We start from the raw sequence: 461,373 nt of genomic DNA on the forward strand, positions 1-461,373 counted from the left end.
GCCGCCGTACACGAGCACCGTCGGGCGCGAATCGTTCGAAGCGGGCTGCATCATTCGTCCCCCCTTTGCAGATAGCCGCGAGGCGTCACCATGGCACCGCCGATGCGCTTCGTCTGGCTGTTGCCGACGAACACCGTGGTGAACATGTCGACGGCGGTTTCCCGCAGTTCAGACAGGGTGCACGTGCAGGCCTCCTCCCCGTCGCGGCCGATGTTGCGCACATACCCGCAGACGGTTTCGGGCGAAGCGCCCGCCGCAAGCAGGACGTCGCAGGCCCGCTGCAGGTAGTCGGGCCGCTTGTGGGACGAGGGGTTGTACAGGCACACCACCATGTCCGACGACGCGGCCGCCCGCAGGCGGGCTTCGATGGTTTCCCACGACGTCATCAGGTCGGATAGCGAGATGACCGCAAAATCGTGCATGAGCGGAGCACCCAGCACCGCCGCGCCGCCCGTGGCCGCCGTGATGCCGGGGACAACGTCGATGTCCACCACCTCACCGGCTTTTTCGGCCAGCTCGAAGCACAGGCCGGCCATGCCGTAGACGCCCGCGTCCCCCGAGCAGACCATGGCCACGTTCTTGCCCTGTCTGGCCAGCTCAAGCGCTCGTTCGCAGCGCTCGACCTCTTTGCGCATGGGAGTGGTGAACATCGGCTTGTCCGGAAACTCCTCGGCCAGCAGGCCGGCGTACACCGTGTAGCCCACGATGATGTCGCTGGCCGAGATGGCCGCACGGGCCCGCCCCGTCATGTCCTGGCCCGCCCCCGGCCCGATGCCTACCACGGCAAGCTTGCCGGCGCCCTTTCGGGCGAACGACGGGACGACCGGACGGACGGCCAGCGCGACGGTCACGCCATCTTGCGCCTGCTTGGACGTCAGCAACGCGCCGCCCGCAGCCACCGCGGCGCGCTCGCACACGTTGCCCACACCGGTGGTTTCCTTCACAAATTCGGAATCGGAGAACGCGCCCGGCACCTTCTCCAGCTCCTGAGCCGAGAACGTCTGCAAAGGCCAGTCATGGGCGCGGACGACTTCCAACAAGCCCTGCTCATCGGCCTTCAGATCGATGGTTGCCAGCCCGGCCACGCGACGCATGTCGATGCCGGCGCAGTCCAACGCCTGGCAGACGGCCTGCTCGACAGCAGCAGCCGAGGTGCCGCGCCTGCAGCCTATGCCCACAATCACATCGCGGGGCATCAGGTGCAGCGTGGTTTCGAAGGGGTTCGCGTCCACGTCATGGGTAATCACGAAGCCGACGGAAGGTTTCGCATCCCCGGCGCCTGCAGCCGTCACACCCGTCGGAAGATCGCCTTCGCAAGGCACGTCGCTCGAGAACCCGACAGGCTCCCCTTCAAGAAGCGCCGCCGACACGGCCTTGGCCGCATCCCGCTCGACAATGCAAAGGCCCTGCTGGAAGGCCCATTCGTCAACGGCGAACAACCCGTTCACATCGGTGGCCGTCGACACGGCGGCCCTGCCTCCCACAATGGAGGCAATGCGGCGGGCCAGCTGGTTCGCGCCGCCCGCATGCCCCGAAAGCAGCGGCACGGCGAAGGTTCCCCGCTCGTCGACGCTCACCACCGCAGGGTCGCTGAACTTGTCCTGCACATACGGCGCTACAGAGCGCACGGCGATGCCCGACGCGCCCACGAACACGATGGCCGTATCCTGCCAATGGTGGCCCGTCCACGCCGACAGATTGCCGTACGAGGCGCATTCCGCCTGTTTCGCCAAGCGTTCAGGCGCGAACACCCGCACATTCCATCCGTCGTCAGACAATGCGCTTGCGATGCGTTTACCCAGTTCGCATCCTTGTTTTGTGAACGCTGCCAACGCAAGGGCCCGACTTGCGGAAGCGCCGCCGTCCATGTCGTCGGCAGGCGTCTCCTGCGTCTTTTCCGGCTGGCTGGCCTCGCGGAACATATGGGAGAAGGTGGGGTCGTAAAGCCTCGAGCGGTCGAAGCTTGTGCCCAGCACGTCGCCCACCACGATGAGCGCCGTGTTCTTGATGCCGTTTTCGGCCGCCGTTTCGGCCAAAGTGCCCACCGTGCAGCGGAACACCCGCTCGTCGGGCCAGGTGGCCTTGTACACGATGGCCGCCGGGGTGTCGTCCGTATAGGCGCCTGCCACCAGCTCGTCGTGCACCGATTCCAAAAGGCTCGTGGACAAAAACAGCACCAGCGTGCAGCCGTGGCGGGCCATAAGCCTCAGCTTCTCGCCGTCAGGCACGGGCGTGCGCCCCTCCATACGGGTGATGATGGCCGACTGCGATATGCTGGGCAGCGTGTATTCGGTCTGAAGGGCCGCCGCCGCGCCGCCGAACGCGGACACGCCGGGCACTACGTCATAGGAGATTCCCGCATCGTCCAACAGCCGCATCTGCTCGCGGATGGAACTGTACAGGCTGGTGTCGCCTGTATGAAGGCGAACCGTCATGCCGCCTCGGGCCTCGCAGGCCTGCATGCATGCGACGACCTCCTCCAGCGTCATATGGGCCGAATCGTGGATTTCGCACTGAGGGCCGCACAGGTCCAGCAACGCCGGATTGACCAACGAGCCCGCATAAATCACCTGATCGGCCGCGCGCAGCAGGTCGGCCGCGCGCAACGTGATCAAATCCGGGGCGCCGGGCCCCGCTCCTACGAAATGAATCATGAACCTGCGATCCCTTCGATACGTAACAAACCGTCAGCGCCCGGGGTCTTGCCCAAAAGCCCGTGCGCCAGAGAGAAAACAATGCATTCCACCTGCAGATTATCGCCGGCACGCTGCTGCAGGCGCTCGCCCAGCCGCTGCGTCAGCGACGCCATGGCAGGCCCTAAAACGCCCTCATCCTGCAAGATCGCCAGCGCTTCGTCGGTGGTGATGCTCTGCATGATGGCCTCCACGGCATCGCAGGATGCGCCGGCCAGCGCCCCGTGGGCGGCCAGCACTTCCGCACGGGCGTCCGATGTGCGGGAATGGGTGTTCATATTGCCTGCCGACACCTTCGCCAACTTGCCGATGTGACCCACCAGCAGCAGCGTTTCGAATCCGAGGCTCGAGGCGATGTCCAGCGCCTCTCCTATATAGTTAGAGCATTGCACGGCCTCGTCCACGTTGAGGCCCAGCTCGCCTTCCGCATAATCGCGCCCGTAGTTTCCAGGCATGACCAGCAGGTGCGTGGCGCCCTCCGCGCGGCGTACGTTCATTTCGGTGCGAATAGTGTCCACGATGGCCTGCTCGCTCATGGGCCGCACGATGCCCGACGTGCCCAGAATGGAGATGCCGCCTTCGATGCCGAGCCGCGGATTGAAGGTGCGCCGCGCCACCTCCGCCCCTCCCGGGACGAAGATTTCCACGCGCAGGCCGCCGACGTATCCGTTCGACGACGCCGCCTCCGAAACCTGTTCGGCAATCATCTCGCGCGGCACATGGTTGATGGCCGCCGCACCCACGGGCTGGTCCAGCCCCTCGCGGGTGACGCGGCCCACGCCTCCGCCTCCGTCGATGTCCACGCCCGGCCCGTCGGTCCGGCAGACCCGCGCGAACACCAGCAAACCGTCGGTCACATCCGGGTCGTCGCCCGCGTCCTTGCGGACCGCGCACTGCGCCCAGCCGTCTCCCGATGAGTATTCTTCCAGCTCAACCGGCACTTCGATACCCGCGGGCGTCAAGATGCGCACACCTGGCAGCGCCGTCCCGGCAAGCAAGAGCTCCGCCGCGCCGCGGGCGGCCGCAGCCGCGCACGTCCCTGTGGTGTAGCCGCAGCGCATGTTCTTCTTCCCCACCTGCAGATAATGCTCGAAGGCGGGTTTCTCGACAGGTTCGGGCGCAGAATCGTGCATCGGCATGGCAGCCAGAGCCGCAAGGTCCCGAAAACGCTCTTTGACCATGCGAATGCCCGCGTCGCCTTCGTGGGGCTTCGTACAGCCGGTGCAGTCCTTCAGCCCCTTGTCGTTGTAGCGGAAATCGCCACCGCAGGCGGGACCCAACGCGTATAGAGGGCAGTAGCAGAACGCGCAGTTGAAGGTGTCCAGATCCGCGCCCTCGTGGCACGGGAAATACGGACAGTCCCGATGCGTGAAAAACGGGAAGCTCGGTGCGCCTTGTTCCATGGCCCTCCTTTCGGTCGAAGCTTATTCTGCGTCTGGCTGTCGGCCGCGCCAACTTCGCGGCGATGCGGCCTGTGCAGTAAAGCATTTTCTCACTTCGAGACCAACCGCAAAAGGGCTATGGCCCATGCTGCCCCAGAAGCGGCTCAACCATACACCGAAACCGCAATGGTTATGGTAGGTTTGTGAAACGCGCTGTTTCAGAAAAAGTTTTCTACCGTTAACTTTCAAGATGGTGTATAAAGTTACCAGCGGTTAACAATCCGCACAACCCCTCACCTTTCCGTAGGCGGGCGGCACGGAGCCACGTTTCCTTCCCCTTAGCGTTCTCCGGTCGGCCCGCCAATCTTTTTCATTCGGCAAATCTCTGAGTTTTTGCACGTTTTTCCGACTTGGAGGTTTGTATAGAGTTTGCAAGTTCCGCCCTCGATGCAACGGCATTTTGGCAAAAAGCTCTGACCAGGTGCGATGCAAACAAGCCCTTTCCGAATCGGGACCTAAACCCGCAGCTCGCCCTTCATCGGAGGCAAAACGGGTCGAAAACCCCTTCGATAAAACCTCCAAGTCGGTCTTATCGACAAAAAGTGCCGAAAACACCGGACGAAACGGCAAACGAAGTCCTTCAGGCCGACGCATCGGAACCTTGAAACGCCTGCAGTGCCCTTGCGCCTGGCCCCTGTGCGTTCCCGTCCGCCTGGCTCGGCATCCGCGCCCCGCCCGGCAGAACACCGCGGCCTTCTGCACCTACCTTGCACGATGCAGCGACGCACCGCCCACCCCGCAAGAAAGCAGGCCGCCATGCGCGGCCTGCGAAAACTCTTATTGGTAATGCAACGATTCGACCGGGTCGAGCTTCGCGGCGCGCCGCGCTGGCCCGTAGCCGAAAACCACGCCGATGCCCGTGCAGATTCCAGCCACAATCAGCATGTCCCGCAGCGAGAAATAAGGCGTGACGGTCATGCCTTCCGCCAAAGACGAAGCAACGCCCGAAAGCGCAAGGGCGCTTCCATAACCCACAAGGATGCCGATAATGCCACCGATCAGGCACAACGCAATCGACTCGATCAAAAATTGCTTTGTGATGTCGGCATTTCGCGCGCCCAGGGCCTTGCGCAGACCAATCTCGCGGATGCGCTCGGTCACGTTCGTCAGCATCATGTTCATGATGCCGATGCCGCCGACCAGAAGCGAGATGCTTGCAACCGCCGTCATCATGAGCTGGAACGACATCATCGTGGCGTTCACCTCGTCCAGAAGCGACTGCATGGTCTGTACGTACACGTATCCAAGACCGCTCTCGTCGTCTTCCTCGCTTATCCCGTAACGTTCCCGCAGATACGATTCGGTCCTTTCGCCGAGAGTCGCCATGTCGGCGTCTTCGGTGGCAAACCCCACGATCGTGTCGACGCTCGCATACCCAGAGATACGGGCCACGCAGGTCGGGAACGGGATATAGGCCGAGCCTTGGTTTACAAGCAGACTGGCGGATTCCACCACGCCCACTACCACGTACTCATCGTTGCCGATGGTGACTCGTTTGCCGGCGGCTTGTTCATCCGCTCCGAACAGTTCGCGAGAAAGATAGCTGTCGATAACTACCGACATGCTGCCCGAAGCCAGCTCGTCGTCAGTCAAAAGACGCCCCTCTTTCAAAGTCATGCCCATTGCGTCGAAGAAATGTTCCCCGACGCCCATCACAGTGGATTGCTGCTGCTTGGTGCCTGTGGAAACCGTGCTGGACGACCATTGCGCACCAGCCACATAGTCGTACCCATCCACATTCTCTTCGATTCCAGCAAGGTCTTCGAAGGTGTTCTCCTGTCCCGTGTACAGATCGATCATCACCATGCGGGATTGGTCAAGGCCAAGCTCACCCACCAAGGACTGCTTCACGCCTCCGATAAGCGACACCATGGCGATGACAGCGGCAATGCCGATGACGATGCCCAAAATGGTCAGGAAGCTGCGGCCCTTGTTCGCCGCCAGCGCCGACCAGGTTTCATATAGAAGGTCCCTGATTCTCACGTGCGCCCCCTTCCGAGGTTCGAACTTGCCGCCACCATGGCACGCTCCTCCTCGTCGGTGAGCAGCTTGCCGTCTCTAATATGCACCGTGCGATCGGCCCAGTCGGCGACTTCGGGGTCGTGGGTGATGAGGACTACGGTTTTGCCGGCGTCACTCAGTCGCCGGAACGTGGTCAAGACCATATGGCCCGTGGCAGAGTCCAGGTTGCCGGTCGGTTCGTCGGCGAGAATGAGTGCCGGGTCGTTGACCAAGGCGCGGGCGATGGCCACGCGCTGCATCTGGCCGCCGGACAGCTCGTTTGACTTGTGGTCGAAATACTCGGCTGGCAGGCCCACCGACTCCAGCGCGTCACAGGCGCGCGTCAGACGCTCGGACACGGGGCAATCGGAGTAGATCAGCGGCAGCATGACATTGCGGATAACCGTTGCACGGGGCAGAAGGTTGAACGACTGGAACACGAATCCCAGGCGGGTCGAACGCACCTCTGCAAGTTCATCGTCATCGAGCGTGGACACGTCAATCCCCTCGAGGAAATACTGTCCCGACGTAGGCCTGTCCAAGCACCCCAAGATATTCATGAACGTGGATTTTCCCGAACCGGACGGACCCATGATGCATAGGAACTCGCCCCGCTCCACCGTTAGCGACACGCCGCGCAAGACGTGGGTGAGCCCGGCCTTGCTCTCATATATGCGATGTATGTTGCGAACATCCAAGACGGGAGGCATGCTAGTATCCCATCATCGCGCCGTCGTCTTCGAGCATTTCGCCTTCGAAGCTCGGTATGAGCAGCGTGTCGTCCGCCTGGACATCGCCGGTCACCACGGCTGTGGCGGCATCCTGAGCCTGCACCTCCACAGTGCGGAGCTCGACCAAATCGCCGCCGGCGTCATCGGTGCCCGTGACCACTTGCACGTCGAACGTCCCGTCGCCATTGTCGATAAGCGCCGATGTCGGCACCATGAGCACATCCTCCAGGCTTTGCGAGACAATCTTCACGCTGGCGGTCATGCCGGGTTTCACCCGTTCGTCGGGTTCGGGAATAACCAGTTCGACCGCATAGGTGACGATGCCGCCCGGCTGGTAGGACTCGCCTTCGCCGGGGTTTCCGGAAGCCAACGTGGCAATGTGGCGCACCTCTGCATCCAGCTCCACGTCCGGCAACGCCGCAAAGGTGACCTTTGCCTGCTGGCCCTCTTGCACGTTGTTGACATCGACTTCGTTCACTTGAACGGTCACCTGCAACGACTCAAGGTCGGCGATGGTCACAAGCGAGCCCGTCGCCTGTGACGTTCCGCCTTCGGCCTGACCGATGGCGGCGCCTTCTTCGGCGGACATGGCGATGATCGTTCCCGACTTGGGCGCCTTCACCGTGCGCTTCTCAGCGGTGGCGACGGCCTGGTCGTATGCGTCCTTTGCGGATTGGAGGGCGATGTTGGCGTTGTCGAGCTCGATCTGGGCATTGTCCACAGCCAGCTGCAGCTCTTCTGTCGATACGCTCGGTTGCTGAACGGCGTAGGCGTCGGAATCCCCCGATCCGCCATAGTCGCCGTAATCGGCATACTCGCCGTAGTCGCCGGCATCGGCATATGCGGCGCCATCGGGCGATGTGTCGTCTTCGGGACCGTTGATGTAGTCGGTCCTCACCGTAGCCGCCTCATGGGGCCTGTACGTAGCCCAGCTGAATTCGGCGGCACCGTACGGCCGCTGAACCTTCGCCGAAGCCAATCCGTTGATGCCGCTGTTGGCGTCGGACAAGGCCTTCTTCGCGTTCTTCAAGGCCAGCTCAGCAGAGGTCACGCCGTTTTGCGCGGTCTTGACCTGCTGGTTGGCCTCCGTTACCGCTTTGTCCAGGGAATCGTTCTTGATGTAGAAGAGGACGTCGCCTTCTTCCACCTGGTCGCCTTCGGCAACCTGCACGTCGGTAATGATGCCGTCAACCTCCGGCGTGACCACGACTGAGGAAGCGGGCTGCGTCGACCCAGATGCAGACACATTGGCTTCGAAAGTCCCCTGCTCGACGTATCCGTATTCCGCCTCAGGAAGAGCATCCACGTTGTTCGCGTTGTTCCAGAGGGCGTACCCGCCTACGCCCACGGCAAGAACCGCAGCAACTGCAGCGCCACGAATGATGCGCTTGCGGCGCTTCTTCTTGCGGCGGCGTTCAAGCGTCTGATAGGCGCTCAGTCCTTCGATTTCATCTGAAGTAGGAGAAGACTGTTCGTCAGGCGATGCAGGTACGGTATTGGGAATGCCCTGCAAAGGCGCGGGAGGAACCACATTGGGGTTCTCACCTGCCGTGGGAATGTTGATGGCAGACTGCTTCCGTTGGAATAACATGGTGCCCCTCTCAAGCGTGCTGTGTTTATAGTACGATTCCTGCATAAGGAGAGCGTTTATTCACCTTACACGGATGGACGATGCCCTTGGTGAAGAGAGGGCAACAAGTCAGAAACAAAGCATAGTGCAGAGGGAAGGCACCTGGCCGCATCGGACACGCGCAACCAACGCCCCACAGGCGCGAAATCCGACAGGCGCCGCGTTCGATCGATTCGAGCTAGCGGGCCACCACGTCTAAGTCCTCGTCGGCCTCGGAATCAGAACCGGCTACGGCCTCCACGTCCATGGAGCCGCCGCTTTCGCCGGATCGGACCACTTCGATCCACAGTTTATGGGGAAGACAGATGATCTGGCGGCCTGGCGCAGAAACGCTTCCCTGGCGCATGCAGTCGTGGCCGTCGCAGTCGGCGTCATCCATGTACACTTCGCCGTCCTGCACCACGACGACGTTCGTGCCCAGGTCAGTGGTCACTTCCAGGGTGTCGTCGGTGTCCAGCGGCATCTCGTACACGTTGCCGTCGGAGTCGTGCACCATGGCGACCAGCTCGCCGTCCGAGCCGCCGCCCAGCATCATGCCGACGACCACGAAAGAACCCACCAGAACGGCGGCTATGACGGCGATCGCGATGGCCGTCGTTGTGTTCACCTTGCCCGCCATGCGGTCCTCCTATAGAAGTTCCATCTGGGAATTCTCAGTTTGCAGAATGGTGCCGTCGTCCAAAACGAGCAGACCCTGCAACGATTGGCGCCCCTCGATGAACGCCAAGGCATCCTCATGATTCATCATGAACAGCGGCTTGGTGAAGCCGTCGCCGTCGATGGACGCCTCGGATACGATGGTGGCTCCCATCACGTCGGTTTCCACCGGATATCCGGTCTTCGGGTCCAGAATGTGCCAATAGCGCCTGCCGTCCTCTTCGAACACACGCTCGTACAGGCCGCTTGTCACCACAGAGGTGTTTTCGGAAGCTATCTTGGCCAGCACATTGGATGAGTCCGCCGGATCCTGGATGCCCACGTTCCACGGGTTGCCGTCGGGCTTGCATCCCAGGGTTTTCACGTTGCCGCCCAGGTTGACGAAAGCGCTTTCGCACCCCTCGTCCAACAGCAGGTTCACCAGGTCGTCGGCGATGTAGCCCTTCGCGATGCCGCCCAGGTCGATCTTGCCCTTGGGGTCGGCCAGCGTGACGGTGGTGCCGTCCACCATGACCTGCGTGTAATCGATGTGGGTGACGGCCTCGGCAAGCTCGTCGGGGTCGGGCACGATGCCCTCTTTGAAGTCCCACAGCGACGTGGCCGCGCCGATGGTTATGTCGAAGCGCCCCTCGGATTCGTCGCAGTACACGAGCGCCTTCGAGATGAGGTCCGCCGTGGTCGGTTCCACCGTAACCGGCTCGCCGCCTGCGGCGTTGATGCGTCCCACATCGCTTCCTTCGATGGTGCGCGACAGCGTGTTCTCGAAGAAGGTGCACCTATCCTGCAGCTTGACCATCACCTCCATGGTGGTGGCCGCCTTGATGATGATGACCGTGTCGAACGCGAAGAATTCCACCGACTGGAGCCCGTCGTCTTCCGATTCCAAGCTCATGAGGACCTTATCCGCATCGGCGGAAACATCCGGTTTCTGACGCGAGCAGCCAGGCGCCAGAAAACAACCGAGCGCACCGGCCGAAGCCAGTGCGCCCAGATGCGTGAATGTACGTCTTGTCAGCAAGTCTGATGCTTATGCAGCAGCCTGAGCCAGAGCGTCTTCGACAGCGGCCTTGACGCCGTTAGAGGTCAGGGTTGCGCCGGCAACGCCCTCGATTTCAGCGGACTGAGCCTCTTCGATCTGAGACTTGAAGGTGCCGTCAGCAATGGCCTCGGCGCCACCGATGCCCGCGGTCTCGCCCGGGTCGGTGATCTCGTCAACGGTGATCTGGTCATCGGCGATGGTCAGGGTGACGGTGATGTCGCCGCTCTTGCCGGTGCCGGTGCCGGTGTAGGTGCCATCGTTGTACATGGAGCTGCCGCCGCCGCAGCTAGCGAGCAGGAGCATGGCGCTCATGGCGAAAGCGCAGGCCGTAACCGTAAGGATCTTCTTCATTTCTTGTCCTTTCGACATGGCGTACGGACCCCTCCTCCGCATGCCTATTTAATAAAACGAAGGTATTCTATCAGAAAAAGAAGAGGACGCGCGTCAATTTGGACGTTGCAAGGAAATTGTTTCATTCGCGCAACACTTATTCCCCATTGTGTTCACGTTGCGTACATATTGCCGCAAGCGCCTTCGCGAAGGGCGCCCGTCAGGAGTCTTGACTTATGCGCCCCATAACGGCCTCGGCATAGGAGTCTGCACGTGACGCTTCCCATACAGCCAGGTCGCGAAGGATGTTCGCATATACCCCTGCTTTGGCGCGCAACGAAACATCCGGGTCTTCCGGCTTAAGCCGCTGTGCGCGCAGCGTTCTGAAATGCTCGACCATGTCGGGGGCCGAACGCATGGCCACGTCGACCGCGAGCATCAAGCCTTCCAAGGGGATGCCGATGCGCGACAAGGGCCCCGACAGCCTTGCGAGCGACGCAGCCGCCTCGTCCAGTCGGACCACGCGCATGAACGCCACGTTTGCCGCCACGATGCACGCGAGCCGCACCAGCATGCGCGCGGTCTCGTGCAGGGCGTCGTAGGTCACCATCAGGCCTCCGATGGCGAAAGCCGCGTCGCCTTCTTGAAAGCTTATGACCTGAAACACCATGGTGAACAGGGCGATGGCTGCAAGGGGCTTGAGGGCCTTCAACATGTCTTTGGGCCTGACCTGCGCATACACAAGCATGGCCAGAGCAAGCGCTGCCGAGGCACCCAGCGTGCGGACCCCTGAGAAGTTGAGCACCGCCACCACGTACACCACCAGAACCGCGCACGCGATCCTAAACGGCACCTGGCGTGCGGATTGCGAACGGCTCGCCGGCAGCGCCGCCTTTCCGGCCTGCGGCGAATCGGCCAGGGGCATGCCGGCCGGCGGCTCGGCAGCCGCGCTTTCGTCGGCACCTTCCAGCGCCTGCACTGCCTGGTTGGCCAGAAGCCCGCTCACCGTGCCCGTCAGGCAGCCGGCGACCAGCAATATGGGCAGGCTGTACCACACGAGCGGTGTACCTAGCAGGACCGATGCCACGGCAAGCTGCCCCACGTTGTGAAGCATGCCGCCGGCCGCAGACACCACGGCAAGATGCAGGCCGGGCACGCGAATCAGCAGGGCCATGGCCGCAAACGCCAGCAGCGTGCCGGCGACCGAATAGGCCATCATGATGGGCGAGCCGAACAGGAACCCGGCGGCCAGCACCTTCACCATCGCGACGAAAAAAGCGCTCTTCGTGTCGTAGCGGACCAGGGCCACCAGCACCACGATGTTGGCCAAGCCCAGCTTGACGCCGGGTATGGGGATGGGCACGAAGGTCTCGACATAGCTCAGCAGCAGGGCGAACGCCGCCAATACGCCGACATGGGCCCACCGCCGGGCCTCTTCGATCTGCATGCGTCCACCTCCTCGTGCCGCGCTGGTTTTCCGTTCGTCCTGCACATTGTGCCAAAAAGAAAACGGGAGGCCCCGTTGCGAGCCTCCCGTGCATCGAATCGTCAGATATGCCTACTCGTGGCGCTCGATGAAGTTCTCCACGGCCTCGAAGTATTCTTTGGCGTGGGTGGCGTTGCCGATGTGCGCCGCGCCCTGGACCAGCACCCACTCGGTGCCTGCGGGCATGGCGTCGTAAGCCTCCTTGATCAGGAACGGCGTGGCCTCGTCGTTGGTGCCGGACAACAGCATGGTGGGCACCTTCAGGTTCTTGACCTGGTCAAGCACGTTGAAGTCCTTCATCTTGCCGGTCATGACGAATTCGCTTGCGCCCTGCATGACGTTGAAGCACTCGCCCACGTTCTCGGGCTTGAAGGCCTCCTGCACGAAATCCGGCCAGGGGTCGCAGCCCACCACATGGCGGCGGTAGTACTCCATGTAGGCGGCTTCGCGCTCGGGGGTGCTGTAGTCTCCGCCGGCGGCCTCGGCCTCGGCGATGGCCTTCTGCATCTCTTCGGGCAGATACAAAATCAGGCGGTTGGCCTCGGACAACCACGTCTGGCAGTTGTACGGGGAGCCGTTGACGACCATGGATGCCACGCCCGTGTCGTCCCTCAGCATGCACATGGTTGCCAGCATGCCGCCCCAGCTGTTGCCGAACAGGTGGAAGTCGTCCAGGCCCAGCGCATCGCGCACGGTGAAGAACTCATTGATCCACAGGTCGTAATCGTAGAAGTCGTCCTCCTGGTGAGGAATGTTGGATTTGCCGCAGCCGATCTGGTCGTAGAAGATGATCTGGCGGTCGTACAAATCGGCCATGTCGCGGTAGTTGAGCAGGTACAGATGGGTGTCGCCTGGGCCACCGTGCAGGATGAGCAGGGGTTTCTTCCCGTTGTCCTTCCGCTCGCCGTAAATTTCGTAGTACGTTTTGAAGCCCTTGTAATCGATGTAGCCGGATTTCATTTCAGCCATATGCGATCTCCTTCGCCTGAAACTGTAGGACATTGGCACTGCATGCCACACGTGCCCTCCCATTGTATAACCTTTGAAATGAATTCACGACCTGAACTTGACTTTGTGGCTCCGTTTAGCACCGCGCAGCCCGACCGGCCTGCTCCTTTCGCCCAAAACCTCGATTCCCGCCAAGAAAAACAAGTAATGTACGGCCTGGAGTCCGCTCTAAGCATGATATCGAGATATCGCCGAAAAGCGGTTTGCAAAACCCCAGTTAAAACCGCGTGTGCGTTTCGGGGCCGACATATTCGTTTCCCAAGTCGTACACTAGTTGTTTTTCTTGGCGGAAAAGGCCCTATTTCGCAAAAGTTGTGGGCGAAGGCGCACGAAATGGCACGCATGTAGCAGATCCGCAACGTGGTTCCGTGTGGTTGAGTCGCGCAAGCGCCCCGGCATCAGACGAAGCGCCTGGCGACGTCACGAGTTCAGAATGTTCTCCAAGTCGCTTGCGACCTGCGGAAACCACCGCACTGGAGGCTGGTCGGCGCAATGCTCGCCGATGAGCTTCTCCATCCACACCATGTCGTACCACCGGTTGAACTTGAATCCGCACTTCTCGAACCTGCCCACCATGCGATAGCCCATGTGGTCGTGGAACCCGACACTGTTGTTGGTCAGATACTCGTCTTCCACAGGGGCGTAGGCGATGCACGCCTCCAGGTTCAGGATACCTTGGGCGGCCAGCACCTTCTCGAGCGCATCGTACAGCGCGCGCCCCGTGCCCCGCGTGCGGCCGTCGCGGCGTACGTACACGCTGGTCTCCACCGCCCAATCGTAGGCAGGCCGCGCGTGGAACTGCCCTACATACGCGTACCCCTGGATGCCGTCGGAGCTTTCCGCCACCAGATAGGGATACTTCTCCAGCGTGCCGGCGATGCGGCGGGCGAACTCCTCGACGCTTGGCACGTCGTATTCGAAGGTGATGGCGGTGTTCTCGACGTAGAACGCGTAGATCGCCAGCAGCTCTGCCGCATCCGCAGGCGTCGCCGCCCTGATGGTAAGCGCGTTGGTGGCCATGTGCATCCTTTCACAGTTCGGAGCCATGCGCATATGGTACTCCCCTTTTGGCTGACGGAACAGCTATTTGACGCCGCGAACCGGGTACGGCGACTTCAGCAGGACGACCCACAGAGCCACCGCCGCCGTGAAGAACACCAGAATGGTGCCTGCGTCCGCCGTCACGAAGTCGGGCCAGCTCAGAGCAGCCACCACCGAGCCCAGCGATCCGAAAGCCGTGAACGTGAAGTTGATGAGCGAACTGGCCGAGCCGGTATCCGTCTCGTGCTGCATGAGCAGGACGTTGGTGGTGCCGGGGCGGATGGCTGACGACATCATCAAAAACGGTGCGATGGTCAGGACGAACATCCATGGCGAACGCTTCGCGAACAGCAACATGAGCCCCGCGAACACGAACGCCCCGACCATGGTGGCCTCGATGAGCGTCTTCGTTTTGAAGTACCGCGAAACGATCAGGTAGACGAAAGGCGCTGCGACCATGATGAGGGCCGTGCCTGCGAAAAACAGGCTGTACGCGCCCGAGCTCAGCCCGAAGAAATCCATGTAGACGTAGGAAGACGTGGTCACGTAGCCCATGAACGGGGCCGAAACGAGCGCCAGTGTGACCAGCAGCAACGTAAACCCTTTGTTTCGGGCCACGACGGCAAGGCGTCCGAAATTGCCGGCCAGCGACCCGGTGTAGCGCATCTCCGGCGGGTTCGACTCGCGGTAGACAATCGCAAGGGCGAATGCGGCCAGGCCCGTGCCGGCAAGCACCCAGAACACCACGCGCCAGGTGGCGAAGGTGGAGATCCAGCCGCCGATGACGGGAGCCACGACCGGCCCCAAGGCGCCCGCCGCCTGCGTCACGATGAGCACGCGGGCCCTTCGCTCCTCGGGAAAGCAGTCCTTCGTGATGGCCATGGCGATGGCGCCGCCCGCGCCTCCGCCCAGGCCCTGCAGCGCGCGCAGGGCCAGCAGCACGGCGATATTCGGGGCCAGGGCGCATCCGATGCTGGATGCGACGAACACGCCGAGACCCGCCAGAAGGATGGGTTTGCGGCCGAACTTGTCCGAGATGGTGCCGAACAGCAGCTGGCCCACGCCGAACATGAAAAAGAACGCGATAATGGATGCGCTGGCCACGGCCGACGAAGTGCCGAGATCCTCCCGCAGCTCGGGCAGCGACGGCATGTACATGTCGGTGGCCAGCGGCGGAAACACGCTGAGCAGCGTTATGAACACGATGAGCATGACCTTGCCCATAGGCTGGTCGATAAGAAGATCGGTTTTCTTGTCTGTTGCGCCCATATGCTCCCTTCCGATGTGACTTTGGGAGCTTACCAGAGCTTTCGGCGCATCAAGCCCGGCATGCCGAACCACCTGCGAAAAAAGCTGACTTTCGCACCTTTCGCAACACATGCCACGTCTTGCGCGAGACGGTTAGATTCGGCTTTTTGACCGTCGTGCAGGTTCAGCGACAACATTACAATTTTCTTTGTGTTCGATTTGTGAACTCCGTTGAGGACATGCGGTGTCTTGTACGGAGGTCACAGGGCGGGGATGCATATCCCCGTGCTTGTTTCTTGAGGTAAAGAGGTTGTCTATGGCTTTCATGAAAAGGTCGTACGGCGGCGTACAGCCATACATTCCGTGTGGCCTGCTCCGTATCCGCATCCCATTCGTCCATTTCAAAATCTCGCCTCCGGAAATCGCCACGGGTTTGATGAACGCCTGTACGTCCTACGGTGCGCTGGCGGTCCTCATCACCACCTTGGGGCTCGATCCGGAAGTCGCGTGGGCGCTGGTCGTCTTCGAGACCATGCTCTACACCTGCAACTGGCTGCTCGGCGAACCTTCAATTTGCGGCTGGATCACCCCGGCCATGGCCATCGTCGTCGTATACCTCGAAGGTTTCGATCCAGGCGTCACACGAATACAGGCGCTTACCGCCGTCGAGCTGGAATTGGCCGCCATGTTCATCATATTGGGTTTGACAGGCCTCTCGAAAAAGCTGAACACGCTGGTCCCGCCAGCAATCAAGGCGGGCATCGTGCTTGGTGCCGGCGTCAACGCCGTATACGCCCGTCTGAAGGAGGGCGGCGCCCTGGACACCGTCACCTACGGTTGCCTGGCCGGCCTCATCGTCGTGTTCTTCCTCATGTTCAGCCAGCGCATCCGCAAGCACATGGCCGAGCATAGGTTCCTGCAGATCCTGGGCAACTACAGCTTCCTGTGGGCGGTCATGGTCCTGTTCATCGTCGGCGGCATCACCGGCGAGTTCGACTACGACTTCTCCGGCGAAATCATCAAGGTCCCCGACTTCGGAGCCCTGTTCGCCACCGTGTCCCCGTTCTTCATCGGCTGGCCTTCCGCCGAGCTTTGGATTTCCGCACTGCCCATCGCGGTCATCGCCTGGGTCATCGCCTACGGCGACTTCATCACCGTCCAGCAACTGGGTCTGCAGGCGCAGCGCGAGGACGAATACATCGAGTTCGACCCCAACCGCACCAATGTCATCTGCGGCATCCGCAACTGCCTTCTGGGCCTGTTCGCGCCCTACCCGGCGCTTGCCGGCCCTCTGAGCGCACCCTACTGCGTGGCCACCTACCAGCGCTACAAGCAGAGCGGACGCCAGGGTATGGATTCCATCTACGACGGATCCGGCACCAACATCATCTTCACGGTCATCGGCCTGTTCATCTACCCGTTGTACGAAGCGTCCTTGGCCGCCTCGGCCGCGCTGCTGGTCGTGGTGCTGTGCATCCAGGGCTTCGTCTGCGCGCAGATCTGCTTCGATTTGGCCCGAGACAAGCTCGACCAAGGCATCGCCGGCATGATTGCGGGCTTCATCATCGCCCGTGGCGGCGGCTTCGGACTGATCGCCGGCGTGGTGCTGTACCTGCTGCTGTGCGATACGGCCAAGATCAAGTCCGACTACGCAGGCAACAAGGAACGCCAGCGCATCGAGGATGAGAAGACCCAGAAGATGCTCGACGAGCTTGCAGCCCGCCGCGAAGCCTTCAAGAAGGGCGAACTTCAGGAGGAAGAGGCCTAAGCCTTCAGCCAACCCCATACGCACGCAGGCCCGCCGATCGGCGGGCCTTTTTTATATATAGAGAAACCAACGTGGCCGAAGCGTTGCTTCCCATGCGAAGCGGCCGATGCTTCCACCCGTCCCCATCCGCAGGACCCGGCAAATGCCGACGCGTCGCACCTTCCGCATCCGCAGGACCGGTGCGACCCCACCCGCACGGACACCCTTTCCAGCCGCTCGGGGATGCCTCCAATGCGCCAAGCACAACCCCATCTGCATGGGCATCCTTTCCAACCGCCAGGGGCTGCCTCCAATCCCCCAAGCGCGACCCCGCCTGCATGGACACCCCTCCCCTAGCCGAAGGCCTCCGGGCCACGCATCCTGCTTCCCAAATACAAGAAAGGCCGCCGGAAAACCGACGGCCCTGACAATTGCCGATGTGCGAAAACCTAGAAACTGACGAACCCGAACTGCGCGGCCACGTACGAAACCAGGATGATGACGATCAGAACCGGCGCGATGAATTTGATCATGGCGACCCATGCCTTTTCAGCCTTCAGGGCGCTGCCTTCCTTCATCTCGTCGATAAGCACCTTGGGCTTGATGACCCAACCCACGAAGATGCAGGTCCCCAGCGCCACGATGGGCATCAGCACGACGTTGGACACGAAGTCGAACAGATCCAAAAGCGTCGAGCCATCGCCCAGCGGCTCGATGAAGCTCAGGCGGTTGTAACCCAGGTTCACGAAGATTCCGACGATGACCATGACCGCCACCGTGATGATGAAGCATTTCCTGCGGCTCCAACCGGTGCCGTCGGACACGATGGACACGCAGGCCTCGGTAAGCGAGATTGCGCTGGTCAATGCGGCAAACAACACCAGAAGGAAGAACACGCAGCCCACGACAGGCGCCATAGCGCCCAAGCTTTCGAACAGCGTAGGCAGGGTGCCGAACATGAGGCTGGGGCCCGCCTTGGCGGCTACGGCCTCGCCGCTTCCCAACGCCACGAAGGACGTCGGTACGATCATGAGGCCCGCCAGGAAGGAAACGCCCACATCGAACACGCCGATACGGGTGGCCGACGATACGATGTCCTCGTGCGGTAGCAGGTAGCTTCCGTACGTGACCATGATGCCCATGGCCAGCGACAGGCTGTAGAACATCTGCCCCAGAGCGCCCACCAGAAGCTCAGGGGAGAACTTCGAGAAGTCGGGCTTCACGTAGTACAGCAGGCCGTCCACGGCGCCCGGCAACGTCAGCGTGTAGGCCGACAGCAGAATGGCCATCAGGATAAGGGCCGGCATCAGCACCAGGTTCACCTTCTCGATGCCGCGCTTGACGCCCAAGGCAACCACGACGAAGGTAATCGCCATGAACAGCAGCATCCAGAAGAAACTGGAGAACTCGCTGGTGATGAAGGAGCCGAAGAACGATTCCGACGCGATGTCCGCAGGGCTGTCAAGCACGTACGAAGCGGCGTATTTGGCCACCCAGCCACCGATGATGCAGTAGTACGGCGTGATGATGAACGGCACCGCCGCCGCTAGAAAGCCCAGAGGCTTCCAGCGTTTGTCGAACGCCGCGTAGGCGCCGATGACGCTCTGGCGCGACGCGCGGCCCAAGGTGATTTCCAAAAGGAGCATGGACACGCCGAAGGTGAACACCAGCACCAGATATGTAAGCAGGAACATGCCGCCGCCGTATTTGGCCGCCAAATACGGAAAACGCCACATGTTGCCCAGACCGACGGCGCTTGCAGCACCCGCGAGGATAAACGCCCATTTGCCCGACCATGAAGATCGGGTCATGCTTTCGAGATTCGATTCTGCCATTGATTCCCTTTGTCTTCGAAGATAAGTACAAGGTACCATATCCCCGAAGCGGCCTTGCGTCAATCCAGCTGGCTAAAGCGCCGGGGGTCAACGGCGCACAAATGGCCGTCCGCATCTTCATACAGCGCCATTTTCCCGTCGCGGCTTTCGCAGATGTGCTTGAACCGGGCCAGCGAGCTGTTATCGAGCGGAACGCGACCTTTGGTGCCAAGCTTTTTCGGAAGTGTGGTCCAATCTTGCCGGACGCGGTTGCGACGCTTCATCATTCGTACTCCACATGCCAGAACACGAGACCCTGGGCCGGAGCGTTCTGTCCTGCGGCACCGCGATTGCGGGCCTCAAGCACGTCGCACACCCATTCAGGGTTGCGTCTGCCGCGGCCGACCTCCACCAGGGTTCCCACTATGGTGCGCACCATGGAATGCAGAAACGCATTGCCCACAACGCGGACGGTTGCCACCTGTTGGCCAAGAATCTCCTCTTCGAACACCTCAAGCTCCATGACGTTGCGGCACGTGGGCTTGCCCACAGCCGAAGCCGCCACGCAGAAGCTCTTGAAATCATGCTCACCGATCAGGTGCACGGCAGCACGGTTCATGGCGTCGATGTCCAAATCGACCCCGCCCAGGTGCCAGACCAAAGGCATGATGAGCACAGGCCGTGCGGCAGCCGTGGAGATACGGTAGCGGTATTCGCGCCATTTCGCATCGAAGCGGGCCGAAAACCCGAAGGGCTTTTCCTCCACCACAGACACGGACATGTGGTCGTCCACCAAGGCGTTGAGCGAACGCAGAAGCGAACGCGGCGTGCGCGAGGCGAACTCGTCCTCGGTCACGTCGAAACTCACCACCTGGCCGATGGCGTGCACGCCGGCGTCGGTGCGTCCTGCACAGGTCGTGCGCACGTCGCGGCGGTACAGCACCCGCAGGGCATGCTCCAGTTCGCCCTGCACGGTCATGACACGGTCGCATTCGGCCTGGCGTGCGAACCCCGCGAAGGGTGCGCCGTCGTAGGCCACCTTGCACGCCAAGGTGCGAGACAGGTTTTCAGGCTGAGGTATGTTCTGTTCGAAATCCATGGCGCACAGTATACCCAAAAGCGGCGAAGGCCCGAAAGACCTTCGCCGTCATTTTAAGCGGTCTGCCACACGGGTCTGCCGAATACCGACATGATCTCCGAATACATCAGGTTGTTGGCGGCGTCCACCGTCACCGGCAGCTCGGCCCGGAACTTGCGGCCGTCGGACTGCTGCACCAGCAGCACCACGGGGTCGCGGCCCGGATAGTTCGCCAGCACGTTGTTGAGCTGGGCCGACGTCATGGAGTTCAAGTCGGAGGATTGCAGCATGATCTGCAGGCTGGACGGACCTTGCTTCATGGAGTCCACATCCAGGCGCTCAACCTCGAAGGCCATCAGCTGGTCGCCTCGCTCGGAGTGCTCGAACTTGCCCTTCACCTTGACGATGGCGTCCTCTTCGATGGCGTCCTTGAACTCGTCGTATTTGAAGCACACGCAGTCCACGAACCCCGTCGTGTCCTCCATGACGAAGGTGGCCATCTTCTTGCCCTTCTTCGTCATCTTGATCTGGACGGTGCTGATAAGGCCGCAGAACACGCCGTTCTTGATGTCGCCCTTGTGGTCGGCCAAATCGCCCAGTTGGAACTTGGAGATGGACCGCAGCGACCGTTCGTACTGGCTCAAGGGGTGGTCGGAAACGTAGATCTTCAAAATGGACTTCTCGAAGGCAAGCAGGGTGCGCTTGTCCCACTCAACACCGTCGGGAGCGGGGATGTCCTCCTCAAAGCCGCTGTCCTCCATGTCGCCGAACAGGTCGAACATGCTGACCTGACCGTTCTCGCGGTCGCGCTGGCGCTTCGCCACATCTTCCAAAAGCGACGTCTCGTCGATGAAGTACATGAGCTGCTTGCGGGTGTAGCCCGTGGAGTCGAAAGCGCCTGCCTTGACGAGAGCCTCCAACGTTTTGCGGTTGTAGCATTTGCCGTCGACGCGGTTCACGAAGTCGTGCAGACTGGTGAAGGGACCTCCCTCGTCGCGCTCGGCGATGATGGACTCGGCCACAGCGGCGCCGACGCCTCGCACGCCTGCCAGACCGAAGCGGATGCCTTCCTCCAGCGGCGTGAACTCCAGGTTGGAGGAGTTGATGTCAGGCGGCAGAACGGGGATGCCGTTGCGGGTGCAGCTGGAAATGTACTTGATCAGCTTGTCCGCAGAGCCCATGTAGCTGGACAGCACGGCGGCCATGTATTCATATGGATAATGGGCCTTCATGTATGCGGTGCGGCACACCAGCACGGCGTATGCCGCCGAGTGCGACTTGTTGAAGGCGTACTTTGCGAATTCCTCCGCGTCATGCCAGATGCGCTCGGCGATTTCCAGCGAGAAGCCGTTCTCGACGGCGCCGTTGCACCAGTCGTCCTTCAGCTGCATCATGACTTCGATGCGCTTCTTGCCCATCGCCTTGCGCAGCTTGTCTGCCTTGCCGGCGGAAAAACCGCTCATAGCCATGGAGATCTGCATGATCTGCTCTTGGTAGACGATGGTGCCGTAGGTTTCCTCCAGCAGAGGCTTCAGGCGGTCGTCGTAATAGCTGACGGGTTTGCGGCCCATGCGGCGGTCGACGTACAGGTCGACGAAGCCGTTCTCCAACGGGCCCGGGCGGTTGAGCGCGATGGATGCCACGATGTCCGAGAACGTACGGGGCTTCATGCGGGCGAACAGGCTCACATACAGGGCGGATTCCACCTGGAACAAGCCGTCCATGGAGTACGGGGTCTCCAAACGCATGAGTTTGTAGGCACCTTCGTCGTCGATGGGAATCTCGTCGGGAACGATGGTGATGCCGAAGCGGTCCTTCACGTTGCGGCAGGCTCGGGACAGCACGCCCAACGTGCGCAGACCCAGGAAGTCCATTTTCAGAAGACCCAGTTCAGGCGTGTAATGGCCGTCGTACTGGGTAATCATGCCGCCGCCCTTGGTGTCGCGTTTGACGGGCACGTGGTCGACCAGAGGGTCGCGGCAGATGATGGTAGCGCAGGCATGAACGCCTTCGCCGCGGATATTTCCTTCGATGGACATGGCCGAATCGAGGATCTCCCTTGATTCAGGCTCCTCCTTGTAGATCTTGGCCAGATCGGGGTTGTTCTCGATGGCGTCCTTCAGCTTGATGCCGAGCTCGTCGCCGATGACCTTGCACAGCCGGTCGCCCGTGTTGTACGGGTGGCCCAACACGCGTGCGGCGTCGCGGACGGCGTTTTTCGCCTGCAGCTTGCCGAAAGTGATGACGCCTGCGATGTGGTCGGCTCCGTAGAACTCACGCACGTGGTCGATGACCTCCTGGCGACGTTCATCCTCGAAGTCGACGTCGATATCGGGCATCTCCACGCGCTCGGGGCTCAAGAATCGTTCGAACAGCAGACCGTTGGACAAAGGCTCCAGGTCGGTGATGCCCATGGCGTAGGTGCAGATGGCGCCTGCTGCCGAGCCGCGGCCCGGGCCTACGCCGATGCCGTGCTCCTTGGCCCAGCGGATGTATTCCTGCACGATAAGGAAGTACGCCGGGAAGCCCTGCTGCACGATGACGCTTGCCTCGTATTCGTAGCGTTCCAGGACCGACACGTCATGCATACCGTCGGAGATCTTGATCTCGCGCCAATCGGGGCCGTAGCGACGCTCCAGGCCCTTCTCGCACTCCTCGCGGAACAGCTGCTCTTCGGTGTATCCGGGAGGCAAGGGGAAGCGCGGCAAAACGGAGTCGCGCTCCAGCTCCACGAAGCACTTCTCAGCCACTTCGATGGTGTTGTCGCAGGCTTCGGGGAAGTCCTTGAGGGCTTCGCGCATCTCCTCTTCTGTCTTCATATAGAACTCGTCGTTGCTGAAACGCATGCGGTTCTCATCGTCGCGCAGCGAACCGGTGCCGATGCACAGCATGATGTCCTGCGCCGCCGCATCTTCGCGGGTCAGGTAATGGAAGTCGTTGGTGGCGATGGTCTTGAGCCCCAGCTCCTGGGCTATTTGCGTCAGCTGGGTGTTGATTTCCTTCTGGGTCAGGCCGCCGCGGGACGTCAGGCCCTGGTCCTGCAGCTCAACGTAGAAGTCGCCCGGGGCGAATATATCCGCGAAGCGCTTGGTCCACGCCAGGGCGTCCGCGTAGTTGCGGTCGTCCAGACGGCGCTGCACGATGCCCGACATGCAGGCCGTGGTGCCGATGATGCCCTCGGAATACTTCTCCAGCACGTCGATGGTGGTGCGGGGCTTGTAGAAGAAGTTGTCCATGTGCGATTCGGAAACGATGTGCAGCAGGTTGTGGTAGCCCACGTTGTTTTTAGCCAGCAGGATGAGGTGGTACAGGGGCGACTTCTTCCTAGTGCCGATTTCACGGTCCTCGGTGAAGTACACTTCGCAGCCGTAGATGGGCTTGACGTAGACGCCCGTCTCCTTCTTGACGGCTTCGACGGCGTCGCAGAGCTCGGGGACGCCGCACATGACGCCATGGTCGGTGATGGCGACGGCAGGCATGCCCAAATCGGCGGCGCGACGCACCATTGCTTTGATCTTGGTGGCGCCGTCCAACATGGAGTACTCGGTATGGTTATGCAAATGTACGAATGCCATGAACCAGCTCTTCCCTCGTATGCATTTGTTTGAAGCTCGCTCGCAATCGGCCTTAAGCGCCGATGCCGTTTCGTCAATGGGTGTGTTTGAATCGTGTTTGACCCTTCCGATAATAGCAGGATTGCAGGGCGGAACACACGAACAGACTGTGGAGTTTCGCAAACATTTGTGCGGAGATTGCAACGCTGCCCTTGAATCGCCTGTTGACGACGAATGAAAAAGATTTTGGAAAAAAGAAGCGGCCGGAGACACGTCATAACAACGGTTCCGACCGCCCTGTCATGCTGTGTTTCGAGTGCGTTTGACTCCATCTATAATAGCAGCACCGAGCAGTTCTGCACCTATGCATCCTGTGGAGATTTACCACCACATATTCGCCATGAGACGGACATGACACCTAGGGGTTGTGGTTGCCGCTGCTGAAAAACTGCCCTTCGAACTGCGCTTACGCGTCTTGGCCAGACGCCCGCGACCGCCTGGCTAGGCGGCGATTTCCCTCTGCAGAACGTTTGAAACCGGCCGCTTTCTGCCGTGCGGCGAACACCGCCCGAGAAATATCGTATTATAGTCTACCCAACGAATTGACCTCGGATGGAGCCCGCATGTTTTTCAACGAGCACTTGAGCAACAAGTTCTTCGACATCTTCGACACGCTGATGGATTACGCCAACGTGGCCATGAACATGTACCCGGATCTGAACGACCCCACCGGGCAGTACATCGACACGCAGCGCCAGTCGGAAGTGGCAGACCAGCTCTGGGACAACATCGGGGTCATGGACCAGTTCATAAACACGAACCCCGCCGGCTTCAACCGCGAGGAGCTCGACATCGTCCGCTCTTGGAAATCGGTGCTGAGCGGCAACCTGTTCGTGGTCACCCAGCCGGGCCGACCGGCCGTGTTCCTTTACGAGGACCGGGTATTCGAGGTGTACGGCATCACCGAGGAGGTGAGCTCCATCACCAGCGGCGCCACCCACATTGCGGCACGCGGCGCCCTGCTGCCCTTCGAAGGCAAGGTGACCTACGGAGCCGCCCTGCTGGAAATGCCCCTGGAGCTTCCTGTCGAAATCAAGGCGCACCTGAACAGGACCATCGAACAGGCCTACCGCGAGAACACGGTGATCCGCACGGCACAGCAGTTCCTGGCGGCCGCCCCCGGCATCGTGGAGGCCCGCATCTCCCGCGAGGCCGAGGCCATGCTTGCCGACCTCGAGTTCGAGATGAACCCCGAATCCCAGGTGCCCGGCACCCACAGAGGCGCGCTGGCCGGGCTTGAAGGCGACGCACGTCGCACCGCCCTGCTGAAGAACTACGGCACGAGCAACGACAAACGCATTGCCGAAGCCGTCAGGACCAACACGTTTCCTGGCCCCGTGCAGACCGACCTGTTCAAAATCGTCATGATGGCGACCAAATACGACCTGGAAGATTACTGCCGCGCATTCGGCATAATGGGCTATTCGAAGAAGCGCAAGTCCGAAATCGCCGACATGGTCATCGAGGAGTTTCTACATCCGGAGCACGGCATCCTGTACAGCATTGTGGAGGAACTCTCCTACGACACAGCCTCCGTCGTGCGCGACATCTGCGCGGCTGGCGGAAGTTTCCGCACGTCCATCACCGACTCGTTTATGAACTCCGGCAAATTCATAATGCCCATCCCCTTCCTGTCCGTGCTGTTCCACGACCGCGACGACATCGTGTGCGTCATACCGGACGAGGTCCGCGAGCGGCTCAACCAGCTGGACTGGGATGCCATCCTGGCCGACAAGCTCATCAGGAAACGCCTCTTCGAGGTCTGCGAGCTGTGCGTCGAGCTGCGCGGCATCGCCACCATCGAATCGGTCTGGGAGGAATACCGCCGTTTGTATCCCACCGGCTACGACGAGGCGGCCTTCCGCGAGACGGTCATGAACCATGCGGGCATGGAAGCTTACCTCTTCGACGTCTGGAATACCGGCGACACCATCTACCTGGTGCATTTCGACCTGGACGAGAGCCGCTCCAGCAGCTCGCGGTACATGTCGAACCCGTTTACGGGAATGGCGCCCACCCTTGCGATCCGCGCCCTGAACGAAACGCCCAGGCCCTTGAGCCAGTACCTCACCGAGCTTCTCGAGGTGCAGAAGGACCTTGCCCCTCGCCCGATTCCCGAGGCCATGCTCTCCGACGACCCCGACTTCTCCTATACGAATTGGGCCTGCGCGCAGCCGGGTGCGGCCACCTTCCTGCGTTTTCTGGACGAGCACGTTCCCCAGGACGCTGACGACTACACCTTCGCCGACAGCGTCATGTCCGAGATGATCTACATGTCCCACGGTGGCTACGGCATGGACCAGGTGCTGCAGTTCCTGGCGGGTCGCGGCTTCGTCATGCCCCCGCAGCACACCAACCGCCTGCTGGAAATGTTGGGCAACATGTTCAACGGCCTTCCGAGTTGGGAAAACAACGGCTGGTCCCCCAACGACCTGCTCGAGCAGCAGATGGGTCACAAGGTGTTCTTCAACGAGGACGGCTCCATCATGCGGGTCGGCGTCAACGACCCCTGCCCCTGCGGTTCAGGCAAGCGGTTCGGCGACTGCCACGGACGCCGCTAGCCCGACGCGCACACCAACAAGCCAAGGCCCGGAACGCACACATCGTTTTGGGCCTTTAATTTTCCCGCCTCAAATATGAAAAAGGGCGGCCCCGTAAGGGAACCGCCCTTTTCAAAGCAAGGATGCGAGAAGGTTACTTCGCTTCTGCCTTGTCGGCAAGGATGATGACCTTCGTGCCCGTTACCTGAACATATCCGCCTTCGATGGCAAACTCGGTATCGGGGCCGCCTTCATCCTTCTTGACACGCACCACGCCGTTCGTCAGCGCGGAGACCAGCGGCACATGGCCGTACAGGAAGCCCATTTCGCCTTCCGTACCGGGGACCACAACAGAGTACACTTCCTCAGAGAAGAACTGTGCTTGAGGGGTCGTGATATCGCAGGCAAGCTTCGGCATGTTTAGGCCTCGTCCTTCTTCATCGATTCGTACTCAGCGTAGACGTCTTCGATGGAACCCTTCAGGCGGAAGCACTGCTCGGGGATCTCGTCGCACTCGCCGTCGAGAATGGCGGCGAAGGAGCGGACGGTGTCTTCCATCTTGACGTACTTGCCAGGCAGGCCGGTGAACTGCTCTGCAACGTGGAAGCACTGGCCGAAGAACTGCTGCGCCTTACGGGCACGGGCAACGGTCAGCTTCTGCTCTTCAGAGAGTTCGTCCATGCCCAGAATGGCGATGATGTCCTGCAGGTCCTTGTAGTTCTGCAGCAGCTCCTGGATGCCGGTGGCCACGCGGTAGTGCTCTTCGCCGACGATTGCGGGCTCAAGAGCGCGGGAGGTGGACTCCAGCGGGTCGACTGCAGGGTAAATACCGAGCTCGGCGATGGAACGGGAAAGAACCGTCTTAGCGTCGAGGTGGGTAAAGGTCGTTGCAGGAGCAGGGTCGGTCAAGTCGTCAGCGGGGACGTAGACCGCCTGCACCGAGGTAATGGAACCGGCGCTGGTGGACGTAATGCGCTCCTGCAGGTCGCCCATCTCGGTAGCGAGCGTGGGCTGGTAACCTACTGCGGAAGGCATACGGCCGAGCAGTGCGGACACCTCGGAACCGGCCTGGGTGAAACGGAAGATGTTGTCGACGAACAACAGAACGTCCTGACCCTGGTCACGGAAGTACTCGGCCTCCGTCAGGCCAGCCAGACCGACGCGCAGACGCGCTCCGGGAGGCTCGTTCATCTGACCATAGACTAGGCAGGTCTTGTTGATAACGCCGGACTCGCTCATCTCCAGGTACAGGTCGGTACCCTCACGGGTACGCTCACCTACGCCGGTGAACACGGACGTGCCGCCGTGCTCCTGGGCCAGGTTGTTGATGAGTTCCTGGATGATAACGGTCTTGCCAACGCCTGCGCCGCCGAACAGGCCGGTCTTACCGCCGCGGATGAACGGCTCGATAAGGTCGATGGCCTTGATGCCGGTCTCGAAGATCTCGGTCTTCGTGGACAGGGTATCGTACTCGGGAGCGGGACGATGGATGGGCATGTAGCCAGCGACCTCGGGCATCGGCTTCTCATCGACGGGCTCGCCGATGACGTTCCAGATGCGGCCCAGGGTCTGCGGGCCTACGGGCATCATGATGGGATGACCCGTGTCTTGGACCTCGACGCCACGCACGAGGCCGTCAGTAGAGCTCATGGCGACGGAACGCACCAGGTTGCCCGGAAGCATGGTTTCGACTTCCAGAACAATGTGCATTTCGCCGGCAGGAGTCACAGTGTCAACTGTCAGCGCGTTGTAGATCGCCGGCAGCTGATCGGAGGGAAACTCGACGTCAACGACAGGGCCGACGATACGCACAACGCGTCCTTTGCCACCCTTGCTGGCTTCGAGCTCCTCTTTAGTGAGCATTTTCACGTCAGCCATTTATTCCTCCAAAGCTGCTGCGCCACCAACGATTTCAGAAATCTCAGTGGTGATGGCACCTTGACGTATACGGTTATACAACCTGGACAGCGTTTCCACCATTTCGGTCGCGTTCTCGGTCGCCGAATGCATTGCAGTACGGCGAGCGGCCTGTTCCCCTGCTGCAGAGTCGATCAACGCATGGTAGATCGAAGCACGCAGGTAGGCGGGCAGTAGGCTCGCCAACACGTCAGCGGGTTCAGGTTCGAACTCGATGCCCGCAGGAACGTCGGACTCGGTAGCGGCGACATCGGCCTTGGCGGCCTTGGCGCGCGCCTCTTTGGCGGCAGTAGTATCGACGGGCAGGATGGTCTCCGTCACAAGGGTCTGCTCAGCAGCGTTCTTGCAATGGTTGTAGACCAGCACCACTTCGTCGATGCTGCCCTCAGTGTACGCCTTGATGGCGTACTCGGCGATTTCGTTCGCCTCTTCAAGCGTAGGGTCGGCAGAAAGGTCCTTGTACTCAAGAACTGGGGTTATCTTGCGGAAGCGGAAGAAACCGCCAGCCTTTTTGCCGCAAGCGACGACATCCGTCTCAATACCCTGCGCGCTGTTCGCGCGAATCGCCTTCTCGACGCAGTGCAGAATGTTCGAGTTGAAGCCGCCTGCCAGACCGCGGTCGGAAACCACGGCCACCATCAGGACGCGCTTGGTGCTCTCATGCTTCGACAGCAGCGGGTTCTCACCCGGCTGGACGCGCTCCGCGACGCCCGAAAGCATCTCGGACATGGAGTTGGAGTAGGGCTCGGATGCAGCGATGCGATCATTCGCATGCTTCACCTTCGCGCCTGCGACCATTTCCATGGTGCGCGTAATCTGCTTCGTCGAGGAAACCGACTTTATGCGCTTGTCAATATCGTGCAGGTTAGGCATGTCTTCTGCCTTCCTACGATGCTGCGAACTGCTTCTTGAAAGCCTCGAGGGCCTCCTTCAAAGCTTCTTCGCTCTCAGGCGTGAACTTCTTGTCGGTGTGGATCTTCTCCAACAGGTCAGCCTTGCTGGCACGCAGGTAGTCCAGGAACTCGCCGCGGAAGCGGACGACGTCCTTGACGGCCACGTCATCGAGATAGCCCTTGGTGCCGGCGTAGATGGCGCAAGCCTCTTCTTCGAACTGCAGCGGCATGTAACGGCCCTGTTTCAGAAGCTCGGTCATGCGGGCGCCGCGGTTCAGCTGGTCCTGCGTGGACTTGTCAAGGTCGGAGCCGAACTGCGTGAATGCCTGGAGTTCGCGGTAAGAGGCGAGGTCCAGACGCAGGGTGCCGGAAACCGACTTGACAGCCTTGGTCTGAGCGGAGCCGCCGACGCGGGACACGGAAAGGCCGACGTTGATGGCGGGACGCTGACCCTGGAAGTACAGGTCCGTGGACAGGAAGATCTGACCGTCCGTAATGGAAATGACGTTGGTCGGAATGTAGGCGGAGACGTCGCCGGCCTGGGTCTCGATGATCGGCAGAGCCGTCATGGAACCGCGACCGTACTCGTCGGACATCTTGACCGCGCGCTCCAGAAGGCGGCTGTGCAGGTAGAAGATGTCGCCAGGATAAGCCTCGCGTCCCGGCGGGCGACGCAGGGTCAGAGACATCTGACGGTAAGCGACAGCCTGCTTGGACAGGTCATCATAGATGATCAGCACGTGACGGCCTTCGTTCTCGGGGCCGGCGGGCTCGCCGTTCTCGCCCGTGTAGACGAAGTACTCGCCCATTGCAGCGCCGGCCATAGGGGCGATGTACTGCAGAGGTGCGGAGTCGGAAGCGGTAGCGGACACGATGATGGTGTATTCCATCGCGCCGTACTTCTCCAGGGTCTCCATCACGCCGGCGACCGTGGAGGCCTTCTGGCCCACGGCGACGTAGATGCAGATCATGTCCTTGCCACGCTGGTTAATGATGGCGTCGATCGCAATAGCGGTCTTGCCGGTCTGGCGGTCGCCGATGATGAGCTCACGCTGGCCGCGGCCAATCGGAACCATCGAGTCGACAGCGAGCACGCCGGTGTCCATGGGCTCATGCACAGGCTTACGGCTAATGACGCCGGGAGCCTTGAACTCGACGGGGCGGTAGCCTTCGGGCGTGATGGGGCCCTTGCCGTCGATCGGCATGCCAAGGGGGTTCACGACGCGGCCGAGCATTCCCTTGCCGGAGGGAACCTCCATGATCTTGCCGGTGGTGCGAACCTGGTCGTTTTCTCGAATTGCGGTGACATCGCCCATGAGCACGGCGCCGACTTCGTCTTCCTCCAGGTTCTGGGCGAGGCCGTAGACGACCTTGCCATCAGCACCGAGGAATTCCAAAAGCTCGCCAGCCATGGCGCCCTTCAATCCATCGACGCGGGCAATACCGTCGCCTACCTGGACGACCGTACCGACCTCACGCGCATCGACGCTCGTTTCGAGCGATTCAAGCTGCTTGCGCAATGCCTCATCGATAGACTTAGCGGTGATTTCAGTCACTAGCATTCACCTCCATCGTTTGATTCCGTAAGCACGGTGCGGGCGTTCGCCAGTTTGGAAGCGACGCTCGCGTCGATGCGTTTTCCTTGGGTAGTGATGATGATGCCGCCCAGGATGGACGGATCGATATGCTCGCGCAGCACAATGTTCCTGCCAAGATCGTTCTTCAGCTTGTCGGAGATGAAGGCGCGCAGCTCGTCGTCCAAGTCAACCACGGTGGTGACGCCGACGACGGCGACGTTGAGCTTCTCTTCGACAAGGTCGGAGAACATATGCCAGACACGAGGAAGCAGTTTGACCTCTTCGCGCTCGGCCATGACCTTGAGCACACTGATGAGCAGAGGATCGACCCCGGCGAAAACGGCTTCCGCCATGCTGCCGCGCTGCTCCGCCGTGTAGTTGGGAGCATCCAGCGCATCGCGAAGGTCCGCATTGCCGTGAAACAGCGAAACGATCTGTTCCAGCTGATCACGAACCTCCAGGACGCGGTCCTGGCCATCCTCGTTTGCGGCTTCAAAAAGGGTGTTCGCGTAGGTCGCGACCCTTCCTTGTACGAGCAGTCGATTAGTTGGCATTGAAGCTACCTACCTCTTCGACATAGCGCTTGATGATAGCGCGGTGCTCGTCATCCGAAAGGTCGGTGCCGATGACCTTGGACGCGACCTCGACGGAGATGTCCGCCACGGAACCCTGGAGATCCGCAATGGCAGCCTTCTTCTCCGCCTCGATGGCGGCGCGGGCCTTTTCAATCATGCCGTCGGCTTCAACCTGTGCCTTAGCCGTAATGTCGGCCTTGACGTCTTCGCCGGCCTTCTTCGCATTCGCGACGATCTGAGAAGCCTCGGCCTTTGCTTCGGCAAGCTGCTGCTTGTACTCAGCAAGGATGCGCTCGCTTTCCATGCGAGCTTCCTCGGCGTTCTTGAGGTCGTTGCGGATGGTGGACTCACGCTTCTCAAGCATGCCGTCGAAGATGGGCCAACCGAATTTCGCAAGGATGATCCACAGGATGATGAAGGCGACGAGCATCGGGATGAATTCATTCATCTTGGGAAGAATGGCGCCGATGCCACCCTCCTCAGCAGCGAATGCATACACCGGGCAGGTGGCGACAACCGTAGCCGCGGAAACAGCAGCGGTGCCGATGAGCCCCTGAACCTTGTTCGTGTACGTGTTCAACTCGCTAGCCTCCTGTTCTTTCTCGTGGTTAACGTTCAGTGTTCGGATACTGTCTGTTAGCCGATGAAGAACAGAACCAGGCCCAGCAGTGCCAGAGCCTCGGACATAGCAGCACCGATGAAGAAGTAGCCCATGAGCTGACCCTTCATTTCAGGCTGGCGGGCGGCGGCGGTGCACAGGCCGTGGGTGGCGATGCCGATGCCGATGCCAGGGCCGATCGCGGCAAGACCGTAGCCGACGACCTTCAGTGCGGCAAGGGTGATGATAGTTTCCACTGTATCCTCCTTTGACGGGCCCCTCTGCCTTCTAAGGGGCCATTTTCCTATTTATGTGAGCCGATAGCGGCACAACACCAAATTCGAATGCCCGTTGTTTAAGGCCTTACGAGCACGGCCTGTCCGTTTCCTAGTGAGGATGAACCGCACCGGAGATGTAGGACGACGACAGGATGGCGAACACGAACGCTTGCAGGAACGCGACCAGGCATTCCAGGGCGTACATGATGACCAGCAGCAGGAACCACACGACGGAGGTTGCGCCCGTCGCCACAGCTGCCACGGCGCTGGTGGCGGACATCACGGCATACAGCACGAAGGTGCTGGTGGCGATGCCGAACACGCCGAGGATCATATGGCCGGCGAGCATGTTGCCGTAAAGTCGGACGGCCAGCGTGAGCACGCGAATCATGGTGGAGAACAGCTCCAGGAACCAGATGATGGGAGCCATGGGTTTCGGCACTCCGTGGGGGCACAGGGTGACCCAGTACTTCAGCAGACCGTTCTCTTTCATGCCCCAGTACAGGAAGTACACGAACGAGATGACCGAAAGGGCCCACGTGCACGAGATGGTGCCCGTGGAGGTCTTGAAGCCGGGAACCAGACCCAGCACGTTGCAGACCAGGATGAAGAAGAACAGCGTTGCGAGGAACGGCACGTGCTGCTTGAAGCCGCTGCCGATGACGTCCTCACCGATGTTCTTACTCACGAAGTCATAACCGAACTCGACGATGTTCACGAACTTGTTGTCGGGCACCAGTTTGGAATTCTTGGCCGCAACCAACACCACAGCAAGCGTGACAAAGAAGCCGATAAACAGCCACACGACGTATTGCGTGACGTTCCACGGCCCGATACTGAACACCGTGGTCGGCTCGAAATGTTCGAAGATGTGTTGCGCTTCTTCGACAAACGCAGCAAGAGCCTCGCCCATTCTCACTCTCCTTCTTACCCGTTACCTACACACTACTCACGGGGCGCGCGACGCTTCGCAAGCAGATTCTTATACACGACGAACACGATGGTTGCTGAAAGGAATACGACGGTTTCCGAGACGGCAAACGGCAAAACGCTCGCCTTCGCGGTTATTCCGCACGCTACCAAAGCCACCACAAGAATGATGAACGAGACGCAGACGCCCGCCAAACCGTACATTCCTATGGTAAGAGCTTCGGTTGAGGTGGATCGACGCGCCAAGCGAAGCGAAAGCAGCAAAGGCAGAAAACCGAGGGCTCCCGTCAACGCACCAAGCACGATGGCCATATAACGCCGTTCACTCTCCTCCAAAAGATACCCACAGCACGACCGCACAAGTCGCATTGGTATATGCTAGCAAATATTCAACCTGTCAAGCATCACACAGACACAAATGGCGAAAAACTTGTATATGCGGCAAGTTTTATGAAGACATCTCGACCCTGCGCACCATGATGCCTGTTTCGCTCAGCATCTCCATGGCAAGCTCGTCGGGGTACCCTTCCGCATACACCACTTCCGTGATGCCCGCATTGATGAGCATCTTGGTGCATACCACGCACGGCTGAGTCGTTATATATATAGATGAACCTGCGATGTCGATGCCGTACCTGGCCGCCTGGATGATGGCGTTTTGCTCGGCGTGCAAACCGCGGCAGATTTCATGGCGCTGGCCCGACGGTACGTTGAGCTGCTGGCGAAGGCACCCGGTCTCGTCGCAATGGCGCAGCCCGGACGGAACACCGTTGTAGCCCGTGGCCAAGATGCGGCGGTCCTTGACGATGACGGCGCCAACGGCGCGGCGCAGGCAGGTCGACCGCTTGGAGACCTCGAATGCCAGATGCATGAAGTACTCGTCCCAGCTGGGCCGTTCGATATGCCTGGTTTCTGCCATGGTCAATCCTTTCCGCTGCATTGCACGGCGTCCATCATACCCCATTTCGCAGCATCGGATGGATTCACCGCGATTCTTGCACATGGGCGAAAACGACGAAAGGCCCCGCACCCTGAAATGAACCGCCTCTTTTCCCAGGGCCGTGAGAAAAGGAGCAGCAGTTCATTTCGAGGTACGGGGCCAAAACCCGAAATGCGACGCGCCTTACGGAAGCACGGCGATAACCGAAATCTCGATTTCGGCGCCCTTCGGAAGCGCGCTTACCTGCACGCACTCACGTGCAGGATTGCTTACGAAATGACGCGCGTATTCGGTGTTGAACTCGCCGAAATGGGCCATATCGGTCAGATAACACGTGGTTTTCACCACGTGTTCGAAGCCGGTTCCGGCTTCGTTGAGGATGGCTTTAATGCTAGCGGCTATGCGGGCCGTCTGTTCGGCGATGGTTCCGGCAAGCAAATCCCCCGTTTCCGGATCGATGGGAATCTGGCCGGACACATAAACAACGCCGTTTGCCGAAACGGCCTGGGAATACGGCCCGATTGCCGCAGGTGCCAAGCTTGTGCGTATAGGTTTCATGACGACGCTCCTCTTCATACGGCGTAGCAAAGCGAGGTCCCGCAGGCATCGCCACCTCGGCGCGCCTGCGGGAAATGGCCTGCGGAGCGCGACCTGGCATACCGCGCTCCTCTAAACGGCCTCTTATTCGAAGTGGGTCGGGCCGTCGACTTGGGTTGCCAAGCCGTCAACCGCACGCTCGACCATAGAGACGCGCAACGACTTCTCTTCCTCAGGCGGCAGCTCCGGATTGCCAGCAGGATACGGAATCGCCACGGTAGGCAGGATTCGGTTCGCGCCGACCGATTCCGAAATCGTGGTGATCGTAGCCATGTGGATGATGGGAATGCCGTAACGTTCGATTTCTTTAACCATCGTTGCACCGCAACGAGTGCAGGTGCCTCAAGTGGAGGTCAGAATAACGCCGTCTACACCGGCATCTTTCAACTCCGCACCGATTTCCTTACCGAATGCGCGCGCGTTCGCGACGGCCGTACCGGTGCCGGTGGTGGTGTACATGTAGTCGTACACCTTGCCGATCTTTCCTTCGCGTTCCAGCTCGCGCAAGGCGTCGAGTGGAGCGACGCGATCGGCGTCTTCGTTGCAGTACACGGGGTCGAAGCCGCCGTGCACCGTGAAGAAGTCGCTCTTCAGGTCGTCCTCGCTGGAGATATCGTACTTGTTCCACTGCTGCGCGGACGCGGACTGAAGGTGATCGGGGTTGCCCAGAGGCACAATGCCGCCGGACGTTGCCAATGCGATGGTAGCCTTGGACAGATCGAGAATGGCCGGCGCCGGCTCGACCACGTCGAACGAAGGCATCGGAAGCTCGGTGGTGAACGGCTCGTCGTTCAGTCGCGCAAGCAGCATGTTGACGGCGCGTTTGGAACCGATCTCATCAACAAGGATGCACTCGCGTCGACCCTGCGGGAAGTAATGGTCGTCTTCAGGCGTAACCTCTTCACCAAGGGACAGCTTCTTCACAAGGTTCGCCATAGCAGGAATCGCCTTGCGCATCTGCGCTGCGGCGTTCGCCGTTTCCGCCACCCAAGCGAAGGACTGGCAGTGTTCAAGGCCGGGGTTTTCGGCGTACATGCCGCTCACGCACGTGATGCCGAGTTCGTCGGCAGCCTTGCAGGCGCCTGCGCAGGCGAATCCGTAACGCCCGGCGTTGAAAGCGGGACCGGCTATGAAGATGTCGGGCTTCTGCTGGGTCAGGACGTTCTTGATGAATTCGACAGCCTCGTCCTCGCGCTGCCCGAAGAAGTTGTCGCCGCAGATGATGGTGCCAACAGCCTCGATGTCGTCGCCGGCCGCCGAGGCGATGCCCTGGGCGGGACCAACGAGTTCGGTCCGGAACTCGGGCGCATGGTCGGCCATGTCCTCGCCGCCGATGCCGCCGAAGAACTGGTTCAGATAGAAAATCGCTCGTTTAGCCATCGTGTCCTCCTTTCGTTAGTACAACTTGACAGATGCGTTGTGGTAGCCGATTTCCGAAGTGGCGCCGATCACCGCGTTCAGTTCGACCTTTATCGAGCCGTCATCCGCGACGCAGCCGTCCCAGCCGCCGGCCAGGGTCTGCGCCGATTTCAGGTTGCCGATGACGCGTTCGGCGGGCCCGAGGTCGATGACCTTGCTCACGTTGCCGGACGAAACGACGGCGACGGCTTCGGGCGCGGTGTCGGTCAAAGGCTGGCTCGTACCGTCCCAACCCGAGCACTCGTCGGTGACAAGAGCGGTCTTGATTCCGCGCTTCTCGAGACGGGAGCAGATCATGACCAGGTCGGAGTCGGGGTTGCCGTAGCCTTCCTCGGAAACGATGACGCCTTCAACGCCCATCTGCTCGCAGAGCTTCGCGGTGTAGTCGCATGTGCGGAACTTGCCGTCCAGCGTAGTGAGCTCCGGCGCGAAGAAGGCGCCGACGAAGTTGATGGTCTTGCCGTGCTGCTCGTACAGGTCAAGAATGAGCGCATTGTTCTGGTGCTGGTAGGTGGTGATCTTGTCGCATGCCGCCACGCAGTTTCCGCTGATGACCGCATTGTCCAACTCCTCGTTGGGATGGAACCAGGTGGGGATGATCTGCTTCAGGTCGACGCCGTACAGGAACGTGTCGTGCAGCAGGCCCTGGGAGATGGTCATCTCCACATAGGCGACCTTAGGAAGGTTCGGGTATTTCTCGGTCTCCTTGTCCATGGGGCCCATCTCGTAGACCACCGTTTCGTCGATGGCGGCGTCTTTGGCGGCCAGGCCGACAAACGTCGAGGCACGAAGGCCAGCCAGGCGGACGACCACCTCGTGCTGATGCGGGTCGAGACCGTCCACGGGAGTGATGTCCACGACGATGTTCAACGTCTTGGAGAACGGGGTCCAAAGCGCACCTTCGCCCCACATGTCGATGACGCCCTCTTGGAAGCCGACCATGTCTCCGATGGTGACCACGGCGGCACCTTTCAGAACGTTCACGGTGCCGTTGCCGGCTTCTTCGTACTTCGTGGTTACGCCTGGAAATCCGTTTGCGCGGTCGACGCGGTAACGGGGCTCGATGACGTCCTTGACAGGAACGATGCGTGCGCACTCGCCAGGCTTGGCCAGATCGATTTTGACGTCTTTGACCTTATCGTCTTCCAATACGACGTTGCGAAGCCCCTCCGCATCAACGGTGAGAACGCCGTCTTCCACTTTGTTCTCATCACCCAAAACCACGTCTTTGATGTAAATCAGGTTCTGTTCAAGTCTCAATGTAAGCACCTCCTAAATTGCATGTGCATCTACCAGAATCGAAATCTCCTGCAGCGCCGATTCATGGAGCCGTAAGTCCATGGCCGCATAGCCCATGTCATGTTCGGGCTGTCCATTACGGTGCTCGGTCGCCTTTTCGAACAGGATGATCGCGTTCTCGGCAACCTGGCACTGTTCCAGGTCGGACGAATGATGCCGTTTTCCCAGGATCACCGTCCGGAACGGAGAGAACATCATACGGCTGCTTGCGAACAGCGGGTGCGACACCAGGTCATACCCTAAGAACACTTTGTCACGCACGTTCACAAGCACATCCCGAAACGATCCTTCCACGAACTCGACGTTCTCTCCCCCTTTCATCAGGGGATTGTTGGACACGACAAGCATGGCATCACCTCCTTTCAGGCATATGCCGTCGCGGCTCTATTCGTTCCCACCGTCTTCAAGTTCAGGCGCGGGCGCCTCGGCAGGCAGGTCGGATTCGCGGTTCTTCCTCTTGGCGATCAAGTCGCGAATGTTTTTGGCCACCATGAAGATGAGCAGCGCGGCGCCTACGTAGCCGTTAAGCACGTAGATGACGTTGACCAGAACGCGGAAGGGCAAGAACAGGCCGATAAGCAGACCGACGATACCCAGGACAGCCGTCAGAACCTTGAAGCGCACGGTGCCTTCTTCGGCGAAACGGGACACAGGGTTGTACAGCAGCGGCACGGCCGTGCTGTAGATGCCCGCGAAAACGACGATTGCGAACACGGAGCTCAGAGCAGGCAGGATGTGCTCGGTCAGAACGAGGTTGGGGATGTCCGCATTCCACACGTACACGCCGGGGTTCGAAAGGGACTCGACGTTGATGCAGCAGATCTGGGCCAAAGCAACAAGCACGATGGCGACGCAGATGGCAACCGTTCCGCCGACGATGCCGGCATTAAGATCCTTCAAGCGGTTGTTCATGCCAAGCGCCGACGTGAATGCGGCGAACCACAGCAGGACGAAACCCGCATACGAAAGGCCAGACATGAGCCACCCAGGAATAAATCCGTTGGGGTCTGCCGCATACTTGATGTTGTCGGTCGCCGTAGCTCCGATGAGCCCCTCGGGGGCGCTTGCCAATGCCGCCAAGCCGGCCGAAAGGTTCTCCCAGTTGCTAATCAACGACAGAACGGCAATGGCGATGCACATGACCACGATGATGGGACCGACGATTCCGATTGCGTCAACCAGCTTGCGCAGGCCCGCTGCAACGGTGATTATGGCCAAGACCGCCAAGACGATGCCGCCGACGACATGCGGAAGGCCGTATTGCTGCTCCAATGTGGAGGATGCCCCACCGATCATCACCCAGAAGGACATGTACACGAAGGCGGTGGAGTAATAATCCAGGACCGTTCCCAGGTGCTTGCCGCAGTAGTATTTGTAGACGTCGTTCGCCTTTTCGAATCGTTCGGTGGCGCCTGCATGGGCAAAATTGAAGTTGTAGTACAGGAAAAGCACAGCGAAAACGACGACCGTGGCGAAGAGCTCCAAGCCATACGACGTGTAGTACTGGATGATCTCCTGTCCCGTCGCAAAGCCTGAACCGATGGTAAACGCTATGACCGCACCTGCCAGGATAAGCACCCGTCTTGGGTTCAACCCAGTTCGGTTGTCCATGCCAGTCTCCTAACTTTCTATCGCATCCAATAGATGAAAAAAGCGGTCGACTGCTTCTATTAGGAAATACTATACGGATTGCCATTTGTGATAAATGGTCGATGATCCCAGTTCAGTCGCTTATTCCAGTGTTTGCGGCAAAGCAGGAGCATATGATTCCGATTGACAGGAATCGCTGATTAAGAAATCAAATACTTATTTGTTTCCCTTATGGGACGCTTTTTAAAAATGTGGGACATTTCCCTACTTGAGCAGGCCGCCTTTAACCAGGATGGTGCAGGCGATTTCCACCAACCGCTCAAGAGGAACGACTTTGCCGTCCTTAACCCATTTGCGGTATGTCTGCCATTGGACTGCGGTTACGCCCACCATGTACAGGTGCCATTCTTCTGCAGTCCACCCCTCCGGCGGCACGGAGTTCGCATAGCGTTCCGACTCCATGCCTTTTGCGATCTTCGCGAATATGCGCCCGTGCTTCTCGTTGCAGAGGATGGCGTCGTACATGGGGCCCTGCGCTGCGGAGAACCTGAGGAAATCCCCGGTCACCTGCTCGAGGTCTTCGGGATACCTCATGCCGGATGTAAGCTCGATGTACTCCCGGGCGTAGCGATCCTCGTATTCGTCGAGAAGATCGTTCAGGGTGGGATAGTACCGGTAGAACGTCTTTTTATTGATGCGGGCCCTTGCGCATAACGCGGTGACGGTAATCGACTCGAAAGGCATTTCCACCATCAGCTCTTCGAACGTCGAGTGGATATTGTCAAGCGTCTTCTGCACGCGTAAATCGCCGGCGTTCCTGTCAAACATGCGGAGTGACCTCCTATCGAAGCCGATGCTGGCAGCTAGAGAATTCTGGCGCGTGTATCATGGGAGATAATATACCTGGAACCAGCCCGCCGTTGCAGCCGCCTGGTTCTGGAAAATAGATATACACTATTACCCCAGTTGAAACGGCATATACAAGTTAACAGGTCGGAAACAGACGACGCATACGTCCGAAGGACGGCGTGTTGCGCGCGCGGCATTGGGGCGTTGGTCGGAAGTTTCTTCAATTGAAAGAGGCCGGCATGCAGCCGGCCTCCAGACAGGTGCGATTCGAACCTAGATGAGCTCGTAGCCGGGATAGAGCGGGTGCTTCTCGAGCAAGGCCTTGGTCTGCTCGGCAACCGAAGCCAGCACGGCGGCGTCACCCTTGGCGAACAGGGTTTTCGCGATAAGGTTGCCTACCAGGTGGAAATCCTCGGCCGTGAAGCCGCGGGTGGTGGCCGCTGCGGTGCCGACGCGGATGCCGCTGGTCACGAACGGCGAGCGGGGCTCGTTGGGAATCGAGTTCTTGTTCACGGTCATGCCCACGGATTCGAGCAGATGCTCGGCATCCTTGCCCGTGACGTCGGCGGGCGTCAGGTCCACCAGGCACAGATGGTTGTCGGTACCGCCGGAAACAAGGCGCAACCCGCCTTCGGTCAGGCCGTCCGCCAATGCGGCGCAGTTCTTCACCACGTTGTCGATGTACACGGCGAACTCGGGCTGCAAAGCCTCCTTGAAGGCGACGGCCTTGCCGGCGATCACATGCATGAGCGGGCCGCCCTGGCTGCCGGGGAACACGGCCTTATCGACTTTGGCGGCAATCTCTTCGTCGTTGCACAGGATGAGGCCGCCGCGGGGGCCGCGCAGGGTTTTATGGGTGGTGGAGGTGACGATGTCGGCATAGGGCACGGGGTTCGGATGGGCGCCCGTGGCTACAAGACCTGCGATATGGGCCATATCCACCATGAAGTAGGCGCCGTGGGAATGCGCGATGTCGGCCATGCGCTCGAAATCGATCACGCGCGGGTAGGCGGAGGCGCCGCCGATGATCATCTTGGGATGCAGCTCGTCGGCCATACGCTCCAGCGCGTCGTAATCGATGCGCTCGTCTTCGTCCAGTCCGTAGCCATGGACGTCGTACAGCTTGCCGGAGAAGTTCGCCGGTGAACCGTGGGTCAGGTGCCCGCCGTTGTCGAGGCTCATGCCCAGCACGGTGTCGCCAGGGTTGACCAGTGCGAAGTAGGCCGCCAGATTGGCGTTGGCTCCGCAGTGGGGCTGCACGTTGGCGAAATTGGCTCCGAACAGCTGCTTGGCGCGTTCGCGGGCCAAATCCTCAGCAATGTCGACCTTTTCACAACCGCCGTAGTAGCGCTTGCCTGGATATCCTTCAGCATACTTGTTGGTCATGACGCTGCCCATGGCCTCCAAAACCGACGTGCTGGTGAAGTTCTCAGACGCAATCAGCTCGATGGTGTTGCGCTGACGGTCCAGTTCCGCCTGAAGTGCACCGGCTATTTCGGGGTCTGATTGACTGAGATACTGAAGAGTCATGCGCGGTTCCTTTCCCTATATACGTCGTGCACGAAGCTTATCGTGCGTCAAGTGCCATGATTTTCTCAACACGCCCGGCGTGGCGACCACCGCCGAATTCCGTCGTGAGGAACACATCAAGAATTTCCTTGTTGGTGTCCACGTCGACGAAACGACCCGAAAGGGTGATGACGTTGGCATCGTTGTGCTCGCGGCACAGGGCTGCGAACTGCGGCGTGATGATATTTGCGGCGCGGACGCCTGCAACCTTGTCAGCTGCGAGCGCCATGCCGATACCGGTGCCGCACACAAGCACCCCGCGCTCAACCGTACCATCTGCCACGTCGTTGGCCACGGGAACGGCGTAATCGGGGTAATCGACACGGTCATCGGAATTCGGACCCCGGTCTATGACCTCGTGTCCTGCGGATTCAAGATATGCACGGAGCAGTTCCTTCTGCTCGAAACCTGCATGGTCGCTTGCAATGGACAGTTTCATGCGCTTTACCTCCTGCGCTTGCGGCGTTCACCCGATAACGGCGGCTGCCATTTTACGACACAACAATACGAAACGCAGTCAATTCCATCGGCTTCTATCAAAGCGTCTTATTTAACTTCGTTGAAACACGGGCGACCGCATCGTGCCATCCGTCAAGATGGGCTTTGCGACTCTCCTCATCCATATGGGAAACGAACCGGTCGTCCGTCTCGCGCAGCGAACGGACCGCGCCGAGGTCTTTCCAGAACCCCGTGTTCAGGCCCGCCAGCAATGCCGCACCGAACGCCGTGCTCTCGATGACCTGCGGACGGTTGATCTGCGCGTCCAGGATGTCGGCCTGGAACTGCATGAGGAAGTTGTTGCGGCACGCGCCGCCGTCCACGTTGAGATGCTTGATGGGGATGCCCGAGTCGGCCTCCATGGTGCGGACCACGTCCGCCGCCTGATAGGCCAAAGCCTCCAACGCCGCGCGGGCGATGTGGGCGCGACCGGCGCCACGGGTCAACCCCAGGATTGCACCGCGGGCCTGCGCATCCCAATAGGGGGCGCCCAACCCGGTGAATGCCGGCACCACATAGACGCCGGCGCAGTTCTCCACGCTGTTGGCCAGGCCTTCCGTTTCGGCCGCATCGGAGATGATGCCCAGCTCGTCGCGGAGCCACTGGATGAGGGCGCCCGCCACGAACACGCTTCCCTCAAGGGCGTATTCGATGCCCTCGGCCCCTGGAGCGCTTGCCGCAATGGTGGTGACCAGGCCGTTTTTAGAAGCAACGGCCTCGGTTCCCGTGTTCATCAGGAGGAAGCACCCGGTGCCGTAGGTGTTCTTGGTCTGGCCCGGCTCGAAGCAGCACTGGCCGAACAGGGCCGCCTGTTGGTCACCGGCCACGCCGCGGATGGGGATGCCTTCGGGCAGGCCCGCGCGGGATGTGACCCCGAAATCCGCCGACGACGGCAGCACCTCGGGCAGCATGGCACGGGGCACGCCGAACAGTTTCAGCAGATCGTCGTCCCAATCGCCCTTATGGATGTCGAACAGCATGGTGCGGCTGGCGTTGGTGCGGTCGGTCGCATGCACCTTGCCGTCGGTCAGCTGCCAGATGAGCCACGTGTCCACGGTCCCGAACGCCAGCTCGCCCGCTTCGGCACGCTGACGGGCACCAGGCACGCTGTCCAGGATCCATTTGATCTTGCTTGCCGAGAAGTACGCATCGGGCACGAGGCCGGTTTTCGCCGTGATGTCGGCTGCGACCTGCGGATCGGAGCACAGCTCGTCGATGATGCCGGCCGTGCGGCGGCACTGCCATACGATGGCGTTGGCGACGGGCTCCCCCGTGGTGCGGTCCCACACGACGGTGGTCTCGCGCTGGTTGGTGATGCCGATGGAGTCTATCTCGTCGGGCGTGGCGCCGGCGGCGATCAGGGCTTCGGCCATGACACCCAGTTGCGTGGATGCGATTTCCATCGGGTCGTGCTCGACCCAGCCCGGCTGCGGGTAGATCTGCGTGAAGGGATGCTGAGCGACGCCGCAGATGACACCCTGTTTGTCGAAGAGGATCGCGCGGGACGACGTGGTGCCCTGGTCGAGGGACATGACGTACTTTTTAGGCATGGGATTCCTCGTTTCTCTCAACACCGTCGTTACAAGCCGCGCCTGGTCAGCCAGGTGAGGACATCGTCGAAAACGCGCTGGTGGTCGTCTTCGTTCAGAATCTCGTGGCGCATGCTGCGATACAGCGACACGTCAACCACGTGGATGCCGGATTTCTGATACAGCTCGACGGCCTTCATGACGCCTTCGCCGTTGTCACCCACCGGGTCCTCCGCGCCCGCGATAAAGAGAACGGGCAAGGTCTTCGGTATGTTGGCCGCAGCCTTCGGGTCGGCGGCGATGCTCGTCAACCCAAGCAGAGCTTTGTATCCGCCCAGCGTGAACATGACGCCGCACAGCGGATCCTCAATATATTTGTCCACGTTCGCTTCGCTATAGGAAAGCCAGTCCAACGGCGTGCGCGCGTTCTTGACGGCCTTGGAGTATGCGCCCGTGACCATGCCGTCGACCAGCTCGCTTTTAGCCGTCTCGCCATGCAGCTTGATAAGGAGGTTGACCAGTGCGGTGCCGCCCTTCGACACGACAGGCGGCGTGAAACCGACGCCGCAGATGATGGCGGCTGCCAACCCGTCGGCATGACGCGTCAGGTACGCCTGGGTCATGAAGGCCCCCATCGAGTGGCCGAACAGGACGTACGGCACGCCTGCAAAGCGCTCCTGCATAAGGCCGCGCAGGCCATGGACGTCTTCGATCAGCGTGTCGGTTCCGTTCGGGTTACAGGAGATGTGACTCAGCGATTCCGGCGTCGCCACGCTTTTGCCATGACCCACATGGTCGTTTCCGCAGACGGCGAAACCGTGTTCGACAAGAAAACCTGCGAACTCGGTGTACCTTTCGATGTATTCCTCCATGCCGTGGGCGATCTGGATGACGCCGCGCAAGGGCTTCTCGTCGGTGTCGGGCTCCCAGACAACGGCATGCACGGTGGTTTTGCCGTCGTGGCTCGGATACGTAAGGTCGGATGTCTTCATACATTCCCCTTTCGTCTGCATCGGGATGATTATAGCCCCATTGGGGGCCGAACGCGCGAAGCGGACGCCTTACGTTCGGCGGCTTTTTGGAGACAGGTCACCACAGCCCGGTCAGTACGACCGCGGCGAAAGCCATGCCGATATAGGGAGCGAAGGGAAAATCCCGCGCCGGAGGCGGCGCCCTTTTGATGCGCGCCACGGCGCAGCGGACGACCTGCGCGGCCAAAGCCAGGATGCAGGCCCCCGCAAGGCAAGCGAAAACCCCGTAGAACCCCAGGTACAGCCCGAGCACGGCGAGCAGCTTCACGTCTCCCCCTCCGATGGCGGGCGACCCGGTCGCAGCCGTCATGGACCCGCCGCTTGCCAGCAGCACCGCGGCGACCGATGCGGCTGCGACAAACGACTGCGCCACGCCCGCGCGCATAGACCCCGAAGCCATGGCGGAAAACGGAAGCGGTCCGGAAGGTTCCCAAGATGCGCCGCCCCCGACCAGGCAGAGCAGCATTGCTGTTGCCGCCCACAGAACCGCAAGCGACAGGGTGAGCTTGTTGGGGATGTTGCGCGTGCGCATGTCGACGATGGCGATTCGCACAAGAAGCGCGACCGCACACGCCCAGGCCGTTGCGGAAACCACGGCCGAAAGAGGAAGCGGATATGCCAAGACAACAATCATCATGGCGACTACGCTACGGCACGAACCTTGCCGAACTGTATGTAAAGTTTGCATCGAAACGCGGCCAAAACCTGAACCGGATTCGACCCGACCCTGATTTTCTCCTGATTTGCCTGGTCAGAAGCGCGCTTATTCCTTATCTGCCCGTATGCGGGGCAGCAAGACTTGTGGCCAGATTGAAGACGCTACAGCAGAGCCGCGAAATCGGCGGCCGTTATGGCTCCGACGCGGATGATTTCCGGATGGTCGCCGGTGCAATCCGCAACCGTGGAGGAAACGCCGCTCCGAGGCACGTTGTCGCCCAATGCTGCAGATACACGGCTCAGGACGGCGGGGTCGATTTCGGAAAAACGGCGAGGCGGCTTGTGGCCCTGAAGGTTCGCACTGGACGTGGCCAAAGGGAATCCGCAACGGCGGATAAGCTCCAACGCGGTGTCGTCGTCGGGCATGCGCAGGGCGATGGTGCCGTCCGGACCGCAGAATGCTTTGGGGACGGTGCTTGCCGCGCGCACGATGAGCGTCAGAGGACCGGGCCAAAACACCCGCGCCATGGTCTGGGCGAATTCGGGAACGTCCTGCCCGTACAGCAGAAGCGACGAATGCTGTCCCACCAGCCACGGAATGGCCTTGCCGGCGTCGCGTTCTTTAATGTCGTAAATCGCCTGCGGCGTTTGGGCCAACCCCACAGCCAAGCCGATGCCATACACCGTATCGGTCGGAAAAATGATCGGCCGCCCCACGTTGAGCGCCGCGAGGGCATCGTCAAAAGAGCTCGTCTCAAGTGCCTCGGCCATTCGATCCTCGATTCAACTGGGTTTGAAGCTTGGACCCACGAGTCTAGCACAGGGGTGTGGAAAACAAAGGCGCGGCAGGTCACAGACCGGTAACGGTTAGGGAAGCATGGCCTTGATGCCGATAATCACCAACACGATGCCGCCGACGACCTCGGCACGTTCGCCCAGCACCGTTCCGAACCGGCGCCCTACGACGAGGGCCACGATGCACAGCGCAAACGTGGTCAAGGCGATGATTGAAGCCGCCGAAACGATGGACACCGCCTCGGCACGCAAGGTGACGCCGACAGCGAAGGCATCGATGCTGGTGGCTATGGCCTGCATGACCACGGCAGGCAGCGTGATGACGCCGCTTTCGACGCCCATTCCACCATCGCCTCCGTCTCGCAGCGTCTGCACGCCTTCTTTAATCATGTTGCCGCCGATGAAGCCCAGAATGATGAGGGCGACGATGCCCGAATAGCGCTCGATGACGGCTCCGAACGCGCTGCCGAGTATGTAGCCCAACACCGGCATGAGCCCCTGGAACAGGCCGAACGCCACAGGCAGCATAAGCTGGCGGGCGCGGGTCATTGCCGGATACGCGAACATGTCCGAAATGGTGACGGCGAAGGCATCCATCGAAAGCGCCACGCCGATGAGTACGACCTCGACGATTCCCATCCGCTAGCCCTCCGCACCTTCGGCCAGGCTGCGCAGCATTTCGATTTCGGCGGCGTAACCGGGCAATTCGTTCGGCGTTTCCAGAATGAACGGCAGGTCGCGCAGAGCCGGGTGCCGGACGATGCGCGCAAACGCCTCGAGTCCGATGTGCCCGTTGCCGATGGTTTCGTGGCGGTCCTTGTGCGATCCGCAGGGGTTCTTGCTGTCGTTGATGTGCACCGCCCGCAGCCGGTCGAGCCCCACGACGCGGTCGAATTCGTCCAACACGCCGTCAAGGTCGTTCACGATGTCGTACCCGCCGTCGAACACATGGCAGGTGTCGAAGCATACCCCCAGGTGGGATTCGAGCTCCACCCGCTCGATGATGGCCGCCAGCTCCTCGAAGGTGCGGCCCACTTCGCTCCCTTTGCCGGACATGGTCTCGAGCAGCACCGTGGTGGTCTGCTCCGGCCGCAGCACCTGGTTGAGCAGGTCTGCGATCATCTCGATGGCCGCTTCGGACCCCTGCCCCACATGGCTGCCCGGATGGAAGTTGTAGTAGCTGTTCGGCACGGATTCCATGCGGACCAGGTCGTCAGCCATGGCCTGAAGCGCAAATTCGCGGGTTCGTTCCTTATCCGAGCAGGGATTCAGCGTGTACGGAGCATGGGCTACAAGCGGCGCGAACCCATGTTGGGCCATGTGGTCGCAAAGGGCTTGCGCGTCGGCGGGATTGATAGCCTTCGCGCTTCCGCCCCGCGGGTTGCGGGTGAAGAACGCAAACGTATCCGCGCCGATTTCGGTGGCCGTCTTCCCCATGGCCAAAAAGCCCGAAGACGACGACAAATGACAACCGATATGGAGCATGCCCACCCTTTCGAACTGCAAATCAACGAACCTAACGGCTTGTCAACGCCCTTTCGACGCACGGATTACATCGGGCGGACCAGCTCTCGCGTTCGGCATAGTGTATGGCATACTTGCATCGTCGAGAAAGGCATACCATGAAAACATCGAACGAGAATTTTTACGAAGCATACGTGATCAACAACGACGGCACCAAGACGTCTGCTCCGATGACGTTCGTCGAACGCCCTAACAACCCGTTCGGAAACGGCGCATCGGCACAGGCCGTCGCCTACACCCCCGGCCTGCATCTTGGACGTCGCATCCTAGGCCTCGGACTTGTGGCCATCGGCATCCCGATGCTCATCCTGCCTGGCCCCGGCCTTCTGGCCGTAACGCTTGGCCTGTCGATGGCTTTGCTTCCGTAATTTCATCCACCCTTCATGCTTCCCACAGAGCACGACACATCTCCTTCCTACAGGGGCCCCGTATCGCACAGCGGGGCCCCGCCCCTTTTTATGGGCGTGTTGCCCTGGCCGGCCGAACATTCGACCGGGAGCTTCATGGACTTCGGCCCCGCCGAATCGCAGTCCCGTCCGATGAATCGGCAAACAAGGGCTCGCCGGTATCCTAGACGGCAGGCCAACAGCAGCAAAACGCCCCGCCGCTGCAAACGCAGAGACGGGGCGACGTTATTCGGAGTAGCAAAGCGCCTAGTCGACGACTTCGACCAGCTCGATATCGAAGTTGAGGTCTTTGCCGGCAAGCTCGTGGTTCGTATCGAACACGACGTTTTCGGAGTCGACGGACACGACCAACGCCGGGAAGGTGCGGCCCAGCGAATCGTTGAGACACACAGCCTGGCCCACGATCAGGTCTTCTGCACCGGGAATCACCGATGCAGGAACGGTGTAGACGGCGGCGGGATCGGTCTCGCCGTAGGCGTCCTTGGCGGGAATGTGGACCGTCTTCTTCTCCCCCACCTGCATGTCAAGCACGGCGGCGTCGAACCCGGGAATCATCTGGCCGATGCCGGCGACGAACTCCAGCGGCTCGCCACGGTCGTAGCTGCTGTCGAACTGGCTTCCGTCATCCAACGTACCACGGTAGTGCACTTTGATGGTCTTGCCCTGGTTGCTCATGGCGATTCCTTTCAGCGTCGAAGTGATGCGTATATGGTACCCGACCAGCTCCGCCCGCCCAAGCGCAGCTGCGCAATCCCGCAGGTAATCCACGAGGCCGCAGGGGCGCGGCGGAGCTTCCGCTTGGGCCGAAGTCCCGATTTGCGACCATCCGGCGGCATCGGGGTCCGCAATGCAGAACGCCCCGTTCGCCGATGGATGCCGGCGGACGGGGCGCATGGAGCGCAAGGCTTTGCAGCTGGAACGTTTAGCCTTCGACCTCGACCAGTTCGATTTCGAAGGTGAGGTCCTTGCCGGCCAGCTCGTGGTTCATGTCAAGCACCACGTTCTGTTCGTCCAGAGAAACGACCTTCGCCGGGAAAGGGCCCATGGGCCCGTTGAAGTACACGGTCTGACCGACGGGCAGGTTCTCGGCACCCGGGATCATTGCCACGGGAACGGTCTGGACGGCTTCGGGGTTGTGCTCGCCGTAGGCGTCCTTGGCGGGAATGTGGACGGTCTTCTTCTCGCCGACGGCCATCTCAAGCACGGCGGCGTCGAAACCGGGGATCATCTGGCCGGCGCCCGCGGTGAACTCCAGCGGCTCGCCGCGGTCGTAGCTGGAATCGAACTGGGTGCCGTCGTCCAGCGTGCCGCGATAATGCGCCTTGACCTTCTTGCCCTGATTGCTCATGTGATTTCCTTTCGAAAGTAAATGCAATGGGGCAATGGTACCCGACCCGCTGCGGCTCGCGCGCCCCGCTCACGCATCCCTACAGGCAATCCACGAGTCGAACGGGCGGCGTACCGCAGGCTACGGCTGCACGACTCCCGTCAGTGCAGCAATGGCGATGACGACGACAAACAGAACAAGGGCAACCAGTCCCGTCAGCAAAAGGTTCAGGAAGAACCCCAGCTTGCGAAGCTTTGGGAAGCGCTTCTTCAAGAAATGCTTGTCGACAAGCGCCCAGAAGGCGCACAGCATCCAGCCGCCAGCCAAAAAACCGTAGACGACCACCCTGAACCAAAAGGGCCACCCGCTGGGATCGTCATCACCTATGATGCAGAGCCACAGAATCCAGGACATGGCAAGCACGCACAGCGCGAGCAGCGCATTCCATATCATGGCGAGCGACGACACGAACAGCGATCGGGGCTTCATCTCTGGTTCGGCGGCCGAAGCCGACTCAGCCTTCAACGGCACGGCAGGCTCGGAGCCGCCCAATGCGCGGGACACGGCCTGCTTAAGCTCCGCTGCCGAAGAGAACCGCTTCGCAGGATCGAACGCGGTGGCCTTCGCCAAAACGCTGCGCATGGCAGGGGTCGTTTGGGCCTGCGCGAACCCATCGGCCAGGTCCGACTGGGTCGGCATGCGCCCCAACAGGCAAAACGCGTATACCATACCCAAAGCATAGATGTCGCTGGCCACGCTCGATTGGGCATAGCCGAACTGCTCGGGGGCTGCATAGCCTCGCATGCCGAAGGGGTTCGTATCCCGTTCGGCCCCCGACGCGTATTCCCGCGCCACGTCGAAATCGACCAGAACGGGCATGTCTTTAGCGGTTATGACGATGTTTCCAGGCTGCAGGTCCCGATGGATGATGGGAGGATCGAACCCTTCGTGCAATTCCGACAAGGCGTCCGCCAGCCGCAAAAACACCGTCTGCAACCGCTCGCGGTCATATGTGCCCGAAAGGACGCACTGCTCAAGGGTCCGACCTTCGACAAACTCCATGACGACGACCGTTGTACCCGGTTCATGCTCTACCTCGTAGATGAGGGGGACGTACTTGTAGCGAAGGCCCCGCTGCTGCGCCTCGTACAGAACATCGTACGCACGGCCGAACCCTTGGACATCCGCCATGATTTTCCGAATGCGCAGCGGGCCGGTCGACCCGTCCCTACGCACAGGCAAAACCGCCTGGACAGTTTCGGCGGCATTGGCTGACAGCACCTGCTCGACACGATATCGTCCGTCGTCATGTTCTTGCGCCGCATATATCTTCTGATTGTCCATCGTCCACTACTCCAACCCTAAAGACAGCGGCACGAAGATCACAAGGATCAAAAACGCGATGTAGGCGATGGCCGTCAAAATGAGGTTCGGCACGAAACGAATATTCCGAAGGACCTTGAACCGCCGCTTGAGCGGGTATTTGTCCAGCAAGATCCAGCCGATGGCAATAGCGAACATCGGCAGGACAAACACGTACACAAGGAAATCGAACAGATAGGAATTCCCTTGCGTTCCCGCTATGGTCAGACCCATAAGAGATCTTACCGTGAAGTACGCCGCCAGCCCGATAATAAGGACGTTCCAGACAAAACCCAAGCGCGAGAGCCAAACGGGCCTCGGCTTCAGGGCGGTGGAATCCGAGTCCGCAACGGCCGATCGGCCGGCGAGCCGAAATATACCTGGCTTAGACGAATGCGCAGGCGACGCGGCTGAGCCGTCGTTCGCAACGACCCAATAGCTGACGCGCCTGTCCCCATCCGGCCGCGACGGGAGAACCTTCGCGCTCTCGTTTCCGCCGTTTCGGCATGCCGCATCAAGCGCCGTTTTGAGCTCCGACACGCTGGCGAAGCGGTCGTCGGGACTGAAGGCCGTGGCTTTGGCAATGACATTCCGCACCAAGTCGGACGCAGGCAGGTTTGAGAACCCGGCTTCCCTATCGGCTTGAGTCGGCGTGCGGCCCAACAGGCAATACGCAATCACCATACCCAGCGCGTATACGTCGCTGCGCACGGTGGTCTGGGCATAGCCGAACTGCTCCGGCGGCGCATAGGCGCGCGTGCCGAAGTGGTTCGTGTCCTCATCGGAACCGGGCTTGTATTCCCGCGAGATTCCGAAGTCGATAAGCACCGGCACGCCCATCTTGCTGATCATGATGTTGGAAGGCTTCAGGTCCCGATGGATGATGGGCTGCGCGAACCCTTCGTGAAGCTCGATCAAGGCGTCGCACAGTTGCATGAACAGCGCAGTCGTTTGCTCCCACGACAGATGGTTCGCCTCGAGATGCTTGTCCAGCGAAAGGCCCTGGACCCGCTCCATCACGACAACGGTCTCGTCGTCGTAGCGTTCAACTTCGTATACTGCGGGAATGTGCTTGAAGCGGTAGCCGCTGCGCTGCGCCTGGCGGATGAGCTCGTAGGCGCTGCCCACGCCGTGCCCGCTGGCGATGATTTTGCGGATGCACTGCTGACCGAGGGATCCGTCGTAGCCGATGGCAGACACCAGCTGCGTCGTCTCGATCGGGCTCGACTTGATGACGGCGTCCACGTGGTAACGCTCGCCATGGGCAAGTTCGTTCAAATATGCATCCAATTCGTTCATGGTGGTATGGTACCAAAGCTTTCGGCGTGCACTGTCCACAAACGCGTACATGAGGGCCGTATCGGTTGCTGCGGCCCTATAGGCCGACGCGGAAGGCGCATACGCCATGCTCAAACAGTCCTGCTTTGGCGAAATGTCCGCCGGACATTTCGCGTCGTGCGGAACTGCGCGTGGCATACGCGCCTTCTGCCCCTGACCGAACAGTGGCGGATCGGTTGTGCCTAATCGGGGTCGTAAAGCGCCTTATGGCCTCGTTTGACCAGTTCGTCGTTGCATTCCATCATGCTCATGCCCTTGTTGACGCAGAAGATGATGATGGCGTCCCGTTCGTTTTTGGGAGACAACGGGCTCAGCCCTGCCGCCTGCAGCGTACGGGCGGATTCTTTCAGGTCCATTTGCATTGCGAACACAAGCTGCAGCACCCTGTCGCGGGCCGGGTGCTCCTTGCGCCCGGAAATGATCTCGTATCCGTACGTATACCCTATTTCCGTTTCAGCCAGGACCTTCGACTGGACCAAGCCCTTCTTGTCCAGCAAGTGCTGTAGGTAATCCGACAGGGTCCGCCGGCCAGGCTGGCGTTCTCCCAAGTAGGAATCGAGGTTCGGCGCCGCAAGCAGCTCGTCGAGCAGCTCGTCAGTCAACGGTTCTGTCTGGGTTTCGTCCATGCGGCCCTCGTTCCTATAGGGTAATCGGCTTTTCTGAAGTATAAGCCAACGCACGCACGGCAACGTCAGCAGATTGTCTCTTCGGCGCGGCGATACAGTTCGGCGTTCGTCTGCTGCAGCGAGTAGCCCTTGTTCATGCAGAACAGGATGATGGCGTCGCGACGGTCTTTCGGATACAGCGTGTTGACCCCGGCCGCCTGGAGCAGGCGGTTGGATTCGCGGATGCTGAGTTTCATGCCGAACGCCAGCTGCAGCACCTTATCGCGGCTGGGGTTGCGCTGCCCGGTGAAAATCTGGTACCCGTAGGTTTCGTTGAGGTCGGACTCGCGCACGACCCGCGACCTGACCAGCTCCTTCTCTTCTAACAGCTGTTTAAGGTATTCGGGAAGCGTCCGCTTGATGCTCGGGTGCCCGTCGAGATAGCCTTGCACATCCTCCGTTTCCAGCAGCTCCCCCATCAGATCCTCGGTCAGCGGCTCAGCAGGACGGATGGTCTGCATGCGTCGCGCATTGTCTTCTTGTCGCATTCGATGTTCCGCCTTCATGAAAGAGGTGCACCGAAATGCACCTCTTGATGTTTGCATGTCTCAGGATCGGCGTCACAGCGCCGCTGCTATTACAGATATGCGTTTAGGGCCGCATCCTCGTAGGCGCTGGTGATTTCCATCGACTGGGCCTCGTAGACGTCGTAGAGCTTCATGCTCCAATCCTCGTACACCTCGTAATCGTCGCCGTCGCGATACATGACCAGCGCCATGCGCTCGGTGCCTTGCGTCTCGATAAGCGCCAGCTCCTGAATCTTGTCGGTGCAGATGTTAGCCAGTTCAACCATGTCGGTAACGCCCTCCGCTTCGGCGTTGAACTCCTCGATCAGCGTCGGCGTGGCCTCTTCCAACTGAGCCGTGTAGTCAGCCAGAATGCTCTCGTAGGTGGCGTCACCAATCGAGTCGACATCTTCCTGCGATGCCTCTTCGGCCGCTTTTTCGGCATCGGGCTCAGCAGCAGGTTCGGGCTCAACGGCTGCCTCGGGCTCAGCGGCCTGTTCAGCCTCCGCGGTCGTCTCGGTCGCCGCAGGCTCAGGGTCGGACGCCTCGTCTTTCTGGGCGCCCTCGCCTCCTCCGCAGGAAGCAAGCAGAACCGCCAGCACAAGGCCCGCTAGCACAAGGGCGTATTTCATGACGAAGCTATCGCGTGCGTATCCTTCGCTGTGCATAGTTACTCCCGTCGCCTTTGGCTATTCCACGCTGAACGTGGCCGTCGCGATGATGGTCTCTTCCCACTGCCAGCTGTCTTCGACTTCGACCTCGACTTCGGACGTGTCATCCAACAGGTATGCAACCTGGTAGGACGTGGTTGCACCGGGCTTTACGTCGTTCCATTCGCTGTCGTTGTCGATGTCGGAAACTATCCCGCGCTCAAGCTCGACTCCGTTCTGGTAGGCCTTCGAATAAAGCGCAGCCGCAGCACTGGTCTTTTCCTCGGAATTGTTCGTCCAGGTGTAGTCGACGATGATGCACGGGTTGCCCTCGTAGTCCTCGCCCAAAGACGACCCATCGATGGTCACGGCGTAATTGGATTCGACCGTTTCCTCTTCAGGCTCGGCCGCTGGTTCGGGCTCGGCGGCCTCTTCAGGCTCGGCGGCTTCCTGAGTCTCGGTGCTTGCGGAATCGGCCGCATCCGCCCCTTCGTCGCTCGACGAGCACGCAGCCAGTACCAGCATGCCGCAAAGGGCCATCGCAACCATCGCGATTCCCAGAATCTTCTTCGTTTGTTTCTTCATTACGACTCCCTTTCGTTCGTTATGCCAGCCGAATCGCTACTGCGCCTTCGGCGTACGGCTCCGGACAATGTCAATAACGGCAACCACGGCGCAGATGAGGCACCATCCAGCCCAAATACGCAGGTCGGAATAGCTTCCGGCAAGTGCGAAGCCGAGCAGCGCCGCGAGTCCGAACACGACGGCGAGCGCGATGTTGCCGCCGCGGCCCTGGCTGTTGCGAACGGCGATCGCCACGATGCCGCCGGCCAGCAGCAGGATGGCCACAAGGACCCCCGCCGACCCGCCTACCTCGCCGCTGTTCTCCAGGCTGTTGCTCAGCCCGGCGGCGCAAGATTGGAATAGAACGAATACGCTCAGGACAATCGAGAGAATGCCCGACACCAGCTTCCAAATTTTCATTGGCGTTTCCTCCTGCCATCAATCGGTGTTGACAGTGAAAACGGTACCCGTCTTGGTCGTTCGTTTCATTAGCTGTCAGCTAAGACTTCGGCGGCGGTCGCCGACACCCCATCGCCCTTTAGAACCGTATTCGAGGTCCGTGTCCAAGTTTTCAGCAGAAACGAAAAGGAGGCCTCCGACGGTTGATCAGGCCAAAAAACCGCCTCCCGAGACTTTGTGCACGTCTTCGGGAGGCGGTTTCAGTCGATGTTGCACGGCCGGAGCCGCGGACTAGGCGCCTATCGGTCCAAGGGCAGCATGAACCACCTGGCCACATCCTCCGGCCTCGTCTTGCATCCCCGTTCAAACCACCAGGCCACGGCTTCGCAGAACGCGCTTACGAGCAAACGCTGTGCAAAGTCACCGTCCGCTTCGGGAAAAGCAGAGGCTCCGTCCGAAAGCAACCCTTTCAAACGTCCTTGGAAGTGCGAAGTGAAGTGCGGCTCGCCTTCCATAAGAAGCTTGCCGCTCACGCCCCCATGCGTGTCCCTCAAATGATAGAGCAGGTGCGCGAGCTGGCCTTCCAGACCGGGAGTTTCGAGCGTGGCATGCGTCACGCAATCGGAGTTGACCCCTTCGAAGATATGGTTGAACATCTCGGTGCAGATGGTGTCGATCAAATCGTCCTTCGTCTCGAAGTGGGCGTAAAACGTCGACCGGCCGATGTCTGCGCGCTCAATAATCTGCGCCACCGTCACCTGGCTGTAATGCTCTTCGGCCATAAGCGCTTCGAATGCGTCGAAAATGGCGCGCTGCGTCTTTCTCTGGCGTCTGTCCATGGCATGTTTCCTTCCGCACAATTCGGGCATCGGTGTTCCGTATCTTCCGATAGACGGCGATTGACTCTTCAAATCGTACCGATTGGATTATAGCGTACTAAGTGTTCAATATCGTAACAGTATTCCAGGAGAGTGAATCATGAAAGGCAGAATCGACGCAGCGTTACACAGGTTGGAAGACTTGTTCGACATCGGCGGCATCAAAAAGGACATTGTGCTTCTCGTCATTTCGGCGGTGGCGCTTGTTGCGAGTTTCGTGGCGGGAAGGTCGCTTCCCGTAGATCCGGCATGGATCGCCATCGTGCTCTGCGGTATCCCCATTCTCGTCGGTGCCCTGGTCGGCCTTGTTACCGAATTCGACATCAAGGCCGATGTGTTGGTGGCCATAGCCCTTTGTGCTTCGGTTGCGGTCGGAGAATACTTCGCTGCAGGCGAGGTTGCGCTCATCATGCAGCTGGGCGGCTTGCTGGAGGAGGTCACGGCCGCCCGCGCTCGGGCAGGAATCAAGCGGCTCGTGTCGCTTACGCCCAGGTCCGCACATGTGATTGGAGCCGATGGCACCGTTTCCGATGTGCCCGCCGAGAAGGTCGCCGCAGGCGCCACGGTGCGCGTACTGCCCGGAGAAACGGTTCCGGTAGACGGCCTGATCGTCACGGGCCTTACAAGCGTGGACGAAGCCATCGTGACAGGAGAGCCCCTGCCGAAGGACAAGGGCCCGGGTGACGAAGTGTCTGCCGGCACGGTCAACTGCAACGGGTCGGTCGACGTGCGCGCCACCCGCGCAGGAGACGACGGCACCATCGCCCGCATGGCACGCCTTGTGGAAAGCGCCGACGCAGGCAAAGCGAAGATCGTGCACCTTGCTGACCAGTGGGCTACCTGGGTTGTGGTCATCGCGCTGCTGGCCGCCGCCGGAACCTTCCTCGTTACGCACGAGGTACTGCGCGCAGTCACGGTGCTCGTCGTGTTCTGCCCTTGCGCGTTCGTGCTGGCCACACCCGCAGCCATCGCAGCCGGCATCGGCAACGCCACGCGCCATGGCTTCCTGGTGCGCGAGGGTGATGCGCTCGAGCGCCTGGCCAAAACCAACCGCGTCGCCTTCGACAAGACGGGCACGCTCACCGAAGGCACGCCTGAATTGTTCGCAATCGAACCCCTTCCCGAATCGGGCTTCGACGAGCGGAGCCTCCTCGGGCTCGTCGCTTCCGCCGAAGCCAAGAGCGAACACCCGCTCGGCAAAGCCGTCGTGGATGCCGCCCGCAAAGCCGGTATCGAACCCGTCGCGTCGGATGCGTTCGAGGCCCTGCCAGGACTCGGCATCCGCGCACGCGTTGGAAACTCATCCGTCGCAGTGGGCAACAAAACCCTTATGATCAAGGACGGCATCTCTTTGAACAGGCAGGATTACCTGGTTGATATGGCGGGACAAGGAGGCGGATCAATCAGCTACGTAGCCGTTGACGGCGCCCTTGCAGGGGCTGTGGTCCTCTCCGACACGGTGCGCACAGACGCCGGCGAGGTTGTTGAGAACCTGCGCTCCCAGGGCATCGAGCCCGTCATGCTCACAGGCGACGCCCCCGAACCCGCCCGTGCTGTGGCTGCGCGACTTGGAATCGAAGAGATCTTCCCCCACTACCTGCCCGAGGACAAGCTCGCCGCAATCGAGCGCATGGAATCACAAGGCCGCAAGGTCGCCATGATCGGCGACGGGGTGAACGACGCCCCTGCGCTCAGGCGCGCCTATGTGGGCCTCGCTATTGGCGGCGTGGGATCCGACATCGCTATGGAGGCTGCCGACATCACCGTTGTTGGCGGCATTGCCGACCTTCCCCACCTGTTTGCGCTCTCCCGCAAGATGATGCGCAAAATAAAAGCGAACCTCACGTTTTCGATGACCTTGAACTTCGTGGCCATCGCGCTGGCCATCGCAGCCGTGCTCGACCCCGTCACCGGCGCACTTGTTCACAATTGCGGCAGCGTATTCGTGGTTGTGAATTCGGCCCTCCTATTGAGATGGGAATCGCAGAAGGGCTAGATGACGACGCGTCGTCCCGTCTAAAGGCAGCCGAAGCCATGCATCCCGAGTCGCTTTCGTCGAGCCTGACGCATTTCAAAATACCTGACGCTCGGCACACCAAAGAGGCGCCCCCGAAGGAGCGCCTCGACAGATTTGCAATTGTCCCGACACGGGAGATTCGCACTAGGCGGCTTGAGCCTCTTGCTCGCCCTGGTCGGCCAGGTTCTCTTCGCAGAACAAACCGATGACATCCTCGATCATCTGATCGTCGGCGTCCGTCAGGATGCCGGCCGCCAGCCAGTAGGCGTACGGACCCTCGGCGTAATGTGTCAACGCATCGATGTCGCTGCCGTAGCGGAATTCGATATGATAGGTGCTGCCCGGCGTATCAGGCATCATGAAGAAGTATTTGAATTCGCCCGCATCGGCATCTTCGGTGGCATACAGGTAGCCGTCCATCATGCCGTCCAGCGACAGGTCCTGCACATAGGCGTATTCGTGGCTGAACACCTCGTTGCCGTTTGCGTCGACGCCGGAAATGGTGTTGCCGTCGAACGTGATCTGCGCCGGACCGTTGATGAAGTAGCAGTCGAACTGCGCGGCTTCCGGATCATCGGCATACGCAGCCGCCGCCTCGTCACCGTAGATGGTGCCCGTGCAAGCGCTCTTCAACATGTCGGCGGCGTCAGCAGCCATGTCAGGACCCACAAGGGCCTCACAGTCTTCCAGCCACAACTGGTCGTATTGCGGGTCGCAGATTACCGTGAACAGTTCGTCATATGTGCCGCTCACGTCAACCAGCAACTGATCGGCAGGCGACAGGGGCTCTTCCTGAACGGCCTCCTCACCGGCGCCCGACGAGCATGCGCCCAGCGTCAACGCCATTGCCAACGTGCATAGCAACGTCACGATTCTTTTCATATACCCTCCTCTGATATATGAGGCTTCTTCCTATTTGTTAGCCTCTTCTAACTTTATGATAGCGCGATGCGGAACGGATGCAAGCAATTGTTACTTTTCTTATTTCCGTCGCGGCAAGCCGGTTCGCAACATCACACCGCAGCAAAGCAGCTACCGCCTTCGCCAGATGCAATGCGACGTCCTTCAGAAAACGCAGCTCAACGCGTACATGCGGAAACAAGCCTGAGGCCAGGCACGTTCGATTCCCCCGTTATTAAAGGGTAGATTTCCCCAGTCCTCAGGTGAGTTTCTCGCGCATGCGAGCGCCTTTGCCCTTCGACGAGCTTCGCGTGCAGACAGACTCCCTACCCTCAGGCGAGCTTCTCGCGCAGCATTTGGGTGATGACCTGGGGATTGCCTTGGCCGCGCATCTGCCTCATGCATTGCCCGACGAAGAATCCCAAAAGCTTGGTTTCGCCGTCACGATAGCGCCGAGCCTCTTCGGGGTTGACAGCGATTACGGCCTCTACCGCCGCCTCAATTGCGCCCGCATCGGACACCTGCCGCATACCGCGGGCCGCCACGATGGCGGCGGGATCCGCGTCCTCGTCGATCACGGCAGCGAACACGTCTTTGGCCTGACTTGACGATATATCGCCCCCAGCAACCAGCTTCACCAGGTCCACGGCGCGCTTCGGGGTGAGCGGACCTTCCGCAAGGTCGAAAAACGCATCCGCGTTCATGCGGGCTGCCACGTCGTTGAGCATCAGGTTGGCCAGCGGCTTTGCAAGCGATGCGTCGGCGCCCGCCATGGCGCGTTCGAAAAAGTTAGCCACATCCGCCCGTTCAGCCAGATGGCGGGCGTCAGCAGAGCTCAGTCCGTAGGTTTTCCGGAAGCGTTTCGCCACCTGATCAGGCAGTTCGGGAAGCTTCGCGCGCACGCGTTCAATAAAGTCGTCGGATAGGTCGAACGGCACAAGGTCGGGCTCGGGGAAGAACCGGTAGTCGTCGTTGGTCTCCTTCACGCGCATGACGATGGTGCGTTTCTCCGACGGGTTCCAATGGCGGGTTTCCTGCGCGATGGTGCCGCCGGATTCCAGCACCTCGGCTTGGCGGCGAATCTCGTAGGCCAGGCCATCGTGCAGGCTCTTGAAGCTGTTCAGGTTCTTGAGCTCGGTTTTCGTGCCGAAGCCCTCTTTCCCACGCCGGCGCAGGCTCACGTTGCCGTCGCAGCGCAGCGACCCCTCCTCCATGGAGCAGTCCGAAATGCCGATGGCCTTGTAAATCAGGCGCAGCTTCTGCATGAACAGGCGCGCCTCTTCGGGCGTGCGCAGGTCGGGCTCGGTCACCAGCTCGATCAGCGGCGTGCCGGCCCGGTTGAAGTCCACCAGTGAGTGGGTGGCGCCGGCGATGCGGCCTTCGCCCCCGCCGACATGCACCATCTTGCCCGCGTCCTCTTCCATATGGATGCGCATGATGCCGATACGGGCCGTGTAGCCCTCGTCGGTACGAACAACGTTTCCGCAGGTCTCGCCAGGTGCAAGGCCGACCGCTTCGACACGCTCGCCCGCGGCGGCCCCTTCCACATCCACATCCAGACGGCCTCGCATGCAGAACGCGATGGGGCCCTGGGTGATCTGGAAGCTCTTGGGCATATCGGGGTACATGTAGTTCTTGCGGTAGAACATGGACCGCTTCTCGATGTCGCAGCCGGTGGCAAGCCCCGCCAGCACGATGCTTTCGATGGCGGCCCTGTTGGGCACGGGCAGCGCGCCCGGCAGCCCCAGACACACGGGACAGGTGTGGGTGTTGGGCGGCGCGCCGAATTCCAATTTGCAGCCGCAGAACATCTTCGTGTTCAGCGTGGTCAGCTCCGCATGGATCTCCAGACCGATGACGGCCTCCCAGTCGCGCAGGGCTTCTTCCAACTGACGCACGGCTACTCACCCGCTTTCGGCGCGAATGCGGGTGCCACCTGGGCCTGTCCGTAGATGCGTTCCAGCTCGGATGCCACCGCAAACATGTTTCCGTCCTGGAACTGCGGAGCCATGAGCTGCACGCCCACGGGCATACCGCTGTCCCGCCCCAGGCCGCAAGGCACGGTCATGCCCCCGTTGCCGGCGATGTTGAGCGCGATGGTGAACACGTCGGACAAATACATCTGCGCGGGTTCGGCAAGTTCGCCGAACTTGGGCGCCACGGTAGGCGCCACCGGCGACAGGATGACGTCGCATTGCCTGTACGCGCGGCGGAAGTCCTGTGTGATGAGCGTGCGGACCTTCTGCGCACGGACGTAGTATTCGTCGTAGACGCCGCTTGACAGCAGGTAGCTTCCCAGCAGGATGCGGCGCTTGGCCTCGGCGCCGAACCCCTTCGCGCGGCTGGCCTCGTATTGGCCGCCCAGATCGGTATGACCCGCATCGCAGCAGCCGTAGCGCACCGAGTCGAATCGGGCCAGGTTGGAGAAGGCCTCGCAGGGCGCGAGCACGTAATAGGCGCTGATGGCGGCATCCGCATGGGGCAGATCCACCTCGACCAGCGTGGCGCCCGCCGCTTCGAGTTTCGCCGCGGCCTCGGCCACACGGGCTTTGACCTCGGACGATAGGCCTTCAGCCTCCATGAACGACGGCACGATGCCGACGCGCGCGCCTTCGACGGGCCGCTCGGTTGCCGCCACGAAGTCGATTTCTACGTCCTGCGACGTGCAGTCCATGGGGTCGCGTCCGCACAGCGCATCCAAGGCAAAGGCCGCGTCCTTCACGCTACGGGCGAAGGGTCCCACCTGGTCAAGGGAGCTTCCGAAGGCAACGACACCGTATCGCGACACCATGCCGTATGTGGGCTTGACGCCCACCACGCCGCAGAATCCCGCGGGCTGGCGGATGGACCCGCCGGTGTCGGAGCCCAATGCCAGGGCGGTCATGCCCGAAGCCACCGCCGCGGCGCTTCCGCCCGACGAGCCGCCGGGCACGCGGTCCGGGTCCCACGGGTTACGGGTGGGCCCGAACGCGGAGTTTTCGGTGGTGGATCCGAAGGCGAATTCGTCCATGTTGAGCTTACCCAAAGGCAAACATCCTGCATCCAGCATGCGCTGCACGCAGGTGGCTGTATAGGGCGACACATAGGTTTCCAACATGTGCGAGGCGCATGTGGTGCGGGTGCCTTTCAGGTTCATGTTGTCTTTAAAGGCGATAGGCACGCCTGCCAGCGGACCCAGCCGGCCAAAGGTGCCGTTTGCGATGGCTCCGTCCACCCGCACGGCAGCTGCCCGGGCGGCGTCTTCGGTCAGCTCCAGAAACGCATGGAGCTGCGGGTCGGCCTGCTTGATGTGGGCGAGCGCGGCATCCACCACGTCGCAGGCGGAGAACTCCCCCGCCGCCAAACCCTCGTGGATGCGCGAGACGCCCATGTCGGTCGCATAGGCCATCAGCGGTCGCTCCCCTCGCCCAGAATCGATGGGACCAGAAAGCTGCCATCCTGCTGTTTTGGAGCATTGACCAGGGATTCTTCCTGCGTGAAGGAGGAGGTCTCGACGTCGTCGCGCATGACGTTCGAAAGGCCCGCGATAGGATGAAACGTCGGCTCCACAGCATCCAGGTCGTATTCCTTGATGCGGTCCAGCGTGGCCAGGATGTTGTTGAGGTCGACCGTCATCTGGGCCAGCTCGTCTGCATCCAAGCCGATGCGCGCATACGCGGCCATGCCGCGCACGTCGTCTTCGGTGAGCTTCTGCGTCATGACCGACCCTTCCTGGTGAATCCGTGGTTTACAAGCACCCATGATAGCAAAACCGCCGGCAGGACGGCTGCTCCAAGAGCCTGCCCGCCGAGTCGAGGGCCGATGCGTCAGTCGACGTACTTCCACACGAACCGTCTTTTATAAGCCGACGCCATCCGCGCCCAGTGGCAGAAAGCGCGAGTGGCTTCACCGGCCCTCTTTTTTTGCTTGTGCCAGGTAGCTTCACCATCGGAGCATCGCAGAAACCAACAGGTTCCGACACGATGCTGTCGCGTGCGGACAAATACGCCTATCATGTTCACCCAAAAGACACCTATCAAGGAGTAGATATATGAAAAAGGCCGCAATCCTTCTTGGCGCCGCAGCTCTTGCGCTTACCGTCGGCTGCGCAAACGCGCCTGACAAAGCGATGGAAACCCTGAACAACAGCACGTCTGAAACCCCGGCGGCATCCGCCGACGCACCGCAGGATGCCGATGCATCGCAGGACACAGATGCCGAGCAGGACGCGAATGCCAAGCAGGACGCAAAATCCTCTGGCTCGGGCATGCCCGAATACGATTTCGGGATGGACGAAGCCGCGTACCTTGTCGAGACCTATTCCCTTCCCGACGACCGGTATCTCGACCTGGTAAGCTACGACCAGCTCGTTTGGATCGTCCAGAATAAGGGCACGGCGGCTGTGGTGGTGGCCCAGCCTGGCGAAGACGCCTCCGTGCGCATGGTGTCCGAGGCCAAGTCGGCCATCAACGGACTTGGGTCCACACTCTACGTCTACGAGCCGTACCGTGATGCGCCGGATGGAGACTGGTCTGGCGTGGCCCAGGGGCTTGTCGACGGAGGTCTTGCCAACCTGGAAGGGTTCGAGCCAGGATTGCTCATGGCCATCGAACGGTCTGCGAAAGACTCGGATGGGAACCCTGCCCCCATCGTCGGGCAGACCGATAACCCCAACGAGGCAACCACCATCATCAGCATGGTCTGCGGCATATCCTGCTGCACGTTCTAACGAACGGGATTTCTGAAGCCGCTGCCAACAACTTTTCCCGAAAAGCCCCCTGTCCGCCAAGAAAAGCAAGTAGTGCACGACTTGAAACGGCAGCTTTGTGGTTTTGAACTTATTCCGCAATGGTGCCGCATCACAATGCCTGTTCAGGCTCTTGTATGTTTTCTGGATAGGACCCAGGTGCGACCAAGGTCGTACACTAGTTGATCTTCTTGGCGAAAACGGCCTGTTTTCGCAAGAGTTGTGGGAGCTGGCAAGACCCGAGGCAAGATACCGACCCGAGAGTCACGCTCTAGCCACCCGAATAGACATGGCAGCACCCCTGAATTCACAGGGCAGAAGCTGAAGCTGCCAGACGACGCACTCGCCGCAACCGTCAGCGGCGCCGCTGCGCACGGTTCCGCGACCGAGCCATCAAGGGCAACTTTTGCGCCCTGACCAAATGTAAAAGGCCGGTGTCGAGATTCAAAACACCCATGAAACCACATGCCTTTCTACACGCAGGAATGCGACCTGCGCGATCAAGCAACGGTTACAGCTGTCCCTTTCCCACACAACGGGCTGCAGGTTCGTTGCCATGTATTGAGTTGTCATTTGATTGCTTGATGTACTCTTGCGAGGAAGATATCAGAGTCCTTGATTAATTTCAATATTCTATTTAATATTATATCTAAAAGAATCTACGATTATCGGCAAACGGAAAAGAAGGAGCCGTACATGAGCCTAGCAAGGGAGTCGCTCGCGGAAGCGGACATCGCCCTCGCCCCTCGAGCAAGCCAGTCCAATGAGTTGCGGGTGGTCTCCGCCCCGGCAAAGCGCCGCCGCGGCAGGCCGCGCAAGGACGGGTCCGGCACAACCGACCAGGCAGCCGCCATTCTGGATGCGGCCATCACGCTGTTCATGAAACAAGGCTATCAGGCCACGACCATGAGTCAGATCGCCGAGGCGTCAGGATACAGCCAGTCATCCCTTTATTATTGGTACAAGAAAAAGGAAGACCTGCTCGAAAGCATCGTCGAGAAGACAGGGTTCTCGCTGCGCACGGCGTCGCGCATCGCGAATCTGCCCGACGACAAGCTCACCCAGCTTTACGCCGTGCTCTACGCCGACACGCTCATGATGTGCAAACTCCCCTGCGACTTCTACGATCTGGAAGATGTCGCGCACACGCAGGAAGACACGCTGAGCGGGTTCTTCACCACCTACCAACAGCTCACGGGCGCCGTGCGTCAGATCATCGAGGAAGGCATCGAAAGCGGCGAGTTCATCAAGATCGACGCAGCCACCGCGGCGCTTGACGCCTTGGCCGTCAACGAGGGCCTGCAGCACCGCTACCATTCGACCGTACGCTTCCCCAGCAGCACCTGCAGCATGGTGGAGGAAGAGGCCCGCACGATCTTCCGGTCGGCGGAGGACGTGGCGCACCATGCCGCAACCATCACCATCGAATACCTGGCCCCGGGCTGCGTTCCCGCCAAAGTGCGCCAGCAAGCCATCGACAACAACTGGATCTAGCCCAGGCTCGAACCGAGCTTGTGCGCACAACAGAAGGCTCCGGGCACATGCGTCCGGAGCCTTCTTACTGACTTGTTGCCGAGATGCGGCTAATTATCGTTCTTGAAGCGCGGGTCCAAAGCCACCTGGTCCAGACGGGCCATGACCACGTCTTCAACCTCCATGACCAAAGGAGCATGGGGGTCCAGATCGTCTTGGAACACCACCCTCTCGTACTGCCCGCAGGCCTCGCAGCTCTGCAGACGGTGGGCGGAATCACCCTCGATGTGATGGTAGTGCAGCTGGCTCTGGTTCACATTGCCGCACACGCCGCAGCGGATGCGCTCGAAGCCCCACTGCGTGCCGCACAGGCTGCAGTATTGCACACGATTGCCGCTTTCGGTCACGCCCGAGGTGCTGACCACGTGCGAAGCCGCCGCGGGAGACCCGCACACGGGGCAGCGCAGGGGCTGGTCGTGGACCGCGGTGTCCTCCTTCTTCAGCCTCAACGCGTCCATGCACGTCTTCGCCGCGCCCTGCAGGTGCGCACGCAGCGCCATAACCGGCGCCATCATGAACACCGTAGCCGGCAGATCGGGGCTCACGCCGAACCCGTCGATACCCGTCAGGCACGACTCCACGAACTCCTGCGGACGGCTGCCCGCAAGCGCCAGGTCGGCGGTTTCGCAGAACGCGTTCCAGTCGTAGCCGGCCAACGCATCCGCGGCCTTGTCCTCAAGACCTGCGCTTGCAGCCAGGTGCAATGCCAGCTGGCGGCAGGTTTCCGCAAAGGCCTCGGGGTCCAGATCCACAGGCGCGTGGGTGAGGAACGGCTCGTATGCCCAGTACCACGCCCGCGCGTCTTCCTGGGGAGGGGCCTCGTAGCCGCCGGCAGCAGCCACGAGGTCCGCACGTTCTTGCTGAATCTGCATGACGCCCTTGAAGAATTCCAGGCGCGCGACGTCCGCTTCGGAGGCTTCCGCCTCGTAATGCTCAACGGCAGAAGCCACCGTACGCAAATCCATTACTTCGTCTCCTCAACCACGACGTTGTCGCCTTTTTCAAGCTCTTCGCGAGCCCAGAAGCCCCAGTGGTACAGGGCGTTGGACTCGGACACCTTGCCGTCGCCCCACATGAGGCGGATGGTTCCGCGGTAGGGCTGGAAGATGCCGGCGCCCAGGTAGATGTGGGCGACCACGAAGATGACCAGCAGGATGAAGAACAGGTCGTGCACGAAGCGCATGACCAGCAGCGCCCCTGCGGATGCGTGGAACACGCTGGTGCCCAGCAGCAGCACCAGGCCGGATAAGGCCATGGCTATGCCGCCCAGGATAAGCATGCCGTCAGCGATGCGCTGGCCGGACTTGACTTCGTCCTGGTCGGGCATGTGCACGCGCTTGGGTCCGAGCATGTAGGGCACGAACTTCTTCATGAACTCGACATCCTGCGGCGTCCACTTGGTGAAGTACTTGTGCAGGAAGGCCTTGAACCCGCCGGGCGCCATGCATGCGCTCACGATGGGAGCAAGGATGAAGATGCAGCCCACGATGCGGTGGCTTACGCGCATCGCACGGGTCACGCCGTCGCCCACGGCCGCGGCCAGGGGCGGAACGAACACGAACAGGCCGGAGATCATCAGCCAGATGCAGGCTATGACGACGATGCCGTGGGTGATACGCGTCTGCTTGGAGTGACGCTTGATGTAACGCTCTGCCATTATCGTTCACCTGCCTCAACGTCGATGTGCCTGATGACTTCGCCGGTCTCCTCATCGATGATGTCGTGGTTGACCTCGTCGTAACGCATCTTATGACGCTGGTAGCCGACGCCGGTGAGGAACGACAGCCCAAGGCCGCCGAGCAGGGCGACGGTGCCCAAGCCAGCCAGCGGCTTCATGAACTCGAGGACCTCGACCAACGGGCTGAGCTCCGGCTTCTCGGGCAGCTGGTACTGGTCGATGGGGTACTTCAGCACGTGGATCACATGGCATCCGCCCATCTCGTCCACGCCGTAGGTGCGGGCCGAATCGAAGCCCTTGGATTTCAGCAGCTCGACACGCTCCTCGGCGATGGCGATCATCTCGTCGCGGTCGCCGAACTGCAGCGCCCCGGGCTGGCAGGTGGTCACGCACGCAGGAGCGCGGTCCTGACGCACGCGGTCCAAACAGCCGGTGCACTTGTTGATCAGCGTCTCGCCGCCCAAAAGGCTCGACCCGGTGTGACGGGGAACGTCGAATGGGCAGGCCGCGGCGCAGTACTTGCAGCCGATGCACTTGTCCTTGTTGTAGGAGACCAGACCCGTCTCCTCGTCCTTGAACAGGGCGCCCGAGGGGCACACCTGCACGCAGCCGGCGTCGGTGCAATGCATGCACGCACGGCGGCCGAACGCCCAGTTCACACCATACATCTTGCCGTTGTCGGCCTCGTCGAAGGTGATGATCAGGCGCGTGTTGTCGTTCAGATCGGGCGGGTTCTGCAGCGTGCCGCTCCACTCCTGGGAGTTGGTCTCCATGGGGGAAGGAAGCCCGTTCCAGCACTTGCAGGCAACCTGGCAGCCCTTGCACGCCGAGCAGCGCGAAGAGTCGAACAGGATCGCTTTCTCAGTCATGGTCTTCCTCCTTCCTATGCCTTCTCAACGTCCACGAGGAACGCCTTGTACTCGGGAATGAAACTGTTGGGGTCGCCCACGTTGGGCGTCAGGTCGTTGACCACGTCGCCCGTGGAGTACATGTTGGTCCAGTCCCAATGGTGGATCATGCCCACCTGATGCACCGTCTCACCGTTGATGGTGAAGGGGCGGATGCGCTTGGTGACCAGGGCCTTCAGCACCACCGAACCGCGATTGTTGAACACGCGGACGTCGTCGTTGTTGGCGATGCCCTTCTCGGCGGCCAGCTCCTCGGACATCTCGATGAACTGCTTCGGGGCGATTTCGTCCAGGACCGGGCACATGCGGGTCTGGGCGCCCGTCTGCCAGTGCTCGGTGATGGAGTAGGTGGTGGCCACGATCGGGTACTCGGCGTAGTCGCCCTTCTGCACCGACGCGTTGTCGGCGAACTTGATCATGGGCGAGTTCTGCAGGCCGTTGAGCACGTTGGAAGTCGGCGACTCCAGCGGCTCGTAATGCTCGGGCAGCGCCGCGTCCTTCATGCCCGTGGACAGGAAGTTCGCGTTCTGCTCCCACTTCATCATGAACGCCTTGTTGTTGGGCGGGATCATCTCCACGGTGCCGTCGGCGTTGGTCTTCTTGAAGCCGAAGTCCGGGACGTCGTTGGTGATCCACTCGGTGCCGGTCCATTCCACCAGCACGCGGTCGGGGTTCCACGGCTTGCCGTTCATGTCGGCGGACGCGCGGTTGTAGATGATGCGGCGGTTGGCCGGCCATGCGAAGGCCCAGCTGGGGTACAGGCCCAGGTTGCCCGGGTCGTCATGCTCGCGGCGGCCGATGGGCTGCTGCGCCGGGTCGAGCGGGGCGTCGCTGTTGTTGTAGAAGCCGCCGTAAATCCACATGGCGTTGGCGGTGGAGCCGTCGGCAGCCAGGTTCGCGAAGGCGGGCAGCAGATCCACCTTGCCGCTCTCGAAGTCGGTGCCGTCCACATAGTAACCGTTCAAGGCCCAAGCCACAGGGCGCGGGTCGATGACGCCGTCCACGTAGTAATCCCACTTGGTGTTCAGGATGGGCTCGGGGCATGCGCCGCCTTCAGCCTTGTACAGCTCGACGATCTTCTTCCACAGAAGGTCGCACATCTCGTAGTCGGGCTTGGCGCCCCCTACCGGGTCGACGGCCTTGTAGCGCCACTGCAGCCAACGGCCGGAGTTCAGGATGGTGCCGCTCTTCTCGTAGATGAGGGCAGCAGGCAGGATGTAGCATTCCGTCTGGATGGATGCGGGATCCATGTCGGGCGCGCGCCAGAAGGACGCGGTGGCCGTCTCGGTCCAGTCGGCCGCCACCAGCCAGTCCAGGTTGCACATGGCGTTGCGGATGAACTTGGTGTTCGGATCCGACGCGGCTGGGTTCTGGCCCCAGGCGAAGTAGCCCTTCATGATGCCCTGGTCCATCAGCTCGAAGGTGCCGATGGTGGTGAAGTCGGCGCCGTTCTTCGGGATCTTCGGCAGCCAGTCGTAGCCGTAGTCGTTCTCCAGCGTTGCGTGCTCGCCGAACCACTCCTTCAATCCGGAGATGAAGAACTTGGGCTTGTTGGTGTAGAAGCCGTCCGAATAGGTCTGGCCCTCAAGCCAGGTGCGCAGGTCGGGCGAATCCACCGCATGGGGCCACTTCAGGTAGCCCGGGAAGTCGAAGACCAGCATGGCCATGTCCGTGGCGCCCTGGACGTTGGGCTCGCCGCGCAGAGCGTTCAAGCCGCCGCCGGCCACGCCCACGTTGCCCAGGATCAGCTGGACCAGCGTCATGATGCGCGTGTTCTCTGAGCCGTAGTGATGCTGCGTCTGACCGAGCGCGTACAGGATGGTGCCGGACTTCTCAGGGGCGCCCGTGGAGGCGTAGGTCTTATAGACGAGCTCCAGGGTTTCGGGGTCCATGCCGCAGATATCGCACACGGTTTCGATGGTGTAGCGGGAGTAATGCTTCTTCATGAGCTGCCACACGCAGTTCGGATCCTGCAGCGTGGGATCCTTCTTGGGGGTTTTCAGCACGGGCGGCGTGAACTCGGGCACGCCCTCGCCCTCGACCCAATGGTACGCACCGGATTCCGAGGTATCCCACTCGGTTTCGGTGTCGGTCTGATATCCCCAGGTGGTTCTGTCATAGCTGTGGGTCTCCTCGTCCCAGCCGGAGAAGAGGCCCGTTGCGGGGTCGAAGTCGTAATCAGGGTTGATCAGATACGAAGCGTTCGTGTAGTTGATGACGTACTCGTGCTGCCACAAATCGTTCTCGATGATGTAGTTCAGCATGCCGCCGTAGAAGGCGATGTCCGTGCCGGAACGGATGGGGCAGTAGATGTCGGCCATGGATGCGGTGCGCGTGAAGCGCGGGTCCACCACGATCCAGGTGGCGCCGGCATCAAGGGCGCGCTGCGTCCACTTCGAGCTGACAGGATGGTTTTCCAGATTGTTGGAGCCGCACGTCAGCAGGACGTCGGCGTTTTTGAAGTCGCAGTAATGACCGGTCATCGAACCGCGACCGAACGAAGGTGCCAGACCGGCAACCGTGGAGCTGTGTCAAACACGTGCCTGGTTGTCGATTCCGACGACGCCGAGCGAGCGCATCATCTTCAGGATGAGGTACTCTTCCTCGGAGTTCTGCTGGGAACCGCCCAGGCTGCCGATGGCCGGCGTGTAGTTGACGGTGACGCCGTCTTCCGTCTCGATGAAGTTCTGGTCACGCGTGTCCTTGACGTGGCGCGCGATCTCCTCGATGGCCTGATCCCACGAGATCTCTTCCCACTCGGTGCCGCCGGGACGGCGCACCAGGGGCGTGGTGATGCGGTTCGGATTGTGGATGATCTCACCCGATTTTTCGTCGACCACGTTACGCAGCTGGAACATGGCTGCACCCTTCGGGCACAGGCACCCCTCGTTGATGACGTGGTCGGGGTCGCCCTCGACATTGATGAGCTCGCCGTCGCGCACCGAACAGATGACACCGCAGCCGCCAGAGCAATAGCAGCAGATGTTGGTGTACTCCTCGGTGTTGACGAGCTTCCAATCATCGGCGTCGTCCAAGGCGAACGCCTTCGATTGGCTCGAGAGCTCGTAGGCCATCGACCCGGCGAACGCCAGGGCGGTTGCCTTGAAGAACCCTCTTCGTGTCAACTCCATAGAATTGCTCTCCTTCCCTTTTCGTAAACTCCCCGCCTACGCAGAACGCCGGTTTCGCAACGCGCGCATCCGCACATACTCCCCCGTACGGGTCCGCGCGACTGTTCAAAGGTGCATATCTCTGCGTACAGCTTGTTTCATATTTTAAGTTTGCGGTTCGAAAACCTCCTAGGGACAATTCGCCGCGTCTGTCAGTTTGTGTGTCAGTTGTCGGCCATCGGCAGGTTTTATGCCACCTTTTTCCGTTCACCGTCCCATTACTACCGTTGATATGGGACAGATTTGATATTGTATGGGTTACACATGCCGCTGCCAGCGGTTGGTTTGTCGGGGTGTACGGTCGCCGCATGGCGTGCGACCCTTGCAAGGCGGTTCAATACACGTCGGCACCCCAGCCGTTCGCCGTCGGCAGGCTGGATTTGCAAGCACGACGTCGCTGCGTTAAGCGTTTCAGATAGATAGGTCGCAGCCCTGTGTTCTGTATGCACTCATGCCGTATCAGCTATATAATGATGCCTGCATTACAGCGTAAGCCAGGCAACTGGCGCGACCTTGAGGAGGAGATTCCCATGGACAAGGAACTGTTCGATTTCGTAGCCGAGCGCGCCGACATCCTATCGAAGTCACCCGCCAGCAAGCAGGACACGCAGGAGGCGGCGAAGGCTTGGTTGCAAGCCGTACCCGCCGATGCAAGCGAAGATACGTTCAACGAAGCCACCGAGAAGCTGCTCGACTTCCTGAGCGGCCGCATGCTGGGCATCGACGACCTGATCGCTTTCGTGCAGGGCCCCGGCGTCGCCATCTTCGGCGAGGAAGGCGCAGCCCAGATGCTCGCGGCCCAGCAGGAGCGCAAGGCCCAGGGTGCGAAGTACTGCAACTGCGAAGCCCACACTGCCGCAGGCGAGCTGCTGGCCAAGTTCGGCCGCATCGAGCTGTAAGCTGCGATTCCATTAACGAAAAGACCGGACGGCGGGACATCCCGTCGTCCGGTCTTTCTTCCAGCCGTGTTTCGAACCATTGGATATGGCGCGAACCGGCATTGCAAATCTGCTGAAAACGCTGCTATCGATTCCAGGGTGCAGCGTGTCTACCTGGCGTTATCCGCAATTTACACGTTGAACTTGAAATGCATGATGTCGCCGTCCTGAACGACGTACTCCTTGCCCTCCTGGCGCAGACGGCCGGCATCGCGGCAGCCCTTTTCGCCCCCGAGCCGCACATAGTCCTCGTAGCTGGCAGTTTCGGCCTTGATGAAGCCGCGCTCGAAGTCGGTGTGGATGACGCTTGCGGCTTGCGGCGCCTTCGCACCCACGGGAATGGTCCAGGCGCGGGTCTCGTCAGGGCCGCTGGTGAAGTAGCTCTGCAGGCCCAGCAGACGGTACGCCTCGTGGATCAGACGGGACAAGCCGCTCTCTTTGATGCCCAGCTCCTCCATGAACATGGCGGCCTCGTCGGGCTCCAGCTCGGAGAGGTCGGCTTCGATCTTCGCGCTGATAGGCACAGGAATCTGGCCGTCGATTTCAGGCAGCTCCATATCCATTTTGTCTTCGTCCACGTTGGCGATGTAGAGCATGGGTTTCATGGTAAGCAGGCACAAATCCTTGATGGCGGCCTTTTCGTCATCGGACAGACCGAGCGTCAGCGCGCGGTGCTCCTCTTCCAGCCCCGCGTACACCTTTTTGGCTGTTTCAAGCTTGAACACGCCGTCCTTGTCGCGTTTGGCTTCCTTCTCCAGACGAGGGATGGCCTTTTCCAACGTGGCCATATCAGCCAGGATGAGCTCGGTCTTGATGGTGTCCACGTCGGACTGCGGGTCCACCTTTTTGGAGACATGCTCAACGTTGGGGTCGGAGAAGAACCTGACGACCTCGCAGATGGCATCGGTCTCGCGGATGTTGGCGAGGAACTTGTTGCCCAGGCCTTCGCCTTGGCTGGCGCCGGCCACCAGACCTGCGATATCGACGAATTCGACCGTTGCGGGAATGATCTTGGCAGGATGGTCGATCTTTGCCAGCTCCTCAAGACGCGTATCGGGGACGGGCACCATGCCCACGTTGGGGTCGATGGTGGCGAACGGGTAGTTGGCGGCAAGGCCCGTCTTCTTAGTCAGGGCCGTGAACAGCGAGGACTTGCCCACGTTGGGCAGGCCGACTATACCGATGGAAAGCGACATTGCGCACACTCCTTGTGACGTAGTAAAAAGCCCATGTATGATACCACGCTCCACCCGCGAACACCGCCAGGTCACCAAAGCCCCAGACGAAACCATGCCGCAGGCATCCCGCCGCATACGAAACGGGCCCCTCTGAGAGGGGCCCGCGGTCATGCGTTGTCGGGAATGGCTAGGCGTTCTTCAGAAGGACGTCGGTCATGCGGTCGGCAGCCTGCTCGCAGGCGTCGGCAGCGTTCTCGAGGCGCTGGAAGAGCTCGTCCCACTTGTACACATGCAGCGCATATTCGTTTTCTTCCGTATGCAACTTGCGAACCACGGCGAAGAACAGTGCGTCGACCTCTTCCTCCACGTCGCAGACGTCGATGATGAGCTTGCGGATCTTCTTCGACTTCTTGAAGTTGCGGAAGTCATCCAGGGCAGTCATGAGCTTCTTGGTGCTCTTACACAGAAGGTCGGTGAACTCGGCGGCGCCTTCATGCATGTTGTTGACGTTCAACATGTAGAAGTGCTGGATGGCGCTTTCCATGTGGTCGGAAACGTCGTCCAACCTCTGGGTGAGCTCGATGATATCCTCGCGGTCGATAGGCGCGATGAACTCGACGGCCAGAGCCTCGAACACGCTATGGCAAATCTCGTCGCCCTTGTGCTCAAGCTCGCGGGCCTTCTCGATCTGCCCCATCAGGTACTCTTCGTCGTTTTCGTAATTAGCTACAGTATCCTTCAGAAGCTGAGCCATCTCATGAGCGACGACTGCCTGCTCCTCGAATGCGTCGAAGTAATCGAACTTGCGTTTTTTGCCAGCCATTAGATTCCTCCCAAACTACATTGCAAAGTACACTAAAAACGCGCTTGCACAAATTGTATCCCTAGTCCGACCAAACGACCAGCAGAAAGCTGTCACTAATTCGCGAATTGCGATTCGGCGACGTGCGATGCGAATCTAAAACGCCATGATGGTCCGGCGGCGCTCCGCACCGATGGTCGTCGTGCTTTCGTGCCCAGGGTACACCACGGTGATGTCCGGCAGCGGCGCAAGCTTCGTGCGCATGCTCTGGCGCATCTGCTTGTCGCTTCCGCCCTCCAGGTCGGTGCGGCCCGTGGCTCCGCAGAACAGCGTGTCGCCGGAGAAAAGCAGCCCCCGGCCGTCTTTCGACAGCTCCAAATACAGGCAGATGCCGCCCCGCGTATGCCCCGGCGTATGGATCACCTTGAAATCCATCGAGCCGACGGAGATAACGTCTCCGTCCTGCACGCGGCGGGCCACCTTGACGGGGTCGATGTGGTTTCTGGGATTGAACAGCTGCTCCTGCCCCCGCTCGATGATGTCGGCCTCCGACCCGTGGATGATCACCGGCGCGCCCGTCTCCTCGGCCACCTCGGGAAGCGCCAGCACATGGTCGGCATGGCCGTGGGTCAGCACGATGGCCTGGCATGAGTACCAACCGATGGCGTCGATGATGGCATCGGGATCGCCCGCCGGATCGATGAGAACGCAAGGGGCGCTCTCATGATGGCCGTCGGAGACGATGTATGTCAGGTTGTTCATGGGACCGATGGTCAGCATGGTCACGGAGACGCGGCCGTAGTCGTTGGTCACGTTCCGCTTGCAGATGATACCGGGGTCGTGCATATGGCTGGTTTCCTTTCGCTAGCGGCGATGGCTTGCATCGCCCGGAAGCATGCGGCGCGCCTCGAACACGCCGTCGATGGAACGCAAGTCGGCGAGGATCCGCTCGATGTTGGACACTTGGGACACCTGGAACAGGTAGCGCATCTCCACGATGCCGTCGGAATGGCTGGACGTGCTTGACGAGATGACGTTGACGCCGGTGTCAGACAAAGCGTTGATGATGTCGCGCAGCAGGTTGAGACGGTCCATGGCCTCGATGTACACCTCAACCTGATAGGAGGTTTCACTGGGGACGGAATCGGCCCAGTTCACCTCGATGATGCGACCACGGTCCTTCAACAGGTCCGAAGCGTTGGGACAGTCGGCCCTGTGCACGGACACGCCGCGTCCACGGGTGATGAAGCCGATAATCTCGTCGCCGGGCACCGGGTTGCAGCACCTGGACAGGCGCACGGGCGCGTCGTCCAGACCCGTCACCACAACGCCGTTGGACGCGTGGGCGGTGCGGCGCGGCGCCCTCTTCACCGTGGTGAGCATAGGCAGAAGCGTGCCCGCCGGCAATCCTGCCAGCATCTCGGGGGTCGCGGTGTCTTCAGGCTCCGGAGCCAGAATCTTCAGTATGCGGTTGACCACATGGTTCACGGTTTCTTTGCCTGCACCCACGGCAACCATCATGTCGTCCACATCGCGGTAACCCAGCTGGTCAGCCACCTGGCGTTGCGCGCGAATCGAAGCAGTGGACCCCAAGCCGAAGCCCTGCTTCTTCAAATCACGGGACACTTTGTCGCGGCCGTTCACCAAGTCGTCGCTGCGGCTGACCTTGGACAGGTAGTTGCGAATCTTGCTGCGCGCCGAGGCCGTGGCCACGATTTTGAGCCAGTCGCGGGACGGGCTGGCGCTTTTCTGCGTCAGGATTTCCACTCGGTCGCCCATCTTGAGCTGGTACGACAGCGGAACGATGTCGCCGTTGACCTTGGCGCCGACGCAGTGGTTGCCCACTTCGGTATGGACCGCGTAGGCGAAGTCGATCGGCGTGGAGCCCGCGCGCAGGCTCATGACCTCGCCCGCAGGCGTGAACACGAACACTTCGGAGGGTGCCAGGTCAACCTTGAGCTCGCTTAGGAACTCGCGGGAGTCCTGGGTCTCGTCCTGCCAGTCCACCATCTGACGGAGCCAGGCGATCTGCTTGTCGAAGGCAGCGTCGGCTTTGGAGTTTCCCTTCTCCTTATAGCGCCAGTGGGCAGCGACGCCGTATTCGCTCAGGCGGTGCATCTCCTCGGTGCGGATCTGCACCTCAAGCGGACGGCCCGCCGGGCCGATGACCGTGGTGTGCAGGCTTTGGTAGCCGTTCGCCTTGGGCATGGCGATGTAGTCCTTGAAACGGCCGGGCATGGGATGCCAGAGCGAATGGACCGAGCCCAGCACCGAATAGCAGTCCTTGACGGATTCCACGATGATGCGCACGGCGATCAGGTCGTAGATTTCGGAGAACCCCTTCTCGCGGTTGATCATCTTCTGATTGATGGAGTACAGATGCTTCGGGCGCCCGGCGATGTGCGCTTTGATGTTCAGGTCGTTCACATCGTCGCGCAGCGTCTCGATGACGCGGGACAGATAGGCCTCGCGCTGGGCACGGCTTTCGGCCACCATCTGGGCGATCTGCTTGAAGCGTGCCGGATCCAGGTAATAGAAGGACAGGTCTTCAAGCTCCCATTTGATGGAGCCGATGCCCAGGCGGTGCGCGATGGGAGCATAGATTTCCAACGTCTCGTGGGCCTTGAAGATGCGGCGGTCCTCGCGCAGGGCCGACAAGGTGCGCATGTTGTGCAGGCGGTCCGCCAGCTTGATGACGATGACGCGGATGTCGTGGCTCATGGCGACGAACATCTTACGGATGGTGGCGGCCTGCTCGTCGGTGAGGCTTTCGACCTCGACCTGGGTGATCTTGGTCACGCCTTCCACCAGGTTGGCGACGCTCTCGTTGAACGTATCCAGCAGGTCCTTGTGGGTGACGTCGGTGTCTTCAACCGTGTCGTGCAGCAAGGCGGCGCACAGCGTGTCCACGTCCATCCTGAGGTCGGCCAGGATGAGGGCGACCTCCACCGGGTGGGCGATGAACGGCTCGCCGCTCTTGCGTTTCTGGCCCTTGTGGGCGGACTCTGCGAATCGGTACGCCTTCTCCAGAAGAAGCATGTCCTCTTCCGGCAGATAGGCGCCGGCCAGCCGGACCAGCTCCTTGAAACGCATTTCGGGCGAAACGTTGTCGGAGGGCCTTGCCGAAGGAGCGATGGCATCGGTCAGCTCGCCGTTCGCGAACAGACCCGAATCTTGTATGAGTTCCGAAGCCTCAGAGAAAGAGGCGTCTTGTACGTTGCGGTTCTCTGCCATAGATCCCCCGTTATTCACCATGCGGCAGGATGGGCGTGATCATATGCGAACGCAACATATCGGCTGTACTACGAAGGGCCCAGTCCTTGAACCGCGTAAAAGCGTCTAGTTCTTCAATCCCTTCACGATAATATACACTATCGGTCAATTCCACCCTGCTTTTGGCGTTCGGAACGCGAATCTGGCGAGGAGCATCCTCCGACGCCTCGCGGACCTCGACCAGGCCGAGCTCTGAGAAAACGGCGATGCCGGCGGCGCAGGATTCGGGAGTGATGGTGGAGCGTCCGCAGGCCGAGGCGAGCTCCACGTCGTCCATGGGGAAGAACGCATCATCGGGCCGTTCCGACTGCATGTGCCGAAGCGTTCGGTAGATCTGGGCCATGTCGTCGTGGGACGGTGCGGCGGTCCGCAGGATGCGTTCGCACACCTCCGCATCGCGGCGACCGAACAGCAGATGGATGGTGGCTTCGGTGCCGTCGCGGCCGGCGCGGCCGCTCATCTGGTTGAACTCGATTTCCGAGAAGGGCATTCCGTACAGCACCACGTGGCGCACGTCGGGGATGTTGACGCCTTCGCCGAAGGCCGACGTGCACACGAGCACTTTGAGCACGTCGTCGCGGAAGAGCTGTCCGATGCGTTCGCGCTCGTCGCGGGACATGCCGGCGTTGTAGAAGCCGATCTGCATGGCGACCTGGGGAACCATGGTCCGCAGCGTACGGGCCAGATCCACCGTCCCCATGCGGGAGTTGACGTAGATGATGGTTTTCTCGCCGGTCGCGACGATACCCGCCAGATAGCTGTCCTTGTCGCGCAGGTTGCGGCGGTCGTCCATCTGCAGGTTGGGCCGGATGGTGTCGTCCAGCACGTGCTGCTCGATGCCAAGGATGCTGTCGGTTATGTTGGCAACCTTCGTGGGGCCCGTGGCGGTAAGCGCCAGCACCGTCGGGTTGCCGAGCTTTTCGGCCAGCGTGCCCATGGCGCCGTATGCCGCGCGCTTACGGGTTCCCATTTCGGCCATGTGGTGGGCCTCGTCCACCACCATCAGCTTGATGCGGCCGCTGGCGGCGATGTCATCGATGTGGTAGACGGCGTATTCGGGTGTGGTCAGAACCACGTCGATGGTGCCGTCGGCCAGACCTCGGTACACGCGCTGGCGCTCGTCGGCGGAGGTTTCGCCCGTAAGCGAGGCCACCTCCAGCCCGAAGGGTTCGAACAGCTCCTTCATCAGGTACCACTGGTCGTCGATCAGGGCGCGCAGCGGGTACACGAACAGGCTGGCCGCATGCTCGTTCAAAGCGAGGTGCGCCGCCTTCGTCTGGAAGATGAGGGACTTGCCCCGGCCCGTACCCATGACGACCAAGGTGTTCTTTTTGGCGTCCAGCGACTGCAGCGCCGCACGCTGAGCGGCATGCAGCTTGCTCGCGTCGCCGATGAGCGACGCGATGATGGCATCCTCCAACGTGCTGCCATCGCCGGTGGCTTCGGTGATCCAGAGCTGTTTGGCCTCGGGCGACAGCGGATCGAACCCGTCGTCGTCATCGTCTTGGCCGCCGTCCCATTCATCATACATCTCGCCGATGAACTCAAGGTCGTCGGAGGGCAGGCAGGCGGACAGGGCCGGGCACGTCGCCGTTGGCTCGACGGCCTTGAGCATGCACTTCACCTTGCGGCGGCCACGCCATTCGTCTATTTCCACCTCGAACACGGCGTCGACCACGCCGCCGCAGGCCATGAGCCCCTCGATGCCTTCGCAGTGGAACATGATGCCGTCCACGCGGGAAACGCCGTCCGTCAACGAGCAGGACAGATGGTTTTTCGCCGCGCCCACGGCCCGGGCGTTGACGATGCGCACGTTGCGGGCCAAAAGCCTGGGCGTCGGGTTCTCCTGCCCGAAGGGGGCAAGCCGCTCGAGCTGTTCCACGTTCTCGATGGTGAGCTCGTCCAAATCGACCGGCGTGTCGATGGTGATCAGGGGATGGAAGCTGCTTTCCGGCAGCGAATCCATGTAGGCGCACAGGCGCTCGTTGAATTCTGGGAGCCTGTCGGTGGGAACGGTCACGCCCACCGCAGCAGCATGCCCTCCGAAGCGGACGAGCATGTCAGACAGCGACTCGACGGCCTTGAACAGGTTCACCTGGCCGACGCTGCGGCCGCTGCCGCGCGCCTCGTCGCCGGTGATGGTGAAGAGAATAGACGGAACGCCATAGGTATTGACCAGGCGCGATGCGACGATACCCTTCACGCCCTCATGCCAACCTTCGCCTGCGACCACCAGCGCGCGCTGCCCGTCGTAGATCTTCTCGGCCTGCTCCTTTGCCACGGCGGCCAGGTCCGCCTCGATGGAGCGACGCTGGTCGTTGACGGCGTCCAGTTCGGCCGCGAGCTTCTGGGCTTCGCCGAAATCGTCTTCCATCAGGAGTTTCGCCGCCAAACCGGCATCCCCCATGCGTCCGGCCGCGTTCAACCGTGGAATGAGGGAGAAGGACAGGTTGGTGGACGTGAGCTCCTTGTCCGCCACGTTGCATACGCCGATGAGCGCCGCGATGCAGGGGCGCGGGTTGGTATTGATCTGCCTCAGGCCGTCGGCCACCAGGGCGCGGTTCTCATCCCTCAGCGGCATGAGGTCGGCCACGGTACCCAGTGTTGCCAGATCGGTGTATTGGCGCCACAGGTACGGCTCACCGAAGCGGGCGCCCAGGACCTGGACCAGCTTGAGCGCCACGCCGACGCCGGCCAGGATGCTGCTGGGATTATCCTCGCAGCACTTCGGGTCGACGACGATGATGCCTTCGGGAACGTTCTCGCTGGGTTCGTGATGGTCGGTCACCACCAGCTCCATACCCAGGGACTTCACCGTTTCGGCCTCGTCCTTGCAGGAGATGCCGCAGTCCACTGTGATGATGAGGTCGGGATCGCATTCCGTCTGCGCACGGGCGATGGCGGCGTCGGACAGGCCGTAGCCCTCCTCGAAGCGGCGGGGTATAAGCCAATGGGCGTCGGCCCCCAGCGAACGCAGGCCGCGGGTCAGCACCGTGGTCGCCGAGATGCCGTCGAGGTCGAAATCGCCGAACACGAGGATGGTCTCGTTGTTGCGGATGGCTGCCTCCACGCGGTCTGCCGCTTCTTTCATCTGGGGGATGTCGTAGGGGTTCCGCCAGTCCTCATCCAAATCAGGGTTGAGGAAGTGCCGGGCCTCCTCCAGCGTTTTGACGCCATGCGCGACCATGGTGGCCGCCACGAAACGCGGCAGCCCGAACTCTTGTTGAATAGCAGCAACTGCGGAGGGCTCGGCTCCGCGAATCTCGAATTGCGCAGTCATAGTATTCACATGCCTTAAGTCGTAGTTTTCAAGGCGTATTGTCGCATATTTTCGGCATGGGCTCGTTACAGAATGGAGCCGCTATCAAAAATACGGGAGATAAAGCCTGCGCGGATGCGGCACGAACGCCGCGCCGGGCTATTTGGCCGACGAGTTGTACTTCTGCTGAGCCTTGTCCAGGCCGTTGTCCATGTAGTAGAGCACTGCCTCGCAGCCGAGCTGGGTGCCCTGCACGAAGTCGTCCCATGCTTCTTTCTTCGGCTTGCTCAAGACCCAATCGGTGACGGGCATGCGTCCCGGAGGGCGGCCGATGCCGATGCGGATTCGCAGCCAGTCGCGGGTCTGGAGCTTGGCGTCGATGGACTTCAGGCCGTTGTGGCCCGCCAGCCCCCCGCCGAACTTCACGCGGATGGTGCCCGGGTCGATGTCCAGCTCGTCATGGATGACGATGAGGTCGGTTTTCGGGTCGACCTCGTATTTCGCGCACAGCTGCTTGACCGGCCCGCCCGAGACGTTCATGAAGCTCTGGGGTTTCGCCAACAGGACGTCCTCGCCGCGATACGTGGTTTTCGCCGTAAGGGCGCCGCACTCGGTCTTCCAATAATTGACGCGCAGCTCCTCGGCCAGCAGCGACACCGTGTCGAAGCCGGCGTTGTGCCGCGTATGGTCGTATTCCTCACCCGGATTGCCCAGGCCCACTATGAGGCGCATGCATTCGCCCTTCCAATCGTCGTCGTTCAGCTGTGGCATTATACCCCGAAGCATCCGCCTGTGCCCCCGATGCTGCAAAAGACGCATTTCCCGCATCAAGTCCGCGGTGCGGCTCGCAGGGGTTTGTCGCTTTAGGGACGGGCCACGCCGGGGTCACACAATCTCCAAGGATCCGCCCGTTACCACATCTGAACCATGAATGAGGTAGGATATGCGCGTTTTTTGCACCAGTCACTCCTGACAGGCATCGAAACGCGTGGTTTCAACCACATCGAGAAGGCTGAACAGCATTCGAATCGCCGAAAACCAGATGATGCGCCTTCCATCTGGCCCGAATGATGCAAAAAACGCGCGTTTCCTGCCTCAATGGGGTTTCGAACTTGGTAGAGCCGTGCCCAATCCTGGGTCCAAACATCAAAAAGGGCCGCCTCTCGACGGCCCTTCAACAGAGCAATTCCTAGTTGAACAGGGCGGAAATCGACCCGTTCTCGTAAGCGGCCTTCATGGTCTTGGCAAGCAGCGGCGCCACGGACAGCACCTTTATCTTGCCAGTCTGACGCTCCAGCGGAACAGGAATCGTGTTGGAGACGACGACCTCTTCGATGATCGAGTTCTCGATACGATCGTAAGCGGGACCGCTGAAGATGCCGTGCGTCGCGCAAGCGAAGATGCGCTCGGCACCCTTTGCCTTCAGCGTTGCGGCGGCGGCCACCAGGGATCCGGCCGTGTCGATCATGTCGTCGTTGATGATGCAGATCTTGCCCTCGACGTCGCCGATGAGCGCGGTAATCTCGGCCTGGTTGTGGCGCGGGCGGTCCTTATGCATGATGGCGATGTCGGAATCGAGCCGCATCTGCATCTTCTTGGCTTCCTTGGCGCGACCCACATCAGGCGACACCACGCACAGGCTCGCGGGGTCGAAGCCCTTCTGCTTGAAGTAGTCAACAAAAATCGGCAGTGCAGTCATGTGGTTCACCGGGACGTTGAAGAAGCCCTGGGTTGCAGCCGCATGCAGGTCGATGGTGATGATGTTCGAAATACCGGCGACCTGAAGCATGTCGGCAACAAGCTTCGCCGTAATGGGCTCGCGGGGAGAAGCCTTGCGCTCCTGACGAGCGTAGCCGTAATGCGTGATGACGGCCGAAATGGAGCGGGCGGATGCGCGCTTGGCAGCATCGATCATGATGAGCAGCTCCATGAGCGCGTCGTTGATGTGCTCGCCGGCGACGGACTGGATCAAGAACACGTCATCGCCGCGGATGTTCTCGAGGTAGCGGCAGTAGATTTCGCCGTTCGCGAACTTCTCGTGTTTGATGTTGCCCAACGGCATGCCCAACTGATCGGCGATCTCCTCAGCAAGCTTCGGATTCACCGAACCGCTGAAAATTGCCATCTCCTTCGTCATCTCGGTCAGCATACGTTCTCCTTCGTTCCGTTCCCCCGTTTGCCGATGTTCCTATTCTAGTACCGCACAGGTGTGAATAGCGCCTGAAAGCTTGAAAGCCCCCACTTATTGCTGCGTCTTCGAAGCTTCCTTCTGGGCCTTGAGCTTCTCGAGGTGCTTGGGGGCCCAATTGGGAATCTCCCTCTGCTCGGACCGCTCAAGGGCCAGCGCGTCCGGCGCCACGTCGTGCGTGATGCAGGACGAAGCCCCGATAACGGCGCCCTCACCGATGGTCACCGGGGCGACCATCATGGTGTCGGAACCGACGAACACATTGTCTCCGATGACCGTCTTGTGCTTGTTCACGCCGTCGTAATTGCACGTGATGGAGCCTGCGCCGATGTTGACGCCGGCGCCCATCTCGGTGTCGCCGATGTAAGACAGATGAGGCACCTTGCTGCCTTCGCCGATGGTGGATTTCTTGATCTCCACGTGAGTGCCGGCCTTTGCGTTCTTGCACAGGTGAGCCTGCGGGCGCAGGTAGGCTCGGGGGCCCGTGGAAGCCCCGTCGTCAATCTGGGCCTCGATAGCCACGGTCTCGTCCACCTTGCAGCCGCAGCCGACCACGGTGTCGGTCAGACGGGTGTTGGGGCCGATAACGCTGTCGCGGCCGATGGTGGTGGCGCCCATAAGCATGACCTGGGGCAGCAGCTCCACATCGTTTTCGATACGCACGTCCGGTCCGATCCAGACGGTGGTGGGGTCCATCATGGTGACGCCCGCCATCATGTGACGGGTGTTGATGCGGTGCTGCATGGCGCGGGTTGCCTGCGACAGCTGGACGCGGGAGTTCACGCCCATGGCCTCTTCGGCGTCGGCGGTCTTGTAGGCCAAAACCTTACGACCTGCGTTGCGGCAGATTTCCAGCACGTCGGTCAGGTAGTACTCGCCCTGGGCATTGTTGTTAGACACATGGGACAGCGCCTCGAACAGCGCCGGCGTGTCGAAGCAGTAGAACCCGGCGTTGCACTCGGTGACGGCCGCCTCTTCGGGCGTGCAGTCCTTCTGCTCCACGATGCGGGCAACGGCGTCGTCGGCATCGCGGATGATGCGGCCGTACCCGGTGGGGTCGTCCATGTCCATGGTAAGCACCACCACGGCGGCATCGGTGGATTCGCGCGTCTCAACCAGCGCGGCGATGGTTTCAGGGGTGATGAGGGGGCAGTCGCCGGAAAGGACCACCAGCGAACCAGGTACCACGGCTCCGTCGTTGGCGAACGCGTCACGGGCGGCATTCACGGCGTGACCCGTGCCCAGGCGCTGCTCTTGGAATACGACGGTCGTGTCCGTAACCAGCGGTTCAACCTGGTCGGCCTTGTGGCCGAGCACGGTAACGACTTCAGTAATACCAGCGTCGCGAGCTGCGTCGATGACCCAACGTACGAGCGGCTTGCCCAACACTTCGTGTGCGACCTTCGGTTTTTCCGATTTCATGCGCGTTCCAGCGCCGGCCGCGAGAATCAAAGCCTTGGCTTGCATGTACACCTACATTTCAAAACTAACGGTTGAATAAGTCCGCTTAGTATATCAGTGAACACCCGCGTATTGGGGAAACGCACGAATGATGCAAAGACGAGGCAACCGCGCCCCTGATGAAGCGCGGTTGCATGTTCGATATGGCAGCTGCGGCGAAGGTGCCGCGACGCTTCGGTTAGCCGATTTCGGCCCGTACCACGGAGGCGATGGCCTCGGCCTTCTCCTCGGCGGTCTTCTTGTCGACGGCTTCAACCATGACGCGGACCAGGGGCTCGGTTCCGCTGGTGCGGACCAGCACGCGGCCGGCATCTCCCATGGCCTGTTCGGCCTCGCGGACGGAAGCCCAGATGGGCTCGTTGTCGTCCAGCAGATGCTTGTCGCGGACGCGCACGTTGACGAGCGTCTGGGGCAGACGCTCCATGACCTTGATGGCCTCGTCCACGGTTTTGCCGCTGCGCTTGACGGCCGCCAGGAACTGGCAGGCCGTGACCAGCCCGTCGCCCGTGGAGTTGTAATCCAGCATGATCATGTGGCCGGACTGCTCGCCGCCGATGGCGTAGCCGCCTTCGCGCATGGCTTCCAGCACGTAGCGGTCGCCCACCTTGGTCTGGATGACCTTGATGCCGTTGGCATGCATGGCGCGCACGAAGCCGAGGTTGGTCATGACGGTGGAAACCACCGTGTCCTGCGGCAGGGCGCCGCGCATCTTCATGTCGACGGCCATGACGGCTTCGACACGGTCGCCGTCGATGTCGGTGCCGTCCTTCGCCATCAGCATGACGCGGTCCGCGTCCCCGTCGTGGGCGATGCCCACATCGGCGCCGCATTCGGCCATCAGCTGCTTCAAGGGGCCCAGGTTGGTGGACCCACACCCCACGTTGATGTCGTTGCCGTCGAAGTCGTCGTTGATGACCGTGACCTGGGCACCCAGGCGGCGCAGTGCTTCGGCGCTGGTCAGCGACGAGGCTCCGTGCCCGGTGTCGAGGGCGATGTGCATGCCTTCGAACGTGATGCCCTGGGACGTCACGCTGTCGACGGCGTGCTGGATGTAGATCTCGCAGGCCTCGTCCACGTCGACGGCGGCGCCGACGGAATCGCCCACAGGCATGGATTCGCCCTCGGCGAGGTTGGCCTCGAGTCCGCCGCTTTCGACGAAGGCCTGGATGGAATCCTCCACGTCGTCGGGGAGCTTGAAACCCTGGTCGTCGAAAAACTTGATGCCGTTATATTCAGGAGGGTTGTGGGAGGCGGAAATGACGATGCCGCCCGCAGCCCTCAGCTCGCGCACCAGCAGAGCCACGCCGGGCGTCGGGATGACGCCCGCGAGCAGCGCATCGCCGCCCGCGCTCGTGATGCCTGCGACGACCGCGGCCTGCAGCATATCGCCGCTCTTGCGCGTATCGCGCCCCACTACGATGGATGAACCCAGGAAAGTGGCGGCAGCCTGACCAAGACGATATGCAATGGCGCAGGTCAGCTCGGTGTTTGCAACACCGCGCACGCCGTCTGTTCCGAAGAGTCGAGCCATGAGGGACCCCTTGTTCTCGAATGGTACCGATGAAAAGCCGTGTAGGCACAGCCTTGTATTTTAGCAGAGCTGCGAAAATGCGCCATCCATACCTATATATGAATACAGTTGGACGATTTGCCCTGACGCCAAAGACACGTGCGGATGGCGTGATGGCGGGCCCGGTGCGGTCGGGCGGCGGCGCCGATGTGGCATAATGTCGCAAGACATTCCCCATGGAACGGAGCGACATGGACTTCGATTTTCGCAACTACCCCCTCACCTGCTCGTTGATCGTCATCAACGTCGTGGTTTTCGCCGTGCTCGAAGTGCTCGGCATGACCCAGGGCTACACGCTGTACAACGCGGGCGTGCTGACCACGTCCAGCCTGTTGGACGGCCAGTACTACACCCTCATCACGTCGATGTTCCTGCATGGCGGGCTGATGCATCTGCTTTGCAACATGATCACGATGTATTACATCGGCACCGTCATCGAGGACGTGTTCGGGCCGGTGCGGTTCCTCATCATCTACTTTTTGTCAGGCATCGCCGGAGGCCTGACGTCCATGGCGGTCATGATAGCCGCCGGCGAGAACGGAGGCGTCGTGGGCGCGTCCGGCGCCCTGTTCGGCCTGTTCGGAGCCTACGGCTACCTGCTCGTCCGCGAGCATCGCAAGCCCGTGGTGTTCATGCGCCCGACCTCGTCTTCGGACCTCAAGGGCTTCTTCGGGTTCTTGGTGTTGAACATCATCATCGGTCTGACGCCAGGCATCGCCATGGAGGCGCACATCGGCGGCATGATTTGCGGCCTTTTGGCGTCCATCCCCATGTACGAGCTGATGCGCGTCGCCGTCCAGCGCGAAATCGACGCGGGGCACATCCCGGCGCCCTACATCCCCAAGCCGAATCCCGGCTACGACTACGACGCCGCCACGGCCGCCCACGATGCCGCCATGGCAGCCCAGAACGACTTCAACCGGCGCTACGATTCCGCCCGCCCCCATCAGAAGGAAGAGATGCGCGAAGAGGCCCTCGACCTGGACAAACGATAGAAGCGCACGTGGCGGCCGCCGGCCGCGCAGCCCCAAACATGCGAAGCGCCCTCCCCGTCATGAGGAGGGCGCTTTTGTGTTCCCTACGGCACGGCCCGACGGCTACCACTCGGTCGCGATGTCGGTTATCAGCCCGCTCTCGCCGATGGTCAGGTACACCGTGATGGTGTTGTCGGGTCCGTCGGCCTGCATTTGGGCCCATTGGTCGGCACTCACCATCGACTGCGTTGCCCAGAACCGCACCGTCGCCTTGACCACGTTGTCGGGTTGGCCCTCGGTGGTAAGCTCCACGCTGTCGGCGTTCGGCGCGGCGCCCAGGTACAGCGGACCTTCGAAGTCGAACGCCCACGATGCGTTGGAGCCGGGCTCGATGTAGGCCATCCAGGGGTCGCCCTCCACGATTGTCATGGTGCCGGACTCGTCCAGACTCCACTGGCTGAAGAACGACCAGCAGAAGTCGGATGCCACCTTGATCATGGCTTCGTCGTCCAACCCGCTTTCGGCAGGCTCGGGTTCAACCGTTTTTTCGGGCTCGGTTTTCTCTTCGGCTTCGGGCTCGGGTGCCTCCTCGGCTGCAGGCTTCGAATCTGCAGCGCGATGCGTCCAATACATCGCCGCCATCTTCAGGTCTTCCAGCTGCCCTTCGGAAAGCAGCCCCTCGTCAACGGCTTTCTGGGCCCATTCCAACGCCGCATCGAGCTCGTCATCCCGCACGCCGTCGGGATCAGCCTCTATCAATCGGACGTTCATTTCGTTTTCCACGCCGGAAATGGCCGATTCGCCGTCGGCATCTTCGGTATCGTAGGAAATCCCACCCTTCTTATCGACAGACACCACGGCCACGTCATCGGGCACGTCGTACATTTCGCCACCTGCGGCGATCGGAGATGCCGGAACGCTCACCTTGTATTCACCTGGCTCCAAATTGACAGAAGCGGGTTCGTCGGTCGTAGCGAACAGCTCTTGGTCCACCTTGTCGCCCTCGGCGGTTCGGCCCTTGACGCACACGGGCACCGGCGACCCTTCGCCATCAAGGCCGTCGGCTTCAACAGCGATGTTGATGGCCGCCTCCTCTACCTCCGCGCCGGATCCGCGAGTCAGAGCGAAAACACCGATGCCCGCGATGAGCGCCACGGCTGCGACGGCCGCTATGACGATCGGCACCTTGGACTTCTTCGGTGCGGCTGGAGCCATCTGCTGTGCCTGGGAAATTCCGGGGGTCTGAGCTGCGCCTGTCGGCGCACCGCAATTGTTGCAGAATCTCACGTTGTCGGGAATCTGGTTTCCGCACTGCTGGCAATACATATCCGTCCCTTCTCCAATACGGTTCCCATAACGATTATACGGGCTTGATTCGCAATGGGTTGCACAACTTCGGCGGCATGGGGCGCGACAGCAGGCAACGTGCCGCAGCAACAAAAAAGCCGCCCCGAAGGACGGCTTTCTTGTAGTCTTTGGAACTCGAAGCTTAGCGCTTGGAGAACTGCGGACGCTTGCGGGCCTTCTTCAGACCGTACTTCTTGCGCTCGACCATACGAGGGTCGCGGGTCAGGAAGCCAGCCTTCTTGAGCTCGGGACGATACTCGCCGGCCTCGAGCAGCGCACGGCTGATGCCGTGACGCAGAGCGCCAGCCTGTCCGGAAATTCCGCCGCCATTGCAACGAGCGATGACGTCGAAATGACCCATGGTGTCGGTTACCTTGAACGGTGCCATGGCGTAATCAACCAGGGCTTCGCGGCCGAAGTACTGGGCAGCTTCACGGCCGTTGACCGTGACCTTGCCGGTGCCGGGGACCAAGCGGACGCGAGCAACGGCGTTCTTGCGACGGCCAGTGCCGTAGTAAATTGCTTCACCTGCCATTGTTACAACTCCTCAATCTTGATCTCACGGGGCTTCTGAGCCTGATGCGGATGATCAGGACCAACGTACACCTTCAGCTTCAAACCCTGCTTGCGGCCCAGAGTGTTCTTGGGCAGCATGCCCTTGACGGCATGCTCGATAACGCGCTCAGGATGCTTCTCCATGGCCTCGGTGAAGGTTTCCTTCTTCAGTCCGCCCGGATGGCCGGAATGACGATAGTATTCCTTGTTAGCGGCCTTGGTACCGGTCACCTTGATCTTGTCAGCATTCACGATGATGACAAAGTCGCCGGTGTCGATATGCGGGGTATACGTCGGCTTGTGCTTGCCCTTGAGAATCATGGCAGCCTTAGCAGCAACGCGACCCAGAACCTGGTCGGTGGCGTCGATGACGAACCACTCGCGCTCAACCTCACTCGGCTTTGCGTAATACGTTTTCACGATATCCTCCGTTTACATGTTCATAATCAATAGTGCCGCTCTCGAACTGTTCAGGTCCCACCCCGAACCGGTTTTCCGGGCCTGGACTCCCTTCCGACCGTGTCCGATTCACAGCAATTTCCGGGGCTATTGAAAGCGAACTTTTGCAGTATATGAAGGAAATCGCCCAACGTCAACAAGGGTTTTCGTCCCTTGGCGAAGCGACCACACAATTCCCACGTATTCGCGCAGGCATCTCGCCTGAACAAACCCCGGCAATGCCGTGCAGGGCATCGGCGCGAAGCGGCTAAGCGGTACGCAATCTGTTTCTCATATGGTGGCAATGTGTATATTTATGCATGGTTTTCAATCTTTTTATCATTTTTATAACATTGAGATTAGAATTTATGCACTAAACATAAGACCGCGCACGATCGATCGGGACGCGGTCTTATATAGTTAAGGGCGCAGAAACCGCCGCTTAGAGGCAAAGTCCGTGTTTCCGCAGTTCGCATTCGGGAAAACGGGTACCATGCCGTAAGCGGATAAACCTATGAAAGAGAGGATGCACATGGTAAAAGCAGCGGTCATCGGTGGCGCAGGATACGCAGGCGCCGAACTGGTTAGGCTGATTGCCCGACATCCCGAATTCGAACTGATCGCCGTCACGTCCGACGCCGACGCAGGCAACCCCATCGCCGACACGTATCCGGCGCTTCTGGGCGTCGAGCCCGCCTGCTTCACGCCGCACGACGACCCGGCCGTGCTTGATTGCGACGTGGCGTTTCTGGCCGTGCCCCATACCGCGGGCATGCATCACGCGGCGCGCCTTGTTGCCGCAGGCGTCACGGTGGTCGACCTGTCGGCCGACTTCCGTCTTCCCCAGGATGTGTACGAAGCGGCCTACAACGTGGAACATACCGCCGCTGACCTGCTTGAAGGCGCGGCGTACGGACAGCCCGAACTTAACCATGCGGCGCTGGACGCGCTGGCTGCCAAGCATGCGGAAGGAGAGCCCGTGGTGGTAGGCTGCGCAGGCTGCTACCCCACCGCCGTCTCGCTGGCCGCGGTGCCTGCCGTTCGTGCGGGCCTGGTTTCCGGCACGGTGATCGCCGACTGCATTTCCGGCATCTCGGGCGCCGGCAAGAAGCCCACCTACAAGACGCACTACTGTTCGGCCAACGAGGACGCCCAGGCCTACGGCCTGCCTCTGCACCGCCACGCCCCCGAAATGGACATGGAGCTTGAAATGGCCTGGTCCCAGGGCGAAAACGAAGGTGCTGCGCCGAAGATCCTGTTCACGCCCCATCTGGCGCCGCTGGCACGCGGCATGGTGGCCACGCTGCACCTGCCCGTCACCACCGAGGATGTGGACTGGCAGAAACTCTATGAGGATGCCTACGCGGGCAACCCCTTCGTCCACGTGCTGCCCGCAGGCAAAAGCCCGCGCACCTCGAGCGTCGCAGGCACGAACAACGCGCACATCGGCGTGTTCCCGAACCGCGGCAACGGGTACGTCACGGTAATAAGCACCATCGACAACCTGGGCAAAGGCGCTGCGGCGCAGGCCATCCAGTGCGCCAACATCATCTTCGGCTTCGACGAGACCGCCGGTCTGGAAGGCATGGCGAGGGCCCTGTGAGTTACTCCACCGACTTTTTCGACATTTCCGGGCTGGCGCTGGAGCCGCCGGCCCTCGACGATTTCGCCGTCATCGAACGCGGCGGCGTGACCAGTGCCCAGGGATTCAAGGCATGCGGTGTGGCTGGATGCTTCCGCCCCGCCACGCCCGATCGCCTCGACCTGGCCATTGTGGCAAGCGATGCGCCCGCCCGCTGCGCCGGAACCTTCACGAAGAACGAGTTTTACGCCGCACCCGTAGCCGTAAGCCGCGAACATTCCGCGCAGGGCTGCGCCAAAGGTGTGGTCATCAACTCCGGCACCGCCAACGCGGCCACCGGCACCGTGGGTATGGACAACGCACGGCGCATGGCCGCCATCGGAGCCGAGGCCCTGGGGTGCGCGACCGAGGAAGTGCTCATCGCGTCCACCGGCGTCATCGGCCGCCACATGGACATGGGCAAGCTCGAAGCCGCCATCCGCGCGGCTGCGCCCAAGCTTTCCGCAGATGCCGGGCACGATGCGGCCGTCGCTATCCTGACCACGGACACCCATGCCAAGGAATTTGCCGTCAGCTGGACCACCGCCGACCCTGCCTATGACAAAGCCACGTTCACCGTGGGCGGCATGGCCAAAGGCGCCGGTATGATCATGCCGAACATGGCAACCATGATCTCGGTCATCACCACCGATGCGCCGCTAGGCCAGACCTGCTGCCAGCAGGCACTTTCCGCAGCAGTCGACGGGAGCTTCAACAAGGTGACTGTGGACGGCGACACGTCCACCAACGACACCTGCCTGTTGATGGCAAACGGAGCCGCCGCCGCAGGCGCGCCGTGGATCGAACCCGGCAGCATCGCCGCCGACGAGTGCGCCGCAGCCGTCGCCTACGTCTGCACTACCATCGCCCGCGCGATGGCCGCCGACGGCGAGGGCGCCACGAAGCTTCTGACCGTGCATATCGCGGGCGCCGCAAACGATGCCGAAGCCGAAACCGCCGCGCGCACCGTGGCGAACTCCATGCTGGTCAAGACCGCAATTTTCGGACACGACGCCAACTGGGGACGCATCGCCGCCGCCATCGGGCGCTCCGGCGTGCGCATGCGACAGGAAAACATGGACATCGACCTTATGGGTGTCAACGTCCTGAAGGCCGGTCTGCCCGTTCCCTTCGACGAGGACGACATGCTGGTCCGCTTCGAAGCCCCGGAGATCGTCATCGACGCCGATCTGGGAGAAGGCGAAGGCGAATCCACCATCTGGTCGTGCGATTTGACCTTCGATTACGTGCACATCAACGGCGACTACCGCAGCTAGCCGCGCAACCGTCGACTCAACCGTTAGGAACACTTCATGAAATACACTTCCGACTTCCGCCAGATCCTGGAAACCCAGGGCGCCGAAACGCTCATCGAGGCGCTGCCCTGGTTCAAGGACGTCACCGGCAAAACCGTCGTCATCAAATACGGCGGCGCGGCCATGGAGGACCCCGAGCTCATGGATTCGGTCATGACCGACATCCTGCTGCTGAAGATCATCGGCGTGCGCCCCGTCATCATTCACGGCGGCGGCAAAGCCATCAACCGCATGCTGGACAAGCTCAACGTCCCCGTGAAGTTCGAAAACGGCCTGCGCGTGACCGACGACGCCACCATGGACGTGGTGAAGATGGTGCTCACCGGCGACGTGAACGACCAGCTGGTACGCGCCGTCAACAAGCACGGCAACCTGGCCGTGGGCCTTTCGGGCTCCGACGCCGGCACGCTGAAGGCCGTGCAGAAGGATCCGGCTTTAGGCCGCGTGGGCAAGGTCTCCGAGATCGACCCCAGCTACCTGAACGACCTCATCAACGCGGACTACATTCCGATCATCGCAAGCATCGCAGCCAGCGCCGACGATGACGGCGTCTACAACATCAACGCCGACGAGGCCGCGGGCGACATCGCTTCCGCCATCGGCGCCCACAAGATCATGTTCCTGACGGACGTGAACGGCCTGTACGAGAACTACCCCGACCCCGACACGCTCATCGCGTGGATGACCCAAGAGGAAGCCGAAGAGCTCATCGCTTCCGGCAAGATCGCCAGCGGCATGATTCCCAAGATCAACGCCGCGCTGCACGCCCTTAAAGGCGGTGTGCCCCGCGCCCACATCCTGAACGGCAAAATTCCCCACGCTATCCTGCTCGAAATGCTCACCGACTCGGGCATCGGCACCATGATCCGACGCGCAGACAGCGCCGATCAGCTGGAACGCCACCCGCTGGACCGCTTCACCAAGCGCCTGTCCGAAAACCTGTCCATCGACCCCGAGGGCGACGAATACGAATTCGAAATCGTCCACTAACCCACGCTGAGGAGACCACCTATGACTCTTGAACATGAGCAGCAGCTCGAAAACGAATACGTAATGCCCACCTTCGTCCGCAAGCCCGTCGAGTTCGTCAGCGGCTCGGGCATGGAGCTTGTAGACGACAAGGGCAAAACCTATCTGGACTTCATCGGCGGCATCGGCGTGATCGCCATCGGGCACTGCAACCCGGTGCTGGCGGATGCCCTCGCCGAGCAGGCCCACAAACTCATGCACGTCAGCAACTACTACTATGTCGAAGGCCGCGGCGACCTGTCGAAGAAGCTTTGCGACATGCTGAACCACGGCGCTGCCGAACCCGAGGTTTGGAAGACGTTCTACACGAACTCCGGCGCCGAATCCAACGAATGCGCCGTGAAGATCGCACGCCTGCACGCCAAGAAGAACGGGCGCGGCGGCACCATCGTCACGCTGGAGGGCAGCTTCCACGGACGCACGCTGGCGACGTTGGCCGCCACGGCCCAGCCTGCCAAGCAGGAGGCGTTCCAACCGCTGCCTGCGGGGTTCGTCGCCACGCCGCCTAACGACGTCGCAGCGTTGGAAGCCCTGTTCGAGGCCCAAGGCACCGACATCGCGGCCGTTCTCGTGGAGCCCATCCAGGGCGAAGGCGGCGTCAAGCCCCTCACCCAGGAGTTCATGCAGGCCGTGCGCGAACAGTGCACGAAGCACGGCGCGCTCATGATGTGCGACGAGGTCCAGACGGGCATCTACCGTTGCGGCACCCCCTACGCGTTCCAGAAGTTCGGCGTTGTGCCCGACGTGGTCAGCATGGCCAAGGGCATCGGCGGCGGCATGCCCATGGGAGCCTGCGCTGCCCGTGGCGAAATCGCCGACACTTTCTCGCCCGGCGACCATGGCACCACGTTCGGCGGCAGCTGCCTGGCAATCACGGCAGCAAACACGACGCTCGATTACATCCAGGAGCACGACATCGCCGCCAACATTGAGGAAACGGGTGCTTACCTGCGCGAACAGCTGGCAACCCTGCCCCATATGAAAGAAGTCCGCGGCATGGGCCTTATGGATGCCATCGAATTCGACGACACGGTGGATGCGCCGGCGTTGGTTCTGGCAGCCCTTGAAGCCGACCAGGGCCTGGTGCTCAATTACACCGGTCCCCACACCATGCGCTTCCTGCCGCCGCTGGTCTGCACCAAGGCGGATGTGGACGTCATGATCGCCCAGATGAAGGAGCTGCTCGGCTAACCGCACTCCCCCATCGCCGAGCCGGCCTTCGCAAGGTTCGATTCAGGGTTCATCTCAGCCCCCGGATGCAAACAACCAAGCATCCGGGGGCTGTTTCTTGTCGCTAATACCACGTTGCTTTCAGCCGCCGCCAAGGCCGCAATCAAAACCGCCGGAACCCATCTGTCGGGCAACTCGCAAAGAATCAGCCAGCATCATGGTGGTGGTCTGCGGAACCAACCAAAGACCGAGCGCCATGCTCATGGCCACTGAGGCGAACGTGCGCCATACGCTCGTACCGCTGAAACCGACGAACAAACATGGAACGAAAACCTCATACCCGAAGTTCCGCAAAGCACTGCGTGACGACGGGTTCGTCATGGTGGCGCCTGAGCTGTACATGCGCGTGGTGGCGAACCGGAAAGCGATTCGCAAGCACCTCAAACGAATGGCCGAAAAGCTGCCTGAAACGGACACCGTCGTGACGCTTTCCCTTACAGAAAAGCAGTGGGAGAAAATGGTGTATCTGGTGGGTGAAAAAAGCGATCAAGAACTGCTAGTGGGAGGAAAATCCCATGTCATTCTATAGGTTTGACGGGTTCCTGATTTCAGGAACCCGTCAAACCTATTCGATTACGGTTAACGAAATGTTCTTTCCGCGTGATGGAGAACGTTCTATCATTGCAATAAGATTCGACGAGTTGTACGAAAAGGCCAAAGAACGTACCTCGGACGCAAAGCAGGCGAAAAACGCCGCGCTGGCTTTGTTGGAAGCTGAAAACGAGGTGAAACGATGGTACAAGATAACCAAGTTGTAAGGGAGCCAGAAAAGGCCTCTGATTATACTATTGATGACCGCGATTATACATACGACCCCTACAAGCCAGATATGGGTCTTGATAAACAGACCCTGGCGTTGATTGAAGAGATCAAATCGGAAATCGATAAGTAGTTAGCCGCCCTCCGAGGCGGCTTCTGTTTGACGGCTTCCTGATTTCAGGAAGCCGTCAAACTCGCGCCCCCCTGCTCATGCCGGGCGCGAGCGTGATGGTCTGCCGCCTGGGCGAGATCTCGCCGTCCGCGCCCTCCAGCTCGGCGCGCACGACCGTGTAGTCCAGCCTCAGTATGCGGACGGTCTCGGGTATCTCCATTCCGCCTCCCTTCCTCTGAGGCGGCAGTATGCGCGCGAGGTCACCCCGGCATAAGAAAAGCCCCGCCGGGGCGGGGCTTTTATCTGAAGTCGATGCCGAGAATCGGATGTGAGTGCTGCGGAGGTCTGTACTCTCCCTTGAGCAGTGGTTCGTAATCTCCACCGTGATCGTTCTTGGCCAACGCGTCATAGAGAATCATGGTCGGCATAATAAAATCCTCCGGCCACTTGCGCCTCAGCATCTCGTCTATGAATTCCTGTCTATCCATACGCTTCATTGTACAGTTTTTGAACAAGCTCGCCAACCTCTTGCGCGCATTCGCGCGGAGATTCGCTCGTCTTCCATTCGGCATACGCTTCCGCAAGAAACCCCCTCTTGACTGTGTCGAGGCTTGTTCCCTCTTCGCTTGCGCGCTTCTGCACATAACCAGAAACATTTCCCTTTAAATCGCCTTCGTACTTATCGAGAATCTTCTCAAATTCGGACGACGAAGAAATCTTGAGCAAGTCATCCAATTGGTGGGCTACTTCATGATTTACGTTAGACGGGTTCCTGATTTCAGGAACCCGTAAAACGGAAGGGCCGATGGCGACCGCGCGCAGGACGGCGGGCTGGCGCTTCCTCCTGGCCGACCCCGAGTACATGGAGCACCTCGTTGCGGTCTTTCTCGACGGCTCGCTCGTGATTTGGCGCGAATCGGGGCAGCTCGTGTTCGGCGCCCTGTTCAGCCTGAAGGAATCGCTCTACTACTCGGACGACAAGGCGGCCTCGATAAGCCGGCGCACAGTGTTCCTGCATGACTACATGGCCAGGAAGCGCCCCGAGATCGCCGACGACCCGGCTGCCGCCTGCGCGGAGACCGGCTACCCGCCCGACGCCTACAGCGCGATGGCGGGGATAGAGGCCCGCGATATAAGGAAGACCAGGGATTCAGAGGAAGGAGCGTTGAGATGAGGTACGTGCTCAGGTTCTTCAAGTGGCTTTTCAGGGCCGTCGCGAGGTTCATGTGATCCCGGGCGCACCGAGCCGGGAAGGGGGCTTCTGGCTGCCGTCCCTTGCGCGGGGCCGTCACGCCCGTGCTGTGCCAAGCGGGGCTAGGCCCCGGTTGGGCCGCCCCTTCCCCTCGCGCAGAAACCCGGTCAGAGCCTCCTCCCAAGGTACGCCTGCAGGACGCGCGCGAACTCTTGCGGGCGCTCCTTCTGGGGCCAGTGCTTGCATCCCTCCATCAGGTACACTTCGCAGTCTGGGATCTTCTCGCCGGCAAGGATGGCGCCTTCCACGGGAACCGCCCGGTCGAGCGCGCCGTGCACGAGGAGCGTGGGCACAGCGATTTCCTGGAGCCTCCCGAACAGGTCGGTGGCGAGGCCCGTGGGCGTGATCTCGCTTCGCTGGAAGGACACGAAAGGCCTGCCCGCGCCGGGCTCCCGGATTGCCTCCAGTATCTCGTCGACCAGGCCGTCGCCCACCCTGGACTTGTCGCCGAACAGGCTGTATTCCAGGGAGAACCTGATGACGGACGGATGCTTGCCCGCCCATGCGTACAGGTTGTCGTTTATCCTGGAGTGGACGAACCAATGGGTCAGCCGGTGCCAGGGCAGCCTGTCGAACAGACCCCACGCGTCGACCGGCACGAGGGCCCTGACGAGCTCCGGGTAGGCCAGCGCCATGTTCAGGCATATGCCGCCGCCTAAGGACAGCCCGACCAGGACGACCGGCTCGCCGCCGAACGCCTCGACCACGCCCTTCACCGCCTCGGCGTAGAACGCCAGCGTATACTCGCCGTCTATTCGGTCGCTCGTCCCGTATCCCGGCAGGTCGGGCGCGATGACCCGGTACCGCCCGGACAGCAGCGGGATCACCTCCCCCCAGGAGAGCATCGCCGAGTCCACGCCGGCGCCGTGCAGCAGCACGATGGCGTCGTCGCCGCCCCCGGCGCAGTGGCACGTCACGCCCACCCCGTTCGCGCGGATGCGCATTTTCTCGATCCGGCCGCCCATCCAGGCTACCCTCCTTCTCCTCCGGCAATCACGGCTTCACATGGCGCGATAAACGATCTCGATTCTTTGACAGTACCAACCCCAGCCCACGAACGCAAGCCGGCGCCCGGCGCCTCGCCCGAGCCGGTCCGCGCGTGCGGGCGGGTTAACGCATGCGCTCCCCCAAGCCAGGTCAGCAACCCTTAGATGGCGCGTCCTCCGCCACGAATTCGGGAATGAGCGCAGCACCAGCGAAAACGCCGTCACGAACCCCAGAGAGGGGCTGCGCGCACGTAGTTTTACGGGTTCCTGATTTCAGGAACCCGTAAAACACAAAGCAATCGGAATATGTTTAAGCAGGAACCGGTAATACGAAACATTGCGTTGGGGCATTAGCGCATTTACCGGCTTCTGCGCGCCCGTTTTTCCTTTTCCATTCCGCCTACCGCAGCTCTACCCCATCCGCGTTGTACCAGATAAAGCCGTTTTTCGCACAGTAAGCGTCGATCTGTTTTGACAGCGTGCTGTCTGCCCTGTATTCCAGCAAGTAAACGGACAGACCGTATTCTTTCGCTTTAGAAAGATACTCCTGAAAATACTCCGTGTCCGCTTCCGACTGCTGACCGTAGGTTTGATTTGTGAAATCTATACTGGTAAATACCGTTTCCTGATTGATTCCGTCGAACAGCGACAGGGCTGTGTCTTCTTCCATACATCTTGAGACAAAAGGATCGCCCCCATTAATAATTAACGGCAACCCATAGCTCTTCAGACCCTTCATGATCGTACAAAGCCCTTGAAAAACATCATCTTCTGGAAAATGATAATAGACATCGGTATTGTCAAGAAAGAACCCGTCCAGTCCCATGGCCGCATAGTCTTTTCCAAGCCCGTCAATGACAAAGTTCTGCCATAGAGGGGACGATACATCAATCCATCGCTCATCCGGCCAGTCTTCGTAGATGCCAAGAAACAAATCCTGAAAGCGATCGTAATAGGGGCGGAATTCCTCGATAGCTCCGACGTTGATGTAGCCGTAAACCGTCTTCCCTTCTGCATGCAGCTTGTCGATCTGTTCGGCGGAAAACGCGGAAGGCTCAATGACGACAATGTCGTACTTGTCCAACCTATGCATTTCTTCACTGTCGATGCCAAGGAAGACGCCGTATTCTTTAGGCTGTGTACTGCATCCGACAAGCAATATGGCCAGACAGAACATGACCAATAGAATCCTTTTCATGCTGCTCATGCGTTATATCCAAAAGTACGAAAGAATCCCCAAGCCGAATATGTCTCCTATCGCATGGGCGATAAAGAAAGGCAGTAGGTTCTTGTCCTTTGACCGGCGGTACAGCAGGTACATAAACGCACCGAACAGCAGCCCGATTCCAAGAGCCGAAAGCATCCCCTGATAGGTATGGAAACTAACCCTGATCAGCAGAGAGAACGGAACGGCCCACTTCAGGTGTTCTTTCCTCACCGCAAGGCAGATGCCGAGGAAATAGAGTTCTTCATATACGCCGTTGAGCAGAGCGTATATGACACCGGACACCGTTTCGCCTCCGAAGAAAGCACCGATCGGCCCTGGAAACGGGAGGACGCCTGCCAGTGGGTCGGTCAGCAGGAAGTAGACGTCAAGCAGAAGTGCTGCGGCTAGGAAGATCAGAATACCGCAACCGGCAGCCTTCAAGTCGAAATGTATCGTCCATGCTTTGAAATCGAATCGGCGTAGCCACAGATACAGCAGGGCAAGGAGCAGAAGCCCCGCCTGCAGCGCCAGTGCGCCATAATTGTCCGCAGCGGAAAATGAAAGGTTGTCACCAACGGTCGTCGCACCCCGCATCAACGCGATATACGACACGGTTGAGGTGTAGATGCCCTCGCCCCACATAATCAAAGTAATGACGAGAATATCGAACCATCTCAGATGGCTGATTTTTTCTTTGTTCCGACGATGAGAAAGCAACTGTAAATCCTCCTATGTACGTTCAGCTGCGACGTTTTGCCCCCATTTTCCGGCTAGCAGCAACAACATGATGATGACCTCCGCAACCTGCAAAAGACCCATCAGGATCGCATAGACGGGAATCTGCTGCGTTGCTCCGCTGAACAGGATGTAGTCCCATAAAAAGTGCATTACGATCAGGAGATGGATGTTCCTGGTGTAGTCGAACATAAGCACATAGAACAGCCCAGCTACAAAGGTTGCAGCAATCTGCATAAGAACCTGCGGCGCCGGTAAACCTCCAAAAATATTCACCGCGTGAAGGAGGCTGAAGCATGCAGCGGAAATCAGAAGCGGTTTTGTGAAGCTTTGGCCCTGGAACAGCCCGAGCAGTCGGATGAAAAGAATTCTGCGGAACATGGTTTCTTCCGCCACGCCAACAAGCAGCATTGCCGCGAGCGGAGCCATGAACGCATTAGTAAAGCTACCGTTTGTCAGCAGGAAGTATAGCGCCATTGCCGCAAGAGGCAGGAACACAATCAGGAACAACGACAGCCTGCCGCGTTCTTTCCACGGAAGGGCAAGCCGTTCTCTTTGGGCAAACAGGCAGATTAGAGCACCGGCTGCCAGAACCGCAAGGAACGGAAGCATCGCATTTGCATACCCGTCACCACCGTACTCTATATGATAGCCGTGATATACGATGTAGTTGGACAAACCCATCCCTGAAATATACAGGAGAGGCCAGAGCAAAACCGCAAGTACTCCTTTTTGCTGCTCGTAATCCATTTTCCTCATGTCGGTTTCTTTTCGCTCGCTTCGCTTCGGCGGCACAATACCCTGTGCATGGAGTTGCAATTATCAGAATCATGGATAATGCAATCTCGTTGGGGTGTGCTGCTATTCCAATGTCGTGGGTCGGGGTTAGGAACGGAATTAAAACGGGATCAATGCAGAATACGTTTCTAGTAAACGCGACCAATGCCGTCAATGCAATGGGCGCCGCTTGAACAAGAATGGGAGAAAGCCCGAATAATGATTTTCGCTTTCTTTATCCCTTCCTGCGCTCAAACTCAACCTCGATTCCATTGCCCGCTTTCAGCTCAAGCCGGTCATCGTCGCATAGCTCCTTTATCAGCGGAAAACGGGCGGGGTCGGTGCCGTAAACGATCTTGTCGATTCCTGCAATGCCATTCGGATGCACAAAGTCCACAGGCTTTGGGTCGGTAGAAAAATAAGTCATCAGAAACGGCACATCAAGAGCTGCAGGAGAAACAATCCGAAACCGCAAGTCCCTGCCGTGCGTATCAATTCGGCGGCTTGGCATCCCACAGCTTTTGATTCCGTGTTTCTGTAAAATGGCGACCTCTCTTTTTAGATCAGTCTCGTAGTTCTCAAAGGCAAGCTCGCAATATCCAAGACCGCAGGTATCGAGACGTTGCAGCCTGTCAACAAGCGCCCCTTTCCCCAGCAGACGCATAAGGACCTTTGCCGCACCTGGCATTCTCGATCCATCCAAAAGCTCTATGTAAGGGCCTTTGGAGAAATAAATCAAAGCGTTGATCGGGTTCTTCTCTTTGCCGTACTCAACGGCAAAGCCCTTATCTCTGTATTCCTGAACGGCTTTGTCAAGCTGCTCCACCTTCAAAATCACATGGCTTAATTTCATAGACGAATCCTCCGGCTTATTCTTCAAAACAAATACCTGCGTTGCGATCTCTTCTGGCGGAAATAAGCCAGCAGATTGTCAAACACAACCCCTGAACCTTAGCTCCGGATAAGCTCAGGGCATGTCTCCTGGAGGATTTGCAGGAAGTCGTGGCCTTCCGGGTCATCCTCCCAGGCAATCCACGAAGCCACGTTTTCCATGAGCCAATCCTGCTGGGCGAGATGCATCATAGTCGGAATCTGGGCGGCGAACTGCGTCTTACGGTTCTCGGCCTGCCAGGTGCCACGCCCGATCCTCACGTTCCCACGCGGTTCCACGATGCGCCCGGCACAGTCGTGCAGCTCGTCGGGGTCATATCCGTTGCGAATCGACCTCTCCTCATCGAACTCGAGGCTGAACCGCCAAGGCGTCGCACTTTCCATGCCTTCTTCCTCTCTCTTCAACCATCGAGATCCGGAGCCATAACCGGTGTTGTCGGTGTTGTCGCAACCAATGCGCGTGACGGGGTTTTGATACTACCATCACGGTAATCGGAAAAAACAAAACAGTTCGGTGCCATCTCGCCATACCATGCGCCCCGTGCGGCTGGCTTTGCCCTCCATGCACAGAGCAATACCGTTTGTTATCGCGTAGGAAGCTGGCAATCAGCCCCGTCATACGCTGTTTTCCCAAGACGCGACTAACGCATCAATAACCCCACTTGCCAGGCACGGGATGTCGAGCAGAGACGACGGCGTCCCCAAGACACCGCACCAACGAGCTGATAAACATGAGGCTTGAATCGGCAGACCCGCTGCTCGGTCTTCAATTGCATATGGTTGTTCCAACCGCAAACGGAGGCGGACAACGAATCGGTCGCAACCTCGGCAAGACGTGTTGGCTCAGGTTTGAAGGGACTCCAGCCAGCCTTACTTTTTCGATTCTGGAAGCATATCGATATCTTCGAATCTGACCAGCGCAGACAACGGGCAGCCGCTCCCACCGTCGACAGCGAGAGAAACACCTACGAGGCCATCCTCGGGCGCAAGCGAGACAATGTCCCCTTCTAGTCCTGCGAACGTCCCTCGCCCAACACGTGCACGCCTGCCCACGATTAGAACCGATTCGGTTTCGCTGCCCTTACGGCAAAAGACAACCGCACGAGCCTCATTGGGGCCCATGCCGTCATCCCGCACGACGCCGAGGGAATCCGACCCTTTCAGGCCGTGCTCACGCATGCGCTGTCGCGAGATCCGCCACTGCGCCACATGCGCTTGACCCTCGCTAGACGCAAGGTCATAGTCGCAGGCGGCAAGCTGCTTGCGAACCAAATCGACGGGCTGCCAGAAGCAATTCGCCACATCCAGCACCGTCACCATGTCTTGGCGCAGCTCGTCCAAAACATACGCATCCGGCTGATCAGACGGTGGCGCACACCGGTTCACCAGGACCACATGCCTGTCTTCGGCGCCTTGCTGGGTTCCCGCTACGTACATCGCTGTTTCGACGTCGCATTCAACGTCGAACTCCACGCCGACGGCTTTGCTTTTCAGCCCCGTGCACACGAACGCCTCGTACAACTGCGCTTCTAGGGCGTTGCACGCCTCGGCCAGGCGTTTGAAGTTGCTCTTGTCGTAGCGCTTCCAATCGCGCACGTCCATTCGTTTGCGGGGCTTGAAGTCGTCGGAAGCGGTGTCCTCCGTTTTCGGGCGCACGTTCTCAAGGGGCATCAAATACTGAAGCTTCACAAGGCGCGGCAAGCCCGCCGGCCACGCTTCTTCGTTTTGGGCCGACGCGATCCTTGCAAGGCCGTACTCGAGGTCGAACGCCTCAATGACGCCCCGAACTGGGCACTCGAGCACAGGCCACCCTTCTACACGAACAGTCTGACCGAGTGCGAGCCATGCATATTCACCATCAGGCATGGCTTGCGTGTGCGCCTTAACGGCCCGCACCTCGTCCGAGTCTGAGCCACTGCCCCAAACGACGTCGATCACATCCGCCATTGCCAGACGCCGTCCGAGACGCTCCCAAGCGGCTATCCGTTTGTCCAGCCAAGACGAACGCCCCCGAGAATCTAGCGGAGCATGCCGCAGGAAATCGGACACCTCGCTCACCGGCACTTTGAACGTATTGGCCAGCTCGGTCACTGTGACCAGGTCTTTTTTGACTTGTTTAACTAAATAGCTGTTTTCGAGGATGCTGGGCGGTAGTTTTCTGTTCAGTATAAGCGCATGTTCGGGCGGCACATGCGTGCCCAGCACGTACAACGCCGTAAGCTCGTCGCATTCGAGCATGTCCACGATTCGACGGAACTCGTCGGGATCCACCGTGGGCGCCAAGGGGTTAATGTCAAGCAGACACGAATTGAAGAGCTCTGTATATTCGCAATCTGCCACAAAACCACCCATCCGTTGGATTGAAAAGGCGAAATGTTTGAGCCGCTGGCACATGTTCCAACGGCTCAAGCGTCGTAAACGAGTTTACGTCTATGCGAAGATTTCGCGCTCCACCACCAGGTTGTTCTTGATGTGGCCCACCAGCTTCTGCAGCGCGTCGATGCAGCGTGGGCGGATGTCGGCACCGATGAGCACATACATAAGCGAATCGCCTACGTTGCACACGCCCTCGTTCAGCCACACGCGCACGTAATACACGCCGTCCCAGGTCAGAGCCTCTTCAATGGCCTTCTGCAGGCCTTCCTCATCATACGAGAAATCCACCTGGACCACTTCGCCCAAGCCCTCGACGCCTTCGCGCACCTGTTTTTTCGGAGTGGCGCGCACCACGCCGTTATGCGTGAGATACATGCCGCACTGTGCAGCTTTCGGATCCTGCTTGGCCTCTTTCAGCCACTGATCGATGGACGGTTCTTGTTTAGCCATAACTCGCTCCTGTTCAGCTTGTTGTTTCAGCCACGCTATGTCGCACAATGCAGGACGGCGTGCTGAATTGCTTTTCTAACGGTTGGACCGCCTACGCCAGATAGCCCAGCACGGTTTCGGTGTCGACCACACGGCTGTCGTAGCAGCGGGAGAAGTACTCAAGGCCCGCCTCCTGGGTGCCGATGAGGAACGTTCCCGTGGCATCCGCCGCAACAATGGTCTTATACCCCAGGAAATACGCCCCTGCCAGCGTCTGCAGAACGCAGATGTTGGTGTCGCACCCTACAGCGATAATGGTGTCGACACCCAGCTCGCGCAAGGAAATGTCCAAATCGGTCTGGAAGAACCCGTTGTAGCGCCGCTTCGGGATAATGCGGTCGGTAGGCTGCACGTCAAACTCATCCAGAGGAAGGCTGCCCTGGGTGTTTACCATGCCGTGTTCGCCCCATAGCGTGAGCTCAAGATCGACTTCCGGCAGGTGGTTGTCATCAGAGAAGATGACAGGCACGCCCTTGGCACGAGCCGCCTTTACGATGCGGACGGCATTTTCGGCCATGGTTTCCAAACCGGGAACGGTGCCTTCGTTACCGCCAAGTATGTCGATAACGAGCACGGCAGTTTTGCTCAGGTCGATTTCGTTGGACTGCTGCCAAGCAGTCTTTTGAGGAACAGGCAGATACGGCATGACTCAACCTCCTTACATTTTTTAAGCCATTCTACGCCCATCTGGAACAATGCGGACAACGAAACGGCAACCTGCGAAACTCTACATTTTGTTCGATTGACAAGAGCCTTTCTTGCTGCAACAATGATACCACAAAAACACGAACAAACGTTCTTTATTTTAGGAGGTTTTTCATGACGGAACGCGTTGTTCTGCACGTTGATATGAACGCGTTCTATGCGTCGGTCGAGCAGCATAAAAATCCATCCCTCAGAGGCCGGCCCATAGCGGTCGCAGGCAATCCAGAGCGCCGCAACGGCATCATCCTTGCGAAAAGCCGCGAGGCGAAAGCGTGCGGGGTCAAAACGGCCGAGGCCTTATGGCAGGCGAAGGAGAAATGCCCGGATATCATCTTCGTACCGCCTGATTACCGATCCTACCTGCGGTATTCTCGCTTCGCCAGGCAGATTTACTACCAATATTCCGACCAGGTCGAACCTTTCGGATTGGATGAAAGCTGGATCGAGCTCACCCATACGCTGCACCTCCATGGCGGAGATGCCATGCTCGTTGCGGAAGAAATCAGCGAACGCATCAAAGCGGAGCTGGGGCTTACCGTATCGGTAGGTGTGTCGTTCAACAAAGTGTTCGCCAAGTTCGGAAGCGACACCGATCCGGGCGACGGCATCATGCGTATAACTCCGCGCAACTTTCGAAGCATCGTATGGCCGCACCCGGTCGATGAGCTCATCTACGTAGGGCGCGCCACCAAATCGAAGCTGAACTCCTCTGCGGTATTCACCATCGGGGATCTGGCCTGCGCCTCCGACACGCTGCTGCAGCGGCGGCTTGGCAAGATGGGCGGCATCATCAAGATGTTCGCAAATGGCCAGGACATAAGCCCCGTCAAGGTTATGGATCCCGCGAAAGCCGATGCGGACTATGCCATCAAATCCATTGGCAACGGACTCACGGCACCGCACGACCTCGTGACCGAACGAGAGGCGAAAGCCCTCATATACTTGCTATCCGAATCGGTTGCGCAGCGGCTGAGGGAATGCCGGATGCGGGCGCGCACCATCGCCATCAGCGTCAGAGGGCATGACCTGCTGGGCTACACGCGGCAGGCGCCGCTGCCTGCTCCCAGCAACATCACCGAAGAGCTTTCCCGCGCGGCGTTCGCCCTGCTTCGAGCGAACGAACCCCTCGACCGTATCCATCCCGTGAGGGCCTTGGGCGTGCGGGCGTGCAACCTGGTTTCGGCCGACCTTCCTGTACAGGAAGACCTGTTCGGCGATGTGGCGGCCCGGGAATCGCTTGAGCGGTTAGACGCCACCATCGACGACCTGCGACGGCGTTTCGGAAACGGATGCGTGAAACGCATGGTGGAGCTTTCGGACGAAGCCATGGCTGGCCTCGATATCAAACGGGACAACATCATCCACCCCGTCGGGTTCTTCGCGCCCGACGCCCATAGCAGGAGCGCCTCATGAGTGCGCGGGGCGTCATGCGACGCGAGAAGCACTACGTGGCAGTCAACGCCCATTTCGATGCGAACGGGCGGCTTATGCCGGAATCCATCGAGTGGGACGACGGCCGCGTGTTCGGCATCGACCAGGTGAAAGACGTAAGGCGGGCGGCATCCCTTAAAACAGGCGGCGACGGCATCCGCTACACCATTCGTATCGGCGAGCGGGTCACCTACCTGTTCTTCGAGGACCCTCGGTGGTTTGTGGAGGAGAAGGTGGTCGAATTGCCTTGATTCCCGAAACTGCGGCAAACGACCGCAGCATCAGACAAATATGCGCGACGGAAAGCTCCGCCGCGCATCATATCGACATGCGCCTTACGAGGCATGTCCTCGCAGCTCTTCGCAAAGCGCCAGGTCGCCAAGGGTTTTGGATTCGATCTGGCGGATGCGTTCCCGGGTCACGCCCAGTTGATCGCCAATCTGAGCCAAGGTTCGGGGCTCGCCGTCCACGATACCGAAGCGCAGCTCGATGATCTTGCGTTCCCGTTCGGGAAGCCGGCTCAGCGCCGACGCCACATCGTCGCGCAGCATGGCTTCGGCCGCCGCATCGAAAGCATCCTCGGAGTTTCGGTCCTCGATGAAGTCGCCTATTTCACTCGTCTTATCGTCGCCCACAGGCGTTTCGAGGGACAGCGGCTCGGATCCCAGCTTTAAAAGCTCGACCACGCACTGCTCGCTTATGCCTAGCCTGTCGGCAATTTCAGCAGGGCTGGGATCGCGCTCGAGTTCGTCTGCAAGCTCATGTTGGACACGAACCACCTTGTTCATAAGTCCAACCACGTGCACGGGCAGCCGGATGGTTCGGGCCTTATCGGCAATTGCCCGCGTTACCGCCTGACGAATCCACCAGGTTGCGTACGTGGACAGCTTGAAGCCCTTCGTGTAGTCGAACTTCTCCACTGCGCGAATCAGACCGAGATTGCCTTCTTGCACCAGGTCAAGCAGGGGCAGGCCGCGTCCCCTGTACTTTTTGGCGATCGATACCACCAAACGCAGGTTTGCGGCCACCAGCTTGTCTTTCGCCTCTTGGCCGGCACGTTGCACGCGCAGGAGCTTCCGACATTCGCGTCGATCGACTTCGACGGACCCCTCGTTCATCTGGGCAAGGGCCGCTTCAGCCGCAAGCCCTGTTTGGTACTTTTTGGCCAGCTCGACCTCTTCAGCCGGCGTGAGCAGGTCGACCTTGCCGATGTCGCGCAGATACATGCGGATGGAATCCCCCACCACATTGACCTGGCGAGCATGTTCGTTTCGCGCCATGACGCCCTCCTTCCGTCGGTGTTGAATCGGTTTCGGCCGATTCACCTGACGGCAAGTATAGAAACGTCTTCCGACAAGGATTGCGCAATCGACCTGCGCATTGCCGCATGAACAAGAACGGGCCGAAAGCTCTTCGGCTTCCGACCCGTTTCCTAGGACTATTCCTCTTCGTCTTCCCCGTCGTCATCGTCGTCCATGTCTGTAGCCTTGTGCATGGCCGCAGCAACGCTGTCGGGCGGCGCATCGACGCTCACGCCGGAGCGTTTCAGGACGATGACCTCGGAGTCGGCCTGCGACGCGTCTTTGAGCGCTGCCGCGCGGTTCGGGAACACCTTCGCCCGACGCAGCACGCGCTTGAGCTCGGATCGGGTATACCGATCCAGCGTCGGCATGAGCGCCCGGACGATGCGCACCTCCACGCCGCGGGAGTCGATCAGGTCGAGCAGCTGGACCAACCGGTCGGTCGCCGTGGTGTCCAGGCCAGTGACCTCGGAGATGTTCAGGATCAAAACGTCGGTCCCGTCGTCCATCTTGTCCAGGATGGACGCCTCCACCTCGTGGATGTTCATGAACGAAATCATGCCGCTGAGGTTCGCCACCGCATAATCCGAGGGGATTTTCATGCCGGCCGAAGCCCTGCGATCGCGGGTCACAAGCACGCCGCCACGCTCGTCGGTCTCGACCGTAACGACACCCAGGTACTTCTCGCTGTCGGTGTGCCTTTGACGCAGGAACAGCACCAGGAAGGACATGGCGACGCCCACAATGACACCCTGGGCTGCGCCGAGGAACACCACGGCTGCACCCGTGACAAGAAACACCAGGAACTCGACGGCCATCTTGCGGCAGTAGCGGATGATCTTTCCGAATTCGACCGCGGTAATGAGCGCGTCGATGACGATGGCTGCCAGCACAGGCTCGGGCAGGAAGTAGAGAACCGGGGCGGCGAACAGCACGACGATGAGCACCGCCGCCGCGGCAGCGATGGACACGATTTGCGAACGGGCGCCCGCATTGTCGCCTGCCAGCGTGCGGGAGAGGCTGGCGGAGCAGGTCACGCTGCCGATGAACGCGGAGAACAGGTTGGCGAAACCGAATGCGATCAGCTCGTGGTTTTCGTTACCTTCCTCGTCGTGCTTCATGGCGAAGATGTCCACCGTCAGCAGCGATTCGCATGCGGAAACCAACGCGATAAGCAAGCCGCATAGCGCCGCCAGCCCGATGTTGATGCTCTTGAAATCGGGCAGACCCACATCCGGAAGGCCGGCGGGAATCGACCCCAGAACGTCCACGCCCATCGCTTCGAAATCGAAGAACCAAGACCCGAACGTCGCAACCACCAGGACGATCAGCGAAACCGGGATGCGCGGTGCGAAGTGCTGGGTTATGAGAATGATGACCAATGCGGACACACCCAGCACAACCGACATGCTGTTGGCCTGGGTGATTGTCGCCGCGATGGCCGAAATATTCTGCACTATGCCGCTTCCCATGTCGGAGTGAAGGCCAATCATCTTGGGGAACTGGCCGACGATGACCACCACGGCGATGCCTGCGATGAAGCCGTGCATGACAGGCATCGGCACGAAGCGCATGACGCGCCCCGCCCCCACGACGCCCAGGATGATCAGGAAGATTGCCGAGAAGAACGCTATCAGAGGAATGACGGCCAGAGCCTGCTCCGAGCCGGCCACCACGCCCATGCCCGCAATGAGACCGCCCGTTGCCGCAACCGTGGCCGAATCCATGCCGAACACGATGTTGCGCGAACGGGTAAGCAGCGCGTAGACCGCCGTCGGGATAATCGAACCGTACAAACCGTAAACCGGAGGCAGGCCCGCAACCTGGGCATAACCCATTGCAACGGGAATGGTCAGTGCAGCGACCACCAGGCCCGCCATAATGTCTGTCAGCGGGTGCACATGACGCAGAAGCTCGACCCTGCGCGATGCTGCAAGCCACATCTCTCTCCAGACGCGTTGATAATCCATGCTCTCCCCAAGTCATGCGAATGAAAAAACCCAGGGTCATCAGACCCTTGGGGCCTCTATTTAAAAAACGAATGGGGTGCATTCTAATACAGAAGCGATTAAGAAACGCCCTTTCAGCCGTCACAATCGTGCGGAAGCCACGTCTGATTCACATAAACTGCTCAGTCTCTTGACCTGCAGCGCAAAAAAGCCGGACGGCGACTGCCATCCGGCTTGCAATCAGCATAAAGGCTGAATTATCGCTTCAACACACCGAGCAGGCCGCGGGCCAAGCCGTTGCCCAGCGTGCGGCTGAGGGATGTAAGCGCCGCATTGGCGATGCGCTCGCGGTCCCTGCGGCGGGCCGCCTCTTCCTTCTCGATGGCCTTCAGCTCGCGTTCGCGCTGGCGCTCGGCCTCGGCCACCATGCGGGCGAATTCCTTCTCCTCGGCGGCTTTGCGCTTGGCTTCTTCCTTCTCTATTTCCTTCTGGATACGGGCGGCTTCCTTCTCCGCGGCGATGCGCTCCTTTTCGGCCTGCTTCTCCAATTCCAGACGCAGCTTTTCTGCCTCGGCCTCGGCAGCCAGACGGTCCGCCTCCTCGGCTGCGGCGATGGCCTTCTTCTCCAAAATCTCGTAGGCGCTCACACGGTCGATCGGCGTTTTGTATTTCGGCATGAACGCGCCATTGTCAATGATGTAACGCTTGTCGTCGTCGGGCGCGGCATCCATGGAGCACGCCGGCGCGATGACCTTCGCGCGCTGCACCACCGACGGCTTTCCGTCGGCATCCAGGAAGCTGATCAGCGCCTCGCCCGTCGCCAGGTCGGTAATGGCCTCGCGTTCGTCGAAGTCGGGGTTGTCGCGGAAGCTGTCCGCGGCGGCCTTGATGGACTTCTGCTCCGCCGGCGTATACGCGCGCAGGGCGTGCTGCACGCGGTTGCCCAGCTGCGCCAGTACCTCATCGGGGATGTCGGCGGGGTTCTGGGTGATGAAATACACGCCCACGCCTTTGGAGCGAATGAGCTTGACGATCTGCTCCACCTTGTCGAGCAGGGCCTTCGGCGCGTCATCGAACAGCAGGTGCGCCTCGTCGAAGAAGAAGCACATCTTGGGCTTGTCCAAATCGCCCGCCTCAGGCAGCATCTCATAGAGCTCGGAGAGCATCCAGAGCAAAAACGTGGAGTACAGAAGCGGCGACTGGGCCAACTTCACGCAGTCGAGGATATTGACATAGCCCTTGCCGTCCTCGTCACATTTGAGCCAATCCTCCAGTTCAAGGGCGGGTTCGCCGAAGAATATCTCGCCGCCGGCATCTTCCAGCTCCAGAAGCGAACGTTGGATTGCGCCCACGGACGTCTTGGCAATCTGGCCGTAACGGGTGGTGTACTCCTGCGCGTTCTCGCCCAGGTAGGCAATCATGGACCGCAGGTCCTTCAGGTCGAGCAGCAGCATGCCTTCGTCGTCCGCCACGTGGAAGGCGATGTTGAGCACGCCCTGCTGCACGTCGGTCAAATCCAGCAGACGGGCCAGCAGCACCGGCCCCATCTCCGTAATGGTGGTGCGCACCGGCGTGCCTTGCTCGCCGAACACGTCCCAGAAGCGTACGGGGCACGCATGGAAATCGTAGTCGTACACGCCCAGCGCGGCCAGGCGGGCGACCAGCTTTTCCGTAGCCTGACCAGGCACGGCCATGCCGGACACGTCGCCTTTGATATCCGCGAGAAACGTTGGGATACCCGCGTCGCTCATGCTTTGGGCGATGGTTTTCAGCGTGACGGTCTTGCCGGTACCTGTGGCGCCGGCGATAAGCCCGTGGCGGTTGGCCATGTGGGGGTACAGATAGACGGGCTCGGTGCCCTGGGCAATCAGGAGTTTGTCGTCGACATACATGAGGGAATCCCTTCCGATGAAACGGCCGATGCATAGTCTCATTATACCGTGGCAGACACCGCGCGACTGGCATGAAACAATACAGGCGCCACACCGCCGTCGGCCTGCACCGATGCCCGACTGCTCCGCCTCAAGAGAGGACGCTACTGCGAATCGGTGGCCTTGCCGCAGTTCAGGATGGGTTCCAAATCGGGCGGCATGCAGGCGAGAACGTAGTCCACGAGGCATTCGCCAGACCGTCCGCTACTCGATATGGTCCAATCCATGTAAGCCTTCAGCGTCAGATAGTTGTAGTAATACAGCTCGAACAGCACTTTGTCAGTCAGGACCTCAGGGTCAAGCCGCTCCTCGATGATCTCGCGGTACACGCGGACGGAGCAATCCGCCATTCTGTCAAGCGGATGGATGACTCCGGGCACAGATTCCGTCGAATGCTCGACGTATGTGCCGAGGGATTCGACGATGCCGACGCTGCCCAAGAGCAGCGAGCGATAATCGCCCCAGGATTGAGCCGCCTGCCTCAACTGCATTTCATACACGTACTCGACAAGTTCGAACTTATCCGCAAAATGGTAATAAAAGGTACGGGAGGAAACGCCGCAGTTCCTGGCAATGTCCCCCACCGTGATGTCTTTGATCTTCGCAGAACCCAACAATTCGACGAAGGATTCGGCGATAAGCTGCTTCGTTCCTTTTCGCTCAATCATACAGTCCCTCCCCGTCAGCCGGAGACCTTCGTTTTTCATAAAACCACGATTTTGTGCAACTTTGTCATAACCGGCCGGCATTCAACATTGTAGCGCAGGTCACAGCCCCATTATTGTTTGCACAGCGAGAAAAACCGAAGAAGGGGGGAGCGTCATGATTGACAATTTCAAGACGAACAAGAATGGCATCTCGCGTCGTGGATTCCTGAAGACCACCGCTGCCGGCGGTGCAGCGCTTGCGGGTCTTGCCGCAGGATGCGCGCCCGAAGCGCAGGAAGCGACCGAAGAAGCAGCCGAAACCAATCCTGAAGGATACAGCCTTCCGCAGGTTGAGAAGGTGGAAGAGCAAATCTTCAACCAGTGCTGCCGCCCGAACTGCTTCAACACCTGCATGATGAACGTGCACGTGCGCGACGGCAAGGTGGTCAAGACCAGCCCGGCAGATTTCCCGAACACCGAGTTCAACCGCATCTGCCTGCGCGGCCTCTGCCATGTGGAGAACATCTACCACCCCGACCGCGTGCTGTACCCCATGAAGCGCGTGGGCGGCGAGCGCGGCAACGGCGAGTGGGAGCGTGTGAGCTGGGACGACGCCTTGAACGACATCGCCGAGAAATTCACGCAATACCGTAAGGAATTCGGCGATTCCAGCATCTTCCACATCGGCGGCTCGAGCTCGTACCATGCCACCACCGCCACTATCGGCAAGTTTTTCGGCGCCATCAACGCCTCCAGCATCAGCCCTTCGCTGGACATGGGCAACAACCGCGGCATCACCAGGGCGTTCGGCTTCGCCGGCCTCTGGCCCGGAAACGATCCGCGCGACTACCTCAACACCAAGACCCTGTTCCTTTGGGGCAACAACCTGACCGATGCGCAGATCCAGGACTGGCACTTCGTGGCTGACGCCATCGAGAACGGCACCTACGTGGTGTGCGTCGACCCCATCTTCACGCAGATGGCCGCCAAGTCGAACAAGTGGGTTCCCGTGCGCCCCGGCTGCGATTTGCCCCTCATCATGGGCATGATGAACGTCGTGCTGTCCGAGGACCTGGTCGATTGGGATTTCATGACCAATCACACCGTCGCGCCCTTCCTGGTGAAGGAATCCGACGGCCTGTTCCTGCGCATGAGCGACCTGGGCGTGGAGCCCACGGTGGTGGTCGACGAGGCCACCGGCACCGAGAACACCATCGACCCGTATGCCGTTTGGGACAGCGCCGCCAACGCCGCCGCTGAGCTGTCGACCGTGGCTGAACCCGCCCTGGAAGGCACCTTCGACGTGAACGGCGTCAAAGTAACCACTGCATTCACCCTGCTCAAGACAGAAATCGAAAAATACGACCCCGAAACCGCCAGCGAGATGTGCGGTATCGCGGCCGACGAGATCAGCGAGTTGGCCCACCTCGCCGTGGACGGCCCCGTGTACCACCGCGTCGGATGGGGCCCGCAGGCCTACGACAACGGCATCGCGCCGCACCATGCAGGTGCCACGCTGGCCGCCCTTACCGGCCAGATCGGCGAGCCCGGCGCCGGCTATGCGGCCGCCCAGTGGATGATGTTCCTGGGTGCCAACCCTGCCGTCAACGCCATTCCCGAAGGCATCGCCACCGACGCAACGCCTTCGCCTGCGATTTCCTACCCCGCTGCAGCCGATGCATTCACCCAAGGCAAGGCACCCGACGGAACGCCGTTCACCCCGAAGGCCGCATGGTTCTACTGCGGCAACCCCGTGTGCACCTGGTGCGATACGAACAGCCTGAAGCACGACATCCTGGACAAGTTCGAACTCATCGTCACCGTCGACAACATGATGACCGACACCGCGCGTTACTCCGACTACGTGCTGCCTTGCTCACACTGGTTTGAGTACGAAGACGCCGTCGTATACGGCAACTCGTTCCACCTGATCCACACCGAAAAGGCCGTGGAGCCCGCCGGCGAAAGCCGTTGCGACATGGATATCATGCGCGACCTGGCCAGCCGCATGGGCCTGCCTGAGAACTTCTATCAGGAAAGCAACGAGGCGTACCTGCGCGATTACTTCAGCGGCGATGCCTGCGACGCCATGGGCATCTCCTATGACGCGCTGTGCGAGCAGAAGGCCATTCGCGCGTACCCCGACCCGTATCAGATGTGGATGGACAAGACCTTCCTGACCCCCAGCACCCGCGTAGAGTTCTATATCGAGAACCCCTTCCCGTACAACGCAGGCTTCAACGCGCCCGACCTGTCCCGCGAGCACATGCCCGTCTGGTTCGAGCCGCGCGAGGCGCTGGACACCAACGCGCTTGCCGAGGACTTCCCCTTCCACCTGATGAGCGAGCGTCCGCGCTACCGCGTGCACGGCGGCTGGTCCTACACGCAGATCCTGCGCGAGCTTGACCCCGAACCGACCGTGAAGATGAACCCGTCCGACGCCGCCGCAAACGGCCTCGAGGACGGCCAGCATGTGGAGTGCTACAACGACAACGGCCATGCCGTGGCCAAGCTGGTGCTGAACGAAGCGATCCGCCCCGGCTGCCTGGTGTACCCCAAGAGCTGGCAAAGCGACCAGCATCTTGCCGGCGGTTGGTCCGAGCCGCTGTCGCACGTAAGCGACCCCGTGCTCATGAACCAGAGCTTCATGGACTGCCGTGTGGCCGTCCGCGCCTGGGAAGAATAGCTTGGTGGAGTAAGGAGAGATTGAAATGACCCAATACGGAATGCTTATCGACACCAAGCGCTGCGTTGCCTGCGGCACCTGCGTTGTGGGATGCAAGGTCGAGAACAACCTGCCCAAGGACATGTGGTACAACCGCGTGGTGAACGTGGGCGGCGAGAACCCCGATTCGCCCAGCGGCACCTACGCCGCACGCGACCTGGCCATGGGCGCCTACACCATGGCCTGCCAGCACTGCTCCAACCCGGCATGCGTCGAGGTGTGCCCCACGGGCGCATCCTGGAAGGACACCGAGACCGGCCTGGTGCTCATCAACTCCGACGACTGCATCGGCTGCGGCGCATGCCTGAACGCATGCCCCTACGACGTGCGCCGTCTGCAGGAAGGCGAACCGGTCAGCTACACCGGCTTCGACATGGGCGGCCAAGGCGCCCCCGTGCACAAGGCCAACGTCATGGAGAAGTGCACCTTCTGCGCGCATCGCGTGGTTGACGGCGAGCTGCCGTTCTGCGTGACGGTGTGCCCCGCCCGCGCCCGCATCTTCGGCGACCTGGAGGATCCCGAATCCGAGATCTCCAAGAAGCTGGCCGAGCGCGAGTACGAGCAGCTGTTGACCGAGGCCGGCACCGAGCCCAACGTCTATCTGCTGAAGTAATATCCGCGGCGCCGTTCCTTCCCCCTCCTGCAGCGGCGCAACGCAAACCCCCGCATCGTTTTCCGGTGCGGGGGTTTCTGCATTCTGCGAGGATACCTGAAAAGCGGACCGGCAGGCATTGCCTTGCCGGTCCGCTTCGGATCATTCGCTCGATTTTCGGGCGCGGACGCTTAGTCCTCTTCGTGGGGCTTGCGCTCGCCGAACTGTGCGTCGATGGACTCAGACAGCTTTGCCAGGATGCCGGCGAGCTGGTCCTTCTCCTCATCCGTCAGCACCGAGAAGATGTCCGCCGCACTCTTCTTGCGGTCTTCGGCCACCTTGGCTGCGCGGATACGACCCGCCTCGGTGAGGTACACGTTGATGACGCGCGCGTCCTCTTCGTTGTGCTTGCGGGTGATCATGCCGTCTTCCTCCAGCTTGGCCAGGGCCTGGGACAAAGACTGCGGACGGATGCCCAGTAGATACGCAAGGTCTTTCTGGCTCAAACCCTCCTGCATGGTGAGCGCCGCCAGGATACGGTTCTGGCCATGGCGACCGGAACCGCCCTTGCACTTGTGGTTGCCGTAGCCGTGGGTCGCCTCGGGGTTGTCGAAGGCCATGGCGTCACGGGACGAGCGATGGCCGTGGTGACAGTGGTGCCCGTGATGGCCATGGTGACCGCGGTGGCCGTGCTCGAACTCGATGGGGTTGCCGTCCTCGTCGTAGGATTTCTTCATGGCCCTGCGGCTGCGGCGGGAAAGCACGCTGACGCGCTGGAGCTGGTACATGAGCTCTTCGTTGTCGATGGTCATTTGGCTTCTCCTTAATCGTCGGTTGCGGCGCGGCTTGCTTTGCCGTCGCCAGACAATATGAACCGGGTTGTGTGACGGGATACACCCTACCATCGTCTGCGGCAGAATTGGTAAAGAACCTTACCGTTTCATGATACCTACAGATTAGTAAGGTTCTTTATTAATTACGGGATGGAGAGCCTGCAGCCTTCGTGGGTATTTTGGGACAGCGGGGACTGTCCCCTTTGTCCCATAAGGCGCTATTTCAGGACAGGCAGAAGGGCCTGGACCAGCATGCCGGCGCTGCGATAGTACGGCAAGCGGCTGTCAGCCTGCAGCTTTTCGGCGAAACGGTCGGCCCAGGTGTTCATATGCTCGTCGATGAACTGGGCATATGCAGCCTGCGCGCTGCCGCCGGGAAGCGCATCCAGGGTGACCGTGCCCTCTTCGGGCTCGGCGATGCCCGCGGCCCAAGCCGCCAGCACCTGCAGCAGCTCGAACTCGGTGGCGATATGGTCCAGCGGCTCGTTCGTGCCCTCGGGGCGACCAAGACCGCACTTCTTCATGAAGCGCTCAACGTCCATGCTGTGGGGATTCACGAACAGCAGGGCCTGCACACCGTCGTCGGCCGCACGCCACACGCCCTCATAGGGGCTGCACGCCGCCTCAGGGGCGCCGATGAACAGGCGGGTCGCCTCGGCACGCAGCGTATGGAACAGCGTGTCGCCGGACTGCGCCTCGCCTGCAGCGTTTTCGGTCAACGCCTCGCCGAAGGCTTCGGGCAGCGCAGCATCCAACACGCCCGCAATCTCGCGGGCCGCGTCGGCCCATTCGCCGTTCTCCAGCGCTTCCGCCAGCTCAGGTGCCGGATAACGAAGGGAAAACGCCAGCATTTCGCACGTCGTGGCGCGCACCTGCCACAGCTGCTGCTCTTCAGTCATATCCATTGGGGTTCCTTTCTCGATGAACGGTAGAGATGATACCACTCGATCATGGGTTTCACCTGCTCATACGGGAAATGCAGCGTATATCCCGAAACTCGCCATCAGGCAGATGCGGACGCGCCACTGGCATGAGAATGCGCCGGCAGAAGCGTTCCTGCCGGCGCACCGGGTCTAAAAGGACGCGTTAGGCGCAGCAGCTCTGAACCCAGGAGATGAAGTTCGAAGTGCTGTCTCCCGTGCGCTCGGCTGTGGTGTGGCCTTGGCCCCATACGGTCTCGAAATCGACTGACTCCACGCCTGCCGCCTGCTGCAGCGCCAGCGCCAGATTGATCTCGGTGGCAGACGCCGTATCGCCCTGCTCGATGCCCGTACGAATGCGCCAGTGGGGCGCCGGCACCGAGGTGCCTTCCCCGTCATAGCTCGGGCACAGGTAGTACATGGGGTTGTACAGATTCTGGCGGCCTTCGCTCAGATTGCCAAGCTCGTCGGCTTTCTCCAGGTCGGCTGCGTATTCATCAGGATAGGACGAGTCCCAGCCCTCCAGTTCGGCATAGGTGTCGGCGCCGGCCAGCAGCAGATCGGCCGTGCAGAAGTCGAAGTGCAGCGCATCCTCGTCGCCCGTGCCGAAAACCTTGTTCTCGGCCTGGCTGCGGTCCAGCGCGTCGAAGGCACAGACGTCCTTGCTCGGGCTCTTGCATGCGTTCACGAATCCGACAAGGCCGCTGATGGAAGCCGTGTTGGTGCCGGAATCATAGGTGATCCACTCGGAGTCGCCGTTCAGCTCCGCAATGTAATCCTCCACCGTCTCGTAGGTCGTGGATCCGGAGCCTTCGGAATCCGAGGACCCGCCCATGGCGCCAGGCGCACCACCCGAAGGTGCCTCACCCGAAGGAGCCTCACCCGAAGGGGCCTCACCGGAAGGGGCTTCGCCTGGCATCTCACCTGACGGGGCGCCGGATCCGCCGCCTGCCGCGCCCATGTCGGCGTTGAACGCATTGGACGGCGTATAGGGAAATTCCGTGTCCGCCAGGAAGTTGTTGAGGGAACGTTCCACCTCGGCCACCACATAATCGTAGTAGCTGCCCTGGGTCTTGATGCCTTCGCCGCCGTCTTCCAAGGTCAACTCGTTGCCGTCTGCATCCCGCAGGCCCAGCACGTTGATGTAGTCTGCGTAGGCCTCCGCCATGTCCTGGCTGAGCTGCGCCGTGAAGGTCCCTTCGGCGCGGGTGCCGCTGCTCGCGAACTGGCCCATGTTCCACTCGTAGGCCTCGTTGGCGTAGTCGAGGTTGGTGATGGGGCACCAGCACATGGCGCCCATGATGGCGTCGGAGATGTCATTGCCTTCGTCATCCTGCAGAGCGGCGCCGATGGTCTCCAGATAGGGAGTATAGCCTTCGGCGTTACCCGTGGCGCCCAAGATGGCGCTCTGGGCACCGCCGCCCGAATGGCCGAAGCTGAAGATGCGGTCCTTGTCGCCGGGGATGTTGCCGCCGTTATACCGCAACGTGCGGACGGCGCTCTTCAGGTCCGTGACGCCCCAAGGCGCGCCGCCTGCGAAGGTGTCGCCGTTGTCGCGGCCTCGGCATCCAGCGTACACGTAGATCAGGCCGGCCTCGAGGTAATCGCCCAACCCGCTGTAGCTGTACTCGGTAGGCGCCGCCTGCGCGCTGTAGCCTGCGGTGTTGATGGGCATCACGATGGGAGCCGTGGTTCCCGTGAAGCCGTTGACCTCGTTTCCGTCGTTGACGGTGCAGGTGAAGGTTCCGTCGCCGTTGTCGGTGGCATCCATGTACGCCCCGGGGACGAAAATGCCCATGGACTCGTAGTCGGCGGCCTGGGGTGCGGCGCAGTAGGCCACGCCGATTTGGTAATAGACGTCGTTGTCGGCGTCGTAGTTCCAAGCCGCCGTGTCGATGGCCAATGCCGTGTTGGCCAACTCGACCGGTTCCACATCGACGGCGGCCGTCGCGCTTCCCGAGGCAGTACCCGATGCAGTGGTGTCCTGGTCCTGGGCACAGGCGGCCAGGGCGGCCGAGCCCGCGACTCCGGCGGCTCCGATGGCGAGCATTGACAAGAAATTGCGGCGGGTGCAGGTTGTTTTGGTCATGACGTCCTCCCATTCGTCTTCAGCAGTGCTGCTGGGGTCTTCCTTTCGATGGCATCATAGTAGGGGGCGAACCTGAATCGTACCTGAAACGCAGGCCCCCGCCTGCAAACGCCGCGGCAACGAAACGGCAACGGCGGAAGCCCTCGCCTTCGGCTCGGATGCGGACAGGCGCGTCGGAGGCGATGCCTTGCCCGGCAACAAAAAAGCCGACCCGGACGGATCGGCCTTTGGACGTTTCGACTAGTCCCGCGTCAGCTTACGGTGCAGGCGGTGCGGCTTGGCAGCCTCTTTGCCCAGGCGCTCCTCGCGGTTCTTCTGGTAGGCTTCGAAGTTGCCCTCGAACCAGTACCAGCGACCCGGGTTGTCGTCGTCGCCCTCCCACGCCAGGATGTGCGTGGCGATGCGGTCCAAAAACATACGGTCGTGGCTGACCACCACCGAACAGCCCGGGAACTCGAGCAGGGCCGACTCCAGGCTGGACAGGGTTTCCACGTCCAGGTCGTTGGTGGGCTCGTCCAGAAGCAGTAGGTTTCCTCCTTCTTTCAGCGTGAGCGCCAGGTTCAGACGGTTGCGCTCGCCGCCGGAAAGCACGCCCGCCGGCTTCTGCTGGTCGGATCCCTTGAAGCCGAAGGCAGCCACGTAGGCGCGGCTCGGCACCTCGGTCTCGCCGACGATCATATAGTCCTGCCCGCCGGAGACGACCTCCCACAGCTTCTTGTTCGGGTCGATGCCGGCGCGGTTCTGGTCGACATAGGAAATCTTGACGGTCTCGCCCACTTCAAGCGTGCCGCTGGTCAGCGGCTCCAAGCCCACGATGGTCTTGAACAGCGTGGTCTTGCCCACGCCGTTGGGGCCGATGACGCCCACGATGCCGTTGCGAGGCAGCTCGAAGGACAGATCGTCGATCAGCACGCGGCCGTCGAATTCCTTATGGATGTGGTCGGCCACCAGGACCTTCGAACCCAAGCGCGGGCCCACGGGGATGTGGATGTCGGTGTAGTCGACCTTCTTGGCGGCAGCCGCCTCGGCCACCATCTGCTCGTAACGTTCCAGACGGGCCTTGTTCTTGGCCTGGCGGGCCTTGGGGCTGGAACGCACCCATTCCAGCTCTTTCTGCATGCGCTTTGCGAGCTTGGCCTGTTGCTGGCCCTGCGCTGCGATGCGGGCGGCCTTGGTCTCCAGATAGGTGGAGTAGTTGCCCTTGTAGGGGAACAGCTGGCCGCGGTCCACCTCGCAGATCCATTCGGCCACATTGTCCAGAAAGTAGCGGTCGTGGGTGACGGCCAGCACGGCACCGGGGTAGTTCTTCAGGAACTGCTCCAGCCACAGCACCGACTCGGCGTCCAGATGGTTGGTAGGCTCGTCTAAAAGCAGCAGGTCAGGAGCCTCAAGCAGCAGACGGCACAAGGCCACACGCCTGCGCTCGCCGCCGGAAAGCACGTTCACCGGCGCCTCGGGGTCGGGGCACTGCAGCGCATCCATGGCCTGGGACAGCTGGCTGTCCAGATCCCAGCCGTTTGCGGCGTCGATTTCGTCCTGCAGCTTGCCCATCTCGCTCATGAGCGCGTCGAAGTCGGCGTCGGGATCGGCCATCTCCTCGCCGATCTGGTTGAAGCGTTCCACCTTCGCCAGAATGGGGCCGAAGGCCTGCTGGATGTTCTCGAGCACGGTCTTGTCCTCGTCCAGCGGCGGCTCCTGCTGCAGGATGCCCACCGTGTAGCCAGGGGTCAGACGAGCCTCGCCGTTGGAGACCTCCTCCAGACCGGCCATGATCTTGAGCAGCGTGGACTTGCCCATGCCGTTGGGCCCGACGACGCCGATTTTCGCACCGGGGTAGAAGCTCAGCGTGACGTCGTCCAGGATGACCTTGTCGCCGTGGGACTTGCGCGCGCGGAACATCTGGTAGATGAATTCGGCCATGTGCGCCTCCTTATATATGCATTGCGGATGTAAGTCCCGTCATTCTCGCATACCGAAGCGCGGTTTCCCCGTTTTCGACGGAATGAACGCAACGCCGGGCCGCGCGTCCGGACGCCCGGTGAAATGCCGTGAAGGTTATGCCGAATGCGCCACAAAGGGTATGATGGGAAGCGACCGAACGGAGGCGCCCCCATGCTGGATATCCAACGAGTGCTTAAAGCGAAACCCAAACCCCACGAACGAGCCGAGGCCGTGCGCCTGGACACGCCGTGGACCGCAGAGCTTGCCGAAGGCACGCCGCTGTGCGAGCACCCTCGCCCGCAGTTCGCCCGCAGCGGCATCGACATCCTCAACGGATGGTGGGACGTGGCCTTCGGGCCCAAGCCGGAAGGTTCGCCCAGCATCGACGACCATCCCACCTTCGATGGGAAAATCCTGGTCCCCTTCTCCCCCGAGGCCCCCGCGTCAGGCGTCGGGCGGCGGCTCGAACCCAACGAGACCCTGTGGTATCGCCGCACCTTCGACATCCCCGAGTTGGCCGGCAAGCGCCTGCTGCTGCATTTCGAAGCCGTGGACCACGCCTGCACCTGCTGGTGCAACGGCAAGCAGGTGGGCACGCATGAGGGCGGCTACCTCCCCTTCGCCTTCGACATAACCGATGCGCTGGTGGGCGTGTCGGCTGAAATCGTCCTGTGCGTGACCGACCCCAGCGACACGGGCACCCAGCCCCGCGGCAAGCAGAAACTGCAGGCGGGCGACATCTGGTACACGGCACAAAGCGGCATCTGGCAGACGGTCTGGCTGGAAGTGGTGCCTGCGGCCCATATCGAAAACGTGCGGATGGATGCGAACCCCGACGACGGCGCGCTGCATGTGCGGGCGCGCACCGCAGGCCCGGACGGGGATTTCTACGTGTGGCTGCTGGACGGTGGCCGCCTGGTGGCTGAAGCCTGCGTCCAGACGGAAAACGGCGTCGCCGCCATCGACCTGCCGGTGGAACGACCCTGCCTGTGGTCGCCCGACGACCCGTATCTCTACAGCGTCCAGCTCGCTTTCGGCGACGACTCGGTCCGCAGCTACTGCGCCTTCCGCACGGTAGGCGTCGAGCGGGACGCGGCCGGCACGCCCCGGTTCTGCCTCAACCACAATCCGGTGTTCCTGCGCGGCGTGCTTGACCAGGGCTACTGGTCGGACGGCCTGCTTACGGCCCCGTCCGATGCTGCCCTGATCCACGACATCGAGTCCGCCAGGCGCCTGGGGTTCAACATGATTCGCAAGCACATCAAGGTGGAAAGCGACCGCTGGTATTGGCACTGCGACCGGCTGGGCATGCTGGTCTGGCAGGACATGGTAAACGGCGGAACGGACTACAGCTCCTGGCACACAAGCTACAAGCCCACGTTGTTCAGCTGGTCGTGGACGCGTTTTCCCGACGACACGCCGAAGCACCGCAGCGCCCTGTCCGCAGGCGACGCCGCCATGCGAAAAGCTTGGACTGACGCCTGCATGGGCACGGTTCGGCATCTGGCCAATCACCCGAGCATCGTCACCTGGGTGCTCTTCAACGAGGGTTGGGGGCAGTTCGATGCGGCGGCCGCCACAAAGGCCGTGCGCGCCGAAGACCCCACACGCCCCATCGACGCCACCAGCGGCTGGTACGACCAGCGGTGCGGCGACTATTTCAGCATCCACAACTACTTCCGCCCGCTGGAGGTGCTGCGCGACCCAGCCGCCACGCCGCGGGCCTTCGTCCTGTCCGAATTCGGCGGGCTGGCCTACCATGTAGACGGCCACAGCGCGCTTGAGCTGGACTACGGCTACGAGACCTATGCAAACCTGGACGAGCTGAAGACGGCCGTCCGCGCACAGCTTGCCGCCGCCGAGGCGCTTGAATCAAAAGGGTGCTGCGGATACGTGTACACCCAGCTCAGCGATGTGGAAGAGGAAACGAACGGTCTGCTGACCTTCGACCGGAAGATAAACAAGCTCGTAAAGGAATGAGATGATCCGACCCGTTGTGAAAAACGAGCTGGCGCTCAGGGCGCCCAGCAGCCCCGCAACCGTCGCCGACCGCAGCGTCGGCCAAGACCTGATGGACACGCTGCGGTTCCACTCCCACGAGTGCGTGGGCATGGCGGCCAACATGATCGGCGTGGCGAAGCGCATCATCGTGTTCGACGACGCCGGCACGCACCGCCTGATGTACAACCCGGAAATCACGGCGAAAAGCGAGCCGTACCAGACCGAAGAAGGATGCCTTTCCCTTACGGGCCGCCGCCCCGCCACGCGATACCGGCGCATAGAGGTCACGTTTCGCGACGAGAGGTTCGCTTCCCGCACCGAGGCATTCGAAGGCTGGACCGCCCAGATCATCCAGCACGAGATCGACCACTGCAACGGCATAGTCATCTAGCCGCACGGCACAGACTGCGGCATATCGGTATTCGGGTTCCGGATAGGACGGCTGCTAAGGCATCGCGCCTAATAGCAGGAAGCGGTGAACCCGTCCACCCGGCTCATCCTGCGGTATTCCAGGGGCGTCATCTTCTTCAGGCTCTTGAAGGCCGATGCGAATTTGCTCTGGTTCTCATACCCCACGCCGATGGCGATCTCGCCGACGGTCATGTTGGTGGTCGCCAGAAGCACGGCGGCCTCGTCCATGCGGCGGCGCTTCATATACATGGGAATGGATTCGCCGTACATGCTGTAGAAATAGGATCGCAGCGACGACTCGCTGATGCCGTACCCTGCGGCGACCTCTGCGACTGGCGTCCGCTTGCGTAGATCCGAGACCATGCTTTCGATGGCGCCCTGGGCCATCATCATCTGCGAAGGCGTCAGCCAGATCCTGCGCGCGATGTTGTCGTCGGGCTCCATGGCCGCGACGGCGTTCAGGCATTGCGCGAACAGCAGCCGGCGATCGGCCCTCGGGGCGTTGCGATGTAGCACGGCATGGTTCATGGCCGCCTGTAAATCGGCGGGCGCCAGCGCCAGGAACGCTTCCCCGTTCGGGCACAGACGGTCCTCCAGCTCGAATGGGTCTATGTCCAAATCCTGCAGGAAGCGCGGCAGCCGATTGCTGATGGTGTCGAAGTCGATAAAGAATTTGATGCCGAGGAACCTGCCCGTCGGCATGCTCAGCGGCGTGCGCGTGTCGTCCAGGTGCACGGCGATGCGACCCGGCTCCAGAAAAGCCGAATGACCCTCGTTTACGTCAATCCTGCAGCGACCCTCGCTGCAGGCCATGATCGTCAAACCGTATTTCTTCGGTTGCGTCATCAGCGGAACGGTGCCCATGAAGAAGTCGCCCGCAGAAAAGCGAACGCCGGTGAACAGCTCGTGGACGAATATGTCACCGTATTCATCACCCATCGAAAACGATAGGCGATACCCCCCGTTTTGCATTTTCGACCGTGTGACCACACAAGGGGCACGCGCCTCATCAACACCCGTTTCCAGTTGCTCCATACTTCTCCCCAAAAGACCCATCCAAAAGCACTGCAACGTTCAAGGCTCTTCCCATCGGCTGGAGCCGACTAAAGCATTTCTTGTTACGAGGCATTATTTCCCGAATACGTTTCTCGTATCTACTCCGTTTTTTCTTTTTGGCTCCAATTCGTATTTATTTACCGTCTTTAACTGTAATTTTGCATTCCATACAATCAATAGCAGGGTTTTTGCGGGTCTCAACACGAAAACATTCATGTTAGCTGCGAGCTAACCATCGGGCGTGAACCCGGCGAAATGCCGCCTTTCGCACTTTAACGGCTTGCTTATCGACTCCGTTTTCGTCAAGAGCATCCAGAAGTGCGCATGTCAATATGCAAATGGACGACCGAGCCCCGCATTCCGCCGAAACGCAACGTCTGCGCTTTTCGCGAAGCCCGCCCCTTTTGAAATATCTACTTGAATACGAACGGATGTTCTCTTATAATGGCGCTTCTAAGGAGGTGACCTATGATTCTCAACACTGGGGCCAGAACCGATACCGTGCAGTATTACAGCGAATGGCTGCTCAACCGTTTTGCGGAGGGGTACGTGCTGTCCAGAAACCCTCTGTTTCCGGAAAAGGTCACCCGCTACGAGCTCACACCGGAAGCCATCGACCTGGTCATGTTCTGCTCGAAAAACTATGAACCCATCTTGCCGCGCCTACACGAGATAACGGATCGGTTCAACACGTATTTCCACTACACCATCACGGCCTATGGCCGCGACATCGAGCCGGGCGTCCCCTCCGTCGATGACAGCATCCGCACCCTCCTCAAGTTGGAACGCCAGGTGGGAAGACAACGCATCGTTTGGCGCTACGATCCAGTGCTTCTGCTGGGGCCCTACACCGTCGAGCGCCACCTGCAAACTTTCGAGCACCTCTGCTCCCATTTGGCCGGGCACATCGATCGCTGCGTTTTTTCGTTCGTAGGCATGTACAAGAAGCTGCAGCGCAACATGCCGGAGCTCAAGCCGGTAAGCGCCGGCGACAAGCTTCTGCTGGCAGAGCAGATGGGGCTCATCGCGCACAAGCACGGCGTAGTGCTGCAAACCTGCGGCCAAGCCGACGATTACACGCGGTTCGGCATAGGGCCGTCGGCCTGCACCAGGCTGGATATCATGGGGCCCGCCAATAACGTTGAATTCCGCAACCTGAAGCACAAAGGCATGCGGGCGGGCTGCGGCTGTTTCGAAAGCCGCGACATTGGTGCCTATAACACCTGCCCCAACGGGTGTCGGTACTGCTACGCCAACTACGACCACGCCCAGGCGGCACGCAACTACCAAAACCACAATCCGGCTTCGCCCCTGCTCATCGGCAACCTGTCGGATCAGGACGAAATCGTTCCAGGGTCTCAGAAAAGCCTCTTGAAGAAAGAGTTCCGACCAACCGCGCATGAACCAGGCACTCCTGTGCAGGAGTCCCTGTTCTAGCGCTGCCTATACAAAAAGGCCGACAGGATTACCCTGCCGGCCCGCATAAAACACAAGCATCAATCGAATTGTCGAAGTGATTTGGACAGGCGCTTCAAGCCTTCCCGCAGCACATCCTCCGATGCGCAGTAGCCGAGACGTGCGCCGCACGGCAGCTCGAAGCGGCTGCCTGGAACCAGCAGGACGCCCTCTTCCTTCAACAGGCGAAGGCAGAACACCTCGTCGTTCTCGGGAATGTCCAGGCGCATGTAGCTCACGCTGACACCCTTCGGAGGAATCCAGCTTGCGCGGGGCTCGGTGGCCATCCACTCGTTCACGATCTCGCGGTTCCTGCGGATGATGCCCAGGTTGCGCTCGATAATCTTGTCGCGGTTACGCAGCACGTAGGTGGCCAGCGCGTCGTTGAACACGCCGCTGCAGATCATGGTGTAGTCGCGCAGCACGCGCATGCGGTCTGCCAGTTCCTTGTTGCTGACCGTCCAGCCGCATCGGGCCGCAGGTACGCTGTAATCCTTGCTCACGCTGTTGGTGGCTACGCCCTTCTCGTACAAATCCACGATACTCGAGCACTTCTCAGGATCCTCCAAGGGGAAGAACACCTCGTCGCAGAGCACCCATGCGTCCACGTGGCGGGCTATCTCGACGATCTCCTCCATCATCTCGGTGGTGATGACCGCACCCAACGGGTTGCTGGCGTTGTTGATGCAGATGAGTTTGGTGTCGGGGCGCACAAGCTCCTTCAGCTCGTCGATGCGAGGCTGCCAGCCGTCCTCCTCGTGGATGTGCCAGTAGTCCACCTCGGCGCCCAGGGCGCGGGGCAGGTCGTACAGGGGCTGATAGGTGGGATATTCCGCCACCACATGGTCGCCCGGTTCCACCAGCGCCATGATGGCGTTAAGGTTTGCTCCCGTGCCGCCGTTCATCTGCAGCACGTTGTCGGGGTCAACGTTCTTATACAGCTTGGCGACCTCGGCCTTGAACTCCGCGGACCCTTCGATCCAGCCGTAGTTCATCTTCTCGCGGTCCAACCGCTCGTAGAAGGTGGCACCGTCCTGCCCGTCCAGCGCGAGGATCTCGCCCATGGTAAGGCTGCTGATGGTCGATTGGCCGATGTCCCATGTCGCGTCGTGCTCCCAGATGTTCAGGAACTCTTCGACGCCGATGGTTCTGATTTTCATTGGTAACCTCCCTGAAACCGCGGGACAAAGGGCTACGTCCCCATTGTCCCACGAGAAAGAGAGGCGGGGCAACGAAAACCTGTGGTCGTTGCCCCGCCGCGTACTGCTTGAAGAAGCGGTCTCTTCTATGTTCCGATTGGAATTAGAAGACCGGGATAACGCCGATGACCGTGAGCGGGATGGAGATGATGCCCAGGACGGCGATGGCCGCGGCACCGATCATCTCGTTGCGGGTCAGAGCCTTCTCGGCACCGGCCTCCTTGCGGGCCTGGCCGTAGAAGATGAAGCCGGGAATGTAGCCGAGGCAGGCCAGCAGCATCCACACCCAGCCGGAGAGCACGACGCTGGCAACCTGGAACAGCAGGGCAATACCGCCGAACGCGATGCTCTTGACGTCGTTCTGCTCGATGCCGAGCCTGATCTGGTAGGCAGCGGCGAAGGACCAGCTGATGATGATGGTCACGGTGCACATGCTGATGGCGAAGGTGTAGGCGTCGGCGGCGAAGTAGGCGATGACGAGGAAGACCTGGGTGCAGGCGCCGACGATGATGAGGGCCATCTGCGGAGCGTTCTTTGCGTTCATCTTGTTCCAGCTTGCGGGCAACAGGTGATCGTTGCTCATGCCGCTGGAGGTCTCGGCGGGCAGCATGGTGAAGGACAGCCAGCAGCCAAGGACGCTGATGATGATGGCTGCGTTCATGAAGGTTCCGCCCCAACCGGGAGCCATGTAGTCGAACACGGTGACGGTTGCCGGGCTGGGAGCTGCGATGAGCTCTTCGTAGGGCATGACGCCGTAGGGAAGGATGGTTGCGCCGATGTAGAGGACCAGCAGGGTGATCAAGCCGATGACCGTGGCCTTGCCCACGTCGGACTTGCGCTCGGCACGGGCGTTCATGACCGTTGCGCCCTCGATGCCGATGAACATCCACATCATGATCAGGATGCAGTTGATGACCTGGGTGGTGACGCTGCCGAGCTCAACGTCGTTTTGCGCCATGATGGCGGCGTTGGCGGAAGCCTGGCCCCAGAAGTCGGCGGTGAAGACGCCGCCCTGGAAGCAGATGATGCAGAAGATGATGAACGCGGCGATGGAGGCGATCTTGACGACCATGACGACGGCGTTCAGGAACGCGGCGCTCTCGACGCCATTGATGACCAGGAAGGTGATGAGCCACAGGAACGCAGACACGCCCACGATGGCGATGAAGTTGGGGGAACCTGCGGTGCCCGTGCTGAAAATGGCGGGGAATGCACCGGCAAGCACGTTGGCGATCATCGTGCCGAAGCCGACGTTGCCCAACCATGCGCTCAGCCAGTAACCCCAGCCGCTGATGAAGCCGCAGAACGGACCGAAGCCTTCCTTGGCGTAGCCGTAGATGCCTTCGATCTCGGGTTTCTGGGAGCCGAGGCTGGACAGGGACAGTGCCAGGAACAAAAAGCCGACGCCGGCGATGCACCAAGCGATCAGCGCGGGACCAGGAGCTGCTACGTTAGCCAGCTGGCCGGTGGTGGCATACACGCCAGAGCCGATGCAGGAGCTGACGACGAAGCCGATCAAAGCAAAAAGGCCGAGGCCTTTCTTGTTTTCCGACATTATTCCTCCTTATGGGAATGACGCGCCTGAGGCCAGTATTCTTCCTGCATGTCGACGCCAGCAGGTGTACGACATGCAGAAGGCCTGCGTTTGCGATGCGGCCCTGTTTTGGCATAAAGGAACTGCACCTGGGTTTTCTCAGGCGTTCGAAAGGCGATGAGAAGCCGGGTCCATGAATCGGGGCAGACATGGACCCGGCCACCCTATAGGGTTGTAAAAGAATGCAGAACGGTTCGAAATACCGGGTATTGCGAACTAGAACTCACGCCATGCAGGCATGCTCATGCAGCGCGGGCCGCCACGGCCACGGGACAGCTCGGCGGACGGGATTTGGATGATACGGATGCCCTTGTCCGTGAGGACGGCGTTCGTCACGTCGTTGCGCTCGTAGACGACAACGGTGCCGGGACGGACGCACAGCGTGTTGGAGCCGTCGTTCCACTGCTCACGCTCGGCAGCGATGCGGTCGCCGCCGCCGCAGGGGATGAGCTCGACAGGCTGGCCGACGTACTTGGTCAGGATGTTCTCCAGCGTGTCGTGGATCTCGGTGGCATGGATCTTGCCGTTGCCCGTCGGGGTGATTTCGAAGACGGTCAGCGGGCCCATGATGCCGGGATGGATGGTGAACTTGTCGTAGTCGATCTGCGTGAAGACGGTGTCCAGATGCATGAACGCACGGCTGTTCGGGATGTCGAACGCCAGGATGGTGTCGATGCTGGAGGTCTCGTCGTAGAAGATGACCTTGGCGAGCTCGTCGATGGCGTCGGGCTCGGTACGCTGGGAGATGCCGATAGCCAGGGTGTGCTCGTTGATGTTCAGAACGTCGCCGCCTTCGATGTGGAAGGCGTTGTAGCGGCTGTAGTACTGAGGCGTGCCGACGAAGTCCGGATGATACTTGTAGATGTACTCACCGTAGATGGTCTCGCGGTTGCGCGTGACGGAGTACATGCGGTTGATCATAACGCCGTTGCCCACGTTTGCGAACGGGTCACGGGTGAAGTACAGGTTGGGCATGGGGTTGACGACCATTTCGGTGGCGCTAGAAACCAAGTCGACCAAAGCATTGGAACGATCGACGTTGAGCTCGTTGAGCGTAACGCCTTCCATGGTCTTCTCGACCATGGCTTTGGGATCCGCGTAGTTCTCCAACAGGTAGTCACGAAGAATGTTGGTGTACATCTCGGTGTGGATGTTGGCCTCACGGGTCCACTGCGCGATAAACTGATCGCGCACGGCCTCGTCGGCGCCGATGACATCAGCCATCAGATCCTCGAGATAGACAACCTCGACCCCTTCGCCGCGCAGAGCAGCCGCAAACGCATCATGCTCTTGCTGGGCGACTTTCAGGAACGGGATGTCATCAAACAGCAGTTCTTCGAGCTTCGCGGGGGTGAGGTTCAAAAGCTCACGCCCCGGGCGATGCAGGATAACCTTCTTGAGCGGTGCGATTTCGCTCTTGACGTTGATACCCTTCATACGCCCTCCTCTCTCTTTGTATGAAGCTTTCCGCGCAAGGTTCCATGCCATGCATGTCTGCTTGCTTCTGACGGGATATACAATCTCATACCGATGAATGCTTTTCAATTACCTCTTGTTTTCTTATTAGTGATAATCGGTAAGCGGTATTTTTACAGACTTTAACGGTCGTTTTCTCTACCATATCTTCAAATTTGCAAACTCATAATGCACTCTGCATACATCCTAATACATGTGTTGAACTGGGATTATGCATTTCTATTTGAATTCTTGCAATTTGTCAAGACCAATTTTTATACTGCAAACCTGCATAATAGCGGTTTACCATGCATATCAGTGGGGTTTTATGCAGCGGCGAACGGGTCAGCTGGCTAAACCGCCAACCCCCTTTGCGGCCGCTCTCAGAGCGGCATATGCATAAAACCGCCAAGACCATGCATACCCTATGCACAGCCGTTTCGGGGCGTCTATAATGGAGCCGTCAAAGTGGTCCGAATCGGAAAGGTCTGCCCCATGGCCCGCTACAAAGTTAAGTTCTCCTCCGCCGAAAAGAAGCTGCTCGCACGCCTCGGGCTTGAAGGCAACTACGGGCAGCTCACAAACGACGAGCTGTTCGCCATCGACGAGGTCGTGACCGAGTTCTTGATGGACGAGGGCATCGACGACGAAGGCAACGTGACCGAGCAGGGGCGAATCTGCGAGCAGATCATCGAGAAGCTCGCCGAGGTGGACGGCTAAAGGCCGCCGCCCATACAGTCGAACGGAGCCGGACGGGGCGAACCGCCCGGCTCTTTTGCTGCCATCGGAGCTGCGAATGCGCCTTTAAGCGGCCTTGCTCCAACGCAGGGTATGCACGTGCAACGGGTCGTGGGACGACAGCGACATCTTCATGTTGTACAGTTTGACCTGGTGGAAGGCGTCATAGGCAATGTCGAAGATCCACTCGGACTCATCGCCGCTGCAGGCGTGAGGGGCCAGCTTGAACTGCAGGTACGAGCCGTTCTTCGCCGCGTCCTTCACCATCTGCAACAGCTCCTGACGGCTTTCGGCGTAGCGCCCTTGGTTCTTGAAGAACGTGTTCGGATGGCTGCAGGGCGCGTAGCGCGACCGGCTCCACTCGTGGTCGAAGGCCATTTCCGCATCCGACAGCAGGAAGTAGTCGTAGCGCACAGGCCCCTTCTTGCTCAAGGTCAAATCGAAGGTGACGTCCATCTGGTAAGGTGCGCCGTCCACCCAGATGATGTTCCAGGCGTGCCCGCCCATGTTGTCGTAATCGCCGGGCGTATCGGACGCATCGCCGTAAACCACCTGGCAGCGCAGGCCGCAATGGTCCGCCAGGTACTTGTAGGCCATAGCTATGGCCGCACATCCGCCGCGGGCACCCACCAACGGGCCGCAGGCGCGGTACGCCGACCAGCCGATGTCCAGATCATAGGTAACGTTGTTCACCATAAAGTCGTGAATGACCTGGGCTTTCTGCACATCACGCATGCCGAAAACCGCGCGTTGCACACGACACGCCACCTCGTCCATCCGGCGCAGCACCCGCAGAAGCTCCGCCTGGGTCATGTTATAGGCGGGCACCACGGTCACGCGCTTGGGCTTCGAGGCATAGTAGCGCATCGAGAACTCCTTTACCCAGAACATTTCGGGGATGTCGCGCCGCATCATGACCAGGATGTCGTTTAAGCGGCTATGGTCGGCGCCTTCTACCGTGAACTCGGGCCTAAAGGCCAGAAACCCTTCGAGAAGGCTGCGGTATGCGCCTTTTTCCTCCGGGTTGAGCCGTTCGTATTCGTAGCGGAACTGGCGCGCCGGCATGAGCGAGCGGATTGCATCCTGGGTCGACCGCGCGGTGTGCGCGACCCCTCGGCGCGGCTGGTTCTCCACACCTGGCGTCGAGCGCATCAGCCCTGCTCGGGCATCGAATTTCGCGCGGGAGAACGCCTGGACGGTGGTGAGCCTCCCCTGCGTCGGGCTGCATGGGGCGTATCCGCCCATCGTGGATTCGGCCATGGTCGCACCTGCTTTCGGGTGGATTCGAAAACTTCCTTTCGGTACGTCTCCATTGTCCGGAACGCAGACGCGCACGATTGCGCAACCGCACGCAGAAAACCCCTCCGAAAAGCCTCGAAGGGGTCGCATCCGAATATGCTGCGCGAAGGATTACCTGGGCAGGCCCCGTTCGTGGGCGGCCAAAAACGTCTTCACGATAAGCTTGCGGTACACGCGCTCGCGAATCCACGGCTCGGTGGATGCAGCCAGCACACGCTTGAGAGGCATCCAGGTCACACCGCTGTTCTCGTCGGGCTTCGGGCGAATCTCCTCGTCCATCGACGCCACGGCGAAATACGTCACGTTCAGGTGCAGGTGCGAGCTGACGTAGGCGCCCCGCTTCTCATGCCCGTCCACCGTCAGCACGTCCAGCGAGAAGATGGGGCTGTCCCGAAACGTCAGCAGCTGCGCGTTCTTCACCCCGGTCTCTTCCTCCAACTCGCGCAGTGCCACGGCCTGCAGGTCCTGTTCGCCGTCGGCATGCCCGCCGATCCACGACCAGGAGTCATATATGTTGTGGTACACCATCAGGGTCTTCTTGAACTCGGGGTCCACCACCCAAATGGAGCATGCCATATGGGCCATGGCCGCGCGGTCGAAAACCCGAGGGTCGTTGAGCAACTGGCGAAGGATGATTTTCTTGTCTGCGGCCTCCTGTTCGTTAACAGGAGCGAACGCGATGATGTCGTCAACCAATGCCATGGCGATCCCCTTTCTAGTACTTGTTATGCACGGCCTCCGCGAACCCTATAAGCTGCCGTACATCGAAGACGGAGCCGTCATCCAGCACGACGGTCCCGTCGAATCGCCCGAACACCTGGTGCTGATCGGTGACCACGGCCTTGAAATCCATCAGGTCGCACCGGTCAAGAATTGGCGTGAACACCAGGTCAAGCCGCCCTTCGTCATCCGTGAAACGCCACGGTTTCATAAGGTCGTATGCATCGCCCACCATGCGCGCCGTATCCCAACAGGGCTTTTTCGGAATCCCAAAATCGACGCGCCCCAACTTGTGGGCTATGCCGTCGACGAACACCATGTTCTCGGAGGCGGCCGAGGTGTCGCCGAAACCGTATCCCAGGTTCATACCGAACACGTGCCCGTCCAACTTGCCCTGGGCAGCCGACCAGTACCACATGTTGTCGTACGTCCACACGCCGCGGCCCCAGTCCAGAAGCCCGTGGGCCGTGGTCGGCTCGAAGGTGTGGTCGATGGGCCCCAGGTTGAAGCCGCCCATGACGCGCATGGCCGGAATCTTGCGGTTGTAATAGAACGCCTTAGGACGCCCTTCCCAAGGCGTGGCGATGTTCATGGAGTCGGCTGGTTCCTTGTCCAGCACCATTTCCGCCGTCAAGGTCTCGTCCCCGTTGAACCGCTCGAACTCCACGGACAGGTGCCGCAGCCCGTCCGCCACCGTGAAGCCCATGGTGACGCGGTTGTTGGAGAAGGCGGTCACGCCCCTATCGGAGCTGTGCGGCAGGCGCATCCGACCCAACGGCAGAACGGCCAGCTCGCTGGTGGTGACGAATGTGGCGTTGCGCAGGTCGACCACCGACGCCGACACCATGCCCACATAGCCCAGATCGGCGATGGTCAACGCCAATGCGAAGTCTGCGTCGTAAACGAGGTAGTAGTCCCATTCCTTCAGGCGCAGCGGATTCGCCGCAACCTTCGACCGGTCGTATCGCAAAAGCGGCTGGGTGGCATATCCCGCAACCGCAAGCTTCCCCTCATCGTCCAAAAGCGGACCGGGCTCGACGATCCTCGTTTCGCCACGGGCGTTTTTCTCGACTCTCATGGGGACGCTCCCTTCGACGATTGGCTCACGGTCACATCATACTCCGCAAACAGGAGGCATGCCTGTCAGAACGTCAGACGATGGCGTGCGGCCGGCATGCCTTCGGCGTCAGCGTTTGAGCTTCAGGACGAACACGATGACGACGATGAGCGCGTAAAGGGGAAAGGCCATGATGAGAATGGCCGTGATGTTGATCATGAGGTCGTACAGCAGGGGCGAACCCCCTACGATGTCCACGACCACGCCGATGTTGATGGCCAGCACGATGGCCGCGAAGTACAGGCATAAGGACAGCACAAGGAACTTGCCTGCCCCCATTTTCGCAGTCGGGTTGGCAGGCGGAACCGGATACGGCGCCGGCTGCTGGACGGAGCTGTAATAGCCCTGGGACGAGCCGTAGTCTTCGGGCATGACGGGCTGTGCGGGCTGCACCGGAGCCGCGACAGGCGTTGCGGGTTGGGCGGGAACGCTCGCCGAAACCGGGGGCGATGCCGGGCGAACGGATGCGGACGCCGGCGGCGTCACCGGGCGGACGGCGGCCTCGGGCACGTCATCTGTCGACGGAGCCTGGGCCTTCGGCTTGTCGGCAAGCTCTGCCGCAGGCGCTTTCGGCTTCGTGACGGGAATGGATGCGGCCGCAGGTTCGGAAGGTCCTCCGTAGGGAGACGGAGGCGGAGGCGGCACCGGCATCTCGAATGCGTGCGGCACCTCGGAAGATGTGGCGGTTCCGTCGGATTCCGCCTGGTTTGGCGCGCTTTCCTGCGTGTCGGATGCGTCGTGGTTGCTGGCAGTTTCGTCGTATTCGTCCATCGCTTACCCTCCGCGGCATACCTGCGGGGCAAAACCCCGTCACGTCGATGTCGTTTCCATAGTACCCCATTCCAGGGGATCAGCTCCCGACCCGCTCGAAATGCAATCGCGGCTTGCCGCAGAATCGGCCTGCACGGCAACGGGGCCCGCCGATGGGTCGAAGCGCCGGCGCCTTACGCGGGCAGCACGCCCGTGAACGCGTAGGTGCCGTCGGGAAGGATCACGGGCTTCTCCATGAACCGGTACGGCACGTGCTCGGTGCCCAGCAGCTCGTCCATGTTAGCGGCCCGGGCCGCAAAGCCCAGGTTGTACACGGTGGGAGCCATCAGGTCCAGCAGGCCGGCGTCGGCACGGTCGAAGGCCCACTGGGGCTCGAGCCAATCCGCCAGAAACGCCTCGCGGGTCTTGTCGTCGGCGTCTTGGCCGGCGGGGCATTCCGCCACGAAGAAGAAGGTGTCGTGACGGCGCTGCGCATATTCGGGCGTACACCAATTGGCCAGGTAGCGCAGGCAGTCCGTATCGATGGCCAACCCGTGGCGGCGCAGCACCTCGGCGAAGGCGACCTCGTGTTCCACCAAAAGACGGCGCTCCTCAAGCCATGCCTCCCCCGACGTGTCCAGCGGCGCATCCGATCCGTCGGCCGCGCGGGCCAGCAGCACGCCGGACTCCTCGAAGGTCTCGCGGATGGCGCACACCACCACCCGGCGGGCGGTTTCCTCGTCACGCCCGATGCGGTGCGCCCACTCGGCAGGGCCGGCGCCCAGCCAGGGAATGTCCGTATCGCTGTCCCTCAGGTCCACCCGGCCTCCCGGGAACACGGCCGCATTGGGGGCAACCGCCATCGTGCGTTGGCGGCGGATCATGAACACCTCGATGCCGTTGGGCGGAGCCATACGGTCGGCAGGAGCCGCAGTAGAACGCCATTCGGAAACATGGTCGGCATCCACGCGACGCACCAGCATGACCGTCGCAGCCAGGCGCGGCTCGGTAGGCACGAAGGTGCCGGCCGCAAGCGCGGCATGCCAGGCGTCCACCTGTTCTTTCTGGTAATCGGCCATTGCAGCATAGATGGTTTCGCCAGGCAGATAGGCCTGTTGGCTCGGTTTCAGAAGCATGGGCTACCTTCTCTTTTGGGGAAGGCGCTGTTTGGCGGCCTCCCACAGCTCGTTGACCCGTTGCGCGCTCAGGCCGGGCACAGCCGGACGTATGCCCTGCACTCGGCGCAGCGCCGAACGCGCAGAGGCAGGCAGGTCGGCGAACCGTTCGCTGAGCAGCTGCATCGAGTATAGCCTGCGCTCCTCTTGGAAGGCGGCTAGAAACTCGGCGCCTTTCGACTGCACGAATTCGATCAGCTGATCAGGACCGAGGGTCTTCAGACGCTCACGCTCGGCAGCCGCCGCATCCCCCAGCTCCATCGCTTTGAACTGGATGTCTTGCACGAACCCCGTCATGTGCTCGTTGATCCGCTCTTCCGTTGCAGCCGTGACCTGGGCGAACCGTGTCAGGGCCGATACGGTCAGCGTGGCGTCCGCCGTCATGACCACCGTCACGAGGAACGCCAGCAGCTGCAGCACCTCTGAAGGCGTGGCCATGATGAGCTCGAGCATGGCAGGGTACACGCCGTAGACCACCGCAACGCCGGCAAAGCCGAACAGCGTGGATGCCGGCAGGCAGATGCGGCCGTTGATATTCAGCGGCATGTTGGAGTAATCCCACCACAGGGCGTGGAACAGCTTCTCCAGCGTCCAGGACGTGCCGTATTCCAGCACGGCACTGCCGAAGAACGTAACCAAAAACACCTGCCACCAGGTCATACTGATGCCGAAATGCATGGCTACCTGGTAGGTGAACACCACCGCCAGCGCGCCCACGCCGTAGATGGGGCACGCAGGTCCGTAGAGGAAGCCGCGATTCTCCCATTGGCGCTCGACGATGGTGCCGTAGACGGTTTCGAACAACCATCCGAACATGCTGCAGACAAAAAACCAGATGATGTAGTTGCTGACCCACATGCTAGTGTGCTCTGCTTTCGGCCCGCTTCGCGAAGGGGCTGCCGCCCGCCCGCTGGAGCACGGTCTCATGCGCCGAGACCATCTTGTCGGCCATGCAGACGATCCACGCCTCACGGGAGACGGGCACGTGCGTTATGCCGATGGGCCACATGTGGGTGCGGATGACGGCCTGCACGCGCACGTCGGCGTTCAGGTGCGTCACGGCATTGCGCCGGGCGTATTCCGCATGCTTGTAGCTGTGGGTCCAATGGGAATCGTGCCAGTCGTAAAGGAACAGGTCATGCAGCATGCCCCCGTGAACCACGATGCACTCGTCGCCGCCCAAATGCAGGCGGCTGTTCAGGACAAACGCCGTCTGGGCCACCGTCAGGCAGTGGTCGAACGTGCTTACCGAGCCGTGCTGCACGAAGGTCTTCATGCTCTGGACGGCGTCGTTTTCGACGATGGGTTCCAGCAGCGCGTCGAAGCGCGACTGCTCTTCGGGTGTGAGGTGCATACCGGCTGCTCCTTTCTGTGCCTGCACAGCGTACCAAATGATTCGCATCCGTCATGAAACGGTGACGCAATACCCACAGCCCCGCTACGTTTGCCCCGAATCCCAAGCCGATGGCTGAGCAAACGAATCTTAGACAACTCATCTGATGCCGGTTCGAACCTTCGCGGCCCTGCGAGAGGCGCCCAAGATCGGGCGACTCCGCTTTCCGCAAGGGGTAGCGCGTCGATTGCCAGCATCGCGGGCGTCTCGTGCAACGAGATTTCAGTTTTCGGCGCACTTAGGGGGATAATCTGTAAGCCAGCGGCGTCCGACGGGTCTTCGCGTCAAGTTTCTACTAACATTACACCACAGTTTAACCATATATGTGGTTTATCTTGAGGTGTCGAAGGTACGCAACCTTAGAAATAGGCCTCTGTTTCGCAGATTATCCCCCTAAGTGCGCAGCGAATTCGATTTTCGTTGTACAATGGCGCTTGGGGCGGTCCGCTGCGATTGATTCTGCTATGCTGAACGGCACATCGAACGAAGGAGCGCACGCATGGCGAACACCGACAACCGCACAAAGGAAGGCCTGACCCTGCTGGGCAACCAGGGCACGCGTTACTCGCAGGACTACGACCCCACGCTGTTGGAGACCTTCGAGAACAAGCATCAGGACCACGACTACATGGTCACGTTCCGCTGCCCCGAGTTCACCACACTGTGCCCCATCACAGGCCAGCCCGACTTCGCCACGCTCTACATCAATTACATACCCAACGTGCGCATGGTGGAGAGCAAGTCCCTCAAACTGTACCTGTTCAGCTTCCGCAACCACGGCGACTTCCACGAAGATGTGTGCAATATCATCATGAACGACCTGGTCAAGCTCATGGAACCGAAGTACATCGAGGTGCGCGGCATGTTCTATCCCCGCGGCGGCATCTCCATCTACCCCTTCGCCAATTGGGCCAATCCGGACTTCGGATATGGAGACATTGCGGCGAGCCGCATGTTCTCGCAGCTGTCCGACCTAGACAAAGGCGACGGGGCACGATAGAATCTCCTGCGCTCGAAGCGTCCGCGCCAAGGGCAAAATCCTGCCTTCGGGCAGGGGTTGTCGCGACATCCAACCTAAAAAAACTAAGGACCTTAGCATGACTTCAACCGACCAGCCGACCCGCGCCATGGTTCTGTCCAGCGGCGGGGTTGACTCCACCACCTGCCTTGCCCTGGCATGCGAACAGTTCGGGGCAGACAACGTCACATCCGTGAGCGTTTTTTACGGGCAACGCCACAACAAGGAACTGGCCTGCGCCGACGCCGTTGCGAAGCATTACGGCGTGGCACACCACGTGCTGGATTTGGCGAACATCCTGGCTAATTCGAACAACGCGCTCATGGCCGACTCCACCCAGGAAATCGACCACCGCGACTATGCCACGCAGATCGCCGAAAACGAAGACGGCATGGTGAACACCTATGTCCCCTTCCGCAACGGGCTTATGTTGTCGGCCGTGACGGCGCTGGCCATCTCGCTCAATCCCACCGAGAAAACCGCGATCTATTTGGGCGCCCATGCCGACGACGCGGCGGGCGGCGCGTATCCCGACTGCACGCCCGAGTTCTTCGAGGCTATTGCGCGCGCCATTGAGCTGGGATCTTACGGCAAAGCCGTCCTTCGGGAGCCGTTCGTCAACGTGAACAAGGCCGATGTTGTGGCCTGCGGCCTGAAGCTGGGCGTGCCGTACGAGCTCACCTGGTCGTGCTACGAGGGCGGCGACGCTCCCTGCGGAACCTGCGCCACCTGCATCGACCGCGCGAAGGCCTTCGCGGCAAACGGCGTTGCCGACCCGGCGCTGTAGCGCCTGCAAGCAGCAGCAACGCTCGAGCCGTCGCCGACCGTCACCTCCCGCGCACATCCATCGCCAACCAAACGTGCATATGCACGCCGAACATTTTAGGAGCAGCCTTATGAAACGCACCACCAACAACTATCTTGCCTGCGGCATGGTCTTCGCCGTGGCACTCGTCATCTCCAACGTCGTCACCGGAAAGGTCATCCAGACCGGCATTCCGTTGTTCGGCACCACCATCGCGTTGCCGGGCGCGGCGCTGTGCTACGCCATCACGTTCCTGATGACCGATGTCATCGGCGAGATCTGGGGTCGCAAGGAAGCCCAGACCGTGGTGCTGTGGGGCTTCGCGTGCCAGCTTCTGGCCACGGCGCTTATCGTGTTCACCCAGGTGCTTCCGGCGGTGGATCCGGACATGCAGAACGCCTACAACATGCTGCTGGGACAGAACGTCATCTTCGTCATCGGCAGCATGACCGCGTACCTTATCAGCCAGTCGTGGGATGTGTTCATCTTTCATGCGATCCGCAACCGCGTGCTGAGCTCGCATAAGGGCGGCTACGCCTGGCGTTGGCTGTGGAACAACATCTCCACCATGACGTCGCAGATCATCGACACGGTAGTGTTCATCGGCATCGCCTTCGGCATCGGCTTCGGCTGGCTGTTCGATCCGGCCATGCTGCCGCAGCTGGGCGCCATGATGGTGGGCCAGTATCTGCTGAAGTTCTGCCTCGCGGCCATCGATACGCCCTTCTTCTACCTGCTCACCCGCGGCACCCACGCGGCTCCCCAGGTCGCATCTGACGCCGCCGAGAGCGCGGCCTAGCGCTCAGAACGCACCAAGCGCCCGAACAACAGACGGGGCAGGCGAATCGCCTGCCCCGTTTTCGTATCCGCATATGTTCGAAAGGGCTCTACTCCTCTTTCTCCATGACGAATGCGAGCTTGTCGGACTTATAGAACTCGCTCACGTCGTTTGGAACGTCGTACCAGGCCATGGCACCTTCGGGCGTGATCAGGATGGCGCTGTAATCCTCGATGCCCTGGTCGTCGTTGGGCTCGCCCGCCGCCCAGTCGTTGTAGCTGAAAGCTTCGCCGCTCACCCACTCGAAGGCATCGCCGGAGCCGCGTTTCGCCCCGATCCAGAAGACCTTGCGGTCGGTGGCAGCAACGGCGGCCTTGACCTTGTCGTTTTCTTCCGCCGACGTGATGGTGGCAAGATAGCCGCCCTGGGATTCGCAGTACGCCTTGGCGTCTTCCCAGGTCATAGCCTCGCTAATAACCTCATAGGTATGGACGACAGGCCCGCTGGACACCACCAGGTCCACCGCCGCTCCCGCATCCACGCGCTCGCCAGGACTCGTTCCCTGAGAAACGACCGCGCCCTTCTCGACCGCTTCGTCATGCTGCTCGGTCACTGTGCCCAGCACCAAACCGTTGTCGGCAAGGACCTTCTCAGCGTCTTCCTGATACATGCCCGCAAGGTCGGGAACCTCAACCGACGTATCGGCCTCGTCTTCGGCACCCTTCTCGTCGGAATCATCCTTCTCGGTCTTGGCCGACGATTCCTCTGTCTTGCCCTCGGCCTCCTTATCGTCCTTGTCAGCCTTCTGGGACGTCTTGGTGTCGTCGCCAGAACCATCGTCAAAGGGACCGATGCCACCGATGAACAGGACCGCAGTCAACGCCGCCGCCAGCACCACGACGGCGCAGGCCGCAACCACGGCGATGGTCTTGCCGTGGCCGCCCGTCGACGGATCCTGGATGGGCTCCACGTATCCGGTTCCCACGGGCTGCCCTGCTGTCATCACCTGCGTGACGTCGGGCGACTGCGCCGCAGACGCGCCCTTGACAGGCGCGCCACACTGCACGCAGAAGGCCATTCCTTCCGGAACCTGCGAACCGCATTTCGTGCAAAACATCTCTCGCTCCTATTCCATCGTCATCTTGACACGCAGGATGCGGGTCAAAGACTCGTCAATCCTCTCTTCACTCAACGTGCCGTCGGACACCGCCGCCAACACCGCATTGTACGCCGCCGCGAAGTCCAGCGGCATGAGCACCATATCGCATCCGGCCTGCAACGCCATGACCGCACCCGCATCCCCATAGGCCGTAACGGCGCCCATCTCCAAGGAATCCGTCACCACAATGCCGTCGTATTGCAGCTGGTCGCGCAGGACGTCGGTCACCATCACCTTCGAAATGGAGGCCGGCGTGTCGTCGCCCGTCACGTTCGGCACCGACAGATGCCCCACCATGACGAAAGGCACGCCCACCTGAACGGCGCGCTGGAAGGGAACGAGCTCGGTTGCCTGCAGCTCCTCAAGGGTGCTGCCGATGGAGATGCTGCCGTCATGGCTGTCGCCGATGGCGGCCCCGATACCTGGGAAATGCTTGGCGCTGCACAGCATACCCGACTCGACGAAGCCTTCTATCTGGGCCTCCACCATGTCGGAGACAAGCTCGGGGTCCGATCCGAAGGATCGCTGCGCCATGACGCCGCCTTCCACGTTGGCGATGTCGCAGCACGGCGCGAAGTCCATGTTGAAGCCGAGCGGCTTGAGGTAGCCGGCTATGGCCTGCGCCGCCGATTTCGCCTGCGATACATCCCCGGTATCTCCGATGGCGGCCATGTCCCCCACGTCCGTCACGCCGAAGGCGGGGTTCGAGGCGATGCGGGTCACGGTGCCGCCCTCTTCGTCAACCGCCAGAAACGGCGCATGCCCTATCGTATCCACACCGATCTGGGCCATGTTCGTGAGCATTTCGGTGGTCTGCGCAGGGTCGACCAGGTTCTCCGCAAAGTAGCAGATGCCGCCTACCGGATAGGTGCCATAGGCGGTGCGGCTGGTATCCCCTGCCGCTGTGACCTGGCCCATTCCGGTGAACGACTCGGGCCGCACGAAGAACAGCTGGGCCACCTTCTGCTCGATGTTCCAGCCTGCAATCTCCTCGGTAATCTCGTCGTCCAAGGTTTTGGCAGGTTTTTCCATGGGCTCGCCGCCCGAACCCTTCGCCTCCGACGAGCTGTCGTCAACGTCGAAGGAGTCCTTGTCGCGATGCTTCGGCTCATCGTCGGAGGCGAACAGCGAGCATCCAGTCAGCGTTCCCAACGCCGCGCAGGACGCCATGCCAGCAAGCCCCGCCGCGAACGTGCGGCGCGACACCGATTTGGGCCTACACGGTCTACCAGGTACTATGTCCATAAATAAGTCCATAACCAATCATTCCGTCAGCCGTCATGAAGCCCGCCCGACGCGCAGGGCGGATGCCTCATTATAGCGCTGTCTTCAGTGGGAGACAGCCGTGCCGCAATGCATGCAGAACGCGTCCCCTTGGTTCATCGGCGAGCCGCAATGCGGGCACGGCACCTGGCCGGGCATGGGAGAAGGCATCGCATTTGCGGCTCTCACCTGGGCAATGGGCGTTCCGCAGGTCGCGCAGAACATATCGGTTTCCGCCACGCGGCCGCCGCATCCCGGGCACGTGTACACGCGCGCGTTGATCTGCTGCTGACGCTCCTGAGCTTCAAGCTGCATGATTTGCGCGTTCACGGCTTCGCGCTGGGCATCCAGCGAGGCGATGCCTTCATAGAGCCCCTCGCGACCGCTGCGGAAATCGACGTTTTCCCTGGTCGCTTCGTACAGACTCGCACCCAGCTGGGCGGCTAGGGCCTGGCGCTGCTTGTTGATGTCGTTCAGCTGGTTCTTCAGCTTCAGCGTTTCGGTAGTGCGCCCGGCAGATGCCACGCCGCGGTTGACGCTTGCAGTCACGTTATCCAAGAATCCCATGATGACCTCGACTTTCGGTTGGCTTGTCGCCGATGTATCTGATGAGTGCATCATACGTCTCGGTTCGCGGGATTCGTTGCACAACCTTTTGCAACCGAGAATCCCGCCGTAAACCGCGCCCAAACGAAAAACGGCCGCCCATCGGACGGCCGTTTCGCAGATGCTTGGCTTACACGCAGAAGCAAGGTGCCACGCCAACGTAATTGCCGGCGTATTGGGCGTAATCGGGAATGCCTTCGGAGGTCACATAGTAGAACTCCGAGCCGCTGCCAGGTCGCGACGAACGCAGCCACCAGCTGGCAGGATAGCCGTCGAAGTTCTTCACGATCGAAGCGCACTGCTCATCGGTATAGAAGGCGTTGATGCCCGTGAACTCGTAGAGCGGGTACTGCGAGCCCTCCACGTTGAAGATGTCGCAGGCCCAGTAAGCTTCCTCGCCGCTGATGCCGATGATTTCCACCAGGGAGAGCAGCCACAGCTTGTCGGACGTGATCGACACGCAGGAACGGTCGGATGCAGACCCTTCGTTGTTGGTGGCCTTCTCCACCTCGACAACGACATTGCGCAGGTCAGAAGGCAGCCGTAGGTACATTTCCGAATTCAGCCACGAGCGCATGTCGCTGTCGGCCCAACCGCCGTAGTTCGTGCCGTAATCGTTCATGGCGAACTGCGACACGGAATCGACGAACTGGAAGGTGATGCCGGCGGTTCCCGCCGCGCCGTGCTTCTGGTCGTGGCGGAATCCCACGATGCACACGGAGGCCTCGGTCCCGTCCTCGAGCGTGACATGTTTCACCTGACTTCCGTCAAGCGTGCCGTCTTTGGCGCACAGGTGGTATTCGGCGGCCAACGCGATGGCATCGGCGTCCGAGGATGCTTCGGAAATCATCGTCGACAGCTCGGAGAGCTCGTCCCAGGAATAGTCGTCGACAGAGTCGCGGACCTCGACGGCCGGCGCCTCTGCCTCTGCGGCAGCCTGCTCCTCGGCGGCAGCGGCTTCGGCTTCTGCTGCGGCTGCTGCCTCCTGCTCCTGCTCTATGGCGCTCAGGGTTGCCTGGGCTTCGTTCAGGTCGTCTTGGAGCTGGGCGTTCTGGCTGCGGGCCGAGCCAAGCATGATGGCCAAGGCCACAGCCGCCACCAGCGCGACGCCCAGCGCTCCGATCAGCCAATGGTTCGCACGAGAGAACCGCTTCGCGGCCTTCGCATCGGGGCTTTCCGAGAAACGGAAGGGGTTGCCACCGCCTCCCAGCAGGTCAGAGCCCGTGGCGTCCAGGCGCACGTTGTGGGCCTGGGACGGAAGCATGGCGACGGCGGATGCGGAATCGATGACCTCGAGTCCGTCGTAGAACTCGCCGTCGGAGGACTCTTCCTCAGGTTCTGGCGCGGGTTCAGGTTCCGTTTCGGGTGCGGGCTTCGGCTCAGGTGCAGGCTCGGGCGCGGGCTTCGGCTCAGGTTCAACTTCAGCTTCGGGCTCAGGCTCGGCTTCGGACTCAGGTTCAGGTCTAGAAGCCGTCACAAGTTCGGGCGTGGAATCAACCGCAGACTCGGGCTCCGCCTCGAGATCGGCTCCAAGCTCGGTATCGGCCCCAGACATAGCCTCCAACTCCGACTCCGGCTCCGGCTCGGCACTGTCCACAGGTTCCGATTCCGGTTCGGGTTCGGGTTCGTCTACGGGCACCGGTTCGGATTCGGACTCTCGTTCATATTCAGGCTCCCGCACCGATTCAACCGCGTGCGCAGGCTCGACCACAGGTTCGGGCTCAGCCGCTGGCTCAGGCTTGACCGTCGCTTCAGGCTCGGCCTCAGGTTCCGACGCAGCCGGCGGCTCCGGATCCAGCTCGACAACGGGACTATTCGCACGAAGCACGTCAACAGGGGCAAAACTGGCATGTTTGCCCATCACGACAACATCGTCATCTTCGTCTTCGACACTCAGCGGGCAATTCGAGCAATCGGCTTCTTCGCACAGTTCTTCTTGACACTCAAAGCGTTTCATAGCGCTCCTAACATATATATGTTTTCGCGTCATATGATAGGGCTTTTGCGGCGTTTGTGGGATGGACGTCTGTCTCCATTCGGCAAACACCCCACATGAGCAACAGACCGAGCGAAGCGCGAGGAGCGTTCGACACCTCCGTCTTTCCGCTCCTCGAACCCAAAACCTCGATTTCTGCCAGGAAAATCAAGTAGTGTACGACTTGGAGTTCGCTCAAGGCCCACCACCGAAAAGCTGTCGGGAAGCGTCCTGCTAAAACACCAGGTCAGAGGCGCATGCACATTTCGAGACCGATACGTTCGCTTCTCAGGTCGTACACTACTTGTTTTTCTTGGCAGAAAAGGGCCGTTTTAAGAAAAGGAGCAAAGGCCTCTATTGCCTTTGCTCCTTTCGCGTTCTGCTCTGTGTGTCCTGCGAGGGTGTGGTTGCGTAAGCCCGCTCGGCACGCGTGCAAATAAAACATGCATCGCGCGAACCTTGCCGGTGCCTAGCGTCGCACCTGCTCACTAGTGCGCTACCGCATATCGTGCTGCGCGAATCCTACAGGTAGCTGGAACCGCGAGCCTGCTCAACCGACTTGATGGTTTCGGCGTTGGCCTTCTCGCAGTCGTTCAGCGGGCTGGCCATGCTGTCGAACTCGGACGGCGAATACACCTCCGTGTACCAGCTCTGGCTGTTGAAGTACGACCGCAGGTCCTCGTTTTGGAATCCGCGTCCATGGCGGGCGTAGATCTCGTTGCGGGCGACGTAGAGTTCCCAGTCGCTTAAGCCCGACAGCTCGGACTGGGTGTAATAGTGGGTACTGCTGTCCGGCAGAACATAGCCAGACGAAGAGCTGGAACTGCTGGATGAGCTGCTGGAACCGTCGGAAGAGCTCGAGGAGCCTCCGTCAGAGGTCACCGTGGCGGTCACTTCATCATCCTTGGAATCAGCGCTGTTCGCATCGGTGCTTGCGTCGGTGCTCTTGGCGGTGTCGGACGAAGAGTCGTCGCTTTTGGCGGTCGATGCGGCCGCCGAACCGACCATGGCCGCTGCGGCCTCCATATCCTCGTCAGTGGCGGTCTTAAACCAGATTTCTTCCCCGTCGGAAGACAGGATCAGCTTCTTGCCGTCCAGCTCAAGATCAACCGCTTTGCCGTCCACTTCTACCGAGCCCTTGCCGTCTTCGTCAACCTCCCAGGTGCCTTTCTGCTCGGTGCCGGCGAACATCGCCTTGCATGTGCCGTCGTCTTCAAGCGTGATGACGTACGTACCGGCCTCCGGAATCTCGTCCGATCCGTCGGAGTTGACCAGCTTGGTGGCGTTCCAGTTCCCCACCAGCGCCTCGGCGGGCTTAACCTCATCGGCCTTCTGGGTCACCTTGGTCTCCTGCTTGTCGGCGTCCTTATCCGCATCGTCGGCGCCGAGCACTCCGCCGAACACCAGGGCCGCCAGGATTCCCACCAGCGCAAGTGCCACCACGACGACCGCCGCGATCAATCCCTTCGACGTCTTTTTGGGAGGCACGGGCTGCGGGGCCTCGACGTAATGGGCACTTCCCGAACCCGCCGCGCCCGCGCCGTCGACAGGCTGCATGACCTCGGTCGTGTCAGGCCGCCATGCCGCATTGTCCATAATCTGGGTTTGGGCCGCATTCGCAGCCGGACCCACCGGCTGCACGGGTTTGCCGCAAGACGTGCAGAAGCCTGCGCCGTCCTTCAATTCAGCTCCGCAGTTCAAACAATACATATCCGCTCCTCTGTCCTTAATGCCCGGCACGGCGCCCCTTGGCGTTCACGCCGGCATGCATTCCTTAATTATGCGTCCTATGGTCCTGATAATTGCTGAGATACCCCGCAAATTCAGGAGACGTATCGGAATTGCCCGTCCGCCACGCCTTGTGGTCTATGATGGCGCTTTCAAATCCGTAGTACGCGTCGATGTAGGCGATCAGTCCGTCCAGGGCCTCGAGCTGGGCCTCGGGATAATCGCCGCTACCGCCCACATGCACCATCTCGATGCCGATGGAATAGGAGTTCATGCCGTAATCCGCGGCCCAGTCGCCGATAGGCACCGTGCCCATCTTGTCGTCGCGGGATTCGTCCTGAACGCCGTACAGCTCATTGTGCCCCGTGTCGCCGAAGCCGGCGTGGTGCGTGATCTTGTCCAGAGGCACGCACTGCACGATGGTTCCGTCTTTGTTGATGATGAAATGGGCCGCCACGCCCGCGCCGTTTCCATCCCAATAGGCGACGACGCCCGCGGCAGAGCCCTCGCCTTCCGTATCGTGCAGCACGATGTACTTCTGGTATTCCGCACCCTTTTCGCCATGGACGAAACTGTCGCGGTAATCCTCGGTAATGTCCAGCTGCGCCCGCAGGTCGTCGGCAGAAGACACCGCAACCGGCTCGTATGCGGAAAGGACCGATGCAAAGGCCAGCCCCCGCGCCGCCAGCTGACGGTCGGCGGCCTCCAGGACCTGCTGCAGGTAACGGCGGTTTTCCCCGCTACGGTTCGCCAGCATGTTCTCGGCCAGCGACGGCCCCTTTTGCGTTTCGGGGTGGCGAACCTCCTCGTCGGAAACCTCGAGCCGGTCGCCTTCGTCGGCTGCGTCCGAAGCGTCGACGGATGCGCCGCAGGCCGCAAGCGACATCGTCAACGTGAAAGCCGCCGCCAGCATGGCCAGTGTGGTGAGCATCTCCATCAACGTATCCTTCCTTTCGAATACGTAGATGGTAGACCCTGCAGCGGGCAGAACGTTGCGCAACTTCCCCAACATTGTTCGAACACGACCTCCGAAACGCAGCAATTCTCGTGCCTCACGCCAGCATTGGGGCCATGGGCGGCGATGCCGACCGACGCGACGCCTGAAACCCCTCCGACGTACGGACACACGATACTACATTCCGTCAGGCAATCCGACGTGTGAACGCGGCGTTAAGCAGCGGGCTCCTCGGCTGCGGCAGAAGCGTCCGTCGAGGTTGCGGGGGCTGCAGGGGTTGCGCCGGTTTCGGAAGTTGCAGCGGTTGCGGAGGTTTCGGAGTCAGTTGCCTGGCCAGACGAAGGCTCCTCCGTGGCGGCGGCTGTCGCCTGCCCGGCCTCGGCATTCGAATCGGCAACGGTGCCATCTGTCGAATCAACCGCGGAAGATCCATGTTCCGCCTGATCGGTTGCGCCCACCTGCGCGTCGGACGAATCGTCAGCGGCCGCAGCGGATGCCTGCGTCGCCGCTTCGGCCGTGCCGCCGGAAACCGTCGTCCCATTCGCAACGCCTGCGCCCGTTGCAGCCGAAGCCGAAGCATCGGCCTGGGCGTCTTGCGCCTCTAACACCGTTTCGTCGGCATGTCCGATGTTTTCGCTTGCCGCCAAGGTACCCATGAACACGGCGGACGTTCCCGCGGAAATAAGCGCTGCAGCAACAGCCGCCGCAGCGACACCCGCCATCGCTCGCTTCGGCATGCCGAACTTTCGGGCCGAATCCGCCTTGGGGGCGCGTCGGGACGCTTCGTGGTGCGCCGTCCGGGAAGGCATCTGACCAGCAAGTTTAGACGTTGCGGCAGAAACCGCCGGCATGGCGACCGTGCTGGCCGAGGATGCGTTCGGCGCGCTTGCGCCCGTCGAAACCCGAGAAGCCGGCATGGCAATCGTCGCAGCTGATACAGGAACCATCACGGCCGTCGTGGCGCCGCCCCATGCCGCGCGCCGCTCCGTCCGCGGCGCCTCGTCGACAGAACCATCGGCAAAGGGCAGCGTGTGGGCGATCTTCTCTTTCGAAGACTCGAGAATCTTACTGTAGATGTGCGTCGACAGCGCCGAAATCACCGAACCCAGGCCCACGCCGACGGCCGTTCCCGCAACGCCCATCTCGGTGCCGGCCAGCATGGAAGTGACGGCGCCCAGCGCGCCGCCGATTATTCCGAACACAGACAGGCCGTCGAACAGACCGCCCTTCTTCTTCGTTTCAGACATACGAGTCTCCTGTCTATATACAAATGCGCGGCCCCAAAAGACCGCGCAATTCGATATGTCGTGCCTTTGAGACTACTCGGAGCCTGTGGAGGCTTCTTGAAATACGGAGCAATACCACCGAGCCGTCAAAAACGCGTCACAGGCGCTTCACATTCGATATATCGGCTTTGCCACAGGCGAACATCAGCGGGACGCGCCGTAGGAAGCAACCGTGAGCAATGGTTCAACATAGCCTCTGGCCTGGGGCAACGTGCGAAGATGGTTCTGCAGGCGGCGGGCGCAGGGTTTGAACGTGGCATACGTCAGACCGCCCGAAACCACGCCGCTGAGCAGCGGGACCACCTTGGCGGCGGAATCCCCCAAACCTCGGCGGCTCAGTTCCATTCCGATTTGACGAAGGATGCCCTCCACAACGGATTCAAGGGCGTTGCGAGTGGCGACGTTGGCCTGAAGCGCCTGTTGAAGCCCCTTTTCGACCACGACCGCCGCACTTTCGGCGACGACCTTGTTCGCATTGGCGACCCCGGTGGCCACACCCAGGAGCAGCACCAGCCTGCCCAGCGTCTCGTCGTCGACGGGGCCGTCCGAAGGCCCGTTGAAGAACGACCTCCATCCGTAGAGGTACGCCAGCTTCTGCTCGATTCGCAGGACGTGCGCGTAGTACTGGGTGATGTCTGCGGGAACGGTGCCCAGCATAGCCAGTCCGCCGGGGACGCCCGCGACGAACGACATTGCCGAAGCCCTGTTCACTTCGCGGTTGATGGCCTTGCGGGCTATGGCGTCGATTATGCGCGGGTCGGCGCCGGCAACCGACGGTGTGGAAGCCACCATGCGCCGCACGACGTCGGGCGCGTAGTACTTTCCCAACTCGGTCTTGAGGAACTCGTCGCGGTCGATGGCGACCCCAGGAGCTTTCATCAACGTACGAAGAAACGTTTCCGCCAAATGAATAGGATCCTTCGCCACAAGGGAGCGAGCCAAACCCATGGGACCTCCGTCCATCAAGTGCTGACATGCCGGTTGTTCATGCAGGAAAACTGTACAGCAACCAACCGATGCAGCGTTGCGACTGAAACCCTCCGTCATGCAATCGGTGCCGTTTCGTAATCAAAGTATCCGTCACGTTGGCTGCACCTCAACCCAGATTCCACGACGGAAGACGCGCGGTCGATCGTCCCATATCCCGATATGGAGCCACAATCGAGCCGTTCACCGCCACCGACCGAGACGAAACGAGGCATGCCCCAGGTATTCCAAAGTGCGGTATGGCGCCGAACATCGTTACTGAACTGCATGTTTCAAAAGGATTTTGCCGGGTGCCATAATCCAAACAATATTTGATACTGTTGCAAAGCTTCACTATCTGTACAATTTCATGGACACTTCAACAAATTCCGCTTGTTACTATGTGCCTGATTCGGTTTTTGGATGCGGGAAGGAGGATGCGCGAATGATCATCGACCACGAGGAAAGCGCTGGCCCCCAGCAGTGCCCCATAGAAGTTCTAAATGATTCGAGCAACTCGCTCATTCCCCACGTTCTTGTCAGTCACCCCAAATCCGATGAGCCGGATTCGACGGCGAACCGGACGAATCCTACGCTTTACCCGCCTCCCAACAATCGGGACGATGAAGGGTACCTCGCCCTGAAAGAAGGGGCCCTCTATTACGTGGAAGGCATGCGCCTGCTGTCCTCCGAAAAGACGTCGGAAAGCATCGCGTGCTTCCAGGCCGCCGAGATCATGTACCTGCATGCGGCATCCCGGTCGAACATTCAGTCGTTCGCGAATCTCGGCTACCTCTATCATTACGACCGCTGCGCCGGAGCATACTTCAACTCGGTCGATCCGTCCAAAGCGGAATCCCCTTCGGAAGCGCTCATTTCCGCCGTTTTGGAACTGGGTGCCGACGAACGGGCATACTACTGTTTCCTTCATGCGGCACGTCGTGGCCATGCGGAGTCCTGCTATATGCTCGGAGACCTTGCGAGCAGCGGCAAAGGATGCCAGAAAGACGAGAAGACGGCATTCGAATACTATATGCGCGCACATGATCTGAGTCTGAAATACGACTCTGTCATCTGGGGAAACGCAGCCGTGCGAATCGCCATGTGCTACGAACGCGGCATAGGCTGCCAGAAAGACCTGAACGAGGCGCACGCATGGTACGCGCGCGCTATCAAGGGATTGGATTCATCCACTCACACGAACGGCAGGGGCAAATCCAAGATGCTCGACGCTGCCAAGAACGGCATGAAGCGTGTGGAGCAGCGCCTTTCGTAAGCACCGACACGTCCGTCAACGGCGATTGATGGACGAATTGTGTTGGATGTTAGCCTAAGTAAATTTTTCCAAATCAATCCTTGACGCAGTTCCGCCACTCCTGTATAAAGTTACCAGCGGTTAACAACCGCGCCGAACATACCCACCCGTGAGACGGGCATTGACCGGAGCGTTCCATCCCCCTTGACGCATAAGGCAATGGCCCGTCCTTTTTATGCCCTTATGCAGGGCTTTCCCCAATGACGAAAGAAAGAGAAGGAAACGGAAGGCTCTAGGCCGAAACGTGTTGATGGTTTTGAGGGCCAGCGCAGTCCAAACCAAAACGGAGCCCTTGGCCTCGCTCCAAAAAGGCCATCGCCCGCAGCAGTGGACGATGGCCTTATTCGTTTGATGCAGTTGCCGTTTGGATGCGCCCTATTCGTAGGAGCCGATGATTCCCTTGAGGTAGTCGACATAGCCGTCCACCAGGCGCTTCGGCTGAACGATGCGGATCGAGTCGCCATACTGGGCCACCCAACCGTAGAACACGGGGCTTTCCATCACGACGGCGTGGACCTTGGCATGCTCGTCGTCGTAGGGCGTGACCTGCACATCCTTCCCGAAGCGATCGATGACGCCGCTCATGGCGTCTTCCTTCACCAGAAGATCGACCGAGATCGCTTCGCCCCGGTACATGCCGAACGCACGCGATTCGTATTCTGTCACGTCGAAGGTGGCGATGTCGGCGTTGCGGGTGGCGCGCTCCTCGGAAATCCTCACCTCGACCATGCGGTCTACCCGGTAGTTGGTGAAGTTCGTGTGCTTGTCGTTGTAAACGACCAGATAATAATATCCGTCCGAATAGATGAGCTGCACCGGCGTCTCCATATAGACCATGCCGTCGTGCTGCAGCTTCTTGTTCTTCTCAAGGTCGTACTTGTAGTACTGGAACTCCACCTTGCGCTTCAGGCGAAGCGCCTCCTGGATGATGTCGACGTTGTGGTACACGCTCTCGTTCTGCATCTTGATACGGCCCTCGACGTGCATGCGCTTGCTCAGGCTTTTCGCCTCGCGCTTCGACGCCAAGGTCTTGATGGAACGGACCAGATCCTCCGACTTGCCCTTGGTCAAGAAACGGGAGCTCTGGACGGCATCCGTCATAAGCAGGAGCTCGGGCAGGCTGAACCGGCGATTCACCAAGGCATATTCCACAGGAGCCCGTTGGAAGACGCGGATATCCATGCCGAACTGGCGCAAAGCCTCGATATCGCGATAGACGGCCTTGCGTTCCGCCGAAATACCCATTTCGGAGAGACGCCCGATGATCTGAGGCATGGTCAACCCGACGGCCTCGTCTGTCTCCTCGTTGAATATGCGCATGAGGTACAGAATTTTCATGCGTTTGCCGATTTCGGTCATCTCAACCTCCTGCAGAATGGAGCTAAGCTGAAACAGACATATCTTAACACGTATTCTGCCCCTGGTGAGGGATTACCAAGTCGTTAGTTTTGTTATTCGAATACTTTTACGAAATCCGCGAGATAGGGACCGGTGATGCCTAAGCCCTCCACGTCCTCGATAGAGTCCACCCCGAAGCTGCGAATGAAATGCCGCACCTCGGTACGCTGGTCGTCGGAACTGCCCAGCATTCCCATGTCGAACAGCTCCCCTACTGCGACCAAAGCACCCATCTTGAAGAAATCATTGCCGTTGGCGCTTGTCATACTCATGGAACCTCCTTGATCGAATTGCCGTTGACGGGGCCTATTATGACGTGCGCCGCTGCATCGCATGTACACGAATACGGACATCTGTTTGTTTTTTTTGCTTCCGCTTACGTCCTTCTTGTCCCACCGCCCAGCTTGGGCCCATGCGCCCCGTGCTCAAACAGTCCTGCTTTGGAGAAATGCCCGCTGGACATTTCTCGTCGTGCGGAACTGCGCGCGGGGAGCATGGGCCCAAGCTGGGCTGCTAAGGTCTGGAAAGCAGCCACATCCCAAGAAGGAACGTCCTCCGCGTACGCGGACACCTCTCTACATATAAAATAAGCGCCGCCCGGAGAGGACGGCGCTTCGGATGCGAATGCGGATTAGTTGGTGCTCTCCTGACGGACGAGCTTGGAGGAGCCTCCGTAGATCTTGCGAAGCAGCGGCTTCTCGATCTTGCCTGTAGCGTTGCGCGGCACCTCGGCGAAGATGTAGCGGCGCGGGCGCTTGTAACGCGGAAGACCCATGCAGAACTCCCGCATCTCCTCTTCTGTCTTCTCCTGGCCGGGCTTGAACTCGATGATGGCCGCAGCGATTTCGCCCAGGCGCTGGTCGGGAACGCCGATGACCGCCACGTCCTTGATGGCGTCGTTGGAGCGCAGGTAGTCTTCGATCTGGACCGGGTAGATGTTCTCGCCGCCCATGATGATGACGTCCTTCTTGCGGTCGACCAGGTAAATGAACCCGTCGGCGTCCACTTCCGCCATGTCGCCGGTGTACAGCCAGCCGTCGCGCAGCGTCTCTGCCGTGGCTTCGGGGTTGTTGTAGTAGCACTCCATCACGCCGCCGTCGCCCTTCAGGCACAGCTCGCCAACCTCGTGGCTGCCAGGCTCGACCACTGTGCCGTCTTCCTTGCGGACCTCGGCCTCCCAGCCGTAGCCGGCGATGCCGATGGCGCCCACCTTGTGGATGTTCTCGACCCCCAGATGCACGCTGCCGGGCCCGATGCCTTCAGACAGGCCGTAGTTGGTGTCGTACTCGTGATGCGGGAAGACGCTCTTCCAGCGTTTGATCAGGCTAGGCGGCACCGGCTGGGCGCCGATGTGCATGAGGCGCCACTGACTCAGGCGGTAATCGTCCAAGTTCACCTTGCCGGCGTCAATGGCGTCCAGGATGTCCTGGGCCCACGGCACCAGCAGCCATACGATGGTGCAATGCTCCTCGGACACCGTGCGCAGGATCCACTCGGGGTTCACGCCGCGCAGGATAACCGCACGGGAGCCCACCGTCAGGCCGCCCATCCAGTGCATTTTGGCGCCCACGTGGTACAGCGGCGGGATGCACAGAAAGCAGTCGTCGTGGGTCTGGCCGTGGTGTTTCTGCTCGGTGATGGCGGCGCGCATCAGGCTCTTGTGCTTGTGCAGGATGGCCTTGGGGAAGCCGGTCGTGCCGCTGGAGAAATAGATGGCGCCTAGATCGTCGTCGTCGATGGCCACGCCAGGTTCGTCGCTGGAGAAGTGAACGGCGCGGGCCAGCAGGTCTTCGCAGAACTCGGGGCAGCCGTCGCCCACGAAGTAGGTCTTCGTAACCGTGGCCAGAGAGTCGTGCACCTTCTCCATGCGGCTGATGAACTCAGGCCCGAAAATGAGCGCATCGGATTCGGACAGGTCCAGGCAGTATTTGATTTCTTCGGCGTCGTAGCGGTAGTTCAGGGGCACCGCGATGGCGCCGGTCTTCAGCACGCCGATGTAGATGGGCAGCCACTCCAGGCAATTCATCATGAGGATGGCAACCTTGGTGCCTTTGCCGAAGCCTTCGTCCAACAGCAGATGCGCCGTGCGGTTGGCCATGGAGTTGAACGTGCGCCACGTGAGCTCGCGGCGGTAGAGGTTGGACGGATTGGCTTCGACCAACTCGGCTTCGCGCCAAGAGCTGCCGCGGCTTGCACGAACCTCCGGATTGACTTCGACCAATGCGATATCGTCACCGTATTTGGCGGCGTTCATGATCGAGAAATCGGTAATGGGCATTGGATGCACCCCTTTACAGTCATGTTCAGCATATCTGCGCCGCTATACGCAACGGCATAAAGTTCGCAAATTCGAAGTATACCGCTCTAAAGCCATGAAGTACGGCACATCGAGAACTCCGACCGAAATAACGTGTTGCCGTAAGGCATTCCGAAGGTTGGCAGGGGCGTGCCCGCCGCCAGCTCCCTGCAGCCTTCATGCAACGAGAAACGCATTTCGTGTGCACTTAAGGCGATAATCTGCAAATAATGAAACAGGAAACCTTCCGGAAGGCAAGTTCTTACGATAGTTAATCCACAGATAGGCTCTATATGTGGTGTAAAACATGGTTCAATCAGGCGAAAATCGCATTCAGACGTCGTCGGTTTACAGATTATCCGCCTAAGTGCACAGAAAAACGATTTCTCGTTGCATGAGCGGAAACTCGTTGACCGCCCTACCCTGTCAGAACACGCGCCGTGCCACTCGCGGCGTAAGGGGCTATACGTAAAAACACGCCAATGACCAGCATCTATGTTCTTCACATTGCCGTTTGGTGGGATTTCGCAATGGGCCTTTGTACGTCAATACACTGTCTTATAATACAGTCATGGTATCCATAGCGGCGAACCGAAAGCCGCCAACCGATTGGAGACACTTCCATGTACACGATCAAGAATTTCCTCCAGAACGACGACGTGACCGTCCTTTCCCAAATGGGAGCGTTCAGCGTCATCGAGTGGAAGCGCGACCTTTCCCTCACTCCCGAAACCGTCCAGAACGCCTGGTTCTGTTCCGAGATGAACGTTCGCCGTCGTCAGGTGGTCGTTGACCTGAAGCAGGCCCCTGTCACCATCCAGGCCGGAGCCATGCAGTGGATGGTCGGAGACGTGTACAACGACACGGGAGTCAAGGGCGCAGGCGATTTCCTCGGCAAGGCCCTGCGCGGCGCTGTGACCAACGAGTCGGCCATCAAGCCTGAGTACAAGGGCACGGGCACCCTGGTCCTGGAGCCCACCTACAAGTACATCATCCTTCTGGACGTCGCCCAGTGGGGTAACAACATCGTGCTGGACGACGGCCTGTTCTTGGCATGCTATTCCAGCCTGAAGCATACCGCGGTCATGCGCTCCAACATCTCTTCGGCAGCCGCCGGCGGCGAAGGCCTGTTCAACCTGGCCATCCAGGGCTTCGGCGCGCTGTGCCTCGAGTCGCCCTGCCCGCAGGAAGAGCTCATCGAAATCGAACTGAACGACGACGTTCTGAAGATCGACGGCAATATGGCGCTGGCCTGGAGCGGATCGTTGCAGTTCACCGTCGAGCGCTCCAGCAAGAGCCTTATCGGCTCCGCAGCATCCGGCGAAGGCCTGGTCAACGTCTATCGCGGTACCGGCAAGGTCCTGATGGCGCCCACCTCTCGCTAATCGCCGGGTCGTTCGCAACCGCAACATTCAAAGCCGGGTCCGCCGACATGGCGGCCCGGCTTTTTGCTGCGTAGATTTCGCCACCCGATCGCATGACATGGTATAGAATAGAGCACGCTCCACACTACGACGAACCGAGGAGGCACCATGGCAAAGCCCGGAAGACCTCGCAAAGATGCGAACGCCGGCGACGCCCGCCAACGCATCATAGACGCAACTGTCGCAATTATCTCCCAGAAGGGCGCGGACGCCGTCACGGTGCGCAGCGTCTGCGAGAAATCAGGACTGTCGAACGGCACCTTCTACCACCACTTCGCCAACAAAGACGAGCTCATGATGGAGTTCGTGCACGATTCGCTGTTCGGCGAAGCCCAGCTCAACCACCCCTTGGACCAGATTGCCGAGCGCATCTGCGACCTGTACCTGCACCTTCTGCACGGCTACATGGGCATGGGCAAGGACTTCATGAAGAGCTTCTACTCCACGAACAACACCGCCCTGTCGGCGTATATGGGAACCCATGACGGAGCCTTCGCGCCTGGAACCATCATGGAGAAAAGCGAGGTGGAAATGCGGGCCGCGCAGGACGCGGGGCTGGTCGACCCCGCAGCGGACGCGCACACCATCTGCTGCGACATCTGCACCATTGTCAAAGGCTGCGTGTTCGAATGGTGCCTGGAAGACGGTCGGATGGATGTGGAAGCCGCCCTCCATCGTCTGGTCGGCAATTACCTCAGACCTTACCTGCGCGGTTGATGCCACGTTCACAACCATAGAACAAGCCGTACGGGGTGCCTTCGGGTGCCCCTTTTTCATACGCGGCAACCGATCTTCGCGTAATTCCGAAAAACTTAAAAATAAAACGCGCTCTAATATTGTCTTTCGTCGCGGCGCATGCTATAGTGTCCCCACCAAATAGAGCACGCTCTATATTTTTCAACAAGAAGGAGGGCGCAACCATGAAGAAGGCAGAAACCGGCATGTCCCGCAGGAACTTCCTGCTGGGTCTGGGTGCGGCAGGCGGAGCTCTGGCGATGGGCGCAGCAGGCTGTGTGCCGAAGGCATCGGGCGGTACGGAGGCATCCCAAGGCCAAGGCGGCGAAACCACCGTGGCCACGGGCACGGGCGTCGGCCGCGGCGGTGAAATCGCCGTCAAGGTGGCGCTCGACGGAACCGTCATCACCTCGGTTTCGGTGGTGAAGCACAACGAGAACCTGCTCATCTCCGATGAGGCGCTTTCGCGCATCCCCGCAGAAATCGTCCGCACGCAGACCACTGACGTGGATGCCGTCTCGGGCGCCACGCTCACGAGCTTCGGCCTGAAAAGCGCCGTGGAAAACGCCCTGGCCAACGCCGGGCTTTCCCGAAACGACCTGACGCAGGTGGCCGAACCCGCCATCCCCCGCGAAGAGCCCATCGCGGCCGACGTTGCCATCGTGGGCGGCGGCCTTGCAGGCATCACGGCGGCCGTGCGCTTGGTTGAGCAGGGCAAGACCGTGGCGTTGTTCGAAGAGAGCGGGCATCTGGGCGGATGCGCCATTGCGGCATACGGCTGGCTCCTGAACGTGGATACCATCATGGAGGCCGAAGAGGGCACCCAAGACTCCCCCGACCAATATGTGGCGCACCTGGAGGACGTGGCCGCGCTGTATGGCGAAAAGCTCGAATACCCCGAGATCGCACGCGCCTATGCCGAGAACAACGGCCCCATGGTGGACTGGCTCGACACCGAGCTGAACGTCGACTTCGGAGCCCGCACCGGCGGCCCGGGCATCTACGACCCCGAGGAAGTGAACCGCATCTACCACTTCAACAACTACGCCCGCAGCGCCGTGCGCACCCTGATCGACAAGCTTCACGAGGGCGTCGCCCAAGGTCAGGCCTCGGTTTCGCTCGAAGCCCGCGTCACGAAGCTCCTGTCTGACGAAAGCGGCGTGCACGGCGTTGAGGTCACCTACGCCGACGGCACCGTCTCCGAATACGAGTTCGCTTCCGTCATCCTATGCACCGGCGGGTTCTGCCACAGCCAGCAGCTCCAGCAGGACTTCGGCATTTACGAGAACGTGGGCACCTGCAACCCCTCCACCGCGGAAGGCCACGGCATCGACATCGCGCTCGAAGCCGGCTGCCAAATGGTGCTTGCCGACCGCAGCGCCAGCTACGGCGGCGGCGTGAACCCGCTGGGCGGCGAGCTTCGCTACCTGGCCAACCTTTCCGCCGGCGGCCAGATTTGGGTGGATGCCCGCGGAAAGCGCCTGATCAAGGAGGATGGCACCCGCTTCTCGCAGAAGGCTTGGGACGACGCCGAGCACAACGAGATGTTCGTCGTGTTCAGCGAGGGCACGCTTCCCGCGCGCCCCATCGTGAACTACTTCAGCTACCTGGAAGGCGAGCTTTCGCCGTGGCAGAGCAAGGCCATGCTCGACGAGCTGGTCGAAGGAGGACAGTGGGCCTTCACCGGCGAGACCCCTGAAGAGCTGGCCGGCGCCGCAGGCATCGACCCTGCCGCATTCGCCCAGACCATCGCGGATTTCAACGGGTACTGCAACGCAGGCTCGGACCCCGAGTTCGGCGTCGAGGACCTGCGCAAGCTGGAAGGCAAGCTGTACGCCATCAAGACCATCCCCTATCTGCTCATGGCCCGCGGCGGTCTTCGGGTGAGCCCCAAGGCCGAAGCCCTGGACGAGTCGGGCAACCCCATCGTCGGGCTGTTTGTGGCCGGCGAGCAGATCGGCTTGCACCAATACGGCGGCATGATTTCCAACGGCGCCGGCCTGGGCGGAGCCACCACCTGGGGATACATCGCAGCTAACACGGTAGCGTCCCTGTAACGAGCGTCCGTCCCGCAACGGGGCGGACCTCTTCCCCTCAGGCGTCCGACGCGTCCGAACAACACGCCATGCGGACGCTTCAGGGGAAGAGAACCCGACACGAAAGGATACGCGATCACCATGAACATCACCTATTGGTCCGATTTCGCTTGCCCGTACTGCTACATCGGCGAGACGCGCCTGAAGAAGGCCATCGATTCGATCGGCATGACAGGGCAGATCGACGTGGAAATGAAGGCGTTCGAACTCAATCCGGACGCGTCCTACGAAGTGACCGGCCCCACACTCGACAGGTTCGCCGCGAAATACGGTCTGACGAAGGACCAGGCCGCCGAACGCATCGAAGGCATCAGCCAGATGGGGCGCGAAGAGGGCCTCGATTTCAACTACGCCACCACGCTGAACACGAACATGTTGGACGCGCACCGGCTGACGAAGCTGGCCCATTCCCTGGGAAACACCCGCTTCGAGGAGCTGTGCTACCGCGCGTACTTTACGGATAACCTGGTCATGGCCGACCACGACGTGCTTCGCGGCCTGGCTGCCGAAGCGGGTCTTCCCGCCCAGGACGTGGAGCGGGTCCTTTCTTCCGACGAATTCGCCGACGCCGTACGCGCCGACGAGCACACCGCATACGCCATGGGCGTGCACGCGGTTCCCTTCTTCGTTATCGACGGGACCTACGCGGTTTCGGGATGCTATCCCACCGACGATTTGGCGGACGTCATCAAGCAGGCGCTCGCGAAATCGCAGGAACAAGAGACGGCCCAGGGCGCTGCCTGCGGACCGGACGGGTGCGCTCTCTAATGACCGTTGAAGTGCATCCCCTGATCGCGCGGGACGTGTTCGCCACGTACGGGTACTTCGTCATAGATTCGGACACCGGCTGCGGCGTGCTGGTCGACCCTGGCGCCCAGCCGCAGCGCTTTCTGAAAACGGTGCAGACCCACGGGTGGAACATCCGAGCCATCCTCCTTACCCACGGGCACTTCGACCACACCGGTGCTGTCAACGCGCTGCGGACATCCTGGGAAATCCCCGTGTACGCGCACGCCTCGTCGGATGCCTATCTGCTCGATGCCGTCCTCAACCTTTCGGCGGGGTACGGCCGCGATGTGGTTGTCGAAGGCGCGCTCCGTTTCGACGACAGAGACGTCATAGAGGTCGCCCCCGGTTCGCAAGCCATGCTCCACGTACTGCATACGCCTGGGCATACGGACGATTCCTGCGTGCTGTATTGCCCGCAGGCGGGCATTGCCCTGGTCGGCGACACCGTCTACGAAGGAGGACCCGGGCTGACGGTGTTTCCCACCGGTAACGCGCAGATTTTGGAGAAGTCCCTGCGCTCCAAGGTGCTGACACTGCCGGACGACACGCAGCTGCTTTCCGGTCATTCGCAACCTATGACAGTCGCGGACCTTCGCGCATGCCTGGATCGAAGCCCCAGGTAAAACAGCAACGCAGGGCAAGTCCGGCTAGGACCGTGCCCTGCGTTGCATTTCAGCTTTATGCCTTTTCGAGCAGATGCTTTACTTCTCTCCAGGAACCTTCACTTCCAGGTTGGCGCATCCAGGTTCGCGCACCTCGACGCCTGAAGACGTGACGCGCGAGTTCGGCGGAACCGACTGGGTGACGAAGGTGCTGCCCGCAATGACGCTGCCGGCGCCCACCACGGTGTTGCCGCCCAGCACGCTGGCGTTGGAGTAGATGGTCACGTTGTCCTCGATGGTGGGATGGCGCTTCTTGCCCGCCAGCTTCTGACCCGCCCGCAGCGAGATGGCGCCCAGCGTGACGCCTTGGTAGATTTTCACATGCTCGCCGATCTTCGTGGTCTCGCCGATGACGACGCCGGTCGCATGGTCGATAAAGAAGAACCTGCCGATATCCGCACCGGCGTTGATGTCCACACCCGTGTGGCTGTGGGCGTATTCCGACATGATGCGCGGGATCAGCGGCACGTTCAGCTCGTAGAACACGTGGGCGATGCGGTACACGGAAATGGCGAAGAACCCCGGGTAGGAGTAGATGATTTCCTCCCTGCTCTGGGCTGCGGGATCGCCGTCGTAGGCGGCCTGCACGTCGTCGAACAGCATGCGCTGGATTTCAGGAAGCCGATAGAAGAAATCAGAGCAGATCTGGCTGGCCTGGGCGTCCGCCTCGTGGTACGAAAGGTTGTCGCCCCCGCGGAACAGCAGCGCCTCGCGGACTTCGCGATGCAGCTCGTATTCGATGTGGGTCAGCGTCTCGCCGATGAAGTACTGGGGGCCCGATGCGCAAGGCCGTTCGTCCCCGAAGTAGCGGGGGAACAGCACGCGGCGTAGATCCTTGATGATGCCGACGATTGCCGACCGGCTAGGAAAATGGCGATTGGGGCTGTCGAATTGGATCAGGTCGGAATCATAGTTTTTGACAAGCTCTGTGACGATGTCGTCTAGTTTCTCATTAAACATGTTTCACCCATTTCAACGAGCCGCGACCATCCCATCGTCACGGCGCCTGCAGTTGTGCAGTGTACAGCATCAGGCTTCAATTTGGATGGATAATGCCTACTTTTTTGGTGGGTTTTTATACAAGAAGGGCGGGCGGTCGGGCCGCGGACCGGTGACGGCGCGGTCGGGCCCGCAAACCGACGGCGTGCGGAGCTTAGACTTTGGCTTGGTCCGCAGCGTCCAGGTGGGCCCGCCGGAGGTTTACAAGATACAGGGCTGCCATCGCTGCGAACGACACGCCCATGATGACGGCGTTGGCCAGCACGAAGTTCGACCATCCCGCCGTGGCGACAACCGTCCCCAACGACGTGAGAACCGAGTACAGGAAATTCGCCAACGACGAGGCCGAACCCACCAGCTCGGGCGGCTGGCGGAGCAGGATGACGAACGCCAGCGGGCGGGCAATGCCTTCCGACAGAGCGAAGGGCACCAACGCCGCGAAGAACACCCACGGCCCGTTCTGCCCCCAAAGGGCCATGATCACGAAGGCCATGCCCATGAGCACCACGCACACCACCAGGATGCTTCTGGATTTCAGATACCTGGATAGGACCAGGTACGCGTACGGGGCCACGATGCTTACAGCGGACACCGCCGCGTACACCAGGCTGTATTCGAGATACGACACCGTGAAGAAGTCCAGTAGCACATAGGATGCCGTGGCGATGAACGCGTAGTACGGCACGCCTGCGACGGACATGAACAGCGCCAGGTTCCGGAACGTCTTCTGGCCCATCAGCGTCTTGAAGCCGCCGAGCATCTCGTGGAGCACCGCCGAGCCCGAAACAGATGACCTGGATTGCTCGGGCAGTGTCTCGTCGATGAGCATCGCGAGGCCCACGCTGATAACGCTCAGCACCGCCAAGAGCACGAAGATACTGCGCCATCCCCAATGCGCCATCAAGAACGTTCCGAGGAAAGGTGCCACGGTCGGCCCGATGATGATGGTGGACTGCAGCAGCGTCATGGCAACCTTCGTGCCTTCGATATCGTACGCGTCGCCCACCATGGCCGTCACCAACGTGACCACGCCGCCGTAGCCGATGGCCTGCCCCACCCGAAACGCCGTGAGCACCGCCACGCTGGGCGAAGCGGCGCAGCCGGCCGAGCAGATGGCGAACAGCACGCAGCACCCGATAAGGACCTTCCGGCGCCCCAGCCGGTCGCTGATCGGCCCGAAGACGATAATGCCGAACGCCATCGTGAAGAAGAACGCGAACATGGTCATGTTCAAAAGCGCCGCCGACACCGAGAACTCCCTCATCATGCTGGAAAGCGCAGGGGCGTACATGTCTTCAGCCAAGATAAGGAATATATGGATGAGCAGCAGACATGCCAAGAATGTCCGCGGTCCGAGACGTTTCTGTTCGACAATAAGATGCATGGGGGCATGATACCCCACCTGCCATCCCGCCAGCGACCTGCGCACCCGTTCTCCTTAAACCCAGGCCATACTCCAAAAGATATTGACAGGTGCAGAAATAATCGCGTTCAGGCTTTTCTCTCCCATAATCCCTACCGTAGTGGTAGACTTATGCATGCATTACCACACTCGTCCTTTTGGGGTCATCATGATTTACAAGAACGCACTGGAAGCCATCGGGCACACACCCCTTATCGAGCTCCAACGCATATCCGAACCGAACGCCGCGCGAATCCTGGTCAAATACGAAGGTGTCAACATCGGCGGATCGGTCAAGACCCGCACCGCCTACCAGATGATCCTGGAGGCCCAGAAACGCGGCGAAATCACGTCCGACAGCATCGTCGTCGAACCCACCAGCGGCAATCAGGGCATCGGATTGGCCCTGGTGTGCGCCGTGCTCGGACTTCAGGCCCGCATCATCATGCCGGACTCAGTGTCCGAAGAGCGCCGCAAGCTGGTGCGCCACTACGGCGCCGAGGTGATTGTCGTGCACGACGAGGGCGACATCGGGAAAGCCATCCAGGAATGCATCGACATCGCGCTTCGCATGAAGGCCGAAGATCCTCGGGTCTACGTCCCGCAGCAGTTCGAGAACGAGGACAACCTGCTCACCCACCGCTGCCACACCGCCCTCGAAATCGCCGAGGACGCCGAAGAGGCCATCGACGGATTCTGCTCGGGCATCGGAACGGGCGGCACCATCTCCGGCATCGGCCAGACCTTGAAGCGCCTCTACCCCGACATCGAGATCTGGGCCGTCGAACCCGAGAACGCGGCCATCCTTTCCGGAGGCGGCATCGGAACCCACTTGCAGATGGGCATCGGCGACGGGCTGATTCCCGCCATTCTCGACCAAGAGGTGTACGACGACATCTGCGTCATCACGGACGACGAGGCCATCGAGATGTCCCGCCGACTGGCCCGCGAGGAAGGCCTGCTGTGCGGCGTGTCTTCGGGCACCAACGTCGCCGCCGCCCTGAAGCTTGCACGCAAGCTCGGACCTGGCAAAACCGTGGTCACCCTGCTGCCCGACACGGGTGAGCGTTACTTCTCCACGCCGCTGTTCGACGGCGAATAATCCGCACATATACAGACGAAATAAAACGAGGGGTTCGGTACGGGCCGAACCCCTCCCGTATGCCGTAGCCGAGTATGGACGGGCAGCTACGGGCATCCGTATTGGGAGCATGCGCGAACGCCTTCGTGAACGGGTACCATGTGTGTTGACAACTGCATACCGAAAAGCATGCTCACTACGTACCGCTCTCTTCGACGGGAAAACCCGTTTCCGACCCCCTTTAATCACGGACGTCGACGCAGCAAACGCGGAGGCGCGTTCCCAAGTGCGTTCAGTTTGATGCATTTTATAGACCAATTCAATAGGCTGGTATATGCGTTAGACTCAGGTAACTTGTTTTATGCGTTCTACCTGGGCAAACAATGTGTCCACCAAGGCGTGCCGATGAACTTTGTTGCACGTTGCACACAATAATAACACCTGTTATCTGGCAGCCGAAATACAGAAAAAAGCCCCGCCGCCGGCTGAAACGCTGCCAAGCGACGGGACCTTCTATTCCGAATATGCAAGCAGCACCCGTTAGGCTATGCCCATCCAAGCCTGCACGATGGGGACGTATTGGATGACGACCACCAGCAGGATGAGGACCGGCAGCACGTAGCGGGCGTATCCAAGCGCCCAGCGCGGGAACTTCGGACCGTCGCCGGAGTCGACCTCGGCCAGGAACTTGTCGACGCCCCACCCGTTCTTGCCGACGCAGAACAGCAGGAATACAAGTGAGCCCAGCGGCAGGATGTTGTCGGAGATCAGGAAGTCCTCCACGGACTGGATGTCGCCGATGCCCGGGATCACCAGATCGGAAAGAACGTTGAAGCCGAACAGGCACGGCAGGGACAGCACCGTGATGAGCAGGCCGTTCACAAGCACGGCCTTGGTGCGGGTGGTGCCCCATTGGTCCATGGTGAAGCTCATGATGTTCTCGAACACCGCCACGACCGTGGACAGCGCGGCGAAGCTCATGAACACGAAGAAGAGCGAACCCCACAAGCGCCCGCCCAGCATCTGCTCGAAGACGTTCGGCAGCGTGATGAACACCAGGCCGGGGCCGCTATCGGGCTGGATGCCGAAGGCGAAGCACGCCGGGAAGATGATGAGGCCGGCCAGCAGAGCGACGATGGTGTCCAAGACGCCGACACGCAGCGCCTCGCCCGTAAGGCCGTGGCTCTTGTCGATGTAGCTTCCGAACACCGCCATGGCGCCGATGCCCAAAGACAGGGTGAAGAACGCCTGGCCCATAGCCGCCGTGGCCGCTTCGACGAATCCCATCGGCCCGTTCGCGAACAGTTTCCCGAAGTCGGGCTTCAGGTAGAACGACAGACCGTCGCCTGCGCCCTCGAGGGTGACCGAACGGACGCACAGCGCGATGAGCACGACGAACAGCGCGCTCATCATGATTTTCGTCAGACGCTCGACGCCGTTCTGCAATCCCAGGTAGGTGCTGAGCATGCCGATTACGACGACGACCAGCATCCAGAACAGCATCTCGCCCGGGTTTGCCAGCATGCCGCCGAAAACGCCGCCCACGGCTTCGGCGTCCAGGTTGGTGAAGGTGCCCGACGCGAATTTGTACACGTAGTTGAGCATCCAGCCGGCGACCGTGGTGTAGAACATCATAAGCAGGTAGTTGCCTGCCAGGCCGATCCATTTGAACACGTGCCATTTCGAACCCTCGGGCTCCAGAACGTCGAAGCTCTTGGCGATGGACTTCTGGCTGCCGCGGCCGACCGCGTACTCCATGATGAGAATCGGAAGCGCAAACGCGACCAGGAAGAACAGATACATGAGGACAAACGCCGCTCCGCCGTACTTGCCGGTGATGAACGGAAAACGCCAGACGTTACCCAAACCGACGGCACAGCCTGTGCTGACCAGGATGAAGCCCAATCGAGAACCGAAGGACTCGCGTGAGGAATTGTTGTTGTTGACTGCCATAACCATCCCTTTCAAAACAATGCGTTGAACAGTTTACCAGCCATCCAACCTTATGAAAGCATGTACTTAAGGTTTTTTACGCATTGGCCCGACCGCCTGCCACAGCTGCAAGGCATGCATTGTTGTTTGATTTATCCCCAACCGAGCTCTATACTCTCAACGGGGGCTGGGCCATCGAGCAAATCCGGAAAGAGGAACTGCAATGGCTCGCATACAAGACGTCTACGGACTCTTCGAAAAAATTCAGAGCGCCGACATCTCGGTGTACCAGCAGCGTTGCGTCGCCGTGCGCAACCGCAATGCCTCGTGCATGCGCTGTGCCGATGCCTGCACCTCGGGCGCCATATCCATCCAGAACAACGAGCTGGTCATCTCGCCTGAAAGGTGCATCGGATGCGGCACCTGCGCCACCGTCTGTCCGACCTGCGCCTTGGAGGCCCACAGGCCTAACGACGCCGAGCTGCAGAAAGCCGCCGTTGCAGCTATGCAGGCAAACGACGGCGTGGCCGTGCTGGCCTGCCGCAGAATCGTCGACTCCGCCCGTGACCTGGTGGATGCCAAGAAGATAGTCGCGGTTGAGTGCCTCGGCCGCATAGAGGAATCGCTGGTCACATCCCTGGTCGTTGCCGGAGCACGCAAGATTGTCATGGTCAAGTCCGACTGCGAGGCATGCGAGCACACGAAAGGCCTGTCCACCGCCTGCGCCGTACGCGACACCTCAAACGAGCTGCTGCGCGTCTGGCAGAACCCGGTCCGCGTGGAGATTTCCGACAAGTTCCCCGGCTCAGTGCGAGCCACAGAGAAGGCCCCCTACGACGAACGACGCCGCAACTTCTTCTTCCGCGCGAAGGACGAGGCGACCCGCGTCGCGGGCATCGCCGCAGACGAAGCCGCGAAAAAGACCTTAGGGATCGAAGACGCCCCTGAACCGCCCCGCTACGTCAAGGTCATGGACGATGGAACGTTGCCCCATTTCATCCCCGACCGCCGTGAACGACTGTTGGATAACCTGGCTGAACTGGGCGAACCTCTCGACGAGCTCATCGAGACGCGGCTGTGGGGGCATGTGGTCATCGATCCGGACACTTGCATTTCCTGCCGCATGTGCGCGACGTTCTGCCCCACCGGCGCCATACAGAAATTCGACGACGAAGACGGCACCATCGGCATCGACCACTATCCCGGCGACTGCGTGCGCTGCCGTTGCTGCGAGGACATATGCCCCAGCAACGCCCTCACCCTGTATGACGAGGTTCTTGCCGAAGACCTGCTTTCGGGCGGGGTGGAACACAACGTCATGCATCCACCGAAATACGATATGTCCAGCTCGAAGCGAACCCGCACGATGTTCCGCGACATCCTCGGCTGCGAAGACATCTTCGATCGATAGGAGCCCGCCATGCAACGACTCGACATGGAGCAGGCCCTTGCAGCCGCGACGGCCACGATGCGCGTGACCGCACCCGTCGGAGCCGGCAAGACGGAGTTTCTGATCCGCCACGCCTGTGCGCTTGTGCAGAACGGCCTGCGCCCCAGCAGCATCTGCCTTGTGGTCAACTCCGAAATGGCCAAGCTTGCCGCCAAACGCCGCCTGTCGCAGACCTCGGCGGCAGGCGTGCGCATCACCACAGCCCGGGAGCTTGCCCTGCAGGTCCTGTCGCTGCCCGAGGCCCGCACCGTCATCGGCCGCAGCCCTCGCGCGGCTACCAAACAAGAGGTCTCCTTCATCCTGACCGACCTGCGCCTTACGGGCATCGATTCGAATACGCTCCGGAAAGTCGTGGCCGATCCGACGGCGAAGCCGGACTCCCCCGATGGGCAACGCGCCCGCGATGTCCTGTTCGACCTGTTGAAACGCTACGACATCCTACTCGATTGCGAAGTTGCGCCCTCAGCCGTTCAGGCGCTCGGGTCTTTGGCCGAGGTGCCGGAGCGCCTGCGGTTCCAGGCGGTACTCGTCGACGATTATCAGAATCTGTCTGCCGCATCGCAGGCCCTGTGCGAAATGATGGCCCGCGAACGTTTCGTCGTCGCTGGCAACGCGGACCAGTTCATCGATGGGTTCGACACGAACCCCAACCCCCGCGGTCTCACGGATTTCGAAACGGGCAGGCCCGATGCCGCAAGCATAGAGCTTGAAGCGCCAGACACCGCCTATCCGCGCATTCGGGCCTTTGCGCAGGCCGCCCTCACTCAGGACTCGTCCGCGTTCGACAGGCTTGTCGAATCGGGGGCGGTCGAGCCCGACGACGACCATGCGGTCCTGGTCAAATGGCGGACGCCCGCAGATGAGATGGCGAACCTGCCCGATGTGGTGCGCCGCCTGCTGGCCGCCGAGGAGGGCCTTGTGCCTCGCGACCTATGCATCGTCACGCCGAACCACACCTGGACGCGAAGCGCCCTCAAAATGTTCAAGCGCGCGAAAATCGCCGCCACCGCCGCCCAAGGCAACGACCCTTTGCGCGGCGACCCCCGCAGGCAGGACGCAAGCGGCATGCTGGAGGCGTTCGTGCGCGCCCATCTGCTGGCAGACAGAAACGACCTGATGGCATGGCGGATGTGGTTGGGCCTTGGCAGGCGCGACCTGGCCAGCAAGGACTTCGCCGCCCTGGCGGATGCCGCGCAAGACCACGCCGCCGAACTTGCGGCCATGCTGAACGGGAATGCCGAGCTGTCCGCCGACACGCCGCCTGAACTGCGCGCACGCATTGCCGAAGGACGCGCTCTTATTGCGCGATCCGCCGAAAAGCAGGGCTACTCGCTCATCATGGCCTGCATGCCCGAACTGGACGAGGACTTCGAAAGCCTGGTGGGTGAGCTGAAGGGTTCCGAAACCGCCGCCGAGCTGGCGGCGACGCTGCGAAAGCACGTCTTCTCCCCGGTCGTGTCCGCCGACCCGGCTTGCGTCGTCATCACTCCCTACCGGCAGCTGCAAGGCCTGAGCCCCAAGGCGATCGTGGTCCTGGGGGCGGTCGAAGGCCTCATGCCCGCCGCCGCGCAGCTCGACGGCGAGCGCCAGGCGCAAGCCGCACGCCGCCTGTTCTGCAACGCTGTCGGCAAGGCGCAAAACCGCCTGGTCGTATCCACTTTCCAGAAGGCACCGGCCGCATTCGCCGAACAGTTCCGCCTGGTGGAGAAACGCCGCAAGGCAGAACGCGGCCAGACCATGGCCATGCTCGCCCGCACCCGGTTCGTCGACGACGCGGGAAACGCGGCCCCGCCCAGCCAAAGCGGCGAGCAGTTCGTCTAACCGAAAAAGCCCGGCTGTGCGCCGGGCTTTCCCATACTTGTATGCATGCGGGGTTACTTTCGCTCGATCTTGTCGAGAAACTCCTGCTTGGTGTGGACGTCCATCTTCTGGTAGATATGCTGCAGATGCGTGGTCACGGTTCCGCGGGACAGCACCAGCTCCTCCTGGATGCGGGCGCTCGTGCGACCCTTCGCGAACAACATCATGACCTCGGTTTCGCGGGGCGTCAGGCCGTACTCTTCCGCAACCTCCTTGCAGCGGTCCTTGAACGGCGTCGGATGGTTCGCCTGCGGTCCTTCGCCCGAGGATGGGCTTTCCGGCCCGTCTTCTTCGTCGGCCCCGTCCTCCTCATCCATCTTCGTGATGTCGATCATGTCGTCCTCGCGCAGGATAAACAGGTACGACCACAGCACCATAAGAGTGCAGACCAGGGCGGCAAGGCTCACCGCCTGCGGCGTGAACTCGATGGCACCCACGACCCAGGTGGAGACGATCTGACCGCATGCCACACCCAGCGTGACCATGCCCCAGCCCACGCCGAACACCACCATAGACGACAAGCGGTACGTGTAGGAAGTCTCGGCCAGCACCATCCAGATGATGACGTTGAAGCAGTTGTAGCTGATCAGAGCGAAGGTTCCGTCCTTGACGGACGTGCCTGCCAGAACCGGCAGCAGCAGGATGAAGAACGCCATGATGAACATGACGAACTTGTACATGGCACGGGTGGTGCCGTCTTTCGCCAGAAGGTGGTACCCCACCAGAAGCGTCATCATAACCAGGCAGCTCAGAATCATGCCGGGCTGGTAGAAGTCCATAGGCGCGATATGGTTGATGTGCATGTAAATCTGCCTGATGAGGCTGTCGGCGGTTCCCACCAGAAATGCGCAGGCACCGATGCGCCACGTGAACTCCGACACTTGCATGGGCACGGCCTTGACGGAGGGCTCGCGGCCAGGCTCCCAGACATGGTTCACGGTCAGGTACACATAAGCCGACGCCAGCGGCAGAACCATCGCCACCATAAACGTCGCTGCCGGCGGCATCAGCATCATCGTGGCGTAGATGCATGCCGCGTAAAACGTCGCCACGGGAATCTCGATGTGGGTGTCATCTGGCGGCACGTTGCGGTAGATTTCGCCGTAGCCAAGATCGATGATGCCCGACCCAAGGCCCGTCAGAATGCCGCACAAAAGACCCGTAAGCTCCATGGGTATGTGGGTGGTGAACATGAGGAACGCGCACAGCGTGCCCAGAACGGTGAGGACCGGGCCCATCCAACGGCGGATCGGATGCGTGTTGAACCTCAGAAACCATTCCTCACGCATGGCGGCGGCGAACAGCACGCAGCACAACGTGATGGACGAAATCATGTACACCTGCGGCGGAATGGCCTCGCCTGTAAGCGTGAACGTGCTTGACGCGGCACCTAGGAACAGCAGGAACACCCACGCGCGTTGGAATGCGAAACCGAGGATGCGGGCGTTGAGAAACGAGCTGACCGACAATTCGGCGATGCGTTTGTCCAGTGTCTCCTTGTCGACAATACGACGGAATGCCATGCCCGTTTGACCCCCCTTCCCCCTCTGAATGCAGTGCTAAGCGCGGTAAGTGTATTCTACCATCCGAATAGAATGCCTTCAGCGGTCCGAGATGAGTCGCCTTTTCCCTACTATGCGGTTCATCTGGGATGATTCAAAAATCATGCATAATGCATGATGCCTCATGCAGCCTCTAAGAAGCATTGCATGATGCTTTTACAACCCACAAATCGTACAATACGGGGGATGTTGGGCGAAGTCTGCCTTCAGCCCGCAATCAAGAGGGGGACAGTTCGAAACACGCCGACCCATGACATGCCGAGGGGGCTAACGGCTGGCATGCTCACGCGTATCCTCGTTCTTTCCCAGGGGATTTCAGTAAGAGAAGGAGGAGGAATCAATGGGTAAATTGACCATGACGCGCCGCTCGTTCGCGAAGCTGTCTGCAATGACCATCGCCGCAGCTGCCGTTGCGGAATCGGTCGTCCCCGCCGCCGTCCTTGCCGACGACGCCGCTGCAGACGAATCCGCCGGCGAAATCAAGCGTATCCGTTCTTGCTGCCGTGGTTGCGGCAAGATGGAATGCGGCGTTTGGGTCACCGTCCAGAACGGACGCGTCATCAAGACCGAAGGCGACCAGTCTTCGTTCCAGTCGTCCGGCAACCATTGCTCCAAGGGCCAGGCATCCATTCAGGCATGCTACCACCCCGCTCGCATGTACCATCCCATGAAGCGCACGAACCCCAAGGGCGAAGATCCCGGCTGGGTCCGCATCTCGTGGGAAGAGGCGATGGATACCATCGGCGAGAAGTTCAACGAGGCCATCAACCAGTACGGCGGGCAGACCTGCTTCGGCATGTGCGGCACGTCCCGTCAGTGGGTGTACGGCCCCTACGCATTCTACAAGTGGCTGTTCGATAGCCCCAACGCCCACGTAGCATCCTCGATCTGCAAGGGCCCCCGTCGTCTGATGGGCTGGCTCACCTCCATCGACGGCGCGCCTTGGTTCGCCCTGCGCGACGGCCCGCGCGTCTACGTCCAGTGGGGCACCGCTCCCGAGAACTCCAACTACGACGACTCCTGCCGTAACATCGTCGACAAGATGACCGAGGCCGACGTGCACATCTGCATCGACCCGCGCCTGTCCGGTTCTGGCAAGGAAGCCGACTACTGGCTGAACCTGGAGCCCGCCACCGACGGCGCCCTGGCGCTGTGCTGGCAGCACATCATCCTCGAGCATGACCTGGTCGACTGGGAATTCGTGAAGCGCTGGACCAACGCCCCCATCCTGGTAGTCGAAGACATGGAGCCCACGGGCGGCCGTTACTTCACGCTGTCCACGGCGCTCACCGTGGCCCCTGCGGACCTGCTCGGCGAGAAGCTGAAGACCCGCCTGCTCAAGGAGAGCGACCTGGTCGAAGGCGGCAGCTGCCGTAAGTTCATGGCTTGGAACAAGAAGGCCAACGACGGCAAGGGCGGCCTGACCTATTGGGACACCGACGCCACGCAGTGGGAAGGCTGCCATCACACGGCGCCCACCCGCGACCAGATGGAAGTCATCTACGAAGGAACCTCCCAGGAAGGCTACCTGCCTCCGCTGTCCTACCACGAGCTGGAAGAAGCCGGCATCGACTTCGACCTGTACGAGGCCCACGAGGTCACGCTGGCCGACGGCACCAAGCACATGGCCCGTCCGGTTTGGGCGTACTTCGCCGACTCCGTCAAGGATTGCACCGTCGAATGGTGCTCCGAGATCACCAAGCTCGATCCGAAGCTGATCGAAGAGTCCTGCCTCGCCTGGGCGACCCGCCCCGAAGGCCAGTCCTACGGCAACGGCGGCATCCATCTGAACCTGTCGCCTGACCAGGAAGGCAACTGCACGCAGACCGTGCGCGCCATCCTGAACCTGTCCTACACCACGGGCAACTTCGACGGCCCCGCCGGCAACCGCGGCCTGTCCCGCACCCCTGTCGACGAGCAATCCACCGCCGCTCCCGGCTCCAACATGCCGCAGAACGTCAAGAAGCAGCTCAAGGGTCTGGGCGTACCGATTCCGTACTACCCCGACGAGCAGATTGACATGATGAACATCCCCGACACCTACGAGACCTATTCCAACATGGTCGGTGCCGACAAGTTCCCGCTGCTCGCGCTGTACAACGAATGGGCCGACCCCGCCAGCATCTTCGAGGCCATCCTCACCGGCGATCCCTATCCGATCCGCGTCGGCATCAACGAGGCCGGTTCGTTCATGAACCAGTGCAACGCCAACATGGCCTGGGACGCCCTGTCCAAGCTGGACTTCTGGGTTGACCTGAACATGTTCCACCATCCCTCCACCGAGATGGCCGACATCGTTCTGCCCGTCGCCCACTGGCTCGAGATCAACAACATCCGCGTGTCGCAGGGCGCTTCCGGCGGCATCGGCATGACCTGCCGTGCGGTCGACCCGCCGGCCGACGCCAAGTTCGACTACGACGTCAACCGCCTGCTGTACGAATCCTTCGAGAAGCAGGGCAACATCAACGGTATCTGGACCAACATCGCTGCCGACGGCCCCGGCGCCTACGAAAGCGACGAGCGTCTGGAAGAGTGGTTCCGCGCCCACAACGAGGTGGACGGCTTCGACGCCCGTTACCCCGGCTGCAAGTGGCAGCACATGCAGGACTACGTGGACGACTTCCAGGAGCATGGCTGGTTCAACGCCAAGGTCCTGGAGCCCAACCGTTGGGGCACCTACCGTCGTTTCGAGACCGGCTGGATGCGCATGGGCAAGGACGCCTGCACCGCCGCTCCCTGGAGCGCCGACGAGAACGGCCAGCCCACCGACGCCAACTTCGGCTGCCCGACCCCTTCGGGCCTGGTCGAAATCTGGCCGATGATGTTCGAATACTACTGCCTCGACAAGGCCAACGAGTTCGAGCCCGGCAAGTTCGACGTCATGAAGGAAATCATGCCGAACTACGAACCCTGCGTCTCCGCCCCCGGCGGCGAATGGGAGACCGAGACCTCCGCTGAGGAGTACCCGATCATCCTCACCACCGGCCGCCGCATCCCGGTGTACTTCCACTCCGAGCATCGCCAGCTCCCCTGGTGCCGCGAACTGTGGCCGGCCCCGCGTCTGGAGCTCAACCCCGTGGACGCCGAGAAGCTGGGTCTGCAGCAGGGCGACTGGGCCTGGATCGAAGTGGAGCCCCACACCGAGATGGGCAAGAAGTACTGCTCCGCCATCCGCGAGGTCGTAGACATCTACGAAGGTATCGCCCCTGGCTGGGCCAACGCCGAGCACGGCTGGTGGTATCCCGAGCTGCCGGCTCCGACCCATGGTTTCGACCTGGTCAACGCCGAATGCCTGTGGGATCCCGAGGCCCGCGACAAGTTCATCGCAAGCTCGCACATGCGCGGCGTCCGCTGCAAGATCTACAAGGCCACGGCCGAGAACAGCCCCAACGGCAACCCGATTCCGTGCGCCAACGAAGACGGCACCCAGATCATCTACGACAGCAGCGATCCTCGCCTGAAGGAATGGCTGCCTGATTACGACATCCGGAAGGAGGCGTAAATCATGGCCCAATACTCCATCCTGACCGACCTCAACCGCTGCGTCGGCTGCATGTCCTGCATGGTTGCTTGCAAGGCGATCAACGACGTGCCCATCGGAAACTATTGGAACAAGATTCTGCGCATCGGCCCTTACAAGCGTGAGGACTATCAGACGCCGAACGATGTCGACATGTACTACCTGTGCGTGCAGTGCCAGCATTGCGCCGACCCCAAGTGCGTCGCCGTCTGCCCCACCAAGGCTTCCCAGAAGATGGAAGACGGCACCGTCCAGATCGACAAGTCGAAGTGCATCGGCTGCCAGTTCTGCGTTATGGCCTGCCCCTACGGCGTCCGTTACCTCAACGAGGAGGAGCGCGTCGTCGAGAAGTGCACGATGTGCGAGCAGCTCATCGCCCAGGGCGGTCTGCCCCAGTGCGTCGTGCAGTGCGGCGGCCGTGCCCGCTTCTTCGGCGATCTGGACAACGGCATCGAATCCTTCGAGGCCCCGGACATCGCCTACATCGCCGATCGCGACAATAACGACTTCAGTTATGACCAGCTGTATACCGGCAACCGCATCACCTTCGGCGAGCTCGCCGAAGAATACAACCAGGACACGGACGTTCACCGTCTGCCCGATGCGGGCAACGAGCCGAGCTTCGTGTATGTGCTGCGCGGACGTGAATGGAAGGGAGCTGAATAATGGAACTTCAATGGCCTCTCATTCTCTTCACCACGCTGTTAGCCTGGTGCGCCGGCACCTTCGCCACCCAGGCTTACCTGGCCCTCAAGGGCAAAGGTGAGAGCATCCAAATGCCCGCATGGATCGCTTCTGTGGTCCTGCTGGCGGTTGGCGGCATCGCCGTGTTCTTCCACCTGCAGCATTGGGAGCGCATCTTCAACGGCTTCGGACACCTGTCCTCCGGCATTACCCAAGAGCTCATCGCCATTGTGGTCCTGGCGGTCATCGCCGTCATCTACCTGGCTATGATCAGGCGTAACGAGGGCAAGGTCCCGTCCTGGCTGGCCATCGCGTCCATCGTCGTGAGCGTCGTCTTGGTCGTCGTGATGGGCCACTCCTACATGATGGAAGCCCGTCCCGCATGGAACAACATCCTGTGGATTGTCTCGCTGCTCGGCGCCTCCTGCGTGCTGGGTCCCGCGACCGTGGCAACCATCGCCGCCATCAAGGGCGAAGATGCTTCCGACCTAGCGATGCCCGCGCTCATCGGCGCCGTCATCAACGCCGTGGCGTCCGTCGCCGCCGGCCTGAGTGTCGGGGCTGCCAACAGCGCCCTGACCGACGTGGGCTACTACTTCGACCTGACCCATCCCACCATGGAGCTGCTGAGCCCCGAGCTCAGCGCCTTCAGCGGGGCCAGTGCCCTGCCCATGATTCTGGGCGTCATCATCATCGGAGCCATCTGCCCGATCGTCGCCGCCTTCATGGGTAAGAAGTCCGGCAATTGGAAGATGTGGGGACCCATCGCAGTGGTGTGCGCCGTGATCGGTGCTATCTGCCTGCGTGTGGTGTTCTACTACGCCGGCGTGTCCATGTTCATGTTCTACTAAGAACAACCTGATGGGGACCGGGTTTTCCCGGTCCCCATACGAAAGCCCCGCCTGAGTGCGGCTCGTGTTCCCCAGCCCCATGCAAATGACGAGCCGCATTCCGACGGGGCTTTCTTTATGCCCTGCGAATGCCTTGCCGGCGGCTGCCCGCCGGCCGATATGCGGTTGTTAGAAGTACACCTCGGGAATATCCTCCCCTTTGATGCAGTTCAGCACCAGGCTCTTGGAAAGACGGGCATGCCTCTCGCCGTCTTGGGCGTAGAAGCGCTCAACGCGCAAGCCTTGCCGCTCGGCGTCGGTCCCGCGCGCCGTGGTGAAGTACGTCATGGCCGCACGCTGCATGCCCTTGGAAAGGGCGGCCATGTATATGCGCGCGTCGCCGGCAAGCATCTTTCGGGCCTGCTCAGGACTGGTTTTCGTGCGGTCGAAATACGCATGTTTGGGGGACAGCCCGTTCACCATTCCCATAAACACCACGGCCTTCGGGTTCATGCCGATGACGCGTTCGCGGGTCACCACCTTGACGTAGGGTATGGGGTGTGTAGCCGGATAGAACATGTTGGCGTGTGCGTTTTTCAGCATGGCGGCCGCAGATTCGTCGAACATATCCTCGCTGAACAGGTCGTCGATAGTCGAGCCCACGCTCGCAGCGGGACCGCAAACCAGCTTTGTCGCCGCCGACTTCAGCATATAACCCTCAAGCGGCCGCAGATGCTCAAGATGCTCCTGAAGCAACTCGTACCTATCAGCAGCCTTGCGCATCTCGTTTCCGTACACCACAGGTGCAACGCCCTCGGGAAGGTCGCCGCCCTGCAGGCTGCGGGAAAGAACCGCCAGCGCCTCGTCCATGGAAAGGCCGACGGATTCCATGCAAGTATACACCTCCGTGAACGCCGAGCGGCAGGTCAGCTCGTCCCCGAATCCGCACCACGCACGAAGCGACGGTTCGTCGCCCGGGTCCGCGGCCAGCGTCAGCAGGCAGGCCGTCTGCGCCGGCAGACAGGATTTTTCGAAGCGCACGTCACCGCCGATGTTGCCCCTGGTACCTACGCTGCTCGCGGCGACGCCCCGGTCGAGCAGCCTCACCAGAACGTTGAGCTCCCAGGTCTTGTTAGGAACCACCACAGCGACATCCTCGGGACTGAGCCCTTCGCTGAGCCTCGCCTGCACCCACTCGATCACGCGCTCGCACTCTTCGGCGGGTGTTGCGGTTTCGATGATCTCGAAACCGCCATCGACCTGCGTACCGTTCGCCATCGTGACGGGAATCTCCATCCCCTCGAAATCGGGATGCTCGGCGGCAAGCTCCGAAAGGCTGCCGACCGCCGCTGCCGTGTCGGTCGGCAGGTGGCTTTCTGACAGCATGACCACGTCTGCCTGAGGCACCTGGGCCTTCAGCTCGTCGATGCCTTTGGCATAGGGGAAGCTGTCGAACACCTGAACGCAGGCCAGCGGATTGCCGGCCGCGAAAAGCTTCTCGCCGGCAAGCGCGCAGACCAGATACTGCGACGCACGGCTCAGCATCTGGTAGTCATCCGCGAACACGTACTTGAACTGCGCTTTCGCCAACTCGGCAGGACATTCGGACAGGAATCGGAACGCCATGTTGGAAATCTCCGGCTCGATGTAGGCGCCATACAGGCCCAGCAGGCGTTTGAGCTGCGCGTGGTTCTCTTCCTCCTCTTTGTATATAAGCCAGCCCTCTTCGAAATCGGCCAGCTCGGTCCAGCTGCGGTAGAAGAAACCCGTCAGCTCGGCGATGCGCTTGGGACGCAGTCCGCTCACCTTCATATCCTCCATGAGGAAGCTTTCCTCATACCGCGCAAGCTGCCGAGGTTTTCGGCCGGTGGCAGCGCAGGCCCCAGGCGTCGCAAGCACGGACATGGCCAGTTCGCGGGCGGTGCGCACGCCGACGAACTGCGAAGCGCCTTGGCTGGAGAAGGCCAGCAGACGCCGGGTGGGCTCCACGGCTTCAGGCTGCGCCACGACGACCAGGATGTCTTCTGCGGAAACGCCCTGATCCAGCAGGGCCGCCACCTCTAAGGCGAGCTTCTGCGTCTTACCCGTCTTGCATCCGCCTTCGAAAAGCTTGACGGCGGGTACGCGGGGAAATTCCAAAACCATATCGGTCCTTTCGATAATCGGCCCTGCTTCTCATGCCTGCCGGCATCGAATGGGCACAGGATAACCCAGAAAGAAAGCGACTCACCCCGAAACGAGGCCCCATGCATGAGTCGCTTTCTTTCTGAGACCTCGGACGCGGAAGGATACGCCCGAGGTCGGGGAGAAAGACTTATTCTTCAGCCTTGGCGACCACGACAGGTTCGCTGCTGGACTTCGGCAGGAACGGCATCGCGATGGCGCTGCCCGGGCAGGCCTCGACGCACTTGCGGCATTTGGTGCACTCGCTGAAGTTGGCGCCGCGCTCAGGGTGCCGCGGGTCGATGCCCTGGTCGCACACCTTGCGGCACACTCCGCAAGAGGTTCCCTTGACGTTTTCGACGCAGGATGATGCGTCGACGGTAGGAACGAAAGTCCGGTTCGCCTTGCCGATAAGGCTCATCAAGGCGGACACGGGGCAGATATGGCTGCACCACTTACGGAAGAACACGACTTCGACCAGCAGCAATGCAGGAACCAGCACCACAGACCAGGTGACGTCGCCATGGCCGAACAGGCCCATGAGCAGAAACACCGTGGCGAAGGTCAGGCCGATGGGACATACCAGGCAGAATACCGGGAATCCGAAGACGGCCGTGGACAGCAGCGCACCGCCCAGCACCAGATGCCGGGAATCGACCTGGCCTTTGCCGGCCAGCGAACCGCATCCGCGGCTGCAGGCCTTCAGGCCGGCGATTTCCGCATCGGTCAGCGGAGCCACGTCCCTGTCAAGCTCTCGCTTGGAACGCTCGGCGCGCTCGGCGCTTTCCAGGTCCTGCTTGCGCGAAAACGCGTTGCGCAGCTCCGACACCACAGGAACCGGGCAGATCCAGCCGCAGAACGCACGGCCGAGCAGGACGATGAGCACGACGGCGATGACGAACGCGATAACCACACGGGGAATCAGGGTTTTGGTGGCGAGCAGCGTCGCCAGCGAGCCGAGCGGGCACAGCAGCGCGATGTCGGACCAGCCGAATGCGGAGAGCGTGCCCACCGGGGCGTACGCCGCGTAGGCGACGGCAATGACGACGAAGATGACGATGGGCGCAGCCATGCGGATCTTATTGGATTTCATCGCGACCCTCCTTTACCGTTCGATCGGCTTGACGACGATGGCGCGGTCGGTCATGCCTGCGACCACGGAAGCGTCCTGCATGGACACGCACACCGTGTAGCACAGGCCGCAGCCGTTGCATTTGTCTTCGATTACATGCGGGATGTTGTTCTCATCCATCTCCATCGCCTCGTAGGGGCAGGCGTCGTAGCAGAACCGGCACCCCTTGAAGCGGTAGGCCAAACACCAGTCCTTGTTGATTTCGGCGATGCCTAGAATGGTGTTTTCGGGGGTTGCGTCCGCAGGCAGTTTCAACGCCTGGGTCGGACAGGCGGCCACGCACAGCGGCACACCGTCGTTTTCCTCGGTGCACCAGTCGCAGTAGTCGAGCGCGTAATCCATTGTAGGCGTGCGGAGATTGATGAATCCGTCCTCCACGTGGGTCGGCGCAATAACGCGGCGCGGACATGCTTCGATGCACTTCTCGCAACGGATGCACGCCCCCAGCATGAGGTCTTCGTCCTGTCCTCCCGGAGGGCGCACCACGGCGTTGGCAGCAAGGGGCTTCAACGTGCCCAAGCCCAAGGCCACCGCCGCGCCGCCCGCGCCGATGAGCAGCGTGCGCCTCGACATGCCGGCATAAGTCCGTTCCTTTTCTTCCTGCTGCGTGTTCTTGTTGGGCTCGTCAGACATTGGCTATCGCCCCTATTCGTCTTCTTCAACTTCGGTCAGCATGTCCAGCAAGTACTCTTTGTCGGTTTCCAAAAAACCATCGGTAAGGTAGGAAAGCGCCAGGTAGAAATCGGTTTTCGCGAAGCGTCGCATATCCACGGTAAGCAAGGGCGCCCAAGAGAGCAGATGGTCCTGGAGGAAATTCAGCTGGGCAACCATCAAATCGTATGCCGTATCCTCGTTGCCCGATTCCAACGCTGCGGCGATGCGTTCGCTCAGCACCTTCATGAACTCCAGCTCCAGCGCGATGTGGTCCTCCCCTTCGCGCCAGCTCTCGTCCTTTGACAGGCCGTAGGCGCGGTAAATCGCCAGCACCTCGTCGCGGGCATCCTGCATCATCAGGCGCTTTTCCGACGTGTAGACACTCTCGAAGGGGAACGCCGCCCCGTCAAGCTGGTTGGTGCTGCCGATGAACACGCGCACGTAATCGACGGCAAGCTCGGTGATGGTGTTGTCCCATGCACGGCTCAGGTAGCGGGCCAGCATCAAGAACCCTTTGTCGGAGTCCTCGTTGCCCGTGGCCGCCGGGAAGCGCATCCCACGCATTGCCTCGAGCTGCTCCCTGTCGATTTCCACGCGGTACATACGCGCCAGCAGCCCGTAGGTCGCGGCACGTTGGTGGTTCAGCTTCGCCAGGTCGGCAAGGTATGCGGCCTCTTCCTCCGCCGCCGTGGTCTCAAGTTCGTCTGCCATGGTTCCCCCTTCAGATGGTCGTTCGGTCATAGGCCGCATAAAGCCTAGTCATCGGCCTGTTCGGCCGCATCGAGCTCGGCGATGATATCCAACCCCTCGCTGCCGATGTCTGTGATTCTCCATGCGTTGTCGCGCCATTCCAGCGCGTCGTTTTGGGCAAGGCGCTCCGCGAAGCGCATGGCGTACATACGCGGGTGCATGAGCGCTGGGTCATTGTCCAAAGCCGCGGACAAGGCCTTCTGGGTGGTGCCGCCGTCGGGCGCGCACATTTCGAGCACGGTACGGAACACGTGACGGTACTGGGGTTCGTTCTCCAGGAGCTCGCGCAGGCGGGCGCGCGGCTGGTCGGCGGCGACCACTTGCGAACCTTCCGGCGTGGTCAACCAGCAGATCTGCGGCGCTTGGACCGGCTCCAGATACTCGACGCCGTCGATGACGACGCGCTTGGGCTCCAACGTGTCCTCGATGTCTTCATAGTCGGTGCCGTCCTGCGTGACGCGGCGCAACGCCCCGGCACGCACCAGCATCATGCACATGTTGTCCGGCGTATAGACGCTTTTGTTGTTGGCTTTAAGCTTTTCGATACGGCTGATGACCAGCTCGTTTGGCTGCACCTGGCCGTCGCACATCTCCAGGATGCCCAACAGGATCTTGCGGGAGCGCTCCATGTGGTCGAACAGCGTCGCGATGCGCTGCGCGGCAGGAGCCTGTTGGAGGGCCTCAGCCTGGCTGGCCAGCTCGTCAACAGTGGGAAACTCGCCGGGTTCGACAAGGAACATGCCGCTTTCCGCAGGCGCTTCGAGGTCGAATTCCTCGTCTTCGGTGTCGGCCAAGGGGTCGTAGCTGTCGAAATCCTCAACGGGAGTGAGATCGAAAAAATCATCTTGGGTCATACAGGCCTCGCTTCAGCAATCAGTTGCCAACGGTTTCCGACATGCGAAAACCGTGAACCAGCCCCATGTGGTCCGCTTGTGTTTTGCAAATGATTGCCTGACGCATCAGGCGTTTCCCCAAGAAAGAATAATAGCCCTGACGCAGCCGTCGCGCAAGCATCGGATGCCCATTTCAGCAGGAAAAACCGTTTTGCCCCCAGCCGCAAGCCGCATCCGGCAAGCGCGCTAAGCCTCGGGATCAAGGAAGTTGCCACGCTCGCCGAGCAGGTCGCCACTGATCGAGCGGGGCACGATTTGGAACGCCAGCGTCTGCTCGTTGACCAGAGGCGCGCGGCACGCGAAGAAGACCACGCCGCCGTGGGGTGCCTTGACCTCTTCAAGCACGTCGCCGCGCAGCGGGTCAATGACTTGGGCCAGAACGTGTCCGGAACGAACGATGTCACCAAGCTCGGCAACCCGCTTGAACACGCCGCCGCAGTTGACCTGCACGGGCACCAGGCCGCGCTCGGCGAAAGTCGTGGAGCGCATCCCGCCATGGCAGGGACGGTCGATGATGCCGCGGGCATCCAAAAACCGCAGGCAGGCGCGGACAATAGTGGCCGCGGAGTTCTCGTCCACCAGGTCGGTTTCTTTGGTATAGAGGGTGTAGGCCTCCGTGTCCCACAGGCGCCAGTTGTAATGCAGCGTCGTGGTGTCGAAGGAACCAGGCACGTGGTTCAGCACATAGGCCAGCCCGAAATCCGCACCGTTGTCGGTCTGGATGCCGGGGCCGTTCATAACGCGAACGTGTTCCATGAAGTCGCCCTCGAGATAGTAACTGGAGAAATGGACGCCGTAGCGGAAGCCCTGAACGCGTTCAAACAGAGCCGCGGCGATGCGCTGGGTGGTTTCGCCCAGGTTGTAGCCGGGCATCATGCGGTTCACGTCGGTGTTGTCGCCCACCCAGAAGCGTTTGCGGTTGTTCATGGATGCCGGGTTCACGCAGGGCACCACCATGATGCGCTGGCCAGGCACGATGGAACCCTCCGCCTCCAGGCGGCGCAGCTTGTGCACGAGACGCGCACATATATAGGTCTGCTGGACCTCGTTGCCGCGAATTCCGGCCACAAAGCAGATGGCGTTCTCGAACTCTTCGGGCCGGGCGGCGGCGTCACCTTCGCCTCCCAGCACGCGGCCGTCAGGCGTCACCCCGAAGGAAAACGACCTGACCTCCATGTCCTGGCGGTATGGCATTGCAAGGCTGAACAGGGATTCTTCCAACATGTTAGGCTTCCTTCCCATCCGCGACCCCGCCGAGGATGCGCGCGATGAGCGATCCTGGATAGACGATGGGGTATTCCCGCAGCGTGAAGAGCAGGCCGTCTGAGGGGCTGGTCAGTTCTTGAAGAATCGTGCCTTGCGCCGCGTCCAGGATATGGCCGACCACCTGGCCGCGTTTCACGTTCCAGTTGTGCTGCACGGCGGGCATGAACACGCCCGCAACGTCGGCGTTGACGAACCCGACCTCGCCGTCGGTGCTCACGATGGGCCGGTGCACCTGCTCTACAGGGCCCGACCAGATGCCGGCCTTGCGCATCAGGTTGAAGATGCCGTCGGCCAGCTGTTCGCCGTATTCCCTGGTCAAACGCATGCCGACGCCCATTTCAACCACGAGACACGGCGTACCGATGGCGTTCAGGCTGTAGGCCAGCGTGCCCTTGAGCACCGTTGCGTTGCCGTGAACCCACACGTAGTCCACGTTGCTTTCCAACGCCCAAGGCATGAGGTCGTCGCCGGAGATCTCGTTGATGCGAATCTGCGGCAGCTCCCGCAGGTATATGTTGCTGGCGTGGATGTCCAGGCTGATGGTAGCGCCGGCGATGTCGGCCACGATGTCGGCTGCCATCGACTCGAAGGGTGACGCGCTGTTCTTGCCCGGGAACACGCGGTTCATGTCCAGATCGAACTGGGGGATGCCGCGGGAAATGGCCCCGACCCCCAGCGGATTCAGGGCAGGATAGATGTCCACGACCCCCGTCAGGAACTCCGGATGCTCGTTCACACGGCGGGCCACCTCGAAGCAGGTGAACTGGCCTTCCAGCTCGTCGCCGTGAATGCCCGTCACCACCGCGATGCGCGGCAGATTCGAGACGTCATCAGCGGATACGTCCTGGGGAATCAAGCGGTTCTTAATTACCTGCAGGTCTTCGCCAACCGCCATCTGGCGGCTGGAAACGATATGGATCATTGCTCTGCGTGCTCCTTCACGGTCATGAACACGGTTTGGGACTGGTCGGCCAGGCCGATGAACGACCCGCGCTCGATGGGGCAATCGGCCCATTCGCGGCCGCGGGCCAGCGGGATGTACGTGTCGTCCACCTGCTGGTTGCGGGTGGGGTCGAAGCCGCGCCAAAAGCCGTCGATGTTCGCCTCCACCCAGGCATGCGTCTGCCCCTCCCCCAGCGCCAGGCCACTGACGTATCGGGCGAGAACGCCTCTATAGCGCAGCATGGCGATAAGGATGTGGCTGAAATCCTGGCAGACACCCTGTTTCGCGGCGAAGGCCTCGGCGGCCGTGGTGGACACGGTGGTCGTGCCGGGCTCGTATGCCATGGCCTCATGCACGGCGGTCATGGCCCGCAGGCACAGGTCCACCTGGACGGTCGCGTCGCCCAGGCTTTCGGCGAACGCCACAATGGCATTATCGGGCCTGGTCAGCTCCGTAGGGTATTTGAACATGGGATGCGGCTGCTCAAGTCGGACGCGGTCCAGATCGACCTGCACGACACCGGAGCTGTAGTATCCGATGTGCGTGTGTTCTTCCAGCTCGCAGCCCACTGCCAGACGGTTGCCGAAGCTGTCGGTCTGGCGCGCGTAGCGCATGTCCGGCTCGATGGCCAAATCGGATTTCAGGACGCGCAGGGTGTGCGACGGAGAAGGCATGCAGCGCAGCACGAAGTAGTGGTCATGCACGGGGATGCTGAAATCAATCGTCGTCGAAAACGTGTATTCGAGTTCTTTCAAAACACTCTTTCTCTCAAAACAGGCATGGGAGGTAGGACCTCCCATGCCCGGCAGATTCGTTTACACGTCGATGAACAGGCCTTCGACGCAGTCCAGCAGAATCTTGCGGTTGTTTTTCGGATCGGGATTCGGAGCCAGACCCAGCAGCAGCATAAGCTTGTTGCCGTCGCGGCGCAGCGGCGTGCGCTGCAGGCGGTGGTTCAGGCGCGAGAACTCCCGGTCGAGGTTCTCGAGATGATAGTTGAGGCGCACGTACATGTCGATACGCTCCACGCTGCTTCCGCATTTCAGGGTATAGCGGCTGCTGGTCTCCAGGATGGAGTCGTCGCTGCAACCGCGGAACGCATACAGCATGTCGGTCACCGACTGCAGCTCGAGCATGGGGGCCACGCCGTTGGCGGCGGCGTCCATCAGGTTCACGGCCATCTGGATGTAAGACAGCGACGCGGACGAGATGCTTTCGCGCAGCACGATGGCATTGTCGTATGCGCAGTTCAGATTCGTAATGACCGAGTATGGGTCATTACGGTCGAACAGGAAACGCTTGATGAAGTCGTCCGAGTCCGCGTACACGTTGGGAATCTCCAGATTCTCGCAGAACCCAGCGTAATCGAACGCGGGCCCGTCGATGCACTGGTCGTACACTTGCTGCATGATCTCGATTTCGATAAGGGTCCGTTCGATGTAACGGCCCAGCCAGAACAACCGGTCCAGCTTGTTTAGTGCGACAGAATCCATGTGTCCTTGAACCCTCCTCCCTGGCTCGAGTTGACGATGGCATTGCCGGCCTCGCGCGAGTACCGCGTAAGACCGCTCGGCCATACCTTGGTTTCGTGGCCGGTCAGCACGAACGCGCGCAGGTCGGCTTTGCGGGGCACGTCGCCTTCCGGCAGGTGCACCGGCAGCTCCGTGAAGTCCACAACCTCCTGGGCGATCCAGCGACGGGGGTTGGTCAGCACCTTCTGGCGCAGCGCCTCGCGGGCCTCGGGCTCCATATTGGCCGCGAACACCACGCCGTAGCCACCGGCCTCGGCAGTGTCCTTGATGACCAGCTTCTCGAAGTTGTCCATGACATAGGCCAGGTCGTCCTCGTAAAACGGCAGGTATGTGGGGGCGTTATGCAGCAGGGGTTTCTCGCCCAGGTAGTATTCGACCATCTTGGGGACGAAGTAATAGATGCCCTTGTCGTCGGCCACACCGTTGCCCGGCGCATTGATGACGGCCACGTTGCCCGCGCGGTAGGCGCTCATCAGGTTCGGGATGCCGATGACGCTTTCCGGCAGGAAGGTGGTCGGGTCCAGATACTCGTCGGAGATGCGGCGGTAGATGGCGCCGACGCGCTGGTCGCCTTCGAAGCCGCGGTAGTAGACGCGTTCGTCGTCCACGTACAGATCGCCGGCCTCGGCCAGCACGGCCCCGGTCTGTTCGGCCAGATAGGAATGCTCGAAATAGGCTGCGTTGTAGCGCCCCGGGGTGAAGATGACGTTGATGCCGCCGCAGTTCACGTTGTCCATGACCTCGCGGAGCATGGCGCCGTATCCCCGATTGTCGACGATGTCGTTGGTGCGGAAGGTCTCAGGGCTGCACATGCGGCAGATGCCTCGGCTGATCAGCGGATACGACGCGCCGGAGGGCACGCGCAGGTTGTCTTCCAGAACGAACCAGTCGCCCTCGCGGGATTGCACCAGGTCGATGCCGGAAATGTGGCTGTAGATGCCCTTCGGCGGTACAAGGCCGACGCAAGGCGCCAGATACCCCGGCGAAGAAACGACGAAGTCCTCGGGAACCACGCCGTCATGGATGATTTCCTGAGGACCGTACACGTCCTTAAGGAATGCGTTCAGCGCATCCACGCGCTGAGCCAGGCCACGCTCAAGATTTCGCCAATCATCCGCTGGGATGACGCGCGCGATAGCATCGAACGGGAACAGCCTCTCGTTGAAGGTCCCGTTCTTGTAAATGCCGAATTTGACGCCATAGCGCGCAAGCTGATCATTGATACGGGCGGTATGGGATACGAGTTTCTCCATATGAACCCCCATCGATGTCCGACTGCCGACAACGCGCCCAGCAGTGCGACGCGCACGGGTGCATTATCCTCCACATAAAGACGTTTCACCACGTCGTATGCGAAATTTTTCCGAGAATTGACGCGCATAGATCCGCAGGCGCCCCGACGCGCTCCGCATGCGCCAGGGCAGTACGAATCCTGCGTCCGCGCGCCTTCGCAGTTGCCGTTGCCCGTACCGGGGATGCGGATTGCGAGAAAATGTGCGATGCTATGCAGACAGGTCAATTTCCCCAATCGAGGATCGGAGCGTACGATGCAGTTTCTCACCCGTTGGCTGGTGACCACCGTGGCCGTCGCCGCCGCCGTTTGGATCGTGCCGGGCATATCCATCGCGCAAGGCGCCGCCACCTGGGTTTCCGTAGCGCTGTTAGGCCTGGTCCTAACGCTGCTCGACCAGTCGGTCAAGCCCGTGCTGCGCTTTTTGAGCCTGCCTCTGACCATCGTCACCCTGGGCCTGTTCTCCATCGTGGTGAACGCCCTGGTCCTGCAGCTGGCTGACTGGCTGGCAAACGGCCTGTTCGACACAGGCATCTACATCCTGTCGTTCGGATCGGCCCTTGGCGCCGCAATCATCATCAGTCTGGTCTCCATGCTGATGGAGAGCATCCTGGAGAAGAACGCGAAAAGCTAGCCGCGCGAGGTTTCGGCGGAGTGCGGCCCCTTCCCTACGCAACAGCTTACGTTGAGCCGTTAGAGCAGCGTCGCTTCTGCCCCATTCGTCCCGTATTCCAAAATGGACATGTTTCGAAAGCTTCGCAGTCCCATTTTGCAACGGAAGGACTACAATGGAGAACGGTCTGCGGGAAACCGCGCAGACCCGTCGATTTCGCATGAACAAGAAAAGAGTGAAAGGGTTTTCTCCATGACGAAATTCAACCATGTCATCGTTCGCCGTCCCGGCAAATCGCTGTGCGACGGTATCACCAGTGCACCTGAACTGGGCAAACCCATCTACGAGAAGGCCATCGTCCAGCACGACGCCTACATCGAGTGCCTCAAGCAGTGCGGCGTGGAAGTCACCGTGCTTCCGGCCCTGGAGGAATACCCCGACTCCTGCTTCGTCGAGGACACCTGCGTCATCACCCGTAAGGGCGCCATTATGGACAACCCGGGCGCCGGCAGCCGCAACGGCGAGGCCAAGGAGATGGAGCCCACCATCCGCAAGTTCTTCGACGATGAGCACATCAAGCATATCGTGGCCCCCGGCACCCTCGAGGGCGGCGACGTCATGATGGTCGGCGACACCTTCTACGTGGGCAAATCCGCCCGTACCAACGAAGAGGGCATCCGCCAGTTCGCCGAGATTCTGGAAGGCTGGGGCCTCAAGTGCGTCGAGGTGCCGCTGGAGCTGGTGCTGCATCTGAAGACCGGCGTGAACTACCTGGAGAACAACAACATGCTGGTCTCCGGCGAGTTCATCACCAAGCCTGAGTTCGAGCAGTACAACAAGGTCATCGTGCCCGAGGAAGAGGCCTACGGCGCAAACTGCATCTGGGTGAACGGCAAGGTCATCGTGCCTGAGGGCTACCCCACCGTCGAGCAGGCCGTTCGTGACCTGGGCTACGAGGTCATCGTCACCGACACCTCCGAATACCGTAAGATCGACGGCGGCCTGAGCTGCTTGTCCCTGCGTTTCTGGGTGGACGAGGACTAACCCCGCCTGACATTCGTTTTCGCAACGCCGGCGCACCCGCGTCGGCGTTTTTTCATGCTCCTGGCAAAACCCCGTGTGCGGATTTACCACCACAACTTCGTGGATTAACCGTGTTCCAACACTATTTTCCCAGTTAGCACGTCATAATGAGGCACTCGAATCGATAACCTCGACTGTTTTACCAATCCGCTTGAAGGAGAATACCATAGCTACGTTCGACGAATCTGGCCTTTCGGCCACTGCGCTTGCTGCCGTCTACGACCTCGGCTACGAAGAGCCGACGCCCATCCAACAGCAGGCCATCCCCGTTGTGCTGGAGGGTCGCGACCTCATCGCGGCCGCCAAGACCGGCACCGGTAAAACCGCAGCATTTGCGCTGCCCACCATGGACAAGCTGCCTTACGCCGGCAAGGGCGAAGGCCCGGTCATGGTCATCGTCACGCCCACCCGTGAGCTGGCCATGCAGATTTCCGAGGTGTGCGAAACCATCGCCAAGCGCACCAACCACCGCGTCGTCACGCTGCTGGGCGGCGTGTCCTACACCCCGCAGATCAAGAAGCTGCGCTCCGGCTGCGACATCATTATCGCCACGCCCGGACGCCTGCTGGACCTCATGCGCCAGCACGAAGCCGACCTTGACCTGGTGCAGGTGCTGGTGCTTGACGAAGCCGACCGCATGCTCGACATGGGCTTTTGGCCCCAGGTCAGCGAGATTGTCGACGCAACGCCGTCGGAGCGCCAGACGCTGCTCTTTTCGGCGACCATCGACCGCAGCCAAGACAAGGTCATGTTCTCGCTGCTCAACCACCCCGAAATCATCGAAATCAGCCACCGCGGCGACACCGCCGACCTGGTCGACCAATACATCATCTGGACCGGCCGTCGCGAGAAGCCGGCGCTGCTGAACGCGTTCATACGCGAGAAGGGCGGCTTCCGCGTCATCGTCTTCACCAAGACCAAGGGCGGAGCAGACAACTGCACCCGTCGCCTGTGCAAAATCGGCATCGGCGCCGAAGCCATTCACGCCGACCGCAGCCAGGCCCAGCGCCAGCGCGCTCTGGAACGGTTCCGCGAAGGCAAGACCCACGTGATCGTGGCCACCGACGTGCTTGCCCGCGGCATCGACGTGCCCGAAGTCGACTACGTCGTTAACTACGACCTGCCCATGATGCCCGAGGATTACGTCCATCGCATCGGCCGCACCGGCCGCGCAGGCGTGGCCGGATACGCGGTGTCCTTCGTCACCCCGGACACCAAGAACCTGCTCCGCAGCATCCAGAAGTTCATCGGCGAAGACATCCAGGTCATGGAGTTCAAGGCCGGCGAAGACGCTTACGAGCCTGTAGGCAAGGACCATGCGCTGGCGGCTTCTGAAGAGGAGCACGCACCCAAGCGTAAGGACCGCGACAAGAAGAACGGCAAGAAGGGCGGTCGCAAGCACGACGACCGCGGCGGCAAGAAGGGCGGACGCAAGCACGACGACCGCGAAGGCGCCCGCGACGACGCACCCAAGGGTGGCAAGAAGAAGCGCAAGGGCAACGAGACCAACGCCGAAGCCAAGCGCGCTCGCAAACAGGAGGGTCGCGACGCCGAAGAGCAGTTCATGCAGGGCGGCCGCATGCCTATGAAGCGCAACACCGGCGAACACACCTACAATTACGCTGCCTTCGTCGGTGGCAAGGACGGCGACTCCTTCAAGTCCAAGGACAAGAAGAGCGCCAAGCCGGGCCGCGGATCGAAGGACTCCTTCCAGAAGCGCGACGACCGCAACGACCGCGGTCATGGCAAGAAGAAAGACCGAGGCTACGCCAAAGGCGGTAATGGTGCCAAGGGCGGCCACGGCAAGCGCGACGAGCGCGGCGGACGTTCCGAGGAATTCCGCGGCGAAGAGCGCTACCGGTACGATCGCAGCGGCGACGATCGGTTCAACCGCCATTCCAACGAACGCTTCGACCGCGGCGGACGCGGCGGCAAGCGCAGCGGGAGCTCTCGCCCCCAGAGCACGCGCCCCACGCACCGCACCGACGGCGCGTCCCGCAACGAGGGTCGCAAGCCGTTCAAGAGCAAGGTAGGCCGCGGCTCGGGCGGCGGACACGCCTCCGATGCCAACCGCGGCGGGCGCCGTGGCAGCGAGCGTTCCGGCAACTTCCGCGGACGCCGGTAACACCCCGTAATCGAAAAGCGAAGGATTCGCTCCTTCGCTTTTTTGTTTTTGTATGGCCCTGGTGTGTCAGTAGGGACGTTTGTGTGTCAGTAGGGACGTTTGCAACTGACACAAAATTGGGACAAAAGGGACAGTCCCCATTGTCCCATTTTTGTGTCAAAAGGAAACGTCCCTACTGACACACTCGTGAGTGACGGAGGCCCACCGTACCGCAAGCTCAAGCCGCTGAGTCGGTCCGAACCCACACAGCAAGAAGGAAGGCCGTCCATCAACCGATAGGCAGCTTTCCTTCTAGAGGGCATCAGATCCGATGCACCCTAGCCGTTGTCTCTCCGATACTCATTGAGCTTTTCGTTAAGGGCGCGTTCCTCACGCCTGTGTTTTGCCGCGTAGGCGGCAGTCACAACCGCGAGCGCGACAAGGTAGCTGACGGTGAACGAAGCCCAGGCTCCGGCCATGTCTGTCGGGAACCACCCCATCGTCACGGCGAGCACAGCCAGCACGGCGTAGAGGCAGATTCCAAACAGGAACAGGCGCAGCGGATACACCATGCGCTTGATGACGACAGGCGTAAAGAAGACGAACTGCAGCGCTGCCGTGCAGACGCAGGCGCCGAGCAGCGACCAGCAGTACATGATGCCCCGTTTCGACTCCTCATCTGCGAATACCGTCCCAAGGGCCATGCACACGACCATGAGGATCGTGAAGGAGGCGCAGAGCGTAACCAGGAAGCCCCTGGCGTTCTCCGCGGGCGTGCGGACCTCGGTGTCGATGACGTCTTTGCGTGTCATTTTGGGCTCCCTTCTCATCCTGTTTACAGCATTCCGAGCTTACGGCGCACGTCCGGCGCGTACTGCCGCGATATGACGACCTGTTCGCCGTTGTCCATGGTCGCCACGAGCCGCCCGTTCATCTCCGGGCACAGCGAGGCGATCCTGCGGAAATTCACCACGCAGCCCTTGGCCACCCGCAGGAAGTCGCATCCCTCCAGGCGTTCCTCCATCTCATAGAGGCGCAGCGCAGTCTCGTACACATCTTCGGCGGTGTAGAAGAACGTGCGCTTGTCTACCGACTCCACGTAGAGGATGTCTTCGGCGTTCACCACGTGGGTGCTTCCGTCCGCGCTCCCCGTGACCTTGCGGTCGAACATGCGCAGCCTGGCGACGATGTCGAGGACCTGCCGGTCCGTCCTTCTGCAGACGATTGCGACCTCGATGTCGTTCGCTTCCGGCCGCTCGTCAATCGTTATCTTCATGGCATTCCTTTCGACGAGTAGCATTCTACATGCCATCCGTGCCGCCTCGGGCGGCGTTAAACCAAGGTGCGTCTGAGGATGACCAAGCTGCATGTAGCGTGCTTGAGCTGTACCGATGTCGGTTGACTTTACGATAGACATCGATGCGAAGGCCGTTTGTCAGCTTCGACAAGCGGCCTTTCGCGTTACTTGGCCTCGTAAACATGGAGTCCAAGCGTGAGGCCGTGGACGCCATGCAGGCTATGTGCATGCTGGCGGGGTAATAAAATGGGACAAAAGGGACAGCCCCTCCCCCCATTGTCATGCGGGACAATGGGCTACGTCCCCGTTGTCCAAGGACGGGGGTGCGGAAAGTTGGACCGACACGGTCCGGTTAGAAAATGGGACAAGGGGGATAGTCCCCATTCTTGCTTTTCTTGGCGCAGAATCGAGTTTTGGGCCAGAGGAGCAGGTTGGAATAGCACGGGAGTGCCCCTGCTGACGCATCGAAAGACAAGGGAGAAGGCTCCCTTTGACCAAATACATAAAAAACGATACCGATGAGTCAAAAGGAAACGTCCCTACTGACACACTTGCCTTTGTCCCACTATTTGGCGGCACGTTTGCGGAAGCGGTGCATCTGGACGGTGAGCCAGGTAAGCACGGGAACCGATGCTGCAAGAAGAAGGGCTATCCAGGGATTGTCGCTCATGAGCGCGTACGGGTCGCGCACGTGGTCGATAACACCCTGGTCAGAGGCGTAATCCACACTTTCTGCGTACACGGGCATCCAGCCCGATGTACAGGTGACTTCGCGAGCGATGTAGACAAGCCCGGTGCCGTCCGCATCGTAGGCCGGAAGGCAATCCCAGGCCGCTTGCCACGACTTCGACTCGCCTGCATCGTCGGGCACGCCGTCGAGCACGATGGCGTCTGCTTCGTCCACAAGCTGCGCTTGAGCGGGCCCCTGCCCTGCCGCGTACGCGTACAGGTGCACTGTCGCTGTGGTGCCGTGCGGTGCGTTGTCCCAGGTCACATCAAGGGTGAAAGACGTGGATTCAGCCCGGTCAACCACCAGGGCGGAACCTTCAGAAACAGCTGCGAATTCCGCTGCAGCATCGTTGCCGTAGCGGACCTCGTAACCATGGACGGCATCCCGCTGCACAACTGCATAGCGAACGGTTCCGTTGGCATCGTAGCGGTCGACGCCCTTGAAAACCGCTGCGCCCGACCTCGCCTCGCCCGCCGCGTCGGTCTGCCCGTCCAGCGTCACGCTGGCCAACGGCTCGGCATCGTCAGCTATCGCATACACGTTTCCCACGGGCTCCAACACATACAGATCAAGGGTGACCTCTTCCCCATCGGGCCAAACCATCGCTGCGCCTGCCGCATCTTGCCAGCGCACCGTGGCCGTCACCTCCGTTGTCTGCCGGTCGTAGCGGTTCACCACGGTCGCGCGGGGCGCCACACCTTCCTCAACGTCGGCATCCGAGATATCGAAATCGGCAGCCGACGATCCGTCGTCCCAGGTCCAAGTCTGTTCGAATTCCCACCCGTGGAGCTTCGCGAGCCCCTCGGCACCGCCTTCGGCCAGCCGGTAGCTGCCCGCCTCAACATCAGAAAAGGTATAGGAACCGTCTTCGAAATCGCTGTACGGCACCTTCTCCACCGAGGTGAAGGCGCCCTCGTCGTCCTTTTTGAGAAGTTCGAAGGTGACGGTGGCCAGCTCGTCATCGGTTATCAGATCGGCCGCCGTGCCCGTGAACTCCTTCGTGACCGTAAGGTCGATGCCCGCCTTGTCGTCGTCGGCCTCGTCGGCCAACGCGACTTGGGGGAAGGAAACGAACGCAAACACGGCCGAAATCAGGGCCAGAATCAGGGCGATGCGCCCGTATGCCACGCTGCTTTTGCGTTCCATCGCCCACCTCCTTTTCAACACGCGTCCGTTGATTGTACCACCCGCGCGTAGGAAGGGGCCGAAAAGGGCTTCTCGGTTGCGCCGCCCGCATGCAGGCGTGGCGAAGGTGCTGCATCCCCGGGTAGTTATCGTGTGCGGATCACGCCCCCGAGCCCGCAGGGCGAAAGCGCCGCATCCCAAGGTTTATTTCGCGCACGCATCGCGCCGCCCGAGCGAACGCTGGGCGAAGGCGCCCGGCTACATATCCAGCAGTCGCAGGCTCGATTCGGCTGCGCGAGCCAGCGCATCTTCGCCGAGGATGTCACGCACGAGACCTGCGGATTCCTCAGCTTTGGCCAGGTAGTCTTCTATATCCATGTCCGCAACGGGGTCGCCTGGCCAATCGGTTTCCAGCAGCAGGCGATCGTTCGGAATCGCCTTGGCGTAGGCACGGCCGCGTTTGGTTGAGAGCATGGGCGCGCCCAGCGAGAACCAGCAGCCTGCCCGCACAGCGCGGGTCAGCTCCTGCGATGTTCCCGAAAACCAGTGCAGAATGCAATCATTGGCCTCCAAGCAGCCCGTCTGCTCCAGAATGTCCAGCACCGCATCCGCCGACTTGACCGCATGGATGGACAGCAGCTTGCCGCCGCTTTCCGCACAGGCACGGGCGACCGCCGTAAACGCCGCCTCCTGCGCGTCGATGCGCCGACCATGGCGTTTTCCGAAGTCAAGGCCCACTTCGCCCACATAGCGCACGTCGGAAATCCGCGACACCATACCCGCGACGTCCGCATCGTCGGCACGGCCGTCCGCAACCCACCAGGGATGCAGCCCCAGCCCCACCCGCACGTTTTCGCACTCGGCAAGGCGCTCGACCTGCTCGTCGTAGCCCGCAGGATGAACCATGCAGGAATACATGGCCACGCCCGCAGCTTCCGCCGCGCGGGCGGCCTTTACGGCGTTTCCCGCGAAATCCAGGTGGCAATGCATGTCAACTAAACGAATCATGAGTCCGACCTGCTAAAACGACACGATGATGGAATGCAGGTCGTCAGACGAGGAATACGAGTACTGGGTCAGCCCCAGGTTCCAAAGGATATCCCCGGCAACGATGTAGTCGTTCAGGATGGTGTTGTAGACGGATTCGTCGGCACAGCGGAACTGAACGTAACCCTGGCCGCTGTCCAGCGCATTCGCCAACACCTGCGAAACATGGTCGTAGTCGGCAGATTCGAACCACAGCCCTTCGCGCACATAGTAGTTGTCGTCGTAGCTCTTGCAGGGCGGCATGACCACCAAAGGCCCGACGGCATGGGTGGTCTGCAAATCCGAAAGGTTCACGCACAGGTAGTCGTAGTTGATGAAACCGTCCATCGCCACCGAGCCGTCCTCGGACAGGAACTGAGGATCGCCCCAGGTGGGGTCGATGTAATAGTAGTTTCCGTCCAGCAGCGCCACGCACCAGGCGTGCGCTCCGCCGTTGGCCGTGCCCGTCACGTAGGCGCATTGGATGCCCATCTGCTGCAACATATATTGGTAGGCCCGCGCATACCCGCCGCACACGGCCGTGTGGTCCAGCATCACGTTGGCTATGGTCTGGCCGTTGGACCCGTCGGATGCGGTTTCTGAATCTACCCCGTCCAGGCGCTCCGCGGCGGCCTGGTCGTAGGTGGTGTTGAGCGCAATCCATTCGAACACGTACTTGGCCTTCTCGTAGTCGTCCGTGTCGGCCGACAGGCCCGCCAAGCATTCGGCGACTGCGGCATCGACTTGCTCCATGGTGGCCTCGTACTCTTCGGCACTCATGGAGTAATGGCAGGTCACCGTGGTCTTGACCACTTCGCCGGTCGCCGAATTGGTCTGGGTGGAAAGCTCCATGGCGTCAAGGTACATGATTTCCGGATGGTCAGCCATGATGTGCTCGCGGATCCGGGTGAGATCGAACATCGTGATTTCGGGAAGGTCCCGTGGCTCGCGGGACTGCATCGCGTCCAGCACGATTCTGTAGAGTTCCTGGTCGGATTCGCTTAACTGGGAATAGGCGTACAACTCCGCAGACGAGGCGTCCAGCTGCATATCGACGGAGTCGTCGATCGCGTTCTCCTCCTCTTGCGCAACCGGACCTTCCACAAAGCGGTCCACCATGCCGGAAACATCGGAGGTGTCGATTTCGGGAAGGTCGAAGGGAAGCAGGCCCAGCTCGGCGGCAGCGAACAGTCCGAATCCCGCCAAAGCCGCCAGGAGCAGTGCCAGAAGGCACCCTCCGCAGCCGCATCCTTGTTTTTCGCGCGCCATACCGCTCCTGTCGTCAGTAGCCATCCGCATCGGCGGGCATGCCGCCGAAAACCGTTCGTCCACTTCTTATACCATAGGATGCAAGGCCCGTTTCCTCGAAGGAGCCGGCATCTCCTGAAGAACCAGCGCGAAAGCACGGTTTCCGAAACCCCGGAAGCGGCCCAGACGTGCCTCGGGCGACGAGTGAGGATTCAGGACTGAGGGTTCCCGAAACCTCGAAAGAGGCCTGGGCGCCCGAACCTTTCCACACCGGCGCCCGGCATATGTAGACATATCTTGCTCATATATCTACGTTTGACATATCTAGGCCCATCGTATTGACCGACCATGCACCATGCTCTATTATATTGTGCACAATTGAATTGCTTACAATTAATATAAGGGGATACGCAATGATAAACTCGAAAAAGCTGCTGATCATCGCAGGTGCCGTTTGGGCGATCGCCGGCATAAACGTGCTCATCGTGGGCGCCAGGGCGTTTACCCAGATTACGGGCGCCTGGTGGGTCTGGCTGCTGCTGGCCATCGGCGCGGTTGCGGTGTTTTCCGTATTCCATCTGCGTATATTCACCCCCTATGCAGGCAAGCACACGAACCGCATCGCCGCCATCGAAGCCGACAAAAGCCCCTTGTGGCATTTTCTCGACAAGAAGGGCTACATCATCATGGCGTTCATGATCGCGCTGGGCGCATCGCTGCGCCTGAGCGGCCTTGTGCCCGATTGGTTCATCGCGTTCTTCTACGTGGGGCTGGGCGCGGCGCTTACCGCCTGCGGCATCAACATGGTGCGCGGATATCGCCGCATAGCCGCATAGCCGACGTCCTCCCGAAAGCTTCGAACTTTTCCTCGAATCGGCAACGAAACGGCATCGCACGACAACGGATTCCAGGCTGCGCGGCAACAAACCGCACACGTCGCACCGTTTCGGAAAAATGCTGATATGTTGTGGCTGAACAGCGGGAACACTGCCCGCTGCACCTGTGCGAGGGAGGAATCCATGCCGCAGCAGATGAACATACCGTCCGCCTTCAGCCGCAACAACGTCATGGGCGAAAACGGGCGTTACCGGGCGCGCACGCCGGAAATCGAACGTCCCGTGCCCGACAAACGCAGCCCGATGACTGCCCTGAAAGCTGCGGTTCGCGAGGCGTTGGCTCCCCGCTACACCACCTGGAAAATGAAGAACTTCAAGTAGTCCGTCTCCGGCACGCCCCACAGAATGGGATGGTCGGGCGCCTGCTGGCGCTCCTCCACCTGCTTGAGCTGCACACCCGCATCGTGGGCCGCCTCGACAAGCATGCGGCGGAACCGTTCGGTATCCATAAAGTGCGAGCACGACGCCGTGGCCAGATAACCGCCGCGTGGCAGCAGTTTCATGGCGCGGTAATTGATCTCCTTGTAACCGCGAGAAGCCGAGCCGATGGTCTTGCGGCTTTTGGTGAACGCCGGCGGGTCCAAAATGATGAAGTCGTAGCTGTGGTCGCGGTCCTCTTCCATCTGCGGCAGCAGGTCGAACACGTTCGTGCAGGTAAACGCCATGCGGTCCTCGCAGCCGTTGAGCCGGGCGTTCGCCCGGGCCTGGTCGATGGCTAGCTGCGACACGTCGACCGCATTCACGAACTCGGCCCCGCCCACAGCGGCGTTGAGCGCGAAGGATCCCGTGTGGGTGAAGCAGTCCAGCACCCGCTTGCCCGAAGCCAGGGCCGCCACGGCGCGGCGGTTGTACTTCTGGTCCAGAAAGAAGCCCGTCTTCTGGCCGTTCTCGAAATCCACCTGGTAGCGCACGCCGTTCTCGCAGATCTCGGTCGTCGTATCGCCGCCAGCGGACACGCCGCCCAAATCGAACCATCCGCAGGACTGGTCAAGCGTTTCCAGCTTGCGGGTGGCTACGTCGTTGCGCTCGTAGATGCCGCGCAGCGCCACCCCGTCTTCGCTCAGCACCTTCGCCAGCACCGGGAAGACGACCGGCTTGAGCTGCTCCATGCCGAAGGTGAGCGTCTGCGTGACAAGCACGTCGTTGAACCGGTCCACAACCAGCCCCGGAAAACCGTCCGCTTCGCCGAACACCACGCGGCAGCAGGAGACGTCCGCTCCCATGACGGACTTGCGGTACTCCCAGCTCCAGCGTACTTTTCGTTCCCAAAACGCCTGATCGAAGCGGTCGTTTGCATTGCGGGTTATCAGACGCAGGCGAATCTTGCTGCTTTCGGACAGAAGACCCGTGCCGAGGTAGGCGCCTTTGCGGCTGAGCACATCCACCAAGCAGCCGTTCGTCAGCGGCAGCGCGTCGGGCGCGTCGCTTTCCTCAAGCGAGACGACCTCCGCCTCGTACACCCAAGGGTGCCCGGCGACGATGGCGCGCTCGCCTTTCGGGGTGATGGTCGCCCGTGGATACGGCCTGCTTGATTTCATGATGGCTCCTATAGTCAATGTCTTGCATGTGCCAGCGTCGAAGTGTCCCCACTGACTCAAAAATGTGTCAAAAGGAAACGTCCCTACTGACACAAAATGGGACAAAGGGGACAGTCCCCTTTGTCCCATCGAGTGCGGGATGACGGCGGGTTATTTCTTGAACTGGGATTCGTGACGGGCGAAGAAGTCCGTGCGCGGCGGCAGCTCCACAACGGCATGCCCGCCTGCGGCGACCTCTTCGGCCGTGCACAGCTCGTCGTTGGCGTCGAAGGCCGCATTCCAGGAGAACAGCTTCGCCTCGTCCACGTTCATGTACGTGGCGATCTTGCGGCAGCCGGACGGCACCATGGGGTGCATCAGCAGCGTGCAGATGCGCAGCAGGAAGAAGCTGTCCACCAGCACCTGACGGCGCTCGGCCGCATCGCCCGACGCCTCGGCCGCGCTGATGCCGCTGGTCCAATGCTTGTTGGAGAAGCGGATGAACTCGTCCATCAGGTTCATGACGTTGTGCAGCGACGCGCGGTGCATGAGCTGCTCGTACTCGGCCATGACCCGATGGGCCTCGGCCACCACCGATTCGCTCGGGGCGCCCAGCGGCATCATGCCGTCGAAGTTCTTCTGGGCCTCGTAGAAGCAGCTGCGGGCCAGACGGTTGAACACGTTCGTGAGCAGGGTGCCTTCTTTAAGCACCGGGTCGGCCACGCGCGGGTCGGTGCGCTTCTTCTCGTCGGGATCGAAGGGCTTGGGCTTGAAACCCACGGACTTCTGATCCAGACCCAGCGCGAGCCAATGGGCGCGCAACTGGTCGACGGTGTAGTAGTCCAGAAGCTCGTCGGCCGAGGGCGGCTTGACGGCACCAGAAGACGAAGCCTTCTTGTCGCCCAGCAGGATGTGGTGGTTGGCGATCAGGCGGCTCTGTTGCAGCTGCCCCGCAGGCGCATGGACCAGACGGGCGTCGCCGTCTTCCAGCGCGATCCACAGGGCGGGCTGGGCCACGCCGTAGAAATACAGGTTGTCCTGGCCGATGAACTGGTAGATCTCCGCATCGGGACAGCACCACCAGTCGCGCCAGGCCTCGGGGCCTTGGCCGCGGTAATCCAGCACGGTCTGGGTGAAGCTGATCGGCGCCCACAGGCTTTCAGGCCAGCACCACACGGTCAGGTTCTCCACGTCCTCCATAACGGGGACCTTCACGCCCCACTCCACGTTGCCGGAGATGCGGAACGGCACCAGCGCCTTGCCGGTGCGGATCTTGATGCCGGCACCCAGCAGCACGTCGCGGGCGGCGTCGCGGTCCTCGATGGTCTCGAACTCGATAGTGAAGGACTGCTTGCCCTTTTCGGCCTCGTGGAACGTGTGCGCCGGCATCTGCCCGGCCAGTTCGCGGTAGCTGTCCTCGAGCTCGTTCTTGATGTAGATGACCGGCGCGCCCAAGAACTCGCCGATGGTTTTGCTGACCACCTGGCGGATTTCGGGGTCGGCCGAGGTCTCGTCGTTGAGCTGACGCAGCTCCATGCGGAAGTTCGGCAGGTCGAAATACCAGTTGGCCACCGGGCGCATCTCAGGCGTGGTGCCCGTGAGTGCGCTCTTCGGACCGATGAGGTCCTCGGGGTTGAACTGGTGCCCCAGATCGCATTCGTCGGCGTAGGCCTTTTCGGACTTGCAGCCCTGCACCGGGCAGTGGCCCAGCACCTGGCGGCCGTTGAGGAACTTCCCCGCCTCGGTGTCGTAGAACTGCAGCGTGGACTGCAGGCTCAAATGGCCGTTCTCGTGCAGGCGGTGCAGGATGCGGTTGGTCATCTCCTGATGGACCTCGCCGGCATGGCCCAAACCCGACCCCTCGTAGATGGACAGCTCCACGTCGTAGGAATCCAGCGTGGCCTTCTGGGCGTCATGGTTGCCCTGCACGTAATCGGTGATGGATCCTTCGAACCCTTCGTTTTCCACCAGCTTTCGGTAACCCTCTTCGATGGGCGAGCCGAAGCAGTCGGTGCCGGATACGAAGATCACGTTGTCGGCGCCGAGGCGGTCGCGCAAGAAGCGGGCGTAGCTGTCGGCGGGCACGAAGACGCCGGCCACGTGGCCAAAGTGCAGTTTCTTGTTGCCGTAGGGCATGCCGGCCGTCACGACGGCACGGGCAGGCCACTTCACGTTGGAGACGTAGGTCATGACTCGCTGCTTTCTATTTAATGGTTCCCTGGGACTGCAGCAGCTCGAGTGCTGCGATCAGGTCTTCAGCGGAAATCTTGGTGTTGGAGGAATAGCCCATGAGACCCAGCAGGTCGGACATGTCGCCGTATCCGCTCACGTACAGGTTCACAACATCGTAGTCGTCGCCTTCGATACCGCCCAGTTCGGCTGCCTTGGCTAGGGCGTCGTCATAGGTGCCCACTTCGTCTGCCAGACCGTTGTCCACGGCGTCGTCACCGGTGAACTCCATGCCGGTGGCAAGAGCCTGGACCTCGGAGACATCCATGCCGCGGCCTTCGCTGACAAGCCCGATGAACTGGGCGTTGATCTTGTCGACCAGGTCCTGATAGTAGGCGATTTCCTCATCGGTCAAAGGACGCGTGCCGTAGCTGGAATCCTTGGACTCCGCCGACGCGATGTTGATGACGTCCACGCCCAGCTTCTCCATGAGTTCGGACACGTCATAGGTCTGCATGACCGTGCCGATGGAGCCGATGGCCGTGGTGTGGTTCACGAAGATGTAGTCGGACTGGCTGGAGATCATGTACGCGGCGCTGGCGTTGATGGAAGCGCTGGACACGACCACGGGCTTGGTGCAGTCGGCCACGAGCAGGGACATCTCTTCGCCCGCCGTCGCCGTGCCGCCGCCGGAGTTCACATGCAGCACGATGGCCTTGATGTTGTCATCCTCTTCGGCCTGGGTCAGCACATCGCGCAACCCTTCGGGGCTGTTGGTGGTGCCGTCGTATTGGATGGTGCCGTCGATGTCGATAACCGCGACGGTATCGCCGTAGGTGGTCGTTTCGCCGTATCCGTAGCTGCCCAGGGACGAGAACTCGTTGACCATCTGGGAGCAGGACACCATGGCGCCGATGAGCAGCGCGACCACGGCCGCCATGACGATGCCGAAGACGATCAGGCCCGTGTGGGACTTCTTCTGGGGCGCGGCCGCCGCACCCGAAGCCGTCGGCGCGAAAGGAGCCTGGGGCTGGGGCGCATAGGTTGCCTGCGCGTACTGGTTGTATGCCGTTTGCTGGGGCTGAGGCGCTGCCTGGGCCGGCTGAGGCTGCGGCGTTGCCTGGGGTTGCTGCGGAGCCTGAGGCTGAGAATTGTCCTGAGGCGTTCCGTAATAGTTGTCCATAATGGCCTCCTAAAATCATTGATTGAACCATGGTACCCGAAAGAAGGCCGCTTGACGCCAAACTGCGACGATTTTGCTACAATCACAGACTATGCATCGGCCCGACGACATACCCAAACGCACTGCACCCGCCACCTGGGTGGTGGTGCTGTCGTGGATCGCCGTCGCGGCAGTGGCGATTGCCATATTCGCCGCCAGCGCCCAGACGGGCGACGACCTCGACGACGGCACGGGCATTCTGTCCGTCGTGAAGGATTGGCTCGCCTCCGTGGCGGCGCAGCTTGCGGGGCACGAGGTGGACGTCTCCCCCATCGGGCATTTCACGGAGTACCTGCTGTTCGGCACGGCGCTGTGCAACGCCTTGCGCTGGCACATGCCGTTGCAGCGGGCTTGGGTGTATGCCCTGATCATCGCGTCGTGCTACGGTGTGACCGACGAGTTCCACCAGCTGTTCGTCCCCGACCGCGCCTGCGACCCCGCCGATTGGCTTGTCGACACCGTGGCCGCGGGTATCGGTGCCTTCGCCACCAGAAGCTGGCTGCTTAAGCGCCGATGACCTGGGCGTGCGGTGCATACAGGCACGCCCGGCCCACCCGTGGCCTTTGACTCCCGCCAATCCGTCCGAAAACCGTCGCTGCGACGGGCGCGACACGTGCAACATGACGCAGCCGACACCTTATGAAAGATATTACACTGTAGTGGCGCACTCGAAGAACTCTGTCTCGATTGGAGTAAACTGTCATATGTCATTCCCTATATGTGACGCGTGAGAGCGAGGATCCAATGAAGACCATGGAGGCCATCGAAGAACGCTTTTCCTGCCGTGCTTACTCCGACAAGTCCATCCCGGATGCCGTCATACAAGCGTTGCAGAACGAAATCCAGGTCATCAACGACGACAACGATCTGAACTTCCAGCTCTACGGCGCGCTCGAAGACGGCTCGCCTGCATTCAGCCTGTCGCAGCAGATGTTCGCGGGAACGGCCCCATGGTTCGCAGCCCTCGTAGGCCCCGACACCGACCTGGGCAAAGAGCAGGTCGGATACTTCGGCGAATGCCTGGTGCTCCTGGCCACGCAGCTGGGGCTGGGAACGTGCTGGGTGGCCGGCACCTTCGACCGCTCCGCTGCGAAATTCGAAGCGCGTGAAGGCGATGTGCTGCACGACATCATCCCCTTGGGATACGCCGCTGAGAAAACGCCTCTGAAGCAACGCACCGTCCGCGCCGCCCTGCGCAAGCGTGATAAGAAGCCCGGGGCTATGCTTAAGGGTGTGAACTGGGACGATGCACCCGCCTGGATAAAAGACGCCATCGAAAGCGTTATCCTGGGACCTTCCGCCGTCAACGAGCAGCCCGTCGTGTTCGAGATCGATGCAGACGGGGTGGTGCGGGCCACTGTCCCCACCATCAAGTCCGGGTTGGAGCTGACGGACCTGGGCATCGCCAAGCTTCATTTCCAGCTCGCCGCAGGAAACTCAGGCATAGCCGGTGCCTGGGAATGGGGCGACGGCGGCCGGTTCCTCCTGGCATAGCGTTTGCAGTCACTGTTTTCGGGTGCAAGTGTATTCGATTTGACTCGGGGCAGCCGTGTGCGCCCCTCGCCCGCTACCCCTCGACGGGGCACTGGAGCACGAATGCCTTGGTGAAACGACCGTAGGGTTGCGATACCCCTAGGTCGAAGCCATGCATGTCCATTATGCGCTTGCAGATCGAAAGCCCCAGGCCGCTGCCGCCCGATTTCGAGCGTGAGGAGTCGCCCTGGGTGAAGGGCTCGAACAGCGTTTCCGGATCCTCCATGATCGGCTCGCCGGTGTCCGCCACCATGACGAAGGCGATGCCGCCCTGCTGCACCAGAATAAGGGAGACCTCGGTGCCGGGCCCGTTATGACGCACCGCATTGGTTATCAGGTTCGCGACCACGCGCGCAAGCTGCACGGGATCGGCTTGGACCACGCATCGGTCCTCCGGCACGTGGATGGAGAACTCCATGCCGGCCTCCTCCACATCGGTATAGGCCGCTGCCGCCTCGTTCAGCAGAAGTTGCGGCAAATCGACGGGCTCTTGGTGCAGCTCGAACGTGCCTCCGCCCAGCTTGGCGTAGTCGAAAACCGAGCTCACAAGGTTGCCCAGCTTGTCGGACTTGTCGCAGATCGCCTGCAGGTACTCGTCCTGCATGGCCGTATCGTGCACCAGCCCGTCACGCATCGCGTGCACCATCCCCGAGATGGCCATCACGGGCGTGCGCAGGTCATGGGCCACATCGGTCATGAACCGGCTGCGGCGCTGCTCGAGGAGGGCCAGCTCCTCCTCACGTCGTGCCTGAAGCTCCCCAACCTTGCGCACGACCAGACGCGAGAACACCAGGGCGCCTGCGAACAGCGGAACGGCCAGCAGCGCCAAAAGCAGGATGGCGAACACCACCGCCAACGATTGCGAAGCCATCGAAGCCACTTGGGCGTACCGCGCCTGGGCGATGGATGAGAACAGGTTGAACAGCCAGCCCAGCAACGCAATGGCCGATGTGGTGTCCTGCGGAGCCGTGTCGGCCGATCCTTCCAACAGCCCCGTCAACACGGGGGCCAGCACCGCATTTTCCGCCCACGCCACAAACGATTCGGCCGCCACGACGCACAGCAGCACAACGATGAAACGGCTCACCAGGTAGAACACCAGGTCGTTTCTGCCCTTCGCCGTGGAAAGCTCGGCATCGGTCGCCGAGCGGTCGGGTGTTTTCGCACGCTTGCCGAACATCGTCTATTTCTCCAAACGGTATCCGAGGCCGCGGATGGTCTTGATGGCTTCCTGGCCGTCGTCGCCGAGCTTCGATCGCAGGCGGCTCATGCACACCATGACGCTGTTCTCCGCGGCAACGTAATCCTCGTCCCAGCCGCATTCGTAAATCTGCTGCTTGGTGAACACGCGGCCGGGATGCTGCATGAACATGGCCATGATGCGGTACTCGACCGACGTGAGCTCCACCGGCTCGCCGTTGCACGTGAGCGCGCAGGCCTCCTGGTCAAGCTCCAGATTCCGGCAGCGCAGCACCTTCGCGGGGCGCTTCGGCTGCGCGGCGGCCATGCCCTTCAAGCGGCGGATGTTGGTGTTCACCCGGGCCACCGCCTCCAGCGGGTTGAAGGGTTTAACCATGTAGTCGTCCGCACCCAGGTTGAGGCCCAGGATCTTCTCCGGGTCCTGGCCCTTGGCGCTCACGACGATAACGGGCACGTCGCTGGTCTCGCGCAGGCGCTTGAGCACCTGGTAGCCGTCCATTTCGGGCATCATGATGTCGAGCAGGCACACGTCGACGGGTTGCGTGAGCAGCACATCCAGCGCCTGCTTGCCGTCGGCGGCCTCGACCACGTTGTAACCCGCATCCTCCAGATACAGGCGCAGCACGCTGCGGATGTCCCGCTCGTCATCGGCGACAAGAATCGTATACGGCATATCCCCTGCTCTCCATGGCAAAGCGTCTGCGACGCCGAAGCATCGCAGACGCATCACGTTCGTATGGTTCGATGTTACGCTTGCGGACCGTCGGGCGCAACGGGGCTTTCGCCGTTTTCGGCCTGGGTTGCCACCGGTGCGTCGGTAGCTGCGAAGGAAGGCACCGGAGGCTGAGCTGCGGGAACGAACACCGGCGCGGCAGCGGCAGCGGTCGGATCGGCGGCTGCCGGCTGGGGCGCGGCGGCAACGCTCTCAGGTGCGGGCATGCCGTAGCGGAGCTTCTCGTACAGGGCCGCGTTCGTGTGCGCCTGGTAGGGAGCCACGTAGAAGATGCTCAGGATGCCCAGCGTGAAGATGGACAGGATGCACCAGCCGATGAAGGACAGGTCGAGCACGAAGGCGTTCCACTTCTGGCCGGTCATCATGCGCTTGCTCTCGGCGAACGCGACGTCCTTGGTCATGGTGGGATCGTCGGCAAGCAGGTACGGAATCATACGGTACTCATACGACTTGACGATGCCGGGGATGATGAGCAGCAGGCTCCACAGGAAGATGAACAGGTCACGGAAGAACATGGTCTTCACATTCTCGCGGTAATTGTTGTCAAAACCGTAGGCAACCTCTTTGACCAGGGCCCGCTGGTTCAAATCGCGCAGGAAGAACCTCTGGACACCCACCATGAGCGGGTTGAAGATAAAGAAGCTCATCACCAGGAGGACTGCGAACACCAGCAAGAGCACGAGGCCGAAGCTAGCGGCGAGAACGGCGACTTCGGGGCCCGCCATGGGCGAATCGGTGTAGATCTCGTAGGCAAGGTCGTTTTCGGTATCGACGACGGATACGCTGTCGGCTTCGGTCTCGATGGTGTAATTGTCATCATCGATCGGCGAGCCTCCAGGTGCGGGGCCGCCGAACAAGCTGCCGGAAATCGCCATCAGCAGCAACCCGACCAGCACGGCTTTCCAATAGTTCTGCTTCAGGGCCCATTTGCCCTTTTCCTTCAATTCTTTCCTGGTCCACATAACGATCCTCCTTTAAGGTCGGTTGTCATTTGCTCTTTCGATGGTTGAAAGATTACGCCCCGAACCTTTCTGGACCCGTGCCCGAACCTTTCAGTTTCCTTAAAGCCGAAACCAGTCCGCACCGACACGCTGCTCTCGCCGGCCGCCGAGCATGCTACACTGCAACCTATGAAATCCATACCGAACATGCCACCGCATCGCATCAACGAGCCCATCGAGCTGGTGGGCTATGCCGACGATTTCGAAAACGCCATCGCCGCAGTGCAACTGTCTCTGGACGGAGGCGTCACCTGGACCGAGTATCCCACGGACGGCGCTGTGCGCGACGTGGGCGTGAGCTGGCGGTTCGTCTACACGCCGCAGCAGGCGGGGGTGTATCTGATGCATGCCCGCACGGTCAACGGCGCTGGCGAGCTTTCGCACGTGACCACATCCTTCGCTTTCGAGGTGGTCGAAGCAAATGCATCCGCAGGTCAAGAAGTACCTCGGACGAGCCTGTCCCCACAGGTTGCCCAAGAAGCCGAAACCTTCGGGTCGTTCCATGCGCGCCCCATCGCCGGCGGCACGCTCGAAAACGCGAAGCTGTTCCGTTCGGGCGATCTGCACGCAGCGGCCCCCGAAGAGCTCTATGCGCTCGTGCATGAACTGGGCATACGCTCCATTTACGACATCCGGAACCAATTCGAGACGGCAAGCCGGCCCCAGCCCTACCCCATCGCCACCAAGACCGTGGCCTTGGAGCCTTCCACCGAGCGCCGACGCAAGAACGCCTCGGGCCGTTTGGTGGCGGGCGTCATCGGCAAGTACGGCGCTCCCGAAGAGCGCATGATTCGCAACTACCGCCGGTTCGCTTTGGAATACCCCCTGATCGGAGCAGCACTGCGAGGCATCGCCGACGAAGGGGTGCCGGCGCTCATGCACTGCGTGAACGGAAAGGACCGAACCGGAGTCATGTGCGCGACCATCCTACGCGCCGCCGGCTTCGACACGGATACGGTTATGGAGGAATACCTGGCCACCAACGTGATTCACGCACAGGACATCGCCGCCGAGGCCGAAGCGCTCTCGGCAGGCATGACTAAGAACGAACTGGCCATCCTCATGTCGTTTCTCGAAGCGCGGCCCGCCTACCTGGAAGCGTTCTTCGACGAGGCCACTTCGGCCTACGGCACCTTCGACGCCTACATCACGCAAGGACTTCGCCTCACACCGCGCCACCGAGAGAATCTCGCGCGCCTCTTGGGCCGATGATTTCCCAGATGGCTACCGCAATTCACATGCGGAAGCGTACAATGGCGGCATACAGCACAAGTCCGCAAGAGGAAGGTCGACCATGCACTTCATGATTCTCGCGTACGACGGCACCGACGAAGGCGCCCTGGACCGCCGCATGAGCGTGCGTCCGCAGCACCTGGAGAACATCCGCAAGCTGAACGAGGCCGGCCATGTCATTTCCGCAGGCGGCCTCACGAACGCCGAAGGGAAACTGATCGGGTCGGTGCTGCTCATGGATTTCGAATCGCGCGAACAGCTGGACGAATACCTGGCCAGCGAGCCCTACGTGACCGGCGGCGCCTGGGAAGACATCAAAGTCGAAACCTGCAACGTGCTGTTCGCCAACGCCATCGACGCATAATCCCGCGGCGCCTTACTTATATATAGGTTCTTGGTTCCGGCGTTCGGCCGTCAGTTCTTCGCGCCTTCGTTGGCGGAAATTCCCCCGATTAGGGCCTCCAGCTCCTCGCGGGAATGCACGCCCATCTTCGCGTAGATGCCCTTCACGTGCAGACGCACGGTGTTGATGCTGATGACAAGCTCGTCGCTGATGGCTTTGGGGCGTTTGCCCTCCATAAGCAGCGCCAGAACCTCGGACTCGCGCGGCGTGAGCTGATAGCTCACGACGGCGTGCTCGCACTTGCGGCGCATCTCCTCCTGGGCGAACTTCTTCGGCGTCATCTCCACCCGCATGCCCCAGATCTTCTTGGCGGTACGGTCGTCGCCGACCCAGAACGTGGCCGCGATGAGCAGCAGGAATATGGCCACGCTCACGTACGGCGTCTGCAGCGCATCATAGGGCAGCACCATGAGCTGGGCCTGAGCGATGATGCTGCCGACCAGAAAACCGATCGACTTCAGCAGCATCGCAGGCGCGACCAGCGCTGCGACGGATACGTACGATTCCCGTGAAATCCGCAGGATGGCCAAGGCGATAATGAAATCGTAGAAGACCATGGCGCAGTTGATGGCGGCCACAGCCACGTACGGATTGATGGTGTTGAGTTGCGGCAGCAACAGGTAACCCACCATGGTGAGGGGAAACACGACGTTTCGGACCTTCACCCAGATGGAACTCTCGGAATCCCTGTGCATGAACACAACCCAGAAGAACACCAGCGCAGCCAACGTTCCCGTTGCGTAAGCGGGGCTGCGGTCGTAGTACTCGCCCAGCAGGCTGCTTGCCTCCACGTGCATCATGCCGAAAATCAGGCAATACGCCACAACATGCCCTGCAAGCCTCCAAGGAATGAAGCAGCTCTCCCTTACAAACGATTGCCCATCGGACACGGCGTCAGCATCCGCCCTGGCACGCAGCTTCACCGGCGATCCCCCGTCGGCACCGCCTTCCGCCTTTGCCCCCAGCTGCAACGCCCATGCGAAACGTTCGCCGTCGGCCAGCTCGATACCGATCGCCCTGACTGTCTTTTTCGACTCGTCGCAACGGATCAGATACGCTATGCAACCTGCACAACAAGCAATCAGCGCAGCCTGTGCCAACGAAGTCAGGAACACGCCGTTCTGCACGTGCATAAGCATCGGCAGCACAGCATTATCGAAAACGAGAAACCCGATTCCGCATGCACCCAGCACCTGCATCACCTGATGCTTCGGCAGCGCGGTAAGCGACGACATGAGATATGCGAAGATGATGACCGCCACAGTGTTCGCAGCGGCTTGAAGGGCTGCAGCAATCGCATAGGATTCCAACACAAGGGCCGCGCAGAAGAGCGCGCTCAGCACGGTGCCGATAAGCGGCAGCCCCACAAGGGCCCTCTTCGAAGCGTGGAGAAATCCCGCCCGGTTCAAATTGCGAAGCACCACCGCGCCGGCGATGCACCCGACCGGGTAGGCGTAGCAGCTTGCATATACATAAGGCGTCGGTAATGTGTGGCGCACGGTCATGCAGCCGCATGCGACCTCATGGAACGACGTCCACCATGCCATGAACAATCCGGCGGCGATCGCCAAAACAAGAAAAGGCACTCGCGATTCCTGGGCGCCGGCAGAGACGCCCCGTGCCTGTTTCGATTCAGTTCCTTGGGACACGATGATCGATCCGCTTCCTTACACATAACCAAAATCTGTCGATACGGACCCCTCCGTTTATTCGAATTATGCCGAAATCACACTGAAAAGTCCCTAACCAATTATTGGTAGGTTGGTAAAAACCCCGATTCACCAAACGATGGGTGTTCCCCCACCATTTCTTACAGGTCATGCTGCAATCAGCCCTTGCCAACGTAGTTGGGTAGGCGATGTACCAAGGAGGTAGGGCGCTCCCAACGACGTCGCAAGCCGACCACCGGCGCAAGGAAGCGAGAAGGCTGCCCGCCTAGACGGGCAGTAGGAAGGTATTGCAACTCTGCAAGAAAGGGGGTTGGAACATGCTGAAGAAGGAAGGCAATGCTCCGCGGCGCAGGAAGATCGGCGTCTTGTTCGCCATTGTCGCGGCTGCCGTTTGCCTGCTTGCTGTTGCGGCATGCGGAACACCTCAAACAGCCGAACCGAGCGAAACGAACGCTGCTGCCGGCATCGACTACAAGGAGGCGGGATTCTCCGTCTTCACCGAAAGCGATACGGGAATGTACCCCGATACCGCTTGGAACAAGAACTTCTTGAACGCGGGCAACAGGGGATGCAACTCCTGCCACGAGAGCCTGACGTCCGTAATCGAAGGCGCAGGTCTGCCGGCGGACCACCCGGTGCCGAAGGTCGGCTATGCCAACGACCGCAACGTCACCATTTTGGACGGCTGCCTCAGCTGCCATGACGTTCATTCGGCAGACTACGGCAACTATTTCGCCGACGCCATCCATAACGCCCACTACAGCAACGTTGGATTCACCGAGGAGCTCGGCGGCAACTGCTGGAGCTGCCACGCTATCAACGACGCGCCCGGCATCACCGAAATCGGCAACACCGACTGGGTGCTGTGGGAGCAGGTCATGTACGAAGGCGCCCTGGGCGGCTTCCCCGATGCCAGCGATTATCCGCTGACCCGCGAGTTCCTGCGCCTTAACGGCCATGACTCCGGCTATGTGACCGACGTCGCAGCCACCGAGCAGCCCGAAATCAACGTGGAGATGAGCCAGGACCTCTCCGACCTGGAGGACGCGTTCGTGGCCCTCAACCACCCGACCTACGGCCCGGACTTCCTGTACGACCCGACCCACACCTTCACGGTGTCGGGCGTGAACGAACCGCGCGAGTTCAGTCTTGAAGACCTGCAGGCCATGCCGCAGACCACCCAGCGTGCCACGCTGCAGTGCGCCGTTGCCGGCAGCGCAGGCCACAACATCTACAACGCCGAATACGAAGGCGTCATGCTGAGCGACATCATCGAGGCCTGCGGCGGTCTTGAGGAGGGCGTCACCGGCGTCCGCGTGACCGGCTGGGATGACTGGGAGTGCGCCAACATCGCATGGCCCATCAGCAACTACGACAACGCTATGGTCGCCCTGAAGATCAACGGCGAAGACATGCCCTACGAGTACGGCGGCCCCATGGTCGTGATCGTCCCCGGCGCGCCCGGCGGCCCGAACTGCAAGTTCATCAAGACCATCGACTTCACCAACGAAGAAGCCATGGACCTGGTCGGCGCCCTGTACCAGAACGTCCCCGGCGACGTGCTGCCCGCAGTGTCTGCCGCATGGTTCCAGAACGACGGTCTTGAGTACAAGCTCGGCGATACGGTCGAACTGACTGGCTACGCCTATGCGCTCGCAACGTCGGTCGCCCCGCTCGACAAGATCGAGTTCTCCACCGACCTTGGCGCCACCTGGACCACCTTCGATGTTCCCGAAGACTACGACCCGTACCAGTGGGTCACCTTCAACTTCAGCTGGACGCCCGACACGGCCGGCACCCACATCATCAAGGTGCGCGGCGTGAATGACGACGGATACCTGAGCAACATCGACGGCAGCATCATCGTTACCGTGACGGAGTAGAGGTGGAATTCATGAACAACACTATGAAACGAGCCGGCAGCTTGGGCATCAGCGCTGCCATGGTGCTGGCCTCCTGCGGAACCGTCTACGGCGTGGTGGCCGCATCCGACAACGCCGACACGGCATGGGCCGTCGAGACCCCCGACGCCAACCAGGCACAGGGTAAGCTTGTCAAGGTCGAATCCGTGCAAGGCACCTTCAGCTACAACCAGGACACCCTGTCCTCCAACGCCGACATCTCCGGCATCTTCAACCGTCAGGTAGCAAGCCTGTGCGGCGCCCGCCCGGCCGACGAGTGCGAGCCGGCGTCCATCGGCGACTGGCAGCTGTCCATCACCGGCGACGTGCAGAACTCGTTCACGGCGACGCTCGAGGAGCTCTCCGAGACCGACTCCAAGCAGACCATCATGACCTGCACCTGCACGAACAACATGCCGGGCGGCGACGCCATCGTCAACGCCAGCGTCCAGGGCATCCCCGTGACCTCGCTCATCAAGCAGGCCGGCATCGCCCCCGAAGTGAACACCGTGGTGTTCAAGGCCTCCGACGGCATGGAGTCCGCCCTGCCGCTTGACTATGTCATCGGCCATGGCGCACTGGTGGTTTACGACATCAACGACGAAGACCTGTCCGCTTCCGTGGGCGGCACGAACCAGCTGTGGATCGAATCCTCCGCCGGCAAGTACTTCACCCGCGACGTCGTGGAGGTCTCCTTCGAGGCCCGCGACCAGGCACCGGAGGCGCCTACCTTCGAGCCCGGCGAGATGGACTACGTCAACAGGCCCAACGTCAGCGTCGAACTTGCGGGGTAACCATGGTGCAGCGCGTAGGACAACCTCTCCGCTTGCAGGGATATGCGAGCGATTACGACCGCACGATTGTGGCCGTGGAGTTCTCCATGGACGACGGCGAGCACTGGACGCGCTACCCTGTGGAAGGCGCCACCAGCGAGCGTTGGGTCCGATGGGAGCTCGAGTTCACACCCGAGGAAGCCGGATCGTACTTCGTCCAGGTCAGAAGCGTAAACGACCGAGGTGAAGCAAGCCCTACGCCCGCTGTGCTCCAGTTCGAAGCCGTGTAAGGCCTCAATTTCCGACCCTTTCCTCAGGCGTCCCCTCCAACCAAGACGCTTGGGAAAGCCCCTACAAGGAAGCCGGTCCCACCTGCATGGGACCGGCTTCCTGCGTGCTGTGCGGACGGCGATACCGCAATCCCCCTTCGCCGCCACGTCGCAAGCGACCCTTGACATAAAAGTTAGGTATGGCTAATATCCTTGTTTGTTACCACTGATAACAAACAAGGAGAACCATGCCGCGCGACGGAAGCATCAGCCGAGAGAAGATACTCGCCGCAGCTCAGGAGGAATTCCTGGAGCGCGGCTTCGACCGCGCCTCCATCCGCAGCATCGGCCAGAGGGCTGGGCTCACCAGCGCCGCGCTGTACCGCCACTTCGAAAACAAAGAGGAGATCTTCGCATCCCTGGTGGAACCGGGCCTTCAAGCGATCAACGAATGGATGGACGACCACATGTCCCGCGCGTATGCCGATATCGAGGTCGACAAAGCGGAAGAGGCCGCCTCCCGTTCGGAGGTCGACATGATGCGGGACGTGGTGTTTCCGAACCGCACGGCATTCAAGCTCCTGCTCTGCCGCTCGCAAGGCACGGCCCATGAGGATTTCATCCACGACCTGGTCGAACAGCAGCAGAAGGACCTTTCGCGGGGCTTGGTCTGGCTGAAGAAGAAAGGCTACCCCGTAAAAGAGCCCAGCGACGAAACGCTGCACATGCTCATGAGCGCATACATCACGGCGCTGTTCGAGCCCATCGCGCACGACTACCCCGAGGAGGATGCGATGCGGTACTACGAAGCGATAGAACGGTTCTTCCTGCCAGGATGGCGGGAAATACTTGGAATCTAAGCCCCCTGCGAAGGGGCTTTTCTTTTGGTGTGAGTTATCAAACGAGACCGTCTGATAACTTATGAAGGGAGGCAGAGAGTTTTGAAAGGACAGGAGAAGAAGCGGTCCACCTGGTCATGGGTGTTCGAATTCGCCGGCATCCGGCGCAAGGACTACATCGCCAGCGTGGTCCTGGCCGTCTGCAAGGTGCTGTGCATAGTGGCGCCCTACCTGGTAATGGCCCAGGTGGTAAGCGAACTGTTCGCCGGCGTGAAGGACCTCTCGTTGTATGGGCGCCAATTCGCCCTGATCGCCGCGCTGTGGATGGCAGCCGCCGTGTTCCACGCGCTTTCGACCAGCGCGTCCCACAAGGCGACGTTCTACGTATTGGGCGCCATGCGCAAACGGGCCTGCGACAAGCTCGCACGCATGCCCTTGGGCGATGTGACCGGACGCTCATCGGGCGGGTTGAAGAACGTGCTCGTCGAACGCATCGACAGCATCGAAACCACCTTGGCCCACGTCATTCCCGAGTTCACCAGCAACCTGCTGGCGCCGATCCTCATTTTCGCGTGCATGCTTGCGCTGGACTGGCGCCTTGCCCTGGTATCGCTTGCAACCTTGCCGCTGGGCCTCGTCTGCATGGCGGGCATGTTCAAGGATTACGACGTGAACAACCAGCGGGCGGTCGACGCGACGAAGGCCCTGAACGACACCGCCGTGGAATACATCCACGGCATCGAGGTCATCAAGGTGTTCGGCAAGACCCAAAGCTCCTACGCCAAGTTCGTCGACGCCGCCAAAGCCGCCGCCGAGACCTACGTAAGCTGGATGTCGCGCTGCAACGTGTACTTCTCGCTGGCCATGTCGGTCATGCCGGCAACGCTGCTTGCGGTGCTGCCCGTGGGCGCCTTCTTCGTCAGCAACGGCAGCCTGGCCCCCGAAACCTTCATCATGTGCATCGTGCTGTCGTTGGGGCTCATCACCCCCGTCATCACCATACTCTCCTACTCCGACGACCTGGCCGCCCTCGACGTGGTCATGGGCGAGGTCACCTCCATCATCGACGCGCCCGAACAGGTGCGGCCCGCCCAAACCCAGGCGACCGTCGCCGACAACACCGTCACCCTTGAGGACGTCCGTTTCGGATACAAGGACGAAGAGGTGCTCCACGGCATCAGCTTCACAGCCCGCGAAGGCGAAACCACCGCGCTCGTCGGCCCCTCCGGCAGCGGCAAGTCAACCGTGGCACGCCTGATCGACGGGCTGTGGGACGTGCAGGGCGGCACCGTGCGCCTGGGCGGCGCGGACATCCGCGACATCAGCTCCGAGGACTACAACCGCCGCGTATCCTTCGTATCCCAGAACAGCTACCTGTTCAACGACACCGTGCGCGAGAACATCCGCATGGGCAGGCCCGGCGCCACCGACCAGGACGTGGAGAACATCGCCCGCGCGGCGGGTTGCCACGAGTTCATCTGCAGTCTTGAAAACGGCTACGACACCGTGGTGGGCAGCGGCGGCGAGCGGCTGTCCGGCGGCGAGCGCCAGCGCATCTCCATCGCGCGCGCCATGCTGAAGGACGCGCCCGTCGTGATTCTGGACGAAGCCACCGCCTACACCGACCCCGAAAACGAGGCCGTCATCGAGCAGTCCGTGGCCCGCCTGGTCCAGGGCAAGACCCTCATCGTCATCGCGCACCGCCTGTCCACCATCCAAGGCGCCCAGCACATCGTGGTCATCGATGGCGGACACGTGGCCGAAGAGGGCACCCACGACCAGCTTCTTGCCGAAAACGGCCTGTACGCCCGCATGTGGGAGGCCCACACCTCGGTCAAAGGCCACCTGACGGAAGGAGGCGATGCGGCATGATCGGCGTCATCCGGAAGTTCTTCGCGTTCTGCCCCCAACATTACCGCAGCAAATTCTACAAGGCCCTGGTCATCGGCGTGCTCATGTCGTTCTGCCGCGCCATGTCCATTCCCGCCATCGCACTCGTGCTGTCGGGGATGCTTGACGACGGGCTGACCCGCGTCCACATCCTGGGAAGCTTCGCCATCATGGTGTTCGGCGTCGCCGGCGAAGGAATCCTGCGCGGCCTCGCCACGAACCTGCAGGTGCAGGGCGGATACGGCACCTCCACCGAAAAGCGCATCGAAATCGCCGAGCACATGCGATACCTGCCCATGGGTTACTTCAACTCCAGCAGCCTGGGCGCCATCGCATCGGTCACCACCAACACCATGGAGAACCTGCAGGGCGTGGCCACCCGCGTGATCATGCTGGTCAGCGAAGGCATCCTGACCACAGCCATCATCGCTGTCATGCTGCTTGTCTTCGACTGGCGCATCGGTTTGGTGCTTGTGGCCGGCTGCATCGTGTTCTTCCTGGTCAACCATGCGTTGCAGAAGAGGTCCGAGCGTTTGAGCCCTATCAAGGTGGCAACCGACACGGAGCTTGTGGACACGGTGCTCGAATACGTGCAGGGCATGCAGGAGGTGAAGTCCTTCGGCTTCACGAAGGACCGGACCGAGCGTCTGAACCAGGCCATCGAGAAGAACGCCGGCGCGAACACGCAGATGGAGCTTGAGCTGGTGCCGCTCATGGCGGCCCAGAACAGCATCACCAAGCTGACCGGCGTGGCCATGAGCCTGCTTTCCGTCTGGTTCTACCTGAACGGCAGCATGAGCCTGCTGGTGTGCATCCTCATGATCGTCTCGGCGTTCATGGTGTACGGCAGCCTGGAATCGGCCGGGCAGTACTCCGGCCTGCTGCGCATCGTGGACGTGAGTGTGGACCGTGCCAACGAGGTGCTGGCCATCGAGCCCATGGACATCGACGGCGAGGACATCCATCCGCAAAGCCACGACATCGAAGTGCGCGACGTCAGCTTCTCCTACGGGCAGCGCACCATCTTGGACCACGTCAGTGCCACGATTCCCGAAGGCACCACCACGGCCTTCGTCGGGCCTTCGGGCGGCGGCAAGACCACGCTGGCAAGCCTCATCTCGCGCTTCTGGGACGTGGGAAGCGGACAGGTGATGCTGGGCGGCCGCGATGTTCGGGACTACAGCATGGATTCGCTCATGCGCAACTTCAGCTTCGTGTTTCAGAACGTGTACCTGTTCGAAGACACCGTGGCGAACAACATCCGTTTCGGCCAGCCTGAAGCCCCGCTTGCAGAAGTGGTTGAAGCCGCCAAAAAGGCCCGGTGCCACGACTTCATCATGGCGCTGCCCCAAGGCTACGACACCGTAATCGGCGAAGGCGGCGCGTCGCTTTCGGGCGGCGAGCGCCAGCGCATCTCCATCGCGCGGGCCACCATGAAGGATTCCCCCATCATCGTGCTGGATGAAGCCACGGCCAACGTGGACCCTGAAAACGAGCGCGACCTGATGGACGCAATCCAGGAGCTTACCTGCAACAAGACCGTCATCATGATCGCCCATCGCCTGAAAACCGTGCGGGACGCCGACCAGATCCTGGTGGTGGATCAGGGACGCATCGTGCAGCGCGGCACCCACGACGAGCTCATGGCCGAAGACGGCATCTACCGCCGCTTTGTGGAGACCCGCACGCAGGTCTCCCAATGGCAGCTGTAACCGAAGGCGCCACCCCCTTGGCGCCGTATCCGACACGAAAGGAAACAAGTATGGACACAACTCGGAAACTGAACGGAAAGGACCTCATCAACGTAGGCATCTACACGGCGCTGTACTTCGTGTGCGTGTTCGTCGTGGCGATGCTCGGACTCATCCCCGTCGGGCTGCTGCTGCTCGTGGTGCTGGTGCCGCTCATCGCGGCCATCCCCTTCGTCATGTACCTGGCGAAGGTGCGCAAACCCGGCATGCTGCTCATCACGTCGGTCATCATGGGCGTCCTTATGCTGCTGACGGGCATGGGCTACTACTCGCTTATCCTGTCGGTCATCACCGGCCTTGCCGCCGAATTCATTTGGAAGAACGGAGGATACACCTCCATCGGCAAGATTGCGCCGACGTATGCCGTGTTCAACCTGTGGATGTGGGGCAACTACCTGCCGCTATTCCTGAACTACGATTCCTATGTTGCCGCACGCCCCGAATACGGCGACACCTACTGGCAGACCCTCAACACGCTGCTGCCGCCGTGGATGCTTATCGTGCTGGCCGCCTGCATCGTGGTGTTCTCGATTCTGGGCGCGCTGTACGCCAAGAAGGTTCTGGCGAAAAAGCTTGCCGCTGCAGGAATGGAATAATGGCCTCATCAGGTGATACCTATACGTTCAGCATGCGCCGAGCACTGCTGGACCCGCGCACGAAGCTTGCGTTGCTCGTGCTAATGGCCCTGTTCTGCCTGGCAGGCGTAGGCGGCGCGCGGCTTGCGGAGTTCCGGGCTGTGCTGTCGGCTTTGCCGTTCGTGCTGATGCTCGTGGACAAGCGCACCGCCTACGGCTTCGTGATGCTGGGGCTTCTGGTACTGTCTAACGCATACATCCTGTTCGCGTTCACCGGTACAGGCGGGGTTTTCGAGAGCGTCATGATCGTGTTCACGTTCGTCCTCATCCGGCTGATTCCGTGTTTGATGATGGGCTCGTACACCATGTCCACCACGTCGGTGAGCGAGTTTTCGGCAGCCATGAACCGCATGCATGTGCCGCAGCAAATCACCATCCCGTTCTCGGTCATGTTCCGCTTCTTCCCCACCATTAAGGAAAACGCCGCCGATTTGGGAGAATCCATGCGCATGCGGGGCATCAAAGGGTCGAACATAAGCAAATTCATCGAGTACCGGCTGGTGCCGCTGGTGGAGGTGACGTCCCGCAGCGGGGACGAGCTTTCCGCATCGGCGCTGGTCAGAGGGCTTGGTTCGCCAATCGCCCGCACCGACATCGCACGCATAGGCTTCGGTGCGGGCGACGCGGCCGTAGCCGTTCTGCTGGTTGTCGCGTTCGCCGTGTCTTGGGGGTTTTCGCTATGATCAATTTCGACCACGTGACCTTTACCTACGAAGGGCAAAGCTCCCCAAGCCTGACCGACGTGTCGCTGCAGGTGCCGCGCGGTGCCTGCGTTTTGGTAAGCGGCCCCTCGGGCTGTGGGAAATCCACGCTGCTGCGCCTGGTCAACGGGCTAATCCCGCACTTTTACGAGGGGATGCTGGAAGGCCACGTGTTGGTGGAAGGCACCGCGCCGTCAGACGCGCCCCTCTACGATCAGGCGTCGCGCACCGGATCGGTGTTTCAGAACCCGCGAACGCAGTTCTACACCACCGACACCACGAGCGAAATTGCCTTCGCCCTGGAAAATCAGGGCATTCCCGCCCCGCAGATCATCGGCCGCGTCGAACAGGTGGCCTGCGACATGGGGCTTGCGCCCCTGATGGACCGCAGCCTGTTTGCCCTGTCCGGAGGCGAGAAGCAGAAGATCGCCTGCGCGTGCGTGAACGCCGCCCAGCCTGACGTGATTGTGCTGGATGAGCCTACGGCGAACCTCGACTACGACGCATCGCTGGCGTTGGCGCAGCTCATAGCCGAGTGGAAGCGCTGCGGGAAAACCGTTCTGATTGCCGAGCACCGCATCGCATGGGTGCTTGACCAGGTGACGCAGCTGGTCATCATGAACGACGGCCGCATAACGGACGTCCTGGATGCAGCTTCGCTCGCGGGCGTCGATGCTGGCCGCTGCCGTGCCCATGGTTTGCGGACCCCCGTTCTGGCCAGCCCCGATGCTGTCGATATCCCACGGTTTGACCTGGAGGCAAGCCGTCATGAGGCGTGGTCTGTGGACGACTTGCATTTCGGGTACGACAAAGGGAAGACCGTTCTCGACTTCAATCGCATCGACCTGGCGAAAGGCGCGATCACAGCCGTTGTCGGACGAAACGGACGCGGCAAGACCACGTTTCTGCGCTGCCTGACCGGGCTTGAGCGCAAGGATCGAAGCATCGTGCATTTCGACGGGCAGATCTGGGACCGCAAAGCCCGACTCGACAACGTTTTTCTCGTGCGTCAGGACGTGAACTGCCAGCTGTTCACGCAAAGCGTGGCCGAAGAGGTTGAGATAAGCCTGCCGCCTGCGGAAACAGCGTCGATGTCCGACGAGGAACGCACGGACCGCATCAATTCCATCCTATCGTCGCTGGACTTGGCCGACCTGGCACAGCGCGACCCGTTCACGCTGTCGGGCGGACAGAAGCAGCGCGTTGCCGTGGCATGCGCCGTAGCGTCGGGACGACCCATAATCGCATTCGACGAACCCACCAGCGGACTTGGCCTCGACCATATGCTGCGCTTTGCGGATCTGCTGCGGCGCCTGGTCGAACAAGGCCGGACCGTCATCGTGGTCACCCACGACGCCGAGCTCATCCAAACCGCCGCCGATTACCTGTTGGTGCTTTAGGCTTGCCGGCCCGATCCCGTTCGATGGCGGCACCAGGCCGACCCCCCGAAGGAACCGATTACCAGATTTCTGAGCCCCCGGAGGTAGGATAAGCGAGTTTTCTATATGCCCACCCTCCATCCGACGCCGAAAACACCTCGTTCCGCCCCGTTTCGAGGTCAAAAGACCCCGAAAACCGCCTCGCGGACCCTGTTTTCGGACGGCGGGATATAGAAAACTCGCGTATCCTACCTCAAAGGGGTCTAGGATTTTGCAGAACCGACCTCAGGCGCCCTGCCACCCGTCTCCGTCCACACCGACCAAGGTGAGCAGCTCCTGCTTCTTGTGGATGTCGAGCTTCTGGTAAATCTGGCGGCAATACCACTTCACCGTGTTTTCGGACAGGAACAGGCTTTCCGCGATGGCCGCACGGCTTCGCCCGTAGCACAGCAGCTTGATGATCTCCACTTCACGGTCCGTCAAGGCGTGGGCCCGCCCTACTTCTTCGCATCGCCTATCGATGAAGCTGGTTTCCAGAACCAGGGTCAGCTCCTTCGACTTCGAGTCTTCGAAATAGAATCCAGCCATTTCCACCAGGCCATAGACGGATAACAGAATCTCGCACCCCACGAACAGGTACACGCCTTCGCGCGGAAACTCCCCGAGGAACTCAACGGCAGCCGGCGTGCGGGACACGGTCAAGCCCAGGGCGACAAGCACGCCGAGCGCCATCAGCACGGCAGCGATCGCCCGCTGCGCATCGTAGGTTCCGCGCAAGGCGAACGCCAGCACCAGTAGCCAGACCACCGCGAACGCAACGACTCGGGCGCTCTGCATGACCGCAAGCAGCACGACTTTGGAATCCCTGTCGACGAACAGGGCGAACAGGAGCACGGCCGCCAGGAGCAGCACCACGACGTCGGCGGTGTGGCCGACGTCCGAGGCGCCCATCTTCGTCGTAATCCACACGTAGACCAATGCAATGGCGACGATGCCGCACACTGCAGAAAGCAAGACGCTGGACGAAGCGTTCTGCCCGAGAATCGCCACCGAGAACGAATAGGTGAATCCGAATGCGAACAGGAGAACCGCGAAGGGAACGCACAGGCAAGCCAAGTAAGAGGCGGTCGGCCGAGGCGGATTCTGCGCGGCAGGACGGCTGCCTGATGTATCGGCCTCGGGCCCGGCCTCGTCCGGCAACGGCTTTCCGACCGCGCACGCCCCCTGCCATAGGGCGGCGCCGACGGCCAAAACCAGCCCTTCGAAATCCGACGCCAACCCGGCCGCTCCGCAGGCGGCCGTCAGGATCAGCCGCATAAGCTCGACGGCTGCAAGGGTCATGCAGGTGGTTGCAACGGCAGCCGCAGGCCCGACGTCCGATACTCTCTCGAACGAGCGGACGGTTGCGAAAGAGGCGCCGATGCCGCCGAGCGCCCACCATACAACAGCTCCCGAAGGCACCGCCAAGGCGGCTGCGGGCATGGCCATGAGCACGGCGCTGACGATGCCGGAGCGCCCAAGCCAATCGGAGCGGAAACGGGCGGCGACCACGACGAGGCAGCCTACGGCAAGTCCGATGTTGCCGCCGAAAAACGCGTCGACGGAAACCATGGTTGCGGCAGCCATCCAGGCGAAAGGCGCGAACAGCAGCAGCACATCACCCGTCCGCATGCCCTGCGGCCAAGATTTCCCGTTCGGATCAATCGTCATGCTACCCTCCCAAAACCAGCATCAGATTGCCCCATTGTAGCGCAAAACACCGATTCCACTCCCAAAGGCTGGTACCACCACCCTGAAAGGGTGGTGGCTTAGACCTGGGATTTCAGTATGGTAGCCCCATCGAAAACCAAAAAGCCGCCACACGGGGCGGAGGTTTCGAAACCACCCGCGCATCTGGTGCGCGGACACATCCGCAAGGTGCCGCACCACGAAAAACGACAGGACGGCACCGCATCATGAGGAGGGAACCCATGAAAACCACGATGACACGCCGCTCGTTCGCAGGCCTGATGGTCGTTGCCGCAGGCACCGCCCTGGCAGGTTGCGCTTCCAGCGGCTCCGAATCCAGCGCAGAGACCGAAATGGCCTCCGAGGCCCAATCCGCCGACTTGATCGTCATCGGCGGCGGCTGCGGAGGCCTCGCCGGTGCCGCCAAGGCGGCCCAGGGCGGCGCAAGCGTCATCGTCCTGGAGGGCTCGGGCGCCCTTGGCGGCACCACGGCCATTTGCGGCGGCCACTACAAGTTTATGGACGACGACTTGCTGGCGCTGCTCCCCGAGCGCACCGCAGAAAGCGACGAGCTTCTCAAGCCCTATCTGGAGATGACCGACGCGGACGTTCCCGAGGACTACGTCGAATGCCTCGAGATGCTCCAGCAGCAGATTTCGGAATACCTCGAATCCGACGAGACCCGCGAATTCGACTCGCTGGAATACTGGATCATCCTGCACTACCTGGGCACCACCGGCGACCAGCTCGATCCCAACCATGAGGTAGTGGCCCCGGCCTACGATCTGATCTACCCCGCCTACGCCAATCAGGCAGCCATCAAGGACTGGCTGGTCGAGGGCGGCTTCGAATACGAAGCCTTCGGCAACAACCAGGATGCCGGCGGCCCCTTCTCCGTCAACCCCACCGGCCCGGTCGCACAGGGCGGCGCCTTCATTTCGGTGCTGAGCACCTACGCCGAAGACGCCGGCGCCCAGATCGTCAAGAAGGCCAAGGTGAACGCCCTGGTTGAGGACGGCGGCCGTATCGTCGGCGTCATGACCGAAGACGGCACCACGTATATGGCGAACCAAGCGGTGCTGCTGGCCAGCGGCGGCTTCGGGTCCAACGCCCCGAAGGTATCCGAAGAGGACGTCCGCTGGGAGTTCGGTCCTGAAGGACTGGGCAGCTGCGAGCCGGAATGCAACGATGGCACGGCTCTTGAGGCCGCCGTATCCATCGGCGCTGCCACGTCGAACATGGGCTTCAACCAGTATCAGACGTTCAGCGCGAACGGTCTGGCCACTATCGAGACCACCATCCCCATGTGCATGATGGCATCCAAGATGGCCGTCAACAAAGAGGGCGTGCGCTTCCGCGACGACTCCATGCGCTTCGGCACGCAGAGCTCGTCGATCTCGCTGGGACAGACCGACAACATGTACTACATGATCGGCGATGCCAGCGGTCTTGAGGCCATGGGCGACCTGAAGGACCGTTACGAGAAGAGCGGTGACCTGTTTGTGGCTGACACGATCGAAGAGGCCGCCAACGCCGCAGGACTTGACGGCACCGTTGTGGCCGCCGAGGTCGAGAAGTTCAACAGCTACGTTGAGGCTGGCGAGGATCCTGACTTCGGACGCCATTTCTCCGAGCGTGACAGCAAGATCGAAGGCGCCCCTTACACCATCATGGCCATGCGCGAATACGTGCAGCACACGATGGGCGGCGTCATGATCGACGCAACGGGCCACGTGCTCGACGAGGGCGGCAATCCCATCGAGGGCCTGTTCGCAGCTGGCGAAGCCGTCGGCAACCTGGACGGCGCCCAGCGTCGCCACGGCGACAACTTCGCCCACATCCTGTACTACGGATGCCTGGCCGGCGAAACCGTCGCCGCTGCCGTGAACGCATAACCGCTTGCGACATCCGATGCCCGACCCCTCCCCGGGCATATGAAAGAAGGACGGCCGATCGGCCGTCCTTCTCTTTTTCATTTCGCGTCGGTGCGGCGGCCTTCTGCAGAACCCAGTCACATCGGCTCGGAGTCATTCCTGCTTGCCGGGCAACTCGCTCACGAGCGCGGCGCCAAGGATGAGAACGGCTCCTATCAGGCCCAACGCTGTCAGCGGTTCGGCCAGCAGCAGCGCCGATAACACGATGGCCGTAGCGGGATCCAGATAGCTCAACACGGCGATGGTCTGGGCTGGAAGCACACGGATGGCCGCGAAGTACAGCAGATAGGCCACGCCAGTATGCACGATGCCCACAATCAATAGGAAAACGGTGGACCGCAGAGTGAAGCTCACGTCCCCGAAACCGCCTGTGAACAGCAGGTACGGCACCATGACCAGTGCGGCCGTCGACAGCTGCACGATGGTTTTCGAAAGCGCGTCGGTGTTCGGCGACAGCTTGTTCAATATCATGTTGCACCCGTAGAAAAGCGCCGCGCCCAGGCCGAAGGCCACGCCCAGCGGCCCGTTTCCGCCTGCGGGACCTGTCGTAGGCGCTCCGCCCACCACACCCGACACCAGCGTCACGCCCAAAAGGGCCACGAGCACGCAGACCACCTTGCGCGGGGTCAGTCTCTCTTTCAACACGAAGGGCGACGCCAGAATGACGATGATGGGCGCGAAGTAGTAGCACAGCGTGGCAACCGCCACCGTCGTATGCCGATACGCCTCGAAAAGCAGCGCCCAGTTGATGCCGATGGCGATGCCTGTCGCAATCATGATCGGCAGCTCAGGCTTCATCTCGGCATACGACATGCGCTTGCCGCGGACCGCCATGAACGCCAGCAGGAACGCCACGCCTATCACCCCGCGGGCGAAGGCGATAAAACTCGACGGCATTGGAATATAGCGCACGAAAATGCCGATGGACCCCCAGATGACCACAGCAATCACGAACATGAGCCTCGCTTGTGCGTTTCGGTTCACGGCGGGCCTTCCCTCGAGGTGGCAATTTATACAGTTGCCTATTGTAGCCTTGCCCTGCCCGTGCACGCTGCAGATTCGCAATTGTAGATATTTTCGATACGTTATTGAAAATATCTACGAACCGTGTATTATCGTTTGTGGAAGGGGTACGCGATGCCCTTCCGACCAATCTAGACACAAGAAGGCGGCGCAGGCTCAGGGGCCTTGGATCTGCGCTGCCACCCGCATCGGGCTTGTTTGGCACAGCCCTGGATGTCGTGCGTCGTAACGCATCCAGGTTCTGCCGCCTGCAGCGCCCGCATGCATCGTGGCAGACGAACGAAAGGAAACCTGACATGGAATCGGGAATCAAGGCGGAGCCCCTCGTCAACACGGGGGAATCCAACGCGGCACCTGAGTCGCAGGAAACCGAAATGGCCAGAACGCTCTTCTGGAAGCAAGTCGTGTTCCTGGCTTTGGGCGCTCCGGCGCTGGTGCTGTTCAACATGGGCGGCGTATCTTCGGTCATGGGCGCGGCAGCGCCTCTGGCCTGGGCTCTTTCGGTCATCATCGGCGTGGTCCAATGCGTGGCCTACGTCGAGATCGCAGGCATGCACCCCAGCAAGACCGGCGGCATCTCGGTATACGGCGCCACGGCCTGGATGTGGCGCTACCCTTCCATCGGCGTCATCCCGCCCTGGTCGCATTGGGTAGCTTGGATCCCCATCCTGCCCATCGGCGTCGCCCTTGCCGCAAGTTACCTCATGAACCTGTTCATCCCTGCGGACAGCATCCTGGCAACCTGGCAGATCACCCTGCTTGACCTGGGGTTCATCCAGGACGGCCTAACGCTTCGCATCAGCCTGCGCTTCATTATCGCGGCGCTGCTCATGGTCATCATCGTGATCATCCAGATCGGCGGCGTGGCATCCTCGGCGAAGACCCAGATCATCATGTCGCTCTGCGGCATCGTTCCCCTGCTGGTCATCGTCATCGTGCCTCTGCTCACCGGCGGCTTCCATCTGCAGAACTTCAACCCCTTCGTGCCCGTCAGCGGCGCATGGGACGGCATCGGCCTGAGGGCCTTCTTCGGCGCCGTGCTGCTGGCCGCATGGGCCAGCTACGGCAGCGAGACCGCCGCGTGCTACATGTGCGAGATGAAGCGCCCCTCCGACGCGCCTAAGGCCATGTTCGTTTCCGGCGGCATCGCCATCGTGCTGTTCATCCTGGTCCCCGTGGTGTTCCAGGGCTGTCTGGGCACCGAGTACATGCTGCGTCCGGACATCAACTCCGGCGAAGGCGTGGGCGCGGCACTTGCCAGCATGGTCAGCTCCAACCCCGTATTCTGCGGCGTCGTGGTGGTAATGCTGGTGTTCACCTTAATGCTGGGCTCCATGACTGCCATGGCCGACACCGCACGCACGCTCTACCAGGGCGGAAAGGACGGCACCCTGCCCAAGTTCCTGGCCCACGCGAACAAGAACGGCTCGCCCAGCGCAGCCATCTGGTTCAACTTCGTCGTCGACCTGATCCTGCTGCTGTTCAGCGACTACCTGTTCCTGCTGGCCATCACCGCCATGAACTACATCCTGTGCCACTTCTTCGTGCTCACGGGCGCGTGGATCCACCGCATGGACAACCCCGACATCGAGCGCCCCTACAAGATTTCGGACAACATGCTCACCGTCTGCGTGCTGCTGGCCTTCTTCAACATGTTCTTGGTGGGCGCAGGCTCCAACGTCTGGGGCTCCTACGTGCTGCCGTTGGGCATCGTGCTGGCGCTCGTGGGCATGCCGCTGTACTGGTTCAGGCATTACGTGGTGGACAAGGGTCAATTCCCCGAGGGCACATGGCAGGACCTCATTCCGAAGGGCCTGACCGAGCCGCCCGAGGTACCTGGCAGCATCATCCCCAAGGTGTGCATCTGCCTCGGCATCGTGTTCATGCTCATCGGCTACATCGCATTCTACGTCATGTTGTAAACGCGGCGAATCTGAATCGACCTTCCGAGCGGCGTCGGCCTACGGCGCCGCCTTTGCGTCTACCGCAACTCGACGGGGAGCGCGAACCCGCCTTCGACCACCTTGGCCGTATAGATGGCGCAGTTGCCGATGAACTTCGACCAATAGCCGCCTTTCGACTGCGGATTCAGGTACTCGAGCAGCCCTTTCATGGCGATGGCGTGCGTGGAGACAAGGACGTCTGTCGCGCGCGCCTCCTCAAGCACGTCCTCCAGAAACGCGCCGCACCGCTCAACCACGCTTGCCAACTGCTCCATGCCGTCGGGAGCGGGATTATGCACAAAATCGCTGAAGAACTCGGCCATTTCAGGCGAAGGATTCTTCAGGTCCATTCCTTCATACGGACCGTAGTCCATTTCGATCAGGCGCCTATCGACGACAACCGGCACTCCAGGAGCGGCGATCCTCGCCGTCTGCAAAGCCCTGGTCAGCGGGCTTGAATACACCTTCGCGAAAGACACGTTCCCGATGAGCAAGGCGGCCTCCTGGGCCTGGCGTTCGCCGACCTCGTTCAGCGGATGGTCGCTCTGCCCTTGCAGCACGTGTTTGGAGTTCAGATCCGTCTGCCCGTGCCGAATGATGTAAATCATGTCCACCACCTGTTTGCGCTTCGATGTTCGGCTCAAGAGTATAGGGCAAAACCGTGCCTGAAGGGCGGTTGCGGCAGTTTCGACAACGTTGAAGCATTCGATGACCCCTGCCGACACACGGCCTGACCTAGAAACGCCGTGCCATAACGTATTTTCGTTGCACAACGCCCCCACCAGAAGGCGCGGCTTTTGCACCAGCCGCCGCCGGCGTTTCGGCCCCGCCGGGCCACCGAGCTTCGCTGCCGAAGCCCATGCCCTACACCGCCGAACACGAACGGAGCCGCCCCGAAGGACGGCTCCGCATGGTTTCGTTGTCGGTTGGGCGCGCGTTACGCCAGAAGCTCACGGGCCACGTCGCACATGGCGTCGAGCTGCTCGTTGGCCTCATTCTCGGTTGCAGCTTTGGCGAACACGTACACCTTGATCTTGGGCTCGGTACCGCTGGGGCGCACGATGAACTTGCGGCCGCCTTCCAGCTGGTACTCCACCACATTGGCGCTCGGCAGCGTCTGGTCGGGTTCGTCAGCCGGCGCATTCAGGCGCGGCATGGTCGCTCCCCCGTCGTAATCCAGCACACCGGTCACTTTGAACCCCGCGATGTCGGCGGGAGCATCGGCGCGCACGCGGGCCATGATGTCAGCCATGCGCTGGGCACCTTCGGCGCCGGGGTATTCCAGCGACACCGTGCGGTTGAACCAGTAGCCGTACTTCTCATACAGAGCGCGGCGGGCGTCCACCAGACTCATGCCTCGGGCGCGGTAGTAACGGGCCATCTCGCAGATGAGCATCGAGGCCACCACGGCGTCTTTGTCGCGTACGTAGGTGCCCGCCAGGTATCCGTAGCTCTCCTCGAAGCCGAAGATGTAGCGTTCGGGTTCGCCCGCGGCCTCCAGCAGGGCAATCTGCTCGCCGATGTATTTGAAACCGGTAAGCACGCGACGCACCTGGAAGCCGTAGTCGGCGGCCACGTCGTCGACCATGGCCGACGACACGATGGTAGTGATGGCCACGGCGCGGGACAGGTCCTCGCCGCGGTCGCGACGCATGCGGGCGATGTAGTCGAGCAGCAGCACGCCCATCTCGTTGCCGGTGATGAGCGCGTAATCGTCGCCGTCGGGCACGGCCACACCCACGCGGTCGGCATCGGGATCGGTGGCCAGCAGCAGGTCGGGGTGGACCTCACGGCTCAGCTGGATGCCCTTCTCGAGCGCGGGACGGGCTTCGGGGTTCGGATACTCGCATGTCGGGAAGTCCCCGTTGGGTTCGGCCTGCTCAGGCACCACGGTGATGTCTTCGACGCCGATGCGGTTAAGGATGCGCTTCACCGTTTCCAGACCCGTGCCGCACAGCGGCGTGTACACGATCTTCAGCGGGTCGTCGGCCGACGCGGACAGCGACTGGGCCGCCACGTTGTCGATGAACCGGTCCAGGGTGTCTTCGCCGATCCAGGACACCTGACCGTTCGCGAGGGCCTCGTCGAAAGGAACGGTGCGCACGTCGGCAAAGCAGTCCACGGCCTCCACCTGGGCAGAAATGTCCTTGGCGGCTTGAGTGGTAATCTGGCATCCGTCGGCGCCGTACACCTTGTAGCCGTTGTACGGCGCGGGGTTGTGACTGGCCGTCACGTTGATGCCGGCCGAGCAGCCCAGGTCGCGCACGGCGAAGGAAAGCGCCGGGGTGGGCTCGACGCGCGGGTACACGTACACGCGCACGCCGTTGGCGGCAAGCACGCTGGCTGCGGTCTGGACGAACAGCTCGCCCTTGTTGCGGGAGTCGCGGGCGATGGCCACGCTGGGGTTTTCGAAATTGGCCACCAGGTAGTTGGCCAGACCCTGGGTGGCACGCCCTACGGTAAGCACGTTCATACGGTTGGTGCCGGCGCCGATGACGCCGCGCAGGCCCGCCGTACCGAAGGACAGATCCTGGAAGAACGCGTCCTCGATGGCCTTGGTGTCGTCTTTCATATCAGCCAGCAGTCCAGCCAGTTCGGCATCCTGGACGCGGTCAACCCATTCCGAATACAAGCCCTGAACATCACGCATGCGCAGCCTCCTCATCAGTTGGTCAATGGGACAACAATACCGCAACATACGTCCCCCGAAGAAGAACGGGACGCATGTTTTAAGCATTCTCCAGCGAGCGGCGACCTACCAGCGCAGGAGCCGCATGCCGCGGCCGGGCTCCTTGTCGCGCTCCTGAAGCTTCTTGCCCATAGGAGATTCCCGAAACGCGAAGTCGGATTCCAGGTCGTGGAAACGGTCCTTGTCGACGAACACCTTGCGCGACACGAAATTCCAGAACGACACAATGACGCCGACGATCACCTTCGCGATGCGGTAATCGATGTCGATATGCCCTGCGAACAGGTACAACAGCGCGTCGTTGAGGGCCAGCCCGATGAAGGACACCACGAAGAACGCGATGACCTCCTCGGTGCGGGAGATGTCGCCGCGGCGGGTGTACACGAAGCGCATCGACAGGAAATAGCTGTATACGATGCTGATGGTGAAGCTGAGGGTAGCGGCAAGCAGGTACTGCATGCCAAGCCGTTCGACCAGCACAAGAAGCAATACGTAGTCAAGCGCGAAAGCGGAAACGCCGACCGCGCTGAAACGCAGGAATTGCCGAATCAGCCTTTTCATCCAACCCTCCATGGACTCAATAGGTAGATAGTACCCTATTCGAAGGTCCTTGCGAAGGGTTTGGCCTCCTGCGCGGCCCCAAATGAATACGAACCGATACATTCGAGTCGGGATGAACGCATAAAAAACGCGGCCCCGAAGGGCCGCGCTTGCGGGCGATTTCGCGAATTAGAGGTTCAGGCCCTTCTTCACATCGGCGTAGACGTCGTCGACCGGACGATCGCCGTCGACGGAGATCAGCAGGTCCTTGCCGCGGTAGTAGTCGACCAGCGGAGCAGTGCTCTTGGCGTAAACGTCGAGGCGGTTGCGAACCGTTGCCTCGTTGTCGTCGTCGCGCTGGTACATTTCGCCACCGCACTTGGGGCAGGAAGCATCGGCTGCGGTGCCGATGTTTCCGCAATCCTTGCAGCAACGGCGAGCGGACAGGCGCTTCACGATGACTTCAGGGTCGACGTCGACCAGCAGGGCCGCATCCAGAGGACGCTTGATTTCGGAAAGCAGGGCATCCAGCGCCACGGCCTGGGCCGTCGTACGGGGGAAGCCGTCCAGGATGAATCCGGTTTCGCAATCGGGCTGCTGCAGACGCTCGTTCATGAGGTCGATGATCAGCGAGTCGGGAACCAGGTCACCGGCGTCCATGAATGCCTTGGCCTGCTTGCCAAGCTCCGTCTGGTCACGGACAGCGGCGCGAAGGATGTCGCCCGTGGAGATATGCGCAGTGCCGTATTCAGCAACCAGCTTGGCGGCCTGAGTGCCCTTGCCGGCGCCCGGGGCGCCCAACAACACGATGTTCATACCATGAACTCCTTTGGTCATTTTCGCCACTTCGTACGCAGTGGCCGCGTTGGTATCCATACCTTGCCCATTGTATCAGTCGAAGGCGACAAAAGGCACTCCCATGCGTGATTCGCACAGGATTGGCTGCCAGCGTCGCTCGATGCTTCGTCTAGGCGTGGTTCATGTGGTAGACGTCCCACAGACCCTTCAGCAACAGCGACGGCTCGTAGACCACCTCGCGACGGCAGGCGTCCTTGATCAGGATGGACACGCCTCCGGTCAGAATCGTCGTGACCGGACCTCCCAGCTCGTCGACGATGCGGTCGACCAGTCCGTCGATCATGGCCGCGTTGGCGTAGATCACGCCCGAACGCATGCTATCCACCGTATAGCGCCCGATGAGGTGCTCCGGCTGCTCGAACTTGATGAACGGCAGCTGCGAAGCCTTGGCGGTCAGGGCGTCCTGCGAAATCACGATGCCAGGGATGATGATGGAACCCAGGTAGACGCGGTCGGCGTTCACCACCGAGCACGTGGTGGCCGTGCCCATATCGAAAATGGCCAGGTTGCCTTCGAACTCGTTGATGGCACCCACCGCATCGGCGATCATGTCGACGCCCAGCTTGTCCGGGGTGTCGATGTCGATGGTCATGCCCAGTTCCAGCTTGTTCGAAAGCACAACGGGATCTTCGCCCACTTTGATGCGAAGCGATTGGACCACAGAATCGGTCAGCTCGGGCACGACGGAGCTGACCACGGCGCCTTCCACGTTGCTGAAGTCGAAGTGATGCATGTTGACCAGAGCCTCGAACCCGATCATGAAGTCCTTGACCGTACGGCGTTTGTCCGTGGGGAACCGGAGGCGCGACTCGAGCTTGCCTCGCTCGGACATAAGGCCCATTACGACGTTGGTATTGCCGATGTCGGCGGTAAGAATCATCTGCGTGCCCTTTCTGGCGAGGTTAAGCGTTTTTCGGAGTGAGCTTGAACAGTTCATCGAGCAGGCGGTCGGCCGCTTCGCCCTTGGAGAGCAGCGGCAGGTCGATTTCGCCTTCGGCTGTGATGAACGTGAGGTGGTTGGTGGGCGTTCCGAAGCCGGCGCCTGGCTCGCGCAGACTGTTGGCCGCAATCATGTCCACGTTCTTGCGCTGAAGCTTGCCGCGGGAGTTCTCGATCACGTCCCGGGTCTCCATAGAGAAGCCGCACAGCAGCGTGCGCCCGTTGCGGTGCGCTCCGAGCCATGCCAGCGTATCCGGCGTGCGTTCGAAATCGATGTCGAATGCCCCGTCGGCCTTCTTGATCTTGTCGCCCTTGACGTCCGCCGGGCGGTAGTCGGCGATTGCCGCCGCCATGATGACGGCGTCCTGGTCATCGGCGCGGGAGCTGACGGCTTCGAACATGTCCTGGGCGCTGGTGATGTCGACCACGTTCACGAAAGGCGGCGGCGTCAGACTGACAGGACCCGACACCAGCGTGACGTCCGCGCCGCGCAGCATGGCGCGCCGCGCGATGGCATAGCCCATGGTGCCCGTTGAATGGTTGGTGATGAAGCGCACCGGGTCGATGGCCTCGCGGGTAGGCCCCGCAGAAACCAGGATGCTCTTGCCGGCGAGGTCCTTCTCGCAGGCTATTTCGCGGCAGATCCAATCGATGAGCTCCGGAATGGAAGGAAGCTTCCCTTCTCCGTCATCGCCGCAGGCCAAGTGCCCGCTGACGGGTGGAATGACGATGTAGCCGCGGCTGCGTAGCATCTCCAGGTTCTCCTGGGTGGCGACGTTTCGGTACATGTTCACGTTCATGGCGGGGGCCACCATCACCGGACACGTGGCGTTAAGTACCGCATACGCCGCGGCGCTGGGGGCTTCGCCCATGGCCACGTACGCGATGGTGTTCGCCGAGGCGGGGGCCACCACAACGGCATCGGCTTCAGCCAGCCAGACATCCACGGTTTCGCAATCCTCGGGCGAGATGCCCGTAACGACATGCGCCCCCGAAAGGACTTCAAGCGGCAGCTCGGGGATGATCTTGCAGGCGGCCTCGGTCATGGCGACCCGAACCGTGCAGTTGAGCTTTCCGAGCTGTGACACCAGGTCGCAGGCCTTGTACGCCGAGATGCTGCCGCACACGGCAACGACGACGGTCTTGTTGGCGAGCATGCTTCTCCTTCTGGCTGTATGGCTTTCGAACGGTCGTAAACGCCGTTACGGCAGAATTATACGATGAAGCGCGTCGGAAGAACCAATTCACGCTCCATATGGGAAAGCGCGGGGTTCTCAAGGGAGCACGATGGAACGTCCGGACTCAAGACCATGGCTTCGGTAACGAGCCGAGTGTCTGAGCCGTTCCGCCCGAATAAGAAAAGGCCCCCGAAGGGGCCTTTTCGTGCTGATTCGACTTACTTGAAGAAGCCTTCGTAGTTGTAGCTCTTCAGCTGAGCCTCGACCTTGTTCATGGTGTCGAGGGCAACGCCGATCATAATCAGGATGGACGTGCCGCCGAATGCCTGGATCAGCTGGTTGTTCGTAAAGTAGAACAGGATGGACGGAACCACCGCGATCAGGGCGATGAAGATGCCGCCAGGCAGCGTGACGTGCCTGATGACATTGCGGATGTACGCCGTGGTCGCCGGGCCCGGACGGATGCCGGGGATGTTGCCGCCCTGCTTATGGATGTTCTCCGATGTCTCTTCGGGATTGAACACCATAGAGGTGTAGAAGTACGCGAAGAAGACGATCAGGATGAACGTCAGAATCCAGTTGGCGGGGCCTGCGCTGATCGCATTCGCGAAGCTCGTAAGCCAACCCACGTTGAACAGGGCGGCGATCTGAGCCGGGAAATAAATCAGAGCAGAGGCGAAAATGATGGGGATTACGCCTGCAGCGTTGATCTTCAGCGGGATGTAGGTGGACTGGCCGCCCATCTGACGACGACCCTGAAGACGCTTTGCATAGGTGACCGGGATGCGGCGCTGGGCGCGCTCGACATAGATGATTGCCGGGATGCAGAGCAGGACCACGACAATGATCAGAACCGTGACGGCGATGCCCATGCCGGTGTCATCGCTCAGCGTGACGCTGCTGAAAATGGCAGCGGGCACGCGGGAGACGATGGACGTGAAGATGATGAGGGACATACCGTTGCCGATGCCGCGTTGCGTAATGAGTTCGCCCATCCACATGATCAGGGCCGTGCCGACGACCAGCGTGACCACGACCACGATGTCGGTGACGATCTCGGGGATCTCGGTGGAGAACACGACGCCATACTGAGAGCTCTTGAAGAGGAACAGGTAGCCGATGGCGTTGATCAAGCCGAGGCCCAGCGTAAGGTAGCGCGTGGTCTGGGTGATCTTGCGACGGCCGGTCTCGCCCTCTTTGGCCCAGCGGCCCACAGCAGGGATGACGCCCTGCATGAGCTGCATGATAATGGCAGCCGTGATGTACGGCATGATGCCCAAGGAGAACACCGAGAAGTGCGACAGAGCACCGCCGGTGAACAGGTCGAGCATGGTCATGCCTACTCCGCCAGTGGCGAATGCGTTCGCGAACTCGTTAAACGGAATGCCAGGCACCGGGATGAAGGCACCGAGACGGTACAGCGCCAAGATTGCCAAGGTGAAGAGAATCTTGTTGCGAAGCTCCGGAACCTTGAATGCCTGTACGAGCGACTCTAGCACAGCGGCTCAACCTTTCCTCCGGCCGCTTCGATCTTGGCAGCGGCACTAGCAGAAACCTTGTCAACCTTGACGGTGACGGCCTTGGTGATTTCGCCATCGCCCAGAACCTTGACCAGCTGGGTGGTCTTCTTGATGATGCCCTTGGCAACCAGAGAGTCGTGATCCACAACCTCGCCGGCCTCGAACTTGTCGTCGATGCGGCTCACGTTGACGGGAGCATACTCAACACGGTTGATGTTGCGGAAGCCGCCCAACTTGGGGAGGCGCATAGCCAGAGGAGTCTGGCCGCCCTCGAAGCCGGCGCCCTTGCCGCCGCCAGCGCGGGACTTCTGGCCGTTCATACCACGGCCGGCGGTTTTACCATGACCGGATGCGGGGCCGCGGCCGACGCGCTTGCGCTTGTGGGTAGAACCCGGATTCGGGCGGAGATCAGAAAGTTCCATGATGTATCCTTTCGCTTCTTTCGACGGGTTGTCTCTCCCGCCTCAGCCAGCAGCTCGCTCGCTGGCCAACTTCTTGTACACTTGTCTTTTGACAAGCCGCTCTATGATAACCGATGAAGGAGCGGCTTGCACGGACGCATCTTCGTTTTACTCGTGGCACCACGGTAAATTCAAATCGTCCACATACAGAAAAAGGCCCGCCGAAGCGGACCTTTTTGCAAGCATTGGTATCGAGTTAGTCCTCGACGACCTCAACGAGGTGCTTGACCTTGAAGATCATGCCGCGGATGCAAGGATTGTCAACCTTGTGGACCGTGCGGCCGATCTTGCCGAGGCCGAGAGCCTTCAGGGTCTCACCCTGGTCGTGCTTGTAACCGATGCTGGACTTGACCTGCGTGATGTGCAGGGTCTTCTTCTGCTCGTCTGCCATTGGTTACGCCTCCTTCTTCTCTTCCCAACCGTAGATCTTAGCCACGGTGGTGTTGCGGCGCTCGGCGACCTCGGTGGGGCTGGACATGCTCTTCAGGCCTTCGGCGGCAGCCTTGACGATGTTCATCGGGTTGTCGGTGCCGAGAGACTTGGTCAGGCAGTCCTGAACGCCTGCGAGCTCCATGATGGCGCGGACCGGACCGCCGGCGATAACGCCGGTACCAGGGGTAGCGGGCTTCAGCAGCACGCGACCTGCGCCGAATTCGCCGATGATCTCATGGGGAAGCGTCTTGGCTTCGGTCAGAGGCACGGTGAACATGTTCTTCTTGGCGTCTTCAACGCCCTTGCGGATGGCGATAGGCACTTCCTTGGACTTGCCCAGGCCAACGCCCACATGGCCGTTGCCGTCGCCCACGACGACCAGAGCGGTCAGACCGAAGCGGGTACCGCCCTTGACGACCTTGGCGACGCGGTTGATGTAAACCACGCGCTCCTGAAGCTCAGGAACTGCGGGCTGATTCTTTTCTTCTTTACGAGGAGTCATCTATCTACCCTTTCCTAGAACTTCAAGCCGGCTTCACGGGCGCCTTCAGCGAGAGCCTTGACGCGGCCGTGGTACAGGTTGCCACCGCGGTCGAAAACGATCTCGGTGATGCCCTTTTCGATTGCCTTCTTGCCGACGATCTGGCCCAGAGCCTCGGCGCCTTCAACGGTGGCACCGGACTTGCCGGTGGCCTTGAAGTCCGCACCCAGGGTGCTTTCGCCGTAGAGAGTCTTGCCCTCGACGTCGTCGACGAACTGAACGTAGATGTTAGAGTTGGAACGGGTCACGCAAAGGCGCGGACGAGCGGCGGTACCGGAGACCTTGCCGCGAACGCGACGGTGACGACGAGCCAACGCAGCTTGTTTCTTCTGAAGTTTCTGCATCTTAGTATCCCTTCACGTGCGCTACTTGTCGCCCTTGGCGGCCTTGCCCAGCTTACGACGGACATACTCGCCCTCGTAGCGGATGCCCTTGCCCTTGTAAGGCTCAGGCTTGCGCCATTTGCGGATGACGGCAGCGGTCTCGCCGACCAGCTGCTTGTCGCAACCCTTGACCACGATGTGGGTCTGATCGGGCACCTCAAGCGTGATGCCTTCGGGAGCCTCGACGATCACGGGGTGGGAGTAACCGAGCTGCATCTCCAGCTTGCCACCCTTGAGAGCAGCACGGTAGCCGACGCCGACGAGCTCGAGCCTCTTGGAGAAGCCCTTGCTGACGCCCTCAACCATGTTGTTGATGAGGGAGCGAACCAGGCCGTGGTACGCACGGTTCTGACGCTCGTCGTTGGGACGGGTGACGATGATCTCGTCGCCCTCCTGAGCCACGGTGATGACTACAGGATAGGTGTAGGTCAGCTCGCCCAGGGGGCCCTTGACCGTAATGGTGTTGCCTTCAATGGCAACGTCGACTCCGGCGGGAACCGGAATGGGCTTCTTGCCGATACGAGACATATCTAGCTCCTTTCCTTTCCTACCAGATGTATGCGATAACTTCGCCGCCGACACCGGCCTTGCGAGCGTCGCGGTCGGTCATAACGCCCTTGGACGTGGACACGATTGCAGTGCCCAAGCCGCCCAGAACGCGGGGCAGCTCGTCCTTGCCAGCATAGATGCGCAGACCCGGCTTGGAAATGCGCTTGATGCCGCGGATAACCTTGGACTTCTTCTCGCCGTACTTCAGCGTGATCTCGAGGATGTCACGAGGCTGAGACTCGATGGTCTCGTAACCCTGCACATAGCCCTCTTCGGTCATGATGCGGGCGATCTCGACAAGCTTCTTGGAAGACGGCATGGACACCGTCGGCTTGCCTGCAGAGTTAGCGTTACGCACGCGCGTAAGCATATCTGCGATGGGGTCGTTCATGGTCATGAATGTTCTCCTTTGGTTCATGATGAGCAGTTCGGAGGTACGCAATTGAGCCCGTGACTCGTACGCCTTACCGACCAGCACACCGATCGTGACGATTGATTCCTACCAGGAAGCCTTGGTCACGCCGGGCAGTTCGCCTTTGCTGGCGAGCTCACGCAGGCAGACGCGGCACAGACCGAACTTGCGGTAGACCGAGTGAGGACGGCCGCAACGGGTGCAACGCGTGTACTTGCGCGTCGAGTACTTCGGCTCGCGCTTAGCTTTGGCGATCATCGATTTCTTTGCCATGCTTTTCCTTCTTTCTTATTCTTCATCCGGCACGGCGCCGGAAAGGAAGACTACTTCTTGAACGGGAATCCCAGAGCGTCGAGGAGAGCCTTGGCAGCCTCATTGTTCTCGGCGGTGGTCACGAACGTGATGTCCATACCGCGGGTGCGGTCGATCTTGTCATACTCGATCTCGGGGAAGATCAGCTGCTCGGTGACGCCGAGAGTGTAGTTGCCACGGCCGTCGAAGCTCGTGGTGGGAATGCCGCGGAAGTCGCGGACGCGGGGCAGAGCCATGGACAGCAGGCGGTCCAGGAACTCCCACATGCGGTCGCCGCGCAGGGTGACCTTGCAGCCGATGGCCATACCCTGGCGGATATGGAAGGCAGCGATGGACTTCTTAGCGCGGGTCACGCAAGGCTGCTGGCCGGTGATGATGCGCATGTCGTTCATGGCGGCGTCGAGCTGCTTCGAGTCGGAAGCGGCCTCGCCGACACCCATGTTGACAACGATCTTCTCCAGGCGCGGAACCTTGTTGATGTTATCGATGTTCAGCTCTTTTTCGAGCTTCGCAATGATCTCGTTTTGATACTTTTCTTTCAGACGAGGAGTAGCCATCTGTCTGTTTCTTCCTTTCGATGAATTAAACGCAGGATTTCCGACCCTGCGTCCCTACCCGCTTACACGGTTGGGGTCATGCTTCGGGCGGGGTCTTCTTTGCCCCGCCCGTTTCGTTCTCGACTTAGTCGATGTCAGCGCCGCACTTCTTGCAGACGCGGACGCGCTTGCCTTCGTCGTTGCGCTTGTTGGTCACGCGAGTGGCCTTGCCGCACTTGGGGCAAACGATCTGCACGTTGGACACGTGGATGGGGGCTTCCTTATGGATGATGCCGCCCTGCGGGTTCTGCTGAGTCGGGCGCAGGGCCTTCTTCACAACACCGCAGCCTTCCACGACGACGCGCTCCTTCTGGGGCAGAGCCTTGAGGACAACGCCCTCCTTGCCCTTGTCCTTGCCAGCGATGACGAGGACCTTGTCGCCCTTACGGACATGCAATTTAGTCATCTATCGCACCTCCCCTACAGCGTTTCCGGTGCCAGAGACACGATCTTCATGTACTTCTTCTCACGCAGCTCGCGAGCGACGGGCCCGAAGATACGGGTGCCGCGCGGAGAACCGTCGTTGTTGATCAGGACGGCTGCGTTCTGGTCGAAGCGGATGTACGAACCGTCGGTACGACGAATCTGCTTCTTCACGCGAACGACGACGCAGCGGACGACGTCACCCTTCTTGACGTTGCCGTTCGGAGCGGCTTCCTTAACGCTGCAGATGATGACGTCACCGAGGCCAGCGTAGCGGCGCTTGGAGCCGCCGATGACCTTGATGCACTGCACCTTGCGCGCGCCGGAGTTATCCGCAACGTTCAGCATACTTTGCATCTGAATCATTGTGCAATCCTTCCGATACTAGATCACGCTGCAGCGCGAACTACTTAGCCTTCTCGATGATCTTGACGAGGCGCCAACGCTTCATCTTGGACAGAGGGCGGGTTTCCATAATCTGGACGGTATCGCCCACACCACACTCGTTGTTCTCATCATGTGCATGGAACTTCTTGGTGGTGGTCATCATCTTGCCGTACACCGGGTGCGGCTTGCGTTCCTTGGTCTCAACCACAATGGTCTTGTCGTTGACGGCGCTTACGACGACGCCCTGACGGACCTTGCGGGAGTTACGGGTGTTTTCGCTCATTTATTCCCACTCATCCCTACTTCAGAGCGCCGTTAGCGGCGATCTCACGGGCACGCATCTCGGTCTGGATGCGGGCGATGTCCTTCTTGACTTGCTTCACGCGAGCCGTGTTGTCCAACTGGCTGGTAGCCATCTGGAAACGCAGGTTGAACAGCTCGGCGCGAGCATCCTTGAGCTTGGCGGCCAAATCCTCGGCGGAAAGCTCACGAATTTCAGCTGGCTTCATTATTCAGCAGCCTCCGTTTCCTGTTGTTCCCTGGTCACGATCTTGCACTTGATGGGCAGCTTGTTGATAGCGAGACGCAGAGCTTCACGAGCAACGGCATCTTCGACGCCGGCGATCTCGAACATGATGCGGCCCGGTTTGACAACGGCTACCCAGCCCTCGGGGTTGCCCTTGCCGGAACCCATGCGGGTTTCAGCGGGCTTCTGGGTAATCGGCTTGTCCGGGAAGATGGTGATCCAAACCTTGCCGCCACGCTTCATTTCACGAGTCATAGCGACACGAGCAGCCTCGATCTGGCGGTTGGTGATCCAGTGAGCCTCGAGGGCCTGGATGCCGTAATCGCCGTGGTTCAACTTGGTGTAGCCCTTGGCCTTACCCTTCATCGAACCGCGCTGCACCTTGCGGTGCCTCACACGCTTAGGAGCTAGCATTATTTAGCACCCCTTTCGTTGCGGTCGTTGCGGCGTCCGCCACGGTCGTTGCGACGGCCGCGAGTCGGACGGGAGTTGCCTTCCAGAGCCGGCTGCGGAACCTTGCCACCAGGCAGAACTTCGCCGTGGTAGATCCAGACCTTGACGCCGATGGCGCCCATGGTGGTCCTTGCGGTTGCGAAGCCGTAGTCGATCTTGGCACGCAGGGTGTGCAGAGGCACACGGCCTTCGCGGTACCACTCACGACGGCTCATCTCAGCGCCGCCCAGACGGCCGGAGCACTGAATACGGATGCCCTGAGCACCGCTCTTGCGGGCGGACTGGACAGCCTTGCGCATGGCGCGACGGAAAGCCACGCGGCCTTCCAGCTGCTCTGCGACGGACTTAGCGACCAGAACAGCGTCGAGCTCGGGGCGCTTGACCTCGATGACCTCGATGTTGACCGCGCCATTGGCGACCTTGGCAACATCCTTGCGGAGGTTCTCGATTTCGGCGCCCTTCTTGCCGATAACAACACCCGGGCGAGCCGTGGTGATGATGATCTTGATCTTGTCGCCAGCGCGCTCGATTTCGATCTTCGAAACGGCGGCCTTCTCCAGCTGCTTCTCAAGGAACTTGCGGATAGCCAAGTCGTTTTCCAGGTTCTTGGCGTAATCCTTGTCAGCGTACCAACGGCTACGCCAATCCTCGGTGATGCCGAGACGGAAGCCGGTGGGCATTACTTTCTGACCCATGCGGTTATGCCTCCTCTCGCGGCGCGACGATGACGGTGATGTGGCTGGTGCGCTTACGGATGCGGGACGCAGAGCCCTTGGCGCGCGGGGTGAAGCGCTTCATGGTGGGGCCTTCGTCGGCATACGTGGTCTTGACGACCAGGTTGTTCGCACTCATGTCGTGGTTGTTCGTAGCGTTGGCCACAGCGGAATCCAGGACCTTCAGGATGGTCTCGGAGATGGCGCGCTCAGAGAACATGAGGATCTCGCGGGCGCGGGCAACATCCTTGCCGCGGATCTGGTCAAGCACGATGCGTGCCTTGCGGGGGCTCACACGCACGTACTTTGCGGTTGCTTTTGCTTCCATGTGTGCTTACCTCCTTACTTCTTCTTCTTGTCGGCATGGCCCTTGAACGTACGCGTAGGCGCGAACTCGCCCAGCTTGTGTCCGACCATGGACTCGGTGACGTACACGGGCACATGCTTGCGGCCATCATGCACAGCGATGGTGTGACCCACCATTTCCGGGAAGATGGTCGAAGCACGGGACCACGTTTTGACAACGTTCTTTTCGCCAGCAGCGTTCATCGCCTGAATGCGACCCAGGAGACGCGGCTCGACGAAAGGACCTTTCTTCAAACTTCTGCTCACAGTTTCTCCTTAACGTAACGTCGCTTACTTCTTGCGGCGACGGATGATCAGGCGGCTCGACGCCTTCTTCGGATTGCGGGTGCGGTGACCCTTGGTGGGAACGCCCCACGGGCTGACCGGATGACGGCCTGCGGTCTTGTTCTTGCCCTCGCCGCCACCATGGGGATGGTCGACAGGGTTCATGACGGTACCGCGGACGGTCGGACGGATGCCCTTCCAGCGGTTGCGGCCTGCCTTGCCGATCTTCACGTTGGCATGGTCGGCGTTGCCAACCTCACCAATCGTGGCGCGGCAGGTAAGGAGAACGCGGCGCATCTCAGAAGAGGGCATGCGGAGGATGGCGTAGTTGCCTTCCTTGCCCATCAGCTGGATGGAGGTGCCGGCGGAACGGGCCAGGGCGGCGCCGCGGCCGGGCTGCAGCTCGACAGCATGAATCAGAGTACCGACGGGGATGTCGGCCAGAGGCATGGCGTTGCCGGGCTTGATGTCTGCATTGGGGCCGGAGACGACCATGTCGCCGACCTGCAGGCCCTTCGGATGAAGGATGTAGCGCTTCTCGCCGTCCACATAGTGGAGCAGAGCGATGCGGGCGGAGCGGTTCGGGTCGTACTCGATGGTAGCGACCTTGGCGGGCACGCCGTCCTTGTTGCGCTTGAAATCGATGATGCGGTAACGACGCTTGTTGCCGCCACCCTGATGACGGGTGGTGATGCGACCGTTGTTGTTGCGTCCTGCCTTCTTGGGCAGAGGCGCAAGCAGCGACTTCTCCGGCTTGTCCGTCGTGATCTCGGCGAAGTCCGAGACCGTCTGGAAGCGGCGACCGGGGCTAGTCGGCTTGTACTGCTTGACTCCCATTTCTTTCCTAACGTTTGTGGGCAACTGCTCGCGTGCACACTCCATTGCACGTACCAGAAACCCTGCTTACACGGTGTGGAAGCGATGGCCGAACAGGCATTGTTTCGGAGTGAATGCCTTCGACGCCGTTTCCACGCGTCCGGGTGTATCCATACTTCTCCCGACGCAAAGGAAGATTATATAGAGGCAAAAGGACTGCTTCAAGTGCAAAAACCGTCTCCACACAACCTGCGCGAATGCGGTTTCCTGCGTTCGGCCCGGCTCGTACAGATGCGGGAAACGCCCCGAGTTGCCGATGCGGACGTCGAGTCGACATGGATACACCCGGATACGTGGTGTTAGTGTACGGACATAAAAGTTTTTGCGGTGCAACATGCAGGTTCGTAATGTCCTTACATATATAGAAGGGCCCGACGCATCTGGGCATCGGGCCGAATAAAGCTTGCTATTTGGAAGTCTTGCGGGTGGTTTTCTTCGTCGCGGTCTTTCGGGTGGTCCTCTTCGCAGGGGCCTTCTTGTCCTCCGCGCCCTCCTCCTTCTCCTTGCCGGGGCAGTCGAAGTTGGGACACAGCTTCCACGGTCCGCGACCGGTAGTCACAATCACCATGGGTGCGCCGCAGTCGGGGCAAACCTCCTCGGTGGCCTTGAGCTCGCCATGTTGCGGCAACGGGTAGCTTACGCCGCATTCCTCATAGTTCTCGCATCGGATGAACCGCTTCAATGTGCGCGGATTGCGCTGCGCGATGAGTTTCTTGTCCAAGCCCTTTTCGGCGCAGGCCTTGCAGGCGCCTACAATCACATCGGGTTCCTGGTTGCTGTCGCAGTTGGGGTCGATGCACTGGACGCGCGGCTTAGAGCGGAATGCCGTCACCTTGATCTGAGGCATGCCGCACACCGGGCATTTCTCCTCAACCACTTCCACTTTGCCTTTCGGCAGCGGGTAGGTGACATCGCACTCAGGCCAGCCCGAGCACCCGATGAACATGGATTTCGTCTTATTGGAGGCGCGCATCTGCAGGTCCTTGCCGCATTTGGGGCAGGTACCCACATAGGCATCGGCCGCCACGGCGTCGCCCAGGGCGCTGGCGACCTCTTCGGAATGAGGCATGAGCTCCTTAAGCACGTCGTTGAGAATGTCACGGGACAGATCGACGACCTCTTTCTGAGTCTTATCTCCGTCGGCGATCTGGTTCATGTCCTTTTCCAGCTCGGCCGTCATGCCCGGGCTGGTGATCTGCGGCGCGAAACGACCCAAAGCGTCGCACACGGCAATGCCCAGCTGGCTCGGCTCGATGGGGTCGTTCTGGATGTACTTCACATTGTAGAGCCGGTCGATGATCGAATGGCGCGTGGCCTTGGTGCCCAAGCCCAACTTCTCCATCTCCTGGATGAGCTTGCCCTGGGAATAGCGCGCGGGGGGCTCGGTCTGCTTTTGCTCGCAGGTTGCGCCCAGGAAATCGACCTGCTGCCCTTCGTTGAGCTGCGGCAGGATGGTGTCTTTTTTCGCGCCGTAAGGATAGATGGCCCTGAAGCCCGGCTTGACGACCACGTCGCCGCGGGTGATGAACGTCTCGTCATTGACGTCGACAGACACCTTCGTGCCCTCGATGACGGCGGCGTCGGAAAGCGTGGCCAGGAACCGACGTGCGATGAGGTTGTAAAGCTTCCACTCCGCAGGCTGCAGCTTATCGGGGCTGGCGGCCTGCATGGGGACGATGGGCGGATGGTCGGTGGATTCCTGCTTGCCGCGTGTGGGCGTAAGCGTGCCTTTGGCCAGCAGCTGGCGGCAATAGGGCTCGTACGCGGGCACTTCGGACAGGGTCTTCACCATGGCAGGAAGGTCGAAGGAGGACGGGTACACCGTGTTGTCCACACGGGGGTACGACGTGTAACCGGCCATGTACAGGCTTTCAGCCAGGCGCATGGTACGGGCAGGCGACAGCCCCTCGGCGGCGGCCGCAGCCATAAGGCCCGTGGTGTTGAAGGGCGTGGGCGCCGAAACGGTGCGCTTGCGCTTCTCGATGCCGGACACGGTGCCGAACTGGGCGCCGTTGACGGCGTTCATGACGGCGTCGGCCGCTTCCTGCGTCTTGAAGCGACCTTCCTTGTGGGTGGCTTCGAAAGGCTCGATTCCATCGGAGAACTTGGCCTTGATGACCCAGTAGTCTTCCGGCACGAACGCCATGCGTTCGCGTTCGCGCTCCACGATGAGCGCCAACGTGGGGGTCTGCACGCGGCCCGAGGAACGCACGTTGCCGTAGCCCGCGAATTTCACAATGGTGAGATACCGCGTAAGCACGGCACCCCAGATGAGGTCGATCTCCTGACGGCTTTCGCCCGCATGCGCGAGGTTCATGTCCAGCTCGACCAGATTCTCGAACGCATGGGTGATCTCGGGCTTGATCAAAGCGGAATAGCGCGCGCGGGACACCGGGGCCGTGGTGTTGACCTCACGGATGCAGCTGAGCGCATCGGAGCCGATGAGCTCGCCTTCGCGGTCGAAGTCGGTCGCGATGATGATGTCATCGGCCTTTTTCGCAAGGTTCTTCAGGCTGCGGATGATGTCCTTCTCTTTGGGATTCTTCTGAATGGGCGCGTACACCAGGTACGGCAGCGCATCCATCTTCCAGGAACCGCCGATGGCCACACCGTCGGCCAAAAACGGCTTGCGTTTGGTCTTGAACGGCGGCTTAGGCAGAAACGACGGGATGTCCACCTTGTAGCTTGCGCCGTCATCGGGCGTGGCCAGCCAACCCTTGTTGCGCTTGTAGGTGATGGTCGGCACGAAATCAGGTTCGAGAATATGGCCGCGCAGACCGATGGAAACCCACTCTTCCCCATCGCGCTCGAACCGGTATACGGGCGTGTTGTATACCTTGTCGCTTTTCGGTTTCTTCACGCCGAGCAGTTCGGCGATTCTTTGGGCAGCGTTGTTTTTCTCGGTTACGACTAGCTTCATGGACGTCCCCTCCGACACGTACGGAAAGTCTGATTCCCCATTGATATCTCATGCACGCCTTTTGGCGATTGGGTTTTGGGTTGATAGGATACACGATTTTTTGGCAAAGGGAACGAGATCCTGAGCCTAATTTAAATCTGATATTGTCCTGAATCTTTTTGGAACTCAACCTGATTCGAACCTGAACCAAACCTTGCATCAACCTGATTTCCGCCTGAATCCGACCTGATGAACCCTCTATTTGAACCTGATCGCAGGCTGATTTTCCATTCGTACTGCGCACACCTGCTCGCTCACGGCGGCAATTTCGCGCATTGCCGAAGACGCATGAAGCGGAAACGTGAAGCGAAAGGAACGGGCTCCCCATCGTCCGAATATGCGCCCCTTTTGACGCGAAAAAGCACTGACGGCAACCGCCCTCCTGGCACACGGGATACGGAACGGCATCTGGGAATGCGTCGACCGCGACCATCCCAAGACGAGGGAAACAACGCCTTCCAACAAAAAAAGAACGGGCATGAGAGCCCGTTCCTATCCCCTATATATATTTGTAAGGAAAGCTATTCTTGGATGCTCTTGTAGAACGTGCAATCCTCGAAAACTTCTTCGATGTTCTTGCCATCGATCCACTTGATGCGAACAAGCTCGCTCAGTGTAGGAACGAGTTCCGAACAATCCGTAAAGTGACCCTTGTCATTCTTTACGGCACAATCCTGTGCACGCCAATACCCATCGGTGTGGGTAAGGTAATAGGTCTTATCGCCGATCTCCATGAAGATGCGAGTGTGTGCGCGCAGGTAGTTGCAGAACTCGTCAAAAGTAAGTTCGAGCGACTCCTCAGCTTGCTGTCCCATGGCTGACTCCTTCCGTCACAGCTGCGGATCCCATTGAACCGCGGCCTTGCCTCTTATACCGACTATCTTACTATACAAACCCCCCGAAACGAGTTGCGAAACGCAGGCGGTTGCTCGATTTTGGAAATTCTTTCCAATCCGCCATCGTCAGGCGCCCGTCGCCGCTTCGTGATTCGCAATGATTTGCAGCCGCACAAGGATACAAGAAGGGCACCGCGATTACCACGGCGCCCATCCATGTGATCTCGGAATGTTGTTAAAAACTAGAACTCAAGGTTCTTGAAGGCCTCGGGGACCTCCTTGTAGCCCTTGGACTTCACAGCACCGACGATAATGCCGATGGCCAGCCAGATGAAGCCGACGGTCATCGTGAACGTCTCGAAGCCGGTGAAGATGAAGAACAGAATGGCAATGCCGCAGAACGGGCAGATGATGTAGCGCAGGACGGCGTACGCGCCACGCTTGCCCTCGCGGACCCAGAAGTACCAGAACACGGCGAAGTTGAGGACCATGAAGGACGTCAGAGCGCCGAAGTTGACCAGCGTGGTGAGCTTCTCAACACCCAGGAAGGTGAGGACCAGAGCAATGCCGCCGATGAAGAAGGAGGCCAGCCACGGGGTCTGATACTTGGGATGAACCTTGCCGAAGAAGCTCGGGATGACCTTGTCGCGGCCCATGCCGTAAAGCAGGCGGGAAGCGGCCAGCTGAGCGTTCATGATGTTGGCAACGCCGATGGCGAGAATGTTGACAACCAACAGGATGATGTAGAAGGCCTGGCCGCCGACGGCAGCGCCGGTCTGGAAGAATGCGGTGTCAACGTTGAAGCCCGGGGTGTCCAGAGGCATAGCCAGAGCTGCGAAGTAGGTCTGCAGCATGAAGCAGATAACGATGATGAACAGGGCGATCAGGATGCCGCGGCCGATGTTCTTCTCGGGATGCTCGGTCTCTTCAGCCAGCGTGGAGATGCCGTCGAAGCCTAGGAAGTTCAGGCAGGCGATGGAGCACGCAGCTGCGATGAAGCTAGGCGTGACCTTGCCGGGCTGCCAGATCGGGTCGAGGTTGAACTCGCCCGTGCCGCCGCCACCGGAGATGTAGCCGATGGCCAGGACGACGAAGGCGATGACAATCAGGATTTCGACTGCGAAGAAGACGTAGTCGATGCCCTTGGTCATGCCGATGCCGCGGATGTTGACGAAGGTGTTGAACGCGATGAAGGCGACGATCCACACCCAAGGCACCCAAGCGGCCTGGAAGCCGAACAGCGCGTCAACCAGAGCAACGCCCCAGTTGCCGACCATGGTGTACAGCAGTGCAGGAGCGATGCAGTAGTCCAGAAGAATCAGCCAGCCAGAAAGGAAACCGATGTGGGGATTGATGCCGCGCTGCACGTAGGAGTACACGGAACCCGCGATGGGGAACTTGTTGGACATGGCCATGTAGGACAGAGCCGTGAAAAAGATGGCGCAGAAGCCAACCAGATACACGAGCGTCGGCATGCCGCCGCCGTCCGCCATGACGTAGCCGTAGATCGAATGGGGCGCAATGATGACCATGAACAGAACGCCGTAGAGAACGACGTCGGGCAAGGTCAGGCCACGCCTCAATTCCTGCTTGTATCCGAAGGATTCGAGTTGACGAACCTCGGAGCTTTTTTCTGCCATTTCTCCTCCTTAGTAGATGATACTAACGGCAGCATCTTTCGGCGGATGAGATCAGCTTCCATCGAAAGATGCTGAGCTAGGGGCTATGGCGCCACCCCCTAGCAGTTATGTATGGTCAGCCGTAACCGGCCGGAACCCAAAGCAACGAAGACTACCAGGTGAACCCGTAAGCTTCAACAACGCGACGCGGAACCACAAAACGAGCAGTTTTCTGCGGGTCGACGATCTGGCTTACCTGAACGTCGGCGCACAGCGACAGCAGCATGACCAGGTCCTCGGTGGAGATGCCTTCGCAGCGCTCGCTGAGGATGCGGACCATATCGTGAACGGCCGTGTCGCAAGCGGCGTCCAGAGAAGGTTCGGAAGCGATGGTGCAGAACTGGGTGTCGTTCAGCAACGCCGGGTTGGTAAGGGAGCGGTCCTTGAGCACCTCGAAGGAAGCCGTGACCCACGAAGCGATTTCGGCGCCGGAGACGCTGATTTCACCATCGCCCATGACGGCATGCACGTCGCCGCAGCCGAAAAGGGCGCCTTCGACGGAGACCGGGAAGTACAGCGTGGCGCCGGCCTCGATGATCGTGGTGTCCATGTTGCCGCCATGGTGGTCGGGCGTTCCGCAGTTGATGGACTTGCCCGGCTCAGGAGCCACGCCGATGACGCCGATCATGGGACGACAATCGAGCTCGACGCCCTCGTCCCAGATGAGCTTGCCGTCGACGACGGGCTTGACCACGTTGACCAGGCCGTCAGCGAACAGGTCGCCACAGGTGCCTTCGGCTTCGCCGGTGCACATGCACGCCTTAGAATCCACATCGATGGCATGCAGGTGGACCTTGAGAACGTCGCCCGGCTCGGCACCTTCGATATAGATGGGGCCGGTGGCGGGATTCACGCGATCCCAGTCCAGACCGTCGATGGTGTTGTCGGCCTTAAGCTGGTTGGCGAAGCAGTCCTGGGTGCGGATGCGAACCGTATCGCCAGACTTGATGGTCATCACCGGTTCCAAGTCGGCCGAAAACGCGTAGAATACGGCATCATCGTTCAGTTCGAGCATGTTGTCTCCTCCTGCCCTACCAATACGTAACAAATTATACTGAGCTATTATCATACATTTTCGATGCTATGTGGAGCCATTTTTTTACAATCGGAGCCGCCCAGTCCAATATTTTATCTTATGTTTGCCGAGGTTAATTAAAGAAAACGGCTGCGCCGGTCATTTGACGCTGGCGCAGCCGTCGTAAATATGGTAGCGGTTTCCGAGACGCTACGAGCCCAGCACCTCGCCAGCGATGCGGGCGCTTTCGGCGGCATCCTTCGCGTAGAAATCCGCCCCGACCATGCGGGCGTACTCGGGATTGAGCACCGCGCCACCCACCATGACCTTCACGTCGGGCGCCTTCTCACGTAGAAGCTTGATGGCCTCCTCCATGTTGTGCACCGTGGTGGTCATGAGCGCCGACAGGCCCACCAGCTTGATGTCGTGTTCCTGCACCGTTTGCACGATGAGCTCGGGGTCGACGTCCCGCCCCAGGTCATAGACGCGATAGCCGTAGTTTTCCAGCAACATGCGCACGATGTTCTTGCCGATGTCGTGGATGTCGCCCTTGACCGTGGCCACAGCCACGCTTCCCTTCTCGTCCACGTCGCCTTCCGAAGCGTTGCTGCGGATGACGTCGAACCCAGCCTTGGCGGCTTCCGCCGACGCCATGAGCTGCGGCAAGAAGAAGGTTCCCTTCTCGAACAGGGCGCCCACCTCGTCAAGTGCGGGAATCAGGTGCTCGTTGATGACCTCCATGGCGTCGTGGTCGGCCAGCAGCGCCTGGGTGGCTTGCACCATGTCGCCCTTGCGGCCCGTGATGATGAGGTGACGGATGCTTCCGTCATCTTCGGCGGAAGACCCAGGAGCCCCTTCGGCAGCCGGCGCCTGCGCGACAGCCCCCGCATCAAGGGTTTTGCCCGCGTATTCGGCAATATAGCCCGCCGCGCCCTCATCCTGCGCGCACAGCACACGCCAGGTGTCCACCACCTCTTTGTAACGGGTGGCCATGGGATTGAGGATGGGCATGTCCAGGCCGGCGGCAAACGCCGCGGACAGAAACGTCGCGTTCACGATTTCGCGCAATGGCAAACCGAAACTCACGTTGGAAACGCCCAGAACCGTGCGGACGCCCAACCGCTCCTTCACGAGCGTGACGCCCTTGAGTATCTCGACGACCTCCTGCTGGTTGGTGGATGCGGCCATCACCAGGCAGTCGATGGCGACGTGGCTGCGGGGTATGCCGTAGGCTTCGGCGGCTTCCACGATGCGCGCGGCAATGGCGAACCGTTCTTCCCCCGTCGGCGGAATGCCGTTCTCGTCCAGCGTGAGCCCTACCACTGCGCATCCGTAATGTTTGGCCACAGGAAGCACCGCATCCAAACTCTCCTGCTTGCCATTGACAGAGTTGATCAGGGGTTTTCCTGAATACACCCGAACAGCGGCCTCCACGGCGGCAGGGTCCGCCGAATCGATCTGCAGCGGCAGGCCCGACACGCCTTGGATCTGCCCCACAAGGGTCACCAGCGTTGCCGCCTCGTCGATCTCCGGCAGGCCCGCGTTCACATCCAGAACATCCGCGCCCGCCTCGGTTTGGGAAATGGCCTCGTTAAGAACATAGTTGTAATCCTTGGTGCGCAGAGCCTCCTTCAGGCGCTTTTTGCCTGTCGGATTGATGCGTTCGCCGATGACGGCCACTTCCCGACCGCGCAGCACCACGGCGTTTTGGGCGCTGGTCAGGCTGAACGGCGTTTCCACCTCGCGGTGCGGCGGACGCTTCCCTTCCACCATGGCCGCCAGCTGGCGGATGTAGTCGGGATTCGTGCCGCAGCAGCCGCCGATGACCGACACCCCTTCGTCCACCATGGCTTGCACGGCGTTGGCGTATTCATCAGGCATGATGCTGTACACGGTATGGCCGTCCACCACCGAAGGAAGGCCCGCGTTGGCCTGCGCCATCACAGGGCAGGTGGCTGTCTCCAGCATGGCAGACACGATAGGCTGCAGATCGGACGGCCCCAGCGAGCAGTTCACGCCCAGCACGTTCACGCCCAAGGCGTCCAACGTGAGCGCAGCGATCTGCGGGCTGGTGCCCAAGAACGTACGGCCGTCTTCGCCGAAGGTCATGGTTGCGAATATCGGCAGGTCAGAGTTCTCTTTTGCGGCCAGTACGGCGGCCTTCATCTCCAGAAGGTCGGCCATGGTCTCGATGACCAGCAGGTCGGCGCCGGCCGCATCGGCCGCCCGCACCTCTTGGGCGAACAGGTCGTATGCCTCGTCGAAGCTCATGGTCCCCAAAGGCTCCAGCAGCCCGCCCGTCGGCCCGATGTCGCCCGCCACGTAGCGCGCCCCGGATTCGCGGGCACAGGCGACGGCGGCGGCGAAGACGTCCTCGACCGTGGCGGCATCGCCCAGTTTGCGGGCATTCGCGCCGAAAGTGTTCGTGGTGATGGCCTGGCTGCCCGCTTCCACATACTGCCTATGGATGGCGGTCACGCCCGCAGGGTCGGTCAGGCACAAGAGCTCGGGCAGCTCGCCGGCCTCCATGCCGGATGCCTGCAGCATGGTGCCCATAGCACCGTCGAACACCAGGTAAGCTTCGCCGCGCAGCACGGCCGCCAGGTATTCGTCCTTCGTGCGGACCTGGTCGCGGTTTCGAACCTTCGCGATTCCATCGGTTATTGCCAACATGGCGTTCCTGCCTTCCTTAACGAACAGTACGGAGCGCAAACGCAGGTGTCGCAGTTGCGCTTCCAGTTGGCCGGCACCTCGTCGAACAGGCCGATTACGGCCGTCACGCTCTTCGATGGGATGAGCAGATCGGTGTCGGTCACGGTGATGCCGAGCATCTTGTCGGCGCCCAGCGCGCGCACGAACGCAGACTGGATTTCAAGAGGGAAATCCCCGTATCCCGGGCTGTAACGCCAGTTGGCATGCAGCCCCGCATCGGCGGCCTGCGCGACGATTTCCGCCTCGCAGGCGTCGGCCACGCGTTCGACCAGAGACGACCCGGCGCAGCTGTACACCAGGGCGTCCACCGGCCCCACGGCCTTCATCCGGGCGAGCTCCCGTTCGTTGGCAAGCCCCAACGTGCAGGCCAGAAGCGCGCACGCCCGCGCGCCTTCCAGATGCCGGCGGATGTCCTCCCCCTTCAGGACCAGCGCGGCGCCCACGGGCTTGACGCCTTCCGACGAGAATTCCAGGGGGAACGTCCGATGCACGAAACGCGGCTGCGATGTGGCCTCGCAATGGGCGATGACCTGGTCGATGCGGGCGTCGAGCGCAGCATCCACCGACTGCCCGGCATACCCAAGGTAGCGCAACGTTTCGGATTTATCTACGTGATAGCGCGGCATGCCTACACGATGCCGGCCCCTCGCAGGGCCTCCATGACCGCGCTTGCGATGTCCGCGCGGTTCATCGTATAGACGTGCAGGCCGTCCACGCCTTCGCGGCCCAGTTCCACGAACTGATTGCAGGCGTATTCGATACCCGCCTGGCGCAGCGACTCCTCGTCGTCCTCGTAGTGGTTGAGCAGCTTGATGATCGGCGACGGCAAGCTGGCACCGCACATAAAAATCATGCGCGTGAGCTGGGCTTTCGACATAAACGGCATGATGCCGAAGGTAATGGGCACCGTAATGCCGGCGCTGCGGGCCGCATCCAGGAAACGCAGGGCCACGTCGTTTTCGAAAAACAGCTGCGTGACGAAGAACTCCGCGCCGGCGTCCTGCTTCTCCTTCAGATGGCGGATGCTTGCGTCGAAGTCCAGGCAATCCACGTGGCCTTCGGGATATGCGGCCGCACCGACGCAGAACCCGGCTTCACGGGCCAGCGGGATGAGGTCCTTGGCGTAATGGAACACATCGGCGTCGCGGCCCGGCACCTTGTCGCCGCGCAGGGCCAATACGTTCTCGATACCGGCTTCACGCATGCGCTCGAATTCACGGGCGACGGATTCCTTGGTTGCACCCATGCAGGTCAGATGCGCCATGCAGGTGAGTCCGAATTCGTCCTGGCCCATTTTGGCCACGTCCACCGTGCGTTCAGAATTGCCGGCTCCGCCTGCGGAATAGGTGACGGACACGAACGCGGGATTCAGGGGAGCTAGGCCCGCCATCAAGCCACGAGCCTCTTCTACAGGCATTTCGCCCTTGGGCGGGAACGTTTCGAACGAGACGGGAATCTTGCCCGGCTCGTAGACCTTCGCGATGTGCATGGTGAACTCCTTTCGTCAAATCCCATATGGTGCAGTACTCAAGCGGTTGCCCGCTTCGGAAACGGATCCGCCATCTCGGACCCGTTACGCAAACGGAGATGGTCCATTTTCGCAAATAATCGCCGACGTATCACGCGAGATGCGCACAATGTCACGTTCTTGCAATCCAAACGGTACATCGAAAGAGTATTCCTCCATGGTCCGGTTGGCTATACCCACGCGCAACAGACGCCCGTGCACCACTTCCGGGTCGGGGCCGACGACGGTACCCAGGTTGTCCCGCAGGATGTCCGTCAGGTCGGTTTCCGGCGCGGCATGCCATATCAGGTTGCGCACCGTGCATTCCCGAACCGGCGTCCGAGGACTCAGGACCTCCACCGTGTCGCCATCGTCGAACCGGTTGCGGCACACGACGCGCACTTGGAACCCTCCGTCGGCCGGCACGCAGGACTTAACCGTGGCAACCATCTGGTATTTGCGGCTGTATTGTGCAGAAATCGGATTCTGACCTGGGAATCCGTAATAGAACCCCGTGGAATAGGGGCGATGGCTGGTGGTTTCCAGCTCACGCTGCCACACCTCGGGGTCGCCGCCGTCCAGCACATTGCGGTAGGCGTTCACCACCGAAGCCACGTAGTAGGTGCCTTTCGCGCGGCCCTCGATCTTGATGCTGTCGATGCCCGCCGCCGCCAGGTCGTCCAAATGCCCCAGCATGCTCATATCGCGGGAGCTCATAATGAAGCTCCCCTGCTCGGCATCCTCTTCCACCGGGAAGTACTCGCCCGGGCGCGTCGGCTCGGTCAGGGCGTATTCCCAACGGCAGGGTTGTGCGCAACTGCCTTTGTTGGCGCCGCGGCCGGTAAGGTAATCGCTGATCAGGCAGCGACCCGAATAGGCCATGCACATGGCACCGTGGGCGAAGGCCTCGATTTCAAGCCCCTCGGGCAGACGGCTCTTCATGCGTGCGATTTCGTCCAGGTTCATTTCGCGAGCCAGCACGACGCGCTTGACGCCCAAGCTCTGGTACACCTGGGCCGAGGCGGCGTTCATGCAGGACGCCTGCGTGGACAGATGGATGTCAACATGCGGCGCCACCTCGCGGCAGATGGCCAAAGCTCCCATATCCGCGATGATGGCCGCATCGGCGCCGGCGTCTCCCAGCAGCTTGAAGTATCGAGGCAGATCGTCGATGTTCTCGTCGGTCATGAGCGTGTTCACGGTCACATGGACCGCAACGCCGTGGTCGTGTGCGAAAGCGATGGCCCGAGGCAGGTCCTCTTCTTTAAAGTTGTCCGCCCGACGGCGCATGCCGTAGCGCTGCGACGCCAGATACACGGCGTCGGCCCCGAAATGAACCGCGTATTCCAACTGTTCCCAACCGCCCGCGGGCGCCAGGAGCTCCATCTTCGCCATGCAACATCCTTGCTCGTATGAATAAGTGTGACCAGTATAGCCGTTCCCGCCTGCGAGGTTGAAGCCGGCAGGCGTCATGCGGCAAAGCAGCAGATTCCCGCCGAAAGCCGGCTATCGGCGGGCGCCCTTCAGGGCCGAGACCAGGTCGATGGACCGGAAGCGGCGGGCGGTCCGCCAGGCGACGAGCACCGTGAGGGCCATGCCGACCAGCACCATCAGCACCGATCCGGGAAGCGACCACCGCATGAGGTTCGAAATGGAAATGACCGTGGCAAAGAGGCCGTTCATTGGCGCAACGAGCAGGTTTGCCACCAGAACGCCGACCACGGCGCTCACCAATCCGATGGCGGCCGACTCGATGACCAGCAATCCTTCCACATGGCGCGGCGAGGCACCCAAGGACCGCAGAACCGCCAGTTCGTGGGTGCGCTCGATGGCGGCATCGCGGGTGGATGACGACACCATGGACGAGATGACGAGCACGGCAACCGCGCCCACGCAGGCGAACAGCGCCGCCAGCCTGAGCAGCCGGCGACGGATGAGCGTGAGCGCCGTGTCGGCGTAGGACATGGGCACCCAGGTGTCTTCGCAGAACTGGCTGTTGTACCGGTCGATAATCTCGATGGACTGCTCCATGGGGCGAAGGCCGTCGGGATAATACGCCACCGAGTCGGGGCTCGACCGGTCCACGGCTCCGATTGCCGCCATGTTCGCGCGATAGCCCGACGACGCCGCGGCGTCCAGGGCCTCGGCGATGCCCTGCTCGAAGTCGCTGTCGGACACGTCCGCCAGGCGATCCCATTGGGCATCCGTCAAATCCAGAGCTCCCTGGTCGTCGAACTGGTCGGGGTACTCCTCCCGCAAGGCGCTGACCTGCGCATCTGTCAGGCTTTCCACACAGGCGAGCTGGGCCTCGCTCAACCGGTCGATCCGCACGCCTTCCATCATGGCCGCCGCGGCGCCTTCGACGGTCTGCCCGCCGAAGGCTTCGCCTGTGAACACGTCCGTGTCGTAGCGGGCCTGCTGATCGTGCGCGATGTCCGAATCCCATGCCCGGTCGATGAGCTGGACCTCCAGCTCTTGAAGGTACCCGAAGCCGCCGGCGACGTATACGCTGTCCGATTCGGAGGCGGGACGCACCACGCCCACCACCGTAAGGACCGTCGCGTCATTCTGCTTCGACTCCATGTATGCCGCGTCGGCGGAACGGTCCTGCCATACGTTCCCGTCGAAGTCGTACGCGTCGCTTCCCGCAAACGCGCAGAAGGTTACGCCCAGCACATCGTCGTAAGCCATCCGGTCGATACCCGTAAAAACCTCGCCGTCGGTCAGAAGAGCGGCGTCCTCCAAGCCCGCCGCATAAAGAACATAGTCGCTTACTGTGCCGTTCGCGCTGGTCACAAGGACGATTTCGTCATATGCGGCAGGCATGCGCCCGGCCAGCACCTCATACGGCTCGGCTCTGTCCCCTCCGTTCCAAATGAGGGGGCTCCACATGTCCGCCGTGCCGAACAGGTCGGCGGCCGCTTCGTCGGATCCGTCGGCCGCACCCAGGCGCGTTGCCAGAGACGAAGGATTGACTTGGATGAACGCGCCCGTGACGTCCCTTCGGTAAATCAGGGGCGTCACGCCGTAGTCCCGCACGACACCCATCAGGTCCACGTCGGCGTTGGCAGATGAGACCTGGAAGTACGAGAGGAACCGCGACATGCCCGGCACACCGGATACGCCGTTGGCCGCATCCACCGCGGATTCGAGCATCCCGTCGACCCCGATGCTTTCGGCGTCGGCCGCATCGGCATCGGACACGCTGTCCAGCGCGGCGTTTTCGGCTGCGGCGAACGCGGAGTCCGAAACCGTCAGCGGGTACGCCATGATGATGCCTTGTTCCAAGTCGCGAAGGTAATCGACACTTCCCAACAGCAGATTGCCGAACAACCCGAGGCCCAAAAAGCCGATCATGCAGGCCAAGGCGGTGCGCACGATCCGCCGCTTGCAGGCAACCATCCTGCGTTTTGCAAGCCAGATTGAAGACGGAAACGACAGGCCGCCCGCGACGTTCGACGGTTCGGCGGTTCGCGTCTGCACGTCCTTCCGATGTTCGCAGGCAACGACCCGGCCTTCGTCCAACCGCACCACCGTGTCGGCGTAGGTTTCGGCAATGTGTTCGTCATGGGTGACCACCACCACGACGCTGCCGCGGTCGGCGGCTTCGCGCAGCAAGCCCATGATGGCGTCGGCGCTGTCCGCATCCAACGACCCCGTGGGCTCATCCGCCAAAATAACCTGCGGGTTTCGTGCAAGGGTCCGCGCGACGGCCACCCGCTGCTGCTGTCCGCCCGAAAGCTCATAGGGAAGGCGGTCCGCCACGTCGGCCACGCCCGCCCGATCAAGCGCCGACAACGCCTGCCGATGCAGCGCCTCGTCGGTCTGCCCGAATCCAGCAAGCCGCAGCGCCGCCTCGACGTTTTCGACGGCTGTCAAATGGTCTATCAGATTGAAGTCTTGGAACACCATACCCGAGACACGACGTCGGTAGGCATCCCAGTCGAAAGCGTCGTCGCAGGTCACTTCCGTACCGTTAACGACCACGGCGCCTTCGAAACTCCTATCGAGGCCGACCAGCACCGAAAGCAACGTGGTCTTGCCGCACCCGGACGGACCTGTGACGGCCGTCAGCGTCCCCAGCGCGAAGGCCAAGGTGACGTCATCAAGGGCCACAACAGGGCAAGAGCCCGAACGAAACCGTTTCGTCAGGCCCTTGCATCCGAAATATCCGACAGGAGCGGTCATGTGCGCCTTTTATTCAGACGCGGGGCTGTAGGAGAACTCGAAGGGGTAGTCTTCGGCTTCGCTCGCATCCACAACATCAGCGTCGTCAATGTAGAAGGTGTATTCGAAGTCGTCGGTCTCTTCCCAGGTCAAGTCGACCGTCTCGCTCGGATCCCAATCATCGATGCCGCAATTGCCGAAACCGAACACAGCCGTGCCGTCCTCGTCGATCTCGATGCCGTAGGTTTCGACCTCGCCATCTCCGAAATCGAAGGAGATGCGCCAATCGCCCGTGTAATCGCCTTCGGGAATGCCGTTGCCCAGCAGCACGGATGCGGACAGGTCGGTGATATCCTCACCTTCGCCATCTGTCAGGTTCGTAAGCTCGTACAGCGTGCTGCCGCCGATTTCCTCGACTTCTTCCATCGTGCCCGTAATGCTTCCGTCACCCGTATCGAGCACAGCCACGCCTTCTTCGTCAATGGTGACCCTCACGCTGGTTCCGATCAGCTCGCGTCCGCCTTCGCCGCCCAGCTTGTAGGTGCCGGCGATGCCGTCGTTCGATTTGCCTATCAGGCCACCTGACCCCGAAAACGGACCTACGCCCGCGAATGCCGAGATGCCGAGCGCCGCCACCAGCACCACAGCCGCAGCTGCCGCCGCGATGATAGCAATCGGCTTCTTCGACTTCGGAGCCGGCGCCGGAGCGGCGTATGCTCCATACGTGTTGGCCTGCGTCGGAGCGGCTGCGTTGAGCCGGGATCCGCACTTGCCGCAGAACTGGGATCCGTCAGGCAACTGGGTACCGCAATGAGGGCAGAACATCGTCAATCCTTTCCGCAGATTGGGAAACCAACCCAATACTCATGTTTTTGTTCTGGGAGAAGATTACCACAGCATGTCCTGTGTCAAGTTGTGCAACTCTTTCCTTTGCGCTATCAATTGTTCATTACATAAAGCAGCACGATCGACAACGAAAAATGCAATAGGCAAGGTGCTGCCGTCACAGGCGAACACCTGCGCCTGACAAGCACCCTCCGAGCAGCTAGGCCAAGCGCCGGCAGCCCACCTTTTGCAACGAAAAACCGATTTGATGTGCACTTAAGGGGATAATCTGCGGCATCAACCCCGAAAGCGCCCTCAACCTGCGTTCAGATGCGCGCGTTAAGCCACACATTGAGTTTATATGTGGTATATCATTGACCATAAACTGATGCAAACGCCTCTCAGACAGCGCCAAGTTGCAGATTATCCCCCTAAGTGCACCGAAAACTGAAATCTCGTTGCACTTGGCTCTTCACTGCAGAGACACACCCTCCCCCGATTGGAACAAATCACGTTCCTTATCTCGCTGCACGGTCAAGAAGACCGAGGTATTGCCGCACAGGTCAGATTGAGGCAGTACGGCCAGCAAGGTTGCATCGGACGCCTGACGTAACGTTTCAATCCCTCAAATGAAATGGCTCCGATGCGCGAGCATCGGAGCCATTTGAAAACCGTAGGTTGGAGCACGGCGCATAGCCCCGAAGGGGCGGTGGCCGGGCGGGCGTTGCGTCAGGAATCCGACGCAACCGAAGCCGACACGTTAAAGCAGCGACTCCACGAACGACACGACATCATCAACCGCAACGTCGGTCTTCTCGCCCGTCTTGCGGTTCTTCACTTCGACGGTGCCGGCAGCAAGGCCGCGCTTGCCGATGACGACCTGGGCAGGCCAGCCAATGAGGTCGTTGTCGGCGAACTTCACACCGGCACGTTCGTCGCGGTCGTCGATGCAAACCTCCAGACCGGCGGCAGCCAGCTTGGCGGCGACGTCCTCGGCGGCTTCCGTAACCTCGTCAGGCTTCGTGGACAGCGGAATGACCGCCACGTGAGCCGGGGCGATGCCGACAGGCCAGATGATGCCCATGTCGTCGTGGCTCTGCTCGACGGCAGCGGCCATGCAGCGGGACACGCCGACGCCGTAGCAGCCCATGATGAAGGGCTTCTCGGTGCCGTCCTCATCCATGAACAGGGCGCCCATGGCCTCGGAGTACTTGGTGCCCAGCTTGAAGATCTGACCGACCTCGATGCCGCGGGCGGCCTGCAGGGGCTTGCCGCAGCAGGGGCAGGCATCGCCGGCGACGACGGTGCACAAATCGCCCCAGGCGTCGACCGTGAAGTCTTCGCCCTGCTTGGCGCCGAGCAGGTGGTAGCCCTCCTCGTTGGCGCCGACAATCCAGCGCTCGACGTCGCGCAGGCTGTCGTCAGCACAGATGCGCACGCCTTCGGGTAGACCGACCGGTCCCATAGAGCCCTTGACCAGGCCCGCATCCTTCATTTCCTCATCGGTAAGAGGCTCGAAGCCGCGCACCACATGCGCCGCCTTGTCCTCGTTCACTTCGTAGTTTCCAGGGACGAACAGCACCCAGATGGCGCCTTCCTTGTCCTTGCCGGAGAACGCCTTGACGGTGCCGTCGGCCTCGATGCCCAGGAAATCGGCCAGCTCTTCGATGGTGTGCAGGCCAGGCGTGGCGATCTTCTCCATGGTGTCGCCGACGTATCCGACGGGGTTGGGATGGCACTCGCCCACCTCGACGTCGGCGGCGTAGCCGCAGTCGCAGTAGACCAGCTCGGCCTCGCCGGTTTCGGCCAAGGTCATGAACTCCTCGGTGCCGTTGCCGCCGATTTCGCCCGGGTCGGCCTGGACGATGCGGTACTCCATGCCCATGCGCTCGCACATCCTGCTGTAGGCGTCGCGCATCAGCTGATAGTTGACCTCCAGACCTTCCTGGTCCTTATCGAAAGAATAGGCGTCCTTCATGATGAACTCGCGGCTGCGCAGCAGGCCGAAGCGGGGACGGCGCTCGTCGCGGAACTTGAGCTGAATGTGGTAGAGGTTCTTCGGCAGGTCCTTGTAGCTGCGAAGCTCGTTCTTCACCAGGTCGGTGATGACCTCTTCGGCGGTGGGGCCGAGGCAGAACTCGTTGTCGTGGCGGTCACGCATGGTCATCATCTCTTCGCCGTACGCGCCCCAACGGCCGCTCTGGCGCCACAGGTCGGCGGACTGCACGAAGGGCATCAGCAGCTCCTCGCCGCCGTGGGAGTCCATCTCCTCACGGACGATGTTCTCGATCTTGCGCAGCACACGCAGGCCCAGCGGCAGGAAGGAGTACAGGCCGGCGGCCTCCTTGCGGATCATGCCCGCACGGGTCAGCAGCTTAGCCGAAGGGATGTCGGCATCCGAAGGGTCCTCCTTCAGCGTGGGCACATACATAGTGCTCATGCGCAGGATGTTGCGGTTGAGATGTTTGTTCATTGCCATTGGAATACCCTTCTCTATTTACAGGTTTTCGATTTCTTCCATAAGGGTGTTTACAATATCGCCCTCTTTGACTTTACGCAAGACCTTGCCTTGTTTGAATACGACGCCGACGCCGTCGCCCGACGCCACGCCGATGTCCGCGTCGCGCGCCTCGCCCGGCCCGTTGACGACGCATCCCATGACCGCCACCTTGATTGGCTTCTTGACGGTCCGCAGATGCTCCTCCACATCCTTGGCGATGCCGATCAAGTCCACCTGGCAGCGTCCGCAGGTGGGGCAGCTGATGATTTCCGGTCCGCGACGACGCAGATCAAGGGCAGAAAGAAGCATCCAGCACGCACGGATTTCGGCGGTAGGTTCATCAGTCAGCGAGATGCGCATGGTGTCGCCGATGCCTTCTTCCAGCAGAATGCCCAGGCCGCAGGCAGATTTGACCACACCTTGCATGAGCGTGCCCGCCTCGGTGATGCCGATGTGCAGCGGCACCTGAGGGATGGTCTTCGACAGAATGCGGTAGGTTTCCACCGTGGTCATGACGTCATGGGCCTTAGCCGATACCACGATGTCGGGAAAATCCCTGCTCAGGAAGTATTCCACGTACTGCTGGGCGGATGCGGCCAGCTTTTCGGGCAGCGTCAGGTCGTCGCGGGCGGCAAGCTCGTCGTCCAGCGACCCGGCGTTCACGCCGATGCGGATGGGAATGCCCGCTTCGCGTGCGGCTTCGATTACGGCGTCGGTCTTCTCCAGCCCGCCGATGTTGCCGGGATTGATGCGCAGCTTGGCGGCGCCGCGGCGGGCGGCCTCGATGGCGATGTTCGCGTTGAAATGGATGTCGGCCACCACAGGCAACGGGCTTTTCCGGCAGACCTCTTCGAAAGCGTCCAGGCATTCCGTTTTCGGGATGGCCATGCGAACGACCTCGCACCCGGCCTCAGCCAGCGCGTTGATCTGCGCGAGGTTCGCTTCGACGTCCATGGCAGGGGCGTTCAGCATGGACTGCACCACGCACGGGGCGCCGCCGCCCAGTGGCACGCCGCCCACGTATACCCTGCGGGTTGATTCATTCGGTTTCACGTGGCCCCCTTAAGGCACCTCGAAACAATAGACCGTACAAGTCTATCGCATGATGCGCCTTGTCACGCCCGTTGAGCACCATATTTCACGCGCATTGCGCCAACCGCCTCCGTAGCGGAGACGAATCAGCGCGCACGGCACCCCGAAACGGAGGCACCGTTACCAGTTCCCGAAAACGAACCGTTGTATGTCTTGGTTGAGCATGACCACGAACAGCAGCATGAACAGCGTCACGCCGACGATGCTCATGGCGTTCATGGCGCGCGTACCCACGAATCGGCTTGTGATTTTCTGATATATCTCGATGACGAACCGGCCGCCGTCCAGCGGAGGGATGGGCAGCAGATTCATAAGGCCCAGCGACACGGAGATCATCGCCATGAACACCAGGAACATGGCCAAGCCGGCATCCGCGTACTGTTTGGAGACGACCGCCATGCCCACCACGCTTACGGAATTCGAGATGGTCTCGCCTGCCGTCGCGGGATTGAACAGCCCCACGATGGCCACGGCCACCACACCCATGTAGTTGAACGCGCCGACGATCGCCTGCCACACCGGCAGCACCACGTGTTGGACCTCGCCGGATTCCAACGTGTAGTCCATGCCCAAGATGGAGAACACGACGACGAACACCACAACGACGAAGAGCAGGTTCATGAAGATGCCTGCCAGCAGGATGACCGAACGCTTCCAGAACGGCAGCGAGCGGTAGGTGTGGGAGCGTTCCTCCAGGTAGAGCTCGTGGGCGTCGTCAAAGGGCCGGGGCTCGCCTTCCTTAAGATCGATGCCCTTGCGCTTGATGCGCCGCGCGCGGGTGTAGAAAACGTTGTGCTCGTCGGTCTTCTTGGGGCCAACCAGGCAGCCCCACTCCTCCAGGATGTAGAACACCTCTACGGCGTCGTCGATGGAGATGCCCTCCTGGAATGCGAAGTCGTCGGCGTAGAACGTGCCACGCTCATAGGCGAAGGCCAGGGCCTTCTCTATATAAGGGTTCTCGGCGCCGGGCTCCATACCGCAGATTTTGGCATAGCCGCCCAGCGGCACCGCAGTCACGCCGAACATCGTGTCGCCTTTGGTGAAGCCGATTTTCGGGCCGGGCAGGCCCAGCATGAACTCGGTCACCCTGACACCGAACATGCGGGCAGCCAGAAAGTGGCCGCCCTCGTGAATGAACACGAGGATGCTCAGCACCAGGATCAGATACAGTATTTCAAGGGCAACGGTCATCAAGCGACCCCCAAGTACTCACGCGAGACCGCGCGGGCCCAGGCGTCGATTTCCGCAAGCTGGTCAAGGCTTTCGACCGCCTGCACCTCATGGGCGTCCATGGCGTGCTCCACGCAGGCGTCGATATCCAGATACCCGCACCGGTCGGCCAGAAACGCAGCCACGGCAACCTCGTTGGCCGCATTCATCACGCAGGGCAGCGTGCCGCCCGTAGCGCCCGCGCGTTTCGCCAACGCGAAGCAGCGGAAGGTCTCCTCGTCCACGGGATAGAACTCCAGCTTACCGAGCTTGGTGAAGTCCATGGGCTCGACCGGGGCGTCCCAGCGGTCAGGATACGACAGTGCGAACTGGATGGGAATGCGCATGTCGGTGGTTCCCAGATGCGCCTTCACCGAGCCGTCGGAGTATTCGACCATGGAGTGGATCGCGCTTTGCGGCTGCACCACCACCTTGATGCGGTCGTACGGCATGTCGAACAGGTGGTGCGCCTCGATGACCTCCAGACCCTTGTTCATGAGGGTGGACGAATCGATGGTGATCTTCGGACCCATCTTCCACGTGGGATGCGCCAACGCCTCTTTGGCGGTCATGCCTGAAAGCTGATCGCGCGTGCGACCGCGGAACGGTCCGCCGGACGCGGTCACCCACAGCGCCGCCACTTCCTCGTGTCGCTCGCCCAGCAGGCATTGGTAGATGGCGCCGTGCTCCGAATCGATGGGCATGAGGGCCCACGGGTGCCCCGCAGCCTCGTCCAGCTGCTTGGCCAACGGCATGATGAGGTCGCCCGCCACCACCAGGCTCTCCTTGTTGGCAAGGGCAAGCTGCTTGCCCGCCGCCAGCGTCTCGTAGGACGCGCGCATGCCGGCGGCGCCGACCAGCGCGTTTACGACGCAGTCCACGTCGTCCGAATGCACCAGGTCCAAAATCCCCTGCTGCCCGAACCCCACCGAAACGCCTTCGTGGACGTTCGCCAGCATGGCATGGTCGCGCATGGTCTCGTCGCCGAAGGCGACGTTGCGCACGCGGAATTCGTGGGCCTGCTCCACCACCGTCTCGACGCTGTGGTTGGCGGCCAGCGCCACGATCTGAATCTTGTCAGGATGACGCCATGCTACATCAAGCGTCTGGGTGCCGATGGAGCCCGTGGAGCCCAAGACGGCGACACGTTTTGCAGTCATATCAATACCCTTTCGCGCGCATCGGCGCAGTGTAGTCGGTTGCCTTTATCCGAGGCAGCCCGTACCCAGCAGCAGGACGGCTGAGACGACAGCCACTGCGAACATGGAATCGTTGCGGTCGAGCAATCCGCCGTGACCAGGCATGATGTTGCCCGAATCCTTCACGCCGGTATTCCTCTTGATGCGGCTCTCGGCCAAATCGCCGAGCACGCCGGCCAAACCGCACAGGATGCCGAACAGGATGGCTTTGGGAATGCCCATGGTGACGCCTGGGACCAGCGTCATGAAGCACCACACGACGACCGAAGCGAAAAGCCCCGCGGCGAAGCCTTCCCAGCTCTTCTTCGGAGATATTTTCGGGGCCATCTTATGCCTGCCGAAGCGGCTGCCCACCAGGTAGGCCATTGCGTCGTTCAACCACACGCCGGCGAAAATGAGCACCACCAGCAGGCCGCCCCAGAAACCGCCCAGCGCATAGCGCACGGGGATGAACGAGGACAGCATCATGCCGCAGTACAGCGCCCCGAAAAGCGAGATGCCCACGTCGCTGACGCGAACCTCCAACGAGAACACGTACCAGCACAGAAGCGCGAACAGGAACACCAGCGTAAGCGCCATGGCGCCTTCCATACCCCACAGCCACACGACCACGGGATACAGCACCGCAGCCACGATGCCGAACACGGCGTTAGGCATCTTCGCGTCGGAGCGGAGCATGTAGAACAGCTCGCCGGAAGAGATGCCGGCAAGAACACACAGCAGGATGACCATCGACGGGCCGCTGGCAAGCGTCAGAATAATGGCCAGCGCAACGTAAATGAACCCCGTCTGCGTGCGGACTGCCAGGTCAGATGACTGAACCTCCCTCTCCGCAGAAGTGCGAGGCATGTGCACCTCTTCGACACCGCGGGCAGCGACACGTCGGGTGCGCGACGCTTCCTGCGATTCCGAACGACGATTTCTTACCCTGCGTTGGTCTTCCATTACGAAACGGCTCCGAATCTTCTATTTCGCGACTGGTAATCAAGTAACGCACGGAGGAACTCGTAGCGGTCGAAATCCGGCCACAACGTATCCGTGCAATAGAATTCAGAATAGGCGATCTGCCACAACAGGAAATTGGACAGACGCATCTCCCCGGACGTGCGGATGAGCAGGTCGGGGTCGGGAATGCCCGATACATACAGGTGCTTGCTCAGCAGCTCCTCGGTGACCAGCGGAACGGTGTAGGTCTCTTCGTGCTGCTCGATGGCCTCCATGACGATCTCGTTGACGGCATCGCAAATCTCCTTGCGGGAGCCGTAGTTGACCGCCACGAACAGCTTCATACCGTCGTTGTCCTTGGTCTTCTCCCAAGCCTTCATGAACGCGTCCTGCGTATCCTGCGGCAGCGCGCTCAAATCACCCATGGGGCATACCACCACATGCTCTTCGTGCAGCCCGTCCACTTCGGCCAACATGGTCTTAGCGAACAGGTCCATAAGGCCCGTGACCTCTTCTTCGGGGCGTTTCCAGTTCTCCGTGGAGAACGAATAGATGGTCAAGCACTCCACGCCCACGTCATTGGCGGCGCGAATGAGTTCGCGAACCGCCTCGACGCCGGCCTTATGGCCGTTCAGCCTATTGAGAAGACGTTTCTTGGCCCACCTTCCGTTGCCGTCCATGATAACGGCGACGTGCTTGGGGACACGCTCCTCGATAAGCGCATGCGGATCCAAATCCTCAGGCGGATTCGGAAAAATCTCATCAATCGGCTTCTTCACCGCATTCCTTTCATAAACGCGAAACGCGACCTGGGCCGCACACCGCAGATAAAGCATACCCGGCTTGACAAGCAAGCCTTCATCACCGCAGGCACGCAGCCTGCATGGCGAAAGAGCCCGTTCCAACCGCAGCCAGAACGGAAGGCGACAATATCGATGTCGGACGCCTTCGGGCTTCTGACCTGCACCCGGCTACGAGCGCAGCGCCAAAGGCAATCCGCAGCATCGGTTTAGATGGACATGACCTCGGCCTCTTTGGCCTTCAGGAGCTCGTCGACCTTCTTCACGTAGGAGTCGGTCAGCTTCTGGACCTGCTCCTCTCCGCGGCGAGCGTCGTCCTCGGGAATCTCAGATGCCTTTTTGCCCTTGTCAATCTTGGCGTTGGCCTCGCGGCGGACGTTGCGGATGGCGATGCGGCACTCCTCGGCATAGGTATGGCACGTCTTGGCCAGTTCTTTACGGCGCTCCTCGGTCAGGACGGGGAACGGCAAGCGGATGACGTGACCGTCGTTGGACGGCGTAATGCCCAGGTCGGAAGCCATGATGGCGGCTTCGACGGCACGCAGCATGGATTTATCCCACGGCTCGACGGTCAGCATGTGGGCCTCAGGCACCTTCACAGCAGCCATCTGGTTGATGGGCGTGGGGACACCGTAGTAATCCACCCTGATCTTGTCGAGCACCATAGCGTTGGCACGGCCGGTGCGGACGCTTGCGAAAGCGGTCTTCAAATTGTCGATTGCCTCATCCATGCCGATTTCGGCATCTGCCAAGATCTCCTCCATCGTGTCCTCCTTGTTGTCGTTAGTACACCAAAGTGCCGACGTTCTCGCCCTTCAAGGCGCGTCGGATGTTGCCATGGACCGTCAAGTCAAAGACGAGCAGCGGCATCTTGTTATCTTTGCACAGCGAGATGGCGGCGGCGTCCATGACGTTGAGTTCCTTGGTCAGAACCTCAAGGTAGCTGACCTTATCATACTTCACGGCATTGGGGTCCTTCACGGGATCGGCGGTGTAGATGCCGTCGACCTTCGTGGCCTTCATCATGCAATCAGCACCGATCTCGCAGGCACGCAGCGCTGCGGTGGTGTCGGTGGTGAAGTAGGGGTTGCCGGTGCCGGCTGCGAAAATGACCACGCGGCCCTTCTCCATATGGCGGATGGCGCGCAGACGAATGTAGGTTTCGGCCACCTGGTGCATCTCGATGGCGGACTGCACGCGGGATTCCACGCCGTGGCGCTGCAGACCGTCTTGCAAAGCCAACGCGTTCATCACCGTGGCCAACATGCCGATATAGTCTGCCTGGGCGCGATCCATGCCGTTCGCGCTACCGGCAACGCCGCGGAAGATGTTTCCGCCGCCGACCGTAATGGCGATTTGGACGCCGTCGTTGACGACTTCCTTGATTTCCTCGGCCAACGCATCGATCACGCTGGGGTCGATGCCGTAGCCGTTTTGACCCATGAGGGCCTCGCCGGACAGTTTCAGCAATACGCGGTTGTACTTATAACCTTCGGGCATACATGCTCCTTTCGTCCCATCCTTAATATATTACGATAAAGAAAAGGGCAACGCCTGCCGCGTCGCCCTTTTCTTTGGATTTTCTTCGGTCCTAACGAAGTTCGTTACCTATTGAAGTACTCGAACAGGTCGTAAAGGTCTTGTTCGTTGTACCCATAGCCGTATTCGTTACCGCCGTCGTTGTTGCCGTACCCGTTTCCATTGTTCTGCGGGGCGCCTTCCTGGCTGAGCGCGGTCTCGTCTGATCCAAGCGTGACGGAAATGGTGATCTCTTCACCGCCACGGTTCACGACCACATCCACCGTATCGCCAACAGCGCAGCCGCGAACAGCCAGCTGAAGCTCTTCAGGAGCCGTTATCGACTGGCCGTCGAACTTGACGATGATGTCGCCCGTTTCAAGACCGGCCTCGTCAGCTGCGGTTCCGCTGTAGACGGCCGCGACGTACACGCCTTTATCGGTGGGCAGGTTGTTGTACTGGGCCACCTCGGCGTTAATGGCGGACATGGACACGCCGAGCTGTGCGTGGGTCGGCGTCTGTCCTGCGATGATCTGTTCGGCCAGACCCATGGCGTAGTCGATGGGGATGGCGAAGCCCACGCCCGAGCTGGAGCCCGAATAGGACGTGATCATGGAGTTGATGCCGATCAGCTCGCCGTTGGCGTTGACCAGCGCGCCGCCTGAGTTGCCCGGGTTGATGGTGGCGTCGGTCTGAATCATGTTGGGATAGATCATGACCTCGCCGGTGGTTTCGTCAGCCAAAGTCGTGGAGCGCTGCAATGCCGAGACGATGCCCGTGGAAACGGAGTTGTCCAAGCCGAACGCATTGCCCAAGGACATGACCCATTCGCCCACCTGCACGTCGGAAGACGAGCCTATCTCGATGGCCGTCAGGTCGGTGGCGTTCACCTTGATGACAGCGATGTCGCTGGTCGGGTCTGCGCCGACGTATTCCGCATCGTATTCAACGCCGTTGATGGTGGCCGTCAGCGCGTCGGCGCCTTCAACCACGTGGTAGTTGGTGATGATGTATCCGTCCTCGGTAATGACCACGCCGGAACCCAGCGAGTACAGCGACAGGGCCGAGTTGGAATCGGAGCTGTCGGCCTCCATGCCCCAGCCCCACGAAGAGCCGCCGGACTTGGTATACACGTCGATGCTGGCGATGGAGGGCAAGGCCTTTGCCGCTACAGCCTGGGCCAAGGTGGTGTCTTCGCCGTTCACGTTAATCGTGGTGGAAGAGGATTCCTTGGTCTGCGGCTGTGTCAGGGCGGGGGTTTCGGCAACGTCGCCCTGCGATCCGTTGTTGCTGGTCAACGCACCGTACCCTACGAATCCGCCGAGGCCCAACGCGCAGGCCAGTGCAGCGCCGGCGAATCCGGCAGCGAAGGTTTTGCCGGCGCCGGACTTCTGGCCGGACGCGTTCTTTTTGGCCTGCTTCGCCTGGGCGGCCTGTTGGGCCTGCTGGGCCTGTTGCTGGGCGTATGCCTGCTGCTGGGCGAAGGCTTGCTGCTGCGCATACGTCTGCTGGTAGGTCTGATACCCTGCCGCAGACTGCTGGGACGCAGCCTGGAATTGGGCCGTCGACGCATAGCGCTGCGTGGTGCCAGGTGAAGCCGGCGCGGCCACCTGGTACGTGGCAGGCATCGAATCGGTAGCCGCCACCGTCGGGTATTGGGTAGGCATCTCTTCGGTGCTACGACCCATTGCCGCATTTGCGGGCATGTCGAACGCGGCTGCGGCAGATTGCTCGTCAAGCCCGCCGTACACGACGCCCTGCGTGATGTCGACGCCCGAAGCGTCCTTCTGGGTGCTCTTGTCGTTCAACTCGTCTGACATGGAATCTCACTCTCTTTCGTCCTATGAAAGATCGCACAATCGACCTCGTCTTTTCACACGGTTGAGAATACTCCGTTTGCGCGCGGTTAGGGGCTAAGACCCGCCATTTGTCATGGTTGCGTAACGACTCGGCACCATTTCGTTACATGACCGACGGCTTTTCGGCACACTGTTACCAAGCATGCGGACGCCTTCTCCCTTACTATATTGGAGATACAAAGCATGCGCTCGCGCGCCTCGCCGAACACCGCGCGTGATGCGATACAATGGCTCCATTCGACAAGAGAAAGAAGGACTCATGGCAACCATCGACACCATCAAGGCCATCCTGAACGACAATCTGGACATCGACCCCGACGCCGTCACCGACGACTCCACCTTCGACTCCCTGGACATCGACTCCCTGGATATGGTCGAGCTCGTCTGCGAGCTGGAAGACCGCATGGGCATCGAATTCGGCGAGCCCGAAGGCCTGACCACCGTCGCCGACCTGGTCGCTTATATCGACTCGCTGTAAACATCCCGCCAGAAACGCAACGCCTTGCATCCGGCAGATTCCGGATGCTCCGACGCGGCCCCTTCGTCACCACCGACGATAGGCCGCGTTTCGTTTTACCAGGCGATGCGGAAGAACCGCTTCTCATGTGACCGATCCTGAAAATGACGCGACGGCAACGCGACAACCGCGAGTCGCTGACAAGCCTGAGTTGCACAACCAGAAGCCAGCACGGTTGCTATATGATGAGTGCATCATTTAATCGTCCAATCGTCAGGAAGGATCGACACCATGGACGCCAACGAGACCATCCCCCAGCCCGAAGAGAATCCCGTAGAGCAGGCCGCCCAGGAAACCATCGAGGCCGTCGAGCCCGCCGCCGAAACCGCAGCGGAACCCGAAGTCAGCCTCTTCGAGGCCGTTGAAGCCGTCGAGGAGGAGGCGGCCGCTGAAGAGTCCGCCGCCGCATGGACCGATCCCATGGCCGAAGACGCCGCAACCGATGCCGAGCCTTCCGCCGTCGAAGCCGACGAGCATGCGGCCAAGATAGACGCTGCGTTCGAGGCCCTGAAGGCCGACATCGAAGCCGAAGAGGCTGCGGTCGAACCTGCTGCCGAACCCGTCGCGGCTCCTGACGCCGCTCCGGTTGTGGACCCCTTCGCCAACGTGCCCGAACCTCCTGCAGCGCCAGAGGTTCCTCTGAGCGAAGCCTTCGCCCCTGCAGCCGAGCCCGTCGCGGCTCCGACCGCTGCAGCTGCCGCTGCTGCCGCTGCACCCGCCGCAGCTGCAGCGTTCCAGCCCCAGGCGCAGCCTGCCTACCAGCCGCAGCCGGCCTATCAGCCCCAGCCTGCCGCCCAGCCTTACACGCAGCCGACGCAGCCCCAGAACCCCCAGCAGCCCTACACCCAACCGAACGCCCAGGCGTATGCGCAGCCGAACCAGCAGCCCTACAACCCCTACGCCCAAACCCAGGCGCAGCCGAATCCCCAGTACAACCCGTACGCGCAGCAGCAACAGCAGCAATACGGATATGCGCCCCAGGCCGTATCCAGCAAGGACAAGGTCGCTGCCGGCCTGCTCGGCATCTTCCTGGGATCGCTGGGCATCCACAAGTTCTATCTGGGCTACACCAAGGAAGGCCTGATCATGCTGCTGGTCAGCCTGATTGCCGGCATCTTGACGCTGGGTCTTGCCGCCCTGGTCATGGAGGTCATCGGCCTGATCGAGGGCATCATGTACCTGACCAAGAGCGATTGGGAGTTCCAGCAGACCTATGTGCAAGGCCATAAGGGCTGGTTCTAGCCCCGAACCGTTCGCAATTGATGACGGCCCGCTTCGGCGGGTCGTTTTTTATGCTTTGGCAGAAACCGTGCGGCGCTGGGATACATTGAATCCGCAACCGCAGAGCACGGTGCGCGAAGGCGCCTTCGCCACACGGCCGCAGCTCGGTCCGGGCACCTTGGACCTTTCGGGCGGAGTTTATCGGACCCGGCGCAGGATGACGAGCAGGCACCCGATGGCGCAGACCGCACTCACACCGAACGCCGCGTGGAAGGACATCTCGCCGGCAAGCCCGGCCCCTTCGAGGCAGAACACCATGAGCGCCGTACCCACCGAGGCGCTGGTCTGGCGCGCGGCCAAGCCGAATCCGCTGCCGTCGGAGATGCATTTACCCTTGAGCTGCGACAGGCTGAACGACGTCAGCGGGCCGATAAGGCTGGAAACACCGATCTGCCGGATGGCCTGGATGCAGGCGACGACGCCGAGCGAAGTGGACGCGTCGCAGAAAGCCATCATGGCAGAGCCCGTCGCCAAGAACAATCCGGCCACCACGGTCACAGGACGCACTCCGATCTTGTCTGTCAGATAGCCTGCCAGCGGATTCATGACAAGCGCCGTCACCGTGCCGGGTAGAAGCACGATGCCCGCCTCGAAGGCGGTGCCGCCGCACAGCCCCTGAATATAGAGCGGTACCAGCAGCGTGATGCCCATGAACGATGCCGTAAGCAGGCACAACGCCGCGAATCCTGCGTTGAACGAGCGGCTCTTGAAGATGCTCGGATCCACCATAGGCCGCTCGATGCGGGTTTGACGAAGGAAGAACGCCACCAGGGTCGCAACACCGACGACCGCCGGCCCCCAGACGTGCGGATCGAGCACCGCGTATGAGGAGGCGTAGGAGCATGCCATGAGTATGCCGCCGAACCCTGTGGTGCACAGCACGAAGGAAATCGGGTCGATGCCCGCCGGATACGAGGCGTCGTCGTGGCGTTGTACCAAGAAAGCGCAGGCCAAAGCGATAGCCAGTGCGATGCCCGCCAACATCCAGAAGAAGCTTCGCCAACCGAAAGCGTCGACCATGGAACCGCCGATGGTGGGCCCGATGTTCGGCGCGAAACCCATGGCGATGCCGGAGATGCCCATAGCCGTGGCCTTGCGCCCCTCTGGAAACCGGGTCATGGAGAAGGTCTGGGTGAGCGGCATGAGCAGACCTGTGGCGCAGGCCTGCATGATGCGGGCGAACAGCAGCATCCAGAAGTTGGGCGCGCACGCAGCCAGCAACGCGCCGCCGATGAACAGCCCCGCCGAAAGCAGCACCAGGTCTTTGGTGCGGAAACGCCCCATGAAAAACGACGAGAGCGGCACGATGGCGCCGATGACGAACATATAGATGGTGGCGAGCCACTGCCCCACTCCGGTCGATATCCCGAACTCGGAACAGACCTGGGACAGCATAGCGTTCAGGCCCGTTTGGGACAGTCCGCCCAACGATGCGGACAACACGATGGCGGCAAACATCGCATACACCCATGCGCGGCCTTCGCGAAACACTGCCGTCACGATGTCGCCCCTTTCCATCTTCACTCAACTGCGGCCTGTCAATGATACCGCCCGCCTGCACTCTGCATGCCGAAGCCATATAAAAACCGCCGACCTGGTGGCCGGCGGTTGGAATTCTTTCGAACGGAAACCGGAAGCTAAAGCTCCATGTTGTCCATGTTGCGCGTGGTCTGCGCTTTCTTGGCGGTGCGGATGAGGAACTCCTGGTTGTCCTTGGTCTGGCGCAGCGACTTGATGAGCATGTCCGTGGCACGCTCGGTGTTGTTCATGTTGGCCAGAATGCGGCGAACGGCCCAGATGAGCGGGGCCTCCTGCGGATTGAGCAGCAGGTCCTCCTTGCGGGTGCCGGACTGCACCGGGTCGATGGCCGGGAATATGCGACGGTCGGCCAGGTTGCGGTCGAGCTTGAGCTCCATGTTGCCCGTGCCCTTGAACTCCTCGAAGATGACCTCGTCCATCTTCGAGCCGGTTTCGATCAGGGCCGATGCCAGGATGGTCAAGCTGCCGCCGCCTTCGATGTTGCGGGCGGCGCCCAAGAACTTCTTGGGCGGATACAGGGCTGCGGAGTCGACGCCACCGGACAGAATGCGCCCAGACGCAGGCTGCGCCAGGTTGTAGGCGCGGGCCAGACGGGTCAGGCTGTCCAGAAGGATGACAACGTCCTGCCCGTCCTCCACCAGGCGTTTCGCACGCTCGATGACCAGTTCGGACACCACGATGTGGTTCTCGGTGGGCATGTCGAAGGTGGATGCGATGACCTCGCCCTTGATGGAGCGCTGCATGTCGGTGACTTCCTCGGGACGCTCGTCGACGAGCAGGCACATGAGGTGCACCTCGGGGTTGTTCACGCTGATAGCAGCGGCGATATCCTTCAGGATGGTGGTCTTGCCGGCCTTCGGAGGCGACACGATCAGACCGCGCTGGCCCTTGCCGATGGGCGACACCAAATCGATGACGCGGGCCGTGGTGGTATTGCGGCCGTGCTCCATCTTGAGAATCTCGTCCGGGAACACCGGGGTCAGATCGCCGAAGCGCGGACGTCCCGCAAGGTCGTCCAGGGACTTGCCGTTGACGGAGTGGATGGTCTGCAACGCGGCATACTTGTCGTTGTCGCGCGCCGGACGCGTCTGCCCCTTGACGTAGTCGCCTTTGCGCAGGCCGTTGCGGCGGATGAGTGCCGTGCCAACGTAGATGTCGTTCTCACCGGGCAGATAGCCGCCGGTGCGCAGGAATCCGTACCCGTCCTGGAGGATATCCAGAATGCCCTCGACCTCGAAGATGCCTTCAGCCTTCTTCGTGGCTTCGAACACGGCCTCCACCAAAGACGCCTTCTTCAACCCAGCGAAATCGACGCCGAGCAGCTCGGCCTTCTCACGCAGCTCGGCCACCTTGAGCTCGTTGAGCTCTTCCAGAGAGACGGAGGGGCCGGTGGGCTGGGCGTTGTTGCGGCGCTGGCGGCGCTGCTGCTTGCCGTTTTGCTGCTGTTTGTTGTTCTGCTTGCCCTGCTGCTTGTTCTGCTTGTTTTGTTTCTGGAACTGCTGGCGCTTGCCGTCGGAGGAATCCGCAGCGGGCTGCGATTCGCCCTGGGCCTGCGCATCTGCAGCGGCTTCGGAGCTCTTGGTTTCGACGGTGTGGGCGCGCGCACGGGGGCGGCGCTTGGGCAGCGGCCGCTCTTCGGCCTCGGCCTCGGCAGCGGTGGGAGCAGGGGCGACGTCGGCGGAGTCGGCTGCAGTTTCGGGCTGGGCTGCAGGCTCGGCCATGGCAGGCGCAGCCTCGGGAGCAACCTCGGGCGCGGCTTCAGGCGCAGCCTCGGCTGTCGGGTTCTCCTTGACGGCCGTCTTGCGGGGACGTCCGCGACGCTTGGGCGCCTCTTCGGCAGGGGTTTCGGTCGCAGGAGCCTCGGCGGCAGGTGCCGTTGCGGGCTCCGCGACGGCTTTGCGGGGACGTCCGCGACGCTTGGGCGCCTCTTCGGCAGGGGCTTCCGTTGCGGGCGTTTCCGCCGCGGAGGCCTCGTCGGCCTTCTTCACCGTACGGCGGCGAGGCTTTTTCACAGGTTCGGCGTCGGCAGACACCTCCTGCGTGGTTGCCTCGGGAACGGCTTCCGCAGTTTTCTTGGCGGTGCGGCGGGCAGTGCGCTTCTTAGGAGCCTCGACGGCCTCGGGGGCAGTCTCTTCCGGTGTCAGATTGTCAGACATTATGCGTTCTTAACTTTCTCCCAGTCCTTCAGGAAGGACTCGAGACCACGGTCGGTCAGCGGATGCTGGATCATCTTCTTCAGCACGTTGAAGGGAACGGTGGCGATGTCGGCGCCCATGAGAGCGGCCTGCGTCACGTGGTTCGCGCTGCGGATGGAAGCGGCGATGATTTCGATCTGCTCGCCGTTGACGGTGTTCTCAGTGTAATCGTAGTTGTTGATGGCGGTGACGACGTCCTCGAGCTGGGCAAGACCGTTCTCGGAGATGTCATCGAAGCGGCCCACGAAGGGCGAGATGTAACGCGCGCCGGCACGAGCGGCCAGGATGGCCTGCGGCACGGTGAAGCACAGGGTCATGTTGACGCGGATGCCCTCGTCGGCCAGGGTGCGGCATGCCGCCAGACCTTCGACCATGGTGGGGACCTTCACGACAACGTTGGGGGCGATCCTGGCCAACTCACGGCCGTCGCGGACGATTTCGTCGCGGGTCATGGCAACGCTCTCGGCGCTGACGGGGCCATCGACGATGTCGCAGATGCGCTCGATGTGGTTGTAGAAGTCGTCGAGCTTGCCGCCGATGCGGGAATACAAGGTCGGGTTGGTGGTCACGCCGGCGAGCGCACCCCAGCTCGCTGCCTCTTTGATCTCATCAAGGTCGGCTGTGTCCAAAAAGAACTTCACGGTTTTCCTCCTCTAGGAACCTTCCCCACCTGTTGCGGTGGAGCTAGCAATATTCAGCGGGCTCAAGATATGCTCGTTACAAAGGCAACGTTCAACGCCTGTTCTAATGTGAGCAATGGGATTATTCAGAAACCCGCTGTGTGCGGACGCGCAGATAATACCACAGTCCAAAGAAACGCAACCCCCTAAATGTGAAAAATCGCAGGTAGCCACACATAGACGCGACCGATTGCCTCGGTCGCAACGTTTCGGAACGTTTTGATATGCCGAAATCGCACCTTTCCGACCTTTTTGAGGCAACACAGCTCTGACCTGGGGTTGCAACCACCGGTATCTTGAAAGTTGCCAAAAAAGCAACCGCAAGTTGGTGGATTGCGGAGCGCCGCAACCCCATCATGAGACTCGTCAAGCATATAATGAAAACCGTAGGAAGGAACGACCATGAGTTTTCGCGACAATCTTCAATACCTGCGTTCGACCCGCAGCATGACCCAGGAGCAGCTCGCCATGATGGTGGGCGTTTCGCGCCAGTCCGTCACCAAGTGGGAGTCCGAACGGGCCTACCCTGAAATGGACAAGCTCCTCAAAATCAGCCAGATCTTCGACTGCACCATCGACGAACTGGTTCAGGGCGACCTGACCCATCGGGACATCCAGCCCGAAAAGGCCATGCCGGTGGACATGTCTTCCGACAGCATCGGCTATGTCGACCGTTTCAAGGTGCACGCCCGTCTGATCTCCATCGGTGTAGGATGCTTCATCATCGGATGCGGACTTGGACTTTTGCTCACGGGCCTGTTGCAGACCATCGGCTTCTCCACCCAGGTCGAGATTCTCCTGCCCGTCCTGGTGCTCGCCTTCGTCATCGCCGGATTGGCCTTCGTCATCCCCGAATCCACACGGCACACCCTGTTCATGAAGGAGCATCCCTACATCATCGACTTCTTCTCCTCCGAAGAGCGGATGGAAAACGGCGTGCGCACATCCCGCGGCATCGTTTTGGGCACGGGCATCATCCTGGCGAGCCTCATCCTGGTGTTCGTGTTCGGCGAACGCATCGACGGCATCGAGCCGCTGGAGGAGATCGTGTCCGGAATCATGCTCATCGGCATCGCCGTGGGCGTGGGGTTCATCGTCTACTTCGGCATCCTGTCCGACATGACGAACATCGCCGAGTACAACGTGAGCGCCCTGTGCGAACTGACCGATGAAGAGGCCGTCGAGCTGCTGGACGACCGCGACGCCTCCGAGCGCGAGCGCCTGCTGGCAAAACGCCGTATCAACAAGATCGTGGGCGCAAGCTGCGGCATCACCATGGTCATCGCCACCATCGCCGGCTTGGTCCTGCTCTTCTCGGAATTCGAGTTTTTCTGGATGGCCTGGTGCGTCGGCGGCCTCATCTGCGCCGTGATCGCCATCGTCGGCAGCATTCTGGCCCCCAAGCCGAACGCCGCATAGCGCCCTTCGCATACCTCTTGCAGACGCCCTCGGTTTTCGCCAGGGGCGTCTTTGCGTTGCTTCTGGAAACGTCCACAGGCTCACCATTCAGGTCTGGTATCCTATGCCACCGCACTGACACCCGGCAAGAAACGGACTCCCATGAAGATCAACCACGCCATCCTGCATGTTTTCGACTTCATCTCCTGCGTCAACGTATTCGCCACCGAAGAGGTGAACTTGGAAGACAAAAGCGCGAAAAGCTACATTTCGAAACATGCGAACAAGGCTCTGAACAGCCTGGACAACAAGCATGGCGTGTTTTACGAGGACAGCATGTTCGCCGAGGAGCTGCAGGCGTACGCCCAAGGGCAGCGCAGTTTCATGGACATGTCCCGCAAGATTGCAGACTATCTGGCCGACGAGCTGGGCCGTCAGCAGAAAGCCGACTCCACCGACCTGCTCATCGTCGATTTCGAGGTGCCTGTCAACGGCAACCAAGGCGGCGAAGCCACCGACGAAGAGGTGGACGCATCCTTCGAAGGCCAGGCCATGCGCTATTTCGCCATCCTGCTGCTGGACAGCAAGCAGGCCTACATGCATGAGGTGGGCCGCGGAGACGGCGGCCGCAACGACATCGCCCGCCACTTCGCCATCCTGCCGAGCCCCTCGCAGAAGGTGCAGTCCTACGCCGTGATCGACCTGATGACCGGCGGCGTAACTTTGTCCGACAAGAAACGCCTGATTGCCGGCGAAGAGCGCTTCCTCCTGGCGGACGGCCTGCTGCAGTGCTCCATGGAGGCGTCCAGCAAGGAGGCCTTCTCCGCAGTGGCCGACGTGGTGGAAACCGTGGCCAACGAATACGGCGCCAACAGTGCTTTGGCGCTTTCCAGGGCGAAGGCGTACGCTGCCGAAGTGGCCTTCGACGACGGGGACTTCGATTTGGACGAACTGGGCCGCGAAGTGTTCGACGGCCGCAGCGACATGATGGGGCGCTTCGACGAATACGCCGCCGAGGAGCACCTTTCCGGAAAGATGAAACTGGACAAGGCCGCCGTGCAGCGCTTCACCAAGAACCACAAGATTCGCACCGACACGGGCATCGAGATCACCTTCCCCGCAGAATACGGGCGCAACCCCGACTTCATCGAGTTCATCAGCGAGCCTGACGGGCGCATTTCCATCTCGTTGAAGAACATCGGCTACATCGAGAACCGCTAGACGCACGAAGGACGCCCGACATGGCACTCAACCGCTTTTCCCGCACCGAGCTCATCATGGGCGCCCCCGCCCTGGAACGCCTGTCCGCAAGCCGCGTCGCCGTGTTCGGCGTGGGCGGCGTGGGCGGTTACGTGGTAGAGGCCCTGGTTCGTGGCGGCGTGGGCGCGTTGGACCTGATCGACAACGACACCGTGTGCCTGACTAACATCAACCGCCAGATCATAGCCACCGACGAAACGCTGGGGCGCCTTAAGGTGGACGTGGCCGCCGAGCGCATCCGCACCATCAACCCCGATTGCCGCGTGACCACCCACACCTGCTTCTATCTTCCCGAAACCGCGGACCGCTTCGATTTCACGCAGTACGACTACGTGGTGGACGCCGTGGACACGATTACCGCGAAGCTCCAGCTCATCACCGAGGCCTTCAACACGCAGACACCTATCATCTCCAGCATGGGCACCGCCAACAAAATGGACCCTACTGCGTTTCAGGTGGCCGATATCTCCAAAACCAGCGTGTGCCCCCTGGCGAAGATCATCCGCAAGGAGCTGCGCAAACGCGGCATCAAACACACCAAGGTGGTCTATTCCACCGAGCAGGCCCTCACGCCGCTGCCCCTTCCCGAAGATACCGACCTGCCGCTGGACCCCTCCGACATCGACAGCCGTACGGGCCGCCGCAAAATCACCCCGGGTTCGAACTCCTTCGTGCCTCCCGTCGCCGGGTTCATCATCGCCTCCGAGGTCATCAAAGACCTGACGGACGGTTTGCGCCTCGACCAGGCCGGCGTGTAAACCAACAAAACGGTTTCAAGCGGAAAACCCGTGTTTGTACGGCGTTTTTGGAGTACCATGGCAAGCGTTTCATATCTGGATGAAGAACAGGACACCCATGGCTTTCGTGATTACATCGCTTCCGCAGTTCCGCGACGCCGAGGCTGACGGCCGCATCGCCACCCGCGGCTACATGAACTGGTTCCAAGACGCCGCAACCGGGCACTTCCATCAATTCGGAAAGGGCAACGACGTCATTATCGACGCTTACGGCTTGGGCTGGCTGGCAACTCGTTACAACCTGGTGATTGAAAGCCGAGCCGATTTCTCGGGACCGGTGGAAAGCAAGGTGTGGATCGAATCGCAGAAATCCCCTGTACGCCTGGTGCAGTATCTCATCATCACCCAGGGCGGCGAACTGCGCGCGAAGGGCGCCATGGAGATGTGCATCGCGAATGTGGCCGAGGGCAAGGTCGCGCGGCTGTCCGAAATCGACTTCCCCACCAATCTGGCCGAACATCTGGGCATCGAAACGCCCCGCCTGCAGCGCATCAGGTTCACGGCGGAAGGCGCCGACCACGCCTACACCTACCACGTGCGGTATTCCGACATCGACAACAACCTGCACATGAACAACCTGCATTACGTTGACCTGGCCCTGAACGCCTTCAATACGGAATTTCACATGGCGCACCCCACCCGAAGCTTCGAGATCGAATACATCGCGCAGTGCCACGAGGGCGACGCCGTGGAGGTGTTCAAACGCGAAGCCGAACCCGGAGTGTGGGAAGTTACCGGTATGAACGGCGACGAGCTGTGCACGCGTGTCCGCCTGACGGTGGATTAGCGGTACGGGCACTCCAGAATGTGGTCGTTGATCACGCCGATGGCCTGCAGATACGAATAGACGATGGTGGGGCCGACGAAAGTGAAGCCCCGCTTCTTCATGTCGCGGCTCACGCGCTTCGACAGGTCGTCGAAAGCGGGCATGTCGTCTTGCCGGGCCAGCCTGTGGTCGATGGTGCATCCGTCGGCAAAGCCCCATATATAGACGTCGAAGCTGCCGAACTCCTGCTGAACCCGTAGAAACGCCTGGGCATTCGTCCGCACCGACAGCATCTTGCGGCGGTTGTGGATGAGTCCGTCGCAGGCGAGCAGCTCTTCGATGCGCGCATCGTCATATGCCGCGATGACCTGCGGGTCGAAACCGTCGAAGGCCGCGCGGTAGGCCGCTTCGCGCTTCAGGATAAGCGACCAGGAAAGACCCGCCTGCTGGCCTTCGAGCGCAAGCATGGCAAACAGCTCGCGGTCGTCGTGGACGGGCTTGCCCCATCGGTTGTCGTGGTAATCCCGCATCAGGTCGTCCGAATCGCCCCAGGGGCACCGCATACCCATGCTATCGCCCTTCCGGTCGTGCCGCGCTCAGGTCCAGGTCCAGATCGACATTGCCGACGATGCCTGCCACCTGGCCCGAATCGGTGTACTGCCACATTACGAAATCATAGTAGGCGTAGGCCGGCGATGGCGTGTATTCCGCATGCCAGCGTGGGTAGGCCGACAAGTCGCCCAGATTGAAGCAGAGCATGTCGGATGCGTTACCGTACACCATAGCCTGATAGCCGGCCTCCTCCACCGTCGTGCAGAAAGCCTGTGCGATGGCGGTCAGCTCGTCGCGGGTCAGGCCCTCAACCCGTCCGCCGTAGCTCATTTCCAGGTCGAAAACCACGGGATACTGCAGATGGGCGTCCTGGGCCTGCAGGTTCTCAATGCAGAACTGGGCCTCTTCGACGGCTTCTTCCACCGTTACGGCCGCCGAGAAGAAATACACGCCTACGTCCAATCCGCTGGCCTGGGCCTGTTCGAGGTTGTACGCATAGTAGTCGTCCAGAGCCACGTTGCCTTCGTCCACCGAGCGGTAGCCTAAGCGAATCATGGCGAAATCGATACCGTCGTCCACCACCGCGCTCCAGTCGATATGCTCCTGATGTGCGGAAACGTCGATGCCCTGGCGGGAAACCACTTCGCCGTTCATCTCGTAGACGCGACGGCCGTCTTCCGTCATGCGCAGATTGCCCCAATCGTAAATGGGTTCGATCTGCGCATCGACGCCTTCACCCAGGCTTTCCGTAAACCGATGCTCGCCCGACGCACCCTGGTCGCTGGCCAGAAAACCGGCAATGCCGCCGCCCACTGCGAACACGACCAACAGCAGGACAACTGCTGCAATGCGCAATGCCCAGGCAGATGCCCTGCCCGACCGCCTGGTCGGGCCCTTGCGCTTACGGGCTCCAGCACGCGCACGGTCGGCCCGCCTCTGGCTTTCGGCATACCGGCTGTGGGACCGTTGCGGCGAGCGCTGGGGTTCGCGCGCATACCGCGATGTCGAATCAGACCCCATCCTCGACGAACCCGAACGCGGCTGTTGTGACCCGCCGACCTGCGTCGAGCGGACGGAGCGTTGGGATTGCGAGAGCCTCTGAGGCTGGGGGCGCGACGAGCCGGCAGACGTCGTGCGTCCGCTGGAGCCGCGAGTGGATTCGACCCTCGCATGCCTGCCCTGATGTTCTGCCATGAGCCTCCTTGTCGGCGATATCCGCCTGAGTGTAGTCGGACTCGGTACGCGAACGCACCGCGATGGCGAAAGCCGACGAAAAACTCCGTCACTTATCTGCAAGGGTTCCACAGCCAGGCGGCATTTCAAGCTCTGCCCCGCACTGCGGGTCGCCTTCGATCCGGATTCGAAACCACGCCCTGACAACGACGAATCGTCGTGCGTTGCGGCGAGCTGGCATTTTTCGGCACGCAAGCCCCCATCGTCCGAATCACCATCGTGAAACGAGGCCTCTGCACCCTGTCGTGCAACGAAATCTCAATTTGCGGAGCACTTGAGGGGATAATCCGCGCAAACAGCCTCCTGCCGATAGGTTGTGAGCTCGGAAGGCTTTGTGTTTCGCCACAACCTAACGTATTCTGTTGCGTATCTTAAGGTCATCTGGTCATGAAGCATCCTCGTAACGCGTCGAAGGAGCCTCTTCGCGCAGATTATCCCCCTCAAGTGCTCCCAAAGTCGGATTTTCGTTGCACGAAGCCCGCCAGGAACCCTGGCAAGCCCGCCAACCGCCGCCGTTCGAACTGCGGCATTCCCGGTAGAAGCCGCCGGATGCCCGCAGGCGCGCACGACCGATTACGAAAGGATGCCCAGATGTGCGGGCTTGCCGTCCTGAACTGCAGTATCATAGGAACATTCACTTTGAGATGCAGATGGAGGAGCCATGCCCACAAAAGAAGAGCGCGCGAAGCAGGCTGCCAAGCACCTTGCCTTCGTCAACACCGTATTCGCCAGCGACACTGCCGCAAGCATCGAAGCGACCGTCGTCTACGAGGACGGTGACGGACGCGAACTGGCCGTTCCCGAACCCCGCTTCGAGGCCACCGCGACAGACGCCACCACCGACTTCACGGTAACGGCCCTGTTCAAGGCCCAGGGCAAGGTAGCCGTGGTCGACCCCTGCGCCTTCACCAAGCCCGGCGGCAATTACGTCGAAGGCGCCTTCGGTCCTGAACAGGTGCTTTGTGCCGACAGCAACCTTTACCCCATCCTGTGCGGCCTGAAAGAAACCTACCACGACGCCAACCGCGACTATTGGTCGGGGCAGCTGTTCACCGACCGGGCCCTGTGGATTCCCGACGTCAAGTTCACCCGCTCGGGCGACCTGCGCACCGCCGGCATCGTGGCTGTTCCTGCACCCAACCGCACCCGTGCCCTTGAAAATCACCGCTCCGCTGCCGAATGCGACCAGGCCATCAAGACCCGCATCGAAACCATCATGCGCGTCGCCGCTGCAAACGGCGTCGACACCCTTATCTGCAACGCTTTCGGCTGCGGCTTCAACGGCAACGACGACACGGTCGTCGCCCAGCTGTTCCGCGACTGGATCGACGCCCACCAGGGCGTTTTCGAAAATGTGATCTTCGCCGTACCCCGCGCGAACTTCGCCGCATTCGACGCGCTGTTCGCAGCCCCCGAAATCGAAGAACCCGTTTACGTTCCCACCGACGAGGAGGACGAGGACGACTTCGACATCTACAGCATCGAGCTGCCCGAAGGCATCACGCTGCGCTAGACACCCCGTGCATATAAGAACCGCAGGCCCTTGTTGACCTGCGGTTCTTCTTTTATGAAGCGAACGTACTAAGCGCACGGGTTGTGAGCGCGAATGTCCAGCCGAACGCGGTACGGGCCCTCGCGGTCGTCGTCGACGGAGATGCGGACGTTGCTCGCCGTTGCCTCCCATCCGCTGTCCATCAAGTCGGCCAGCGTAGACGCCACATCGGCCGGTACATATCCGCCATGCAGCCCGTCGGCGTATACGGCTATGGCGTTCGGGTCGTATTCGTTATTCGGCTCCCTGACCAGGTCGATTTCGAGTCCGTAGGTGAATTCGGCATGCGACCAGGCCACGTCGTGGTTGTCGAACTTCGTGCCGGCCACATACGTATGGAAATACAGATCCTCGTCTTCGTCATTGTCCGCGGCCCAAGGGTCTTCGCTATCGCCGTCTTCGTCATCGATGGTGTCACACCAGCTGCTTGCTGCCGACGGCTCGCTGGTCCAGGGATACTCGCTTTCAAGTACATCGTTCCAAGAATCCGTGGCCCGGTTGAAACCATCGTCGTCAGATGAATTCAGCCACGCATCCAACGCGGACTTGCGCTGCGACGACGCCTTCGGCTTCGTCCGTGAGGAAGTCGTCCAAGCATCGTCGTCCGAACCGCCCTCTGTTCCGAACACGTCGAATATCACGTGGTGGCCGACGGACGCTTCGAAGGGGTCCATGCGCCCATTGTCGTTGAAATCGAACGGTCCGCCGTACATGGTGCCTCCTTATCCGTGGATGTCATCATGATACGCCGGCAACGCCTTCCTTATGAACAGGAAACGGGACAGCAACGATTTTCCCAGCTGGTCTGAAGGACCAGCTGACCGAATCGGGTCACACAAGGCACATGCGACTTCCTGCAACCTCGCATGACCTGCGAATTCCGCGACGCACGAAGACGGTGCATGCGCAACGTGCGCCATACCGCACGACTGGCAGACCGGGGGACGAACACGTCGGCTCCTTTGCAGGCGGTCCGTCAGCTTGCTATCATTTCTGCAGTCGAAAGGAGCATCGCATGAACAACGTGGCCAATTGCCTGTACGGAGCCATGATCGGAGACATCGCCGGATCTCGTTTCGAATGGAACGCGACTAAACACAAAACGGGGTACGCCCTGTTCGACAGCGAATGCTGCTACACCGACGACACCGCCATGACCATCGCCATCGCGCGGGCGCTTATGGCCTCGGGCCGCGATGCGGAGCGTTTCGAATCCCTTGCCGTGCAGGAGCTTCGGGATGTGGGCCGAAGGTTCCCCCATGCCGGCTACGGCGGATCGTTCAGGCGTTGGCTCAAAAACCCGAATCCCGAACCCTACAACAGCTGGGGCAACGGTTCGGCCATGCGCGTTTCGAGCTGCGGATATGCCGCGCGCACGCTGGACGAGGCCCTTCAGCTGGCCGAAGCATCCGCCCGCGTCACCCACAACCACCCCGAAGGCATCAAGGGCGCGCAGGCTACGGCCGCGGCCATCTATTTGGCCCGCACCGGCGCCGACAAGGACTCCATCAGGGACTACGTTGAAACCACGTTCGAATACGACCTGCACCGCACACTGAACGACATCCGTCCCGGCTACGCCTTCGACGTGTCCTGCCAAGGCTCGGTGCCCGAATCCATCATCTGCTTTTTGGAGTCTGACAGCTACGAGGACACTCTGCGCAACGCCATCTCCCTTGGAGGCGACAGCGACACCATGGCGGCTATCGGAGGCAGCATCGCCTGGGCGTTCTACCTGGGCGGAAAGGACCTGGCGGAAGAGCCGGAAGCCGACCTTGCCAGCCAGGCCGACCTGTTCCTTCCCCAAGAGTTCATCCAAACCGCCCGGCAATTCGACGAGTTCTGCCTGGCATAGCCCATGAAGTGCGGAAACACGGTTTCGGCTATGCTCTTGGATTTCGAATAGGAGCACCATGCAGACGATTCTCGACTATCTTGATTGGCGCGGCGACCTGTCGTTCACGACCAGCCCCTTCAACGAGGTGGACAACCTGATCCTGTCCGAGCTCGTCTACCTCGAGCTTGACGGCATCGTCGGCGGGCTGGAATCGGACGACTTCCCCACCTTGGCCCAAACCCAGAAGGAACTCGAGCGCCGCGGCGTCAAGCCGTCGTCGCCGATCAACAACCCGCACATCCTGGCGAGCAAGGCCGCCGAAACCGACCGGTACCGCGACGTGCGGCTGGCCTGGTACCAGTCGAACGTCGATGCCGCGCGCCAGGTCCAATACGGCGCCGTCACCTTCTTCCTTCCGGACGGCACCGTCTACGTGGCGTTCCGTGGAACGGACAGCACCATTGTCGGCTGGCGTGAGGACTTCAACCTGTGGTATTCCGACTCCACCCCAGGTCAGGACCACGCTCTCGCCTACCTGGATGCCGTTGCCGGCAAAACCCAGGGCGACTTGACGGTGGGCGGCCACTCCAAAGGCGGCAACCTGGCCATATACGCCGCAGCCTTCGGCCCCTACCGGGTGCGCGAACGCGTCCGCGTCGTCTACTCCAACGACGGGCCCGGGTTCAACAAGAAGATCATCGCCACACCCCAGTACCACGCGGTGCTGCCGAAGGTGCGCCACATCATTCCCGAATCGTCGCTCATCGGCATCCTCATGGCGAACACCCCGATAAAGACCATCGTCAAAAGCACGGCGTCCGGCGTCCAGCAGCACGACCCGTACACCTGGGCTGTGCTGGGAACCTCTTTCGAACTGGCCGACGAACTGTCTAGCATAAGCCTGTTCGCCAACGACACCTTCAACCGTTGGTTCACCACCATGGATGAGGACAGCCGACGCACCGTGGTGAACGCGGTGTTCGATTCGTGGGAGGCATCCGGCGCGACCACCGTGTCGGAGTTCAGAAGCATGAACCCTTCTGCATATGCGGCCATCCTGAAAAACGTTGCGGACCTGGACGCGGACACCAAACGCGAGGTGATGGACTCCGTAGGCAAGCTTTTCGAAGCCGGCGCCAGGACGTTTGCCGAGGGAGCGAAAAACCGCACCAAGGCAGCGCTGGAGCAGCATGTGGCCTCGCGCATCCAGACGAGCCGCGTGCAAATGCCCGCGCTTGAGCACCAGCGCCCGCAATCCTGAGACGGACGCCGTCTGTTCATGACAAACATATAACAGGCGTGTGTATACGCATACGGCCTATCTCTCCTGTGATATAATTAGCCTTATCTTATTGTATACAATTTAATTGCTCGCAATTGTTTTATGAGGGGGATACTCGCATGGACCGTATTCTGGCTTTGATTGTCCGCTTTTGCGCGTTCCTCGGTCGGTTCACAAACCGCGTCTCATATCGGCCCCTCGACTCGCACGGCGCAGACGACCCGCTGAAAATCCTGCTCGTAGGGTACAACGGGGCCCGCAACACCGGATCCGACGTCCGTGTCGCGTCGCTCATTACCCAGCTCAACGACGAATTCGGCAGCGACCGCATACGCATGTCCCTCATGTCGCTGGACCCGTCCAGCACCGAACCCTACCTCGCGCCCAACGTGGACGCCATCCCCTTTGACACCATGTTCTTCCTCCCGCTGCTGAAAGCCTGCAGCACCCACGAAGTCATCATCTTGTGCGAAGGATCCATGCTCAAAAGCAAGTTTGCCAACGGCCTAACCCTGTTCATGTGCGAGGCGGCCGGCATCGCAAAAGCCCAGCACAAGCCCTGCATCGCCTATGGAGGCGAAGCAGGCGACATGGATGCCTTCGTCAGCAACACCGCCCGCAAGCTCTGCACCGACGCCAAGTTCATCGCCCGCACCGAAGGTTCCCGCGAAGCCATGCGGCAGCTGGGGTTCGAAGCCGAGCTGGGCACGGACACCGCATGGACCTTCGACGGTGCCCACGCCTCCGAAAAGGCCCGTGACCTGCTTGTATCCCAGGGTTGGAACGGCACCCAGCCCCTGCTGGGGATCGCGGTCATCAACCCCTTCTGCTGGCCGGCCAAGCCTTCGCTGGGCAGACTCGCTAAATCGGCCCTGACAGGCACCTGGGAGCAGCACTACCAGAAATGGTATTTCTTCAGCTGGTCGGAAGAGCGCGCCCGCGCCTTCGAAACGTATTTGCAGAAAATGGCCCAGGCCGTCGAAGACGCCTGTGCGAAATACGGGTTCTTCCCCGTCATCATCGGCATGGAAAAGCTCGACCTGGAGGCCTGCACCAGGCTCGGCGCCATGACCGAACGCCCCCATGCCAGCATCTTGTCCAATAACCAGGACGGCTACGTCATCTCCGAGGTCATCGGAATGCTGAGCCGGCTGGCCACCTCGCGTTACCACGCGGCTGTGCTGGCCATCAAGCAGGGCATATGCCCGATCGGCGTGTCCATGGATGAGCGTCTGCAGAACCTGTTCGAGGATGCAGGAATCAGCAAAACCCTGCTCCTGAGCGTAAACGACCCAGCCCTGGAGACGTCCATGGCGAAAGCCCTGGACGAGGTTTCGAACCTGAGCCAGGAGAAGCATGCGGAACTGAGCCGCTATGTCGACGACCGCCGTGCGTTGTGCCGTCGCATGGCCGTTGACACCAAACGCTATCTTGCGGAGTTCAGCCCGCTTGCCCACGACCTGCACCTGAAGGAGGCCTAGCCCCATGCCCGAAACCAGCTGTCACCACGTTCTGCTCACCGGCGCCACCGGGTTTTTGGGCACGCGTCTGGCCGAAGAGCTCGTCAAACGCGGTCATGCGGTGTATGCCGTGGTGCGGCCTTCAGGCCAGCTGAATGCAGAACAGCGCCTGGCCCGCCTGTGGTACGAAAACGCCACACTGAAACCGGCACTGGGCACCCAGGTCGTGCCTTTGGACGGATGCATCACGAAGCACATGCTCGGTTTGGACGAAACCACCGTCGACATGCTGTGCGGCCAGGTCGACACGGTGATCCACGCCGCTGCCGACGTCAACATCAACCAGACCATCGAGGTGCTTCGCCAGGCCAACGTGGAAGCCACCGGCCATATTCTCAATCTTGCCGAACGGATCAACGAACGTCGTCCGCTTCATCGGTTCATGCATGTGTCCACGGCCTACGTCGCCGGCAAACGCAGCGGACTCATCGATGAGGAGTCCTTCGAAAACCGTGGGTTCAACAGCCTGTACGAGCAGACGAAATTCGAAGCTGAAGAACTGGTGCGCAGCCGGGCGGAATCCATGCCTGTCACCGTGCTGCGTCCTGCCCAAATGGTGGGAGACTCCTGCACGGGCTGGATCACCTCGTTCAACACCGTGTACTACCCGCTGAAGATGTACCTGAAGGGCATGCTGCCGATCATCCCCGTCGCAGCCGATCAGAGGCTCAATATCGTGCCCGTCGATTACGTCGCTAGCATCGCCATGGCCGCATTGGACTCCCCCAAGGCCGTCGGAACCACCTACCACTGCACCATGCCCGCCCGCCTGCAGCCCACCGTTGGCGACATCGTCGAAACGACCCGCGGATGGGCTCGGCTGGAACTTGGCGTGAAGCTGCAAAAGCCCGTGTACGTAAGTTCGACCGAGCTGGGATCGTTGGGATCCAACCGCAACCTGAAGCGGGCTTCGCAAGAAAAGAAGAAGGGCTTTCTGTCGAACATGCTGGCCCTTTCTCCGTATTTCAACGACGAGCACGTCTTCTCGACCGACAACACCGAGAAGCTCATGGGCACCTGCACGCTGAGCTGGCGCTCCATTCTTCCCGTAATGCTCAGGTACGCCGTCGACCGCAGCTTCCTGAAACACACGGGCCGCACTGCTTTCGAGCAGATGCTGGTCAGGTTGTCGTCGAAACGCAGCTCCATCTCGTATTTCGACGTGACGGACGAAGGCGTGCGCGAAACCACCGCCGACCAGATGAAGGAGCAGGTCCTCACGCTGGCCGCCGCGCTGCGTTCGGTGGGCATCCGGCCTGGCGACCGCGTAGCGCTGGTGGGCGTGAACTCTTCGGCCTACACGTCGGTGGATGCCGCCATCGGCTTGGTCGGAGGCGTAAGCGTGCCGCTGTACTACACGTCGCCCTATGCGGACATCCGCCAATTCGTGAACCGAAGCCACGCGAAACTCCTGTTCATCGGTATGGAGAAACTGGCGCGCGCCGCCGCCGAGGATGATCCGGGTATCCCCTGCGTGCTCATGCCGCCCATCGCCACCCTTGAGAACCTGCCCGAAACTATCACGCCTTGGGAAGTGTTTCTGGGCATCGGACGCACCGCCGATGACAAGGCGAAGGCCCTTCCTGCCGTCGGTTACGACGACATCGCCACCATTCGCTACACATCGGGCACCACCGGGCTGCCCAAGGGCACCATGTTCAACCACTACCAGTTGGCGTGGATGGGCCAGACCATGCCCGAAATACTGGACTGGAAGACCCGCAACGCCCCCAATCGGTACCTGTCGTTTTTGCCCATGAGCCACGTGGTCGAGGGCATCCTTGTGGCCTACGCACCGTTTTACCTGCTCAGCGATGTGGAAGTGTACTGCCTGAATGACTTCTCCAAACTGACCGAAACGCTGCCGAAGGTACGTCCCACCATCTTCTTCTCGGTCCCCCGCTTCTACGAGAAAGTCTGGAACCAGTTCGCAGCCACCGCCGCCGGCAAGCGCTACCTGGCCATGAAGCCGGGCCCGGCCAAGAAGGCCTTCGCCCGCATCTGCAAGCGCGCCATCCTCAAGAAGGCGGGGCTGGACGCATGCCGCCAGCTCATCGTGGGGTCGGCCCCTATCCGCAACGACCTGCTGGAAGCCTACCGCGAGCTGGGCATCGAAATCCATAACGCGTTCGGCCTGACCGAGGCCCCGCTCATCACCCTCAACCGCATGGGTCGAAACGACCTGGGCAGTTTGGGACAGGCCCTGCCCCAAACCGATCTGAAGATTGACGGCACCGGGGAAATTTGGATGCGCGGCCCGCAGCTGACCGTGGGATACGACGGCATGGGCCCCCTTCCCGTGGACGACGAAGGTTATTTCGCCACGGGTGATCTGGGATCGTTGTCGCCGCAAGGCAATGTGGTCATCCAAGGGCGCCGCAAGGAACTGGTCGTGACCTCTTACGGCAAGAATGTCCAATCCGAAAAGATAGAAGCCCTGGTCAAGTCAATCCCTGGTGTAAGCGAAGCCATGCTTGTAGGCGACGGGCGCCCGTACTGCACCGGCCTGATCTGGCTGGAAGACGACGCCGAGCTTGACGCGCAGGCTTTCGACGCGGCCATCCTGAAGATGAACGAAGGCCTTTCTCACCCCGAGATGCTCAAGCGTTGGGCCGTTATGGAACGCCCTCTGGCGCTGTCCAGCGGCGAGCTCACGCCCAACCTGAAGATGCGCCGCAAGGTCATTCTCGAGCATTATCCCCAGGTCATCGAGGCGCTTTACGATGAATCCGGCCTGCATGGGGCCGTTGGCGCCATGCACATAGGAGCCATGTCGTGAGTCGCACGATTGGCATACGCCTGATTGAGAGCGAATGGTTTCGGCGCATGCAGCTGCGTTGCATGACCAGGCTTTTCGCCAAGGCCGTAGGCGCACAGGCACCGGGGCTTTCCAACATGGACGCCGACGGGATGCTGCACGCGTTCACCTCGTTCACCGTTCAGGAAACGGCACGGCTGGCAGGAACCGAAGCCGGCGATGCCGCCCGAGCCGACCTGCGGCGACGGGCCTACAACCTGGGGCGTAGGCTTGCGGCCATGCCGCCGTTTTCAGGAATCGACAGGTTCGAGCTCGTCCAGGCGCTCTATCGGAACATCGACATCACCCTGGAAGGCGCCCTGCCGGGCCAGATAACCATGTGCCCGTGCTCGTTCAGCACATACTATGCCCCTTCGGCGTGCCTGTTCATGTCCGCCTTCGACGAGGGCATCATGGCGGGCATCGTGGGCGAAGGCGCTTTGACGTTCTCATGCCGCATCACCGAAGGAGCGCCCTGCTGCACAGCCGCATTCGAACAGGAAGGAATTCTATTATGAAGAATGCCATCGTCATAGGTGCAGGTGCCGGCGGTTGCGCGGCCGCACGCGAACTTGTCGGGCTCGGGTGGCATGTGGCCCTTGTCGAGCGGGGATCCGAGTTCAAACCCTTCGCATACCAGCTCAAGACCTTCGAACCTTTGCGCCAAGCAGGCCTGTTTGTGGACACCCGCATGATCCAGGCGGTCTTCGGCGACATGCGCATCGACAAAATGGACAGCATGCCCCTGGTCAGAGGACGAGGTATAGGCGGCACCACCCACCTCGCCACCGCGAACGCACTTCGCTACGACGATGACCTGAAGGCTCTTGGCATAGATTTAGATGACGAATTCGACGAACTTGCCGACCTGGTCCCTCAATGCACAAACCACCAACGTCGCTGGTCGGACCTGACCCGGCAAACGTTCGAAGCATTCGAGGCCGAAGGCTTCGACCCCCGGGTTATGCCGAAGATGGTCGACGAAGACCGGTGCGTCGCCTGCGGCAAGTGCGTTCTGGGCTGTAAGCTTGGAGCCAAATGGACCGCCGACAAGCTGCTGGAAGGCCTTGACCAAAGCCTGGTCGACGTTATGGAGAGCTGTACGGTCACCAAGTTGACCTGCGAAAACAACCATGTGACAGGAGTGGTATGCCGTCAAGGGCTCCGCACGGTAACCCTCGACGCCGATCTTGTGCTGCTCGCGGCCGGAGGTGTTGGCACACCCAAGATCCTGGACCGCTCAGGCATTCCCTCCAAACCCACGTTCTTCGTCGACCCCGTGCTCTGCGTGGCTGCGCCCTGGGAGAACGCCCGGTTCGACAGCGAAATCCCCATGCCCTTCGCTTCGCAGCGCGACGGATACATTCTCTCGCCGTATTTCGACTTTCTGAGTTTCTTCTTCGACAAGAAATGGCGGGCGCCATCGAAGGACATCTTCAGCCTGATGATCAAATTCGCCGATGACGAGGTCGGATCCGTAACGGCTCGCACGGTATCCAAACCGCTGACCGACCACGACTACGAGACCATGGCCCGAGCCGTCGACGACTGCCGACGCATCATGGGGCGGCTCGGCATTCGGGAATCCGACACCTTCTACGGCATGCTGAACGCCGGGCATCCCGGCGGCGCCTACCCGTTGACCCAGGCAGAGGCGGAAACCCTCCATCATCAGGAGTTGCCCGACAACCTCTATCTGGCCGACTCGACGCTGTTCAACGCCTCGATGGGCAACCCGCCTATCCTGACCATCATGGCACTGGCCAAAAAGGTCGCCAAAACCGCCGCTGCTCGGTAGCGACGCGCGTCGTAGCGGCGAAGCCCCGTAAACCGTTCGAAAGCGTCTGGCCTTCAGCGTGCAGGTTATTTCATCTCGCCGATGACCTGCAGAAACGTGTATGCGTTCTGCAGTGTGGCAGGATGGCCTTCTTCGGCGAGGAGTTTCTGAATGCGTCCCAGATGTCCCAGGAACCGAGAATAGCTCGGCCACGTGCATGCGCCGGACAGAGACAAGTCCATGCCCAGTTTCCTGAACCCGGCCTCGGCCGCTTCGGAGTCAACAGGCACATAGGCCTGCGCGTCCTTCAGGAACAGCAGGTGCGAAACCATACCGTAATAGCGGACGAACAGGGATTTCATGGCTTTAAGGAATGCTTCTGCGGACATCTCGTCCTTGTAGAAGGACATGAGCGGACCTTCGAACAGGAGATTGCCCCGCTGGCGGTCTTTGCGACGCAGCACCGCCGCTATGTTCGGCACCCTGCCCTCGAAGCGGCTCCAGGGAGCTTCATCATCGTCGATAGTTGCCTGAATCTTGGCAACCAGCGCACCCGTCCCCACCATATCCTCAGTCCAGCTGGGGATATCCAAATCACCAAGCCACACATCGCGCGCCGTCAACCGGCTTTCCTCTAAGGCGGACACCACAACGTTGTCGAACAGCGGCGCGCCTGGATCGGCGTCTTCTACATACTGGCAGAACTGTGCGAAACACTCCTTGAACGCAGCAGCATCGATCGACTGCACCGTCACGACCGCCGAACCCTGCTTCACAACGCCAGCAGCCTCTCGCTTCGACGTTACCGCAGAGGTCTTTTCCCTACGCGCCGCCGTACGCGGGGCAGACGTTTTCCTCTCAGCAGGTTTGCGAACCGCACGAGGCGCTGACTCCGGCTCTTTGGCGGGAATGAGGTTCCTGAACTGCGCAACGGCGCCTGCACTCAAGTTGCCGATGGTCTGAATCTCCTGCTCCCACAATGACATCGCATCGGTTATAGATTTGCTTCCGTACAGGGCCTTCAGCAATCCAGAATCAGGTTTACGGTACCCCTTGTCAATCACGACCAGGGCGGGAAGCAGCGGCTGGTTGTTCTTCCTGCACCATGCGACGGCATCTTTCAGGGCTTCCTTGTCGCCGAACGGCACGCGAGGCCGGCCGCCTAGCATGCCGTTGAGTTCGACGGCATCAACCGTCAGGTTCTCGCGGCGGCCGCTTTGATAGTCCGTGACCACTCCGACAAGCCGCACCAACACATCGATAGCTACAGGAGAAAGGTTCGCCATAGTGCACCGCCTTCGGAACTCTGAAACTCAACGGCACCATAGTAGCACGTGCGCGCCACCAACCGCTAACTGTCATGCATCGTCATGCATACAGAACAAAAAACCGGACCGGAGAATTCTCCGGTCCGGCTGCAGATATCGGGATTCGCCGCTTTAGCTCAGAGCCTCGTCGACATATTCCTTAATGGTGTTGCCACCCAGCTGTTCAAGATGCTGAGCGTCAACATGCCAGCATTCGGCATGAGGCATGCCCATAGCTTCGAACTTCTCGGACAGGTAGATGGGGTCCTTGCCCGCCTTCTTCTGCTCCTCGTAATCCTCCAGAGCTTTGAATGCCCACTTGCCGAGGACGACGATAGCAATAAGGTTTTCGATGGCCATAAGGCCCATGGTGATGTCCGCCAGGTTCCAAGCCAGGTCGAAGGAGGACATGCAGCCCATCAGGATGACCAGCATGCAGCAGATACGGAAGACGGTCAGGACGATACGGTCGTTCTTGATGAACTTGATGTTGCTCTCGGCATAGTAGTAGTTGCCGACCATGGACGAGAACGCGAAGCACACGATTGCGAAGGTGATGAAGTGGATGCCCACGGGGCCGACTTCGTTGGAGATGGCGTACTGGACCAGCGTCATACCAGACAGGCCGGCGTCGCCACCGATGCCTGCGCCAGCAACCTTCACGTAGTAGACCATGACCATGAATGCGGTGCAGGAGCAGATCAGAATCGTGTCGATGTACACGGACAGCGACTGGACCAGACCCTGCTTGACCGGGTGGGAAACGGAAGCGGCAGCGGCGGCGTTAGGAGCGGAACCCATACCGGCTTCGTTCGAGAACAGGCCGCGCTTGATGCCCAGCAGGATCATGGATCCGGCAAGACCGCCGGCCAACGACTGGAAGTCGAACGCATAGGTGAAGATGAAGCTCATGACCTGGGGCAGAAGACCGATGTTGGTGATGGTGACGAACAGGGCCAGACCGATGTAGGTGAAGGCCATGATCGGAACCAGCACGGAGGTAATGGTGGAGATGAGCTTGGAGCCGCCGAACACGACGAAGCCGAAGAAGGCTGCCGTGGCAAGGCCCATGACCAGAGCGATGGCCTTATAGTCCTGCTCAACGAAGTAGTACTGGATGGCGCTGGTCATGTTGTATGCCTGCAGGCCGTTGAAGCCAAGTGCGAAGCAGAGGATCAGGAAGATGGCAAACAGAATGCCGAAGGCACGGCTATGCAACGCCTGCTGGATGTAGTATGCAGGACCGCCGCGGAACTCGCCTTCGTCGCCCCTGACCTTCCAAATCTGGGCCAAGGTGGATTCGACGAACGCGGTTGCAGAGCCCAAAAGGGCCATAAGCCACATCCAGAAAACGGCACCAGGACCGCCTGCGGCGATTGCCACGGCGACACCTGCAATGTTGCCGGTACCGACGCGCGATGCGGTGGAAATCATCATCGCTTGGAACGAGGATACGGATTTCTCACCTTCAACGTGCTTCTTCTCGCCAATCTGCTTGAACATGTCGCCAAGAAGACGGAATTGGACGCCCTTCGTCCTAGCCGTGAAATAGATGGCACATGCAACCAGCAGGAATACCAGCAGATAGCTGTACATGAGGTCGCTGATATTACCGGTGATTTGAACCAGTGTGTCATTGAGGCTCATGAGCCTTCTCCTTTCCTTATAAGTGGCAGATATCGCATCGAGCTTCGAATAAACTCAATTGCATCACTTTACCCGAAAACAGTGGTTTCGTAATCCAGATTATTGATTTAAATGGGTCAACAATCCAAAAAGTTGGTGAAAACACGGTGCTTTATTCGCAGCAATACATAAAATGCAGGGCGAATCAGTCGTTCCTGCATAAACGAAAAGGACGCCCGAGGGCATCCTTTCAAGCTGTCAATATGGAATTACGTTCTATGCGGAAAGCTCGCCAGGCATCCGCCCGCCCATGTCGCCGCCAGGCATCTGCCCGCCCATGTCGCCAGGCGCGCCGCCCATGTCGCCGCCCGGCATCTGCCCGCCCATGTCGCCACCCATCATGGCGCTGGTCAGTTCCGTAACCTGCTCGCCGTTCACAATCACGGTGCCACCTTCCAAAACGCCCTGATAGTCATAGTCGAAAGGCGAATTCGCCGTGATGTCGACCGTGCCACCTGTGATGACGAGATTTCCGTTGGAATCCAGCGCATCGGTGTCGCCCTGCGCCATGACGATGGCGGTCTCGCCGCCGTTGATCTCGAGCACGATGTCGTAAGCCGTCGACTTGCCGGTGGCGTTGATGCCGTCGTCGCTGGCCTCGATGTCGATAGTGCCACCGTTGATCTGGACATACGTCCCCTCGATACCTTCGACAGCGCTGATAGTGAACGTGCCGCCATCAATCTGGCCGATCGTGGTTGCCTGGATGCCGTCATCGGCGGCCGTAATGTCGAAGGTGCCGCCGCTGATATAGACGTAGCCCACCGTGTCGTCGTCGGAATCCTCACTGTGGAAACCGTCCTTGCCAGAGTGGATGGTGAAGATGCCGTCGCAAATGCGGATGGAGTCGTGGCCTTCCACAGCATCGGCTTCACTCGTTATATTGTATGTGCCGCCGGTAATCTTCAGGTCGTCATGCCCGGAAATGCCGTTGTCAGTCGAGGTGACGTTCAGCGTGCCGACGCCGTTCAGCACCAGATCGGATTTGGAGAAGACCGCCGCATCGCCTGCGGTTTCGTTTTCGGTGGAGAAGGTGCCTGTCACCTCCAAGGTGTTCTCGGTGTCCGTGGTTGTTACGAACACCTTGTCGCAAGACGCCACGTAGATGGCTGCCGCGTCGTCGTTGACGATGGTCACGCCGTCAAGCACGAGCTGAACCTTTGCGGCATCGTCCGCCGCGACGACGATAGTGCAGTTCTCGGCCGACCCCGTGATGACGTAGACGCCTTCTTCGGTAATGGCGACGTCCTCGTTGCTGGTCAGCGTGATTTCCGTGGCGTTCGAGGTGTCCGCCTCCTGTTCCAGGTCGCGATCCGAGAACATGTCGGATGTGTCCAGCGCGCCTTCACCGTTCGATTCCGTCGCAGAAGAGGCGGCAGCTTGGGCCTCACCCTCTGTCGCAGGCCCGCTAGGCGTGGCGTTGTCGGCGGAAGTGTCCTGCAGCCGCGCCTCGGTGGCCTCGGACGCTTCGACCTGCACGTTTTCCGCAGTCGCATCCGTCGACCCGCACGCCGTCAGGGAGAATACAAGCACGCCAGTCACGCAGGTCGTTGCGATAAGTTTCGTGAGTCGCTCACGTTGGGTTTCGAATTTGATCATAGCTGGTCTCCTCTTCATGGGGTTTCCTGTAAGAACCATGGTAGAGGGGGAAGCTGAATCGAACCTGAAACGCAGATTACAGAACGGTGCCCCGTGCGCAACGAAAAGCGCACGGGGCACCGGTTGAGGCTATGCCGTAGTTCTTAGTGATGGAACAGACGCATGCCCGTGAAGGCCATGGCGATGCCGTACTTGTTGGCGGTTTCGACCACATGGTCATCGCGGATGGAGCCGCCCGGCTCGGCGATGTAGCACACGCCGGACTTGCGAGCACGTTCGACGTTGTCGCCGAAGGGGAAGAACGCGTCGGATCCGACGGAAACGCCGGTCTGGGTGGCGATCCACTCCTTCTTCTCCTCGGCAGTCAGCGGTTCGGGCTTCACCTTGAAGATCTGCTGCCACTCGCCCTCGCGCAGGACGTCTTCCCACTCGTCGCTGGTGTAGACGTCGATGGCGTTGTCGCGGTTCGGACGGCGGATGTCGTCGACGAACTGCAGCCCCAGAACCTTCGGATGCTGGCGCATGTACCAATTGTCAGCCTTGCTGCCAGCCAGACGCGTGCAGTGGATGCGGCTCTGCTGACCCGCACCGACGCCGATGGCCATGCCATCTTTGACGTAGCAGACCGAGTTGGACTGCGTGTACTTGAGGGTGATGAGAGAAATGATCAGGTCGATGACCGCCTGCTCGGGCAGGTCCTTGTTCTCGGTCACCATGTTGGAGAGCAGCTCGCGGTCGATCTTGAAGTTGTTGTGGCCCTGCTGGAACGTGATACCGAAAACGTCCTTGAACTCCAGTTCGGCGGGAGTGTATTCGGGGTCGATCTGCACCACGTTGAACTTGCCGCCCTTCTTGGTGGTGAGGATTTCCAGCGCCTCATCGGTGTAGCCGGGTGCGATGATGCCGTCGCTCACCTCAAGCTTCAGGTAACGGGCCACGTCGGCGTCGCACACATCGGACAGGGCCGCCCAGTCGCCGTAGGAGCACAGGCGGTCGGCGCCGCGAGCGCGAATGTATGCGCAGGCGATGGGGCTGAGTTCGCCTTCCTGGTCGACGAAATAGATCTTGCGGTCCAGGTCGGTCAGAGGCAGGCCCACGGCAGCGCCGGCAGGGCTGACGTGCTTGAAGGATGCCGCCGCGGGCAGGCCGGTGGCTTCCTTCAGCTCTTTAACCAGCTGCCAGGAGTTGAAGGCGTCGAGGAAGTTGATGAAGCCGGGCTTGCCGTTGAGCACCTCGATCGGCAGATCGCCGCCTTCACGCATGAAGATGCGGGCAGGCTTCTGGTTAGGGTTCATGCCATATTTGAGTTCGAGCTCGTTCACGGGGGTTCTCCTTACTCGTGCTTGTTGAAAATCTTGACTTCACCTGCGACGTTGGTGTACAGCGATACCTTGTTGTCGTCGTTGAGCGCAGCCCATACCGCATCGGGCTCGGGCATGGTCACCGGAATAGGCTCGCCCGCGAAGGTGGGCAGCGGGTTGCCGTCACCCTGGTAGGTGCTGATAAAGTAGCCGCAGCCCTCGTCAACGCCTTCGTAGGCGAAGAACTCGCGGACGCAGCGGCCGTCGACATGTTTGAGGATGGAGAGTTCGAAGGTGCCGTCGCCATTGATGATGGCGGAAATGCGGGGCGTGAAGTTCGGAGCATCAGGCTCGTATTCGCGGGCCATGCAGCCGTCGCGGAAGCTGCCCTTCTCCACGATGGTGTCGGTCTGGTCGCCGTTGGTAACAACCAGGGCATCACCCATGGTGCGCACGGGATGGTAGATGATCAGGCTGGGGTCTGCCAACAGGGCGGGATCGTAGGCTTCGGTGCGAATGCCGTCCTCGGTCTCCACGAAGATGCGGTTGCGGCTGTTGACGCTGCGCCCCATGATCCAGTAGTAGACGCGGTCCTTGCCCACGACGATGCCACGTCCCGGGTAAGGATTGTTCTCAAGAATGTCTACGAGATTCTGCATGCTGCTCCCTTCAAACGGTTATCTACGCCTTATCGCCGAAGCGAGGTTGCCCATATAACGAAGGCAAGCCACTTCGTTCGATTCGGCTTGCCCAGACGGTCGGCATACTATGGAATGCGCTGTTCCCCCGTGGTTGTTCCACTTTGTTCCGTCAGTCACAGCACATATGATTACGCGGAAAGTGTATCACACGGCCCTCCCCGAACGGCACACCATCGGCAAGCAATATTAAATCGCCTTTTTCTCACAATTTACGAACACATGTTCCTATTTTTGTGATAGAATCCCATCAACATATTGAAGACACGGCCTTATACGTGCCGTCGCAGCGCCCGCCTGAAGGCATGCGGTCGGCGCATCGGGCACAGCTTCGAAACCCTGTTGAAAATCCTGTACATATACCCACCCGGCTTCCCGGGTTTGGTGCTGTACGCGCTCATTCACGAAACGGAGGTATGACATGAGCATCGAAACCACCCATACACGCATACGTTGCCGCAAAAGCGAATCTGGCATCGCACAATCTGGTTGCGGCAGTTCAGCCAAGTTGCCTAGCGCCGTTTCAGAACGCGCACCCATGCGCACGCGGGCAACAATGCGACTACGTTTGACTTCGAAGACCGCTTCAAGAAAGAGCAGAGGCAATCTTCAGGAGTGCAATGCTGCAAAACAACCCCGTACAGAAGGATTCAGATATGGGCAGCAAAAAGCGTTCGGCCCGCGCCAAGCAGGTCGCCGAGTTCAAAGCGTCATTGGGCGGTATGGATGACGTGTTCGGACGCGAGGAGCGCCGACGCATCGCTGCGTCCGAAGAGAAGGAAGCGGCACTGCGTCGCAAAGCCTGTGAATCGAAGAACCGGTATTCCTGTAAAAGCGATGCCGATCAGGCCATCCTCTCCTGCGCGGCATACGGAACCACAGGGCTCCATGCGTACCGATGCCCCTATTGCAACGGATGGCATCTGACCTCGAAGCCCGAACGCCGTTAGAAAAAGCCGGGCAAACGCACCGCACAACACCATAGCAGCATGCCGATTCGACCCGAAGCGACATGGGGTCGGTCTAGGCTGCGCCGCCCAAAAGCCCGTCACAACACAGATAATCACCTCGATTGCGCGTTATAGAATCTTATTCTATACTGCGTTTCGAGCAAAAGTTATAGGAGGTAAACTATGCCGAAGACGACGCCGGACATCAGGCGCGAAGCATTCGTCCAAGCAGGCATAGCCCTGTTCACGGAGCGAAGGTACGGGGACGTTTCCGTTCGAGACGTGCTTGACGCCGTCGGCGTCCGCACGGCTTCGCCAAGCGTCTTCTACTACTACTTCAAGGACAAACAGAGCCTGTACCGCACATGCATCGAGACGGTCGCCTCGTCGTACGTCGAGGCGCTTGAGCAGGCTTTCGACGTCGACGACCCCTTGGATAGGCAGATACGTGCCGCCTATAAGATTATGGCCGACAGCATGGCCCGCACACAGGGTGCGCTCGGAGCAGGGCAGCCATCTCAGCCGTTTCTGCTCGAGGCGCGCGAACGCGTCACCCAACGCTGCGCTTCGCTTATCGAAAAGCTGCTGATTCGCGAGAACCCGGACATGCCGCGGCACGAGACCCAAACAACCGCACTGTTCCTGGCCGGAGGCATGGGCCAGGTCATGTGGTCATGGCAGGCAAGCCACCCAGAAGGCGCCGACGACAGAAGCCTCGATGGCACCATGCGGACCCTTGAGGCGCTAACCGACGCATTCACACCCCATTTGCACTGACCCGTTCGAACACCGAAAGGAATAATCGTGGCCGAACTCAACACCGTCTCTGAAACACTCTTCGTCCCCTTGGCCGGACGCATCCAGATAAGCCAACAGAAGCCCAACATACTGCACGACGCCAAAGCCCTCGAGCTGAAATCCAGGGTGCCTGCCGAACTGCTCAACAAGGGCAAGCAAAGCCAATACACCCTGGTGGCAAGCGCATCGCGCGCTGCGAACCTCGATCGCTACATCCAGACGTTCAGACTAAGGCACCCCGATGGGGTCATCGCCCAAATCGGATGCGGTCTGGAAACCGCGTTCTACCGCAACGACGACGGATACGCTGTCTTCTACGAAATAGATCTGCCCGAGGTCATCGAATTCCGCCGCGAAGTGCTTGGAGAAACCGAGCGCGACCGCTGCATTCCAGGATCTGCATTCGAGCTGGGCTGGATCAAACAGATCCGCCAAGATTTCCCCACCGCACCCGTTCTGGTGGTTGCCGGCGGCCTGTTCTACTACTTCGAGAAGGAAGCCGTGGTCACGCTACTGCGCCAGTTGAAGAATTTCGGACCCATCGAAACCGTTTTCGACACCGTCAACAGCACTGGCATGAAGTTTATGGATGGCTACATGAAACAGCTTGGCCACGAGGATGCCAAGATGTTCTTCTATGTCGACAATGCCGCTGAACTCGGCAATGAATTGGACGGCGTCCTCTCGGCCGACGAGGAGCCGTATTACCGGTCGATTCCACGCAAGGGTCTCGGGCTCGATACGAAGTTCAGGATGGTGTTCTCGGACCGGTTCAACATGGTGAAGATGGTGCACCTGAAGCTGGCATGACGCAACATCGGCAGGTTACGACGCCCTCAGGCCTGCCCTGTACCTCAGGGCCGCATCGGCCACGACGAAAGACAGACCCGCCCAGATGCACGCGAAGCAGACCGCATGGGCCAAAGTGAACGGTTCACCGAACACGAACACGCCTATGATGAGCTGCAGCGTCGGCGATACGTACTGGATGAACCCGAGAGATGCCAGCGGGATCTTATTCGCGGCAGCCGAAAACAGCATGAGCGGAATTGCCGTCACCGGTCCGCCCAGTATCAGCAGCGCAGTGGTTTTCCATCCTGCAACGCTCGATACGTCGCCGAAAAACGCATGGGTTCCCGTAATGTGCGCTACCGTTATCGCCAAGCCGATGGCAATCGGCAGTGTAATCGTGTTCTCTACCGCCAAGGCTTCGAAGGACGGATAGCCACCGTGCTTCTTGATGGCGCCGTACACGCCGAAGCTGATTGCCAGGGCAAAAGCCAGCCAGGGGAACCGACCGTATGACACAGTGAAATAGGTCACGCCCAAAGTGCACAAAACCACGGCGATACACTGCATAGGCGTCAGACGCTCCTTGAACGCCACGCGTCCGATGAGAACGGAGACCAGCGGGTTTATGTAATATCCCAGCGCAGCTTCGACCACGTAGCCGTTGTTCACGCCCCATATGTACATGCCCCAGTTCGTGGCGATGATCAGGGCGGCAGGCAGCAGATGGGCCCAGCCGCGACGATTGCTCAGCAACCTGTAAGGATGCAGACGAAGGACGGCGCACACCACGATTGCAGTTGCGAAGCACCAGATGATGCGATGGCAGATGATCTCGATGGAGTTGACGTCGACGAGCATCTTCCAGTACAAAGGGAACAGGCCCCAAAGGATATAGCATGCCAGACCGGCCAACGTGCCCGTTCGTTCCTCCCGCATATCCGCCTGCCCAGCCGCCACTGGCGCTCCCCTCTTCATCAAGACGTTGCAGAAGGATACACGCACCGAATCTGGCGTTCGATGGAATTCGGGTTTTAGGTCAGCGAAATCCAGCCATCGGTCATACCTGAACCACGGGTTCTACATGCCGCGGAGCACACAGGTGAATGTGATTGAGCCGGATTTCCAACCGACCTTAATGGAGCCGCGGTATCGGGTGCAGATGCTTTCGGCAACCGACAGGCCGATGCCGTACCCCTGCTGGTTCTCATGGGATTCGTCTTCGCGGTAGAACCTGTCGAAGAAGCGTTTGTAGTCGACGTCGGCGCCATCGGCGTAGGTGTTGGAGACCATGAGCGTGCAGCCGCGGCCGACGCGCTGAGGAATCAGGCGCACGCTGATGGTACCCAGCGGGTCGCAGTATTTGACGGAATTGTCCAGCAAAAGGCACGTAAGCTGTTCCAGCGATGCCGCCGTGCCGACGACGCTCACATGCTCGTCGAGGTTGGATTCCAGCATGACGCCGCGGGTCGAGGCCAGCGCGCGGAACGACTCCACCGACTCGCCGACCACCTTTGTGGCATCGATTTCCGAAATATCGCCTTCGCTGATCTCGCGTTCGGCGCCGCGGGCGATGGTCATCAGGTCCCGGACCATGCCATCAAGCCGGTCCACCTGGCGCAACGTGGACTGGGTCCATTCGGTTTCTCCGGAAATCATCTCGGTCACCTCGGTGTTCGCACGAATGACCGAAATAGGCGTCTTCAGCTCATGGCTTGCATTGGTCATGAACTTCTGCTGACGGCGGGCGTTTTCCACTTCGGGCTGGATGGCCCATCCGGACAGCACGACGACGCAGACGAACGTTGCCAAAAGCGCGATAATGCTCACCAGGACGGTGTTGACTCCCGTGTTGTGGGCGATGGCCAGCTGGTACGAGTAGTCCAAAAACACCACGATAGAGCCCCCGTCAGGCGTTGCTCCCTCCTTGTAGACATAGCCGTTCTTCTGGGAGAGGCCGGCCAGCTCGTTGGGGCTGGATGCCTCGTCGGCCATCTGGACTGCCGCATCCCAATCGATGGAAGCCACGTGGGTCAGGTCCACGTCCCTCACGTTGCCGTCGGCGTCGAAGAACACCGCGAAATAGCGCAACCCTTCGAGCGCTTCCTGCTGATAGGGGGCATCATCGATGCTTTCTACCTTTGGCGCCACGCCGCCCGCCTCGATGATCACATCCAAGGTGCGCTCGGCCTGCTGCATGGTCGACGTCAAGGCTGCCACGTAAGACATGGTCCCCATGAAGCAGATGACGATGAAAAAGCTTACCATGAAGATGGCGATGAAGGTGCGGCGGAGCTTGGAAATGGATTCGGGCGTCATTGCAGGTCGCCTTCCACCAACCGATATCCGGCCTCGCTGGACTTCACCATGACATTGGATTGGATGCCCTGCAGCTTGCTGCCGAGATAGCGAATGTACAGGTCGACCGTGGCAGCATCCGCATCATCTGCGGCGCCCCATACTCGACCCAGCAAAAAGTCCGCAGACAGGTCGCGGTCGGTATTCAGAATAAGCGTGCGCATGAGCTCGAATTCCTGATGCGAGAGACGCACGCTGTTGCAGGCCGCCAGCTCGAACGTCTCCGCATTCAGACGGACATTGCCGAACGACAGGTTGCCAACGCCGTAATCGGTGTTTCGCCTGTCCAGCGATTTAATGCGCGCCACCAGCTCCTTCATGGCGAAGGGCTTTGACAGGTAGTCGTCAGCGCCGGCCTCAAGACCAGCCACTCGGTCGTCGACCTCGGTTTTGGCCGTCAGCAGGAGAACCGGCGTCACATCGCCTTCTGCACGCATGTCCTTCAAAACGTCGAGGCCGCTTCTGTTCGGCATCATGATGTCAAGAACCACCACGTCATACCTGCTGCTGGCAAGCGCCTTTGACGCTTCCACCCCGTCAAAACACGAGGTCACATCGAAGCCCTGGTGCTTCAACACAGCGCTTACCGCTCGATTCAAATCGCGGGTATCTTCAGCGTAAAGGACTCTCGAAGACATATGCTTCCTTTCGTATGCAAGGCGCCGTGTGCGTTACCGCGCGGCGTTGCGGTCTTCCAAAATCAGGTCCCGAATCGCCTGCATGGACAGGTCGGTCGAGGCCAGCTCGTCAGCACAGCGTTTGAGCTCGGCCACGATGAGCCTCTCTTTGGCGGAGGGCTCCTTCTTGTATTTCATCTGGTGTTCGAGGGCCGCCCAAGACTCCATCGAGATGGTCCGCAGCTGGACCTCGACGAAGAAGCCGCCTGCGCGGGGCGTTCCCGGAGTCAGCAAGGCACAGCCGGCAGGCGCTCGTCCGTCGTTCGTTCGAAGGATAAGGTGCAGGCTGCGGTAGCCGTTGGACTTTGCCTCGCGGATGTAGTCCTTCTCCTCGAAGATCTCGAATCCGGGTAGGTCCCGCAAATGATCCCTCACCAGATACACGTCGCTCGGAAATGCACAGACCACCCGCACGCCGATGGCGTCGTGAATAGTCAAAAGCGCCGATGCGGCGGTTTCCGGAAGGCCACGGCGGCGGCATTTCTCGCGCATGGACTCTTCGGACTTGATGCGCGACACGCAATGGTCGACCGGACTGAGGCCCGATTCCATCTCCAAGCTCTGACCTAGGGTTTTTATTGAAGTTACTATTTCCTGACGCAAGGCTTCCATGACTTCGAGATTATCGCCGTAAATGGAATCGCGAATTTCGGTTTGCACCAAAGCAGCTCCTGTCGGTTGATGCACATGTGGCGGATTCATCCTATCACAGCAGCCCGATCACCTTCAGGCGGTCAACGTATCGTTGCCAAACCCGTGGAGCGCCATCACAACCGAACGAGCCGGATGTCAGCCGTTATTTTTCTTGGATCAGCGCTACCAGCAGCATGGCGATGCAGGCTGAAGCCGCCACGGCCAGCAGCATGCCCGCATAGCCGCTCAGCCCTGCACCTGCGGAAACGAACCCGACGAAAACGGCAGGCGCAACAGTGGTGCCGATTTGGCGGATCAGACTCATCGTGGCGATGGCCGACGAGCTCTCGCCTTCAGGAACGGCATGCAACATGAGGTAGTTCAAAGGCGTACCCATGGTAAAGCCCATACCCAGACCCACCAGCGCAAGACCGAAAACCATAGCCGCAACGCTCGGATGCGCCGTCACGAACAGCGCCAGGAACGCGTACCCCGCTGCACTCACCAACGAACCGCCGATGAATACCGGTTTTGCACCGTGCTTGTCGATAATCTTGCCACCCATAGGCGGCCCCACCACCGCGAAAACGCCGAGAATGGCCATGTAATAGCCACCCGAACCCGTCTCGGCGCCAAGCGCCGCTTCGGCGAATTCGGGAATAAGCACCATGCTGATGATGACGCACCCCACGAAAAACGACGCGGCCATGAGCAACGCGATGTTTCTGTCCGTAAAGTACTCCAGATGGAACATGGGATAGAAAACCGAGCGCTCAACCAGAACGAACGCGACGCCCAGCACCAAGGCGGTCGCCAGGGGCACCCAGGTAGATGGACGGCCGAGACTCTCTTTCAGTGCAAAAAAGTCGAGTCCCGTCAAGCCCAGGAGCAGCAGCACCAGAAACGCCACCAGCAGAATCGAACCGGGGATGTCCAACCTGCCGCGGACCTGCCGATCGTTGTCGGGAAGCCACAGCACCGCCCCCGCCTCCAACAGCGCGCACACCGGCACGCACATGAAGAAGGCCCAGCCCCAGGAGTCCAAGCCCACCGCCGCTACGACCAGGCTCCCGACTGCGGCACCGAGCACGTTCGAAATGCCCGAAACCGCCGCCGCCATGCCGAGCCACATGCCCCGCTTCTCTTCGGGAGCGGACACGCCCATTTCCGCCGTTGCAACAGGAATGATGCCTCCGGCGCCCGCCGCTTGAATCACACGCCCGACCAGCAGCAGGACAAACGAGCCCGCTACCTGCGACAATCCGCACAAAAGCGCACCTGCGGCAAACACCAGCAAGCAGACGGAGAACACCTTCTTGCGCCCGTGTATGTCGGCGAGCTTGCCGGAAACGGGGATGAGAGCCGCGTAGAACAGAGTGTAGATGTTCACCATCCAGATGCCCATCGAGCTGCCAAACCCCAAATCGGCCTGGATGACGGTGCGCAACGGGGCGATAAGTCCCACATACAAGCCGCCAATCAGCAGCCCCGCCAGATAGACCGCAGCTATGCGGCCGAATTTCCGTTGTTCCACGATGATTGAATCCCCACTGAATACGCGCCAATCCTTCGTCTACGCATATTGCCAAACCAGCAGCACCCACGCAGCCGCAATACCCATGTTTAACAAACCGACCACACACGACCCATATGCCCGTCGGGGTTGCTACAATACGGACAACACCGAAACTCTCCGACGTACGAAGGAGCAGCTCATGGCCAGCATCGTCGACTACATCCGCAGCACCGTGGACGGTTTCGAAACCAAGCCTATCAACAGACTGGACGGCCTGGTGTTCTCGTGGCTTGCGAACCTGCACATCCCCGAAGACGAGCCGAAATCCTTGACCGACGAAGGCATCACCATCGCTGAGCTGGGCAATCGCGCCGACCTGCTGGGGTTCTGCGCCCCCGCATACGACTCGAAGAACTCCGAGGCGCTGCTCAAGGCCTGCGCCGCAAGCTCCCGCTTCGGCTCCGTGACGGTATGCCGCGCCGCCGACGAATGGTCCCGTACGGCCGAAAAGCAGTTCTCGGCCCTCACGTTCCTGCTGCCCCAAGGTGCGTTCCTCGCGTTCCGCGGAACCGACAACACGCTGGTGGGCTGGAAAGAGAACTTCAACATGGCCTTCCGCGACACCGTGCCCTCGCAGGAGGAGGCCAAGGCCTATGTGGAACGCATCGGCAACGCGCTGAAGTGCTCTTTGTGGCTGGGCGGACATTCCAAGGGCGGCAACCTGGCGATGTACGGCGCGGCGTTCTGCGATCCGCTGACCCGCCTGCGCATCGAGCGTGTCTTCGCCTTCGACGCCCCGGGGTTAAGCAAGCAGGCCGTCGCACTGTCGTTCTGGAACGACACCGTGGGGCTCATCGACCGCACCATGCCGGAAGAATCGCTGGTCGGTCTTCTGTGGAGCACGCCCGACGTCGAAGCGACCATCGTGCAGTCCACAAACATGAGCATCCTGCAGCATTCGCCTTTCAGCTGGACCGTCGAAGGCGACGACTTCGCAACCGTCAGGGCGCTTTCCTACGACGCCTACCGCATGGGCAAGCGCATCAACGGATGGATGGAAAGCCTGTCGGCCTCTGACCGGGAGCGGCTCGTCGAGCTGCTGTTCAAACTGGTGCGAGCCACGGGCGAGCCCACCGCCTCGGGCCTTCTGCAAAGCCTTGCCACCAACTCGCTCGATCTGGTTTTCCAGCGGCTTGACGGATTGCCCGCAGACGACCAGGCATTTTTCAAGAATTCCCTAGAAGATTTGGCCGCAACCATACTGCTGGGACCGGCACCCGCCAATCCGCAGACGCCTAGCGAGCGCGCCAACGCCGCCGTGGACAAGGTGGACGATCTGACCGCGAAATTCAACAGCACCCAGGCCAAGCTGGATAAGCTGCTCGGTCTATAAACCGTTTGGAACGGGACGGGGCCTCCGCCGACTCGTCATTCGCCGTCGGATTCGTCGTCGGCTCCTTCATCGTAGTAACCGTGCTCTTCGAAGTCGCGAAGCTCCTTGCGGTTGAGCTCCCGCGTCTGGGCGCGAAACATCTTCCAATAATCGCGCTTCATCCCGTTGCGCTTATTGCGGGATTTGGAGCCGGCACGCAGATGGACGTTGTATTCCGTCCATGCGGTCAGGCCCAGTCCGGGCTTTCTCACGGCAACCACCTCCTCGTCTCGATGTCGTGACGACATTATGCGGATCGGGAAGCGGCCGCATTGCGCAACAACCATGCGGAAAGGCCGACCCCTCCCCCGATGTGGCGGTTCATACTTTTGCTACTATGGCCTTGCACAAGCGAAGCAGCCCACGACCGGAAGAGCCAAGCAACCCCATGTTCCCGCTGAAGCCCGACAAAGACATCCAGGCGCGTACCGTCGCCATATCCGCAGATGGCAGGACCATTCCCGCCCTTGTGCTGTCGCCGATGCAAGGCGCCCGAAAAGCCACGGGCGTGTTATGGATCCATGGCGGAGGCTATTTCTTGGGCATGAAGGAGATGGTCCACATGTCACGGGCGGTGGACCTTGTGAAGCGGTTCGGAGCGGTGGTGGTGTCCCCCGGGTACCGCATGGCGCTGCTGCATCCCTATCCCGCAGCCGTCGACGACTGCTATACTGCCCTGGCGTACCTGTACGAACACGCCGATGAGCTGGGCGTCCGCCGCGACCAGATTATGGTGGGTGGCGAAAGCGCCGGCGGAGGCCTGTGCGCGGCGGTCTGCATGATGGCCCGGGACCGGGGCGTCATCCCCGTTGCGTTCCACATGCCCCTCTACCCCATGATGGACAACTTCGACACGGAAACGTCCCGCGACAACCACGGCCGCGTATGGAACACCCGCCGCAACCATCTGGGTTGGCGGCTTTACCTCCGCAGCCACGCCCATGACCAGGTCTCGCCCTACGCGGCGCCGGGACGGCAGACCCGTTACGAGGGCTTGCCGCCCGCCTATACCTTCGTCGGGAAAGGCGAGCCTTTCTACGCGGAGACCCTTGCCTACGTAGAAAACTTCCGGGCCGCCGGCGTTTCGGCCCAGGTCGACACCTACGACACCGACATGCACGCCTTCGACATGCTGAATCCGAGCGGTCCGGAATCGGCCAAGGCCATCGCAGCGTTTCTCGAACGGTTCTCCTACGCGCAAGCGCACTGCTTTGCAGACGAAACCGTGCAATAACGGAAAAGGGCGGCTCGACGGCCGCCCCATTGCTATCTGAACAGGCTAGATGACCTCTGCCCGTTTCTCGCGGAACCATGCGGCCAACTCAGGCATGCCTTCGCCCGTACGCGCGCTTGTCACGAAGATCGGCATATCCGGATGCAGCACGCGGGCCTGGGTCTTGAGGGCCTCCATGTCGAAATCCGGGTTGAGCGGCAGGTAGTCGCACTTGGTCACGATAAGGGCATCCGCTACGGCGAACATGGGCGGATACTTCATGACCTTGTCCCATCCTTCGGGAACGGAGAGCAGCATGACGCGCAGGTGTGCGCCCGTGTCGAACTCCGCGGGGCACACCAGGTTGCCGATGTTCTCCAGGAACATGTAGTCGTAATGCTCGCCGCCGAAGGCCGCGTAGGCCTTGCGCACCATGTTCATCTCCACATGGCACACGCCCTTCGTATTGAGCTCCACGCTCTGGACGCCGGCTTCTTTAATCTTGAGGGCGTCAACGTCGCTTTCCAGGTCGGCCTCGATGACCGCCAGCTTCGGCTCGGGCTCGCCGGCGGCTGCGGCATCTTCGCGAAGCTGTTTGATTAGCGCCAGAAGAATGGTGGTCTTTCCAGCTCCAGGGCTTGCCATCACATCGACGAAATAGGTGCCTTCCGCAATGCGCTCCGCGCGGAAGTCGTCGGCCTGGCTCGTGTTCTCAGCCAGAATGGACTGCTTGATCTCTATGACTCGCGTCTCCTTCATGAGACCTCCCGTTCCTTGTTGTTATGAACTGCAAAGATTGTAGCACTCGTTGAGCAGTCTAGCGCATGCACCGCAGAAGTCCACCATGAATGGACAATCCGCTGCAATTGTCTCGCCCCAAAGGCGCCATGCCGAAACGCCTTTGGTAGAATCCTGTTCATGCGAAAACCGCTCGACATACACGATGTGGAAGCCGCAGCCGCCAATCTGGCACGGCGCGCTTTCGCCAACCGCGGCATAATCTCCTGGGGCATCACCCTGGGCTGCGGCAAACGCTGGCAGGACGTCGACAAGAAAGAGCTTCTCACCGTAGGCGAACAGCTGCCGCCCTACGCCATCGGCCACGATGAGCGCAAGGCCCCCTTCCCCATGTTGGAAGACGGGACGGAAGTTCCCAGAATGCTCGTGAGCTTTACCGATGACAACGGGGTATGCCTGTATGCCTGGGCAATCGCGGATGAAGCCAGCCCTGTGTTGGGGCTGGGCGCCGATCTGGCATCCACCGAAGACTTCGAGGGCGGCCCGTCCGACGACCGGCTCGTCAAGCTGCTGCTCAACGACAGAGAAAGGGAGATTGCGAAGACCATCTGCCCAGATGATTTCATATCGGGATACGCGGCGGCGTTTTCCGCCAAGGAGGCCGCGTTCAAGCGCACGGCCCGCGTCCTGCGCACCTGGTACGAAACCCACGATGAGGAGTTGTTCTTCGAGGTCCGCGATTTCGAAATGACCGAACCGGGCCTGGAGCGGGGCACCGCCCGAACGGGCCGGGCCCAAACAGCCTGCGACAAGTTAGGCATATCCCGTATCGAAGTGCTCCACGATCCGCTGCCCGGCGCCGTGCTCACCTTCGCGCTGGCGCTTCGCTAGAGCATGCGGGAGGAAAGACAAGCCGTGAACGTATCCGTGCTCGGGGACTCCATATCCACCTTCGAAGGGTACAACCCGCCAGCCAATGCCGTGTACTATTACACAACCCGGCTCAAGGCGAACCATCTGGACACCGTCCACGATACCTGGTGGGGACAGGTGATCGACCACGTCGGAGGCGAGCTGCTGGTCAACGAGTCCTTTTCGGGGTCCCTTGTGGCGGGGCGGGGCTTTCCCGCAGGCTGCTGCCCCGAACGCTCGCAGGGGCTCGACGCACACGGCGTTTGCCCCGATGCGGTGCTCGTGTATTTCGGCATCAACGATTACTTCAGCTGCGTTCCGTTATCGCAGGGCGCGTCTGCGCATGTGCCGGATACGACCTGTTTCGACGGGGCCTATGCCGCCATGGTCGACAACGTGCTTGCCGCATACCCGGACACGCAGATGTACTGCGCCACGTTGATGCGCGGCCACATTCCCGACTCCCCCACCTGGATGTTCCCAGGCTGGCGGTTCCCTACGAAGAACGCTTCGGGCGTGGCGCTGGCAGAATACAACGACGTCATCCGCCAGGTGGCGCATGCCCGCCCCGACTCCGTGCACCTTATCGACCTGGCCGCCTCGCATCTGACTTACGAGACCATCGACGGCCTGCACCCCACGTCCGCTGGACACGCGACCATGGCCCGTCTTTGGATCGACCGGATGGAAAACCAAGCGTAGCTTGTCACGCTTGAGAAGCGTCCTGTTCATACCATGCAATCAGATAGTCCACGACGATGCCGTAGGACTGCACGCCGGCTTCTTCACCAAAGCCCCGCAGGTACGTGTTGTTGACGGCGTCGCCCACATCCTCCAGCGACCCCTCATAGGCGTCGTAATGGGCACGCGTGTCCGACGAATCGGTCAGCACCAACGCCACGCCCAGGGCGTTTTCGCCATCCATCGCGTCCTCCAACAGCTGGCCCGCAAGCTCGGGGTCGGCCCGGTACAGCGCGCTGTAACAATATGAGAAAGCGTTGTAATAGCCTGAGTATCTGAAGCGTACGTCGTCGCTGGCATCGCAGGCCAGAAACGCGGCGAAGTTGGCCTCTTCTTCGCTGGCGATGCCCAGCCGATGGGCCGCCTCGTGGCACATGGTGAAGGGACGGTCCGCGTTCGCGCAGTTGTAGGCAACGCTTGATTCACCCGTGACGGGCATAAATATGCCCACGTATCCTAAATAGAGATGCGGCTCGCCCCACAGCAGCAGCGCCTTCACCGGAGCATGGGACCCGTCCGAAAACACGTCGTAGCGGCCCTCCAGCGGGCCGTACGCCGCACCGGCGATGGCTCCGAGCTCGTAAAAGTCCTGGTCGGCAAGGTGTCCTTCTCCAGTCCGCGGCACCTGGGGCGCTAGCTGCGCCGCCTGGTTAAGGTAATACCGCGTTGCCTCGGCCAACTGCTCGGCAGAGCTTTCGTGAGTCTTAAGCCCCAGCTCGTCGGACAGGGGCGGCGCGTAGTGGTTGAGCGCCCATCCGCCCACGAACAGCGTCGCCGCAACCGAAACCGCAAGGGCGACCGCTGAAATCCAAGGCATGATTCGCTTCCCGCCCCGCACACGCAGCGCCAACGCAGCAAAAGCCACCGCCGCCAGCGCCACGACCAGGAAGTCCCACAAGGCGACGGGGGCCACGCCTGTGACCGTCGAAAGGATCCCCATCAGCCCTTTCGAAAAACCACGGTAGGCGGGAAAGAACAATTCAGGAAAGCGCCCGGCGGCAAAGCGAATCGCAAGGCATGCGGCCGCCAGCACCGCCGCTACGGCGAAGCGCTCGATGGTTGCGTTGTCCCTTTTTCCGTCCATGGCGGCAATTGTACGCGAACCTTCCGCCCGCACGTTTCCCATCAGGGTTTCCGCATGGTTTCTGCGGCTGTGCCAGCCCCAGAAAAGCCACGGCCGGGGCCATGCACAACCAACAAGGTTGCGTTAACAGCGTGTGACAAATCCCGTTTACCGACACGAACCTACCTATCAAGGGTACAATCGCTACCAACGTTTTCCGATGAACGAGAAAGAGCAGTACCAACCATGACCCTGATCCTACCAGAGGGGTACGACCCCAAAATGTCCGCCCGCGAGACGGAAGAAGCCATCAAATACATCCGCGACACGTTCCAGCGTGAATACGGTCGCGAAATGCGCCTTTCGCGCGTGTCTGCGCCGCTGTACGTATTCCAGAACACCGGCTTGAACGACAACCTCAACGGCGTGGAGCGCCCCGTAAGCTTCGACGTGCCCTGGGCCCCCGACGAGCCGGTGGAAGTCGTGCAGTCTCTGGCCAAGTGGAAGCGCATGGCTCTCAAGAAGTACGGCTACCTGCCCCACGAAGGCATCTACACCAACATGAACGCCATCCGCCGCGACGAGGAGCTGGACAACCTGCACTCCATCTACGTGGACCAATGGGACTGGGAACGCGTCATCTCCAAGGAGGAGCGCACCGAGGAAACGCTGCGCCAGGCCGCCAAGGACATCTTCCGCATCATCAAGCACATGGAGCATGAGGTCTGGTACAAGTACCCCCATGCCGTCCACCATCTGCCCGACGAGATCCACTTCATCTCCTCCGAAGAGCTCCTGCAGATGTATCCCGACATGACCCCCGGGCAGCGCGAAGACGCCATCTGCAAGAAGCTGGGCTGCGTGTTCGTCATGGGCATCGGCGACACGCTCTCCAACGGCGAAAAGCATGACGGCCGCGCCCCCGACTACGACGACTGGCACCTCAACGGCGACATCCTCATGTGGTACGAACCGCTGGGCCGCTCGCTGGAAATCTCCAGCATGGGCATCCGCGTCGACGAGGATTCGCTGCTCGAACAGCTCAAGAAGGCCGGCTGCGAGGAGCGTGCGAACATGCCGTTCCACCGCATGATCCTGGAGAAGGAGCTCCCCTACACCATGGGCGGCGGCATCGGCCAGTCGCGTCTGTGCATGCTGCTGTTGGGCCGCGTGCACGTGGGCGAGGTCCAGGCCAGCATCTGGCCCCAGGACATGATCGACGCGTGCGAAAGCCACAACATCCATCTGCTGTAACGCATCGCTTCCCCATACCGCAACCGCTCGCGGCGGCCGCAGGGACCCTTCCTGCGGCCGCCGCTGCATTGTGCCCGCGGGCATTTCGCCGCATGGTTATGGAAAACGCCCATTATGCGGACATCTCCCTATGCATCGTCCGTTCGAAACGCCAGTGCGGCCTTTACGCTTGCCCCACGCAAGCGTATACTTGCCCCATTGAATTCTGTTTCAGGGCGGGGTGGAAGTCCCCACTGGCGGTAAACCTGCATGGCAAGTCCGCGACCCCGAGGCTGCGGCTTCGGGCTGACTTGGGTTAGATTCCCAGACCAACGGTACAGTCCGGATGGAAGAAGCAGAAGCCCCGCATCTGCGGCGAGCCTGTGTAACCTATGCAAACGGATTCATGCCGACGACCGTGCTCCAAGGAACGGCCGTCAGGAGCATCGTTGCCTTGGGTGAAAGAAAGGACTCGTTATGCCGACCATGACAAACACCAACAAGTGGGATACCCGCACCCTCGTCACCATGGCGCTGCTTGCAGCCATCGCCATCCTGCTGAGCTTTTTGGAATTCCCCATTTTCGCCGCCGTTCCCTTCCTGAAGCTGGACGTGTCCTTCACGCCCTGCGCCGTGGCGGGCTTCGCCTACGGACCGCTGGCAGGCTTCGTCGTCGGAGCCATCACCGCCGTGGCCCACGGCATGATTTCCGGCAACTGGGTGGGCGCCCTCATGAACATCGTCATGGTGCTCGCATTCGTGGTACCCGCTGCCTTCATCTACAAGAAGAACCACACCTTCAAGGGCGCCGTCATCGCGTTGGTCGTGGCCACACTCGTCCAGTCCATCGTTTCCGTTCCCGCCAACGTCCTCATCGACCCGCTGTACGGCGTTCCTGCCGATGTGGTCCTGGGCCTTGCCGGCTGGATCGCGGCCTTCAACGTGGTCAAGGGCGTCGCGAACTCCGTTCTGACCATGGTGGTCTACAAGAGCATCTCCAACCTCATCACCCCGCAGAAAGACCAGGTGAGCGGCCGCTAGGCCAAACCTATGGAAGCACTACGGCTGGACGACGCCTGGTTCACCTACACAGGCGATGAATTCGTGTTGAAGGGTATCGACCTTTCGGTGCAGGAGGGCGAGTTCCTCTGCATCCTGGGCGGCAACGGCAGCGGCAAAAGCACGCTTGCCAAGCATATCAACGCCCTGCTGGCACCCGACCGCGGAAGCGCCCAGGTGCTGGGATGCGACACCTCCGATCCCGAAAACCTGTATTTCATCAGGAGCAACGCGGGCATGGTGTTTCAGAACCCCGACGACCAGCTGGTAGCCAACCTGATTGAGAACGACGTCGCATTCGGCCCGGAGAACCTGGGCGTTCCCGCAGCCGAGCTGCGCCAACGCGTGACCGAAGCCCTTGAGCAGGTGGGTCTGCAGGGCTTCGAGCGCAAGGAGACCAACGCCCTTTCCGGCGGCCAGAAGCAGCGCGTCGCCATTGCCGGCGTGCTGGCCATGCGGCCGAAGATCCTGGTGTTGGACGAAGCCTCCGCCATGCTCGACCCCCGCGGCCGCAACGGGCTCATGCGCGTCTGCCGCGAGCTCAACGACGCGGGCATGACCATCATCATGATCACTCACTATATGGAAGAGGTCGTCCACGCAGACCGCGTCGTGGTGCTTGACTCCGGCTCCGTCGCCCTTGAGGGCACCCCCGAAGAAGTGCTGACCCAGGCGCAGGAGCTCGAGCGGCTGTCGCTCGACGTGCCGTTCGCCGTCAAGGCGAGCCTGGCATTGCGTGAGGCGGGCGTGCCCGTGCGCGTGCATGTGGACGAAGACGACCTGGTCAGCGATGTAGAGCGGCTGTTTGCGGAAGGCGGTGCGCAATGATCGAGTTCGACAATGTCGGCTTCACTTATCAGCACGCCGCCGACATCAAGCGCGCAAAGCGCCGCAAGCGCGTTGCTGCCGAACCCCGCGCCGATTGGGGCAACCGTCCCGATGAGGTATGGGCGCTGCGCAACATCAGCTTCACGTTGGACAAGGGCGAGTTCCTGGGCATCGCCGGGCATACCGGCAGCGGCAAGAGTACCCTCATCCAACACATAAACGGCCTGCTCACACCTACCGAAGGACGAGTGCTCATCGATGGGGAGCCCGTCGGCAACCCCGAAACCGCCGCCAAATCCGGCATCGGCATGGTGTTCCAATACCCCGAACACCAGCTGTTCGCAGCCAGCGTGTATGAAGACGTGGTGTTCGGGCCGCGCAACCTGGGCTGCAGCGCCGACGAGGCCGAAGAGCGCTACCGCAAGGCCATGGACCGCGTCGACCTAGATGCCGACGCCCTGCGGGACGCGAGCCCCTTCGGGCTGTCCGGCGGACAGCAGCGCCGCGTCGCCTTCGCCGGCGTTTTGGCCATGGAGCCCACCGTGCTGGTGCTCGACGAGCCGGTGGCGGGCCTCGACCCCAAATCCCGAGAGGACTTTCTGCAGTTCATAGCCAGGCTTCATCGTGAACAGGGGCTCACCGTGGTCATGGTGTCCCACGCCATGGACGACCTGGCGCGACTGTGCACCCGGGTGCTGATGCTCAACCAAGGGCGGATGCATGCCTTGGGCACGCCCGCCGAAGTGTTTGCCGACGGCGACCAGATGAAGGCCATCGGCCTGGGCCAGCCCGCCGCGCAACGGGTGGGGTCCAAGCTCATGGCGAAAGGCATCGACCTGCAGCAGCCCGACGGGCTGTTTACCCTGGAGACGCTGACCAGCGCCGTGGCTCAGGTTTGGAAGCAGCGTGCCTGATGAACGACGCATTGCTCGGTAAATACTACGCCGCCGACAGCGCGGTGCACAACCTGGACGCACGCATCAAGATCACGGCGATGCTCGCCATGATGGGAGCCATCTTCGCATGCGGCAGCTACGCCGCCCTTGGAGTATGCGCCCTGTTCATAGCGGCGGCCTTCGCACTCTCGCACGTGCCGGCGGGCCAAGCCCTGCATTCCATCGCGCCGCTCATGTTCATCGTAGTCATCACGGCCATCATCAACATCTTCTTCGAGCATGACGGCGCCGTGCTGCTGCAGCTCGGACCTATTGTCATCAACCAGGGCGGCGTGCACCTGGCCGTGTTCATGGGCATCCGACTCACCCTGCTGCTGCTTGTCGCCAGCCTGCTGACACTGACGACCACCACCATCGATTTGACCGACGGCATGGAGGCCCTGCTCAAGCCCTTTGCGAAAATCGGGTTTCCCGCCCATGAGTTCGCCATGATCCTCGGTATCGCCCTGCGGTTCCTTCCCCAGTTCATGACGGAATTGAATGTCATCCGCGCCGCTCAGGCATCCCGCGGCGCACATTTTTCAGCCAACGTGTTCAAGGACGGCCTCAAGGGCATATCGAGTCTGATGGTACCTCTGTTCACGAGCGCGTTCCGTCATGCCGAAACCCTTTCCGGCGCCATGGAGGCGCGCTGCTACCACGGTGGGACGGGCCGCACAAAGCTCAATCCCTTCAAGCTGCGCGCGGCAGACGGCTTGGCCATGCTTCTGGTCTGCGCTTGCATCGCCTGCGTAGTGGCGCTCAATATCCTTCTGTAAGAAAGCTGGGGCATCGGACGTCTGAAATGCGGTGGGAAGACGCACTCCCCCTTTTACGCATGCATCTCCCCACCATGATTGCCGCTGTCCAAAAGCGCCAGCAAGCCGTGCTGGAACACCGTCTGGACATCGCGCATCTTCGAATACACCTCTTCACGCGGGCAATCGCTCACCACGATTTGGGCCAGCATCGAGTAGTACGAGCCCATAACCATACCGAATACGTCCGGATCGATGCACCCTTCCAGATGTGCCCGCTCCAGGACTTCCCCAATGCGCGCGATGTTCCGCCCGCTGAAATCCTGCAGGAAGTTCTCATACCGCGTGCCTTCGGATCTAGTCAGGATAAGACGCATGTCGTCACGGTGTTCGAAGAAGAAATCGACCAGTTCAGGCAGGTGATCGAGATAGGCTTCAGGCAACTGGCCCACGCGTTCCTCGTCGGGATAGCTCTGCCATTGCGCCGTCATCGACCCCAGGATACGGCTCATGCCCTCGAAGGTGTCGCTGACCAGCGCATGGAACAGCTCCTCCTTGCTGGCGTAATACCCGTAGAACGCGCCTTTGGTGAAGCCCGCATCCTTTACAATCTGGTTGAGAGAGGCCCCGCGGAAGCCCTTTTCCGAAAAATGGCGCCGTGCACTGTCTAGAATGGCCTGCTGTGTTGCGGTTGTTTCAGTCATGGTTCCTCTTATACCACCGGTACATGCTGAAGAAATATTACCCCCAGCAAACTTTTATCGCAAGTAGCCTTCGTGCACAGCTCCAGACGCCCGCCTCGACATGGGTCGCATGGCCCGTAGCGTACACCGAGGACACTGATTGAACCGGATTCGGGTTCGTGTTGGCGAAAACCCTGTTTTTTGCACCAGATTCAATGTTGTGCTTTCCTCGGCGGGCTTCAAACCTCCGCAGCACGTCAGGCTCGCGCGTGCGCTTAACGAATCGTCAGGCGTTTTCCTCCGCGGTTCGCGCCGCACGGTGCTTGCGCTAGAATGAATCTCTGGTTAAAACCCGATGCCGCCCGTCCGAGAAAGGGATGCAACCATGAATGTCGAACATGTCGTCGAATGCAACCGGCAGCCTGATCCGATGGCTAGCGATCCGGCCAAAAGCGACGAACTCATCCTCGTGGACGTGTTCGACAACCCTGTGGGCACGGCTTCCAAAGAGCGCGTCCATCGGGAAAGCCTGCTTCATCGGGCATTCTCGGTCGTCTTGGTGCGCGACGGCGCATCCGGGCCGGAGGTGCTGGTCACCCGCCGCGCGCCGTGCAAGTACCACTCCGCGGGGCTTTGGACCAATTCGTGCTGCTCGCACCCGCGAGTCGGAGAAAGCACCGTCGACGCAGCCTATCGCCGCGTTGCCCAGGAGTTGGGCGTGCAGGCCCGTGACCTGCGGGAAATCGGTTCATTCATCTATAGGGCGTCGTTTCCTTCAGGCATTGCCGAATACGAATACGATCACGTGTTCGTCGGAGGATGCGAAGGCGAGCTTCGCCCCGACCCCTCCGAAACCGACGGGGTGCGGTGGATGCCCCTTGCCGACCTGGCGGACGAGCTAATCATGCAGCCCGCCGCCTTCGCCCCCTGGTCTTTAACCGTGTTCCCCATGGTCTTGGTCTTCCTGGCCGACCGATAATGCCGACCCGGCCCGGCTACTTCAGGGTGCGGGCGGAATAGGTGGCCAGATGCTTACCCACGTGGGAGATGACGATTTTGCCGCTCACCTGGTCATACCCGAAATACATCCGCATGAAACGGTCGTCGGACTCCTTGATGCCGCTTTTGAGATGCATCTGCGCCTCCAAGGAGCGGCCTTCGTATTCGTCAACGTAGTCTTCCATAAGCTTGGCGTTCTTGCGGGTCATCATCCCAGCACCGCGGGCGTATTCGAACCTGGATCGGTCGTTGAACTCCCGTGCCGGATCGACGCCGCCCTGGCTGCGAAGCAGGCCGTGAGCGATGGTGCACAGGTCGTACAGGGCGTTCCACACCGTTTCGGAATTGGTGGAGCATTCGTCCAGCGAACGGAAACCGCGACCCGTGAAGGCGATGCGGTCGGGATACACCCGCAGGAACAACTCGGCCACCTCACGGGGCGACATGGGCCAACTGTTCAGTTCGACCCGCTGAGCCTCGGCGGCGTCCGCGCCGCCCTTCAGACGATATTCGAGCATCTCGTTTTTGGCAGCAAGCAGGTGGCGTTCGTTCTCCACCTCGGCCAGAGCCTTTGTCAGACGGTCGTTTTCGCGCTGGACCTCCAGCAGGCCTTCCTCGATGTCGCTGGCGATGCTGATGGCTTCCTCCTCGACCGCTTCAATCCGGCGCTGGGCGCGCTTTTCCAGACTGGCGCGGCGCACCTTGGTGCGAACGTCGTCGATGCGCACCATCTGCTCGTAGAAGTTCACATCCTGGGCGTACACCTGGCGGAACAGGTCCAACAGGACTTCGGCACCCATGTCCTGCACGTCGGACGCGGTGAAGAAGCGGTGGCGCACGGCGTCCTCAGGGTCGTCGAAATTCGGCCGCAGCGTGTACGCCCGCACCATGCCGTTGCTGCATCGCAGACCATGACTGGGAATGCCGTATTCCATCTCTTCGCAGAAATCGGGGTCGCAGGTGTAATACACCAAGGCGCTCGTCCCCAGAACACGCGCCACAGCCTGCGGATCGACGGCGAATTCGGGCCGCCCGTCGACGAACCTCGGGCTTACGTAGATCACCGGCACGCTGCGGTCGGCATTCGAGATGACCTCCCAGAACTTCGGGAAATCCCCCACGTGCAGCGCCTGCGCCCCGAAAACCAAGGGCCGCCCGTCGATGGAACAGGCAAGGTTGATGTTGCCGTTCAGAATGCGCACGATGCGCGGGATGGACTCTTCGGGAATCTGCTGGCGGGGCCCCAAGAAACCTGGCTGGTCGCCGTACGACAGCACCAGCGACACCGTGCCGGCGCATTCGCCCGTCTTCGTGAAACCGATTTCGGTGGTCCACTGGCGATGGGCGTAGCCGGGATCGGCGATCGTTTCGGTAATCGCGCAGGTCCACTGGGTACCGACGGGTTCGTCCCAGAACACGGCGGATTCGAAGCGCACGGTTTTCGCCTCGTCAAGGGAGGTGAACACCGCGCCGGATTTGAAGGCGCCCCATTGGCGCTTCGACTCGGGGACGACCTCCCCCTCTCGGTTCCACTTGCCTACCATCCAATAACGGATGCTCATCATGAGCTGCCACAGCACGTCGGTGCCTGGCTTGACGGATTCGATATCGAAAGACGTCTTGTAGAAAAGGGTTCGGTTAAGGTCATGCATCGGGGATCCTTTACTCAACTGCTACGCTTTTACGGGACATGCCGTCCCTTTCGATACGCGGATTATCTCCCCGGACCCCGTCGGAAAGTTGCGCAATTACAAGTAGGAGAAACGGCCGCGGCACCGTGCGTGACAAACAACCGAAAAGAGCCGCCGGATGCCCGACGGCAGCGCTCTTGTTTGCGCGTCGTTGTATCAAATAAGTTTGTTCGGCGCGACCGACAATCTGCGGCAAGTTGCAGGCTCGGGCAAAACAGTCGGATCGCTAATCGGTTATCACCACGTCGACGGCGATATCCCCCTCGCGACGAGGCAGCGGAACGTCGCTCATCTGACAGGCACGGCACAAACCGATCGACACGCCATGGAAGTTCGGCAGGAACTCGTCGTAGAACCCGCCGCCATAGCCTAGTCGGAACCGGTCAGGGTCGAAGGAGAACGCGGGCACCAGCGCAACGGCCTGGATGCCTTCCGCAGGCAAGGCCACCAACCGATCCGGGTTTGCCGGCGGTTCCTCGATTCCGAAGGAGCTGGCCTCAAGCCCTTCGAAGTCGTCGATACGATACCAATCCATGAGCGAAGTATTCGGCACGCATCGGGGCACCGCCACCATTTTATCCTTCGACCAGGCATCCCGAATGATGGCACGGGTATCCACTTCCGCACCTACCGACAGGTAGGCGTACACGGCATCAGCCTGCTGATAGGCGGGGTGTTCACACACGTTCGTCGCCACAACCGCATCGATGGCGACGCGGTTGTCTTCGCCCAGGTCGTTTCTCAGTGCCCTGAGCTTTCGGCGCAGTTCGTTCTTTTTCGAAGCAATGTCGTCCATCATCGACTCCTCGCATGCGGTGGTTTCGAATGCCTAGCATACCATTGATGTTTCCCCTCTATATATAAGATAAGGGGCCGAAACATCAATGCTTCGGCCCCTTATCGACAGCGAATCTTGTGATGACTGAATCCGCCGGAAGGGATAGGATTAAAAAACGATCGATGGGAGCGGAACCGTCAACCACTCCCATCGACTTGTTGCCTCCGTTCCCGCAGGCTATGCGGGCTGTTGAACGCTTTCGTCGACTGCGTTAAACAGACCATCCGGTATTTCTATTTGAGCTTGCTGCTTGGGTCGCCTAATGGCGATGGAGGACACTGCGGTGACCACTGCCAGAGCGAAGAACGCCCAGAATGCAGGGCCGTAGCTGCCCGAACCGGACTGAGTTGCCGCAAGCAGCGTCGGTCCGATGATGGCTGCAGGAATCATCTGGCAGCACATCAGGGCGTAGTTGATGCCGAAATGCTTCGTCCCGAAGAACGTGCCGCATACGGCAGAGGTAGCGGACATGGTACCGCCGAACGTGAGGCCGAGCAGGACGAAGCCGACCACGAGCAGCGGGAAGCTAGCAGCCTTCACGGCGAGGGCGCAGCATACCATGCCGGCCATGAAAGCGAGGGAAATCCACGTGAAGGATGCGCGGTAGCCGAGCTTGTCCCACACGAAACCGTTGATGAGACGACCCAGGCCGTTGCACAGCGAGACGCTGCCCATGGCTGCCGTGGCGGTTGCCAGCACAGCCGCGCCAGTGCCGGCGCCGGCGGATTCAAGCACCTCCATGGCGGCGGGAACCGCCTGGCTGATCAGGGCAAGTCCGCCGCTGGTGCTCAGGGTCAGCCAGATGAAGCAGATCCAGAAAGCGGGGGTCTTGATCATCTGGACGGGAGTGTAGTCAACAGAGGATACGATGTTGTTTTCGCGGGCCCGAGCGAGCAGGGGTGCCACCTGTTCAGGCGAAGGATTGCGGAGCAGAATCGCGCCAAGGATGACCAGGACGCCGAACAGAACGCCCAGCACGCCGAAGGTCATGCGCCAGTCGAGAACGCCGAGCAGCATGGTGACCAGGGGGCTCAGGATCATGGCGCCTCCACCGTAACCCATGAGCAATGCGCCGGAAACGATGCCCTGCTTATCGGGGAACCAGTTGAGCGTGGTGTTGATGGCGCAGTTGAAGCCGATGCCCACACCCGTGCCGACCAGCACACCGTAATAGATGAAAATCTCAATGAGGGAATTGCAGAAGGCCGATGCGATGAAACCGATGGAAATCATGATGGCGGATACGGCCATGACCAAGCGGTAGTTGAACTTGCTGGTAAGCACGCCGGACACCACCATGCCGAGGCATACCGTCACGCACGAAATGGTGAAAATGGCGGACGTCTGCGAGCGCTGCCATCCGAAATTGGACTCCAGAGGCTCGATGAACAGCGACCATGCGTAAATCAGGCCGAAGAAGCACAGCAGGACGAAAGTGATAACGAGCAGAAGCCAGCGCTTCGATACTCCATTCGCGGTTTGTGACATTTGAATCCCCTCAATCGATAGGCGTCGTGACTTAGAAAACCGTGTTTTCATCGGAACGCACGATAAAGGACAATGCGACATAGGCTCAAGGGACTAAATTATCGGGTTAGTGTTATAAGCCACTTGTTCTTTAAGTTTGGGACAATATCGCAATTATATGCCACGCTTGTAGCATTATTGACGCTTCAAACCAGGGCGAAAGCGGCGCACGGTACGAATGTGCCGTACACCGCCCCGCATGCGCGGCGTATAGGCTCGTTCCGGCCTAGATGGCAATACCGGATCGAGCCCCGCCATCCTACGACGACCGCCGCTAGGCACAAAAGAGCCCCGCTGACACTGATAAACAGCGGGGCGATAGGAGGGTCTAAAAACTAGAGGGCGTAGCTGGCGGCACCCTGCTCGGCAGGAACGGTCTCCATGGACACATTGTCCTTACGGGAGAAGAGACGCTTCACAGCGGAAACCATGTTGTCGATACCAGTCGGTTCGCCGGGCTCGTGGCTCAGGGAGACAGCTGCAGCACCGCAGCAGATGTAAGGACCGCATTCGCTCTTGCGCTTGTAAGAAGTTGCCATTGCTACTCCAATCATTCGTTTCCGCCAATTACGTGGGCGGCTTGTTCGTTGCTGTTGCAATACGAAAGATAGACCCCTTGAAAACGTCACTCAATGGGCGAAAAAATGCAAAACGGGACTTTTTTCACCCAAAAGAAACGTCCGTGGCATATCGTAAAAGATATGCCACGGACGGGACAGAACTGTAGCTTTTGGGTCGAAACTTTTTTCCCTACAGTCAACCAACGTAGGCGTGACCGCGCTTGCGCGAGCTGCGGAAAGTGGCGTCGGCCATGAACAAATGGCGGAGCACCCTTTCCACTTTGGGCCATTTCTCCTCGGCCCGCTTGACCCTGAACAGGTACGCGTACCAGTTCAGATATGACTGCAGGTTCTTGACGTCCATGCCGACGTAGCCGTGCAGGTAGCGCCTGATCCAGGAGCACAGGTTGTTCACCATCGCCATCTTCTCGAGGTACTCCGGGTCCTTCGTGTCGGCCTTGTAGGGCCGGTCGACGCCCTTCACGGCCTTCACCAGCGACTTGTGGGACTTCTCCATGTCGTGGAAGATCTCGGAGCCCTCGGCGATGCTGGCCTGCAGCGCGTCCTTGATGCGCCTGGCCGAGGGCTTGCCGTGGCCGCAGCGCACGGCGACCACGTTCTTGTGGACGTCGATCGCGACCGCTATGCAGACCTTGTCCTTGCTCAGGCCCCTCTTCGGCCTCCAGCCCGGGCCTCCCTTCAGGTCGGAGTCCGTGACGTACATCTCGTCTATCCAGACCTTGTCCCGCAGGACGATGCGGTCCTGGTAGCCGTCTATCGTGCTCATGACCCGGTGGCGCCACTCCCAGGCCGTCTGGTGCGACATCCCGCAGAGCTCCGCCGCAGCGTCGAGCTGCACGTTGTAGCACATGAGGCGGATGAAGAGGACCCATGCGGACAGGGGCTTCTTCGAGGATTCGAATATCGTGCCGGCCAACGACGTGTACTTGCGACCGCAGTCGCGGCATTCCCAGAACCTGCGGCCGGCACCCGTGCGGCCTCGGCCGACGGTCTCGCCGGAACCGCATCTCGGGCACGGGGGCCGGGGCCTCCACTCGTCGGCAGCCTCGTCGTAATCTCCGACGCCGACGGACTCGCGGCACCTTCTCGTCTCGACGGCCTCTTGCAAGAGCGCGAAATCGCCCTCATCGAGGGCGTTGACCCGCTTCGCGAACGGGTTCGTACGGGTGGACATGGCGGTATCCCATCCGCCCAGGCGCCCATCCGATCGGGATCGTCGCCAAACAATGGACCGGATGGGCACCTGGGCTGATCATTGTTTGGCTCCGCCATTATAGCCTTTTGCACAGCACGGCGGCCGACTGCTCGGGAGTGCCTAGCATGCCTACGTTGGTTGACTGTAGGAAAACTTTTTTATTTAGGACGTATGCTTCAGTCCTCTTTCGAGATATGCGCCGCCGCAAATGAGACGCACACCCAGGGCGACCATGCGGTTCACCGGCACCTTACGGCCGTCTTGCACCCACTGCCTGTACACTCTGACCTGGGATGATGTGACATGGGCAATATAAATGGACCATTCGTTGTCGTCCCAACCGGCAGGATGGTTCTGGATGCCGTAACGCTCTGCACCCATTTCATTCAAAACCTTGGTCAGGATGTCGTCATGCATGCCGCTCGAGATAACGGCATCGTAAAGCGGGCCCTGCTTAGCGCTGTACATCAGGAATTCCCGCGTAATCGCATCCACATCGTCGGGGTAGCGCAATCCGGCAGTCAGCTGTGCGAAGGGTTCAGCGAATTCGCGCTGGATTTCCTGCAGCAGATCATCCAGTACGGCGTAATGACGGTAGAACGTCTTCTTATTAATGTACGCCCGCTTGCTGAGCTCCGTAACCGTGATCTTCTCGTAAGGCATCTCCAGAAGCATTTCCGCGAACGCTCTGCGGATGGATTCTTCGGTCCTCCGAACGCGCAAGTCCTGTTTGTACTCTGAGTTCATGAGCGCCCCTTCGCCGATGTCCAAATGTGGTACTTAACGTTAATTGCGTATTATATTATCGCGATAATATTATTTAAAGAGCGGGAGTGGTTTTTCTTGAGATTAACCTGTCGCGGAAACCGTTCGGTTGCATCGCTCCAAAAGAAAACGGGGTACAGGAAAATTCCCGTACCCCGTTTTGGATTGTCTAATTGGATTGTTAGAACGTCTCGACGCGCGCAGGAACCATCAGGTTCTCGTAGAAGGTGGCCGTCGCGTCCTCGAAATGCAGGATTCCCATGGTCCAGCCGTTGGCCTCGTACATGGGCTTCAGCTGCGGCATGACCTCGAAGGCCGCATCCACCAGCGCGGGGTCGTTGTCGCAGACGGCGGTACCGCTCAGACGCAGCCAGCTCGATCCGTCGGGCTTGGTGGCAGCCAGAGAGATCTTGGGGTTCGCCACGAGCTGCTTGTACACATCCTTATGGGTGCCGATGCCCAGGTACAGCTGGCCGTTTCGAGCCATCTGGAACCCCAGCGGGCGAACCGATGCGCCGTCACCGTCGACGGTCGCGAAATAGAACACGCCGCATTCGCCGAGATAGGCACTGATTTCTTCTTGAACAGTCATGACAAGGTCCTTTCGCTTTATCCTTAACCTATGCAACGCATTATATACTCCTTAGGCAGGTGGACACACGGCGCAAGGCTTCGTAACCATCCCGTAGGGAGCCTGCGTTTCCCCTTTGCCATTCGCAGCGGTTGCACGATAATGGTTCCATCATTCGAAACGAGGTGAACGATGAGCTGGACTGAACAGGACATTCAGAAATTGGTGTCATCGCAGCGGCGGTTTTTTGCCAGCGGGCAGACGCTGGATGTGGGCTGGCGCATCCGGCAGCTCAAGACCCTGAAGCAGGCCGTCCTCCGCTGGCGCCCCCGTCTTGAGAAGGCCCTGCACCAGGACCTGGGTCGGGCGCCGGCCGAAGCATACTTCTGCGACATCGGAAGCTCTGTGGCCGAAATCAACGAGTGCATCCGCGGGCTGCGGCGATGGGCCCGGCCAGAGACGCACTTCAGCGGCTTGACCTGTTTTCCCAGTCTGATCACACATGTTTACAAGATGCCGTATGGGACGACGCTTATCATAAGCCCCTTCAACTTCCCCATCCTGCTGTCGTTGGGTGCGTTGGCCGCCGCCATCTCGGGCGGCAACACGGCCGTCATAAAGGCCAGTTCGAAATCGCCCCATTGCACCGAAGCCCTCCGGCAGATGCTCGCCGAGGCATTCCCGAACGATTACATTGCCGTCGTGGACGGGGGGCACGACGTGGCCGACCTATGCCTTGCCCAGCGGTTCGATAAGATTTTCTACACCGGCTCTCCCCAGGTCGGACGTCATGTGCTGTCCAGCGCTGCGGAGAACCTGACCCCTGTGGGTTTGGAACTGGGAGGCGAGACCGGCAACTGGTGCATAGTCCGTGCCGACGCAGACCTGAAGGACGCCGCCCGCAAGATCGCCTTCTTCAAGCTATGCAACGCAGGCCAGATCTGCATCGACATCAATCAGGTCGCCGTGGCCGAAGAAGTAGCGGACGCCTTCCTCCAAGAGCTGAAAGCTGCCTTCACCGCGCAGATCGGACCCAACGCCACGGAGAACGACGAATACCCCCGAATGGTTTCGAAGGCGGCGTGGGACCGTTGCCGCGACTGGGCCAGGCATTATTTCAACCGTATCGTCTACGGCGGGCAGGCGGATTCCACGACGCTGAAGTTCGCGCCCACCGTCATATATCCCGTAGGCGCCGACGATGAGATCGTCAAGCACGAGCTTTTCGGCCCGCTCCTGCCGGTGGTCCCCTATCCCGACCGCGAAATCGACGCGCTGCTGGACACCATCGCCGGACGCGAACACGGGCTGGCGCTGTACCTGTTCACGCGCGACGTCCCTTGGGCCAAGCGGGTCATGGCCACCCAGCAGTACGGAGGCGGATGCATCAACGAGGTGTGCCTGCATATCATGGTGAAGGGCGTCCCGTTCAACGGCGTGGGCCATTCCGGCATGGGGGCCTACCACGGCGAATGGGGCTTTAGGGAGTTCACCCACCCATCCACGGTGCTGATCGGCTCGCGGCATTTCAACATGCCGCTGCGCGAGCACCCCTACGGAGACGCCGGCGGCTGGAAGATGCGTCTGCTGGAGCTGTTCGAGCGATAGGGGCTCTAGGCGGCCTTCGCATCCGCAGATTGTGCGCCCTTGTCAGGTTATCGGTTGGCACGGCAAAACCCTTCGGATATGATGCTTCAGCACTATCGGCACACACCAGAAGAGGTTCGCATTGGCACAAGAGGCACGGGAGCACTTCGGCTCGCGAATCGGGTTCATTTTCGTAGCGGCAGGCTGCGCCATCGGATTGGGCAACGTCTGGCGGTTCCCCTATATCGTAGGAGAATACGGCGGAGCGGCGTTTATCGCCCTCTACCTGGTATTCCTTGTCATATTAGGCCTTCCCGTCATGGTGATGGAGTTCGCTGTGGGTCGCGCCAGTCAGCAATCCACTGCACGCGCCTTCGATGTGCTGCCGTCCAAGAAGAACTTCCGCTGGTTCGGCTGGTGGGGCTACGTCGGCTCCATGCTGCTGCTCATGTTCTACACCTCCATCTGCGGATGGATGCTTTCCTACATCCCTAAGATGGCTTCGAACATGTTCGACGGAGCCGATGCGGCACTTACCGAAACCGCCTTCAACGCGATGGTGGCGAACCCTTCAGAAATCATGGCCTGGATGCTCGTATCAGTGGCCATCGGCGTCATCGTTTGTGCGCTCGGCATCGAGAAAGGCGTCGAGCGGGTCTCCAAATTCATGATGTCGTCCCTGCTCATCCTTATGGTCGTGCTCTGCATCCGTGCCATCACCCTGCCGAACGCCGCCGACGGGCTCAAATTCTACCTACTGCCTGATTTCGGCCACCTGTTCGCTGGAGACACATTGCCCCAGAAGATGGGATCGCTCGGCAATGCGGTGTACGCCGCCATGGGCCAGGCGTTCTTCTCGCTTTCGGTCGGCATGGGCGGCCAGGCGATTTTCGGCTCCCGCATCGGCCGCGAGCGCAGCCTGACTGGCGAGGCGCTTTCCACCGTAGGCATGGACACCGCCGTGGCCATCATGGCGGGACTCATCATCTTCCCCGCGTGCTTCGCTTACGGCATCAACCCCGATTCCGGCCCGTCCCTCGTTTTCCAGACCCTGCCTGTGGTGTTCGGCCAGATGCCGCTTGGCAACGTATGGGGCTGCCTGTTCTTCGTGTTCATGGGCTTCGCGGCCCTTTCCACCGTCATTGGCGTGTTCGAGCTGCTGGTCACCTGGACCATGGACCGCTGGGGATGGACCCGTCGGCAGGCCGTCATCCGCAACGGCACCATGCTCGCCGTGCTCAGCATCCCCTGCGTGCTGGGATTCAACGTGTGGAGCGGGCTCGAAATTCCCGGCATCGGCAACATCCAGGGCATCGAGGACTTCATCGTGTCCAGCAACATCCTGCCGCTGGGCGGCCTCGTCTTCACGGTGTTCTGCTGCAGCTCATGGGGCTGGGGCTGGGACAATTTCATTGCCGAGGTCGACGCCGGAGAGGGCATCCGCTTCCCCAAGTTCCTCAAGGGCTGGTGCACATACGGCATCCCCGTGCTGGGCATCATCATCTTCGTCATGGGGTACGCGCCGCTGGTTCATACTTGGATCGGCTAGCCGAGCCTCCAAGTGGCACGCGCCATTAAAAAGGGCGGCCCGAGATCGGGTCGCCCTTGAACGTGCGCCGAAGCAGCTTATTCGAAGCGGGAGATGAAGTTCTCGACAGCCTCGCAGCTCTCGTCGGGATGTGTGACGGAGCAGATGTGCGGAGCGCCCGGGATCAGGGTCCACTCGCAGTTCGGAATCAGGTCCACGCCCATCTTGACGACAGCGGGGCTGCCCTCGTCGTCGCCGCCGGACAGGGCCATGCAGGGGACCTTGATGTTCTTGACGCCCTCGCGGATGTCCCAGTCACGCATCTTGCCCGTGACCACGAATTCGCTGGCGCCCTGCATGATCATGTAGCACTCGCCCACATGGCTGAACGCATAGGCGATGTGCTCCGGGTAGTCCTTCTCGTAGAAGCCGGTGACGTGGCGCTTGTAATACTCGTCGAAGGCGGCGCGAGCCTGGACGGTATCGTAGTTGCCGGTGGCCTCGGCCTCTGCCAGGGCGTTCTGCATCTCAAGCGGCAGGAATTTGATCAGGTTGTTGGCGGCGTCGAGCCATGCCTGGATAAGAACCGGAGAAGAGTTGATGACGAAGGAGTTCACGCCCGAGTCGTCCTTCATCATGCAGAGCATGCCGAGCATGCCGCCCCAGGAGTTGCCGAACAGATGGAAGTCGTCCAGACCCAGGGCTTCCTTAACCGCGTAGTACTCGTTGACCCAAAGGTCGTAATTGTAGAAATCCTCGCCCATGCCTTCGCACCAGGATTTGCCGCAGCCGATCTGGTCGTAGAAGATGACCTGACGCTGATACTTATCGGCGATAAGGGCCAGGTCGTACAGATAAGCGTGGGTGTCGCCGGGGCCGCCGTGCAGAACCAGGAGAGGCTTCTTGCCGGGGGCGCTTTCGCCGACGATTTTCACATAGGTGCCCTTGTAGTCCTGGGCAGCCAGCTTCTCCTCGTATCCCTCGGGGATATAGTTGACATACAGTTCTTTGACCTCGGATTTGATTTCGAGCTTCTTGGGTTCTGCCATGGCGAATCCTTTCTCTGTTCGTCAATTCCACACTTCCGTCCGTATGGCACGAGACTCGCGTACAGTTTACCGCAATCGATTGCCCCCATATGGCTCCAACCCGTTATTACTGCCCCTGAAACGCAAGGCGATTCGCCACACGGCCGCCAATCCAGCTCCTTCGCAAGCCGTCCGCGTGTGCTTTTTCTTGTGCATCCTAAGATTCACTCTGGTTATGAATGAATGGGGTATTATTTCCCCTGTCCTGAAACGGCTGCTATCCGGATGCCGGCGTGCCCTCAGGCTGCCCCTGCGGCCTGTGCAGAATACCAGCTCATACAGATGACTCTGCGCCGCCTATCCGACAATTGCACCAGACAACCACCGCGAGGGGATGTACATCCATGCTGATTGGCATACCTAAAGAACCTGCCCCAAGGCAAACGCTTGTCGCGGGCACACCCGACACCGTCGGCAAGCTCGTCAAGCTGGGCTACGACGTCTGCATCGAAACGGGCGCAGGCGTATCCGCCGACTACGCGGACGAGGCCTACGAAGAGGCCGGGGCGCGCATTGTGACGACCGAAGAGGCGTGGGGCGCAGACATCGTCACCTGCCTGTCAAGACCGCCTGAAGACAAGGTGGCCCTCATAAAGCGCGGCGCAACCCTGATCTCCCGCCTCAACCCGCACGGCGACGACGAGTTCTTCCCGAAACTGGCCGACGCCCACATCACGGCTCTGGCCCTGGACATGGTGCCCCGCCTGTCCCGAGCGCAGGCGCTGGACGTTCGCTCATCCATGATGAACGTTGCGGGCAACCGCGCCGTCATCGAGGCTGCGAACACCTTCAACCGCATGTTCGCAGGTCAGGTCACCGCAGCAGGCAAGATTCCGCCTGCCAAGGTCTACGTCATCGGCGTGGGCGTGGCGGGCTTGGCGGCCATCGGCACCGCTGTGGCCATGGGTGCGCAGGTGTCCGCCACCGACGTGCGCCCCGAAGTCGCCGACCAGGTGGAATCGCTGGGCGGCACCTTCGTCGAGATTCCCGTCAAGCAGGAAAGCGCGGACGGATACGCCAAGGCCCTGGACGAAGAACAGCAGAAACTCACGCTGGCCGTCTACACCGAACAGTGCGCGGAAAACGATATCGTCATCACCACCGCCCATGTGCCTGGCCGCAAGGCGCCGCTGCTGATCACCGCCGAAGCCGTGGCGAAGATGAAGCCCGGTTCCATCATCGTCGACATGGGTGCTTCCAGGCACGGCGGCAACTGCGAACTGTCCGTGGCCGACCAGGTGGTCAAAACCGACAACGGCGTCACCATCATCGGCTACACCGACCTGCCGGCTCGCCTGCCGGGCCAGGCATCACAGCTTTTCGGCCAGAACATCGTGAACCTGTTCAAGCTCGCCACGAAGGAGAAGAACGGCATTCCCACATGGGACATGGACGACGAGGTCATCCGCGGCATGACCGTGGCCCTCGAAGGACAGATCATGTGGCCCCCGCCCCCGGTGAACGTCAGCGTGGCACCCGCCGCCACGGCGCAAGCGCCCGCCGAGCCCGAACCCGAACCCGAGAAATCCGCATTGCAGAAACACTGGTGGAAAGCCCTGCTGGCCGCCATCGGCGTCGCGCTCACCTTGGGGGCGCCGCCTGAAATGGCCGGTCACTTCACGGTGTTCATGCTGGCAGTGGTCGTCGGCTTCTACGTCATTACCAACGTGACGCACTCGCTGCACACGCCCCTCATGTCGGAGACGAACGCGATTTCAGGCATCATCATCGTGGGTGCGCTGTTGCAGATCGTGCACTTCGACAATCCCCTCGTGGTGGTGCTGGCGGTCATCGCCATGGCCATCGCATCGATCAACATCTCCGGCGGCTTCTTGGTCACCCATCGCATGCTTAAGATGTTCGAAAAGAGCTCTGAGTAACCATGACCGAGATGCTTTCCCAATTCGAAACCGTCGCATGCATCGTTGCGGCGCTTCTGTTCATCCTGGCGTTGGCAGGCCTCTCCCAGCAGAAAACCGCCAACCGCGGCAACCTCATGGGCATGTGCGGCATGGCGTTGGCGCTGGTCGCCGTCATCGTTGTGGCCGTGGCGAACGCCTCCGATGCGGCTTGGCAGGCATTAGGTCTGATCATCGCGGCAATCGCCGTGGGCGGTGCCTTCGGCGCCTGGCGGGCCGTCAAGGTTCAGATGACCCAGATGCCCGAGCTTGTGGCCATGCTGCACTCCTTCGTCGGCGCGGCCGCCGTCTTGGTCGGGTTCAACTCGTTCCTCACCGAGCCCGGCGGATACTTCGAAGGCAGCATGAACGCCTACCATCTGGGCGAAGTCGGCTTGGCCGTGTTCATCGGCGCCGTGACGCTCACTGGATCCATCGTCGCGTTCCTGAAGCTTTCGGCACGCATCTCGGGCAAGCCGCTCACGCTGCCCGGACGCAACATCATCAATCTGGTCATGCTGGCGGCCGTTATCGTGCTCATCGGCGTGCTCATCAACACCACCGGCGTGCAGGCGGGCCTGGTTCCGCTGTGCATCATCACGGTGATTTCGCTGGTACTGGGAGCCCACCTGGTGCTCGCCATCGGCGGCGGCGACATGCCCGTGGTCGTGTCCATGTTGAACTCCTACTCAGGCTGGGCTGCGGCCATGGCCGGCTTCACCCTGGGCAACGACCTGCTTATCATCACGGGCTCGCTGGTGGGCTCGTCGGGCGCGTACCTGTCCTACATCATGTGCCAGGGCATGAACCGCTCGTTCATCTCGGTCATCCTCGGCGGCTTCGGCGCAGATGCTCCCGCATCGACCGGCCAAGCTAAGGACTACGGCACCCATACCGAAACCACCCCCGCCGAAGTGGCGCAGCTGCTTAAGGACGCCAAGCGCGTGGTCATCACGCCCGGCTACGGCATGGCGGTCGCCCAGGCCCAGTTCCTGGTCGCCGACATGACCCGTAGGCTTATCGCCTCCGGCGTGGACGTCAAGTTCGGCATTCACCCCGTTGCAGGTCGCATGCCTGGCCATATGAACGTGCTGCTGGCCGAGGCGAAGGTGCCCTACGACAACGTGTACGAGATGGATGAGATCAACGACGACTTCGGCGATGTGGACGTGGTGCTGGTCATCGGCGCCAACGACACGGTGAACCCCGCCGCCGAAACCGAACCCGACTCCCCCATCGCCGGCATGCCCGTGCTGCGCGTGTGGGAGGCCGAAAAGGTCATCGTGTTCAAGCGCTCCATGGGCAACGCTGGCTATTCCGGCGTGCAGAACCCGCTGTTCTTCAACGAGAACACCGACATGCTGCTGGGCGACGCCAAGGAGTCCATGGCCGGCATCGTTGAGGCCCTGTAACCGCGGAAGGAGACGGATTCCCGTCTCCTTCATCTATATACGTACATTAGGACGGGTTCGGCCCGTCCCTTTTCATGCCAGAACGAAGGCTCCGCCCTCGCCCCATTCCCAGGCGCCGGGCATGCCGTGGGCAGCGGCGGACAGTTCGAAATGGAGCTTCGCGATGCCTAAGTCGACATAGCTCACCAAACGTCCCTTGTCCGCAATAATCGCCCGAACAGGAGCATCGGCGGATTCCTGCGTAAACGCGATGGGCTGACGGTTGACGGCGGACGGCCCCAGCTGCACGTCGCGAATCGCAATGCGGATCCATTCGGGAGCTTCGCCAAGGGCTACGGGACCCTGGTACAGCGTCTCGAGCTTCTTGTCCCGGGCGCGTATGTTGGCGCGGATCTTCTGCTGCACCTCGGGCATCTCCGCCGGCGCATACCCGATGGGGATCACGTCCAGAAGATCCTCGTCTTCGGCAAGTTCGGCGCGGGCGGTGTCGCGGTTGAAGGTGCTTCGAACCCAGCACGTGCCCAGCCCAAGCGCGGTAGCCAGCAGAACCAGCCGCTCGCCGTAGTAGCCCGCCTTCTCCATGGCGTCCAGCGTGCTAAGGCCTACCACTGCAGCGTACATCGGAATGTCGCCCGCGAACATGTCCTGGTTCATCTCTATGACGAAGCCGTCCTCACGAGGACCGTACAGCTGAATGTGCAGGCCCGATTCGGCATTGATCCGACTGACCTCCTCCTGGAGGACCGCCACCTTTTCCGGCTCCACCGGACGGCCGTCATAGGCCCGGCATGAAATACGCGTCGCAATCGCTTCGTACAAATCCATGGCGCCTTCCCTTTCCGCCGCACATGCCAACGCTTCGTCAAACCGTCCGACACGCGGCCTTGCTGGTGGTTTTGGGTTCATTCTACCTGTCCATAAACAGCGCCGTGAGCTCGCAAAGGTAACGGATGCGCTTCCCTCTGCCGGGCGCGCTCGGGATTATCACCCGTTGGAAATGCGTGCATGCTCGGCACATCACAAAAAAAGCCCCTCCGCAGAGGGGCTCTCCCAATGCTGAAAACCGACCGTTATGCCGGCAGCTCGTAGGTCAGCTTATGCTTTGTGGCCATCAGGTCGATGTATTCCGCAGGGGTCAACGCGGGCGTTCCCAGGCTCGCGTACGCCTCGGGCTTGCGGGTAATCAGGTAATCCGCACCGGTGTTTTCGCAACACACGGCCGTCATGGACTCGTCCATGCTCGGATACTCGATGGCTTTCTCCACCTCGACATGACCCAATGCGCACACGTTGACATGACGCAGGCTTGCCGCAATCGAGCGCTGCACCAGCGTACGGTCGTTGACGTTGCGCATGAGGTAGAACACGTCCAGGTAGGCCTGAGGCGTGGCCCACAGCTCAACATCGCCGACGATTTGCATCATGATGAGCCTCTTCATCTCGTCGGTATAGGGCTTGCGCTGGGCGAACAGGTCGAACAGTACGTCCGTATCAATGAGAATTCGCATGTTATGACCTCATTCCGGGATCGAACAGCTCGTCGAAGGTGACGCCGTCCCATTCGGAAGGCACTTCGACGCGCACCCTTTTCATGAAGCTGAGCAGCTCCGCGGCCTGCGCCTCGGTCAGCGTGCGGGCGCCGGCATCCGGCAAGTCGACGGCTTTGGGCAGGCGACGTTCTCTGATGACGTAGTCGTAGGCGGCGTTGATGAGCTCCGAGGGGGACGAGCCGATCTCCTTCAACACGGCATTGCCGCGATCGCGCACGGCCTCTGGCACCCTGCCCGTTACAACCGGATCCATCTGGACTCCTTCCGTTTTGTATTGCCGTAATACGGCTTCCTTACGGCTATAACTGTAACACGGTAATACGGCTGCCACAATCAACGGTGCCGTGGCATCGGTTGCAGATCGGCAACGCCACTGTGCCGAAACGGCCGAAGCCCGCCAAGCCCCACCTGACGCGGCCCGTTCCCACCCGTGGTACCATGTCGAATGCACCGAATCGCATTCCAGGAGGCACCGTGGACAACGTCATCGATTTCGAACATGAACGCACAGCCGCAGGCGACTACATCGTCCGCGGCGTAGCCGGCGACGGACAAATCCGCGCCTTCGCCATTACGGCGCGCGAAAGCGTGCAGGAGGCAAGCACCCGCCACCACACGAGCCCCGTGGCCACGGCCGCGCTGGGGCGCCTGCTCATGGCGGGCCAGATGATGGGATGGATGTTCAAAAACCCTGATGAGCTCATCACGCTTACGCTGGAAGGCGACGGTCCGCTGTGCCCGGTCACCGTCACGGCCGACAGCACGGGCCGCGCCAAGGGCTACGTGGCGCACCCCAATGTTTGGCTGGACCTGAACAGCAAGCGCAAGCTCGACGTGGGCGGGGCCGTGGGATCCGGCATGCTGCTGGTGGTGCGCGACCAGCCGGGCATCGAACCCTATTCCAGCCGCGTCGAACTGGTCAGCGGCGAAATCGGCGACGACTTGGTGCATTACTTCGTCACAAGCGACCAGGTGCCCACCACCGTAGGCCTGGGCGTGCTGGTCGACCGCGATCTAAGCGTGCGGCAGGCCGGCGGATTCATCATCCAGCTCATGCCCCACTACGATGACGAGCTGGTGGATCGCCTCGAACAGAACCTGGCGGGCGTGAGCAGCGTAACCGATATGCTTGAGCAGGGCATGACCCCCGAAACCATGCTCGAGCGGCTGCTCGCCGGGCTGGATCCCATCATGTTAGAAACCACTCCTGCATCGTTTTATTGCGGGTGCAATGCAAAACGGGCGCAGCGTGCCGTGCTTGCCCTGGGAGCTTCGGAAATCAAAGACATGATCGAAAAGAACGAACCTGCTGAGGTGTACTGCCATTTCTGCGGAGACCGATACGAGTTCACCCCCGATGAGCTTTCCGCCATGCTCGGTTTCGACCAGCAACTAAGCTAAGCGGACGAATCCAACGTGACCATCCATATCCCGACCACTGAACCGTCAGGCCTATAGAAGTGTCTTTACACAGGTTGCGTTTTCTTTATTTCTGTTCTTATATATGTCGATACCAACCTATCTTTCTGATACAATACTGAATCATCCTCAATTACATGGTTCAGGAAGGCGATGCCGCTATGTCTCTCGATGGCAAGGTAATTCCCGGCGCTCATCATTTTACTTCCGAGCAGCTTGAGATTATTCTGAAGGCAGTTCCGGCCAATGTATTCTTCAAGGACCTGGATTGCCGATATCAGTATGTGAGCCACATCTGCGACATGCTCAACACCGGCGGAAAGGGCACCATCATCGGAAAGACCGACCCGGAAATTCAACCAGATCCCGAACTCGGTCGGAAGTTCTACGAAGAGGACAAGGAAATCATCCGCACGGGTGAGTCCATGAAGTACCTCCAGGAAATGACGTTCGGCCCCGACACGTACTATTACGAGATATCCAAAATGCCCGTCATCGATTCGGATGGCGAAATCATGGGCGTCATCGGCATGGTCTCCGACATGACCGAGCAGATTCTCACGCAGCGTAAACTGGAAGCCTACAGCCAAATCGACTCCATGACGGGCGTGTTCAACCGCACGTTTTTCAACAAGTTCCTGGACGACGCCAAAGACGTGAATCAGCCCATGGCCGTCATCATGGCGGACTGCAACTATCTGAAAACGTTCAACGACAACTACGGGCATTCCATGGGCGACCAGCTCATCAAGTCCACGGTTGAGAACATCCAGCAAGTCATCGGCGAACAGGGCAAGGTGGTGCGCTGGGGCGGCGACGAATTCCTGCTCATCATCCCGAACTGCGACGAAGCCGCCTGCGAGCAGATCGTCAATCGTCTGCAGGAGACAGAATCCAACGTCATCGTGTGCGGAAACCCCCTCAGCACCTCCTACGGATACGCCATCGTCACGCAGGATGTGCCGCTTGAGCAGGCCATTGACATTGCCGACAAACGCATGTACGCCGCAAAGCAGGCCCTCAAGAACGCCATCGCGTAACACTTCGCCAAATACACCGAAGGGCTCGGTCCGCATGAACCGAGCCCTTCTTTTTGTCGCACGAAAGCCTGAGGCGGACCTAGCTGTTGACGGTGGACAGATACAGCCGGCGCTTTTCGAACGTATACAGAAGGAAAATCCGCCCTTCCAGTTTAATCGTGTTTCCGTCGGACCGATGGAAACGGGCTTTCACCGGCCTTCCCTCCAGGGAATGGTCTGCTTCGCGGAACGCTTTGCGCAGCACAGCCGCATCACCTTGGCAGTACAGACGGATGAACTTCTCCATGGCCTTTCGGTCGTCGGCGTCGATACCGGTCAGGTCGGAAAACGCTTTGTTCATCTGCACGATGGAGATGACGTCGCCTTCTTCCCTGTACACCGCCGCAGCGCCGACGATGCTGTCCAGCACCGTGTCGTTGAGGATTCCTTCGTACACCATGTCCCTAAAATGCAGCTTGCACCTGAACAGAGGTTTCTTCGCATGCAGCGGCACGCCCAGCTTGGTCGGGTCGCACAGCAGCCGCTCGTACGCTTCGGCGGGCATGGGCTCGTAGAAATAGTTGCCTTGCGCATACGTGTCGCCCATGCTCAAAAGCGTGTCGCGCTGGACCTGCCGCTCCACACCTTCGGCTACGACCACCAAACCGATCATGTGCGCCATGCTGATGACCGATTCGACAATGCTCGATGCGCGGTCGTCCTGCCCCATTTGATTCAAGAAATGGATGTCTGTCTTGATGCCGTCGATATCAAGCGCATGCAGCATGCTCAAAGACGACGACCCGCTGCCGAAGTCATCAAGAAAGACGAAGAATCCGTGTTCGCGCAGGCGGACGATGACATCGCGAAGGTCGTCCAGATTCTCGGACAAGGCCGTTTCGGTAATCTCCACGTTGATGAGCGACGGGTCGATGCCATATTTCTCCACCAAACCGATGAGCTCCTGGGCAACATCTGCAAAATAGAAATCGACGCGCGATACGTTTACCGATACGGGCAGAGGAGCAATCCCCCGATCGATAAGGTTGCGCTGCCATTTGCACACTTCTTCCCAAATGAAGCGGTCGAGCGAATACACCAGGCCGCTATGCTCCATTTCTCCAATGAAAACGTCTGGCCCGACAATCCGCCCATTCCGGTTCCAACGAGCCAGCGCTTCTGCACCCACGATGAGTCCGGTGCCCTCGTTCACCTTCGGTTGCAGGTAGAACAGGAACTCGCCGTTTTGGAGGCCATGCTTTGCTTCCACCTGGAGCATTTTCGCTTCCTTTATGCCCTGGAAACGCTCTGCATCGTAGAATCCGCACCGCTTGGCATAGCTGCCCTTGATTTGGGCCATGGCCGCGGCTGCATGGTCGTACATCGCGATGGCGCTCGAGCAGAAACCCGTCGGTCGGCAGACTCCGAAGATATGTGCGAATCCATCCGGGCAATCGAATGCGTCGACCACCTGATCGACAATCTGGACCAAAGCGGCGTCCGAACCGATGGGAACCGGAAGCAGCAAGCAGAAATCGTCGTTGCCCACATAGCCGCCAACGCCCTGGAATCGCCGAGCCACCTCGTCCACCGTCGCTGCTGTTTTTTCGAGAAGGTCGTTGCCGCTTTGCCACCCGAAGATGTCGTTATACAGGCGGAAGAAGTTGATGTCGACGGCAATCGCCGCCACATCGTGATCGAAGATGGTCGAAATCCACTGCTCAGCCCCTCGGAAGAAGTCCTCCCCCTGGGGCAAGAGGATGGTTGCCCTATGGTCTTGGGTCCTGCCTTCGTCGTCGGAGCCGTCATCGTGAATGCGCCCCTGCTGGAGCATGCGTTCTTTCTCCTGTCGCATATCCCGAACTGCCGCATCGATCAGCTCGTTAAGGGACTCTCCGCATTCCTCGGCGAACCTGCTGCCGAAAGCCGCATCGATGCCGCGTTCTTGCATAAGTCGGATTGCGAAGTCGAGTTCCGCCCCGAACGCCGTGCGGTCATCGTCCGTATCCAACACCAGGAAATCCGTCGAATCGATACGAAACACCGCATCGTTGCCGAACACGCTTTGCAGGACGGATTCGGCATGAATGAGCGTTTGCTCCATGTGGACGCGATGGCCCGTATCGTCCATGCCGCACACCCCGCAGCACACAAACCCGACGCTTCCGCTCCTGTCCATCCTCTCAATCCGATGGCGCAGGCCCATCTTGTTGCCGGCACCGCTGACCTCATCGGTGTATCCCTGCTGATCAAGCTGCCGACGCATGTCGTTTCCGCAGATGAGCGATGCAATGACGAAACGGATGCCAGCCAGAACGAGGTCGTCTTCGAACAGGTTCAGGTTCTGAGGATCGGCTATGATCACGAATCCGAAGTTCGCCCCCATGAAATCCAAGGTGAAGCCGACCACGGATTGCACGCCCGCCTGCTTCAACACGTGGTAGACGGCGGGGTCTTCGTCGGCAATCGAATCCACATCGTCTGTCACGAACACGCCTTTGGTCTCCAGGAATTGCTGCCAGATGTCCAGACCATGCTTGCTGGCCTCGGCGTATGACGTAACGGCATTAACGCCTTCGTCGTGGTTCCAGTACAGGCCGTAGCGGTACCGGCCCGCATCGTCATCGCAGGACACGGCGATGCTCCGACAATGCAGGAATTCGCCCAGCTCTGAGAGAAAACCTTCTATCATTCTTTCATCTCGGGTGCGCGTCAAAGCCTTGGCGGCTTGCGAGATGAGCATTTCCAGGGCATTTCTCATAGATGGTCCTCCTGCGATCGGCACGCTGCCGCCCACATTGCCGCAGCGATTGTTTCGAACAATTCTGCTACTCGACACTACGGGCGCTGTAGGTCACGCGGTACGGCACGGCCCCCTGCGTGTAATAGGCTTGCAAAACCCGCTTCATCACGATGTCCACGTTTTCGACGGAGCATCCAGCGAGCAGAATCAGGTATTGGCTTCCGCTGAACCGGGTAACCGCATCCCCCCGTCGCAAGCTGGAAAGGATCGCCTGTTCCAAACGGTCCACCGCCTCGCCGGAACGCGCAAGGTCGGCGGCCTTGGTGTCAAGGGTGACCAGTACTATCGAAGACGGGGCTTCGTTCCTGTCTTTCAACCTGCGGTTCAACGCGTAGATATTCCGGAACACGCCGTATTCGCAGAGCATCGCGCGCTGGACCTCTTCGCAATGATCGAGCTCGAAGGCAATGCGGTCCAGATCGTTTTCAGGCTGGCTGATTCGACTGAGCATGGCTTCATACAGCTGCGTCATGGGCATGCTTGGTACGCCGCCCGTGTATTGCATGATGACGCCCGTCGCCTCAAGGTAGTATCGCTCGGCATCCAGAATCCTGTTCATTCCCGCATATGCCCGAAGCACGGCACAATGCAGGTCTTCGTCGGATGGATCCAGAGCAAGCGCGGCGCGGGCCAGGCTTTCTTCATCTTCGAATTCGCCGTTGCGATCGTATATGTCCGCCAGATTCTTGACGGCACCCAGAAACAGATTGTGATAGTACGACTGCCGAGGCAGCAGGTCGTATTCATCCGGAAATTCCTCCAAGAACCGACCGCGATAGCAGCTTACAGCCTGCATGAGCGACTCTCGGCGCTCCGTTTCTTCCGCTGCGTCACGTGAACGCGCAACAGCATCCTGCATAGTCTGGAAATCGGTAACCAAAGGAACGTCGGGGCTCCAATAGTAGATGCCCTTGCCGGAAACAATGAGGTCTTCGCCGGGCCAAAACCTGTCCAGCAATTTACGAAGGCGATATACGAGATTGGCAAGCGCATGGGCGGGGTCGTCCGTAGAACCCGGCCAGAGGATATCCATCAGGTGCTCGTTGCGTCCAGGCATGCTGTTGTTGTAAATCAAAGCGGAAAGCAGCCTCATGAGCTGCTTTGACCTGGCCGTAGACTGACTGAGCGTCACATCGCCTTTCGTAAGGCTGAATGGCCCGAAAAACGATGCACGAAACGTGTTCTCGTCTGCCACATCAACCATACAAACCCGCCTTTCGATGTGCCTGGCCCTGCAAAGAACACCAGGAGCCGAAGACCATGGATTGTATCACTCCGAACGCTTCGCGCGACGCTTGGACCTCGCTACGGTTGCCAAAGCCAATACGCAGAAGGAAACACCGGCGGCTGCGACCAACATGCCGAGCTCAAGCCCGTCGCCCGTCTGCGGAAGGTGCCCAGCCCATCCCGAGGAACCCTTGCCAGACTTCTGCGATGGCGTGTTGTTGCCGCCCTTCTTGCCCGGCTTGCCATCCCCTTCGTCAGGCGGATTCTGCTCTTCATCGGGCTGCACGGTATTGGTAAGGATGAACGTGTTGTTTTCGCGCGTCACCTTTGCAGTGTAGCCCTTGGGAACGTTCACCTCTTGCACGGACCATTCTTGGTCAGAAGCAAGCCCGCTCCAGGTATAGCACCAGTTCATGGATGCATCCAAGGTCACCATATCGTAGGCTTCGCCATTGCAGAGCAAAGCGACCTGGATGGAATTCGGACGCAGTCCCGCTTGGTTGTTGGAATCGATCCAATGCTTTTCCACGGAAACGTCCATGGAGTCTTCGCCCAGGACATGGACTTCGATTTTCGGATCGCAATCGTAGTCGAAAAGAAGCTCGCCCTCTTCGTTCATCATGGGTTCTTCGATCAGGAAGGGCATGACCTCGACGTCGTAGTGCTTTCCGTTAGAATCGCCATCCTTGTTCTGCTGGCAGACCAGGTAGACGCCATCTTCCAGATGGTCGAACACCACATCGCCGTTCGCATCGCTCTCGACGACGGCCAAGGGCTCAACCGGATGATCCCTCTTGACCCAGACTTCCAGGTCGGCTGCGGTTTCGGGGCTATGTGCGGCAACGTCGTCCACATTGTGGTGGGTAGCGGACTCCGGGAAGTCGCTCAGCAGATGGAGCTCCCCTTCGTACCACGAACCTGAAGCGACTTCGTACAGCTCAAGACGGATATGGGAGGGATGCACCACGTTGTCGCTGTCGTGCAGATGGATGTGGACCACGTCCTCGCCGTTGAGCGCCGCATCCTCTTGCGCATAAGCCGCCTGCGGCAGCAGAGCCGCCATACACGTCAGAAGCAACGCAGCCAACGCCAGTACCATCAGGCTACGCATCCTGGTCATGGTCGCAATCATCCGTCTCGCCTCCTTCCGTTGCTTCAAGTTCCTCGGACTGTTCCGAATCCGCCGTTTCTTCCAACACCTCTTCATTCGGAGGTTCCTCAGAAGCAGCGGCGGCTTCCTGCGGATTCTGCTCTTGCGAATCGTCCGTTTTCGCAGACGCCTCCAGGGCTTCCGGATCCGCCGCAGAATCGACTTCCGCCTTTGCGGCAGCGTCCTTCCGCCGGTCGCGCCATACTTTCGCGATCATCAGCAGGATGATGATCGCACCGACGCTCAGGATGGAGATCCACAGCGTCCAGTTGGGTCCGGCCAGGGAGCCGAGCCCCTTCTCCTGTACGGAGAAGTCCCAGTCGATGCGGTGCCCGCGCACCAGCAGTCGATGGTCGTTGATGCCGAAGGGCGTGCAGGTTACCAGCGTGACCAGGTCCTGGTCTTTCTGGATCATCAGCTCTTCGGTCTCGTGCGGCAGCACGACGACGATCTGGTCGACCTCGTACGCGAAGTGCTGGTTGAGCACATGCACGAAGAAGACCTGCCCGATCTCGAGCTTGTCCAAATCGGTGAACAACGCTCGGGATGCCATGCCTGTGTGGCCGGAAATGACCGCGTGGGTGCCGGGTCCTCCGACCGGGAGCGAGGTGTTTTCCACCAGACCCAGGCCTTTGCTCAGAACCTCCTCCGACGTTCCGTAGTACATCGACTGATACACATGGATGTCGGGGATTTCCAAATAGCCGATCATGGCACCGGGTTGAACCAGTTCGAAATCTTCGAATTCCGTACCTTCGAAGTCTTGCAGGTTGTTTCCCGAAAACGGATCGGCGGGAAAGCTCAGGGGCAGGTCCTGGTTGTATGCCTGGGCCAATGCGATCTGGCGATCCAGCTCGGATTGGTCCATGGCTTCCACGTCTGCCGTGTATTCGGACACCTCGCGGAAAGCGAAGTAGTCGTTCACGGCAGACGCAAGGACCGGGTAGCTGAACAGCAGGACTCCTGCCGTCACTATGAGAATGGCCACCAGGCCCCTGCCCCTGCTTTTCACGATAACCTACGTGTTAGCGGTTGCTCTTCGACGCGCGCCTGGACACCAGGTAGTACGCAGCGCCTGCCACGACCAGCAGCATGCCGCCGACCATGCAGTACAGAGCCGTCATCGCGCCGGTCTCGGGAAGAGAGATGCCCTTGGCATTCTCGACGTACACGTTGATGTTGATGGTGCTGCCGTCGCTCTCAACGGAACCGGTCTCGTTGCCGTCCCCGTCGACGACCTTCGTGCCGCCTTCGCCCTTGGCGTTGCCGGCACCGCCAGCGGTCAGAACAGCCACGCCGGTGTTGTCGCCGTTGGCATCCTTCTTGTCAGCGATGGTAACGGTCACGGGCTCGGAAAGCTTGGTGTACTCGTCAGGAGCCTGAGTCTCAGTGAGCGTATAGGTGCCCTCGTCCAGACCCTTCACAGTTGCCAGGCCCTCGCCGCCGACAGACACGATCTCGGTAACGGTGCCGTTGGGGTTAACGGTGTAGGTGTCGGTTGCCTTGTCGTAGTCGAACTTGACGACGTTGCCGTCTTTGTCCTTCAGCTCGAACTTGGCATCGGCCAGACCCGTGCTAGGAGCAACCTTGTCGACCTTATGGACGTTGAAGCCATAGGTGAAGGTCTTGGTCTCGTCGTTCAGGGTCTTGTGGCTTTCCTCTTCGTTGGTGTTGTTGGTGTACTCAAGCTTGACGGTGTTGGGGTTGCCTTCGGTGCTGTCGACCTTGGCCTTGTCGTTGAGCTTGGCGGAGTAGGTGGCCTTCACGGCTTCGCCCTGGTGGGCGGCGATGGCGGCAGGGGTGAATTCGATGGTCAGGACCTGGCCGTCAAGGGTTGCCGTGTAGTCGGTGTCCTTGGTGAAACCTTCGATTGCGATGTCGTCGTTGTAGGTCAGACCCTCGGAGAAGGTATCGGTCAGCTTGAACATGAGCTTCGTCGTGTCGACGTTCGCCTCGTAGGTCGGGATCTTGGTGTTGATCTGGTAGTCGACGTCGTCGCCGATGTTCACGTTGTTGGTGTCGACCAGCTTGCCGCCTTCGACGATCTTCTTCTCCAGCGTGGTGGTGTCGTCCTTAAGGGTGATTTCGGCAGCAGCGCCGGTCAGGTTCACCAGGATGGGTTTGGTGGCGATTTCCTTGGCTGCAGAGTCGTCGGTGCTGTCCTCGGTAGAGACGGTTTCGGCCACAACGTAGAAGCCCTCGGGCAGAGCTGCCGCGGCGGAGCTCACGGCAGTACCCTTGATGCCCTTGGCAACGGCATACTTCTCAAGAGCGGAAGCCAGGGCAGCGGCGTCGGTGGCGTTGGTGTTCGTCCAACGATCGTCACCTGCGACAACCTTGCCATCCTTCAGGATCTGGTTCTGGTCGTCCAGCGTGTAGCCGTTGGCGCCGTCCTTGAAGAAGCCTGCGAAATCATCAGACACGGTGTAGGCATACAGCGCCTTGCCGTCGTTGTCGGTACCCACCTGCTCGGCGGTCATGACTTGGAATGCCTTATAGGTGCTCCCATCCTTGGCATTCGTGATGGACATGTCCTGGGTCGTCGCGGCGAATGCCGTGGCGGCCAGGCACAGAGCCATGGTCAGCGCGACCACGACGCCTGCGATCATTTTCTTTGTCATCTGCATGTTCTCTCCTTTTGAAAACCAATTCATCTATCTCATCGAGGCAGGCTATCACCCATAGCCTGACGCTCGGCGTTTCCTAGATCCCTACAGTCAACCAACGTAGGCGTGACCGCGCTTGCGCGAGCTGCGGAAAGTGGCGTCGGCCATGAACAAATGGCGGAGCACCCTTTCCACTTTGGGCCATTTCTCCTCGGCCCGCTTGACCCTGAACAGGTACGCGTACCAGTTCAGATATGACTGCAGGTTCTTGACGTCCATGCCGACGTAGCCGTGCAGGTAGCGCCTGATCCAGGAGCACAGGTTGTTCACCATCGCCATCTTCTCGAGGTACTCCGGGTCCTTCGTGTCGGCCTTGTAGGGCCGGTCGACGCCCTTCACGGCCTTCACCAGCGACTTGTGGGACTTCTCCATGTCGTGGAAGATCTCGGAGCCCTCGGCGATGCTGGCCTGCAGCGCGTCCTTGATGCGCCTGGCCGAGGGCTTGCCGTGGCCGCAGCGCACGGCGACCACGTTCTTGTGGACGTCGATCGCGACCGCTATGCAGACCTTGTCCTTGCTCAGGCCCCTCTTCGGCCTCCAGCCCGGGCCTCCCTTCAGGTCGGAGTCCGTGACGTACATCTCGTCTATCCAGACCTTGTCCCGCAGGACGATGCGGTCCTGGTAGCCGTCTATCGTGCTCATGACCCGGTGGCGCCACTCCCAGGCCGTCTGGTGCGACATCCCGCAGAGCTCCGCCGCAGCGTCGAGCTGCACGTTGTAGCACATGAGGCGGATGAAGAGGACCCATGCGGACAGGGGCTTCTTCGAGGATTCGAATATCGTGCCGGCCAACGACGTGTACTTGCGACCGCAGTCGCGGCATTCCCAGAACCTGCGGCCGGCACCCGTGCGGCCTCGGCCGACGGTCTCGCCGGAACCGCATCTCGGGCACGGGGGCCGGGGCCTCCACTCGTCGGCAGCCTCGTCGTAATCTCCGACGCCGACGGACTCGCGGCACCTTCTCGTCTCGACGGCCTCTTGCAAGAGCGCGAAATCGCCCTCATCGAGGGCGTTGACCCGCTTCGCGAACGGGTTCGTACGGGTGGACATGGCGGTATCCCATCCGCCCAGGCGCCCATCCGATCGGGATCGTCGCCAAACAATGGACCGGATGGGCACCTGGGCTGATCATTGTTTGGCTCCGCCATTATAGCCTTTTGCACAGCACGGCGGCCGACTGCTCGGGAGTGCCTAGCATGCCTACGTTGGTTGACTGTAGGAATTCCTAGATCCCATCGCATCCCCCCTTCGGGCTGGAGCCGCGCGCTCGTCGACGGGTCGTTGCATACAGGCAAGCTCCGACGAGCATCGCGATGGCTCCCAGGGTTTGGAATACCAACCGATTCGAAAGGCCCGTTTCGGGCATGACGATGTAAGGATAGTTGCGGACCATCAAAACCTTGCCAGGCGCGGCCTGCGCCGTGCTGTCCGCATTGACGGCGTCCACCAGCGAAACCACGTTCTCCTGAGCGGATGTCAACTCGATGGCACCCTCCGAGGTCACGGTCACCACAATCGGCTCTTCAAGCTTGATGTAGCTGTCGGGAGCGTCGGTTTCCGTAATCGTGTACGTTCCGGGCTTCAGATTCGAGAATTTCACGATGCCCTGCGCATCGGGATGGATGCCGCTTTGAACCACTTCGGTGGCACCTTCAGGCGACGTGTAAGAAACATCGAAGGCAACCAGAGCGTTCAGATCAGAGGGGAACGGGCGGTCTGTTCCATCGACTTTATGCAGTTCCAAGCTCTGGACCTGCACGTTCACGAAGACCGGGGCACCGTCGCTGTTTGCGTCACCCACTGCAACCGGGTTGCCCGAAGCGTCCTTATAGGTAACGTTCGCCTCGAGGCCGTTTTCACCCTTGGCCACGTCGACCACAGCGGTGTACACGTTCGCGTCGTACGCCATGCCTCCGCAATCAGCCGCGTCGGTGAAGGATCCATCGACTTCCGAAATCGTATAGGTCCACGTGCCCGGCTCGTCAAAAGTCATGGGCGAGAACTGCACGAAACCTTGCGCGTCGTTCTTCACGGTTTCGACTTCTTCGCCGGCTTGGTCCTTCAGCACGAACTGGAAGTCGTCGCCCTTCAGCTGGCCGCCCTTGAGCGTCTTATGCGCCTGCAGATTTGCTGTGACCGGGTTGAATTCGTCGGTCATGGTGACGGTTTTGTCTGCAACCTGAACGCCGTCAACGGTTATGACGCCTTTGTCACTCACTTCGAACGCGATGTCTTCTGCCTTCTGGTAGCCGGCAGGCACGTCTTTTTCGCGAAGCGTGTACGTGCCGGGAAGAACCTTCAACCCGTAGGGCTCGTCGGTCGTGACGAAGGAATCCACCACTTCGCCGTTCTTGTCGACAATCTCCAGCGTGGCACCGGCAAGCGGCGTTTCCTGGGAGTCTGCCTTGCTTATCCATACAGGCTGTAGCGCAGGACCGGGATAGTCGCCATGGAACCGACGGACATGGCCCTGGCCGCTCAGCTTCGCGCTCTTGCAAATAATCGTACCGTTGTAGTTGCCGCCATTGATTTCGACGTAGGCATTAGGGGCTATGATATGCCCCTGCTCGGGAGTCTGGTCGCCTATGACGACCTTGGTGGCATTGGGGAAGTTGAGGATGATGGGCATATCCTCCCCATCCTCTGCGGTGCTGAGCTGCCTGCCATTGTATGAAATGACCTGCGGAGCGTACACGGTTCCGCTGTCGAGGATATTGATGACAGTGAACTTCTTGCTCGATCCCTTAACGTTCACTTTGACATGCTTGGCGCCTGTGTTTTCGAACGTGACGCTTGTGCCGGCATCGATCGGCACTTCGCTCCAGTCCTGAAACTCGTTGAGCGTAACGGAGCTCACGTCTTTCAGCTGCCTGGACAGCGAGGTCGCGGCCTTCTCCATCTTGGCCCAATCCACGTAGCCGTCGTTGACGACGACTTGGCCGTGGTAGTTGTAACCCTCTCCGGAAACGCTATTGCCGACTCCGTTCAGCATCTTCCCGTCGGGGCTGACCGTATTCCGAGAGCTGACGTACAGCGGCTGCACGGGATTCTGCCTCGACCGGGCGTTGAACACACCGGTATCAATCGGGCGGGCATATCCTTCTATATATGACGGGGCGGCGACGTACTGGCTGTCGGCAATGCCCGGAGCGCTCGTCGTTTGCGTCATATCGCCGCCGATCAGCAGGCCGCCCATGGTGTGCTGATCGATGGTCGCGTTTTCGAAGCAGACCAGCGAGTAGCCTCGATTGGCCAGGTATTCCAGCGTATAGCCCTCTTCCGGCATGCGGGCGTTGGACGTCGGTGCCCTGGCAGGGGCTTTTGCAGGGGCTGCACGCAGAACCGGCGTCTCGTCGATTGCCGCCTGAGCCTCTTCCTCTTCAGGAGCTGCCTCTTCAACAGCAGCTTCTTCGTCGACGGCTTCTTCGGATTCCAGCGTGGTTCCTTCGTCATCCGCTGCCGTCTCGTCGTCTACGATCTCGGATTCTTCCGATGCAGCGTCTTCTTCGCTGTCTTCGTATTCAGATTCGAGTTCGGATTCAGATTCGGATGCGACCGAATCTTCAGACGGAACCGTCAACGTGTCAGTGGCTTCGGCCAGCGCGTACACGGACTCCTCGTCAGATTCGATTTCGACCGTGGATCCTTCGACAATTTCCGCCTCGTCGTAAGCGTACGCCTGGAAAGCAGGTTCCAATCCGATAAGGCAGAGCGAAAATGCGCATACGCAGGCGATGAGTTTGTAAGTCCTCCCCCTGAACATGTGCGACACTCCCTTTTTGATTGGTTCTGAATCCAGCTTATGCCGACAATCTAGCTCTACCCCATCACGCCAGAATCACACGGCACCATCTTTTGTGATTCCTTCGAATACGCTTGTGGTCGAGGTACGCCAGGCGATGCAAAACTGCGCTTCGACCTGCCCGGTTGACGTACAATGCAAATGTGTGCAACTTGCATTCGGCACCACATCTTGTTCAAATACCCAGACGGAAGGTCCGCATAGTGAAGCTCGTTTTCGCATCCGATTCATTCAAAGGCAGCCTTTCCAGCGCCCGAACGGCCGAGCTTCTGACGCAGGCTGCGGGATTTGTGTTCGGCGATTGCGAATGCGTAAGCGCGCCCATGGCGGACGGTGGCGAAGGGACCGTCGATGCCGTGCTTGCGGCATTAGGCGGAAAGCGCATCACCGTTACCGTATTCGACCCCCTCATGCGCTCGACCTGCGCCTCGTACGGAATCTTGCCCGATGGCCATGCTGTGATCGAGATGGCGGCCGCATCAGGGCTCACCTTGGTGGAGCCGGACTTGCGCAATCCGCTGATGACCAGCACGTTCGGAACTGGACAGCTCATTTTGGCCGCCCTTGACCAAGGATGTCGGAACATCACCGTGGGGCTGGGCGGTTCGGCCACCAACGACGGCGGCATGGGATGCATCCGTGCGCTGGGCGGCCGGTTCGTGGATGCAAGGGGACATGAGCTTCGCGGCTGCGGGCGCGACCTCGGCGAGGTTTCCGAAATAGACATGCGCGGCTTGGATCCCCGCCTGGGCGAAACGAGCATCGCCATCATGTCGGATGTCACCAACCCCCTATGCGGACCCGAAGGCGCAACCTATATATACGGCAGGCAAAAAGGCGCCACCTCCGAAATGTTGGAGCAGTTGGAGCGGGGCATGCAGTCCTATTCAGAGGTTGTTCGGGAACAGTTTCATATCGATTGCAACAACACGCCTGGCGCCGGTGCCGCCGGAGGCCTGGGGGCGGCGTTGATGGTCTTTCTGGGAGGACGCCTGCAATCGGGCATCGAGTGTCTGCTCGACCTGATTGGGTTCGATTCGATGCTCGAAGGCGCCGACCTGGTGGTCACGGGCGAAGGCAAGGCCGACGCGCAGAGCAGCCATGGCAAAACCATGCAGGGCGTGGCACGACGCGCAACGACGAAGGGCATTCCCGTGTATGCCTTGGTGGGTTCGATTGGCGAAGGTGCCGAGGCGCTTCTCGATGACGGCATCCTGTCGTTTTTCGCGCTCCAGGAAGATGACATGCCTCTGGATTACGCCATGGCCCATGCGGAGGAGCTGTATGCCGATACCGCCGTGCGCCTGTTCCGCTCGTTTCGCGATGCACGATAGCCCTTGCGCACGGCTTTGACGCGCGATTCCAAGCAGTCATTTGACGGAAACCGATGCTGCGTCAAGGCTGGCTCCTGGGTTGACGTTTTCGGGCCTTGTGTACATTGACAGGGCGTCAACCGCTTTCTATTATGTGGACATCGTATGAACGTCGCAGGTAGAATGGGTGGTGTAAATGGAGCTGAATATTTTCAACACCGATAAAACCCCCTCCCGACGTGACGAGATTGTTGCTGCAGCCCGCGAGCTTTACGAGACCCGCGGCTTGGAGGAGACCACCATCAAAGACATTTCCGACAAGCTGGGCGTTGCGCGCAGTCTCTTCTATCACTACTTCAAGAACAAAGACGCCGTCACCGACGCCGTCATCGATGACTATGTGAACGACTTCCTGCAGATGGTCTATTACTGGAACGAAGACCGCACCCAGGGAGACGTCCTCGGCGCGTTGGAAAGCTGCATCCAGATGCTGCGCCGCGGAATCTTCGATAAGGACCAGTTCCGCAACGACCTCGCCACCAACGAAAACGCGCGTCTGTATTTGATGTTCCTGCAGCGTTCGGCTGAAGGGCTCGCGAAATATGTGACCGAAACCACCGTAGCCGATTACGAACGATTGCACGACATACGCATCAATCACGTGTACGAAACGTTCTATGTGCTCATCATCGGCATGATCGGCTTCATGCGACGGTATCCCGATGCACCCGACGAGCTTCTGAAAGACCTGATAGCGCAGACGTTGCGCCTGGACATGGACGAGGATTACATTCGTCAGAAAGAGGAAGCCGACTCGGGCTTGAAGCCTTAAAAGCATAACCCGCGTAGGCAAATAAACGCGGTGGCCAATAGGTAAGCGCAGGTCAATCGCATATTTGAAAGCTAAGGGAATCATTCCCTTAGATGTGTGCGCCCTGCGAAAGGAAGAAAGGAAAGCTCCATGTTGTTCGAAGTCTACGGAGAAAACGCGGTATTCCAGTGGGTTGGATGGCTTCTTGTGTTCGTTGGTCTCATCGGCCTGAACGAATTCGCCCGCCGCAGCAAGATAGGCGGCATCATCATGTTTGTGGCCCTGCCTATTTGCATGACTATCTACTGCATCGCCGTAACGGCGGGTGCCGCCAGCGGTGCCACCTGGGCCGTCGACAACCCCACCGTACTGTTCCAAAACGGCTGGTTCCACTATGCCAAGGTGTATGCCGCACTCACCGGTTGCATCGGCTTCATGATCATCAAGTACCACTGGGGCAAGCTGGGCAAGGCCGAATGGTTTAAGGCGTTCCCCTTCGTAATCGTGGCTATCAATATCCTCATCGCTGTCATCTCCGACTTCGAAAGCTTCGCCCACTTCGTATCCGGCGATTACTTCCTGCTCGACAACGGCAGCGCCGCTTGGATTACCAGCGAACACGCCACTCAGCTTACGGGCTGGCACAATCTGATTAACGGCATCGCCGGCATCATCAACATCTTCTGCATGACCGGCTGGTGGGCCGTCTACAGCTCCAAGAAGAAGCAGCAAGACATGATTTGGGCTGATATGACCTGGGTCTTCATCATTGCTTACGACCTGTGGAACTTCTGCTACACCTACAACTGCCTGCCCAACCATGCATGGTACTGCGGCCTGGCCCTTCTGCTTGCCCCGACGGTTGCTAACGCGCTGTGGAACAAGGGCGGCTGGATTCAGAACCGTGCCAACACCCTGGCCATCTGGTGCATGTTCGCACAGGTATTCCCGCAGTTCCAGGACAGCTTCCCAGAGTACGGCCTGAACAGCCCCTTCGCTGTGAACAGCGTCCTTTCCACCCAGGCGAACACCATCGTGAGCGTCATCGCCCTGCTGGCGAACATCGCCGCCATCGCCTACATCTTCTACCGCGCCAAGAAGCTCGGCGTGAACCCCTACAAGAAGGAAGTCTTCGTAGGCACCAAGGATTACGAGGCTGCCCGCGCCCGCATCGCCGACGGCGAATGCCCGGAGCATGAGATCGCCGATTACGAAGCCGCCCACAAGATTCTTGACGGCAACAAGGCCGCGTAGCCCGAACTTTCAACCCAACACCGCCCGGGCGTCGAACCGTCCGGGCGGGCACCTTCCCCATTCAGGACAGAATTAACGCCGGCAACGCAGGCCGCCTGCATCTGGCAACGCATGCCCAAAGCCATCGTTCGTCCGGCGTTCAAAGGAGATAGGAGAGCCATGAACAAGACTTTGATTCGGTGGATGGCCGCTGCTGTATCGACAAGCCTCGTGCTTGCAGTGGGCCTCTGCGGTTGCGAAAACGGCTACGAAGGCACTGGCAGCAAGGACGCGGCCAGCGCTGAACAACTGGCAATGCACACCGACGATCCTTGGGATGCCCCAATCGAAAAGACCGCCGACCGCACAGAAAACGACCTGGTCGACGGCGTGTACATTGGCGTGGGCCATGGCGTGGACGGACTTGTCACCGTCACCATCCAGGTGGAAGACAACGTCATCACCGTTCTGGAAACCGCCCAGGAGGGCGAAACCCAAAGCGTTGGCGGCTGGGAGGCCATCCGCAACGGCACATATGCCGAGATGATTGAAGCGGCCCAAGGCAGTGGCTTCGACTCGATTTCCGGCGCCACCTTCACATCGGCCGCCATTCGCGAGGCCGTCGACGATGCGCTGGCGCAGGCCGAAACCGGTGTTGTCGATCCGTCCAAAACGAGCATTCATGAAGCCGCTCAGGCAGATACGGAGGAATAGCCATGAGCCATGACATCGAAACAACCCACGCATCGGGTCTTTCTCGCCGTGGATTTTTGGCAGGTGCAGCCACAGCTGCAGCGGCGGCGGTAGCGGCCGCTGCAGCACCGGGACGCGCCTTCGCCGTGGAAGACGGCAAGGTCGGCGACTGGAGCGCCGACGGATCCGCCGAGCCCACACTGGCCCCGAGCAATACGGGCAATGCCAGCGGTCTTGACGGCACGTACCGCGACCACGAAGCCGCAGGTTTTCCTGCGAACGACGACACGCCCATCCCTCCGCGTCCGGTGCCCGCATCCTGGGATTACGAATGCGACATCGTCGTCGTAGGCGCAGGCGGAGGTGGCCTGAACGCCGCAGCCCGCTGCGTCGAACTGGGAGCCGAGACCATCTGCGTCGAATCCAGCTCCATCATCGGCGGCAATGCCCAAAGCGCAGGCATGTGCGCCATTTTGGGCGGAAGCCGCCTGCAAGAAGAGAAGCGATTCGCGTTCCCCAGCTACCCCTTCGACGCCCGTGCGATGACCGAATGGGCCATGGACGAGTATCATTTTTCGGCCGACCCCCAGCTCATCTACCGCATAGCGGACGCAGGCGGCAAGTGCATCGACTGGATGGCTGACTGCGGTGTGAAGTGGCGTTTGGGCGAAGTGCCCGTGTATGTGGCTCCCCTGGACAGCACGCTGGACCATCATGTCCTGAAGATGAAAGACGCCACCGATGCCATGTACACCTTCGCCTCCGGACACGGATGCGAATTCAAATTTCAGTGTCCGGCAACCGCCTTGGTGCAGGACGAAGATGGCCGCATCGTCGGCATCACCGCCAACGAAGATTTCGAAAACGAGGTCTATATCCATGCGCGTCGTGCTGTCATCCTGACCGCAGGTGGATTCTGCAACAACAAGGCTTTGCTGGAAAAATACATCCCCACCGCTGCCATGGGCTGTGCCAGCAGCTACCTGCCCTTGGGCGAAAAGGGCGAATGCTTCCGCATGGGCCTCGGCGTAGGTGCCGACGTGAACGGATTCAACAGCTCCGCCAGCTTCGACGGCGGCGTTGACTGGGCAGCCGAAGGCGGGCAATGGGCGCGATTCCTCTACGACGGCATGACGCAGCTTTCTCGCCAGCCGTTCTTCACCATCGACCGCACCGGCCAACGCATCCGCTACATGGACAGCCGTATCGGCGAAGGCGGCGCAGCGGCCATCTACGCCCTCGGTGATTTGGCAACCGCCCAGATGGCCGTGCCGGGGCACCGCAGCTACATCGTCTTCGACAGCCATTATGAGGAATACCTGGCCGATTTCGGACAGGAACACTGCCGCAAACTCATCACACCGGACCTGGAGCAAATCGACAAGGTCCCCGAGCATTACCGCGACTGGCACCACGGTGTCGAGGACGCCATCGAGGCCGACGTCCTCAAGAAACGCGACAGCTTGGAGGAGCTCGAAGCCGATCTCGGATTCGAACCCGGCATTCTAACCGACGCCGTCGCACATTGGAACGAATGCTGCGAGAAGGGTGAGGACGATTTCATGTATCCCATGCCACCGAATTGGCTGCACCCCATCCAAGACCCGCCGTTCTATGGATGCCGCATCGGCGGAAACCTGTACGGCACCAAGTGCGGCCTGGCCATAAACGATCACATGCAGGTCCTCAGCACCACCGGGCGCGTCATCCCCGGCCTCTATGCAGGTTGGCATACGGCGGGCGGCGCCGTCGGCGAGAACAGCTACGTGGGCGACGTCATCCTTGGCAGCCTGCTTGGCGACGTAAGCCTGGCGTTCTGCGGCGGCTACCTGTGCGGAACGTTTGCCAACGACGTTGAAGAATACTAGGCAAGGCGCAGATAGGAGTTAGCAATGGGAACCGAATTGAAGAAGTCTGCGCCGGCGTTTCTGACGCTGTTCGCAAGCGCGTTGATCATCGCACTGCTGGGCCGCATCGGCTCGAAGGTGCTGGACGTGACGGGGGCATTGGGATACAACTACCGAGCCGCTACCGCGCCGTATCTGACAGACGGTCTGACCACGCTGGACAAGCTGCCATTCACGATGACCGGCGGCACGCTTGTGGGATTCATCTTCGCCGGCGGCTTGGCCCTGTGTCTGGCCACCGCTACCGTGCTGCTTTTCGCCCATCTGTACCCCCAAAAGGGTCAGGGCGGCATTGGGGCAGCGCTGGTCTGGGGTTTTGCCTCTGCTATCGTGGCTTTCGTATGCCTGTTCATCATAGTGTTGGGGCTGTACTCCGAAGTGTTGCTGTCCCAGATGACCAAGGGCGGCGGCGGATCGCTGGGGCTTACCCTCGGCATGCTGGTGCTCGCCGTGGGCACTCTTACGGCAGCGGCCAGCCTGGTGTTGCGCGGCGCCCTCGTGAAAGGCGCCGAGTCTTCGCGCCCAACCTTCGTATGGGTTATCGCGACGCTGGCAGTTTGCGGTGCCGCGGTATGTGCGCTCGTCTGCATATGCTTCAGCGCCATCAACGCCAATCCCGCCAGCCCTGCCGCCATCGCCGGCTCCTTGGGCGCGGCGTGCATCTGCAACCTGGTCATGGCTTTCGCGGGAGTGAGGCTTGGCAAGTAGCCGCATGGACATTCAATCTGATCGACGGGGGCCTTCGGGCCCCCGTTTTTGTCGTGAACATCGTTTTCGATTCGGCTCCCTCGCCCCGCTCCCGCCGTCCGATGAGGTCTTGTATTAGAACTTATGTTCGTATATTATAAAGAATGCTTTTCCCTTCTCGTAGAGAGGTCCGTTATGCAGGAAAGCCTGTTTCAAGAAGACATACCCGAACCTTTGGCGGCTAGACTACGCCCTTTGTCCCTAGATGAATACGCAGGGCAGAAGCATCTTGTGGGCGAAGGCAAGGTGCTTCGCAAGCTCATCGAGGCGGATCAGGTGTCCTCAATGATTTTCTGGGGGCCTCCCGGCGTCGGGAAAACCACCTTGGCCCAGATCATCGCGCACCAAACAAACGCGAAGTTCGTGAACTTCTCTGCAGTGACCAGCGGCATCAAGGAAATTCGACAGGTCATGAAACAGGCGGAGAACAACCGTTCCCTTGGCGAGAAAACCATCCTGTTCGTGGACGAAATCCACCGCTTCAACAAGGCACAGCAGGATGCGTTCCTCCCCTTTGTCGAAAAAGGCACCATCATCCTTATAGGAGCCACCACGGAAAACCCGTCTTTCGAGGTCAATGGAGCATTGTTGTCGCGATGCAAGGTGTTCGTGCTCAAAGCGCTGGAAACGGCGGATTTGGCGGAACTGCTCGACCGGGCCATACACGACCCTCGGGGCTTCGGCGACCAGCAGGTTGATGTTTCCGACGAGCTGCTTGAAGCCATTGCGACCTTCGCAAACGGAGACGCCCGTACGGCGCTTTCCACGTTGGAGATGGTTGTTCTGAACGGCGATGTAGATGACGAAGGCGTCATTCACGTTACCGAGGAAACCGTCGAGCAATGTACCGAGCGCAAATCGCTGCTGTACGACAAACACGGCGAAGAGCATTACAACATCATTTCCGCACTTCACAAGTCCATGCGCAACTCCGACCCCGATGCAGCGGTGTACTGGCTTGCCCGTATGTTGGAAGCCGGTGAAGACCCGCTGTACGTTGCCCGTCGAATAACCCGATTCGCAGCCGAAGACATCGGCATGGCCGACACCCACGCATTGGAAATCGCAATCGCAGCCTACCAGGCATGCCATTTCATCGGCATGCCTGAATGCACGGTGCATCTGACCGAAGCCGTGGTTTACATGTCCATGGCACCGAAATCGAATTCACTATACGTCGCTTATGGACGTGCGGCGAAAGACGCTCAGAAAGACCTGGCAGAACCAGTGCCTTTGGTCATTCGCAATGCCCCCACCCGCCTCATGAAGGAACTGGGGTTCGGCAAAGGCTACGAATACGCGCATGACGCGAAAGACAAGCTTACCACGATGCAATGTCTGCCTGATCGGCTGGTCGGCCGCGAGTACTACTCCCCCACCCAACAGGGAAACGAGTCGAAATACGCTGCGCGCCTGTCTGAAATCAAAAAATGGAAGGCCGATCACGGGGCATAGCGCATTCCTAACCTGAAATACAAACAACATTTCTGCAAAAAAGGACGAGGAATCCCTCCCGCAGCCCGATCAGACACGCTTCTGGACATCGTTTTGCAACGCCAGTCAGACGTCAAGCAGCAGCACGTCGACAAAACCTACCATTTTTGTATATTTTAACGTTCTCGAAATATCGTCCTGCTATCATAACGAAATCGTTCTTAGGGATTAGACGCCGCCATGCTGGCACGACTTAAAGACAGGAGAGTAGCGATGTATTTAGTATGCCTGGACCTCGAAGGTGTTTTGGTTCCCGAAATCTGGATTGAGTTTTCAAAAGCCTCAGGCATACCCGAGCTTTCCCGCACCACTCGTGACGAACCCGACTACGACAAACTCATGACTTGGCGCCTCGGCGTCTTGAGGGAGCATGGACTGGGCCTTAAGGAGATTCAGGAGGTCATCTCAACCATCGACCCCATGCCTGGCGCAAAGGAATTCCTCGATGAGCTGCGTTCGTTTGCCCAGGTTGTCATCATCAGCGACACGTTCCAGCAATTCGCCATGCCCCTGATGCGAAAGCTTGGCTACCCCACCATCTTCTGCAATTCCCTGGAGGTCGGCGAAGACGGGGCGATTACGGGCTACCACATGCGCGTCGGAAACTCCAAGCTGACAACCGTAAACTGCCTCCACGATATGGGCTTCGAGACCATTGCCAGCGGCGATTCCTTCAATGACCTGGCAATGATCAAGAACTCGAAGGCTGGCTTCTTGTTCCGTTCAACCGAGTCCATCAAGGCCGATCATCCCGAGGTGCCGGCATACGAGGACTATGATGAGCTGCTGGCCGCCATCAAGGAGGCTGCTGCTACGCTGGAATAAGTGCTTGCCGCTTACTTAGCATTCTTCTTTAGCCGGGGCCGCAGACAATTCTGCGGCCCCGGCTGTTTTAAAAGGGCAATCAATCTGAACCATTTAGTTTCAGATTTCTCGTACATTTGTTTGTATTTCATGCTATACTAACGCCATTCAAAGGCTGGGTACACCGCCGACTCACCACCGTAGCCGGTTCCCGCATCCCTAATCGGGCGCTTCGTCCCGTGACACCCTCTCATAAAGGAATAGGGCTATTGCCCGCAAGAGATTGGAGTTTGCATGACGAACCCTAGCAACACTGCGCACGAAAACACCTGTAAGCCCAGAACCGATCGGATTGATCCGCTATTCAATGATGTCTTCATCCGCCTATTCGGTAAAGAAGAATCTCGAACCGTTACGAAAAGCCTGGTAAATGCGATTCTGCGCGCGGCAGAGATCGAAGAAATCGGCGACATCGACAGCATCTCGGCAGAGCATACCTCTTTCGGCGGGTCAATTAATTGTCGTTCCTCCCGTTTCGACGTACGCATCGTTTCTGAAAACCGACACATCGATTTGGAAGCAGAGCGCCACGAAAACGAAGTCGACAATCGCTCGCTTCTATACGCCTCACGCCTGCTTGATGAAGCGATGCCTAAAGGTCGCATCGACTTTATGAAGTTTCCCCAGGTCATTATCATTACTTTATACGATGCGGATCCCATTGTGCCCGACGAAGATGCATTCATCAGCGTTTCTCGGCTCAAACGTAAAGTTGGAGAACATGAATACGACGTTACAGATCGCATGCTCTTCGTGCTTGTGGAACTTCGTAAATTCCGCGCACGCTATAATCAGCTCACAGACAAAGTGCTCGAAGACGAGCTGCTGTCGTGGCTATACCTGCTAACAGAAGGCTACCGCGACGAACGCGAGAGCGAGGCCATCATGGAGAAATTCCCTACCATCGAGGAATTTGCAGAACTCTACGGATTCGCCTTGGGGGATCCAAAACTTAAGCAAGCATACGACGATTACGAATCGGCCTTCATTATGGAAAGTAGCCGTAAGGCTTACCACATCAGAAAAGAACGCGAAGCGAGAGAAGATGGGTATAAGGCCGGCGTGCAGCAGGGACTTGAGCAGGGCATGCAAAACGCTCTTGTCTCCCTTGTCCGTGATGGGATCATTCCGAATTCCGAAGCAGCAAAGCGACTAAACATGAGTTTGGATGAATTCAATGCGATTCTAGCCAACGACGAGTCGTAAACACGGACGATTTTTGTCAGCAGCCGCTGCTTTGAGCAATCCCGCAAAATGTGCAGCTCAAAACCCAATCGGCAAAGCTCCTCATCCCGAATAGCGGTCCTACCGAACGCCGCCATCAGATACGGAATCCGGCGAAAGAGACGAACCCGTTCGCCTTGATTGGCGGAGGGTTAAGTCGCTGTACCTTGATAACTCAATAGCTTGGCCACCACCGAACATTTAGGACCGCAATCCTGTTGGTTGGCTACTCATCTTCAAGGAGAATCTGCCCAGATATTGGATCATAAACGCCAGGCTTCAGCCCGTAGAGGTCGTCTATGACTTCAGGCACAAAAATCTCTTCAGGTGCGCCAGCAGCTACGATGCCGTCGCCCTTCGCGCACAGCACGAAATCGCTTACCTTTCGGGCAAGGGGCAGCTCATGCAGCGACATGATTACACCGACCTCTCGTGCTGATACAAGCCGGCGTAAAACGTTGAGCAGATCAATCTGATAGCGAATGTCCAAGTAATTTGTAGGCTCATCCAATACGATGGTCTGCGGGCGTTGGCAGATGGCACGCGCCAGCAGAATACGCTGGCGCTGCCCATCGCTGATTTGCATGAAATCCCTGTCGCGAAGATCCCAAACATGAACCATTTCCATGGATTCGCGCACGATTCGACGGTCCTCATCGGTTAGGATTCCCAAGCGTCCCGTATAAGGATACCGACCCGTTTCAACAATGTCGGCACACGTCAGAAGCTCAGTTCTCAACCGTTCGGTCAGCAAAACGGAAAACTGCAGCGACCGTTCATGGGGAGTCAGTTCACTCAGCGGCTTACCGGAAAGATACACGGCGCCGCCCAAAGGCTCCAAATAGCCCGTTACGGTTTTCAGAATAGTTGACTTTCCGGCGCCGTTCGGACCGATCAGCGTGACAATGCGACCAGGCAGAACGTCGATATTTACGTCTTTGATCAGCGGTTTCCCGTCATAACCGACAATCAGGCCTTCTGTACGCAAGCAGGGCATGATGTCCATTAATTCCTCGCCTTCTCTCGACGCAACAGAATGCCAATAACGATTGGCGCACCGAAAATCGCCGTTACGGCTGAGATAGACACCTCAGTCGGAGCGAATATGTTCCGCGCAATCAAGTCGCAGAACAAGCAGAATATAGCGCCTCCGAGAAACGAGCCTGGGATAACGACAATTGGCTTCGATGTGGAGAGAAGCCTTTTCACCACATGGGGTACGGCAATGCCCACAAAGCTGATCGGGCCAGCGAACGCGGTCACGCAAGCCGCCAGCAAACTCGACAGGACTATGAGCGCAACACGGAATACCCGAATGTTTACACCCATGCTGCGTGCGTACTGTTCGCCCAGTTGGAAAGCGCCTATCGGTTTCGAGAGGGCGAACACAGCAGCGGACGCCGTCAAAGAGACCACGGCAATTATGCCGATATCCCTCCAATTGACGCCTGAGAAGCTTCCGAGCGACCAGTTCTTCAGGTTCACGATGTTAGCATCCGATGCGAACGTGATGAGGAAATCGGTTGCCGCTGAACAGATGTACCCCACCATTACGCCTGCCACAATAAGCATGGCCATCGATTCTATTCGCCTCGATACAGACAAGACGAACAACATGGCGACCATCGATCCCACGAAAGCTGAAATCACAAGCAACCAAGAGGGCATGGTTCTCGACGAGCCGATGACCACAATCATCATCACCGCAACCGCGAGCTTTGCACCCGATGAAATACCGAGGATGTACGGCCCGGCAATAGGATTGTTGAAAAATGTCTGCAGCAGAAAGCCCGCCAAAGCCAAAGCGCCGCCAAGCAAAGCGGCAGCAATAAGCCGAGGCAGGCGAATATCCCAAATCACCTGATATCCGACGCTCTCCGCGTCGTGACCGAAAAGAACTGCAACCAAGTCACCAGGGGAAACCTTCAGCGTTCCAATGCAAAGGTTCATCACCGCCAACGCCACCAAAAGTACCCCGAGAAAGGCGAACACCGCGAATGTGCGGCGCCGTTTCACCGAGCGGCCGAAAGAGTTATCTATGCTGCTTTGACGTTGCATTTATTCCAGCTTCTGTAAATACGTCAGGTCATCATCCGACCCGGTGAACACCGCATTGAAATCCGAGATAACATCTCCCGTGGCCATCATCTGCTGGTACATGTCCTGGCTGGTCACCCACACGTTGCCGTTCTGAACAGCCGCAAAGTTACCCAACAGTTCGTTCTTCATGACCAGTTCATCGATGGAGTTCACCCCCGAGTCAATGGTCGCATTGTAAATGATGATGTCAGCGTCCTTCGCTTGGGCGTAAAAGGTTTCCATCTCCAAAGTGACCGTGGACGTCGCAGAATCGTCGCCCAAATCGCTGAATACATAGTCGCCGCCCGCCAGTGAAATCATCTTCGTTACATAGTCGCCCGGCTTGCGCACTACCGCCGCACCATTGCTGTTGATATAGAAGAAAGCTACGGTCTTTCCCGTTTCGGTTCCGATTGCCGATTGGGCCTTTTCGACCTGCGCGTCGAAAAGCTTTGCCGCGACATCCTCTTTGTCGAACAAGGCGCCGTACAGCTTGATCCATTCAGTGCGGCCCAATGGTTCGCTTTCGTAGCTCGACTGTTCGGTCAGTACAGGGATTCCCAGTTCGATAAGCTTCTCGCGCACGTCCGGGGTATGGTTGATCATGGTCGACTGGATGGATAGCTCGCATCCTTGCGCCAACAAGGTGTCGTAATCGGGTGCCGAGTATTTCCCGCCGTAAACGATGGACCCATTCTCCATAGCCTCTATTGCGGCCGGGATATGCCAGTTTTCCTTCGCTATGCCCGAAACCGCAATAGCGTCCATTTCATCCAACGCGTCAAAAAGGCACATGGTGTCAGAAGCAACCAAATACACGTGGTCGATCGGCTGCTGAAGCACAACTATATCTGCGTCGATGCCTTCGGGCGCAGACGCGCCTTCGGGCACCGTCAGATAGCGCCCGCCGTCAGAAAGACAGGCCAGCTTATACCCTCCCTCGTAATAATCAACGGTAAATCCCGTGGCGTACTGAAGGTCCAGGCTGTCCACGACTTTCCAGTCATTCCCCAAATCGGCGTTGTGGAATGTCGGCTCGTCGGCAGCATCCGCGGACGCATCCGTCGCAACACTCGCAGTGTTAGATGCACCCGCGGTCGATGCCGGTTCGGTAGGTTCAGCAGAGCAAGCCGGCAGGAAGCACAGCAACCCTGCAAGCATCAGACAGCATAGCGTCGCATGCATCGTCTTCGTCATGCAAGCCATCTCGTTTCACACCCCTTGTGGCTTAGCCCGCCAACCAACGCACATGTCGTTTTCGGTCAGCAATGGGCACGCGGAGCGATTGTCCGCGCGCCCATTCTCAAACGTTTGTATTTTACGACAGACTATCGGAATCAAACCTCAGCGTATAGTCAATTAGATGAGGCTGACTCATGGCTGTCGTTTCGGCTTGAACCGCCAAATCTTCATCGAGCGCAGAGACCGGAATTTCGAATACTGAGTTCCCGCTGGTATTCACCGGGTAGTATTCTGTACCGTCAACGATCATCAGGTCGTAGTTCGGAGAGGACCACACGATGGTAGCCGTCATGGTTCCGTCTTCGTCGATGTCGATCCATGTCGGGCTCGCGACAGATGCTCTGCCAGTGCCGCCCGACATCGAAACGGCGATTCGATGTCCTCTTCAGCCTTCGATGCTCTCAAGCGCAGCTGCGGTATGGGCGACATACAGCTCCTGCACGGCAGGAATCTCGCCCAGGCCCATGACCTGCGTCTCGATGTTCTCAAAAGAACCGGCATCCGTGAACATGCTGACCCAAGACTCCGGATCCTCCGGATCGGCCATGTCGTTGTTGGCATGGTCACCAGCAACCACCATCATGGGACGCAGCCACACCGTGGAATATCCGCCCTTCTCAACTTCGCCGATAACGACGCTGCATTCAGTTTCTTCAGGCTCGCCCTCGACGGTACCGATGAACACGTTCTTGTATCCCAGTTCGTCCATCGTAGTCTGCATCTGGCTATACGTTACGTTCGCCTCGTGAGAGGTTCCATGACCCATAAGAACCAGCGCGGCGCCGTCTGCATCCATCTCCTCGACGCTGGCGTATCCAGCCTGGGCGACAGCCTCGGCGACAACCGCTTCAGCCACAGCCTTCTTATCGTCATTGATAACAGTGGCGTCAGCACCGACTTCGCCCAGCAGCGGTTCGGCGATGACAATGTTCATCTGATCGGCATAGGCCTCAGTAGCCTCAACGAGTTCGTCGTATTCGGCACCATGCATGAGATGCGTCGGCTGGATGACCAGATTCTTCACGCCGTTGTCTGCAGCACGCTGCAGCGCTTGGTCGACGTTGTCAATGGCCTCGCCGTCACGAGCCATAATGTGGTTCAGGATGATCTGAGCAGTAAAGGCACGGCGAACCGACCAATCAGGGAATGCGGCCTGGATGGCACGTTCGACACCACCGATGTCAGCAACACGGCTGTCGTTGAAAGACGTGCCGAAGCTTACGACAAGAATCTCGTTCTCTCCGATTCCGTCCTGATTCAGAGGATCGTCCGCAGAGGCATCGCCGGTATCGAGAGCGAAGTAGTCGCCTTCTTCGACCTGAGCCTTCTGATCGTCGGACAGAGCGTCCCAAGCTGCCTTCGCTGCAGCACAGTCGTCAGCGGTGGTTTCGGTCCATTCCTGAACCTGAATAGCTGCGATGAGCTCGTCGACGTCCTCCGGGGTAACCTCGGTGGTTGCCGCCTCTTCGGTAGTCGCTGCCGGTTCGCTAGTCGCCGCAGGCGCCTCTTGTTCGCTGGTCGTAGCCGCATCGTCGGTTGCGGGCGTCTCTTCGGACGCACAACCCACGCAGGCCATGGCCAGCAGCGCTGCAATTGCCGTTGCAGCAAAATATTTTACGAAGCTTTTCATTGGTTTCTTCCTTTCCTTACCTTGTCAAGCCTTCGTTACCATGGTTGCTATTCGGATTCTGGTGAAGACACTGTCACCGTATGGTCGTACCACACGCCTTTTGCGCCGAGGATGGCCACATCAAACGGCTCATCAAGGGCGGGTACAGGGACATCGAATCCGAACACTTCCTCTTCCATGCCATCGTCATAAGTGACGACGTCGACCGTAGGTTCGAGTAGATTGCCGGCATCAACCTCCGCCTCCGCAGCAGTGCCGACATACAGGTTGACTATCTTTTTCGAAACAAGGCTGAAGTGCACGACCATGCTGCCGTCTTCGGAAACGGTAAGCACACCCATGCCGTCACAAGCCTCGTTTACATGGAACATGGAGCTGTCCGTGTCCACTTCCACCTCGTACTCGCCGGGCTTGAGTTCCGACGGATTGGCGCCGCCCTCACCTTCCGCAACGGATTCGGCATCAGAAGCGGCCGAGGAATCGGCCTCAGCTGCCTGGATAGGTTCATCAGCATCTACAGTCTCTGCGTCGGGCGCAGCGGTGTCAGCCGCCGCGCATCCCAAGGCGCAACCCAGCGCCAACGTAGCAACGCAAATCACAACCCTTTTGAAAGCCCTCTTCATAGGACCCCTTTCCCAAACGCGCAATCGCGCAGGAGTCTGAACATGCCGCGATAGCATCAGCACGTCAGTATGTATGGGGAAAGGGATAGCAAAGCAAGCGATGCCAAGGCATCACGTTCGCCACATCGAAAAGCTCCGCCGGGGTTCACAGCGGCCTCAATTCGAAAGACAGGTTGGGCATTCTGACTTAGCGACTGCCTTACAGTAATGGCCCTTGCTCGGGATTCTCACCCGATTTCCCCAACGCGTCCGCATGCGCGGTACGCACACTGTCTCCTGTGCAAGTATTTACATTAGGGAGCAGTATACCCCTTTCTCGGAAAAGAACCTGCGGATGCAAGAAATGCCCCGCCTATCCCCTCTTTGACGCTTTTTGACGTGAGGTCAGACACAAAAACCTTGCAAAGAGCCATTTCAACCGATTTAACAATGGCAAACGCCGCCTCCATATTGATTTGCATAGAGGCTCTACCGGCCACTCCCCCTCTGCCCATCAGGATAAACGCCAAGCAGGCCGCCGTACATGCCCTCGAAATGCGACACCAGCTCGTCCAAGGGAAGGTCCCCGTACTCCCCCGCCAGCCAGCCGAAATAGGCGTAGGTGACGCCCGATGCGATCATGTCGGCCGTCAGCTCCAGGCATGTTCCACACAAGCCCGGAACATGCATCAGCTCCTCCTTGAAAATATGGCGGAACGCGTTGCGGAATCGACCTCTGAATAGCTCGAACCCGTCTTCTTTCGCCACGAGCCTGAAAAATCCGATCTCCTGGCGCATCTGCTCGGTGGCCGCTTCGAACAATCCCGCAACATCGGTTTCGCCTGATTTGGAGCTGTTTTCCAGAATGGCCGAGGTCATCTCGTCCACGTATTCGCAAAGGATGTCATCGACCGTATCGTAATGCGCATAGAACGTCATGCGGTTCACGTTCGCCCGCTGAGCTAGCTCCTTCACGGTCACGCTGGACGAACCCTTCTCCTGGACCAGGTCGATATAGGCACGGCGCAACGCGGTACGGTTTTTTACAAAACGCAGGTCATGAGAGGTTTTATACATAATGTCACCGCTGTTTTTCATCAATTTCCAATCATATGATGCTTAATTATCATATGCCTATTTATTGCTCATTGGAAGGAGCAGACAGCATCCGTACAATGGACCGAAGCAAGCGGAACACGCAACCGACCGGCCGTCCTGCCTGCGGTTGCGCAAAAAAAACGAAGGCTGCAGGGCTGTTTGACACCTCGAATTCCACCTGCGGCCGCATAAGACAAGGAGGCTTCCATGGGCTATTTCATCGCAATGTTGGTTGCCGGCTACCCAACCGGCGACTGTCTTCCGGAAAACTTCATCCAACACCTCACGCCAGGTGCGCCGGATTTCGCATTCACGCTGACCGCCGTGATTCTTGCCGTCGTATTCGGCCTGCTCGTGTACATCATCCCCATCATTTTGACGGAGACCGAGCACATCCAGCCCTATCCGCTGTGGCTCCATTGCTTCTACTGGGCGGCGGACTTCATGGGCATCTGGGTATTTCTGCATGCGTTTTTGACCAACGACCACTTCTACATGTTCGGCCTGCTCGCAGTGGGCGAAGCCATCTGGGTGGCCATGGAGACCTACTGCCTGCAGCGCGCCATGACCTATGAGCGCGACCTCAACTGGAATCCTGATTGGGGCTTCCGCAAGCGCCTGACGAACATCATCCTGCTTATCGTGGCGTTCTTCGTGGCGCTCAACCTCCTGCGCGTGGAGCTGCACGACCCCACAATGTGGAAGTTCTGGATCTTCACCCAGGTGCTCATTACCATCGTGCCTGGTCTGGAGCTTGAAAAGCGCGGCTACCGGCTGGGCAACGCCCGTATCCTGAACATCGTGTTCATCTGCGTGGCCCTGGTCTCCTTCAATCCGTGGTGCAACATGTGGATGGCCATCGCGCCGGATTACTTCTCGCTTGATGTCAATCCCTGGTACTACATCATGGGCGTCGTCTGCCTCTTATTCTCCATCCGCGGCGCGCTCATGTACGAGAAACTGCCCGCCAAGCCTGCAACCGTGCAGGCCACCGGCAAAAAGCCGCTTCTGAAATAACGAACCCCTCCGGTAGGCCCGGCGAATCACAGTTCGCTTTGCGTACGGTACGCCTCCCTCAAGACCTCCGGAATACAGGAGAAGATGCAGACGGCAAGCTGCACCGGCGTAGCTTCGAAATCGCCCCGCAGCCAATCCACCACGCTGCCGACGTTGCCATGGGCGAAGTGTCTGGCCTCGAAGGCCATTTCCCGAGAAAGCTTGGGAACCCCCAGGTGACGCCGCAGCGCCGTCTCGTTCGCCTGAATGCTGAACTCCAGAAGATACCGGTAGATCGAATTCTGGGAATCCTCCTCGAAGGCGCGTCGGTAGAAATCCCGGCGCGCCCACAGGCGCCTGTGGGACTCTGTGTAGAACTCCAACGTGTAGGGTTGCGCGTTTTCCGACGCCGCCAGATGGTCCTGCTCGAACACCCACGCCACCAGGTCGTACTTGTCTTTAAAGTGGTAATAGAACACTCTGCGCTCCACGTGCAGCCGGGCGCACAGGTCCGCCACCCGCACCTTCGACAAGGGCATGCGGGCCATCATGGCCTCCAGCTCGTCGGCGAACATGCGCTTAGTGTCTCTCGTGGCGACCATGGTAACCCCTTTCTCTTCATAACCGTACATATTAGCAGTATGTACGGTAAATTACGAGTGCATCCACGGTAGGATGATCCCAGAAAAGCAAACGGAGAGAAGGAGTCCACCATGCACTTTACCGAACCTGTATACCGCAACCCCTACTGGCCCACATGGCCGCTGCTTGAGATCACGGCCGGCTGCACCCACAACAAGTGCAAGTTCTGCACCATGTACAAGGGGGTCCGCTTCGACGTGCGTTCGATTGAGGACATCGAGGCTGACCTGGCGGAACTGCGCACGATGGTGCCCCACGCCCGCACCATCCAGCTGCTGAGCGGCAACCCTTTGGCCCTGCCCTACAGCCGTCTGAAGCCCATCCTGGAGAAAATCAACGAGTATCTGCCCGACATGGAATACGTTTACACGGCCGGACGCGTAACCGACCTGCGCAACAAGACCGTCGAGCAGCTTCGCGAGCTGAAAGAGCTCGGCCTTCGCGAGGTCTCGCTGGGTGTCGAAAGCGGCGACGACTGGACCTTGGATCGCGTCAACAAGGGCTACCACGCCGAGGACATCATCGAGCAGTGCGGCAAACTCACCGAAGCCGGGATCGACTTCTGGATGTCGTTCCTGAACGGCGTGGCCGGCCGTTCGCACAGCCGCGACCACGCTATCCATTCGGCTGAAATCTTCAGCCAGTGCAAACCCATGCTCGTGGGCACGGGCGGCCTTACGCTGTTCCCCGGCACGCCGCTTTTGGAAGAAGCGCAGGCTGGCGAGTTCGACCCGCTGAGCGAGCGCGAGATGCTCGAGGAGCTGTTGCTGTTCGTGGAGAATCTGACCTGCGACTGCAAATTCATCACGCACCACACCATCGGCGGCGACAACCTTTCGGGTCCGAACTTCCTTGCACGCAAGGACGACATCATCTCGTCTCTGCGCGACGAGATCGACCATGGCGACCTGGAAACCTATGCCGCCATCAGGAGGAACAAGGTCACGCTGTAATGATGCACCGGCCGCCTACGACTTAGGGTGGAAACGGTCCGGATCGTTATCGACAAGGGCTGCTGGATCGAAGGAGCGAATCAAGTCCAGCAGCTCTTGCTTTTTATGCACGTCCACCTTGGCGTAGATGCGTTTGATGTGGGTCCGCACGGTGTTTTCGGAAAGCCCTAAGGTCGCTGCGACACCTGGAATCGTGTCGCCGCGGGCCATGGCTTCGGCCACTTCGGTCTCGCGGGCCGACAGTTTGTACTGCCTTGCGAGCAGCAGGCACTGCTTGGACACGCGGTCGAGGTAAGGCGAGTCGTCGCGCACGCGTTCGGGAGCCTTGTCCACGGCCACGCCGGCGCTAGCGCGGTTGCGGGTGGCCGTTGCGCCAGAAAGCATGAGCTCGATCTTGTCGGCCTGGATGCGGCTGGGCGAAAGCGCCGCCTTGAAACCGCCTTGTACCACGAAGAACATGAGCGCCAGCAGGTACATGGCCACAAACGAAATGGTTGTGTAGGGGTCCATTCCGAACAGCTTCACATCGCCTGCGACCATGCCCGCCAGAAACCCTATGTCATGCAGCAGGTACACGATGCCCGCAACCCAACCGTACACGAACGTCGGGTTGATGCCGCGGTCGTGGGAAGCCTGCGAACACTGTGCCATGACCAGGACGGTTGCGCAGACATACAGCGCGTACAGGGCGCCTGCAAGCCCCACCAGCAGGCTGTCACCGAACACCGGCAGCAGGAAAAACGCCGTGACGGCGAAAGGGAAGAACACCCGGAAAAACATCGTGATGCTGATGCGCAGCGGCCGCGATTGCCACACGAACAGGACCGCAGCGGCGCCCAACAGCAGCGCCACCATGGAAACGCTGTTCACTACAAGCGCCGCCGATGCCCTCTCAAGCGCCAGCGAACGCGCGATGCCGCAGGAAAACGCCAGCGCACCGATGCTTACGGCGCTTCGCCAATAATCCTTGAGCAGCTGCTTCGACGCCTCTGGATGGCTGCGGGGGCTGTCGGACAACATCCCCTGGGAATGGTCCACGTCGCGCCAGCTCAACACGATGCACAGCGTGTATACGGGCATGAACACCAGAGGGATGAGAAACGTCGTGATGGCCACGGGGATCACGAACAATGCAAAATAGATGACGGGCGCGATCAGCGTGCCGATGATCAGGTTTCGGTTGCCGATACCCGCCTTCTCGGAGGCGAACACACGCTGCCACGCCACGTTGAAGGCCGCCACGCCGAAGCCGATCAGGCATCCGGCCAAGCAGCCGAGCAGCATCATGTGCCCCGGAACATAGATGCTGGCGATAAGAAACGTCCACCCCGAAAGGCAGGAGACGACCGCCGATCGAATCGTGTTCGCCCACACCCGTTCGCTGTTGAAATACACGTCGCACGCACTTGCGAAGAAGCACACCGCGAACGCGAGCGACTGGGCCACGAAGAAAACGGTGACGAAGCCTTCCACTTGGACGGACTCGGGAAGAAACGGGAACACGCCGCCCCACACGACCGTCGCATTGGTCGCGAGAAACAACGCATAGCCCAAGCACGCGATGACATGATGCTTGTTGGCTCGCAAGAACGAAACAGGGTCTTTCAACACCGAAACATCGAGCACCTGCAGCCCTCCTTTTACCGCTTGCGAACCAGCAGCCCTCCTTGCGAGAATATGATACGTAAAGATTGACACCATCAAGCCGAAAATGAAAGAAATCGCACGTTATCGGCTTAAGTACCCAAAAACGGGTGACAACGGAAACGGGCGTTCGGCGCTATGGTGTATGTGCTCGTTCACGGGTCTGACAAAGCAGACGGGGGAAATATGGACGATGCAGAAAAAAGGAGGAAACATGACGAACGAAAAAGACACCGCCATGTCGCGGAGGACCTTCGTTAAGGGAGGAACCCTCGCAGGGCTCGCTTTCGCAGGCAGCTCCGCACTGTTCGCTTGCTCTCCCAGCGCGAGCGAACCGGCACAGGACGAGGCCGAAACCGGCGAAGCGCCCGTCGAAGGTGCCGAGGAGACGGTCACCTGGTCCCACTGCCACGTCAATTGCGGCGGCGCTTGCCCGCTGCGCCTGCATGTGGTCGACGACGAGATCGCCTGGGTCGACAATGACACCAGCGGCAGCCCCGAGTTCGGCGCCTACCAGCTGCGCCCCTGCCTGCGCGGCCGCTCCATCCGTCGTTGGATCAACGGCGAGGACCGTCTGAACTACCCCATGAAGCGCGTCGAGGGCACCGCCCGCGGCGAGGGCAAGTACGAGCAGATCAGCTGGGACGAGGCTCTGGACATCATCGCCAGCGAATTCACCCGCGTGAAGGAAACCTACGGCAACGAGGCCATCTTCATCCAGGAGTGCTCCGGCGTCGAGCAGAACGTCATGATGAACAGCCCGTTCTTCCGTCTGTTCAACCTGTTGGGCGGCGAAACCAAACGTTACGGCAACTACTCCAACGCCGGCATCAGCTTCGGCGCTTTGCCTTACACCTACGGCGGCGGCTGGGCGGCACGTCCGTTCCACTCCATCGCCGACGGCGAGCTGGTGGTCATGTTCGGCAACGCCCCTGCAGACACCCGCATGGCGGGCGACGGCGCAGGCTACGACCTGAACGTCATGCGCGAGCAGAAGGGTGCGAAGATCATCGTCATCGACCCGCGCCGTTCCGACATCGCCGCCAATCAGGATGTCGAATGGATTCCGATCATGCCCGGCACCGATGCCGCGCTGGTCGCAGGCGTCGCCCATGAGCTGATCGCCGCCGACCTTGTCGACCTGGACTTCCTGCACACCTACTGCGTGGGCTACGACGAGGAGACGCTGCCCGAAGGCGCCCCTGAGAACAGCTCCTACTACGCCTACATCATGGGCACCGGCTACGACATGGTGGAGAAAACCCCTGCTTGGGCCGCCGCCATCACGAAGGTTCCCGAGGCCCGCATCATCGAGCTGGCTCACCAGATCGGCGAGGCCAAGCCCTGCTTCATCTGCCAGGGTTGGGGCCCGCAGCGCCGCACCAACGGCGACTCCGCATCCCGCGCCATCATGCTGCTGCCCCAGCTGGTCGGCCAGGTGGGCAAGCCCAACACCAACAGCGGCGCCCGCGAAGGCAACGGTGGCTTCTGGATCGACACCTTCCCCGAGAGAGACAACCCCGTATCCGCCCGCTTCCCCAACTTCCTGTGGCCCGAAGCCATCGACCACGGTCACGAGATGACCGCCACCAACGCCGGCATCATCGACGGCGACGGCCTGAAGAGCGACATCAAGTTCCTGGTCAACTACGGCAACAACATGATGGCCAACCAGAACGCCGATATCAACACCACCACCGACATCCTGAAGGACGAAAGCAAGTGCGAGTTCATCCTGCAGTACGACGTGGTGTGGAGTGATTCGTGCAACTGGGCCGACATCGTGCTGCCCGACCTGACCCCGCAGGAAACCTGGACCTGGTCCGTGCAGGGCGAATGCAACGATTCCCTGGGCGTGTGGTTCGGCCGTCCTTCCACCAGCCAGAAGTTCGAGCGTCGCGAGGTATACGAAGTCTGCGCCGACCTGGCCGAGCGTCTGGGCGTCTACGACGAGTTCACCGACGGCGGCAAGACCCGCGAGGACTGGTGCCGCGAGCTGTACGAAGCCTGGGCCGCCGACAACCCGAACGCCCCGCAGACCTTTGACGAGGGCCTGGAAATGGGCATCTACAAGGAAGAGATCGAATGGTCCGACGGCGGCACCGATCCCTTCATCGAGGACCCCGAAGCGAACCCCCTGGAAACGGCCACCGGCAAGATCCAGGTGTACTCCCCCGAACTGGCGGAAATGGCCGAAACCTGGGAACTTGAAGAGGGCGAGTCCATCTGCCCGATTCCCGCATACCTGCCCGGATTCGAGAACGCCGAAGGCGTGACCGACGAGTTCCCGCTGTGCATGGTAGGCTACCACACCAAGGCGCACACGCATTCCAGCTACGCGAACAACATGATCATCCAGGACGCCCATCATCACAACGCCTGGATCAACCCGATCGACGCCGAAGCCCGCGGCATTGCCAACGGCGACGCGGTGCGCGTCAAGAGCGCCCATGGCGAGATCGAGATCGAGGCCCGCGTGACGAACCGCATCATCCCTGGCTGCGTGGCCATTCCGCAGGGCATGTGGCATAAGGCCGACATGCAGGGCGACCGCATCGACTTCGGCGGCTGCATCAACACGCTTGCCAGCCGTCGCGCAACGCCGGTCGGCAAGGCAGTTGGCGCACACAGCGCCGTCATCGAAGTCACGAAGGCGTAAAGGGGGACATCATGCAATACGGTTTCTATTTCGACGGCACGCGCTGCACAGGCTGCAAAACCTGCGTCCTGGCGTGCAAGGATAACAAGAATCTCACCTCCGAACAGGCATTCCGCCAGGTGTATGAGTTCGAAGGCGCCGATGGCTTCACGGCGGACGACGCCGGATGCTGGACCGTCGGCAGCTTCACCTACTACGTGTCCAGCGCCTGCAACCATTGCGCGACCCCGGCGTGCGTCGAGGCATGCCCCGTGGGCACCATGACGAAGCACGAGGACACGGGCCTGGTCTACAACGACCCCGAAACCTGCATCGGCTGCGGCAGCTGCGTGAATGCATGCCCCTACGGCGCACCCCAGGTAGACACGGAAATCCAGAAGTCCATCAAGTGCGACGGCTGCCACGCGCGCGTCGAAGCCGGCGAAATGCCGATCTGCGTGGCCGCCTGCCCGCAGCGCGCCCTGGAGTTCGGCGACATCGAGGAGCTTCGCGCCAAGTACGGCGACACTGCGGCCATCGCTCCGCTTCCCGACCCGTCACAGACCACGCCCAGCGTGTGCATCAACCCGCCGGTCTGCTTTGTGGACTGGTCCGAGGCCGACAAGGGTACGGTCGTGAACGCCATGGAGCTTCGCGCCTAACTCAACTACAATAGCCAATGCGGCAGCGCCTCCCTCCACGCTGCCGCATTCGGCACTACCGCATGCCGCCGGCATGCACGGCGGCACCGCCCGATCGGCGCCGTTTCGAACTGACCAGGAGACGATGAACGTATGCAGGAGTTCGGATTCTATTTCGACGGCACACGCTGCACAGGTTGCAAGACCTGCATGCTCGCCTGCAAAGACTACTATCATCTACCCTCGGATCTTGCTTTCCGGCAGGTGTACGAATACGAACTGCACGGCTCCTGGACGCAAGACGCGGCCGGCTGCTGGACGGTGGACGGCGGCGTCTACTACGTATCAACGTCCTGCCAGCATTGCGGAAACCCCGCCTGCATCAAGGTCTGCCCGACAGGCGCCATGCATAAGGAAGACAACGGCGCCGTGCTCGTGAACACCGAGCGATGCATCGGCTGCGGCTACTGCCACCTCTCCTGTCCGTACAACGCCCCCAAAGTCGACCGCGAAGCGGGCCATAGCGTCAAATGCACCGGTTGCTTTGACCGCGTTCGCGCAGGTGAGGCACCCATTTGCGTAGCCGCCTGTCCGCAGCGCGCCCTTGGGTTCGGGGAATTCTCCGAGTTTTCCCGAAGCGAAGGCACTGTGCGCGCCATAGCGCCCCTTCCCGACGAAGACGCCACCGATCCGCACCTGGTCATACGGCCGCCTCGCCATGCTGCCGCGCCCGACACCGATGCAGGCTTCGTGGCCAACCGAGACGAGATAGTGTAGCCCCATGGGACTTGGACTTCATACCGCACTGCAAGAGCTGTCGCTCATCCTGTTCACCACCCTCACGCCTGCGGGGGCCTTCGCCTGCATGCTGCTCGCATTGCTGCAGATGGGAAGCGCGCCCAGCGATGCGCAGCGCACCCGCTTGCGGCACATGATGGGACTTCCCCTTGTGGTGTCGACGGTGGGCATCATCGCCTCGTCGACGCACCTGGGCACGCCCGCCAACGCGCTCTACGTGATCACGGGAATCGGGCGCTCGCCGCTGTCCAACGAGGTCGCCTGCGTGCTTGTGTTCCTGGTCGCGACGGGCGCGTTCTGGCTGTATTCCTTCTCCATCAAGCCGAATGCGATCTTGATGAAAGCCCTGGGGACGGCCGTCGCGGTCTTGGGGCTCGTGTGCGTGGCAGGCATCTCGTTTGCCTACGACCAGGAAACCATCGTCACCTGGACAACTTGGATGACCCCCGTTGGCACCGCCCTTGGCGGCTTGGCCTGCGGAATTCCTCTGTTCCTGCTGACGGCGCACCTGGCACAGGCCTTCGACGCGATCGAGCGTATGAAAAAGCCCCTGCTCGGCATCGGTATAACGGCCTTTGCATCCAACACCGCCTGCGCCATTGCGCAGTACGCGGCCGTTTCGGGCATGTCCAACGAATTCCTGAGCGTTTCCGAGCTGGCGCCTGCCTACCCGGCGTTCATCGCGACATACGTGCTCTGCACTACCTGCGCCTGTTATTTGTGCGGCATGACGCTTCTGACCAAGGGGGCTGTAGACGAGGTAGCCGCCCGCACGCGCGGCAGGCGGCTGCTGCTTGCGACAATCCTCGCCGCGCTCGGGTTTTTCTCCCTGCGGTTCGTCTTTTACATGGTCCACATGACCGTCGGCATCAGCTTGTAGCGAAAGCGCCCGAACCTGGCACAAAAGGGGTGCGGGACGCCCGCACCCCCGCGTTTTCGTGTTGTCCGTCGGTCGAACCTACTCGAAATGACGACGCACGCGCCCAGGATGGTCCAGACGATAGCCGCCCAGCTCCTCCATGCGCGCACGGAACGCATCGCTTGCCAGCACCTCAAGCAGCGCCTGCACCATGGGCGTATCCCACGCGTAATCGGGAATGAGCAGGTCATACTGCTCTTCACACACAGGAACGAACCCCAGGCCGTACATCTTGGCCGCCGAGTAGATGCCCATGCCGGCATCGGCCGACCCCGCCTCCACCAGGGCCGCCACCGCCGTATGGGTGAACTCCTCGTGGTCGTAGCCGTAGATGGCGCCCGTGTCGATGCCGTCGCGCTTGCACACGAAATCGCTCAGGATGCGGGTACCGGAACCCTTCTGACGATTCACGAACCGGCGTCCCTCGCGGGTCAGGTCTGCCAGGGACTGAATGCCCAGCGGATTGCCCGGCGCCACCATGAGGCCTTGCTGGCGGTAGACGCACTCCACCTGGCGCACGCCGCCTTTGGGGAAATGTTTCTCCAGGTAGGGCTCGTTGTACGTACCCGTTGCTTCATCCAGCAGGTGGATGCCGCCGCAATGGTTCTCGCCGCGCTTGGCGGCCACGATGCCGCCCATGGACCCCACATGCGTGGACGCCACCGACAGTTCGGGATTGGACTTATGGATGAGCTGAGCGATCTCGTCGATCAACGGGTCGTGGCTGCCGATCACCACCAGCGACCGCTCGATATCCGCCAACGGACGCAGCAACCGCACGTCGACCTGGTCGCCCGCCTCGTACCCTTCGCTGTTCTGGGGAATAGTCATGATGCCGTCGGCCTTGACGAAGGACGTCACCACGCCTGCGCCTCGGGACAAAGGCGTCGCCACCAGTTTGTCGCCCACCTTTCCCACACGCACGCGCACGAACTCTTCGTACTTAAGCGACGACGTGCACGGGCGCGCCAACGTGGCCTTGACCCGGTCCCCACCGGGCGTTGAGCAGCCCAGCAGCTTCTCGATCAGCGGCTTGACCATCTGCTCGATCACGATGATGCCGCTCACGGGGTAGCCAGGTACGCCCACGATGGCGGTGTTCGCAGCGCAGCCCAAAATGGCGGGTTTGCCCGGCTTCATGGCGATGCCGTGGTAGAGCACCTCGCCCACCGCGGCCACGACGCGGGACGAATAGTCGTCACGTCCGGCGGAAGACCCGGCGTTCAACAGCACGATGTCGCATTCCGACACGGCTTTGACCAGCGCTTTCTGCACCAGGTCGGGCTTGTCGGCCACAATTGGATAGGCCACGGGATCGGCGCCCCACTGGCGCACCATGCCGGAGAAGATCGTCGAGTTGAATTCCATGACATCGCCGGGTTTGGGGTTGGCGCTGGGTTCGACCACTTCGTCGCCGGTGGGGATGATGCCCACCCGAGGACGCGCGATGACACCCACCTGCTGCACGCCCGCCGCCAGCATGGCGCCCATGGCGGCCGGCTCGATGCGCACGTTCGACGTCAGCAGCATCTCGCCTGCGCAGATGTCTTCGCCGATCTGACGGACGTTGCCCCACGGGGCAATCGACGCATGCAGGATGACCGGGCAGGTCCCCAGCTCGTCGATGCCATGGCCCTCTTCGAACACGACGTCTTCGATCATCACCACGGCGTCGCAGCTCTCCGGCAAAGGATCGCCTGTGTCCACCACGATGTAGTCTTCAGGCTGTACGGTCACAGGCGTGGTTGCGGTGGCACCGAAGGTCGCTTTTGCCGCCACGGCGATTCCGTCCATGGCACACGCGTGGTAGTGCGGTGCCGAAATGGCCGCATACAGAGGCTCGGCCGTAACCCGGCCCAAAGCCTCACCCACCGGCACGTATTCCTTCCGCGGGGCGAAACCACGCTCATCCAGAGCCGCCAAAAATCCCGAAACGGCCTCATCCAATGCGACATTGCTCAAATACTCGAACGCCATGGTTGGTCATACCTTCTTTCTAAAAGCCCTTATCAAGCCCGTACATTGCATTGCCCTATGAGAACATCCGCACGTCCACTTCGGCGCCGGCGGCCAAACCCTCAAGATTGCGGCCAATGGCGAAAAACCCGTCGGCACGGCTGAGCTGCGAGATGAGCCCGGATTTCCCGCGGATCGGCACCGCCGTAACCTGCCCGTCGCGTTGCTCAAGACGCACGGGAACCAGCTCGCTGCGGCCATGATTCGACGGAACGCCCGCGGACAGCTTCGCCGCCACGGACAGGGCCTTCCGGTCGCCTGCCAGAAGCGGTCGCACCAGCTCGAGGAACATGAAGTAGGCCGCCACGGGATGCCCAGGCAGCCCGAACGCAGGCACACCGGCCACATCGGCGCACATGGTAGGTTTGCCTGGTTTGACGGCGATGCCGTGGAACAGCATCTCCCCCAGTTCGGACAGCACCCGTTCGGTGTTGTCCTTCCGCCCGGCCGACGACCCGCCCGACACAAGCACCATGTCGCAACTCTCCAGGGCCGCACGCACGGTGGCAAGCAGGACGTCGTACCGATCAGGCACGATGGGAAAACGGGTCACGTGAGCACCGCAAGCCTCTGCCGCCGACGCCAGCACCGGCGCGTTCACATCGCGCATCTGCGATGCCACGGGCACAGCATCCGTCGGCACAATCTCGTCTCCGGTTGAGATGACGCCTACGTTGACCTGCTCATACACCTCGCAATTGACCATGCCCAGGCTTGCCAGCGTACCCACGTGGTGCGGCAGCAACGTGGTTCCTGCAGAAATGAGCACCTCGCCAGGCTTCACATCGTCGTTCTCGAACACGATGTTGCCGCCGGGCGCCACGGGCTTCGCCACGCCCACGGTTCCGTCGCCGTACTCCTCGCAGTATTCCAGCATGACCACGGCATCGGCTCCGTCAGGCACCTGGCCGCCGGTGGGAATGCGCACGCAGGTCCCCGGCGAGCACGCCATTTCGGGCTTTGCCCCCATGTCCACTTCTCCCACCAACGTCAGCAGCGCAGGCAGGGCGTCCGAACAGCCGAACGTGTCGGCAGCCACAACCGCATAGCCGTCGACCGTCGAACGGTCGAAAGAGGGAACGCCCTCCTGAGCCACCACATCACGGGCCAGCACGCAGCCTGCCGCCGCATCAAGCGGCACCTGCCGCACGCCGCGGCGTAGCGGGAAGAACCGATCGGCCACAGCCGAGCGCGCGTCATCCAGAGACACGACTTCCAGCATCTAGCACCTCCTCACGCCGAGCGCAAAGACCCGGCAAATCGTTCATACAACCCGTCATCCCAGGATCGCCGCGTAGGCGAACAGGGCTGCCAATATACAAACGGCCACCCGCAAAGGCGTCCTTAAACTCCTGCTCAGGCCGACGTCTTTCAACAGCGATTTCATGCCGACACAGATATGCCAGGCCAGCACTGCCGCCAGCACCGCCAAAGCCAGTCTCGGCACGAAGGGACCCGCCGCGAAGGCGCCCGGGTTCCGCATGCATACCACATGCACGGCCACCGCGCCGGCCAGCAGAACCCCCGTTACCCATTTCAGAACCAGGTGGCGCTTCTTGTTGATGCTGGGCGGAAACTCCGTGTCGGTCAGCTGCTCATAGCTGGTCACGACGCACAGCATCGCATGCACGGCCACAAGCCCCACGCCGATCCACACCGCCACACGCATGACCTGCGAATACGCCACCGACGGCGCAAAGCTGCCCAACAGCCCGTGGATCAGAAAGAAGCACACGACGACTGCGGTCACGACGCCGTTGGCGTGCCGCGACTTCGTACGCGGATGGGTCCTCCGTCCGTTCCGTTCGGCCATGCCCGGCGCTCCGACGGGTTACAACCAGCGGTAGGCGGTAGACCTGCCCGCGCCCAGCTTCTCCACCTCGCCGGCTTTCACCATCTTGCCCAGCGCGTTTTCCACGGTGGCTTCGCTGATGTCAGTGTTCGCGTCCAGAATCTGCCGCTTGGTCACAGGGCCTGCCGCCTGCCGGACGAAGGCTCGCACCCGCTCGGACTTGCCGCTGGGCGCATTGGCCGCCGCGTCCACGGCGTCGAAAAGGCGGCCGTACACCTTATGCAACAGCTCGAGCCAGTAAAGCACATAGGGCGAGTAGTCGTTTGCACCCCGATCCCAACCTTCCACGCTGCTGTTGAGGGCATCGTAGTAGGCCATGGCCTCGTCTTCGATAGTACGGTCCACGCTCATGTAGCGGGACACGTCGAAACCCGCCTTCCTCATCAACAGGTCGGCTAACAGGCGCGCGATGCGGCCGTTTCCCTCGTCGAAGGGGCGGATGCACATGAAGTCGACGGTGAACACGGCGGCCTGCACCAACGGGTTGCCGGCGGAAACGGCGAAGGTATCTGCCAGGCTGTCGCAGGCGCCGCCTAACACCAACGGGGTCTCGAACGCCGTAATGGGGCTTACCGGCACCGCCTGGGAATGACCGTCCACCTGTACATATATATAGTCTTTCTTACGGTAGCGGCTTTTGCGGCCCAAATTGCGATGGCCGTACAGCGTCTCGAACAACTTAACCGCCGTCGCCGTGGTCAAGTCGAACGCATCCGGATCGGCGTTTATGAGCGCCAGCGCGTTGCCGTAGCCGATAACCTGCCGCTCGGTCTCGCCCACAGGATCGGCGCCTTCCATCAACTTGGCTGCACGGGCGGTGTCAATGGGAAACCCCTCGATACGCGTGGATGCAGCAACGCTGTCCGCCAAGGCAACCGCCTTCAGCGGCTCCAGCAGCTCGGGGTGCATCTGCTCGATCACACCGAGCTTTCCCCTGTCTTCATATACCCTCATATGTGCGTCGGCGATTTTGCCGCTGTACAGTTTCTGAGGAAGATGACCGTAGTCGAACGTACGCATACAGACCTCCTGCTTTGCAGTGCAGGCGCCTTATTCGCCAGGCGTCGTTTTTCCCTTGCTTTCTGCCTAGCATAGCAGACGGGAGGATGCTTTGCCTTATCCATATGTCTCATTTAGGCAAAATCAAACGATTTTTCTGCCTAATCCAGAAAGACATTTAGGCAATCTGGGGTATGTTGCCCATGGCTAACTCACAAAACCCGTTTTTTCTGCCTATCGTGCGTGCTTTAATACCTTCAAGGGGAAATTCTATATAGAAGGGGGAATGTCTATGGCTAAACAATTAGTCGTGGATCCCAAGAAGTGCGTAAGCTGCCGCACGTGCGAGCTGGTCTGCTCGTTCAAGCACAACGAGGAATTCAATCCACGCCTGTCCAATGTGACCGTCTTCCATTACGAAGATGCAGCCATCACCGTGCCGATCATGTGCATGCAGTGCGACGAAGCCTGCTGCGCGGCCATCTGCCCCACCGGAGCGCTCAAACGCAACGCAGATGGCGTGATCACCCACAATGCCGACAAGTGCATCGTCTGCAAGATGTGCGTGAGCGCCTGCCCGCTGGGCAACATCTCCTACTCGGTCGCCAAGAAGAAGGTTTTCAAGTGCGACCTCTGCGACGGGGAAACCTGGTGCGCCGTGCACTGCCCCACCGGCGCCATCAGCGTCATCGACCCTGATGAGGCCCTCGATAAGAAGAAGCTCGCCGCCGACAAGCTCAAGGCGGCCGTCGAGGAGGTGTCTGCATAATGACTCGCGGATACGGATGGATCGGAACAATCCTTCGCGTCAACCTGACCGAAGGCACCATCAAAAAAGAGCCGCTGAACATGCAGGATGCCAACGATTACGTCGGCGCCCGCGGCTTGGGAACCAAGTACTACTGCAACGAGGTCGATCCGAAAATCGACCCCCTGTCGCCTGAGAACAAGCTCATCTTCATGACCGGCCCGCTCACCGGCACGGCCGCCTGCTCCGCCGGCCGTTACGAGGTCGTCTCCAAGGCCCCGCTGACCGGCATCATCGGCGCCGCCAACTCCGGCGGCCACTTCGGCCCCGAGCTGAAGTACGCCGGCTACGACGGCATCATCTTCGAAGGCAAGGCCGACCATCCGGTCTACCTGCACATCGACGATGAACTGGTCGAACTGCTCGACGCCAGCGATCTGTGGGGCCAGGGCGTGCACCCGGTCACCGATGCACTGGAGGCCAAGCACGGCAAGGTCCGCGTGGCCACCATCGGCAGGCCGGGCGAACGGCAGATGCTCTATGCGGCCATCATGAACGACAAGAACCGCGCCGCCGGCCGTGGCGGCATGGGTGCCGTCATGGGCTCCAAGAACCTGAAGGCCGTCGTCGTGCGCGGCACGGGCGGCGTGAAGGTCGCCCGCCCCGAGAAGTTCATGGAGGAAGCCACTAAGGCCCGCACCATGCTTCGCGAACATCCCGTCACCGGCGCCGGCCTGGCAGGCTACGGCACGGAAATCCTGGTGAACATCGTCAACGAGGTCGGCGGTCTGCCGCTGCGCAATGCCCGCGACGGTGCCTTCTGGGACAAGGCCGACGACACCTCCGGCGAGCGCCTGGTGGAAACCCACCTGATCAAGAACCAGGGCTGCTTCGGCTGCACCATCGCCTGCGGCCGCGTGACCAAGATCGAAGGCAAGGGCGACCTTGACGGCTTCGGCGAAGGCCCCGAGTACGAAGCCGGTTGGTCCTACGGCGCAGCCTGCGGCGTGAACGACATCTCGGCCATCGTCAAGGCGAACTTCATCTGCAACGAGGAAGGCATGGACCCCATCACCTTGGGCTCCACCGTCGCCTGCGCCATGGAGCTCTTCGAAATGGGCGCCATCCCCGAGTCCGACATCGGGTTCCCGCTGCGCTTCGGCGATGCGGAAGCCATGGTCAAGCTCACCCAGATGTGCGCTGACGGCGAAGGCTTCGGCAACGTCATCGGGCTGGGCTCCTATCGTCTGGCCGAAAAATACGGCCACCCCGAGCTTTCCATGTCCACCAAGAAGCAGGAAATGCCGGCTTACGACGGCCGTGCCATCCAGGGCATCGGCCTTGAGTACGCCACTTCCAACCGCGGCGGCTGCCATGTGCGCGGCTACATGATCGCCCCCGAGGTGCTGGGCATCCCTGTGAAGATGGATCCGCAGGTCACCGAAGGCAAGGGTGCCATGCTCAAGACCTTCCAGGACTTGACGGCGCTCTGCGACTCCACGGGCATCTGCCTGTTCACCACCTTCGGCATCGGTCTGCCGGAAATTGCCGGCCAGTACCGCGAGGCCGTGGGTTCGGACGAAACCGACGAGGAGATTCTGCTGAAGGGCGAGCGCATCTGGAACCTTGAAAAGCGCTTCAACATCGAAGCCGGCGTGGAGAAGGACACGCTGCCGCCGCGTCTGCTGCGCGAAGCGCTGCCCACCGGTCCCGCGAAGGGCAAGGTCAACGAGCTCCAGACCATGCTGGCCGACTACTATGCGGCACGCAACTGGACGGCTGACGGCATCCCCACGCAGGAGAAGCTCGACGAACTGAGCCTGACGTACTAGTTGAGAAACGGCGGCCGGATTGATCGGTTGATCCGGCCGCCAGCTCCGAGGTCCTGCCGGCAGACGCCGCCTGCGCAAGCGGCCGGCATCTGCTGGCAGAGCCTCGGAGCTGCTTGCTGCTTACCGTCAACTCAATTCACCATCCGAAGGAAACACGGCCTATGCTCGTCAAGTTCTTCGCAACATATCGGCAGATTGCCGGATGCAAATCCTGCGACGTACCTGCGCCGCAGGATGTTCTTGCGCTTATGGAAGAGCTTTCCAAGCGCTGGCCGGAGTTCCGCAACCTCATCCTGAACGAGGACGGCACCGACAAGGGGGACGACGTCATCATCATGGTCAACGGCCGCCACATCGAGCATCTCGAAGGCGTGGCCACGCCCTTGACCGAACAGGACTACGTCGCTGTAACCCCGTTGGTCGCCGGTGGATAACGCCTGGTAAAAGCCGTACTTTCTCCAGGCATCGGAAACGAGGTACCTATGACCGAAAAGGACCAGACCTCGAAGGTTAAAGAAATCATCGAGGCATATCCGGCCGACCAGCGGTTTGCGCTGGCGGCCATGCAAGACATGCAACACGCATTCAACTACATTCCCGAAGAGGGCTTGGCGGCGCTTGCCGAATACCTCGGCTGCCCCCAGGCCCAACTCTATTCGATGGCCACCTTCTACAAGGCGCTGTCGCTGACGCCCAAAGGCGACCACATCGTCAAGATCTGCAACGGCACCGCTTGCCACCTGCGCGGATCCATGAATCTGGCCACCGAGCTCAAGCGCGACCTGGGCGTCGAGCCCGGCGAGACCACCGAGGACGGCAAGTTCTCCGTCGAGCTGGTCAACTGCCTGGGTTCCTGCGCGCTGGCCCCCGTTATGGTGGTCGACGGCACCTACCATAACAAGCTGCGCGTCGAGCAGATTCCCGGCATCATCGAACGCTACGCTGCCGAGGAGGTGACGCAGGATGATTAACGGCACCGAGAAGATCCTTGTCTGCTGCGGCACGAGTTGCATCGCCAACGGCGCCCTGGACGTGGCAGACGCCATCGAGCAGGAACTTGCCGCCCGCGGCATAAACGGCGTGGAGGTTTGCGTCACCCGCACGGGCTGCTCCGGCGAATGCGAGCAGGGACCCATCGTCCGCTTCATGCCCCGCGACCTGATGTACTACCGCGTGACCGTGCGCGACGCAGCCGCCATCGTGGATTCGCTTGAAGGCGAACCCGTTAAGAAGCTCCTGTTCAAGAAAGACAAGCAGTTCTTCGAGCACATGGACGACAACCCGTTCTACGCCCTGCAGCACAAAGTCGTGCTCAAGGACGTGGGCATCATCGACCCGCTGTCGCTGGACGACTACATCGCCCGCGGCGGCTACGAGGGCCTGAAGCGCGCCCTTAAGATGACCCCCGACGAGATCATCACCGAGGTCGAGAAGAGCGGTCTGCGCGGCAAAGGCGGCGCAGGCTTCCCCACCGGGCGCAAGTGGCGCACCGCCGCCGGCTACGACGTGTTCCCCAAATACATCGTCTGCAACGGCGACGAAGGCGACCCCGGAGCATTCATGGACGGCTCTACCATGGAGGGCAGCCCCCATGCCGTGATCGAGGGCATGATCATCGGCGCGTTGGCCATCGGGGCCGAAGAGGGCGTACTCTACATCCGTGACGAGTACGCACTGGCCCGCGACCACATCCAGCACGCCATCGACGACGCCTATGCGGCGGGCATCCTTGGCGAATCCATCCTGGGCACCGACCACAAGCTGGACCTTTCCATCGTCCGCGGCGGCGGCGCCTTCGTCTGCGGCGAATCAACCGCACTGATGGCATCCATCGAAGGCCGCGTGGGCGAGCCCCGCGCGAAATACATCCGCAGCGTCCAGCGCGGCTTGTTCGACAACCCCACGGTTCTGAACAACGTGGAGTCGCTGGCATCCATCCCCACCATCCTGCGGGACGGCGGCGAGAAATACGCCGAAATCGGCACCGACAACTCCAAGGGCACCAAGGTGTTCGCTATGGTCGGCAAGGTCAAGCACACGGGCCTTGTGGAAGTTCCCATGGGAACCACGCTGCGCACCCTGATCTACGACATCGGCGGCGGCATCATCGGAGACCGCCCGTTCAAGGCCATTCAGACCGGCGGTCCTTCCGGCGGCTGCATCCCCGAAGAGCTGCTGGATCTGCCCGTCGACTTCGACACCTTGGTGGAATACGGCGCCATGATGGGATCCGGCGGCATGATCGTCATGGACGACCGCTCCTGCATGGTGGAAGTGGCCCGTTACTACGTGGACTTCCTCTGCGAGGAGAGCTGCGGCAAATGCACGCCGTGCCGCGAGGGTTTGCGCCAGATGCGCGCCATCCTGACCGACATCTGCGAAGGCCGCGGCAAACCCGGCGACATCGAGCTTTTGGAGCGCATCGGGCACACCATGCAGGACGCATCCCTGTGCGCACTGGGCCGCACCGCCCCGAACCCTGTTCTGACCACCATCAAGTTCTTCCGCGACGAATACGAGGCGCACATCGACGGGAAGGAATGCCCTGCCGGCGTCTGCGCCAAGCTGACCCAGTTCGCCATCGAACCGGAAGCCTGCACGGGCTGCGGCATGTGCATGCGCGCTTGCCCCGCCGGCGCCATCTCCGGCGACCGCCGCGAGCCGCACGTCATCGACCCGCACCTGTGCATCGCCTGCGGCAGCTGCCGTGAGGCCTGCCACTTCGACGCGGTGCTGACCGAAAGGAGGCCCGCATGAGCGAGATGATCACCGTCACCATCGATGGCATCGAATGCACCTGTGAAAAGGGCGAATACGTTTACGACGTGGCCCGTCGCAACGGCATTAGGATACCCACGCTGTGCCGCCACGACGCCTTCGCCGACCACCGGGCCTGCTGCCGCATCTGCATCGTCGAGGTGGAGCAGCGCGGCCGCACCAAAGTGGTCACGTCCTGCGTCTACCCCATCGACGGCCCCTGCGAAATCCGCACGAACACCGAGCGCATTCTTGAAGAACGCTCCGTGCTGCTGGCGCTGCTGGGCCATCGCGCCCCTGACGCCGAGGTCATCGGCAAGATGAGCGGACGCCTGGATATGAGCGGGTTCGACCGCTTCGTCACCATCGACAACGAGAAATGCATCCTGTGCGGCCTGTGCGTGCAGGCCTGCAACAGCCTGGGCACGGGCGCCATATCCACGGTCAACCGCGGTGTGGACAAGAAGGTCGACACGCCTTACGACAAGCCGTCCGAGTTCTGCGTCGGCTGCCTCAGCTGTGCCAACGTATGCCCCACGGGCGCCATCGGCTATACTGAGACCGACACGACCCGCACCATCTGGAACCGCGAGTTCGACCTGGTACTCTGCAAGGAGTGCGGCAAGCCCATGGGCACCGTCGAATCGGTGCGCCACGCCGTCGGCGCCGAAGGCGACTTGCCGGAAGTCTGCGACGAATGCCGCAAGAAGAAGCTGGCCGACGAGATGATGCGGACCTACCGCTACGTGTAGTCGACCGATACGATGAACCCGAAAGGAGGCGGAGCGGTGCTTCGCCTCCTTTTGCAACTGCGAGGAAAGCGTCCCGACATGGATTTCGAACACCGATATGATAGGAACAAGGCATCGCTGACCGATGACGAATGCGCGGCGCTGGCTGCCAAGCGTATCGTTGTGGTGGGTTGCGGCGGCCTGGGCGGATCGGTCATCGAAGCTTTGGCCCGCATCGGCGTCGGACACCTTCGCGTTGTCGACGGTGACGTCTTCGACGAGAGTAACCTGAATCGCCAGATCCTGTGCACCGAAGCCACCGTCGGCCAAAAGAAAGCCCTGGTAGCAGCCGAGCGCATTGCCGCCATCAACAGCAGCGTGGCCGTCGAGCCCGTCGTCGCGTACCTGGACGAAGCCAACGCTTTCGAAGTCATCTCCGGTGCGGACTGCGTAGTGGACTGTCTCGACAACCTTGAAGCCCGCTTCTGGCTGGCCTACGCCTGCCAACACGCGAACACGCCGCTCGTCTACGGCGCCATCGCCGGTTGGTTCGGCCAGGTGTGCACGGTCTACCCCGGCGACGTGTCCTTCGTCAGCGTCTACGGAGAGCCTTTCGAAGGCGGCGGCGAAAGTCAGCACAAAGCCTTGGGAAATCTGCCCTTCACGGCGCATTCCATCGCAGCCATCCAAGCCGCCGAGGCCGTCAAGGTGGTACTTGAACGCCCCGGTCAGATTCGCAACCGCCTGCTGATGGTCGACCTTTTGGACGGCTCGGTTGACGACATGGAGCTGCGTTAGCGGGAGCATGGGCATGGCGGACACCATCGACCTGGACTGCGGCATCGCCTACGGACGCATAGCCGGATGGCTCGACGACGAGCTTGCCTTGCCGAGCGAAAACAACGCCTGGACATACGCCTGCCATGGCGGCTCGTGCCGCATCGCCATCGAGCCTTTGGAAAAGCGGTCCTTCGGCCTGATCAGCCTGGAGCGCACGCATCTGCTCGTGCAAGGTGACGAAACGGCCCTCGCCTCGTTCTACAAACTGTTCACACTTCGGTTCCTAAGCGCCGGCGGATAGCACCTGCCCGCCGCTCCCGCAGTGCTGCGCATGGGTGCAGCGCCGCTTGCGCAGGCGGGCTATTTCCTTCAGGTCACATGCGCTCATGCCGCCGAGCAGCCGTAGGCGCGCACCCATGCGCAGCACTGCGGGAGCCCTTGTGGCGGTTGCGGTCGGGATGCGCACACCCCCTACAGTTTGCTTGACACGCAGGCCACGCGATCGACTTCGTCAACATAGACCAGATGCAGCTCGGTGCCGTAGAGCTCCGAAAGCCTTTCACTGGTAAGCGTGGTTTCTGAATCCCCCACGGCCAGCGTACCGTCGTAGTTGAGCATGGCCACTTTGCCGCCCAAAAGAATGGGCTGGTCAGGGTTGTGCGTGGTCATGATGACGGCATAGCCGCGGTCGGCCAGCTGCTGGATGGTGCGCATCACACGAATCTGGTTTCCGTAGTCCAGCGCGCTGGTTGGTTCGTCGAACAGGATGATTTCCGGATCTTGCACGATGGCTCGGGCGATGGCCACACGTTGGCGCTCGCCGCCCGAAAGTTCCGATACGGCGCGGTCGGCCAGCTTCTCCAAGCTCAGGTCGGCGATTGCCTGGTCGACGCGGGCATAGTCCTCCTCCTGCGGCGTCGAGAACATGCCGATGCGCGGTGCGGCGCCCATGACCAGGTACTCGCGCACCGAATAGCCGTAGGTGACGCTGATGGTCTGGCGTACATACCCGATGTGGCTGGCAAGCGTCCGCGGCGAATACTCCCCGATGGGCTGGCCGCACACTTTCACGGTGCCGTGGGTCGGCGTGGCCAGGCCGGCGATGCAATTCAGCAACGTCGATTTGCCGGCGCCGTTGGGCCCGAGCAACGACAGGATTTCGCCTCGTCCGATGGAAAACGACACGTTACTGAAGATGATACGGTCCCTGGTGTACTGAAATGCCAGGTCAGTGGCTTCAAGCAGAACCTCCATCAGTCCACCTCCCTCTGCTTGACCAGGATGTAGCCGAACAGCGGCGCGCCTATGAGGCCCGTCAGCACGCCGAGCGGTATCTCGAAACCGGATATGTTGCGGGCAAGCAGGTCCACCAGGATCATGAACGCCGCCGCCACGAACACCACCGTGGGTATGAGACGTTTATTGTCGGCACCCACGATGCGCCGCGCCACGTGCGGAATGATCAGGCCGACCCATCCGATGGTGCCGGCAACCGAAACGGCGCTCGCCGTCAGCACGGTGGCCGCAACGATGACGACGTTGCGCTCGCGCCTCAGGTCCACGCCCAAAGATCGCGCCTCGTCTTCACCCAGCGACAGCAGGTTCAACCGCCAACGCATGGCAATAAGCACGATTGCCGCCACAACCATGACAGGTGCGGTGGTTTTCAACAATTCGAAATCCACCTTCGCGATGGAACCCAGCTGCCAGTACGTGATTTCCGCAAGTTGGGTATCGGGGTCGGCGACATATTTCATGAGACCCAGCACCGATGACATGAAGCCACCCACAATGACGCCTGAAAGCACCATCATCACGTTGGTGTGCTTATGCATGAATTTGGGAATGGAGACGGTTATGAACACGGTGATCAGGCCGAGCACGAAAGCGAAGACCTGCGTCATCCACTGGTCCATATACAGAAGAATGGACAGCGCCGCACCTACGCAGGCCCCGTAGCTTACGCCCAGGATGTCCGGCGACACCAGCGGATTCTGAAACACGCCCTGATACGAAGCGCCCGACAGAGCCAATGCCGAGCCCACCAACGCCGCAGCTACCACGCGGGGCAGGCGTATGTTCATGATGACGTTGTATTGGTTGGCAGTCCATACCTCTTCAACGTCGAGAAACGGGAAGTTCGATGCCAGAATGGCTATGGTGGTCTGAATGTCCACTTCGTAGCGTCCCACGCACATTGATACGATGCCCAAGACAACCACTAAGATGCCGCAAACGGTAAGGATGACCGGCAGCGGAAGATGCGCTGCGTTCCTTCCTGAAGCCTTCGGTCCTTCGGAGCGCTTCTCTCGGGACCGGACAGGCACGTCGCCTTTCACCATCGTTTTCCCCCTTTTGCACACCAAAACAGTTGTTTCGCTATATTCACTGGTTTAGCTTATTATAATTATTTCTTGCAAAGGATATTGCTCGGTTCCGATGTTTTAGGAGGGGGATATGAGCAGCAAGACAAACGGTATCATCAGCTCCAACGAAATCACGAGGCGTAAGTTCATCAAATTCGGCGCCACCGGCGCCGCAACCGTTTCGCTCATCGGCATGTTCGGATGCTCCAGCACCGAGGAGCCCGCAGAGCCTGAAGCCACCGAGGATGCATCTTCCGAAACCGCCGAACCGACAGCCGAACCCGAGGCGACCACGCAGGTCATCACCGACCTGACCGGCGCCGAGGTCGAAGTGCCCTTAGAAATCGAGAAAATCGCCGACCTGTGGCATGCGCACAACCAGATCGTCATCATGCTGGGTGCCGGCGACAAGCTGGTCGGAACCACCGAGAACTTCAAAAACCGCGCGTGGGCGAACGTGGTGTACCCGCGTCTGGCCGAGGTCGAAGCGCTGGTCGTGGGCAGCGGCGCTGGCGAAGTGAACTACGAAGAGGCTTTGAGCTTGGAGCCCGACGTGGTGTTCGCCTCCGACGAAGAAGTCACCGAAAATGCTCGCAACCAGGGTCTGACCACGGTCAACGTCATGTTCCAGGACTACGAGGGCCTGCGCAACAACGTCACCCTCACCGGTCAGGTGCTTGGCGCCGAGGCCCAGGCGGCCGCCGATGCGTGGGCAGCCACGCTCGACGAGAACATCGACCTGGTAGCCAGCCGCACCGAAGGCATCGCCGATGCGGACAAGCCTCGCATCCTGCACATCGTGAGTCCCCAGAGCTACACCATGGTCGACGGCACGAACACCATCGTCGACGAATGGATTAAGCTTGCCGGCGGCGTAAACGCCATTGAAACCGAAGGAAACCGTATCGAGCTGACCCTGGAAGAGATCCTCGGCTCCGACCCCGACATCATCATCATCGGCAGCGCCAAGCCTGAAGATGTCGATGCGTTTTTGGCCGACGAGCAGTTCAGCGGCCTGACCGCCGTCCAGAACGGTTTCGTGTACGCCAACCCCGAAGGCGTGTTCCCTTGGGACCGCTACTCCGGAGAAGAAGCGTTGCAGATTCTGTGGGCTGCCAAGTTCTTCAATCCCGACCTGTTCGAGGACGTCGACATGGTGCAGAAGACCCAGGAGTTCTACAGCAAGTTCTACGGCTACGACCTGACTGACGACGAGGCGACCCGCATCCTCGAAGGCGAACTGCCCGAATAACCAAATAACACGTACGAAAGGCCGTCCTTCGGGACGGCCTTTTTCTGTTTTGGCCACTATCACGACTGCTCCGCCTTTTCAAACCGTACATATCTCTATTTTGTACGGCGCGAATCTCACCTTGGCGCTTTACGATATACCCAGAAAGAAACGACGACATCGAAAGGGGTGGAAAATGATGCTGAACACGAGAGCATTCAAAAGAGTCGACGATTTGGCCTGCGCCCTTGAGTCGGCAGACCGCGAAGACGCCGCCCTGCCCCGTCGCGACAAGGCCCGCCGCATGGAGGAGCGCCTGCGCGCAATCGGCCGCGAGAAGGACGTTCCCTTGGAGCTGCGCACCTGGAACGGCCCCTGGTAGACGTCCTGAATTCACCAAAGCAGACAAACCGTTCTTTCAAGAAAGGACCCCCGAAAATGACCGAAGCCACCGAAAGCAAGACGTTCCTCGAGATGACCCGCGACCGCTGGAGCGTGCGCAGGTTTTCCGACCAGCAGATCAGCGCCGAGCATATGGACCGCATCCTGGAAGCCGGACGCAACGCCCCGAGCGCCTGCAACTACCAGCCCCAGCGCATCCTTGTGCTGCAGTCCGACGAAGCCATCGCCACCGTCCGCGGCGTGACGGGCTGGGCCTTCAACGCGCCCACCGTGCTTCTGGTCTGCTCCGATCTGACCGAGTCCTGGAAGAACCCCGACGGCTGCGACTCCGCCGAAGTGGACGCCACCATCGCGCTGGACCACATGATGATGGAAGCCTGGGAGTGCGGCGTCGGCTCCACCTGGGTGCGCGGCTTCGACGAGCGCGTCATGCGCAAGGCTTTCAACGTGCCCGACACCTGGAAGATCGTGGCCCTCATGCCCATGGGCTACCCCTCTGAGCAGGCCCGTCCTTCCCGTTGGCACTTCAAGCGAAAGTCCAACGAGGACCTCTACCGTTTCCTGTAAGAACCCCGGCCCCCAATACGAAGGACGGCGTGCCCATCGACACGCCGTCCTTTTCTGTTTGATATACGAGCGCAGCCTTACAGCTCGATGCGTTTGAACATCTCCTTGCCCACCATGCAGATCGGGCAGGTGTAGTCGTCGGGCAGCTCGTCCATTTCGACCACATAGCCGCAGGCCAGGCACTTCCATCCGTAGCGGACGCCTTCGGTCGCGGCGGGCTCGGCGGCCGGAGCCGCAGCCTCGGCCGATTCGGTCGCTTCTTCGGGCTGCTCGTAGCTGGAGGCCTTCGGCGGAGTCTTGCCGCCCTTGACCTTGTGGTAATAGGCATAGGTCATGGCCGCATCGCCGGACAGCACCTCGGCATCCACCACTTCGCCGATGAACAGGATGTGGGAACCCAGGTCGATCCGGTTGACCACCTTCGCGCAGAAATGCGCCGCCGCATGCTCGGTCACATAAGGAATGCCCAGTTCATCCACGGCATACTGCGTGTCGGCGAACTTGTCGAGCTCGGTGCTGGTACGGAATCCGAAGCGGCCGATCAGTTCCATGGTCGCGCTTTCGGTCAGCACGCTTGCCTCGAATGCGCCTGAGTCCTGCACCACGCCGCAGGTGACGTTCTCTTTGTTGATGGCCACGCTCACCTGAGCAGGCTTCGATGTGACCTGCGCAAACGTGTTTACCACGCAGCCTGCGCGAAGCTCGTCGTTCTTGGCGGTTATGATGTACAGGCCGTAATTCAGCGTACGGAATGCTTTGGTGTCCATGCGATCCCCCTTGTCGCGTCATGTAAATGCATAAGCACGGGTACTATTATGCCATGCCTTGACCTCCACCGACGTGACAACCTGATGTCGGCCGAACGAATGCGCCGGGCACGCCTCGAACCTGCCTGAAGATTCAGGAATCGGGGCTCCGTCTGCAACAAACGTATGACGGCAACGGCCGCGGCATCGTCCGTGCAACGGGAATTCCGAATCGTGTGCACTTAGGGGGATAATCGGTAAAAACGAGCCCCCGAACCAGACCCGTAGTCTTGTTTTACCACGTTTTACACCTCACATTTGACTATTGTGTGGCGTTTCTTTCGTGTATTCGTATCGATTTCGACCGAGCGAGGCGGTTTTCGAGCAGATTATCCCCTTAAGTGCACAGAAAACCGGAATCCCGTTGCACGGACCATGTTCCGCCCGCCTTTGGGCTTGAAGACAGTGGCGGCTGGGCATGCCAAGGCGCAGCCGTTCGCTCCGCAATGCAGCCTGGCGCCCGCAATCACCTCGAAAACCCTGCCTAAACGAAAAGGGCGGGAAGCCGAAGCCTCCCGCCCCATGGAGGGATGTGGTTTTGCAAGCGCGAGTCGTCGTGCGACGCTACTCGGCCAGCCACTTCATGCCGTCGGCGACGGTTTCGCCACCGGCACGGTACTCATGGCAGTTCTCGCAGGCCATGGCGTTGCCGCCCAGCTGCTCGGGAGTGTAGTCCAGGCTGGAGCCGTGGATGGGGGCATACGGGTTCCACATGCCCAGGTCCTCGGAATTGGCGAGGGCCTCGTCGCTCACCGCGCCGCCTTCGGCGTAGGCGAACAGGGCAGGCGCGTTGCCGTCCAGCTTCGGGCCCACGCCGATGGTGCCGTTGACGGCGCTCTCGGCGGCCACGTAGCCGAAGGTGATGGCGCGGCCGATGGAGGTGCCGGGAATGTGGCGCGGGTAGTTGCCCGCGAAGAAGCTGCCGGAGACGTTGCCGCAGGCGAACAGTCCGGGGATCGGCTCGTCATCCATATCGATCACGCTGCAGTTGGCGTCGATGCACAGGCCGCCCACCGTAGCCAGCACGTTGCTGTTGCTGGTGAAAGCGTACAGCTTGCCACCGGTGAAGGGCATGGTGATGTTCAGGTCACGGTCGAAGTCTTCGTCGCGCATGTTCTTGAAGAAGCCGGCATAGCGGTCGAGCGTCGCCTGCAGGCCCTCGGCGTCGATGCCGCAGGCTTCGGCCAGCTCAGCGGCGGTGTTGCCCTCGTACAGCCAACCCTTGCTCTTGAACTCCTCGAAGCCGCCGTCCTCAAGGCCTTCGCTCATGGCCTCGTCGAAGATGTACCAGCAGTTCTTGCCAAACGCAGGCTGGGCGTTCTGGGCGTTGGACACAACCTGGAAGGGACCGTCCTCGCGCACGAAGCGCTGGCCGCGGCCGTTCACCAGGATGCCGAAGTACACGGCGTTCCAAGTGCGGAAGTCGGCGAAGCTGGTGGGGGTGCCCCAACGGAAGTTCATGACGGGATGCGGAATCGGATCCATCTGGGCGCCGACGGCCAGACCCATCATGTGGCCGTCGCCCGTGGTGCCCCAGCCCGGATTCCACCAGCTGGAGTAGGCGTAATCCTCGGGACGGGTCCAGGCCTCCATCATCTCGGGGTTCGCATCGTAGCCGCCGGTGGCCAGAATGACGCCCTGGGCAGCGTTGGCGCGGAAGTATCCGTCGGCATCGCGGGCAACGACACCGGTCACGCGGCCGTCTTCGCCGCGCTCGAGCTGCACAGCAGGCGTGCTGAAGCGCATGTCGATGTTCTCAGGATAGGCGCTCTTGGCGATGTCCTGCATCTCCAGGCACACGTAGATGCCGGAAAGGCCGCTGCGGACGCCGGCGCTCTCGGGCAGGCAGGGGCTGTCGTAGAAGCCCAGCTCACTGGGGATAAACTGCGTCATGGCCGGCATGCCGTTGGTGGCCGGAGCCTCGGCGACGGGCGTGATGATGAAACCGTTGGCGCCCTTGTCCAGCATAGCCTGCCAGAAGTCGGTGGCCTCGCCGGAACGCTCCACATAGGTGCGCGGAGCCTCGGGGCGGATGCGGTAGTAAGCGGAGCGGTAGATCTCGTCCAGCAGGACAGCGCGGTCGATTTCCAGGCCGGCTTCCTTCTGGATCTTCGCGTCAACGGCGCCGAAGCACTCGAAGCAGCCGCGGCCGCGGGTCATCTTCTCAAGCACCAGGACCTTGGCGCCCATGTCGGCGGCCTTAAGGGCTGCCATCAAACCGCCGATGCCGGCACCCACGACGACCACGTCGAAGTCCTCTTCACGGTCGACGCTGCCCTGCAGCTCGGCCTCGAATGCCACGGGGCCGCGGGGGCCGGGGCATTTGGCCTTGCGGGCGGGCATGAGGTTCGCACCGTCAGCGTAGATGTTCTGGTAGTCGGCGGCAGCCATGCTTTCGCCTTCAGCGGCGGCGGCGTCGGTTGCAGCTTCGTCCTTCGCTGCAGGTGCCGAGCAGCCGGTTGCTGCAGCGGCGCCCATGGCCACAGCGCCGAGGGCGGCAGCGGTCACGAAGTTCCTACGAGTCAAGCTCCCCTGTTTCATTACGATTCCCCTCCTTGGATTATTTGCAGTTCCAGGGTTAGTATACACTGTATACTTGTTGCGTAGTGTACACTGCAGACGTAACACTCGCAAGGCATTTTTTTCGAAAAGGAACCACCATGGCGAAAGGAACGGCAGGGGCGCCGGGCAACGTGCCTCAGACGCAGCGACTCACACGTGAGATCATCGCCCGTACGGCGCTCGATATGGCTGATACCATGGGCATCACGAACGTTTCCATGCGCAAGCTGGCCTCCGAACTGGGCGTGACCGCCATGGCCCTGTACCGCTACTACGATTCCATGGACGACATCCAGGCGGCAGCCGTGGCCCTGGCGTTTACCGAGGTGGACACCAATTCCATCCCTGGAGAACGGTGGGACGATACGATGCGCCGCACCATGTCGTCCATCCGCGACATGTATCTGAACCACGCCGCCGCCGACCTTCTGGACATCGAAGGCGCAGGCGACAGCCCCGCGATGCAGGCCCACACCGAACGCATCTACAGCCTGCATGAGGCCCAGAACATCCCTGCGGACATCCTGCGCAAAGCATGGCGGATCGTCGACGCGTACCTCGGTGGATTCCTGAAGGGAGAACTGCTCGAAATCAAAAACGAGCATCGGCACCCCCAAGGCTCCCCCGAAGCCGAGTGGCGGCAAACCGCAGCTGGCGCCTATTCGGAAGAGACCTTCCACGACGGCATCGATATCATCGTCGCAGGCATACGGACCATGGCCGCCCCCGACCCCTGCGAATGGCATACGCCCATGGCGTAGCGCCGACATCAGAATTCGTATCGGAACACGACCTCGCGACCGTAGCTCACATCGGGCCAGAAACGCCCGGATGGGGAATGGAACTCGGAATATTCCATGGCCCGAAGGGCGATTTTTCGGAAGGCTTCCTTGTCGGAGACGACATCCAGATAGGCCTTCTGCAACTCCTCGTCGCGGCGGCGGCCGGAAATGCCCCACGAGTCGCACCAGCTCCAGATGAAACTGTCGAAGGCGATGCCCTCCTCGTCCTTACCGGCGGCACGAGAAAGCGTTTCCAGCTCCTCCATCAGGGAATTCATTCCGACAAGCTCCAGGTAACGGCGTTGGACCGCCGCACCCATATAGAGCCGGTCGGACAGCATGCGAATCTCCCAGTCCTTATCGTCTGGCTCGGGTGCGGCTTGAAAGATCCGACAGGCGAACAGGGTCGCCACCGCACGGAACAGCGCCGCCGCCTGCTCATCGGACGTCGGGCCCAGCTGCAGCATCTCATACACGGCGGATTTCACAGGAGACTTGAAACACCAGGAGCCCCAGTCGTCGCGAAGGTCCTCCGCAGCGATCGCCGCGTCGATTTCCGATTCGCAATCTTGCAGGTAGTCGATGGTGTCGGAGCAGGCACGCCTGTGCAGCTCATCCAGGCTCCCTCCGAACCCGCCGAACCCGAGCAGCTCGGCCATATCCGGGTCGCTGCCAAGCAAGCCGAGCCCCTCCGCCTGACCCAGGGCCTTCTCCAAACGCTCGAAGCATATCGATTCGTACTTCTGCTGGGCGATGCACAGATACCGGTTGCGCTGGGCCTCGCGATAATACCGAAAGCTCAGAAACCAAATATAGCTGCTGTTCAGAGGAGAGAACACGAGAAAACCCTTCCTGAAAGGCCGTTTGGACGGATGCGCTTGGCGAGCGTCTCCATTATGGCGCCGGCCTCTGGACGCGTTGCGCAATGCTCGGTTCCGTCGGAAACGGCGCGGCCACGCCACGCAGACCGGCTACGTCGGCCTACGAAGACGCCGAATACACACCCGACGCGCGAAGGCGCCGACCTGATGCCTTTGATCCGGGCGTTCGTGCAAAGCGGCAGGAACATCGCCGAGCATGCGGCAACCATAAAAGGCCTGGTCGAAGGGAACATAGCCATCGGCACGTACTTCAGCATCGCCGCCCAGTGGCTGCCGTCGGTCATCCGCGCGTTCCAGGACGACCACCCCGGCGTGTCCATTTCCATGGTCGAAGCCGGCAACGCCGAGCTTGCGCACCTGATGGCCGAGTCGCGCATCGACTGCTGCTTCACGAACCGACGCCTGGCAACCGGCGACTGGGTGCCGCTGGCCAGCGGCAGCATCGTGGCCTGGATTCCCACCGACTGGCCCGAAGCGGAGCTGGACGCCTTCCCTCTGGATCAAATGGAGAATAAGCCCTTCATCATGCCGCTGCCCGGCAACAAGAACGACGTCGAAACGTTGATTGCCGAACATCGCATCCACGTTGACGAAAGGTTCACCGCCAACGACGGGTACACCGCATGGCGCATGATGGAACAGGGGCTCGGCATGAGCCTGAACAATTCTCTGATGGGATGCACGTGGCAAGGCGACGTCCGCGTCATGTCGCTGGACCCGCCCCAGGAAATCGAGCTGGGCGTATCCGTTCCCTATCTGCAGGCGGCCTCGCCCGCAACCCGGGCGTTCATCGAGTACGCCACCCGCATCGTGCCCACGCTGTAGCGCCCAGATGCGTTACCGGCGCGTGACCTTAGTCCCCTGCGCCCGTTTCCGATGGCGTTTGACCAGGTAATTCGCAATGCCGCCCACAATGATGACCGCAAGCGACAGCTTCAGCACGCTGATCGCCGCCTCCTGGGGAACCTGGCTGGCGGACCCGACGGTGTCCTGGTAGAACGTCAGCTGGTACTCGATTTCGACAGGGTCGCCCATGGCCGTCGTGTCGGCGATCACGCCCATGGGCTCGTCCATCGTCGTGATGGGAATCGTGAACGTGGAGTTTCCTCCGTCGGTGGTCTCGTTGTAGTACGTGGTGTCCTCCACCACCATGTAATCGTAGTAGGAGCTTGACCACAGAAGCCGCGCGTACGCCTTGCCGTCGCGGACCACAAGCCAGGTGGGCGAACTCACGCTGGCACGTCCCGAGCCGCCCGTCATGTTCACCTCGATGGAATAGGTCCCGTCCTCAAGGTCGATGGGCACGCCGTCGGGCCCGTCCGCCGCGGCGTTGGCGGCAGCAGGGTCGGCCATGGCCTGCTCGCGCTGGGCCTCCTTCTGCTTTTCGGCCTCGATGGCCTCGGGCGTTCCCGGGATGGGCTTGCCATAGGCCTTGATGGCGTCTTCCACAAAGTCGTAATCAGGCACTTCGTAGGGAAGCGCCCCTTCAGGCAGCGACGACGCCTCGATCAGCACCTGGCGGTCGTACCACATGTTCTTCCGTTTGGAATAGGCCGCGCACTCGAAAGGCTGGTTGAGCGCCGGCACGTCCATTTCGAAAACGTCGCCGTCCGGGTCGATCTCGATGTAGTCGTCGTAAGGGGCCGCAGCGGCATCTTCGGCGCTGCCCGGGTAGACAAGCGTGTAGCTTCCCGAAGTCATGGTGAACCGGGCGTGCATCTTGCCGTCGCGCACCTCCAGCTGAACGTCCTCGAAGGCGAAAAAGCTCGAGGACGTGCGGGCCTCGACGGAATACGTCCCCTCCGCCACGTCGCTGGCCGAAATCGGTGTCATGCCGTAGACCCCGACCTGTTTCTGGCTGCCGTAGTCGCGGGCGGAAGCGTATTCGCCGTGTTCCTCGTCTGCAAAGGCGAACGTGGAGAACGCGCACGCCGCCAGGCACGCCGCCAGGCATGCCAGCGCCAGGTTGCGCGCGGCAGCGGTCGCCGTCCGTATGCGGGGCGTCGGCTGCATCATGCCTGCTCCAGCGGATAAGCGCACTGCGCATGCTTGACGAACAGGCTCTGGACCTCGGGATATTCCCCAAGGCCGCGCAGCACCGGGAGCACCTCGTAACCGCGGGCCGCAAGCTGGCTCGCCCACGAATCCGGGTCGGAGCCCGCCATGTCGTTTTGGGCATGGTCGCCGGCCACCATCATGAGGGGCGCAAGCCAGATGCGCGACGGCTTGCGGGTCTCGACGAACGCAAGCGCATCCGCGAAGGAAGGTTCGCCTTCCACCGTTGCGACGACGACGTCGTCCCGCCCTACGCGCCCGAACGCCTGCTGCATCCGCGAAAACGCCTCGTTTCCGCCGAAGGCCGACCCGTGCCCCATGAGCACCAACGCGTCGCCGCCGCGCATCTCGGCGAACGCGCTGCAGATGGCGCGAGCCAGCGCTGTGCAGTCATCATCGCAGGTGAGCAGCGTATTCCCCAAACAAATGCGGTCGAAATCACCGGCGTGCTCGCGCAAGGTTTCCAGCATGACCCGATTCTCCCGACCCTGCATCAGGTGCGTCGGCTGCACCAGCACGTCGGAAACGCCCGCCGTTGCCATGGCGTCGAGGGCTTCCGCCAGCTGCATGTGGTGCACGCCCGTCTCCCGTTCCACCTTGGCGCAGATCACCCGCGAGGTCCAGCAGCTGTAGAAGGCCCGTTCGGGCATGGCCTGGGCAAGCGCGCGCTCCACGGCGCCGATAGTCCTCTCGGCGACACCCGGAGCAGACGTACCGAAGCTCACAACCAACAAAGCCTTGTTCATGGAACGCCTCCTACAGGTTCTTCTTCTTGTAAATGAACGCGAACGACAGCAGCGAGAACACCGCCAGGTACGCCAGAAGCACGGCAAAACCGACCCAGCCTGGGTCGCCGCCTGCGGAAACCGAACGAATCATGTCGCTGGCCTGCGACAACGGCAAGGCTGACACCACCTCGCGGAAGCCGTGGGGCATCTGCTCGGTGGAGAAGAACGTGTTGCAGAGGAACGACATGGGGAAGATGATGTAGCTGTTGAACCGTGGCGCGTCCGTGTAGCTTTTGGCCAGAAACGACAGCACGAGCGCAAGCGTCGAGAAGACCATGCCGTTCAGGAACATAATCAGGATCGACACACCGTTGAACACGAGCGTGGTTCGCACCGGCGTGGTGATCAGCAAAATGATGGCGCCCGCATACAGGCCGCGCAGGCTGCCGCCGATGATCTGGCCCAAAATGAACTGCCACAGCGGCGTGGGCGACACCATCACTTGGTCAAGGGCCTTCTCGTAGAGCCGTTGCACGCTCATGTTCTGCGCCACGGCCGAGAAGCTGCCCGTCATGGTGGACATGGCCACGACGCCCGGGATGAGGAAGTTGAGGTACGGCTCGCCGTGGGACATGGTCTGGATGCCCAGCCCGAACACCAGCAGGTACATGAGCGGGGACATGACGGCAGCAACGGTGATCTTGTAGAAATCCCGCTTGAACTCCGTCCATTTCTCCCATAGCACCGTGATGATGCCCATGCTCTCACCTTGGGAACCGCTGCGGCTAGTTGCCGAGGCGCTTCCCGACCCTTTCTACGAAAACGTCTTCCAACGTGGTGTTGCGCAGCGTCGCATCGTCGCCGAGCCCTTCGAGATGCGCGATGGCATCGGCCCGCCGGCGATAATATGTGCTGACTACACGGTCGTCGGTCACTTCATCAACGGCGAAGGCGCCCAGCTCCTCGATGAGGTTCTGGGGCGTATCCACCGTGTCGAGCTTGCCCGAATCCAGCAGCGCCACGCGGTTGCACAGCGATTGGGCCTCGTCGATGTAGTGCGTGGTCAGGATGATGGTCAGGTTGTTGGCGCGATGGAGCTGCCGCAGAAGATTCCACATCTGACGGCGCGCCAGCGCGTCCATGCCCGCCGTCGGCTCGTCCAGCAGCAGAATTTCCGGGTCGGTCATGAGCGCCCGGCAGATCATGACCTTGCGCTTCATGCCGCCGGACAGGTGGCGCACGATGCGCTTGCGGCAGTCCGCAAGCCCCGTGAATTCGAGCAGCTCGTCGGTTTTGCGGCGGATGTCCTTGCGTTTCATGAAATACAGACGGCCCTGGTACTCCATCACCTCGTCGATGGTCATGTCCTGGCGCATCGAGTATTCCTGGGTGATGACGCTGAGCTTGCGCTTCTCGGCGGAAGCGGCGCGGGTCAGCGGCTTGCCGTCGATAAGCACCTGGCCTTCGGTAGGCAGCAGCACCGTCGAAATCATGGATATGGTCGTGGTCTTGCCTGCGCCGTTGGGCCCGAGCAGACCGAAGAACTCGTTGGTGTCGACGGTCAGGCTCAGGTGGTCGACAGCCGTGAAGCCGTCGAAGTCTTTGGTGAGGTTGCGCAGTTCGATCATGGCAGGGCCTTCAGAAACGGGGCGTCCGCAGCACGCGGGCCGTTACGCCTCTTTGACGATAACGACTGAGAAATAGTCTCCCGTATCGCCCATATCCGCAAGGTGCTCGAACACTTTCTCATCGGAAAGTCCGCAATTCGAGACCATGCTCGCCCGGTCCAGCATGCCGCGTTCCGCAAGCTTGTCACGCAGCTCGAACAGGCGCTTGCCGGATTTCATGAACACCTTGTTGGCGGGCACGTCCAGGATCTCGTCCACGTCGCGCGCCATGACGGGAGTTACCAGCATGCGCTCGTGACCTTGGCAAAGCGCCGTTCCCAAACGTGCGGCGCAGGCTGAAAACGACGTGACGCCGGGGATGATGACGGCATCGTAGCCGCGATCCTGCATGATTTCGTGGATGTATATATAGGTAGAATACACGCCGATGTCGCCCAGGCAGAGGTACGCCACCGACTTGCCCGCGTCCAGCAGCTCGCACAGGTCGTCGGCGATGCGCTCGTAGGCAGCCATGGCTTCCGCATGGTCGTGGGTCATGGGCGTGGAGCAGTCGAGGAGCTCCTTGCCTTCCAGGTATTCAGCCGCGATGGTGTAAGCTGTCTGGCGTTTGTGGCCGATATTGGGAACGGCGACCACGTCGCACTCGCGGATGGTGCGAATCGCCTTGACGGTCATCAGCTCCGGATCTCCAGGACCTACGCTAACGCCGAACAGCTTCCCTTTCACTTCGAACACCTCATTCATCAGTATTGAAACCGTGATGTGCCATGATATCACTATGGATATGACGACACGACACGACCGTGGCCTTACGCCCCGCGGGACATCGGGGGCACTGATAATTGACTTGGCCGGGTTGGCGTGCGCCACCCGGCTGGGCGATAATGGCGCCTGGCCCGCCCAGTGTCCCGCAGTATGTACTTGGGCTGCAGACTCGAACGCTCGTGCGAACCGCGAACACCTGCTGATATGATAGGCGGCATTCCGTTTTCCGCATCGAAAGGCCGCCCATGAAATACAAGCTGCTCCTCGTGCTCGCCACCCTCATCTGGGGCAGTTCGTTCGTCATGGTGAAGGACCTGACCGACGTCATGGCGCCCGCATGGCTGCTCGCCATCCGCTTCGTCGCAGCGACGGTGGTGATGGCTGCGGTCTGCCTGGTACGGCGCGAGCCCCTGTTCGACCGCGAACACATCAAATACGGCATCATCATCGGGCTGCCACTTTTCATGGGATACCTGTTCCAAACGATAGGCATCACCGACACAACGCCAGGCAAGAACGCTTTCCTCACAGCGACCTACTGCGTCATCGTTCCATTCTTGACCTGGGCCGTCGATCGAAAGCGCCCGAACCGTTTCAACATCGTGGCCGCGCTGCTGTGCCTGTCGGGCATCGGGCTCATCAGCCTGACCGGCAGCTTCACCATCGGATTCGGCGACGCCATGACCCTGTGCTGCGCCGTCTTCTACGCGGTGCAGATCCTGTTCATGTCCAAATTCGGCAAGGGACGCAACGTCGTCGTGCTCACCGTCTGGCAGTTCGCCACCGTAACGGCAGGCAGCCTTATGGTCGCCCTCGTGTCGGCCGAGCCGCCGACACCAGCTGCCATGACCCCTGGCGTGTGGTTGTCCTTTGCCTACCTGGCTTTTATCGTGACGGCGCTGGCCGTCTTCGTGCAGAACATCGGCCTTGCCAATGTGGAGCCGGCCACCGGCGGCCTGCTGCTATCGCTGGAATCGGTGTTCGGCGTGGCCTTCAGCATCGCCCTGGGCCGCGAGCCGCTCACGCCGCGCATCCTCGTCGGATTCGTGGTCGTGTTCGTCGCCATGGTGGCTTCCGAATACCTGCCCGCCAAGTTGGAACGTCGCCGAACATCCTAACGGCCGTGCAGATGTTGCGGGAACGTTGCCGCTTCGTCACATGCGATTTCTACCTATGCGGTACAATCCCGCCTATAGAGGATTCCAAGAGACCACAAACGCTGCTTACACCGATCGAGGAAACCATGGCTGAGATCTTCCAAAACGCCCCCGCCCCTGCAGGGGCCCACGCCGCAACGCAATCCGCATGGCGAAAATACCTGCCCATAGCCGGCATTGCCCTGCTGGCCGTCGTTTTGATCCTGGCCGCGCTGGCTGCCACTTCCCACATCGACATCTCGCTCGAAGGCGAAGACACCGTCACGCTCACGAACCGCGAGCCCTATGAAGAGCCGGGCGCATCGGCCCAGTTCAGCAGTGTCGTTTTCGGCGACGGACACGGGCTTGGCAAGGTGAATGTGAAGTGCACAGGCGATGTGGACGACACCGAGCCCGGCGAATACGAGCTCACCTACAGCGCACGGTTCCTTCTCTGGTCTGCGGAAACCAAGCGCTACGTCATCGTGGAGGACACTGCCGCCCCCGAAATCACGTTGACCGAAAGCACCGACGAGTACCTGCCTTTGGGAACCGATTTCGAAGAGCCCGGGTTCGACGCCGTGGACGACTACGACGGCGATGTGGCCGACAAGGTCGAAGTGACCGGCAGCGTGGATTCCAGCACGCCCGGAACCTACGAGCTCACCTACACGGCAACCGACGCCGCGGGCAATTCCTCCCAGGTCACCCGTACTGTCGAGGTCCGCGACATGACGGCGCCCACCATCACGCTGGAAGGCGATGAGAGCATCAACGTGTTCCAGGACACAACCTTCGAGGACCCGGGGTATTCGGCCTCCGACGACTATGACGGCGATATAACCGACACAGTCGAGATCACAGGCAAGGTGGACATCGCCACGCCCGGCGACTACACCATAACCTACACGGCAACCGACGCCGCGGGCAATTCCTCCCAGGTCACACGCACGGTGACTGTGAAGCCGGTGCTCAAGCAGGGCAACGTCACCGACGTGCCCGACCATAAGGTGGTCTACCTCACCTTCGACGACGGCCCCGGCGACTACACCCAGGAGCTGCTGGACATCCTGGCCCGCCACAACGTGAAGGCCACCTTCTTCGTGACCGGCAACGGCGACGCGAGCCTTATCGCCAAGGAGGCCCAGGCCGGCCACAGCATCGGCGTGCATACCTACACCCACGACTACAACACCATCTATGCCAGTGAGGCGGCCTTCTTCGCGGATTACGAGAAGATGCAGTCCGTCATCGAGCAGCAGACCGGCTCGCGCACCACCCTCATGCGATTCCCCGGCGGAAGCTCCAACACCGTGAGCGACTTCAACCCGGGCATCATGACCAGGCTGACTGCATCCGTGACCGCCCAGGGCTACCAGTACTTCGACTGGAACGTGAGCTCAGGCGATGCCGGCGGCACCACCGACAAGGACAAGGTGGTGGAAAACGTCATCGAGGGCATGAAGAGCCACGACGTATCCGTGGTGCTGCAGCACGACATCAAGGATTTCAGTGTGGAAGCTACCGAAGAGATCATCGTCTGGGGTCTGGAAAACGGCTACACCTTCCTGCCGCTTTCGTCGTCAAGCCCCACCGCCCACCACGGCGTGAACAACTAGCCCCACCGCTAGCGAGGGGAGGGACAGGGGGACGGAGGGTATTGTCCCTTCGTTGACGCGCATGCGACAAACACCCGAACCTTCCCTGTCACATACGGCCCGACCCACGAGAAAGGACCCGGCGCAGATGTGTCGGGTCCTTTCGTACCGAAGATGATTAGGCGTCGTCCGCGTTAGTTACCAGGGACGATGGCGTCCAGGTTGAAGCCCATGCCGCAGGTGTGGGCGGTCTTTTCGGAGGCCATGAACACAACGGCGAGAACGGGCGTATTCGGTCGTTTTCACCATGCCATCAGGCGTTATATAAGGATTGACAACATACGGACGCGCCGAAGGTGCGTCCTTACGAGATGGGGATCAGGCCGTCGATGCCTAGCGAGCGGGGCAAAAGGCCCGACGTCCCGGGACAATGGGGACGGAGCCTTTTGTCCAGCCGTTGCTAATCCCTGAATAGGGCTAGAGCCTCGGCGCGGGTTTTCTGGTCCTCTTTGAACACACCGCGCACGGCGCTCGTCACGGTTAGCGACCCAGGCTTGCGGATGCCCCGAGCGGTCATGCACATGTGCTCGGCCTCGATGACCACGATGGCGCCCAGCGGATCCAATGCTTCCATCAAGGCGTCCGCCACCTGAGACGCCAGACGCTCCTGGACCTGAGGACGCCGGGCGAAACCCTCCACGCAGCGGGCGATCTTCGACAGGCCCGTAATGCGGCCTTTCCGCGGGATGTAGGCCACGTGCGCACGCCCGCTGAACGGCAGCAGATGGTGCTCGCACATGGAGTTGAAGGGGATGTCCTTCACGATGACCATTTCCTCATGGTCGGCCTCGTGGAACTGCTTCTTCAGGTGGTCCGCAGGGTTCTCTTGCAACCCGGCGAAAATCTCCGCACAGGCGCGGGCCACCCGAGACGGCGTCTCGAGCAGTCCCTCGCGATCGGGGTCCTCGCCTATGGCGTAAAGAAACTCGCGGATGGCCGCCTCGGCGCGCGGCTGGTCAAGCTTCCGATATTCGGATTCGGTCATGCTGTCCTACCTTCCCATTTGGGACTGACATGGTCGAAAGTTCAGTTCACTACCCCAACGTGCGCTCGGCCGCCGTCACCACATGCTCGGCCAGCACCGCCGTGGTAACACTGCCCACGCCGCGGGGTACGGGCGTGATGGCGGCAACAACAGGCTCAACCTCGTCGAAGGTCACGTCGCCGCAGAGCTTGCCGGCGGCATCATCCCAGTTGATACCCACATCAATCACGACTTGGCCTTCGCGTACCTCGCTTGCGCCCACCGTGCCGATGTGCCCGGCCGCCACCACCAGGATGTCGGCTTCGCGGCACGCGGCGGAAAGGTCCTTCGTGCGAGTGTGGCACATGGTTACCGTGGCGTTGGCGGCCTGCAGCATCATGCTCACCGGCTTGCCGATCACCAGGCTGCGGCCCACGACAGCAAGCTTCGCGCCAGTCAGCTCGTATCCGTAGTGCGAAAGCACCTTCATGCAGGCGTCCGCCGTGCAGGGCGGAAAACCTACCGGGCGATTGGCGAACACACCGAAAAGCGAGCCCTCCGTTATGCCGTCGGCATCCTTTTCCGGAGCCAGGGCCTCGCAGGCGGCCGCCTCGTCCAGATGCTTCGGCAGCGGGCGGAACATGAGGCACCCGTGGATGCTTTCATCCTTGTTGATCCAGTCGACCACGTTCAGAAGTTCGGACTGGGAGCAGTTCTCAGGCAGCACGAACCGGCGGCAATCGAGCCCCAGCGCCTCGAAGCGCTTTATGGCGCCGCGTTCGTAGGACAAATCGTCATCGCGCTCCCCCACCCTCAGGATGGCCAGCTGCGGCGTGACGCCGGCGGCCTTGAGCGCCTCGATGCGGGGCGCAAGCTTCTCATTGATGGCATCCGCGACCGGTTTGCCGTACAGAATCTCGGCCATTGGTTACCCCCTGATGGAATCGGTGATTTCGTCCGCAACCGACTTGGCGCGCGGCACATAGGCAAGAAGTTCGTCGGCCTCGGCCTCCACCTGCGCGGCGAAGTCGCGGTCGAGCAGACTCTTGGTGTTGATGAACACGTTGAGGGCGGCGGCTCGCATCGCGGCGGCACTCATGACGGCACCGCAGGCGACGTCGCTGATCAGCATCCTGGAGCCTTTCACATCGAGCTCCTCGAGCAGCTCGATGGCCCGTGCGATCTGGCGCATCATCTCAAGCGGAGCCGCCAGGGCGTTCTTCGTGGCGGCCTCGAGCACCTCACCACGCGTCGGATCCTCTTTCGGAATGCCGTACGCCTTAGACAGGGGCTCGAACGCCTCGGCGTCTTCGAACACCAGCTCGATGAGCCTTGCACGAATCACGTCTCCCTCAGCCAGGATGCGCTGGATGTCATCCTCGTATTCGGCGTACTTTTTCTTGCCCGTTGTGAAATTGGCGGTCATGCTGCCCAGCGCCACGCCGAGCGCGCCGACGTAGGCGGCAGCCCCGCCTCCGCCGGGAACGCTGACCTTGGCGGCCAGGGCATCGGCGAACTCGATGCAGCTCTTTTCCATCAGTTTCTCAGCCATGCGAACTCCTTCAAGCCGAACCGTTTCCTAGAACAGGCCCACGATCTTGCCCTCGGGAGTCACGTCGATGCGCTCGGCTGCGGGACGCTTGGGCAGACCGGGCATGGTCATGATCTCGCCGGTGAGCGCCACGATGAAGCCAGCGCCGGCAGAGATCTTCAGGTTGCGCACCGTAATGCGGAAGTCGCGCGGCGCACCCAGTTTGGTCTGGTCGTCCGTGAAGGAGTACTGGGTCTTGGCGACGCAGATGGGCAGCTTGTCGAAGCCGAGCTCGTTGAGCTGGGCCAGCTGCTTCTTCGCGTTGGCGGTGTAGTCCACGCCGTCGGCATGGTAGATTTTGGTCGCGATGGCCTCGATCTTGGCCTCGATGGAGTCCTCGACGTCGTAGCTGAAGCGGAAATCGGAAGGCTGCTCGCAGGCGCTAACGACCTCTTCGGCAAGCGCCACGGCACCTTCGCCGCCCTTGGCCCAGTGCTCTGCCAGCACGGCGTTCACACCGAGCTCCTTGCATTTAGCCTGAACCAGCTCAAGTTCTGCCGGCGTGTCCGTCGGGAAGGCGTTGATGGCCACCACGGCAGGCAGGCCGTAGACGTCCTGGATGTTTCCGACGTGCTGCAGCAGGTTGGGCAGGCCGGCCTCCAGGGCTTCGAGATTCTCGGTTCCCAGGTCGGCCTTGGCCACGCCGCCGTTGTACTTCAGGGCGCGGACGGTCGCCACGATGACCACGGCGGAGGGCTGGATGCCGGCGTAGCGGCACTTGATGTCCAGGAACTTCTCAGCACCCAGGTCGGCGCCGAAGCCGGCCTCGGTGACCACGTAGTCGGCCATCTTCAGCGCGGTGGTCGTCGCCTGCACGGAATTGCAGCCGTGCGCGATGTTGGCGAAGGGGCCGCCGTGCACGAATGCCGGGTTGTTCTCGAGCGTCTGCACCAGGTTCGGCTTGATGGCGTCCTTCAAAAGCGCCGTGCACGCACCCTCGGCTTTAATGTCGGAAACGGTGACCGGCTTGCCGCTGCGGCTGTAGGCCACGACCATGCGGCCGAGGCGCACATTGAGGTCCGCCAGGTCGGTAGCCAGGCAGAATACCGCCATGACCTCGGAAGCCACCGTGATGTCGAAGCCGTCCTCGCGAGCCACGCCGTCGCCAGGGCCGCCCAGGCCGTCCACCACGTTGCGCAGCTGACGGTCGTTCATGTCGACGCAGCGGCGCCAGATGACCTTCTTGGGGTCGATGTCCAGCGCGTTGCCCTGCTTGATGTGGTTGTCCAGCATGGCCGCGATGAGGTTGTTCGCCGCACCGATGGCGTGGAAGTCGCCCGTGAAGTGCAGGTTGATGTCCTCCATGGGCACCACCTGGGCGTATCCGCCGCCGGCAGCGCCGCCCTTCACGCCGAACACGGGGCCCAGCGAAGGCTCGCGCAGCGCCAGCATGCTGGACTTGCCTATTCTGCACAGCGCGTCGTGCAGGCCCACGCTCGTGGTGGTCTTGCCCTCGCCCGCCGGCGTGGGGTTGATGGCCGTGACCAGGATCAGCTTGCCCTTCATGGGCACGTCCTTGTAGGAATGAATGTCGACCTTGGCCTTGTATCGGCCGTACGGCTCACAGGTTGCCCAGTCGATGCCGGCCCTGTGCGCCACCTCTTCGATGGGCAGCATCTCGCATTCCTGCGCGATCTCGATATCGGATTTCCAGTCAGACATTTTCCACTCCTAACCTGGTATTTTCATTAATTGGAAGGTATCATCGGCACGCCGTTTCAGGCATTCCTAAACTTAGGTACGTTTTCTCCCTAAGATTGCCATAGATTTGCTTGGCGCCCAGTACGATAGGCTGCAACACCTCATGAAACAAACGGCATAATGCATGGAAAAGACCCCGCCATACCGCACAAATCAACGGGAGGGCAAGCGCCCTGCCCACCTTCGCCGCCCATGCATTCAACGTTTTATGCGTCTGAAGAGCCGCGCCCGCATGCACAGACAAGCGGGGCGAAGCAACCGTGCCTCGCCCCGCCGTTCAGCCGATTCGGCCTTACGCCTTGAGGCCGCTGGGGATGGTGGACACATCCACCTTCTCGTTGCGGTTGATGTCCATGTAAGGGAAGCGCGCCACGCGGGCACGGATGAGTTTCTGGCGCGTGCCGGGATTGCCCCAGAGGATCTTGACCTCGGTGCCTTCTTCGGCGAACTCGGGATCGATGCTGGCCAGGGAGATCATCTTGCGGTAATACCAGCTCATGATGCGGCCCGAGCTCCAGCCGACGCACTGCTTGCCAGCCATGACCTTGTCGATGCGATACTCGAACACGCCATCGGGACGGGTATCCTCGGGGCCGTCCATCGGAGCGTACGGCTCGCCAGCCTCGAACTCGCTGCGCCAAATGTCCAGGATGTCATCGGCATTCCACTCAAGCGTCACCATCTGACGATGTGCCGAGTCGCGAATCTGCATGAGCGCCTCTTTGCCCACGAAGTCGTGATTGTAGTTGATATGGAAGCCCCAACCCAGCTCGTAAGGGTTCACATACAGCTCCTCGAGCGGCTTCTCGCCAGCGTAGGAGCCGTTGAGTTCGGACAGAGAACCGCAGCTGTAGGCGCCACCTTTGGCCATAAGGTACTCGAAGAAGTCTTTGTCCGTTTCCCAAGCGTAGGTGAAATGGATGGCTGCCTGCGGATAGCCGTTCTCGGTGTGGGCGTTCCAATAGGCATGACGGCCAAGCTTGGTGATGCCGTAATCCTGACCGGCCTCCCAAATGGCGTTGTAGACATCGAGGCAATCCTCGAAATTGCCGTGGACCTCGTAGCCCAGCGAACCGCACATGCCGATGCGGAGGATGCGCACGGGCTTGCCGGCGATGGTGGCTTCACGATGCTTGGCGAACTTCAGATCATGGAAGTCTTCGCCGCAAGCGCGCTCGACAACCTCCAGAGAGCGGGGGCCGCCCAGCTGATACAGGAACACGTCACCCGTGATGTTCTCGCCCTGAACATCCATGCCGCTGGTCTCGATGGCGTACTCGATGTAGGGAAGCAGCCAGTACGTGATGAATTCGTTTTCACCGGTCTTGATGAGCATGCCGTCGTTCATGAGCAGGCCGTCCTCGGTGCACATGACGCCGTGACGGGAAGAACCCACCTCCATGTTGTCGGTGCGGTTGGTGAAATACTTGTCCAGGAACTTGTGGGCGTCGGGGCCCCAGAACTTGTAGGTGGAAGTAGGATTCAGGCCGCCATGCAGGTAGCAATTGTCATGCCAGCTCATTTCCTCATCACGCCAGTTGGTGTACTCGTAGGGCTGAATGCCGCCCTGCATGGGATGCGTGATGGTGCCGGTAAGCCAGGGGTTGCGCGTAGGATCGTAGGGAACGTAAGGGCTGTACTTGAACGTGTTGTTGAAGATGTCCTTCGTATTCATGGCTTCGCTTCCTTTCTGACGTGGGAACCATGCTCTGCCATGAAGTATGCGCCCGAATGCCGAAAAACGGTGTGCGACATGCGGAATATAGTTATTCGCAAACGCAAAACACCAGGTCATTAGCCTGATGCGAGGTTCCTCCAAACCTCTGCGAACCCCGAAGCCAGCAAGCTTTCGTTGTCACGCCGAACATAGAAGCCAACCTCGAGCTTGAAACAGTCGTCGGCAATGGGTACCGAGCACAACCCGTCGTCGTCGAAAGAGGGCATGTGCCGCGTGCTCAGAAACACCCTGTCAGGAGACTGCAAGGCACGGGCGAACTCGTCCACCTGGCGGCACCAGGCCGCCTCACCCGGCGTAACATCCGCAAGCGCCAGCAGGGCGCGGATGTTTTCGTTGTATTCCTCATCCTTCGACAGGAACACGAATGAACGTCCCTGCAGGTCATCTGCCGTCACGAATTCTTTATGCGCAAGGTCGCTGGAAGTCGACAGGTATGCATGCAGCGCGCAGTCGTGCACGTGAATGAACTCGTATTCGCTTTCCGGCAACGACTTCGCTCGGTACAGCAACCCGAAATCCAGCTCGCCTCTTTTGAGCATGTCAATGGTCTGATGGGGCTGCTGGGACAGAAAATCTATCTGGACGTTGGGATGGGTTTGGTAGAACGCATCCAGCCCGAAACGCATATAATGCATGCCGCCGTAGTAGATGAACCCCACCCGCAGCTTTCCCGCAATGCCCTTGCGCATGTCGTCGAGCTGAGACAGGAGAGAATCGTACCCTTCAAGCAGGCTGCGGAAGGCATCGTGAACCACCGACCCTTCGGGCGTCAGGCACACGTCGTGCGTGGTCCGAGAGATAAGCGGACAGCCGAGCTCCTCTTCCACCTGCCGAATATGCTTGCTGAGCGTGGATTGGGAAACGTAGAACTCACGTGCTGTACGGGTGAAGTTGAGCCCTTCCGACAGATGTACGAACTCACGCATCTTCGCTGTGTCCATGCGCGCCTCCTGGGGTCATGCAATCATGCGCATTGTCATTGTATCAGCCAATAAGTCCAAATTGACATGCGGAAACCGTCGTCGCCCGTTGCGGAACGCAGACGGCATTCCGTCAGCATGGCATCCCTTGTGCATATGGGTACGAAAAACGGCCTTTCACGAAAAAGGCGGCGCGCCGAACCTTCGACGCGCCGCCCTGCTAGCGGAGTTGTATGTCCGATACGACTTCCGGACGATTAGCCCTCGAAGGCGTCCATCATGGCGTTGAACTTCTCCAGCTCTTCCGGATCCATATGGTAGCCGTGCTTGTCCTCCGGGTAGTCGCCCTCGCGGACCATGTCGGCCCAGTCGGCGTACGCTTCGCACAGGAACGGGAGCAGCTCGGCGGTGCAGACGGCGTGGCTTGCCGGCTTGGGCATAACGCCGAAGGTGTCCATGTCGACCATCTCGGAGCCGTCACACGGAGCGCCGCCGGCGATGGAGATGACGGGGACGCGCAGCTTCTCAGCGATGGCCTGGGAAACTTCCATCGGGGTGAGCTCGATGGTCATGGCGCCCATACCGTTCTCCTGATACTCATAGCCCCACTTGAAGATCTTGAAGGCGTCTTCGGCGGTCTTGCCGACCTTCTTGTAGCCGGTGGCGTTGGTCTGCCAGCCGGAGATGGCGCCGATGTGGCCGAACACGGGGATGTAGTTGTCGGTCATGAACTTCAGCACGTCGTTGGTGACGCCCATGGGCAGCATGGAGTCGGCACCGTGGAAGACCAGTTCGCCGCCGAACTTCACGGCGTCGACCTTGTCAGCGTACATGCTGATGGGCATGTAGAAGTTCAGGTGGATGATCTGGGTGTACTCGCGGAACTTCTTCACGGTCAGGCGGGAAGCGATGGCGTCCTCTTCGGCGGTGGTGCCGGTACGGGCGGAGAGCATATGCGGGATACGGCAGATGTCGCAGCCGACCATTTCAGCGGCCATGGCGAAGAAGGGGCCCAGCTCGGCGGGGCACATCTGGACGAGCTTCTCGCCGGCGTCCTTCTGCTTCTGCAGGTAGGCCAAGTTCTTGCGGGTCTTCGAAGCGGTCGACATCTTGATATCGGCAGTCTTTTCAGCCATTGTGTTTCCTTTCGTGGAAAGCGATTTGTCAAGTGCAGGACGTGGCAGAAAGCGGTCGGCCTCCTGCCACGTTGTTTTTATTGCGAGTTACTCTGCGTCGAGGGCGTCCAGGCGGGCGATGATCTCGTCGATCTGCTCCTTGGGCAGGCCAACCTGGGGGAACTTCAGCAGGACCCTCATCTTCATGCCAGCCACGGGGCCCAGCTCAGGGTTGCTGACGAAGCCAGGGATGTACTCGTCGATGATGGCGACCGCGCGCTCGTCTTCCAAAACCTCGCGAAGCTTGCTCTTGCTCGAAATTGCCATGATGCTCCCTTTCTCTTGAAGCGTGACGTTTGCCCGCACATGCGGGTTGTTACCAAAACATTCGGGGTGAACCAAAGGGAATATCGTCTCTGGTTCGGCAGGGCGATTTTGGCGAGTGCGATAGCCCTGCGCTTCGACCGAAGCGTACTTAGGCACGTGGGGTCAAAATTGGCCTTAGGCGTGGAGGCCGCCTTCCATGGTGTAGCTCCAGGGCTTTTCCTGGAAGCTCAAGCCAGCGCCGCCGTCCACGTCGATTACGCGGCCGTACATGAAGTCGGAAACGCCGGTGCACATGGTGACGATCACGCGCGCCATCATGTCGGGCGTGGAAGCCACAGGGGCGTCGGACAGGCTCATCTGGTCGTGTTGCCACTCCTGACCGTAGCGCTCGGTGGTTTCCAGGCAATTGGCGATGGCGCCGGGGGTGACCATGGCGCCGGGAGCCACGCAGTTCACGTTGATGCCGTACTGTTTCAGCTCCTTGGCGATGCCGCGGGTCATGCCGATGACGCCGGCCTTCGCCGCGTTGTAATGGGTCATCATGGCCAGCTTGGTCATGTCCTCGCCACGATACGCAACGGAGGCGATGGTGACGATCTTGCCGCCGTGCTTGGCCTTCACCATGGAACGGGCGCAGGCCTGGACCAGGAAGTACTGGCCCTTCATATCGGTGTCGACCACGTCGTCGTACAGTTCTTCGTCCATATCCAGGAACGCGCGGGCCTGCCAGGTGGCGGCCACGGGCACGCAGATGTCCACGGGGCCGAAGGTTTCCTCGGCGAAGTCGACCAGAGCCTGGCAATCCTCAATCTTGCGGGTGTCGAACGCCTTGAACGCCACATTCTCGCGCTCCAGATCCTCAAGGGCCTCCATGGCCAGGTCGCCCCACTCCTGGGAACGCGCGCCGAAAACAACCTTGGCACCCAGTTCAGCCAGGCGGTTCACCACGAACAGAGCCAAACCGACGCTGCCGCTGACCACGGCAACCTTGCCGGAAAGGTCCATGAGGTCGGTCATAGGCTCAACATCCTCAAGCGCGTCGGCCGACATGTAGAAGAGTGTTTCCTTGTCCATACGTACCCTTTCTCCTGCAAATTGTTCCCTTACGAAACCAAACCGCGAAATGCGGTACATTCACATCAAGAAAAACCAGGTCGGACGGTGGAAAGCGAAACGCAACCGCTTTGTGTTTCCCGTTGACGGTTCCATTATGGAACGCTGCGTCAAAGGCGAGAACTGATAATCATCGGTATAGTTTTTACCCAATATTGGGTATTCACGGTTTTACGCGGGCACGTGGGTCGAAACATTGCGTTGGCGCTTTCGCACGAGACGTTCGGCACGTCGCGAAGTGCATGTCTTCTATTATCGATTACCCAACACACGTACCAGTAACTCCTGCTGGCTGGATACGTTCAGCTTTTTGTAGATGTGTGCAATGTGCTTGTAGGCCGTGGACACGGTTATGTGCAGCGTGGCTGCCACATGCGATGCCGAAAGTCCCTGTGTAAGCAGATTCACTACCTCAAGTTCGCGCTTGGTCAAAACCCGGTCGAGCTGGAGGGTATCGGCTTCGCTATGCATGCCGGGAACGAGCCTCGGGTCCGTGAAGAAGTTCTTGTACAGGTTGCCGATTTGGGCCATGGCGTGCCGAACGATTTCGACCTCCCGATCCGTGAAGCGGCTTTGCTGGGTGCGGTCCAGCGAAAAGGCCGCACGGGGCATTCCGGATTGGTCGAACAGGGCTATGGCCAGCGAACACTTCACTCCGCGAACCATGATGTAATTGGCTATGAACTCCGTAATGGGTTCTTTTTCCCACATTATTTGCTGGACATGGGGCAGGGCATGCTCCTCCCTTGAAACGTCGGTGCTCAGGTTCCATTTCGTGGTGGAGAGGCGTGAATAATACTCGATGTACATGTTCATCCATCGAGTTTTCATGTTGACGAGATACTGGTCGCACACGCGGCGGTTCTCGTCCAGACACATGGCAATGCCCTGTTCATAGGGGACAAGATCATCGATCTCATCAAGCACGGCGCGAACGAACATGACCGGGTTGTGAATCGACCCGCACATCATCACGTAGTCGTAGATCTTCTCCCAAGGAATCTCTGCCCGCCGTTGAATCATTTTCGCCTCCACGCATCAACAGTGCACGAACACACCGCCCAACCCATTACGACGCCCCGTAGTCGCGGCAAAATGAAAAACTGTGCTACTTAGAAATCTGATTGCATGCCCATTCGCGAGCCTTCTGGTCGAGAACGTCCCGGCGCAACATGCCAAGGTCCTCGCCGAAGAACCGCTTGACCTCTTCGATTGTGCTGTTCTGTCGCTTCGCGATTGCCTCGGCCTCCGCCTCGAGCTCCTCGTAGGTGACATCGATGCCCCGCTCGGCGACGATCGCCTTGATCACGCGAGGCTCCTTGGCTTCGAACACGGCTGCGGCGCGCATCTCCTCGCGCTGCTCGTCCAGCTCTCTCGTCGGGAACATATGCATATCGCCGCCGGCCAGGCGGTCGTACTGCATGTTGTGGCGAAGCTGCAGCTCAACGTAGCGAAGCTCGTTTTCGATGGCTTCCTCCGGCACGTCGATGTCGTAATCCTCCACGAACCGGCGCCAAACGCTTTCATGGTATGCCATCATTCGTCTCCGTTCGCGTCGCCTTTGCGAGCGCTGTCCTTCAGGGTCACGCCTGCCTCTGTGAGCAGGGCCGTTCCCGCTACGGAGAACGCTGCTTCCAGGGCGCTGCGGGTCACGCGCACAGGATCCAGGATGCCTGCCGCCATCAAATCCTCGAAGGCGTCCGTCGCCGCGTTGTACCCGATGCCTGCGGGCTGCTCTTCCAGCTTCGCCAGCACGGCCGCACCGTTCTTGCCGGCGTTTTCCGCAATCTGGCGGACGGGTGCGCCCAGCGCCGCCACGCCGATGGCAGCTCCGGCACGCTCGTCACCTTCCAGGCTTTCCACCAGGCCCGACAGCTCTTGCGCCGCATTCAGCAACGCCAAACCGCCGCCGGCGACCACGCCCTCCTCGTAGGCTGCGCGGGCCGCGTTGACCGCGTCTTCCACGCGCATCTTGCGTTCCCACTGCTCGGCTTCGGTCATACCGCCTACGCGGATGGTAGCCACTCCCGATACGAATGCGGCCAGGCGTTCTTCATGGCGCTTGCGGTTGAACTCGTATTCGGTGTTTTCGGCATAATAGCGAAGCTGCGCCTCGCGATCGGCGATGGCCTGCGGGTCTCCGCCGCCGCCTTCGATGGACGTGCGGTTCTTCGTGATGACCACGCGCTCGGCGCTGCCCAGCTCGGTACGGGTCACGTCGCGCAAACTCATGCCTGCGGTTTCGACGATTGCCGTGCCGCCGGTCTGAATGGCCAGGTCATCAAGGCGCCACAGGCGGCCTTCGCCATACGCCGGCGCAATGACCGCCGCCGTGTTCATGTCGCCTGCCTGGTTGTTGCCCAGCACCAGCGCCAGCGCTTCGCCTTCCAGACCGTCGCAGACGATCAAGCAGTCGCGGTCGTCTTCGGCAGCGCAAATGAGCGCAGGCAGGATGTCGTCTTTGGCTGAGATCTTCTTGTCGGTCAGCAGGATATAAGGACGGTCCAAAACTGCCGTGAGCTGGGATTTGTCGGTAATCATGTGCGGCGAGGTGTATCCGCGGTCGAACACGATGCCGCAGGCAAGGTCCAGTTCGGTTTCCAATCGGCGAGAGTCGTCCACGTTCACGACGCCTTCCAGCCCTACCTTGTACAGGGCCTCGCCGACCATGGCACCCAGCTTTTCGTCCTGGCAGGAGATGGTCGCCACGCGGGCCAGGTCGTCCTGGGTTTCAACGGGAATCGCCACTTTCCGAAGGTGCTCGACCGCAGCATCGCATACCATCTGCACGCCGCGGCGCAAAGCCAGTGGGTCGGACCCTGCGGCCACCATGCGGAATGCGTTTTCCATCAGGGCCTGCGTTAGGACGACGGCGGTGGTTGTCCCGTCGCCTGCCGTATCGTTCGCTTTGATGGCGGCCTCTTTGCACAGCTGCGCGCCCATGTTCTCCAGCGGATCGGGCAGCACAACGCTTTTGGCGATGGTCACGCCGTCGTTGGTGATGAGCACCGGGGCGTCAGGGGCGGCCGCATCGCCGTAATCGGCGCCGTACAGGTTCGCTTTCTGAGGCATGGCGACATTGCGACCGCGGGGACCGAGCGTCACCCGCACGGCATCGGCCAGCGCGTTCACGCCCGCCAGCATTCCGTTACGTGCGTCGCCTCCATAGACCGTAGGCATGGCGAAATCGCTTCCTTTCGGAAATCGAGACAGAATATGCAAGGGTAGTGCAATAAAAAGTGTACGTGATATGGGTGAAATTGAGTATCGCACTTTTAGGCATCTCTTATGCCCAATTTTAGGTATACGAGCGGCCAATTAGCTTTGTTGAGACGCAAGCGGTTCGGTGCGCTGCGGATCGAAACGTCGCACCACGTCACCTAAGAGATGAAGTTCAGAGGGCCCAGCGAGCGGGACAAAAGGCTCCGTCCCCATTGTCCCTTACGAGATGGGGCTCAGGCCGTCGATGCCTAGCACGTCGAACAGTTCTTCGCGGGAGTGGATGCCTATCTTCTGGTAGATATGGCGAACGTGGGCCTTTGCGGTTCCGTTCGCGATGAACAGCTCCTCCTCGATGGCGGATACGGTCTTCTTCTGGGCCAGCAAAAGCAACACCTCGGTCTCTCGGGCGGTCAGGCCGTGTTCCGTCGCAACGGCGTTGCAACGGTCGGCGATCTCCTGCTTGCGCAGCAGCTCGGCGTCCTCGGTGCCGCCGTCGAGAAACGTCGCACCCCAGGTTCCGCCGAAATCCCTGGTAGAAAGGAACACGAACGAGCCCATGACCACGGCCGCAATGGCTAGAAACGCCACTGCCGTGTCGCCGGAAACAGACCCGACCGCGAAAACATGCCCTGCGGCTGCCAGCTGACGACCGGCGAACATGCACAGCAGACGCACGCCGCGCTCGATGCCGAACAGCCACACGGCGGACACCCCGTACCGATAGCAGATGTTCGCGCAAATGAGCATGATCAGGATGCTCAGGCCCGTATAGGCGCCCGCCACGCAGACGTTGCTGACCACGGTTCCCGAATACCCGAAGATGGGAATGAGCAGAAACGCCGCCACCATGAGCGGCAACCCCATCTTATATATGATGTTGAAATCGAACTTCCTCCCCTGAAGCGTGACGCCGACAAGCACCACCAGCGCAACCAGCACGGTGCCCGGCGCCGAATGGGCTCCGAACATGCCGCTGCCGTACAGCGTCGGCTCCAGCGTGCCGTACGCGAACGCGTAGCAGGCCATCAGCAGGATGGCGCGCCACGGAACCGAGAAACTCACCCATGACGAGGACGGACGCTCGGGCTCGGGCACCTTCCCAAACGAACGCTGGAGGGCGAACAGCGCCACGGCGGGAAGAATCGCCGTCATGACGAACAGCCACGGGAATTGGAAGCCTCGGTACACGTATACGATGATCGCGCCCACCAAGATGGAACAGGAGTAGTAAAGCGCCACGCGAAGCGGGTTCAAACATCCGTACAGTTCGCTCCACATGAGAATCATGACGGACGTGCCCACACCGCCGAGCAAAGCGCCGGCAGCCTCCAGCAGCAACGCATGATCGGGCAGCCACAGCGAGCAGAACATGGCGCAGGTCGAAAGGGTCATGGTGGCGCAGCACAGCGCGAACAGCCAGCGCTTCTGGAAAAACGGCCCCACCCGGCGTGACAGCGCGGCCCAAATCAGAAGCATTGCAGCCAGCGCCATGTCGAACAGGTCGTGCGTGGCGAATCCAGTATCGGGATAAGGAACGAAGCTTCCGACGAAGCCGATTTCGATCCAAGCTCGATACACGCCAAGCCCCAGAAACTCCAAAGGAATGGTCGGCATCCTGAACGACAGGGACTTCAACGGATCGTTCTCTTTCACATTCTCATCAACGGACGACATGCAGACCGGCCCTCCTCCGAATATCGCATCTCGCTTGAAGCATTGTAGCGCAACCCCCTACGCGCGCGTTGGGGCCGTCGACCTCCCATTGCGACCTTGAACAGGTGTTTTACGGGGGTTATGCCAGGGGGTTACAAAAATAGACCCCCGTTTACGCCGCTCGGTCGATGTAATGACCGCCTGGGTGAAGACTACGGTAGCACCGTCATGAAGTTGCAAGAAAGCAACAATCCGGCAAACGGGCCGAGGAGAGAGGCCCTGGACCAAGGAGGGGTAATTATGACGGAACTTTCACGACGCGACCTGTTCAAGTTCGGCAGCTTGGCAGCCATCGGCGCTGCGGGCGCCGGCGCACTGGCTTCCTGCGCACCCAAGGGCGGCTCCGGTACCGCCGCCGGTTCTTCCGCAGACGCAGGCACCGGCGAGACGGGCACGGCAGCCGGCCACAGGCGCGAGGGCTTGCCCAGCTTCCTTCAGGCTCCCGAGCCCATCACGGACATCGCTGAAACCAAGGACTACGAGATCGTGGTTGTCGGCGCGGGTTCCCCCGGCGTCCCCTGCGCTCTGAAGGCCTTCCAGGACGGAGCGAACGTGGCCCTGGTCACCAAGGAATCCGCCGCTTCCGCATTCGGCAACACCGGCTCCGGCATCGATCTGGACAACAGCGACCCGGTGGATGTGGCCAACCTGGTGTCCTTCCTCATGCAGGCCAACCAGTACCGACCCGACCGCAAGCAGATCGAGGCTTGGGCCTACAATTCCGGCGAAGCCGTCAAGTGGCTCATCGACTACGCCCAGAGCGCCGGCGCCCAGGTGGAAGACCAGGGCAACGCACAGGCGGCTCCGCTTGTCGCCAAGCAGGGCTACAACATCACCTTCGTCACGTCGTTCTTCGGCCCCAAGCCCTACACCACCGGCGAAGGCATGAAGGACATCCTGGCCAAGGCCGAATCCGAAGGGCTCGAGGTATTCTACAGCACGCCCGCCGAGCAGCTGGTGACCGACGAGACCGGGCGCGTGACAGGCGTCATCTGCACCGCCTCCGACGGCAGCCACATCCAGTTCAACGCCTCCAAGGGCGTGGTCGTTGCGACCGGCGACTACCAGAGCGACACCGAAATGCTGCAGTACTACCAGCCCGATATGACCAACTTCGGGCCCAAGCAGGCTAACCGCAACGGCGACGGTCATAAGATGATCGTCTGGGCAGGCGGCAAGATCGAAGACATCGCGCACACCAAGATGCTGCACGACTTCGACGGCGGCCCGGCCTCCATGTGCGACATGCCGTTCCTGCGCACCAAGATGAACGGCGAGCGCTTCTGCAACGAGACCTTCGCCATGTCCATCATGAACTGCTACCTGCGCAGCGCCGAGGACCAGGGGCATTACTGCCAGGTGTTCGACAGCGCCTACATGGAGAAGGGCGCGAATTTCCCCGGCAGGCTGTGGGATCCTGAAGAGCTGAAGGTGTACATGCCCGAAGAGGACGTGGAACGCGTGGGCGTCTTCTCCGACCAGATCCGCACCTTCAAGGCCGACACGCTGGAAGAGCTGGCCGAGAAACTCGAGATCACCGACGTCGATGCCTTCGTGCAGACCGTCGCCGATTACAACGCGCTTGCCGAGGCCGGCGCGGACACCCAGTTCGGCGTGCCCGCCGAGAGCCTGACCACCATCGACACCCCGCCGTTCTACGGCATCCATCGCCATGTGCGCATGAGTTCCATCTGCGGCGGCGGCGTGGACGTCAACGAGAAGCAACAGTGCCTGACCCCCGAAGGCGAGGTCATCGAGGGACTGTACGCGATCGGCAACTGCGCCGGCAGGTTCTATGGCGGCATCGACTACCCGCTGGACGTCCCCGGCCTGAACCTGGGCCACAACTACACCCAGGGCTACATGGTCGGCCGCGATTTGGCAGCGCAGTAGGACCCGGCGGCTTTGCCGATCCGGCAAGCCCCGTCGTTCGCCCTCCTTTTCGGCATGGAGCATTCTCAATGGACGCTCCGCCGTTGAAGCCGGCGCAGGAATCGGACCTGCACCCTCCTGCGCCGGCAATCCCAAGGCGGAATGCCCCGCAAAGGCGTTCCGCCTTCTTTTAGATGCCCGTTGAGCGCTCGCACCTCCTCCCCATGCAACGAAAATTCCTTCCGTGGAGCACTTGAGGGGGATAATCCGCGCAGACTGACCTCCGACATCCCTCACGAGGCTTGCAGACCATACGTTTCGCCTCATTTACGAACGTTCTGTTGCATATCGTCAGATGATTTGGCGGCGAATCGCCCTCCAGACGCATCCTCGAATCGGGTTCACGCGGATTATCCCCCTCAAGTGCTCCGGGAGTCGGTTTTTCGTTGCACAGCCCCTTAAACGAGCAGCCGACGGACCTGATAGCGACGCTCCGCCCGACGAACCCCAAGCGTCCGCCAGGCAATCCCACATGCGGTGTCCCCGGCCGAACGGTCCCGCACGCGGCGCCTTGGCCGGACTGAGGCTTTGAGCCCGATTGCCGGGCCTCCGTCTCGTAGATTCCTGAGTTTTTGCTCGTTTTTCCGACTTGGAGGTTTGCATAAAACCTGCAAGCTTCGTCATTCTCTCGACTCAGTTTTTGCACAAGCCGCTGAACAGGCACGATACAAGCGAGGCTTTTCACGACGGAGCTCTTGCCTTGCGTTGCGTACTTTTTCGGGCGCAAAACGAGCCGAAAACCCCTCCGAAAAAACCTCCAAGTCGGAAAAACATGCAAAAAAGTCCCCGATTTACCAGACGAAACCACCTGCAGACGTTGAGTGGGAATAAAGAGAATGTTGCAATAGTAGTAATAAGTGCTACTATTGCAACATGTCGTATTCGAGCAACATATCTGCAATCGAAGAGCTGGCCGCATCTGAAGGCGGCATCTTCACGAGCGGCCAGGCGGCGCGTGCGGGCGTGCCGCGCTACGCCCTCTCGTACGCGGCAAAGTCCGGCCGCATCGAGCGGCTACGGCATGGGGCCTATCGGCTCTCATCTCTCCCTACGACCGCGCTCGACGACCTCGTCGCCGCCTACAAGCTCACCTCGCCAGACAGGCTCACCTACGAGCGCATGGGCGCAAGCTTCGACGGGGTCGCCGTATGCGGCGCAACGGCGGCGCACGCCCTCGGAATCGGCGACCTGGAACCTGAGCCGTGGCAGATCGCCGTCCCCAAACGCTTCAACAGCCGAATGGACGGCACGAAGTTCCGCGTTATGGATCTCGGGCGAAGCGACGTCGTGTGGGCCGAGGGCGGGTTTCCCGTAACGAGGGTGGAGCGCACGATCGCCGACCTCGCGATGGAGGCCACGGAGGAGTCCCTGCTCGCCGACGTGCTCGCAGACGCAATCAGGCGCTACGGCGCGACGGAGCTCGACATGCGCCGGCTGCGTGCCCTGCTCGGCGACGGCCGCCTGCGCTCGCTCCTCTCGGCAGCCGGGGCCTACGAGGGCGGCCCGCGCGAGCTGGTGGAGCTCGACGGCCTGGGCCATGCGGCCCTGATAGAGAGGGGTTGACGCATGGGGTATTCGTCTCCGAAAGCCTTGGAGATGGCTGTGAAGGACGCGGCCAAGGCTTCCCCTCTCGACACTAATCGCGCCATCGCGGGCTTCTACTTCCACAGGCTGCTCTACAGGGTCTTCAGCGAGCCCGGGACCCCGTTCGTCCTCAAAGGCGGACAGGGGATGCTCGCTAGGACCGCCGACGCACGCGCCACGCGCGACATCGATCTTGCGACGGACAGTATGGACGTAGACGCCGCGGTGGACGAGCTCGAGCGCCTCGCCGCCAAGGATGCAGACGACTTCGTCACCTTCGAATTGAGAGGCGTGGCCCCGATCAAAGGAGAGGACGCGTACCGCGACGGCTACACCGTGGTCTTCGACGCGTTCATCGGCCCGAAGAGGGTCCAGCGCGTCTCCGTCGACCTGGTGGCGGACTCGATCGCAATCGGCGAACCCGACTATATGGCTCCCGCCGACAGAATCGACGTCCGGGGAATCCCCGTGTGTGACTACCCCGTCTACCCGTCGGCGCGGGCCGTCGCGGACAAGGTCTGCGGCATTGTCGAGCGCCACGCGGGCCGGCCGTCTTCCCGCGTGAAGGACCTCATGGACATCGCGGCCTACGCGCTCACCGATGACTTCGATGCAGAAACTCTAGGGGCCGCGCTGAAGCGCGAAGCCTCCGCAAGGCGGCTCTCGCTCGGTAGCGAATTCTCACTGCCCGCGGAATGGGGAGACGCTCACGAGGCGCAGTACTCGAAGCTTGCGGTCCAGGCAAGGATGTCCCAGGACATGTCAACGCTCTCCGGTGCGCTATCAATCTCCAGGGCACTACTGGATCCCGTCCTCTCAGGATCGGCAACGGGATCGTGGAGCCATATCGCGCGCGCGTGGGTGGAGAGCATCGTACGGGACGCACTATAATGAGGACGGTGGCCAGAATCGGCATGCCTCCAAGCGCCGGGGACGTTTTCCCCGGCATTCGCTTTTTTTTGGGCCGGTATGTTCGGGACGAATCCATAAAGGGCAACCCGAAAGCCTTCCGAGCCGAGCAGAACAATAGGTGACCGTGAGTATCAAATGAGTACCACTCTGAGACACATCCTCGCACGCTGCATGCAACGTGATGGACTCAGCACAACACTGAGGACCCCATAGACGCATTTCCTCATAGAATGGGAATAATCTGTTGAACATGGAGCGGGAACCCGTCCGAAAGCCTGACCCCACGACTGCGAAAAAGTAACCTTCGTCACAGGCTCGATATTTGGCCTTCTGTCCCAATCGCAAACCCCCGCCGAACCATGGCGGCCCGCGAACATCCCCGTCGGTATAGTAAAAGCATCTGACGGGCACTCGTCCCCTTTGCCGCAGGTCCGGACCGAGCGTTTTGCGTCCGACCCCACCACACGGGAGACGCCGCCAAAGGTCGCGCGCTGCCACAATCGGACGCCAACGCGTGACGACACAGCACAAGATTGGAGGGAACATGAAGAAACTGGCAATCGCAGCATGTGCAATGGTCATGGCATTAGGCCTGATCGCCTGCTCGGGCGGGACCTCGAACGAGCCGACGGAAGACGGTGCCGAAAACACCGAAGCCACAGCAACCGAGGAGGCCGCCGACGCGGCAGCGGAAGCAGAACCTGAGGCTGCAACCGAGCCTGAGGCCGCAACCGAGCCCGAAGCGGAGCCTGAAGCCGAAACCGAGCCCGAGAGCACGTTCGCTCCCGAACCCGCCTCGCCCGTGGACTCCGTGGACGTAAGCACCGTCGACGTCGATGTGTCCGCCATGGGAGACGAGGAGGCTTTCGCCTACATGGACGAATTCGCCAACCGCACCCCTGATGAGCTCGACGCAGACGAAGGGCTTGTCATGCACATAACGGGCCAGGTCAGCCGCAACACGAAGGTTGAAGACGACGGCGATCACGTCAGCTGCTCGGTAGGCATCAAAGGCGAAGGCGGCACCATCAAGGGCGTGAACTTCTACGTCATCGGCTGGACCGCGGAAGACTACCCCGAAAACAAGGCACAGGTCGAAGTGACCGGCGTGTGGGGCAAGGTCGACGGGTACGGCACCAACGCCGGCCGCACCCTGATCTGCAATGCGGAAGACGTCCATATCCTCTAGCGCCCAACCCCATACATGCAGGGCGGGAAGCCATGAGGCCTCCCGCCCTCTTTCGTCTGTTGCAACCCGGCTCCCTACCCGGCGTTTCGGGCGTCGCGAGCATCCAGCGCATCCATCCAGTTCAGAATCTCGTCCAGCGCAGCCTTCGGGTCGCCCACGTTGCAGTGGTTGCCGGCCCGATCCTCGACGGTGGTGAACATCCTCAGCTTCACGCTTCGAGCGTTCGAGAGCATCCCCACCATCTTGTCCGCAAGCTTCGCGGGAATATACACGTCTTCGTCGGCACCCAGAATCAGCACGTCCTGATCGACCAGCTCGGCGCAGTTGGCAAGCGTGTAGTCCTCCATCTTGCGATACATGTCGCACACCGAGTCCGCTCCGTAAGGGTAGCGCATGTCCGTCATGACCTGCGCCGCCAGATCCCCCTTGGCCGCCTTGCGCGCCAAAGGCTTGTTGATGACGTCGGCAATGTGGGCGTGTAGAAGCGCCCCCAGCACCTTGATGGCGACCTTGCCTGCGGCGCCTTCCACCAAATCCCAGGTACCGGGATAGATAGACCAGCACACCACCCGTCTGATGCGCTTGTCGAAGGCTGCGGCGCGAGGCGCGAAGTAGCCGCCGAGGGATATCCCGATGATGGTCACGTCATGCAGGTCGAAGCGCTCCGTAATGGCCTTGGACGTCTTTTCCCACTGCCAGGTGAAGGGACACTTCTGGTCGCGGATGACCGAACCCTGACCAGGCCCTTCGTACAGATACACCTCGTACCCATGCTCGCGCAGATACAGCAAGGGCAGCACGAACTCTTCCATATAGGAGTCATTGCCGCCGTGCATCAGCACGACGCCCCGGCTTTCGCCCACCGGCACCGTATGGAATACCGGCAGCGTAACCCCGCCTTCGTAAGGGACCTCAAGCCGCTCCACGATGGGCGCCCCGCCGTCCGAAGGCTCGAACAGCTCGCGGAAGTATTCGTAGAACACCCGCTGCGATTGGTGGTAGTTGTCCAGCTTGTCCGGGTCGTCGTAGGAGGTGTAGAAATCCCGCATGAGGAAGTAGCCCAACGCGTTTTTGGTCCGCCCCTCCTCGTAGGCGCGGCGGCCCAGCGCATCAAGCGTGCTCTTCCAATCTTCAAAGTTGGTGATTTTGCCGCCGACGGCCCGCAGCTCTTCAAGGTCGCCGCCGTCCCAATTCACAATGCGGTTCAACTGGTAGTCGATATGCGGTTCGTCGTTGAGCCGGTACATGCCACGCGGGAACTCTACCGGCTTGCTGGGGTCATACGTCTGGGCCATGATGCTGCCTCTCTCCAATTGTTAGCCATAGCTATCATACCAGCCGCAGGCCTTCGACGCCTTCAATTAGCTGCTATGTTTGAAGAAAAGACTCCGGGTGCGAACACGCAAGCCGTACAATCGTGCTTGCGGCTTCCATCCTTCCGATCAGCCCTCGGCTGATCGGGCGCAATCAGGACACACCCCTTCGAAAAAAATCCGATGGCGCACCGCCGCAAACCCGGTTGCCTCGCTTGCCGCCTGGTCTAAGGATGCGTCATACGGCACAGTAACGTCCATCATGGCGCCGCATTGCACGCAGACCATATGCTCATGGTCGTCGGTGCGGTAGTCGTAATGGCGGCCGGCCGATGTCTCGATAGCCAGAATGTCGCCCTCCTCGGCAAGCAGATTAAGATTACGATACACCGTCGCCAGGCTCACCTTTTTGTCGCGGCAATGGACGTATTCGTAAACCTGCGCAGCCGTAGGATGCACGCCAAGGGCACCGACAGCTTCCTTAACCAGCTCGCGCTGATGCGTATTCCTTCTCTGCGCCATGTTCGGACTCCCCTGAGTATTCGGACGGACGAAAACAACCGTTGAAAAAATAGTTTAAATCATCGCTTGACAGTTTACCACTTATTGATAATAATTCGCAATAAGTTATTAATAATCATTCCTATTAAGAAAGGGATCAAACATGTCTCTCATCGGAAAAGAAATCGAGGACTTTACGGTCAAATCCTTCCATAACGGCGAAATCGAAACCGTGACCAAAGATGACGTCCTCGGAAAATGGGGGCTGTTCTTCTTCTACCCCGCCGACTTCACCTTCGTCTGCCCCACCGAGCTGGAAGACCTCGCCAACAATTACGAGGAGTTCCAGAAGGCTGGTTGTGAAATCTACTCCGTCAGCTGCGACACCGAGTTCGTGCACAAGGCCTGGCATGACGAGTCCGAGCGCATCGGCAAGGTGACCTACCAGATGCTTGCCGACCCCGCCCACGTGCTGGCCAAGCAGTTCAAGGTCCTGATCAAGAATGCAGGCCAAGCCGAGCGCGGCGCCTTCATCGTCGACCCCGAAGGCACGATCCAGGTCGAGATGATCACTGCTGGCGGCATTGGCCGCAACGCCGACGAGCTGCTTCGCCTTCTGAAGGCCGCCCAGTTTGTCGCCGACCATGGCGATCAGGTCTGCCCCGCCAAGTGGCAGCCGGGTGAGGAAACCCTGGCTCCTAGCCTGGACCTCGTCGGCTTGCTGTAAATCGCTCGATGCAACTGGTCGCGGGCTTCGGCCCGCGACCGCTGTATGCAACCACCCATCCCGTCCACCTACGCCGACGGGATTCGTTATCGAAAAGGACACGAAGCATGACCGATACCAAGAACCTTTACGATGCGGTCGTCATCGGCGGCGGTCCTGCCGGCTTGACTGCGGCGATCTATTTGTCTCGCGCCCGCTACCGCACGCTTGTGGTAGAGAAGGATCGCATCGGCGGCCAGATCACCATCACCCATGAGGTCGTCAATTACCCTGGCGTGCTCGCAACCACCGGCGAGGCCCTTACCCGCACCATGCGCCAACAAGCGGAAGGTTTCGGCGCCGAGTTCAAAATCGCCGAGGTCACAAACCTTGACATGGACCCCAACGAAGACGGTGTCAAAATCGTCCACACCGACAAAGGGGACATCGCCTGCCATGCCGTATTGATGGCCACAGGCGCCTCTCCCCGCCTCGCAGGATTTGAAGGTGAAGAAGATTTCCAGGGCCACGGCGTTGCCTATTGCGCCACTTGCGACGGAGAATTCTTCACCGGAAAAGAAGTGCTTGTGGTGGGCGGAGGATTCGCCGCGGCCGAAGAGGCTGTCTTCTTGACGAAGTACGCCAGCCACGTGACCATTCTGGTGCGCAAAGACGACTTCTCCTGCGCTGCCTCGGTGTCCGAACCCGCCAAAACCAATCCCAAGATTACCATCCGATACAATACCCGTATCGCCAGCATCGCAGGCGATACGGCCCTGCGCTCCGCCGTGCTGGAGAACACCAAGACCGGCGAGCGGGAGACTTGGAAGCCCGCAGGCGACAACGAGACGTTCGGCGTCTTCGTCTTCGCAGGCAACACCCCCGCCACCGAGCTCGCAAACGGCATCGCCGAGGTTGATGATCGCAAGTTCATCGTCATCGACGAGCACAACATGACCACCAAGCCCGGCTTGTTCGCCGCAGGCGACGTTTGCAACAAAGCCCTCCGTCAGGTTGCTACGGCCGTGGGAGAAGCCGCCAGCACCGCTTCCGAAATGGAGCGCTACATCAAGGCTCAGCAGGAAGCCACAGGGCTTACCCCCCAGGTAAAGGAACCCGAGCAGCTGCCCGCGGCCCCTGCGAAGGCAGAACCTGCAGCAGCGAAGACCCAACCCGGCGGCCTGTTCACCGGCGATGTGCTAGCCCAGCTCAATGCCGTGTTCGCTCGCATGGAAACCCCGTTGGTCCTAAGGCTCTCCCTGGACGACCGCCCCGTTTCCACGGAGCTGCGTGGCTACATGGAGGAACTGGCGAAGCTTACCGACAAGCTCTCCGTAGACATCGTCGTTGCACCCGAAGGGGACGACTTGCCCAAGGTCGAACTGTGCCGAGCTGATGGAGCCTGGACCGGACTCGCTTTCCATGGCGTGCCCGCCGGCCACGAGTTCACTCCTTTCGTCTTGGGTTTGTACAACGCCTCCAGCGCCGGCCAGGCCATCGAGGACGCCGACAGGGCTGCCGCCTACGCCATCGACCGCAAGGTGGACATCACCGTAGCCATCGGACTGAGCTGCACCATGTGCCCCGATTTAGTCCAAGCCTGCCAGCGTATCGCAACGCTGAACGACAACGTTACCGCCCAGGTCTACGATGTGGCCCACTTCCCCTCCCTGCAGCAGAAGTATGACATCATGAGCGTGCCCTGCCTGATCATCAACGATGGGGAGAAGGAAACCGTCGAGTTCGGCCGCAAGAACATCAGCGGCGTTCTCGAGCTTATCGGCTAACCTACCGACTGCGCTCGAGCGTTTTCGTTCGCTGCGGGCAGCCGAAAGCGAAGACCCCGGTTCAGAACAATATCTGAAACGGTGCCTTATCATAGGCCGGTGCAACAGACTGCAAAAAGCGCTGCATCACCGCCCCGAAAACAAAAAATGGTCCCGCATTGCTGCAGGACCGTTTTTCTGCGTGCGCATCTTGGCCTGGATGGGCCCAATCCAAGAGGGCCGAATTTCTCAGATTGGAACCCTCCAGACCAAGACGTCGCGCATCAGATGCGATGGGGACCGTGGCACCCTTCGCCTTCGGAGCGAATTGCTTCGACAAGCCTCTCCTCGTTGCGGTCAGGCTCTTCCCAGGCCATGCCGCAATCTGCCGAAAGGCTCCGCGGAATCATGCCAAGCTTGCCTTCAAGCCCCAGCGACTGAGCATGTGCCTTGAACGAGAGAGCGTCCGTCGTGGTATCGAAAGTCACGAACAACGTCTCTTTGGTGCCCTCTGATCGCTTGAAGAGTTTCATGCCCGGCCTATTCATGACGGGCGGGATGCGTGCATATCCCGCCCGCCAGGTCGCATCGGTTACTGGACGATGATGACGAAGTCGTCGCCGTCGCGCTCGACCGTGACCTCACGCCTCTTGCGGCGGGCCACCTCGGAAACGTTCACCTTGGACGTTGCGTTGCTGACAAGAATCTTGACGGGCTCGTTGGGGAATTCCTCGAGCGCGTCATACGCCATCATGGCCGGTTCGGGGCAGGAAAGCCCACGAGCGTCTACGATTTGCATAATCAACCTTCTTTCCAAAGATCCTGACGGACCTTCAAACACAGCCTATACGCCGCTTGTTGCGGCTTGCGTTGCCGCATTATTCAGCGGTGGCAACGACCTTCCTCTTGCGCAGGTTGGTCACCGCGATGATGAACAGCACGGCGATGCTGGCGACCAGAACGACCTGGCCGACGATGGTGGGGCCGCCGACGACAGCTTCGGTCTCAGCGGTTGCAGCAGCTGCAGCAGCGGAGGCGATGCCGAAGTTGTGGGCGAACGCAGCGCCGACGAGCATGCCGACGAACGTGATGGCAGCGTCGCTGGAACCCTGGCCGGCCAAAACCATCTGGCGCAGCGGGCAGCCACCGGCGAGCACGCCGCCGAAGCCGACGGCATACAGGCCAAGGATGTTCCAGATGTGCTGAGAGTGAGCGATCGGCTGGCCGTCGAAGCTTGCCTTGAAGCCGCCGGTAGCGATGTTGAAGACCAACATGACCACGAACAAGCTGGCGATGGGGAGCAGCAGCGTGTAGTCCTTCATGAGGAACAGGTTGCGGATGCCGCCGACGAAGCAGATGCGGGTCTTCTGGGCGATGGCGCCGATGACCAGGGCGACGATCAGAGCGACGGCCACGGGGGCATGCATGGAGCCAGGACCCTTCTCGCTTGCGGCATAGGCACCGGTAGCCAGGCCGATGATGAGCAGGACAACCAGGATAATCGGAAGCACGGCACCAGTGGCCTTGTTGGTGTCGACCTCACGACCCAGGGAGAAGCCCTGCTTCAGGAACACGGCACCGGTGATGGCACCGGCTGCAAGGCCGATAAGAGCAACCCAGGCGTTGAGGTCGCCGGCGCTCATGCGGATGACCATGCGCAGGGGGCAGCCCAGGAAGACGAGGGCGCCGAGCATCATGATGAAGCCCAGCACGAAACGGATCATCGGCGAGGAGCCTGCGGTGGAGCGGTACTCCTTGGTCGCAACGGCGATCAGGAACGAGCCCGCGACGAAGCCGACGATTTCAGGCCTGAAATACTGAACGGGAGCGGCAGTATGCAAATACATCGAACCCGCCATGTCGCGGATGAAGCATGCAGCGCAGATCGCCATGTTCGCCGGATTGCCCGTTGCGGCGAGCACCGCGGTCAACGCGCCGACAATCAGACCGGCTACGATAAGTCCCTGTTTAGAATTGAGAAAATCCATATCAACCTTCTTTTTGAGAGAGCTTGATGCAGATGGCAAGCTTAACCATGCGCCGAGACGGCAACGGACGGACAGACGTCTATTGCCCATATGAGGGCGCTAGCCAATTGTTCGCGCGCCATTCCCCCGAGGCAGGATTGGGAATTGACGGGCAGTACGGACGCAAGACGCGCATCCACGCTGCAAGATAACGATGATGTGAGGCAAGTGCCGCTTCGAAGCAAAAGCCGTCACATACAGAAAATGCGTCCTGGACAGCAGAAACCAGGACACAGTTGCAGCCACACAAGTATACCACGAACCAATCCGCGGTATCTCCCACTCGACATACTAGTCGGCGATGAGCCTCTGGGCCAAGGCGCCCCAAGACAGCTGAGACAAGTCGCACGGACGATGCTCGGCTTCGATCGCCTCGGAAAGCGCATCGGCCAGATTCCGCTCGAAACGAGCCCTTGACTCGTCGTTCGCAATCCGCCACGATCCATCCTTTATGAGCTCGGGAAGTTCCACAAGCCACAGGGGCGCATCGGGAATATACATGTCGAACCATTCTCGAAGCCCAGGTAAATCCGTCATAACCACCTTGCAGCCGCAAGCGAGCGCCTCGACGCTCACCAGCGGGAGCCCCTCGGAAAACGATGGAAGCACGAAGACGTCGGACCGCTGGTACTCGTTCCTGACGAGTTCTTGGTTCATCTGGCCGGCGAAAACCGACGGCACTTGGCAGGATTCCGCACGCGCCATGATCTCGTCGCGCTCGGTCTCATTGCTATACCCGCCGATCAATTCGAGACATAAGTCCCTCGTGTCGCGACTTTCCAAAAGGTCCATGGCGCCGAACAGCTCCATGAGCCCTTTTTGTTTCCAGAGCTTGCCCACATACACCATCCGGCAGCCGGAATCGTCGCGCCGGGAAGGGTCCTCGACAAACAGGGCGTCGTTGTAGCCGATGCCGGACACGCGGACCTTCGCGGGGTCGATGCCGTGCATCAAGGCGATTTCCTTCGCCTGTTCCCCGTGAAGCGCGAAGATCACATCGAGGGAGCGAACCGCCCGGTTGATGGCCTCCCGCTCGAGTCCATGGGACTCGTACTGTCTCAGATCGGTGTTATGGCACGCGCCTCTAAACGAGCACCGCGCACGGTCTTCAGGGTGGCGTTCAAACCAATCCGCAAGCACGCTGCAAACGAGATATAGATGGTGGCAGATCACAATATCAGGTTTGAACTGCGCAAACACATGATCAAAAGCCTTGGTGAAGGCGTCCTTGAATTGAGAGGCCATCTGGGGCGTGAGGTCGCGGTACCGCGTCGAGGCGTAAGGCATGACGTCGGACATGCCCACAACCGGGAACGGCAACGCATCGCTTTCGAACCGCACCGGTTCGAAAAGAATGTCATCTGAAAAAGGTGAGGCATCGCCTAAGCCGACGCCTGCGACGACGGCTTGACGATGCCCTTGAGATTCTAGAGCCCCTACGGTTTCCCTGAGGTATATGCCGCTTCCCGTACTGTCGGGTCGCTGGGCGCTAACATGGAGGATGTTCAATCCGACTCCTGCAATCGCTCGGTATGAGATGCGTGGTTACGCCTTCTTATGATAGGCAACCCAATATATCATGCCGACAAGGATTGCGCCGCCCACGATGTTGCCGAGGGTTGCAAGAGCGATATTGTAGCAGGCGCCGCCAGCGGTGACGGTCTGCATGATGGCGTCGAGCTTGGCAGGGTCGATCTCGCCCGTGTAGCCCACCGTGTTCAGCGCGGCGATGCCCATGGGCAGGAAGAACATGTTCGCAACGCAGTGCTCGAAGCCGCAGGCGACGAAGGCCATGACCGGGAAGATCGAGGTGAACACCTTGTCGATGACCGTGCGGCCGGCGAAGCCCATCCACACAGCCAGGCAGACGAGCCAGTTGCACATGATGCCGCGGAAGAAGATGGCGCTCGGCGACAGGCTGATCTTGGAATTCGCAACGTTGATCATGGCATCGCCCACAGCGCCGCCGGCCATGCCGGCATAATTCGCGCCGAGCAGAATGGCGACCATCAGCAGAGAGCCGACCAGGTTGCCGACGTACACGATACCCCAGTTCTTCAGGACGGCGCCCCAGCTGATCTTCTTGTCAGCGGCGGCGCAGACCATCAGGCAGTTGCCGGTGAACAGCTCGGCACCGGCGATGATGACGCACAGCAGGCCCAAGGAGAAGCACAGGCCGCCCAGCAGCTGCGATGCGGCGAATCCGAGGTTGGTGTCGCCCTTTACGAGCAACATGAACGTAGCGCCCGTGGCGATCAGCATGCCTGCCATGACCGCAAGTGCGAACGTGCTGAGCGGGGTCAGCTTGGTCTTTCCGATTGCGACGTTCTGCGCCTGCGCAAACAAAGCCGCCGCTCCGCGACAATCCGGCTTGGTAGCCGCAATGTCCTGTGCCGAAATTCCTTCCATTTTGCCACCCTTTCGTGTCTACGAAACCTTCCCAACAGCCCTAAGCTGCCGATACCGTATCACAAGTCGCTCCAAGAGCCGACCGGAAAGCGAGACGGATGGCAATCGTGAAAAGCAGTATGGGTGAGGATTGCCATCCACATATAAAGGTGCACCCTACTAGGAGTTAGGGTTGCAGATATAGCCTGAACACCTGCCATTTGTTTTTCTAATCGCGATTATATTAAATGATAGGTTTTACCGATGCAAGGAATTATCGGTCCATTTTTTATATTTCAGTCGTACGGTATATAAAAAGGGACGGATGGTTATCCGTCCCTCTTCCTTTATGGAATCGCAGTATGTCGACCGAATACTAGAGCTGGCTGACCAGTTCTGCCGTGTCGGAAGCAATGCGCATTTCCTCGTCAGCGCAGACCACGCAGATCTTGACGGCGCTGTCCTCTGCGGAAATGACGCGGTCCGTGCCACGGGCCTCGGGGTCGGCGTTGAGCTCCTTGTCGAGCTTCATGCCCAGATGCTCCAGGCCAGCGAAGATGGCTTCGCGCAGCTCAACGGAGTTCTCGCCGATACCGGCGGTCATGACGATGACGTCGGTATGAGGCAGGATGGCGAAGTAAGAGCCGATGGCCTTCTGGATGCGGTACACGTACATGTCGATGGCGAGCTGAGCCTGCTCGTTGCCAGCCTCGGCGGCAGCCTGAACGTCGCGCATGTCGCCGCCCACGCTGGAGATTGCGGCAACGCCGGACTGCTTGTTCAGGACAGTGTCCATCTCATCGGGGGTCTTGCCCTCGCGGCGCATGATGTAGGTCACGATGGCAGGGTCGATCAGGCCGGAACGGGTGCCCATCATGAGACCCTCGAGCGGGGTGAAGCCCATGGTGGTGTCGATGGACTTGCCACCCTCGACGGCCGTGATGGAACCGCCGTTGCCCAGATGGCAGGTGATGATGCCCAGGTCCTCGACCGGACGGCCGACCAGCTCGGCGCCACGCTGGGCGGCGTACTGATGGCTGGTGCCATGAGCGCCGTAGCGGCGGACATGGTACTCGTTGTAGTAATGCATAGGCAGAGGATACATGAAAGCCTTCTGCGGCATGGTGGAATGGAAAGCGGTGTCGAACACGGCGACCTGCGGCGTGTTGGGCAGAAGCTCCTTCACCATGTCGATGCAGGCGTCTGCATGGGGATTGTGCAGCGGAGCAAGCTCTTCGCACAGCTGAAGCTTGGCACGGGCCTCGTCGTCGATGACGGCAGAGCTGGTGAAGTACTCGCCACCGGCAACAACGCGGTTGCCCACAGCGCCGATCTCGTCGAGGCTCTTAATGGGGCTGTCGGGGTCGCTGCCCAGAACCTCAAGCAGCTTGCCGAGGCAGCCGGCGACGGTAAGGCCGCCCATCTCGAAACGCTTCTTCTTGAAATCAGGAGCGAAGCTCACGTTCATGTAAGCCTCGTCAGTGCCGACCTTTTCGGCGAGGCACTTCATCGAAACCTCTTTGGTCTCGGTCTCGATGAGCTGGCTCTTGAGAGAAGAGCTTCCTGCGTTTACGACCAGTACGAGCATGGATCCTCCTTAATTTGATCCGACGCTTTCGCGCCCTATGCACTGCCGCCAGCACAAACCATCGGCGAAAAATATCAATGATTTTGCTCTGGACTGACGGTTTTCTAACCGCGATTATTATATAATATTATCGTCATTAGATTTATTGAACATTGCTGATTTTATAGGAAATTCAGTGAATCTTCTGGATACGTCAAACGACTTGGCGTATCTATTGAACTCATTGCCTAACGACCTGGTTTATTTGTCGCTATGCAGAATACCACATATCCGATTGCGAGGGAGTAGGAAGATGGGCCGATCAAAATACTCACCCGAAGCACGCAATGCCATTATGGCTGCGTTTGTCAAGGCGACGAAGGAAATCATAGCCGCAGAAGGCGTTGACGCCGTTTCTATACGGCGCGTCTCATCCGCCGCCGGCTACAGCTCTGCAACGCTTTACCTTTACTTCGAGGATATGAACGAACTTGTGACCATGTCGCTCATATCTGATTTGAGTGCGTACGCGCGCGATATCATCAACACAACGCCTGAAAACGAAACCCCGCGTGGCGAATACCTGCGCTCCTGGCGAATCTTCTGCAACCATGCGTTTGCCAATCCGTCGGTGTTCCTCGGTCTGTTTTACGGCCCGCAAAGCCACAACGTCGACGCTATCGCCAAGAAGTACTACGAGCTCTTCCCCGAAGAAGCCGAACGCGCCAGCGGCCGCATGTTGAATATGCTCGAACGCGGAACCCTGAGCGCCCGCAACCTCGTAGTCCTCGAATCGTTCGGACATGACCTGGGCTTCTCCGATGAAGACATTTCCCTCGCGAACGATCTGACCATCGCATATTTCCGTTCTTTCCTCATGGATGCCTGCGAGCGCAATCTTTCTGAGGAAGATGTCCAGGCGCTTACCGACCGCTTCATGAAGGGCGCGCTTTTTCTCTTACGCACCTCGGAGGCGGAATAAGCCGTATCCCTAGCAACCAAGAGCGCACCGCCCACATCCGTAATCGTTAAAGATGGCCCTACGGGGCCATCTTTTTTGCCCTGCATACAAAAAGGCGCGGTAGGTATGAAACCCACCGCGCCCTATCAGCGCTTTTCGATGCCGTTGCCGTCAAGCAGCTTCGATCGTCTTAGCGAAAACTAGCCGATGTAGCCAGCTTCCTTCAGAACCTCGGCAGCACGCTCGAAGTTGGCGTCGCTCATCATGACGAGCGGGCCGGTGCAGCCCATGCCGGATTCGGCGTAGATGCCGACCTTCCACAGGGCCTTGACGGCGTCTTCCAGGTCCATGACCTCGATGCCGGGGATGGAGGAGGTGCAGGGCTCCTTGGGAGGAGCAGCGACTTCCTCTTCAGCGGCAGCAGCGGGCTTCGGCTTACGCTTGGCGATAGCCTCTGCCAAACCGGCCTTCTCAGCGGCGGCGAACTCAGCCTTGGCAATTGCGAAGACGTTGTTCTTCACCAGGTCGCCAGCGAACTTCAGAGCGTTGGCAACCAGCGGAGCGCCGGAAGCACGGGAGATGATCAGCACGAGCTTGTCGTAGCCCTTGCCGATGCCGGGGCCGTAGCCGTAGCCGGTGGTCTCGAAGGAACCGCCGGAGGTGAAGGCTGCCAGCATCTTGGTGAGGACGTTACCCGTGAGGGAGTCGGTCACCAGGATGTCCGGGGTGCCACGCAGGACGTCATTGCCGCGCAGGACGCAGCCGCCGTCGGCACGGGAGGACTCGGCGAAGGTGATGGGGTAACCATTCTCCGCAAGCTCCTTCAGAGCCAGTTCGCACTGACGTGCGCCGTCGACGTTGAGGATGCCCACGGTGGGGTTCTCAATGCCGCTGGCCTTAGCGGTGATGATGCCGTAGATGGCATTCAGAATCATGCCTTCAATGCGGTCGCCCGAGGAGGTGCCGGTGGTGTTCGCGATGAACATTTCGCGGCCAAAGGCCGGAGTGATGGCACGACCAACGGTGCTGACACCGATGGGGAACGGATAGTGCATGGTCACAGCGCCGTCGATTTCGCCGCTTTCAAGCAGCTCGTCCATCTTGGCATGACCTTCTTCGTCGTCAGCAACCTTGACGGTGGTGACGGCGGGATCTTCCAGGGTACCGATGTAGTACACGTCGACGCCAGCCTCAGCAGCGATGCGAGCGGCGGCCATGGAGTTCTCTTCGCCATGCTCGCTGCCCATGCCGGTCAGGGCAATTTTCGGGCGTGCGCCGAACTGGCCAGTCTCCATGCCGTCGGCGATCTCCATGAAGACCTCGGCGACTTTCTTTTCCAGAGAGCTCATATAAAACCCCCCTTTATTCCGCGTCTGCGGCTTCGAGCATGCTCTCGGCGAACTCGCGCATGAACTTGGCGACCATGCCGCGGACCTCGCCCTCATCGGCAGCAGCGGTCTGAGTCTCGCCGCTGTTGGCCTGGATGATGAAGGAGGTGCCGTCGAACAGGTTGGTCAGGCGGCCCAGGAACAGGGAGCCCTTGCCGATAATCATAGCGCGCTGGATGTCGCCGGCGAGCATAAGGTCACGCAGGAAGCCGATCGAAGGCACACCAGAGGGGATATGGCCCTGAGTAGGTGCGAAGCCGGTGATGCCATGCTCCTTGATGAAGTTCGGCATTTCCTTCTTCTCGATCTCGCCCTTCTTGACGCCCAGAGCAGCGATCATCTTGTAGTTGGCCTCGGGCACGTCGCCGGCGCCGGCGGGCTTGGTGATGTCGGGGTTCTGCATCTCGGGAGAGAAGCGGTCGATGTCGGTGGCCTTGAGGCCCAGCTTCTCCAGAGGGTTGTAGGCGAGGCTCTGGATAACGGCCTGCGGAGCAGAGCCGGTGCCGACGGTGTGGCGGCCGATGGCCTCGAGGTTGATCTCGGGGTTCACGCCGTCGTTGGCGCCCAGGATGATGCAGAAGCCGCCCAACATGTCCTCGAGGACAGGCATGCCCTTCTCGACGTGGCTCTTGCCGTTCATGCCCAGCTTAGCGGTGCAGCCACCAGCGGTGACGGCGACGCAGTCGTAAGCGCCAGACTGAACCAGAGAAGCAGCCTCGATCAGAGCATGAGAGGGGCCAGCGCAGAAGCCGCGGGTGTCGGAACCCGTTGCGTTCTCCAGGCCGGCGATTTCAGCAGCTGCCTTAGCGAAGTTGCCGCCGCCACGCTGCAGGACGTCGCCGCAGGCTTCCTCGGAGCAGTCGATGACGTACTGGATGTCGCCCTTGGCAATGCCGGTGGAATCGATAGCGGTCAGCAGAGCCAGAACGGAGGATGCCTTGGAGACGATGTTCTCCAGCATGGTGTGGGCGGAGAGGTTCACGTCGATCTCATGTGCGCGCTTGACGCAGCCGACGACCTCGCCGTTCATGAACAGAGGCTCAGCAGCCTCTTCGTCGATGTGATGCTTGATGGAGTCGATGTCGACGCCGTCCTTGACGCGAGCAGCAAGATCCTCGGAAATCATCTTGTTAGCGAAGAAGGCTTCCTTGTTGGCGGCCACAAAGCCAGCCTCGAGGTCGACCAGGTCGAAAACGTCGCTGACCTGCATGAGCAGGTAGAACTCGGCCTGGGGCATCATCTGGCCGAACTTGCCGTAACGATCCTTCACGTCGCAGGGCTTGTCGTACCAGGGGAAAGGAACTTCCTTCAGCTCATCAGGGGTCTTGTTTCCAATATAAACCTGATTAGGCCAGTACTCCAGGACCTGCTCCCACGTACGAATGTGGTTGGGAAGGGCCTTGAGATACTCGCCTTCGGGGTTGACCACACGCTCAGTGGTCTGAGTGGCACCGTTCTCGATGACCATGTCGGGGGTATGCACCAGCACGTAGCCGGTGCCTTTGATAACGCTTTTCATGTTTACCTCGCATTCGTGAGAACCGTGGGCTCCGGATGAAGGTGAACCAGAAACACGTTATCTAGAAGCACCTCATAGATTGCCTGCGGTCTATTAGATGGTGTAATGAGAATCGGGGCGGCAGCGATGCCGCCCCGATTCCTGGTTTGATCGCGTGTTCGTGAGAACCTGCTAATTAGTACTTGCAGTAGTCTTCGCGAATGCCTGTCATCTCCTCGATGATGTCGTCAACATCGAGGACCATTTCCATCATGCCTACTTGATCTTCGTAGACTGCTTCGTCGAATTCTTCCTTCATTTCAGGTTCGCACACGTGGTAGCAAGCGAGTCCCAACTGGACTCCCGTCAACGGACCAGCGAACGTGGGGTCTCCAGCCTCGACCGTCTCTGCGGCCAGACCGGCAGCTTCGCCCTCAGATGCACCCACGACAACAACAACGTTCTCGGGGCCAAACTGCTCAGCGAATTCCTTAACCCTCCTCTGGTTCTCCAGGTCCATGGCGCCTGCCGCCGTTCAGACGAAGCACTCAGTCGAAGAGAATACGACTTCGCCGCCAGCCGTCTCGACGCAGGCAGAAATGGCCTCGCCCGGCACACCGTCACGGTCGCCAATTACAACAACTTTTTTACCGGCTAAAATGCTCATCTTCACTCCTTTCCGTTTCTCAAACCAAAACTTGATACTGTATGTCAACGTGCACTGGCATCACGTTGATGACTAAAAATAAGAACTAAGAGCTACAACTTAGAGGTTGCGCTTGATCATTTCCTCGACAGACTCGGGGGTAGCGTCGTCCTTGCAGACCTCTTCGACCTTCTCGCCATTCTTGTAGATGGCGACGGTGGGCAGACCGACGACCTGCTGGCCGATGGCAACGCGACGAGCCTTGGTGGTGTTCAGAGCGCAGAACTTCAGCTGACCGTCGTACTTGTCAGAGAGCTCATGCACATGGGGCATCAGGGCGGCGCAGGGGACGCAGCCGTCGCCGTAGAAGTCAACGAGGATGGTGCCTTCGGCTTCCAGAACCTCGGGAGCAAAGGTCTTCTTATCGAGTTCGAGCATGCTCATGATTGTTTCTCCTATCTAAAAGACTTGGTAATCTAAAACCGATACAGTTGCTTAGTCTTCGCAGTACTTCAGGGCCTGAGTAGCGGCGATGGCACCGTCGGCAGCGGCGGTGACAACCTGGCGCAGGCTCTTCTTGCGGAGGTCGCCAGCGGCGAAAACGCCGGGGACGTTGGTCTTCATGTTGTCGTCGGTCACGACATAGCCGCGCTCCAGCTCAATCTGGCCCTCATAGAGGTCGGTGTTGGGCAGGAAGCCGATGAAGCCGAACAGGCCGAACATGCCGTCGTCCTCGTCAGCCTCGATGACGGTGACTTCGTCGGTCTTGACGTTGCGAACCTTCATGGTAGCGAGGACGCCTTCGTCGCCGCCAACTTCCTCGACGACGCTGTCCCACATGAAGTTGAGCTTCGGATTGGCGAAAGCCTTCTCCTGGATGGACTTGGCAGCGCGCAGCTCGTCACGACGATGGATGATGGTGACCTTGCGAGCAAAGCCGGTGAGGTACATGGCCTCTTCAACGGCGCTGTCGCCGCCGCCGACCACGTAGACCTCGAGGTCGGTGAAGAAGTTAGCGTCGCAGGTGGCGCAGAAGGAGATGCCCTTGCCCACGAACTGAGCTTCGTTCTCGCAGCCGATGGGACGGGAATGTGCGCCGGTGGCGAGGATGATGGACTTGGCGCAGTACTCACCCTTCTTGCCGATGACCTTCTTGACGTCGCCCTGGAGCTCGACAGCGGTGACGGTGTCAGCGACACGGTTGCAGCCGAAGTGCTCGACCTGCTTGCTCATACGAGCGATCAGAGACGGGCCGGACTCTTCAGTGTCAACAGCCTGTCCAGGATAGTTCTCGATTTCGCTGGTGGTAGCAATCTGGCCACCGTCCTGACCCTTTTCGATCAGGAGGGCGTTCATGCGGCTACGGCCGGCATAGAGGCCTGCGGCCAAACCTGCGGGACCAGCACCCAAGATAATGACGTCGTATACGTTTTCCATGCCTGTTTCGCTCCTCACATTAGGACCGTTTTCGGTCATCCAGTCTTGCGATCTCCGAGTAGCTCGTTCGCAAGTTAACTTATCGCGATTATAGTATTTTTTTATGGCAATATCAATACTTAATAATCAATTAGACGCAACTTTGTGATTTCTGAAGTCTTGTGTGGAGATTGCACACAATTGCCAATCGGAACACAGCCAATCACCGCCTTCTACGAGTGAATACTGCACCTTTTTACACGTTTCATAGTAGCTGTTTTCCGACCAAAACACCATAGGCAATCGTAAAACCTAAACTCCAAGTCAATCAGAGCATGTGTCCCGTTATCGTCCCACACCGGAGCATCAGCGTCAGCTGTGCCCCGGTGTGGGACAAAGCTTGGAACAGGACGATTAGTCCTTAAAAACCACCTGGCCGTCGACGGGCGTCGCCAAGGCGTTCAGAGCCTTCTCGACGATCGAGCGGCGAAGCTTCTTCTCCTCATCGGCCGACAATGCAGGATTGCCGAGGGGATGCGGAATGGCAACCGCCGGGACAATGCGGTTTGCGCCAACCGTCATGGAGATCGGAGTGACCGTGCAGATGTGCACCACGGGCAGGCCGGCACGTTCAATTTCTTTAACCATCGTTGCACCGCAACGCGTGCAAGTGCCTCAAGTGCTGGTCAAGATAACGGCATCCACGCCTGATGCCACGAGCTTCTGCCCGATTTCGGCAGCAAAGGCCTTGGCCGACGCGACAGCGGTGCCGTTGCCGACCGTGGTGTAGAACTTGTTGTGAAGCTTGCCGATGCGGCCTTCACGCTCCATGTCGCGCAGAACGTCGACAGGCAGAACGCGGTCTGCGTCGTCGTTGGCGTAGGTCGGGTCGTATCCGCCATGAGCGGTCTCGTAGGTGTCGCTGGTCAGATCGTCGACGCCGGTGATGTCGTATTCGCCGTAGTGGGACGCGCTGGAGCTCTCGATGAGGTCCGGGTTGCCCTTGGGCACGATACCGCCGGAAGTGACCAGGGCGATGGTGGCCTTGGAGAGGTCAACCACGGCCGGCTGAGGATCGACGCGGTCGAAGTTCGGCATCGGATACTCGGTGGTGTAGGGCTTGCCGGCCAGCTTTGCGAGCAGCATCTCGACAGCACGCTTCGAACCACGCTTCTTCTCGAAGAAGTTCACGCGGATACCCTGGGAAATGTACCCGTCTTCGCAGGATGCGCCGATCTGCTCATGGCGTGCAAGCTTGAGAGCGAGCGGAGCCATGGACTTGACGGCGGCACGCATGCCGGCGGCGCTGTTCTTGGTCGATGCGATGACGACCTTGTCCCTGTACATGTCAACGCCAGGGTTCTCAATGTACATGCCGGTCAGAGCCGGAATGCCGAGCTTCTCCTGAACTGCAGAGGCAACCGCGCCGCAAGCTACGCCGTAGCGGCCGGCGTTGAACGCGGGGCCTGCGATGAGCAGGTCGGGATGAACGCGGTCGACGAACTCCAGGACCTTCGCAAGCGTGTCGTCGATGTGCTCGTTGAAGTAGCCGTCGCCGCACACGATGGTGCCGACAATCTCAGCCTCTTCGCCGAACTGCTGCATGAACGCAAGACCCGGACCTTTGACCTCGCCCTCGAAGAACTCGACGGGATGGTCGGCCTCTTCTTCGCCGCCGATCTGGGCGAAGAACTGGTTGATGTAATGTAGTACTTTGATTTTTTCCATGGTATGACTCCTAGCGGGCGCTCAGCATGTTGAAACCGGTCTCGTTGGTCGCGCCGGTGATGACCTGCAGCTCCACGACGAGCGAACCGTCTTCCTGCAACGTATCTGCGCTTGCGCCGGCAATCTTGTTGACGTAGTCAAGCGTGCCGATGACCTTGTCCATCGGGGGCAGCGTGATGACCTGGTTGGCGTTGCCGCCGGTGACCACGGCATCGGCTGCGGCGTCGGCGTCGGCCAGAGACTGGGACTTGCCGTCGCGGCCTGCGTACTCGTCGGTGATGATGACCGTCTTGACACCCTGCGCCTCGATCTTCTTGCAGTTCATGATCAGGTCGGTGTCGGGGTTGCCGAAGCCTTCCTGGGAAACGATTACGCCGTCGAGGCCGAGCATGCGGCACAGCTTCGCGGTCTGGTTGGAAGAACGTTCCTTGTCAGCCAGGTAGACGTTCTCGTTGGTGATGATGTGCGCGACGAAGTTCAGCGTCTTGCCGTGCTCGGCGAACAGGTCCCTGACCACACCGTTGTTCAGATGGATGTAGGTGGGGTTCTTGTCGCAGGCGGACACGCAGTTGCCGGAAACGATTGCGCCGTCCATCGACTCGGTCGGATACAGAATCGTCGGCAGGATCCGCTTCGCGTCAACACCATATACATAGGTGTCATGCAGCAGGCCCTGACTCTGGAGCATCTGGACATATGCAACGCGCGGCAGGCCAGCGAACTGGTTCATGCCCTCCACGAAGTCGGGGGTTTCGAACTCTTCGATCTCGTCCGGCTCGACATCGCGACCGAGCTCGCCGAGGGAGCAGGCGACGCGGAATCCAGCCATGCGGACAGCACGCTCGTAGTCATGGGACTCGATGCCCTCAACAGGCGTGCAGACCATCACGAGGTTGAGCGTCTTGGAGAAGGGCGTGTAGTCGGCGCCGGGGCCGCTCATGTCGACGATGCCCTCCTGGAAGCCGACGATGGGGCCGGCAGTAACAAGGGCCATGCCGGAAAGCGCATGGGTCCTGCCGGATCCGACCGTCTCGACGTCGGCGATCATGCCCGGGAAGATTCCGCCGGGGCCTTCGACCTTGACGCGAGGCTCGATGACGTCCTTGACCGGGGTGATGCGCACCGACTCGCCGGGCTTGGCGATGTCGAAGCTCACCGTAGCGATCTTCTCGTCCTCAAGAACCATCTGCTCATATTCCTGAGCATTGACGTGCAGCACGCCGTTTTCCAGTTTCGTCTCATCCGAAAACACGATGTCTTGGATGTGAATCTTTCCTAACGTTAGTTTCATTGATTTCCTCTTTCGAAAAATCGTTACGCTTCCCGCTACGCTTGTGCGGAGCCCATTGCCCCGCTGATGAGCGAGAGATCGACTACTTGCAAATCACGAAGGGTTTGTTCGTTGTAGGCCTGCGACTTGTCCGTGAACTTGTCGCAAGCCGCAATGGCGCTGGAGATAAGACGCACCGAGGCGGAATCCATGGTCTCTGCAGCCTCGTTAGCCAGTAGCATCGATTTGTAGGGTGTCTCCCCCGGCTTTACGCTGCCCGAAAGCGGATGCGTAAGCAGCTGGTGGCCCCCCTCGATGTAACGGGCCGCTTCTTCCAAAATCTGTTTGAAACCAACAGCTTTAAAAACCACCTTGGTTCCAGGAGCAACCTCCTCCTGTACCATTGGATTGTTTGTTAACACGAAGTACTTCACAAAACCTCCCTTCGCCATGTATCCTGTCAATCGATAGCGTTTTAATGGACCGAATATCTGAATTGCGAGTTCGAAACGGTCCTTAAAGCGTCGTTCGGGACTCCTGTGCACCTTGCCTCAGGCTCTTCGGGCTTCGTGCAGCTTCGGAAACGATAGGGCCGAGAACCGTTTCCTTTTGCAATGCGCAGGAGCCCTTTACCTTTGACGAGATGTCTGTCCTCATTACTTTGCTTCACTTCCCTCTGCGGCAGGAGCGTCCTCACGCGTCTGGCCGGTGGCAAACATCTGAATGCCGCGGACCAGAATGATGAAGAACAGGATGCCTCCGATGTAGCCGCAATAGCCGTAAATCATGTTCACCAGACCCTGGTACGGAACGAACACCGCAGTGACCAGAGCGATGGCGGCACCGGCGATCACGATGATGCGATAGCGGTTGCTGCCTTCGTTCGAGACCGTGGTGACGGCGTTGTACAGCAAGGGGCATGCGCTCGTGAAGATGGCCGCATAGATGATCACGGCGAAAATGGACGCGAGCGGGGCCCAAATCTGATTCGCAAGAACCAGGTTGGGGATGCCCAGGGATGCCGTAAGGTCGATTTCGGAAGCCAGTGCGCAAGCGCCGACGACGCAAGCGATCGTGTAGATCATCGAGCCGATGACGTTGCCGATGATGAGCTCTTTGAAATCGCCCTTCTCGCGGCTTTCGCGACCGAGGTTAGCCATGAACGTGACGAACCACAGGATCATGAAGCCGCCGTAAGACAGACCGGCCATGAACCAGTTGCCGCCGACCTTCTCCATAACGTCGCTGTAGGTTCCCGCTTCGACGGCAGCAATGCCGGAGCCGATGCTGTCGAAGTGGGTCGCGATGGTGATGATGGCGATGCCGAGCACGAGTACGATGATGACAGGGGCAACCTTCGAAATGACGTTGACGATGCCACGCAAACCCATGATGGCGACAAGCACCGCAAGCACGGCCATGACGCATGAACCGACGATTACGGGCACGCCGTACTGCTCGTACAGAGTTGTGCCTGCACCCGAAATCATGATGATGAACGACAGGTAGCAGAACACGCCGGTGAACCAGTTGAACACTTTACCAAGGTGCTTTCCACAGAACACGTCGAAGATCTCTGTGCCCTGGGACAGGTTGAGCTGCCTTCCTCTGGCAGCGCACTGATAGTTTACGAAGATGAAAATGAAAGCGAACATCGCGGCCACCAGAATCATCTGCCAGCCGTACGCCACGAAGTACTGCAGCAACTCCTGACCGGACGAGAAGCCCGCTCCGATTGCCAGCGCACACGTTGCGCCGATGTACGTGCATACGAGTCCTATGCTGTTCTTCTTGTCCTGCATAGATACCCCTTCCAGATTAGAACTTCAAAACATATAAGTGAGACCCCAAACGGTGCCGTCCTGGAAGCGACAGCGCGTTTCCCGAGGCCAGAGACGTGAATCTCATCGATGCGCTTCTCCTATAAACCACCTCCCTTCAAGCCGAGGTCCTGTTTTAGACAAAAAGGTCCCAGACCCCTATCGGGGTTCGGCTGCCTTCTGTTTTCCCGTTGTTTAGCGAGCGCTTAACCTGCGCATGCCGAATCGAAAACAAAAAAAAGGGATGCAGCAGGACTCCTCCGCCCTACGGCATCCCTTCTGTCTTCTACGAATCCAGAATCTTTAGTTGAGTCCAGTCCTTTTGCTTGAAAGTTTCACGCCTTGCTTGCCACTCCAAAGCGCTTGCCTCTTCAGCGGTCGTTACCGACTCTCTCTTGGACACAACTCTTAATGTGGGGATTACTATACATAATATGAATTCAAAATATCAATAGTTATCCGCAAGTTTATTTTATAATCGCGGTAATTAAATATTGGCATCATATTCGCCGTTCGGCTTCGGCATAAGCCGAGACGAAAAACCCTGCGCTCGGCGCTGAAAACCTATCGCCCAAACCGATTTGCGGGCGAATCAGCCGCGCAGCGTGGCGATGAGCCGCTTGGGATTCAAAAGCAGGTCAAATGCGTCCGCCGCCCGGCTCACAACCACATCTGCGCAGTTCAGCGAGACAACGCTTGCGCCTTCGTGCTCCATAATGGCGATGGCGAGGTCGGCCTCCTGAAACATAAGCCTGTCGTTGAAGCCGTTGCCAAGACAACACACGCCCCCAGGCAGCGATGCCGCCACCTGCTGCTTGCTCAGAGCCGCGTGATCGGACGGGAACACGTCCACCTGCACGTCGAAGGGAGCGCACTGCTCACGCACGGTGCCGAAGGTGTCCGCGGTAAGCACATGCACCTCCACCAGTTGCGCCAGGCGCTCCAACCGAGGCGCCAGCTCGGGGATGAGCATGCCGTCCACGGCGATGGTTCCGTTGTAGTCGCAAATCACGTACTCTATGTCCACTGTGGCCCAGCCTGGAATGTCGATTCTCATGATGTCCCCTCTTCCGTCGCCAGGCCATCATACAGCATGGGACGGATGCTTCGGGAACACGCTTCCCAGAAGGGTGCCGTTACGGGACGGTGCGGAACGATTCCGCTCCCCTTGCGGCATAAACGACAACGGGGATTCCAGCATGTGCCGAAACCCCCGTTGCACCTATTTCAAGCGTAGCCAGCACGCGCTTGCCGTCGAGTCGGCCTTACGCCTTCGCGACGCGAATGGCGCAGACCTTGAACTCAGGCGCCTTGGCGATGTTGTCAAGCGCGGCATTGGTGAGCCAGTTGCTGTTGCCGTCCTGGAAGTGGAACGGCATCCAGGTTTCGCCCGGATTCGTCTTGTCGGACACGCGGGCCGTGGACTCGATGGCCGCACGACGCGACTCCACCTTGACGCGATCGCCGTCAGCAATGCCGAGCTGTTCGGCATCGGCCGTGTTGATTTCGATGAACGAGCTGTTGGCGATCTCGTTGAGCCCTTCGGTGCGGGCCGTCATGGCGCAGGCGTTGTAGTGATACAGGATGCGGCCCGTCGTGAGCATGAGCGGATACTCCTTGTCCGGCAGCTCCACGCTGGGCCGGTACTCGGCCGTAGAATACGTGCCGAGGCCCTTGGCGAACTTGCCCACATGCATGATGGGCGTGCCAGGATGCTCAGGCGTCGGGCAGGGCCACTGCAGGCCGCGACCGTCGACCTCCGCGCTGTCCAGGCGAGCATGGGTGATGCCGCCGAAGCTCGGGGTGAGCGACGATATCTCGTCCATGATCTCGGATGCGGTCAGATGCGGCTGGTCGTATTCCATGCGCTGCATGATCTCCGTGAAGATCCAGGTATCAAGCTGCGGGCCGGCGGGTCCGTTCACGGCCTTGCGCACGCGCTGCACGCGGCGCTCGGTGTTGCTGAACGTGCCTTCCTTTTCCGCAAAGCTGCGGCCAGGCAGAATGACGTCGGCCAGCTTGGCAGTCTCGGTCATGAACAGTTCCTGAACCACGAAGAAGTCCAGGCTGGTCAGAGCCTTGATCACGTGGTTCGTGTCGGGATCGGTACGAACTGGGTCCTCGCCGAACAGGTACAGACCTTTGATGCGGCCCTCGATGGCGGCCGGGAACACCTCTGTGGCCTTCGTACCCTCGTTGGGATTGAGGAAGGTTCCCCACGCCTTTTCGAACTTCTCGACCACGGCTGGGTCTGCGACCTTCTGGTAGCCCGTGAAGGTATTGGGCTGAGCACCCATGTCGCAGGCGCCCTGCACGTTGTTCTGACCGCGGATGGGGTTCACGCCGCAGCCGGGTTTGCCCAGCTTGCCGTTGACCATCGCGATGTTGGACAGGCTCATGACGCCTTCGGTGCCGGTGGAATGCTCCGTAACACCCAGACAGTACATGATGGGAGCGGCGTCGGCGCTGCCGTACAGCTTGGCGGCTGCAATCAGGTCGCGCACGTCGATATGGCAGATTTCCGCGACACGCTCAGGCGTGTAGCTCTCGACCATCTTCGCCAGCTCCTCGAAGCCGCTGGTGCGGCTGGCCACGTACTCTTCGTCGACCAGACCTTCCTTGATCAGGATATGCACCACGCCGTTCGCGAAGGCGACGTTGGTGCCGGGGCGCAGCTTCAGGTGGATATCGGCGTACTTGGCCAAACCGATGTCGCGGGGGTCGACCAAGATGAGTTTCGTGCCGTTCTCAACGGCCTTGCGTACCTGCATGCCGAGCACAGGATGCGCTTCTTCGGGGTTGCTGCCAACCAACATGATGACGTCGGAGGCTTGCGTAATATCTTCAATGGTGTTCGTCATCGCACCAGAACCGAGAGTCATCGCCAGACCGGCGACCGTCGGAGCGTGTCAAACACGTGCGCAGTTGTCAACGCTGTTCGTTTTGAACACCGTGCGGGCCATCTTCATGAGCATGTACACGTCCTCGTTGGTGGAACGGGAACATGCGAAGGCCGCCAGCGCGTCACCTCCAAACTCATCTCGGAGCTCCGTGAATTTGCTTGCCACCAGATTCAGAGCGTCATCCCAGCTGGCAGGCTCAAATTCGCCGGTCAGCTTGTTCTTGACCAGCGGCGTGGTGATGCGGTCGGGCGAGTGGACGAAGTCGAAGCTCCCCGAACGGCCCTTGACGCACAGCATGGCGCGGTTGGAAGGACCGGGCGCCGCCTCGGCATCAACGATGACGCCGTCCTTAACCACCAGGTCAAGCTGGCAGCCCACAGCGCAATGCGGGCACGTGGTGCGGGTCTTGGTGACCTCCCACTCGCGGTACTGCTTGCGGCGCTTCAGGGTAAGGGCGCCCGTCGGGCACGCCTGGGCGCAGTTGCCGCAGCTCTCGCAGGTGGTCGCCTTCCAATCAGGTCCGAAGGGAGCCAGAATCTTCGTGCGAAGGCCCTTCTTGCCCGTCTGCAGCGTATGGTTGTGGGCCTGGTTGTTGCAGGCGCCCACGCAACGCTGGCACTGGATGCACAGGTTGGGATCGAACGACAAGAACGGGTTCGAATCCAGAATGGGCTTGCGGGCCTTGGGCTTCTCGGGAGCGAAGGCGGATTCGGTCACGCCCAGCTCGCGGCAGATGTTCTGCAGCTCGCAGACACCGTTCTTGGCGCAGCTGAAGCAGTAGTTGGTCGAATCGAGGCCGTGCTCGGCAAGCACCAGTTGGAGCATCATTTTACGGTAGGACTGGACGCGCTCGGTGGAGGTGCGCACCTCCATACCTTCGGCCACCGGCGTCTTGCACGCGGCGACCAGGTTGTCCTGCCCTTCGACTTCGACACTGCAGACGCGACACATGCCGATGTCGGAGACGTCCTTCATGAAGCACAACGTCGGGATGCGGATGCCGGCCTTCTTGGCGGCTGCCAGGATGGTGAAATCCTCAGGTACCGAAAGCTGGATGCCATCGATGGTAACGTTGACGTTCATCTTCTTGTTAGACATACTGGACCCTACCCCCTTCCAAAACTCCGCAACCGAAGGCATCGCAACGCAAGCAACGACTGCACTCCTGCATGACCTCCTCTTCGCAGAGGGGAATCTCGATATGGTCGAAGTCGCGGCCGCGCTCGCGGGCCGGACGCTCGACGATGTTTACGCGGCCGTAGGCCTCGCGAACGTTGGGACGGGCCTTGGGCACCTCGACCTCGGGGTCGAGCTTGTGATGGAAGCCCAGGTACTCGTCGATGTTGCGAGCAGCCACCTTGCCGGCGCCGATGGCCATGATGGCCGATTTGGGACCGGTTTGGCAGTCGCCGCCGACGAAGATGTTCTTGAAGCCTTCGGCACGCAGATTCTCGTCTGCGACGAAGCGGGTGCGCTCCGCCTTCATGCCGAACTTCTCGAAAGGCGCGGAATGGATGTCCTGGCCGACGGCGATCAGGATGATGTCCGCCTCGAGCCGCACGGTCGGCTTGTTGGCATCCACCGGAGCCGGACGTCCGCGCTTCACGGCGCCGATGTATTGGGGCTGGCAGATCAGGGCTGCCACGTTGCCGTCCTCGTCCTTCTCGATGCGCAAAGGCGACTGCAGCGTCATGAACTCGACGCCTTCGGACATGGCGCCTTCGATTTCCTCATGAAGGGCCGTCATGTCCTCGATGCGACGACGATACGCGACGGTGACCTCTTCGGCCCCGGCACGCACGCTGGTGCGGGCGCAGTCCATGGCCACGTTGCCGCCGCCGATGACGACGACCTTCTTGCCCGAGAAGTCGGGATAGTCGCCGTCGCCGATGCGCTCCAGCAGCTGAACCGCGCTCATGACGCCGTTGGCGTCGACGCCGTCGATCTTGAGGCTCTTGCCGCCCTGGGCGCCCACGGCTACATAGATGGCGTCGTAATCATAGGAGAGACGGGCCATTTCGACGTCGTCGATTATGGTCTCGTAACGGACATCGATGCCGCCCACGGAAAGGATGGCGCGAATGTCCTGGTCGATGCGCTCGCGCGGGAAACGGTAGGCCGGGATGCCGTAGCGCATCATGCCGCCAAGCTTCTTGCGGCCTTCGTACACGGTGACCTGATGGCCCATAAGCGCCAGATAGTAAGCGCAGGTCAAACCGGAGGGGCCTCCGCCGACGACAGCGACCTTTCGGCCCGAATCAGGCAGGCGCTTCGGAACGGGCACCGTGTCGGCCGGGGCGTTGTCAACCGCGTACTTCTTGATGCCGCGAATGTTCAGCGGCGCATCGATCAGCGTACGGCGGCAGCGGGCCTCGCACGGATGCTCGCAGATGAGCGCGCAAGCCGTGGGCCACGGGTTGTCCTTGCGAATCATCTTGACGGCACCTTCGCAGTCGCCCTCAAGAACAAGCCCAATGTATGCGGGAATGTTCACATGTGCAGGGCACTTGGTTTCGCAAGGCACGGTCTGACCCACGCCTTCGGCACACATCTTGTTCTGGACGTGGCTCCGATATTCCTCTGCGAACGCATCGAGACCCTCAAGAGCCATTTTGCCGGCCTCGTAACCGATGGCGCAGTCGCTGGTGTCTTTGATCATCTGAGCCAGCTGACGCATGGTGTCAAGCGTACACTCGTCCGCTTCGCAGTTGAGCACGCTGCGCATCAACGCTGCAAGCTGTGGAATGCCGTCGCGGCACGGAACGCACTTGCCGCACGTCTGGGCGCCGCCGGTTTCAAGCAGCACCAACTGCACTGCAATCGGGCACGTTCCAGGAGGCATAGCCTCGATTCTGCGCTGGAACGGCCCTAGGACATCGGCTATACGGCTGTCGTACGCCGACTTCGGAGCTACCGAAAGCATGGTCACCGAACCCCTCTCCTCTCTCTTAACCCCCCAAACCAGCTTTTTCTTTGAAGCCAGTACTTCTGTTTTTTATTTTATCAAGTTTTATAATCGCGATTAGGTATTCTTATTACATAAGTGTCAGAAATTTCTCCGAATGGCATCACCTTGAGACACACGTCCCTCCAACGTGCTTATATATATTTCACTTTTTAAACGAAAAGGGGCATTAATCTGTGTGAACGTCCCCCATCTAGATGTGCTTTTTTGTCCTTATATACAGAAAAGCCACCCAGCATAAACAGGCGGCAATAAGGGCATTATGCATTTGTTCGAAAGATTGGCGGAGACGTGTGCGAATCGAACACACCCGAGACGTCTGCTCGCCTCACAACGGCTTTGAAGGCCGCGGGACCCACCAGGACCCATCCGTCTCCGAATTGCAGAATTTAATTATCACAGTAATAATATTCTAATGCATTGGCTGTGCCAATGCAATCACTGGGCGCATATCATACACCATCATGCGAACAGTTGAACGCAAAAGCACGAATCCACAACACAAAATGGGACACCCGTGGCTATTAGCCTTTGCGAAGCGTGCGAACGGCGCCGTCGCGCACGGTGAAGCCCTCTTCGTCGAACGCCTCAAGCAGCGGCACCGCGAATTTACGGCTGATGCCTCCCATGGCGTCCTTCATGCCGGCGATCGTCCCTTCGCCGCCGTTGCGTAAAACCTCGGCGATGGCTTTCTTGCATGCTTCGACCGCAGCCCCGTCGTAGAACAGCTCGCTGGATACGCGGTAGACGGCCCCTTCGTCGCGAAGCCGTGCAAGGGCGCGACGGGCAAGAGCCAGGTCAACATGCACTTCCTGGGCCAATTCCGTAAGGGAAGGCGGCGTCAGGCCGTAGGACTTGAGGGCTGCCGAAAGTGCATCCGCAGCGGCCTTTTCGGCTTCTTGCGCAGCACCTTGGGCGGCGGGATGACCCACAAGCCCGCCGACGACCACGGCGGCCTTGGCCGCAACGGCTTCGGAAACGATCTCGTCGAAGCAGGCCGGCTCCATGGTGGGCAGGCACCGCTGGCGCAGCTCTTCCTTGGGCAGGCCCGGCTTGGAAGGGTTGTCGGCATGGAACACCGTCAGTTCCTTCTCGATGGCGGAAATCGAGCGACGAACCGTCGCCGGTGTGGAGAACCACAGCTCCCCCACCTTGCAGCCGCGATGGGCATCCACCTCGGCCTGAAGCAGCTCAAGGGCCGCGGGCTCGTCGATGCCGAACTGCCGGGCCAGGTCATGAGCCGTAAGCGGAGCAGTCCTCTGCTCCAGCACGTAGCGAACGGCTTCTTGGCGGTCACCCGATGCCAACGCCTCGAGAATGGAGACCTCCTCGTGCAGGTTGGTGCGGTTGCGCGGATGCGCCTGCAGAACCTGTCCGCCGCCGGCCACATACACCGGCGAATACGTGCGCACGATGAACCGGTCGCCCAGCGACACAGGCAAAGGCTCTTCGAGGCGGATTTGGGCGAAGCAGCTCTCACCTGGAGAAAGCTTCACGCGACCGTCGGTAAACAGCACGCGGCCCAGCACCTCCTTGGTGCCATGGGACACATGCATGCGAACGCCGCTTTCCAGAGGCTTGCCGCTTTTAGCGGTGTCGAGGTACGTGAAATGCGTGTCGAAACGGATCGTAGGCTCGATGAGGCCGGGAGTCGCCAGGAAGTCACCGGGGCGGATCTCGTCGGTCTTCACATCGACCAGGTTCAACGCCACGCGATTGCCGGCAACGGCCACGTCAACGGGCTTGTCGTGCATCTGAACGGTGCGGATGCGGCATTGGCGCTCCTGAGGCAGCATCTCCACGGTGTCGCCGGGACGCACCGTGCCGCTCCACAGGGTGCCGGTGATGACCGTACCTGCGCCGCGGATGCTGAACACGCGGTCGACCGGCTGACGCATGCCGTAGCTGCGATGCAGCGCGGTGGCATTCATGCTCGCCTTCGCAAGCGCGGCGCGAACGTCCTCGACGCCTTCGCCGGTGCGGCTCGAACACGGAATGATGGGGGCTCCGGCGAACGGCGTGTTCGACAGGAGCGAGTTGATGTCTTCGGTAACCAGCTCGACCCATTCGGGGTCGCACAGGTCGATCTTCGTGAGCGCCACGACGCAGGTGGGAACGCCCAGCGTCTGCAGGACGGCCAGATGCTCCAGGGTTTGGGGCATGACGCCGTCATCGGCAGCGATAACCAGCAGCGCCACGTCGATGCCGGTGGAACCGGCGATCATCTGACGAACGAACTTCTCGTGGCCAGGCACGTCGACGACGCCCATGGAGCGGCCGTCGCCCAAGTCGAGTCGGGCGAAGCCCAGCTCGATGGTGATGCCGCGCTTCTTCTCTTCGGCCAAACGATCGGGGTCGGTACCGGTCAGCGCGCGCACCAGCGACGATTTGCCGTGGTCGATGTGGCCGGCGGTACCCAGAACAAGATTCGGTTGGTCGAATTCACCCATCACGGTGCTCGCTTTCTGCGTCAACCTGACGCGTTATTTGATCTTATCGAAATACAAGGCGATGCCCAACGCGATGGCCTTCATCTCCTCCTCGCTGAGAATGGTGCGCGCGTCGAAGAGGATGGCCTCATCGTGAATGCGGGCCACAACGATAACCGGGGATTCCTGGATGAGATACCTCTCGCAATCCTGAGCGTTGCCCTTGCGGAAGCGCATCCGCATCGCATAAGTGGGGATGTCGCACATCGGCAAGGCACCGCCGCCTGCACGGGACGTTTCCTCGACGATTTCAAGGTCGACCAAGTCGGGGTCGATGTTCTTGGCCACGATGTCGCGCAGGGCGCATGCGCGCTCGCGGACCTCTTCGGGGCTTTCGACCAGCATGCGCACCGTCGGAATGCGGGTCATCGCTTTCTCGGGATGCAGATAGATGCGCAGCGTGGCCTCCAACGCGGCAAGGGTCATCTTGTCAAGGCGAAGGGCACGGGCGAGCGGGCTCTTCTTCAACTTCTCGATGAGGTCGGCACGACCCACGATGATGCCCGCCTGGGGTCCGCCCAGCAGCTTGTCGCCCGAGAACGAAACGATGTCGGCGCCGGCGGCCAGGGATTCGGCCACGGCGGGTTCGGCGTACTTGCCGAAGGCGGCCAGCCTCAAAAACGCGCCCGAACCCTGGTCCTCGTAGACGAGCACCTTCTTGCCGGTGGCCTTTTCATGCTCGACCGCCAGGTTGTGCAGGTCGTGGATGGACACCGACTCGGTGAAGCCCGTCATGCGGTAGTTGGAAGGATGGACTTTGAGCATCATGGCCGTGTCGTCGGTCAATGCGCGCTCGTAGTCGCTCAGATGGGTCTTGTTGGTGGCGCCCACCTCGATCATGTGCGCATGGGACTGCTGCATGATCTCGGGAATGCGGAAGGAGCCGCCGATTTCGACCTGTTCGCCGCGGGAGACGATAGCCTCGTGGCCGGCTGCGAAGGTGGAGAGCACCATCATGACGGCGGCGGCGTTGTTGTTGACGGCGATGCCCGCCTCGGCGCCGGTCAGCGTGCAGATGAGCGACTCGCAATGGTCGTGGCGACTGCCGCGGGCCATGGTCTTGCGGTCGTACTCGAGGGTCGAATACCCCACGATGACCTCGTTGACGGCCGCGACGGCCTCTTCGGCAAGCACGCTTCGACCGAGGTTCGTATGGATGATGACACCAGACGCGTTCACGACCCGACGCAGGGACGGAGCCGTGAGGAGCTGCACGCGCTTGGCGGCTGCAGCCGCGATGTCGGCCAGGCTGAGCTCGGGCGTTCCGCCGTTCAGTATCTCTTGGCGCCGTGCATCGACTTCAGCCCGAACGGCACTGGTGGCGATGTCGCGCGGAACATCGGTGATAGAGGTCAGCGCCTTGTCATGCAGCACTTCTTCGACTTGGGGAAGCTGCCTGAACAGCTTCGTATTGACAGACGGGCTCATCGCACGCTCCTCGTTTTGTATCAGAATTACTAATCGCGATTATAATACATTGTTTCAATCGGGGAAACTCTACCAGATGACAACTGCTCGAGCAATCAGCAACGCCGTGCAGGGGATCCGATCAATCGGACTCCTCTTCCCAGTTAAGCACGTGGTTGTAGAAAGCCTCGGCCGTGTCGCTCAGCTGTACGTTCTTCCTCTTGAGCACGTACAGCTGCCGAACCGTGTCGACGCCGGGCACGCTGAACGCGAGCATCCACCCCGCGTCGACGTGGCTGCGGATGGCCCGCTCGGACATGATGGCGATGCCCAGACCCTTCTCGATCAGGTTCATAGTGGCTTCCTGGTCGTTGAGATGGGCGAACACGTTCAGCTCGGACTCCTCGAGCTCGAGCTGCTCGAGGACGTGGTTGCCCATCGCCCTGGTCGCGCTGCCGGCCTTGCGCATGATGAAATGCTCTTCCCGCAGCATGTTCGCGATGGCTTCGCGATCGTTGCGGTCGATGTTGCGGAAGCGCGACTTGTTGGGCGTGACGATGACGATTCGGTCGTCGCAGAAAGGAATGCAATCTATGGCATCTTCCTTGACAGGCATGCCCACGAACCCCAGATCGTACAGACCGGATGCCATGCCGTTCGAAACGGTTTGACTGGAATCCTGCGTGATGACGAAGCTCGCCTCGGGTCGGGCCGAGCAGAACGACGCCAAGAGCTCGGGGAGAACGTATCCCGAAGGTATGGTGGATGCGCCCAGATACACGGCGTCGCTTTCGTGCTGCTTCTTGCTCTGGAGCATCTTGTCATGCATGGCCAGCATCGATACGGCCTGGTCATACATCTTATAACCACTGGCCGTGGGTTCGACGCGCTTCGCATTGCGAAGTACGAGCGGAGTTCCCAGTTCCTCTTCGAGCTGGCGTATGTGCGTGCTCACCGTAGGCTGGGAGATCCTCAGCTTGGAAGCAGCCGTTGTAAAGCTGCCATACCGTATGACCGCGACGAACGAACGCAGTTGTTTAAAATCCATAAAGCAAAACCTGTCTTTTACGATGCGAACAGTGCATCAATCTTAACATGCTTTCGCAATGGTCGGCGCTAGAGCATTTCGATGAACGCGCTGAGGCGGGTTTCGAGCTGTCCGAGGTCGCTTTCGGAATAATCCGTCTCCAGCTTCATATAAGGGATGTCGGAGCTTTCAATCGTGTCCTGCATAAGTACGCTTTCCACATTGAAAGTGTGGCAGGCGGTCAGGATGGCATCGACCACACCATCGGCCTTGTAACGCTTCGCCTGGGCGAGGGTGTGCTCCATACGGCCGGTGTTCGGCGTCATGACGGAGCAATGGATGGACAGGTAGCGGTCGGAAATCGCGCGCAGGATGTCGTCGGCATCTTCGTCGATCATCATGGCCATCGTGCGCTCGCCGGAGCAGTCGTCCACGCACACGATGTTGCCGCCGTTCTTCTCGATGGTCCGACCGACCTTATTGATCAGGCCGCTTGCGGGGCAGCCCGTGAGCAGGATGCGCTTGGCGTTGGGCGCAACACCCTCGGGGCCCTCGCCTGCATCGATGCGGGACTGGGCCTCTTCGGCCATCTTCTCGAGCTTCAAGGTGTAGGCCTCGACATCGAAGTTGAAGTTGCCCGCAGCCATCGTGCTCATGAGCTCGACGCCGCTGTAAGGCGCCGGCACCTGAGCCTGAGCCTGGTAGAGCGCGAGCATGGCGCGGCGCAGGCGGTTGCGCTTGCGCACGGCGGCCCTCAGGTCGTCGTCGGTAATCGTGATGTCGTACTTCTTCTCCAGGGTTTCCTTCAGGAGCTTGACCTCCTCATACCAGGCATCCGCCGACCACGGACGGTCCTGGCCCTGCGGAAGGTGCAGGACGTGGACGTCCTTCAGATCGCCCAGAAGCTCGTACATCTTCTTCTTGCCGTCGCAGGTGGTCTCGCCCACGATGAGGTCCGAGAAATACGTGAACGGGCACTTGTCGGACAGAGCGAAGCCGTACGTGGATTTGATGAGCGGGCACAGGTTGGCAGGGAGCTTCGTTTCCGCAATGGGCACGGTCTCGTTGCTCGTGCCGCACAGGCCCACAGCCGCCGCACCTGCGGCGTCGATGACCTCGAGGGGCGTGTACGAGCACAGGAAACCGACAAGGCGACCACCCTGCTCCTTGTATTCCTTCACCTTCAAAAAGCTTGCTTTGCGCTGCTCGTTGTATTCTTCAAACGATTTGGGCAGAGGTGCCAGTTCCTGATCGGCCATCATGTCTCCTCAATCTTCAGCATGCCCGAAGGCACAACATGTCATCAATGTGGTTCCATGCGGTACGACGCCGTTTGCCCTGCATGTCGCGACCGAGAGTTCGTCCAGCAACCAAGAGTCCCCCATACACCAAACCGCATGTGCATATGCAGACGTGAGCGCGTCGCTCAAGACGCTTGCAGAAAAGCACCGGCCTTTGCAGACGCCGATGCAGATTGGCATGAAATGCACTAGAATAGACAGAGTTCTAGGTGCGGTATTAGTATAGGCAATCGAATATACTAATCGTGTTCATTTTATCAAATCACCAGGGAAAGGACACCGGCAGATGAGAGTTTGGACCCGCCAGGTCCCCCAGGTTTGGGAAGAGATTCAGACCACCGGCCGCTATCTGGTTCGCGAAGAGTATGTGCGCGCCAAGAATCTTGAGATCTCCGATTACTACATCGGTCTCTACCGTTGGCTGACGGAAATGCTTCGCAGCAGAATAGACATGCCGGCTGATGCCAAGTTCCCCGTGTGGCTGGCGCTTACCGAAGAGCAGCGCCTTCCCCTGGCGCCCAACACCATCTCGCTTACGCTCAACATCCCTGACGAGCACCTGTATCTGCTCGATTACGACAAATGGGGCTACCGCGTGAACCTGTGGTACGTTCCTTTGGACTCCGAAGACGAGGCCCGTCACAATGAGGAGCTCGCACGCATGGGCATCGGCAACGAGGCCCTGCTCATCACCAGTCCTCAGGGCAATTTCTACCCGTTGCTCAAGCGCAAGATCGAATCGAGCTGGATGCGCATCTTCGAAGGCCCCAACGAGCGCATGGATTTGAACGTGGGCGTCGTTTTCGAAATCCTCCCCGAATGGGTGGAAGAGGTCGAGTTCTATGACTAGCGATACCATCACCCTGTTCACAGCCCAGACCCAGGTGGTTCTGGACGCCATCGAACGCGACGGCTATTCCCGCGTGAAGTGGGAATACATCCGTCGTAAGTACGCCGATGAGTCCTGGATCTTCCAGCAGGCCTATTCGTTTTTCGCCCAAAACGCGCCCCGTTACGTAACGCCTCCCGAAGGGGCCGAGTCGGGCATCTGGTGCTTCTGCGATTGGCGATTGGCGATAGCCGGCACCGGGTGCTCGCTGATCGAAATGGAAGTTCCCCGCGACCAGGCGGTGCTTTTCGACTCGCGGCTATGGAACCGCATGCTCAATTTGCAATACATCGGGAAGGACGAGGCCGACGAAGCGGCTTTCGAGCAGCGCATCACCAGCATGGGCCTCAAGAGCTCGGCCGACGCTTTCGCCACGGCCTTCTACCCCGCAGTCAAGCGCGAAGTCACACAAAGCTGGCAGCGCCTGTTCGGTTCTGCCGAGAAATGTCCAGAGGCCTACATCGAAGCAGGCCTCTGGGAAATTCGTCGTGAATGGATCAAATCCGTACGGAACGGATAAGCCGCTCGTCTAACGGATGAAGATGGTGCCGGTGGGGCCGTCGGTCACTTCGCCGATGCGGGCGGGCTTGCGACCGAGCAGCTCTTCGAACTTGGCCTCGTAGGCAGGGCCCTGCTCGGGAGGCAGCGCCAGCAGCAGGCCGCCGGACGTCTGCGGGTCGCAGAGCACGCCCATGCGGGTGTTGTATTCCTCTTCGGAGAGCGTGCCTTTGCGGACGAACTCCTCCGCCCACTCCTGCACGTCGTAGCTGCGGCCGGGGCGGCAGCCGATTGCGGAGTAGTTGTACACGCCGTCGAACAGGGGCAGGTTGTCCCAATCGAGAATCGCAGCCATCTTGCTGGGCTCGAGCATCTCATGCAGATGGCCCGCCAGACCGAAACCGGTCACGTCGGTGCAGGCGTGCACGTCCAGACCCTCGAACGCCTCGGCCGCATAGCGATTGAGCTCCATCATGGCCTCGATGGCGGGGCGCATGCTCTGGTCGTCTTCCATCTTGGCGGCAAACGCCGAGTTCATGATGCCCATGCCGATGGGTTTGGAGTAGTACAGCACGTCGCCGGAAACAGCGCCGCCGTTGCGCAGGATCTCGTCGGGATGCGCGGTGCCGAACACGGCCAGGCCGTATTTGGGCTCATCGTCATCGATGGAGTGCCCGCCGACGATGAAGGCGCCTGCTTCGCGCACCTTATCGGAACCGCCGCGCATCACTTCGGCCACCACGCTGGTGCCCAGCGCCACGGGGAACGCCAGGATGTTCAACGCCGCCAGAGGCTTGACGCCCATGGCGAACACGTCCGAAAGCGCGTTGCTGGCCGCGATGCAGCCGAACTCGTAGGGGTCATCCACCACCGGCGTGAAGAAGTCGAGCGTCAGCACAGCGACCAGGTCGTCGCGCAGCTTGTATACCGCGCAGTCGTCGCTGGTCTCGAAGCCGAGCATAACGTCTTCGTCCATCGGAGGTTGGGCGATTTGGGACAGGATTTCTTCTAGCTCACCCGGAGCCCACTTGGCGGCTCAGCCACCGTGGCAGGTGTAGTTTGTGAGCCGGACTTTCTCTCCTTCTTTAGGGACGTCCATGACACTCTCCTTCTTGTTTCTCATACGCCATACGCAAGCGTGGCGCTTCGTTCATTAATTTACAAGCGGCAGATCTTCAGCCACCCGAGTTCACGAGCTATCGCGGTCAACCCATTGTGACCGGGCATGACCACCGTTTCAGGCGGCAGGTACGAAAGTTTCACCAACGATTCGCGCATGTCGTCGATGTTGCCCTCTTCAAAGTCCACGCGACCGTGCGTTCCTGCGAACAGGGTGTCGCCGGAGAAGACCACAGGGTATCCCGGCCTGTCCTTTGTCGGAGCCGTATACAGGCAGATGCCGCCTGGCGTATGGCCTGGCGTTGCGATAACCTTGAGCTGCACGTCTCCGATTTCCAGAACGTCACCATCAGCCACCGTGCGGTCGATCGAACACGGGTCGCAACGGGTGTACTCGTCGAACGACTTTTCGCCGTTGATATAAGGCTCTTCAATCGCACTGCAGATCACTTCGGCCCCCGTCGCTTCACGCAATGCATGGGCGGCGCCAACGTGATCCCAATGGCCATGCGTCAAAACAATCGCGTTGACCTTGCGGTCGCCGACGGCTTCCATGATGGTATCGGGGTCGCAGGTCGGGTCGACGATGAAGCAGCCTTCACCGTCATCGACGATGTAAACGTTGTTGTCGATCATCCCCATGACCAATCGTGTCACCGACACGCAGGTACTTGTAATTCTGTCCATGTTTACGGTCACCTCTTCGGGCGCATTTCACTTGCCAAGGTTATTGTATTTCATGATACCTATTTGTTATTCTAGACATGCGTAGTTTCGCAGAATCTCGTTATGGGACAGGAGGAGCATATGGATTACGAGGGTCGCATCTGCCGCACACCCGGAGAGCGCGCGTCGTACAAGCTTCCCATCTCCGTCGGATGCCCGTACAACGCCTGTGCTTTCTGCGACTTGTTCAAGGACTTGCAATACCGCGAGCTTCCCATCGAGCAGGTCGAAATGGAACTGGCCCGCGTTCACGACCTTGGAGGCAAGCCCGAACGCATCATGTTGGGCGATGGCAACGCCTTCTACATGGATTTCGAACGGCTGAAGGAAATCATCCTGCTCATCGAGCGGTACCTTCCCTCCTGCACGTTCATCTCAAGCGACGCCTCGATTCCCTCCATCGCCGCCAAGACCGATGAAGAACTTGCCTGGCTCGCCGAGCATAACTACAAGCTGGTCTACATCGGCATCGAGTCCGGCTTGGACGACGTGCTGGACTTCATGCTGAAGGACCACGACAATGCCGAATGCCGCGAGCAGATCGCGCGGCTGCATGCGGCGGGTATCGAATACGGTGCCCACATCATGACGGGCGTGGCCGGCGCAGGTCGCGGGTTGGAAAACGCCCGCGCCACCGCAGCCCTGCTCAACGAGACGCGCCCCGTTTCGGTCTGCAACTTCTCCATGGGCGTCTCCCCCACTACCACCTTGGGCAAATGGGCGAAAGAGGGACGGTTCACCCCTGCCCCGGTGCTCGAATGCCTTGAGGAAGAGCGGGAACTCATCTCCCTGCTCGACATCCCCGTGCATTTCGAAGGCTTCCATTTCGACTACGACCGGGAGAAGGCAAGCTGCCCCGAATGCACTGGCGACACCGCAGAGTTCAACGACTTCATCACGGCATGGACGCATACCCACGGGGAACTTCCGAAAGACCGCAAGAACCTGCTCGAGCAGATAGACCACGCGCTTGCCGTTCGCTAAACCCCCAATGGGTCATGGCCGTCGCGAAACGCGGCGGCTTTTTTATGCCCCAATACAAAAACCGGCCGTCGCATTTCGCGACGGCCGGTCATGTGGCGATTCAGATTCTCTGTACGCCTAGATGCTTACGCACCTATCAGGGTTGTTAGCCCTCGATCTGCTCGGGGACGAAGTCCGGATCGCCAACGTTGGGCGTATCCGCGTCGTGAGACAGACCCTTGACCACAGATGCCATAGCAGCAATCATGATGAAGATGAACGGGAATGCTGCGGCAATGGAGATGGTCTGCAGCGGCTTCAGGCCGCCGGCCATCAGAAGACCGATAGCCATAGCAGTCATCACGATGCCCCACAGGATCTTCTTGCTGTTGGGCGGGTTCATGTTGCCGTTGGAGGACAGCATGCCCAGAACGAACGTGCCAGAGTTGGCGGACGTGATGAAGAAGGTGCAGATCAGAACCAGGATGACGATGGAGATGATCATGCCCAGCGGGTACTTGCCGAGGACCAGGAACAGGCCGGTCTCAGGCGAAGCAGCGATGGCAGCAACGGTCTCGGCGTCGATGGCGCCGGTGTTGGCGAGGGTCAGGCCCAGAGAACCGAACACTGCGAACCAGAGGATGGAACCGATAGCCGGGATGAACACAACGCCGATGATGAATTCACGGACGGTGCGGCCCTTGGAAATACGGGCGATGAACACGCCGACGAAGGGTGCCCAAGCAATCCACCAAGCCCAGTAGAAGATGCGCCAGCCGAGCGTCCAGCTGTTATCGCCGTAACCGGTCAGGCCGAGAGAGCTCTGGAAGAAGGTGTTGACATAGTCGCCCAGACCACCGATGAGGTTGTTGAGGATGTCGATCTTCGGGCCAACGAGGAAGCACACAATCAGCACGCAGACGGCGATGATCAGGTTGAGGTCGGAGACCTTGGAGATGCCCTTCTCAATACCGAGAACTGCGGAGCCGATGAAGATGACGGAAATCACGAGGATGATGATGATC

Annotated in this window: 417 protein-coding genes, 1 tRNA gene and 3 riboswitches (2 of these 421 running past the window's edge); of the genes, 131 read left to right on the forward strand and 287 right to left on the reverse strand. The window is 60.5% G+C overall.

Annotation, left to right across the window (positions count from 1 at the left end; genetic code table 11):
• The 14 genes from cobK to SHEL_RS15320 all read right to left on the reverse strand — a co-directional run.
• Positions 1-54, reverse strand: the 5' end (the start) of a protein-coding gene (gene cobK, locus SHEL_RS10390; protein ID WP_012799231.1) for a precorrin-6A reductase. The gene continues 756 nt to the left of window position 1, outside the view; only the first 54 of its 810 coding nucleotides appear in the window; it begins with the start codon at positions 52-54; its stop codon lies beyond the left edge, outside the window.
• On the reverse strand, positions 51-2,654 hold the full coding sequence (gene cobM / locus SHEL_RS15475) for a precorrin-4 C(11)-methyltransferase (RefSeq protein WP_012799232.1): 2,604 nt from the start codon (positions 2,652-2,654) through the stop codon (positions 51-53). Before cobM ends, cobK begins: the two co-directional genes overlap by 4 nt.
• Positions 2,651-4,096, reverse strand: coding sequence for a cobalt-precorrin-5B (C(1))-methyltransferase CbiD (cbiD, locus tag SHEL_RS10400; protein WP_012799233.1), 1,446 nt, complete (start codon positions 4,094-4,096; stop codon positions 2,651-2,653). Before cbiD ends, cobM begins: the two co-directional genes overlap by 4 nt.
• Before the next feature lie 816 nt (positions 4,097-4,912).
• A complete protein-coding gene (locus SHEL_RS10405; RefSeq protein WP_041422559.1) occupies positions 4,913-6,118 on the reverse strand; it encodes an ABC transporter permease in 1,206 nt (401 codons plus the stop codon).
• Positions 6,115-6,846, reverse strand: a complete 732-nt coding sequence (locus tag SHEL_RS10410) for an ABC transporter ATP-binding protein (RefSeq protein ID WP_041422560.1) — start codon at positions 6,844-6,846, stop codon at positions 6,115-6,117. Before SHEL_RS10410 ends, SHEL_RS10405 begins: the two co-directional genes overlap by 4 nt.
• A gap of 1 nt (position 6,847) precedes the next feature.
• The gene (locus SHEL_RS10415; RefSeq protein ID WP_012799234.1) at positions 6,848-8,458 is read right to left on the reverse strand and encodes an efflux RND transporter periplasmic adaptor subunit; all 1,611 of its coding nucleotides are present in this window, start codon (positions 8,456-8,458) and stop codon (positions 6,848-6,850) included.
• Between the two features lie 217 nt (positions 8,459-8,675).
• Positions 8,676-9,116, reverse strand: coding sequence for a NusG domain II-containing protein (locus SHEL_RS10420; RefSeq protein ID WP_012799235.1), 441 nt, complete (start codon positions 9,114-9,116; stop codon positions 8,676-8,678).
• A 9-nt stretch (positions 9,117-9,125) separates the two neighbouring features.
• On the reverse strand, positions 9,126-10,172 hold the full coding sequence (locus SHEL_RS10425) for an FAD:protein FMN transferase (protein WP_126513813.1): 1,047 nt from the start codon (positions 10,170-10,172) through the stop codon (positions 9,126-9,128).
• A 9-nt stretch (positions 10,173-10,181) separates the two neighbouring features.
• Positions 10,182-10,544 (reverse strand): FMN-binding protein, encoded by a 363-nt coding sequence (locus tag SHEL_RS10430; RefSeq protein ID WP_012799237.1) that lies wholly within the window; start codon positions 10,542-10,544, stop codon positions 10,182-10,184.
• 199 nt (positions 10,545-10,743) lie between these two features.
• A complete protein-coding gene (locus tag SHEL_RS10435) occupies positions 10,744-11,970 on the reverse strand; it encodes a Gx transporter family protein (RefSeq protein ID WP_012799238.1) in 1,227 nt (408 codons plus the stop codon).
• A 111-nt stretch (positions 11,971-12,081) separates the two neighbouring features.
• Positions 12,082-12,978 (reverse strand): proline iminopeptidase-family hydrolase, encoded by an 897-nt coding sequence (locus SHEL_RS10440; protein ID WP_012799239.1) that lies wholly within the window; start codon positions 12,976-12,978, stop codon positions 12,082-12,084.
• A 459-nt stretch (positions 12,979-13,437) separates the two neighbouring features.
• Positions 13,438-14,037, reverse strand: coding sequence for a GNAT family N-acetyltransferase (locus SHEL_RS10445; protein WP_041422871.1), 600 nt, complete (start codon positions 14,035-14,037; stop codon positions 13,438-13,440).
• A 63-nt stretch (positions 14,038-14,100) separates the two neighbouring features.
• Positions 14,101-15,327, reverse strand: coding sequence for a Bcr/CflA family efflux MFS transporter (locus SHEL_RS10450; RefSeq protein ID WP_012799241.1), 1,227 nt, complete (start codon positions 15,325-15,327; stop codon positions 14,101-14,103).
• Between the two features lie 29 nt (positions 15,328-15,356).
• Entirely contained in the window at positions 15,357-15,503 is a 147-nt protein-coding gene (locus tag SHEL_RS15320) for a hypothetical protein (protein WP_012799242.1), read from the reverse strand.
• Between the two features lie 119 nt (positions 15,504-15,622).
• On the opposite strand from SHEL_RS15320, the gene SHEL_RS10455 reads away from it, so the two are divergent.
• Positions 15,623-17,074: a solute carrier family 23 protein gene (locus tag SHEL_RS10455; RefSeq protein ID WP_012799243.1), complete on the forward strand. Its 1,452-nt coding sequence runs from the start codon at positions 15,623-15,625 to the stop codon at positions 17,072-17,074.
• A 428-nt stretch (positions 17,075-17,502) separates the two neighbouring features.
• On the opposite strand, the gene SHEL_RS10460 is transcribed toward SHEL_RS10455, so the two are convergent.
• The 4 genes from SHEL_RS10460 to dnaE are packed head-to-tail and all read right to left on the reverse strand — an operon-like array spanning position 17,503 to position 23,520.
• Positions 17,503-18,888, reverse strand: coding sequence for a sodium-dependent transporter (locus SHEL_RS10460; protein ID WP_012799244.1), 1,386 nt, complete (start codon positions 18,886-18,888; stop codon positions 17,503-17,505).
• Between the two features lie 59 nt (positions 18,889-18,947).
• On the reverse strand, positions 18,948-19,154 hold the full coding sequence (locus SHEL_RS10465; protein ID WP_012799245.1) for a hypothetical protein: 207 nt from the start codon (positions 19,152-19,154) through the stop codon (positions 18,948-18,950).
• Positions 19,151-19,966 carry a tRNA pseudouridine(38-40) synthase TruA gene (gene truA / locus SHEL_RS10470; protein ID WP_012799246.1) on the reverse strand — a complete coding sequence of 272 codons (816 nt, stop codon included), beginning with the start codon at positions 19,964-19,966 and terminating at the stop codon, positions 19,151-19,153. Before truA ends, SHEL_RS10465 begins: the two co-directional genes overlap by 4 nt.
• A 53-nt stretch (positions 19,967-20,019) precedes the next feature.
• Entirely contained in the window at positions 20,020-23,520 is a 3,501-nt protein-coding gene (gene dnaE / locus SHEL_RS10475; RefSeq protein WP_012799247.1) for a DNA polymerase III subunit alpha, read from the reverse strand.
• Between the two features lie 602 nt (positions 23,521-24,122).
• Here dnaE and SHEL_RS15140 point away from each other — a divergent pair.
• Positions 24,123-26,120 (forward strand): SEC-C metal-binding domain-containing protein, encoded by a 1,998-nt coding sequence (locus tag SHEL_RS15140; RefSeq protein ID WP_012799248.1) that lies wholly within the window; start codon positions 24,123-24,125, stop codon positions 26,118-26,120.
• A 133-nt stretch (positions 26,121-26,253) separates the two neighbouring features.
• Here SHEL_RS15140 and atpC read toward each other — a convergent pair whose 3' ends face one another.
• From atpC to SHEL_RS10605, 24 genes are all read right to left on the reverse strand, one after another.
• Entirely contained in the window at positions 26,254-26,517 is a 264-nt protein-coding gene (atpC, locus tag SHEL_RS10485; protein ID WP_012799249.1) for an ATP synthase F1 subunit epsilon, read from the reverse strand.
• Between the two features lie 2 nt (positions 26,518-26,519).
• Complete coding sequence (atpD, locus tag SHEL_RS10490) at positions 26,520-27,977, reverse strand: F0F1 ATP synthase subunit beta (protein ID WP_012799250.1); 1,458 nt, start codon at positions 27,975-27,977, stop codon at positions 26,520-26,522.
• Complete coding sequence (gene atpG, locus SHEL_RS10495; protein WP_012799251.1) at positions 27,978-28,889, reverse strand: ATP synthase F1 subunit gamma; 912 nt, start codon at positions 28,887-28,889, stop codon at positions 27,978-27,980.
• A gap of 13 nt (positions 28,890-28,902) precedes the next feature.
• Positions 28,903-30,471, reverse strand: a complete 1,569-nt coding sequence (atpA, locus tag SHEL_RS10500) for a F0F1 ATP synthase subunit alpha (RefSeq protein ID WP_174259106.1) — start codon at positions 30,469-30,471, stop codon at positions 28,903-28,905.
• Complete coding sequence (atpH, locus tag SHEL_RS10505; protein ID WP_012799253.1) at positions 30,465-31,040, reverse strand: ATP synthase F1 subunit delta; 576 nt, start codon at positions 31,038-31,040, stop codon at positions 30,465-30,467. Before atpH ends, atpA begins: the two co-directional genes overlap by 7 nt.
• Positions 31,030-31,641: a F0F1 ATP synthase subunit B gene (gene atpF / locus SHEL_RS10510; RefSeq protein ID WP_012799254.1), complete on the reverse strand. Its 612-nt coding sequence runs from the start codon at positions 31,639-31,641 to the stop codon at positions 31,030-31,032. Before atpF ends, atpH begins: the two co-directional genes overlap by 11 nt.
• 56 nt (positions 31,642-31,697) lie before the next feature.
• On the reverse strand, positions 31,698-31,916 hold the full coding sequence (gene atpE, locus SHEL_RS10515; RefSeq protein WP_012799255.1) for an ATP synthase F0 subunit C: 219 nt from the start codon (positions 31,914-31,916) through the stop codon (positions 31,698-31,700).
• A gap of 130 nt (positions 31,917-32,046) precedes the next feature.
• The gene (gene atpB / locus SHEL_RS10520; protein WP_012799256.1) at positions 32,047-32,850 is read right to left on the reverse strand and encodes a F0F1 ATP synthase subunit A; all 804 of its coding nucleotides are present in this window, start codon (positions 32,848-32,850) and stop codon (positions 32,047-32,049) included.
• A gap of 32 nt (positions 32,851-32,882) precedes the next feature.
• The gene (locus tag SHEL_RS10525; protein ID WP_012799257.1) at positions 32,883-33,179 is read right to left on the reverse strand and encodes a hypothetical protein; all 297 of its coding nucleotides are present in this window, start codon (positions 33,177-33,179) and stop codon (positions 32,883-32,885) included.
• 136 nt (positions 33,180-33,315) lie between these two features.
• Entirely contained in the window at positions 33,316-33,786 is a 471-nt protein-coding gene (locus tag SHEL_RS10530; protein ID WP_012799258.1) for a deoxycytidylate deaminase, read from the reverse strand.
• A gap of 204 nt (positions 33,787-33,990) precedes the next feature.
• On the reverse strand, positions 33,991-34,365 hold the full coding sequence (locus tag SHEL_RS10535) for a RidA family protein (RefSeq protein WP_012799259.1): 375 nt from the start codon (positions 34,363-34,365) through the stop codon (positions 33,991-33,993).
• A gap of 123 nt (positions 34,366-34,488) precedes the next feature.
• The gene (locus SHEL_RS10545; protein ID WP_012799260.1) at positions 34,489-35,784 is read right to left on the reverse strand and encodes a glycine/betaine/sarcosine/D-proline family reductase selenoprotein B; all 1,296 of its coding nucleotides are present in this window, start codon (positions 35,782-35,784) and stop codon (positions 34,489-34,491) included.
• Positions 35,785-35,799: 15 nt separating this feature from the next.
• Positions 35,800-37,083, reverse strand: coding sequence for a glycine/sarcosine/betaine reductase component B subunit (locus tag SHEL_RS10550; RefSeq protein WP_012799261.1), 1,284 nt, complete (start codon positions 37,081-37,083; stop codon positions 35,800-35,802).
• Between the two features lie 12 nt (positions 37,084-37,095).
• Positions 37,096-37,470 (reverse strand): GrdX family protein, encoded by a 375-nt coding sequence (locus tag SHEL_RS10555; RefSeq protein WP_012799262.1) that lies wholly within the window; start codon positions 37,468-37,470, stop codon positions 37,096-37,098.
• A 36-nt stretch (positions 37,471-37,506) separates the two neighbouring features.
• Positions 37,507-38,733, reverse strand: coding sequence for a YkvI family membrane protein (locus tag SHEL_RS10560; protein WP_012799263.1), 1,227 nt, complete (start codon positions 38,731-38,733; stop codon positions 37,507-37,509).
• 243 nt (positions 38,734-38,976) lie between these two features.
• Entirely contained in the window at positions 38,977-39,540 is a 564-nt protein-coding gene (locus SHEL_RS10565; protein ID WP_012799264.1) for a TetR/AcrR family transcriptional regulator, read from the reverse strand.
• A 294-nt stretch (positions 39,541-39,834) separates the two neighbouring features.
• Entirely contained in the window at positions 39,835-41,091 is a 1,257-nt protein-coding gene (gene glyA / locus SHEL_RS10570) for a serine hydroxymethyltransferase (RefSeq protein WP_012799265.1), read from the reverse strand.
• Positions 41,092-41,128: 37 nt separating this feature from the next.
• Positions 41,129-41,569 (reverse strand): ribose 5-phosphate isomerase B, encoded by a 441-nt coding sequence (rpiB, locus tag SHEL_RS10575; protein ID WP_012799266.1) that lies wholly within the window; start codon positions 41,567-41,569, stop codon positions 41,129-41,131.
• Positions 41,570-41,666: 97 nt separating this feature from the next.
• Positions 41,667-43,178, reverse strand: coding sequence for a glycerol kinase GlpK (gene glpK / locus SHEL_RS10580; RefSeq protein ID WP_012799267.1), 1,512 nt, complete (start codon positions 43,176-43,178; stop codon positions 41,667-41,669).
• A 29-nt stretch (positions 43,179-43,207) separates the two neighbouring features.
• Entirely contained in the window at positions 43,208-44,149 is a 942-nt protein-coding gene (locus SHEL_RS10585; protein WP_012799268.1) for an alpha/beta fold hydrolase, read from the reverse strand.
• A 97-nt stretch (positions 44,150-44,246) separates the two neighbouring features.
• Positions 44,247-44,825 (reverse strand): prepilin peptidase, encoded by a 579-nt coding sequence (locus tag SHEL_RS10590; protein ID WP_012799269.1) that lies wholly within the window; start codon positions 44,823-44,825, stop codon positions 44,247-44,249.
• A gap of 182 nt (positions 44,826-45,007) precedes the next feature.
• Positions 45,008-45,616 carry an L-threonylcarbamoyladenylate synthase gene (locus SHEL_RS10595; protein WP_012799270.1) on the reverse strand — a complete coding sequence of 203 codons (609 nt, stop codon included), beginning with the start codon at positions 45,614-45,616 and terminating at the stop codon, positions 45,008-45,010.
• Between the two features lie 96 nt (positions 45,617-45,712).
• Positions 45,713-46,279 (reverse strand): manganese efflux pump MntP, encoded by a 567-nt coding sequence (locus SHEL_RS10600; protein WP_012799271.1) that lies wholly within the window; start codon positions 46,277-46,279, stop codon positions 45,713-45,715.
• A gap of 3 nt (positions 46,280-46,282) precedes the next feature.
• Positions 46,283-47,125: a deoxyribonuclease IV gene (locus SHEL_RS10605; RefSeq protein WP_012799272.1), complete on the reverse strand. Its 843-nt coding sequence runs from the start codon at positions 47,123-47,125 to the stop codon at positions 46,283-46,285.
• A gap of 137 nt (positions 47,126-47,262) precedes the next feature.
• On the opposite strand from SHEL_RS10605, the gene SHEL_RS10610 reads away from it, so the two are divergent.
• On the forward strand, positions 47,263-47,532 hold the full coding sequence (locus SHEL_RS10610; RefSeq protein WP_012799273.1) for a PGPGW domain-containing protein: 270 nt from the start codon (positions 47,263-47,265) through the stop codon (positions 47,530-47,532).
• Positions 47,533-47,817: 285 nt separating this feature from the next.
• Here SHEL_RS10610 and SHEL_RS10615 read toward each other — a convergent pair whose 3' ends face one another.
• The 10 genes from SHEL_RS10615 to SHEL_RS10660 form a co-directional block, all read right to left on the reverse strand.
• Positions 47,818-48,246 (reverse strand): FKBP-type peptidyl-prolyl cis-trans isomerase, encoded by a 429-nt coding sequence (locus SHEL_RS10615; RefSeq protein ID WP_012799274.1) that lies wholly within the window; start codon positions 48,244-48,246, stop codon positions 47,818-47,820.
• 247 nt (positions 48,247-48,493) lie between these two features.
• Positions 48,494-48,919 (reverse strand): FKBP-type peptidyl-prolyl cis-trans isomerase, encoded by a 426-nt coding sequence (locus SHEL_RS10620; RefSeq protein WP_012799275.1) that lies wholly within the window; start codon positions 48,917-48,919, stop codon positions 48,494-48,496.
• A 120-nt stretch (positions 48,920-49,039) separates the two neighbouring features.
• The gene (locus SHEL_RS10625) at positions 49,040-50,242 is read right to left on the reverse strand and encodes a serine/threonine protein kinase (RefSeq protein WP_012799276.1); all 1,203 of its coding nucleotides are present in this window, start codon (positions 50,240-50,242) and stop codon (positions 49,040-49,042) included.
• 6 nt (positions 50,243-50,248) lie between these two features.
• Complete coding sequence (locus tag SHEL_RS10630) at positions 50,249-51,667, reverse strand: serine/threonine protein kinase (RefSeq protein ID WP_012799277.1); 1,419 nt, start codon at positions 51,665-51,667, stop codon at positions 50,249-50,251.
• Positions 51,668-51,780: 113 nt separating this feature from the next.
• Positions 51,781-52,224 carry a hypothetical protein gene (locus SHEL_RS10635; RefSeq protein WP_012799278.1) on the reverse strand — a complete coding sequence of 148 codons (444 nt, stop codon included), beginning with the start codon at positions 52,222-52,224 and terminating at the stop codon, positions 51,781-51,783.
• Positions 52,225-52,289: 65 nt separating this feature from the next.
• Positions 52,290-52,751 carry an XRE family transcriptional regulator gene (locus SHEL_RS10640; protein WP_232001596.1) on the reverse strand — a complete coding sequence of 154 codons (462 nt, stop codon included), beginning with the start codon at positions 52,749-52,751 and terminating at the stop codon, positions 52,290-52,292.
• Positions 52,752-52,840: 89 nt separating this feature from the next.
• Positions 52,841-53,437 carry a hypothetical protein gene (locus SHEL_RS14535; protein WP_012799280.1) on the reverse strand — a complete coding sequence of 199 codons (597 nt, stop codon included), beginning with the start codon at positions 53,435-53,437 and terminating at the stop codon, positions 52,841-52,843.
• Positions 53,438-53,458: 21 nt separating this feature from the next.
• On the reverse strand, positions 53,459-54,004 hold the full coding sequence (locus SHEL_RS10650) for a DUF5067 domain-containing protein (protein ID WP_012799281.1): 546 nt from the start codon (positions 54,002-54,004) through the stop codon (positions 53,459-53,461).
• A gap of 36 nt (positions 54,005-54,040) precedes the next feature.
• The gene (locus SHEL_RS10655; RefSeq protein ID WP_012799282.1) at positions 54,041-54,403 is read right to left on the reverse strand and encodes a hypothetical protein; all 363 of its coding nucleotides are present in this window, start codon (positions 54,401-54,403) and stop codon (positions 54,041-54,043) included.
• A 278-nt stretch (positions 54,404-54,681) separates the two neighbouring features.
• The gene (locus SHEL_RS10660; RefSeq protein WP_012799283.1) at positions 54,682-55,221 is read right to left on the reverse strand and encodes a TetR/AcrR family transcriptional regulator; all 540 of its coding nucleotides are present in this window, start codon (positions 55,219-55,221) and stop codon (positions 54,682-54,684) included.
• Positions 55,222-55,360: 139 nt separating this feature from the next.
• On the opposite strand from SHEL_RS10660, the gene SHEL_RS10665 reads away from it, so the two are divergent.
• Positions 55,361-57,256, forward strand: coding sequence for a heavy metal translocating P-type ATPase (locus SHEL_RS10665; RefSeq protein WP_012799284.1), 1,896 nt, complete (start codon positions 55,361-55,363; stop codon positions 57,254-57,256).
• A gap of 165 nt (positions 57,257-57,421) precedes the next feature.
• On the opposite strand, the gene SHEL_RS10670 is transcribed toward SHEL_RS10665, so the two are convergent.
• From SHEL_RS10670 to gatC, 4 genes are all read right to left on the reverse strand, one after another.
• Positions 57,422-58,159: a hypothetical protein gene (locus SHEL_RS10670; protein WP_012799285.1), complete on the reverse strand. Its 738-nt coding sequence runs from the start codon at positions 58,157-58,159 to the stop codon at positions 57,422-57,424.
• 350 nt (positions 58,160-58,509) lie between these two features.
• Positions 58,510-60,075: an Asp-tRNA(Asn)/Glu-tRNA(Gln) amidotransferase subunit GatB gene (gatB, locus tag SHEL_RS10675; protein ID WP_012799286.1), complete on the reverse strand. Its 1,566-nt coding sequence runs from the start codon at positions 60,073-60,075 to the stop codon at positions 58,510-58,512.
• A 2-nt stretch (positions 60,076-60,077) separates the two neighbouring features.
• Positions 60,078-61,565 (reverse strand): Asp-tRNA(Asn)/Glu-tRNA(Gln) amidotransferase subunit GatA, encoded by a 1,488-nt coding sequence (gene gatA, locus SHEL_RS10680; protein ID WP_012799287.1) that lies wholly within the window; start codon positions 61,563-61,565, stop codon positions 60,078-60,080.
• Positions 61,565-61,876, reverse strand: coding sequence for an Asp-tRNA(Asn)/Glu-tRNA(Gln) amidotransferase subunit GatC (gene gatC / locus SHEL_RS10685; protein ID WP_012799288.1), 312 nt, complete (start codon positions 61,874-61,876; stop codon positions 61,565-61,567). Before gatC ends, gatA begins: the two co-directional genes overlap by 1 nt.
• Before the next feature lie 331 nt (positions 61,877-62,207).
• Here gatC and SHEL_RS10690 point away from each other — a divergent pair, with 331 nt between their 5' ends.
• Positions 62,208-62,885, forward strand: a complete 678-nt coding sequence (locus tag SHEL_RS10690) for a hypothetical protein (protein ID WP_012799289.1) — start codon at positions 62,208-62,210, stop codon at positions 62,883-62,885.
• A 714-nt stretch (positions 62,886-63,599) separates the two neighbouring features.
• Positions 63,600-64,397, forward strand: coding sequence for a TetR/AcrR family transcriptional regulator (locus SHEL_RS10695; RefSeq protein WP_012799290.1), 798 nt, complete (start codon positions 63,600-63,602; stop codon positions 64,395-64,397).
• An 89-nt stretch (positions 64,398-64,486) separates the two neighbouring features.
• Here SHEL_RS10695 and SHEL_RS10700 read toward each other — a convergent pair whose 3' ends face one another.
• From SHEL_RS10700 to SHEL_RS10715, 4 genes are read right to left on the reverse strand one after another with little or no spacing between them, the layout of a single operon-like run.
• Positions 64,487-65,401: a formate dehydrogenase accessory protein FdhE gene (locus SHEL_RS10700; RefSeq protein WP_012799291.1), complete on the reverse strand. Its 915-nt coding sequence runs from the start codon at positions 65,399-65,401 to the stop codon at positions 64,487-64,489.
• A complete protein-coding gene (locus SHEL_RS10705) occupies positions 65,401-66,093 on the reverse strand; it encodes a cytochrome b/b6 domain-containing protein (RefSeq protein ID WP_012799292.1) in 693 nt (230 codons plus the stop codon). The genes SHEL_RS10700 and SHEL_RS10705 overlap by 1 nt, the downstream gene beginning before the upstream one ends.
• Complete coding sequence (locus SHEL_RS10710; RefSeq protein WP_012799293.1) at positions 66,093-66,983, reverse strand: 4Fe-4S dicluster domain-containing protein; 891 nt, start codon at positions 66,981-66,983, stop codon at positions 66,093-66,095. Before SHEL_RS10710 ends, SHEL_RS10705 begins: the two co-directional genes overlap by 1 nt.
• Positions 66,984-66,997: 14 nt before the next feature.
• Positions 66,998-70,153 carry a molybdopterin-dependent oxidoreductase gene (locus SHEL_RS10715; RefSeq protein WP_144298192.1) on the reverse strand — a complete coding sequence of 1,052 codons (3,156 nt, stop codon included), beginning with the start codon at positions 70,151-70,153 and terminating at the stop codon, positions 66,998-67,000.
• Positions 70,154-70,722: 569 nt separating this feature from the next.
• Between SHEL_RS10715 and SHEL_RS10725 the strand changes: the two genes are divergently transcribed.
• A complete protein-coding gene (locus tag SHEL_RS10725) occupies positions 70,723-71,091 on the forward strand; it encodes a hypothetical protein (protein ID WP_012799296.1) in 369 nt (122 codons plus the stop codon).
• A gap of 170 nt (positions 71,092-71,261) precedes the next feature.
• On the opposite strand, the gene ychF is transcribed toward SHEL_RS10725, so the two are convergent.
• From ychF to glmM, 9 genes are all read right to left on the reverse strand, one after another.
• Entirely contained in the window at positions 71,262-72,326 is a 1,065-nt protein-coding gene (gene ychF, locus SHEL_RS10730) for a redox-regulated ATPase YchF (protein ID WP_012799297.1), read from the reverse strand.
• 169 nt (positions 72,327-72,495) lie between these two features.
• Positions 72,496-73,131 (reverse strand): DUF47 domain-containing protein, encoded by a 636-nt coding sequence (locus SHEL_RS10735; RefSeq protein ID WP_012799298.1) that lies wholly within the window; start codon positions 73,129-73,131, stop codon positions 72,496-72,498.
• A gap of 135 nt (positions 73,132-73,266) precedes the next feature.
• Positions 73,267-73,956, reverse strand: a complete 690-nt coding sequence (locus SHEL_RS10740) for an MBL fold metallo-hydrolase (protein WP_012799299.1) — start codon at positions 73,954-73,956, stop codon at positions 73,267-73,269.
• Positions 73,957-73,974: 18 nt separating this feature from the next.
• Positions 73,975-76,344 (reverse strand): RelA/SpoT family protein, encoded by a 2,370-nt coding sequence (locus tag SHEL_RS10745; protein ID WP_012799300.1) that lies wholly within the window; start codon positions 76,342-76,344, stop codon positions 73,975-73,977.
• Between the two features lie 10 nt (positions 76,345-76,354).
• Positions 76,355-79,663: a single-stranded-DNA-specific exonuclease RecJ gene (gene recJ, locus SHEL_RS10750; protein ID WP_012799301.1), complete on the reverse strand. Its 3,309-nt coding sequence runs from the start codon at positions 79,661-79,663 to the stop codon at positions 76,355-76,357.
• A gap of 138 nt (positions 79,664-79,801) precedes the next feature.
• Complete coding sequence (pth, locus tag SHEL_RS10755; RefSeq protein WP_012799302.1) at positions 79,802-80,374, reverse strand: aminoacyl-tRNA hydrolase; 573 nt, start codon at positions 80,372-80,374, stop codon at positions 79,802-79,804.
• A gap of 457 nt (positions 80,375-80,831) precedes the next feature.
• Complete coding sequence (locus SHEL_RS10760; RefSeq protein WP_050749658.1) at positions 80,832-81,788, reverse strand: ribose-phosphate diphosphokinase; 957 nt, start codon at positions 81,786-81,788, stop codon at positions 80,832-80,834.
• Between the two features lie 96 nt (positions 81,789-81,884).
• Positions 81,885-83,297, reverse strand: coding sequence for a bifunctional UDP-N-acetylglucosamine diphosphorylase/glucosamine-1-phosphate N-acetyltransferase GlmU (gene glmU / locus SHEL_RS10765; RefSeq protein ID WP_012799304.1), 1,413 nt, complete (start codon positions 83,295-83,297; stop codon positions 81,885-81,887).
• A gap of 172 nt (positions 83,298-83,469) precedes the next feature.
• The gene (glmM, locus tag SHEL_RS10770; RefSeq protein ID WP_012799305.1) at positions 83,470-84,822 is read right to left on the reverse strand and encodes a phosphoglucosamine mutase; all 1,353 of its coding nucleotides are present in this window, start codon (positions 84,820-84,822) and stop codon (positions 83,470-83,472) included.
• Positions 84,823-85,052: 230 nt separating this feature from the next.
• On the opposite strand from glmM, the gene SHEL_RS10775 reads away from it, so the two are divergent.
• Positions 85,053-85,856, forward strand: coding sequence for a rhomboid family intramembrane serine protease (locus SHEL_RS10775; RefSeq protein ID WP_012799306.1), 804 nt, complete (start codon positions 85,053-85,055; stop codon positions 85,854-85,856).
• Between the two features lie 102 nt (positions 85,857-85,958).
• Here SHEL_RS10775 and SHEL_RS10780 read toward each other — a convergent pair whose 3' ends face one another.
• The 3 genes from SHEL_RS10780 to rplM all read right to left on the reverse strand — a co-directional run bounded on the left by SHEL_RS10780 (position 85,959) and on the right by rplM (position 88,157).
• Positions 85,959-87,161: a zinc ribbon domain-containing protein gene (locus tag SHEL_RS10780; protein WP_012799307.1), complete on the reverse strand. Its 1,203-nt coding sequence runs from the start codon at positions 87,159-87,161 to the stop codon at positions 85,959-85,961.
• 163 nt (positions 87,162-87,324) lie between these two features.
• Entirely contained in the window at positions 87,325-87,717 is a 393-nt protein-coding gene (rpsI, locus tag SHEL_RS10785) for a 30S ribosomal protein S9 (protein ID WP_012799308.1), read from the reverse strand.
• A 2-nt stretch (positions 87,718-87,719) separates the two neighbouring features.
• Complete coding sequence (gene rplM / locus SHEL_RS10790) at positions 87,720-88,157, reverse strand: 50S ribosomal protein L13 (RefSeq protein WP_012799309.1); 438 nt, start codon at positions 88,155-88,157, stop codon at positions 87,720-87,722.
• A 550-nt stretch (positions 88,158-88,707) separates the two neighbouring features.
• On the opposite strand from rplM, the gene argC reads away from it, so the two are divergent.
• From argC to SHEL_RS15325, 7 genes are all read left to right on the forward strand, one after another.
• Complete coding sequence (gene argC, locus SHEL_RS10795) at positions 88,708-89,778, forward strand: N-acetyl-gamma-glutamyl-phosphate reductase (RefSeq protein WP_012799310.1); 1,071 nt, start codon at positions 88,708-88,710, stop codon at positions 89,776-89,778.
• Entirely contained in the window at positions 89,775-91,073 is a 1,299-nt protein-coding gene (gene argJ, locus SHEL_RS10800; RefSeq protein WP_012799311.1) for a bifunctional glutamate N-acetyltransferase/amino-acid acetyltransferase ArgJ, read from the forward strand. The genes argC and argJ overlap by 4 nt, the downstream gene beginning before the upstream one ends.
• Positions 91,074-91,109: 36 nt before the next feature.
• Positions 91,110-92,102 (forward strand): acetylglutamate kinase, encoded by a 993-nt coding sequence (gene argB / locus SHEL_RS10805; RefSeq protein ID WP_012799312.1) that lies wholly within the window; start codon positions 91,110-91,112, stop codon positions 92,100-92,102.
• A 21-nt stretch (positions 92,103-92,123) separates the two neighbouring features.
• A complete protein-coding gene (locus SHEL_RS10810; RefSeq protein ID WP_012799313.1) occupies positions 92,124-93,332 on the forward strand; it encodes an aspartate aminotransferase family protein in 1,209 nt (402 codons plus the stop codon).
• Between the two features lie 235 nt (positions 93,333-93,567).
• The gene (gene cas2, locus SHEL_RS10815; RefSeq protein ID WP_169304521.1) at positions 93,568-93,900 is read left to right on the forward strand and encodes a CRISPR-associated endonuclease Cas2; all 333 of its coding nucleotides are present in this window, start codon (positions 93,568-93,570) and stop codon (positions 93,898-93,900) included.
• Positions 93,887-94,129, forward strand: coding sequence for a hypothetical protein (locus SHEL_RS10820; RefSeq protein ID WP_012799315.1), 243 nt, complete (start codon positions 93,887-93,889; stop codon positions 94,127-94,129). The genes cas2 and SHEL_RS10820 overlap by 14 nt, the downstream gene beginning before the upstream one ends.
• Entirely contained in the window at positions 94,105-94,263 is a 159-nt protein-coding gene (locus SHEL_RS15325) for a hypothetical protein (RefSeq protein WP_169304522.1), read from the forward strand. Before SHEL_RS10820 ends, SHEL_RS15325 begins: the two co-directional genes overlap by 25 nt.
• A gap of 55 nt (positions 94,264-94,318) precedes the next feature.
• Here the strand turns inward: SHEL_RS15325 and SHEL_RS15330 are convergent, their stop codons facing one another.
• From SHEL_RS15330 to SHEL_RS10830, 3 genes are all read right to left on the reverse strand, one after another.
• Positions 94,319-94,462 carry a hypothetical protein gene (locus SHEL_RS15330; RefSeq protein WP_012799316.1) on the reverse strand — a complete coding sequence of 48 codons (144 nt, stop codon included), beginning with the start codon at positions 94,460-94,462 and terminating at the stop codon, positions 94,319-94,321.
• Positions 94,463-94,541: 79 nt separating this feature from the next.
• Positions 94,542-94,730 (reverse strand): hypothetical protein, encoded by a 189-nt coding sequence (locus SHEL_RS10825; RefSeq protein WP_041422567.1) that lies wholly within the window; start codon positions 94,728-94,730, stop codon positions 94,542-94,544.
• Positions 94,723-94,977 carry a hypothetical protein gene (locus tag SHEL_RS10830; protein ID WP_126513814.1) on the reverse strand — a complete coding sequence of 85 codons (255 nt, stop codon included), beginning with the start codon at positions 94,975-94,977 and terminating at the stop codon, positions 94,723-94,725. Before SHEL_RS10830 ends, SHEL_RS10825 begins: the two co-directional genes overlap by 8 nt.
• A 70-nt stretch (positions 94,978-95,047) precedes the next feature.
• On the opposite strand from SHEL_RS10830, the gene SHEL_RS10835 reads away from it, so the two are divergent.
• Positions 95,048-95,416: a hypothetical protein gene (locus SHEL_RS10835; RefSeq protein WP_012799318.1), complete on the forward strand. Its 369-nt coding sequence runs from the start codon at positions 95,048-95,050 to the stop codon at positions 95,414-95,416.
• Between the two features lie 185 nt (positions 95,417-95,601).
• On the opposite strand, the gene SHEL_RS10840 is transcribed toward SHEL_RS10835, so the two are convergent.
• The 9 genes from SHEL_RS10840 to SHEL_RS10880 all read right to left on the reverse strand — a co-directional run bounded on the left by SHEL_RS10840 (position 95,602) and on the right by SHEL_RS10880 (position 103,601).
• Entirely contained in the window at positions 95,602-96,459 is an 858-nt protein-coding gene (locus SHEL_RS10840) for an alpha/beta fold hydrolase (protein ID WP_012799319.1), read from the reverse strand.
• A 421-nt stretch (positions 96,460-96,880) separates the two neighbouring features.
• Positions 96,881-97,687, reverse strand: coding sequence for a glycoside hydrolase family 191 protein (locus SHEL_RS10845; RefSeq protein ID WP_041422569.1), 807 nt, complete (start codon positions 97,685-97,687; stop codon positions 96,881-96,883).
• Positions 97,688-97,690: 3 nt separating this feature from the next.
• The gene (locus tag SHEL_RS10850) at positions 97,691-98,404 is read right to left on the reverse strand and encodes a CPBP family glutamic-type intramembrane protease (RefSeq protein ID WP_012799321.1); all 714 of its coding nucleotides are present in this window, start codon (positions 98,402-98,404) and stop codon (positions 97,691-97,693) included.
• 12 nt (positions 98,405-98,416) lie between these two features.
• Positions 98,417-99,181 carry a CPBP family intramembrane glutamic endopeptidase gene (locus tag SHEL_RS10855; protein WP_012799322.1) on the reverse strand — a complete coding sequence of 255 codons (765 nt, stop codon included), beginning with the start codon at positions 99,179-99,181 and terminating at the stop codon, positions 98,417-98,419.
• A gap of 253 nt (positions 99,182-99,434) precedes the next feature.
• Positions 99,435-100,052, reverse strand: a complete 618-nt coding sequence (locus SHEL_RS10860) for a VOC family protein (protein ID WP_012799323.1) — start codon at positions 100,050-100,052, stop codon at positions 99,435-99,437.
• Between the two features lie 98 nt (positions 100,053-100,150).
• Positions 100,151-100,474 (reverse strand): hypothetical protein, encoded by a 324-nt coding sequence (locus SHEL_RS10865; RefSeq protein ID WP_012799324.1) that lies wholly within the window; start codon positions 100,472-100,474, stop codon positions 100,151-100,153.
• Positions 100,475-100,960: 486 nt separating this feature from the next.
• Complete coding sequence (locus tag SHEL_RS10870) at positions 100,961-102,430, reverse strand: hypothetical protein (RefSeq protein ID WP_012799325.1); 1,470 nt, start codon at positions 102,428-102,430, stop codon at positions 100,961-100,963.
• A 90-nt stretch (positions 102,431-102,520) separates the two neighbouring features.
• Positions 102,521-102,916: a molybdenum cofactor biosynthesis protein MoaE gene (locus SHEL_RS10875; protein ID WP_012799326.1), complete on the reverse strand. Its 396-nt coding sequence runs from the start codon at positions 102,914-102,916 to the stop codon at positions 102,521-102,523.
• 91 nt (positions 102,917-103,007) lie between these two features.
• The gene (locus tag SHEL_RS10880; RefSeq protein WP_012799327.1) at positions 103,008-103,601 is read right to left on the reverse strand and encodes a cysteine hydrolase family protein; all 594 of its coding nucleotides are present in this window, start codon (positions 103,599-103,601) and stop codon (positions 103,008-103,010) included.
• Positions 103,602-103,774: 173 nt separating this feature from the next.
• Here SHEL_RS10880 and SHEL_RS10885 point away from each other — a divergent pair, with 173 nt between their 5' ends.
• Together SHEL_RS10885 and SHEL_RS10890 are read left to right on the forward strand one after the other, a co-directional pair.
• A complete protein-coding gene (locus tag SHEL_RS10885) occupies positions 103,775-105,073 on the forward strand; it encodes a Y-family DNA polymerase (protein WP_012799328.1) in 1,299 nt (432 codons plus the stop codon).
• Positions 105,070-105,342, forward strand: coding sequence for a hypothetical protein (locus SHEL_RS10890; protein WP_012799329.1), 273 nt, complete (start codon positions 105,070-105,072; stop codon positions 105,340-105,342). The genes SHEL_RS10885 and SHEL_RS10890 overlap by 4 nt, the downstream gene beginning before the upstream one ends.
• A gap of 84 nt (positions 105,343-105,426) precedes the next feature.
• On the opposite strand, the gene SHEL_RS10895 is transcribed toward SHEL_RS10890, so the two are convergent.
• The 4 genes from SHEL_RS10895 to SHEL_RS14540 all read right to left on the reverse strand — a co-directional run bounded on the left by SHEL_RS10895 (position 105,427) and on the right by SHEL_RS14540 (position 110,940).
• Positions 105,427-106,371, reverse strand: a complete 945-nt coding sequence (locus SHEL_RS10895; protein WP_012799330.1) for a sigma-70 family RNA polymerase sigma factor — start codon at positions 106,369-106,371, stop codon at positions 105,427-105,429.
• Between the two features lie 158 nt (positions 106,372-106,529).
• Entirely contained in the window at positions 106,530-108,362 is a 1,833-nt protein-coding gene (locus SHEL_RS10900) for a SulP family inorganic anion transporter (RefSeq protein ID WP_083762330.1), read from the reverse strand.
• A 236-nt stretch (positions 108,363-108,598) separates the two neighbouring features.
• Positions 108,599-110,233: a helicase HerA-like domain-containing protein gene (locus SHEL_RS10905; protein WP_012799332.1), complete on the reverse strand. Its 1,635-nt coding sequence runs from the start codon at positions 110,231-110,233 to the stop codon at positions 108,599-108,601.
• Positions 110,234-110,376: 143 nt separating this feature from the next.
• On the reverse strand, positions 110,377-110,940 hold the full coding sequence (locus SHEL_RS14540; RefSeq protein WP_012799333.1) for a TetR family transcriptional regulator: 564 nt from the start codon (positions 110,938-110,940) through the stop codon (positions 110,377-110,379).
• Positions 110,941-111,094: 154 nt separating this feature from the next.
• Here SHEL_RS14540 and SHEL_RS10915 point away from each other — a divergent pair, with 154 nt between their 5' ends.
• Together SHEL_RS10915 and SHEL_RS10920 are read left to right on the forward strand one after the other, a co-directional pair.
• A complete protein-coding gene (locus SHEL_RS10915; RefSeq protein ID WP_012799334.1) occupies positions 111,095-113,605 on the forward strand; it encodes a molybdopterin-containing oxidoreductase family protein in 2,511 nt (836 codons plus the stop codon).
• A gap of 25 nt (positions 113,606-113,630) precedes the next feature.
• Positions 113,631-114,257: a 4Fe-4S dicluster domain-containing protein gene (locus SHEL_RS10920; protein WP_012799335.1), complete on the forward strand. Its 627-nt coding sequence runs from the start codon at positions 113,631-113,633 to the stop codon at positions 114,255-114,257.
• A gap of 170 nt (positions 114,258-114,427) precedes the next feature.
• Here the strand turns inward: SHEL_RS10920 and SHEL_RS10925 are convergent, their stop codons facing one another.
• The 4 genes from SHEL_RS10925 to ettA all read right to left on the reverse strand — a co-directional run bounded on the left by SHEL_RS10925 (position 114,428) and on the right by ettA (position 119,998).
• Positions 114,428-115,048 carry a MarR family winged helix-turn-helix transcriptional regulator gene (locus SHEL_RS10925; RefSeq protein ID WP_012799336.1) on the reverse strand — a complete coding sequence of 207 codons (621 nt, stop codon included), beginning with the start codon at positions 115,046-115,048 and terminating at the stop codon, positions 114,428-114,430.
• 239 nt (positions 115,049-115,287) lie between these two features.
• Complete coding sequence (locus SHEL_RS10930) at positions 115,288-115,974, reverse strand: TorD/DmsD family molecular chaperone (RefSeq protein ID WP_012799337.1); 687 nt, start codon at positions 115,972-115,974, stop codon at positions 115,288-115,290.
• 181 nt (positions 115,975-116,155) lie between these two features.
• A complete protein-coding gene (locus SHEL_RS10935) occupies positions 116,156-118,078 on the reverse strand; it encodes a subtype A tannase (RefSeq protein WP_012799338.1) in 1,923 nt (640 codons plus the stop codon).
• Between the two features lie 240 nt (positions 118,079-118,318).
• Complete coding sequence (gene ettA, locus SHEL_RS10940; protein ID WP_012799339.1) at positions 118,319-119,998, reverse strand: energy-dependent translational throttle protein EttA; 1,680 nt, start codon at positions 119,996-119,998, stop codon at positions 118,319-118,321.
• A gap of 192 nt (positions 119,999-120,190) precedes the next feature.
• Between ettA and SHEL_RS10945 the strand changes: the two genes are divergently transcribed.
• Both SHEL_RS10945 and SHEL_RS10950 read left to right on the forward strand, forming a co-directional pair.
• A complete protein-coding gene (locus SHEL_RS10945) occupies positions 120,191-121,999 on the forward strand; it encodes a glycoside hydrolase family 2 protein (RefSeq protein WP_012799340.1) in 1,809 nt (602 codons plus the stop codon).
• 1 nt (position 122,000) lies between these two features.
• Entirely contained in the window at positions 122,001-122,411 is a 411-nt protein-coding gene (locus SHEL_RS10950) for a peptide deformylase (protein ID WP_012799341.1), read from the forward strand.
• Between the two features lie 68 nt (positions 122,412-122,479).
• Here the strand turns inward: SHEL_RS10950 and SHEL_RS14545 are convergent, their stop codons facing one another.
• The gene (locus tag SHEL_RS14545; protein WP_050749577.1) at positions 122,480-123,370 is read right to left on the reverse strand and encodes a helix-turn-helix transcriptional regulator; all 891 of its coding nucleotides are present in this window, start codon (positions 123,368-123,370) and stop codon (positions 122,480-122,482) included.
• A 585-nt stretch (positions 123,371-123,955) separates the two neighbouring features.
• On the opposite strand from SHEL_RS14545, the gene SHEL_RS10960 reads away from it, so the two are divergent.
• The gene (locus SHEL_RS10960; RefSeq protein WP_012799343.1) at positions 123,956-124,924 is read left to right on the forward strand and encodes a DUF1848 domain-containing protein; all 969 of its coding nucleotides are present in this window, start codon (positions 123,956-123,958) and stop codon (positions 124,922-124,924) included.
• Positions 124,925-124,983: 59 nt separating this feature from the next.
• On the opposite strand, the gene SHEL_RS10965 is transcribed toward SHEL_RS10960, so the two are convergent.
• The 3 genes from SHEL_RS10965 to arcA all read right to left on the reverse strand — a co-directional run bounded on the left by SHEL_RS10965 (position 124,984) and on the right by arcA (position 129,172).
• A complete protein-coding gene (locus SHEL_RS10965) occupies positions 124,984-126,102 on the reverse strand; it encodes an aminotransferase (protein ID WP_012799344.1) in 1,119 nt (372 codons plus the stop codon).
• 142 nt (positions 126,103-126,244) lie between these two features.
• Positions 126,245-127,696 (reverse strand): basic amino acid/polyamine antiporter, encoded by a 1,452-nt coding sequence (locus SHEL_RS10970; RefSeq protein WP_012799345.1) that lies wholly within the window; start codon positions 127,694-127,696, stop codon positions 126,245-126,247.
• A 255-nt stretch (positions 127,697-127,951) separates the two neighbouring features.
• A complete protein-coding gene (arcA, locus tag SHEL_RS10975; protein WP_012799346.1) occupies positions 127,952-129,172 on the reverse strand; it encodes an arginine deiminase in 1,221 nt (406 codons plus the stop codon).
• 513 nt (positions 129,173-129,685) lie between these two features.
• Between arcA and SHEL_RS10980 the strand changes: the two genes are divergently transcribed.
• Positions 129,686-129,910, forward strand: a complete 225-nt coding sequence (locus SHEL_RS10980) for a hypothetical protein (RefSeq protein ID WP_012799347.1) — start codon at positions 129,686-129,688, stop codon at positions 129,908-129,910.
• Positions 129,911-129,994: 84 nt separating this feature from the next.
• On the opposite strand, the gene SHEL_RS10985 is transcribed toward SHEL_RS10980, so the two are convergent.
• The 7 genes from SHEL_RS10985 to SHEL_RS11015 form a co-directional block, all read right to left on the reverse strand.
• Entirely contained in the window at positions 129,995-131,188 is a 1,194-nt protein-coding gene (locus SHEL_RS10985; RefSeq protein ID WP_012799348.1) for a transglutaminase domain-containing protein, read from the reverse strand.
• A gap of 150 nt (positions 131,189-131,338) precedes the next feature.
• On the reverse strand, positions 131,339-131,929 hold the full coding sequence (locus SHEL_RS10990; RefSeq protein ID WP_012799349.1) for an NUDIX hydrolase: 591 nt from the start codon (positions 131,927-131,929) through the stop codon (positions 131,339-131,341).
• A 13-nt stretch (positions 131,930-131,942) separates the two neighbouring features.
• Positions 131,943-133,025: a DUF2804 domain-containing protein gene (locus SHEL_RS10995; protein ID WP_012799350.1), complete on the reverse strand. Its 1,083-nt coding sequence runs from the start codon at positions 133,023-133,025 to the stop codon at positions 131,943-131,945.
• A gap of 108 nt (positions 133,026-133,133) precedes the next feature.
• Positions 133,134-133,835 (reverse strand): ABC-2 family transporter permease, encoded by a 702-nt coding sequence (locus SHEL_RS11000; RefSeq protein ID WP_012799351.1) that lies wholly within the window; start codon positions 133,833-133,835, stop codon positions 133,134-133,136.
• Positions 133,836-134,008: 173 nt separating this feature from the next.
• A complete protein-coding gene (locus SHEL_RS11005; protein ID WP_012799352.1) occupies positions 134,009-134,950 on the reverse strand; it encodes an NUDIX hydrolase in 942 nt (313 codons plus the stop codon).
• Positions 134,951-134,953: 3 nt separating this feature from the next.
• Positions 134,954-135,847 carry a putative ABC transporter permease gene (locus tag SHEL_RS11010; protein WP_012799353.1) on the reverse strand — a complete coding sequence of 298 codons (894 nt, stop codon included), beginning with the start codon at positions 135,845-135,847 and terminating at the stop codon, positions 134,954-134,956.
• Between the two features lies 1 nt (position 135,848).
• Entirely contained in the window at positions 135,849-136,343 is a 495-nt protein-coding gene (locus SHEL_RS11015; RefSeq protein ID WP_012799354.1) for an HD domain-containing protein, read from the reverse strand.
• Between the two features lie 538 nt (positions 136,344-136,881).
• Here SHEL_RS11015 and queF point away from each other — a divergent pair.
• From queF to SHEL_RS11030, 3 genes are all read left to right on the forward strand, one after another.
• Positions 136,882-137,382: a preQ(1) synthase gene (gene queF, locus SHEL_RS11020; RefSeq protein ID WP_012799355.1), complete on the forward strand. Its 501-nt coding sequence runs from the start codon at positions 136,882-136,884 to the stop codon at positions 137,380-137,382.
• A gap of 97 nt (positions 137,383-137,479) precedes the next feature.
• Positions 137,480-138,187 carry a 7-cyano-7-deazaguanine synthase QueC gene (queC, locus tag SHEL_RS11025; RefSeq protein WP_012799356.1) on the forward strand — a complete coding sequence of 236 codons (708 nt, stop codon included), beginning with the start codon at positions 137,480-137,482 and terminating at the stop codon, positions 138,185-138,187.
• Positions 138,188-138,296: 109 nt separating this feature from the next.
• Entirely contained in the window at positions 138,297-139,004 is a 708-nt protein-coding gene (locus SHEL_RS11030; protein ID WP_012799357.1) for a queuosine precursor transporter, read from the forward strand.
• 88 nt (positions 139,005-139,092) lie between these two features.
• Here the strand turns inward: SHEL_RS11030 and SHEL_RS11035 are convergent, their stop codons facing one another.
• The 8 genes from SHEL_RS11035 to SHEL_RS11070 form a co-directional block, all read right to left on the reverse strand.
• Positions 139,093-140,100, reverse strand: coding sequence for a lectin-like protein (locus SHEL_RS11035; protein ID WP_012799358.1), 1,008 nt, complete (start codon positions 140,098-140,100; stop codon positions 139,093-139,095).
• A gap of 9 nt (positions 140,101-140,109) precedes the next feature.
• Positions 140,110-141,387: a glycoside hydrolase family 3 protein gene (locus tag SHEL_RS11040; protein WP_169304523.1), complete on the reverse strand. Its 1,278-nt coding sequence runs from the start codon at positions 141,385-141,387 to the stop codon at positions 140,110-140,112.
• A gap of 84 nt (positions 141,388-141,471) precedes the next feature.
• Positions 141,472-141,972: a zinc ribbon domain-containing protein gene (locus SHEL_RS11045; RefSeq protein ID WP_012799360.1), complete on the reverse strand. Its 501-nt coding sequence runs from the start codon at positions 141,970-141,972 to the stop codon at positions 141,472-141,474.
• 169 nt (positions 141,973-142,141) lie between these two features.
• On the reverse strand, positions 142,142-143,968 hold the full coding sequence (locus tag SHEL_RS15405; protein ID WP_012799361.1) for a DUF6273 domain-containing protein: 1,827 nt from the start codon (positions 143,966-143,968) through the stop codon (positions 142,142-142,144).
• A 540-nt stretch (positions 143,969-144,508) separates the two neighbouring features.
• Entirely contained in the window at positions 144,509-145,696 is a 1,188-nt protein-coding gene (locus SHEL_RS15150) for a YARHG domain-containing protein (RefSeq protein ID WP_012799363.1), read from the reverse strand.
• A gap of 64 nt (positions 145,697-145,760) precedes the next feature.
• Complete coding sequence (locus tag SHEL_RS11060) at positions 145,761-146,726, reverse strand: N-acetylmuramoyl-L-alanine amidase (protein WP_232001597.1); 966 nt, start codon at positions 146,724-146,726, stop codon at positions 145,761-145,763.
• Positions 146,727-146,884: 158 nt separating this feature from the next.
• The gene (locus tag SHEL_RS11065; protein ID WP_012799365.1) at positions 146,885-147,916 is read right to left on the reverse strand and encodes a hypothetical protein; all 1,032 of its coding nucleotides are present in this window, start codon (positions 147,914-147,916) and stop codon (positions 146,885-146,887) included.
• Positions 147,917-148,099: 183 nt separating this feature from the next.
• Positions 148,100-148,903, reverse strand: coding sequence for a hypothetical protein (locus tag SHEL_RS11070; protein ID WP_012799366.1), 804 nt, complete (start codon positions 148,901-148,903; stop codon positions 148,100-148,102).
• 463 nt (positions 148,904-149,366) lie between these two features.
• Between SHEL_RS11070 and SHEL_RS14550 the strand changes: the two genes are divergently transcribed.
• Positions 149,367-150,197, forward strand: a complete 831-nt coding sequence (locus SHEL_RS14550) for a tetratricopeptide repeat protein (RefSeq protein WP_012799367.1) — start codon at positions 149,367-149,369, stop codon at positions 150,195-150,197.
• Positions 150,198-150,611: 414 nt separating this feature from the next.
• On the opposite strand, the gene SHEL_RS11080 is transcribed toward SHEL_RS14550, so the two are convergent.
• The 3 genes from SHEL_RS11080 to SHEL_RS11090 all read right to left on the reverse strand — a co-directional run bounded on the left by SHEL_RS11080 (position 150,612) and on the right by SHEL_RS11090 (position 153,912).
• Positions 150,612-151,595 carry a helix-turn-helix transcriptional regulator gene (locus SHEL_RS11080; protein ID WP_012799369.1) on the reverse strand — a complete coding sequence of 328 codons (984 nt, stop codon included), beginning with the start codon at positions 151,593-151,595 and terminating at the stop codon, positions 150,612-150,614.
• A 92-nt stretch (positions 151,596-151,687) separates the two neighbouring features.
• Entirely contained in the window at positions 151,688-151,906 is a 219-nt protein-coding gene (locus SHEL_RS11085) for a hypothetical protein (protein WP_126513819.1), read from the reverse strand.
• A gap of 359 nt (positions 151,907-152,265) precedes the next feature.
• Entirely contained in the window at positions 152,266-153,912 is a 1,647-nt protein-coding gene (locus SHEL_RS11090; RefSeq protein WP_012799371.1) for a class I adenylate-forming enzyme family protein, read from the reverse strand.
• Positions 153,913-154,553: 641 nt separating this feature from the next.
• On the opposite strand from SHEL_RS11090, the gene SHEL_RS11095 reads away from it, so the two are divergent.
• The 5 genes from SHEL_RS11095 to SHEL_RS11115 all read left to right on the forward strand — a co-directional run bounded on the left by SHEL_RS11095 (position 154,554) and on the right by SHEL_RS11115 (position 159,597).
• Positions 154,554-155,315 carry an AIM24 family protein gene (locus tag SHEL_RS11095; RefSeq protein ID WP_012799372.1) on the forward strand — a complete coding sequence of 254 codons (762 nt, stop codon included), beginning with the start codon at positions 154,554-154,556 and terminating at the stop codon, positions 155,313-155,315.
• Between the two features lie 147 nt (positions 155,316-155,462).
• Entirely contained in the window at positions 155,463-156,071 is a 609-nt protein-coding gene (locus tag SHEL_RS11100) for a TetR/AcrR family transcriptional regulator (RefSeq protein WP_012799373.1), read from the forward strand.
• 203 nt (positions 156,072-156,274) lie between these two features.
• Positions 156,275-158,146, forward strand: a complete 1,872-nt coding sequence (locus tag SHEL_RS11105) for an FAD-dependent oxidoreductase (RefSeq protein WP_012799374.1) — start codon at positions 156,275-156,277, stop codon at positions 158,144-158,146.
• Positions 158,147-158,266: 120 nt separating this feature from the next.
• The gene (locus SHEL_RS11110) at positions 158,267-158,953 is read left to right on the forward strand and encodes a DsbA family oxidoreductase (protein WP_012799375.1); all 687 of its coding nucleotides are present in this window, start codon (positions 158,267-158,269) and stop codon (positions 158,951-158,953) included.
• Positions 158,953-159,597, forward strand: a complete 645-nt coding sequence (locus SHEL_RS11115; RefSeq protein ID WP_012799376.1) for an MBL fold metallo-hydrolase — start codon at positions 158,953-158,955, stop codon at positions 159,595-159,597. Before SHEL_RS11110 ends, SHEL_RS11115 begins: the two co-directional genes overlap by 1 nt.
• A 78-nt stretch (positions 159,598-159,675) precedes the next feature.
• On the opposite strand, the gene SHEL_RS11120 is transcribed toward SHEL_RS11115, so the two are convergent.
• Together SHEL_RS11120 and SHEL_RS11125 are read right to left on the reverse strand one after the other, a co-directional pair.
• Positions 159,676-160,596 (reverse strand): serine acetyltransferase domain-containing protein, encoded by a 921-nt coding sequence (locus tag SHEL_RS11120; RefSeq protein ID WP_012799377.1) that lies wholly within the window; start codon positions 160,594-160,596, stop codon positions 159,676-159,678.
• Positions 160,597-160,789: 193 nt separating this feature from the next.
• Positions 160,790-161,974: an MFS transporter gene (locus SHEL_RS11125; protein ID WP_169304524.1), complete on the reverse strand. Its 1,185-nt coding sequence runs from the start codon at positions 161,972-161,974 to the stop codon at positions 160,790-160,792.
• 232 nt (positions 161,975-162,206) lie between these two features.
• Here SHEL_RS11125 and SHEL_RS11130 point away from each other — a divergent pair, with 232 nt between their 5' ends.
• Positions 162,207-163,139 carry a PLP-dependent cysteine synthase family protein gene (locus tag SHEL_RS11130; RefSeq protein ID WP_050749578.1) on the forward strand — a complete coding sequence of 311 codons (933 nt, stop codon included), beginning with the start codon at positions 162,207-162,209 and terminating at the stop codon, positions 163,137-163,139.
• 519 nt (positions 163,140-163,658) lie between these two features.
• On the opposite strand, the gene SHEL_RS11135 is transcribed toward SHEL_RS11130, so the two are convergent.
• Positions 163,659-165,071, reverse strand: coding sequence for a sodium-dependent transporter (locus SHEL_RS11135; protein ID WP_012799380.1), 1,413 nt, complete (start codon positions 165,069-165,071; stop codon positions 163,659-163,661).
• A gap of 202 nt (positions 165,072-165,273) precedes the next feature.
• Here SHEL_RS11135 and SHEL_RS11140 point away from each other — a divergent pair, with 202 nt between their 5' ends.
• Complete coding sequence (locus tag SHEL_RS11140; protein WP_012799381.1) at positions 165,274-166,461, forward strand: 4Fe-4S binding protein; 1,188 nt, start codon at positions 165,274-165,276, stop codon at positions 166,459-166,461.
• A gap of 9 nt (positions 166,462-166,470) precedes the next feature.
• Positions 166,471-168,321, forward strand: coding sequence for a DEAD/DEAH box helicase (locus SHEL_RS11145; RefSeq protein WP_012799382.1), 1,851 nt, complete (start codon positions 166,471-166,473; stop codon positions 168,319-168,321).
• 53 nt (positions 168,322-168,374) lie between these two features.
• On the opposite strand, the gene SHEL_RS11150 is transcribed toward SHEL_RS11145, so the two are convergent.
• Positions 168,375-169,883, reverse strand: a complete 1,509-nt coding sequence (locus tag SHEL_RS11150; RefSeq protein ID WP_012799383.1) for a LuxR family transcriptional regulator — start codon at positions 169,881-169,883, stop codon at positions 168,375-168,377.
• A 379-nt stretch (positions 169,884-170,262) separates the two neighbouring features.
• Here SHEL_RS11150 and SHEL_RS11155 point away from each other — a divergent pair, with 379 nt between their 5' ends.
• Genes SHEL_RS11155 through SHEL_RS11165 form a run of 3 tightly spaced genes read left to right on the forward strand, consistent with a single transcriptional unit; the run spans position 170,263 to position 174,977 of the window.
• Positions 170,263-173,424: a molybdopterin-containing oxidoreductase family protein gene (locus tag SHEL_RS11155; protein ID WP_012799384.1), complete on the forward strand. Its 3,162-nt coding sequence runs from the start codon at positions 170,263-170,265 to the stop codon at positions 173,422-173,424.
• Between the two features lie 3 nt (positions 173,425-173,427).
• Positions 173,428-174,108: a 4Fe-4S dicluster domain-containing protein gene (locus SHEL_RS11160; protein WP_012799385.1), complete on the forward strand. Its 681-nt coding sequence runs from the start codon at positions 173,428-173,430 to the stop codon at positions 174,106-174,108.
• Entirely contained in the window at positions 174,108-174,977 is an 870-nt protein-coding gene (locus tag SHEL_RS11165; protein WP_012799386.1) for a dimethyl sulfoxide reductase anchor subunit family protein, read from the forward strand. Before SHEL_RS11160 ends, SHEL_RS11165 begins: the two co-directional genes overlap by 1 nt.
• Before the next feature lie 168 nt (positions 174,978-175,145).
• Here SHEL_RS11165 and SHEL_RS11170 read toward each other — a convergent pair whose 3' ends face one another.
• The 10 genes from SHEL_RS11170 to SHEL_RS11215 form a co-directional block, all read right to left on the reverse strand.
• Positions 175,146-177,101, reverse strand: coding sequence for a hypothetical protein (locus SHEL_RS11170; RefSeq protein ID WP_012799387.1), 1,956 nt, complete (start codon positions 177,099-177,101; stop codon positions 175,146-175,148).
• A 169-nt stretch (positions 177,102-177,270) separates the two neighbouring features.
• Positions 177,271-178,212, reverse strand: a complete 942-nt coding sequence (locus tag SHEL_RS11175) for a 4Fe-4S binding protein (protein ID WP_012799388.1) — start codon at positions 178,210-178,212, stop codon at positions 177,271-177,273.
• Between the two features lie 12 nt (positions 178,213-178,224).
• Positions 178,225-178,884, reverse strand: a complete 660-nt coding sequence (locus tag SHEL_RS11180; protein WP_012799389.1) for a 4Fe-4S dicluster domain-containing protein — start codon at positions 178,882-178,884, stop codon at positions 178,225-178,227.
• Between the two features lie 12 nt (positions 178,885-178,896).
• Entirely contained in the window at positions 178,897-179,616 is a 720-nt protein-coding gene (locus SHEL_RS11185) for a TorD/DmsD family molecular chaperone (protein WP_012799390.1), read from the reverse strand.
• Between the two features lie 44 nt (positions 179,617-179,660).
• A complete protein-coding gene (locus tag SHEL_RS11190) occupies positions 179,661-180,509 on the reverse strand; it encodes a hypothetical protein (RefSeq protein WP_012799391.1) in 849 nt (282 codons plus the stop codon).
• Between the two features lie 225 nt (positions 180,510-180,734).
• Positions 180,735-181,772: a M14 family metallopeptidase gene (locus SHEL_RS11195; RefSeq protein WP_012799393.1), complete on the reverse strand. Its 1,038-nt coding sequence runs from the start codon at positions 181,770-181,772 to the stop codon at positions 180,735-180,737.
• 1 nt (position 181,773) lies between these two features.
• On the reverse strand, positions 181,774-182,736 hold the full coding sequence (locus SHEL_RS11200) for a M14 family metallopeptidase (protein ID WP_012799394.1): 963 nt from the start codon (positions 182,734-182,736) through the stop codon (positions 181,774-181,776).
• Complete coding sequence (locus SHEL_RS11205) at positions 182,733-183,512, reverse strand: transglutaminase family protein (protein ID WP_012799395.1); 780 nt, start codon at positions 183,510-183,512, stop codon at positions 182,733-182,735. The genes SHEL_RS11200 and SHEL_RS11205 overlap by 4 nt, the downstream gene beginning before the upstream one ends.
• Before the next feature lie 60 nt (positions 183,513-183,572).
• Positions 183,573-184,250 carry an alpha-E domain-containing protein gene (locus SHEL_RS11210; protein ID WP_012799396.1) on the reverse strand — a complete coding sequence of 226 codons (678 nt, stop codon included), beginning with the start codon at positions 184,248-184,250 and terminating at the stop codon, positions 183,573-183,575.
• A complete protein-coding gene (locus SHEL_RS11215) occupies positions 184,232-185,542 on the reverse strand; it encodes a circularly permuted type 2 ATP-grasp protein (protein ID WP_012799397.1) in 1,311 nt (436 codons plus the stop codon). The genes SHEL_RS11210 and SHEL_RS11215 overlap by 19 nt, the downstream gene beginning before the upstream one ends.
• A gap of 294 nt (positions 185,543-185,836) precedes the next feature.
• On the opposite strand from SHEL_RS11215, the gene SHEL_RS11220 reads away from it, so the two are divergent.
• From SHEL_RS11220 to SHEL_RS11230, 3 genes are all read left to right on the forward strand, one after another.
• The gene (locus SHEL_RS11220) at positions 185,837-186,214 is read left to right on the forward strand and encodes a phage holin family protein (protein WP_012799398.1); all 378 of its coding nucleotides are present in this window, start codon (positions 185,837-185,839) and stop codon (positions 186,212-186,214) included.
• Positions 186,215-186,445: 231 nt separating this feature from the next.
• A complete protein-coding gene (locus SHEL_RS11225) occupies positions 186,446-187,237 on the forward strand; it encodes a dimethylarginine dimethylaminohydrolase family protein (RefSeq protein ID WP_012799399.1) in 792 nt (263 codons plus the stop codon).
• Positions 187,238-187,427: 190 nt separating this feature from the next.
• Complete coding sequence (locus SHEL_RS11230; protein ID WP_012799400.1) at positions 187,428-189,401, forward strand: DEAD/DEAH box helicase; 1,974 nt, start codon at positions 187,428-187,430, stop codon at positions 189,399-189,401.
• A 317-nt stretch (positions 189,402-189,718) separates the two neighbouring features.
• Here SHEL_RS11230 and SHEL_RS11235 read toward each other — a convergent pair whose 3' ends face one another.
• The 5 genes from SHEL_RS11235 to SHEL_RS11255 form a co-directional block, all read right to left on the reverse strand.
• Positions 189,719-190,192 carry a DUF3021 family protein gene (locus SHEL_RS11235; RefSeq protein WP_012799401.1) on the reverse strand — a complete coding sequence of 158 codons (474 nt, stop codon included), beginning with the start codon at positions 190,190-190,192 and terminating at the stop codon, positions 189,719-189,721.
• 23 nt (positions 190,193-190,215) lie between these two features.
• A complete protein-coding gene (locus tag SHEL_RS11240; RefSeq protein WP_012799402.1) occupies positions 190,216-190,656 on the reverse strand; it encodes a LytTR family DNA-binding domain-containing protein in 441 nt (146 codons plus the stop codon).
• Between the two features lie 586 nt (positions 190,657-191,242).
• Positions 191,243-192,553, reverse strand: a complete 1,311-nt coding sequence (locus SHEL_RS11245; RefSeq protein WP_012799404.1) for a Cna B-type domain-containing protein — start codon at positions 192,551-192,553, stop codon at positions 191,243-191,245.
• A gap of 237 nt (positions 192,554-192,790) precedes the next feature.
• Positions 192,791-193,540: a TatD family hydrolase gene (locus SHEL_RS11250; protein WP_012799405.1), complete on the reverse strand. Its 750-nt coding sequence runs from the start codon at positions 193,538-193,540 to the stop codon at positions 192,791-192,793.
• Between the two features lie 12 nt (positions 193,541-193,552).
• Positions 193,553-194,827 (reverse strand): transglutaminase domain-containing protein, encoded by a 1,275-nt coding sequence (locus tag SHEL_RS11255; RefSeq protein ID WP_012799406.1) that lies wholly within the window; start codon positions 194,825-194,827, stop codon positions 193,553-193,555.
• A 392-nt stretch (positions 194,828-195,219) separates the two neighbouring features.
• Between SHEL_RS11255 and SHEL_RS11260 the strand changes: the two genes are divergently transcribed.
• Positions 195,220-195,642 carry a hypothetical protein gene (locus tag SHEL_RS11260; RefSeq protein ID WP_012799407.1) on the forward strand — a complete coding sequence of 141 codons (423 nt, stop codon included), beginning with the start codon at positions 195,220-195,222 and terminating at the stop codon, positions 195,640-195,642.
• Between the two features lie 183 nt (positions 195,643-195,825).
• Entirely contained in the window at positions 195,826-196,023 is a 198-nt protein-coding gene (locus SHEL_RS11265) for a hypothetical protein (protein WP_041422577.1), read from the forward strand.
• Here the strand turns inward: SHEL_RS11265 and SHEL_RS11270 are convergent.
• From SHEL_RS11270 to sppA, 3 genes are all read right to left on the reverse strand, one after another.
• Positions 195,990-197,240: a class I SAM-dependent rRNA methyltransferase gene (locus SHEL_RS11270; RefSeq protein WP_012799408.1), complete on the reverse strand. Its 1,251-nt coding sequence runs from the start codon at positions 197,238-197,240 to the stop codon at positions 195,990-195,992. The two genes, SHEL_RS11265 and SHEL_RS11270, sit on opposite strands and share 34 nt — an antisense overlap.
• A 150-nt stretch (positions 197,241-197,390) precedes the next feature.
• Positions 197,391-199,409, reverse strand: coding sequence for a class I tRNA ligase family protein (locus tag SHEL_RS11275; RefSeq protein ID WP_012799409.1), 2,019 nt, complete (start codon positions 199,407-199,409; stop codon positions 197,391-197,393).
• 13 nt (positions 199,410-199,422) lie between these two features.
• Complete coding sequence (gene sppA / locus SHEL_RS11280) at positions 199,423-200,571, reverse strand: signal peptide peptidase SppA (protein WP_012799410.1); 1,149 nt, start codon at positions 200,569-200,571, stop codon at positions 199,423-199,425.
• Positions 200,572-200,662: 91 nt separating this feature from the next.
• Between sppA and SHEL_RS11285 the strand changes: the two genes are divergently transcribed.
• Positions 200,663-201,127, forward strand: coding sequence for a VanZ family protein (locus SHEL_RS11285; protein WP_012799411.1), 465 nt, complete (start codon positions 200,663-200,665; stop codon positions 201,125-201,127).
• 227 nt (positions 201,128-201,354) lie between these two features.
• Positions 201,355-202,104 carry a nitroreductase family protein gene (locus tag SHEL_RS11290; protein ID WP_012799412.1) on the forward strand — a complete coding sequence of 250 codons (750 nt, stop codon included), beginning with the start codon at positions 201,355-201,357 and terminating at the stop codon, positions 202,102-202,104.
• Positions 202,105-202,177: 73 nt separating this feature from the next.
• Here SHEL_RS11290 and SHEL_RS11295 read toward each other — a convergent pair whose 3' ends face one another.
• The 3 genes from SHEL_RS11295 to SHEL_RS11305 form a co-directional block, all read right to left on the reverse strand.
• Positions 202,178-203,323, reverse strand: a complete 1,146-nt coding sequence (locus SHEL_RS11295; RefSeq protein WP_012799413.1) for a sensor histidine kinase — start codon at positions 203,321-203,323, stop codon at positions 202,178-202,180.
• Positions 203,324-203,326: 3 nt separating this feature from the next.
• Positions 203,327-204,016 (reverse strand): response regulator transcription factor, encoded by a 690-nt coding sequence (locus SHEL_RS11300; RefSeq protein ID WP_012799414.1) that lies wholly within the window; start codon positions 204,014-204,016, stop codon positions 203,327-203,329.
• A 74-nt stretch (positions 204,017-204,090) separates the two neighbouring features.
• Entirely contained in the window at positions 204,091-205,038 is a 948-nt protein-coding gene (locus SHEL_RS11305; protein WP_012799415.1) for a DUF975 family protein, read from the reverse strand.
• 186 nt (positions 205,039-205,224) lie between these two features.
• On the opposite strand from SHEL_RS11305, the gene SHEL_RS11310 reads away from it, so the two are divergent.
• Together SHEL_RS11310 and SHEL_RS11315 are read left to right on the forward strand one after the other, a co-directional pair.
• Entirely contained in the window at positions 205,225-206,289 is a 1,065-nt protein-coding gene (locus SHEL_RS11310) for a tyrosine-protein phosphatase (protein WP_012799416.1), read from the forward strand.
• A gap of 82 nt (positions 206,290-206,371) precedes the next feature.
• Positions 206,372-206,674, forward strand: coding sequence for a YciI family protein (locus SHEL_RS11315; protein WP_012799417.1), 303 nt, complete (start codon positions 206,372-206,374; stop codon positions 206,672-206,674).
• Between the two features lie 50 nt (positions 206,675-206,724).
• Here the strand turns inward: SHEL_RS11315 and SHEL_RS11320 are convergent, their stop codons facing one another.
• On the reverse strand, positions 206,725-208,299 hold the full coding sequence (locus SHEL_RS11320) for a helix-turn-helix transcriptional regulator (protein WP_041422579.1): 1,575 nt from the start codon (positions 208,297-208,299) through the stop codon (positions 206,725-206,727).
• Between the two features lie 401 nt (positions 208,300-208,700).
• Here SHEL_RS11320 and SHEL_RS11325 point away from each other — a divergent pair, with 401 nt between their 5' ends.
• The 9 genes from SHEL_RS11325 to SHEL_RS11365 all read left to right on the forward strand — a co-directional run bounded on the left by SHEL_RS11325 (position 208,701) and on the right by SHEL_RS11365 (position 218,542).
• Entirely contained in the window at positions 208,701-210,266 is a 1,566-nt protein-coding gene (locus tag SHEL_RS11325) for a molybdopterin-dependent oxidoreductase (protein WP_012799419.1), read from the forward strand.
• An 11-nt stretch (positions 210,267-210,277) separates the two neighbouring features.
• Positions 210,278-211,078 carry a molybdopterin-dependent oxidoreductase gene (locus tag SHEL_RS11330; protein WP_126513821.1) on the forward strand — a complete coding sequence of 267 codons (801 nt, stop codon included), beginning with the start codon at positions 210,278-210,280 and terminating at the stop codon, positions 211,076-211,078.
• A 32-nt stretch (positions 211,079-211,110) separates the two neighbouring features.
• The gene (locus SHEL_RS11335; RefSeq protein ID WP_232001599.1) at positions 211,111-211,347 is read left to right on the forward strand and encodes a molybdopterin-binding protein; all 237 of its coding nucleotides are present in this window, start codon (positions 211,111-211,113) and stop codon (positions 211,345-211,347) included.
• Positions 211,348-211,574: 227 nt separating this feature from the next.
• A complete protein-coding gene (locus tag SHEL_RS11340; protein WP_012799420.1) occupies positions 211,575-212,186 on the forward strand; it encodes a TetR/AcrR family transcriptional regulator in 612 nt (203 codons plus the stop codon).
• Positions 212,187-212,267: 81 nt separating this feature from the next.
• Positions 212,268-214,037 (forward strand): ABC transporter ATP-binding protein, encoded by a 1,770-nt coding sequence (locus tag SHEL_RS11345; RefSeq protein WP_012799421.1) that lies wholly within the window; start codon positions 212,268-212,270, stop codon positions 214,035-214,037.
• Positions 214,034-215,767 carry an ABC transporter ATP-binding protein gene (locus tag SHEL_RS11350; protein ID WP_012799422.1) on the forward strand — a complete coding sequence of 578 codons (1,734 nt, stop codon included), beginning with the start codon at positions 214,034-214,036 and terminating at the stop codon, positions 215,765-215,767. Before SHEL_RS11345 ends, SHEL_RS11350 begins: the two co-directional genes overlap by 4 nt.
• A 50-nt stretch (positions 215,768-215,817) precedes the next feature.
• A complete protein-coding gene (locus SHEL_RS11355; RefSeq protein ID WP_012799423.1) occupies positions 215,818-216,402 on the forward strand; it encodes an MptD family putative ECF transporter S component in 585 nt (194 codons plus the stop codon).
• A complete protein-coding gene (locus tag SHEL_RS11360; RefSeq protein ID WP_012799424.1) occupies positions 216,402-217,124 on the forward strand; it encodes an energy-coupling factor transporter transmembrane component T in 723 nt (240 codons plus the stop codon). The genes SHEL_RS11355 and SHEL_RS11360 overlap by 1 nt, the downstream gene beginning before the upstream one ends.
• Positions 217,121-218,542 carry an ABC transporter ATP-binding protein gene (locus SHEL_RS11365; RefSeq protein ID WP_012799425.1) on the forward strand — a complete coding sequence of 474 codons (1,422 nt, stop codon included), beginning with the start codon at positions 217,121-217,123 and terminating at the stop codon, positions 218,540-218,542. The genes SHEL_RS11360 and SHEL_RS11365 overlap by 4 nt, the downstream gene beginning before the upstream one ends.
• Positions 218,543-218,806: 264 nt before the next feature.
• On the opposite strand, the gene SHEL_RS11370 is transcribed toward SHEL_RS11365, so the two are convergent.
• The gene (locus SHEL_RS11370) at positions 218,807-220,231 is read right to left on the reverse strand and encodes a helix-turn-helix transcriptional regulator (RefSeq protein ID WP_012799426.1); all 1,425 of its coding nucleotides are present in this window, start codon (positions 220,229-220,231) and stop codon (positions 218,807-218,809) included.
• A 260-nt stretch (positions 220,232-220,491) separates the two neighbouring features.
• On the opposite strand from SHEL_RS11370, the gene SHEL_RS11375 reads away from it, so the two are divergent.
• Positions 220,492-222,144 carry an FAD-dependent oxidoreductase gene (locus SHEL_RS11375; protein WP_012799427.1) on the forward strand — a complete coding sequence of 551 codons (1,653 nt, stop codon included), beginning with the start codon at positions 220,492-220,494 and terminating at the stop codon, positions 222,142-222,144.
• A gap of 132 nt (positions 222,145-222,276) precedes the next feature.
• Here SHEL_RS11375 and SHEL_RS11380 read toward each other — a convergent pair whose 3' ends face one another.
• On the reverse strand, positions 222,277-223,167 hold the full coding sequence (locus SHEL_RS11380; RefSeq protein WP_197720354.1) for a DMT family transporter: 891 nt from the start codon (positions 223,165-223,167) through the stop codon (positions 222,277-222,279).
• Between the two features lie 335 nt (positions 223,168-223,502).
• Here SHEL_RS11380 and SHEL_RS11385 point away from each other — a divergent pair, with 335 nt between their 5' ends.
• Complete coding sequence (locus SHEL_RS11385) at positions 223,503-225,128, forward strand: APC family permease (RefSeq protein ID WP_012799429.1); 1,626 nt, start codon at positions 223,503-223,505, stop codon at positions 225,126-225,128.
• A 59-nt stretch (positions 225,129-225,187) separates the two neighbouring features.
• Here the strand turns inward: SHEL_RS11385 and SHEL_RS11390 are convergent, their stop codons facing one another.
• The 43 genes from SHEL_RS11390 to SHEL_RS11600 form a co-directional block, all read right to left on the reverse strand.
• Positions 225,188-225,757: a histidine phosphatase family protein gene (locus tag SHEL_RS11390; protein ID WP_012799430.1), complete on the reverse strand. Its 570-nt coding sequence runs from the start codon at positions 225,755-225,757 to the stop codon at positions 225,188-225,190.
• A gap of 329 nt (positions 225,758-226,086) precedes the next feature.
• Positions 226,087-227,799: a phospho-sugar mutase gene (locus SHEL_RS11395; RefSeq protein ID WP_012799431.1), complete on the reverse strand. Its 1,713-nt coding sequence runs from the start codon at positions 227,797-227,799 to the stop codon at positions 226,087-226,089.
• Between the two features lie 105 nt (positions 227,800-227,904).
• The gene (locus tag SHEL_RS11400; RefSeq protein WP_012799432.1) at positions 227,905-228,399 is read right to left on the reverse strand and encodes a GtrA family protein; all 495 of its coding nucleotides are present in this window, start codon (positions 228,397-228,399) and stop codon (positions 227,905-227,907) included.
• A gap of 168 nt (positions 228,400-228,567) precedes the next feature.
• Complete coding sequence (locus tag SHEL_RS11405) at positions 228,568-229,194, reverse strand: adenylate kinase (RefSeq protein WP_012799433.1); 627 nt, start codon at positions 229,192-229,194, stop codon at positions 228,568-228,570.
• Positions 229,195-229,345: 151 nt separating this feature from the next.
• A complete protein-coding gene (locus SHEL_RS11410) occupies positions 229,346-230,116 on the reverse strand; it encodes a type III pantothenate kinase (RefSeq protein WP_012799434.1) in 771 nt (256 codons plus the stop codon).
• Between the two features lie 22 nt (positions 230,117-230,138).
• The gene (gene coaBC / locus SHEL_RS11415; protein WP_012799435.1) at positions 230,139-231,332 is read right to left on the reverse strand and encodes a bifunctional phosphopantothenoylcysteine decarboxylase/phosphopantothenate--cysteine ligase CoaBC; all 1,194 of its coding nucleotides are present in this window, start codon (positions 231,330-231,332) and stop codon (positions 230,139-230,141) included.
• A gap of 239 nt (positions 231,333-231,571) precedes the next feature.
• Positions 231,572-232,852, reverse strand: a complete 1,281-nt coding sequence (gene secY, locus SHEL_RS11420; protein WP_012799436.1) for a preprotein translocase subunit SecY — start codon at positions 232,850-232,852, stop codon at positions 231,572-231,574.
• A complete protein-coding gene (rplO, locus tag SHEL_RS11425) occupies positions 232,846-233,295 on the reverse strand; it encodes a 50S ribosomal protein L15 (RefSeq protein WP_012799437.1) in 450 nt (149 codons plus the stop codon). The genes secY and rplO overlap by 7 nt, the downstream gene beginning before the upstream one ends.
• A gap of 235 nt (positions 233,296-233,530) precedes the next feature.
• On the reverse strand, positions 233,531-233,725 hold the full coding sequence (rpmD, locus tag SHEL_RS11430; RefSeq protein WP_012799438.1) for a 50S ribosomal protein L30: 195 nt from the start codon (positions 233,723-233,725) through the stop codon (positions 233,531-233,533).
• Between the two features lie 3 nt (positions 233,726-233,728).
• Positions 233,729-234,268, reverse strand: a complete 540-nt coding sequence (gene rpsE, locus SHEL_RS11435) for a 30S ribosomal protein S5 (protein WP_012799439.1) — start codon at positions 234,266-234,268, stop codon at positions 233,729-233,731.
• A 14-nt stretch (positions 234,269-234,282) separates the two neighbouring features.
• Entirely contained in the window at positions 234,283-234,651 is a 369-nt protein-coding gene (rplR, locus tag SHEL_RS11440) for a 50S ribosomal protein L18 (RefSeq protein WP_012799440.1), read from the reverse strand.
• A gap of 21 nt (positions 234,652-234,672) precedes the next feature.
• Positions 234,673-235,218, reverse strand: coding sequence for a 50S ribosomal protein L6 (rplF, locus tag SHEL_RS11445; protein WP_012799441.1), 546 nt, complete (start codon positions 235,216-235,218; stop codon positions 234,673-234,675).
• 19 nt (positions 235,219-235,237) lie between these two features.
• Positions 235,238-235,636 (reverse strand): 30S ribosomal protein S8, encoded by a 399-nt coding sequence (gene rpsH, locus SHEL_RS11450; RefSeq protein ID WP_012799442.1) that lies wholly within the window; start codon positions 235,634-235,636, stop codon positions 235,238-235,240.
• Positions 235,637-235,738: 102 nt separating this feature from the next.
• Positions 235,739-235,924 (reverse strand): type Z 30S ribosomal protein S14, encoded by a 186-nt coding sequence (locus SHEL_RS11455; protein WP_012799443.1) that lies wholly within the window; start codon positions 235,922-235,924, stop codon positions 235,739-235,741.
• A 50-nt stretch (positions 235,925-235,974) separates the two neighbouring features.
• On the reverse strand, positions 235,975-236,520 hold the full coding sequence (gene rplE / locus SHEL_RS11460; protein WP_012799444.1) for a 50S ribosomal protein L5: 546 nt from the start codon (positions 236,518-236,520) through the stop codon (positions 235,975-235,977).
• A 124-nt stretch (positions 236,521-236,644) separates the two neighbouring features.
• Positions 236,645-236,965 (reverse strand): 50S ribosomal protein L24, encoded by a 321-nt coding sequence (gene rplX, locus SHEL_RS11465; protein WP_012799445.1) that lies wholly within the window; start codon positions 236,963-236,965, stop codon positions 236,645-236,647.
• Between the two features lie 14 nt (positions 236,966-236,979).
• Complete coding sequence (rplN, locus tag SHEL_RS11470; protein WP_012799446.1) at positions 236,980-237,348, reverse strand: 50S ribosomal protein L14; 369 nt, start codon at positions 237,346-237,348, stop codon at positions 236,980-236,982.
• Between the two features lie 40 nt (positions 237,349-237,388).
• A complete protein-coding gene (gene rpsQ / locus SHEL_RS11475; RefSeq protein WP_012799447.1) occupies positions 237,389-237,652 on the reverse strand; it encodes a 30S ribosomal protein S17 in 264 nt (87 codons plus the stop codon).
• Between the two features lie 16 nt (positions 237,653-237,668).
• Positions 237,669-237,878 (reverse strand): 50S ribosomal protein L29, encoded by a 210-nt coding sequence (gene rpmC / locus SHEL_RS11480; RefSeq protein WP_012799448.1) that lies wholly within the window; start codon positions 237,876-237,878, stop codon positions 237,669-237,671.
• The gene (rplP, locus tag SHEL_RS11485; RefSeq protein WP_012799449.1) at positions 237,878-238,309 is read right to left on the reverse strand and encodes a 50S ribosomal protein L16; all 432 of its coding nucleotides are present in this window, start codon (positions 238,307-238,309) and stop codon (positions 237,878-237,880) included. The genes rpmC and rplP overlap by 1 nt, the downstream gene beginning before the upstream one ends.
• On the reverse strand, positions 238,309-239,043 hold the full coding sequence (gene rpsC, locus SHEL_RS11490) for a 30S ribosomal protein S3 (protein ID WP_012799450.1): 735 nt from the start codon (positions 239,041-239,043) through the stop codon (positions 238,309-238,311). Before rpsC ends, rplP begins: the two co-directional genes overlap by 1 nt.
• A 4-nt stretch (positions 239,044-239,047) precedes the next feature.
• Positions 239,048-239,389: a 50S ribosomal protein L22 gene (gene rplV / locus SHEL_RS11495; protein WP_012799451.1), complete on the reverse strand. Its 342-nt coding sequence runs from the start codon at positions 239,387-239,389 to the stop codon at positions 239,048-239,050.
• A 14-nt stretch (positions 239,390-239,403) separates the two neighbouring features.
• Complete coding sequence (gene rpsS, locus SHEL_RS11500; RefSeq protein WP_050749580.1) at positions 239,404-239,673, reverse strand: 30S ribosomal protein S19; 270 nt, start codon at positions 239,671-239,673, stop codon at positions 239,404-239,406.
• 24 nt (positions 239,674-239,697) lie between these two features.
• Positions 239,698-240,528, reverse strand: coding sequence for a 50S ribosomal protein L2 (gene rplB, locus SHEL_RS11505; protein ID WP_012799453.1), 831 nt, complete (start codon positions 240,526-240,528; stop codon positions 239,698-239,700).
• Positions 240,529-240,973: 445 nt separating this feature from the next.
• Positions 240,974-243,487: a DNA topoisomerase I gene (locus tag SHEL_RS11510; protein ID WP_012799454.1), complete on the reverse strand. Its 2,514-nt coding sequence runs from the start codon at positions 243,485-243,487 to the stop codon at positions 240,974-240,976.
• Positions 243,488-244,047: 560 nt separating this feature from the next.
• Positions 244,048-244,341 carry a hypothetical protein gene (locus SHEL_RS11515; protein WP_012799455.1) on the reverse strand — a complete coding sequence of 98 codons (294 nt, stop codon included), beginning with the start codon at positions 244,339-244,341 and terminating at the stop codon, positions 244,048-244,050.
• A 263-nt stretch (positions 244,342-244,604) separates the two neighbouring features.
• Positions 244,605-246,002 carry an APC family permease gene (locus tag SHEL_RS11520; RefSeq protein ID WP_012799456.1) on the reverse strand — a complete coding sequence of 466 codons (1,398 nt, stop codon included), beginning with the start codon at positions 246,000-246,002 and terminating at the stop codon, positions 244,605-244,607.
• 151 nt (positions 246,003-246,153) lie between these two features.
• A complete protein-coding gene (locus SHEL_RS11525; protein WP_012799457.1) occupies positions 246,154-247,056 on the reverse strand; it encodes an acetamidase/formamidase family protein in 903 nt (300 codons plus the stop codon).
• A gap of 210 nt (positions 247,057-247,266) precedes the next feature.
• On the reverse strand, positions 247,267-249,729 hold the full coding sequence (locus SHEL_RS11530) for a homocysteine S-methyltransferase family protein (protein WP_012799458.1): 2,463 nt from the start codon (positions 249,727-249,729) through the stop codon (positions 247,267-247,269).
• Positions 249,717-250,394: a vitamin B12 dependent methionine synthase gene (locus SHEL_RS11535; RefSeq protein ID WP_012799459.1), complete on the reverse strand. Its 678-nt coding sequence runs from the start codon at positions 250,392-250,394 to the stop codon at positions 249,717-249,719. The genes SHEL_RS11530 and SHEL_RS11535 overlap by 13 nt, the downstream gene beginning before the upstream one ends.
• Positions 250,395-250,396: 2 nt before the next feature.
• Positions 250,397-251,257: a methylenetetrahydrofolate reductase gene (locus SHEL_RS11540; RefSeq protein WP_012799460.1), complete on the reverse strand. Its 861-nt coding sequence runs from the start codon at positions 251,255-251,257 to the stop codon at positions 250,397-250,399.
• A gap of 84 nt (positions 251,258-251,341) precedes the next feature.
• Positions 251,342-252,670: a U32 family peptidase C-terminal domain-containing protein gene (locus SHEL_RS11545; protein WP_012799461.1), complete on the reverse strand. Its 1,329-nt coding sequence runs from the start codon at positions 252,668-252,670 to the stop codon at positions 251,342-251,344.
• 111 nt (positions 252,671-252,781) lie between these two features.
• The gene (locus SHEL_RS11550; RefSeq protein WP_012799462.1) at positions 252,782-255,463 is read right to left on the reverse strand and encodes an ABC transporter ATP-binding protein/permease; all 2,682 of its coding nucleotides are present in this window, start codon (positions 255,461-255,463) and stop codon (positions 252,782-252,784) included.
• A 9-nt stretch (positions 255,464-255,472) separates the two neighbouring features.
• On the reverse strand, positions 255,473-256,267 hold the full coding sequence (locus SHEL_RS11555; RefSeq protein WP_012799463.1) for a zinc ribbon domain-containing protein: 795 nt from the start codon (positions 256,265-256,267) through the stop codon (positions 255,473-255,475).
• 760 nt (positions 256,268-257,027) lie between these two features.
• Positions 257,028-258,740, reverse strand: coding sequence for a proline--tRNA ligase (locus tag SHEL_RS11560; protein WP_012799464.1), 1,713 nt, complete (start codon positions 258,738-258,740; stop codon positions 257,028-257,030).
• 24 nt (positions 258,741-258,764) lie between these two features.
• Entirely contained in the window at positions 258,765-259,820 is a 1,056-nt protein-coding gene (gene ispG / locus SHEL_RS11565; protein WP_012799465.1) for a flavodoxin-dependent (E)-4-hydroxy-3-methylbut-2-enyl-diphosphate synthase, read from the reverse strand.
• A 159-nt stretch (positions 259,821-259,979) separates the two neighbouring features.
• The gene (locus SHEL_RS11570; protein ID WP_012799466.1) at positions 259,980-261,050 is read right to left on the reverse strand and encodes a site-2 protease family protein; all 1,071 of its coding nucleotides are present in this window, start codon (positions 261,048-261,050) and stop codon (positions 259,980-259,982) included.
• Positions 261,050-262,228 (reverse strand): 1-deoxy-D-xylulose-5-phosphate reductoisomerase, encoded by a 1,179-nt coding sequence (dxr, locus tag SHEL_RS11575; protein WP_012799467.1) that lies wholly within the window; start codon positions 262,226-262,228, stop codon positions 261,050-261,052. The genes SHEL_RS11570 and dxr overlap by 1 nt, the downstream gene beginning before the upstream one ends.
• Before the next feature lie 45 nt (positions 262,229-262,273).
• Positions 262,274-263,116: a phosphatidate cytidylyltransferase gene (locus SHEL_RS11580; protein WP_050749581.1), complete on the reverse strand. Its 843-nt coding sequence runs from the start codon at positions 263,114-263,116 to the stop codon at positions 262,274-262,276.
• A 95-nt stretch (positions 263,117-263,211) separates the two neighbouring features.
• Complete coding sequence (locus SHEL_RS11585; RefSeq protein WP_012799469.1) at positions 263,212-263,991, reverse strand: isoprenyl transferase; 780 nt, start codon at positions 263,989-263,991, stop codon at positions 263,212-263,214.
• A 230-nt stretch (positions 263,992-264,221) separates the two neighbouring features.
• Positions 264,222-264,776 carry a ribosome recycling factor gene (gene frr / locus SHEL_RS11590; RefSeq protein ID WP_012799470.1) on the reverse strand — a complete coding sequence of 185 codons (555 nt, stop codon included), beginning with the start codon at positions 264,774-264,776 and terminating at the stop codon, positions 264,222-264,224.
• 19 nt (positions 264,777-264,795) lie between these two features.
• Positions 264,796-265,512, reverse strand: coding sequence for a UMP kinase (gene pyrH, locus SHEL_RS11595; protein WP_012799471.1), 717 nt, complete (start codon positions 265,510-265,512; stop codon positions 264,796-264,798).
• Between the two features lie 104 nt (positions 265,513-265,616).
• Complete coding sequence (locus tag SHEL_RS11600) at positions 265,617-267,350, reverse strand: S1C family serine protease (RefSeq protein WP_012799472.1); 1,734 nt, start codon at positions 267,348-267,350, stop codon at positions 265,617-265,619.
• Positions 267,351-267,648: 298 nt separating this feature from the next.
• On the opposite strand from SHEL_RS11600, the gene SHEL_RS11605 reads away from it, so the two are divergent.
• Positions 267,649-267,867 carry an acyl carrier protein gene (locus tag SHEL_RS11605; protein ID WP_012799473.1) on the forward strand — a complete coding sequence of 73 codons (219 nt, stop codon included), beginning with the start codon at positions 267,649-267,651 and terminating at the stop codon, positions 267,865-267,867.
• A 270-nt stretch (positions 267,868-268,137) separates the two neighbouring features.
• Positions 268,138-269,148: a TM2 domain-containing protein gene (locus SHEL_RS15480; protein WP_012799474.1), complete on the forward strand. Its 1,011-nt coding sequence runs from the start codon at positions 268,138-268,140 to the stop codon at positions 269,146-269,148.
• A 177-nt stretch (positions 269,149-269,325) separates the two neighbouring features.
• Here the strand turns inward: SHEL_RS15480 and SHEL_RS11615 are convergent, their stop codons facing one another.
• The 3 genes from SHEL_RS11615 to fsa all read right to left on the reverse strand — a co-directional run bounded on the left by SHEL_RS11615 (position 269,326) and on the right by fsa (position 273,562).
• On the reverse strand, positions 269,326-270,687 hold the full coding sequence (locus SHEL_RS11615; protein ID WP_232001600.1) for a DHA2 family efflux MFS transporter permease subunit: 1,362 nt from the start codon (positions 270,685-270,687) through the stop codon (positions 269,326-269,328).
• Positions 270,688-270,824: 137 nt separating this feature from the next.
• On the reverse strand, positions 270,825-272,882 hold the full coding sequence (gene rho, locus SHEL_RS11620) for a transcription termination factor Rho (RefSeq protein WP_012799476.1): 2,058 nt from the start codon (positions 272,880-272,882) through the stop codon (positions 270,825-270,827).
• Positions 272,882-273,562: a fructose-6-phosphate aldolase gene (fsa, locus tag SHEL_RS11625; protein WP_012799477.1), complete on the reverse strand. Its 681-nt coding sequence runs from the start codon at positions 273,560-273,562 to the stop codon at positions 272,882-272,884. Before fsa ends, rho begins: the two co-directional genes overlap by 1 nt.
• 441 nt (positions 273,563-274,003) lie before the next feature.
• Here fsa and SHEL_RS11630 point away from each other — a divergent pair, with 441 nt between their 5' ends.
• The 4 genes from SHEL_RS11630 (at position 274,004) to SHEL_RS11645 (ending at position 277,843) form a co-directional block, all read left to right on the forward strand.
• Positions 274,004-275,020, forward strand: a complete 1,017-nt coding sequence (locus tag SHEL_RS11630; protein WP_012799478.1) for a helix-turn-helix transcriptional regulator — start codon at positions 274,004-274,006, stop codon at positions 275,018-275,020.
• Positions 275,021-275,161: 141 nt separating this feature from the next.
• Complete coding sequence (locus SHEL_RS11635) at positions 275,162-276,220, forward strand: nucleoid-associated protein (RefSeq protein WP_012799479.1); 1,059 nt, start codon at positions 275,162-275,164, stop codon at positions 276,218-276,220.
• Between the two features lie 20 nt (positions 276,221-276,240).
• A complete protein-coding gene (locus SHEL_RS11640) occupies positions 276,241-277,017 on the forward strand; it encodes a tRNA threonylcarbamoyladenosine dehydratase (protein WP_012799480.1) in 777 nt (258 codons plus the stop codon).
• Between the two features lie 97 nt (positions 277,018-277,114).
• Complete coding sequence (locus SHEL_RS11645) at positions 277,115-277,843, forward strand: acyl-[acyl-carrier-protein] thioesterase (RefSeq protein WP_012799481.1); 729 nt, start codon at positions 277,115-277,117, stop codon at positions 277,841-277,843.
• On the opposite strand, the gene SHEL_RS11650 is transcribed toward SHEL_RS11645, so the two are convergent.
• Positions 277,840-278,391: a DNA-3-methyladenine glycosylase I gene (locus SHEL_RS11650; protein WP_012799482.1), complete on the reverse strand. Its 552-nt coding sequence runs from the start codon at positions 278,389-278,391 to the stop codon at positions 277,840-277,842. The two genes, SHEL_RS11645 and SHEL_RS11650, sit on opposite strands and share 4 nt — an antisense overlap.
• 1 nt (position 278,392) lies before the next feature.
• Positions 278,393-279,568, reverse strand: a complete 1,176-nt coding sequence (locus tag SHEL_RS11655; RefSeq protein WP_126513823.1) for a glycoside hydrolase family 25 protein — start codon at positions 279,566-279,568, stop codon at positions 278,393-278,395.
• A gap of 700 nt (positions 279,569-280,268) precedes the next feature.
• On the opposite strand from SHEL_RS11655, the gene SHEL_RS11660 reads away from it, so the two are divergent.
• Positions 280,269-281,120, forward strand: coding sequence for a TIGR02452 family protein (locus tag SHEL_RS11660; RefSeq protein WP_012799484.1), 852 nt, complete (start codon positions 280,269-280,271; stop codon positions 281,118-281,120).
• A gap of 68 nt (positions 281,121-281,188) precedes the next feature.
• Here SHEL_RS11660 and SHEL_RS14560 read toward each other — a convergent pair whose 3' ends face one another.
• A complete protein-coding gene (locus SHEL_RS14560; RefSeq protein WP_012799485.1) occupies positions 281,189-281,872 on the reverse strand; it encodes an HIRAN domain-containing protein in 684 nt (227 codons plus the stop codon).
• 302 nt (positions 281,873-282,174) lie between these two features.
• Between SHEL_RS14560 and SHEL_RS11675 the strand changes: the two genes are divergently transcribed.
• The 6 genes from SHEL_RS11675 (at position 282,175) to SHEL_RS11700 (ending at position 290,393) form a co-directional block, all read left to right on the forward strand.
• The gene (locus tag SHEL_RS11675; protein ID WP_012799486.1) at positions 282,175-283,014 is read left to right on the forward strand and encodes an ADP-ribosylglycohydrolase family protein; all 840 of its coding nucleotides are present in this window, start codon (positions 282,175-282,177) and stop codon (positions 283,012-283,014) included.
• Positions 283,015-283,072: 58 nt separating this feature from the next.
• Positions 283,073-284,257 carry an Mbeg1-like protein gene (locus SHEL_RS11680; protein WP_012799487.1) on the forward strand — a complete coding sequence of 395 codons (1,185 nt, stop codon included), beginning with the start codon at positions 283,073-283,075 and terminating at the stop codon, positions 284,255-284,257.
• Between the two features lie 140 nt (positions 284,258-284,397).
• Positions 284,398-285,759, forward strand: coding sequence for a polysaccharide pyruvyl transferase family protein (locus tag SHEL_RS11685; protein ID WP_012799488.1), 1,362 nt, complete (start codon positions 284,398-284,400; stop codon positions 285,757-285,759).
• Positions 285,760-285,763: 4 nt separating this feature from the next.
• Positions 285,764-288,577 (forward strand): AMP-binding protein, encoded by a 2,814-nt coding sequence (locus tag SHEL_RS11690; RefSeq protein ID WP_012799489.1) that lies wholly within the window; start codon positions 285,764-285,766, stop codon positions 288,575-288,577.
• The gene (locus tag SHEL_RS14565; protein ID WP_050749583.1) at positions 288,574-289,113 is read left to right on the forward strand and encodes a hypothetical protein; all 540 of its coding nucleotides are present in this window, start codon (positions 288,574-288,576) and stop codon (positions 289,111-289,113) included. The genes SHEL_RS11690 and SHEL_RS14565 overlap by 4 nt, the downstream gene beginning before the upstream one ends.
• A complete protein-coding gene (locus SHEL_RS11700; RefSeq protein ID WP_012799491.1) occupies positions 289,110-290,393 on the forward strand; it encodes a GMC family oxidoreductase N-terminal domain-containing protein in 1,284 nt (427 codons plus the stop codon). The genes SHEL_RS14565 and SHEL_RS11700 overlap by 4 nt, the downstream gene beginning before the upstream one ends.
• Positions 290,394-290,458: 65 nt before the next feature.
• Here SHEL_RS11700 and SHEL_RS11705 read toward each other — a convergent pair whose 3' ends face one another.
• From SHEL_RS11705 to SHEL_RS11725, 5 genes are all read right to left on the reverse strand, one after another.
• On the reverse strand, positions 290,459-291,658 hold the full coding sequence (locus SHEL_RS11705) for a hypothetical protein (RefSeq protein ID WP_012799492.1): 1,200 nt from the start codon (positions 291,656-291,658) through the stop codon (positions 290,459-290,461).
• Positions 291,659-291,811: 153 nt separating this feature from the next.
• Positions 291,812-293,326, reverse strand: coding sequence for an alanine/glycine:cation symporter family protein (locus tag SHEL_RS11710; protein ID WP_012799493.1), 1,515 nt, complete (start codon positions 293,324-293,326; stop codon positions 291,812-291,814).
• A gap of 255 nt (positions 293,327-293,581) precedes the next feature.
• Complete coding sequence (locus SHEL_RS11715) at positions 293,582-294,964, reverse strand: carbohydrate-binding domain-containing protein (RefSeq protein WP_012799494.1); 1,383 nt, start codon at positions 294,962-294,964, stop codon at positions 293,582-293,584.
• A 143-nt stretch (positions 294,965-295,107) separates the two neighbouring features.
• Positions 295,108-296,286: a phosphoribosylaminoimidazolecarboxamide formyltransferase gene (locus SHEL_RS11720; protein WP_012799495.1), complete on the reverse strand. Its 1,179-nt coding sequence runs from the start codon at positions 296,284-296,286 to the stop codon at positions 295,108-295,110.
• Positions 296,287-296,297: 11 nt separating this feature from the next.
• Complete coding sequence (locus tag SHEL_RS11725; protein ID WP_012799496.1) at positions 296,298-296,924, reverse strand: IMP cyclohydrolase; 627 nt, start codon at positions 296,922-296,924, stop codon at positions 296,298-296,300.
• Positions 296,925-297,006: 82 nt separating this feature from the next.
• Positions 297,007-297,093, reverse strand: a riboswitch (ZMP/ZTP riboswitch).
• Between the two features lie 526 nt (positions 297,094-297,619).
• On the opposite strand from SHEL_RS11725, the gene SHEL_RS11730 reads away from it, so the two are divergent.
• The 3 genes from SHEL_RS11730 (at position 297,620) to SHEL_RS11740 (ending at position 299,521) form a co-directional block, all read left to right on the forward strand.
• Positions 297,620-297,913, forward strand: a complete 294-nt coding sequence (locus tag SHEL_RS11730) for a hypothetical protein (RefSeq protein WP_012799497.1) — start codon at positions 297,620-297,622, stop codon at positions 297,911-297,913.
• Positions 297,914-298,096: 183 nt separating this feature from the next.
• Positions 298,097-298,690 carry a TetR/AcrR family transcriptional regulator gene (locus SHEL_RS14570; protein ID WP_012799498.1) on the forward strand — a complete coding sequence of 198 codons (594 nt, stop codon included), beginning with the start codon at positions 298,097-298,099 and terminating at the stop codon, positions 298,688-298,690.
• 27 nt (positions 298,691-298,717) lie between these two features.
• A complete protein-coding gene (locus tag SHEL_RS11740) occupies positions 298,718-299,521 on the forward strand; it encodes a class I SAM-dependent methyltransferase (protein WP_012799499.1) in 804 nt (267 codons plus the stop codon).
• A 15-nt stretch (positions 299,522-299,536) separates the two neighbouring features.
• Here the strand turns inward: SHEL_RS11740 and rarD are convergent, their stop codons facing one another.
• The 5 genes from rarD to SHEL_RS11765 form a co-directional block, all read right to left on the reverse strand.
• Positions 299,537-300,439: an EamA family transporter RarD gene (gene rarD / locus SHEL_RS11745; protein ID WP_050749584.1), complete on the reverse strand. Its 903-nt coding sequence runs from the start codon at positions 300,437-300,439 to the stop codon at positions 299,537-299,539.
• 141 nt (positions 300,440-300,580) lie between these two features.
• Positions 300,581-301,819: a sensor histidine kinase gene (locus SHEL_RS11750; protein WP_012799501.1), complete on the reverse strand. Its 1,239-nt coding sequence runs from the start codon at positions 301,817-301,819 to the stop codon at positions 300,581-300,583.
• A complete protein-coding gene (locus tag SHEL_RS11755; RefSeq protein WP_012799502.1) occupies positions 301,816-302,496 on the reverse strand; it encodes a response regulator transcription factor in 681 nt (226 codons plus the stop codon). Before SHEL_RS11755 ends, SHEL_RS11750 begins: the two co-directional genes overlap by 4 nt.
• Before the next feature lie 33 nt (positions 302,497-302,529).
• Positions 302,530-303,087: a GTP pyrophosphokinase gene (locus SHEL_RS11760; RefSeq protein ID WP_232001601.1), complete on the reverse strand. Its 558-nt coding sequence runs from the start codon at positions 303,085-303,087 to the stop codon at positions 302,530-302,532.
• A 244-nt stretch (positions 303,088-303,331) separates the two neighbouring features.
• Positions 303,332-304,702, reverse strand: coding sequence for an MFS transporter (locus SHEL_RS11765; protein ID WP_012799504.1), 1,371 nt, complete (start codon positions 304,700-304,702; stop codon positions 303,332-303,334).
• A 181-nt stretch (positions 304,703-304,883) separates the two neighbouring features.
• Here SHEL_RS11765 and SHEL_RS11770 point away from each other — a divergent pair, with 181 nt between their 5' ends.
• Positions 304,884-306,077, forward strand: a complete 1,194-nt coding sequence (locus SHEL_RS11770; protein WP_012799505.1) for an Mbeg1-like protein — start codon at positions 304,884-304,886, stop codon at positions 306,075-306,077.
• Between the two features lie 35 nt (positions 306,078-306,112).
• Here the strand turns inward: SHEL_RS11770 and SHEL_RS11775 are convergent, their stop codons facing one another.
• A complete protein-coding gene (locus SHEL_RS11775; protein WP_012799506.1) occupies positions 306,113-306,328 on the reverse strand; it encodes a hypothetical protein in 216 nt (71 codons plus the stop codon).
• A gap of 176 nt (positions 306,329-306,504) precedes the next feature.
• Between SHEL_RS11775 and SHEL_RS11780 the strand changes: the two genes are divergently transcribed.
• Positions 306,505-307,350 (forward strand): alpha/beta hydrolase, encoded by an 846-nt coding sequence (locus SHEL_RS11780; protein ID WP_012799507.1) that lies wholly within the window; start codon positions 306,505-306,507, stop codon positions 307,348-307,350.
• A 45-nt stretch (positions 307,351-307,395) separates the two neighbouring features.
• Here SHEL_RS11780 and hypB read toward each other — a convergent pair whose 3' ends face one another.
• Positions 307,396-308,088: a hydrogenase nickel incorporation protein HypB gene (gene hypB, locus SHEL_RS11785; protein ID WP_012799508.1), complete on the reverse strand. Its 693-nt coding sequence runs from the start codon at positions 308,086-308,088 to the stop codon at positions 307,396-307,398.
• Between the two features lie 159 nt (positions 308,089-308,247).
• Between hypB and SHEL_RS11790 the strand changes: the two genes are divergently transcribed.
• Together SHEL_RS11790 and SHEL_RS14575 are read left to right on the forward strand one after the other, a co-directional pair.
• On the forward strand, positions 308,248-308,958 hold the full coding sequence (locus tag SHEL_RS11790) for a 4'-phosphopantetheinyl transferase superfamily protein (RefSeq protein ID WP_012799509.1): 711 nt from the start codon (positions 308,248-308,250) through the stop codon (positions 308,956-308,958).
• Positions 308,959-308,982: 24 nt separating this feature from the next.
• Positions 308,983-309,681, forward strand: coding sequence for an SGNH/GDSL hydrolase family protein (locus SHEL_RS14575; RefSeq protein ID WP_012799510.1), 699 nt, complete (start codon positions 308,983-308,985; stop codon positions 309,679-309,681).
• Positions 309,682-309,685: 4 nt separating this feature from the next.
• Here SHEL_RS14575 and SHEL_RS11800 read toward each other — a convergent pair whose 3' ends face one another.
• The gene (locus tag SHEL_RS11800) at positions 309,686-310,846 is read right to left on the reverse strand and encodes a DUF3810 domain-containing protein (protein ID WP_041422584.1); all 1,161 of its coding nucleotides are present in this window, start codon (positions 310,844-310,846) and stop codon (positions 309,686-309,688) included.
• 183 nt (positions 310,847-311,029) lie between these two features.
• Here SHEL_RS11800 and asnA point away from each other — a divergent pair, with 183 nt between their 5' ends.
• From asnA to SHEL_RS11825, 5 genes are all read left to right on the forward strand, one after another.
• Complete coding sequence (gene asnA / locus SHEL_RS11805) at positions 311,030-312,037, forward strand: aspartate--ammonia ligase (protein WP_012799512.1); 1,008 nt, start codon at positions 311,030-311,032, stop codon at positions 312,035-312,037.
• 202 nt (positions 312,038-312,239) lie between these two features.
• Positions 312,240-312,378, forward strand: a riboswitch (FMN riboswitch).
• Positions 312,379-312,493: 115 nt separating this feature from the next.
• A complete protein-coding gene (locus tag SHEL_RS11810) occupies positions 312,494-313,057 on the forward strand; it encodes an ECF transporter S component (protein ID WP_012799513.1) in 564 nt (187 codons plus the stop codon).
• A 9-nt stretch (positions 313,058-313,066) separates the two neighbouring features.
• On the forward strand, positions 313,067-313,903 hold the full coding sequence (locus tag SHEL_RS11815) for an energy-coupling factor transporter ATPase (protein ID WP_012799514.1): 837 nt from the start codon (positions 313,067-313,069) through the stop codon (positions 313,901-313,903).
• Complete coding sequence (locus SHEL_RS11820) at positions 313,900-314,817, forward strand: energy-coupling factor transporter ATPase (protein WP_012799515.1); 918 nt, start codon at positions 313,900-313,902, stop codon at positions 314,815-314,817. The genes SHEL_RS11815 and SHEL_RS11820 overlap by 4 nt, the downstream gene beginning before the upstream one ends.
• Positions 314,817-315,617, forward strand: coding sequence for an energy-coupling factor transporter transmembrane component T family protein (locus SHEL_RS11825; RefSeq protein ID WP_012799516.1), 801 nt, complete (start codon positions 314,817-314,819; stop codon positions 315,615-315,617). The genes SHEL_RS11820 and SHEL_RS11825 overlap by 1 nt, the downstream gene beginning before the upstream one ends.
• A 53-nt stretch (positions 315,618-315,670) precedes the next feature.
• Here the strand turns inward: SHEL_RS11825 and SHEL_RS14580 are convergent, their stop codons facing one another.
• Positions 315,671-316,300 (reverse strand): TetR/AcrR family transcriptional regulator, encoded by a 630-nt coding sequence (locus SHEL_RS14580; RefSeq protein ID WP_012799517.1) that lies wholly within the window; start codon positions 316,298-316,300, stop codon positions 315,671-315,673.
• A gap of 364 nt (positions 316,301-316,664) precedes the next feature.
• On the opposite strand from SHEL_RS14580, the gene idi reads away from it, so the two are divergent.
• Positions 316,665-317,258 carry an isopentenyl-diphosphate Delta-isomerase gene (idi, locus tag SHEL_RS11835; RefSeq protein ID WP_012799518.1) on the forward strand — a complete coding sequence of 198 codons (594 nt, stop codon included), beginning with the start codon at positions 316,665-316,667 and terminating at the stop codon, positions 317,256-317,258.
• Between the two features lie 16 nt (positions 317,259-317,274).
• Here idi and SHEL_RS11840 read toward each other — a convergent pair whose 3' ends face one another.
• The 7 genes from SHEL_RS11840 to SHEL_RS11870 all read right to left on the reverse strand — a co-directional run bounded on the left by SHEL_RS11840 (position 317,275) and on the right by SHEL_RS11870 (position 324,467).
• Entirely contained in the window at positions 317,275-318,930 is a 1,656-nt protein-coding gene (locus SHEL_RS11840; protein WP_012799519.1) for a hypothetical protein, read from the reverse strand.
• 265 nt (positions 318,931-319,195) lie between these two features.
• Positions 319,196-319,765, reverse strand: coding sequence for a 5-formyltetrahydrofolate cyclo-ligase (locus tag SHEL_RS11845; RefSeq protein ID WP_012799520.1), 570 nt, complete (start codon positions 319,763-319,765; stop codon positions 319,196-319,198).
• 219 nt (positions 319,766-319,984) lie between these two features.
• Complete coding sequence (locus tag SHEL_RS11850) at positions 319,985-321,295, reverse strand: OFA family MFS transporter (protein WP_012799521.1); 1,311 nt, start codon at positions 321,293-321,295, stop codon at positions 319,985-319,987.
• Between the two features lie 374 nt (positions 321,296-321,669).
• Positions 321,670-321,873: a hypothetical protein gene (locus tag SHEL_RS11855; RefSeq protein ID WP_012799522.1), complete on the reverse strand. Its 204-nt coding sequence runs from the start codon at positions 321,871-321,873 to the stop codon at positions 321,670-321,672.
• A 217-nt stretch (positions 321,874-322,090) separates the two neighbouring features.
• Positions 322,091-323,089 (reverse strand): IS1595 family transposase, encoded by a 999-nt coding sequence (locus SHEL_RS11860; protein WP_012797493.1) that lies wholly within the window; start codon positions 323,087-323,089, stop codon positions 322,091-322,093.
• A 183-nt stretch (positions 323,090-323,272) separates the two neighbouring features.
• Positions 323,273-323,857 (reverse strand): TetR/AcrR family transcriptional regulator, encoded by a 585-nt coding sequence (locus tag SHEL_RS11865; protein ID WP_012799523.1) that lies wholly within the window; start codon positions 323,855-323,857, stop codon positions 323,273-323,275.
• A gap of 199 nt (positions 323,858-324,056) precedes the next feature.
• Entirely contained in the window at positions 324,057-324,467 is a 411-nt protein-coding gene (locus SHEL_RS11870; RefSeq protein WP_012799524.1) for a pyridoxamine 5'-phosphate oxidase family protein, read from the reverse strand.
• 171 nt (positions 324,468-324,638) lie between these two features.
• On the opposite strand from SHEL_RS11870, the gene SHEL_RS11875 reads away from it, so the two are divergent.
• The gene (locus SHEL_RS11875) at positions 324,639-326,054 is read left to right on the forward strand and encodes an aldehyde dehydrogenase family protein (protein WP_012799525.1); all 1,416 of its coding nucleotides are present in this window, start codon (positions 324,639-324,641) and stop codon (positions 326,052-326,054) included.
• Between the two features lie 121 nt (positions 326,055-326,175).
• Positions 326,176-327,582 (forward strand): sodium-dependent transporter, encoded by a 1,407-nt coding sequence (locus tag SHEL_RS11880; RefSeq protein WP_012799526.1) that lies wholly within the window; start codon positions 326,176-326,178, stop codon positions 327,580-327,582.
• 77 nt (positions 327,583-327,659) lie between these two features.
• Here SHEL_RS11880 and SHEL_RS11885 read toward each other — a convergent pair whose 3' ends face one another.
• Positions 327,660-328,610 (reverse strand): proline iminopeptidase-family hydrolase, encoded by a 951-nt coding sequence (locus SHEL_RS11885; protein WP_012799527.1) that lies wholly within the window; start codon positions 328,608-328,610, stop codon positions 327,660-327,662.
• Positions 328,611-328,993: 383 nt separating this feature from the next.
• Between SHEL_RS11885 and SHEL_RS11890 the strand changes: the two genes are divergently transcribed.
• Positions 328,994-330,529: a Re/Si-specific NAD(P)(+) transhydrogenase subunit alpha gene (locus tag SHEL_RS11890; RefSeq protein WP_012799528.1), complete on the forward strand. Its 1,536-nt coding sequence runs from the start codon at positions 328,994-328,996 to the stop codon at positions 330,527-330,529.
• A gap of 2 nt (positions 330,530-330,531) precedes the next feature.
• The gene (locus SHEL_RS11895; RefSeq protein ID WP_012799529.1) at positions 330,532-331,959 is read left to right on the forward strand and encodes an NAD(P)(+) transhydrogenase (Re/Si-specific) subunit beta; all 1,428 of its coding nucleotides are present in this window, start codon (positions 330,532-330,534) and stop codon (positions 331,957-331,959) included.
• A 72-nt stretch (positions 331,960-332,031) separates the two neighbouring features.
• On the opposite strand, the gene SHEL_RS11900 is transcribed toward SHEL_RS11895, so the two are convergent.
• The 3 genes from SHEL_RS11900 to SHEL_RS11910 form a co-directional block, all read right to left on the reverse strand.
• Positions 332,032-332,784 (reverse strand): nitroreductase family protein, encoded by a 753-nt coding sequence (locus SHEL_RS11900; protein WP_012799530.1) that lies wholly within the window; start codon positions 332,782-332,784, stop codon positions 332,032-332,034.
• Positions 332,785-333,029: 245 nt separating this feature from the next.
• Entirely contained in the window at positions 333,030-333,467 is a 438-nt protein-coding gene (locus SHEL_RS11905) for a PIN domain-containing protein (protein WP_012799531.1), read from the reverse strand.
• 1 nt (position 333,468) lies between these two features.
• Positions 333,469-333,762 carry a type II toxin-antitoxin system RelB/DinJ family antitoxin gene (locus SHEL_RS11910; RefSeq protein ID WP_012799532.1) on the reverse strand — a complete coding sequence of 98 codons (294 nt, stop codon included), beginning with the start codon at positions 333,760-333,762 and terminating at the stop codon, positions 333,469-333,471.
• Positions 333,763-333,983: 221 nt separating this feature from the next.
• Here SHEL_RS11910 and hslO point away from each other — a divergent pair, with 221 nt between their 5' ends.
• Positions 333,984-334,910 carry an Hsp33 family molecular chaperone HslO gene (hslO, locus tag SHEL_RS11915; RefSeq protein WP_012799533.1) on the forward strand — a complete coding sequence of 309 codons (927 nt, stop codon included), beginning with the start codon at positions 333,984-333,986 and terminating at the stop codon, positions 334,908-334,910.
• 179 nt (positions 334,911-335,089) lie between these two features.
• Positions 335,090-335,968, forward strand: coding sequence for a sensor domain-containing diguanylate cyclase (locus SHEL_RS11920; RefSeq protein WP_012799534.1), 879 nt, complete (start codon positions 335,090-335,092; stop codon positions 335,966-335,968).
• 79 nt (positions 335,969-336,047) lie between these two features.
• Here SHEL_RS11920 and SHEL_RS11925 read toward each other — a convergent pair whose 3' ends face one another.
• From SHEL_RS11925 to SHEL_RS11955, 7 genes are all read right to left on the reverse strand, one after another.
• Positions 336,048-338,708, reverse strand: a complete 2,661-nt coding sequence (locus tag SHEL_RS11925) for an EAL domain-containing protein (protein ID WP_012799535.1) — start codon at positions 338,706-338,708, stop codon at positions 336,048-336,050.
• 67 nt (positions 338,709-338,775) lie between these two features.
• Positions 338,776-339,954: an AfsR/SARP family transcriptional regulator gene (locus tag SHEL_RS11930; protein WP_012799536.1), complete on the reverse strand. Its 1,179-nt coding sequence runs from the start codon at positions 339,952-339,954 to the stop codon at positions 338,776-338,778.
• Positions 339,955-340,020: 66 nt separating this feature from the next.
• Positions 340,021-341,109, reverse strand: a complete 1,089-nt coding sequence (locus SHEL_RS14585; RefSeq protein ID WP_012799537.1) for a Cna B-type domain-containing protein — start codon at positions 341,107-341,109, stop codon at positions 340,021-340,023.
• Complete coding sequence (locus SHEL_RS11940; protein WP_012799538.1) at positions 341,081-342,115, reverse strand: class C sortase; 1,035 nt, start codon at positions 342,113-342,115, stop codon at positions 341,081-341,083. The genes SHEL_RS14585 and SHEL_RS11940 overlap by 29 nt, the downstream gene beginning before the upstream one ends.
• A 37-nt stretch (positions 342,116-342,152) precedes the next feature.
• Positions 342,153-343,754, reverse strand: a complete 1,602-nt coding sequence (locus SHEL_RS11945; protein WP_012799539.1) for an isopeptide-forming domain-containing fimbrial protein — start codon at positions 343,752-343,754, stop codon at positions 342,153-342,155.
• Positions 343,755-343,844: 90 nt separating this feature from the next.
• Positions 343,845-344,843, reverse strand: coding sequence for an IS1595 family transposase (locus SHEL_RS11950; RefSeq protein ID WP_012797493.1), 999 nt, complete (start codon positions 344,841-344,843; stop codon positions 343,845-343,847).
• Between the two features lie 175 nt (positions 344,844-345,018).
• On the reverse strand, positions 345,019-347,556 hold the full coding sequence (locus SHEL_RS11955; RefSeq protein ID WP_012799540.1) for a SpaA isopeptide-forming pilin-related protein: 2,538 nt from the start codon (positions 347,554-347,556) through the stop codon (positions 345,019-345,021).
• A 242-nt stretch (positions 347,557-347,798) separates the two neighbouring features.
• Here SHEL_RS11955 and SHEL_RS11960 point away from each other — a divergent pair, with 242 nt between their 5' ends.
• The 9 genes from SHEL_RS11960 (at position 347,799) to SHEL_RS12000 (ending at position 357,863) form a co-directional block, all read left to right on the forward strand.
• Positions 347,799-348,929 carry a glycerate kinase gene (locus tag SHEL_RS11960; protein WP_012799541.1) on the forward strand — a complete coding sequence of 377 codons (1,131 nt, stop codon included), beginning with the start codon at positions 347,799-347,801 and terminating at the stop codon, positions 348,927-348,929.
• 175 nt (positions 348,930-349,104) lie between these two features.
• On the forward strand, positions 349,105-349,740 hold the full coding sequence (locus tag SHEL_RS11965; protein WP_012799542.1) for a TetR/AcrR family transcriptional regulator: 636 nt from the start codon (positions 349,105-349,107) through the stop codon (positions 349,738-349,740).
• A 129-nt stretch (positions 349,741-349,869) separates the two neighbouring features.
• Positions 349,870-350,973 (forward strand): DUF5692 family protein, encoded by a 1,104-nt coding sequence (locus SHEL_RS11970; RefSeq protein ID WP_012799543.1) that lies wholly within the window; start codon positions 349,870-349,872, stop codon positions 350,971-350,973.
• Between the two features lie 159 nt (positions 350,974-351,132).
• Positions 351,133-351,666, forward strand: coding sequence for an FMN-binding protein (locus SHEL_RS11975; RefSeq protein WP_012799544.1), 534 nt, complete (start codon positions 351,133-351,135; stop codon positions 351,664-351,666).
• Positions 351,667-351,668: 2 nt separating this feature from the next.
• Entirely contained in the window at positions 351,669-353,513 is a 1,845-nt protein-coding gene (locus tag SHEL_RS11980; RefSeq protein WP_041422585.1) for an FAD-dependent oxidoreductase, read from the forward strand.
• A 24-nt stretch (positions 353,514-353,537) separates the two neighbouring features.
• Positions 353,538-354,260, forward strand: a complete 723-nt coding sequence (locus tag SHEL_RS11985) for a hypothetical protein (RefSeq protein WP_012799546.1) — start codon at positions 353,538-353,540, stop codon at positions 354,258-354,260.
• 174 nt (positions 354,261-354,434) lie between these two features.
• A complete protein-coding gene (locus SHEL_RS11990; protein ID WP_012799547.1) occupies positions 354,435-355,754 on the forward strand; it encodes a replication-associated recombination protein A in 1,320 nt (439 codons plus the stop codon).
• Between the two features lie 252 nt (positions 355,755-356,006).
• Positions 356,007-356,618: a bifunctional phosphoserine phosphatase/homoserine phosphotransferase ThrH gene (gene thrH / locus SHEL_RS11995; RefSeq protein ID WP_012799548.1), complete on the forward strand. Its 612-nt coding sequence runs from the start codon at positions 356,007-356,009 to the stop codon at positions 356,616-356,618.
• A 273-nt stretch (positions 356,619-356,891) separates the two neighbouring features.
• Positions 356,892-357,863: a PD-(D/E)XK nuclease family transposase gene (locus tag SHEL_RS12000; RefSeq protein ID WP_012799549.1), complete on the forward strand. Its 972-nt coding sequence runs from the start codon at positions 356,892-356,894 to the stop codon at positions 357,861-357,863.
• Positions 357,864-358,107: 244 nt separating this feature from the next.
• Here the strand turns inward: SHEL_RS12000 and SHEL_RS12005 are convergent, their stop codons facing one another.
• From SHEL_RS12005 to SHEL_RS14590, 7 genes are all read right to left on the reverse strand, one after another.
• Positions 358,108-358,887, reverse strand: a complete 780-nt coding sequence (locus SHEL_RS12005; RefSeq protein WP_012799550.1) for an ABC transporter ATP-binding protein — start codon at positions 358,885-358,887, stop codon at positions 358,108-358,110.
• The gene (locus SHEL_RS12010; RefSeq protein WP_012799551.1) at positions 358,887-359,939 is read right to left on the reverse strand and encodes a FecCD family ABC transporter permease; all 1,053 of its coding nucleotides are present in this window, start codon (positions 359,937-359,939) and stop codon (positions 358,887-358,889) included. The genes SHEL_RS12005 and SHEL_RS12010 overlap by 1 nt, the downstream gene beginning before the upstream one ends.
• Positions 359,940-361,157: an ABC transporter substrate-binding protein gene (locus SHEL_RS12015; protein WP_012799552.1), complete on the reverse strand. Its 1,218-nt coding sequence runs from the start codon at positions 361,155-361,157 to the stop codon at positions 359,940-359,942.
• A gap of 121 nt (positions 361,158-361,278) precedes the next feature.
• A complete protein-coding gene (locus tag SHEL_RS12020; RefSeq protein ID WP_126513827.1) occupies positions 361,279-361,494 on the reverse strand; it encodes a hypothetical protein in 216 nt (71 codons plus the stop codon).
• A gap of 93 nt (positions 361,495-361,587) precedes the next feature.
• Positions 361,588-362,832 carry a sirohydrochlorin cobaltochelatase gene (locus SHEL_RS12025; protein ID WP_012799554.1) on the reverse strand — a complete coding sequence of 415 codons (1,245 nt, stop codon included), beginning with the start codon at positions 362,830-362,832 and terminating at the stop codon, positions 361,588-361,590.
• Between the two features lie 47 nt (positions 362,833-362,879).
• Positions 362,880-363,455 carry a hypothetical protein gene (locus SHEL_RS12030; RefSeq protein ID WP_012799555.1) on the reverse strand — a complete coding sequence of 192 codons (576 nt, stop codon included), beginning with the start codon at positions 363,453-363,455 and terminating at the stop codon, positions 362,880-362,882.
• A 468-nt stretch (positions 363,456-363,923) separates the two neighbouring features.
• Positions 363,924-364,511 (reverse strand): TetR/AcrR family transcriptional regulator, encoded by a 588-nt coding sequence (locus SHEL_RS14590; protein ID WP_169304525.1) that lies wholly within the window; start codon positions 364,509-364,511, stop codon positions 363,924-363,926.
• A gap of 228 nt (positions 364,512-364,739) precedes the next feature.
• On the opposite strand from SHEL_RS14590, the gene SHEL_RS12040 reads away from it, so the two are divergent.
• Positions 364,740-365,549, forward strand: a complete 810-nt coding sequence (locus tag SHEL_RS12040; RefSeq protein WP_012799557.1) for a hypothetical protein — start codon at positions 364,740-364,742, stop codon at positions 365,547-365,549.
• Positions 365,550-365,575: 26 nt separating this feature from the next.
• On the opposite strand, the gene SHEL_RS12045 is transcribed toward SHEL_RS12040, so the two are convergent.
• Complete coding sequence (locus SHEL_RS12045) at positions 365,576-366,130, reverse strand: TetR/AcrR family transcriptional regulator C-terminal domain-containing protein (RefSeq protein ID WP_012799558.1); 555 nt, start codon at positions 366,128-366,130, stop codon at positions 365,576-365,578.
• Positions 366,131-366,241: 111 nt separating this feature from the next.
• Here SHEL_RS12045 and SHEL_RS12050 point away from each other — a divergent pair, with 111 nt between their 5' ends.
• Positions 366,242-367,123, forward strand: coding sequence for a radical SAM protein (locus SHEL_RS12050; protein ID WP_012799559.1), 882 nt, complete (start codon positions 366,242-366,244; stop codon positions 367,121-367,123).
• 15 nt (positions 367,124-367,138) lie between these two features.
• Here SHEL_RS12050 and SHEL_RS12055 read toward each other — a convergent pair whose 3' ends face one another.
• Entirely contained in the window at positions 367,139-368,749 is a 1,611-nt protein-coding gene (locus SHEL_RS12055; protein WP_012799560.1) for a LuxR C-terminal-related transcriptional regulator, read from the reverse strand.
• A 232-nt stretch (positions 368,750-368,981) separates the two neighbouring features.
• Between SHEL_RS12055 and SHEL_RS12060 the strand changes: the two genes are divergently transcribed.
• From SHEL_RS12060 to SHEL_RS14595, 4 genes are all read left to right on the forward strand, one after another.
• Positions 368,982-371,426 carry a DMSO/selenate family reductase complex A subunit gene (locus SHEL_RS12060; protein ID WP_012799561.1) on the forward strand — a complete coding sequence of 815 codons (2,445 nt, stop codon included), beginning with the start codon at positions 368,982-368,984 and terminating at the stop codon, positions 371,424-371,426.
• A gap of 11 nt (positions 371,427-371,437) precedes the next feature.
• A complete protein-coding gene (locus SHEL_RS12065) occupies positions 371,438-372,067 on the forward strand; it encodes a 4Fe-4S dicluster domain-containing protein (protein ID WP_012799562.1) in 630 nt (209 codons plus the stop codon).
• 132 nt (positions 372,068-372,199) lie between these two features.
• On the forward strand, positions 372,200-372,823 hold the full coding sequence (locus SHEL_RS12070; RefSeq protein ID WP_012799563.1) for a 4Fe-4S dicluster domain-containing protein: 624 nt from the start codon (positions 372,200-372,202) through the stop codon (positions 372,821-372,823).
• Between the two features lie 4 nt (positions 372,824-372,827).
• A complete protein-coding gene (locus SHEL_RS14595) occupies positions 372,828-373,724 on the forward strand; it encodes a dimethyl sulfoxide reductase anchor subunit family protein (protein WP_012799564.1) in 897 nt (298 codons plus the stop codon).
• 78 nt (positions 373,725-373,802) lie between these two features.
• Here the strand turns inward: SHEL_RS14595 and SHEL_RS12080 are convergent, their stop codons facing one another.
• The 4 genes from SHEL_RS12080 to SHEL_RS12095 are packed head-to-tail and all read right to left on the reverse strand — an operon-like array spanning position 373,803 to position 378,651.
• The gene (locus tag SHEL_RS12080; RefSeq protein ID WP_012799565.1) at positions 373,803-375,740 is read right to left on the reverse strand and encodes a molybdopterin biosynthesis protein; all 1,938 of its coding nucleotides are present in this window, start codon (positions 375,738-375,740) and stop codon (positions 373,803-373,805) included.
• A gap of 55 nt (positions 375,741-375,795) precedes the next feature.
• Entirely contained in the window at positions 375,796-377,001 is a 1,206-nt protein-coding gene (locus tag SHEL_RS12085; RefSeq protein WP_012799566.1) for a molybdopterin molybdotransferase MoeA, read from the reverse strand.
• A gap of 54 nt (positions 377,002-377,055) precedes the next feature.
• Positions 377,056-377,592 (reverse strand): hypothetical protein, encoded by a 537-nt coding sequence (locus SHEL_RS12090; protein WP_012799567.1) that lies wholly within the window; start codon positions 377,590-377,592, stop codon positions 377,056-377,058.
• Between the two features lie 18 nt (positions 377,593-377,610).
• A complete protein-coding gene (locus SHEL_RS12095) occupies positions 377,611-378,651 on the reverse strand; it encodes a Fic family protein (RefSeq protein ID WP_012799568.1) in 1,041 nt (346 codons plus the stop codon).
• A 271-nt stretch (positions 378,652-378,922) separates the two neighbouring features.
• On the opposite strand from SHEL_RS12095, the gene SHEL_RS12100 reads away from it, so the two are divergent.
• The 8 genes from SHEL_RS12100 (at position 378,923) to SHEL_RS12135 (ending at position 385,779) form a co-directional block, all read left to right on the forward strand.
• Positions 378,923-379,399, forward strand: coding sequence for a 4Fe-4S dicluster domain-containing protein (locus SHEL_RS12100; protein WP_012799569.1), 477 nt, complete (start codon positions 378,923-378,925; stop codon positions 379,397-379,399).
• Entirely contained in the window at positions 379,399-381,210 is a 1,812-nt protein-coding gene (locus SHEL_RS12105; RefSeq protein ID WP_012799570.1) for an aldehyde ferredoxin oxidoreductase family protein, read from the forward strand. Before SHEL_RS12100 ends, SHEL_RS12105 begins: the two co-directional genes overlap by 1 nt.
• 161 nt (positions 381,211-381,371) lie before the next feature.
• Positions 381,372-381,644 (forward strand): MoaD/ThiS family protein, encoded by a 273-nt coding sequence (locus SHEL_RS12110; RefSeq protein WP_012799571.1) that lies wholly within the window; start codon positions 381,372-381,374, stop codon positions 381,642-381,644.
• Positions 381,645-381,692: 48 nt separating this feature from the next.
• Positions 381,693-382,181 carry an NADH-quinone oxidoreductase subunit NuoE family protein gene (locus tag SHEL_RS12115; protein WP_012799572.1) on the forward strand — a complete coding sequence of 163 codons (489 nt, stop codon included), beginning with the start codon at positions 381,693-381,695 and terminating at the stop codon, positions 382,179-382,181.
• On the forward strand, positions 382,174-383,967 hold the full coding sequence (locus SHEL_RS12120; RefSeq protein ID WP_012799573.1) for an NADH-ubiquinone oxidoreductase-F iron-sulfur binding region domain-containing protein: 1,794 nt from the start codon (positions 382,174-382,176) through the stop codon (positions 383,965-383,967). Before SHEL_RS12115 ends, SHEL_RS12120 begins: the two co-directional genes overlap by 8 nt.
• A complete protein-coding gene (locus SHEL_RS12125; protein ID WP_012799574.1) occupies positions 383,964-384,719 on the forward strand; it encodes a 2Fe-2S iron-sulfur cluster-binding protein in 756 nt (251 codons plus the stop codon). Before SHEL_RS12120 ends, SHEL_RS12125 begins: the two co-directional genes overlap by 4 nt.
• A gap of 78 nt (positions 384,720-384,797) precedes the next feature.
• Positions 384,798-385,496, forward strand: coding sequence for a HesA/MoeB/ThiF family protein (locus SHEL_RS12130; protein ID WP_012799575.1), 699 nt, complete (start codon positions 384,798-384,800; stop codon positions 385,494-385,496).
• A 13-nt stretch (positions 385,497-385,509) separates the two neighbouring features.
• Positions 385,510-385,779 carry a hypothetical protein gene (locus SHEL_RS12135; protein ID WP_012799576.1) on the forward strand — a complete coding sequence of 90 codons (270 nt, stop codon included), beginning with the start codon at positions 385,510-385,512 and terminating at the stop codon, positions 385,777-385,779.
• A 170-nt stretch (positions 385,780-385,949) separates the two neighbouring features.
• On the opposite strand, the gene SHEL_RS12140 is transcribed toward SHEL_RS12135, so the two are convergent.
• Together SHEL_RS12140 and SHEL_RS12145 are read right to left on the reverse strand one after the other, a co-directional pair.
• Positions 385,950-386,732, reverse strand: coding sequence for an ABC transporter ATP-binding protein (locus SHEL_RS12140; RefSeq protein WP_012799577.1), 783 nt, complete (start codon positions 386,730-386,732; stop codon positions 385,950-385,952).
• Positions 386,732-387,820, reverse strand: a complete 1,089-nt coding sequence (locus SHEL_RS12145; RefSeq protein ID WP_012799578.1) for a FecCD family ABC transporter permease — start codon at positions 387,818-387,820, stop codon at positions 386,732-386,734. The genes SHEL_RS12140 and SHEL_RS12145 overlap by 1 nt, the downstream gene beginning before the upstream one ends.
• 115 nt (positions 387,821-387,935) lie before the next feature.
• On the opposite strand from SHEL_RS12145, the gene SHEL_RS12150 reads away from it, so the two are divergent.
• The 3 genes from SHEL_RS12150 (at position 387,936) to SHEL_RS12160 (ending at position 390,044) form a co-directional block, all read left to right on the forward strand.
• The gene (locus SHEL_RS12150; protein ID WP_012799579.1) at positions 387,936-389,096 is read left to right on the forward strand and encodes an ABC transporter substrate-binding protein; all 1,161 of its coding nucleotides are present in this window, start codon (positions 387,936-387,938) and stop codon (positions 389,094-389,096) included.
• A gap of 175 nt (positions 389,097-389,271) precedes the next feature.
• Complete coding sequence (locus tag SHEL_RS12155) at positions 389,272-389,457, forward strand: hypothetical protein (protein WP_012799580.1); 186 nt, start codon at positions 389,272-389,274, stop codon at positions 389,455-389,457.
• 56 nt (positions 389,458-389,513) lie between these two features.
• Positions 389,514-390,044, forward strand: coding sequence for a nitroreductase family protein (locus SHEL_RS12160; protein ID WP_012799581.1), 531 nt, complete (start codon positions 389,514-389,516; stop codon positions 390,042-390,044).
• 77 nt (positions 390,045-390,121) lie between these two features.
• Here the strand turns inward: SHEL_RS12160 and SHEL_RS12165 are convergent, their stop codons facing one another.
• Both SHEL_RS12165 and SHEL_RS12170 read right to left on the reverse strand, forming a co-directional pair.
• On the reverse strand, positions 390,122-390,811 hold the full coding sequence (locus SHEL_RS12165; RefSeq protein ID WP_012799582.1) for a flavin reductase: 690 nt from the start codon (positions 390,809-390,811) through the stop codon (positions 390,122-390,124).
• Positions 390,812-391,414: 603 nt separating this feature from the next.
• Entirely contained in the window at positions 391,415-393,391 is a 1,977-nt protein-coding gene (locus tag SHEL_RS12170; RefSeq protein ID WP_012799583.1) for an FAD-dependent oxidoreductase, read from the reverse strand.
• A gap of 119 nt (positions 393,392-393,510) precedes the next feature.
• On the opposite strand from SHEL_RS12170, the gene SHEL_RS12175 reads away from it, so the two are divergent.
• Positions 393,511-394,173, forward strand: a complete 663-nt coding sequence (locus tag SHEL_RS12175) for a TetR/AcrR family transcriptional regulator (protein WP_012799584.1) — start codon at positions 393,511-393,513, stop codon at positions 394,171-394,173.
• A gap of 8 nt (positions 394,174-394,181) precedes the next feature.
• Here SHEL_RS12175 and SHEL_RS15335 read toward each other — a convergent pair whose 3' ends face one another.
• On the reverse strand, positions 394,182-395,033 hold the full coding sequence (locus SHEL_RS15335) for a hypothetical protein (RefSeq protein ID WP_012799585.1): 852 nt from the start codon (positions 395,031-395,033) through the stop codon (positions 394,182-394,184).
• A 189-nt stretch (positions 395,034-395,222) separates the two neighbouring features.
• On the opposite strand from SHEL_RS15335, the gene SHEL_RS15340 reads away from it, so the two are divergent.
• Positions 395,223-395,900 (forward strand): LysR family transcriptional regulator substrate-binding protein, encoded by a 678-nt coding sequence (locus SHEL_RS15340; RefSeq protein WP_012799586.1) that lies wholly within the window; start codon positions 395,223-395,225, stop codon positions 395,898-395,900.
• 12 nt (positions 395,901-395,912) lie between these two features.
• On the opposite strand, the gene SHEL_RS15485 is transcribed toward SHEL_RS15340, so the two are convergent.
• Genes SHEL_RS15485 through cobI form a run of 5 tightly spaced genes read right to left on the reverse strand, consistent with a single transcriptional unit; the run spans position 395,913 to position 400,212 of the window.
• Positions 395,913-397,091 (reverse strand): hypothetical protein, encoded by a 1,179-nt coding sequence (locus SHEL_RS15485; RefSeq protein ID WP_197720357.1) that lies wholly within the window; start codon positions 397,089-397,091, stop codon positions 395,913-395,915.
• Positions 397,088-397,876: a sirohydrochlorin cobaltochelatase gene (locus SHEL_RS12200; protein ID WP_012799588.1), complete on the reverse strand. Its 789-nt coding sequence runs from the start codon at positions 397,874-397,876 to the stop codon at positions 397,088-397,090. Before SHEL_RS12200 ends, SHEL_RS15485 begins: the two co-directional genes overlap by 4 nt.
• Positions 397,877-397,886: 10 nt before the next feature.
• Positions 397,887-398,618 carry an ABC transporter permease gene (locus SHEL_RS12205; RefSeq protein WP_012799589.1) on the reverse strand — a complete coding sequence of 244 codons (732 nt, stop codon included), beginning with the start codon at positions 398,616-398,618 and terminating at the stop codon, positions 397,887-397,889.
• Between the two features lie 25 nt (positions 398,619-398,643).
• On the reverse strand, positions 398,644-399,486 hold the full coding sequence (locus SHEL_RS12210; RefSeq protein ID WP_012799590.1) for an ABC transporter ATP-binding protein: 843 nt from the start codon (positions 399,484-399,486) through the stop codon (positions 398,644-398,646).
• A gap of 42 nt (positions 399,487-399,528) precedes the next feature.
• Complete coding sequence (cobI, locus tag SHEL_RS12215; protein WP_197720358.1) at positions 399,529-400,212, reverse strand: precorrin-2 C(20)-methyltransferase; 684 nt, start codon at positions 400,210-400,212, stop codon at positions 399,529-399,531.
• A gap of 284 nt (positions 400,213-400,496) precedes the next feature.
• Between cobI and SHEL_RS12220 the strand changes: the two genes are divergently transcribed.
• Together SHEL_RS12220 and SHEL_RS12225 are read left to right on the forward strand one after the other, a co-directional pair.
• The gene (locus SHEL_RS12220) at positions 400,497-401,369 is read left to right on the forward strand and encodes a DMT family transporter (protein WP_012799592.1); all 873 of its coding nucleotides are present in this window, start codon (positions 400,497-400,499) and stop codon (positions 401,367-401,369) included.
• 125 nt (positions 401,370-401,494) lie between these two features.
• Positions 401,495-403,006, forward strand: a complete 1,512-nt coding sequence (locus tag SHEL_RS12225; RefSeq protein ID WP_012799593.1) for a polysaccharide deacetylase family protein — start codon at positions 401,495-401,497, stop codon at positions 403,004-403,006.
• Between the two features lie 439 nt (positions 403,007-403,445).
• On the opposite strand, the gene folE is transcribed toward SHEL_RS12225, so the two are convergent.
• The 13 genes from folE to SHEL_RS12290 all read right to left on the reverse strand — a co-directional run bounded on the left by folE (position 403,446) and on the right by SHEL_RS12290 (position 417,410).
• Positions 403,446-404,030 carry a GTP cyclohydrolase I FolE gene (gene folE, locus SHEL_RS12230; RefSeq protein WP_012799594.1) on the reverse strand — a complete coding sequence of 195 codons (585 nt, stop codon included), beginning with the start codon at positions 404,028-404,030 and terminating at the stop codon, positions 403,446-403,448.
• 49 nt (positions 404,031-404,079) lie between these two features.
• A complete protein-coding gene (locus SHEL_RS12235; protein ID WP_012799595.1) occupies positions 404,080-404,934 on the reverse strand; it encodes a bifunctional 5,10-methylenetetrahydrofolate dehydrogenase/5,10-methenyltetrahydrofolate cyclohydrolase in 855 nt (284 codons plus the stop codon).
• Between the two features lie 3 nt (positions 404,935-404,937).
• Positions 404,938-405,561 carry a cyclodeaminase/cyclohydrolase family protein gene (locus tag SHEL_RS12240; protein WP_012799596.1) on the reverse strand — a complete coding sequence of 208 codons (624 nt, stop codon included), beginning with the start codon at positions 405,559-405,561 and terminating at the stop codon, positions 404,938-404,940.
• Positions 405,562-405,588: 27 nt separating this feature from the next.
• A complete protein-coding gene (locus SHEL_RS12245) occupies positions 405,589-407,262 on the reverse strand; it encodes a formate--tetrahydrofolate ligase (protein ID WP_012799597.1) in 1,674 nt (557 codons plus the stop codon).
• A gap of 331 nt (positions 407,263-407,593) precedes the next feature.
• Entirely contained in the window at positions 407,594-408,976 is a 1,383-nt protein-coding gene (locus tag SHEL_RS12250) for an aminomethyltransferase family protein (protein ID WP_012799598.1), read from the reverse strand.
• A 119-nt stretch (positions 408,977-409,095) separates the two neighbouring features.
• A complete protein-coding gene (locus SHEL_RS14605; RefSeq protein WP_012799599.1) occupies positions 409,096-409,980 on the reverse strand; it encodes a LysR family transcriptional regulator in 885 nt (294 codons plus the stop codon).
• A 236-nt stretch (positions 409,981-410,216) separates the two neighbouring features.
• On the reverse strand, positions 410,217-411,095 hold the full coding sequence (locus tag SHEL_RS12260) for a 3-methyl-2-oxobutanoate hydroxymethyltransferase (protein ID WP_012799600.1): 879 nt from the start codon (positions 411,093-411,095) through the stop codon (positions 410,217-410,219).
• An 87-nt stretch (positions 411,096-411,182) separates the two neighbouring features.
• Positions 411,183-411,401, reverse strand: a complete 219-nt coding sequence (locus tag SHEL_RS12265) for a hypothetical protein (protein WP_012799601.1) — start codon at positions 411,399-411,401, stop codon at positions 411,183-411,185.
• A 174-nt stretch (positions 411,402-411,575) separates the two neighbouring features.
• A complete protein-coding gene (locus tag SHEL_RS12270) occupies positions 411,576-412,475 on the reverse strand; it encodes an SDR family NAD(P)-dependent oxidoreductase (protein ID WP_012799602.1) in 900 nt (299 codons plus the stop codon).
• 291 nt (positions 412,476-412,766) lie between these two features.
• Positions 412,767-413,537 (reverse strand): response regulator transcription factor, encoded by a 771-nt coding sequence (locus SHEL_RS12275; RefSeq protein ID WP_012799604.1) that lies wholly within the window; start codon positions 413,535-413,537, stop codon positions 412,767-412,769.
• 85 nt (positions 413,538-413,622) lie between these two features.
• Positions 413,623-414,054: a trigger factor gene (locus SHEL_RS12280; RefSeq protein WP_041422588.1), complete on the reverse strand. Its 432-nt coding sequence runs from the start codon at positions 414,052-414,054 to the stop codon at positions 413,623-413,625.
• A complete protein-coding gene (locus SHEL_RS12285; protein WP_012799605.1) occupies positions 414,051-415,694 on the reverse strand; it encodes an Hsp60 family chaperonin in 1,644 nt (547 codons plus the stop codon). Before SHEL_RS12285 ends, SHEL_RS12280 begins: the two co-directional genes overlap by 4 nt.
• A 261-nt stretch (positions 415,695-415,955) precedes the next feature.
• The gene (locus SHEL_RS12290) at positions 415,956-417,410 is read right to left on the reverse strand and encodes a helix-turn-helix transcriptional regulator (RefSeq protein WP_012799606.1); all 1,455 of its coding nucleotides are present in this window, start codon (positions 417,408-417,410) and stop codon (positions 415,956-415,958) included.
• A gap of 279 nt (positions 417,411-417,689) precedes the next feature.
• Here SHEL_RS12290 and SHEL_RS12295 point away from each other — a divergent pair, with 279 nt between their 5' ends.
• From SHEL_RS12295 to SHEL_RS12310, 4 genes are all read left to right on the forward strand, one after another.
• The gene (locus tag SHEL_RS12295) at positions 417,690-419,342 is read left to right on the forward strand and encodes an FAD-binding protein (protein WP_012799607.1); all 1,653 of its coding nucleotides are present in this window, start codon (positions 417,690-417,692) and stop codon (positions 419,340-419,342) included.
• A 912-nt stretch (positions 419,343-420,254) separates the two neighbouring features.
• Positions 420,255-420,944, forward strand: a complete 690-nt coding sequence (locus tag SHEL_RS12300) for a type IV toxin-antitoxin system AbiEi family antitoxin domain-containing protein (RefSeq protein WP_012799608.1) — start codon at positions 420,255-420,257, stop codon at positions 420,942-420,944.
• A gap of 3 nt (positions 420,945-420,947) precedes the next feature.
• Positions 420,948-421,856 carry a nucleotidyl transferase AbiEii/AbiGii toxin family protein gene (locus SHEL_RS12305; protein WP_012799609.1) on the forward strand — a complete coding sequence of 303 codons (909 nt, stop codon included), beginning with the start codon at positions 420,948-420,950 and terminating at the stop codon, positions 421,854-421,856.
• Positions 421,857-422,421: 565 nt separating this feature from the next.
• On the forward strand, positions 422,422-423,066 hold the full coding sequence (locus tag SHEL_RS12310; protein ID WP_012799611.1) for a hypothetical protein: 645 nt from the start codon (positions 422,422-422,424) through the stop codon (positions 423,064-423,066).
• Between the two features lie 74 nt (positions 423,067-423,140).
• Here SHEL_RS12310 and SHEL_RS12315 read toward each other — a convergent pair whose 3' ends face one another.
• Positions 423,141-424,361: an alpha/beta hydrolase gene (locus SHEL_RS12315; RefSeq protein ID WP_012799612.1), complete on the reverse strand. Its 1,221-nt coding sequence runs from the start codon at positions 424,359-424,361 to the stop codon at positions 423,141-423,143.
• Between the two features lie 147 nt (positions 424,362-424,508).
• Positions 424,509-424,901 (reverse strand): Fur family transcriptional regulator, encoded by a 393-nt coding sequence (locus SHEL_RS12320; protein ID WP_012799613.1) that lies wholly within the window; start codon positions 424,899-424,901, stop codon positions 424,509-424,511.
• 142 nt (positions 424,902-425,043) lie between these two features.
• Between SHEL_RS12320 and ahpC the strand changes: the two genes are divergently transcribed.
• Positions 425,044-425,607: an alkyl hydroperoxide reductase subunit C gene (gene ahpC / locus SHEL_RS12325; protein ID WP_012799614.1), complete on the forward strand. Its 564-nt coding sequence runs from the start codon at positions 425,044-425,046 to the stop codon at positions 425,605-425,607.
• 107 nt (positions 425,608-425,714) lie between these two features.
• Positions 425,715-427,373, forward strand: a complete 1,659-nt coding sequence (locus SHEL_RS12330) for an FAD-dependent oxidoreductase (protein ID WP_012799615.1) — start codon at positions 425,715-425,717, stop codon at positions 427,371-427,373.
• Between the two features lie 263 nt (positions 427,374-427,636).
• On the opposite strand, the gene SHEL_RS12335 is transcribed toward SHEL_RS12330, so the two are convergent.
• The 6 genes from SHEL_RS12335 to SHEL_RS12360 form a co-directional block, all read right to left on the reverse strand.
• Positions 427,637-427,840 (reverse strand): putative Se/S carrier protein, encoded by a 204-nt coding sequence (locus tag SHEL_RS12335; protein WP_169304526.1) that lies wholly within the window; start codon positions 427,838-427,840, stop codon positions 427,637-427,639.
• 104 nt (positions 427,841-427,944) lie between these two features.
• Positions 427,945-428,151 (reverse strand): sulfurtransferase TusA family protein, encoded by a 207-nt coding sequence (locus tag SHEL_RS12340; protein WP_012799617.1) that lies wholly within the window; start codon positions 428,149-428,151, stop codon positions 427,945-427,947.
• A gap of 79 nt (positions 428,152-428,230) precedes the next feature.
• Positions 428,231-429,340, reverse strand: coding sequence for a YedE family putative selenium transporter (gene yedE / locus SHEL_RS12345; RefSeq protein ID WP_012799618.1), 1,110 nt, complete (start codon positions 429,338-429,340; stop codon positions 428,231-428,233).
• A gap of 330 nt (positions 429,341-429,670) precedes the next feature.
• Complete coding sequence (locus SHEL_RS12350; protein WP_012799619.1) at positions 429,671-430,888, reverse strand: glycosyltransferase family 4 protein; 1,218 nt, start codon at positions 430,886-430,888, stop codon at positions 429,671-429,673.
• A 36-nt stretch (positions 430,889-430,924) separates the two neighbouring features.
• The gene (locus tag SHEL_RS12355; protein ID WP_012799620.1) at positions 430,925-431,788 is read right to left on the reverse strand and encodes a formate/nitrite transporter family protein; all 864 of its coding nucleotides are present in this window, start codon (positions 431,786-431,788) and stop codon (positions 430,925-430,927) included.
• Between the two features lie 355 nt (positions 431,789-432,143).
• Positions 432,144-433,355: an acetate/propionate family kinase gene (locus SHEL_RS12360; protein WP_012799621.1), complete on the reverse strand. Its 1,212-nt coding sequence runs from the start codon at positions 433,353-433,355 to the stop codon at positions 432,144-432,146.
• A gap of 292 nt (positions 433,356-433,647) precedes the next feature.
• Here SHEL_RS12360 and SHEL_RS12365 point away from each other — a divergent pair, with 292 nt between their 5' ends.
• The gene (locus SHEL_RS12365; RefSeq protein WP_012799622.1) at positions 433,648-434,316 is read left to right on the forward strand and encodes a TetR/AcrR family transcriptional regulator; all 669 of its coding nucleotides are present in this window, start codon (positions 433,648-433,650) and stop codon (positions 434,314-434,316) included.
• 179 nt (positions 434,317-434,495) lie between these two features.
• Here SHEL_RS12365 and grdD read toward each other — a convergent pair whose 3' ends face one another.
• The 17 genes from grdD to SHEL_RS12455 form a co-directional block, all read right to left on the reverse strand.
• Positions 434,496-435,644 carry a glycine/sarcosine/betaine reductase complex component C subunit alpha gene (gene grdD, locus SHEL_RS12370; RefSeq protein WP_012799623.1) on the reverse strand — a complete coding sequence of 383 codons (1,149 nt, stop codon included), beginning with the start codon at positions 435,642-435,644 and terminating at the stop codon, positions 434,496-434,498.
• A 13-nt stretch (positions 435,645-435,657) separates the two neighbouring features.
• Positions 435,658-437,202, reverse strand: a complete 1,545-nt coding sequence (gene grdC, locus SHEL_RS12375) for a glycine/sarcosine/betaine reductase complex component C subunit beta (RefSeq protein ID WP_012799624.1) — start codon at positions 437,200-437,202, stop codon at positions 435,658-435,660.
• A 175-nt stretch (positions 437,203-437,377) separates the two neighbouring features.
• Positions 437,378-437,848, reverse strand: a complete 471-nt coding sequence (gene grdA, locus SHEL_RS12380; RefSeq protein ID WP_012799625.1) for a glycine/sarcosine/betaine reductase complex selenoprotein A — start codon at positions 437,846-437,848, stop codon at positions 437,378-437,380.
• A 99-nt stretch (positions 437,849-437,947) separates the two neighbouring features.
• The gene (gene trxA, locus SHEL_RS12390; RefSeq protein ID WP_012799626.1) at positions 437,948-438,271 is read right to left on the reverse strand and encodes a thioredoxin TrxA; all 324 of its coding nucleotides are present in this window, start codon (positions 438,269-438,271) and stop codon (positions 437,948-437,950) included.
• A 51-nt stretch (positions 438,272-438,322) separates the two neighbouring features.
• Complete coding sequence (gene trxB, locus SHEL_RS12395; protein ID WP_012799627.1) at positions 438,323-439,264, reverse strand: thioredoxin-disulfide reductase; 942 nt, start codon at positions 439,262-439,264, stop codon at positions 438,323-438,325.
• Between the two features lie 393 nt (positions 439,265-439,657).
• Entirely contained in the window at positions 439,658-440,971 is a 1,314-nt protein-coding gene (grdB, locus tag SHEL_RS12405; RefSeq protein ID WP_012799628.1) for a glycine reductase complex selenoprotein B, read from the reverse strand.
• Positions 440,972-440,981: 10 nt separating this feature from the next.
• Positions 440,982-442,262 (reverse strand): glycine/sarcosine/betaine reductase component B subunit, encoded by a 1,281-nt coding sequence (locus SHEL_RS12410; RefSeq protein ID WP_012799629.1) that lies wholly within the window; start codon positions 442,260-442,262, stop codon positions 440,982-440,984.
• 35 nt (positions 442,263-442,297) lie between these two features.
• On the reverse strand, positions 442,298-442,675 hold the full coding sequence (locus SHEL_RS12415) for a GrdX family protein (protein WP_050749588.1): 378 nt from the start codon (positions 442,673-442,675) through the stop codon (positions 442,298-442,300).
• 222 nt (positions 442,676-442,897) lie between these two features.
• Positions 442,898-444,043, reverse strand: a complete 1,146-nt coding sequence (locus SHEL_RS12420) for a YkvI family membrane protein (RefSeq protein WP_012799631.1) — start codon at positions 444,041-444,043, stop codon at positions 442,898-442,900.
• 322 nt (positions 444,044-444,365) lie between these two features.
• Positions 444,366-444,469: riboswitch (glycine riboswitch) on the reverse strand.
• A gap of 184 nt (positions 444,470-444,653) precedes the next feature.
• Entirely contained in the window at positions 444,654-445,118 is a 465-nt protein-coding gene (locus tag SHEL_RS12425) for an HAD family hydrolase (protein WP_012799632.1), read from the reverse strand.
• Positions 445,119-445,326: 208 nt separating this feature from the next.
• A complete protein-coding gene (gene fdhF, locus SHEL_RS12430) occupies positions 445,327-448,062 on the reverse strand; it encodes a formate dehydrogenase subunit alpha (RefSeq protein WP_012799633.1) in 2,736 nt (911 codons plus the stop codon).
• Positions 448,055-449,887, reverse strand: coding sequence for an NAD(P)-binding protein (locus tag SHEL_RS12435; RefSeq protein WP_050749669.1), 1,833 nt, complete (start codon positions 449,885-449,887; stop codon positions 448,055-448,057). Before SHEL_RS12435 ends, fdhF begins: the two co-directional genes overlap by 8 nt.
• 323 nt (positions 449,888-450,210) lie before the next feature.
• Positions 450,211-450,306 (reverse strand) — tRNA-Sec (locus tag SHEL_RS15175).
• A 147-nt stretch (positions 450,307-450,453) separates the two neighbouring features.
• Positions 450,454-452,379 (reverse strand): selenocysteine-specific translation elongation factor, encoded by a 1,926-nt coding sequence (gene selB / locus SHEL_RS12440; protein WP_012799635.1) that lies wholly within the window; start codon positions 452,377-452,379, stop codon positions 450,454-450,456.
• Between the two features lie 33 nt (positions 452,380-452,412).
• The gene (selA, locus tag SHEL_RS12445; RefSeq protein WP_012799636.1) at positions 452,413-453,846 is read right to left on the reverse strand and encodes an L-seryl-tRNA(Sec) selenium transferase; all 1,434 of its coding nucleotides are present in this window, start codon (positions 453,844-453,846) and stop codon (positions 452,413-452,415) included.
• Positions 453,847-453,967: 121 nt separating this feature from the next.
• A complete protein-coding gene (locus SHEL_RS12450) occupies positions 453,968-454,873 on the reverse strand; it encodes a selenium metabolism-associated LysR family transcriptional regulator (RefSeq protein ID WP_012799637.1) in 906 nt (301 codons plus the stop codon).
• A 68-nt stretch (positions 454,874-454,941) separates the two neighbouring features.
• On the reverse strand, positions 454,942-456,111 hold the full coding sequence (locus SHEL_RS12455) for a double-cubane-cluster-containing anaerobic reductase (protein ID WP_050749589.1): 1,170 nt from the start codon (positions 456,109-456,111) through the stop codon (positions 454,942-454,944).
• Positions 456,112-456,439: 328 nt separating this feature from the next.
• Between SHEL_RS12455 and SHEL_RS12460 the strand changes: the two genes are divergently transcribed.
• Together SHEL_RS12460 and SHEL_RS12465 are read left to right on the forward strand one after the other, a co-directional pair.
• Positions 456,440-457,003 carry a DUF3841 domain-containing protein gene (locus SHEL_RS12460; protein WP_012799639.1) on the forward strand — a complete coding sequence of 188 codons (564 nt, stop codon included), beginning with the start codon at positions 456,440-456,442 and terminating at the stop codon, positions 457,001-457,003.
• Complete coding sequence (locus SHEL_RS12465; RefSeq protein ID WP_012799640.1) at positions 456,996-457,562, forward strand: DUF3841 domain-containing protein; 567 nt, start codon at positions 456,996-456,998, stop codon at positions 457,560-457,562. Before SHEL_RS12460 ends, SHEL_RS12465 begins: the two co-directional genes overlap by 8 nt.
• A gap of 9 nt (positions 457,563-457,571) precedes the next feature.
• On the opposite strand, the gene selD is transcribed toward SHEL_RS12465, so the two are convergent.
• Together selD and SHEL_RS12475 are read right to left on the reverse strand one after the other, a co-directional pair.
• The gene (gene selD, locus SHEL_RS12470) at positions 457,572-458,639 is read right to left on the reverse strand and encodes a selenide, water dikinase SelD (RefSeq protein WP_083762371.1); all 1,068 of its coding nucleotides are present in this window, start codon (positions 458,637-458,639) and stop codon (positions 457,572-457,574) included.
• Between the two features lie 59 nt (positions 458,640-458,698).
• The gene (locus SHEL_RS12475) at positions 458,699-459,346 is read right to left on the reverse strand and encodes an MBL fold metallo-hydrolase (protein WP_041422594.1); all 648 of its coding nucleotides are present in this window, start codon (positions 459,344-459,346) and stop codon (positions 458,699-458,701) included.
• A 120-nt stretch (positions 459,347-459,466) separates the two neighbouring features.
• On the opposite strand from SHEL_RS12475, the gene SHEL_RS12480 reads away from it, so the two are divergent.
• Complete coding sequence (locus SHEL_RS12480; RefSeq protein WP_012799643.1) at positions 459,467-460,369, forward strand: radical SAM protein; 903 nt, start codon at positions 459,467-459,469, stop codon at positions 460,367-460,369.
• 145 nt (positions 460,370-460,514) lie between these two features.
• Here SHEL_RS12480 and SHEL_RS12485 read toward each other — a convergent pair whose 3' ends face one another.
• Positions 460,515-461,373: the 3' portion of a BCCT family transporter gene (locus SHEL_RS12485; protein ID WP_012799644.1), read on the reverse strand. 686 nt of this gene lie beyond the right edge of the window; only the last 859 of its 1,545 coding nucleotides appear in the window; its start codon lies off the right edge, out of view — the gene reads right to left on this strand; the stop codon is at positions 460,515-460,517.

Origin of the sequence: Slackia heliotrinireducens DSM 20476 (assembly GCF_000023885.1) — a bacterium.
Classification (GTDB): Bacteria; Actinomycetota; Coriobacteriia; order Coriobacteriales; family Eggerthellaceae; genus Slackia; species Slackia heliotrinireducens.

Bases quoted from the DNA above. Each gene is read 5' to 3' on its own strand.
- cobM (WP_012799232.1), bottom strand. From the start codon at position 2,654: ATGATTCATTTCGTAGGAGCGGGGCCCGGCGCCCCGGATTTGATCACG.
- cbiD (WP_012799233.1), bottom strand. From the start codon at position 4,096: ATGGAACAAGGCGCACCGAGCTTCCCGTTTTTCACGCATCGGGACTGT.
- SHEL_RS10410 (WP_041422560.1), bottom strand. From the start codon at position 6,846: ATGCCTCCCGTCTTGGATGTTCGCAACATACATCGCATATATGAGAGC.
- SHEL_RS10415 (WP_012799234.1), bottom strand. From the start codon at position 8,458: ATGTTATTCCAACGGAAGCAGTCTGCCATCAACATTCCCACGGCAGGT.
- SHEL_RS10420 (WP_012799235.1), bottom strand. From the start codon at position 9,116: ATGGCGGGCAAGGTGAACACAACGACGGCCATCGCGATCGCCGTCATA.
- SHEL_RS10430 (WP_012799237.1), bottom strand. From the start codon at position 10,544: ATGAAGAAGATCCTTACGGTTACGGCCTGCGCTTTCGCCATGAGCGCC.
- SHEL_RS10435 (WP_012799238.1), bottom strand. From the start codon at position 11,970: ATGCAGATCGAAGAGGCCCGGCGGTGGGCCCATGTCGGCGTATTGGCG.
- SHEL_RS10440 (WP_012799239.1), bottom strand. From the start codon at position 12,978: ATGGCTGAAATGAAATCCGGCTACATCGATTACAAGGGCTTCAAAACG.
- SHEL_RS10445 (WP_041422871.1), bottom strand. From the start codon at position 14,037: ATGGCCACCAACGCGCTTACCATCAGGGCGGCGACGCCTGCGGATGCG.
- SHEL_RS10450 (WP_012799241.1), bottom strand. From the start codon at position 15,327: ATGGGCGCAACAGACAAGAAAACCGATCTTCTTATCGACCAGCCTATG.
- SHEL_RS15320 (WP_012799242.1), bottom strand. From the start codon at position 15,503: ATGTTGTCGCTGAACCTGCACGACGGTCAAAAAGCCGAATCTAACCGT.
- SHEL_RS10455 (WP_012799243.1), top strand. From the start codon at position 15,623: ATGGCTTTCATGAAAAGGTCGTACGGCGGCGTACAGCCATACATTCCG.
- SHEL_RS10460 (WP_012799244.1), bottom strand. From the start codon at position 18,888: ATGGCAGAATCGAATCTCGAAAGCATGACCCGATCTTCATGGTCGGGC.
- SHEL_RS10465 (WP_012799245.1), bottom strand. From the start codon at position 19,154: ATGATGAAGCGTCGCAACCGCGTCCGGCAAGATTGGACCACACTTCCG.
- truA (WP_012799246.1), bottom strand. From the start codon at position 19,966: ATGGATTTCGAACAGAACATACCTCAGCCTGAAAACCTGTCTCGCACC.
- dnaE (WP_012799247.1), bottom strand. From the start codon at position 23,520: ATGGCATTCGTACATTTGCATAACCATACCGAGTACTCCATGTTGGAC.
- SHEL_RS15140 (WP_012799248.1), top strand. From the start codon at position 24,123: ATGTTTTTCAACGAGCACTTGAGCAACAAGTTCTTCGACATCTTCGAC.
- atpC (WP_012799249.1), bottom strand. From the start codon at position 26,517: ATGCCGAAGCTTGCCTGCGATATCACGACCCCTCAAGCACAGTTCTTC.
- atpD (WP_012799250.1), bottom strand. From the start codon at position 27,977: ATGGCTGACGTGAAAATGCTCACTAAAGAGGAGCTCGAAGCCAGCAAG.
- atpG (WP_012799251.1), bottom strand. From the start codon at position 28,889: ATGCCTAACCTGCACGATATTGACAAGCGCATAAAGTCGGTTTCCTCG.
- atpA (WP_174259106.1), bottom strand. From the start codon at position 30,471: ATGCTAGTGACTGAAATCACCGCTAAGTCTATCGATGAGGCATTGCGC.
- atpH (WP_012799253.1), bottom strand. From the start codon at position 31,040: ATGCCAACTAATCGACTGCTCGTACAAGGAAGGGTCGCGACCTACGCG.
- atpB (WP_012799256.1), bottom strand. From the start codon at position 32,850: ATGGGCGAGGCTCTTGCTGCGTTTGTCGAAGAAGCGCAACACATCTTC.
- SHEL_RS10525 (WP_012799257.1), bottom strand. From the start codon at position 33,179: ATGGCCATCGTGCTTGGTGCGTTGACGGGAGCCCTCGGTTTTCTGCCT.
- SHEL_RS10530 (WP_012799258.1), bottom strand. From the start codon at position 33,786: ATGGCAGAAACCAGGCATATCGAACGGCCCAGCTGGGACGAGTACTTC.
- SHEL_RS10535 (WP_012799259.1), bottom strand. From the start codon at position 34,365: ATGAAACCTATACGCACAAGCTTGGCACCTGCGGCAATCGGGCCGTAT.
- SHEL_RS10555 (WP_012799262.1), bottom strand. From the start codon at position 37,470: ATGCTTGTCGTGTCCAACAATCCCCTGATGAAAGGGGGAGAGAACGTC.
- SHEL_RS10560 (WP_012799263.1), bottom strand. From the start codon at position 38,733: ATGGACAACCGAACTGGGTTGAACCCAAGACGGGTGCTTATCCTGGCA.
- SHEL_RS10565 (WP_012799264.1), bottom strand. From the start codon at position 39,540: ATGTTTGACAGGAACGCCGGCGATTTACGCGTGCAGAAGACGCTTGAC.
- glyA (WP_012799265.1), bottom strand. From the start codon at position 41,091: ATGACTCTTCAGTATCTCAGTCAATCAGACCCCGAAATAGCCGGTGCA.
- rpiB (WP_012799266.1), bottom strand. From the start codon at position 41,569: ATGAAACTGTCCATTGCAAGCGACCATGCAGGTTTCGAGCAGAAGGAA.
- glpK (WP_012799267.1), bottom strand. From the start codon at position 43,178: ATGCCTAAAAAGTACGTCATGTCCCTCGACCAGGGCACCACGTCGTCC.
- SHEL_RS10585 (WP_012799268.1), bottom strand. From the start codon at position 44,149: ATGAAGACATCCGACCTTACGTATCCGAGCCACGACGGCAAAACCACC.
- SHEL_RS10590 (WP_012799269.1), bottom strand. From the start codon at position 44,825: ATGATGATTGTTGTCTTGGCATATCCGCTTCCTCTTTCGGCCGTGGTT.
- SHEL_RS10595 (WP_012799270.1), bottom strand. From the start codon at position 45,616: ATGGCCGAGGCACTTGAGACGAGCTCTTTTGACGATGCCCTCGCGGCG.
- SHEL_RS10600 (WP_012799271.1), bottom strand. From the start codon at position 46,279: ATGGGAATCGTCGAGGTCGTACTCATCGGCGTGGCGCTTTCGATGGAT.
- SHEL_RS10605 (WP_012799272.1), bottom strand. From the start codon at position 47,125: ATGCTCCATATCGGTTGTCATTTGTCGTCGTCTTCGGGCTTTTTGGCC.
- SHEL_RS10610 (WP_012799273.1), top strand. From the start codon at position 47,263: ATGAAAACATCGAACGAGAATTTTTACGAAGCATACGTGATCAACAAC.
- SHEL_RS10615 (WP_012799274.1), bottom strand. From the start codon at position 48,246: ATGAGCAACCAGGGCAAGACCATCAAAGTGCACTACCGTGGTACGTTG.
- SHEL_RS10620 (WP_012799275.1), bottom strand. From the start codon at position 48,919: ATGAGCAATCAGGGCAAGAAGGTCAAGGCGCATTATCGCGGCACGCTG.
- SHEL_RS10625 (WP_012799276.1), bottom strand. From the start codon at position 50,242: ATGGACAATCAGAAGATATATGCGGCGCAAGAACATGACGACGGACGA.
- SHEL_RS10630 (WP_012799277.1), bottom strand. From the start codon at position 51,667: ATGGCGTATGCGCCTTCCGCGTCGGCCTATAGGGCCGCAGCAACCGAT.
- SHEL_RS10635 (WP_012799278.1), bottom strand. From the start codon at position 52,224: ATGGACGAAACCCAGACAGAACCGTTGACTGACGAGCTGCTCGACGAG.
- SHEL_RS10640 (WP_232001596.1), bottom strand. From the start codon at position 52,751: ATGCGACAAGAAGACAATGCGCGACGCATGCAGACCATCCGTCCTGCT.
- SHEL_RS14535 (WP_012799280.1), bottom strand. From the start codon at position 53,437: ATGCACAGCGAAGGATACGCACGCGATAGCTTCGTCATGAAATACGCC.
- SHEL_RS10650 (WP_012799281.1), bottom strand. From the start codon at position 54,004: ATGAAGAAACAAACGAAGAAGATTCTGGGAATCGCGATGGTTGCGATG.
- SHEL_RS10655 (WP_012799282.1), bottom strand. From the start codon at position 54,403: ATGAAAATTTGGAAGCTGGTGTCGGGCATTCTCTCGATTGTCCTGAGC.
- SHEL_RS10660 (WP_012799283.1), bottom strand. From the start codon at position 55,221: ATGGACAGACGCCAGAGAAAGACGCAGCGCGCCATTTTCGACGCATTC.
- SHEL_RS10665 (WP_012799284.1), top strand. From the start codon at position 55,361: ATGAAAGGCAGAATCGACGCAGCGTTACACAGGTTGGAAGACTTGTTC.
- SHEL_RS10670 (WP_012799285.1), bottom strand. From the start codon at position 58,159: ATGAAAAGAATCGTGACGTTGCTATGCACGTTGGCAATGGCGTTGACG.
- gatA (WP_012799287.1), bottom strand. From the start codon at position 61,565: ATGGCCTATGCGACCGACATGGGCGTCTCGCGCATCCACGAGGGTTTG.
- gatC (WP_012799288.1), bottom strand. From the start codon at position 61,876: ATGACGCAGAAGCTCACCGAAGACGACGTGCGCGGCATGGCCGCGTAT.
- SHEL_RS10690 (WP_012799289.1), top strand. From the start codon at position 62,208: ATGAAAAAGGCCGCAATCCTTCTTGGCGCCGCAGCTCTTGCGCTTACC.
- SHEL_RS10695 (WP_012799290.1), top strand. From the start codon at position 63,600: ATGAGCCTAGCAAGGGAGTCGCTCGCGGAAGCGGACATCGCCCTCGCC.
- SHEL_RS10700 (WP_012799291.1), bottom strand. From the start codon at position 65,401: ATGGATTTGCGTACGGTGGCTTCTGCCGTTGAGCATTACGAGGCGGAA.
- SHEL_RS10705 (WP_012799292.1), bottom strand. From the start codon at position 66,093: ATGGCAGAGCGTTACATCAAGCGTCACTCCAAGCAGACGCGTATCACC.
- SHEL_RS10710 (WP_012799293.1), bottom strand. From the start codon at position 66,983: ATGACTGAGAAAGCGATCCTGTTCGACTCTTCGCGCTGCTCGGCGTGC.
- SHEL_RS10725 (WP_012799296.1), top strand. From the start codon at position 70,723: ATGGACAAGGAACTGTTCGATTTCGTAGCCGAGCGCGCCGACATCCTA.
- ychF (WP_012799297.1), bottom strand. From the start codon at position 72,326: ATGTCGCTTTCCATCGGTATAGTCGGCCTGCCCAACGTGGGCAAGTCC.
- SHEL_RS10735 (WP_012799298.1), bottom strand. From the start codon at position 73,131: ATGGCTGGCAAAAAACGCAAGTTCGATTACTTCGACGCATTCGAGGAG.
- SHEL_RS10740 (WP_012799299.1), bottom strand. From the start codon at position 73,956: ATGCACGACCCCGGTATCATCTGCAAGCGGAACGTGACCAACGACTAC.
- SHEL_RS10745 (WP_012799300.1), bottom strand. From the start codon at position 76,344: ATGGCAGAGAACCGCAACGTACAAGACGCCTCTTTCTCTGAGGCTTCG.
- recJ (WP_012799301.1), bottom strand. From the start codon at position 79,663: ATGACTGCGCAATTCGAGATTCGCGGAGCCGAGCCCTCCGCAGTTGCT.
- pth (WP_012799302.1), bottom strand. From the start codon at position 80,374: ATGCGCCTCATAGTGGGCCTGGGCAATCCGGGTGAGGAATACGACCAT.
- glmU (WP_012799304.1), bottom strand. From the start codon at position 83,297: ATGCAAGCCAAGGCTTTGATTCTCGCGGCCGGCGCTGGAACGCGCATG.
- glmM (WP_012799305.1), bottom strand. From the start codon at position 84,822: ATGGCTCGACTCTTCGGAACAGACGGCGTGCGCGGTGTTGCAAACACC.
- SHEL_RS10775 (WP_012799306.1), top strand. From the start codon at position 85,053: ATGGACTTCGATTTTCGCAACTACCCCCTCACCTGCTCGTTGATCGTC.
- SHEL_RS10780 (WP_012799307.1), bottom strand. From the start codon at position 87,161: ATGTATTGCCAGCAGTGCGGAAACCAGATTCCCGACAACGTGAGATTC.
- rpsI (WP_012799308.1), bottom strand. From the start codon at position 87,717: ATGGCAGGTGAAGCAATTTACTACGGCACTGGCCGTCGCAAGAACGCC.
- argC (WP_012799310.1), top strand. From the start codon at position 88,708: ATGGTAAAAGCAGCGGTCATCGGTGGCGCAGGATACGCAGGCGCCGAA.
- argB (WP_012799312.1), top strand. From the start codon at position 91,110: ATGAAATACACTTCCGACTTCCGCCAGATCCTGGAAACCCAGGGCGCC.
- SHEL_RS10810 (WP_012799313.1), top strand. From the start codon at position 92,124: ATGACTCTTGAACATGAGCAGCAGCTCGAAAACGAATACGTAATGCCC.
- cas2 (WP_169304521.1), top strand. From the start codon at position 93,568: ATGCTCATGGCCACTGAGGCGAACGTGCGCCATACGCTCGTACCGCTG.
- SHEL_RS10820 (WP_012799315.1), top strand. From the start codon at position 93,887: ATGTCATTCTATAGGTTTGACGGGTTCCTGATTTCAGGAACCCGTCAA.
- SHEL_RS15325 (WP_169304522.1), top strand. From the start codon at position 94,105: ATGGTACAAGATAACCAAGTTGTAAGGGAGCCAGAAAAGGCCTCTGAT.
- SHEL_RS15330 (WP_012799316.1), bottom strand. From the start codon at position 94,462: ATGGAGATACCCGAGACCGTCCGCATACTGAGGCTGGACTACACGGTC.
- SHEL_RS10825 (WP_041422567.1), bottom strand. From the start codon at position 94,730: ATGGATAGACAGGAATTCATAGACGAGATGCTGAGGCGCAAGTGGCCG.
- SHEL_RS10835 (WP_012799318.1), top strand. From the start codon at position 95,048: ATGGCGACCGCGCGCAGGACGGCGGGCTGGCGCTTCCTCCTGGCCGAC.
- SHEL_RS10840 (WP_012799319.1), bottom strand. From the start codon at position 96,459: ATGGGCGGCCGGATCGAGAAAATGCGCATCCGCGCGAACGGGGTGGGC.
- SHEL_RS10845 (WP_041422569.1), bottom strand. From the start codon at position 97,687: ATGAGCAGCATGAAAAGGATTCTATTGGTCATGTTCTGTCTGGCCATA.
- SHEL_RS10855 (WP_012799322.1), bottom strand. From the start codon at position 99,181: ATGAGGAAAATGGATTACGAGCAGCAAAAAGGAGTACTTGCGGTTTTG.
- SHEL_RS10860 (WP_012799323.1), bottom strand. From the start codon at position 100,052: ATGAAATTAAGCCATGTGATTTTGAAGGTGGAGCAGCTTGACAAAGCC.
- SHEL_RS10865 (WP_012799324.1), bottom strand. From the start codon at position 100,474: ATGGAAAGTGCGACGCCTTGGCGGTTCAGCCTCGAGTTCGATGAGGAG.
- SHEL_RS10875 (WP_012799326.1), bottom strand. From the start codon at position 102,916: ATGGCTAAACAAGAACCGTCCATCGATCAGTGGCTGAAAGAGGCCAAG.
- SHEL_RS10880 (WP_012799327.1), bottom strand. From the start codon at position 103,601: ATGCCGTATCTGCCTGTTCCTCAAAAGACTGCTTGGCAGCAGTCCAAC.
- SHEL_RS10885 (WP_012799328.1), top strand. From the start codon at position 103,775: ATGACGGAACGCGTTGTTCTGCACGTTGATATGAACGCGTTCTATGCG.
- SHEL_RS10890 (WP_012799329.1), top strand. From the start codon at position 105,070: ATGAGTGCGCGGGGCGTCATGCGACGCGAGAAGCACTACGTGGCAGTC.
- SHEL_RS10895 (WP_012799330.1), bottom strand. From the start codon at position 106,371: ATGGCGCGAAACGAACATGCTCGCCAGGTCAATGTGGTGGGGGATTCC.
- SHEL_RS10900 (WP_083762330.1), bottom strand. From the start codon at position 108,362: ATGGATTATCAACGCGTCTGGAGAGAGATGTGGCTTGCAGCATCGCGC.
- SHEL_RS10905 (WP_012799332.1), bottom strand. From the start codon at position 110,233: ATGTATGTCGACGACAAACTCCTGATTGCCCAGGGCACCGAGCCCGTC.
- SHEL_RS14540 (WP_012799333.1), bottom strand. From the start codon at position 110,940: ATGATTGAGCGAAAAGGAACGAAGCAGCTTATCGCCGAATCCTTCGTC.
- SHEL_RS10915 (WP_012799334.1), top strand. From the start codon at position 111,095: ATGATTGACAATTTCAAGACGAACAAGAATGGCATCTCGCGTCGTGGA.
- SHEL_RS10920 (WP_012799335.1), top strand. From the start codon at position 113,631: ATGACCCAATACGGAATGCTTATCGACACCAAGCGCTGCGTTGCCTGC.
- SHEL_RS10925 (WP_012799336.1), bottom strand. From the start codon at position 115,048: ATGACCATCGACAACGAAGAGCTCATGTACCAGCTCCAGCGCGTCAGC.
- SHEL_RS10930 (WP_012799337.1), bottom strand. From the start codon at position 115,974: ATGGATATGACTGAAGAGCAGCAGCTGTGGCAGGTGCGCGCCACGACG.
- SHEL_RS10935 (WP_012799338.1), bottom strand. From the start codon at position 118,078: ATGACCAAAACAACCTGCACCCGCCGCAATTTCTTGTCAATGCTCGCC.
- ettA (WP_012799339.1), bottom strand. From the start codon at position 119,998: ATGGCCGAATTCATCTACCAGATGTTCCGCGCGCGCAAGTCCCACGGC.
- SHEL_RS10945 (WP_012799340.1), top strand. From the start codon at position 120,191: ATGCTGGATATCCAACGAGTGCTTAAAGCGAAACCCAAACCCCACGAA.
- SHEL_RS10950 (WP_012799341.1), top strand. From the start codon at position 122,001: ATGATCCGACCCGTTGTGAAAAACGAGCTGGCGCTCAGGGCGCCCAGC.
- SHEL_RS14545 (WP_050749577.1), bottom strand. From the start codon at position 123,370: ATGGGTGATGAATACGGTGACATATTCGTCCACGAGCTGTTCACCGGC.
- SHEL_RS10960 (WP_012799343.1), top strand. From the start codon at position 123,956: ATGATTCTCAACACTGGGGCCAGAACCGATACCGTGCAGTATTACAGC.
- SHEL_RS10965 (WP_012799344.1), bottom strand. From the start codon at position 126,102: ATGAAAATCAGAACCATCGGCGTCGAAGAGTTCCTGAACATCTGGGAG.
- SHEL_RS10970 (WP_012799345.1), bottom strand. From the start codon at position 127,696: ATGTCGGAAAACAAGAAAGGCCTCGGCCTTTTTGCTTTGATCGGCTTC.
- arcA (WP_012799346.1), bottom strand. From the start codon at position 129,172: ATGAAGGGTATCAACGTCAAGAGCGAAATCGCACCGCTCAAGAAGGTT.
- SHEL_RS10980 (WP_012799347.1), top strand. From the start codon at position 129,686: ATGGCCCGCTACAAAGTTAAGTTCTCCTCCGCCGAAAAGAAGCTGCTC.
- SHEL_RS10985 (WP_012799348.1), bottom strand. From the start codon at position 131,188: ATGGCCGAATCCACGATGGGCGGATACGCCCCATGCAGCCCGACGCAG.
- SHEL_RS10990 (WP_012799349.1), bottom strand. From the start codon at position 131,929: ATGGCATTGGTTGACGACATCATCGCGTTCGCTCCTGTTAACGAACAG.
- SHEL_RS10995 (WP_012799350.1), bottom strand. From the start codon at position 133,025: ATGAGAGTCGAGAAAAACGCCCGTGGCGAAACGAGGATCGTCGAGCCC.
- SHEL_RS11000 (WP_012799351.1), bottom strand. From the start codon at position 133,835: ATGGACGAATACGACGAAACTGCCAGCAACCACGACGCATCCGACACG.
- SHEL_RS11005 (WP_012799352.1), bottom strand. From the start codon at position 134,950: ATGCTTCTGAAACCGAGCCAACAGGCCTATCTGCCTGGCGAAACCATC.
- SHEL_RS11010 (WP_012799353.1), bottom strand. From the start codon at position 135,847: ATGTGGGTCAGCAACTACATCATCTGGTTTTTTGTCTGCAGCATGTTC.
- SHEL_RS11015 (WP_012799354.1), bottom strand. From the start codon at position 136,343: ATGCACCTCACACCCGAAGAGCAGTCGCGCTTCGACGCGCTGCTGGAA.
- queF (WP_012799355.1), top strand. From the start codon at position 136,882: ATGGCGAACACCGACAACCGCACAAAGGAAGGCCTGACCCTGCTGGGC.
- queC (WP_012799356.1), top strand. From the start codon at position 137,480: ATGACTTCAACCGACCAGCCGACCCGCGCCATGGTTCTGTCCAGCGGC.
- SHEL_RS11030 (WP_012799357.1), top strand. From the start codon at position 138,297: ATGAAACGCACCACCAACAACTATCTTGCCTGCGGCATGGTCTTCGCC.
- SHEL_RS11035 (WP_012799358.1), bottom strand. From the start codon at position 140,100: ATGTTTTGCACGAAATGCGGTTCGCAGGTTCCGGAAGGAATGGCCTTC.
- SHEL_RS11040 (WP_169304523.1), bottom strand. From the start codon at position 141,387: ATGGACATAGTACCTGGTAGACCGTGTAGGCCCAAATCGGTGTCGCGC.
- SHEL_RS11045 (WP_012799360.1), bottom strand. From the start codon at position 141,972: ATGGGATTCTTGGATAACGTGACTGCAAGCGTCAACCGCGGCGTGGCA.
- SHEL_RS15405 (WP_012799361.1), bottom strand. From the start codon at position 143,968: ATGAAACGCTTTGAGTGTCAAGAAGAACTGTGCGAAGAAGCCGATTGC.
- SHEL_RS15150 (WP_012799363.1), bottom strand. From the start codon at position 145,696: ATGTATTGTTTGAACTGCGGAGCTGAATTGAAGGACGGCGCAGGCTTC.
- SHEL_RS11060 (WP_232001597.1), bottom strand. From the start codon at position 146,726: ATGTTGGGGAAGTTGCGCAACGTTCTGCCCGCTGCAGGGTCTACCATC.
- SHEL_RS11065 (WP_012799365.1), bottom strand. From the start codon at position 147,916: ATGTCTGAAACGAAGAAGAAGGGCGGTCTGTTCGACGGCCTGTCTGTG.
- SHEL_RS11070 (WP_012799366.1), bottom strand. From the start codon at position 148,903: ATGGGTTTGGCTCGCTCCCTTGTGGCGAAGGATCCTATTCATTTGGCG.
- SHEL_RS14550 (WP_012799367.1), top strand. From the start codon at position 149,367: ATGATCATCGACCACGAGGAAAGCGCTGGCCCCCAGCAGTGCCCCATA.
- SHEL_RS11080 (WP_012799369.1), bottom strand. From the start codon at position 151,595: ATGACCGAAATCGGCAAACGCATGAAAATTCTGTACCTCATGCGCATA.
- SHEL_RS11085 (WP_126513819.1), bottom strand. From the start codon at position 151,906: ATGAGTATGACAAGCGCCAACGGCAATGATTTCTTCAAGATGGGTGCT.
- SHEL_RS11090 (WP_012799371.1), bottom strand. From the start codon at position 153,912: ATGCCCATTACCGATTTCTCGATCATGAACGCCGCCAAATACGGTGAC.
- SHEL_RS11095 (WP_012799372.1), top strand. From the start codon at position 154,554: ATGTACACGATCAAGAATTTCCTCCAGAACGACGACGTGACCGTCCTT.
- SHEL_RS11100 (WP_012799373.1), top strand. From the start codon at position 155,463: ATGGCAAAGCCCGGAAGACCTCGCAAAGATGCGAACGCCGGCGACGCC.
- SHEL_RS11105 (WP_012799374.1), top strand. From the start codon at position 156,275: ATGAAGAAGGCAGAAACCGGCATGTCCCGCAGGAACTTCCTGCTGGGT.
- SHEL_RS11110 (WP_012799375.1), top strand. From the start codon at position 158,267: ATGAACATCACCTATTGGTCCGATTTCGCTTGCCCGTACTGCTACATC.
- SHEL_RS11115 (WP_012799376.1), top strand. From the start codon at position 158,953: ATGACCGTTGAAGTGCATCCCCTGATCGCGCGGGACGTGTTCGCCACG.
- SHEL_RS11120 (WP_012799377.1), bottom strand. From the start codon at position 160,596: ATGTTTAATGAGAAACTAGACGACATCGTCACAGAGCTTGTCAAAAAC.
- SHEL_RS11130 (WP_050749578.1), top strand. From the start codon at position 162,207: ATGATTTACAAGAACGCACTGGAAGCCATCGGGCACACACCCCTTATC.
- SHEL_RS11135 (WP_012799380.1), bottom strand. From the start codon at position 165,071: ATGGCAGTCAACAACAACAATTCCTCACGCGAGTCCTTCGGTTCTCGA.
- SHEL_RS11140 (WP_012799381.1), top strand. From the start codon at position 165,274: ATGGCTCGCATACAAGACGTCTACGGACTCTTCGAAAAAATTCAGAGC.
- SHEL_RS11145 (WP_012799382.1), top strand. From the start codon at position 166,471: ATGCAACGACTCGACATGGAGCAGGCCCTTGCAGCCGCGACGGCCACG.
- SHEL_RS11150 (WP_012799383.1), bottom strand. From the start codon at position 169,883: ATGGCATTCCGTCGTATTGTCGACAAGGAGACACTGGACAAACGCATC.
- SHEL_RS11155 (WP_012799384.1), top strand. From the start codon at position 170,263: ATGGGTAAATTGACCATGACGCGCCGCTCGTTCGCGAAGCTGTCTGCA.
- SHEL_RS11160 (WP_012799385.1), top strand. From the start codon at position 173,428: ATGGCCCAATACTCCATCCTGACCGACCTCAACCGCTGCGTCGGCTGC.
- SHEL_RS11165 (WP_012799386.1), top strand. From the start codon at position 174,108: ATGGAACTTCAATGGCCTCTCATTCTCTTCACCACGCTGTTAGCCTGG.
- SHEL_RS11170 (WP_012799387.1), bottom strand. From the start codon at position 177,101: ATGGTTTTGGAATTTCCCCGCGTACCCGCCGTCAAGCTTTTCGAAGGC.
- SHEL_RS11175 (WP_012799388.1), bottom strand. From the start codon at position 178,212: ATGAAATCCAATAAGATCCGCATGGCTGCGCCCATCGTCATCTTCGTC.
- SHEL_RS11180 (WP_012799389.1), bottom strand. From the start codon at position 178,884: ATGTCTGACGAGCCCAACAAGAACACGCAGCAGGAAGAAAAGGAACGG.
- SHEL_RS11185 (WP_012799390.1), bottom strand. From the start codon at position 179,616: ATGGCAGACGAACTTGAGACCACGGCGGCGGAGGAAGAGGCCGCATAC.
- SHEL_RS11190 (WP_012799391.1), bottom strand. From the start codon at position 180,509: ATGACCCAAGATGATTTTTTCGATCTCACTCCCGTTGAGGATTTCGAC.
- SHEL_RS11195 (WP_012799393.1), bottom strand. From the start codon at position 181,772: ATGTTGGAAGAATCCCTGTTCAGCCTTGCAATGCCATACCGCCAGGAC.
- SHEL_RS11200 (WP_012799394.1), bottom strand. From the start codon at position 182,736: ATGATCCATATCGTTTCCAGCCGCCAGATGGCGGTTGGCGAAGACCTG.
- SHEL_RS11210 (WP_012799396.1), bottom strand. From the start codon at position 184,250: ATGGATTCTGTCGCACTAAACAAGCTGGACCGGTTGTTCTGGCTGGGC.
- SHEL_RS11215 (WP_012799397.1), bottom strand. From the start codon at position 185,542: ATGGAGAAACTCGTATCCCATACCGCCCGTATCAATGATCAGCTTGCG.
- SHEL_RS11220 (WP_012799398.1), top strand. From the start codon at position 185,837: ATGCAGTTTCTCACCCGTTGGCTGGTGACCACCGTGGCCGTCGCCGCC.
- SHEL_RS11225 (WP_012799399.1), top strand. From the start codon at position 186,446: ATGACGAAATTCAACCATGTCATCGTTCGCCGTCCCGGCAAATCGCTG.
- SHEL_RS11235 (WP_012799401.1), bottom strand. From the start codon at position 190,192: ATGACACGCAAAGACGTCATCGACACCGAGGTCCGCACGCCCGCGGAG.
- SHEL_RS11240 (WP_012799402.1), bottom strand. From the start codon at position 190,656: ATGAAGATAACGATTGACGAGCGGCCGGAAGCGAACGACATCGAGGTC.
- SHEL_RS11245 (WP_012799404.1), bottom strand. From the start codon at position 192,553: ATGGAACGCAAAAGCAGCGTGGCATACGGGCGCATCGCCCTGATTCTG.
- SHEL_RS11250 (WP_012799405.1), bottom strand. From the start codon at position 193,540: ATGATTCGTTTAGTTGACATGCATTGCCACCTGGATTTCGCGGGAAAC.
- SHEL_RS11255 (WP_012799406.1), bottom strand. From the start codon at position 194,827: ATGGCGCGCGAAAAACAAGGATGCGGCTGCGGAGGGTGCCTTCTGGCA.
- SHEL_RS11260 (WP_012799407.1), top strand. From the start codon at position 195,220: ATGATAAACTCGAAAAAGCTGCTGATCATCGCAGGTGCCGTTTGGGCG.
- SHEL_RS11265 (WP_041422577.1), top strand. From the start codon at position 195,826: ATGCCGCAGCAGATGAACATACCGTCCGCCTTCAGCCGCAACAACGTC.
- SHEL_RS11270 (WP_012799408.1), bottom strand. From the start codon at position 197,240: ATGAAATCAAGCAGGCCGTATCCACGGGCGACCATCACCCCGAAAGGC.
- SHEL_RS11275 (WP_012799409.1), bottom strand. From the start codon at position 199,409: ATGACCTACGTCTCCAACGTGAAGTGGCCTGCCCGTGCCGTCGTGACG.
- sppA (WP_012799410.1), bottom strand. From the start codon at position 200,571: ATGGACAACTATTACGGAACGCCTCAGGACAATTCTCAGCCTCAGGCT.
- SHEL_RS11285 (WP_012799411.1), top strand. From the start codon at position 200,663: ATGCATCGGCCCGACGACATACCCAAACGCACTGCACCCGCCACCTGG.
- SHEL_RS11290 (WP_012799412.1), top strand. From the start codon at position 201,355: ATGAAGACCATGGAGGCCATCGAAGAACGCTTTTCCTGCCGTGCTTAC.
- SHEL_RS11295 (WP_012799413.1), bottom strand. From the start codon at position 203,323: ATGTTCGGCAAGCGTGCGAAAACACCCGACCGCTCGGCGACCGATGCC.
- SHEL_RS11300 (WP_012799414.1), bottom strand. From the start codon at position 204,016: ATGCCGTATACGATTCTTGTCGCCGATGACGAGCGGGACATCCGCAGC.
- SHEL_RS11305 (WP_012799415.1), bottom strand. From the start codon at position 205,038: ATGTGGACCAGGAAAGAATTGAAGGAAAAGGGCAAATGGGCCCTGAAG.
- SHEL_RS11310 (WP_012799416.1), top strand. From the start codon at position 205,225: ATGCCACCGCATCGCATCAACGAGCCCATCGAGCTGGTGGGCTATGCC.
- SHEL_RS11315 (WP_012799417.1), top strand. From the start codon at position 206,372: ATGCACTTCATGATTCTCGCGTACGACGGCACCGACGAAGGCGCCCTG.
- SHEL_RS11325 (WP_012799419.1), top strand. From the start codon at position 208,701: ATGCTGAAGAAGGAAGGCAATGCTCCGCGGCGCAGGAAGATCGGCGTC.
- SHEL_RS11330 (WP_126513821.1), top strand. From the start codon at position 210,278: ATGAACAACACTATGAAACGAGCCGGCAGCTTGGGCATCAGCGCTGCC.
- SHEL_RS11340 (WP_012799420.1), top strand. From the start codon at position 211,575: ATGCCGCGCGACGGAAGCATCAGCCGAGAGAAGATACTCGCCGCAGCT.
- SHEL_RS11350 (WP_012799422.1), top strand. From the start codon at position 214,034: ATGATCGGCGTCATCCGGAAGTTCTTCGCGTTCTGCCCCCAACATTAC.
- SHEL_RS11355 (WP_012799423.1), top strand. From the start codon at position 215,818: ATGGACACAACTCGGAAACTGAACGGAAAGGACCTCATCAACGTAGGC.
- SHEL_RS11360 (WP_012799424.1), top strand. From the start codon at position 216,402: ATGGCCTCATCAGGTGATACCTATACGTTCAGCATGCGCCGAGCACTG.
- SHEL_RS11365 (WP_012799425.1), top strand. From the start codon at position 217,121: ATGATCAATTTCGACCACGTGACCTTTACCTACGAAGGGCAAAGCTCC.
- SHEL_RS11370 (WP_012799426.1), bottom strand. From the start codon at position 220,231: ATGACGATTGATCCGAACGGGAAATCTTGGCCGCAGGGCATGCGGACG.
- SHEL_RS11375 (WP_012799427.1), top strand. From the start codon at position 220,492: ATGAAAACCACGATGACACGCCGCTCGTTCGCAGGCCTGATGGTCGTT.
- SHEL_RS11385 (WP_012799429.1), top strand. From the start codon at position 223,503: ATGGAATCGGGAATCAAGGCGGAGCCCCTCGTCAACACGGGGGAATCC.
- SHEL_RS11390 (WP_012799430.1), bottom strand. From the start codon at position 225,757: ATGATTTACATCATTCGGCACGGGCAGACGGATCTGAACTCCAAACAC.
- SHEL_RS11395 (WP_012799431.1), bottom strand. From the start codon at position 227,799: ATGCGTGATGTTCAGGGCTTGTATTCGGAATGGGTTGACCGCGTCCAG.
- SHEL_RS11400 (WP_012799432.1), bottom strand. From the start codon at position 228,399: ATGAAAAGGCTGATTCGGCAATTCCTGCGTTTCAGCGCGGTCGGCGTT.
- SHEL_RS11405 (WP_012799433.1), bottom strand. From the start codon at position 229,194: ATGAACATCGTGTTGTTGGGCGCCCCGGGCGCCGGCAAGGGCACTCAG.
- SHEL_RS11410 (WP_012799434.1), bottom strand. From the start codon at position 230,116: ATGATTCTTACCGCCGACATCGGCAATACCAACGTCGTAATGGGCCTT.
- coaBC (WP_012799435.1), bottom strand. From the start codon at position 231,332: ATGCTCGCCAACAAGACCGTCGTCGTTGCCGTGTGCGGCAGCATCTCG.
- rplO (WP_012799437.1), bottom strand. From the start codon at position 233,295: ATGGAACTTTCTGATCTCCGCCCGAATCCGGGTTCTACCCACAAGCGC.
- rpmD (WP_012799438.1), bottom strand. From the start codon at position 233,725: ATGGCAGACGAGCAGAAGAAGACCCTGCACATCACGCAGGTCAAGTCC.
- rpsE (WP_012799439.1), bottom strand. From the start codon at position 234,268: ATGACTCCTCGTAAAGAAGAAAAGAATCAGCCCGCAGTTCCTGAGCTT.
- rplR (WP_012799440.1), bottom strand. From the start codon at position 234,651: ATGCAGAAACTTCAGAAGAAACAAGCTGCGTTGGCTCGTCGTCACCGT.
- rplF (WP_012799441.1), bottom strand. From the start codon at position 235,218: ATGTCTCGTATCGGCAAGAAGCCCATTCCGGTTCCCGCCGGAGTCGAC.
- rpsH (WP_012799442.1), bottom strand. From the start codon at position 235,636: ATGACCATGAACGACCCCATCGCAGATATGCTTACGCGCGTGCGTAAC.
- SHEL_RS11455 (WP_012799443.1), bottom strand. From the start codon at position 235,924: ATGGCAAAGAAATCGATGATCGCCAAAGCTAAGCGCGAGCCGAAGTAC.
- rplE (WP_012799444.1), bottom strand. From the start codon at position 236,520: ATGGCTACTCCTCGTCTGAAAGAAAAGTATCAAAACGAGATCATTGCG.
- rplX (WP_012799445.1), bottom strand. From the start codon at position 236,965: ATGACTAAATTGCATGTCCGTAAGGGCGACAAGGTCCTCGTCATCGCT.
- rplN (WP_012799446.1), bottom strand. From the start codon at position 237,348: ATGATTCAGATGCAAAGTATGCTGAACGTTGCGGATAACTCCGGCGCG.
- rpsQ (WP_012799447.1), bottom strand. From the start codon at position 237,652: ATGAGCGAAAACACCCGTAACTCCCGCAAGGTCCGTCAGGGCGTCGTC.
- rpmC (WP_012799448.1), bottom strand. From the start codon at position 237,878: ATGAAGCCAGCTGAAATTCGTGAGCTTTCCGCCGAGGATTTGGCCGCC.
- rplP (WP_012799449.1), bottom strand. From the start codon at position 238,309: ATGCTAGCTCCTAAGCGTGTGAGGCACCGCAAGGTGCAGCGCGGTTCG.
- rpsC (WP_012799450.1), bottom strand. From the start codon at position 239,043: ATGGGTCAGAAAGTAATGCCCACCGGCTTCCGTCTCGGCATCACCGAG.
- rplV (WP_012799451.1), bottom strand. From the start codon at position 239,389: ATGGAAGCAAAAGCAACCGCAAAGTACGTGCGTGTGAGCCCCCGCAAG.
- rplB (WP_012799453.1), bottom strand. From the start codon at position 240,528: ATGGGAGTCAAGCAGTACAAGCCGACTAGCCCCGGTCGCCGCTTCCAG.
- SHEL_RS11510 (WP_012799454.1), bottom strand. From the start codon at position 243,487: ATGAAGCTAGTCGTAACCGAGAAAAACAACGCTGCCCAAAGAATCGCC.
- SHEL_RS11515 (WP_012799455.1), bottom strand. From the start codon at position 244,341: ATGGGACAGCAAGCTGAGGAGTCGCTCGAACTTACTTTTGACGAGTTC.
- SHEL_RS11520 (WP_012799456.1), bottom strand. From the start codon at position 246,002: ATGGCAGAAAAAAGCTCCGAGGTTCGTCAACTCGAATCCTTCGGATAC.
- SHEL_RS11525 (WP_012799457.1), bottom strand. From the start codon at position 247,056: ATGCTCGAACTGAACGATGATGCCGTATTCTACGCGTTTTCGGCCGAC.
- SHEL_RS11530 (WP_012799458.1), bottom strand. From the start codon at position 249,729: ATGTTGGCAATAACCGATGGAATCGCGAAGGTTCGAAACCGCGACCAG.
- SHEL_RS11535 (WP_012799459.1), bottom strand. From the start codon at position 250,394: ATGCCGCGCTATCACGTAGATAAATCCGAAACGTTGCGCTACCTTGGG.
- SHEL_RS11540 (WP_012799460.1), bottom strand. From the start codon at position 251,257: ATGCACATCGCGAAGGTCTACGAGCCGGGCAAGATTCCCGTCTCGTTC.
- SHEL_RS11545 (WP_012799461.1), bottom strand. From the start codon at position 252,670: ATGGCGAAGATGGAGCTCCTGGCGCCCGCGGGCGGTTGGGAACAGTTG.
- SHEL_RS11550 (WP_012799462.1), bottom strand. From the start codon at position 255,463: ATGACCGCTCCTGTCGGATATTTCGGATGCAAGGGCCTGACGAAACGG.
- SHEL_RS11555 (WP_012799463.1), bottom strand. From the start codon at position 256,267: ATGTTCTGCCCTCATTGCGGTACCCAGTTGCCTGACGGATCCCAGTTC.
- SHEL_RS11560 (WP_012799464.1), bottom strand. From the start codon at position 258,740: ATGAACAAACATCTCAACCGCAACATCCTGCGCATGAGCACTATGTAT.
- SHEL_RS11570 (WP_012799466.1), bottom strand. From the start codon at position 261,050: ATGACCGTTGCCCTTGAAATACTGTATCTGATCCTGGTGCTGAGCATC.
- dxr (WP_012799467.1), bottom strand. From the start codon at position 262,228: ATGACTGCAAAACGTGTCGCCGTCTTGGGCTCCACGGGCTCCATCGGC.
- SHEL_RS11580 (WP_050749581.1), bottom strand. From the start codon at position 263,116: ATGCCTCGCACTTCTGCGGAGAGGGAGGTTCAGTCATCTGACCTGGCA.
- frr (WP_012799470.1), bottom strand. From the start codon at position 264,776: ATGGAGGAGATCTTGGCAGATGCCGAAATCGGCATGGATGAGGCAATC.
- pyrH (WP_012799471.1), bottom strand. From the start codon at position 265,512: ATGCCCGAAGGTTATAAGTACAACCGCGTATTGCTGAAACTGTCCGGC.
- SHEL_RS11600 (WP_012799472.1), bottom strand. From the start codon at position 267,350: ATGTCAGACGAGTTGAACGACAAGAGCACCCAGAAGGACGCTTCGGGC.
- SHEL_RS11605 (WP_012799473.1), top strand. From the start codon at position 267,649: ATGGCAACCATCGACACCATCAAGGCCATCCTGAACGACAATCTGGAC.
- SHEL_RS15480 (WP_012799474.1), top strand. From the start codon at position 268,138: ATGGACGCCAACGAGACCATCCCCCAGCCCGAAGAGAATCCCGTAGAG.
- rho (WP_012799476.1), bottom strand. From the start codon at position 272,882: ATGTCTGACAATCTGACACCGGAAGAGACTGCCCCCGAGGCCGTCGAG.
- SHEL_RS11630 (WP_012799478.1), top strand. From the start codon at position 274,004: ATGAGTTTTCGCGACAATCTTCAATACCTGCGTTCGACCCGCAGCATG.
- SHEL_RS11635 (WP_012799479.1), top strand. From the start codon at position 275,162: ATGAAGATCAACCACGCCATCCTGCATGTTTTCGACTTCATCTCCTGC.
- SHEL_RS11640 (WP_012799480.1), top strand. From the start codon at position 276,241: ATGGCACTCAACCGCTTTTCCCGCACCGAGCTCATCATGGGCGCCCCC.
- SHEL_RS11645 (WP_012799481.1), top strand. From the start codon at position 277,115: ATGGCTTTCGTGATTACATCGCTTCCGCAGTTCCGCGACGCCGAGGCT.
- SHEL_RS11650 (WP_012799482.1), bottom strand. From the start codon at position 278,391: ATGGGTATGCGGTGCCCCTGGGGCGATTCGGACGACCTGATGCGGGAT.
- SHEL_RS11655 (WP_126513823.1), bottom strand. From the start codon at position 279,568: ATGGCAGAACATCAGGGCAGGCATGCGAGGGTCGAATCCACTCGCGGC.
- SHEL_RS11660 (WP_012799484.1), top strand. From the start codon at position 280,269: ATGCCCACAAAAGAAGAGCGCGCGAAGCAGGCTGCCAAGCACCTTGCC.
- SHEL_RS14560 (WP_012799485.1), bottom strand. From the start codon at position 281,872: ATGTACGGCGGACCGTTCGATTTCAACGACAATGGGCGCATGGACCCC.
- SHEL_RS11675 (WP_012799486.1), top strand. From the start codon at position 282,175: ATGAACAACGTGGCCAATTGCCTGTACGGAGCCATGATCGGAGACATC.
- SHEL_RS11680 (WP_012799487.1), top strand. From the start codon at position 283,073: ATGCAGACGATTCTCGACTATCTTGATTGGCGCGGCGACCTGTCGTTC.
- SHEL_RS11685 (WP_012799488.1), top strand. From the start codon at position 284,398: ATGGACCGTATTCTGGCTTTGATTGTCCGCTTTTGCGCGTTCCTCGGT.
- SHEL_RS11690 (WP_012799489.1), top strand. From the start codon at position 285,764: ATGCCCGAAACCAGCTGTCACCACGTTCTGCTCACCGGCGCCACCGGG.
- SHEL_RS11700 (WP_012799491.1), top strand. From the start codon at position 289,110: ATGAAGAATGCCATCGTCATAGGTGCAGGTGCCGGCGGTTGCGCGGCC.
- SHEL_RS11705 (WP_012799492.1), bottom strand. From the start codon at position 291,658: ATGGCGAACCTTTCTCCTGTAGCTATCGATGTGTTGGTGCGGCTTGTC.
- SHEL_RS11710 (WP_012799493.1), bottom strand. From the start codon at position 293,326: ATGAGCCTCAATGACACACTGGTTCAAATCACCGGTAATATCAGCGAC.
- SHEL_RS11715 (WP_012799494.1), bottom strand. From the start codon at position 294,964: ATGATCAAATTCGAAACCCAACGTGAGCGACTCACGAAACTTATCGCA.
- SHEL_RS11725 (WP_012799496.1), bottom strand. From the start codon at position 296,924: ATGCAGAATCTCGTAGACATTCTTGAGAACAATCCTTACCCGGGACGT.
- SHEL_RS11730 (WP_012799497.1), top strand. From the start codon at position 297,620: ATGGGCAGCAAAAAGCGTTCGGCCCGCGCCAAGCAGGTCGCCGAGTTC.
- SHEL_RS14570 (WP_012799498.1), top strand. From the start codon at position 298,097: ATGCCGAAGACGACGCCGGACATCAGGCGCGAAGCATTCGTCCAAGCA.
- rarD (WP_050749584.1), bottom strand. From the start codon at position 300,439: ATGCGGGAGGAACGAACGGGCACGTTGGCCGGTCTGGCATGCTATATC.
- SHEL_RS11750 (WP_012799501.1), bottom strand. From the start codon at position 301,819: ATGACGCCCGAATCCATTTCCAAGCTCCGCCGCACCTTCATCGCCATC.
- SHEL_RS11755 (WP_012799502.1), bottom strand. From the start codon at position 302,496: ATGTCTTCGAGAGTCCTTTACGCTGAAGATACCCGCGATTTGAATCGA.
- SHEL_RS11760 (WP_232001601.1), bottom strand. From the start codon at position 303,087: ATGGAATCGGGCCTCAGTCCGGTCGACCATTGCGTGTCGCGCATCAAG.
- SHEL_RS11770 (WP_012799505.1), top strand. From the start codon at position 304,884: ATGGCCAGCATCGTCGACTACATCCGCAGCACCGTGGACGGTTTCGAA.
- SHEL_RS11780 (WP_012799507.1), top strand. From the start codon at position 306,505: ATGTTCCCGCTGAAGCCCGACAAAGACATCCAGGCGCGTACCGTCGCC.
- hypB (WP_012799508.1), bottom strand. From the start codon at position 308,088: ATGAAGGAGACGCGAGTCATAGAGATCAAGCAGTCCATTCTGGCTGAG.
- SHEL_RS11790 (WP_012799509.1), top strand. From the start codon at position 308,248: ATGCGAAAACCGCTCGACATACACGATGTGGAAGCCGCAGCCGCCAAT.
- SHEL_RS11800 (WP_041422584.1), bottom strand. From the start codon at position 310,846: ATGGGAAACGTGCGGGCGGAAGGTTCGCGTACAATTGCCGCCATGGAC.
- asnA (WP_012799512.1), top strand. From the start codon at position 311,030: ATGACCCTGATCCTACCAGAGGGGTACGACCCCAAAATGTCCGCCCGC.
- SHEL_RS11810 (WP_012799513.1), top strand. From the start codon at position 312,494: ATGCCGACCATGACAAACACCAACAAGTGGGATACCCGCACCCTCGTC.
- SHEL_RS11815 (WP_012799514.1), top strand. From the start codon at position 313,067: ATGGAAGCACTACGGCTGGACGACGCCTGGTTCACCTACACAGGCGAT.
- SHEL_RS11820 (WP_012799515.1), top strand. From the start codon at position 313,900: ATGATCGAGTTCGACAATGTCGGCTTCACTTATCAGCACGCCGCCGAC.
- SHEL_RS11825 (WP_012799516.1), top strand. From the start codon at position 314,817: ATGAACGACGCATTGCTCGGTAAATACTACGCCGCCGACAGCGCGGTG.
- SHEL_RS14580 (WP_012799517.1), bottom strand. From the start codon at position 316,300: ATGACTGAAACAACCGCAACACAGCAGGCCATTCTAGACAGTGCACGG.
- idi (WP_012799518.1), top strand. From the start codon at position 316,665: ATGAATGTCGAACATGTCGTCGAATGCAACCGGCAGCCTGATCCGATG.
- SHEL_RS11840 (WP_012799519.1), bottom strand. From the start codon at position 318,930: ATGCATGACCTTAACCGAACCCTTTTCTACAAGACGTCTTTCGATATC.
- SHEL_RS11845 (WP_012799520.1), bottom strand. From the start codon at position 319,765: ATGGACGACATTGCTTCGAAAAAGAACGAACTGCGCCGAAAGCTCAGG.
- SHEL_RS11850 (WP_012799521.1), bottom strand. From the start codon at position 321,295: ATGTCACAAACCGCGAATGGAGTATCGAAGCGCTGGCTTCTGCTCGTT.
- SHEL_RS11855 (WP_012799522.1), bottom strand. From the start codon at position 321,873: ATGGCAACTTCTTACAAGCGCAAGAGCGAATGCGGTCCTTACATCTGC.
- SHEL_RS11860 (WP_012797493.1), bottom strand. From the start codon at position 323,089: ATGTCCACCCGTACGAACCCGTTCGCGAAGCGGGTCAACGCCCTCGAT.
- SHEL_RS11865 (WP_012799523.1), bottom strand. From the start codon at position 323,857: ATGAACTCAGAGTACAAACAGGACTTGCGCGTTCGGAGGACCGAAGAA.
- SHEL_RS11870 (WP_012799524.1), bottom strand. From the start codon at position 324,467: ATGACTGTTCAAGAAGAAATCAGTGCCTATCTCGGCGAATGCGGCGTG.
- SHEL_RS11875 (WP_012799525.1), top strand. From the start codon at position 324,639: ATGAGCTGGACTGAACAGGACATTCAGAAATTGGTGTCATCGCAGCGG.
- SHEL_RS11885 (WP_012799527.1), bottom strand. From the start codon at position 328,610: ATGGCAGAACCCAAGAAGCTCGAAATCAAATCCGAGGTCAAAGAACTG.
- SHEL_RS11890 (WP_012799528.1), top strand. From the start codon at position 328,994: ATGCTGATTGGCATACCTAAAGAACCTGCCCCAAGGCAAACGCTTGTC.
- SHEL_RS11895 (WP_012799529.1), top strand. From the start codon at position 330,532: ATGACCGAGATGCTTTCCCAATTCGAAACCGTCGCATGCATCGTTGCG.
- SHEL_RS11900 (WP_012799530.1), bottom strand. From the start codon at position 332,784: ATGGATTTGTACGAAGCGATTGCGACGCGTATTTCATGCCGGGCCTAT.
- SHEL_RS11905 (WP_012799531.1), bottom strand. From the start codon at position 333,467: ATGCGAATTCTCATTGATACGGACGTACTGTTCGACCTGTTCGCCCAG.
- SHEL_RS11910 (WP_012799532.1), bottom strand. From the start codon at position 333,762: ATGGATCCGGTTGTAACGGGCAGGGTGCCAGAGGCCGTGCGCGATCGC.
- SHEL_RS11920 (WP_012799534.1), top strand. From the start codon at position 335,090: ATGTCTCTCGATGGCAAGGTAATTCCCGGCGCTCATCATTTTACTTCC.
- SHEL_RS11925 (WP_012799535.1), bottom strand. From the start codon at position 338,708: ATGAGAAATGCCCTGGAAATGCTCATCTCGCAAGCCGCCAAGGCTTTG.
- SHEL_RS11930 (WP_012799536.1), bottom strand. From the start codon at position 339,954: ATGGTTGATGTGGCAGACGAGAACACGTTTCGTGCATCGTTTTTCGGG.
- SHEL_RS14585 (WP_012799537.1), bottom strand. From the start codon at position 341,109: ATGATTGCGACCATGACCAGGATGCGTAGCCTGATGGTACTGGCGTTG.
- SHEL_RS11945 (WP_012799539.1), bottom strand. From the start codon at position 343,754: ATGCAGATGACAAAGAAAATGATCGCAGGCGTCGTGGTCGCGCTGACC.
- SHEL_RS11950 (WP_012797493.1), bottom strand. From the start codon at position 344,843: ATGTCCACCCGTACGAACCCGTTCGCGAAGCGGGTCAACGCCCTCGAT.
- SHEL_RS11955 (WP_012799540.1), bottom strand. From the start codon at position 347,556: ATGTTCAGGGGGAGGACTTACAAACTCATCGCCTGCGTATGCGCATTT.
- SHEL_RS11965 (WP_012799542.1), top strand. From the start codon at position 349,105: ATGGAGCTGAATATTTTCAACACCGATAAAACCCCCTCCCGACGTGAC.
- SHEL_RS11970 (WP_012799543.1), top strand. From the start codon at position 349,870: ATGTTGTTCGAAGTCTACGGAGAAAACGCGGTATTCCAGTGGGTTGGA.
- SHEL_RS11975 (WP_012799544.1), top strand. From the start codon at position 351,133: ATGAACAAGACTTTGATTCGGTGGATGGCCGCTGCTGTATCGACAAGC.
- SHEL_RS11980 (WP_041422585.1), top strand. From the start codon at position 351,669: ATGAGCCATGACATCGAAACAACCCACGCATCGGGTCTTTCTCGCCGT.
- SHEL_RS11985 (WP_012799546.1), top strand. From the start codon at position 353,538: ATGGGAACCGAATTGAAGAAGTCTGCGCCGGCGTTTCTGACGCTGTTC.
- SHEL_RS11990 (WP_012799547.1), top strand. From the start codon at position 354,435: ATGCAGGAAAGCCTGTTTCAAGAAGACATACCCGAACCTTTGGCGGCT.
- thrH (WP_012799548.1), top strand. From the start codon at position 356,007: ATGTATTTAGTATGCCTGGACCTCGAAGGTGTTTTGGTTCCCGAAATC.
- SHEL_RS12000 (WP_012799549.1), top strand. From the start codon at position 356,892: ATGACGAACCCTAGCAACACTGCGCACGAAAACACCTGTAAGCCCAGA.
- SHEL_RS12005 (WP_012799550.1), bottom strand. From the start codon at position 358,887: ATGGACATCATGCCCTGCTTGCGTACAGAAGGCCTGATTGTCGGTTAT.
- SHEL_RS12010 (WP_012799551.1), bottom strand. From the start codon at position 359,939: ATGCAACGTCAAAGCAGCATAGATAACTCTTTCGGCCGCTCGGTGAAA.
- SHEL_RS12015 (WP_012799552.1), bottom strand. From the start codon at position 361,157: ATGACGAAGACGATGCATGCGACGCTATGCTGTCTGATGCTTGCAGGG.
- SHEL_RS12020 (WP_126513827.1), bottom strand. From the start codon at position 361,494: ATGACGGCTACCATCGTGTGGTCCTCTCCGAACTACGACCTGATGATC.
- SHEL_RS12025 (WP_012799554.1), bottom strand. From the start codon at position 362,832: ATGAAAAGCTTCGTAAAATATTTTGCTGCAACGGCAATTGCAGCGCTG.
- SHEL_RS12030 (WP_012799555.1), bottom strand. From the start codon at position 363,455: ATGAAGAGGGCTTTCAAAAGGGTTGTGATTTGCGTTGCTACGTTGGCG.
- SHEL_RS14590 (WP_169304525.1), bottom strand. From the start codon at position 364,511: ATGTATAAAACCTCTCATGACCTGCGTTTTGTAAAAAACCGTACCGCG.
- SHEL_RS12040 (WP_012799557.1), top strand. From the start codon at position 364,740: ATGGGCTATTTCATCGCAATGTTGGTTGCCGGCTACCCAACCGGCGAC.
- SHEL_RS12045 (WP_012799558.1), bottom strand. From the start codon at position 366,130: ATGGTCGCCACGAGAGACACTAAGCGCATGTTCGCCGACGAGCTGGAG.
- SHEL_RS12050 (WP_012799559.1), top strand. From the start codon at position 366,242: ATGCACTTTACCGAACCTGTATACCGCAACCCCTACTGGCCCACATGG.
- SHEL_RS12060 (WP_012799561.1), top strand. From the start codon at position 368,982: ATGACGAACGAAAAAGACACCGCCATGTCGCGGAGGACCTTCGTTAAG.
- SHEL_RS12065 (WP_012799562.1), top strand. From the start codon at position 371,438: ATGCAATACGGTTTCTATTTCGACGGCACGCGCTGCACAGGCTGCAAA.
- SHEL_RS12070 (WP_012799563.1), top strand. From the start codon at position 372,200: ATGCAGGAGTTCGGATTCTATTTCGACGGCACACGCTGCACAGGTTGC.
- SHEL_RS14595 (WP_012799564.1), top strand. From the start codon at position 372,828: ATGGGACTTGGACTTCATACCGCACTGCAAGAGCTGTCGCTCATCCTG.
- SHEL_RS12080 (WP_012799565.1), bottom strand. From the start codon at position 375,740: ATGGCGTTCGAGTATTTGAGCAATGTCGCATTGGATGAGGCCGTTTCG.
- SHEL_RS12085 (WP_012799566.1), bottom strand. From the start codon at position 377,001: ATGCTGGAAGTCGTGTCTCTGGATGACGCGCGCTCGGCTGTGGCCGAT.
- SHEL_RS12090 (WP_012799567.1), bottom strand. From the start codon at position 377,592: ATGGCCGAACGGAACGGACGGAGGACCCATCCGCGTACGAAGTCGCGG.
- SHEL_RS12095 (WP_012799568.1), bottom strand. From the start codon at position 378,651: ATGCGTACGTTCGACTACGGTCATCTTCCTCAGAAACTGTACAGCGGC.
- SHEL_RS12100 (WP_012799569.1), top strand. From the start codon at position 378,923: ATGGCTAAACAATTAGTCGTGGATCCCAAGAAGTGCGTAAGCTGCCGC.
- SHEL_RS12105 (WP_012799570.1), top strand. From the start codon at position 379,399: ATGACTCGCGGATACGGATGGATCGGAACAATCCTTCGCGTCAACCTG.
- SHEL_RS12110 (WP_012799571.1), top strand. From the start codon at position 381,372: ATGCTCGTCAAGTTCTTCGCAACATATCGGCAGATTGCCGGATGCAAA.
- SHEL_RS12115 (WP_012799572.1), top strand. From the start codon at position 381,693: ATGACCGAAAAGGACCAGACCTCGAAGGTTAAAGAAATCATCGAGGCA.
- SHEL_RS12120 (WP_012799573.1), top strand. From the start codon at position 382,174: ATGATTAACGGCACCGAGAAGATCCTTGTCTGCTGCGGCACGAGTTGC.
- SHEL_RS12125 (WP_012799574.1), top strand. From the start codon at position 383,964: ATGAGCGAGATGATCACCGTCACCATCGATGGCATCGAATGCACCTGT.
- SHEL_RS12130 (WP_012799575.1), top strand. From the start codon at position 384,798: ATGGATTTCGAACACCGATATGATAGGAACAAGGCATCGCTGACCGAT.
- SHEL_RS12135 (WP_012799576.1), top strand. From the start codon at position 385,510: ATGGCGGACACCATCGACCTGGACTGCGGCATCGCCTACGGACGCATA.
- SHEL_RS12140 (WP_012799577.1), bottom strand. From the start codon at position 386,732: ATGGAGGTTCTGCTTGAAGCCACTGACCTGGCATTTCAGTACACCAGG.
- SHEL_RS12145 (WP_012799578.1), bottom strand. From the start codon at position 387,820: ATGGTGAAAGGCGACGTGCCTGTCCGGTCCCGAGAGAAGCGCTCCGAA.
- SHEL_RS12150 (WP_012799579.1), top strand. From the start codon at position 387,936: ATGAGCAGCAAGACAAACGGTATCATCAGCTCCAACGAAATCACGAGG.
- SHEL_RS12155 (WP_012799580.1), top strand. From the start codon at position 389,272: ATGATGCTGAACACGAGAGCATTCAAAAGAGTCGACGATTTGGCCTGC.
- SHEL_RS12160 (WP_012799581.1), top strand. From the start codon at position 389,514: ATGACCGAAGCCACCGAAAGCAAGACGTTCCTCGAGATGACCCGCGAC.
- SHEL_RS12165 (WP_012799582.1), bottom strand. From the start codon at position 390,811: ATGGACACCAAAGCATTCCGTACGCTGAATTACGGCCTGTACATCATA.
- SHEL_RS12170 (WP_012799583.1), bottom strand. From the start codon at position 393,391: ATGAAACAGGGGAGCTTGACTCGTAGGAACTTCGTGACCGCTGCCGCC.
- SHEL_RS12175 (WP_012799584.1), top strand. From the start codon at position 393,511: ATGGCGAAAGGAACGGCAGGGGCGCCGGGCAACGTGCCTCAGACGCAG.
- SHEL_RS15340 (WP_012799586.1), top strand. From the start codon at position 395,223: ATGCCTTTGATCCGGGCGTTCGTGCAAAGCGGCAGGAACATCGCCGAG.
- SHEL_RS15485 (WP_197720357.1), bottom strand. From the start codon at position 397,091: ATGATGCAGCCGACGCCCCGCATACGGACGGCGACCGCTGCCGCGCGC.
- SHEL_RS12200 (WP_012799588.1), bottom strand. From the start codon at position 397,876: ATGAACAAGGCTTTGTTGGTTGTGAGCTTCGGTACGTCTGCTCCGGGT.
- SHEL_RS12205 (WP_012799589.1), bottom strand. From the start codon at position 398,618: ATGGGCATCATCACGGTGCTATGGGAGAAATGGACGGAGTTCAAGCGG.
- SHEL_RS12210 (WP_012799590.1), bottom strand. From the start codon at position 399,486: ATGATCGAACTGCGCAACCTCACCAAAGACTTCGACGGCTTCACGGCT.
- SHEL_RS12220 (WP_012799592.1), top strand. From the start codon at position 400,497: ATGAAATACAAGCTGCTCCTCGTGCTCGCCACCCTCATCTGGGGCAGT.
- SHEL_RS12225 (WP_012799593.1), top strand. From the start codon at position 401,495: ATGGCTGAGATCTTCCAAAACGCCCCCGCCCCTGCAGGGGCCCACGCC.
- folE (WP_012799594.1), bottom strand. From the start codon at position 404,030: ATGACCGAATCCGAATATCGGAAGCTTGACCAGCCGCGCGCCGAGGCG.
- SHEL_RS12235 (WP_012799595.1), bottom strand. From the start codon at position 404,934: ATGGCCGAGATTCTGTACGGCAAACCGGTCGCGGATGCCATCAATGAG.
- SHEL_RS12240 (WP_012799596.1), bottom strand. From the start codon at position 405,561: ATGGCTGAGAAACTGATGGAAAAGAGCTGCATCGAGTTCGCCGATGCC.
- SHEL_RS12245 (WP_012799597.1), bottom strand. From the start codon at position 407,262: ATGTCTGACTGGAAATCCGATATCGAGATCGCGCAGGAATGCGAGATG.
- SHEL_RS12250 (WP_012799598.1), bottom strand. From the start codon at position 408,976: ATGAATACGAAGGACATCTTCAACAACACGTTCAAGTACAGCCCTTAC.
- SHEL_RS14605 (WP_012799599.1), bottom strand. From the start codon at position 409,980: ATGGACACAGCGAAGATGCGTGAGTTCGTACATCTGTCGGAAGGGCTC.
- SHEL_RS12260 (WP_012799600.1), bottom strand. From the start codon at position 411,095: ATGGCTGAAAAGACTGCCGATATCAAGATGTCGACCGCTTCGAAGACC.
- SHEL_RS12265 (WP_012799601.1), bottom strand. From the start codon at position 411,401: ATGGCAATTTCGAGCAAGAGCAAGCTTCGCGAGGTTTTGGAAGACGAG.
- SHEL_RS12270 (WP_012799602.1), bottom strand. From the start codon at position 412,475: ATGGACAAGGAAACACTCTTCTACATGTCGGCCGACGCGCTTGAGGAT.
- SHEL_RS12275 (WP_012799604.1), bottom strand. From the start codon at position 413,537: ATGATTCAACGGCGGGCAGAGATTCCTTGGGAGAAGATCTACGACTAC.
- SHEL_RS12280 (WP_041422588.1), bottom strand. From the start codon at position 414,054: ATGATGGCATACCATGAAAGCGTTTGGCGCCGGTTCGTGGAGGATTAC.
- SHEL_RS12285 (WP_012799605.1), bottom strand. From the start codon at position 415,694: ATGCCTACGGTCTATGGAGGCGACGCACGTAACGGAATGCTGGCGGGC.
- SHEL_RS12290 (WP_012799606.1), bottom strand. From the start codon at position 417,410: ATGTCGTCCGTTGATGAGAATGTGAAAGAGAACGATCCGTTGAAGTCC.
- SHEL_RS12295 (WP_012799607.1), top strand. From the start codon at position 417,690: ATGACGGAACTTTCACGACGCGACCTGTTCAAGTTCGGCAGCTTGGCA.
- SHEL_RS12300 (WP_012799608.1), top strand. From the start codon at position 420,255: ATGTCGTATTCGAGCAACATATCTGCAATCGAAGAGCTGGCCGCATCT.
- SHEL_RS12305 (WP_012799609.1), top strand. From the start codon at position 420,948: ATGGGGTATTCGTCTCCGAAAGCCTTGGAGATGGCTGTGAAGGACGCG.
- SHEL_RS12310 (WP_012799611.1), top strand. From the start codon at position 422,422: ATGAAGAAACTGGCAATCGCAGCATGTGCAATGGTCATGGCATTAGGC.
- SHEL_RS12315 (WP_012799612.1), bottom strand. From the start codon at position 424,361: ATGGCCCAGACGTATGACCCCAGCAAGCCGGTAGAGTTCCCGCGTGGC.
- SHEL_RS12320 (WP_012799613.1), bottom strand. From the start codon at position 424,901: ATGGCGCAGAGAAGGAATACGCATCAGCGCGAGCTGGTTAAGGAAGCT.
- ahpC (WP_012799614.1), top strand. From the start codon at position 425,044: ATGTCTCTCATCGGAAAAGAAATCGAGGACTTTACGGTCAAATCCTTC.
- SHEL_RS12330 (WP_012799615.1), top strand. From the start codon at position 425,715: ATGACCGATACCAAGAACCTTTACGATGCGGTCGTCATCGGCGGCGGT.
- SHEL_RS12340 (WP_012799617.1), bottom strand. From the start codon at position 428,151: ATGCAAATCGTAGACGCTCGTGGGCTTTCCTGCCCCGAACCGGCCATG.
- yedE (WP_012799618.1), bottom strand. From the start codon at position 429,340: ATGGATTTTCTCAATTCTAAACAGGGACTTATCGTAGCCGGTCTGATT.
- SHEL_RS12355 (WP_012799620.1), bottom strand. From the start codon at position 431,788: ATGGAAGGAATTTCGGCACAGGACATTGCGGCTACCAAGCCGGATTGT.
- SHEL_RS12360 (WP_012799621.1), bottom strand. From the start codon at position 433,355: ATGCTCGTACTGGTCGTAAACGCAGGAAGCTCTTCTCTCAAGAGCCAG.
- SHEL_RS12365 (WP_012799622.1), top strand. From the start codon at position 433,648: ATGGGCCGATCAAAATACTCACCCGAAGCACGCAATGCCATTATGGCT.
- grdD (WP_012799623.1), bottom strand. From the start codon at position 435,644: ATGAGCTCTCTGGAAAAGAAAGTCGCCGAGGTCTTCATGGAGATCGCC.
- grdC (WP_012799624.1), bottom strand. From the start codon at position 437,202: ATGAAAAGCGTTATCAAAGGCACCGGCTACGTGCTGGTGCATACCCCC.
- trxA (WP_012799626.1), bottom strand. From the start codon at position 438,271: ATGAGCATGCTCGAACTCGATAAGAAGACCTTTGCTCCCGAGGTTCTG.
- trxB (WP_012799627.1), bottom strand. From the start codon at position 439,264: ATGGAAAACGTATACGACGTCATTATCTTGGGTGCTGGTCCCGCAGGT.
- SHEL_RS12410 (WP_012799629.1), bottom strand. From the start codon at position 442,262: ATGAAACTAACGTTAGGAAAGATTCACATCCAAGACATCGTGTTTTCG.
- SHEL_RS12420 (WP_012799631.1), bottom strand. From the start codon at position 444,043: ATGCAGGACAAGAAGAACAGCATAGGACTCGTATGCACGTACATCGGC.
- SHEL_RS12425 (WP_012799632.1), bottom strand. From the start codon at position 445,118: ATGAGAATCGACATTCCAGGCTGGGCCACAGTGGACATAGAGTACGTG.
- SHEL_RS12435 (WP_050749669.1), bottom strand. From the start codon at position 449,887: ATGCTTTCGGTAGCTCCGAAGTCGGCGTACGACAGCCGTATAGCCGAT.
- selB (WP_012799635.1), bottom strand. From the start codon at position 452,379: ATGGGTGAATTCGACCAACCGAATCTTGTTCTGGGTACCGCCGGCCAC.
- selA (WP_012799636.1), bottom strand. From the start codon at position 453,846: ATGAGCCCGTCTGTCAATACGAAGCTGTTCAGGCAGCTTCCCCAAGTC.
- SHEL_RS12450 (WP_012799637.1), bottom strand. From the start codon at position 454,873: ATGGATTTTAAACAACTGCGTTCGTTCGTCGCGGTCATACGGTATGGC.
- SHEL_RS12455 (WP_050749589.1), bottom strand. From the start codon at position 456,111: ATGGCCGATCAGGAACTGGCACCTCTGCCCAAATCGTTTGAAGAATAC.
- SHEL_RS12460 (WP_012799639.1), top strand. From the start codon at position 456,440: ATGAGAGTTTGGACCCGCCAGGTCCCCCAGGTTTGGGAAGAGATTCAG.
- SHEL_RS12465 (WP_012799640.1), top strand. From the start codon at position 456,996: ATGACTAGCGATACCATCACCCTGTTCACAGCCCAGACCCAGGTGGTT.
- SHEL_RS12475 (WP_041422594.1), bottom strand. From the start codon at position 459,346: ATGGACAGAATTACAAGTACCTGCGTGTCGGTGACACGATTGGTCATG.
- SHEL_RS12480 (WP_012799643.1), top strand. From the start codon at position 459,467: ATGGATTACGAGGGTCGCATCTGCCGCACACCCGGAGAGCGCGCGTCG.